Origin of the sequence: Streptomyces sp. NPDC051243 (genome assembly GCF_044455405.1) — a bacterium.
GTDB lineage: Bacteria > Actinomycetota > Actinomycetes > Streptomycetales > Streptomycetaceae > Streptomyces.
Genome location: NZ_JBITES010000004.1, coordinates 57672 through 410129 on the forward strand (window position 1 = coordinate 57672; position 352458 = coordinate 410129).

The window sequence follows — 352458 nt, forward strand, 5'->3', positions numbered from 1 at the left end:
ATTTCGGGCACTGGATCAACCGGCGCCTTAAGCGCCCCACCCCACGCCGGGTCGCCCAACTCCTCGGACAGGGCGCCAAGTCCTGGTACGTCTACGCGTTGCACACGCCCGTACTGCCCGAACTGGCCTGGCGCGGCCCCCTCGGCAAGCGCTGGCCGAGGCTGCTGGAACGCTTCGAGAAGGTGCCCGGCAACGGCTACCCGACCTCGTCCCTGCCGACCGACGCGGCGCACGGGGCGTGGCTGTACCGCGACAACGTACGGGCCCGGCTGACCCGTCCGCGCCCCGACGCGTACGCCCACGCGCCCGTGCAACTCATCACGCCCCTCGGGGACGCGTTTCTGTCCGAGCGGCTCTACGACGATCTGGAGCTGTGGGTTCCGCAGTTGACCCGGCGCACGCTTCCCGCGAAGCACTGGATCCCACGCAGCCGCCCCGACCAACTGGCGGCGTGGATCACGGAGTTCGTGACGTCCGTCGAGGGCGGACGGCCGGACGGGGTGACGGCGACCGGGAAGTACGCCGATCGCTTCGGTGGTCAGCTCGTTCTTGTCACCGGGGCGGGCAGCGGCATCGGACGGGCGACGGCGTACGCGTTCGCGGAGGCCGGCGCGCGCGTGGTGGCCGTCGACCGGGACGCCGAGGCCGCTGTCCGCACCGCCGAGATGTCCCGTCTGATCGGCGCGCCCGAGGCCTGGGCGGAGACCGTCGACGTCTCCGACGAGCAGGCCATGGAGAAGCTCGCCGCGAAGGTCGCCGGCGAGTACGGCGTGGTGGACGTCCTGGTGAACAACGCCGGGATCGGACTGTCGGGCTCCTTCTTCGACACCACGCCGGAGGACTGGAAGAAGGTCCTCGACGTCAACCTGTGGGGCGTCATCCACGGCTGCCGGCTCTTCGGCAGGCAGATGGCCGAGCGCGGACAGGGCGGCCACATCGTCAACACCGCGTCGGCGGCGGCGTACCAGCCCTCCAAGGCGCTGCCCGCCTACAGCACGTCCAAGGCGGCCGTCCTGATGCTGAGCGAGTGCCTGCGCGCGGAACTGGCCGGCCAGGGCATCGGCGTGACCGCGATCTGCCCCGGCTTCGTCAACACCAACATCACCTCGACCGCACACTTCGCCGGGGTCGACGCCGAGGAGGAGAAACGGCGCCAGAAGAAGTCCGCGCGGCTGTACGGGCTGCGGAACTACCCGCCCGAGAAGGTCGCCGACGCGATCCTGCGGGCGGTGGTGCGCGGGGAGGCCGTCGTTCCGGTCACGCCGGAGGCGCGCGGGGCGTATCTCATGTCGAGGTTCACTCCGAAGGCACTGCGCCGCATCGCACGACTGGAACCGCCGCTGTGATCAAGGACGACGCAGGGCACGAGGGGCACTCGGCGGTCTCGGAGACGCCGTTACGGGCGGCTGGGAACTGACGGCAGGACAGCGGGCGGCACGACAGCGGACGGAGTGACCGAGCGTGGACCAGGCGTACCGGATCGAGGACCTCGCGCACCTCAGCGGTGCCACCGTCCGCACCATCCGCGCCTACCAGGACCGCGGCCTGCTCCCCCGCCCCGAGCGCCGTGGCCGGGCGAACGTCTACTCGGACGCCCACCTGGTCCGCCTGCGCCAGATCGCCGACCTCCTCGACCGCGGCTACACGCTGGCCTCCATCAAGGAACTCTTGGAGGCCTGGGACGCCGGTCGCGGCCTCGGGGGCGTGCTGGGGCTGGCCGCCGAGGTGGACGGGCCGTGGACCGACGAAGAGGCGGTACGGATCTCGCGTGCCGAGCTGGACGAGCGCTTCGGCGGCACCCCGGACGAGGCGGCGGTGGCCGAGGCCGTGGAACTGGGCGTGCTGGAGCCGGTCCCGGGCGACCCGGACTCCTTCCTCGTACCCAGCCCCCAAGAGCTCGCCGTGGCCGTCGAGTTGCACGCGGCAGGCGTTCCCCTGTCGGCGATCTCCGATCATCTAAGGGAGTTGAGAGGTCAGGTCGAGCACATCGCCGCCCGTTTCCTGGAGTTCACCACCGAGCACGTCTTCGCCCGCTATCTCGACGGACCGCACCGCCCGACGGACGCCGAAGCGGCGGAAGCGGCCTCACTCGTACGCCGGCTGCGCCCCCTCGCCCAGCAGACAGTGGACGCGGAACTCGCCCGTGCGATGCGCCTGTTGGCGGTGCGCCACCTGCGTCAGCGCCTGGGTGCGGACGAGGAGCCAGATCCTCGCAAAAGCACTCGAAACGTGTCGATCTCGGTAGAGACAATGCAGGCTGTGGAGCGGCTGGTTGGCCCGACGCAGGCCGCGCAGTTCATCGCGCTGGCCGCCGAACGGGAGGTACGGGCGCGCACCTTGGACCGCCTCGCCACAAATCACAGTTCATCAGCTGATCTTGACGAAACCCCTTGAGGCATCTGCTCGTTGTCCACAGAATCGCCAATTCCCCTGTGGATAACAGTACTTGGCTGTGGATCAAACATCCGGAGCGAAATCATTCGCGTGATTCATATCGCTCGCGGCAGGCTGGTGGCATGGACGAAAGACGCACCGTGAAGGTGTCGAAGTACCTCTCGAAACACCTTCGCCACCAGCCTGAGCGCATCGGGCTGATCCTCGACGAGGGTGGCTGGGTCGAGATCGACACACTGATCGCCGCCGCGGCCGCGCACGGATTCCGCTTCAGCCGGGAAGAGCTCGACCAGGTGGTCGCCGCCAACGACAAGAAGCGCTTCGCGATCGAGGGCAACCGGATCCGGGCCAGCCAGGGCCACAGCATCGACGTCGACCTCGGACTGCCTCCGGCGACACCCCCGCCGTACCTCTACCACGGCACCGTGGCCCCGAACCTGGATGCGATCCGCAGTGAGGGCCTCAAGCCCATGAACAGGCATGACGTGCACCTCTCGGCCGACCGCGAGACCGCGACCCGGGTCGGCGCCCGACGCGGCCGCCCCGTGGTGCTCTGCGTGGACGCCGACGCCATGCACCGCGACGGCCATGTCTTCCACGTCAGCGCGAACGGGGTGTGGCTGACGAAGGCCGTGCCGCCGGAGTACCTGCGCTTTCCCGAGTCACGCTGACCACTGCGTGGCGATCAAGGTGAGGCATGGCATCGGCCCTGCGTGCGGTTGCCGTTTCACGTGAAACCCATCCGGCCGCTTAGGCTCGAAACATGAGTCTGCGCCTGAGCACCGTAATCCTCCCCTATCGTCGCTGGTCAGAGGGGGGCCGTGAGGCATGGCAGCGCGCGGAGCAGCTTGGCTTCCACAGCGCGTACACCTATGACCACCTCTCCTGGCGCAGTTTCCGGGACGGCCCATGGTTCGGTGCCGTTCCGACGCTGACCGCCGCCGCGGCCGTCACCGAGCAACTGCGGCTGGGCACGTTGGTGACCTCGCCGAACTTCCGGCATCCGGTGACCCTCGCCAAGGAGCTGATCTCCCTCGACGACATCTCGGGCGGGCGGATCACACTCGGCATCGGCGCCGGCGGCACCGGCTTCGACGCCACCGCACTCGGCCAGGAGCCCTGGACCCCGCGTGAGCGTGCCGACCGGTTCGCCGAGTTCGTCGCAGTGCTGGACCGGCTGCTGACCGAGGACTCGGTGTCGTACGAGGGCGACTTCTACTCGGCGCACGAGGCGCGCAACATCCCTGGCTGTGTGCAGCGCCCCCGGCTGCCCTTCGCGGTAGCGGCGACCGGGCCGCGCGGGCTGCGGCTCGCGGCACGGTACGGGCAGGCCTGGGTGACGACCGGCGACCCCAAGCTGTACGAGAACGGCACCCCTGAACAGTCGGTTCAAGCCATTCGCGGACAGGTCGAGAAGCTCACCGACGCCTGCGCCGAAATCGGCCGGGACGTGGCCGGGCTCGACAAGATCATGCTCACCGGGTTCACACCGGACCGTGGCCGCCCGCTGCAGTCCCTCGACGCGTTCGTGGACTTCGCCGGGCGCCATCAGGAGCTGGGAATCACCGAGATCGTGATCCACTGGCCGATCCCCGACTCGGACTTCGCGGCCGACGAGAAGGTCTTCGAGCAGATCGCCATGGACGTGGCCGCGCAGCTGCGGTGAAGCGGGCAGACGCAACGGTGCTGGTGAAGGGATTGTCGGCGGCGTTCGCTACGGCGGTTTCTCCTCAGACGCCGCCTCAGATGTGCGGACTGCCGCACGCCCGTGCAGGCATATGCGGGAGAATGACCCGGTGACCTCAGCGACTCGACGGCCCCAGACCCCGGCCTCCCCCGAGCCCTCCACTCCGCTCGAACAGGGCGAGACCCCCACGGTCCGCCCGCGGCTCATCGCCACCGACCTGGACGGCACCCTGCTGCGCGACGACAAGTCGGTCTCCCCACGCACGGTCGCCGCCCTGGCCGCGGCCGAGGAGGCGGGCATCGAGGTGTTCTTCGTCACCGGCCGCCCGGCCCGCTGGATGAACGTCGTCAGCGACCATGTCCACGGTCACGGTCTGGCGATCTGCGGCAACGGCGCGGCGGTGGTCGACCTGCACGGCGGTCCCGGCGCCCACCGCTTCGTGAAGGTGAGGGAGCTGGCGCGGGAGAACGCGCTGGACGCCGTACGGCTGCTGCGGGACGCGGCACCGGGCACGGTGTACGCCGTTGAGCAGACGTACGGCTTCTATCAGGAGCCGGACTATCCCAAGCTGCACATGGAGATACCGGACGAGCTCGCGCCGGCCGAGGACCTCCTGGCGGCGGACGGCCCCGGTGCCGGCGAACCGGTGCTCAAGATCCTCGCCTACCACCCCACGCTCGACCCCGACGCCTTTCTGTCGCTCGCCCGCCTCGCCATCGGCGACCGCGCCAATGTCACCCGCTCCAGCCCCAGCGCCCTGCTGGAGATCAGCGGCCCCGGCGTCTCCAAGGCCAGCACGCTCGCGCTGTGCTGTGCCGAGCGGGGCATCTCGCACGAGGAGGTCGTCGCCTTCGGCGATATGCCGAACGACGTGGAGATGCTGACGTGGGCCGGCCAGTCGTACGCGATGGGCAACGCGCACCCGGATGTCATCGCCGCCGCGTCGGGGCGAACTGTCGCCAACAACGACGACGGAGTGGCGGTCGTGATCGAAGAGCTTGTGGCGGAGCGGAACTAGACCTACCCGAGCCGCACACCCCTTGCCGTCAGCCAGGACACCGGGTCCACCGCCGAGCCCGTCTCCGCGGTGATCCGCACCTCGAAGTGCAGGTGCGGGCCGGTCGAGTTGCCGCTCGTGCCCGACTGGCCGATCCACTGCCCGGTGTCGACCCGCTCGCCCTGGTCGACGGCGACGGCGGCGAGGTGGGCGTACTGCGTGAAGTAACCGTCCGCGTGCCGCAGCACGACCTCCATTCCGAAGGGGCCTCCGCAGGACACCCTGGCCACGTGCCCGTCCCCGACCGCCCGCACGGGTGTGCCGATCGGCACCGCGAAGTCCTGGCCGGTGTGCAGGTTCGCCCACCGCTCCCCACCGCTGCCGAACGCCGCGGACAGCTCGTACGACTCCAGCGGCTCGACCCACTCGCCGAAGTCCGTCTGCGGCTGGTCCAGCCGGACGGCGCCACGGCAGGAGCCGGCGGCCACGGAGGCGTCGGCCTGGCCCTGCAGCTGCCACCTGGCCTCTTCAAGCTTCTGCTCGATGCCTTTCTTCAGTTCGGCGAGTTCGGCGTTGCGCTTCTCCAGGTTCTGCCAGGCCGCCGCTGCCCTGGCCTCGTCCTTGGCGAGCCGGGCCTCGGCGCGCCGGCTCCTGTCGATGGCGTTGCCGACGGCCGTGTTCGCCTGGGAGAAGACGCGCTGACCGCGCATCAGCTCGTCCGGGTTCTTGGCGAGGATGATCTGCGCTGTGAGCGGCATGCCGCCCCCGCTGCGGTACTGGGCACTGGCGATCCGGCCCAGGTCCTTGCGCAGGACGCCGATCTCCCGCCGTTCGCGTTCGAGCAGCGCCTCGATCCGCTGGGCCTTGGCCCGCTCCACCTCGGCCTTCTGCCGGCCCGCCTCGTACCGCTGCGTCGCCCGTGCCGCGTCCGCGTACAGCTTCACCACCTGCGCGCTGAGAACGGAGTCGCCACCGGTCCCGGTGCCGTTGCGGCCCGGGACGCCCTTCCCGGCGCCGACGGCGCCGGCGGGCAGGGCCGCGAGGACGGCGAGCGCGCACAGCAGCGCCGGTACGAGCAGGAGGCGGCGGCCGCGATGTGAGCGCATGTCAGCGATCGTGTCCCGCGGGGCGGGTCTCGGTCTTGTTCAGGTCGTACGCCTGGGGGACGTGTTGCTGCGGACGGGTCAGTACTGGTGTTGACGCGAGCGGCGACCGGGGTGTGCCGACGCCGCTCGTCCGCGCCTGGTCGTTCCCTTCCGAGGCGCGGACCGGGCGCTACGGCATCCCTACGAGCTGATCCGCCTGCTCCTCCCGCGCCAGCATCCCTCGCAGGGGCCCGTCGGCAGCGGCCAGCTCCGCGAACGTCCCGCGCTGCACCACACGCCCCTCGTCCAGGACGACCACCTCGTCCACGGCCTCCAGCCCGGCCAGTCGGTGGGTGATGAGCAGCGTCGTACGGCCCTCGGTGGCGCTCAGCAGGTCGGCGGTGAGGGCGTCCGCGGTGGGCAGGTCGAGGTGCTCGGCGGGCTCGTCGAGCACGAGTACGGGGAAGTCGGCGAGCAGTGCGCGGGCCAGCGCGAGCCGCTGCCGCTGCCCACCCGAGAGCCGTGCCCCGTGCTCGCCCACGAGCGTGTCCAGCTCGTCGGGCAGGCCGTCGGCCCAGTCCAGCAGCCGGGCGCGCTCGAGGGCGTCACGCAGTTCGTCCTCGCCGGCCTCCTTCTTGGCGAGGAGCAGGTTCTCGCGCACGGAGCTGTCGAAGAGGTGCGCGTCCTGGGCGCACAGTCCGACGAGCCGCCGTACGTCGTCGCCGGCCAGCGCGTAAGCGTCCACGCCGCCCAGCGTGTACGAGCCCGACTCCGCGTCGAGGAACCGCAACAGCACCTGCGCCAGTGACGTCTTGCCGGATCCGGACGGCCCGACGACGGCGATCCTGCGGCCTTCCTCCAGAGTGAGGTCGAGGCCGGCGAGCGCGTGACGGTCCTGCCCCGCGTGGCGGGCGGTCAGGCCCCTGACGGCCACCGGGAAGGGCGACGCGGGCGCCTGTCGCGGCCGCTCCGGTTCCCGTACGGGTTCGGGGGCATCCAGCACCTCGTGGACGCGCTCGGCGCTCTTGCGCACCCGCTGGCGGTACTGGACGGCCAGCGGCATGCCCAGGACGGCCTCGAAGGCGGCCAGCGGGGTGAGGACGACGACGGCCATCGTCACGCCGCCCAGTCGTCCGGCGCCGACCGCCTGGGCGCCCACGAAGGCGGTGGCGGCGACGGTGAGTCCGGAGATCAGCGCGGTGAGTCCGTCGCCCAGCGCGGTGGCCGTGGCGGCCCGCGAGGCGATCCGGGTGAGCATCCCGTCGGCCCGCCGCGCTTCGGCCGCACGGCCGGGCAGGGCACCGGCCACGGTCAGCTCCGCGGTGCCGGTGAGCAGATCGGTCACGCGCGTCGCGAGCACTCCGCGGGCGGGGGCCAGCCTACGTTCGGCGCGGCGGGCGACGGCGCCCGTCAGGAGCGGGACTCCGGCGCCGGCCGCCAGCAGGCCGACGGCGAGCACGGCACCGGCCTCGGGCAGCAGCCATGCGGTGAAGCCCACGGCTCCGGCGGACACGACGGTCGCGGCGGCGGCCGGCAACAGCCACCGCAGCCAGTAGTCCTGCAGCGCGTCGACATCCGCGACGAGCCGCGACAGCAGATCGCCCCGCCGGGTGCGGCGCAGCCCGGCAGGCGCCAGCCGCTCCAGCCGCCGGTACACGGCGACCCGGGTGTCGGCCAGCATCCGCAGCACGGCGTCGTGGGACACCAGCCGCTCGGCATACCGGAACACGGCCCGCCCGATACCGAAGGCCCGTGTAGCCGTCACGGCGACCATCAGATACAGCACCGGCGGCTGCTGCGAGGCCCGCGAGATGAGCCACCCGGAGGTGGCCATGAGCCCGACGGCACTGCCGAGCGCGAGACTCCCCAGCAGCAGCGCGAGAGCGAGGCGGCCACGCTGGGCACCGGACATGGCGCGGACGCGGGCGAGGACGTCCCGTGCGTCCGTCGTGGGCGCCGCGGCCTCGGCGTCATCAGAGCGGGAGCCGCCGTGCGCGCCCTGCTCGATCGAACGGTCAACGGGCGCCTTCGGCAAACCTTCTGCCGGCACAGGCGCCCCGGCCACAGGTGCCCCGGCCGCAGACGCGTCGGCCACAGATGCGTCGGCTTCCGCGAGCCGCACGACCCGGTCCGCCACCCCCAGCAACGCCGGCCGGTGCACCACCAGCAGCACGGTCCGCCCCACCGCCAGCCTCCGCACGGCCTCCACGACCTCCGCCTCGGTGGCCCCGTCGAGCGCGGCTGTCGGCTCATCGAGCAGCAGCACGGGCCGGTCCGCGAGGAACGCCCGGGCCAGCGCGAGCCGCTGCCGCTGCCCCGCCGACAGCCCGCTCCCGTCCTCACCCAGCACGGTGTCCATGCCCCGGGGGAGCGCATCCACGAACTCCAGCGCCCCGGCGTCTTCCAGCGCCCGCCGTACGGCAGCGTCGTCGGCGTCCGGGCGCGCCAGCCGCACGTTCTCCGCGATCGTCCCGGCGTATAGATGCGGCCTCTGCGGCACCCAGGCGATACGCGAGCGCCACTCCTCCAGATCGAGCTCTGCGAGATCGGCTCCCCCGACCAGCACCCGCCCGTCGGCCGGCCGCACGAACCCCAACAGCGCGTTCAGCAGCGTCGACTTGCCCGCGCCGCTCGGGCCGACGAGCGCGACCGTCTCCCCATGCTCGATGGCGAAGGACACGTCCGACACGGCGTCGACGGACCGTCCGGGATAGCGGACCGAGACGCCCTCGAACTCGAACGACACCGTCCCCTTCGGTACGGCCGCGCTGCCCGACACCGGCACCGGAGTCTCCAGCACCTCGAAGATCTCCTCGGCGGCCGACAGTCCCTCCGCCGCCGCGTGGTACTGCGCCCCCACCTGACGCAGCGGCAGATAGGCCTCGGGGGCCAGCACGAGGATGACCAGGCCGTCATACAGATACATCTCGCCGTGGACCAGCCGCATGCCGATGGTCACGGCGACCAGCGCCACCGAGAGCGTCGAGAGCAGTTCCAGCGCGAAGGACGAGATGAAGGCGATCCGCAGTGTCCGCATGGTCGCCCTGCGGTACTCGCCGGTGATCCGCCGAATCGACTCGGCCTGCGCCTTGGCCCGCCCGAACACCTTCAGCGTGGGCAGACCCGCCACCACGTCCAGGAAGTGTCCGGACAGCCGGGACAGCAGCCGCCACTGACGGTCCATCCGGGACTGCGTGGCCCAGCCGATCAGCATCATGAAGATCGGGATGAGCGGCAGGGTACCGACGATGATGGCCGCGGAGACCCAGTCCTCGGTCACGATCCGCGCCAGCACCGCCACCGGCACGACCACCGCGAGCCCCAACTGCGGCAGATAGCGCGAGAAGTAGTCGTCGAGTGCGTCAACCCCTCGTGTGGCGAGGGCGACCAGCGATCCCGTCCGCTGGCCGGTCAGCCAGCCAGGCCCCAGCTCGGCCGCCCGCTCCAGCAGACGCCCCCGAAGCTCCGACTTCACGGCCGCACCGGCACGGTGGGCGGCGAGCTCGGTGAGCCACGCGACCGCTGCGCGTCCGACCGCGACAGCCGCCAACAGCAATAGGGGAGTGCTGAGTTCGGAGGCGGACATCCCATGCTGGAACGCCCCCACCACCGCCTCGGCGATGAGCATCGCCTGGGCGATGACCAGCCCCGCACCGACGGTACCCAGGCCGACAACCGCGATCAGGAAGAGGCGCGTGGCGCGGGCGTATCGAAGGAGACGCGGATCGATCGGTTTCACGTGAAACATGCCCTTCGGTCCAGCGCGGGGTGTTTCACGTGAAACAACGCGAAACACCCCGCCACGGCGGACTCAGTGCGCGGATCCCGCGGCGGCATCCGCGGCGATGTGCTGCGTACCGATCCGCTTGCGGAACACCCAGTAGGTCCAACCCTGGTAGAGCATCACGATCGGGGTGGCGATGACCGCGCACCAGGTCATGATCTTCAGGGTGTACGGGCTCGACGAGGCGTTGGTGACCGTGAGGCTCCACTCGTCATTGAGCGAGGACGGCATGACGTTCGGGAAGAGCGTCAGGAACAGCATCGCCACTGCGGCGACGATGGTGACGCCGGAGAAGGCGAACGACCACCCCTCACGCCCGGCTTGGTTGGCCACCAGCGCCGCCACCAGCGCGACTACGGCCACCACGAGTGCGACCAGGCTCTGACCGTCGCCGTTCTCGACCTGCGTCCAGAGCAGGAAGAGCAGCGCCAGCACGGCGGCGGCGAGACCGACCGACAGGGCCAGCTTCCGCGCCCGCTCCCGGATCTCCCCGACCGTCTTGAGAGCGGTGAACACCGCACCGTGGAAGGTGAACAGCGCCAGCGTCACCAGACCGCCGAGGAGCGCATACGGGTTGAGCAGGTCCAGGACGTTGCCGACGTACTCATGGCTCTGGTCGATCTTCACGCCCCGCACGATGTTGGCGAAGGCCACGCCCCACAGGAACGCCGGGAGCAGCGAGCACCAGAAGATCGCGTGCTCCCAGTTGCGCTGCCAGTTCTCCTCGGGTCGCTTCGCCCGGTACTCGAAGGCGACGCCCCGGACGATCAGGCAGACCAGGATGAGCAGCAACGGCAGATAGAAGCCGGAGAAGAGCGTGGCGTACCACTCGGGGAAGGCGGCGAAGGTGGCGCCGCCCGCCGACAGCAGCCACACCTCGTTGCCGTCCCAGACGGGACCGATGGTGTTGATCAGCACTCGCCGCTCGGGCCGGTTACGGGCGAGCAGCTTGGTGAGCACGCCGACCCCGAAGTCGAAGCCCTCCAGGAAGAAGTAACCGATCCACAGGACGGCGATCAGGACGAACCAGACGTCGTGAAGTTCCATGACTGTGCAGCTCCCTCGGCCTAGTACGAGAAGGCCATCGGCTTGTCGGCGTCACGGGAGTCGCCGCCGATCTTCGTGGGCGGGTTCAGGTCGGCTTCCGTCAGCTCGGGCGGGCCGGCCTTGACGTACTTCACGAGCAGCTTGACCTCGACGACCGCGAGAATGGCGTAGAGCGCGGTGAAGACGATCATCGAGGTGAGGACCTCGCCCTGGGAGACACCGGGGGAGACCGCGTCACGGGTGCGCAGGACGCCGTAGACGACCCATGGCTGACGACCCATCTCGGTGAAGATCCAGCCCCAGGAGTTGGCAATCAGCGGGAAGGCCAGGGTCCAGATCGCGATGCGCCAGTACCACTTGGTCAGCTTCGGGCCGAGTGCCTTCTTCGGGAACAGCACCAGATGCGGCACCTCGTCGTCACCGACCCTCAGGTGCTGCGGCAGCATGAACTTCTTGCGGGTCAGCCAGAGTCCGATCAGGCCGATGGTGAACGACGCCATGCCGAAGCCGATCATCCAGCGGAAGCCCCAGTAGGCGACGGGAATGTTGGGCCGGTAGTCGCCGGGACCGTACTTCTCCTGCTCGGCCTTGTTGACGTCGTTGATGCCGGGGACGTACGAGGTGAAGTCGTCCTTCGCCAGGAAGGACAGCAGACCCGGGATCTCTATCGCGACCTTGTTGTGGCCCTTGTCGACGTCGCCGACGGCGAAGACCGAGAAGGGGGCCGGCTCCTCGCCGTCCCACAACGCCTCGGCCGCGGCCATCTTCATCGGCTGCTGTTCGTACATGATCTTGCCGAGCACGTCGCCGCTGATCGCGGTGAGCATGCCGCCGATGACCACGGTGACCAGTCCGAGCCGCAGCGAGGTCTTCATCTCGCGGATGTGCTTCTTGCGGAGCAGATGGAAGGCCGAGATGCCGACCATGAACGCGCCGCCGGTGAGGAAGGCCGCCGAGAGGGTGTGGAAGGCCTGGGCAAGCGCGGTGTTCTGGGTCAGCACGAGCCAGAAGTCGGTGAGCTCGGCCCGTCCCTTCGCCTCGTTGATCCGGTAGCCGACCGGGTGCTGCATCCACGAGTTGGCCGCGAGGATGAAGTACGCCGACAGGATCGTGCCGATGGAGACCATCCATATACAGGCAAGGTGGATCTTCTTCGGCAGCTTGTCCCAGCCGAAGATCCACAGACCGATGAAGGTGGACTCGAAGAAGAAGGCGATCAGGGCCTCGAAGGCGAGCGGGGCACCGAAGACGTCACCGACGAAGCGGGAGTAGTCCGACCAGTTCATGCCGAACTGGAACTCCTGCACGATGCCGGTGACCACGCCCATCGCGATGTTGATCAGGAAGAGCTTGCCCCAGAACTTCGTCGCTCTGAGGTACTTCTCCTTCTCCGTGCGCACCCAGGCGGTCTGCAGACCGGCCGTGAGAGCGGCCAGCGAGATCGTCAGGGGGACGAACAGAAAGTGGTAGACGGTGGTGATACCGAACTGCCAGCGCGCCAGAGTCTCCGGCGCCAAAGCCAGGTCCACGTCGCCGCTCCTTACCTACGCTTGTGAAAGCGTTCACATTCACAAGCAATTATGCAGCACGGGTCTTTCGGGTCGCGACAGGGGGGTACCTCGTCCGGCCAACCCCTTGGCGCGAACTTCAACATATTGTTGAATCTGCTGCATGCAGACACAGACGCCACTACAAATACGGATCTCCTGGCCCGCAGGCCACCTCACCGCAACCCTCGACGACACACCCACCACGCGGGCTCTCGCCAAGGCCCTGCCCTTCGTCTCCACCGCCCGCACGTGGGGCGAAGAGGTGTACTTCGACACAGGGGTATCCGTTTCACGTGAAACGGACGCCCGGCAGGTCGTCGACCCGGGCACGGTCGCCTTCTGGACGGACGGCGACGCCCTCGCCCTCCCCTACGGCCCCACGCCGATCTCGCGAGGCGACGAATGCCGCCTCGCCAGCCCGTGCAACGTCCTGGGCCACCTCGACGGTGACCCCCGCCTGCTCGCGACGGTGCGCGACGGCGACCCTGTGCGCGTGGAACTCGTAGACGCCTGAACCCCGCAAGACGTCTGAACGCAAGACGGGCGGACTCGTCGAAAGCCCGAACTCGCCGAAGCCCGACCGAGACCGCGGAGCCCTACAGCTCCTTCCGGAACCCTTCCGCCACCTTGAGGAAGATGTCGTTCGCCTCGGCCTCCCCGACCGTCACCCGCACACCCTCGCCCGGGAACGGTCGGACCACGACACCGTGCTCCTCACACGCCGCCGCGAAGGCGACCGTGCGCTCCCCCAGTCGCAGCCACACGAAGTTGGCCTGTGTCTCGGGAACCGTCCAGCCCTGAGCGCGCAGCCCGTCGACCACGCGGTTGCGCTCGCACACCAACGAGCCGACCCGACCGAGGAGTTCGTCCTCGGCACGCAGCGAGGCGATGGCCGCGTCCTGCGCGAGCTGGCTCACGCCGAAGGGCACGGCCGTCTTGCGCAGCGCCGCCGCGACCGGCTCCTGGGCGATCGCGAAGCCGACACGGAGCCCGGCGAGGCCGTACGCCTTGGAGAACGTCCGCAGGACACAGACGTTCGGCCGCTCACGGTAGATCTCGACGCCGTCCGGCACCTCGGGGTCCCGGATGAACTCGCGGTACGCCTCGTCGAGCACGACCAGCACGTCGCCGGGCACCCGGTCGAGGAACCGCTCCAGCTCGGCCCGCTTCACCACCGTGCCGGTCGGGTTGTTGGGGTTGCAGACGAAGATCAGCCTGGTCCGGTCCGTGATGGCGGCGGCCATCGCGTCCAGGTCGTGCACATCACCGGGCGTCAGCGGTACCTGCACCGAGGTGGCGCCGCTGATCTGCGTGATGATCGGGTACGCCTCGAAGGACCGCCAGGCGTAGATGACCTCGTCGCCGGGCCCGGAGGTGGCCTGCAGCAGCTGCTGGGCGACGCCGACCGAGCCGGTGCCGGTGGCCACGTGGGAGGCCGGCACGCCGAAGCGCTCGGAAAGCTCGTTCATCAGCCCCGTGCACATCATGTCCGGGTAGCGGTTGAACGACGAGGCCGCTGCGGTCACGGACTCCATCACGCCGGGCAGCGGCGGATAGGGGTTCTCGTTGGAGGACAGCTTGTAGGCCACCGGACCACCGGCCGCGGCAGGCTTGCCCGGCTTGTAGGTGGGGATACCCTCCAGCTCGGCGCGCAGCTTGGGGCTCGTCTCGCTCACCGCAGTCCTCCTCGCGACCACCGGCGGCCCGTCATCACCGCCGGCTCCAATACTCCTCACCTTATGAGGATTCGGCGCCGATGCGTACAGGTGAGACGTCCTCGAGTGCGGACCCCTTCAGTCACACCTGCATCAGGGGCATCGCTGTACGAAGCTGTACGAATTGGGGGGCGCATCACACATATATCTACGCGCCGGTGGCTCACGCCGTGGCGCGCATCCCTCGTGAAGGTGAGTTGAGACCTCTTCGAAACATCGGGCACTTGGCAGGCTCATACGTGCCGACAAGACACGTCCTACTATTGGATCGTTCAACTCCCTTGCTTTCTAATGAGTTTGACGTCTGATGACCTTGCAGAAACGTGCCTGTCAACGAGTGCATATGCGTCCGCACTACCCCACCGCATGAGCCCTACTATCGGCTCGCCATGACAGCAGCAGGGAAGCACCAGGTGAGCCGCGCGGAAACCTCACGCCGAGGCAGTCGGCCAGGCCGGGCCGGGATCAGAGACGTGGCCGCCGCTGCCGGGGTCTCCATCACGACCGTCTCCGACGCCCTCAACGGCAAGGGTCGGCTCCCCGACGCCACCCGACGCCATGTTCGCGAGGTCGCCGAACGACTGGGCTACCGGCCCTCGGCCGCCGCCCGCACCCTCCGTACCGGCAAGTCGGGTCTCATCGGCCTGACCGTGACGACATACGGGGATGAACCTTTCACCTTCACCGAGTTCGCGTACTTCGCCGAGATGGCCCGCGCGGCCACCTCGGCCGCGCTCGCCCGCGGCTACGCTCTCGTGATCCTCCCCGCGACCTCGCGCCACGACGTCTGGTCGAACGTCGCCCTCGACGGCACGGTCGTCATCGACCCCTCCGACCAGGACCCGGTCGTCAGCGAGCTGGTCAGACAGGGTCTGCCGGTCGTATCCGACGGCCGCCCGGCCGGCTCGCTCCCGGTCACCGCCTGGGTCGACAACGACCACGAGGCCGCCGTACTCGGCATCCTCGACCACCTGGCCGACGCGGGCGCCCGCCGGATCGGACTGCTGACGGGCACCACGACGGACACCTACACCCATCTGTCGACCACCGCGTACCTGCGCTGGTGCGAGCGGGTCGGCCAGGATCCGGTGTACGAGGCCTACCCTGCGCACGACCCGTGCGCAGGCGCCGTCGCCGCCGACCGGCTGCTCGCCCGGCCCGACCGTCCCGACGCCGTCTACGGCCTGTTCGACCCGAACGGCACCGACCTGCTCGCCGCCGCCCGCCGCTACGGTCTGCGCGTGCCGGACGACCTGCTGCTGGTCTGCTGCAGCGAGTCGACCGTCTACGCCAACACCGAGCCGCCCATCACCACGCTCTCCCTCAAGCCGCGCCGCATCGGCACGGCCGTGGTCCAGCTCCTCATCGACGCCATCGAAGGCGTGGACTCGGACCATCCGGTCGAGCAGGTGATACCGACCGAGCTGATCGTGCGTACCTCGTCCCAGCGACGGCCGCCGCGTACGACGGTCAGCCCGCCACGGTCGCCCGAGGAGCGCTAGGAACTGTTCGATACAGCTGGCTGACGCAGTTCGGGGGAGAGCGAAGCGCAGGTCCCGGAGCGACGAAAACAGGTCAACGAGCGACGGGGAGCACGGCGGGCGAGCGGCCGAAGCCCTGCCCAATCGGGGCGAAAGCCGCGGTGAACAGGAGTCCTGCTCCGATTCACCACCCCTGGGTCATCACATGGCGCGATCGGCATTCCTATGATGGGCCCACGACACCGCGGGCCGCTGCGACCAGGCAGTCCGATGCGGTGCAGCTGCGGCGCGATGGTGGAGGGGTCTGATGACTCAGGGGGCCGGTCAGGGACCCGAGGTGGAGCGGACGGCGACGTTGCGCGACTTCCGCGTGCCCGCTTACGTCCACGAGACCGGTCCGTACGGCCACAGCACGCACCCCGGCGACGTCGTCCCGCTCCTCGACGAGGCGTATCCGGAGGGATACACGCCGACAGAACGCGACCTCCCTGTCATCAACCGGGGTGACACGGTTCAGGTGCAGGTCGACGCCTCGGCCCTGCCGGCCCCGCAGTCGGCGGGCGGCCCCGGCCCGCTGTTCGTCGTAGGCGACGTGCACGGCTACCTCGACGAGTTGGTGGCCGCCCTTCAGGAGAAGGGCCTCATCGACTCGGCGGGGAACTGGTGCGCGGGCACCGCCCGGCTGTGGTTCCTCGGCGACTTCACCGACCGCGGCCCGGACGGCATCGGCGTCATCGACCTCGTGATGCGGCTGTCCGCGGAGGCTGCCGCGGCCGGCGGCTACTGCAAGGCCCTGATGGGCAACCACGAGCTGCTGCTGATCGGCGCCAAGCGGTTCGGCGACACCCCCGTCAACTCCGGCGCGGGCACCGCCACCTTCCAGGCGGCCTGGCTGCTCAACGGCGGTCAGAAGACCGACATGGACCGCCTCCAGGACCACCATCTGCAGTGGATGGCGCGGCTGGACGCCATGGAAGAGGTCGACGGCCATCTGCTCGTGCACTCGGACACCACCGCCTATCTCGACTACGGCGACTCGATCGAGGCGGTCAACGACACCGTCCGCGAGACGCTCACCCGCAACGACGCCGACGAAGTCTGGGATCTCTTCCGCAAGTTCACCAAGCGCTTCTCCTTCCGTGACGAGGGCGGCGCCGACCATGTGCGCTCCCTGCTCGATACGTACGGCGGCACCCGCATCGTTCACGGGCACAGCCCCATTCCCTACCTGCTGGGCGAGGTCGGCTCCGAGGAGAGCGACGACGACAGCGGGCCCTTGGTCGAGGGACCGCACGTCTACGCCGACGGCCTCGCCATCGCGATGGACGGCGGCGTGACCATGGCCGGAAAGCTGCTGGTCCAGCAACTGCCCCTGGATATCTGAACGTTCACCGGGCAGGCGTCCCCCCGTCCCGCAGCGACGGAGGACGGTGCAGGCCAGGGCCCAATTTTGGCAAACCCCCTGTCACCGTGTGCCGTCACCGCTCTACCATCGGCTTATCCGTAGCAGGCTCCCCTCCGTTTCTGCCCGACGGCTCGTTGCCATGCGAGCCCCAAGCCCTACGGAGCATCGGGGGATGCACATGAACAGCGTTCCGCAGCACCTGCACAGCGAGGACCGCCAGGACTACGAGCGGATCCTCGACGAGGCGCTGCGCTCCGCACCACACCGCCCGGAACTGGTCGCTGTCGGACAGCGGCTCAACCCCGAACAGCTGCGCACCATGGCGCTCAACGCCTCCGCACTCATCACGGCGGCCGCGGCGACCGAGTACCAGCACTACGTGAAGGTCCGCGAGGAACTGCGCCAGCCGGCGCCGTCCACCCCGTCGTCCGCCCGTGAGCCCGGCTCCACCGAGTCGGGCACGGGTGCGATGGGGCTCGCCACCACCATGGGAGAAGTCGCCGAGACCGCCGGTCCCGGCGTCGTCGCCGTTCTCGCCGTCCTCGCACCCGTCCTCGCCGGCACCGCCGCGGCGATCTTCCTGCTCGTCGGCTACATCCTGAAGATGTTCGACCCCGAGCCGGCCTTCGCCCAGACGATGCTCACCACCGGATGGGTGTTCGGCGCCGTGGCGGCGGCCGCGATCCTGGTCGCCGCCGTCGGGCTCCTGCTCACCGCCCTGCGCAATCGGCCCGCGTTCGACGGCGGACCGTACGGCGAACTGAGCGAGGAGGTCGCCCGGGCCAGGGAAGCCTGGCGCGAGGCCCTGCTGGAGCGCGGCATCCTGCCCTTCCTTCGGGAGGCGCTCGCCGACCCCGGCACGGCAACGGCCCTGCACCGTACGCCACCGTCGACGCCGGCCGGCCGCATCCCGAACCTGGGCTATGACCGCCCGGGTTTCAGCAGCCCGGGCGACGGCTCCTCCCCTGGCCCGCGACCGAGCTTCTCCAGCCCGGACTACACGAGCCCAGACTTCGGAGGGCCGGAACACCAGCCGGAGTAGCCCCTCGGCTTGCGCCCCCGCCGTAGGAGAGCCCCGTCAGGGGACCCTCCTCCGCAACGGAGCCCTGGGGAGACCTCCTCGGGGAGGCGCAAGCCGAACAGCCGGGCAGCACGCCGGGCCCCCGGCCACGCGCCGGACACCTGGGCATGGCGCCCTGGGTCAGGACGTCGACGTCAGTCCGCGATCGGCAGGTACACGCGGTTGCCCGCCGCCGCGAACTCCTTCGACTTCTGAGCCATGCCCTCCTCGATCTCCTCCCGGGACTCGCCGTGCTGGCGGCGGATGTCCTGGGAGATCTTCATCGAGCAGAACTTCGGCCCGCACATGGAGCAGAAGTGGGCCGTCTTCGCGGGCTCGGCCGGCAGGGTCTCGTCGTGGAACTCGCGTGCCGTGTCCGGGTCCAGGGCGAGGTTGAACTGGTCCTCCCACCGGAACTCGAAGCGAGCGTCGGAGAGCGCGTCGTCCCACTCCTGAGCACCGGGGTGCCCCTTGGCGAGATCGGCCGCGTGGGCGGCGATCTTGTACGTGATGACGCCGGTCTTGACGTCGTCACGGTTGGGCAGGCCCAAGTGCTCCTTGGGGGTGACGTAGCAGAGCATGGCCGTGCCCCACCAGGCGATCATCGCGGCACCGATGCCGGAGGTGATGTGGTCGTACGCCGGCGCGACGTCCGTGGTCAGCGGGCCGAGCGTATAGAACGGAGCTTCATCACAGATCTCCTGCTGAAGGTCGATGTTCTCCTTGATCTTGTGCATCGGGACGTGTCCCGGGCCCTCGATCATGGTCTGTACGTTGAAACGCTTCGCGATCCGGTTGAGTTCCCCGAGAGTTCGGAGTTCCGCGAACTGCGCCTCGTCGTTGGCGTCCGCGATCGAGCCGGGCCGAAGGCCGTCGCCCAGTGAGTACGTGACGTCGTACGCGGCGAGGATCTCGCAGAGTTCCTCGAAGTTCTCGTACAGGAAGCTCTCCTTGTGGTGCGCCAGGCACCACGCGGCCATGATCGAGCCGCCTCGCGAAACGATGCCGGTCTTGCGGTTCGCGGTGAGCGGTACGTACGGCAGGCGAACGCCCGCGTGGACCGTCATGTAGTCCACGCCCTGCTCCGCCTGTTCGATGACCGTGTCCTTGTAGATCTCCCAGGTCAGCTCCTCGGCGCGGCCGTCGACCTTCTCCAGCGCCTGATAGAGCGGCACCGTGCCGATCGGCACGGGGGAGTTGCGCAGCACCCATTCGCGGGTGGTGTGGATGTTGCGGCCGGTCGAGAGGTCCATGACCGTGTCGGCACCCCAGCGGGTCGCCCAGGTCATCTTCTCGACCTCCTCCTCGATGGAGGAGGTGACGGCGGAGTTGCCGATGTTGGCGTTGACCTTCACCAGGAATCGCTTGCCGATGATCATCGGCTCGATCTCCGGGTGGTTGACGTTGGCGGGCAGCACCGCACGGCCCGCCGCGATCTCCTCGCGGACCACCTCGGGAGAAACGTTCTCCCGGATGGCCACGAACTCCATCTCGGGGGTGATCTCGCCGCGGCGCGCGTAGGCGAGCTGCGTGACCGCCTTGCCGTCACGGCTGCGACGGGGCTGGCGCGGCCGTCCGGGGAAGACCGCGTCGAGGTTGCGCAGACCGCCACGGGGCGAGGTGTGCTTGATCCCGTCATCCTCGGGGCGGACAGGACGGCCCGCGTACTCCTCGGTGTCGCCGCGGGCGATGATCCAATTCTCCCGTAGCGGGGGCAGGCCCCTGCGGACGTCGGTATCGGCGAGTGGATCGGTGTACAGGCCTGACGTGTCGTACAGCGTGACCGACTGCCCGTTGGTGAGGTGCACCTGGCGGACCGGCACCCGCAGATCGGGGCGTGAGCCCTCGACATACGCCTTGTGCCAGCCGATGGACTTCCCGGCCTCCTGGGACTGCTCGTCCTGGACGGAGGCAGGCGTGCGTGCGTCCTTGTTGGTCATGAGACCTACTCCCTACGCCGGCATTACCCGGTAACAGGTTCGGCGGTCGACGCAGCGGTTTCCGTCTGCCGACGTTTCGTGTGAAACATCACTCGCGATGGGTGATGTTTCATGTGAAACATCGCTGGGACGGAGGTCAGCGCCCTCTCAGCCCGGTGCTCCGAGCTCCCGCGTGTACAAAGGTGGCACCACGCTAGCGTCAATTCGGGCGCGCTGAACAGAGGGCCCCGGTCGTTCTTGCGATGATCGGTCGGTGACCACGACGCATGAACCTCCGTACCCACCGCCCGAGCGGCCCCGCGGATCCGGCGCCGGAAACGGCCCCGCCCGGGGCAACGGCCGTGCAGACGGCCGGGGTTCGGGGATTCCTGGAGCGAGATACGACGGCGGATACGGCCGTGGTTCCGGAGACGCCCGCGACGATCATGGCGCCGGACACGGCGGCTGGCACGAGCACGGTTCCGAATCCAGTGGCTCACCGGGGCGGGGACCCGGCCCGGGTGACGGGCAGGGGCACGATTCCGGTGGTCATGGACACGGGCCCGGGTCCGGCGGCTCGCACGGCGGCGGCGGCGACGGTGGCGGGTACGGGCACTCGCACAGTCACGCCCACGGTCCTGCGGCACCCGTCTCCCAGCACCTGCGCAAGGTCATCGCGGCGATCCTGATTCCGTTCGCCGCGGCGGTGGTGGTGGGGCTCGCGGTGCTGTGGCCGGGCGGTGCCCCGCCGCACGAGCGGACGGGCGTCGGCTTCGACCGGCAGACTCAGCAGGCCACGGTCACCAAGGTGGTCGAGGTGAACTGCAAGGAGGTGGGCGCCTCAGGGGTGCCCCCGACCGGTGACACCTCCACCGCCGAGGGCTCCTCCGCCGTGCAGCAGGAGAACGGCACCTGCAAGAAGGCGACGATCCGCGTCGACACCGGCACGGACAAGGGCCGTACGTTCACGGAGATCGTGCAGCCCGACCAGTCACGGCAGTTGCACGAGGGCCAGGAAGTCGTGGTCGCCTATGAGCCCTCGGCGCCCAAGGACCTGCAGTACTCGGTCACCGACGTGAACCGGCGCGTTCCGTTGGCGGTGCTCGCCGGCATCTTCGCTCTCGCCGTCGTGCTCGTCGGGCGGATGCGGGGCGTGATGGCGCTGGTCTCGCTGGCCATCAGCTTCCTGGTGCTCAACTTCTTCATCCTGCCCGCGATCCTGCAGGGCTCGAACCCGCTGGTCGTGGCGGTCGTGGGGTCGAGTGCCATCATGCTGATCGCCCTCTACCTGTGCCACGGCCTCTCGGCCCGTACGTCGGTGGCGGTGCTCGGCACGCTGATCTCGCTGCTGCTGATCGGTGTCCTCGGCTCGGTGTTCATCGACTGGGCCGCGCTCACCGGCAACACCGACGACAACACCGGCCTCATTCACGGGCTGTATCCGTCGATCGACATGAGCGGACTGCTGCTCGCCGGCATCATCATCGGCTCGCTCGGCGTCCTCGACGACGTGACGGTCACACAGACGTCCGCCGTCTGGGAGCTGCACGAGGCCAACCCGACGATGGGCTGGCGCGGGCTGTACCGCGCGGGCATCCGCATCGGCCGCGACCACATCGCCTCCGTCGTCAACACGCTTGTCCTCGCTTACGCGGGCGCCGCTCTGCCTCTGCTGCTGCTCTTCTCGATCGCCCAGAGCGGCGTGGGCACCGTCGCCAACAGTGAGCTGGTGGCGGAGGAAATCGTGCGCACCCTGGTGGGCTCCATCGGCCTGGTCGCCTCCGTGCCGGTCACCACGGCTCTCGCGGCCCTGGTGGTCTCGGCCGACCGGCCGGAGAAGGGGGCGGCGCCCAATGGCACCCAGCCGGTCCCGGCGGGCGCGCAGCCGGCTCCGGGCCGCGGGGGGCGGGGACGGCGGCGGAAGCGGTGAGACGACGGCAGAGGCTCTGAGACGGCGTGGACGCGGGGAGACAGCGCCCGGAGGCCGTGAGACGGCGGCGGGGGCGGTGAGACGGCGAGGGAGGCCCTGCGGCGACGTAGGGGGTGGCGAGACGGCGGCGGAAGCTGTGCGGGGAGCGTCCGCCGATCCGGCGTGGCCGGCTGCCCGGCCCAGCCGATGCAAGGCGGAGCACGCCCCGCGAGGAAGCGCTCCTGCACACGCCGTTTGCGCCCGGCGAAGCGTTACGCCACCCCCACCTTGGCCGCCGTGACGTCTCAACCCGCGCTCTGCTCCTCCGCCAGGATGCGGTCCAGAGCCTCGTCGAGATGGGCGTCGAAGTCGGCGAGCGCGCCCTCCTGCCCGAGCGGCACCAGCTTGTCCGTGCGGTCGAGGAAGGCCACGAGCGGTGCCACCGAGGAGCGGAACAGCGCCTGGTCGGCGCCGACCTGAAGCCGGATCAGCACGTCCCCGAGCGTCTCGGAACCGGTCGGCGAGACCCGTACGTCGCCCTCCCCGCACGGCCTGCCCACCCCGTCGACCAGCAGCTCGCGGCCGAATGCCCAGGTCACCGGGGCATCTCCGGGCAGGTGGAAGGTCAGCCGTACGGCATAGGGATCACAGGTCTCGTAGCGCAGCTCCACCGGGATGCGGAAGGAAAGCTCCTCGGAGACGAGAAAGCTCATCATGACCTCTGCCTGTACGGACTCGCGCATCGCCTACCCCGTCGTTTGCCTTCGACTGGCCGGGAACGGACCCCGACACTGTGGAATCTTGCTGAACGTACACGAGAGATCACAAGGAGTGAGTTTTCACATACTGATAGAGATCGAGAGTGACCCCAGGAGCCGCCCTACCTCGTCCTGCAGCTGACGTGCCGCCGACAGCAGTCGGTCGCCCTGATGAACGGGCAGGGAAATGGCGATCGTCGCGGCCGTACTGCCCACCGTGATCGGGATCGCCGCGCACACCGTGCCGAGCGCGTACTCCTGGCGCTCGGTCACCGGCTCCATCCGGCGGATCCGTTCGAGGCGTCGGAGCAGCGTGCGGCTGTCGCGCACCGTGTACGGGGTGATGGCCTGCACGGGGTGGCGGTCGAGATGGTCCCGGCGTGCGTCGTCGCCCATCTGGGACAGCAGGCACTGACCGATGGCGTGCGCGTGGCCGGTCTCGCGGAAGTCGGCCCATTCCTCGACCGCCGGATTGCCCGGGGTGTCGGAGACGCCCATGACCTCGATCTCGCCGTCGCGGTAGAGGGCGTAGTACACGGGTAGGCCCAGGGCGTCACGGCATTGGGCGAGCGCGTCGGCGACCGTGCTGCGACGTTTCTGCTCGGCTCCGCTGCTGCTCAGCCGTACAGCGGCCTCGCCCAGGAAGAACAGCCCTCTGTCGCGACGCAGATAGCCCTCGTGCACGAGGGTGCGCAGCAGGTGGTACGCGGTGGGCAGCGCCAGGCCCGTCTCCCGGGCGAGTTGCTTGGCGGGAGCGCCGTACTCGTGCCCGGCGACACATTCCAGCAGGCGCATCGCACGTTGGACGGATCCGATGAGCGTCGCGGAGTGCGGCTGCTCGGGGGGTCTCGGGGACGCCTGTCGCGGGACCTGTGGACCGGTGGAAGGCGGGCGTCCGATGGGGGCGTGGGGTTCTGAGGGTGCGGTGTCAACCGTGGCCAAGGGTCACTCCCTGAGCGCGAGGGGGGAGCCCGTGCGGGGAACACGGGAGGGGTGCACGCCGCTCGCGGGGTCGTCCCCCGCGTCGATTTCCGGACTCTATTCGTCCGCCACCGCTCGCAGACGCCCTGCCCGGAAAACTTCCCTCGGCCGAGGGAAGCGGCGATTCCTGTTACCGCCTCCCTGTCCCCACGACCCTCACCAGTCGCTGCGCGACGAGGAGCTCGACGTGAACTTCCGTACGACGTAGATCAGTCCACCGACCAGGGCCACGAAGACCAGCACCTTGAAGAGCAGCCCGATGACGAAACCGACGATGCTGGCGATCAGGCCGCCGAACACGACCAGGGCGATGACCGGCACCGCGATCCACTTCACCCACCACGGCAGTCCTGCGAAGATTTCACGCATCGCCCTCGTCCTTACCTCTCCGGCCCGTCACTGTGCCGGGTCCTGATGCTTCGAATCCGCTGAGTCCGCTGATTCCCTGCACTCGATGCTAGGACGGGCAGGTGCCCGCGCGGACGCCTCGCAGCCCTTGTCCTCCCCTGATCGAACCCCTAGGGAACCCTGAGGCCAACGGTCAGCTCTCGGGTGGAGAGAACACTACGAGCACCCGCAGATCCTCGCTGATGTGGTGGAACCTGTGGGCGACCCCGGCCGGCACGTACACCACGCTGCCGCGCGCCACCTGCGTGGTCTCCATGCCGACGGTGATGTGGGCGCGGCCGCTCACAACGAAGTAGACCTCGTCCTGGTTGTGCGGCTTCTGTGGATCGTGCTCGCCGGCGTTGAGCGCGTACAGGCCGACGGACATGTTGCGCTCCCGCAGAAACTGCAGGTAGGCGCCCTCGTTGGCGGCGCGCTCCGCCTCCAGTTCGTCCAGCCGGAATGCCTTCATCGCTGTCGTCCGCCCTTGTCCCAGTGCTCGTGGCCGATCTCGTCTGCCACGATCAGACACATGAAGAATTTCGTAGTCAAGACGATCGCCAACGCGGGCGCCCTGGCGGTCGCCGTCTGGCTGCTCGACAAGATCACCCTCACCGGTGACAGCACGGGCAAGAAGATCGGCACCCTGCTCATCGTCGCGCTGATCTTCGGCCTGGTGAACTTCCTGGTCAAGCCAATAGTCAAGCTCCTGAGCCTGCCGCTGCTCATCCTGACGCTCGGCCTGTTCACGCTGGTCGTCAACGCGCTGATGCTGCTGCTGACCTCGTGGTTCGCCGACAAGCTCGACCTGAGCTTCCATGTCGACGGCTTCTGGACGGCCGTCCTCGGCGGCCTGATCATCTCGATCGTCTCCTGGGCGCTCAACGTCGTCCTGCCCGACGGGGACTGAGCATCCGATGACCTACCGCGTCTGCTTCGTCTGCACCGGCAACATCTGCCGCTCGCCGATGGCCGAATCCGTCTTCCGCGCCCGGGTGGCGGAGGCCGGGCTCGACGGCTTGGTCGAGATCGACAGCGCCGGTACCGGCGGCTGGCACGAGGGCGACCCTGCCGACCCGCGCACCGTCTCCGTCCTCGAGGAGCACGGCTACGACAGCGGCCACACGGCCCGGCAGTTCCGGCCCTCCTGGTTCGCCGGCCTCGACCTCGTCATCGCCCTCGACGACGGCCACCTCAAGGCTCTGCGCCGCCTCGCGCCCTCGCCGGAGGACGCCGCGAAGGTACGGCTGCTGCGTTCCTACGACCCCGCCGCAGGCGACGACCTTGATGTTCCGGACCCGTACTACGGCGGCCGGGACGGCTTCGAGGAGTGCCTCGAGATGGTGGAGGCGGCAAGCACAGGCCTCCTCACGGCGGTCCGCGAGCAGGTGGAGGGACAGGCCGCATGAGCGACCCGCGGGCGCGGAGGCCGCCTTCCGGCGACGGGGACGGCACGCGCGCGGTGCGGGCCGGACTGCCGGATCCGGTCAAGCACGAGCCCACTGTGCCGGGCCCGGTGTTCGCCGCCCACTACCACCTGCCGGGCGAGCCCACGGGGCCGTACACCTACGGCCGTGACGAGAACCCCACCTGGACCCACCTGGAGCGCGCCATCGGCGAGTTGGAGGCGCCAGGGGAGGACGGCGTCGAGACATTCGTCTTCGCCTCGGGCATGGCCGCCATCTCGTCGGTGCTCTTCTCGCACCTGCGGACCGGGGACACGGTCGTCCTGCCCAGCGACGGCTACCAGGCTCTGCCCCTGCTGGGCGCGCAGTTGGAGGCGTACGGCATCGAGGTGCGCACGGCGCCGACCGGCGGGGACGCCCAGCTCGGCGTCCTGGACGGCGCGAAGCTGCTGTGGATCGAGACCCCGTCGAACCCCGGTCTCGACGTGTGCGACATCCGGCGGCTCGTCTCGGAGGCACACGCGCGTGGCGCCCTCGTCGCCGTCGACAACACGCTCGCGACGCCGCTCGGGCAGCGGCCGCTGGAGCTCGGCGCCGACTTCTCGGTGGCCAGCGGCACCAAGCAGCTGACGGGACACGGCGATGTGCTGCTGGGATACGTCTCCGGCCGCGACGCCGAGGCCATGGGCGCCGTACGGCGCTGGCGCAAGATCGCCGGGGCGATTCCGGGTCCCATGGAGGCTTGGCTGGCACACCGTTCCCTCGCCACGCTCCAGCTGCGTGTCGAGCGGCAGAACGCCAATGCGCTGGCGGTCGCCGAGGCGCTGCGGGACTGGCCGGAGGAGCTCGGGGTGCGCTATCCGGGGCTGCCCGGCGACGCCTCGCACACGATCGCCTCGCAGCAGATGCGGCGCTATGGCTGCGTGGTGTCCTTCGCGCTGCCCACGCGTGCGCGTGCCGAGCGTTTCCTGGACGCCCTGCGCCTCGTCGACGATGCGACCAGCTTCGGCGGCGTGCGCTCCACGGCCGAACGACGCGGACGCTGGGGCGGCGACGCCGTACCGGAGGGATTCATTCGTATGTCGGTCGGCGCGGAGGATCCCGAGGACCTGGTGGCGGATGTGCTGAGTGCACTGGACGAGTCAGCGCGGTGAGCGGGGCTTTACCCGCGCCAGCCGGTGCCCGCATACGTCGAACGGGCGGTCCGAGCCTCCCCCCTCGTGGCTCGGACCGCCCTCGGTTCCGCGCGCGAAGAACCGCGCGAACAAGGCTAGTTGACTCTCTGTCAGTGTCCAATCACAGTAGCGACAGCGACCTATCGACTTATTTATAGTTGGGCCCTGCCCTGGGGGTGGGGAGAAGGGCGGGGAAAGGGAGGGTGTGGCATGGATCTGGCCCTGTTGCGCACTTTTGTGACCGTGCACCGGGCCGGCTCCTTCACCCGTGCCGCCGCGCTGCTCGGGCTGTCGCAGCCGGCCGTGACCTCACAGATCCGCACTCTCGAACGGCAGCTGGGCCGCCCCCTTTTCCTGCGGCAGGCCCGTGGGGTGACGCCGACGACCATCGGCGACGAACTCGCCCACAAGGCCGCGCCGCATCTCGACGCCCTGGTGGAGATAGCCGAGACCGGCCTCGACGACGAGTCCTCGTTACGAACCCTGCACCTGGCCGGCCCTCCCGAGTTCACCGCCGAGCGCGCGCTGCCCGCGCTCACCGAGCTGACCGGCGAGGACAGCCAGGGATTCGCGCTGCGCGCATCCTTCGGCAACGCCGAGGAGACCCTGGAGGGGCTCGCCGCCGGGCATCATGATCTGGCCATCAGTACGGCCCGTCCTCGCGGTGCGCTGCTCACCGCGACTCCGCTCTGCGACGAGGAGCACGTGCTCGTCGCTGCTCCCCGCTGGATCGACCGAATCGGAGCGGGGCAGCTGCGCCACAAGGGAGCACACGCGCTGGAAGACGTTCCGGTGGTGGAGGTGCACGAGTCCCTCCCGTTCGTCTCCCGTTACTGGGCTTCGGTCTACGACTGCCGTCCCGCCGCCCCGGGCACCGTGATCGTCCCTGACCTGCGCGCCGTCCTCGCCTGCGCGGTCGCGGGCGCGGGTTTGGCGGTGCTGCCCCGCTATCTGTGCGCGGCCGCGCTGGAGCGCGGTGATGTCGTCGCCCTGCACGATCCGCCGGTTCCGCCGCTGCGGACGTACTTCCTGGTGGTCCGCACCGGCACGCTGGCGATGCCGCATATCGCGAGGGCCCATGAGTGGCTGCTGCGGGCTGCTACCGATTGGGCCTGAGCTGGGCATTCGACAGGGCTTGAGCCGGCCTCTCCCGGCCATCACAGCATGAGTTCCACCGGTGACGTTTCGCGATGTTTCACGTGGAACCAGCGGGGCCACATTTCTCCCATGACCGTCCGACCCGTGGTCAAGCGCACCGCCCGCGCCGTTCTGCTGGACGGCGACGACCTGATCCTGATCAAGCGCACCAAGCCCGGTGTGGATCCCTACTGGCTCACGCCCGGGGGCGGGGTCGAGGCGACGGACGCGACCGTAGTCGACGCCCTGCACCGCGAGGTGTACGAAGAGCTCGGCGCCAAGATCGTCGACGTGGTGCCCTGCTTCGTCGATACCGTCGAGCACATCGGCGAGGACGGCGGCGCGACCGGAGTGAAGGTGCAGCACTTCTTCGTCTGCCGTCTGGAGTCGATGGACCCGTCCTTGCGGCACGGTCCGGAGGTCGACGAGCCCATCGGCGAGTACGAGATCGTGCGGGTGCCGTTCACCCGGGTCGGGATCGCCTCCGTCCATCTCGTACCGCTGTCGCTGCGGCACTACCTGGACGGGAACATCGAGGGCGTACGCGCGATGCACGCTCCCGACCTGGGCTGATCCAACCGAAGGTCAGCTCCCGGCGCCGACGAGCTCCTCCACGGAGTCATGCCGTATGCGCTCGGACGGGATGCCGATGTCTCTCAGCGCGTCCACACCACTGCGGATCATGCCCGGCGGTCCGGAGACGTAGGCGTCGTACTCGGTCCACGGTCCGTACTCCCGTATGGCATCGGGAAGCTGGAGCAGTCCGTCCCGGTCCACCACCGGGCGGACCTGAAGCCACGGATGGGACTGCCGGAGTCGGAGCATCGTGTCGATGTCGTACAGGTCCGTATCGCTGCGGGCGCCGTAGAAGACCTCGACCGGTCGGCGTTCCCCGTGCTCGGCGACATCCTCGATCAGCGCCTTGATGGGAGCTATACCGGTACCTCCGCCCAGGCAGAGCAGACCACTGTCCGTGGTGTGGTCCACGGTCATCGAACCGGCCGGCGGGCCGAGCCGGATGATGTCCCCCGGCCGGGCGCGGTGCACCAGCGCGTTGGAGACCCAGCCGGCGGGCACGGCCTTCACATGGAACGTCAGCAGGCCGTCGGAGCGGGGCGCTGAGGCGAAGGAGTAATGCCGCCAGATCCGCGGCCACCAAGGCGTCTCCAGGATCGTGTACTGCCCGGCGAGGAAGGGATAGGGCTGGTCGGGGCGGACGGTGACGACCGCGATGTCCCGGGTCCGGAGGTCGTGCGACACGACCTCCGCATACCACCAGGCGGGGGCGCGTAGTTCGTCCGCCGCCGCCGCATCGATCATGACCTGCGAGATCGTCGTGTACGCCCGGACCCAGGCGGCCTCCATCTCCGCGTCCCAGACACCTTCGGCGTACTTGCTCAGCGCGCCGATGAGGCACTCCCCGACGGCCGGGTAGTGCTCGGCCCGGGTGCCGTACTTGCGGTGGCCGCGGCCGAGGTTCTGCAGGTACTCGACGAGGACAGGCTTGTTGTCGATGTGCTCTGCCGCTGTGAGAAGGGCCTTGAGCAGCCGGTCCCGCTGGGTGTCCATCGCGGCCGGGAACAGGGAGCGCAGATCGGGGTGGCGTACGAAGAGCAGCGCGTAGAAGTAAGAGGTGACCTTGTCGGCGACGGGGGCGACCTCGGCCATCGTCCGGCGGATCAGGATGGCGTCCGGGGAAGCGGCTTCGGACGGTGCGGGGCGCTGCGCGGGAACGTGCAGTTGGGGCGAGGACGGGGCTATGGACGTGAGGCCCGGTATCGCCGAGTGGGTTGAGGCGGTCTGGGTGGGGGCGGGGGGCAGCTGGCCCGGGGCCCTGGTCGGGACGAAGACGGAGGCGGGCGGCTCTTGGTCCGGTGCCGGGGCAGAAGCCGAGGGCTGGCCCGGAGTCGGAGCAAGGTTGGAGGACCGCGCTGGAGCCGGGCCAAGGGCTGACGCCGGTTGGTCTGCGGTCGCGGCGGAGGCCGGTGTGAACAGCGAGGGCGCTATGTGACTCGGGGCAGAGGTGGCGGAAGGAGGTGCCGCGGCCGGTGCGCCTCGTTCCGGTGCGGGGTGCGCGGCGGGGTCCTGTGCGGCGGGACCGGAGCCGGCATCCACGGGGGCCTGCTCGGCCGGGACCTCCGTCATGACGGGCTGTGTGCCGTCTTGGGTCGGCGGGGCCGTGCTCGCGCCCGTGGCCGTCCTGCCGACCGGGCGCATCGCGGCCAGGCGGCGGCCCTCGGCAGTCTCCTGTTCAGCTTCCGGAGTCTTCGCCGGCTGCTTGCGCGGCGTGAACCAGCCGCCCCCGCCGCCGGAAGTGCCGTTGTCGGCCGACGTGGTGGTCGGAGCGTCCATGGTGTGCCTCGCCTCGAACATCTTTCGGTCGGTCTGCGCACTTCCCCGGTCGGAAGGTGCCTGCTGCCCCCGTGATGGCTTGCTTTGCCCCGTTCTTCACCGTGGCCAATACGGCCACATTCAACCCGTATTCACACTCAGTACGGACAAGTAAGGCGAGAGTGTGACATTGGCCGCAGTACTCTCACCGAAGCATCCCACCGCGAGTGGGCGCCCTGGCCGCATACCCGAGAATGCGGGTCCTCGATCTCTCCGTCCCGTTAGGCTGCGTTACCTTGCGGCCGGTCCGCGCTGCGAGTCTGCATCACAGCTCGGAAACGAACCGGAGTCGACCCTACCGGCCGACGCCTCGATCACAAGTCCCCCCTTGCTCTCTCACGAATTGGGCGAGGCGGCGAACGGATGGATCCTTCAATTACCGGCTGATGCGCACCACTTCATAGGCTTCCCACAGATCCATCCCCATGTAGGAGTGGGTCGCCTGTCTGGCCAGATGGCGATCCGCGTTGACGGCGACGGAAACAGGTACGGCACCGAACAGGTCCTTGTCCGACAGGGAATCGCCATAGGCGACGCAGTTGGCACGTGTCGTACCGAACTCCTCGCAGAGCCGGTCGGCGATACGGACCTTGGCTGCGGCGCTGAGCACTCCCGCCGGATCCACAGGCTCAGTGAACGGCACGGCAGGAAAGCGGGAACCGTACGCCGCATGCGCTCCCCAAGCTGTCAGCCGCTCCACGAAGAAGGAGGGCGAGAGGGATATGACGGCGCAGTAGTCGCCCTGTCCCCTGATCTCCGCCCAGACCTCACGGATCCTGGCCAGCCAAGGAGCACTCTCGAAAGCCGCCACGACATGGGACTCGGCGAGATCCGCCCAGAGTGCGTGCACTCGCGTCGCGTACTCCGGCGGCCCGATCAGCCCCGCCGAGATCTCCCGGTCGAGCGCCACGGTCTCCGCTTCCAGCCCGAGTTGCCGCGATATCTCCACCGGGGCTGTTGTTCCGTGCAGGAGTGTTCCGTCGAGGTCGAAGAGGTGAAGTCTCGCCATGGGCCTTGAGGTTAATCGGACAGGCTGTCGCTCCCACATCTCGACGACCGCTCACCGCGCGCACATGATGGCCGCCTACTGATGGACGCTCGCCGTTCGTCCATGTTTCACGTGAAACACCCGGCGTCATTCGGCACGCTGTGCGGTGGCCCATGACATGGCCAAAAGCTCGTACGTCTCCCTGGAAACGGCTGGACGACCAGGGCAGTCGTCAGACAGCCTGACCTGCGTGCCGACTCCTTCCCTCGCCGCTCTGCCCATCCGCCGTCTGACGCTTCGCGACCTCACCGCCTGCGCCGACTTGTCCGAGGACCGGGGTTGGCCCCGTGAGGAACACAAGTGGGGATTCCTCCTCACCGCCGGGAGGGGATACGGCATCGACGACCCCGACGGCGGGCTCGTCAGCGCCTGTGTGGTCACGGAGTACGGGCCTCAGGACCGTCCGGACCTGGGGGCCATCGGCATGGTCCTGGTCGCGGAGCGGCACGCCCGACGAGGCATCGGACGCCGGCTGATGCGCCACGTCATCAACGCGATGGGGACGACCCCGCTGACACTGCACGCGACGCCGAACGGCCGACCGCTCTACGAGGAACTCGGCTTCAAGGCCACCGGCCGGGCGGAGATGTTGCGGGGGCACTTCCGCCGTGGCCCCTCGGCACCTGACGTCGCCACGCGTGCGGCGACCGCCGAGGACCTGGCCGCGATCGTGCGGCTCGATGAAGAGGTGTTCGGCGTCGACCGCACGCACATCATCACGCGGCTCCCCGCTTTCACCGACCAGCTACGCGTCGCCGAGGCGAACGACCGGATCGTCGGCTACGCGGGCGCCTGGCCGAACATGGACACGCAGGTCGTAGGCCCGCTGATCGCCCGCGACACAGCTACCGCGAAGGCACTCATCGCCTCCCTCGCCGCCCACACCGACCGCCCCTTGCGCACCGACATCGACGTACGCCACGAGGAGCTGCTGGCCTGGGCGAAGGACCATGGTCTGGCGTCCGTCGCCTTCAACGCCGTCATGACGTACGGCATCTCGGAACTGCCCGGCGACTGGACCCGGCGATTCGCTCCGCTGACGGTGGCGGCGGGGTGAGGCACGCGGTTGCGAGCTGAGACACGCGGCTGGGGGCTGAGGCACACGGTGCAGGCTGAGACACGGGGCGGCAGGCTGAGGCACGTCGGTGAGGACGCACATGAAGCGCCGGCCCCGTTGGGAACCGGCGCTGCATCCGCGACAGCGCGGTGGTGTCAGCCGAGTGCCTCGATCGCTGCCGTCGCCAAGCGGTGGTCCTGTTCGGGTGCGCCGCCGCCGACCCCGATGGCGCCGATCAGCCGACCGTCTCGACGGATCGGCACACCGCCCGCGATGAAGAGCAGCGGCCGATCGAGTGCGGTGGGCAGGGTGTGGAAGAGGCCACCCGGCTGTACGGCGTCGACGAGATCTGCGGTGGGGGCGACGAGCTGGAGTGCCGTGTAGGCCTTGCGGGTGCTGGTCTCCCCGGAGATCAGCACGGCTCGGTCGTCCCGCCGGAAGGCGAGCAGATGGCCTCCGGCGTCCAGGACGGTGACGCTGACCGTCACCCCGGCGGCCTCGGCAGCCTGATGGGCGGCGGCGACGAGGACGTCGGCGTCCTGGGTGGTCAGAGGGATGCAGGCAATGGCGGTGCTCATGGGGGGGGCTCCTCGCGGTGTGGTGCTGCGGTGGCTGGCATGGGGGCCGTATGTGCGGGGGCGGCCCTGACCCCGCACGCGGGTCGGCTCAGTGGTGTACGACGGCTCGCTGCTCGGCGGGCGCGGTGCCCGTGACGACGGTCCTGGTGAATCCTCCGTCGCGGCGCTCCAGTGCGGCCGAGAGGAACGCGAGCAGCAGCGCGGCCGCGGCGAGGGCGGCGCCGACCCAGTTGGGGGACGTGTAGCCCAAACCGGCCCCGATGACGAGACCGCCGAGCCAGGCCGACAGGGCGTTGCCGAGGTTGAAGGCGCCGATGTTCACGGCCGAGGCCAGCGTAGGGGCGCCGTGCGCCTGGTCGAGGACGCGCTTCTGCAGCGGAGGGACGGTAGCGAAGCCCAGGGCTCCGATCAGCGCGATCGTGACCGCCGCGAGGATCTTGTTGTGTGCGGTGAGCGTGAAGAGCGCGAGCACGACGGCGAGGGCGCCCAGGGAGACGTACAGCATGGGCATCAGCGCGCGGTCGGCGTACTTGCCGCCGATCAGGTTGCCGCCGACCATGCCGAGCCCGAACAGGACCAGCAGCCAGGTGACGGAGCCGTCGGCGAAGCCGGAGACGTGGGTCATCATGGGCGCGATGTAGGTGATGGCCGCGAAGACGCCGCCGAACCCCAGGACCGTCATCGCCATGGCGAGCAGAACCTGGGCGTTCTTGAAGGCGGCCAGTTCGTGGCGCAGGCGTACGCCCTGCTGCTTGGGCATCTCCGGGACCAGCTTGGCTATGCCCGCAAGGCCGACCACGCCGAGGACGGCGACGATTCCGAAGGTGACGCGCCAGCCGACGGACTGCCCGACGAAGGTGCCCAGCGGTACGCCGACGACATTGGCCACGGTCAGGCCGGTGAACATCATCGCGATGGCCCCGGCCTTCTTGTCCGGGGCGACCAGGTCGGCCGCCACGACCGAGCCGATGCCGAAGAAGGCACCATGGGCGAGTGAGGCGACCACACGCCCGATCAGCATGACGGCGAAGGCGGGGGCGACAGCGGACAGCAGGTTGCCGGCGATGAACAGCCCCATCAGCACCATCAGCATCCGCTTGCGCGAGACCTTGGTGCCGAGCACGGTCATCAGGGGAGCGCCGAACACCACGCCGAGCGCGTAGCCAGTCACCAGAAACCCGGCGGTGGGGATGGAGACCCCCAAGTCGCCCGCGACCTCGGGCAGCAGTCCCATGATCACGAACTCGGTCGTTCCGATTCCGAAGGCCCCGATCGCGAGGGCCAGAAGCGCGAGAGGCATGAAAGGGGTACACCTTCCAGAAGATTGCAGGAGCGCTTTACGCTCGATGACAATACTTGCACGCGCGGGATAATTGCAAGCGCAGGCAGTTACGCCCTTGCTCTACCTTGACTCCAGCCACACCGGGACGGAGGACACCGACGCCATGACCGCCACGGACCCCGCGCTCACCGCCCTCGCCCAGGGCTGGTGCGCCCTCTCCCTGCTGCACGGCAGGATCGAGGCGCACATCGAGCGCGCCCTGCAGACCGGGCACGACCTGAGCGTGCGCGAGTACTCCCTGCTCGACGTCCTCAGCCGCCAGCACAACGGCGAAGGCGGCCACCTGCAGATGAAACAGGTCGCCGACGCGGTCGTCCTCAGCCAGAGCGCCACCACCCGCCTCGTCACCCGACTCGAGGACCGCGGCCTGCTCTCCCGCTACCTCTGCCCCACCGACCGCCGAGGCATCTACACCGACGTCACCGAAGCCGGCCTCGAACTCCTCGAAGAAGCCCGCCCCACCAACGAGGCCGCGCTGCGCGAAGCCCTCGACGAAGCCGCCAAGAATCCCGAACTGGTCCCACTGGTAAGGGTCGTCGAGTCGCTCCCGTCTCCCGCATAAGCTGCGAGCATGGGAGATCTTGAGATACGCCCCGCTGTGGCCGAAGACATTCCCACGATCGTCGCGATGCTCGCGGACGATCCGCTGGGTGCCCAGCGCGAGTCACCTGGCGACCTGAGCCCCTACATGGCCGCACTGGAGCGGCTCAGCAGTGACCCGAACCAACACCTCGTTGTCGCCGCCCGCGAGGGCCGTGTCGTCGGCACCCTTCAGCTCACGGTCATTCCCGGGCTGTCGCGGCGCGGCTCAACCAGGTCGATCATCGAAGCCGTACGCATCCACGCTGACGAACGCGGCAGCGGCCTGGGCACGCAGCTCATCGAGTGGGCGATCGAGGAATCTCGTCGGCAGAACTGCCAGTTGGTACAACTGACCTCCGACAAGAGCCGTACGGACGCCCACCGCTTCTATGAGCGGCTCGGCTTCACGGCCTCACACGTGGGCTTCAAGATCCAGTTGTGAAACGGTGAGTGGGCCTGTTTCACGTGAAACAGGCCCACTCACCGGACCGTCAGAAGGAGCTGCTGCCCCGCCACCCGTCGGGATCCACACCTCCCGGCACGGCGGCCCCCTCGTCATACGGCTGACGTGTGAAGACGAACGATCCCAGGTCCAAGTGGTCCAGCGCTCCGTCCGGCCGTCGCACGGCCTTCAGGAGTTCGCCGGCGTAGTAGCCCTCCAGGCCCGTCCAAGTGCCGTCACCGTTGGGGCGGAAACGCGAGCGGCGCCCCTTGCCGGAAAGCGGCTCCAGCGAGACGAGTCCGTCGGAGATCAGCCGCAGGGCGAAGGGGTGCGTTCCCCAGTACCACTGGCCGGCCAACTCCAGGACCCCCGTCTCGACCTCAGGCATCGGCCTCCAGGGCTCTGGAATACGGGGCTCGGCCTCGGCGACGATACGGACAAGGTCGGCGGCGACGAGCGAGACCAGTGGTCCGGAGGTGCAGTTGGCCAGCACGACGGCCGCTACATCGTCCTCCACGCTCATGGTCAGACTCGCCAAGAAGCCAGGCAACGACCCACCGTGGCCCACAAGGAGCCGTCCGTCCCGGTGCTGAATCTGCATCCCCAGGCCGTACGCCGCGCCCTCCGCCACGTCGGCAGCCTCGGGCGGCGCCGCAGGTGTCCGCATCTCACGCACGGACTCAGCGCTCAGCACCCGGTCGTCGCCTTTGGCCAGGAAGACGGCGAACCGAGCCAAGTCATCTGTCGTCGACCACAGTTGACCTGCCGGCGCCATCCGTCCGAGGTCTTCGACGGGCTCGGGAAGCATCACATCGGCCCAGGGATGCACGGCCCAGCCTCCCGCGTGTGGCGCCTGCGGTCGCGTACTCGTGCGCTTCAGGCCCAGGGGTTCGATCACTTCACGCCGGAGTACGTCCTCCCACGGAGCCCCACGCAGCCTCTCGACCAGCGCGCCCAGCACCGTGTAGCCGGGGTTCGAGTAGTGGAACCGGCGCCCGGACGGATGCAGGAAGGGCTGCTCGCCCAGAACGTCCGAGAGCTCGGGCCGAAGTGATCCCGAGGTGCGTTCCCACCACGGCGCGGGCGACTCGGCCGCCAACCCACTGGTGTGCGCGAGCAGTTCGGCAATGGTGGCCTCCCCCGCCCCCGTGCCCGGCACGTGCTTCTCCAGCGGGTCACCGAGGTCGAGCAGACCCTCGTCGCGCAGCCGCAGGACGAGAACAGCGGTGAAGGTCTTGGTGATCGAGCCGATCCGGTACTGCACGTTCTCGTCCGGCGCGTGCCCGTCCACCGAGGTGCGCGAGCCATGCCACACGGGCCTGCCGCCCCGCACGACGGCGGCGACCAGCGAGGGGGCGCGTCCTTCGGCCTGGGCTGTGGCGATGCGGTGCAGCAGGGCCCGGCGCGTGGCGGGGAGCAACTCGTCCTGGGAAATCGTCATGCCCCCAGTCCACCCCGGTGGGCTCCCGGTAGTCGAGCGCATATCACCCGGCTGAGCCGGATCAGGTCTGCGCCATGTCCACGAACCGCGAGTAGTGGCCCTGGAATGCGACCGTGATCGTCGCCGTCGGACCGTTACGGTGCTTGCCCACGATGATGTCCGCCTCGCCCGCCCGGGGCGACTCCTTCTCGTAGGCATCCTCGCGGTGCAGCAGGATCACCATGTCGGCGTCCTGCTCGATGGAACCGGACTCACGCAGGTCGGACACCATCGGCTTCTTGTCGGTGCGCTGCTCGGGTCCACGGTTGAGCTGTGAGAGCGCGATCACGGGGACCTCCAGCTCCTTGGCCAGAAGCTTAAGGTTACGGGACATGTCCGAGACCTCCTGCTGTCGGCTCTCGGATCGCTTTGAACCACCGGACTGCATCAGCTGGAGATAGTCGATGATCACGAGCTTGATGTCGTTGCGCTGCTTCAGCCGGCGGCACTTCGCGCGGATCTCCATCATCGACAGGTTCGGTGAGTCGTCGATGTAGAGCGGAGCCGCCGACACCTCCGGCATGCGGCGCGCCAGGCGTGTCCAGTCCTCGTCCGTCATGGTGCCGGACCGCATGTGGTGCAGGGCCACACGGGCCTCGGCCGACAGCAGACGCATCGCGATCTCGTTGCGCCCCATTTCGAGGGAGAAGATGACGCTAGCCAGGTTGTGCTTGATCGAGGCCGCCCGCGCGAAGTCCAGCGCGAGCGTGGACTTACCCATGGCCGGACGTGCCGCGATGACGATCATCTGGCCCGGGTGCAGGCCATTGGTGAGAGAGTCGAGGTCGGTGAACCCGGTGGGCACACCGGTCATCTCACCGCTGCGGGAGCCGATCGCCTCGATCTCGTCGAGTGCGCCCTCCATGATGTCGCCGAGCGGCAGATAGTCCTCGCTGGTGCGCTGCTCGGTGACCGCGTAGATCTCGGCCTGGGCACGGTTGACGATCTCATCGACGTCGTCGTCGGCCGCGTATCCCATCTGCGTGATGCGGGTGCCGGCCTCGACGAGGCGGCGCAGCACGGCGCGCTCATGGACGATCTCCGCGTAGTACTCGGCGTTCGCCGCTGTCGGAACCGTCTGGACCAAGGTGTGGAGGTACGAGGCGCCGCCGACCTTGTTGATCTCTCCGCGTTTGGTGAGCTCGGCGGCGATGGTGATGGGGTCGGCCGGCTCGCCCTTCGCATAGACGTCGAGGATCGCCTGGAAGATCGTCTCGTGCGCGGGCTTGTAGAAATCATGGCCCTTGAGGACCTCGACCACGTCGGCGATGGCGTCCTTGGACAGGAGCATTCCGCCGAGGACGGACTGCTCGGCGTCAAGATCCTGCGGGGGTACCCGCTCGAAGGCCGAGCCGCCGCCGTCCCACTCGCCGTTGTCCCTGCCACGGTCGTGCTGCTCGTCGCGTCCTCGGCCACCGTTGCCGCTTCGTCGGGAGGCGGGCAGACGATCGCTGGGACCGCTGTCGGCCCACGGATCGTCCAAGGGCTCGGAAATGCTCACCGAGCCACCTCCTCCCGTCCGCGGAGCGGACCCTCGCCGTGCCCCTCTGTTCTACGGCACGCCACTGACAAATAAGAGGCCCAACTCCGGTTCTGGCACGTCGGTTTTGTGACGCTTTCACGGCCGACAGACGGAGCGGGCGCCGGACTACCGTAGGCCCGCGGGCACCGTCAGCCAATCTGGTTATCCACAGGCCATGTGGACGACGGCCCGGATGCTGTGGAGAACTCCGCAAAACCTGTGCACGACCCGGTGGACAGCCCTGTGAACAAGCTCCGCACGATTCCCACGAAGCAGCTTTGACCTGCGCTTTTGCCGTCCACCGGCTGTGCAGAAGAAAAACTTCCCCGGTCGGACCAAGATCGATTCGAGCGGTACACAGAAGCGCACACCCCGAGACAGTCCGTAAGGGTCATTGCGTCATTGCATCTCTTACCTGTGGACGATTAGATTGGTGGCCATGACACAGGCTCCAGCGACTCCCAAGGCCGCCCGGCGACAGCACGACCGAGAGATCGTCGCACTGGCCGTCCCGGCCTTCGGTGCGCTCGTCGCCGAGCCCCTCTTCGTCATGGTCGACAGCGCGATCATCGGCCATCTCGGCACCGCACAGCTCGCCGGGCTCGGGGTCGCCTCCGCCCTCCTCATGACGGCCGTCAGCGTCTTCGTCTTCCTTGCCTATGCCACCACAGCGGCCGTAGCCCGACGCGTGGGTGCCGGCGACCTCCAAGCCGCCATCCGACAGGGCATGGACGGCATCTGGCTGGCGCTGCTTCTCGGCGCGGCAGTCATCGCGGTCATCCTCCCCATGGCACCGTTCCTCGTGGAACTCTTCGGCGCCTCGGACACCGCGGCCCCGTACGCGACCACCTATCTGCGGATCTCGGCACTCGGTATCCCGGCCATGCTCGTCGTGCTCGCCGCCACTGGCGTTCTGCGCGGCATGCAGGACACCAAGACGCCCCTCTACGTTGCCGTCGCAGGCTTCGTCGCCAACGCCGCGCTCAACGCGGGTCTCGTCTATGGCGCCGGCTTCGGCATCGCGGGTTCCGCCTGGGGCACGGTCATCGCCCAGTGCGGCATGGCTGCCGCATACCTCGTCGTCGTCATCCGCGGCGCCCGTGAGCACGGCGCCACCCTGCGTCCCGACGCAGCCGGGATAAGAGCCTCGGCACAAGCCGGAGTGCCCCTCCTGGTCCGCACTCTCTCGCTGCGGGCCATCCTGATGATTGCTACGGCTGTCGCGGCCCGCCTCGGGGACGCCGACATGGCGGCGCACCAGATCATCCTGTCGCTCTGGAGCCTGCTCGCCTTCGCGCTGGACGCCATCGCCATCGCCGGACAGGCCATCATCGGACGGTATCTCGGCGCCGACGACGCCGAGGGCGCACGGGCAGCCTGCCGTCGCATGGTGGAGTGGGGCATCGCGGCCGGCGTAGTCCTCGGGCTCCTCGTGGTGATCTCACGCCCAGTCTTTCTGCCGTTGTTCACGAGCGACTCCTCAGTCACGGACACGGCCTTGCCAGCCCTGGTGATCGTGGCACTCTCCCAGCCGATCTGCGGCGTCGTCTTCGTCCTGGACGGCGTCCTGATGGGAGCGGGCGATGGCCCCTACCTCGCTTGGGCCATGGTGGTCACCCTGGTGGTCTTCACTCCGGTCGCACTTCTCGTCCCCGTTCTCGGCGGCGGACTCACCGCGCTCTGGGGAGCGATGACGCTGATGATGGCGGTGCGCATGCTGACGCTGTGGCTACGCGCCCGTTCGGGCCGCTGGGTCGTCACGGGAGCAACCCGCTGACCGTTTCACGTGAAACAGCGTGTTTCACGTGAAACGCGCTCGACCTCGCCGAAACGGAGACACAGCGAAGGGGCCGCACCCCAACGGGGTACGGCCCCTTCATTCAGCTGTTCAAGCCGAGCGCGACGATCAGGCCGCGATGACCTCGATGTTGACCTTGGCGGCAACCTCGGGGTGCAGACGCACGGACGTCTCGTGGGCGCCCAGAGTCTTGATCGGCGCACCGAGCTCGATGCGGCGCTTGTCGACCTCGGGGCCACCGGCAGCCTTGATCGCGGAAGCGATGTCGGCGGGGGTGACGGAACCGAAGAGGCGACCGGCGTCGCCGGAGCGGACGGCCAGGCGGACCTTCACACCCTCGAGCTGGGCCTTGACAGCGTTGGCCTGCTCGATGGTCTGGATCTCGTGGATCTTGCGAGCACGACGGATCTGCTCGACGTCCTTCTCGCCACCCTTGGTCCAGCGGATCGCGAACTTCCGCGGGATGAGGTAGTTGCGAGCGTAACCGTCCTTGACGTCGACGACGTCGCCCGCGGCACCGAGGCCGGAGACCTCGTGGGTGAGGATGATCTTCATTAGTCGGTCACCCTTCCCTTAGCGCGCGGTGGAGGTGTAGGGCAGCAGCGCCATCTCACGGCTGTTCTTGACGGCCGTGGCGACGTCACGCTGGTGCTGCGTGCAGTTGCCGGTCACGCGGCGGGCACGGATCTTGCCGCGGTCGGAAATGAACTTCCGCAGCATGTTCGTGTCCTTGTAGTCCACGTACGTGACCTTGTCCTTGCAGAAAGCGCAGACCTTCTTCTTCGGCTTGCGCACAGGCGGCTTCGCCATGGTGTTTCTCCTGTGTGATCAAGAAGTTTGGGTACGACCCGCCCTTTGACCCGGACCGGCCCGGAGGCCGGACCCGAAGGCCTAGAAGGGGGGCTCGTCCGAGTAGCCGCCGCCACCGCCGCCGGAGTTTCCACCCCAGCCGCCGCCACCGCCCTGCTGGCCACCGGCGGGAGCGCCGGTCGCCCACGGGTCGTCGGCGGGAGCGCCGCCGCCCTGCTGACCGCCACCGGGGCCACCGCCCCAGCCGCCGCCACCCTGGCCGCCACCGCCGCCGTAACCACCCTGGCCACCGCGAGCGCCACCGGCGGTCTTGGTGACCTTGGCCGTGGCGTTGCGCAGGCTGGCGCCGACTTCCTCGACGTCCAGCTCGTAGACCGTGCGCTTGACGCCCTCACGGTCCTCGTAGGACCGCTGCTTCAGCCGGCCCTGCACGATGACGCGCATGCCTCGCTGGAGCGACTCGGCGACATTCTCCGCCGCCTGACGCCAGACCGAGCAGGTCAGGAACAGGCTCTCGCCGTCCTTCCACTCGTTGGTCTGACGGTCGAAGGTGCGCGGAGTGGACGCGACACGGAACTTCGCGACCGCCGCACCGGAAGGGGTGAAGCGCAGCTCGGGGTCGTCGACAAGATTGCCGACGACCGTGATGACGGTCTCGCCTGCCATGGGGAACCTCTCGGCGGGTTTGCTCTGGCTGCTTGGTTGCTGCTGCTACTCGAATCCCGAGATCAGCTGAGCGGGAGAGCTCAGTGGGTCTCGGGGCGGAGGACCTTGGTCCGGAGGACCGACTCGTTCAGGTTCATCTGGCGGTCGAGCTCCTTGACGACCGCAGGCTCGGCCTGCAGGTCGATGACCGAGTAGATGCCCTCGGGCTTCTTCTTGATCTCGTACGCGAGACGACGACGGCCCCAGGTGTCGACCTTCTCCACCTTGCCGTTGCCCTCACGGACGACGGAGAGGAAGTTCTCGATCAGGGGGGCGACAGCGCGCTCCTCCAGATCCGGGTCGAGGATGACCATCACCTCGTAGTGACGCATGTGGAACCCACCTCCTTTGGACTCAGCGGCCACGGTCGTTCCGTGGCAGGAGGGTTGTGATGCGTACGCAACGGTATCGGCCGCCACTGACAATCGGGGGGCCGGTTGCGGCTTCCCCTGCGTGGACTGGGCGGACTCCCTGGCATGGCCTGGGCAGACACCGGTGCAGACGGTACAGAGTACCCGCACACGTGCTTCCGGTTGAAATCCGCCCACGGAGCCCGTCAGTCTGTACACATCGGGTGTGTATGGCGCTACGATGCGCCGCCTTCCGCAGGAGGTGCCCTATGGCACAGGAATTGCGACCCAATACCGTCGGAGGCCTCTTCGCCACGGACGGCAAGGCTCACCCTCTCCAGGACACCCTGCTCGCGGTGACCCTGGTGCTGGGCATCACGTCCTTCGTCGTGGCGCTCGTGGACGACGACCTGCACCTGCTCAGTTCCTGGACCGGCCTGGTGGGCATCCTCACCGGCGCGTACGGCCAGTGGATCTCGGAGACCACCCGCGAGCGCTTCGGCCTGATCCTGGGTCTGGGCGCCTCAGGAGTCGGCTTCTTCCTCGGCATGGCGCACGGCGGTCTCTTCGGCGGGGTCTTCTGACGCCAGGGGCACTGTCCTTCCGATGCCGGCTGCGGAGACCGCCTTCCGAACACCGGCAGAACACCGCATAGAACACCGTCGAACGCCGCGGCTGCCAGCGGGCCGGGGCGAAGCTGCCGTACGCCCAGTCGGGGCGCTCCAAAGGCGCAGTAGGCTTCGGCGCGAGAGCCGGAGCCCCTGAACCCATGGGGACACACCAGCCCGAGGAGCGCCCCGAATGAGCCTGACCCTGAGGACGATCAGTCGCGAGCAGCATCTGGCATACATCCAGAGCCTGCCGGCGGCGAGCCACATGCAGGTTCCGGCCTGGGCCGATGTCAAGGCGGAGTGGCGCTCGGAGAGCCTCGGCTGGTTCGACAAGAGCGGGGAACTGGTCGGCGCCGGCCTCGTCCTCTACCGGCAGTTGCCCAAGATCAAGCGCTACCTCGCCTACCTGCCCGAGGGCCCGGTCATCAACTGGTTCGCGCCAAATCTGAACGACTGGCTGGAACCGATGCTCGCGCATCTGAAGCACCAGGGCGCCTTCTCCGTGAAGATGGGCCCGCCGGTGATCATCCGGCGCTGGGAGGCCGGTTCCATCAAGCAGGGCATCCAGAACCCGGACGTGAAGCGGCTGCGGGACATCGAGGCCGACTTCATCGAGCCGCGCGCCTTCGAGGTCGCCGACAAGCTGCGCCGTATGGGCTGGCAGCAGGGCGAGGACGGCGGGGCCGGCTTCGGCGACGTACAGCCCCGCTATGTCTTCCAGGTGCCGCTGGCCAACCGGTCCCTGGAAGAGGTCCACAAGAACTTCAACCAGCTGTGGCGCCGCAACATCAAGAAGGCCGAGAAGGCCGGCGTCGAGGTAGTCCAGGGTGGCTACCAGGACCTTGAGGAATGGCAGCGGCTGTACGAGATCACGGCCGTGCGCGACCACTTCCGGCCGCGCCCGCTGTCGTACTTCCAGCGCATGTGGACGGCTCTCAACACCGAGGACCCCAACCGCATGCGGCTGTACTTCGCCCGTCACGAGGGCGTGAACCTGTCGGCGGCGACGATGCTGATCGTCGGTGGCCACGTCTGGTACTCCTACGGGGCCTCCGACAACATCGGCCGTGAGGTCCGGCCCTCGAACGCGATGCAGTGGCGGATGCTGCGCGACGCCTACGCGCTCGGCGCCACCGTCTACGACCTGCGCGGCATCTCCGACTCGCTGGACGAGACCGACCACCTCTTCGGTCTGATCCAGTTCAAGGTGGGCACGGGCGGCCAGGCCGCCGAGTACCTCGGAGAGTGGGACTTCCCGCTGAACAAGCTGCTCCACAAGGCGCTCGACATCTACATGTCGCGTCGCTGACCTCGCGTTCCCTGCTCCGATACCGTCTACAGCTGCACCGTCGATAGCTTCCATATCTTTGATACACCGCAGCCACGAGAAAGGTTCCAGGTCCGGCCATGGCGCTCACGCTCTACGTCGACACCGCGCGCTGGCGGGCGCACCACAAGCACGTGCAGGAGCAGTTCCCGGGACTCGTCCCGGTCTGCAAGGGCAACGGCTACGGGTTCGGGCACGAGCGGCTCGCGGAGGAGGCCACGCGGCTGGGCTCGGACGTCCTCGCCGTCGGCACGACGTACGAGGCCGCGCGTATCAAGGACTGGTTCGGCGGTGACCTGCTGGTGCTGACGCCGTACCGGCGCGGTGAGGAGCCGGTGCCGCTGCCCGACCGGGTCATCCGCTCCGTGTCGTCCGTTGACGGCGTGTACGGCCTGGTGGGCGCCCGTGTCGTCATCGAGGTGATGTCCTCGATGAAGCGGCACGGCGTGAGCGAGCGCGACCTGCCGCAGCTGCACGCCGCCATCGAGAACGTCCGGCTCGAGGGCTTCGCCATCCACCTGCCGCTGGACCGCACCGACGGCTCGGACGCCGTCGAGGAGGTCATCGGCTGGATGGACCGGCTGCGTGCGGCCAGGCTGCCGCTGCACACGATGTTCGTCAGCCACCTCAAGGCCGAGGAACTCGCCCGTCTGCAGCAGCAGTTCCCGCAGACCCGCTTCCGCGCCCGTATCGGCACCCGGCTGTGGCTGGGGGACCACGAGGCCACCGAGTACCGCGGCGCGGTCCTGGACGTCACGCGGGTGTCCAAGGGCGACCGCTTCGGCTACCGGCAGCAGAAGGCGGCCTCCGACGGCTTCCTGGTGGTCGTGGCGGGCGGTACGTCGCACGGAGTGGGCCTGGAGGCTCCCAAGGCTCTCCACGGCGTCATGCCGCGCGCCAAGGGCGTCGCCCGTGCCGGCCTCGCCACGGTCAACCGGAACCTTTCTCCGTTCGTCTGGGGCGGCAAACAGCGCTGGTTCGCCGAGCCACCGCACATGCAGGTCTCGATCCTGTTCGTCCCCGCGGACGCTCCTGAGCCGAAGGTCGGCGACGAGCTGGTCGCCCATCTCCGGCACACCACCACGCAGTTCGACAGGCTCGTGGACCGCTGAACAACACCTGCAGCCGCAGCTGACCGACCGCCCGGGGTCGTCGTAACAAGCCAAAGGCCGTGCACGGACTCTCCCGTGTACGGCCTTTCGCGTACCCCCTACCCGCTGTTCGCTCAGAGCGAACCGCCGGTCGCCTCTCGGTTGCCCCACTCCACCTGCGGCCCGTCGAAGTGGGCCGCGTGCCGTGGTGGATGGGCCGCGGGACCGAGCACGAAGACGTCCTCCGCCCGGTCGAGCACCCCGCCCGAAGGGTCATCGTCACCGGCCCTGCGCACCGGGTCCCGCTCAGGCATGAGGATGTCCCGTACGACGACGGCGCACAGATACAGCGTCCCCAGCAGATGTGCGCCGATCGCCCAGTGGTAGCCGTCGGGCGGCAGCCCCTTGTGAGCGTCCCCGCTGGTCGTGTACGCGAGGTACATCCAGATGCCCAGGAAGTACGCCACCTCGCAGGCCTGCCAGATGAGGAAGTCACGCCACCTCGGCCGGGCCAGCACGGCCAGGGGCACCAGCCACAGAACGTACTGCGGCGAGTAGACCTTGTTGGTGACGATGAACGCCGCGACGATCAGGAAGGCCAGCTGGGCGAAGCGCGGACGTCGCGGCGCGGTGAGCGTGAGCGCGGCGACGCCGGCACAGCACAGGAGCATCAGCAGCGTGGCGAGTGTGTTGACGGTCTCTGTGCTCAGCGGGTCGGTGGAGTTCTGAGCCATGATCAGCCAGAAGGAGCCGAAGTCGACGCCCCGTTCCTGGCTGAACCGGTAGAACTGCGACCACCCGTCCCAGGCGAGGAGCATCACCGGAAGGTTCACGACCAGCCACGCACAGGCGGTGCCGCCCAGCGCCTTTCCGAAGTCCCGCCACTTGCCGACGCGCCAACACAGTACGAACAGCGGGCCGAGCAGGAAGACGGGATAGAGCTTCGCGGCCGTGGCAAGCCCCAGCAGGACACCGAAGGCGAGCGAGCGGCCCCGCGACCACATCAGCATCGCCGCGGCCGTCAGAGAGACGGCCAGCAGGTCCCAGTTGATGGTCGCGGTCAGCGCGAAGGCAGGGGCCAGGGCGACCAGCAGGCCGTCCCAGGGACGCCGGGTGTGGGTGCGGGTCACGCAGACGGCGATGACCGCCGCGCAGACCATCAGCATCCCGGCATTGACCATCCAGTACCACTGCTCCTGGTCCTGGATGCTGCCGCTGCCCGGGGTGAGCCAGGAGGCGACCTCCATGAACACGCCGGTCAGCACCGGGTATTCGAGGTACTCCATGTCACCCGGGAGCTTGTCGAAGTACGGCACGAGCCCGTCTGCGAATCCGCGGCCCTGGTAGAGATGCGGGATGTCCGAGTAGCAGGCATGCGTGTACTGCGAGCTGGCACCGAAGAACCAGGCACCGTTGTAGCAGGGTGCCTTCTGGACCAGACCGAGGGCGAACATACCGATCGCCACAAGCGCGATGATCCGCACGGGAGTCCACCAGGACGTCCCGAGCAGGGCGCGCCGTCCGATGGGGCCACCGATCAGCTCACTCCCGCTTGCGGCGACCTCGTCTTCCTTGGTCGGCCGCACCGGGTCCGGCTCGTGCACGCTCGTGGGCGTCGTCTCTGCACTGGGCATGAGGCACATCCTGCCGTACGTCCCTGAGACGTCCCCAGGTCTCCGGTGAACGTCGTGTGTGCCTGCGCCGCGGAGACCGCTGCCAAAGGAATTCTGCGGCTGAGTGTTTCACGTGAAACCGACGTTTCACGTGAAACAGGCCGACGCCCGAGCGCCTCCCCAGAGGTGAAACGGCCGGTGGCCGGCACCCACCAAGCGGGGTGCCGGCCACCGGCCTTCGTGCCACGGTGAGCCCTCGGTCAGCCTGACGGTCCGCCGAAGATGCCTCCGTTGCCGTTGCCATTGCCGTTGCCGTCGGTCTCCGTCTCCGTTGGCGTCGGCGTCGCTGTCACGCCTCCGTCAGCGCCGCCGTTGTCATTGCCTCCGACGTCATTGCACTGGAAGCCGAAGCAGGTCTCCGTCGGCGTGGGCGTCGGCGAGGTCAGCGACTCACTGGGCGTCGGGCTCGGAGTCGGGCTGGCTTCCTCGGTCTGGCTGGGCGTGGGAGTGGGCGTCGGGGTCGGGATGTCGTTGATGACCTCACCGATGGACTCCGGCGTCGGGAAGGGCTTCGGCTTCGTTCCCTTCAGCGCCTGCTCCATGTAGTCATGCCAGATCTCGGCCGGGAACGAGGCACCGTGGATCTTCTCCTGGCCACCCGTTCCGAACATCTTCAGGAACTCACGGTTCTGGTTCTTCTCGTTGTCGTCCATCCTGAACATCGAGATCGCCGTCGACAGCTGCGGGGTGTAGCCCACGAACCAGGCAGACCGGTTGCCGTCCGTGGTACCGGTCTTACCCGCCACTTCACGGCCGGTCAGCTGGGCGTTGGTACCCGTGCCGTCCTCGACCACCGTCTTCAGGACGTCGGTGACGTTGTCGGCGACCGCCGAGGTGAAGGCGTCCTTGGTGACGGTTTCGTGGGTGAAGACATCGCCGTCCTTGCTCGTCACCTTGGTGACGGAGAAGGGAGCACGCTGCTTACCGCTGGCCGCGAAGGTGGCGTACGCGCCCGCCATGCGGATGGCACTCGGCTGGGAGGTGCCGATGGAGAAGGACGGGTAGTTGGCACCGGCCAGGCTGCTCTCCAGGACGCCGGCGTCCACCGCCGCCTCCTTCACCTTGTCCAGCCCGACGTCCATGCCGAGCTGCACGAAAGCGGAGTTCACCGACTCCCGCATCGCCTCACGGAGGTCGATCCGGTAGCTCGGCGGAGTGCCGTACGACTCATCGCCGTCGTTGACCTGGTTCCACTCCTCACCCTTCTCGTTCTGCCAGATCTGGCCGTCGTAGTCCTTGATCTTGAGCTTGTTCTTGCCGCTGTAAAAGCTCTTCGGCGAGACCTTGGTGCGTTCGTCCTGTGCCTGTTCCGCAGGGCCGTCAGGGTTGCGGACGCCCCACTTCATCGCGGCGGCGAGCACGAACGGCTTGAACGTCGAGCCGACCTGGGCACCGGTCACATCGCAGTTGTTGGTGAAGTGCTTGGTCGCGTCGGAGCCTCCGTAGCAGGCCCTGATCGCACCGGTGGACGGGTCCACCGAGGCCCCGCCGAACTGGACGTGGGTGTCGGTCTTCGGCCGCTCTTCGGGCTTGATGTTGGCCTTGTAGACCTTCGTCACCGCCTTCTCGAGCTCGTTCACCTTCTTCTTGTCGAAGGTCGTGAAGATCGAGAGGCCGCCCTCGCGCAGCTTCTGCTCGGTGATCCCGGTCGTGTCGCTGTTGTTGACCAGGTAGCTGTTGGCAAGGTCGACGAGGTAGCCGATCTGGCCGCTCAGGGCCGTGTTGAACCGCGGGTTCTGCCACTCGGGGAGCTTGGTGTACTTGGCTCGAACCTCCGGGCTCAGATGCCCGTACTCGACCATCTTGGTGAGGGTGTCCTGCATCTGAACCAGGGCGCGCTTACTGTTCGCCTCGGGAGTGGCCGCCGGATCGATGGAGGTCGCACCTGCGGGGTCGTAGTACGTGGCGCCCTTGAGCATGGCTGCCAGGAAGGCACACTCACCCTCGTTCAGGTCGATGGCGCTCTTGTTGAAGTACGCGCGGGCGGCGGCCTGGATCCCGTAGGCGTTGCGGCCGTAGTAAGCGGAGTTCAGGTAGCCGGCCATGATGTCGTCCTTCGACATCGTGGTGCCGACCTTGACCGAGATGAAGATCTCCTTGAACTTACGCGAGATCGTCTGCGACTGGTCGCCCAGCCTCGCGTTTTTCACGTACTGCTGGGTGATGGTGGAGCCACCCTGCGTCTCGCCACCGGTGGCCATGTTGAACACGGCGCGGGCGATGCCCTTGGGGTCGATGCCGCTGTCGCTGCGGAAGGTCTTGTTCTCCTGCGAGATCACGGCGTTCTGCATCGCCTTGGGGATCTGCGACAGGTTGATGATCTGCCGGTTCGTCTCACCGCCCGTGGAGACCATCTCGTCTCCGTTGGACCAGTAGTAGACGTTGTTCTGCGCCTTCGCGGCCAGGTCGACCTGGGGGACGCCCACCATGGCGTAACCGATACCGGCCACGGCCACCAGGCTCCCGAAGAAGGCCAGGAAGAGGCCCGACACGAGCTTCCACGAAGGCAGCCAGCGCCCGACGCCGTACTTGCCCGCGCGCGGATAGTCGATGAATCGCTTCTTGCCGGGGGGAGCGGCACGTCCGCGGCCCCGCCCGGGGCCGTTCGGGCCGCCGGGCGCAGCACGCCTGCCTCCCCGGCCGGGCTCGGCCGCTCTGCGGCGGCCGCCGGCACTTCTCTGGGCCGCGCGGCGTGCCTCGGCGCGGCCGCCGTACTGACGTTCCTCGCCTCCCGAACCGCCGGTACCCGACCCGTAAGAGTCGGAAGGAGATCCGGTGGCGCCTCGCGGTGCCGCGCGGCGGCCGGAGTACGAGCCGGACTGGCCGCGTCGGGCCGCGGCACGTCCGCCTCCCTGCGGCTGCGGCGGTTTGCGACGGTGCTCGCTCATCGAACGACTACTCCTCGGGCAGGCGCACCCCTGGGCGCCTGGCAACGACGGCGGTTTTCCGGTCCCCCCGGAGTACGGATGTGGTCGGTTCCGCATTCACCCGTACTGCACCAAGGACAACGACGCCCACGGACGTCGCTCGGTTCCCGGTGGTGTGCATGGCGCACAGACTACGCACCGGCAAAGCCCTCCTAGACCCGAACTTCACCCCAAATCCGGCAACTCGCTCCACATGAATCGTTGATGTGATCCCGTTCACCGTTCCCCCACTTGTCGCGTCCGGGAGGGCGTTCTATCGTCGTGATGTATCGAGTCGATACATCAGCGCGAGATAAGTCGAGGAGGCGAGGGGATGAGCCGACGTTCCGGGATCCTCGAGTTCGCCGTACTCGGACTGCTCCGCGAGTCCCCGATGCACGGCTACGAGCTGCGCAAACGACTCAATACGTCGCTGGGCGTGTTCCGTGCCTTCAGCTACGGCACGCTCTATCCCTGCCTCAAGACGCTGGTCGCCAACGGCTGGTTGATCGAGGAACCGGGGAACACCGCCGAGGACGCGCTCGCCGCGCCACTCGCGGGCCGTCGCGCCAAGATCGTCTACCGGTTGACGGCGGAAGGTAAGGAGCACTTCGAGGAACTGCTCTCCCAGACCGGCCCTGACGCGTACGAGGACGAGCACTTCGCTGCCCGATTTGCCTTCTTCGGACGCACACCGCAGGACGTGCGCATGCGCGTGCTGGAGGGTCGCCGCAGCCGGCTGGAGGAGCGCCTGGAGAAGATGCGTGCCTCTCTGGCACGCACCCGGGAGCGCCTCGACGACTACACACTTGAGCTCCAGCGCCACGGGATGGAGTCCGTGGAGCGCGAAGTGCGCTGGCTGAACGAGCTCATCGAGAGCGAGCGGGCCGGGCGGGACCTGAAGGGTTCCGCCTCCGGGGGGTCCGACTCGCGGGACACCACATCTGGAGCGCCGGGCGGCCTGCCCCGGCCGGGGGATGCCCCCCGGCCGGATACGCCCGACGACACCGCCACGTGAGAGCCAAGTCAGGGCCTCACTCGTACACACAGGGAGCAACCGGAATGGGTTCGGTTCGCGTAGCCGTCGTCGGCGTGGGCAACTGCGCCGCGTCGCTGGTTCAGGGAGTCGAGTACTACAAGGACGCCGACCCGGCGTCCAAGGTCCCCGGCCTGATGCACGTGCAGTTCGGCGACTACCACGTCCGGGACGTCGAGTTCGTCGCCGCCTTCGACGTCGACGCGAAGAAGGTCGGCCTCGACCTCGCGGACGCCATCGGCGCCAGCGAGAACAACACGATCAAGATCTGCGACGTGCCGCGCACCGGTGTGACCGTCCAGCGCGGCCACACCCTCGACGGTCTCGGCAAGTACTACCGCGCCACCATCGAAGAGTCCGCCGAGGAGCCGGTCGACGTCGTCCAGGTCCTCAAGGACCAGCAGGTCGACGTCCTCGTCTGCTACCTGCCCGTGGGTTCCGAGGACGCGGCGAAGTTCTACGCCCAGTGCGCCATCGACGCCAAGGTCGCCTTCGTCAACGCCCTGCCGGTCTTCATCGCCGGTACGAAGGAGTGGGCGGACAAGTTCGCGGAGGCAGGCGTCCCGATCGTCGGCGATGACATCAAGTCCCAGGTCGGCGCCACCATCACGCACCGCGTGATGGCGAAGCTGTTCGAGGACCGCGGCGTCATCCTGGACCGCACGATGCAGCTGAACGTCGGCGGCAACATGGACTTCAAGAACATGCTCGAGCGTGAGCGCCTGGAGTCCAAGAAGATCTCCAAGACGCAGGCCGTCACCTCCCAGATCCCCGACCGGGAGCTCGGCGAGAAGAACGTCCACATCGGCCCGTCCGACTACGTCGCCTGGCTCGACGACCGCAAGTGGGCGTACGTCCGCCTCGAGGGCCGCGCCTTCGGTGACGTCCCGCTGAACCTGGAGTACAAGCTCGAGGTCTGGGACTCCCCGAACTCGGCAGGCGTCATCATCGACGCCCTGCGCGCCGCGAAGATCGCCAAGGACCGCGGCATCGGCGGCCCGATCCTGTCGGCCTCGAGCTACTTCATGAAGTCCCCGCCGGTCCAGTACTTCGACGACGTGGCCCGCGAGAACGTGGAGAAGTTCATCAAGGGCGAAGTCGAGCGCTAGCAGCAACGCAGCGCCGCATCAGAACGCTCCTGCCAGAGCTGCCGAGGGTCCCCGGGTTGTACCGCCCGGGGACCTTCCCATATGTGAGGCTGTGCCCCATGTCCGTCGTACGCGACCTGCGGGTCCTGCTGCGCTTCCGGAACTTCCGGCGCCTGCTCGCCGTACGCCTTCTCTCACAGGGCGCCGACGGCGTCTACCAGACCGCGCTCGCCACGTACGTCGTCTTCTCGCCGGAGAAACAGACCTCAGCCGCAGCGATCGCCTCCGCGATGGCGGTGCTGCTCCTGCCGTACTCCCTGGTGGGCCCGTTCTCCGGCGTACTGCTGGACCGCTGGCGTCGCCGCCAGGTTCTTCTGTACGGCAGCCTGCTGCGCACCGTGCTGGCCTCGGCGACGGCCGTCCTGATCCTCACCCAGGTCCCGGACTGGCTCTTCTACGTCTCCGCCCTGTGCGTCACCGCCGTCAACCGCTTCGTCCTGTCCGGCCTGTCCGCCGCCCTGCCACGCGTGGTCGACGAAGAGCGACTCGTGATCGCCAACTCCGTTTCCCCCACTGCAGGAACGCTCGCCGCGTTCGCAGGGGGCGGTCTGGCCTTTGTGGTGCGGCTGTTGATCTCGGATTCCGATGCCGCCGTGGTGCTCCTGGCAGCCGTGCTGTACCTGTGCGCGGGGCTCGCGTCGCTGCGCATGTCACGGGAACTGCTGGGCCCGGACATCGAGTTGGTCCAGCCGCGCCTCGCAGCTGCCCTCTCCGGTACCGCCCACGACCTGGCGGCAGGCGTACGCCATCTCGCCGCTCCGCCGCGCCGGAAGGCCGCCTGGGCGCTGTTCACGATGACCCTGATGCGCTTCTGCTACGGCGCCCTGCTGGTCATGCTGCTGATGCTCTGCCGGTACGCCTTCTCCTCGAACGCCGACGACGGACTCGCCCTGCTGGGGCTGGCGTTGGCCGTCTCCGGCGCGGGATTCTTCGCCGCCGCCGTGGCAACCCCCATGTCCGCGGGACGGCTTGGGCCAGGCCGCTGGATCGTGGTGTGCGCGGCGACGGCGGCGATCCTGGTCCCCGCGCTCGGCCTCCCGTTCGCCACAACTCCCATGCTGGTGGCGGCATTCGTCCTGGGCCTGACGACACAGGGCGCGAAGATCGCGACGGACACGATCGTGCAGACCTCGGTCGAGGACGGCTTCCGTGGCCGGATCTTCTCCGTCTACGACGTGCTGTTCAACATCGCGTTCGTCGGAGCCGCCGGCGTGGCCGCCCTGATATTGCCGCCCGACGGTCGCTCGACACCTCTCCTGGCCACAGTCGCCGTTATCTACGCGGCAGTTGCTGCGGCTATGGCCCGCTTTGAACACCGCTCTGTGTCACATCAATGACACAGAGCCCCCCTCGACTGAGGGACTGTCAGCGGTGGCCGGTAACTTACGTCCGTCTTATAACGCGCATTGCTCGCGTCACACACCCATGTTCCAGGGGGAACCCCAAGTGACAACTCCGCCGCCCCAGGGCAACCCGTACGCCCAGGGCCAGAACCCGTATGCCCAAGCTCAGCAGCCCTACGGCCAGCCCCAGGCTCCGTACCCGCCCCAGGGAGGCTACCCACAGCAGCCGGGCCAGCCGGGCTTTCCCCCGCAGGGGGCGGCACCGTATGCGCCCGTTCCGCCGCAGCAGCCGGGCCGCAGGTTCAACTTAAAGACGATCAAGAACGTCGGCGCCGCAGTGATCGTCAGCATCATGATCATCGTCGGTTACATAATGAGCCAGGACGACGCCAAGAACGCCGCGGAGGGCGACTGCCTCAAGGCTCCCTCGTCATCAGTCTCGGACGACACGCTGGAGGTCGTGGACTGTTCCTCGCCCGAGGCCGAGGTGAAGGTGCTCAAGAAGATCAAGGGGCACTACACGTCGCTCACCGCGCAGACCGAGTGCAGCAAGGTCGAGGGGTCCACCAGCGTCTACACCGAGACGATGAAGACGGGCACCAGCGACGACGAGTTCCTGCTGTGCCTCAAGGCCGTCTGATCTACCTCTGGTGTTTCACGTGAAACATCGAAGAGGGGCGCCATGTTTCACGTGAAACATGGCGCCCCTCTTCGTCTATCGAGCTCTACTCAGGCTTCCGGCTCCTGCGCCCACCACTCCTTGAGCGCACTCACCGCCTCGTCGTACCCCATCGGCCCGTTCTCCAGCCGCAGCTCCAGCATGTGCTTGTACGCGCGGCCGATGACCGGCCCCGGGCCGACGCCGAGGATCTCCATGATCTGGTTACCGTCGAGGTCGGGGCGGATGGCGTCCAGTTCCTCCTGCTCCTGGAGCTGGGCGATCCGATCCTCGAGTCCGTCGTAGGCGCGAGACAGGGCGGCCGCCTTGCGCTTGTTCCGCGTAGTGCAGTCCGAGCGGGTCAGCTTGTGGAGGCGGTCAAGGAGCGGGCCCGCGTCACGGACGTAGCGGCGGACAGCGGAGTCCGTCCACTCTCCGGTGCCGTACCCGTGGAAGCGCAGGTGGAGTTCGACCAGACGTGAGACGTCCTTCACCAGCTCGTTGGAGTACTTGAGCGCGGTCATGCGCTTCTTGGTCATCTTCGCGCCGACCACCTCGTGGTGGTGGAAGGAGACCCTGCCGTCCTTTTCGAAGCGCCGCGTGCGCGGCTTGCCGATGTCGTGCAGCAGCGCGGCCAGCCGGAGGGTCAGGTCGGGCCCGTTCTCCTCCAGCGCCATCGCCTGCTCCAGGACGATCAGCGTGTGCTCGTAGACGTCCTTGTGTCGGTGGTGCTCGTCGCTCTCCAGCCGCAGGGCCGGCAGCTCGGGCAGCACATGCCCGGCGAGCCCGGTGTCGACCAGCAGCGCCAGGCCCTTGCGCGGGTGGGCGGAGAGGATCAACTTGTTCAGCTCGTCCCGAACCCGCTCCGCCGAGACGATCTCGATGCGCCCGGCCATCTCCGTCATGGCCGTCACAACGTCAGGAGCCACCTCGAAGTCGAGCTGCGCCGCAAAACGCGCCGCCCGCATCATGCGCAGCGGGTCGTCCGAGAAGGACTCCTCGGGAGTGCCCGGAGTGCGCAGCACACGCTCCGCAAGATCCTCCAGCCCGCCGTGGGGATCGATGAACTCCTTCTCGGGCAGCGCGACGGCCATCGCGTTCACCGTGAAGTCGCGCCGGACGAGGTCCTGCTCGATGGAGTCGCCGTACGAGACATCGGGCTTACGGGAGGTCCGGTCGTAGGCCTCAGACCGGTAGGTCGTGACCTCGACCTGATAGCCGTCCTTCTGCGCCCCGACCGTTCCGAAGGCGATCCCGACATCCCACACGGCGTCGGCCCACGGCCGCACGATCTTCAGCACGTCCTCGGGGCGGGCGTCGGTCGTGAAGTCCAGGTCGTTGCCGAGCCGGCCGAGCAGCGCGTCCCGGACCGACCCACCGACCAGGGCGAGTGAGAACCCGGCATCCTGGAATCGGCGGGCTAGGTCGTCGGCGACAGGGGCGACCCGCAGCAGTTCACTCACCGCGCGGTGCTGCACCTGGCTCAGGACACTGGGCTTGTCTTCGTTGGCGTTCGGCACAACAGAAGAGGGTACGTGGCCCTGGCGGCAGCGAGCTCCTCCATTGAATGTGCACACCATGCGCACGGACACCTCTATCCATACGCGCACAAGTACTGCTCTTGAGGCGCAGGGAAACGCTCCTCTTTATACCTGCACATAGGGGACGGTCCGGCGCGGCGGACCGATCCTGCGGAGCACTCCGCGGCACTTCCCCTCAGCGCGCATCGTTACCATGCGTGGACGCACATTCCGACGACCACTGACGACGACGAGGGACGGGCGAGCGCGTGGCCGAGGCGGCAGACTTCCAGGGGACGAGTCCCTCACCTGCCCGCCGGTGGATGCGGCGGACAGGGGCACTGTTCGCCGGGGCACCTCTGCTGGCCGGCCTGCTCCAGCTGCCCGCCGCCGCGCCGACGCACGCCGCCGGGCAGGACTCCCTGAAGGCGGCCTCCGGCTCGGGCCCGGTCTCCATCGCTGTGGATTCGCTCACTCCGACTGTTCCCGGTGAGGGCGACACACTGACCGTGTCCGGCACGGTGACCAACCAGGGCAAGCAGGCGGTCACCGACGCCCAGGTGGACCTGCGCCTGGGCCCCGCCCTGAACACGCGCTCCGAGATCGACACGGTCGCCGAGCGCACCGACTACCAGGCGGGCCTCGACGGCGACCCGGTGGGTGGGAAGTACGTCAAGGAGTTCTCCAAGCTCACCCCGGGCGTCGCCCACCGCTTCAGCATCTCCGTGCCGGTCGACAAGCTGGACCTCGGCGGGGACGGCGTCTACCAATTCGCCGTCTCCCTGTCCGGCGAGACGTCCGCCGAGCCCTGGGAGCACGTGCTCGGCATCAAGCGGACGTTCCTGCCGTGGCAGCCCGACGGGGCCGACACCAGGACCCGGACAACGGTTCTGTGGCCACTCGTCTCCACCGCGCACATGACGGCGCAGACAGGGTCGAACGAGTCACAGACACCGGTCTTCAGCGACGACGAGCTCGCCGAGGAGATCGCCGCGGGCGGCCGTCTGCAGCAGCTGGTGTCGCTGGGCAAGCAGCTCGATGTCACGTGGGTGATCGATCCCGACCTGCTGGCCTCCGTGGACGCGATGGCGGAGAGCTATCGCGTCGAGGGCGAGGGGGACACGACCACCGCGGGCGCCCATCGCGAGGTCGCCCGGCAGTGGCTGGCCGAGTTGCAGGAGGCGGTGCAGGACAAGGAGATCGTCGCCCTGCCCTTCGCCGACCCTGATGTGGCGTCCCTGGCGCACAACGGCACCAACGTCACCGGCTCGCTGAGCCACCTCAAGGAGGCCACCGACGTCGCCGCCGACACCGTCGATTCGATCCTCCATGTGGAACCGACCACAGACTTCGCCTGGCCCGTGAACGGCGCCGTCGACCCGTCCATCGTCAAGGTCGCCACATCCGCCGGCGCGGACAAGGTGATCGCCCGCAGCGACAGCCTGGTGGAGACCGGCGGCCTGCCCTACACGCCGTCCGCCGCCCGCCCCATCGGCGGCGGGACGACCGCGGTCGTCGCGGACGCACGGATGTCGACGGCGTTCCAGGGGAACCTGACAAGGGCGTCGAGCTCGACGCTCGCGGTGCAGAGGTTCCTCGCCCAGAGCCTGGCCCTCAACCTCCAGACGGACAAGCAGCGCAGCATCGTCGTCGCCCCGCAGCGGATGCCTACGGCGAGCCAGGCCCAGGCGATGGCCGAGGCGGTGACGGCGCTCCAGGACAGCACGTGGTCCGAGTCCCAGGAACTCACGGCCGCGGCCACCGCAAAGCCCGACTCCGGTGCCACCACGAAGGTGCCGGCGGCATCCCAGTACTCCTCCTCCCTGCGCAAGCAGGAGCTGCCGCGCGCGGCCTTCGAGCAGATCGCGACCACGCAGGACAAGCTCGACAACTTCAAGGTGATCCTCAGCAGGCAGTCCCGCGTGGTGACCCCCTTCGGCCGGGCCATGAACCGCGAGATGTCCACGTCGTGGCGCGGCCGCTCCCCCGAGGCAGCCGACTACCGCAACGGGATCGAGGCGTACATCGACTCCCTGGCCGGCCAGGTCACGCTGATCGAGAAGTCCGAGACAAAGCTCTCCGGGCGCAGCGCCACGATCCCCGTGACCGTGCAGAACAACCTGGTGCAGGGCGTCGAGCACCTGGTGCTGCGGCTCACGTCCAAGAGCCCGAGGCGCCTCGAGATCGGCGGCGACAGCTTCTACGAGCAGCGCGTCACGGTCTCCGGCGGGCACAGCCAGACGGTGAAGTTCCCCACGTCGGCTCAGGCCAACGGCCAGGCCACGGTGGTCGCCCAACTGTTCACGGAGGACGGCCAGCCGTACGGCGCACCCGTCACCTTCGACGTGAGGGTCACCGAGTTCACGGCCACCGTGATGCTGGTCATCGGCGGCGGCTTCCTCCTCCTCGTCCTAGCCGGCTTCCGTATGTACACGCAGCGCAAGCGCGCGGCGGCCCGTGAGGCCGAGCAGGACTCCGCCCAGGAGACGAGCGAGACCGAAGGGAACCCGGAGAACCCGGAGAACCCGGAAGGCACCGAAGACCGTCTCACGCCGGAGGACCTCCTCAAAGAGGAATCCGTCACCGGAACCCGGGCAGACGCCCCGGGGCAGCCGAGTGACCCGACACCGGACACCCCAGCGGAAAACGCAGACCCGTCCGGCACGGGTGAGAGAGTGGACCGTTGAGCGATGTCGTGGCCGGTGGGCCCGGGACGATGAGGTGGGGTAACCATGAACGCGCCGTACGACGGTGACCGCGGCCAGGCCGCGGGCGGCTCGGGCCACCCCGAGGGCCCGCCGCCCGAGCCGGGCCAGGTGCCGCCGCAGCACCCCGCGGACATGTACCTCCAGGACGCCTACGACCAGGACCCCTACCGGGCACAGGGCCTCTCCGCCCAGGACCCCGTCGCGGAGGCGCTCTACGACCGTGCCGCCCACCCGCCGCCCCCGCCGGGCACCTACCCGCCGCCCGAGCAGCTGTACGCCCAGCCGCCCCAGTCGCCGTACGCCCCCGACCCGCACGTGTGGGCGCAGACGCCGGCTCCCGAGCCGGAGGGTCCGAGCCAGTACCTGCCGTACGGCGACGATCACCGTACGACCCAGTACGTCGGCGTCGACGACCTCGTCACGCACTCCACCGAGGCGCGCCAGGAACACGACGCCTTCGCTCATCTCTTCCGGGACCAGCAGCAGGGCGGTCATCCGCACTACCAGCAACCGGCGGTTCCGGGACCCTCACCGGCGCCCGCCGAGGGCCCCTACCAAGGCTCTGCCACGCCGCCTGCCGCGGCCGAGTCCGGCGCGCCGGCTCCGGGCCCCGCGGCGGCACCCGCGCCGGCGCCTGCCGGCAAGAAGAGCGGACGGGTCGGTGGTCTGCTGAAGTCGAGCGCGGTGATGGCGGCGGGCACGCTGGTCTCCCGGCTCACCGGGTTCGTCCGCTCCATGATGATCGTCTCGGCTCTGGGCCTCGGCCTGCTCGGCGACTCCTTCCAGGTCGCCTACACGCTGCCGACGATGATCTACATCCTGACCGTCGGCGGCGGCCTCAACTCCGTCTTCGTGCCCCAGCTCGTGCGCGCCATGAAGGACGACGAGGACGGCGGCGAGGCCTACGCGAACCGCCTGCTGACCCTGGTGATGGTGGCGCTCGCGGCACTCACCGCACTCGCGATGGTCGGCGCGCCGTACCTGGTGCGGGCGCTGTCCAACCCGGTGGCCGGCAACCCCGCGGCCAACGACGTCGCCGTCACCTTCACCCGCTACTTCCTGCCCTCGATCTTCTTCATGGGCGTCCACGTGGTGATGGGCCAGATCCTCAACGCCCGCGGCCGCTTCGGCGCGATGATGTGGACGCCGGTCCTGAACAACATCGTCATCATCGTGACGCTCGGCGCGTTCCTGTGGGTGTACGGCACCGCCGAGCACTCCGGCATGCAGGTCACGAACATCCCGCCGGAAGGCCAGCGGCTCCTGGGCGTCGGTGTTCTCCTCGGCCTGGTCGTGCAGGCCCTGGCGATGATCCCCTACCTGCGCGAGACCGGCTTCCGGCTGCGGTTGCGCTTCGACTGGAAGGGCCACGGCCTCGGCAAGGCCGCCATGCTGGCCAAGTGGACGATCCTGTTCGTCCTGGCCAACCAGGCGGGTGCGCTCGTGGTCACCCAGCTGTCCACCTCCGCCGGCATCGCCTCCGGCGTCGACGGCACCGGCTACGCCGCCTACGCCAACGCACAGCTCATCTGGGGTCTCCCGCAGGCCATCATCACCGTCTCTCTGATGGCCGCCCTGCTGCCCCGGATCTCGCGTTCGGCCGCCGAGGACGACTCGAGCGCCGTACGCGACGACATCTCCCAGGGCCTGCGCACGACAGCGGTGGCGATCGTGCCGCTCGCCTTCGGGTTCGTGTCGCTGGGCATCCCGATGTGCACGCTCATGTTCGGCACCTCGGGCACGAGCGAGGCCACGAACATGGGCTTCATGCTGATGGCCTTCGGCCTCGGCCTGATCCCGTACTCGGTGCAGTACGTCGTGCTGCGAGCCTTCTACGCGTACGAAGACACCCGCACTCCCTTCTACAACACGGTCATCGTGGCCGTGGGCAACGCGGGCGCGTCGGTGCTCTGCTACCTGCTGCTCCCGGCCCGCTGGGCCGTGGTCGGCATGGCCGCCGCATACGGCCTGGCCTACATGATCGGCGTCGGCGTCGCCTGGAACCGGCTGCGCAAGAAGCTCGGCGGCGACCTGGACGGCGCCCGCGTGATGCGGACGTACGCCCGGCTCTGCATCGCCTCGGTGCCCGCGGCGCTGCTGAGCGGTGCGGCCTGCTACGGCATCGCCCGGACCCTCGGTCAGGGTGTCCTCGGCTCCTCCGCCGCCCTGCTGGCCGGCGGAGCGGTGCTGTTCGCGGTCTTCTTCGTCGCCGCCCGCAAGATGCGCATCGAGGAGCTGAACTCACTGGTCGGCATGGTCCGCGGGCGCCTGGGTCGCTGAAGCGGGGGTATGCGCACAACCATCGTCCGCCACCGTGTGTCGTGCATAGCGGCGGACTGTGGGCACAATTGGTTTCGGCGTCGGACGGCGCGCATGGAGTCGGACGGCGCGCAACGGATGGGGAGGCAGGAACGACGGTGGCGGAACGGAGCACGGCTGCCGTCGACGTGGCAGACAACAGCGGCGACGAGCCGCTGACCGCACAGGCGGACCAGTCCACGGCCGACGGGGTGGCCAAGAATCGGGAGCGGGACACGGACACCGACGAGGCACAGGGGAGTGGCGGGACCGATGGTCCCGGAAAGGCCTCACCACCCGAACTGCACAGCGGTCACAAACTCGCCAGACGCTACCGCCTCGAGGACTGCGTCACCCGTCTGGACGGTTTCAGCAGCTGGCGCGCGGTCGACGAGAAACTCCGTCGCGCCGTCGGCGTCCATGTCCTGCCGGCCGACCATGCGCGAGCCCGTTCCGTTCTAGCCGCGGCCCGCTCGTCGGCACTGCTCGGCGACCCCCGCTTCGTCCAGGTCCTCGACGCCGTCGAGGAGAACGACCTGGTCTACGTCGTCCACGAGTGGCTCCCCGACGCCACCGAGCTGAGCACGCTCCTCGCCTCCGGCCCGCTGGAGGTGTACGAGGCCTACCAGATGGTCACCCAGGTGTCCGCTGCCATGGCCGCCGCGCACCGCGAGGGCCTGGCGCATCTCCGTCTCAACCCCAACGCCGTGCTGCGCACCTCGTCCGGCCAGTGGCGCATCCGCGGCCTCGCGGTGAACGCCGCGCTGCGCGGCATCAGCTCCGACACCCCGCAGCGCACCGACACGGAAGCCATCGGCGCGTTGCTGTACGCCGCGCTCACCCAGCGCTGGCCCTACGAGAGCGACGCCTACGGTCTGACCGGGCTGCCGAAGGACGTCGGTCTGATCGCCCCGGACCAGGTGCGCGCCGGGGTTCACAGGGGCCTGTCCGAACTCACCATGCGCGCGCTGGCCAACAACGGCGCCACGGCCTCCCGGCACGAGTCCGCGTGCACCACGCCGGAGGAGCTGGTGAAGGCGATCGGCGAGATGCCCCGCATCCGCCCGCCGGAGCCTTCGTTCACGGCCCCGCCGGACTATCAGCGCACGACCTACCAGCAGGGGACGTACGGCCGCCCTGCGCAGCATCCTGGCGCCACCCAGCCGGTGCCGACTCCGCCGCCCCCGCTGCAGAGCCGCACCGGCAAGGCCCTGAAGTGGGCCGTGTCGGCCCTCCTGATCGCCGCCCTGGGCCTTGGCAGCTGGCAGCTGGCGGACGCTCTGATGGACCAGGGCAACAAGTCGGAGGACACCAACCAGACCCAGACGACGGACGGTGGCGACGACGACAAGAGCCCGACACAGCCGGCCAGCCGGCCCATCGCCATCGCGGGTGTCCATGACTTCGACCCGCTTGGCTCGGACGGCGAGAATCCGCGCGACATAGACAACATCTACGACAACGATCCGAGCTCGTACTGGCAGACGAGTTGGTACTCGAGCTCCGACTTCGGACGGTTGAAGTCCGGCGTAGGAGTCATCCTCGATCTCGGCAAGGTCCAGGACGTCGGAAAGGTGACCATCACCTTCGTAGGCGACACCTCCGTCGAACTGCGCGCCGCTTCCGGTGACACAGGTTCCGCACCCATGGCCCTCGAGAGCTACGCCCAGGTGGCCGAAGGTGCCGGCACGAGTGTCACGCTCAAGCCCGGCGAGTCCCTCAAGGCCCGCTATCTTCTGGTGTGGCTGACCAACCTGCCGAAGCAGGTGGACGACGGGCAGTTCCGCGGCAGGATCGCGGACGTCAAGGTGAGCAGCTGAGACCGAGGGGGAGGGGGTCCGATGGCAGATGGCACCGCATTCCGTGACACAAGCGATCAGGACCTTCTCGCCCGCCATGTCGACGGGGACCCCGACGCCTTCGGTGAAATCGTGCGGCGGCACCGCGATCGCCTCTGGGCGGTGGCGTTGCGCACGCTGGGCGACCGTGAGGAAGCCGCTGACGCCGTCCAGGACGCCCTCGTCTCCGCCTACCGGGCCGCCCACACTTTCCGGGGCCAGTCGGCCGTCACGACATGGCTGCACCGGATCACGGTGAACGCCTGTCTGGATCGTGCCCGCAAGGCGGCCTCCCGGAAGACCTCACCGGTCGACGACACAGAGCGCCTCGAGCAGCTACTGGAGCCGCACGAGTCCGCCTCGGCGCCCGCGGAGCGCAACGATCTCCACCGCCAGCTCCTTGAGGCGCTCGGCACACTGCCGCCCGATCAGAAGGCGGCGCTCGTCCTGGTGGACATGCAGGGGTACCCCGTCGCCGAAGCGGCTCGCATCCTCGACGTGCCCACGGGCACCGTGAAGAGCCGGTGCGCGCGCGGCAGAGCCAGACTCCAACCCCTCCTCACCCATCTCCGGCCGGAAAGCACCGGTGATGGCAAGGATCCCGGGGTGAGGCGGAACCGGACCCAGGGGACATCCGTCCCACCGGCAGCGGATCCACATGCCACGGCGCCACAAGCCACGGATCCGCGAGATACCGGGCCGAGTGATTCAGCTGCAGTGAAGGGCGGAGGTGGGCGAGCGTGACATCCACGACTGACACGGCCGGGCACCCGGACGTCGCCGAGATCTCCGACCTCACCGAGGGCCTTCTCCCCCCGTCCAGGACCGCCGACCTACGAAGGCATCTGGACGAGTGTGAACTGTGCGCCGACGTTCACGCATCGCTGGAGGAGATCCGGGGGCTGCTCGGCACGCTCCCCGGCCCGACACGCATGCCCAACGACGTCGCCGAACGCATCGATGCCGCCCTTGCCGCAGAGGCTCTGCTGAGCGCCACGGCGCCCGATGACATCGACCAGCCGAAGCTCGTCGGCCCCGTTCGCTCGGCCTCCGGTACGGACGACGGCAGCCGTGTTTCACGTGAAACATCGGCAGCAGGACGTCCAGCGGGGCACCCCCGCTCCTCGACCACCGGACCAGGTCGCAAGAACCACAAGAAGATTGGGCGGCGGAAGGTAGCCGTACTGAGCGCCGCATTCACCGCCGCTGCTCTGGGACTCGGTTCCGTGCTGCTGACCTCGCTGATGGGCGGATCAGGTGCCGGTCCGTCGGCCGACGGCGGGCAGACCACCGCCGACACATTCTCCGCGGCACAGCTGGAGAAGCAGGTCTCCAATCTTCTCGCCAAGAGCGACGGCTCCGTGGGCAACTCCCGCAAGCCGGAACACAGCTTGGGCGTTCAGGGCGGGGCCGACACCGAGGGCCCCCGAGTCTTCCGCGAGTACACGGTGCCCGAATGCGTCCGCAAAGGCATCGGCCGCAGCGACCGCGCCCTCGCCACCGAGGAAGGCGTCTACAAAGGCAGGAACGCTCTGCTCGTCGTGCTGCCCGACGCCTCTGATGTCAACCGGGTCACCGTCTACGTCATGGACGCGACCTGTGTGAAGCATCCTGCGTCGACCAAGGCTGAGGTCCTCCTCAAGGACTCCTACGCTCGCCCCTGAGGGTCCGACGGTTCGTCTCCGTCCTGGGCGGCAACGCGTGCGATAACGCGTCACCGTGTGCCCGGACACAGTGGGAATGCGCGCCCCTTAGGATCCGTTGGGTGGGGTGAGAGTCCTGAAAGGGGCTCCCACCGGTCCGACGACGCATTCCAGAGACGAGGAATCAAGCCGTGAGCGACGTCCGTAACGTGATCATCATCGGCTCCGGGCCCGCCGGCTACACGGCGGCGCTCTACACCGCGCGCGCGTCGCTGAAGCCGCTGGTCTTCGAGGGCGCCGTCACCGCCGGTGGTGCGCTCATGAACACCACCGAGGTGGAGAACTTCCCGGGCTTCCAGGACGGCATCATGGGCCCCGAGCTCATGGACAACATGCGCGGCCAGGCGGAGCGCTTCGGAGCCGAGCTCGTCCCGGACGACATCGTCAACGTCGACCTCACCGGTGAGATCAAGACCGTCACCGACACCGCGGGCACGGTCCACCGTGCCAAGGCCGTCATCGTCGCCACCGGCTCGCAGCACCGCAAGCTCGGCCTCCCGAACGAGGACGCCCTCTCCGGCCGCGGTGTCTCCTGGTGCGCGACATGCGACGGCTTCTTCTTCAAGGACCAGGACATCGCCGTGATCGGTGGCGGCGACACCGCGATGGAAGAGGCGACGTTCCTCTCCCGCTTCGCCAAGTCCGTGACGATCGTCCACCGCCGGGACACCCTCCGCGCTTCCAAGGCGATGCAGGACCGCGCCTTCGCCGACCCGAAGATCAAGTTCGTCTGGGACAGCGAGGTCGCCGAAGTCCAGGGCGACCAGAAGCTCTCCGGGCTGAAGCTGCGCAACGTCAAGACCGGCGAGCTGTCGGATCTGGCGGTCACCGGCCTGTTCATCGCGATCGGCCATGACCCGCGCACGGAGCTGTTCAAGGGTCAGTTGGAGCTGGACGAGGAGGGCTACCTCAAGGTCGATGCCCCCTCCACGCGCACCAACCTGACCGGTGTCTTCGGCGCCGGCGACGTCGTGGACCACACCTACCGCCAGGCGATCACTGCAGCCGGCACCGGCTGCTCCGCTGCCCTCGACGCCGAGCGCTTCCTCGCCGCCCTCGCGGACGAGGAGAACGCCGAGCCCGAGAAGACCGCTGTCTGACCCCCACCCGCCCCACGCACCAAACAGTTAAGGAGCCCGCCGTGGCCGGCACCCTGAAGAATGTGACCGACGACTCCTTCGAGCAGGACGTCCTCAAGAGCGACAAGCCCGTCCTGGTGGACTTCTGGGCCGCCTGGTGCGGACCCTGCCGCCAGATCGCGCCGTCCCTCGAGGCGATTGCCGCCGAGCACGGCGACAAGATCGAGATCGTCAAGCTCAACATCGACGAGAACCCGGGTACGGCCGCCAAGTACGGCGTCATGTCCATCCCGACGCTGAACGTCTACCAGAACGGCGAAGTCGCCAAGACCATCGTGGGCGCCAAGCCGAAGGCCGCGATCCTCCGCGACCTTGAGGACTTCATCGCCGACTGACGTTTCACGTGAAACACGAATGGGCCAACCCCTGCGGGTTGGCCCATTCGTCTCAGGAAGGCCCCAGTGTTGAGGGCCTCAGATCTCTTGGAGGTCAGGCGATGCGGTTCGTCTGCCAGAACTTTGGGCTCTCGGATCTGCCGCGGCGCGGACTCACCCCGCAGGAGGCTCCCCTGGCGGTGCTTCTCCTCGACATCGAAGCAGAGCTCTCCATCCGGGAGCAGGGGCGGGTCGTGTGGTCCGAGGAGGCATTCCCCGTGGCCGAGCTGGCGTACCACCTGGCGCTCTGGCTTCAGAGTCCGGCTGCCGGCCGTGAGGACTTCGAGCTCGACTCGATGCAGGCGGAGAAGGGGCTCATCCGCATCGTGAACTCTGATGACGGCTGGCGGGTCGGCTCCATCCTCAACCCGGAATTCTGGACCTTCCCCACCACCTGGGATGTGCTGGAGGCGGCTATCAAGCACTTCGACCGCTCCGTGCGGGAGGGCGTTGCCGCGATGGGCATCGAGCCTGCCTTCATTCCGGAGCCCTGACGGTCGATACAGCCATGCTGATGATCACGGCCACAGAGACCATCCGCCTCGCCTAATCGATCATTGCGGGACAAGCGTCAGAGAGGACGGAGGGCAGGTTCCTTCTGCACAGCCCCCAGCAGCCGGTCGATCGCCAGCTCCACGTCCTCCTTCCAAGAGAGCGTCGTCCGCAGCTCCAGCCGCATACGCGGGAAGCTGGGATGCGGACGCACCGTCTTGAAGCCCACAGCCAGGAGATGGTCTGCGGGCAGAACGCATGCCGGCTCTTTCCAGCGCGCATCGCCGAAGGCCTCAATCGCCTTGAAACCCCGCCGCAGCAGATCCTTGGCGACCGTCTGAACCATCACCCGGCCCAGTCCCTGGCCCTGGTAGCCCGGCATGATGAACGCTGTCATCAGCTGCACGGCATCCTGAGAGACAGGGCTTGTGGGGAACGCCGTCGAGCGGGGGACATAGGCCGGGGGCGCGTACAGCACGAAGCCGACCGGTACGTCGTCGACGTAGACCACCCGTCCGCAGGAGCCCCAGTCGAGCAGCACCGCGGAGATCCAGGCTTCCTTCTCAAGGGCGGGTGTTCCCGCTTTTACCGAGGCTTCACCGCTGACCGGGTCCAACTCCCAGAAGACACACGCGCGGCAACGCTTGGGAAGGTCCTGAAGGTTGTCCAGCGTGAGCGGTACGAGCCGACGCCCCATGAAGGCTGTTCCTCGCTTCCTTCGCCCGCGGCGTCGCGAGCGGCTGTCAGGGCGTTGCGTTCCCTGAGCAGGCTGCCGACGAACCCGCCGACCGCGCCCAGCCCAAGACCCGCGCTCACCAGTCCGGTGCGGCTCACCGTTCGCATGGACCCCGCCTCCCCTAAGAGGTCTGCCAGGTGGTTGCGCCATACCCGAACGCATCGTATCCATGATGCGATTCCATCGATACCAGCCAGAAAGCAAAGAGCGGGCCGTGTTCCGGTACACACCGGACACGGCCCGCTCTGGCAGGCCGGAAGGCAACAGCCGGCCACCTGGGCGTCAGCCCTCGGAGTCCTCCGCGTCATCATCCAGAAGGCTCCTCTGGAGAGCCAACTTCTCGCCTGGAGCGAGCGTGCTGAGGATCCGCTCGAGATCCTCCGGGGAGGCGAACTCGACGGTGATCTTGCCCTTCTTCTGACCCAGCTCTACCTTCACGCGCGTCTCGAAGCGATCCGAGAGCCGGGTCGCGAGGTCGGACAGCGCCGGGGAGGGCACAGAGCCGGCCCGCGGCCCCCTGGAACGCTGCGTCTTCTGCGGGCGCGAGCCCATCAGGGTCACGATCTCCTCGACGGACCGGACCGACAGACCCTCTGCCACCACCCGGTAGGCCAGCCGCTCCTGCTCCTCCGGATCCTCGACGGAGAGAAGGGCTCGCGCATGCCCGGCGGAGAGAACTCCCGCGGCCACCCGGTTCTGGACCTTGGGCGAGAGCTTCAGCAGACGCAGGGTGTTGGAGACCTGCGGCCGGGAACGGCCGATGCGATCCGCCAACTGGTCGTGCGTGCAGTTGAAGTCCTTCAGTAGCTGATCGTAGGCAGCGGCCTCTTCGATCGGGTTCAGCTGAGCACGGTGCAGGTTCTCCAGGAGCGCGTCCAGGAGGAGCTTCTCGTCGTCCGTGGCCCGCACGATCGCCGGGATCGCGTCGAGACCGGCCTCACGACAGGCCCGCCAGCGCCGCTCGCCCATGATGAGTTCGTAGCGTGCGGGACCGATCTGCCGTACGACGATCGGCTGGAGGAGACCGACCTCCTGGATGGAGGTGACGAGCTCCTGCAGAGCGTCCTCATCGAAGACCTCACGGGGCTGTCGTGGGTTCGGCGTGATCGCATCGAGGGGGATCTCCGCGAAGTGCGCGCCCATGGGAGATGCGGGCGTCTCCAGGGGGCCGCTCAGTGACGGCTCCTCGGTTTCATGTGAAACATGCGGCAGCGTGGCCACCTTGGCCGCGGCCACTCCGCGCTCGGACAGCACCGGGACAGCGGCCGGGGATGTGGGAGAAGCGCCCCCCACCGGGGCCGGGGCCACCGTCTTCTCCGTCGGTGCTGCAGGGATCAGTGCGCCGAGACCACGGCCCAAACCCCTCCGTCGCTCGCTCACTGGATCCCCTCCACCATGCTCGGGTTGCTCTGTGCGCCGATATGGGCGTGCGTCGGGTCGTAACTGACGCCGACACCCTTCAGCGCGATTTCTCGTGCCGCCTCAAGATAGGACAGCGCACCGCTCGATCCTGGATCGTAGGTCAGCACCGTCTGTCCATAGCTCGGCGCCTCGGAGATACGGACCGAGCGCGGAATACTCGTCCGCAGCACCTCGTCTCCGAAGTGGCTGCGCACCTCGTCCGCGACCTGGGACGCGAGCCGCGTCCGGCCGTCGTACATGGTGAGCAGAATCGTCGATACATGCAGAGCGGGGTTCAGGTGCCCCCGCACGAGATCGACGTTGCGCAGCAGTTGGCCCAGGCCCTCCAGCGCGTAATACTCGCACTGGATCGGGATCAGGACCTCCTGGCCGGCCACCAGCGCGTTGACTGTCAGCAGGCCGAGCGAGGGCGGGCAGTCGATCAGGATGTAGTCCAGCGGCTGCTCGTAGGCCTGGATCGCCCTCTGCAGTCGGCTCTCACGTGCCACCAGAGACACCAGCTCGATCTCCGCACCGGCGAGATCGATCGTGGCAGGGGCACAGAAGAGACCCTCGACATCGGGGACCGGCTGGACAACTTCCGCGAGCGGCTTGCTCTCGACCAATACGTCGTAGATGGAAGGGACTTCGGCGTGGTGGTCGATCCCCAGGGCAGTGGACGCGTTGCCCTGCGGATCGAGATCGATGACCAGCACACGGCCGCCGTGCAGGGCAAGCGACGCGGCAAGGTTGACGGTCGTCGTCGTCTTGCCCACGCCCCCCTTCTGGTTGGCGACCACGATGACGCGGGTCTGCTCGGGCCGTGGCAGGCCCTCGCCGGCGCGGCCTAGTGCCTCCACCGCCAGTTGGGCAGCACGACCGATGGGAGTGTCGTCCATCGGGGGCGGTGTTTCACGTGAAACATCCTCCCCCATCGACTCGGTTCGGGGACCGGGGACCGGATCGGTCATCGGTCCCGCGATGTTGGCGTCGGACCGCAAGGATTCACTCTCCTCGACTTCAGGCTCGCAATGAACAGAGCCTCCCATGTCTTCGGGGTCGTGAACCAGTGAGGCCTGGTGTTCTGTGGAGAAATCCACCTCTGTGGAAAACTCCGCCCCCCTCAGGGGGTACGGAGTGTCATCGGAAGCATCCTCTCCGAGAGAACCGAGGGGCTTACGGTCGCGCGGTTCGGCCGCGGCGCGGCCCCGGCTGATGATGCCGTGCAGCAGTGAGCGACGTTTCACGTGAAACAACGATGCACAGCCGCCAGGTCGGCACCTACGCGACACCCCGCTATGCATACGTTTGGCTGCTTGTGTGGAGTATGCCGACCCGTCGGCCGCTCCGCCGCCACCCCGCAGTAACGCCACCACGCACTCAGGAAACGCGCCACTGCCCCCAGGGGTGCGTCACTGGCCGGCCCCGGTGAGTCGATGTTGTCCCCCGCCCTCCTGAGGGCAGGCGTGGGCGAACACATCGAGCGACGCTATGACAAGCCGGCAGAAGCCATCAGCCAAGAGGGCTGGAAGATCCCGGCGAGTGGCTTGCCTATGTGCGTCCCGCTGCCGAGTTGAGCCCGCGGCAGCCCACCGAGGTCGTCACTGGCATTGGGTGGTCAGCAGGCATGATCTCGCCCGGACTTGAGCCCGGATCAGGAACAGCGACGCGGATCTTCGCGCCTACGGATGGCTGCTCGCGCTCGGACCGATGGCCGCTGCTGTCGCCGTGCTGGGTGCCGCTCTGGGTGCCGCTCTGGTCGGCCCGCCGCCCGCTCCGGCCACCGCGCGTCGGCTCCGTTCCTGGCTAGGCACCCATGCCACCCAGCTGGCCGGCTGTGCCCGCTGATGGTTCTGCTGGCCAGGGGCGGGCCGGAGTTCGTCTCCGACCCGAGGCTGCGCATGTGCTTCGTCTGGCCACCACGTGTCCGGGAAGCCCTGCCCGCCTGGCCGCCGGTGTGACCGTAATGCTCATCGCCGTCCTGCAAGCCGTCGCGTGCGAGGCCTGTTCGGTCGGCAGAACACCGCAAGCCGGGCAAGCTTCGACCGGATCGGGCGCAGCGTAGTCGGGCGCCCAGCTCGCGCATGAGCTGGGTGTCCGGCCGAGCCTGTCCGCCTCGACCGGCTGCCTGCGGACGCGCCTGCAGGAACTGATCAAGTGGCACCTGGGGAGCAGCCCCCACGTTTGGGCTCCCGGATCAACACCGGAGCAGGCCGCTGCGGAACCCGCCAGCACCTTGGCCCTGGTGCACCCCGGCGGTCAGAACCTTGCCGTCCCCGACGTCAAGGCCATCGGCTACCAGGTCTTCCCCCGCGGGGCCGGCGCGACGGCGCTCGAGGAGGAAGACATCACCGCCGACGTCCCCCATCGCAACCAGAGCGCCGTTGGGTCGTGCGGAGCACGGCACTGTGGCCCGTGCTGGTCCCCCTGGCTTCCGGGGGACTCGCCGGCCCACTCGTTGCCGCCTGGCTCACCGCACCGGTCAGCAACGGAGGACCGACGTACGTCACCACCGGACTGCTGGTCAGCTGCGACACCGTCGTCATCGTGGTGGCGCTGTCTGCGTGGCTGTGCTCCCTGCTCATCGCCACGCGCCGCGCGCGCTCATGGGACCTGCTCACCGAAAAGAAGCGACGGCCGGCACTCACAAATCCCGCACCCGCTCTGCGGTGTCCTGTCCCCGAGCAGGACACCGCAGAGCCCGGCGATGCACCGGTCCACCAGGACCGGAGGACCGCAGGATCAGCGGCGCCGTCGGGCGCGTCCGGTCCTGGCGGCCTTGGCCCGCTTCGCCGCGAAGCGCACACCGCCCGGGCTCTCCCCGACCTCGACACGCACAACCGTGGACATCGGATCCACCACGCCCTCCCCGACATGGAGGATCGACGTCTCGACCGCACCCAGCTTGCTCAGAGCCGTCGACGCGCTCTTCAGCTCCTCCTCCGCGGTGTCACCCTTGAGCGCCAGCATCTCGCCGTACGGGCGCAACAGCGGGATCCCCCACGTGGCCAGCCGATCCAACGGAGCCACCGCCCGCGCGGTCACGACATGCACCGGCTGCAGCTTCCCCATGACCTCCTCGGCGCGACCACGCACGACCGTCACATGGTCCAGCCCCAGCAGCTCCACGACCTCCGTCAGGAAGTTCGTACGCCGCAGCAAGGGCTCCAGCAGCGTGATCTTCAGGTCCTCACGGACCAGCGCCAGCGGAATGCCGGGCAGGCCGGCACCCGAGCCCACGTCGCACACCGTCACGCCCTCGGGAACAACCTCGGAGAGCACCGCACAGTTCAGCAGATGCCGCTCCCACAGGCGGGGCACCTCACGCGGGCCGATCAGGCCACGCTGCACACCCGCCTCGGCGAGCAGTTCGGCGTAGCGGACCGCATCAGCGAAGCGACCGCCGAACACCTCACGTGCCTGCTCAGGCGCAGGGGGAAGCTCCGCTGCCTCCGTCACGGGGACCGTCCTTCCGTACGACCGGCGCACCGGGCGCCGACACCAGAACCACCAGAACTATCAGGCTGACAAAGTTCGGCCCCGCCTGCGGACAGACGGGGCCGGAGAGAACGTACGGGCCGATCAGGCGGGGAGCACAACGACGAACCGCTGCGGTTCCTCGCCCTCGGACTCGCTGCGCAGGCCCGCCGCCTTGACCGCATCGTGCACGACCTTGCGCTCGAACGGTGTCATCGGCTTCAGCTTCACGGGCTCGCCGGTGTTTTTCACATCGGCGGCGGCCTTGGCGCCCAGCTCGGAGAGCTCGGCACGCTTCTTGGCCCGGTAACCCGCGATGTCCAGCATCAGCCGGCTACGGTCCCCGGTCTCCCGGTGCACGGCCAGGCGCGTGAGCTCCTGCAGCGCCTCCAGCACCTCGCCGTCACGCCCGACCAGCTTCTGCAGGTCTCGGCTCCCCGCGTCGCTGATGATCGAGACAGCGGCGCGGTCGGCCTCGACGTCCATGTCGATATCGCCGTCGAGATCGGCGATGTCGAGCAGACCCTCGAGGTAGTCCGCCGCGATCTCGCCCTCCTGCTCCAGGCGGGTCAGGGTGTCTGCACCCTCGGCAGCGGCGGAGGTGGTGCCTTCCGTCACGGGATGGGCTCCTTCTTACTTCTTGGACGGGGACTTGGGGCGCTGCGGACCGCCCTTGCGCTGCCCGGACTGGGCCTTGCTGCGGCCGCCGCTACCAGGCTTGGGTGCGGCCTTCTTGGCAGCGTCGGGCTTGGCGTCCTGGGGCTCGTCGGACTTCTGCAGCGACGTCGGTTCGCCGGCCGCCTTCGGACCGCCGGACTGACGCTGGGCCTTGGTCTGCCGCTTCGGCTGCTGACGCTTGGCGGCGCCGGTGGTCGGCGTACCGTCCTCGGTCACCGTGGCGACAGCGCCCTCGCTCTTCACCACGCTGCCGTCGGACTGCGCCGCGAGGCCCGCCTTGCTCAGGCCGTTGATGAACTTGCGCTCGTAGTCGTTGCGGTCACGGCCCTTGGCGACGATCGCCTTGATGATGGCACGCTCGCTGCGCCTGCGGGCCTTGCCGTGGTGCGTGACGTGCTTGGTGAGACGCTCCAGGTAAGCGGCCTGGGCCTTGGAACCCGGAGTGGGGTTGTTGTGGATGACGTACATCTGCTGGCCCATGGTCCACACGTTGGTGGTCAGCCAGTAGACGAGGACACCGACCGGGAAGTTGATACCGAAGACGGCGAACATGATCGGGAAGATGTACATCAGCATCTTCTGCTGCTGCATGAACGGCGTCTTCACCGTGGTGTCGACGTTCTTCGTCATCAGCTGGCGCTGCGTGTAGAACTGCGACGCAGACATCAGGATGATCATGACCGCGGTGACGATGCGGACGTCGGTGATCGAGGAGCCGAGCTCCTCGACCTTGGACGCGCTGTCGGTGAACTTCGCGGCGAGCGGGGCACCGAAGATATGGGCCTGCTGCGCGCTCTCCAGCAGCCGGTCGTTGATCACGCCGACCTTTTCGTTCTGCGCGATGCTGTTGAGCACGTGGTACAGGGCGAAGAAGAACGGCGACTGCGCCAAGATGGGAAGGCACGAGGAAAGCGGGTTGGTGCCCGTCTCCTTGTACAGCTTCATCATCTCTTCGGACTGGCGCTGCTTGTCGTTCTTGTAGCGCTCCTGGATCTTCTTCATCTCGGGCTGCAGCGTCTGCATGGCCCGGGTCGCCTTGATCTGCTTCACGAAGAGCGGGATCAGGCAGATACGGATCAGGATCACCAGGGACACGATGGACAGGCCCCAGGCCCACCCGGTGTCAGGGCCGAAGAGGGCGCCGTACACCTTGTGGAACTGGACGATGACCCAGGAGACAGGTGTCGTGATGAAGCTGAAGAGGCTGGCAATCGTGTCCACTAATCATGCTCCTTGGGCATGGGGCGAGGTCTCTGCGGCCGGGCTCGAAGGAACATTCTCCTCGGTGGCCGTTTCGGCGGCGGAGGGTCCGCCCTTCCGTGCACGCCACGCGTTGCGCAGCAACTCGTGCCACCGCGGGCGCTTGCGCGGCGGGACATGGTCCACACCACCCAGCGACCACGGGTTGCACCGCAGGATGCGCCAGGCGGTGAGCGCCGTGCCCTTGATCGCACCATGCCGGTCGATGGCCGTGTACCCGTAGTGGGAACACGACGGGTAGTACTTGCACACCGGCCCGAGCAGCGGACTGATCGTCCACTGGTACAGCTTGATCAGAGCCAGCAGTGGGTACTTCATCGCGCGCCCCCTCCCAGCAGCCGCTGCAGAGCGGCATCCAGGTCTTGGGCCAGCTGTGCATGGTCGGCGTCGCCCGCACCGGGCAGCGCTCGTACGACTACCAGGCTACCGGGGGGCAGCCGGTCGACTCGGTCGCGCATCAGATGGCGAAGCCTGCGCTTCACCTTGTTCCGCACGACCGCGCCGCCCACTGCCTTGCTCACGACGAAACCCGCACGCGTCGGGGGAGCGCTCTCCCCAGGCGCGTGCGGGTCCGTGGCACCGCTACGAAGGTGGACGACGAGGTGCTGGCGTCCTGCCCGGCGTCCTCGTCGTACCGCGGTCGCGAAGTCCTCGCGCCGCCTCAGCCGGTTCTCGGTGGGCAGCACGACGTCATGACCTGACCGGGATCAGGCGGACAGACGGGCGCGACCCTTGCTACGGCGGGACGCGAGAATCGCGCGGCCGGCACGGGTGCGCATACGCAGCCGGAAGCCGTGGGTCTTCGCGCGACGACGGTTGTTCGGCTGGAAGGTGCGCTTGCTCACTCGGGGGCTCCAGAAATAAATCGGTGTTTGGCGGGTGCCGTCCTGGCTGTCACCGTGCGCCCACGAGTAGCTCGCAGTTACGCCCGAGTGCACCGCTTCCCGATCACCTGACGCGATCTGTGCCCATCGGAGGCAGGCGGCAGCAGCCATCGACAACTCGACCTGGTTACGGTACGCGCGGCTGCGCCATCCGGTCAAACCAGAGGCCACGGGGAGACACTATCCACAGGCTGGGGACAACAACTTGAACCGCACCCGCCGCCCTGACTACCGTGACTGAACTCCGATTCGTTCCCTTGTCCCCTTGATTCTGGCTCCACCCTTTTGAATCCCGACCCGTCCCACAATCACACGTTCGTGGGACCCGTGAGAGAGCGTGCCCTGTGGCTGACGTACCTGCCGATCTTGCCGCAGTGTGGCCACGAGTACTCGAGCAACTTCTCGGTGAGGGCCGCGGGCAGGGTGTCGAGGCGAAGGACGAGCACTGGATCCGGCGCTGCCAGCCCCTCGCGCTGGTGGCCGACACCGCCCTGCTCGCCGTACCGAACGAGTTCGCGAAGGGCGTACTGGAGGGCCGTCTGGCCCCGATCGTGAGCGAGACCCTGAGCCGCGAGTGCGGCCGCCCGATCCGCATCGCGATCACCGTCGACGACTCCGCCGGCGAACCCCCTGCCCCGCCGGTCCCGCCGGCCCCGCACCAGCCACGCTACGAGGAGCCCGAGCTCCCCTCCTACGACGGCTACGGCCACGGCCGCCACCGCGCCGACGACCGCCTGCGCGACGCCCCCGCCGACCCTCTGCCCACCGCACGCCCGGCCTACCCGGGCGAGTACCAGCGCCCCGAGCCCACCCCCGGCAGCTGGCCGCGCCCGACGCAGGACGAGTACAACTGGCAGCAGCAGCGGCTCGGCTTCCCGGAGCGGGACCCGTACGCATCGCCGTCGCAGGAGTCGTATGCACAGGACTCCTACAGCCAGGACTCCTACGCGCAGGACTCCTACGGCGCGCCCTCCCAGGACTACCGCCCACAGCCGATGGAGCGGTCGTCCTACGACGGACACCGCCCGGACTACGAGCCGCAGCGGCCCGACTACGACCAGCCTCGCGTCGAGTACGACCAGGGCGCCCGCCGCGATCTGCCCGAGCCGCCCGCCGGCTCCGGCCATGTGCACCGCGGCGGCCCCGTCGGCGCCAGCCTGCCCACCACCGGGGCCCCCGGCCCGCTGGCCGCACAGCCCGCGCCGGCGCCCGGGCCTGGTGAGCCCACCGCGCGCCTGAACCCCAAGTACCTCTTCGACACGTTCGTCATCGGCGCCTCCAACCGCTTCGCGCACGCGGCCGCGGTCGCCGTCGCCGAGGCACCGGCGAAGGCGTACAACCCCCTCTTCATCTACGGGGAGTCCGGGCTCGGCAAGACCCACCTGCTGCACGCGATCGGGCACTACGCGCGCAGCCTCTACCCGGGCACACGCGTGCGCTATGTGAGCTCCGAGGAGTTCACCAACGAGTTCATCAACTCCATCCGCGACGGCAAGGGCGACAGCTTCCGCAAGCGCTACCGCGAGATGGACATCCTGCTCGTCGACGACATCCAGTTCCTCGCGGACAAGGAATCGACGCAGGAGGAGTTCTTCCACACCTTCAACACGCTCCACAACGCCAACAAGCAGATCGTGCTGTCCAGCGACCGGCCGCCCAAGCAACTGGTCACGCTGGAGGACCGGCTGCGGAACCGTTTCGAGTGGGGCCTGATCACCGACGTCCAGCCGCCGGAGCTGGAGACGCGTATCGCGATCCTCCGCAAGAAGGCGGTCCAGGAGCAGCTCAACGCCCCGCCGGAGGTGCTGGAGTTCATCGCCTCCCGCATCTCCCGCAACATCCGTGAGCTGGAGGGCGCGCTGATCCGGGTGACGGCGTTCGCCTCGCTCAACCGGCAGCCGGTGGACCTCGGCCTGACGGAGATCGTTCTGAAGGACCTGATCCCCGGCGGCGACGACGCGACGCCGGAGATCACCTCGACGGCCATCATGAGCGCCACGGCCGACTACTTCGGCCTCACCGTCGAGGACCTGTGCGGCAGCTCCCGTGGCCGCCAGCTGGTCACCGCCCGCCAGATCGCCATGTACCTCTGCCGCGAGCTGACGGACCTGTCGCTGCCGAAGATCGGCGCGCTGTTCGGCGGCCGCGACCACACGACGGTGATGCATGCCGACCGCAAGATCCGCAACCTGATGGCTGAGCGACGCTCCATCTACAACCAGGTCACCGAGCTGACCAACCGCATCAAGAACGGCTGACGGAGGCCGACGACGGCCGCAGAACCCCGTTGTACGACGCCGAGGGCGTCCCTGGAGGAGATCTCCGGGGGCGCCCTTCGTCATGTCACGGCCGTCGGCTGTTCGAATACCTGCCGCGTTACGGCCGCTCTCCACAGATTCGGCCAGTTTTTCCCTTCCACACCCTGGGGACTGGGAAGTTGTCCAGACTGTGTCCACAGGGGTGCCTGTTGAAAGACCATCACACCAGGTCACCGGGGTGTGGATTCGTGGACGAACGATCTCCACAGACTGTGGACAGAGCGGCGATCCACAGGTTGTGCATCAAGTTGTCCACGGGCAACCCACAGGCTGAGGCCGGTTGTCCCCAGTGATCCCCAGCTTCTCCACACCGCTGTCCACTGTTCGGCAACGCGACGCGCCTCCTCACCGAGTCGAGTGAAAGCCGTCACACAAAGATGCCGGGTTGGGCTGTGGGAAAGGTGGGTAAAGCTGGGGACGGCACTGGGGAGAAGTCGCCCGAGGCTGTGCACGGCGTGTGCAGAACTTTCCGTTCTCCACAGAGACGCCCGGTTGTCCACCGCCGCCGCCCACAGGGCCCGTGGACAAAATTTCCCCGCTGACCTGCGAAAACAGAGTTATCCACGGTTTCCACAGGCCCTACTACTACTCCCAACTAGAGAGAGCTGGGAATCCGTTTCGAAGAGGGCCCTGTGCACAACTCGCTGTCCGGCTCCCTGCTGCCCCTCGTCACGACTTGACCCCGAGAGGCACCTACTGTCAGTGGGGTGCGTCAGACTGGTCCCCGGCGTCCTTCCCCTCCCAGGGGCCTACGACACCGAGAACAGACGACGAAGCCAGGCAGGCCGAGAAGCGCCGGCAACAGCAGGAGGCGGCAACAGTGAAGATCCGGGTGGAACGCGACGTACTCGCGGAGGCAGTGGCCTGGGCGGCGCGCAGCCTCCCGGCCCGTCCGCCGGCGCCTGTCCTCGCCGGCCTCCTGCTCAAGGCGGACGACGGTCAGCTGAGCCTGTCGAGCTTCGACTACGAGGTCTCCGCGCGCGTGAGCGTCGAGGCGGAGGTCGAGGAAGAGGGCACGGTCCTCGTCTCCGGCCGTCTCCTCGCGGACATCTCGCGCGCGCTCCCCAACCGGCCGGTGGAGATTTCCACAGACGGTGTACGGGCGACCGTGGTCTGCGGCTCCTCGCGGTTCACACTCCACACACTGCCTGTGGAGGAGTACCCGGCGCTCCCGCAGATGCCGAACGCGACCGGCACGGTCCCCGGCGAGGTCTTCGCCGCGGCTGCCGCCCAGGTCGCCATCGCCGCGGGCCGTGACGACACGCTGCCGGTGCTCACCGGTGTGCGCATCGAGATCGAGGGCGACCGGGTCACCCTGGCTTCCACCGACCGCTACCGTTTCGCGGTCCGCGAGTTCCTGTGGAAGCCGGAGAACCCGGAGGCCTCCGCGGTCGCCCTGGTCCCCGCCAAGACGCTCCTCGACACCGCCAAGGCGCTGACCAGCGGTGACAGCGTCACCCTGGCGCTGTCCGGCTCGGGCGCGGGCGAGGGCCTGATCGGTTTCGAGGGCGCAGGGCGGCGTACGACGACCCGTCTGCTGGAGGGCGACCTCCCGAAGTACCGCACGCTGTTCCCGACGGAGTTCAACAGCGTCGCCGTGATCGAGACCGCCCCCTTCGTGGAGGCCGTCAAGCGTGTGGCCCTGGTCGCCGAACGCAACACCCCGGTGCGCCTCAGCTTCGAGCAGGGCGTGCTGATCCTTGAGGCCGGCTCCAGCGACGACGCACAGGCTGTGGAAAGGGTTGACGCGCAGCTCGAGGGCGACGACATCTCGATCGCCTTCAACCCGACGTTCCTGCTGGACGGCCTGAGCGCCATCGACTCCCCGGCGGCCCAGCTGTCGTTCACGACGTCCACGAAGCCGGCACTGCTGAGCGGCAAGCCCGCGGTGGACGCGGAGGCGGACGAGGCCTACAAGTACCTGATCATGCCGGTGCGGCTGAGCGGCTGAGCGACCGGAGTTGTCCACAGGCCGTGGAGAAGTTGGCCCGGCCTGTGGGGAAACCCGCAGGTGGGGTGTGCGAATGAGCGCGTATGCCCACAGCTGTGCGTGAGCGTCCGGGTTTAGGCTCGTATGCGGGTACGAAGGTGCCCCACACGCCACAGCAACCTAAGGAACACAACTGATGGAGCTCGGTCTCGTCGGCCTCGGCAAGATGGGCGGCAACATGCGCGAGCGGATCCGCCGCGCGGGCCACACCGTCGTCGGATACGACCGCAACCCCGACCTCGCGGATGTCCACAGCCTGGAAGAGCTTGTGGGCAAGCTCTCGGGCCCGCGCGTCGTCTGGGTCATGGTCCCGGCGGGTGCGCCGACCCAGTCGACCATCGACGAGCTGGCCGAGCTGCTGGAGCCCGGTGACATCGTCGTGGACGGCGGCAACTCGCGCTGGACGGACGACGAGAGGCACGCCGAGGAGCTGGCTGCCAAGGGCATCGGCTTTGTCGACTGCGGTGTCTCCGGCGGCGTCTGGGGCCTGGAGAACGGCTACGCGCTGATGTACGGCGGGGACGCGGAGAACGTCGCCAAGGTGCAGCCGGTCTTCGACGCCCTCAAGCCGAAGGGCGATTTCGGTGCCGTGCACGCCGGCAAGGTGGGCGCGGGGCACTTCGCGAAGATGGTCCACAACGGCATCGAGTACGCGATGATGCAGGCCTATGCCGAGGGCTGGGAGCTGCTGGAGAAGGTCGACTCGGTGACCGACGTCCGTGAGGTGTTCCGCTCCTGGCAGGAGGGCACCGTCATCCGCTCCTGGCTGCTGGACCTGGCGGTGAACGCCCTCGACGAGGACGAGCACCTGGACAAGCTGAAGGGTTTTGCACAGGACTCCGGTGAGGGACGCTGGACTGTGGAAGCCGCCATAGACAACGCGGTGCCGCTGCCGGCGATCACCGCCTCGCTGTTCGCGCGGTTCGCGTCCCGCCAGGACGACTCTCCGCAGATGAAGATGATCGCGGCGCTGCGGAACCAGTTCGGCGGCCACGCGGTCGAGACGAAGTGACCGTCGGGGAAGACGCGGCGGTCGGGAACGAACAGAAGTAATCCACACCCTGGGGATGGCACCCTGGCACCCTCGGGAGTGACCCGGTTGTCCACAACTGGGGATCGTTTAAGGACACGTTGGGGGAGGTCGGCGAACGACCATGCACGTCACGCACCTGTCGCTGGCCGACTTCCGCTCGTACGCCCGGGTCGAGGTTCCGCTGGACCCGGGCGTCACCGCCTTCGTGGGCCCCAACGGCCAGGGCAAGACGAACCTCGTCGAGGCCGTCGGCTATCTCGCCACCCTCGGCAGCCATCGCGTCGCCTCCGACGCCCCCCTGGTCCGCATGGGCGCCGACCGCGCGATCATCCGAGCGCAGGTGCGGCAGGGCGACCGGCAGCAGCTGGTCGAGCTCGAGCTGAACCCCGGCAAGGCCAACCGGGCCCGCATCAACAGGTCCTCGCAGGTCAGACCCCGTGACGTCCTCGGCATCGTGCGAACCGTCCTGTTCGCGCCGGAGGACCTCGCTCTGGTGAAGGGCGACCCCGGAGAGCGGCGCCGCTTCCTCGACGAACTGATCACCGCCCGCTCTCCGCGCATGGCGGGCGTGCGCTCCGACTACGAGCGGGTGCTCAAGCAGCGCAACACTCTCCTGAAGTCGGCCGCGCTCGCGAGAAGGCACGGCGGCCGCTCCATGGACCTGTCCACGCTCGACGTCTGGGATCAGCATCTCGCGCGCGCGGGCGCCGAGTTGCTCGCCCAGCGCCTCGACCTGATCGCGACGATCCAGCCGTTGGCCGACAAGGCGTACGAGCAACTGGCGCCCGGCGGCGGCCCCGTGGCCCTCGACTACAAGCCGTCGGCTCCCGGCGAGGCGCACACGCGCGAGGACCTCTTCGAGCAGCTGATGGCGGCGCTCGCCGAGGCGCGTAAGCAGGAGATCGAGCGGGGCGTCACGCTCGTAGGCCCTCATCGGGACGATCTGCTTCTCAAACTCGGTCAGCTGCCCGCCAAGGGATACGCCTCCCACGGCGAGTCCTGGTCCTACGCGCTGGCGCTGCGGCTGGCGTCGTACGACCTGCTCAGGGCGGAGGGCAACGAACCCGTGCTGGTCCTCGACGACGTCTTCGCCGAGCTCGACGCCCGTCGTCGCGAGCGCCTGGCCGAGCTCGTCGCACCCGGCGAGCAGGTCCTGGTGACGGCCGCGGTCGACGACGACGTACCGCATGTGCTGACCGGGGCACGGTTCTCGGTGTCCGAGGGGACGGTGGAGCGCGTATGAGCGACAACCCGTCGCAGAACCCGCCCGAGAACGCACCCAAGAAGGCTCCCGAACCCTCCGGCGTCGACCTCGCGCGCGTGGCGCTGCGTGCGGCCAAGGAGCAGGCACGCGCGCGTGGGGACGTGGCACGGCAGAAGAAGCAGGCGCGGCGCGGGGGCCTGCGCTCCGGCGCGCGGGCCGACGGCCGCGACCCCATGGCGCTCGGCGCCGCCATCAACCGTCTGATCACCGAGCGGGGTTGGGAGACCCCGGCCGCGGTGGGCGGTGTGATGGGCCGCTGGCCGCAGATCGTGGGCGACGACGTCGCCAAACACTGTGTGCCGGAGAAGTACGACGAGGACGAGCGGATCCTGGTCGTGCGCTGTGACTCGACGGCCTGGGCGACGAACCTGCGGCTGCTCGCCCCGACGCTCGTAGCGCGGCTCAACGAGGACCTGGGCCATGGCGCGGTACGGCAGATCAAGGTGAACGGCCCCGGCGGCCCGGCCCGCCGATACGGCCCGCTGCGCGCCCCCGGCAGCACGGGGCCCGGCGACACCTACGGGTGACCGGCCCGGGCGGCGACCTGAGACCGCCTCTCCGCAGCGGAGCCGTGCCCTCCGGATGGGCGTAACAGGAGCCTCTTGGGCCTCCTCTGCCACAGGTGACCGACATCACATCAGTAGCCGCGGACGGTCCCGGCGTACCGCCGGCGACCTCCCCGTCGTACAACCGCACGCGGTTGCGAATCACGACCTGACTCCGAAGTAGCCAAGGGTTGACGGCTCGAAGCGCTGAGTGGCGCTGTGAGCCTCTTGGAGCCCCCATCCGCATATCGGGAGTCGGCCGAGCCGGGTTCAGGGCGGCACATGCGGACTCAGGTACCGGCAAACCCCCATCACTGTCGGCGCTACCGGTAGACTGGAGGCCAATCCCGCCCCACTCGTGGGGACCGTCCGGGAAAAGCTGAGCAACGCTGATCAAGGCTTACCAACGCAACATGCCGCAGCCGCTCCGGCAACCCTCCCCCGGGAGGGGGGACCCCCAGAGCCTGGCTCGTGCTGTGCCAGAAAGGGCGCTTCGTGGCCGATTCCGGCAACCCCAACGAGAACATCCCGTCCACCGACGCCGGCGCCAACGGCGCGGTGACCTCGTCGAACGGCGAGGTCACCGCCTCGTACGACGCCAGCGCCATCACCGTCCTCGAGGGTCTGGACGCGGTCCGCAAGCGACCCGGTATGTACATCGGCTCGACCGGTGAGCGGGGCTTGCACCACCTCGTGTACGAGGTCGTCGACAACTCCGTCGACGAGGCGCTGGCCGGGCACGCGGACACGATCGACGTCACGATCCTCGCCGACGGCGGCGTTCGGGTCGTCGACAACGGCCGTGGCATCCCGGTGGGCATCGTCCCGTCCGAGGGCAAGCCCGCCGTCGAGGTCGTGCTGACCGTGCTGCACGCGGGCGGCAAGTTCGGCGGTGGCGGCTACGCCGTCTCCGGTGGTCTGCACGGCGTCGGTGTGTCCGTCGTGAACGCGCTGTCGTCGAAGGTCGCCGTCGAGGTCAAGACCGACGGTCACCGCTGGACGCAGGACTACAAGATGGGCGTCCCGACGGCGTCGCTCGCCAAGCACGAGGCCACGGACGAGACCGGGACATCGGTCACCTTCTGGGCCGACGGCGACATCTTCGAGACCACGGAGTACTCCTTCGAGACGCTCTCGCGGCGCTTCCAGGAGATGGCGTTCCTCAACAAGGGTTTGACGATCAAACTCACGGACGAGCGCGAGTCGGCGAAGGCCACCTCCGGTGCGGACGAGGCCGGTGCCGACGAGAAGGCCGAGGTCAAGCACGTCACGTACTACTACGAGGGCGGCATCGTCGACTTCGTGAAGTACCTGAACTCCCGCAAGGGAGACCTGGTGCACCCCACCGTGATCGACCTGGAGGCCGAGGACAAGGACAAGAGCCTGTCCCTCGAGGTCGCGATGCAGTGGAACAGCGGCTACAGCGAGGGTGTGTACTCCTTCGCGAACATCATCCACACCCACGAGGGCGGTACGCACGAGGAGGGCTTCCGTGCGGCGCTGACCTCGTTGATCAACAAGTACGCGCGCGACAAGAAGCTGCTGCGTGAGAAGGACGACAACCTCACGGGTGACGACATCCGCGAGGGTCTGACGGCGATCATCTCGGTGAAGCTGAGCGAGCCGCAGTTCGAGGGCCAGACGAAGACCAAGCTGGGCAACACGGAGGCGAAGACCTTCGTGCAGAAGGCCGTCTACGAGCACCTCAACGACTGGCTGGACCGCAACCCGGTCGAGGCCGCGGACATCGTCCGCAAGGGCATCCAGGCGGCCACCGCGCGCGTGGCGGCCCGCAAGGCCCGTGACCTGACGCGTCGCAAGGGCCTGCTGGAGACCGCGTCCCTGCCGGGCAAGCTCTCCGACTGCCAGTCGAACGACCCCACCAAGTGCGAGATCTTCATCGTCGAGGGTGACTCCGCCGGCGGCTCGGCCAAGTCCGGCCGCAACCCGCAGTACCAGGCGATCCTCCCGATCCGAGGCAAGATCCTCAACGTCGAGAAGGCGCGGATCGACAAGATCCTGCAGAACCAGGAGATCCAGGCGCTGATCTCCGCCTTCGGCACCGGCGTGCACGAGGACTTCGACATCGAGAAGCTCCGCTACCACAAGATCATCCTGATGGCGGACGCCGACGTCGACGGCCAGCACATCAACACCCTGCTGCTGACCTTCCTGTTCCGCTTCATGCGGCCGCTGGTCGAGGCCGGGCACGTGTTCCTGTCGCGTCCCCCGCTCTACAAGATCAAGTGGGGCCGGGACGAGGTCGAGTACGCCTACTCCGACCGCGAGCGCGACGCACTGCTGGAGATGGGCCGCCAGCGCGGCAAGCGCGTCAAGGAGGACTCGATCCAGCGCTTCAAGGGCCTCGGTGAGATGAACGCCGAGGAGCTGCGCGTGACGACCATGGACCAGGAGCACCGCGTCCTCGGCCAGGTCACCCTCGACGACGCGGCCCAGGCCGACGACCTGTTCTCGGTCCTCATGGGCGAGGACGTCGAGGCCCGCCGCGCGTTCATCCAGCGCAACGCCAAGGACGTCCGCTTCCTCGACATCTGAGTCGGTCTCAGCTGACCGCACCAGGAAGGACCTTCACCAGCAATGACCGACGAGAACACTCCCGTCACGCCTGACGAGGGACAGACCCTGCGCGTCGAGCCCGTCGGGCTCGAGACGGAGATGCAGCGCTCGTACCTCGACTACGCGATGTCCGTCATCGTCTCGCGTGCGCTGCCGGACGTCCGGGACGGCCTCAAGCCCGTCCACCGCCGCGTCCTGTACGCCATGTACGACGGCGGCTACCGCCCCGAGCGCGGCTTCTACAAGTGCGCGCGCGTGGTCGGCGACGTCATGGGCAACTACCACCCCCACGGCGACAGTTCGATCTACGACGCACTGGTGCGCCTCGCCCAGCCGTGGTCGATGCGCATGCCGCTCGTCGACTCGAACGGCAACTTCGGCTCTCCGGGCAACGACCCGGCGGCGGCCATGCGCTACACCGAGTGCAAGATGGCGCCGCTGTCGATGGAGATGGTCCGCGACATCGACGAGGAGACCGTCGACTTCACGGACAACTACGACGGCCGCTCCCAGGAGCCGACCGTCCTGCCCTCCCGCTTCCCGAACCTGCTGATCAACGGCTCGGCCGGTATCGCGGTCGGCATGGCGACCAACATCCCGCCGCACAACCTGCGCGAGGTGGCGGCCGGCGCCCAGTGGTACCTGGAGAACCCGGAGGCCTCCCACGAGGAGCTCCTCGACGCGCTCATCGAGCGCATCAAGGGCCCCGACTTCCCGACCGGCGCCCTCGTGGTCGGCCGTAAGGGCATCGAGGAGGCGTACCGCACCGGCCGCGGCTCCATCACCATGCGCGCGGTCGTCGAGGTCGAGGAGATCCAGAACCGCCAGTGCCTGGTGGTCACGGAGCTGCCCTACCAGGTCAACCCCGACAACCTCGCCCAGAAGATCGCCGACCTGGTGAAGGACGGCAAGATCGGCGGCATCGCGGACGTCCGCGACGAGACGTCGTCGCGCACCGGCCAGCGCCTCGTCATCGTGCTGAAGCGCGACGCGGTCGCCAAGGTCGTCCTGAACAACCTCTACAAGCACACGGACCTGCAGACGAACTTCGGCGCCAACATGCTGGCGCTGGTGGACGGCGTACCGAGGACCCTCTCCCTGGACGCATTCATCCGCCACTGGGTGACGCACCAGATCGAGGTCATCGTCCGCCGTACGCGCTTCCGGCTGCGCAAGGCGGAGGAGCGCGCGCACATCCTGCGCGGCCTGCTGAAGGCCCTGGACGCGATCGACGAGGTCATCGCGCTGATCCGGGGCAGTGAGACCGTCGATGTCGCGCGCACAGGCCTGATGGACCTCCTGGAGATCGACGAGATCCAGGCCAACGCCATCCTCGAGATGCAGCTGCGCCGGCTCGCCGCCCTGGAGCGCCAGAAGATCGTCCAGGAGCACGACGAACTCCAGGCGAAGATCAACGAGTACAACGAGATCCTCGCCTCCCCGGTCCGCCAGCGCGGCATCGTGAGCGCGGAACTCGCCGCGATCGTCGAGAAGTACGGCGACGACCGCAAGACCATGCTGGTGCCCTACGACGGCGACATGTCCATCGAGGACCTCATCGCCGAAGAGGACATCGTGGTCACCGTCACACGCGGCGGCTACGTCAAGCGCACCAAGACGGTCGACTACCGGGCGCAGAAGCGCGGCGGCAAGGGCGTACGCGGTACGAAGCTGAAGGAAGACGACATCGTCGACCACTTCTTCGTCTCCACGACCCACCACTGGCTGCTGTTCTTCACCAACAAGGGCCGGGTCTACCGGGCGAAGGCGTACGAGCTTCCGGACGCCGGCCGTGACGCGCGTGGACAGCACGTCGCCAACCTGCTGGCCTTCCAGCCGGACGAGGCGATCGCCGAGATCCTCGCGATCCGCGACTACGAGGCGGCGCCGTATCTGGTGCTCGCCACGAAGGCCGGACTTGTGAAGAAGACGCCGCTGAAGGATTACGATTCGCCCCGCTCCGGCGGTGTGATCGCGATCAACTTGCGTGAGCGCGAGGACGGTTCGGATGACGAACTGATCGGCGCCGAACTCGTCTCGCCCGACGACGATCTGCTTCTGATCAGCAAGAAGGCGCAGTCGATCAGGTTCACGGCCACGGACGAGTCGCTGCGTCCCATGGGCCGCGCCACCTCCGGTGTCAAGGGCATGAGCTTCCGCGAGGGAGACGAGCTGCTCTCGATGAATGTTGTTCGAACCGGTACGTTCGTGTTCACTGCCACCGACGGCGGGTACGCGAAGCGGACCGCCGTCGACGAGTACCGCGTCCAGGGTCGCGGTGGCCTCGGTATCAAGGCCGCCAAGATCGTGGAGGACCGCGGTTCTCTCGTCGGAGCGCTGGTGGTCGAGGAGACCGATGAGATCCTCGCCATCACGCTGGGCGGCGGTGTGATTCGTACGCGAGTCAACGAGGTCAGGGAGACGGGCCGTGACACCATGGGCGTCCAACTGATCAACCTGGGCAAGCGCGATGCCGTGGTCGGCATCGCCCGTAACGCCGAGGCGGGGCGCGAGGCGGAGGAGGTCGACGGCGACGTGGCCGTCGACGAGACCGCCGAGGGTGCCGCCGAGACCATCGGCACGGACGAGGGCGAGGCGCCCTCGGCCGAGTAGCACGAGGAGAGAGTCATCGTGAGCGGAGCCACGGGCGCCGGATCGTCCGGTACCTCGACCGGTTCTTCGGCCGGTAAGGAGACGGACGGCGGCGGCCGTGGCTCCGCCGCGCGTGCGGCCGACACGCACACCACGCAGCTGAAGGCGATCAAGGCGCCCGCGAAGAACGCGCCCTCGCCCGACGCGTCTGGATCCCAGGGGGGACCCGTGACGGACACCCGCGGTCCGCAGACCCAGCAGTACGCGTCCGGCGCGGCTCCGGGCGCCCAGCCGCAGCCCGCGCCCACAGGGGCGCAGCAGGCGGCCCAGACGGCGTCGGCATCGCCGCTGCCCGGGGAACGGCAGCCCCAGCAGGCCGCCGGGCCCTACCACCCGCCGCAGGCCTACCAGGCGGCCGCTCCGGCCGGCTCGGTCCGCCGGCCGCGCACGGGTGCGAGCACGACGCCGCGCACCCGCAAGGCGCGCCTGCGCGTGGCCAAGGCCGACCCGTGGTCGGTGATGAAGGTCAGCTTCCTGCTCTCCATCGCGCTGGGCATCTGCACGATCGTCGCCGCCGCGGTGCTGTGGATGGTCATGGACGCGATGGGCGTCTTCTCGACGGTCGGCGGCACGATCTCCGAGGCGACCGGCTCCAACGAGTCGAACGGCTTCGACCTGCAGTCCTTCCTGTCGCTGCCGCACGTCCTGATGTTCACGTCGATCATCGCGGTCATCGACGTCGTCCTCGCGACGGCGCTGGCGACGCTCGGCGCCTTCATCTACAACCTCTCCGCCGGCTTCGTGGGCGGCGTCGAGCTGACGCTCGCGGAGGACGAGTGAGGCCGACCGAGACCGGATGACGGTTGCCGTCGGGAGGCGGTTTCAAACCTCCCCCGACGGTCCTCCGACAACCGATTTTGGGACTGCCCATGTCGTGCGCTAATCTTCAGGAGTCAGCGCGCGGGACACACACCGCAAAGCGCGGCGGGGCTATAGCTCAGTTGGTTAGAGCGCATCCCTGATAAGGATGAGGCCACAGGTTCAAATCCTGTTAGCCCCACCAGCCGGAACCCCCAACCGATTACGGTTGGGGGTTTTTGCGTTCGCGGTCGAAGCCGTTGATCGAAGCCGTCGATTGAAGTTGTTGATCGGAGCCGTCGATTGAAGTTGTTGATCGGAGCCGTCGGTGGGAGCCCTCGGTGGGAGCCGTCTATGGGAGCTCCGTTGTCAGTGCCGGGTGAGAGCCTGGCGGCATGATCGTCGAACGGGCATACGCGCATGTCGCCGAGGGCGAGCTGGGGGAAGGCGGCCAGTGGCCGTGGTCGGTGCCGTGCGTGCGGCAGCTGCTGGAGGATGGCCTGAGGTTCACCGCGCCGGTCACGTTCCTGGTGGGGGAGAACGGTTCGGGCAAGTCGACGCTGGTCGAGGCGCTGGCGGAGGGGTTCGGGCTGGATTCCTGGGGCGGATCCGCGGGCTACAAGTACGCGAGCCGGCGCGAGCCGTCGGCGCTGGGCGGGCGGATACGCTTCGAGGCGACCGTGGCCGGCCGCCGTATGCTCCAAGGGCCTCGTACGCGCCGCAGAGGTTTCTTCCTGCGGGCGGAGACCGCGCTGGACGCGCTGGGCCGGGAGCAGCAGACGGGAAGGCTGACCGGGGCCGTGGACGAGATGAGCCACGGGGAGGGCTTTCTGATGGCCTTCCGTGAGCGGTTCCGAGAGCGGGGGCTGTACGTCCTGGACGAGCCCGAGGCCGCGCTGTCCTTCGCTTCCTGTCTTCAACTCGTCGGGCTGCTGCATGAACTGGGGCGTTCCGGCGCGCAGATCATCTGCGCCACGCACTCACCGGTGCTGACGGCGCTGCCCGGCGCCGAGATCATCGAGGTGGGCGACCATGGAATGCGTGCCGCCGACTGGCGGGATCTGGAGCTCGTCGACCACTGGCGGCGTTACCTCAACGACCCGCATGCCTATCTCCGGCACATCGTGGAAGGGGGATGAGGTTCGCCGTAGGGGCCGTCGTCATGAGAGTTACGGCATCAGGGGCGCTGCTTAGTGGTTCTGCTCACGGGTACTGCTCAGCGGTGCTGCATCAAAGGTGCTTGCTGCTCAGCGGTGGGACATGAGGGTGCTGACGACGGTACGGAATCAGAGGTCTTCGCTGCTTTGCGGTTGGCGGTGCGGCACGAACGTGCTGCTCAGCGGCGCTGCACGGCCAGGTGTGTGTGCTTGAGCGTGCCGGGTAAGCCGGCTGGTGTTTCCGAGCGGTCCGGTTCCGTGCTGGCCGGAACAGGAGGCGGTGCAGTTCGGGACTGGCGGTGACGGCTCGGGGTGAGCCGTCGGTTCAGCGCTGGTGCGGGACCAGGGGCCGGGCCGGTGCGGCGACGGAGTCGCAACCGCCGGGGGCTGAGGTGGTCGTGGCCGCTTCCGATTCCGTGAGCGGGCGGTGCCGGCAGCCGGGGGTCCTGCCGTGGGCCTCGGCGCGGATGCGCTGCTTCATCGTGGGAGGCAGTGATCTGGCGTAGGACCACGCCCACTGTGGCATCGCCGGCACCGTCAGCTGCATCGTGTTGCGGTCACCGTCGTCGCTGCCGCTCTTGCGTGTCGTCTCGGTGTGCGGTACGGCCGCGGCGGCGGTGGTCGTGACGAATCCGAGCGCCGTGAACAGCGCGAGGAAGGCGGTGACGATGCTGGTCCACAGGTTCATGACCTTGTTCCTGGTCATGGCCCCTCACTTTCGGGTTGGGCGATTTGCGTACTTTCCTCATGATGTGTATGGGGGCCGCGAAGTCATGGACCGACGCCCGTGGCGCGTCGATCTTCAGATGAACACCACTCGGATGGGCGTAAGAGGCCTGGAAAGTCAGGGAAAGTGCGGTAGGTGAGGGGAAGGGGGTGAAAGCTACCGTCTGTCGGGGTGTGATCACCCTCCGATCGGAGCGGTGCAATCCGCTTCTACTGCGCTGTTCCGGACGGCAGTTGAGCTCTGACGCAGGTCACCGATCGATATCGGTCGGTGTGTATAGTCGGGCGCCAGAGGTCCCCTACGTCAAGGAAAGACGAGGTCGCGCGGTGAAGAAGCTTCTCCTGGTCGCACTGGCCGCCATCGGCGGGCTCCTCGTGTACCGCCAGATCCAGGCGGATCGCGCCGAGCAGGATCTGTGGACGGAGGCGACTGACTCCGTGCCCACGGGTTCGTGAGCCATCACATCGGAGACTGAAGCAGACCCCGGCCGCCATCGCGGTCGGGGTTTTGTGTGCCCGGGGCAGGGCGGGGCGGGGGCCGGGGGCGGTCGAGGGCCGGAGTTCGGCGGCGTGAGGGCCGGAGATTGGGGGCGCGCGGCTCCGTAGGCGCCGCGTGCGGGAGTGGCGCGCCGGGGAGAGGCTGAGCAGCGGCTGAGTGCCGCGGAGAGACTGAGCGCGGGCTGACGAGTGTCGCGGTCAGGCTGCGGAGTGCTGTTGGCGCCGAGTTGCGGGAGCGGATCGGATGCCTTAGAGCCGGGTGTTTCGGACGGTCGTAGGGATTGCGCGGGTGACGCGCGGCCGGGCTGGGCAGGATGGGCGACGTCCATGGTCCGGTGACGACAGGGGTGGCGCGTGATGGGGCGGCGTACGGCGCGGTGGCGCCGCGGGATGGTGCGGCGCGGTCATTCCTCGCGCTCGGCACGCGCGCGTGCCGCATTCGCGGTCGGGGCGCTGCTGCTGGGTACGACGGCTGCCCTGCCGGCCCAGCCCGCAGTCGCGGCCGGAACGCCCGGCCCCTACGCCTTCGCACCGGACGCCCGCTCCGTCAGGGCCTCGACGACCACCACGGACGCCGCGCTCCTCACGCCCGGCTCGACGTATCGGAGCTCCCTGCCAAGCACCGGTGAGAGCTACTACAGCCTCGACCTCGACGCCACCTCTGACGTGTACATCTCCGTGACCGCCATCCCCCCTCCCGGCAGCACGGTCGAGGCGAGCGACGGGATCAAGGTGTCCGTGGAGGACGCCGACGGTAGTCGCTGCTCGCTCAAAACCGAGAAATTCGGCGTCGTCCACAGTGCCCGACCGATCACCGAGTGGGGGGTGCGCGAGGCCTCCTCGAATCGATCGCGCTGCAAGAAGGCCGGCACCCACTACGTGACGGTACAGCGCGTCGGCAGGGCGGACTCCGCGCCGGAAGCCTGGGACCTCGAGCTCTTCGCCACGTCGGAGCCCTCCCTGGAGCAGGTCGTCGCGACCAGCGCCCCCGAGGCCTGGAACTCCGCCTCTCCGGCCCCCCTCACCGACGAGGACGTGCCCCGCGAAGGCGGCTCCGGTTTCACCTCGGCGGTATCCGTCGGGCAGGGTGCCTGGAGTGCCGACATCACGCCCGGCCGAACGCTCTTCTACAAGGTGCCGCTCGACTGGGGCCGACAGGTGTACGCCACCGCCGAACTGGGCGGCTCGAGCGGCGGCGGCTCCGCGGGCTACGCCCTGAACCTCGCGCTCTACAACCCCGCGCGCGGCTTCGTCGACGACGTGAGCGCCACCTACAACGGCCGACGGACGACCGCTGAACTCGATCCCCTACCGCCGGTCGCGTACGAGAACCGGTACGCCCTGCCCGAACGGTTCAGCGGCATGCGGTTCGCCGGGTCCTACTACCTCGTGGTCCATCTCGCCGCCGGGGTGGCCGAGAGGTTCGGAGACGGACCGTTCGGGCTGACTCTGCGCGTGCAGATCGGGGGTGAGGAGACGACCGGTCCCGGTTATGCGGGGCAGTCCGAGCCCAGAGGCGTCTTCCAGGTCGGGGCGAGCGATCGGAAGGTGGTCTCGGGGCACGGTTCCGGGGGCGGCGGTGACGCCGCGATGACCGTGCTCGCGGTAAGCGGGATCGGAGGGGGGACTCTGGTGCTGGTGGTGCTGGGGGTGTGGGCCGTGGTGGCTCGGCGGAGGGTCGGGGCCTGGTAAGGCTGGTGAGGGCCGTGGGAGGGGGGCGCTGCGCGCGGCGTCGCCTCCCGACCTGCGGGTCGGCGGTTGCGGGCTCGTGCCATTGAGGACGGCGGAGCCGGGCGCCCGCATGGCCCCTGCCGTTCGATCCGCTCGGCGAGTCGGAGGTTCCCGGCGCGGCCGTGCTCGCGGCGGGTCAGGCGGATGACGTGGTTCGCCGACTCGTGCCTTCCGGCATTTCAGCGAGGTCAGATCTGGGCCAGCGCCCAGAACCCCACGGCGTAGCAGGCCAGCGCAAGCAGCAGGAGTGGTACCGCGACCTTGGCGGGTGGGCCGGGGCGGCGTGTGAGCCCTTGGGCGGTGCGGCGGGCGGCGCGATGGCTGCCTCGGCGGCGGGGCTGCGGAATTGGGGGCGCCGAGGTTGGAACCTGCGGGCTCTGAGCGGTGTACGAAGCAGTAGAGGCATCGACGAGTTGGTGTGGCGTCGGCGTCGGCGTCGAGGGCTCGGCCGGGTACTGCGGTGCGTGCGGAGGAGGGGAGGAGAGGACGTGCGTGGGGTCGTAGGGGGAGATGTGGGGTGCGGAGTGGTGCCGTATGTCCGCCTGGGCCTGGGACTGGGCCTGGGACTGGGCGTGATCCTGGCTCTGGCCCTGGGCTCGGGCTTGGCCTTGCGCTTCGTCTGGCTGTCTCGGGCTGTGTGCTCGCGGGGGGAGCGGTGCCTGCGTCGCCGGGCGCGGCGGTGGCGGGGACGTGTGAGTCTGCGGAGTGGAGCCGGTGGCCTGAGGCGGTGGCAGATGGAAGCTGCCGGTGTCCGACATGGCGAGCGGGCCGCTGCTGTCACCGGACCGCGAGGGGACGGACGGCTCCTGGACGGAGGGCGGGTGCCTCGGCGGCTGTGGCTGTGGCTGGGGCCCCGGCAGGGGCGTGTGCGGAGCGAGCCCGGACTGGGACCCCGTGACGTCGGCGGCCGGGATCGGCCCGGCGACACCCTGACGCGGATCGCTCGGTGCGGTGCCGGCGGTCCCGAGGTCTGTCGGCACGGAGCCAGTGCCGGTCTGTCCGGAGTTTGCGCTCCTCGCCACGGATCCGGAAGCACTCGCTTCGGGGCCGTGGGTGCTCGCCACGGAGCCATGAGCGTTCGGCACGGGGCCATGGGGGCCCGCCACGGAGCCTTGAGCGTTGGCCATGGACCTATGGACGCCCGCCACGGAGCCATGGCTGCTCGGCAGGGAGCCAGAAGCGCTCGATGCGGACCCGGTGACTTCAGAGTTGCCTGCCGAGCCCGCCCCGAACTGCCGGGACCCGCCCCTGCCCCCTTCGACCCCTGGAGCCGGATTGAGCGGGCCGTTCGGACCGTACCCCGGTGGCAGTGGGCCGAGTTGGTCGAAGATCTCGATCAGCTCGTCGTCGGGGCCCGGTTCCGGCAGAAGCTCGGCGGCCGAGGCGAGAGCCTTGCGCGCACCCGTGGCCGTGCGGAACCGCGCATGCGGATCCGGCTGCAGCAGCGAGGCCACGACCTGCCACAGAGGTTCGGGAATTCCCTTGGGCGCACTGGGAGTTCCGTGCTCGGCGAAGTACAGGACGAGCGCCTTGGCGTCAGGCTTGGCGCCCTCCAGCAGATACAGCGCGACCAGTCCTACGGCGAACAGGTCGGCCGGGAAGTCCGGCTCCGCGCCCATGAGTTGCTCGGGTGCGAGGTAACCGGGCGTTCCCACCACGAGGTTGGTCTCGGTCAGGCGGGGCTCGCCCAGCCGCATGGCGATACCGAAGTCGGACAGCCGCAGTCGAGGGCGGGCTGTTCCGGTGGCCTCCAGGAGGAGGTTGGCGGGCTTGATGTCGCGGTGGACGACGCCCTCCTCGTGCACCGCGGCGAGTCCCGCGAGGAGCTGGTCGAGGAGCGTGCAGACGAAGGAGGGCGGCAAGGGGCCGTAGTCCCCGATGAGATGGACCAGCGAACCACCGGCCACCAGGTCCATGGTGAACAGGACCTTGTCGTCGTCGGCGGCCCAGCTGGCGGGCGCGAGCACATGGGGGTGATCGATCCGGAGGGCCTGTTCGCGGACGAACCGCAGCAGCGAGTGCGCGTCGCTCTGCTGGAGCACCTTGGCGGCCACGTACCGGCGCCGACGGTGGTCCCAGGCACGCCAGACGGCGCCGACGCCTCCGCGTCCGATCGGGTCGACCAGCTCGTACCGGCCGGCGAAGACCTCACCCATGGCTGTGCGTCGCTCCTCCCCCTTCGGTTACCCCCCTTGCTTCCCCCTGTGAGCGATACGACTCCCCCTCGCCGCACTCCTTCACCCCCGACGGACTCCCCGTCGGACTCCCTCATGGGACTCCCCCTTGCCGGAATCCCCCGTATCCGGCTCCCTTGTCACGGACTCCCCGGCCCGACCCTCCTCGCTGAGCCACACGCCCCCGTCGTGCAGCTCACCGCGAACGCGTCGGCCGGACGCCGTGGGACCTCGCCGCTGAACCGCACGACCCCCTCGTGCCGCCCAGGACGCGGACCGCCGGCCCGGCTGCCGAACCCCCTTCGGCGACCGGGGCCTTGGGGTCAGTTCTGGTGGGATTGGTAGTGCGAGACTGCGTCGGAGGTGCGGCCGGCGCCGTACACCCGGAGGAACTCTGCCAGTTCCGGGTGGCTGGGGGCGAGGGTGTCCGCGGCCTCGATGATGTCCCCGGCGGCCGCCACCGAGCGCAGCAGGGACTGGATCTCTCGGACCACCCGCTTGACCGTGGGCGCCCCCGAACTGCTCGTCGTCTGCGTGGTGTTGCTGAGCACCGAGCCCCCCTGCGACTTCTTGATCTCCTCCATGCGCTCGGTGGCCTCGGCCGCGCTCACGCTGCCGTCCGCGACCTGCCCCGCCAGGTCCTGCAGCAGCTGTACCCGCTGGACCACGGCGGGATTGCCGATCTTCGCCCGCTGGCCGCTCATCAGCTGCGACAGCATCGGTGCGGACAGTCCCAGTACCCCCGCGAGACGAGCCTGGTTGAGACCAAGATCGTCGATGAGCTTACGGAAGAGCGCCCCCAGTGGCTCCCCGTACCAGTTCCGCTGCAGTTCCCGCGCTCTTGCGGTGGCTTCCTGCTGTGCGGCGTCCATTGCGTCTCCCCATCGCTTCCCCAAAAACTTGGGTTCGCTGTAGCGAACCACGCCGAGCATCTTACGGAGAGTGGTCGCTTACCGGGACCCCCAATCCTTTTGCGGGATACGGGGGGCGACCGGGTACTCTGGTCTGGGCGCCCGGCGATGTGTGGTTTCCTTTGGTCGGACGTTCCTTTTTTCGGGGCCTTAGCTCAGTTGGTAGAGCGCTGTCTTTGCATGGCAGATGTCAGGGGTTCGACTCCCCTAGGCTCCACTCACCCAGCCCCTTGACCTACGCCGGACGCAGGTCAGGGGGTTTTCTGGTTGCCGTTCGAGCAGGGAAAGTTGGCCAGGAGAGCCGGGGCGCGTCGAACGCTCGGGTGGCCACGGAGCCGGATCGGTACGGGCCTGAGGCTGCCGTCGGCGCGGAGGCCGGTGCCCGACAGGTGGTGCAAGGTCGCCGCCGAGAGGGCCCGGGGCTGGACGGCGGTGTGGGCCGGGGCGTCCATCTCATGGCGCTCGGTGGCGGGGGCGCCGAGCACTCACGCCCGATGGCCGGTCCGCCCGCGACGATCATCCCCCTGCGTGCCATGCGCTGGCGGAGTTCACTCACCGCCTTGCGTATCTGGTGGGCGGCTGCCCTCGGCGGCTCCTCGTTCCCCCCGGCGATGTTCCACGTGAAACATGGCCGTGGGGCGGAAGACCTCAAGTCGTCCGCCCCACGGCCGAGTTCACCTTCCGGTCGGCGCCGGCCTCACATCACTGGCCCTCGTCGCGACGGGCCGCCTCCTCCTCGGCTTCCTTCGCCTGGACCTCGGGATCGAGGACGGACTGGCCGCTGCCGTCCACCGAAGCGAGACGGCCCGACTCGGGTACCTCGGTCGCGGCGGGAGGCTCGACCAGCCAGTCCGGATTGGCCTGCTTGTCCCACCACTTCCAGGCCGCGAAGGCAGCGCCCGCGAGGGCACCGAACACAGCCAGCGCCTTCGCGGTGCGACCGGCCTTGGCGCGCCTGTCGTGCCTGCGGGCCAGCTTCTGGATCTCCTTCGGCGAGACCTGGCCGCGCAGCGCGGCCAACGCGGCGGCACCGCGCGCGGCGGCCTCGTCCCTGACGGGCACCGCCACGGCCACAGCCTGTTCGATCCTCGGCCTGGAGTAGTCGGCGGCCTGCCGGGCTGCCTTTCGTGTACGTGCGGCGGCCTCATGGGCGGCGTGGTCGACCTTCGACGGCACATGCGCACGGGCTTGCTCCAGACGCGGCGCGACATGCGCGCCGTACTGCAGAAGTGCCTGCGCGCGGGCCTGCTCGGTGGCCTGCGACACCTTGGGCGCGATTCGTACGCGTGCCTCATGCGCGTATTGCGCGGCCCTGTCCTTGGCGGTGTCGGCGTAGGGCGCCACCACTTCCGCGGCGTGCAGCACGCTGTCCTTCGCCGAGCCGGTCGCGGCGCGCACGCTGTCAATGCGGGTCACGGGATCCTCCTCCTCGGTGGCGTACGGTTTTCGACTTTCCACCCTTTTACGGATCATGCCTGTCAGGACGCTCTGCGGCATGCGAGGGCGGGCATATGGGTGCCGATGGAGCTGATCAAGTGCAATAGCGGATTAATGAGGGTCAAGGCGGGCTTGTCGTCGACAATGCCACGGTTCGCCGCTTCGCGCCCCCGCCACGGGCCTTCTCGACCGGTTTTCTGCAAGCGATCGCCACGGTTGCGGGCCGGTGAACGAGTGCCGGGCGACGGATGCCGCCGTCCATGCGAGGATCAGGGGGTCACAGGAAGACAACGGAAGGCAGATCGTGGCTGAGCAGCTCTACGCCACCCTGAAGACCAACCACGGCGACATCGAGGTCCGGCTCCTCCCGAACCACGCGCCGATCACGGTCAAGAACTTCGTCGAGCTCGCCAAGGGCGAGCGTGAGTGGACGAACCCCGCCACCGGAGAGAAGTCCACGGCCAAGCTCTACGACGGCACGGTCTTCCACCGGGTCATCAGCGGCTTCATGATCCAGGGCGGTGACCCGCTGGGCAACGGCACCGGCGGTCCCGGCTACCAGTTCCAGGACGAGTTCCACCCGGACCTCTCCTTCGACAAGCCGTACCTGCTGGCCATGGCCAACGCCGGGCCGGGCACCAACGGCTCGCAGTTCTTCATCACGGTCTCCCCGACCACCTGGCTGAACCGCAAGCACACCATCTTCGGTGAGGTCACCGACGCGGCCAGCCAGAAGGTCGTGGACGGCATCGCGACCACCCAGACCAACCCGCGCACCGACCGTCCGGTCAAGGACGTCGTCATCGAGTCGGTCGTCATCGAGACCCGCGAAGGCTGAGTCCGACACCTCCCTCGGGGAACCATCCGACAGCTCCCACAGGGAACCAAACGCCCCGCTCATCCGTATGGAAGAGCGGGGCGATGCATGTGGACGTGCACCGCGTACAACGACCTAGGGGATCTCATGGACCAGCCGGCCGGCAGCTCGCAGGACGCCCAGAGCCTGCCCGTCTGCTACCGACACCCGGGCCGCGAGACCGGCATCCGCTGCACTCGCTGCGAACGCCCGATCTGCCCCGACTGCATGGTCAGCGCCTCCGTCGGCTTCCAGTGCCCCGACTGCGTCCGCGGCGGCTCCGGCACCGGACACGCCCCTGACGCTGCCCGGCCCCGCACGATCGCCGGCGGCACCATCACCGCCGACCCCCGTCTGCTCACCAAGATCCTCATCGGCATCAACCTCGCGGTGTTCATCGCCGTCCAGACCAGCACCGCTCTGCTCAACGACCTGGTCCTCCTCGGCGCCTGGCCGCCCGCCCCCTTCAACCCCACCGAAGGTGTCGCCGGCGGCGAGTGGTACCGCCTGGTGACCTCGATGTTCACCCACGAGGCCATCTGGCACATCGCCTTCAACATGCTCAGCCTGTGGTGGCTCGGCGGCCCTCTGGAAGCCGCCCTGGGCCGCGCCCGCTACCTCGCGCTCTACCTCTGCTCCGGCCTCGCGGGCAGCGCACTGGCCTATCTGCTGGCCTCCCCGACCACGGCCACGCTCGGTGCCTCCGGTGCCATCTTCGGCCTCTTCGGCGCCACCGCGGTCCTCATGCGCCGCCTCAACTACGACATGCGGCCGATCATCGCGCTGCTGGTGATCAACCTGATCTTCACCTTCAGCCCGGGATTCAACATCTCCTGGCAGGCCCACATCGGCGGCCTCGTCGCCGGCGTGGTCATCGGCTACGCCATGGTCCACGCACCGCGTCAGCGGCGGGCACTGATCCAGTACGGCACATGCGCGCTGGTCCTGGCCGTGATCGTCCTGGCGACCGTTCTGAGAACGCTGCAGCTCACCTGAGCAGAACGGTTGTCCACAGAGGGTGGCCAATCTTGTGCATAGTGTGCGCGAACAACTGTGCCCCCTGTCACTGACCTGCATTTCCGCAGGTCAGGCAGGGGGCGAACGCCCGTCCGGATCCGTGGTGTGTCAGTCGTATCGGCGTCAACGCCCGAGGGGTTATCCACAGATCGTCGTTCTTTTCCCCAGGTCCTCTGTGGATACTTTTGCGATCTGTGGATAACTCAGCGGATAGCCGTGGGTAGAGCTGAGTTCACCGAGAAGCGGCCGCTACTTCCACTGCGTGGAGACGCCGAATCCGGCGGCGATGAAGCCGAAACCCACCACGATGTTCCAGTTGCCCAGCGCGTCGATGGGCAGCGAACCGTCGGTCACGTAGAAGACGACGATCCAGGCCAGGCCGATGATGAACATGGCCAGCATCACGGGTGCGACCCAGGCGCGGCTGTTCAGCTTGATGGAGGCCGCCTGCTTCGACGGCGGTGGCGTGTAGTCGGCCTTCTTGCGGATACGTGACTTCGGCACGAGGGTCTCTCCTGTCGATGCGCTGCGTGGCCGCGCAGGGAACTGGGGCTGGCTCCGGGGCAGCGTACAAGGGGACTCTGATTGCTCCCCCGGGCGTCCGTTAGCGTAGTGCTTCCGCGGCGCCGAAGGAGATAAGGGTACGTTGAGCAATTCTGCCGACTCCCCCGGGACGGGATCCAGTCCTGTCCGTGGCCGCTTCCGGCCGGTGCGGGTGCTCACCGCGGCCGTCTTCGCTCTCGCGGGGCTGATTTTCTTCACGAGTTTCAATACGGCCAAAGGCACCGATATCCGCACGGACGCATCGTTGCTGAAGCTCTCGGACCTGATCCAGGAGCGCAGTCACGAGAACGGCCGGCTCAATGAGTCCAACGCCGCCCTGCGTGACGACGTGGAGGCGCTGGCGGAACGGGACGACGGCAGCACCAAGGCCGAGGACGACAAGCTGGCGGAGCTGGAGCGGAGCGCGGGCACGCAGAAGGTGACCGGCGAGGCGATCACGGTCACGCTCAACGACGCCCCGCCGGACGCCACCGCCAAGCTGCCCGGGTATCCGGAGCCGCAGCCCGACTACCTGGTCATTCACCAGCAGGATCTGCAGGCCGTGGTCAATGCCCTGTGGCAGAGCGGCGCCAAGGGCATCAAGGTCATGGACCAGCGGCTGATCTCCACGAGCGCGGTGCGCTGCGTGGGCAACACGCTGATCCTTCAGGGCCGGGTCTACTCACCGCCGTACAAGATCACGGCGGTCGGTGATCCGGAGAAGATGCAGCAGGCGCTCGCGGCCTCGCCGGCGATCCAGAACTACATGGTGTACGTCAATGTGTACGGCCTCGGCTGGAAAGTCACCGAGGACGGGACGGTGACTCTGCCGGGCTACTCGGGCACAGTGGATCTGCAGTACGCCAAGCCCGTGGAGTGAGCCCTCTCTGGAGCTGCCGGTGCGCGTCGTCGTCAGGACCGTCAGCGAACTGTGCATCACCGCCGGCACCGTGATCGTCCTTTTCGTCGTCTACGTACTGTTCTGGACCGGTGTGAAGGCCGACAACGTCATGGACGACCAGATCGATCGGTTGGAGGAGCGGTGGGCGCAGGGGGCGGTTCGCCCGACGGCTGCGGCTCCCGGCGATACGGCGAGCCCGGGCGCGGCCACGAGTCCCCCCGAGCCCGCCCCGTACACCGCGGACGAGCCCTTCGCGATCATGTACATCCCGCGCCTTGGTTTCACGTGGAACAAGCCGGTTCTCGAAGGCACCGCCACCAACACCCTCAAGAAGGGCCTCGGCCACTACGCGAACACCGCTCAGCTCGGTCAGAAGGGCAACTTCTCGGTGGCCGGCCATCGGCGTACGTACGGCGATCCCTTCAAGGATTTCCCGAAGCTGCGTCCCGGGGACGCCGTGGTCCTCACCGACGGGACGACCTGGTTCACGTATCGGATCGACAAAGGGCCCTACAAAACACTGCCCACGGACATTGAGGTGATCGACCCTGTGCCCCGTAAGTCGGGGTACACCCGTGAGGGCCGCTATCTGACCCTGACCACGTGTGATCCGGAGTGGGGACACAGCCACCGGCTGATCGTGTGGGCCCATCTGGACTCCACACAGCCTGTGGAGGCCGGGAAACCGGAGGCGTTGCGCCGTTAGTCTGTTGGCTGTACGGCGTGAGTCTGGTGCCGTGGTGCGACGGAAGGGACGGCATGTACGGCTGGATCTGGCGGCATCTGCCGGGGAACGCGTGGGTGAGGGCGCTGATTTCACTCGCCTTGGTCGTGGCCGTGGTCTACGTCCTTTTCCAGTACGTCTTCCCGTGGGCAGAGCCGCTGCTTCCCTTCGGCGATGTGACGGTGGAGGGCCAGTGAGCGCGCGCATTCTCGTCGTGGACAACTACGACAGCTTCGTCTTCAACCTGGTGCAGTACCTGTACCAGCTGGGCGCCGAGTGCGAGGTGCTGCGCAACGACGAGGTGTCGACGGCACACGCCCAGGACGGCTTCGACGGCGTGCTGCTGTCGCCGGGTCCGGGAACGCCGGAGGAGGCCGGGGTCTGCATCGAGATGGTGCGCCACTGCGCCTCGACCGGGGTGCCGGTCTTCGGTGTCTGTCTCGGCATGCAGTCGATGCAGGTGGCGTACGGCGGAGTCGTCGACCGCGCGCCGGAGCTGCTGCACGGCAAGACCTCGCCGGTCGAGCACGAGGGCAAGGGCGTCTTCGCGGGGCTGCCCTCGCCGTTCACGGCGACGCGCTACCACTCGCTGGCGGCGGAGCCGGGGACGGTCCCTGCCGAGCTCGAGGTCACCGCCCGCACGCACGACGGGATCATCATGGGTCTCAGGCACCGTGAACTCCCGGTCGAGGGCGTGCAGTTCCACCCCGAGTCGGTGCTGACCGAGCACGGTCATCTGATGCTGGCCAACTGGCTGGTGGAGTGCGGTGACCAGGGCGCGGTGGCGAGGTCGGCGGGGCTCGCCCCGGTGGTGGGCAGGGCCACGGCGTGACCGCGCTGCGCCCCGAGCGCGAGTCCGGCGCCGCTTACGGGGAGTCCTTCACGGACTCCTACGGCGACGCCGGCGACCAGGGCACCTCGTACGGGCAGCAGCCGTACGGGGCGTCCGGTGCGCTCGGGGAGTGGCAGGGCGGGGAGGGCTACGTCGCTCAGGGCCAGGGTGCCGGGGGATACGGCGCCGGGGGGTATGGCGCCGACGGTTACGGCAGCGAGGGCTACGCGGCAGAGAGCTACGGAGCTGACAGCTACGAAGCTGACAGATATGGCACCGGCGACCTCGGTGGCGAGGCGGCTGCCACGCCCCAAGAGCCGTACACGGAGCCGTACATACCGCCGCCGGACGACGAGACCGTGGCACTGCGGATAGCGGAGCCGCCCGCAGGCGAGTCCATAACGGCCTCTGCAGCCTCTTCCGCCGCATCAGCCACCAGAACCCCGACAGGCGGCCGCGCGGCCCGCAGAAAGGCCGCCAAGCGGCGTCACGGGCGTCATGGAGGCACGCGGCAGGAGTCGGAGGCCGCCGAGGGCGGTTCTGAGGCCGCGCGGGCGCCGCTGTCGCGGGTGGAGGCGCGCAGACAGGCCCGGGCGCGCCGGCCCAGCCCGGGGGTGCTCGCCAGCCGGGCGATCGGTGAGGTGTTCATCACCACCGGCGTGCTGATGCTGCTGTTCGTGAGCTACCAGCTGTGGTGGACGAACGTCCGGGCACACGCGCAGGCGGACAAGGAGGCGAGCAGCCTCCAGGACGACTGGGCGAGCGGCAAACGCAACCCGGGAACCTTCGCGCCGGGGCAGGGCTTCGCCATCCTGCACATCCCGAAGCTGGACGTGGTCGTCCCGATCGCGGAGGGCGTCAGCAACAAGAAGGTGCTCGACCGCGGCATGGTCGGTCACTACGGCGAGGGCAGGCTGAAGACGGCGATGCCGGACGCCAAGACCGGCAACTTCGGCCTCGCCGGACATCGCAACACACACGGCGAACCGTTCCGGTACATCAACCGGCTCGCCCAGGGCGACGCGATCGTCGTCGAGACGCAGGACAAGTACTACGTGTACAAGATGGCGTCGATCCTGCCGGTGACCTCGCCGAAAAACGTGAGCGTGCTGGACCCGATTCCCCGGGACGCCGGATTCACCGCGCCGGGCCGCTACATCACACTCACCACGTGTACTCCGGAGTTCACCAGCAAGTACCGGTTGATCGTCTGGGGCAAGATGGTCGAGGAACGGCCGCGCAGCAAGGGCAAGCCGGATGCGCTCGTCAGTTAAGGGCAGATGAACGTGGCAGCGACCACCGACGACACCGAGCACGCGGAGCGCACCGTCGCGTCCCCGTCCCCGCGCAGGCCGGCACGCCGCCGTATGGGCCGGATCGCGATGGCGGTCAGCGTCTTCGGCGAACTCCTGATCACGGCGGGCCTGGTGCTCGGCCTGTTCGTCGTCTACTCCCTGTGGTGGACGAACGTGATCGCCGACCGGGAGGCGGCCAAACAGGCTGACAAGGTCCGCGACATCTGGGCGCACGAGGACGGCGGATCCGACCGTCCCGCCGAGTTCGACTCCAAGAACGGCATCGGCTTCCTGCACGTGCCCGCGATGGGCGACGAGGACATCCTGGTCGAGAAGGGCACGACGGCGAAGATCCTCAACGACGGCGTCGCCGGCTACTACACCGACCCGGTCAAGGCGACCCTGCCGACGTCGGGCAAGAAGGGCAACTTCTCCCTCGCCGCACACCGCGACGGCCACGGCGCCGAGTTCCACAACATCCACAAGATCGAGAAGGGCGACCCGATCGTCTTCGAGACGAAGGACAAGTGGTACGTCTACAAGGTCTACGCCGTCCTTCCCGAGACCTCGAAGTACAACGTCAAGGTCCTCTCCGCCGTCCCGAAGGAGTCGGGCAAGACCAAGGCGGGCCACTACATCACGCTGACTACCTGCACGCCGATCTACACGAGCCGGTACCGGTACATCGTGTGGGGCGAGCTGGAGCGGGTGGAGAAGGTGGACGAGGAGCGGACGCCGCCGGAGGAACTGCGCGGCTGACAGAGGTTCTTCGAGCACCTCGCGCGGTCTACGGCGGTGATACCGCTGTCGGTGGCGATGCTCAGTGCGTCAGGGGTGAAGGGGCACGTCGCCACGGAGAGAGCCGAACCTCTTGCACTGGGCGACGAGGCGCCGTCCGTCGGCCGTGAGCACGATGACGTCGATACCCCGGTCGCCGGGACCTCCCTGCACGACGACATCCGTGCAGCGCGCTGGACGCCTGCGCAGGGCGCGATCAGCTCCCTGCGGTGCTCGCCCGACGTTTCGATCAAGGCGTTGAACACGGGGACGACCGCTTTGCCGAGGATGTGGGTGATGCGTTGGGCGATGCGGTCATCGAGGGAGACGACGTCGGTGGATGCCGGGTTTTCCACAGGCTGTGTGTGTGCCAAGTACTCCATGTCGAGGAGGTAGGTCCGTACATGATGAGCGACCGTGCTGATCTGCGACGGGTGCGGGCCACTACATGAGTGAGCCCCGGCGCCCTGCTCAGGGCACCGGGGCTCACTCATGTGCGTTGGGTCAGTCCTCCGTGCGGGCCGACGTCCCGGTCACGCCGCCGAAGATCTGGCCGTCGTCGCCACCGCCGCCGTTGCCGTTGCCGCCCTGGTCGACGGCGATCAGGTTGACCGCGGTGCCCTGGGCCACCTGGGTGTTCGGCTGAGGATCCTGGGCGAGGACCACGGCGTTGTCGTCCTGGGAACCCTGGACGTTGCCCACCGTCAGGCCGGCGCCCTCGATGGCCTTCCTGGCGTCCTTCAGGGACAGCTGGGTCACGCTCGGCACCGGCACCTGCTGCTGCGCGGCCGCCTTGCCGATCCGGATCTCCACCTGCGAGTTCTGGGGGACCTGGGAGCCGATCGCCGGGTTGGTGTCGATGACCTTGCCGACCAGGTTGGGGTCCTGGGTCTCCACCTCGACGCAGGAGCCGACCAGGTTGTTGGCCGACATCTGGGCCTTCGCCTCGTCACAGGACTTGCCCTGGACGGCCGGAACCGTGGACTGTTCCTTCTCCTTGGCGACGGTGAGGGTGATCGTCGAGCCCTTCTCCTGCTCGGTGCCCCCCTCGGGGTCCTGGTTGATGACCACGCCCGGAGTCCGGTCGGACTCCTCGGTCTTCTGCTCGACCACGAAGCCCTTCTCCTCGAGGTCGGACTTGGCCTCCTGGTATTGCGCGCCCTCCACGTCCGGAACGGTGACCTTCGGGGCGCCGGTCGACACCACGACGTTGACGGTGGAGTTCTTCTTGACCTTCGTCCCGGAGTCCGGGTTCTGCGAGCAGATCTGGCCCGCGGGCTTGTTCTCGCAGGGTTCCTTCTTGGAGGTCAGCGAGAGGTCGCTGTTGGCCGCCTCTTTCTTGGCCTCGGGCAGCGTCTTGCCGATGAAGTTCGGCACAGGCACCGTGTCGTTGGCCACCCCATCGCCGTCGAACACCCACTTGCCGATCAGCACCGCACCCACGAGAACCAGCACCGCCGCGAGGACCAGCAGGATCGTCGAGGTGTTGGACTTCTTCTGGCGGCGCCGGTCCGGGCGGTCGTCGTAGCCGTAGCCGCCGTCGTCGGGGTTCATGGGCGGCAGCATCGACGTGGCGCCGGCGTCCGTGGCGCGCAGGGCCGTGGTCGGCTGGTCGTCGGGGTAGCCGCCGTAGCCCACCGATCCCATCGCGGCCGTGGCGGCGACGGGCTGGCCGTCGAGGCAGGCCTCGATGTCGGCGCGCATCTCGTCGGCCGACTGATAGCGGTAGTTGGGGTCCTTGACCAGTGCCTTCAGGACGATGGCGTCCATCTCCGGCGTGATCTCGGGGTCGAAGACGGACGGGGCCTGAGCCTCTTCGCGTACGTGCTGGTAGGCGACGGCCACGGGGGAGTCGCCCACGAAGGGGGGCCTCACCGTCAGGAGCTCGTACAGCAGGCAGCCGGTGGAATACAGATCCGACCGGGCATCCACCTGCTCGCCCTTCGCCTGCTCCGGCGAGAGGTACTGGGCGGTGCCGATGACGGCCGCGGTCTGGGTCATCGTCATGCCGGAGTCGCCCATGGCGCGGGCGATGCCGAAGTCCATCACCTTGACCTGGCCGTTGCGCGTCAGCATGACGTTGGCCGGCTTGATGTCGCGGTGGACGATGCCGCTGCGGTGGGCGTACTCCAGGCCCTGGAGGATGCCGATGGTCATCTCCATGGCGCGCTCCGGCAGCAGCTTGCGGCCGGAGTGGAGCAGCTCGCGGAGCGTCGAGCCGTCCACGTACTCCATGACGATGTACGGGATCGACACGTTGTCGATGTAGTCCTCGCCCGTGTCGTAGACCGCGACGATCGCGGGATGGTTGAGCGAGGCGGCCGACTGGGCCTCCCGGCGGAACCGGGCCTGGAAGGACGGGTCGCGCGCGAGGTCCGCGCGCAGCGTCTTCACCGCCACGGTGCGGCCGAGGCGGGTGTCATGCGCGAGGTAGACCTCCGCCATGCCACCACGACCGAGCACCTGGCCCAGTTCGTACCGGCCGCCGAGGCGACGCGGCTCTTCCATAAGCTACCTACCAGCCCTCTCCGTCGGTCCCGACCTCACCCTTGTGGGTGCGTCGGTGTGCCGTCCGGGCATACCGTACCCGGCTCATCTTGTGTGACCTGGCCAAGCCCGTAACCCGATACAGGACCGGTATCGCAACGTGCACCGATGTGAAGGGGACGTGAGCGGGGTCACTTCTCGCTGTTGATGACCGCCTCCATGACGCTCTTGGCGATGGGGGCCGCGAGACCGCCACCGGAGATGTCGTCGCGGACCGCGTTCTCGTCCTCGATCACCACGGCCACGGCGACCGGCGAGCTGCCGTCCTCGGCCTTGGCGTAGGAGATGAACCACGCGTAGGGGTTCTCGCTGTTGTCCACGCCGTGCTGGGCGGTACCGGTCTTTCCGCCCACCTTGACGCCGTCGATCCGTGCCTTCTTGCCGGTGCCGTCCTCGACGACCGTCTCCATCATCGACTGCAGGATCTGCGCGTTCTCCGCCGACAGCGGCTTGCTCAGCTCCTCGGGTTCGGTCTTCTCGAGCGGGTCGAGGTTGTGCGTCTGGACCGAGTCGACCATGTACGGCTTCATCAGCGTGCCGTCGTTGGCGACGGCCGAGGCGACCATGGCCATCTGCAGCGGGGTGGCCGCGGTGTTGAACTGGCCGATGGAGGACAGCGCGACCTCGGAGGGCGCCATGTCCTCGGAGAAGACCGACGCGCTGGTGCGGACCGGGGTGAACTGCTCCTCGGTGAAGCCGAACTTCTTGGCCTCGTCCAGCATCTTGTCATTGCCGAGGTCGGAGCCGATCTTGCCGAAGACGGTGTTGCAGGACCACTGCAGGGCGACCCGGAGGGTGGCGTTCTTGCAGGGGATGTTGCCCTCGTTCTTCAGCACGGTCGTGGTGCCGGGCATGGTCCACGGCAGCGGCGTCTTGGTGGCCGCGTCCGCGTCCGTGTACAGCCCGTTCTCCAGCGCCGCGGCCGCGGTGACGACCTTGAAGGTCGAGCCGGGTGGGTAGACCTCGCGCAGCGCCCGGTTGAGCATCGGGTCGTCGGGGTTGTTCTTCTTCTGGAGCTTGTCCCAGGCCTCTTCGTCGGAGGTGCTGCCTCCGGCGATCGTCGACGGGTCGTACGACGGGAAGGACGCCAGCGCCAGGATCTTGCCGGTGGACGGCTCGATGGCGGCGACGGCACCCTTGCCGCCCTGGTTCTTCAGGCCCTGGTAGGCGGCCTTCTGCGCGGCGGCGTTGAGGGTGGTGACGACGTTGCCGCCCTGCTTCTTCTTGCCCGTGATCATGTCGAGGGTGTTGCGGAAGAAGAGCCGGTCGTCAGTGCCGCTGAGGATGCCGTCGTTGATGGACTCCAGCTGGTTGGCGCCGTAGGCCTGCGAGACGAAGCCGGTGACGGGCGCCCACATCGCGCCGTCCTTGTACGTCCGCTTGTACTTGAAGTCGCCCGACGTCTCCGTGTACCCGGTGATCGGGTCGCCGCCGACGATGATGTCGCCGCGGGGCACGGCGTAGCGGGCGATCAGGACGCGGCGGTTCTTGGGGTCGTCCTTGAGGCTGTCCGCCTTGACGTACTGCAGCCAGTTGTCCCGGATGAGCAGGGTGAGCATCAGGATGCCGCAGAAGATCGCGATCCGGCGCAGGGGCTTGTTCATGACGGGCGGACCACCTGGGTCATCTCGGCGTCGGGGTTCGGAGCGGGGGCGGGCGCCGGACGGCGGGCGGTGTCGCTGATGCGCATCAGGATGCCGATGAGGGCCCAGTTGGCGAGCACCGAGGAGCCGCCGTAGGCCAGGAACGGCATGGTCATACCGGTCAGCGGGATGAGGCCCATGACACCGCCGGCCACGACGAAGACCTGGAGGGCGAAGGCGCCGGACAGGCCGACGGCGAGCAGCTTGCCGAACGGGTCGCGGGCGGCAAGTGCGGTGCGCACGCCGCGTTCCACGATGAGCGCGTACAGCAGCAGGAGCGCCATGACGCCGGCCAGGCCGAGCTCCTCGCCGAAGGTGGCGAGGATGAAGTCGGAGTTGGCGGCGAAGCGGATGAGTTCGGAGTGGCCCTGGCCCCAGCCCGTGCCGAGGGTGCCGCCGGAGCCGAAGGCCCACAGGGCCTGCATGGCCTGCTCGGAGTGGCCGATCACACCCTGCTGGCTGAGCGTGTACTCGCGCATCGGGTCGAGCCAGGCGTCGACGCGCTGCTGGATGTGCGGTTCGAAGGAGGCCACGCCGACGGCGCCGACCGCGGACATCAGCAGACCGAAGACGATCCAGCTGGTCCGCTCGGTGGCGACGTACAGCATGATGACGAACATTCCGAAGAACAGCAGCGACGTACCGAGGTCGGTCTCGAAGACGAGGATGAGGATCGAGATCGCCCAGACGACGAGGATCGGCCCGAGGTCGCGGCCGCGCGGCAGGTACAGGCCCATGAAGCGGCGGCTGGCGAGGGCCAGGGCGTCGCGCTTGACCATCAGGTAGCCGGCGAAGAACACCGCCAGGACGATTTTCGCGAACTCACCGGGCTGGACGGAGCCGAGGCCGGGGACGCGGATCCAGATCTTGGCGCCGAAGACGTCGGCTCCGAGTCCGGGCACCAGTGGCAGCAGGAGCAGCACCAGGGCGACGAACATCGAGATGTACGTGTAGCGCTGCAGGACGCGGTGGTCCTTGAGGAAGATCAGTACGACGACGAACAGCGCGATGCCGAGCGCCGTGTAGAGCAGTTGTCGGGGCGCGGCCGTGATGTAGGTGGGCAGCGACTGCAGCAGCTTCGACTGGTCCAGCCGCCAGATCGCGACCAGTCCGAGCCCGTTCAGCAGCGTCGCCAGCGGCAGCAGCAGCGGGTCCGCGTACGGGGCGAACTTCCGTACGACGAGATGGCCGATGCCGGCGAGGAGGCCGAGGCCTATTCCGTAGCTGAGGAGGCCGGCCGGCACCTCGTCGTTGATCGCCAGGCCCACGTTGGCGTAGGCGAACACCGGAATGACAACCGCGAACACCAGCAGCGCGAGTTCGGTGTTGCGCCGGCTCGGCGCGCCGATCGCGCCGATCGTGGACGTGTGGTGGGTCGGCGAGTTCGTAGTACTGCTCATCGTGTGACGGGGCCTCTCACGGCTTGCCTACTGCGTGCCGCAGTTCGTGACGACCTTCTGCTCTTCCTCCGAGAGAGTCGGGCCGGGGCTTGGCGTCGCAGTCGGGGTCGGGGAGGTGGAGGAGGACGGGGGCGGGGTCTGGGACTGGGACGCCGATGGGTTCGGCGTCGGTGTCGCCTTTGACGTAAGGGAGGAACGTGTGGTTCCCGTGGTGCCTCCGGCCTCGCCTTCGCCGGTCCCGGAGTTCTTGTCGCTCTCGGCGGACTGCTGCGCGGACCGCTTCTTGCACGCGGAGGCCTGCACGGCGAGTTCGTCGATCTTCTTCTGGGCGTCCTTCAGGCCGCCCTCGGCGATGGTCGCCTCGACCGACTTCTGCCAGACCGGCGGCAGGTACTTGAGTTCGATCTCGGGGTGGTCCTTCTCCACCTCCGACAGCGAGACCCAGGCCAGGTCCTGGCTGATGCCCCGGTAGAGGGCGACGTGGTCGCCGTTGGTGCCGACGTAGTACTGCGTCTGCGTCCACTTCCAGCCGCCGTACAGGCCGCCGCCGATCACACCGAGCGCGAGGGCGATGTAGAAGGATCTCTTCAGCCACTTGCGGCCCTTGCGGGGCTTGACGAAGTCGTCGTCGGTGTAGTCGCCGAAGCTGCCCGCCGGGATGTAGCCGGTGGTGTCGCCGGAGCCGGGCGGGCCGAACTCGCCGCCCCCGCCACCCTGTCCGGGGAACTGGCGGCCGAGCCCGGAGGCACGGCCCGCCGGGGTCTGCATGATGCCGTTGTCGTGCAGCTGGGCCTGGTTCTCGGCGACGGCGCCGACCACGACCGGGGTGTCGGACAGCTGCCCGGCGAGGGTGTCGTTGGTGTCCAGGTCGAGGACGTCGGCGACGATCACGGTGATGTTGTCGGGGCCGCCGCCGCGCAGCGCGAGCTGGATGAGCTCCTGGACGGTCTCCTGGGGGCCCTGGTAGCTGGCGAGGGTGTCCTCCAGCGTCTGGTGGGACACCACCCCGGACAGGCCGTCGGAGCAGATCAGGTACCGGTCGCCGGCGCGGACCTCACGGATGGACAGGTCGGGCTCGACATGGTCGCCGCTGCCCAGCGCGCGCATCAGCAGGGCGCGCTGCGGGTGGGTGGTGGCTTCTTCCTCGGTGATACGGCCCTCGTCGACGAGGCGCTGCACCCAGGTGTGGTCCTGCGTGATCTGGGTGAGGACGCCGTCGCGCAGCAGGTAGGCGCGGGAGTCGCCGACGTGGACCAGGCCGAGGCGCTGTCCGGTCCAGAGCAGGGCGGTGAGCGTGGTGCCCATGCCTTCGAGCTGGGGGTCCTCCTCGACCATCGAGCGCAGCTGGTCGTTGGCGCGCTGGACGGCGGTGCCGAGAGAGGTGAGGACGTCGGAGCCGGGGATGTCGTCGTCGAGGGCGACGATGGTGGAGATCGCCTCGGAGGAGGCGACCTCGCCCGCTGCCGCGCCGCCCATGCCGTCGGCGATGGCGAGCAGGCGGGGTCCGGCGTATCCGGAGTCCTCGTTGCCCTCGCGAATCATGCCTTTGTGCGATCCGGCGGCGAAGCGCAGTGACAGACTCATGCGCACCTCGCCCGTCGGCTCCGGGTACATCCGCACGGTGCCCACCCTCCGGTCGGGAGCGCGCCGGGGCCCGTGGTGTGGGCCGCCGCTGCGTGCTCGCTCCGCTCGCTCATTGTCGTACTACTTCCGCAGCTCGATGACGGTCTTGCCGATGCGGATCGGCGCGCCCAGCGGAATCGGTGTGGGGGTCGTCAGCCGCATTCGGTCGAGGTACGTGCCGTTGGTGGAACCAAGGTCCTCGACGATCCACTGGCCGTCGCGGTCCGGGTAGATCCTGGCATGCCGGCTGGAGGCGTAGTCGTCGTCCAGCACGATCGTGCTGTCGTGTGCCCGGCCCAGGGTGATGGTCTGCCCCTGCAGTGCGACGGTGGTGCCGGTGAGGGTGCCCTCGGACACGACCAGCTTGGTGGGGGCGTTACGGCGCTGGCGGCCGCCGCCCTGCTGGCCGCGCTGCTGCGGAGGCGCCGCCTGACGTGCGGTCTGCTGCGGCCGGGCGGCCTCGCGGCGCGAGCCGCGCTGAGTGACGCGCGTACCGAACAGGTCGCTGCGGATGACCTGCACGGCCACGATCACGAACAGCCACAGGACGGCCAGGAAACCCAGCCGCATGACCGTGAGGGTCAGCTCTGACATTGCCCCCGCTTCACCCTTCGGCTTGCCTATAGATAACGGTGGTGCTGCCCACGACGATCCGCGAGCCGTCGCGGAGCGTAGCGCGGGTGGTGTGCTGCCCGTCCACCACGATGCCGTTGGTGGACCCGAGATCCTGGATCGTCGAGGGCGTTCCGGTCCGGATCTCGCAGTGCCGGCGGGAGACGCCGGGGTCGTCGATCCGCACGTCGGCCTCGGTGCTGCGGCCCAGCACCAGCGTCGCGCGGGAGATCTGATGGCGGGTGCCGTTGATCTCGATCCAGTAGCGGGTGCGACCGCCGGCCGCGGGCGCGGCGGGAGGACGCTGGCCGCCCGCGGGCTGCGGGTAGCCGTAACCGCCGGGGCGGCCGCCGGGGGGCGGCGCGGCCGGCATGGGCGGGGCGCCCGCGGGTGCGGCGGCCGGCGGGTAGCCGTAGCCTCCCGGGGCAGCGCCGGGCCGCCCGGCCGGGGCGGCGGGTGCGGGAGCCTGCCGGCCACCGCCCTGCTGGTCGGTGGAGCCGGCGAGCGTACGGGAGCGCACGCGGTACAGGCCGGTGTCGAGGTCGTCGGCCTTCTCCAGGTTGACCTTGATCGGGCCCATGAAGGTGTAGCGCTGCTGCTTGGCGTAGTCGCGGACCATGCCGGCGAGCTCGTCGCCGAGCTGGCCGGAGTAGGGGCTCAGCCGCTCGTGGTCCGGTGCGCTCAGCTCCACGATGAAGTCGTTGGGGACGACCGTGCGGTCGCGGTTCCAGATCGTGGCGTTGTTGTCGCACTCGCGCTGGAGCGCTCCCGCGATCTCCACGGGCTGGACCTCGGACTTGAACACCTTCGCGAAGGTGCCGTTGACCAGACCTTCGAGACGCTGCTCGAACTTCTTCAGGACTCCCATGAGGCACCTCCTCCGTCGTTGCCTTCGTCCTGTGTCCCGCCGGGCGGGCACTGCCTTACCTGGTACTGCTTACTGATCGTATCCACGCGCCGGTAAATCGGCTGGTTCCCCCTGTCGGCACGGTCGACGGGTGTCGACGCCCTCGAAGTTCCCTTCGGAGCTCCCCTTCGAACTCCTCACGGACACAGTCTTGCCATGGATCGTAGAGGCGGCCGCAAACCAGTGTCCCGCACCTGACTGTGGACCCCGACCGGCTCCTGGGGAGATGAGCGGTACCGGTACGAGGTTGATACGTGAACAGGTTCTCGTTGATACGGAGCGGAGGCCGCCGCGGGTCGCCGTGTGCGCGGGGTGGGTACCCGGGCGGTTCCGGCCGGACCGGCGGGCGTCGGCCGGGCCGGCAGGCCGGGTCTGTCGTGGTGGCTGGCGACGGTGCTGGTGGGCGGCGGCGGGGCGGTCGGGCGGCGGCTGCCTGGGGATAAGGGATGTGAACCCACCCTGCACGGCGTGCTAATGTTCTGGATGTCGGAAGGCGCCGGACCGCAAGGGAAGGGCCCGAGGGCACACCCAATGCGCGGGTGGCGGAATAGGCAGACGCGCTGGATTCAGGTTCCAGTGCCCGCAAGGGCGTGGGGGTTCAACTCCCCCCTCGCGCACTCTGAGAAGCCGATGAAACGGGTCTCTGCAGGTGACGGAAGTCACCGCAGGGGCCCGTTTCTCGTTTCCATGATCGCTGTGAGGCATCACACAGCTTGAGCAGGGCATACGGCAGGCCCCGACGCGTGAGCTATCTCACGGGTGGGGTCTGTCTCGGTGGTGCTTGAGCGCCAGAAGCAGAGTGGGGTCGGTGGCGGCCGGCAGGCAGCAGCCCCGACGCCGGTGCCGGCGGCGGGGTCGGTGCGGTTGGTGCGGCCGAAGAAGGCATGGCTGGTGCCGGTCTAGTTGCGCATCAGGCCGACGTGCTGCTCGGTGACGAAGACGTGGGACCCGTTGTCCATGCCGTTCGCGATGCGGTCGGCGATGGGGCGGAATCGGGAGGCCTCGGTGATGGCGATGATGTAGCGCAGCATGCCGCGTGCCTGGGTGGTGCGGTCGGTTCCGCGGGTGCCGAGGTCGCTGAGGCTGTTCTCCAGGCTGGGCTCGCTCAGGTCGAGGGCGGTCAGCGACTGGTGGGCGACGCGGGCGAGGGCGTCGTAGTCCTGCTTGCCGAGGAACCAGTTGTCGTGGGTGGCGTCTTCCTTGCCGGGGATGTCGGAGGCGAGGTTGAGGACGACGTCGTGCGGGGTGTCCCTGGAGAAGAACCGTACGACGCAGAAGTCGCTGAGCCGTACGACCGCGTGCACGGTGGGGGTGTGGTTGCCGCTGCTGATCGCGATGTCGGCGAAACCCTGGGCTTTTGTGTGGTCGGTCGAGGTTTCGGCGAGGTGGTGCAGCTGGTCGAGCATGGTCAGATAGGCGCCCGAGCCGTGGGTGATGTTCCAGCGGAGTTGTGGGAAGTCGACGTTTTTGTTGCCGGCGGCGGTCTCGGTTTCCCTGGGCGCCAGCATGATCACCAGGAATCCGAGCAGGATCGACAGGGCGACCGCGACGAGGACGCTGGTGGGCATGGTGGCTCCGGTTGTTCGACGTGCAGTGATGTCACGACCGACGTTCACAGCCGGGAGGTTGTTTGGCAGGCCCCTTCTGCTGCCGCGGACAATTCCGGAGGATCGAATTCCACGTTACGTGTCCGGACGTAAGGCGCGCGGGAGCGACAGGTCGCGGAGCGATGGCGGCGACGGCCAGGCCACGGACGTGTGAAACAGGCCGCAGCAACTGTTCGTGCAGCAGCTGATGTCAGCGACCGGCGGAAGCGGCCATCCCATGATCCGGGGAGACGGTCAGTGGCAGACCCGCCTGTACGGCCGGTCCGGAACGTAGGTGCGCCACTGCGCCCGGGTCAGTTCCATGTTCCCGGCACGGGAGCAGACAAGGGACACCGCTCGGTCAGGATCCACGACGTACCGCTGGAGCGGGACGTGCTTGCCGCCCGCGTACAGCATGGTGCTGTCCGGGCTGAAGGCGAGCGTGTCGACGCTCCCACCGGGGGTGGGCAGAGAAGGGCCGAGTGGTTGCTGGGTCGCGATGTCCCAGAGTTGGACGGTGCCCGAGTCGCCGCCCACGGCGAGCGTGCTGCCGTCCGGACTGAACGCGAGAGCCCTGATCGCCTCGGCCGAGTCGGAGGACGGATCGACGGGTGCCAGAAAGACGTTCCTCAGGATGCCGGCCCGGTGGCGGAGGTCGCCGTCCCAGACGGCCACCCGCCCGGTCCAGTCGCCCGCCGCGAGGCCGGAGCCGTCGGGTGCGAAGGCGATGGCTCCGATGCCGTCGCGCTGGACGAGGTCATGGGCGTGGGACCGGCCTGCTCGGACGACGCGGTTGTCGGTCACGAGGAGCTTGCCGTCCCGGCTGACGGCCAGTTGACCGCCGCCCGGGCCGGGGAGGAGCGCCGTCCTCCGCTGCCGCGTGGTGTCCCATGTCTCGTTGACGTAGCCGTTCTCGGTCGAACGTGCGGTGAGGAGCGTGCGACCGCCCGGTCCCAGGGCGATCGCGTCCGTAGGCGTCGCGGACGCCGTCGCCAGGTCCACCGTGGTCTTCGTGCGTCCGGCGGCCACGTCCCACACCGTCAGACGCTGAGGCGCCGTCTCCCAGGGGGCGGAGATTCCGTACGCGAACGTGCCGCCGTCGGGGCTGAAGGACAGCAACGGCTCGGTGATCTCCCCGGGGACCGTCGGTATGCCGGTGCGGAAGGCGGGACGTGACGGCGTCGGCAGGGTGCGCAGCAGACGGCCGTCGCGCGTGTCCCGCAGTTGGACGACGTAGCGGTCGCCGATGCGTTCGGCGGTGGCGAGCGTCCTGCCGTCGGGGCTGAGCCGGACCCCGGCGAGCGGACTCCTGCGCCAGGCGTGGGTGAGCGTCGTGGTGAGGTCGAGGGTGTGGACCGTGCCCCCTTCGAGGTACCGCAGCAGGGGCCGCGAGGAGTCCCAGGCGAGATCGGAGAGCGACGCGTTGTCCAAGGAGTGCCGGAAAACGGGGGCGCCGCGGTTGGGCAGACGCCACACTCTGATCTCCTGGCCGCCGCCGGTCGCCAGAAACGAGCCGTCCGCGCTCACGACGGCCAAAAGGGCACCAGAGTGGGTGACGTCGGCGAGCTCTCGTCCTGACGAGGTGTCCCATACACGCACCCGGTCCCCGGAGAGAGTGAGGAGCCGGCCGCCGGTGAGGCCGAGGAAGGTGCGGTCACCATCACAGGCGCCGCGAGCGCTCGTCCAGGCACCGGACCGGACGCTGCGCGCGGAGGTGTCCCAGACCTGCGGGGCCCGGCCGCGCGGGCAGACGGCCAGCAGCCGGTCGTCGGCCGCCGCGGCGGCGCGCTCCCCGCTGCCGGCCGACGGGGTCCGGAAGACCAGATGGCCGTCGGTGACGGAGTAGAGCCCCACCCGGTCGTCGAACATGCTCGTCACCAGGTAATTGCGGTCACTCGCCCCGAAGCGCACGGTGTCCCCGAACGGCAGAGGACCCCCGATCCAGCGCCTCGTTCGGGTGTCCCACAGCCGCTGGGTCTGCCGGCCGGTCCGGATGACGAGTACCCGGCCGCCCGGCCCCGCGCCGAGTATCGCCCCGTGAGGTACCGGCCCCGAGGCGATACGGCGGTGGGTGCCTACGTCCCACGTCCGCCAGGTGTTGCCGCCGACGCTCACCAGGGTGCGCCCGGAGCTGTCGAGGTACCGGTTCGGTTCGTCACCGGGCGCCGGGTCGGTGAAGCTGTCCAGTTCGGGCTGGGCCAGCGCGCCCAGCAGGGCTCGGCGGGACTCCGGCAGCTCGGAGATGCGCCACGCGGCGACGCCGAGCAGCATCGCGGTGCGCGGGTCGGTGGTACGCAGCGCGTCGGCGACCGCGGCCACCCGGCGGGCCGCCGTGTCGGTGGTCTGCTGCTCGCTCTCCTGACGCAGTCGAACGGCGGTCAGGCCGACGACCAGGGCCACCGCCAGCACCGCGCAGAGCGAGGCCGTGAGCGTCCGGCTCCGGCGCCGGGCCCGGGTGGCGGCCCGCTCCTCCGCCACCCGCTGCTCCGCGGCGGCGACCAGGAAGGCCGTCTCCTCGGACGTCAGACCGTCGTAGCCGCGGTCGTCGCCCGCGAACAGCTCCTCGGCCCGCGCCAGGCGGGTGCCCCGGTAGAGGGTGCCCGGGTCGCGGTCGTGCTCCAGCCAGGTGCGGGCGGCGTCGGTCAGCCGCCGGTGGTGGCGCAGCCGCTCCCGGTCCGCGTCGATCCACTCGCGCAGCCGCGGCCAGCAGGTGATGAGCGCCTCGTGGGCGAGGTGCACTCCGTCGTCGTCGGTGGTCAGCAGCCGGGCCCGGGTCAGCCGCCCGACGACGGCCCGCACTTCGGGGTCCTCCCACCCGGCCATTTCCTCCCAGCCGAGCGGGCGGCGCGTGTCGGCGTTGCCCTGGCCGGGCTCGACCATCCGCAGGAGCAGGTGCCGGGCGGCGTGCGCCTGCGCCGGTGAGAGTTCCCCGTACGCCTCCTCGGCGCTGGCCGCGATCGCGCCGCGTACCCCGCCGGCCGCTTCGTACGCGGCCAGGGTCAGCATCCGTCCCTTGCGCCGCCGCCAGGTCTCCAACAGGGCGTGGGACAGCATCGGCAGTCCGCCGGGCTCGTCGAGCACGTCCTCGACGATCCGTGCGGTCAGGGTCCGCTCCACGATGAGCCCGGCCGCCTGCGCGGGTCGGACCACCGCCTCGCGCAGTTCGTCCGCGGTCATGGGCCTGACCAGGAGTCCGCTCCCGTGCAGCGCCTCCGCCAGTCGCGGGTGCTCGGCGCACCGCGCGTAGAAGTCGGACCGTACGGCTATGAGCACGCGCAGTCGGCTGCCCGGGTCGCGCGCGGCGAGCAGCAGGTCGAGGAAGCGGTCCCGCTCGGCGCGCTCGCGGCAGAGGGTGAAGACCTCCTCGAACTGGTCCACCACCACCCAGCTCTCCGGATCGTCGGCCGCCGGCGTCAGCAGATGTCCGTAGGTGGCGGCGGGCCGGGCTCCCGGAGTGAGGATCCGAAGGACCGCCGTACGTCCCTCCTGCGCGATCTTCTCCCGCAGCAGGGGGATCAGACCGGCCCGCAGCAGGGAGGACTTGCCGCTGCCGGACGCCCCGAACACCACGGCGAACGGGGACCCGCAACCCAGCTCGCTCAGCTCGTCGACCAGTCGGTCCCGGCCGAAGAACAGCTCACGGTCGTCCGGCTCGAAGCGCGTGAGGCCACGGTAGGGCGGGGCGGCGTCGGCATCCTCCTGCCTCTCCTCCCCGGCCAGCGCCTCGGCCTCCGCCCACCGTGCCTCCCACGGAGCGGGGTCGGCGCCGCAGGCCCGGACGTACGCCTGGAGCACGGCCAACGACGGCAGTCGCTCGCCGCTCGCCGCTTTCGCCAGGGTCGTCACCGAGAAGCCGGCCTTCTTCGCCATGGTCCGGTACGACACGCCACCGGATGAACGGCGCAGTTCCCGAAGATCGTGGGCGAGTCGCTGCACGGGACCGGCCGCCGGGTCGACCGGTCGTTCGGGGCGCCCCATGGCGAAGCCTCTTTCGCGGACAGGAAGAACAAGCTGATCAGCAGCACAAGGTACGTTTCGTCCTCCGCGGACGAGAACCCTTTCCGACTGTGATGTCAGCCCGAGAAGTACCTGACAACGTTCGGCGCATGAGGGCGATACGGCGTCCTCGGCGGCCGTGACCTGGGATGAAGCTCTCAGGTCACGGCGCGGGTTCAGCCGGCCGCGATGACCGTGGCGAGGGTCACGGCGGCGGGGAGGGCCTGGGCGAAGAGGATGCGGCGGTTGGCGGTGGCCGCGCCGTAGACGCCGGCGACGACGATGCAGGACAGGAAGAAGATCTGGACCCGGTAGCCGGTCGGGTCGTCGGCGATCAGGCCCCAGACCAGGCCCGCGGCGAGGAAGCCGTTGTAGAGGCCCTGGTTGGCCGCCAGCGTCGCGGTGGAGCGGGCCAGCTCGGCGTCGAAGCCGGAGAAGCGGCGGCCCGGGCCGCGCTGCCACAGGAACATCTCCAGGACCAGGATGTAGACGTGCAGCAGCGCCATGAGGGCGACGAGGACGACAGAGATCAGATGCATGCGGTGATTGTGCCGGTGCGGTGTCCGGTGTCGGTGGGGCGGTCGGTCCTTTGGTGGCCGGTCGGTCTTTCGGTGGCCGGTTGGTCTTTCGGTGGCCGGTCGGTCTTTCGGCTGAGCCGAGGGTTCCGGGGGCTGTGAACGGTGGCCGTTCGGCCGAGGTGGCCGATGTCGCCTGGCGCGAGATCGGAGCTCCCCTCCCCCAGGAGCTCGCCGATGCCACCCGAGTCACTCACCGTCGTCGCCGGAGTCAGGCCCGGCGATTCCGTGCTCGCCCCCGCACGACAGGAGCGTTCCGAGGACGGCCGCGAGTCGGCCCGCAAGAGCCCGCGCGTGTCCCGCGAGGTGCTGTTCTGGCTCGGGTGCGCGGGCTTCGCCCTGGCGCTCGCCGCCAGACGCGAGGCAGGAGGAGGCCGGCGTCGGTGTCTGCGCTGACGGTGCGGGGTGGGCGGCGGCTGGTGAAGAACGAGCGGCCGGCGGAGAGCGAGCGGTTGGCGGGGGTCGGGCGTGGATGAGGGGCAGGGCGTGCGGTCGGCGGGAGGTGGATGAGGGGCAGGGCGTGCGGTCGGCGGGAGTGCGAGTCGGGCTCGGGCGTCCGGACGCCTGTCTGGTGCGGGTCACCGTGCCGGCGGTGGTCGGACTCGTCGTGGCGCTGCTTCTTCCGTCAGGGGGGGCAGCGGCCGGCGGGGGACCCGCCGGGGGCCTCAAGAAGTACGTCGGTAACCGGCACGTCGGTAACTGGTCGTCGAAAACTGATACGTCTCGGTGAGGGGGACGCAGGGGAGGAGGCGCAGCCGAATCCCCTGCACGCGCGCGTGGGCCTTGTTCGCCACGCGCGCGTACGCCTTCCTCCTCACGCGCGCGTGAGGCCTCCGACCGCCCCCGACCCGCGCTACGCCGCGAGCCGCTGTACCAGCTGCTTCGCCTTCGTGGCGGCCTCGTCGAGGGCGCGCTCGTGGGAGGCCTCGAAGAGGGGGATGAGCTCGGCCATGTCCGGGTTGGCCGGGGCCATCGTGAGCTCCGGGACGATGAAGTCGAGGTCGGCGCCGAGGAAGTCGGCCAGGATCGCCGACAGGTAGTTCTGCACGTACTCGTATCCCTCGCGCGGTGTGCCCGGTCCGTACGCGCCGCCCCGGCTGGCGACCACCGTGACCGGGGTGCCCTTGACCGACTGGGCGCTGCCCGCCGTACGGCCGAACAGGACCACGTTGTCCAGCCACGCCTTCAGGGTCGACGGGATCGTCAGGTTGTACATCGGGGCGCCGATCAGCACGGCGTCCGCCCGCTCCAGCTCCTCGATCAGCTTCAGCCGGTCCGCGAAGGCCGCGGCCTGCTCAGGGCTGTGCGCGGCCGGATCGGAGAAGCCGGCGGTGTGCGCGTCGGCGGTGATGTGCGGCACCGGGTCCGTGGCGAGGTCGCGGTGGATCACCGTGCCCTCGGGGTGCTGTTCCTGCCAGGTGCGGCGGAAGGCGTCGGTTACGGCGCGGGAGGAGGAGGCGTCGGCCGGGAAGACCGAGGAGTCGATGTGCAGGAGCGTTGCCATGGGGGTCTCCAGAGGGGACGGGAGCGGACAGGAGCACCTGGCCGCAGGGACTGAAACTTCGTACTCGACTATGGATAACACAGTCACTTACTTTTTTTCATCCCCGTACGACAAGGCAGTACTCTGGGGGCATGGCGGCGGGTGAGCAGAGGCACGACGTAGCGGCGTGCAAACGGGTCGACGAGGGCATCAACCGCGTCTTCCAGCTCCTCGGAAAGCGCTGGACCGGTCCGATCGTGTCCGTCCTGACCGCGGGGCCCGCGTACTTCGTCGCCTTGCGCCGGGCGATTCCCGGCATCAGTGAGCGCATGCTCTCCGACCGGCTCACCGAGCTGGCTGCCGCGGGACTCGTCGTGCGTGAGGTGTACGAGGGGCCGCCGCTGCGGGTCGTGTACCGGCTGACGGAGGCGGGTTCCGCGCTCGAGCCCGCGCTGAGGGAACTCGGGGAATGGGCGAAGAAGCACCTGCCGGACGAGGCGGGGGCCGAGGGCTGCTGAAGCCTGGAGCTGAAGCCTCAGGCCTGAAACCCGAAGCCTGAAGGCTGAAGCCCGGAGCATGAAGCTGGAGCCTGAAGCCCGATGCCCGATGCCGGAATCCGGAAGCCCGAAGCCCGAAGCTGGAGCCTGAGCTCAGTTGCCGATATCGGTGGTTGCGCCGTGCCGGCTTTTCCACAGGCGCGGAGTTGTCCACAGGGTGTGACGGCTTTCGGCCACCGGCTGTAACGTCGGCACGAGTTGATGTTCGTGGCTGAGCGGGGGAGGCGGTCGGTATGACCGAGGTCGGTGCGGAGAGCGCGGCGGGTGCCGAGGCCGTGGGGGAGGCGGCCGTGGTGGAGGCCGCAGCGGTGACGCCGCAGTCGTCGTCGAAGGCCGTCTCGCGTCGGCTGCCCCGGGTCGGCGGATTCGCCGAGTGGCCCGGCGGCGGGTCGCCCAAGGAGGAGGGCAAGGCGCTGCGCGGGCGGGTACCGCGCGGTGATCACGCGATCCTCGATCTCGACCCGGCCCGTCCCGACGCGGTGGCCGCCGTCGAGGAGTCCAACCTGGGCCGCATCCCCGAGCTCACCCCGATAAGGGTCGGCCGGATGGCGGCCACGCCCTTCGCCTTCCTGCGCGGCTCCGCCGGACTCATGGCGTACGACCTCGCCCGCACCCCCATGACCCGGATCCGCGCCCAGATCTGCGGCGACGCGCACGCCGGGAACTTCGGCCTGTACGGCGACGCGCGCGGCGGCCTGGTCATCGACCTGAACGACTTCGACGAGACGCTGCTCGGCCCGTGGGAGTGGGACCTCAAGCGGCTCGCGGCCTCGCTCGTGCTCGCGGGCCGGGAGGCCGGCGCGGACGAGGACGCCTGCCGCAAGGCGGCCCACGACACGGTTGGTGCCTACCGGCGGACCATGCGGCTGCTGGCCAAGCTCCCGGTGCTGGACGCGTGGAACGCGATCGCGGACGAGGAGCTCGTCTCCCACACGGACGCGCATGACCTGCTCGGCACGCTGGAGCGGGTCGCGGAGAAGGCGCGCGGCAACACCAGTGGGCGCTTCGCGGCGAAGTCGACGGAGCAGACCGAGGACGGTGGCCGCCGCTTCGTCGACGCACCGCCGGTACTGCGCCGGGTCCCGGACGAGGAGGCGGCCTCGGTGGCGGCGTCGCTGGAGAGCTACGTCACCACACTCTCCGAGGACCGTCACCCCCTGCTCTCCCGCCATGCGGTGCACGACGTGGCGTTCCGGGTGGTGGGCACGGGCAGCGTGGGCGCACGCTCCTACGTCGTGCTGCTCCTGGACCACCGGGGCGAGTCGCTGGTCCTGCAGGTGAAGGAGGCCCGTTCCTCGGCTCTCGTCCCGCACCTGGTGACGGCCGGCTTCGAGGTGCCGGAAGTGGAGCACGAGGGTCGGCGCGTGGTGCTGGGCCAGAAGCGGATGCAGGTGGTCAGCGACATCCTGCTGGGCTGGACGACGGTCGACGGACGCCCCTTCCAGGTACGCCAGTTCCGCAACCGCAAGGGCAGCGTCGACCCGGCCGCGCTGGCCGCCGACCAGATAGACGACTACGCCCGCATGACCGGCGCCCTCCTGGCCCGCGCCCACTCCCACAGCGCCGACCCCCGCCTGATCTCCGGCTACTGCGGCAAGAACGAGGAACTGGACGAGGCGATCGCCACGTTCGCCGTCACCTACGCCGACCGCACGGAGGCGGACCACGCGGCACTGGTGGCGGCGGTGCGGGCGGGGCGGATCGCGGCGGAGATGGGAGTGTGACCGGGCGCGGATGTGGGGCAGTCAGCCTGCCCGGCGTTTGAGGACGAGGCCCGTTCAGGGTCGAAGCGGGGTCTGGGGCGGCAGGCCCGGCCGGCCCGCGACGATGCCGGTGTCGTCCGGGCGGCGGTGCCCGGGGCTCGGTTCGGCTGACGCAGTCACACGTGGCCTACGCTGGTCGGGTGACGACGCCGGAAGCTGAGCAGTCCCAGGCCGAGCCCGCTGGTGCGGGGACGCGGAGCGGTGCCGAGGTGCCCGCCGGTGGAGGCGAGCAGGGTGGTGAGGCGCAGATGACCGCCGAGGACGGTGGGGTTCCGCCCTGCTCCGGCGAAGCCGAGAGCCTCGGTGACGCACGGCCCGAGGAGCGGCTGGAGCGGGCCGTGCGGGCCGCCGAGCAGGCGTTGATCGAGTACGAGATCGCGGTGGAGACCTTCCGCGTCGAGGTGGAGAACTTCTCCCGCCTGCACCACCAGAAGCTCGGCCCGATGTACGCACGCCTCGACGAGCTGGACGCCTGTATCGCCGAGGCCACGGCCGCCCGCACCGGCGACCCCGAGGACATCCGCAAGGCCGACGAGGCACGCGCGCGCGTGCTGCCGATGCCCGGCGTCGAGGAGCTTTTCCACGGCTGGATGGACAGCGAAGGGCTGTTCCCGGAGGCCGAGGCGATGCTCACCGACCAGCCGGTACGGCCGCCCCAGCGGGTGCGCCCCAGCGACGAGGCCCGCAAGCTCTACCGCGAGCTGGCCCGCAAGGCCCACCCCGACCTCGCCCAGGAAGAGGCCGAGCGTTCCCGGCGCGAGGAGTTCATCACCCGCGTCAACGCCGCCTACGCCCGAGGCGACGAGGCGCTGCTGCGGGAGCTGGCCGAGGAGTGGGCCGCGGGCCCCGTGCCCAAGGAGCAGGGCCCGACTCCCGCCGAGGAGCTCTACGCCCGCCTCGAATGGCTGGCCCAGCGCAAGGAGATGCTCACCCTGGTCGCGAAGGAGCTGGAGGAGAGCGCGATCGGCGCGATGCTCCGCCTCGCCCCCGACGACCCGGACCGTCTGCTCGACGAGATCGCCGAACAGCTCCTTGCCCAGGTGGCGCAGCGGGAAGCGGAACTGGCGGCTCTGCTCGGGTAGGCGATGCGGATACGGCCCTCAGGGGCACGGGGCTGTAGCGATCTGCGGCTCCGCCGCGTGGGCCCCTCTGGGAGCCCGGCGCCGGTCGGCGCAGCGTCGGGTAGCGTCGGAGCCATGCATTTCGGATCTGGCGTACCCACGGTCGAGGTCGCGGACCTCAAGGACGACGACTTCCTTCTCGACGTCCGCGAGGACGACGAATGGCAGGCGGGCCACGCCGAAGGCGCCCTGCACATCCCCATCAGCGAGTTCGTCGCCCGCTACGGCGAGCTGACCGAGGCCGCCCCGCAGGACGGCCGCGTCCATGTGATCTGCCGCTCCGGCGGGCGTTCCGCGCAGGTCGCGATGTACCTCGTCCAGCAGGGCATCGACGCCGTGAACGTCGACGGCGGCATGCAGGTGTGGGCGGCGGCGGGACGTCCCGTGGTGAACGACGAGGGCCGGCCCGGCTTCGTCCTGTAGGGCGGCCGGACCAGCCGGTCAGCCCAGCGGGTGCGCCGCCAGCAGCTCTCCCAGCGCCTCCTCGTGTGCCGCCGCCGGGCCGAGTGCCAGCTCCAGGTGCTTGGCCCAGGCGTGGTACCGGTGCAGCGGATAGTCGACGTCGGCGCCGAAGCCGCCGTGCAGATGCTGGGCGGTCTGCACGATCCGCCGTACGCCCTCCGAGGCCCAGATCTTGGCGACGGCCACGTCTCCGGAGGCGGGCAGCGCTCCCGGCGCCCCCGACGCGATCCGCCACGCGGCCTGCCACAGCGTGGCCTCCATCGCGCGCAGGTCGATGTAGCGGTCGGCGGACTGTACGGCGACCGCCTGGAACGTGGCGATCGGATGCCCGAACTGCTCCCGCTTGCTCGCGTACTGCGAGGTCATCCCCAGCACCCGCTCACCCAGGCCGAGCGCCAGCGCACACGTCCCGGTGGCGAGCAGCTCCCGTAGCCACTCCCACGCCCCCTCGGCATCGATGACCTCACGCGCCGCCACCCGCACCGACTCCAGCCGCAGCTCCCCCAGCCGTTCCCCGCTGGTCGAGAACTGCTCGGCGAGCGAGGCCCCCTCGGCACCGCGCGACACCAGCGCGAGGACGGTCCGGTCGGCGGACGTACGGGCCGGTACGACGACGAGATCGGCGTCGTACGCCCAGGAGACCATGGTCTGCACGCCGTCCAGGACCCACCCGGCAGCGTCCTGCCGGGCGGTCACCGCGAGCTCGGCCGGGTCGTGGCCGGTGCGGCCGTGCGCGGCGACCGTCAGCACCACCTCACCGCGCCCGGCCCGCGCGAGCAGCTCGGATTTCAGCTCGGGGCCGCCGTACGCCTGGACGGCCGCCATCGCCGCGCTGCTCTCCAGCAGGGGCACGCGCGCGAGCACTTTCGCCGACTCGCGCAGCACCAGGCACAGCGCGACGGCGTCGAGGCCGGCCCCGCCGTACTCCTCCGTGAGCAGCAGGCTGAGCAGGTCCGCGTCGGCGAGCCGGCCCCACAAGGCGCGGTCGAAGTCGTCGGCGACGGCACCCGGCGTGAGCGCCGGGGAGGGCACGGCGTCCGGCGCGACCCCCGAGAACACCCCGTGCGCCGCCTCGGCCGCCGCCTGCTGCTCCTCGGTGAAGGTGAAGTCCACGGTCCCTGCCCTTCCACACGTCCGCGCCGACAGCGATCTGACGGTGCGTCAAGATAGAACAGGTTCTAGAAGAAGGGAATGCTCCGTGGAGGACCTGCGTAAGGTCCCCCATGGTCCCCGTACGGGCGTGCAGGACCCCCGTAGGGTGTGGACAACCGCGGCCCGACAGGGGCTGTGCCCGGCGGGTGGGCCTGAGTACCGTTCCCCTGCGAGCGCTGAGGCAGGACGGAACGGACCGGAATCGGGGAAAGAACGGCATGGCAGACGCGTACGACGCAGGCTCGGCCGCCCGTCAGGGGCCGCAGGAGGAGCCGGCGGACGTCCTGCCCGCTGTCGTGCCCGCGTCCGCGCCTCCCGCCGTGCCGTCACCCGAACCCCGAACCGGCGTGGCCGCCCTCTCCCTGCGGTACCAGATCGGTGCCGCCCTGGCCCTCGCGGTCGTGGCGATCGCCGTCTGTGTCCACATCGGCATGGTGTTTCTGCACGTCGCGCCGCCGAACACGGTCACCAAGCAGCACGGCAAGGCGATCGACGACTGGATATACCCGGAGTTCGAACAGAACTGGAAGCTGTTCGCCCCCAACCCGCTGCAGCAGAACATCGCGGTGCAGGTCCGGGCCGAGATCAACACGGGCGACGGCGATGTCCACACCACCGGCTGGCACGACCTGTCCGCCCAGGACGGCCGGGCCATCGACGGCAATCTGCTGCCCAGCCACACCCAGCAGAACGAGCTGCGCCGGGCCTGGGACTTCTTCGTCGCCACGCACGACGCCCAGAACCGGCCCGTGGGCCTGCGTGGCGCCCTGTCGGAGACCTATCTGCGGCACATAGTGCAGCAGCGACTCGAGCGCGCGAACGCGGCCGGCGAGGGCGGTGCCATTGAACGCGTCCAGGTCCGCTCCCGCACCACCAACGTGCCCCCGCCCGAGTGGAGCGACGAGCAGGTCTCGGACAAGCCGACCTACCGCGTGCTGCCGTGGTGGTGGGTCCCGGAGGACGGTGACGACGCCGGCGCCGCGGCCGCTGAGGGCGCGGGCCAGGCCCGTCATTCGGGCGCGGCCGCGGGAGGCGCACGGTGAACCGCTTCTCCCTCGCGATCTCCTCCGGCATCGCCCGCATCACCGAGTCGGCCCTCGGCCCGTACCAGACGGCCGTCATCCGCATCGGCTTCACCGCGACCTGGCTGCTCTTCCTGCTGCGCGAGTTCCCCCACCGCCAGGAGATGTACGGCCCCGACGGCACCTGGGACTTCGATCTCGCCCAGCAGCTGATCGGCACGAACGGTGCCTTCACCGCCCTGATCTGGTCGAGCAGCCAGGTCTGGTTCGAGTCCGTCTACGCCTTCGCCGTCCTGACCAGCGTGCTGCTGCTGCTCGGCTGGCGCACCCGCACGATGTCGGTGCTGTTCATGGTCGGCGTGCTCTCGCTGCAGAACCGCTCCGTCTTCATGGGCGACGGCGGCGACAACGTGCTGCACCTGATGTGCGTCTACCTCGTGTTCACGCGCTGCGGGCAGGTCTGGTCGCTGGACGAGCGCCGGGCCGGGCGCGCGCGCGAGGCTCGCGTGCGTGGCGAGCGGGTCGCACCGGACCGGGTCGGCCCGGCCCTGTGGGGCGTGCTCGGGTTCGCGCTGGTCGCGGTGACCGTGGCCGGCCGCCTCGACGGCGACCTGACCGTACCGGTGATCCTGTGGGCGGTCTGGCTCGGGCAGGCCGTGTGGTGGATCGTGGACCGCCGCGCGCGGACCGCCCAGCCCCGCATCCTGCTCGACGTCGTCGGCAACGTCGTGCACAACGGCGCCCTGCTGGTGATCATGGCCGAGGCGTGCCTGATCTACGCGACCGCCGGCTGGTACAAGATCCAGGGCTCCCGCTGGCAGGACGGCACCGCCGTCTACTACCCGCTGCACCTCGACTACTTCTCGCCCTGGCCCGCCCTCGCCGACCTGCTGTCGTCCAGCGGCACGATGGTGATGCTCATCACCTACGGCACGGTCATCGTGCAGGTCGCCTTCCCGTTCACGCTGTTCAACCGGCGGGTCAAGAACGTCCTGCTCACCGCGATGATCACCGAGCACGCCGTGATCGCGGTCGTCCTCGGCCTGCCGTTCTTCTCGCTGGCGATGATCGCGGCGGACGCGGTCTTCCTGCCGACGCCGTTCCTGCGCCGTCTGGGCGACTGGGGAGCACGCGCGCGTGACGGGCTCTCACGTCGGCTGTCGCGTCTGGTGCGGCGCGGCGACCACCGTACGGCGCTCCCCGGGCCGCGCACCCCGGAGAACCCCGAGCACGCGCACGTAGGCTTCGGGGCATGACCCTGACCACCTGGAACCGGCTCGCGGAGACGTCCGTGCTGCTCGACGGCTTCCACGCCCTCAAGCACGCGGTGCGCTTCGGCGCTCGGGTGCCGGTGGCGGTCACCGTCGACCGGGAAGCCACCCTCGCCCTCGCCGACGAACTGGCGCCTGACGTACGGGACGCCCTGGACGCCCTCCTCACGCAGGTCCCGGAGTCGACGTACACGTCCCTGGTGCCGCGCCCGCACCCCACCGCGGTGGCCGCCTTGGCCGTACGACCGCCCCGCGCGGCCAACCTCGAAAAGCTGGCGCACACCCCCCGCACCGCCCCGATCGTGGTCCTCGACAACCCCCGCAACCTCGGCAACGCGGGCGCCGTGATCCGCCTGGCCGCCGGCTTCGGCGCGACCGGTGTGGTCACCACCGGCACGCTCGACCCATGGCACCCCACCGTCGTACGCGGCGGGGCGGGCCTGCACTTCGCGACGGCGGTGGAGCGGCTGGGCGTGGACGAACTGCCACCAGGACCGGTCTTCGCACTGGACCCGGAGGGCGACGACATCCGGGGCGTGAAGCTCCCGGATGACGCCGTCCTGGCCTTCGGGTCGGAGCGCAGCGGCCTGTCGGCCGAACTACGCGCGCGTGCCGGCTATTTGGTGTCCCTGCCGATGACACCCCAGGTCTCCAGCTACAACTTGGCGACGAGCGTGGCGATGACGCTGTACCACTGGAGCCTCACCAAGGCTTAGGCCTGCCCACCAGGCTCAGGCCTCCCGACGCACCTCGACGACCCGGAACCGGTTGGCGACGAACGCACCGTCGCACAGCGCCGAGTTGGCCGCCGGGTTACCCCCCGAACCGTGGAAGTCGGAGAACGCGGCGGTCTGGTTGACGTACACCCCGCCCGTGAGGTTCAGCGACAGCTGCGCCGCCTCTTCCAGGCACGCCTCCTGTACGGCCTGCTCCACCTCCCCGTCCGTGGTGTACGCGCCGACGGTCATCGCACCCTTCTCGCGCACCGTCCGCCGCAGCAACTCCACCGCGTCCGCGGCCGAGTCGACCGCCACGGCGAACGACACCGGCCCGAAGCACTCGCTCATGTACGCGGCCTCGTCATCCGGCTTGGCCCCGTCCAGCTTCACGATCACCGGCGTACGGACCACCGCGTCCGGGAACTCCGGGTTGGCGACCTCGCGGGAGGCGAGAGCGACCTCTCCGAGGCCGGCGGCCGCGTCCAGACGTGCCTTGACGTCGGGATTCACGATCGCGCCGAGCAGCGCGTTCGCGCGGGCGTCGTCGCCGAGGAGGCCGTCGACCGCGCGGGCGAGGTCGGCGACGACCTCGTCGAAGGTCCTGGGGCCCTCCTCGGTGCGGATGCCGTCGCGGGGGATGAGCAGGTTCTGCGGGGTGGTGCACATCTGGCCGCTGTACAGGGACAGCGAGAAGGCCAGGTTGGACAGCATCCCCTTGTAGTTGTCGGTGGAGTCGACGATCACCGTGTTGACGCCGGCCTTCTCGGTGTAGACCTCGGCCTGGCGGGCGTTGGCCTCCAGCCAGTCGCCGAACACGGTCGAGCCCGTGTAGTCGATGATCCGGATCTCCGGGCGCAGGGCCAGGGTTTTCGCGATGCCCTCGCCGGGCCGCTCGGCGGCCAGCGCGACCAGGTTGGGGTCGAAGCCCGCCTCGGCGAGCACCTGCCGCGCGACCTGCACGGTGAGCGCGAGCGGGAGCACCGCGCGCGGGTGGGGCTTGACGAGGACCGCGTTGCCGGTGGCCAGGGAGGCGAACAGGCCCGGGTAGCCGTTCCAGGTCGGGAAGGTATTGCAGCCGATGACCAGCGCGATACCGCGCGGGACCGGCGTGAACTGCTTGTTCAGGGCGAGCGGGTCACGCTTGCCCTGCGGCTTGGTCCACTCAGCGGTGTCCGGGGTGCGGACCTGCTCGACGTAGGCGTACGCCACCGCCTCCAGGCCGCGGTCCTGCGCGTGCGGGCCACCCGCCTGGAAGGCCATCATGAAGGCCTGGCCGGACGTGTGCATGACCGCATGGGCGAACTCGTGCGTACGGTCGCTGATCCGCTTGAGGATCTCCAGACAGATCACGGCGCGCATCTCGGCGCCCGCGTCCCGCCACTGCCGCATGCCGGACCGCATGGCCGGCAGCAGCTCGTCGAGGTTCGCGTGCGGGTACTCGACGCCCAGCTCGATGCCGTACGGGGAGACCTCGCCGCCCACCCAGTCGTCCGTCCCGGCCTGGCCGAGGTCGAGGCGGTTGCCCAGGAGGGCGTCGAAGGCGGCCTTGCCCGCCGCCGCGTCCAGGCTGCCGTTCTCGCCGTAGGCCTTGGGGTGCTCGGGGTGCGGGGACCAGTACGCGCGCGTGCGGATCGCTTCCAGCGCCTGGTCGAGGGTGGGCCGGTGCTTGGCGATGAGCTCGTGGGTGGTCAGTTCGGCGGTGGCCATGCGGGACCAACTCCTCGTTTCCTGAGCTCTTCGTCGAGCTCATGACCTGGGCAGAAACATGGGCAGGAATGGGCGGTCAGAGTTAGAGTAACCGAACGATCGGTCGGTTCAAGGGGGTCCGCCGCATCTGTGGAAAACCCCGTGCGGGAGGATCGCGCACATGACAGCACTCGACCTCAGCAGCCCCGTGGCCGTCGTCGGCACCGGCACCATGGGCCAGGGCATCGCCCAGGTCGCGTTGGTCGCCGGCCACCCCGTACGGCTGTACGACGCCGTTCCCGGGCGGGCCCAGGACGCGGCCGACGCGATCGGCGCGCGCCTCGACCGGCTCGTCGAGAAGGACCGCCTCACCGGCGCCGACCGAGACGCCGCCCGCGCGCGGCTGCTGCCCGCCGGGTCGCTCGCCGACCTCGCGGACTGCGCCCTCGTGGTGGAGGCCGTCCTGGAGCGCCTCGACGTCAAGCAGGAGCTGTTCCGGGAGCTGGAGGGCATCGTCGGCGAGGACTGTCTGCTCGCCACCAACACCTCGTCCCTGTCGGTGACGGCGATCGGCGGCGCCCTGCGCAATCCCGGCCGCTTCGTCGGCCTGCACTTCTTCAACCCCGCGCCGCTGCTGCCGCTGGTCGAGGTCGTCTCCGGGTTCGCCACCGACGTCACGTCGGCCACGCGCGCGTACGAGACGGCACGCGCCTGGGGCAAGACGCCGGTGGCCTGCGCCGACACCCCCGGCTTCATCGTCAACCGCATCGCCCGGCCCTTCTACGCCGAGGCCTTCGCCGTCTACGAGGCGCAGGGCGCCGACCCCGCCACCATCGACGCGGTCCTGCGCGAGTGCGGCGGCTTCAAGATGGGCGCGTTCGAGCTCACCGACCTCATCGGGCAGGACGTCAACGAGTCCGTCACGCACTCCGTGTGGCAGTCCTTCTTCCAGGACGTGCGCTTCACGCCGTCGCTCGCCCAGCGGCGCCTGGTCGAGTCGGGCCGGCTCGGCCGCAAGAGCGGGCACGGCTGGTACGACTACGCGGAGGACGCCGAGCGCGACGAGCCGCACACCGCGGAGCGGGCCCCCCAGCCCGCCTACGTCGTCGCCGAGGGCGATCTGGGCCCGGCGTCCGAACTGCTCACGCTGATCCGCGAGGCGGGGATCCCCGTGCGCGAGGAGGACGAGGACCACGGCACCCGCCTGGTGCTGCCCGGCGGCGGCCAGCTCGCCCTAGCCGACGGCCAGACCTCGGTGGAGTTCCGGGACGTCGTCTACTTCGACCTCGCCCTCGACTACCGCCGGGCCACCCGCATCGCCCTGTCCGCCTCCCAGGACACCTCGCCGCAGACCCTCGCCGAGGCCACCGGTCTCTTCCAGGCACTCGGCAAGGACGTCAGCGTCATCGGCGACGTCCCCGGCATGATCGTCGCCCGCACGGTCGCCCGCATCGTCGACCTCGCGCACGACGCCGTCGCCAAGGGCGTGGCGACCGAGGAGGACATCGACACGGCGATGCGCCTCGGGGTGAACTACCCGCTCGGCCCCTTCGAGTGGAGCCGCAGGCTCGGCCGCAACTGGGCGTACGCCCTCCTCGACGACCTGCACCTGCGCGACCCCTCCGGGCGCTACGCGCCGTCCCTCGCGCTGTACCGCCACGCGTACGCCTCCGACAAGCGGGAGGGCAGCACCTCATGACCACCGCCAAGCGCGACACGTACACCCCGGAGACGCTGCTCTCCGTCGCGGTGCAGGTCTTCAACGAACGCGGCTACGACGGCACGTCCATGGAGCACCTCTCCAAGGCGGCCGGCATCTCCAAGTCGTCGATCTACCACCACGTCACGGGCAAGGAGGAGCTGCTGCGCCGCGCCGTCAGCCGAGCGCTCGACGAGCTCTTCGGGATCCTCGACGAGGAGCCCGCGCGCGTGGGGCACACCGCCGACCGCCTGGAGTACGTCGTACGGCGCATGGTCGAGGTGCTCATAACCGAGCTGCCCTATGTGACGCTGCTGCTGCGCGTGCGCGGCAACACGGAGACCGAGCGATGGGCCCTGACGCGGCGCCGCGACTTCGACCACCGGGTCGCGGACCTGCTGAAGGCGGCCGCAGCCGACGGGGAGGTGCGCGCCGACGTCGAGGTGCGGCTGGCGACCCGGCTCGTCTTCGGGATGATCAACTCGATCGCGGAGTGGTACCGCCCGGACGGCCGCGGCATGAACGAGCGCGAGGTCGCCGACGCGGTGGTGCGGCTGGTCTTCGGGGGGCTGCGGCGGGCGGGCTGACCGCGCCTTCTGCGGCGGTCGGCTGAGTACGTGCGCGTGGACGGATGAGTACGCCACCCGATGTCCGCGGGCGGGCCCGGCTGGTGAGCTGTGACGCATGATCGAGAACGATGCGCAGCTCTCCGCCGCCGACCCGACATGGCGGACGGCGCCTCTCGCGGCCACGCTGCTGGGACTGCCGCTCCTCGTGTGGGAGTACTTCATGTACGGCGACGACAGCTACGTCAGCGCCCCCGAAGTGCTGCTCTACGGAGGACTCGTCCTGCTCGCGATCGCCTGGGTGCTGCCGCGTCGCCGGTCGGCGCGGATGCTGCGGGTGACGGCGGCCGTCGCCGGGTTCGTGTGCGCGATCCTTCCGGTGCTGTTCCTGGTGTGGCTGGCCATGATCTGGCCCTCGGGCTGACAGCAGGGGCGGCCCCTCAGCCCTGCGGCTCCAGGTCCTCCTCCTCGAACACCAGCAGCGTGCGTGTACTGAGCACCTCGGGTATCGCCTGCAGGCGGGTGAGGACCAGCTCGCGCAGGGCGCGGTTGTCGGGCGTGTGCACCAGGAGCAGGACGTCGAAGTCGCCGCCCACCAGGGCGATGTGGGAGGCGCCCGGGAGCTGGCGGAGCTGTTCACGGACCGTGCGCCAGCTGTTCTGGACGATCTTCAGGGTGATGTACGCCGAGGTGCCGTGGCCCGCGCGCTCGTGGTTGACGCGGGCACCGAAACCGCGGATGACGCCGTCCTCGACGAGGCGGTTGATGCGGGCGTAGGCGTTGGCGCGCGAGACATGGACCCGCTCGGCGACCGACCGTATCGATGCGCGGCCGTCGGCCTGGAGCATCTGCAGGATGTCCTGATCGATCGCGTCGAGCGGACGCGGGGGCGGCAGGGGGGTGCCTTCTTCCGGGCTCTCGGCCATTTGTTCAGGCACCATGTCCCCCCACCTTCCCGCCGTGGACGTACTGCGTTCATTGGAGGCTGTGGAGAACCGTTTGTCCACAGCCTGAGGGGGCCTGTAGCCAAAATGTGCCGACGACCGAACAATCGGTAGGTGAGGCGCATCACCGTAGCTGCGCCTCCCGTAGCCGCTCCCACGAGGAGGTGCCGTCATGACGGTCATGGAGCAGCGAGGCGCGTATCGGCCATCGCCGCCGCCCGCCTGGCAGCCCCGTATGGACCCCGCGCCGCTGCTGCCCGACGCCGAGCCCTACCGCGTCCTCGGCACCGAGGCGGCCGCGAAGGCCGACCCCGGCCTGCTGCGCCGGCTGTACGCCGAGCTGGTGCGGGGCCGTCGGTACAACGCGCAGGCGACCGCGCTCACCAAGCAGGGCCGCCTCGCGGTGTATCCGTCCAGCACCGGCCAGGAGGCCTGCGAGGTCGCCGCCGCGCTCGCCCTCGAGGAGCGCGACTGGCTCTTCCCGAGCTACCGCGACACCCTCGCGGCCGTCGCACGCGGCGTGGACCCCGTCGAGGCCCTGACCCTGCTGCGCGGCGACTGGCACACCGGCTACGACCCGTACGAGCACCGCGTGGCCCCCCTGTGCACGCCGCTCGCCACCCAGCTTCCGCACGCCGTGGGCCTCGCGCACGCCGCCCGCCTCAAGGGCGACGACGTGGTCGCGCTCGCCATGGTCGGCGACGGCGGCACCAGCGAGGGCGACTTCCACGAGGCGCTGAACTTCGCCGCCGTATGGCAGGCGCCGGTCGTCTTCCTGGTCCAGAACAACGGCTTCGCGATCTCCGTACCGCTCGCCAAGCAGACCGCGGCCCCGTCGCTGGCCCACAAGGCCGTCGGCTACGGCATGCCCGGCCGCCTGGTCGACGGCAACGACGCGGCCGCCGTGCACGAGGTGCTGAGCGACGCCGTACGGCACGCGCGCGCCGGCGGCGGGCCGACGCTGATCGAGGCGATCACCTACCGCATCGACGCGCACACCAACGCCGACGACGCGACCCGCTACCGCGGCGACTCCGAGGTCGACACCTGGCGCGGGCACGACCCCATCGCCCTCCTGGAGCACGAGCTGACCGAACGCGGCCTGCTCGACGAGGCCGGCAAGCAGGACGCGCGGGACGCCGCCGAGGCGATGGCCGCCGACCTGCGCGAGCGCATGAACCAGGACCCGGCGCTCGACCCGATGGACCTGTTCACGCACGTGTACGCCGAGCCCACCCCGCAACTGCGCGAGCAGCAGGCCCAGTTGCAGGCGGAACTCGACGCCGAGCACGGCCATCAGGAAGGTGCGCACCGATGACCACCGTCGCCGTCAAGCCGGCCACCATGGCGCAGGCCCTCACGCGCGCGATGCGCGACGCCATGGCCGACGACCCCACCGTGCACGTCATGGGCGAGGACGTCGGCACCCTCGGCGGTGTCTTCCGGGTCACCGACGGTCTCGCCAAGGAGTTCGGCGAGGACCGTTGCACGGACACACCGCTGGCCGAGGCGGGCATCCTGGGCACGGCGGTGGGCATGGCCATGTACGGTCTGCGCCCGGTCGTGGAGATGCAGTTCGACGCGTTCGCCTACCCGGCGTTCGAGCAGCTCATCTCGCACGTGGCGCGCATGCGCAACCGCACCCGCGGCAAGATGCCGCTCCCCATCACCGTCCGCGTCCCCTACGGCGGCGGCATCGGCGGCGTCGAGCATCACAGCGACTCCTCCGAGGCGTACTACATGGCGACTCCGGGGCTCCATGTCGTCACGCCCGCCACCGTCGCCGACGCCTACGGCCTGCTGCGCGCCTCCATCGCCTCCGACGACCCGGTCGTCTTCCTCGAGCCCAAGCGGCTGTACTGGTCGAAGGACACCTGGAACCCGGACGACCCGCGGACCGTTGAACCCATTGGCCGCGCGGTGGTGCGGCGCTCGGGTCGGAGCGCCACGCTCATCACGTACGGACCGTCCGTGCCCGTCTGCCTCGAAGCCGCCGAGGCGGCGCGGGAGGAGGGGTGGGACCTGGAAGTCGTCGACCTGCGCTCGCTGGTGCCGTTCGACGACGAGACGGTCGCCGCCTCGGTACGGCGGACCGGGCGGGCGGTCGTCGTGCACGAGTCGGGCGGGTTCGGCGGCCCGGGAGGGGAGATCGCGGCCCGGGTCACGGAGCGCTGCTTCCACCACCTGGAGGCGCCGGTGCTGCGTGTGGCCGGGTTCGACATCCCCTACCCGCCGCCGATGCTGGAGCGTCACCACCTGCCCGGCGTGGACCGGATTCTGGACGCCGTGGGGCGTCTGCAGTGGGAGGCGGAGAGCTGATGCCACAGGTGTTCGAGTTCAAGCTCCCCGACCTCGGGGAGGGGCTCACCGAGGCGGAGATCGTCCGCTGGCTGGTGGAGGTCGGTGACGTCGTCGCCGTCGACCAGCCCGTCGTCGAGGTCGAGACGGCCAAGGCGATGGTCGACATCCCCTGCCCCTACGCCGGCGTGGTCACGGCCCGCTTCGGCGAGGAGGGCACGGAGCTGCCCGTCGGGGCACCGCTGATCACGGTGGCGGTGGGGGCACCCGCCTCCGGCGGTCCGGCCGAGGCGCCGGGCGGGAGCTCGGACGAGGGCTCGGGCAACGTCCTCGTGGGCTACGGCACCGCCGCGCCTCCGGAGCGGCGCAGGCGGGTGCGGCCGGCCGCTCCGACGACATCGACGGGACGCCCGTCGGCCGGGACGGCGAACGGCACCGCCGCGCGCGAGGCCGCGCCGACCGCCGCCAGTGCCGGCACGGCGACACCCGAGCCCGCCGGCACGGGCGTGGCGCGGCCGGTCGGCACAGGCGCCGCGGCGGGGCACGGCCCCGTCGGGCACGGCCGTGACACCGCACCGGCCGAGGACGAGACCCGCAGCGAGGGCCCCGTGCCCGTGATCTCGCCCCTCGTCCGCCGCCTCGCCCGGGAGCACGGCCTGGACCTGAGGGAGCTGCACGGCTCCGGCCCTGACGGTCTGATCCTGCGGGCGGACGTGGAGTACGCGCTGCGGGCCGCCGAGGCGCGCGGACGGACGACCCAGCCGTCGGCCGAACCGCACCCGCGCGTGACGCCGACCACCCCGGCCCCCTCCGCGCCCGTCCCGCCCGCGCAGACCCCCGTCCGCTCCTCCGCCCCGCTCGGCGGCATCCGCACCCCCCTCAAGGGGATCCGCGGTGCCGTCGCCGACAAGCTCTCCCGCAGCCGGCGCGAGATCCCGGACGCCACCTGCTGGGTGGACGCCGACGCGACCGAGCTCATGCGGGCGCGGACCGCGATGAACGCCGCAGGGGGACCGAAGATCTCCCTCCTCGCCCTGCTGGCCCGTATCTGCACCGCCGCCCTGGCCCGGTTCCCCGAGCTCAACTCCACGGTCGACATGGAGGCCAGGGAGGTCGTCCAGCTCGACCATGTGCACCTCGGATTCGCCGCACAGACCGAGCGCGGGCTCGTGGTGCCGGTCGTGCGCGACGCACACGCGCGGGACGCGGAGTCGCTGACCGCGGAGTTCGCCCGGCTGACCGAGGCGGCCCGCACGGGCACCCTCACACCCGCGGAACTCACCGGCGGCACCTTCACGTTGAACAACTACGGCGTGTTCGGTGTCGACGGCTCCACGCCGATCATCAACCACCCCGAGGCCGCGATGCTCGGCGTCGGCCGCATCATCCCCAAGCCCTGGGTGCACGAGGGCGAGCTGGCGGTCCGGCAGGTCGTCGAGCTCTCGCTCACCTTCGACCACCGGGTCTGCGACGGCGGTACCGCAGGAGGCTTCCTGCGGTACGTGGCGGACTGCGTGGAACAGCCGGCGGTGCTGCTGCGCACGCTGTGACGGTTGCGCGGCCAGTCCCTTCCCCAGCGTTCCCTGTGATCGCGGGGGCCCGCATACTCGGGGGGTGACCGCGTACGAGCCGACGGGCGGGCGGAGCGCCGCCGACATGTACGACGCCGTCGTGCTCGCGGGCGGCGGTGCCCGGCGGCTCGGCGGCGTGGACAAGCCGGCCGTCCGTGTCGGCGGGCGGGCCCTGCTCGACCGGGTGCTCGCCGCCTGCGCCGACGCGCGCACGACGGTTGTCGTCGCCGACTCCCGGCCGACCGCGCGGCCCGTGACCTGGGCCCGTGAGGACCCGCCCGGCGGCGGCCCGCTCGCCGCGCTCGACGCCGGGCTGCGGCACACCACGGCCGAGCGGGTCGTCGTCCTCTCGGCCGACCTGCCGTTCCTCGACGAGGGCACGGTCCGGCGGCTGCTGGCCGCCCTTCGCACCAGCGGCGCCGACGGCGCGCTGCTCACCGACGCCGACGGCCGCGACCAGCCGCTCGTCGCCGCGTACCGCGCGTCCGCGGTGCGCCGCGAACTGGCGTCACTCGCCGACATCGGCGGCCGTCTCACCGGCCTTCCCCTGCGCCGGCTGACCGTCGCGCTCGACCTCACCCGCGTCCAGGACCCCGTCGCGTCCTTCGACTGCGACACCTGGGACGACATCGCCACCGCCAGGGCACGCATCAGGGAGCATGGGCACGTGTTGGATGAATGGATTTCCGCAGTCAAGGACGAACTGGGCGTCGACCTCGACGTCGACACCAAGGTCCTGCTGGACCTCGCCCGCGACGCCGCCCACGGCGTGGCACGGCCCGCGGCCCCGCTGACCACCTTCCTCGTCGGATACGCGGCGGCACAGGCCAAGGGCGGTGGAGGCGGCCCCGAAGCCGTCGCCGAGGCGTCCCGCAAGGCCACCGCCCTCGCCCTGCGCTGGGCGGAAGAGGCCGCCGGCGAGCCGGACGTGGCTCCCGACGCCACCCCCGACACCCGCCCGGACGCCGGATGACCGCCCGCGGCATCCAGGCGGACGAGGACGCCGAGGACCTCGATGTCGAGGAGGTACTCGCCCTCGTGAAGGAACGCAAGGAGCACAACGGCCACTCCGCCCCCGACGACCAGGTGCCCGCCCCCACCGCGCACACCCCGAGCTCCCACCCCCCGGACCGCCACCACAAGGCCACCCCCTGGCCCGCCGCGCGCGAGATCGCGGCCCGCGCCGCCCGGACCGCTGCCCGCTCCGGCCACCGCGCACCCGTATCCGTGCCCCTCGACAAGGCCCTCGGCCTCACCCTGGCCGCCCCCCTCACCGCCCTCACCGACCTGCCCTCCTTCGACACCTCGGCGATGGACGGCTGGGCGGTCGCGGGCCCCGGCCCCTGGGACGTACGGGAGGAAGGCGTCCTGGCCGGGCACGGCGAGCCCGAGCCGCTCACCGACGGCGAGGCCGTCCGTATCGCGACCGGCGCGCGTATCCCCCCGGACACCACCGCCGTCCTGCGCAGCGAGCACGGCCGCATGGACAGCAAGGACCGCCTGCACGGCACACGGGAGCTGGAGCCCGGCCAGGACATCCGTCCACGCGGCCAGGAGTGCCGTAACGGCGACCAGCTGCTCGCCACCGGCACCCTCGTGACCCCGGCCGTGCTCGGCCTGGCCGCGGCCGCCGGATACGACACCGTCACCGCCGTGCCCCGCCCTCGCGTCGAAGTCCTCGTCCTCGGCGACGAGTTGCTGACCGAGGGACTGCCGCGCGACGGCCTGATCCGCGATGCCCTCGGCCCGATGCTGCCGTCCTGGCTGCGCGCACTGGGCGCCGAGGTCACCGCACTGCGCCGGCTCGGCGACGACGCCAAGGCCCTGCACAAGGCCCTCACGCGCTCCGACGCCGACCTCATCGTCACCACGGGAGGCACCGCGGCCGGCCCCGTGGACCACGTCCACCCCACCCTGCAGCGCATCGGCGCCGAACTCCTGGTGGACGGCGTCAAGGTCCGCCCCGGCCACCCGATGCTGCTGGCACGCACCAAGGAGAACCAGCACCTCGTCGGCCTGCCGGGCAACCCCCTCGCCGCCGTCTCCGGCCTGCTCACGCTCGCCGAACCCCTGCTGCGCACCCTCGCCGCCCGGCCGGCCCCGGAGCCGTACACGCTCCCCTTGCGGGAGGCGGCGCACGGGCATCCGTACGACACGCGGCTCATCCCCGTCGTGCTGCGCGGTGACCATGCCGTGCCGCTGCACTACCACGGCCCGGCCATGCTGCGGGGTATGGCGGCGGCCGACGCCGTCGCCGTCGTACCGCCGGGCGGTGCCCGCGCCGGTCAGGAGACGGAACTGCTCGACCTGCCCTGGGCGACGGCCGGCATCGAGGTGTGTTTCACGTGAAACTTCCGGGTCAAGACGCGATTGCCCGTCAGGCGGACGAGCGCGTCGCGACCTATCGGGTCAAGCTCCCGAAGAAGATCGTGGAGCATCCGTTCCGCCAGGTCGCCAAGCGGGTCGTGCTGGCCCTGACGCTGCTCCTGGTGACCGCCTTGATCGTCTACGCCGATCACGACGGCTACAACGACAACTCCGACGGCCCCGTCGACTTCCTCGACGCCTGCTACTACGCGACCGTCACCCTGTCCACCACCGGGTACGGCGACATCACCCCGGTCAGCGACGTCGCCCGGCTCACCAACATCTTCGTCATCACGCCCATGCGTGTGCTGTTCCTGATCATCCTGGTCGGCACCACGCTGGAGGTCCTCACCGAACGGACCCGGGAGGAATGGCGTCTGACCCGCTGGAGGTCCACCTTGCGTGACCACACCGTCGTCGTCGGCTTCGGCACGAAGGGGCGGTCGGCGATCCAGACCGTCTGCGCGACGGGGCTGAGGAAGGACCAGGTCGTCGTGGTCGACCCGAGTTCCAAGGTGATCGACGCGGCGGTCGCGGACGGCTACGCCGGGGTCACGGGGGACGCGACGCGCAGCGAGGTCCTGAAGCGGGCCGAGGTGCAGAAGGCCCGGAAGATCATCATCGCGACCCAGCGCGACGACACCGCCGTCCTGGTCACGTTGACGGCCCGGCAGCTCAACCCCGGGGCGAAGATCGTGGCCGCGGTGCGTGAGGAGGAGAACGCGCCGCTGCTGAAGCAGTCCGGCGCCGACGCGGTCATCACCAGCGCCAGCGCGGCCGGCCGGCTGCTCGGCCTCTCCGTGCTCAGCCCCGCCGCCGGCATGGTCCTGGAGGACCTGATCCAGCAGGGCAGCGGGCTCGACATCGTCGAACGGCCGGTCACCAAGGCCGAGGTGGGCCGAGGCCCGCGGCAGCTGGACGACCTGGTGGTGAGCGTCGTACGCGGACACCGGGTGCTCGGATACGACGATCCGGCCGCCGGGACACTGGAGTTGACGGACCGGCTCATCACGATCGTGAGGGCGACGCCGAGCACTCAGGTGGCACCCGATGACCGGCGTCTGCCCCCAGGGATGAAACCCATCTGACGGTGGGCCCGGCTACTTGCGGTTGTACAGCCGCATCGTGATCGGCCCGAAGACCAGCACGAACAGTCCCGCCCAGCCCAGCGACCAGGCGATCTCGTCCGCCGGCCAGTCACCCGCCATCAACTCGCGCACGGCCGAGGAGAGATGGGTGATCGGGCTGTTGTTGACGAAGGCCTGCAGCCAGCCCGGCATGGTCCTCGGGTCGACGAAGACGTTGGACAGGAAGGTGAGCGGGAAGATCACCATCATGCTGACGCCCATCACCGACTTCTCGGAGCGCAGCATCAGCCCGAACATCGTCCAGATCCATGAGAACGCGAAGGAGAAGACCACCAGCAGCGCGATCCCGGCGAGCACTCCGCCGACCCCGCCGTCCGGGCGGTAGCCGAGGACGATGCCGACGGTGAGCATCACGACGGACGCGATCGTGTAGCGCAGGGCGTCGCCGAGCAGATAGCCGACCATGGTCGACGGCCGCCAGATGGGCAGCGACCGGAAGCGGTCGAAGACGCCCTTCTCGATATCGGTGTTCACCGAGACACCGGTGTACATCGTGATCATCACGACCGACATCACGAGAATGCCCGGCAGCAGGAACTGGATGTACTCCTTCGGGGACCCGGCCAGGGCGCCCCCGAACAGGTACGTGTACATCAGCACCATCATGATCGGGAACGCGGTGACGTCGAAGAGCTGCTCCGGGACGTGCTTGATCTTCAGCACCGCCCGCCAGCCGAAGGTCATGGAGGCCGACCAGGCGCTGGGCCGCGGCGGGCGCTCCCCGGCGACGAGCAGCGCGGCGAGCGACTCGGTGCTGACCGGGGCGAGGTCCTTGCTCTCGGTGGTCGTGGCGGTGCTCATGCCGACACCTCGTCCTTCTTGTCGTCAGCCGTGCCGTCGGCCTTGTCGTGGGTCTTGTCCTGGGTCTTGTTGTCGGTGTCGCGGGATTCGTGGGTGTCGTGTCCGGTCAGGGCGAGGAACACCTCGTCCAGGCTGGGCTGGCCCAGCGAGAAGTTGTCGACGGTGATGCCGGCGCGGGCGAGTTCGTTCAGCGCGCGGGCGGCCTGCTCGGCCGCGCTGTCGTCGCCGGCCGCCGCGCTCAGGCGGGCGGTGAGGGCCACCGGGTCGTGTTCCTGCTGCACATGCGCGTCGAGGGCGCGGACCAGCAGCTCAGCCGCCAGAGTCCGCTGGGCGGGATCCCGCAGCCGCAGATGGACGGAGCCGGCGCCGACGGACGCCTTCAGCTCGCCCTTCGTGCCCTCCGCGATGACCTTGCCGTGGTCGATGACGGCGATACGGGACGCCAGCTGGTCGGCCTCGTCCAGATACTGCGTGGTCAGCAGCACGGTGGTGCCCTGGGAGACGACCGCGCGGACGATGTCCCAGACCTGGTTGCGGCTGCGCGGGTCGAGCCCGGTCGTCGGCTCGTCGAGGAAGAGCAGGTCGGGGGTGTTGAGGATGGACGCGGCGATGTCGATACGGCGCCGCATGCCGCCGGAGTAGTTCTTGACCTGCTTCCCGGCCGCCTCGGTCAGCCCGAAGGCCTCCAGGAGCTGCGCGGAACGCTCCCGCGCGGCCTGCTTGCCGTGTCCGAGGAGCCGGCCCAGCAGGACCAGGTTCTCGGTGCCGGTGAGGTCCTCGTCCACGGAGGCGTACTGGCCGGTGAGACTCACGCGCCCGCGCACCTCGTCGGCCTCATGCACGACGTCGTGGCCGAAGACATGGGCCTCACCGCCGTCGGGTCGCAGGAGGGTGGCGAGCATCTTCACCGTGGTGGTCTTGCCGGCGCCGTTCGGGCCGAGGACGCCGTAGACCGTGCCGGCCGGAACCGCGAGGTCCACGCCGTCGACGGCCCGTGTCTCACCGAACGTCTTCACCAGGCCGGCGGTCTCGATGGCGAGACCGGACGTCGTCTGCGTGCTCATGCTTCGGGGTCCTTCCGAGTGGTCCTTCCGCGTTCTTGGGCTACGCATGGGGAGACTTTTACGGTCGCGCAAACTCATCGGTGCCGCACAGGAATTCCGAAGGAACCGGTCCAAGGTCCGAGGGGTATGGGGCCGGGGACCGAGGTGGGGGCTCCGACCGGGGCAGGCGAGCCGAGGCGGGGGCGCCGGTGGAGATGGGAGCGGGGGCTCGGCCTCGGACATGGGGATGGAGACGTACGCCAAGGCTTGGCGGGAACAAGGACGTACGCGCGTAGGCGGCTCCGATCGGAGTACGCCGACCGGGACGCGGAGGCCGAGGAGTAGCGTCCCTGCCATGCATGCGATCACGATTCCCGAACCTGGTGGGCCCGAGGCGCTGGTGTGGGACGAGGTCCCCGATCCCGTGCCCGGTGAGGGCGAGGTACTGGTCGAGGTGGTGGCCGGGGCCGTCAACCGCGCCGACGTCCTGCAACGCCAGGGCTTCTACAACCCGCCGCCCGGCGCCTCCCCCTACCCCGGCCTGGAGTGCTCCGGCCGGATCGCCGAGCTCGGTCCCGGCGTCGCCGGCTGGGCCGTCGGCGACGAGGTGTGCGCGTTGCTCGTGGGCGGCGGCTACGCCGAGAAGGTCGCCGTGCCGGCCGGACAACTGCTGCCCGTGCCCAAGGGCGTTGGCCTGACGCAGGCCGCCGCCCTGCCCGAGGTGGTCTGCACGGTCTGGTCGAACGTTTTCATGGTCGCCCACCTCAGGCCCGGCGAGACCCTGCTCGTGCACGGCGGCTCCAGCGGCATCGGCACCATGGCCATCCAGCTCGCCAAGGCTGTCGGCGCCAAGGTCGCCGTCACCGCGGGCAGCAAGGAGAAGCTGGACCGGTGTGCCGAGCTGGGCGCCGACATCCTGATCAACTACCGGCAGCAGGACTTCGTCGAAGAGGTCAAGAAGGCCACCGACGGCGCCGGTGCCGACGTCATCCTCGACAACATGGGCGCCAAGTACCTCGACCGCAACGTCCGGACCCTCGCCGTCAACGGCCGCCTCGCGATCATCGGCATGCAGGGCGGCGTCAAGGGCGAGCTCAACATCGGCGCGCTCCTCGCCAAGCGCGGCGCCATCAGCGCGACCTCGCTGCGCGCCCGGCCGGTCGCCGAGAAGGCGGCGATCGTGGCCGCCGTACGCGAGCATGTGTGGCCGCTGCTGGACGCCGGCCACGTACGCCCGGTCATCGACCGCGAACTCCCGATGAGCGACGCGGCCGAGGCCCACCGGGTGCTGGAGGAGAGCGGGCATGTGGGGAAGGTGTTGCTCGTCGCGCCGTAGGACTGGAGGCCGGCCGCCCCGCGCGGTAGCGGCTGATCGGCTCGGCTCTTCTTCGCCGCCCTGACGGAGCCGGCCCGGTCCGCCGGAAGGCCATAGGTCGTGTCCGCAAAGTCCCGCCTGCCCCGCGACGCCTGGCACGCACTCTCGCCGCACCGGGCGAAAGCCCACGTACAACCAGTACGAGGGCTTCCGCCCGGCACGCCGAGAGCACGCACCAGACGCCGCGGGGCCCGGCCTCCGGGCGGACGACGGGACCTTGCGGACACGACCTAGTCGCGCCGCAACCGGAGGCCGACGAAGGCGAGGCCCAGGCCGAGCCCGATGAGCACCAGCCCGGTGCCGAGGGGCAGGATCTCCATCACGGGTTCGGCGGGGCCCTCGGCATGCGTGAGGGGCTGCCGTACGGGGTGTGCCGGCGGGGCGGACGGCTCCGAGGAGGCGTCCAGCGCGGGGTCATTGGCGGCACCGTCGCTCTCGCGCGCGCTTCCGCCCTCGTCCTCGGCCTCCCCCTCCGGCAGCGTCGAGCCGTCACCCTCCTCGTCGCCCGTGTCGTCACGTTCGTCGCCAACGCCGCCGTCCGGCTCGTCCCGAGTCGCCTCCTCGTCCTCCAGCGGCCCCTTCTCCCGCCCCGGCCGCTGACGTCCCTCACCCGCGCGGCTTCCGGCCCGGGACGGTCCGTCGGAGGGCACGGGAGGGGAGGTGACGGGTCCGTGAGCGGGGGAGGCGGACGACGTCCTGGACTCAGCAGACGCCCTCGAATCGGATGGCTCCCTGGACTCGGCGGGCTCCCTGGACTCGACCGGGTCCCTCGACTCGGCGGGCTCCCTCGATTCCTTCGACTCCCTGGACTTCTTCGACTCCTTCGACTCCTTCGACTCCCTCCGCTCAAGAGGCTCGTTCGACTCAGCAGACCCCTCAGCCTCACCAGACTGTTCAGGTGATGCCGAGGGGCCGGGCGCAGCCTGGGGCTCATCCGCAGGACCGGAGGAAGGCCGGGATTCACCTGCGGAGCCCGAGGCTTCCGTCGAGGCGGCGGCGCCCCCGAACGAGGCCGTCCGGGAACCCGTAGACGCGAAGGGACCCCAGGGCGTGGCTGTGGAGCCCGCGGAAGGCCCGACCGGACCGGCACCCCGGGGACCCCCGTAGCCGTACGACACCCCAGTCCCGCACAGGCCCACGAGCACACCCACGACCACACCCACGACCGGCACGGCCGGCCCTTTCCCCGCCCGCAGAGCCACCACAGCCCGCAGCGCCCTCCCCACGATGCTCACGGCAATCTGCACGGCAACGTTCGCGGCACCCGGGTCCGGCCCGGCCGCGCCCCTCCCCGCCGCCCGGCCCCACGCGCGTGAACCGCGGGAGGCACGGCGTACCCGTCGCTCTGCCCCCACCGCCAGCCAGGAAGTCATGGGAACAAGCCTCACAGCACCTAACACACCCGGCATTCCGGACTGCGCCACCCGACCGAATCCGGCGCACAATCCGGGTATGTCGATACGACACGGGCTGCTGGCGCTCCTCGAACCCGGCGCCCGCTACGGCGCGCGGCTGCGCACCGAATTCCTGGCGCGTACGGGCGGCACCTGGCCGCTGAACATCGGCCAGGTCTATACGACTCTCGGCCGGATGGAGCGGGACGGCCTGGTCGTCCAGTCCGGCGTGGACGAGGCGGGGCGGGTGCTGTACGCGCTGACCGAGGTGGGCCGCGCCGAACTGCGCGACTGGTTCACCCGGCCCGTGCAGCGGGCGAGCCCGCCCCGCGACGAGCTGGCGATCAAGCTGGTGATGGCGGTCGGGGCGCCCGGCGTCGACGTGCGGGAGGTCGTGGGAGCGCAGCGCAGACATGTGGCCGAGGCTCTGCACGGCTACGTACGGCAGCGGGCCGAGGCGCTGGCGCGGGCGCACGAGCACCCCGACGAGATGACCCGGCTGCTCGTCCTGGAGCAGCTCGTCTTCCACGCCGAGGCGGAGAGCCGCTGGCTCGACATCTGCGAGGCCCGCCTGCTGCGGCTCGCCCGGGCTGGACAGTCAGGGAAATTCGGGTAGTGGAGACATCTCGGGTGATCCATGTGATCCGTGTGATCAGGGCGATCCCTGTGATCCGGGCGATCCCTGTGAACCGGGTGGTCTGGAGTGGGTCGTAGGCCCGCCGCCCCGAGGAGTGACGGAAAGTACCGCACCGTAAACGGTGGATCTCTCCCCACAGGGGGCACCACGATGATGAGCTGTACGGGTGCGAGAGAATGGCGGCATGGAGATGCCGAGGAACGAAAGGCCGTCCGAGAACCCCCAGATCCTGGTCGTGGGCCAGGACGGGATGGCGCTCACCGGCGGCAACGGAGACGAGGACTCCCGCGAGATCCCGGTGACGGAGCAGGTCGAGCAACCGGCGAAGGTCATGCGGATCGGCAGCATGATCAAGCAGCTGCTCGAAGAGGTGCGCGTGGCTCCGCTTGACGAGGCGAGCCGGGTCCGGCTGAAGGAGATCCACGCCAGTTCGGTGAAGGAACTGGAGGACGGCCTGGCCCCGGAGCTGGTCGAGGAACTGGAGCGGCTCTCCCTGCCGTTCACGGACGACGCGACCCCGTCCGACGCGGAACTGCGCATCGCGCAGGCCCAGTTGGTCGGCTGGCTGGAGGGCCTCTTCCACGGCATCCAGACCACGCTCTTCGCCCAGCAGATGGCGGCCCGCGCCCAGTTGGAGCAGATGCGCCGCGCCCTCCCGCCGGGCGTCGGCGGCCACGAGGACGGCGAGCAGCGCCAGGGCGGCCGATCGGGTGGGCCGTACCTCTAGAACCACCGTTTCCTCCCGCCCGACACGAGAAGGGCCCGGCAGCCGACGCTGCCGGGCCCTTTCACCTCGCGGACGCCGTCGCGGACGTCACTGCGGACGCCGTCGCGGACGTCACCGCGGGCACTACTTCGGGAGACCCGTCGAGACCTCGATCTCGAACACCGGCGGGTTGTCCGGGTCGAACTCCGCATAGAACTTGGGCGTCTGCTTCATGACGGTGTCATGACCGAACAGGTTCTCGTTCACCTCGGTCGTCTTGTAGTCCCAGCCCGCCGCGTCGAGGCACTTCTTGACCGACGGCCAGGACTTGAACATGAAGCTCGGTGCCCGCACGTTGCCGCTGCCGTCGTAGGTCTTGAACGGTTCGGTGCACTCGCTCGTCTTCACCGTGTTCGTGCTGTCGCCTTCCCGGTAGCCCGGTGCGTTCGTCCCCGTGCCCGTCGCGGTCGGGGTGCTGTAGGTGTAGTCGCTCGTCGGGAGGCTGTACGGGTCGTCGTCCTCGGTGCCGCCGTCGTTCAGTGTCGTCGCCAGGATCAGGCTGATCACCGCCACCGCGGACACGGCGATCGAGACGATGATCACCGGCCGGTTGTTCCTGCCGCCGCCCGATGAGGGCTGCCGCTGGGGCGAGATGTTGTACGGCGGCGGGGCCGGGGCACCGGGCGGCGGGGTCGAGGCGCCCGGCTGCGGGGAGTACGCGGCCGGCGGCGGCGTACGGTAGCCGCTCTGCTGCGGATAGCCGTACGACGGCGAGGGCATCGACGGCGGCGGCGTGCCGTACGGGTTCGGCGCCGGGGCCTGCTGGTACGGCGTCTGGACGGGAGCCGGCGGAGGCGTCTGCGGGCCGACCGGCGGTTGTGGTGTCTGGTGGCCGGCCGGCGGCGGCGTGGGATGGCCGGCCGGGGCCGGCGTCTGCGGGCTGACGGGCGGGAACACCGCGGCGCCGACGCCCTGGCCGCTCTGCGTCTGCGCGCCCGGCACGATGCTCGGCGGAGCGGCCTGGAAGGACGCGGCCACGCGCAGGCACTCCTCGCGCATGGACTCGGCGTTCGGGAAGCGTTCGTTCGGATTCTTCTTCAGCGCACGGGCGACCAGCGCGTCCACGGCCGGCGGCAGGGCGCGGTTGATGGAGGAGGGAGCCACCGGCTCCTCCTGCACATGCGCGTACGCGATCGCCAGCGGCGAGTCCGCGTCGAACGGCAGCCGCCCGGTGACCAGTTGGAACAGCATGATGCCGACCGAGTACAGGTCGGAGCGGGCGTCCACGGCCCGGCCCAGGGCCTGTTCCGGCGAGAGGTACTGCGGGGTGCCGACCACCATGCCGGTCTGTGTCATCGACGTCACACCGGACTGCATGGCGCGCGCGATGCCGAAGTCCATCACCTTGACGACGCCGCGCTTGTTCACCATCACGTTGCCCGGCTTGATGTCCCGGTGGACCAGCCCCATCTCGTGGCTGATCTCCAGGGCCGCGAGGACATCGGAGATGATCTTCAGCGCCTTGTCGGCGGGCACCGCGCCGAACTGCCGTATGTCCTCGTCGAAGACCGAGCTCAGCGGCCGGCCCTCGATGTACTCCATGACGATGTACGGCGTCGTCATGCCGTCGACGGTGTCCTCGCCGGTGTCGAAGACCGAGACGATGTTGGTGTGCGTGAGCTTCGCCACGGCCTGGGCCTCGCGGCGGAAGCGCTCGCGGAAGGCCTGCTCGCGGCCGAGCTCGGTGTGCAGCGTCTTGACCGCCACCTGCCGGTCGAGCACGGTGTCGTACGCGAGGTGCACCGAGGCCATGCCGCCCTGGCCGAGCAGGTCCTGCAGCTGATAGCGGCCACCGGCCAGCGCCCGCCCCGCGTGGCCGCCCTGTGCGCCGTCCTGGCTCATGTTCTGCTTCCCCCGTAGCCTCTTGGGCGCCTGCGATCGGCGTGGATCGAGTGATCCGAGTGATCCAATGTGCTATTCCGGGCCAAGTCTGCCCCACGGCACTGACAGGTCAAGCGGGGTGCCCGTTCCGTGACCGTACGCGAAAGAAGAGTCGCGGAAGCGTTACAGGGGAGGTACGGCCGGTACACAGAATTTGCACGAGGGGACGGGGTACCGGTTTTATGGCCGGTCCGGCTCCTTCCGGTTTGGGGCGACCGTCTCGGACCGACGGCTTGCGTGAAGGCTGTAGCGTGGCCGACGGAGACCGTAACAACACCGCGCGCACCGCGGGCAGAAACGACGGCGAGGACTGATGGCACAGCAGCAGCGCGCTCAGGGCCCGTCCGACCCCGAGGCGGCTGGCGGCGGTATGTCAGACGCGCCGGAGATGTGGGGTAATGGCGGACTTGTCGGGGACGGCCGTTACAGGCTGACCCGCAGACTCGGCCGGGGCGGCATGGCCGAGGTGTTCGCGGCCGAGGACGTGCGCCTCGGGCGCACCGTGGCGGTCAAGCTGCTGCGCTCCGACCTCGCCGAGGACCCGGTGTCCAAGGCCCGCTTCACGCGCGAGGCCCAGTCGGTGGCCGGCCTCAACCACCACGCGATCGTCGCCGTGTACGACTCCGGCGAGGACTTCGTGAACGGCCAGAGCGTGCCGTACATCGTCATGGAGATCGTCGAGGGCCGCACGATCCGCGACCTCCTGATCAACGCCGAGGCGCCCGGTCCCGAGCAGGCCCTGATCATCGTCTCCGGTGTGCTGGAGGCGCTCGCCTACTCGCACCAGCACGGCATCGTGCACCGCGACATCAAGCCGGCCAACGTCATCATCACCAACAACGGCGCCGTGAAGGTGATGGACTTCGGCATCGCCCGCGCGCTGCACGGCGCGCAGTCGACGATGACGCAGACCGGCATGGTCATGGGCACCCCGCAGTACCTGTCCCCGGAGCAGGCGCTCGGCAAGGCGGTCGACCACCGCTCCGACCTGTACGCGACGGGCTGCCTGCTGTACGAACTCCTCGCACTGCGCCCGCCGTTCACCGGCGAGACCCCGCTGTCGGTGGTCTACCAGCACGTCCAGGACATCCCGACGCCGCCGTCCGAGGTCTCCGACAGCGTCCCGCCGGAGCTCGACGGCCTGGTCATGCGCTCGCTCGCCAAGGAGCCGGACGACCGGTTCCAGACGGCCGAGGAGATGCGCGGCCTCGTCCAGTACGGCCTGCAGATGCTGTACGACCAGGGTGGCCACACCGGCACCTGGAACACCGGCCCGGTGACGATGCACGACGGCCGGCACACCCCGGCCGCCGGCTTCGCGAACACGACCGTCATGGGGCATCCGGGCACCCCGGCCTCCGGCACGACGCAGATCCCGCAGCCGATCCTGCCCAACCGGTACGGCGGCGGGGACGACGGCGGCTTCGAGGGGCACGGCAACCGGGGCAGCGGCCGCGGCAAGCTGTGGCTCCTGGCCGTCCTCGCGGTGATCGCGATCGCGGCGGGCGTCGCCTGGGCGATGAACAACACGGGCGGCACCAAGGACGACCCCGGCACCACTCAGTCGCCGACCACCTCGCAGACCAAGGACGAGGACAAGGCCAGCGAGACGCCGAGCGACGATCCGACCGAGGAACCGACCGACGACTACACGGACGACGGCACCGGCACGGGCATCGACCCGACCTACACGCCGACGGACGAGCCCTCGTACACGGAGACCGAGGAGCCGACGCAGGATCCGACGTACGAGCCGACGGACGAGCCGACGACCGAGCAGCCGACGGAGGAGCCGACCACGGCCGAACCGACGGACGAGCCGACCACGCCCCCGACCCTCCCGACGGGCCCGACGGGCGACGGCGACTCCTGACGGGCCGGCCCGGCACCGTCCGGCTGAAAGGCTGAAAAACAACGCCCACGCGCGCGTGCGCCCGGAAACGGGCTCCACGCGCGCGTGCGGCTTTTAGTGGACATTTCCGCCTTCGTCTACGAGATCAGCGTCACACGGGTTCCGTGACCTCGCCCTCGTCGACTCTTCCCGTGACCTGGGTCACCGATATAACGTGCCGTTGTTCCGGCCCCCTGCAAGGCTGTGACCAGGAGTTGTTCCCGGCTTTCGCGATTTACTTGGAAATCCAAGCAAAATCGCAGGTCAGGAGGGGTTTCACAGAAATGTGGAGCACTGGGTAACGTGCCTATTGCAGGGCGCTCGCCGGGGCACCTGTCACGCCTGTCCCCAACGAGCCGCACCCCACCCCGTGCGTCCGGAGGGCTTCAGGTGAGCCGCACTGGCACCCGGCGAACCCGGGTAGCCGGACCGACGGAGGAGCACACGTGACCGTGGAGAGCACTGCCGCGCGGAAGCCGCGACGCAGCGCCGGTACCAAGAGCACGGCCGGCAAGACCACAACCGCAAGGAAATCGCCAAGCGCGGACCCCGAGCTCGTTCAGCTGCTGACGCCCGAGGGCAAGCGCGTGAAGAACGCCGAGTACGACAAGTACGTCGCCGGCATCACCCCCGAAGATCTCCGCGGTCTCTACCGCGACATGGTGCTCACCCGCCGCTTCGACGCCGAGGCCACCTCCCTGCAGCGCCAGGGCGAGCTGGGCCTGTGGGCGTCGCTGCTCGGCCAGGAGGCCGCCCAGATCGGCTCCGGCCGGGCCACCCGCGAGGACGACTACGTCTTCCCGACCTACCGTGAGCACGGCGTCGCCTGGTGCCGTGGGGTCGACCCGACCAACCTGCTCGGCATGTTCCGCGGCGTGAACAACGGCGGCTGGGACCCGAACAGCAACAACTTCCAGCTCTACACGATCGTCATCGGCTCCCAGACGCTGCACGCCACCGGCTACGCGATGGGCATCGCCAAGGACGGCGCCGACAGCGCGGTGATCGCCTACTTCGGCGACGGCGCCTCCAGCCAGGGCGACGTCGCGGAGTCGTTCACCTTCTCCGCGGTCTACAACGCCCCGGTCGTGTTCTTCTGCCAGAACAACCAGTGGGCGATCTCCGAGCCGACCGAGAAGCAGACCCGCGTGCCGCTCTACCAGCGCGCCCAGGGCTTCGGCTTCCCCGGCGTCCGCGTCGACGGCAACGACGTCCTGGCCTGCCTGGCCGTGACGAAGTGGGCGCTGGAGCGCGCCCGCGGCGGCGAAGGGCCGACGCTGGTCGAGGCGTACACGTACCGCATGGGCGCCCACACCACCTCCGACGACCCCACCCGCTACCGGGGTGACGAGGAGCGCCTGGCCTGGGAGGCGAAGGACCCGATCCTGCGCCTTCGCCGCTACCTCGAGGCTTCAAACCACGCGGACGAGGGATTCTTCGCGGAACTGGAGGCCGAGAGCGAGGCGTTGGGCAAACGAGTGCGCGAGGCGGTCCGGGCCATGCCGGACCCGGACCACTTCGCGATCTTCGAGAACGTGTACGCGGACGGGCATGCGCTCGTCGACGAGGAGCGCGCCCAGTTCGCCGCCTACCAGGCGTCGTTCGCGGACGTCGAGGGGGGTCACTGAGATGGCGGAGACTGTGACATTCAAAAGCATGGCTCTTGCCAAGGCGATCAACGAGTCGCTGCGCCGCGCCCTGGACTCCGACCCCAAGGTCCTCATCATGGGCGAGGACGTCGGCAAGCTCGGCGGCGTCTTCCGTGTGACCGACGGCCTGCAGAAGGACTTCGGCGAGAGCCGGGTCATCGACACCCCGCTCGCCGAGTCGGGCATCGTGGGCACGGCGATCGGCCTCGCCCTGCGCGGCTACCGCCCCGTGGTGGAGATCCAGTTCGACGGCTTCGTCTTCCCGGCGTACGACCAGATCGTCACGCAGCTCGCGAAGATGCACGCCCGCTCGCTGGGCAAGGTCAAGCTGCCGGTCGTCGTCCGTATCCCCTACGGCGGCGGCATCGGCGCGGTGGAGCACCACTCCGAGTCCCCCGAGGCGCTCTTCGCGCACGTCGCGGGCCTGAAGATCGTCAGCCCCTCCAACGCGTCGGACGCGTACTGGATGATGCAGCAGGCCATCCAGAGCGACGACCCGGTGATCTTCTTCGAGCCCAAGCGCCGCTACTGGGACAAGGGCGAGGTCAACACGGAGGCGATCCCGGGCCCGCTGCACAAGGCGAAGGTCGTCCGCGAGGGCACGGACCTCACCCTGGCCGCGTACGGCCCGATGGTGAAGCTGTGCCAGGAGGTCGCCGACGCGGCCGCCGAGGAGGGCAGGAACCTGGAGGTCCTGGACCTGCGCTCGGTCTCCCCGCTCGACTTCGACTCCATCCAGGCCTCCGTCGAGAAGACCCGCCGCCTGGTCGTGGTCCACGAGGCCCCGGTGTTCTTCGGCTCGGGCGCGGAGATCGCCGCCCGGATCACGGAGCGCTGCTTCTACCACCTGGAGGCCCCGGTGCTGCGGGTGGGCGGCTATCACGCCCCGTACCCGCCGGCGCGCCTGGAGGAGGAGTACCTGCCGGGCCTGGACCGGGTGCTCGACGCCGTCGACCGTGCCCTGGCGTACTGAGGAGAGGGGCATGACGACGATGACTGAAGCGTCCGTGCGCGAGTTCAAGATGCCCGACGTGGGCGAGGGACTCACCGAGGCGGAGATCCTCAAGTGGTACGTCCAGCCGGGCGACACGGTCACCGACGGCCAGGTGGTGTGCGAGGTCGAGACGGCCAAGGCGGCCGTGGAACTGCCCATCCCGTACGACGGGGTGGTCCGCGAACTGCACTTCCCCGAGGGCACGACGGTGGACGTCGGTACGGCGATCATCGCGGTGGACCTCGCGGGCGGGACGGCGGCTGCCACTCCCGTGCCCGCCGCTCCGGCGCCCGCCGCGCAGCCCGAGGCCCCGAAGGACGAGCCCAAGCCGGAGGGCTCGGGCCGGCAGCCGGTGCTGGTCGGCTACGGCGTGGCCGCGTCCTCGACGAAGCGCCGCCCCCGCAAGGGGACCGACGCCGCACGCCAGGAGCCCGCTGCCGCGGCACAGGCCCTGCAGTCCGAGCTGAACGGGCTGAACGGGCACGGTCCCGCCCAGGCGGTGCAGCAGCCGCCCCGCCCGCTGGCGAAGCCGCCGGTGCGCAAGCTGGCGAAGGACCTCGGGGTCGACCTGGCCACGGTGACTCCCACCGGCCCGGACGGCATCATCACGCGCGAGGACGTGCACGCGGCGGCGGCCCCGCCGGCCCCGGCCGCCGAGCCGGTGCCCCAGGCCGCCCCCGCCGCCGTTCCCGCCGCCGCCCCGGCGCCGGTCGTCGCGTACGACGCGGTCCGTGAGACCCGTATCCCGGTGAAGGGCGTCCGCAAGGCGACTGCCGCGGCGATGGTCGGCTCGGCGTTCACCGCGCCGCATGTCACCGAGTTCGTCACGGTCGACGTGACGCGCACGATGAAGCTGGTCGAGGAGCTCAAGGAGGACAGGGAGTTCGCGGGCCTGCGCGTGAACCCCCTGCTGCTGATCTCCAAGGCCCTGCTGGTAGCGATCAGGCGAAACCCGGACGTCAACGCGTCCTGGGACGAGGCGAACCAGGAGATCGTGCGCAAGCACTACGTCAACCTGGGCATCGCGGCGGCGACCCCGCGCGGTCTGATCGTCCCGAACATCAAGGACGCCCACGCCAAGACGCTTCCGCAACTGGCCGAGGCGCTCGGCGAGTTGGTGTCGACGGCACGGGAGGGCAAGACCACCCCGGCCGCGATGCAGGGCGGCACGGTCACCATCACCAACGTCGGCGTCTTCGGCGTCGACACCGGCACCCCGATCCTCAACCCCGGCGAGTCCGCGATCCTCGCGGTCGGCGCGATCAAGCTCCAGCCGTGGGTGCACAAGGGCAAGGTGAAGCCGCGTCAGGTCACCACGCTGGCGCTCAGCTTCGACCACCGGCTGGTGGACGGTGAGCTCGGCTCCAAGGTGCTCGCGGACGTCGCGGCGATCCTGGAGCAGCCGAAGCGGCTGATCACCTGGGCGTGAACCGAGGACGGCCCCCGCGTCGAGCGGGGGCCGTCGTCATTTCGGGTCGGACCTGAAATCCGGTCGGATCAGTCGCGCTGTGCGCCCTGCGGCAGCGTGCGCAGTTGCATCGTGCTCGCCGAGCTGGAGCCGAAGGCGTAGTCCATCAACTTGGCCGCGTCCGTGAAGCGGTACTGGTCGTTGAGGAGGACGCCGATGACCGTCTTGCCGTCGCGGGTGCCGGCGAAGACCAGGCAGGGGCCCGCCGGGGTGTTGGTGCCGGTCTTCACGCCGATCGCGCCGCTGTAGGAGCCCAGCAGCTTGTTGGTGTTGTACCAGGTGTAGGTGCGGGTGCCGCCGGTGCTCGTCGTCGCGTACTGCACCGTCTTCTGCTTCTTCACGATGCCCGCGAACGTCGTGTACTTCATGGCGCTGCGCGTGAGCTTGGCCAGGTCGCGCGGGGTCGTGTAGTTCGTGTTCTGCGTGGAGTTGCCGTCGAACGTGTCGAAGTGCGTGTTCGTCAGGCCGAGGTCGGCGGCCTTGGTGTTCATCTTGCTGATGAAGGACTTGGTGCGCGCCGAGACCGTCGTACCGGTGCCGAAGGTGTCCGCGAGGGCCATCGCGGCGTCACAGCCGGAGGGCAGCATCAACGCGTGCAGCAGCTGGCGGACGGTGACCTTGTCGCCGGTCCTCAGGTCCGCGGTGCTCGCGCCCTTGGCGGCGACGTAGTCGCGGTAGGCCTGCTTGACGGTGATCTTGCGGTCGAGGTTGAGGTCGGGCGTGCTCAGGACGACGCGCGCCGTCATGATCTTGGTGGTGCTCGCCATCGGCCGCTTGGTGTCGGCGTACTTGCTGTAGAGCGTGGAGCCCGTCGCATTGTTGAGCATGAAGGCGCCCTTGGCGCTGACCGTGGGGGCGGTCGCCGCCTGGGCGGGCGCGGACAGGGCGCCGCCCGCGACCAGCGCGCCGGTGGTGGCGACGACGGCTGCGGCTCTGCGGATACGTACGCCCTTTATGCGGGTTATCACTATGAACGCTCCGAAGGTGCGAAATGCCTGATAGGCATCTGCCATGCGTGGGGGAGGCGCTCAGGAGACTCACCTGAAGGCTCAAGGGTTGTACGGCGGACGGCAGAAAAGAGAAGTGATTGACGCGACAGGGGCGGCCACCGTCGAGTGGCCGCCCCTGTCACCGCACCTTGCCGGTGAACCCGGACGTCAGCTGATCCTGGCGTAGCCGTAGTTGATGAGCTTCTTGACGTCCTCGGTGCGCTTGGCCTCCGAGGGTGCGGTGAGGACGGCGCCGATCACCGATTCGCCGTTCTTGGTGGCGGCGAAGACGAGGCAGTACTTGGCCTCGGTGCCGGAGCCGGTCTTCACGCCGAGCGTGCCGTTCCAGCCGAGCAGGAGGTTGGTGTTCTTCCACGGCGCCATCGTGCGGACGGAGCCGGTCTTGGTGATCGTCTTCGCCGTGTACGACTTGGTCTTCACGACGGTCTTGAACGTCGAGTTCTTCATCGCGCTGCGGGCGAGCTTCGTCAGGTCGCGCGGCGTCGAGTGGTTGGAGCCGTTGCTGATGCCGTCGAACGAATCGAAGTGCGTGTTCTTCATGCCCAGGTTCTTGGCCGTGGTGTTCATCTTGCCGATGAACGACTTCACGCGCGCGTTGACCGTCGAGCCGGAACCGAACTTGTCGGCGAGGGCCATCGCGGCGTCACAGCCCGACTTGAGCAGCATCCCGTGCAGCAGCTGACGGACGGTGACCTTGTCGCCGACGATCAGATTGGCCGTCGAGGGGTACCCCTTGGCGACCATGTAGTCGCTGACCTCCTTCCTGATCGTCACCTTGGTGTCCAGGTTCAGGTTGGACTGCGAGAGCACGACCTTGGCGGTCATGATCTTCGTGGTGGAGGCGGTGAGCCTCTTGGTGTCGGCGGACTTCGCGAAGAGGGTCGCGCCGGTCGCGCCGTTCATCAGGAACCCGCCCTTGGCGGTGATGGTGGGCGCCGTCACGGCCTGCGCGGGTGCCGCGGTGAGGGCTCCGGTGGCGAGCATCGCGCCGGTGGTCACGGCGACGGCTGCGGCCCTGCGGACACGGAGCCTCTTTGTTGCGGTTATCAACTGAAATACCCCGATTACGTCGAATGCCCCTGTGTGCGGCCGGGTTGGAGGGGAAGGCGGTCAGGCCGCACGTGTGTGACACGTAACTAGCACAGAAGGTTGTGCGGTTGATGAGGCGGCTGTCCTCAATGGGTGGTTGACAGGCAATTGACAGCTGCCGGGCCTTCACCCGTCCGCATGATGGACCGGTCCCGCAATGCGTACGTGTTGTATCTATGCTGTGCGCATGTCTACCGCCCCGCCCGCATCCCTGAAGCAGCCACCGGCCGCCGACCGCGTCTACACCCACGTCAAGCAGGGTGTACTGGAGCGCCGTTACGAGGGCGGGACGCTGCTCACCGAGGGCGAGCTCGCGGAGGCCGTCGGGGTCTCGCGCACACCGGTGCGCGAGGCGCTGCTGCGGCTGGAGGTCGAGGGGCTGATCAAGCTCTACCCGAAGAAGGGCGCACTGGTCCTGCCGGTCTCCGCGCAGGAGATCAAGGACGTCGTGGAGACGCGGCTGCTCGTCGAGGAGCACGCGGCGCGCAAGGCCGTCCCCGCGCCGCCCGGCCTCATCGCGCGGCTCGAGGAACTCCTCGCCCAGCAGAAGGCGCAGGCCGCCGCCGGAGACCTCGCCGGAGCCGCCGTCACCGACCGCTGCTTCCACGCCGAGATCGTCCGCAGCGGCGGCAACGAGATCCTGTCGCGGCTGTACGACCAACTGCGCGACCGCCAACTGCGGATGGGCGTGGCCGTACTGCACTCCCACCCTGACCGGATCGCCAAGACCCTCGCGGAACACGAGGAGATCCTGCGGGCCCTGCGCGCCGGGGACCCCGAGGCGGCCGTCGGGCTGGTCCACCGGCACATCGACTGGTTCTCGCACCTCGCGCGAGGTGAGGAGCGTTGAAGCCCGCCGCACGCCCTGCCGCACTCCCCGGCGATCCTCCCGGCGGCCGCCGCGCCGTCGCCGTCTGGGGCATAGGCGTCTCGGTCTACTTCGTCGCGGTCATCTTCCGTACGTCCCTGGGGGTCGCCGGCCTCGACGCCGCCGACCGCTTCCATGTGAACGCCTCGGCCCTGTCGACGTTCTCGATCCTGCAACTGCTCGTGTACGCGGGCATGCAGATACCCGTCGGCCTGCTGGTAGACCGGCTCGGCACCAAGAAGGTGCTGACCATCGGAGTGGTGCTGTTCACGGCGGGCCAGCTGGGCTTCGCCTTCTCGCCGTCGTACGGCATGGCCCTCGCCTCGCGCGCGCTGCTCGGCTGCGGCGACGCGATGACGTTCATCAGTGTGCTGCGGCTCGGCACCCGGTGGTTCCCAGCCCGGCGCGGTCCGCTGATCGCGCAGCTCGCGGGCCTCGCGGGCATGGCGGGCAACCTCGTCTCCACGCTGGTGCTGGCGCGCCTGCTGCACGGGGTGGGCTGGACGGCGGCGTTCGCGGGCAGCGCGGGCGCCGGTGTGGTCGTACTCGTCCTGCTGCTCCTGTTCCTCAAGGACCACCCCGAGGGGCACGAGCCGGAGCCGCTGCCGCACCTGGGCGCGGCCTATGTGCGACGCCAGATCGCCGCGTCCTGGCGGGAGCCGGGCACCCGGCTGGGGCTGTGGGTGCACTTCACGACGCAGTTCCCGGCGATGGTGTTCCTGCTGCTGTGGGGGCTGCCGTTCCTGGTCGAGGCGCAGGGGCTGTCCCGGGCGGCGGCCGGTGAGCTGCTCACGCTGGTCGTGCTGTCCAACATGGTCGTCGGGCTCGTCTACGGCCAGATCGTCGCCCGGCATCACGGGGCGCGGCTGCCGCTGGCGCTGGGGACCGTGGGGGCGACGGCCCTGGTCTGGGCGTTGACGCTCGGGTATCCCGCCGATCGTGCGCCGATGTGGCTGCTGGTCGTGCTGTGCGCGGTGCTCGGGGCATGCGGGCCGGCGTCGATGATCGGGTTCGACTTCGCGCGGCCGGCGAATCCGCCGGAGCGGCAGGGGACGGCGTCCGGGATCACGAACATGGGCGGGTTCGTCGCCTCGATGACGACCTTGTTCGCCGTCGGGGTGCTGCTGGATGTGACCGGGGACGACTACACCGTCGCCTTCTCCGTGGTCTTCGTGCTCCAGGCGCTCGGGGTCAGCCAGATTCTGCGACTGCGGAAGCGGGCGGCGCGCAGGGAGCGGGAACGGCTGGTCGCCAGCAGGGTGGAGACGGTGCACGTTCCCGCGTGAACCGGGGGTCAGTGGGCCGGCACGAGGGTGAGGTAGGCCAGCCCCAGTACCCCGCGGTAGCTCATCCACTGGGCGCGGTGGCGGTCGAGGCGGTCGCGGGTCTCGGCGGCGAGCGCATGCTCGGGGTGCTGGGCGAGCCAGACCTCGACGTCCGCCTGGTACGACGACTCGAACTCCTCCCATTCGTCGAGGCTCGCCGTCTCGGTCCATTCCGGGCGGAAACCGGCGGCGACGGCGAGATCGAGCAGGGTCGCGAGGTCATGGTGGTCCGTGGCCGCGGCGCCAGGCCACATACCGGAGAGTTCGGCGGGGGTCGGGGTGCGCTGCCAGAAGCCCTCCCCGAGCAGCACGCGGCCGTTGTCCGTGACCAGACGGCGCAGTGCGCGCAGGGCCTCGGTGGTGTGGTCCGGCGTCGGTGCCGGGGTCAGGGCCTGGCTCGCTCCCACGCACAGGACCAGGTCGGCGGGTCCGCGTGAGGTTCCGACGGCGGACTCCTCGACGAACACGGCCCTCGGTGCCAGCCCTCTGGCCTCGGCGTTGCGGCGGCCGCGGGCGAGATCCTCGGCCGTGATGTCGACGCCGACCCCCGTCGCCCCGGGAGCGGCGGACAGGATGCGCAGCATCAGCTCGCCCCAGCCGCAGCCGATGTCCAAAACGGTGCGGGGGTTCGTGCGGGTGAGGCGCTGGACGATGGCGTTCGCCCGGCTCTCCGACAGGGGCCCGTGGAAGGTCAGTCGGGTGAGACGCGGGGGGTGGCCGGTGATGGCGGTGGTGTCGGTCACGTCGGGACGTTAGCCGTGGGCGGGGACCGGGGAACAGCCCTTTTTCACCCCGCCACGCTGGTCGACTTCAGGACACCAACCGTCAAACGCTGGGCGCAGCCCCGGCTCCGCCTACGGCGTCACCGTGAAGTTCCGCAGGATCGCCGTGGTCAGGCCCGGGTCGCCCTCCGCCTTCACCCGGTCCGCGACCGCTTCCGGTGTGACACGGCCGCAGGCCAGGCGGACGTAGGTCTCCCAGTCGAGGGTGAGGGTGGCGGCGGGGCCGAGGGCGGGGGCCGTTTCGAGGGTGCCGCGGCCCTGGATGTCGATACGGATCGTGCGCAGGAACTCGATCGGGCCGTGCACGTCGAAGACGATCGCCGAGCTGCGCGGGGCGTCGGCCTTGGTGGCGACGAGATCGGGGAGCTTGCCCAGCAGGACGTCGCGGGCCACCTGTGCGCCGGGCGAGTCGAGGTTGCCGGGGCGGCCGAGGGCGGTGCGCAGGTCCTGCTCGTGCACCCAGACGTCGAAGGCGTGGCCCCGCATGGACTCCTCGAGGGTGAGCTCCGCGCCGAGCGGGCCGCGCACCTTCGTGCCGGGGTCGCGGGACTCGTTCCGCAGCTGGCGGTTGCGGCGGATGATCGTGTACTCCAGCTCGGACGTCATCTCCGGCGCCGTGTGATGGCGGCGGACGTCGACCTGCATCTCCATGTAGCGCTGGTGGTCGTTGGTGACGTGGAAGAGGTCGCGCGGCAGCGTGTGGATGGGGCGCGGGTCGCCGAGCATCTCGCAGTCCAGGCCGATGACATGGGAGACCACATCGCGCACCGACCAGCCGGGGCAGGGTGTGCGCCGGTTCCACTCGCCTTCCACGAGCGGCGTCACCAGCTCGGATATCGCTTCGATGGAGTGGGTCCAGGCGTCGGCGTAGGGCTGGAGGGTGGGATGCAGACTCACGGAACGGGACCCCTCGGCGGTTGGTACGTCGGTACGCGGGCAGGTTGTGGCGGCGTTGCCAGTGGGAGGCGGCTGTCGGCGGGTGTCTTGGAACGCTAAGTTACGCTGCTGTGAGGCACCCCGGCAGTGCTTTCGTGTGACGATCGTAGGCCCGCTTGGAAGCCCGTGTGGACCGCTCGAATGCCAGGACGGTGGTAGTGTGCGCGCCTCTTTGCTTCAGATCGACGTAAACGAGGGCGAATCGATCGAATCGCGCCGGGCGAGGGCCGCCTCGCTGGTGCGGGACCAGGCCGGGGCGGCGGATCTCGTCGTCCTGCCCGAGCTGTGGACCACCGGCGCCTTCGCCTACGAGGACTTCGGCAGCGAGGCCGAGCCGCTCGAAGGGCCGACGTACGAGGCGATGGCGAAGGCCGCGAGCGACGCGGGCGTGTGGCTGCACGCGGGCTCGATCCCCGAACGGGCGGCATCCGACAGCGGCTCCGCCGCGGACGACGGGACGCTCTACAACACCTCTCTCGTCTTCTCCCCCTCCGGTGATCTGGCCGCCGCGTACCGCAAGATCCATCGGTTCGGCTTCGACAAGGGCGAGGCCGTGCTGATGGGCGCGGGCGAGGAACTGGTGACGGTCCGTCTGCCCGAGACGACTCTTGGCGTGGCCACGTGCTACGACCTCCGTTTCCCCGAGTTGTTCCGCGGCCTCGTCGACGCCGGCGCCGCGACCCTGGTCGTTCCGGCGGGCTGGCCGGAGCGCCGCCGGGCGCACTGGACGCTGCTGGCTCAGGCGCGGGCGGTGGAGAACCAGGCGTTCGTGCTCGCCTGTGGAACGGCCGGGACGCATGCGGGAGTTCCGCAGGCCGGTCACTCGATCGTGGTCGATCCGTGGGGCGAGGTGCTGGCGGAGGCCGGGGCGGGGGAGCAGGTCCTCACGGTGGAGTTCGACCCGGGGAAGGTCGCGGTGACGCGGGATCAGTTCCCCGCGCTGAAGGACCGGGTGCTGGGGCTGGCGGCGCCGCGCCGCTGACGGCTCAGTCCTCCCCGATCTCCTTCTCCGCGAGGTGGATCACACACACCGTCACCGCGATCAGCAGTGCCGGATCCGCGTCGTCCCGCACGACGTCCACGCCGTACGTCTCCCGGACATGCAGCCACCGCCGGGAGACCACGGCCAGCAGTTCGCCGTCGTACTCGATGGCGAACTCCCGGTCCAGGACCTTGCCGCTGACGTCGAGTTCCGTGCTGCCGTCCGCCAGGGACACCCGATAGTGGTTGCGCAGCAGGGACAGCCGTTTGCGGCGGATCTTGGCGAGCGGTGCGCCGTCCCGTTCGATCACCATCGTGTCGCGCAGGGCGAGCATCTTCTGGTGGATGTCGATGAGGACGCGCCCCTGCGTGTCCTTCAGCTCGAAGGTGTCCCGCAGCCGCATCGCCTTGCCGTCGACGAGGAACACCCTGTTGCCCCGGTCGTCCTCGATCCAGTAGTCGTCACCGATGCCGAGGATCCGGTCGCGTACGAGGAATCTCATGCCGTTACGGCTTCCCCGACGCCCCGAGCCGAACGCAACCGGTAGCCCGACAGGATGATCGTCACGGGCACCCCGGGCGCCACGTAGGCTGCACCGGCATCTCCCTGGTGGAGAAGGCGCTTCCAGGAGGGGTGAAGCAGTGGTGATCCGAGCCGGACACGCGCGCGTGCTCAGCGGTGTCGCCGCCGTGGTCGCAGGCGTCGCAGGTGCGTCCGGATGCGCCGGCACACAGCTCTGCGCCGGGGTCGGTGTGGTGTCCGAGGTCGGGGTGTACGTCGTCCAGGACGGCTACGACGGTCTCGCGGGCGCGTCCTACGAGCTGTGTACGCGAGGTGAGTGCGTCGAGGGTGAGTTCGGGCAGGAGCGCGTCTCACGTCTCACGCTCCGGCTGCCGGACGACGTCGACCCCGACACCGCCCCGGTCCGTCTCCGCGTCACCCGCGACGGCGCCACCACCCCCGTCATCGACGACTCCGTCGACGTGAAGCTCCTGCACCAGTCCGACGGCTGCGGCGGCGGCGCGTACAACCGGGCGCTCGCCTTCGCCAAGGAGGACGGTCTGATGCCGGACGTCCCGAAGAACATCTCGGCGGCCTGGCTCCGGCAGGTCAGGTCCGGGGCCACCGCGTCGGCCGGCCCTTCCGTGTCCTCCTGATCCGCGGAATCTCACGACTGGCTCCGTACTCTCCGTACTCTCCGTACTCTCCGTCCTCACGAAGGGCCGGGCGTCGCCGCCTCATCCCGCGCGCCCACCGGCATTCCCGCGCCCACCGGCCCGACGGCCGACGGCCCGAAACGCCGCCGGTACTCCGACGGGCTGAGCCCGGTGACGCGTCGCAGGCGCGCGCGTAGGTTCGCGGCCGTCCCCAGCCCGCTTCGTGCGGCCACTACATCCAGCCGTTCCTCCCCCCGCTCGATCAGCCTGCAGGCCAGCGCCACCCTCTCCCCCGTGAGCCACGCGAGCGGAGTCGTCCCCAACTGCGTCCGGAAGCGGCGGTGCAGGGTCGCCGGCGACACCGCCGCCCGCTCCGCCAGGTCGGCCACCGCCAGCGGATCGCCCAGCCGTTCCTGCGCCCAGGCCAGCAGCGGGGCCAGGGACTCGTCGGGCACGTCCGGGACCGGCCGTTCCACGAACTGCCGCTGTCCGCCGTCGCGGTGGGCGGCGAAGACCAGGCGCCGGGAGACGTGGTTGGCGATCTCGGCCCCGTGGTCACGTCGTACGACATGCAGGCCCAGGTCCAGTGCCGACGCGCTCCCGGAGGCGGTCAGGATGTCGCCGTCGTCGACGAACAGGACGTCCGGCTCCAGGTGGACCAGGGGAAACCGGGTCCGGAACGACTGCGCCCACATCCAGTGACACGCCGCCCGCCGCCCGTCCAGCAGACCAGCCTCCGCGATCGTGAACGCCCCGGAGCAGAAGCCGAGCAGGCGGGCACCACGCGCGTGTGCCCGGCGTACGACGTCCAGCACTTCGGGGGAGCGGGGCACGTCCGTGTCCGGCCGGTTCGGCACGATCAGCGTCTGAGCCTCCTCGGCGGCCTCGAGACCGGCCACCCCGGTGAGCGTGAAGAAGCCGTCCCGCATCCGTGTCAGCGGTTCGGCGGCGCACAGCCGGAAGTCGTAGAGTTCCCGGCCCAGTTCGGGGCGGCGCAGCCCGAAGATCTCGATGGCGCAGCTCATCTCGAAGGGGTTGGAGTTCTCGTCGACCACGAGAACCACGCGGTGCGGATGCTGAGAGGATCCTTGCGGCATGTGCGATTCCTAGCACTCGTGGGGCTGTCCCACCACGCCCGACGATGAACCCATGGAACCCATCGCGCTCTCCGACGCCCTCGCCTCCTTCACCGACCGATGGAGCCCCCGCATCGTCACCGCCGTCAACGACTACGACGTCCGCCTCGCGAAGGTCGAGGGCGAGCACGTCTGGCACGTCCACGACCACACCGACGAGTTCTTCCTGGTCCTGGACGGCGAACTGCACATCTCCCTGCGGGAGTCGGCAGGCGAACGCACGGTCGTCCTCCCGAAGGGCTCCGTCTTCACGGTCCCCCGCGGCACCGAGCACAAGCCGTACGCCCCCGTCCCCACCGCTCTCCTCCTCTTCGAACCCACCGGCACCCTCACCGTCGGCGACCGCCACGACGACGTACCGGACCACGTGGACGTGACCCCGGGACACGCGCTCGCCTGACCGCCCCGCACGCGCGCGTGGCGGTGCGCACGGGAATGACGGGATCTTGGATTGCGCGCTCTCCCGGGCGGCCGGGACATTGGAGGTCATGGGGAGCGAGAGATTTCTGCGGCCCGAAGACGCCTCCGATGCCGCGGAGTTCGTGGCGTTGATGCGGCGGGCGAAGGAACGTTCCGGGCTGACCTACCGGGAGTTGGAGCAGCGGGCGGCGGCCCGCGGTGACGTCCTGGCCAAGAGCACGCTCGCCAACGTGCTCGCCCGGGACGGCCTGCCCAGGGCCGAACTCGTCGCCGCGTTCGTCCGGGCGTGCGAGGGCGACGACCGGGTACCGCAGTGGCTCGAGGCCCGGGAACGGGTCGCGGCGTCCGCGGCGGAGGTCCCGGCCGTCCCCGGTGCGGCCGGACCCCCCGCCCGTGAACAGGGCACGCGCGCGTGGAACTTCCGCTGGATCACCACCGCCACGGTCGCGTGCCTGGCCCTGGCGACGGTGGCCCTCCTGGCCAGGTACTCGTCCGACGACCCGGACACCACCGACCCGGCCAAGGCCGGCGACGCCTCGGCATCCCCCACGGCCTCCCCCTTCGGGGACGGTCCGCTGCGCATCCGGCCGGTGCAGTCCCCCACGCTGTGCCTGACCGACGGCTTCCTCCGGGACGGCCGTTACGAGTCGCAGGTGGCGGTGCACCGCCCGTGCGCCAAGGCGGAACCACCGGTGACCGATCTGGTGGCGGCCGGGAACGGCACCTACCGCGTGCGGTGGACCCACCCGGTGCACGCCTCCGGCTGCCTGAAGGTCCTGACCGGTGAGGCGACCCGTGGCCTGCTGGAACCGCAGAACAACTGCGCCGCCGCGACCGTGTTCCGTATCGAGCCCGCGCCGACCCGGACCGACGACGGCACGTCAACGTCGACATCCCAATCGGCGTCGACATCGACATCGAAGGCGAAGACGTACGTGCTGCGCGTCGACGAGAGCCGGTGCGTCGGGGTGGCGGCCGCGCAGCCGGAGGCGGGCACCGAGGCCACCGTGCAGACGTGTGACGGCGCGAAGGCCCAGCAGTACCTCATCGGGCCCACGGGCGACTGAGCCGGTCCGGCGGGCACCCCCCGGTACCGCCGGACCGGCTCGGTGACCGGTCGTCAGCAACGAGTCGTGGCGCCGCCGTCATCCAGGTACTTGCCGTAGATCCAGCCGAGGCTGCTGCCGTTCGCGTCGCGGATCCAGGTCCACCTGTTGCCGTAGTCGTTCACGGAGTAGCAGTCGTAGTGGACCGTGGCGCCCTCCGAGACGTATCCCACGGTGGTGCAGGCGCCGTACGGGCCGGTGTGCACGGCCGCGCTGCCGGACTTGGTCACCTCGCCGGAGCCGCTGTCCTTGTTGGTGTGCGGCCAGTAGGCGTTGCCGCACGTGACCGCGGTCGCGCCGACGTCGGCCGCCTGCACGGCCGGCGCCGCCAGTCCGCCGACGACGAGTGCCGCACCGGCGAGGGAGCCCATCAGGGCATGACGTACACGCATGCGTTCTCTCCAGGAGTCGCTGTGACAGGTGGTGCCCTTGGGCCGGATCGGCCGGGCAGCACCGACGCTGACAGGGGCCGACAGCGCCGGGCAACGGATACGCCCTGTCCCGGACTGTCCCGGACAGCCGTCTCTGTCCGGGACGGCCCTGACCAGGCAGGACACCTACGCGGACCGCACGGCAAGACAGCAATCGAACGGCAGGAAGCCGATTGCCGGGCATGGGCCGAACGAAACGGGCTCACCGTCCGCAAGATCCCGCAAGGGACTCGATGCCGCTCTCGCGGCCGCCACGGCCGGGGTTGTCGGCACGCTCATTGGCTGGAAGCTGGATCGCTTGTCGCGTAAGGGCATCGGGCAGGTCGGCAAGGTGCTCGACGACAGCGAGAACCAGGCCCCGCCGGGCCAGAAGCTCGACACCCGGTACGGCCCCGCGACCCGGCTCCTGGTGTCCTCGACCCCGCCCGGGCTGCTGCGCACGGGCGAGGGTGCGGGAACCGATCTCTCCCGCACCCTCGAACTCGACCCCTCCGTGCCGGAGGGCGTCCTGCATGTCTCCGCGATGGCCGCGTCCTGCAACGACACCGCGTCCGGCAGCGGCTCCGCCGCCGGGACCGACCAGTACCCGGCCTGTCACGTCCATCAGCAGGACTGGGGTGTGCCGGTCCGGCTCACCGAGGGCGGCGCCGATCGACTGCCCCTGGTGCCAGCCGGAATGGACGCGGTCGGGGCTCAGACGCCGTAACCGTCGTTGTATCCGTCCCGGTGCCGATGGTGGTGCCCCTGCTCGTCGACGACCGGCGTCGAGGGCGGCACCACCACGCGCCGACGCCTGGCGATGCTGCTGAACGTCGTGGTGCCGATCAGCCCCACGATCATCAGGATGATCCCGACCAGGTCGAGATTGATCCCCTCCATCTCCCAGTCGGTCGCGAATGTGAGGATGGCTCCCACGGCGATGAGGATGATGCACCCGCCGAGGCCCATGAGTTGTCGCCTCCCTGTCCGGTCCGGTGCTTCCGGTCGGAGGCGGGTACCCCGTCCGGCGGGGACTACCCCTCCAGGAACGCCACCAGCGAATTCGCCAGCAGCCACGGGTCGTCCGCGCCGCACAACTCCCGCGCGCTGTGCATCGACAGGATCGCCACGCCGATGTCGATGGTCCTGATGCCGTGCCGGGCAGCGGTGATCGGGCCGATGGTGGTGCCGCAGGGCATGGAGTTGTTGGAGACGAAGGACTGGAACGGCACGTCCGCCTTCTCGCAGGCGGCCGCCCACACCGCGCGGCCCGAACCGTCCGTCGCGTAGCGGTTGTTGACGTTGACCTTGAGGATCGGTCCGCCGTTGACGCGCGGGTGGTGCGTCGGGTCGTGGCGCTCGGCGTAGTTGGGGTGAACCGCGTGGCCGGTGTCGGAGGAGAGACAGACCGTGCCCGCGAAGGCGCGTGCCCGGTCCTCGTAGGAGCCGCCGCGCGCGAACACCGAGCGCTCCAGGACGCTGCCCAGCAGCGGCCCGTCGGCCCCCGTGTCGCTCTGCGAGCCGTTCTCCTCGTGGTCGAAGGCGGCCAGTACCGGGATGGACGGCAGGGCCGCGCCCGAGGTCGCCGCCGACACCAGCGCCGCCGCTCCCGAGTGCACGGACAGCAGGTTGTCCATGCGCGGCCCCGCGACCAGCTCCTTGTCCCGGCCCAGGTACGCCGGCGGCTCCACGGAGTGGACCATCAGGTCCCAGCCGCTGACCTCGCCCGCGGCGATCCCGGCCGTCTCCTCCAGGAACGCGATCAGGTCGCCGTCGCGCACGTCGTTGCCGAGGCCCCAGACGGGCTGCAGGTGCCGCTGCTTGTCGAGCTTCAGCCCCTCGGCGGACACCGAGCGGTCCAGATGGATGGCGAGCTGGGGGACGCGCAGCAGCGGACGGTCCACGTTGACCAGCCGCGACGAACCGTCCCGCAGCGTCAGCCGGCCCGCCAGGCCCAGGTCGCGGTCGAGCCAGGAGTTGAGCAGCGGTCCGCCGTAGATCTCCACGGCGACCTGCCGCCAGCCGTGCGCCCCGCTGTCGGGCAGCGGCTTCACGCGCAGGTTGGGGGAGTCGGTGTGCGCGCCCACGATCCGGAAGGGTGTGTGGGGCGCCGCGCCCTCGGGGATGTACCAGGCCACGATCGCGCCACCGCGCAGCACGTATTTGCCGCCGCTCGACCCGTCCCAGGCGTCCGTCTCCGCGACCTGCCGGAAGCCGGCCTTCTCCAGCCGCTCGGCGGTGTTCGCCACGGCGTGGTACGGCGACGGGCTCGCCGCCAGGAAGGACATGAGGTCGTCGGTGTGGCCGCGGTCGAAGCGGGGGGGTTCGCTCATGGGGTTCACCTTAACGACGTACGAGGGCCCGCTCCCGGTGAAGGAGAGCGGGCCCTCGTGAGGGCGATGTGGATTGTCCGTGAGTGACCGGAACCAGTGGCTGGAACCGAGCGGCCGGATAGGTCGGCCGGATAGGTCGGCCGGAGCGGCCTGATCGGCCTTGGCGGCCTGATCGGTTAGAAGGCCGCCTCGTCCAGCTCCATCAGGTCCAGGTCGACGCCTTCGGCGAGCTTGCGCGCACCGGTGACGCCCGGCAGGACGTTGGCCGCGAAGAACTTCGCCGCCGCGATCTTGCCGGTGTAGAAGGCCTTGTCCTTGGCGGAGGCCGTCTCCAGCTTCTCGGCGGCGACCGCGGCACCCTTGAGGAGCAGGTAGCCGACGACGACGTCACCGGAGGCCATCAGCAGGCGGGTGGTGTTGAGGCCGACCTTGTAGATGTTCTTGACGTCCTGCTCGGTGGCCGCGAGGTCGGTCAGCATCAGACCGACGATCGCCTCCAGCTCGACGGCCGCCTTCGCGAGGTACTCGCGGGCGCCCGCCAGCTCCTCGCCGCCCTCGCCGAGCGCCAGGAACTTCTTGATGTCCTCGGCGAGCGAGTTCAGCGCCGCGCCCTGGTTACGGACGATCTTCCGGAAGAAGTAGTCCTGGCTCTGGATCGCCGTCGTGCCCTCGTACAGGGTGTCGATCTTGGCGTCCCGGATGTACTGCTCGATCGGGTACTCCTGCAGGAAGCCGGAGCCGCCGAAGGTCTGCAGCGACTGGGCGAGCTGCTCGTAGCCCTTCTCGGAGCCGTAGCCCTTGACGATGGGGAGGAGAAGGTCGTTGAGCGCGTGCTCGGCCTTCGCGTCCTCGCCCGCCGCCTCCTTCACCGCGATCGCGTCCTGGATGGAGGCGGTGTAGAGGACGAGGGCGCGCATGCCCTCCGCGTACGCCTTCTGCGTCATCAGCGAGCGGCGCACGTCCGGGTGGTGGGTGATGGTGACCTTGGGCGCGGTCTTGTCCATGAAGTTCGCCAGGTCCGGACCCTGGACGCGCTCCTTGGCGTACTCGAGGGCGTTGAGGTAGCCCGTCGACAGCGTGGAGATCGCCTTCGTGCCGACCATCATGCGGGCGAACTCGATGATGCGGAACATCTGGCGGATGCCGTCGTGCTTGTCGCCGATCAGCCAGCCCTTGGCGGGGTGCTGGTCGCCGAAGGTCATCTCGCAGGTGTTGGAGGCCTTCAGGCCCATCTTGTGCTCGACGTTGGTGGCGTACACGCCGTTGCGCTCGCCCAGCTCGCCGGTCTCGAAGTCGAAGAGGTACTTCGGGACGAGGAAGAGGGACAGGCCCTTGGTGCCCGGACCGGCACCCTCGGGGCGCGCGAGCACGTAGTGGAGGATGTTCTCCTCCATGTCGTGCTCACCGGACGTGATGAACCGCTTCACGCCCTCGATGTGCCAGGAGCCGTCCTCCTGCTGGATCGCCTTGGTGCGGCCGGCGCCCACGTCCGAGCCGGCGTCCGGCTCGGTCAGCACCATCGTGGAGCCCCAGGTCTTCTCGACCGCGATCTGGGCGATCTTCTTCTGGACCTCGTTGCCCTCGTCGTAGAGGATCCCGGCGAACGCCGGACCGGAGGAGTACATCCACACGGCCGGGTTCGAACCGAGGATCAGCTCCGCGTACGACCAGATCAGCGACGGCGGGGCGGTGGTGCCGCCGATCGCCTCGGGCAGACCGAGCCGCCAGTACTCCGACTCCATGAAGGCCTTGTAGCTCTTCTTGAAGGAGGCGGGGACCGGCGCGGTGTTCGTCTCGGGGTCGAAGACCGGCGGGTTGCGGTCGGCGTCCGCGAAGGACTCGGCCAGCTCGTTCTCCGCGAGCCGGGTGAGCTCCTCGAGGATGCTCTTCGCGGTGTCGACGTCCATCTCCTCGAACGGCCCCGTGCCGTACAGCCTGTCGCGGCCGAGTACTTCGAAGAGGTTGAACTCGATGTCGCGGAGATTCGACTTGTAGTGCCCCATGGTCACGGCTCCGTAGAGAGGGATCGGGCGAGGCACTTGGATCCTCGCGCTAGTTCACGTACCAACAAGTAGCTACGATGATGCTACCCGCCAGTAATAAGACGCAACCCCGATCCCGTCATCTGTGACAGGTCACACCGGAACGGTCAGCGTCGCGGTGTAGCCCTCCTCGGCGCTGCCGGACATCGTGGCGAGCTGCTGGCTGTAACCGTCGCTGAAGATGTTGTCCGTCTCCAGAGAGATGCGGCCGAGATTCGTCACACTTTGCTCATAGCCGTCCGTTGCGTACACCGTCTCGCAGGTGTCCTTGGGGAAGGCGAGCTGAGAGGTGTTGGTGATGGACGTGGCCGCGGTGGCGTCGGCCAGGCTGCCGTAGACCTCGAAGTGGATGTGGGGCCAGCGGCCGTCGTAGCAGCCGGGGAAGACGCTCTTGAAGGTGACCTGGCCCTTGTCGTCCGTCTCCTGCACCCCGCGCAGGTAGTTCTCCTCCGTGACGCCCTCCGAATACAGGGAGTACAGCCCGTCCCGGTCGGCATGCCACAGGTAGACGGCGGCGCCCTTCTTCGGCGTCCCGCAGCCGGAGGCCGCGTCCACGACCGTGAGCGTCACGGTCAGCGGCACGCCCTCGGCGGTGCCGCCCGCGGAGTCGCCGAAGCTCTTGGTGATGTCGCTGCGCACGACGCCGCTCTCCGTCAGGACGTTCACGCCGTTCGAGCCGTCGCCCGGGTAGGGCCCCGCGGTCTCGCTGGGGATGGTCGCGCACTCGGCGGACGAGGAGGAGGACGCGCTCGACGAGGAGGCGGCGCTTCCGGACGGGGCGGCCGAGGTGTCCTCGTCCGCGCTGCAGCCCACCAGCGGAACCAGGGTCGCGCCCGCCATCAGCCGGATCATGCGGCGGCGGGCGAGGACGGGAAGGTCGTAGGAGAGCCCTCTGTCGTGCTCGTGGACCTCGTCGTCGTGGTGTCGGTGCATGGCTGTCCCCTTGCTGGTGCGGTGCCGTGTCGAGGCACTCCCGTCGATACTCGAAGACGCTAGGAGCGGCACCTGTGCGAAACCAGCGAGGCGGCTGTCAAGTCGCTGTCGAGTCGCTGTCGGTTTGCCGGCGCCCCCGTACCGGCCCGCCCTCGCCGCGGCTCTCGGTACGCTTGCGCCATGTATGGATACGGCCAGCCCATGGACGGTGGTGCTGCACAGCAGGGATACGCCCCGCCGCAGCAGCCCATGGCCGGCGGCGTCGGCGGATACGGCCAGCAGCCGCCGCTCTACCCCGAGCCGTCCCCGCCCTCCCTCGCGGACGCGGTGCGGGCCTTCACCACCGGGCAGATGTCCGCGGAGGACTTCCAGCAGGTCTTCGCGACGTCGAAGGTCTACTGCCCGCGCGGCGACAACCCCGGCTTCCTCGCCCTGCACAACACCCAGCAGCCGGTGATCCCCATGTTCACCTCGCTGAAGGAGCTGCGGCGGTACGCGGGCAAGGAGTCCAAGTACTTCGTCATCACCGGCGCCGAGGTGATCGACCTGCTGCCCACCGGCTACGGCTTCGTCCTCGACATGGAGGGCGAGCACCGGATGGTGTTCGACGCGAAGGCCGTGGAGCAGATGGTCGAGTTCGCGATGCGGCGGATGTACGGCTAGACGCCATCGCTTCGCAGACGGCTGACCGGCTGACCTGCTGACCCGCCGGCCTCAGCGGGTGAGCCGTAGCGCCAGGCCGTCCAGGACGATCTCCAGCGCGGCGGCGAACTTGGCGTCCCGCAGGGCGGCCGGGTCCGTGGTGGCCGCCTCCTCCGTCTCGGCGTAGCCCTGCGCCAGGTGCTCGTGGTCGGCGACCGCTTGCTGCGCCGCCGGCAGCAGGCGCGCGATGAAGTCCGCCTCCGTCTCGCCGGAGCGGGCCACCGTGATCAGCCAGGCGGCCTCGGTGGTGCTCATGCCGATGACGTACGACATCACGGCGTCGATCGCGCTGGTGGGTTCCGGGAATCCGGCGGCCGTGAACAGGGCGGCCAGGCGCTCCGAGTACGACATGAGGTTGGGTCCCAGGTAGGCCAGGCCCGCCTGGCCGAGGACCGAGGACAGCCACGGGTGCCGTAGGGCCGTCGTACGGAAGGAGCGCGCGGCCTCGCTGACGGCCGCCCGCCAGTCCGCGCTGTCGGCCGCCGGTACGTGGATCTCCGCGGCGACCTCGTCGACCGCCAGCTCCATCAGCTCGTCCTTGGTCGCCACGTGCCGGTAGAGGGAGGCCGCGCCGGCGTTCAGGCGGGTGGCCAGCTTGCGCATGCTCAGCGCTTCCACACCCTCCGCGTCCAGCATGACGATCGCCTCGCGCACGATCGCGGCGCGGCTGAGTGCGGGCTGGTCGGGCTCGCGCTGGGGGCGGGCCCAGACGGAGGGGATGGGGCTCGGCTTCGTCGTCTTGGCTGCCATCGGCACTCCTTCGCATCCCTGCGTACGTCGTTCGCATCGAGCGTACAGGAATCGAGGGTTGCGAACACTGTTCCGTCATGCGTACAGTGTTCGCACCGAAGGAACGGTGTTCACGAAGTCGGAGGGGAAGCGTCATGGACGTCAAGGGAACGCGTGATCCACGCCGTTGGTGGATCCTGATCGTGCTCTGCCTGAGCACGCTGGTGCTGGTCGTCGACAGCATGGCGCTGACCGTCGCGGTGCCCGTGATGACCGGGGAGATCGGGGCGAGCGCCCAGGAGACCCAGTGGATCCTGGACTCCTACATCCTGGTGTTCGCGGGGCTGCTGCTCACCTCCGGCAGCCTCGGTGACCGGTTCGGGCGCCGGAAGGTGATGCTCATAGGGCTTCTGCTCTTCGGGGCGGCCTCACTTGCCGCGACCTGGTGCACGAATCCCGGTGAGGTGATCGCCGCCCGCGTGGCGATGGGCGTCGGCGGGGCGCTGATCATGCCGTCCACCCTGTCGATCCTCATCACCGTCTTCGACGAGGAGGAGCGCGGCAAGGCGATGGCGGCCTGGAGCTCGGTGTCGATGCTCGGCCTGGTCGGCAGCCCGGTCCTGGGTGGTGTCCTGATCGACCACTTCTCCTGGCAGTCGATCTTCTTCATCAACGTCCCGATCGTGGCGCTCGCGATCGTCGCCGGTCTGACGCTGATGCCGCAGTCCAAGGCGCCCTGGCAGAAGCCCGACCCGCTGGGCGCGGTGCTGTCGGCGGCCGGGATGACGGCCCTGGTGTGGTGGATCATCGAGCTTCCGCAGCACGGCGCGCTGGGCGGCCGCTCCACGGTCACCCTGGTGGTGGCGCTCGCCTCCCTGGTCGGCTTCGTGATCTGGGAGAACGTCACCAAGTCCCCGATGGTGCCGCTGGTCCTGTTCAAGCACCGCAACTTCAGCGGCGGTTCGCTCTCCCTGGCGCTCGTCCAGATCGGCAACGGCGGTCTGCTGCTGGTCCTCACCCAGTACCTGCAGTTCGTGCTCGGCTACTCGCCGATCAAGGCGGGCCTCGCCTTCCTGCCGCTGGCGATCACCGCCCTCGTCGGCAACGGCGTGGGCGTCAAGCTCGCCGCCAAGTACGGCAACCGGTGGGTGATCCTCGCGGGGATGCTGGTGATGGTGGCCTGCTTCGCCCTGCTGACCACGGTCTCGGCGGACTCCGGCTTCACCGTCCCGGCGGTGGCCCTCGGCCTCCTCGGTCTCGGCGCCGGCCTCGCGATGCCGGCCGCGGTCGGCGCGCTGATGGGCACCATCCCCGAGGACAAGGCGGGCGTCGGCTCGGCCCTGAACGACACCATCCAGCAGGCCGGCACCGCGCTGGGCATCGCGATCCTGGGCTCGCTGCTGTCGAGCGGCTTCGCGGACCGGATGCCCGAGGACGTGCCGGACGAGGCGAGGCACTCCATCGCCGGGGCGGTCGCCGGTGGCGACGCCGGTCTGGTCGCGGTGGCCCGCGAGGCCTTCACCGCCTCGATGTCCACCACCTTCACGGTCAGCGCGATCGGTGTCGCGGCCGCGGCCCTGCTGGCGACGCTGGTCATGCGGGACGACCGGAGGAAGCCGCAGCGGGTGGCGGCGGAGGGGGCTGGTGAGGGCGCCGGTACGGCCGAGGCGGACCGCACCCCGGAGAGGCCGACCGAACCCGTCGTCTGACCCCCCGTCCCGGCTCCCTCTGACACACTGAGCCGCCGCCGAAGCACCGGGTCCTCGTGAAGAAGGCCGGCGCCCGCCCCGGGTGCCGGCCTTCGGTCGTGTCCGGGGGGAATGCCCGCCGGGCTTTTCCCGTTAGGGGTAGCAGAAAGTTCAATGCTCAACTAAACTGGCCGCACAAGGAGGTACCGACATGCCTGCAGTGACCGTCGAGAACCCGCTGACGCTGCCCCGCGTCGCCGCGCCCGCGGAGGCCGTGGCCCGTCCCGTACTCGCCGTCACGACCGCGCCGAGCGGTTTCGAGGGCGAGGGCTTCCCGGTGCGCCGTGCGTTCGCCGGGATCAACTACCGCTACCTGGACCCGTTCATCATGATGGACCAGATGGGCGAGGTGGACTACGCGCCGGGCGAGCCCAAGGGCACCCCCTGGCACCCGCACCGCGGCTTCGAGACCGTCACCTACATCATCGACGGGATCTTCGACCACCAGGACTCCAACGGCGGCGGTGGCACCATCACCAACGGCGACACCCAGTGGATGACGGCCGGTTCGGGCCTGCTCCACATCGAGGCGCCGCCGGAGTCGCTCGTCATGTCCGGCGGTCTCTTCCACGGCCTGCAGCTGTGGGTGAACCTCCCGGCCAGCGACAAGATGATGGCGCCGCGCTACCAGGACATCCGCGGCGGCAGCGTCCAGCTGCTCACCTCCCCCGACGGCGGCGCGCTGCTCCGCGTCATCGCCGGTGAGCTGGACGGCCACGCCGGTCCCGGCATCACGCACACGCCGATCACCATGATCCACGCGACTCTGGCGCCGGGCGCGGAGATCACTCTGCCCTGGCGTGAGGACTTCAACGGCCTCGCGTACGTCCTCGCGGGGCGGGGCGCGGTGGGCGCGGAGCGCCGTCCGATCCAGCTCGGCCAGACCGCGGTCTTCGGCGAGGGGGGTTCGCTGACGGTCCGTGCGGACGAGAAGCAGGACTCCCACACGCCGGACCTGGAGGTCGTCCTCCTCGGCGGCCGGCCGATCCGTGAGCCCATGGCCCACTACGGCCCCTTCGTGATGAACACGCGGGAAGAACTCCAGCAGGCCTTCGAGGACTTCCAGAAGGGCCGGCTGGGGACGATCCCCGCCGTGCACGGAATGAGCGAGAGCGGGCCGTCCGAGGCCTGATCCGGGCAGTATGACGAGGCCGGAGCCGTGCTACTGGGTACGGCTCCGGCCCTTTCGTCTCCTCGTCCCGTCGCGTCCGCTCGTTCTGTCTGCTCGTCTCGTCGTTCGGTCTGCTCGTCTCCTCTCCTCCCCTCGTCACCCACCCGGCCGCCCGCGCACGGCGACCCCGCCGCGCTCATGATCCGCTGGAAGCGTGCCGGCCCCCACCCCGCTGCTCCCCGACCCCGTACGGCGGCTCGCCGCCTGGTGTGTCGTCATGCTGCTGGTCGCCGGGGTCGTCTACGTCGGGATCCGGCTGGCCGTGGAGTTCCGTACGGCTGTCGTGCCCGTGCTGCTCGCGCTGCTCGGGACGGCGTTGCTCGGGCCGTTGCACCGGCGGCTGGTGAAGGCGGGGGTGAACCGGTCGGTCGCCGCCGGGCTCACCTGTGTCGCCGTGGTGGCCGTCGTGGGCGGTGCCGTGTACATCGTCGCCGCCGCGATCGTGGAGACCGGCGACCAGATCGTCGCCTCGCTCAAGCAGGCCGGTGAGGACCTCGCCGAGCACTTCGGGGCCGCCGGGACCTCGCTGGACGACCTCGCGTCCAACGCCAAGGAACTGCTCACCAAGTTCGGGGGGACGGCCGCCTCCGGAGTCATCAGCGGGGTGAGCGTCGTGGCCGAGGCCGTCGCCATGGCCGTGCTCGCGCTGCTGCTGGTGTTCTTCTTCCTGCGGGACTCCCATCGGGCCCCCGGCGTCCTGAGGTCGGTCGTCCCGGGCCACAGCGGGGACGTCGTGGAGGCCATGGCCCGGCGGGCCTTCCAGGCGGTGGAGGGGTTCATGCGGGGAACCACCTTCATCGCCTTCATCGACGCCGTCTGCATCACCGTCGGGCTGTTGGTCCTGGACGTGCCGGGTGCGGTCGGGCTCGGAGCGCTCGTCTTCGTCGGGGCCTACATCCCCTATCTCGGAGCCTTCATCTCGGGGGCCGTCGCCGTGCTGGTCGCGCTCGCCGACCGGGGGTTCGTCATCGCGCTGTGGGTGCTGGCCATCGTGGTCGCCGTGCAGATCCTGGAAGGGCATGTGCTGACGCCCATGATCCAGAGCCGGACCGTGCAGATGCACCCGGCCGTCGTCATGGTGACGATCACCGCGGGGGCCTCGGTGGCCGGCGTCCTCGGCATGCTGCTCGCCGTACCGCTCACCGCCGCCGCCACCGGCGTCGTACACGAACTGCGCGAGCTCTACGGAAGCCCGGAGCCCCCGGAACCTCCTGAGCCGCCCGTGCCCCCCGGGGCGCCGGAGCCCCCCGAGCCGTCCACGCCGCCGGAGCCGTCCACGCCGCCGGAGCCGTCCGCGCCCTTGGACTCGTAGAGCTCGTACCAGGTGCTCTTGCCCTCGCCCCGCGGATCCACGCCCCACCCGTGGGCGAGCAGCTCGATCAGCATCAACCCCCGCCCGGACGACGCCAGTTCCCCGGGCCGGCGCTTGTGGGGCAGGTCGTCGCTGGTGTCCGTGACCTCGACGCGCAGCCGGCGGTCCCCCGGATCGCCGCGGACCTCGGCGAGCAGCAGGGCGTCCGCGTCGGTGTGGACGAGGACGTTGGTGAGCGTCTCGGAGAGGAGCAGGACCGCAGAGTCGACCTGGTCCTCGGAGGCCCAGTCGTGCAGCAGCTCCCGCAGTTGCTGGCGGGCCGCCGCGACCCGCTCCGGCTCGGCCTGTGCGACCGACAGCATGGTGCGCCGGATCGTCGGCGGGGCGGCGAGGGTGTCGCCGCAGCCGCAGCCCTCGTCCTGCCGGTGCAGCAGCAGCACGGCTATGTCGTCCTCGCGCCGGTCGGCGAGCGGGCCGGTGGTGTGGTGGGAGGACGGGCCGTGGACGGCCTGGACGAGGCCGTCGGCGAGGGCCTCCAGGTCGCCGTCGTGCTCCTCGAGGATCGTGCGGATGCGCTTCCAGCCGGTCTCCAGGTCGTGGCCGCCGGTCTCGATCAGGCCGTCCGTGCAGATCAGCATGGTCTCGCCGGGTTCCAGGGTGATCCGGGTCGTCGGGTAGTCGGCGTCCGGGTCGATGCCCAGGGGGAGACCGCCGGCGGTGGGGCGGGCCAGCACCGTGCCGTCGCTCATGCGGATCGCCGGGTCCGGGTGACCGGCGCGGGCGATGTCCAGCAGGCCGGTCGTGGGGTCGACCTCGACGTACAGGCAGGTCGCGAACCGCAGGTCGGACGGGTCGTCGTCGAGGGAGCCGAAGGTCATGCCGTGCAGGAAGCGGGAGGCGCGGGAGAGCACGGCGTCGGGGCGGTGGCCCTCGGAGGCGTAGGCGCGCAGGGCGATGCGGAGCTGGCCCATCAGGCCCGCCGCCCGCACGTCATGGCCCTGGACGTCACCGATGACCAGGGCGAAGCGGCCGTTGGGCAGCGGGATCATGTCGTACCAGTCGCCGCCGACCTGGAGGCCGCCGCCGGTCGGGACGTAGCGGGCGGCGACGCTCATGCCCGGTATCTCGGGGCCCAGCTTGGGCAGCATCGAGCGCTGCAGGCCGTCCGTGAGCTCCCGCGCGGACTCGGCGGCCTCGGCGCGGGAGAGGGCCTGGGCGAGCATGCGGGCGACCGTCGTCAGCACGGACCGCTCGTCGGGTGTGAAGGCGACGGGATAGGTGAACGCCGCCATCCAGGCGCCCATCGTGCGGCCGGCCACGGTCAGCGGCAGGAACGCCCAGGACTGGCGCTTGAAGTGCGCCGCGAGCGGCCAGGTGGCCGGGTAGCGCTCCTTGTACCTCTCGGGGGAGGAGAGGTAGACGGCACGGCCCGTGCGGACGACCTCGGCGGCCGGGTAGTCCGTGTCCAGGGCCATGTGTGTGAACGGGTCCTCGTCGCCGGGCTCATGGCCGTGGTGGCCGATGATCGTCAGGCGGTCGCCCGTGACGCCGAACACCGCGAGCCCGTCCGGTGAGAAGCCCGGCATCGACAGACCGGCCGCGACCCGCAGCACCTCCGCCGTCGAGCGCGCCTCGGCCAGCGCCCGGCCCGCGTCCAGCAGGAACGCCTCCCGCGAGCGCCGCCAGTCACCCGTGACCGCCGTACGGCCCGCGGAGGTCCCCGGCGCCGGTTCGGTGACCTCCTGGAGGGAGCCGGTCACCTCGTACGACCGCTTCTCGCGGTCGAAGGAGGCGTGGAAGCGGCTGCGACCCACGCGGATGACCCGGCCCTGCCCGTCCATGATCCGCACCCGCACCTCGCCGAGGGTGCCCTCGGCGACGGCGAGCTGGATCACTCCGCTGATCTCGTTCCAGTCGACCGGGTGCAGCCGGGCACGCACCTGGGCCTGGCTGAGGGTGGCCCGCTCGGCGGGCAGCCCCAGCAGTCGTGCCGCCTCCGCGTCGACCGTGACCAGTCCCGTGGCGGTGTTCCAGTGCCACAGCCCGGTGGCGAGGGCGGCGAGGACCTCCCCCACGGCGGGCAGGGGCTCACCAGTGCGCATTGCCCTACTTTAAGAACAGGTGATCGCACACTGCCACCGAAGCTGTATGGGGCATCTGGTCGGGCGAGGGCCAAGGGGCGCGGTGAAATGGTGGGGAGGCGATCTTGGGGTCCCCGGTAGGCTTGGGGGGAGTTTCACGTGAAACAAGCCCCCCGATCCGCGAAGACTGGATGAACGACGATGCATCGGTACAGGTCCCACACCTGCGGCGAGCTCCGCTCCTCTGACGTCGGCACCGACGTCCGGCTGAGTGGCTGGCTGCACAATCGGCGCGACCTGGGCGGCATCCTCTTCATCGATCTGCGCGACCACTACGGCATCACGCAGCTCGTCGCCCGTCCCGGCACGCCCGCGTACGAGGCCCTCGACAAGCTCTCCAAGGAGTCGACCCTCCGCGTCGACGGCAAGGTCGTCTCCCGCGGCACCGAGAACATCAACCCCGACCTGCCCACCGGCGAGATCGAGGTCGAGGTCGGCGAGGTCGAGCTGCTCGGCGCGGCCGCCCCGCTGCCCTTCACGATCAACACCGAGGACGGGGTCAACGAGGAGCGGCGCCTGGAGTACCGCTTCCTGGACCTGCGCCGCGAGCGCATGCACAAGAACATCCTGCTGCGTACCGCGGTCATCTCGGCGATCCGTCACAAGATGACGGCGCTGGGCTTCAACGAGATGGCGACGCCGATCCTGTCCGCGACCTCCCCCGAGGGCGCCCGCGACTTCGTCGTCCCCTCCCGTCTGCACCCCGGCAAGTTCTACGCCCTCCCCCAGGCGCCCCAGCAGTTCAAGCAGCTGCTGATGATCTCCGGCTTCGACCGCTACTTCCAGATCGCGCCGTGCTTCCGCGACGAGGACGCGCGTGCCGACCGCTCGCCGGGCGAGTTCTACCAGCTCGACATCGAGATGAGCTTCGTCGAGCAGGAGGACGTCTTCCAGCCGGTCGAGAAGCTGATGACCGAGCTGTTCGAGGAGTTCGGCAACGGCCGCCACGTCACCTCCCCGTTCCCGCGGATCCCGTTCCGCGAGGCGATGCTCAAGTACGGCTCCGACAAGCCGGACCTGCGCGCCCAGCTGGAGCTCGTCGACATCACCGACGTGTTCGAGGGCTCGGAGTTCAAGGCGTTCGCCGGCAAGCACGTGCGCGCGCTGCCCGTCCCGGCCGTCCAGGACCAGCCCCGCAAGTTCTTCGACCAGCTCGGCGAGTTCGCGATCTCGCTGGGCGCCAAGGGCCTGGCCTGGGTCCGTGTCGCCGAGGACGGCTCGCTGACCGGCCCGATCGCCAAGTTCCTCACCGAGGAGAACGTCAAGGTCCTCACCGAGCGCCTCGGCCTGGAGGCCGGTCACGCCGTCTTCTTCGGCGCGGGCGAGTTCGACGAGGTCTCGAAGATCATGGGCGCGGTCCGCGTCGAGACCGCCAAGCGGGCCGGCCACTTCGAGGAGGGCGTCTTCCGCTTCTGCTGGATCGTCGACTTCCCGATGTACGAGAAGGACGAGGAGACCGGCGCGATCGACTTCTCGCACAACCCGTTCTCCATGCCGCAGGGCGGTCTGGAGGCCCTGGAGACCCAGGACCCGCTGGACATCCTGGGCTGGCAGTACGACATCGTGTGCAACGGCGTCGAGCTGTCCTCCGGCGCTATCCGGAACCACGAGCCGGAGATCATGCTCAAGGCCTTCGAGATCGCGGGCTACGACCGCGAGACCGTCGAGGAGAAGTTCGCCGGCATGCTGCGCGCCTTCCGCTTCGGCGCCCCGCCGCACGGCGGCATCGCGCCCGGCGTCGACCGCATCGTCATGCTGCTCGCCGACGAGCCGAACATCCGCGAGACCATCGCCTTCCCGCTCAACGGCAACGCCCAGGACCTGATGATGGGCGCGCCGACGGAGCTGGAGGAGGCGCGGCTGAAGGAGCTGCACCTGTCGGTGCGCAAGCCGCAGCCGAAGTAGACATCCCAGATATCCCAGCACTGAGTGGCTCGGAACCGACCTCGGTTCCGAGCCACTTTCGTTTACGGCCCTCATGCAGGGCTCTCACCCAGCTCTTACCCATGTCCCTGACAGGCGCCGTCCCTAACTTCCCTGCCCATGACGGGAAACCACACGGCCGAAGGGCCGAAACACAAGCGGGACCTCACGCGTCGCAAGGTCGTCGTCGCCGGTGCCGGAGCCGCCGCCGCGGTGGGCGTGGGCGGCACGCTGGCGGCGGGCGCCTTCGCGGGTGAGACGAGCGGCACGAAGGCGGCGAGCGCATCGGCGAGCAGCGGCTCCACCGCCTCGGAGACGTGCTACAAGCTGACCTCCGAGACGACCGAGGGCCCCTACTACATCGACGCCGACAAGCTCCGCCAGGACGTGACCGAGGACCAGGATGGCATTGCGCTCACCCTCCGCCTCAAGGTGATCGACTCCGAGACCTGCAAGCCCATCGGGAACGCCGCGGTCGACATCTGGCACTGCAACGCGCTGGGCGTGTACTCGGGCTATGAGGCCATGGGCGGCGGCGGCGGTGGCGGGGGCGGCACGCCGCCGTCCGGTGAGCCGACGGGAGCGCCCCCGTCCGGCGAGCCCTCGGGCGGGCCCGGCGGCGGTGGCGGTGTCCACGAGGAGCCGACGGACGACGAACGCTATCTGCGCGGCACGTGGAGGACGGACCGCAACGGCCTGGTGGTCTTCAAGACGATCTTCCCCGGCTGGTACCAGGGCCGCTGCGTCCACATCCACACCAAGGTGCACGTGGGCGGCGAGTGGACGGACGCCGGTTACGAGGGCGGCAACACCTGCCACACCGGCCAGTTCTTCTTCGACGAGGAGAGCGTGCTGGCCTCCGCCGAGGTCGAGCCGTACTCCACCAACACCACCACCCGCACCACGCTCGACGAGGACACCATCTACCCGGACAACGGGACCGAGGGCGGCCTGCTGAAGCTGAAGTACAAGAAGAACGACATCGCCAGGGGAGTGGTCGCTTCGATCACGATGGGCGTCGACCCCGAGGCCACCAACACCGGAACCTGAGAACGCGGAAGGGGGCGGCCCCGAAGGACCGCCCCCGTCACGTCACCGAGCCTGTTCAGCTCAGGGACTTGTAGCCGCTCCACCCGCTCGCGATCTGTGCCCGCGAGCCGAACGACCCCTTCCCGTCGCCGCTGTTGCGCCAGACGTTGCCGCTGGTGTCCCGGGAGACGATGTCGGCCTTGCCGTCGTCGGTGATGTCGCCGATACCGACGACGACGTTGTAGTTGCCGCCCCAGTTGGTGAACAGCTTCGCGCGGGCGGCGAAGGTGCCGTCGCCCTTGCCGTTGTAGCGCCAGAGGGTGTTCGCGGTGTCCTGGGCGAGGAGGTCGGGCCTGCCGTCGCCGGTGATGTCACCGACGCCGACGATCTTCTTGTAGCCCTTCCAGTTGTCGTAGAGCTTCACGCGGGCGGCGAGCTTGCCGGTGCTGGTGCCCTTGTAGAGGTAGACCGTGCCGGTGGAGGCCTGGCGCGCGATCAGATCGGGGCGTCCGTCGCCGCTCACGTCGCCGGGCGAGGTGAGCGCGTTGTACTGCGTCCAGCCGCTGCTCGCGAGCGTGGTGTACGACGTCGACGGCGTCACGGCCTTTCCGCAGCCCGGCTTGTACAGGCGCAGGGCCCCGCTGCTGTAGCGGACCAGGACGTCGTTGCAGCGGTCGCCGCTCAGGTCGCCGAACGGGACGGCCGTGATGCCGGTGGACCAGCCCGTGCCGGTGTACTTCGCGTTGACCTTGCCCGTGCCGGTGCCGCTGTGGAAGGTGAGGCCGCCGGAGGAGTTCAGGGTGAGCAGGTCGCCGCGGCCGTCGGGCCCGTCGGGGCTGGTGAAGTCCCGGTATACGGGCGTACCTCCGGTCAGGCGGCCCTCGCCGCCGGTCAGCGTGACGGGGGCGGAGGTGCCGAGGCCGGTCGCCTTGAGGGTCCAGGTGAACCGGCCGTTGGGGAAGAGGCTGCCGTCCGCCGCCCTGCCGTCCCAGTCCGCGGAGATCCACGCCGGGGACGCGCCGCCGCTGATCGTGCGGGTGGCCTTGCCGTTCGCGCCGCTCTGGACCGAGGTGAAGGTCAGCGACCAGGAGGTGACCGGGCGGGACGGCAGCCACCGGCCGGTGAACGGCACCGTCGGGGACACGTAGTAGGTGGCCTCCGATTCGAAGGCCGTCACCGCGGACGGGGTCACCCCGGTGGTGGCGACGTGCGTCTGCTCGTAGGCGTCGAACCAGGCGACCAGACCCGTGTACTCGTCGACCGCCCAGCGGTAACGGCGGTCGACTGCGAGCCCGCTGTCGGGCAGCCCGGAGGCGATCACCCGGGTCGTGCCCGTGGCCGCCTCGGTCAGCACGAGCCGGTCGGCGTCGTGGTCGTGGCGGACGGTGAAGCCGTCGCCGAGGAGGACGTCACCGGGGGTGACCGGGCGCGAGGTACCCGCCTGGGTGTCGTACACGCCCGCCGAGCTCGTCCCGCACGCCCAGTACACCCACCGGCCGGCCGCCTGCAGCTCGCTCGGCACGCAACCGAGGCCCGGCACGGTCACCGTGGCGAGGGTCTTGTCGGTGGCCAGGCTGTACGAGGTGAGCTGTCCGGAGGTGGCGGTGGCGCTCCAGAGGACGGAGCCGTTCAGGGCGGCGGCGCGGACGGAGCGCTTGAGCTGCTGGCCCCAGCCGAACTGGCCGACGTACTGCATGGCGGTGTCGCCGCCGGAGTTGTAGACGGCGTAGCCGTCGGAGACGTCGACGATGCCGCCGTCCTGAGTGCCGAACTCCAGATCGGCCAGACCCGCGCCGTCGCCGATGCGGGCCACCCGGTCCACGTTGCTCAGCCCGGTGCCGCCCTCGTTGACGTCGTCGAACGTCTCGAGGTAGACGTCACGGGGCTTGCCGTCGTGGTTGCCCCACATCGCCGAGCAGTCGACGCCCGGGTACGGGCACACCGGCATGATCGACGATCCGTCCGTCGCGGCGGACGCGGTCAGTTCGGTGCCGCCGTTGGTGGTGAGCGTGCGCAGCGAGGTCGTGTCCATGCTGCTGCCGGGGTTCTCCTCGGCGATGCGCAGGCTGCCGCGGCTGAGCGCGAGACCGGTCTTGGGGTTCTCGTACGGCGCGACCTTGTACAGCTTCTCCAGCTGCGGGGTGCCGTCGGTGCCGATCGAGACGCGCTGGATCCACCAGTCGGAGGCGTCCGTGCCGCCGGTGACGAGGGCGTTGCCGTCGGGGGTGGCCAGCGGGGTGCCGTAGGACCTGGTCAGGAGGGTCTTGTTGGTGCCGTTGGTCAGGGACACGGCGTACACGCGGCTGTCCGTGGTGATCACGAGCCAGCCGCCGACGAGCGTGGGGTAGCCGGACCCCGCGAACCCGGGGGCCACCGGCACCGTCTCCTCGGCGGTGAGATCCGCGCGCGGCTTCAGGTGCAGGCCGCCGGAGACGCTGTACCAGCCGATGCGGTCGTCGGTGAGGACGACCTCCGGCTTGCCGGGCAGGTCGGTGAAGACCGTGGTGAACTGCGCGGTGGCGAAGTCGAGGTAGCCGACGGAGTACGACGCGATGCCGCCGACCGAGTCGGGGATGGGGTAGGCGAAGACCATGCCCGTCTCGTCGCCGGTGCGTGCGTTGTCGCTCCCCCAGTGCCGCTCGGACGGGTAACCCGCCACCGGGCGCTGCCGCACCTTGCCGTCGACGAGGTCGAAGAGGAACAGCCGAGTGCCGTCGAAGCTCTCGCCGTTGTAGACACCTTCCCGGTCGACCCCGACGACCGTGCTGCCGTACGTGCCTATGTACTCGGCTCTCCCCAGGTCGACGGTCTGCAGCGCGGTGCCGTCCGGGCGCCACAGGGACACCGGCTCGGTGTAGGTGCGGTCCGGCAGTGCCACGGTGTCGGTGGCCTGCCCGTACATGCCCGAGGGGCAGCGCACGGCGATGTCCCAGCAGGAGGTGGTCGTCGGCTTGTAGACGCCGGACGGGCCCTGGACGGTGACGGTCGTGCCGTCGTCGTAGTCGGTCCACAGGAGTCCGGCGGTACCCGCCTGCCGGTGCAGAAAGCCGGTCTCGCCGGCCGAGAGCAGGCGGTCGGAGCGGCGGGTTTCGACCCGCGGATCGTCGAAGCGTAGTTCGGCGGTGCCGGTGGCCGCGTCCGCCGTGGCCACGGTGCCGGTGGCCGCGGTGGTGCCGCTGGCGGCCTGCGCGGCCCCACCACTGCCCTGGAGCCCGGCGATGGTCATGGATCCGGCCGCGACGGCGACCGCGAGCGCGGAGACGAGGGCGGCGGACCCACCCCGTCTCGGGGCGTGTCTGCCCACGTGAGTTTCCCTCCCCTGCGAGGGTCTCCGCCCTCGCACAAGTGGCCGGATCCTATCAGGGGGCCGGGGTGCGGAAAGAGGGATATTTGCGCAGGTGAAGGGCGTGGGGGCGGGGCGGTGCCCCGCACGGGCCGCGATGGCGTCGGGCCGCCCGCGCCGCCCTCCGCCAGGGCCTGTTCACTCCTCCGCCGGAGGCCTGAGCGCCTCCTCCTCCAGCAGCCGCTCGGCGATGTCGTCCGCCCATGCCCGGACCCACCGGCGGAGTTCCGGAACTGAGCCCTCCGCCAGGCCCCGGGCGCTGAACTCCCTGTCGTCCAGCAGTTCCGTCGCCTCCAGGCGGGACTGGAGGTCGGCCAGTTCCAGCTCGTCCCAGGCGTGGCGGCGGCCCTGTTCCTCCAGGTCGGGGAAGCTCCAGTGGGCCGCGGCGGCGTAGACGTCGGTCAGGTCGCGGGCGGTGCCCCGGTCGGTCAGGGCGCGCACCCTGGTGCCGATCAGGTCCTCCAGGGAGAGGGCCGGGCCCAGGTCGGTCATGACGGGCGGGTGCCAGAGGGTTTCCTTCAGGAGGTCGACCGTGTGTTCGCCCGTAGCTGCTCCGCCGCTGACGAGGAGGCGGGCGGCGAGCGGGTCGGTCTCCACGAGACGTACCCGCCAGCCGCGTTCCGTCAGGCCGTGGCTCACCACTGCCGCGATCGTGTCCATCGGCGCGGGCGTCTCGGTCGCCAGTTCCAGCGGCCCTTTCACCGACTCCGCCGGCAGCAGGCCGTGCGCCCGGACCGCGTACTCGCCGGCCAGGACGAGCCGGTAGCCGGCGCCGAGAGTCAGGACGTCGGTCAGGAGATGGTGGCGCAGCGGGATCATCGTGCGCCGATTATGGCGGCCCCGCCGAGGCCGTTGAGCTCGGCGGGGCCGGACGGCGACGCTACTTCGCCACGAACTGCGTAAGGATCGCCTGCACCTCGTAGATGTCGACGCCCTTGGTGAACGTCTTCTGGACCGGGGTCGCCGAACCCGAGAGCCAGATCTTCAGCTCGGCGTCCAGGTCGAACGTGCCGGCGGTCTCCACCGCGAAGTGCGTGATGCTGCGGTAGGGGATGGAGTGGTACTCCACCTTCTTGCCGGTGATGCCCTGCTTGTCGACCAGGATGAGGCGGCGGTCGGTGAACAGGATGGTGTCGCGTATCAGCAGGTACGCGGCGTGCACCTGCTCACCGTTGCCCAGCAGGCGGGCGTAGTCCTGCTGCGCCTGCCCCTGGTCGATGGTGTGCGCGTTTCCGAAAAGTGCCATGTATGGATCCCCCCACGGATGGCTTCATGCGACGGCTTCACATGATCTTCGCAATGTATAGCGCCTGGGGGGTGGCCAGGCATAGAGGCGTAAACGAGGTAAACGATCAGGTGTCGTACGTACCGTCCCAGGGCGCCCCGAAGCCCAGGTGGTCGGGGTACAGCTCGGCCCAGGACTCGCCCTCGTCCTCTCCGGTCAGCAGGCCGAACAGCACGCCGTCCACGGTGAGTTGGAAGGGTCGTATCGCGATGTCGGTGTAGGTGCGCCGGGGGAGGCTGCGGAGCATGGTCGCCAGGTGGGCGCGGGCGCGGGCGAGGACGGAGTCCGGGCCGTGCGGGGCTCGTCGCTGCTCGGCCCACGTGCCGGCGCACCAGATCTCCGAGTCGCGGTACCTGCCGTCGGCGTCGAAGGTGTGCAGGACCGAGTAGAGGCGTTTGTGGTCCTCCCAGCCGGCCTCGAGCTCGAACCCCTTGGGGAAGGCGTACGTGACCGATCCCATGAACTGCCCGTCCGCGTAACAGCCGATCGCCTCGGTACGGCCGTGCGGCTCGTAGGCGATCGGGATGACCTCTGGGACTGCCATGGCGGAAACCATACGGTCGTGGCCGGGGGCATGGTGCCGGTGGGGTGAGATCGATGCCAAGCGGATGGCCAACATCCGCGTGATGTCCCCGGGTTGATCACCGGTCAGCCAAAAAATTCACGGCAACCTTTCAGATCTTCGCGACCACAGAGGGGTACGTCGAGCACGTCGAAGCACGCAAGGACTCATTCGTGGCATCTGCTTCCCCTCGCCCTTCCCACCGCCGTTCCCTCCGGGGGCGCCGCACTTCGGCCGCAGGTACCAGATCCACGGCGGCGCCCTCGGCATCACCAACGGCTCCGACCTGGTGACCGTCGAGCGGAACGTCCTCACCTGCCACGACAAGACCAACCTCGGCGAAGAACCTGGTCAGCGAGCTGGCGACGACGACGGGCGCCGGGATCCTCAAGTAGCCGGCGTCTCTTCCAGACGCGGGAAGAGGACCGCGCCCTTCGTGACCGTGGTGCCGGCCGGCAGCCTGCCCCACTCGCCGGCCTCCTGGATCTTCTGGTCCGCCAGGGCGCCGAGGGATGCCTCGGCGCCCAGGGACTCCCAGAGCTTCCGGGAGGTCTCCGGCATGACCGGGTCGAGGAGGACGGCGATGGCGCGGAGGGACTCCGCGGCCGTGTAGAGGATCGTCGCGAGGCGGGCGCGGCCTTCCGGTGAATCGTCCTTCGCCAGTTTCCACGGCTCCTGCTCCGTGAGGTAGCCGTTGACCTGCTTGATGAAGCCGAAGACCGCCAGGATGCCGCCCTGGAAGTCCAGCTCGTCGCCGATCCTCCGGTCGGCCTCGGCGACCGCCCCGGTCAGGCCGTCCCGGATGGCCTGCTCGGCCTCCCCGGCGGCGGTGGCCTCCGGCAGCGTGCCACCGAAGTACTTACCGACCATCGCGGCGACGCGGGAGGCGAGGTTGCCGTAGTCGTTGGCCAGCTCGCTGGTGTAGCGGGCGGTGAAGTCCTCCCAGGAGAACGAGCCGTCCTGGCCGAAGGCGATCGCGCGCAGGAAGTACCAGCGGTACGCGTCCACGCCGAAGTGCGAGGTCAGGTCCTGGGGCCGGATGCCGGTGAGGTTGGACTTCGACATCTTCTCGCCGCCGACCATCAGCCACCCGTTGGCCGCGATCCGGCCGGGCAGCGGCAGGCCGTTCGCCAGCAGCATCGCCGGCCAGATGATCGCGTGGAAGCGGAGGATGTCCTTGCCGACGAGGTGGACGTCGGCCGGGAAGGTCGACGCGAACTTCTCCGGGTTCTCGTTGTAGCCGACGGCCGTCGCGTAGTTCAGCAGCGCGTCGACCCAGACGTAGATGACGTGCTTGTCGTCCCAGGGGACCGGGACGCCCCAGTCGAACGTCGAGCGCGAGATGGAGAGGTCCTGCAGGCCCTGCCGTACGAAGTTGACGACCTCGTTGCGCGCGGACTCCGGCTGGATGAAGTCGGGGTTCGCCGCATAGTGGTCGAGCAGCCGGTCGCCGTACGCGCTCAGCCTGAAGAAATAGTTCTCCTCCTTCAGCATCTCGACCGGCTTGCGGTGGATCGGGCAAAGCTTCTGCCCCGCGTACTCGCCCTCGCCGTCGATCAGCTCGCCGGGGAGCTTGTACTCCTCGCAGCCCACGCAGTACGGGCCCTCGTAGCCGCCCTGGTAGATCTCGCCCCGGTCGTACAGATCCTGGACGAACTCCTGGACGCGGTCCGTGTGGCGGCGCTGCGTGGTGCGGATGAAGTCGTCGTTCGCGATCTCCAGGTGCTCCCACAGCGGCTGCCAGGAGTCCCGGACCAGCCGGTCGGCCCACTCCTGCGGGCCGACCCCGTTCTGCTGCGCGGTACGCAGGATCTTCTGGCCGTGCTCGTCCGTGCCCGTCAGAAACCAGACGTCCTCGCCGCGCCGGCGGTGCCAGCGGGCGAGGACGTCAGCGGCCAGGGTGGTGTAGGCGTGGCCGAGGTGCGGGGCGTCGTTGACGTAGTAGATGGGGGTCGTGACGTAGTACGTCATGACCTCACTCCATCACACCCTCACGGCGCCCCTCATCTCGATTACGCCGGTTCGCCGCCGAAGCGCTCCTTGTACGCCTCCAGGTCCTCGTCCGTGAGCTTGGCGAAGAGGACCGGCGGGACGGTGAAGGGGGTGCCGGCGGGGACGGCGGACAGGGACTTCGCCTCGTCGGCGCTCACCCAGGTCGTGGTGTCGTCGGTCAGGGTGAAGGCCTCGCGCATCGTCTTCGCCGTCGACGGGATGAACGGCTCCGAGACCACCGCGTACAGGTGGATCAGGTTCATCGCGGTACGGAGGGTGAGGGCGGCGCCGTCCTTGTCGGTCTTGATCTCCAGCCAGGGGGCCTTCTCCTCCAGGTAGGAGTTGCCCGCGGACCAGAGCGCGCGCAGGGCCGCGGCGGCCTTGCGGAACTGCAGGGCCTCCATGTGCTCCTCGTACTCGGCGAGGAGACGGGCGATCTCCTCGCCCAGCTTCGCCTCCGCCTCGCCGGGCGCGCCGCCCGCGGGGACGTCGTCGCCGAAGCGCTTGCGGGAGAAGGACAGGACGCGGTTGACGAAGTTGCCGAGGGTGTCGGCGAGGTCCTTGTTCACCGTCGCGGTGAAGTGCTCCCAGGTGAAGGACGAGTCGTCCGACTCGGGCGCGTTGGCGATCAGGAAGTAGCGCCAGTAGTCGGCGGGGAGGATCTCCAGGGCCTGGTCGGTGAAGACGCCGCGCTTCTGGGAGGTGGAGAACTTCCCGCCGTAGTACGTCAGCCAGTTGAAGGCCTTGACGAAGTCGACCTTCTTCCACGGCTCGCGGATGCCGAGCTCGGTGGCCGGGAACATCACGGTGTGGAAGGGGACGTTGTCCTTCGCCATGAACTCCGTGTAGCGCACGGAGTCGTCCACGTCGTACCACCAGGACCGGTAGTCCCTGTTCTCCGGGTCCTGGTCCGACCACTCCTTCGTCGCGCCGATGTACTCGATCGGGGCGTCGAACCAGACGTAGAACACCTTGCCCTCGGCCGCCAGCTCCGGCCAGGTGTCCGCGGGGACGGGGACTCCCCAGTCCAGGTCACGGGTGATGGCGCGGTCGTGCAGGCCCTCGGTCAGCCACTTGTGGGCGATGGAGGAGGCCAGGTGCGGCCACACGCCGTCGTGGCGGGCCACCCACTCCATGACCTCGCTCTGCAGCTTGGACTGGAGGAGGAAGAGGTGCTTGGTCTCGCGGACCTCGAGGTCCGTCGAACCGGAGATCGCCGAGCGCGGCTCGATCAGGTCGGTCGGGTCCAGGACCCGGGTGCAGTTCTCGCACTGGTCGCCGCGGGCCTTGTCGTAGCCGCAGTGGGGGCAGGTGCCCTCGACATAGCGGTCCGGGAGGAAGCGGCCGTCGGCGGGCGAGTACACCTGGCGGATCGCCCGCTCCTCGATGAAGCCGTTCTCGTGCAGCTTGCGGGCGAAGTGCTGGGTGATCTCGACGTTCTGGGGGGAGGAACTCCGGCCGAAGTAGTCGAAGGCCAGCGCGAAGCCGTCGTAGACCGCCTTCTGGGCGTCGTGCGCCTGCGCGCAGAAGTCCGCCACGGGGAGGCCCTGCTCCTTGGCCGCGAGCTCGGCCGGGGTGCCGTGCTCGTCCGTCGCGCAGATGTAGAGGACGTCGTGGCCGCGCTGGCGGAGGTACCGGGAGTACACGTCCGCCGGGAGCATGGACCCCACCATGTTGCCCAGGTGCTTGATTCCGTTGATGTACGGAAGGGCGCTGGTGATGAGGTGTCGAGCCATCGGGGGCTGCTCCCAGGTCGGGGTTGTTTTAGGAACCTCGAAATGGTAGCCGACATGGGTGGGCCGCCCGCTTTCCGTTTTAAGGGGTGGAAGGGGCGGCCCAGTGGTGATCTCGGGGTTGTGGTGCTCTTCGGGGTTACGGGCGCCAGGTGGCCAGGATGCCCTCGTAGATCTCCGCGTCCGTGAGTTCCTTCGGAGTCTCGCCGGCCAGGAAGTGGGACGTGTTGTCCAGCTTCAGCTTGCGGAGGTAGTCGAAGGCCTTGTTCTCCGGGTCACCGAAGGCGACGAAGGAGAAGAAGACGTTGGGGTGGTTCTTCGCCGCCTCGGTCAGGGCGTGGGTGGCGGGGGTCTTCGCGTCGGGGGCGCCGTCGGTCTGGAAGACGACCAGGGCGGGGGTGCCGGGGGCCTCCTTGCCGTGGTGGGCGAGGACGTCCTCCACGGCGGCGTGGTAGCTGGTACGGCCCATGCGGCCGAGACCCGCGTGCAGGTCGTCGATCTTGTTCTCGTGGTCGGGGAGGGTGAGCTCGCCGGTGCCGTCCACTTCCGTGGAGAAGAAGGTGACGTGGACCTTGGTGTCCTCGGGGTCGAGGTGGGCGGCGAGGGCGAGGGTCTGCTCGGCGAGGGCCTGGGCGGAGCCGTCCTTGTAGTACGGGCGCATGCTCGCGGAGCGGTCGAGGACGAGGTAGACCTTGGCGCGGGTGGTGGTGAGGTCGCGGGTGTGGAGGACGGTGCGGGCTGCCTTGTAGGCGGTGAGGAGGCCCGGGGGAAGGGCGGGGGCGGGTGCCGTGGTCTCGGCGACCGGCTCGGGCGCGGGCGCGGGCGTGACCTCGGCGGCAGGCTCGGGCTCGGGCTCTGCGACCGGCTCGGCCTCTTCGGCCGCGGCAACCGGGGTGGCGTCCTCGACGACCGGCTCGGGCTCGGGCTCTGCGGCGACCGGGGCCTCCGCAGCCGGCTCTTCTGCGACGGGCTCCTGGTCGACGGGGGCGTCCGCGACCGGCTCGGACTCGGTCTCTTCGGCGACCGGCGCTTCGGCGACGGGCTCCTCGGTGACCGGCGACTCCGTGACGGCCTCTTCGGCAACGGCCTCTGCGGCTGCAGGCTCCTCGGCAGCAGGTTCGTCGGCAACCGGGGCTTCCGCCGGCTTCTCGGTAACCGTCTCCTCAGCAACCGGCGCCTCCGCCACCGGCGCCTCCGCCACCGGCTCCTCAGCGACCGGCTCTTCCGCGGTCGGCTCCTCAGCCACCGGCTCTTCCGCGACCGGCGCCTCCGCCGCTGCTTCCGTCACCGGCTCCTCGGCAGCAGGTTCGTCGGCAACCGGCACCTCCGCCACCGGCTCCTCAGCCACCGGCTCTTCCGCGGTCGGCTCCTCAGCCACCGGCTCTTCCGCGACCGGCGCTTCCGCCGCTGCTTCCGTCACCGGCTCCTCGGCAGCAGGTTCGTCGGCAACCGGCGCTTCCACCACCGGCTCCTCCGCAACCGGCGCTTCCACCACCGGCTCCTCAGCCACCGGCTCTTCCGCGGTCGGCTCCTCAGCAACCGGCGCTTCCACCACCGGCTCCTCAGTCACCGGCGCTTCCGTCGCCGACTCCGTCGCCGTCTCCACCGGCTTCGCCGGCTTCGGCACCGTGACGTTGTCGAAGGCGGCCGAGACCAGCTCGTGTTCTGACTTCTCGGACTCTTCCGGCTTCTCGGCCGTGTCCGAAAGTGCCGGCTCCGGCGTCTCCGGCGCGCTCGGCTCCGCAACCCGCGGTTCCGGCACCTGCGCGGTGGCCGTCGGCTGGGGCTCCGGCGACGGGGACGGAACCGTCGGCTGCGGTTCCGGCGAAGTAGTCGCACCCTCTGCCTCGGCGGTGCGCCCCTTGCGTGACCGGCCGAACGCGTTCCGCAGGAGAGTGAGAATGCCCATGTGCGCAACCCTTCGCGATGAGTTGATGCCCGTCGATCCCTGGCCAGGACGGACACGTAAGGTTAGCGGCCCCAGATGGCGATCTTGGGGAGGGGCGGACACAAGGGGTCCCCGTACGTCAAGGGCTGCATCGAGTCGTGTCGGGGCGCGCGCCCAACTGCCGTACATCTACCTCTGGTTCACCTTCCGTTCACTCAATCGCCCCGCTCCCGCACAAACGTGCCCCTACCGTCCCCCACGCTGCACTCAAGGGGAAGCAAGGGGAGAACGAAACGCCATGCGCATACCGCTGCCGATCATCCGAACCAACAGTGACTCGCACCCCGGTGGGCGGTCTGCCCTGACTTGCCGGTTCCGGTGTGGTGACGCCTGTTTCCACGAGGTGCCCAACACCTCCACGAACCCGTACGTCGGTGACGTCATCGCCGAGGCCGTCAGCCGCCGTACGACGCTGCGCGCCGCCGCCGTCGTCAGCGCGGCCGCCGCCGTGGGCGCCACCGCCACCGTCGCCGCGCCGCAGGCCGACGCAGCCGAGGCCGCCACCGAGGCTGCCGCGACCGAGCGGACCGGGACCTTCGGACGCGGTGCGCGCGGCCTTCGCTTCACCCCCGTCGCGCCCAACACCGCCGACACCGTGACCATCCCGGACGGCTACGCGCAGAACATCGTCATCCGCTGGGGCGAGCCCATCCTGCGCGGTGCCCCCGCCTTCGACCCGGACAAGCAGACCGCCGCCGCCCAGGCCGGTCAGTTCGGGTACAACTGTGACTTCCTGTCGCTGCTGCCGCTTCCCGGCGAGCGGGGCCGGCAGCTCCTCGTCGCGAACCACGAGTACACCGACGAGGTGCTCATGTTCCGCGGCTACGACGCCGCCAACCCGACCCGCGAGCAGGTCGAGATCGCCTGGGCGGCCCACGGTCTGTCCGTCGTCGTGGTGGAGGGGGACCGGAAGACGGGCAAGCTCACCGCCGTGCCCCGGCACTCGCTCAACCGGCGCGTCACCGCCACCTCCGAGTTCAAGGTCACCGGCCCCGCCGCCGGCTCCGACCTGCTGAAGACCTCCGCCGACCCGACCGGCAGGAAGGTGCTGGGCACCCTCAACAACTGCTCGGGCGGTACCACCCCCTGGGGCACCACGCTGCACGGCGAGGAGAACTTCAACCAGTACTTCGCCAACGCCACCCGCGCCACGGACAAGCGCTACGGCCTGGGGACCACCGCCTCCGAGCGCAAGTGGGAGCTCTACGACAAGCGCTTCGACGTCGCCCAGGAGCCCAACGAGCCGCACCGCTTCGGCTACGTCGTCGAGCTCGACCCGTACGACCCCACCTCCAAGCCCCGCAAGCACACCCTGCTCGGGCGCGTGAAGCACGAGGGTGCGACCGTGCGGCTGACGGACGACGGCCGTCCGGTCGTCTACACCGGTGACGACGAGCGCTTCGACTACTTCTACAAGTTCGTCGGCAGCAAGCGGATGATGAAGGGCACCTCCCGCGCCGTCCGCGAGCACAACCTCTCGCTGCTCGACGAGGGGACGCTGTACGTCGCCAAGCTCACCGGCGACTCCCCGGCCATCGAGATCGACGGCACCGGCAAGCTGCCCAGCGACGGTGAGTTCGACGGCAGCGGCGAGTGGATTCCGCTGGTCACCGCCACCGCCAAGGGTGCCGTCTCGCACGTGGACGGCATGACCGCCGAGGAGGTCTGCGTCTTCACGCGCCTCGCCGGCGACAAGGTCGGCGCCACGAAGATGGACCGCCCCGAGGACATCGAGCCCAACCCGCACACCGGCAAGGTCTACGTCGCCCTCACCAACAACTCCCGCCGCGGCACCACCGGCAACGCGCCCGTCGACGAGGCCAACCCGCGCATCGGCAACAAGCACGGCCAGGTCCTGGAGCTGACCGAGCGCTGGAACCGGGCCGACAGCAAGAAGTTCGCCTGGAGCCTGTTCCTCGTGGCCGGTGACCCGAACGACCCGGCGACCTACTTCGCGGGCTTCCCGAAGGACCAGGTCAGCCCGATCTCCTGCCCGGACAACGTCGCCTTCGACCCGTACGGCAACCTGTGGATCTCCACCGACGGCAACCAGCTCGGCTCGCACGACGGCCTCTTCGGCGTCGCCACGCGCGGCGAGCGGCGCGGTGAGCTGAAGCAGTTCCTGACCGTGCCGGCCGGCGCCGAGACCTGCGGTCCGATCATCCAGGACCGTCGCGTGCTCGTCGCCGTCCAGCACCCGGGCGAGCTCGACGGCGCGACGGCCGAGAAGCCGCTGAGCGCCTGGCCCGACGGCGCCGGCAAGATCAACCGCCCGGCGGTCGTGGCGGTCTGGCGCAAGGACGGCTGCAACATCGGCGTCTGAGCCACCACAGACACCGGTTACGGGAGTGCTGGGACCGGCGGTTGCCGCTCACCGTCGCGTTCCAGCCACTCCCGGTACGCCGGCGCCTGCCGCGCCGCCTCCCAGTACGCCTCCTCCAGGGCGGGATAGACGCCGTCCAGGTCCGTCTCGGTACGGGCCGCGAGGAGGAGTCGTACGCCGAGGGGGTCGCCGTGCAGGCGCCGTACCGCCATGTCCGCGCTGGACGCGTGGGTCGGCTGGCAGACGGTGACCACCTCGCCGGTGGCGACCAGGGCGCCGGCCGTGTGGTAGTCGCCGTGCAGGACATGGGGGTTGACCCCGGCCGCGCGGAACATCCGCTGCACGGCGTCCCACTCGCCGTCGACCGTCGGGTCGATCATCCAGCGGTCGTCGGCCAGGTCCGGGAGGGTCACCTCCGGTTTCGCCGCCGCCGGGTGGTCGGCCGGCAGCGACACGAACTGCGGCTCGCGTTCCATCAGCACCCGCAGCCGGAGCTCCGCCGGGATGCGCAGGGGACAGCCCTCCACCTCATGCACGAAGGCCACGTCCAGCTGGCCTTCGGCGACCATGCGCAGCAGGGCGTTCGGCGAGACGTTCATATGGAGGGTCGGGTCCTGGCCGTGGCCGCGCAGTCGCCGTAGCCAGCCCGCCAGGGCCTTGCTGGCGGTCGAGCCGATCCGCAGTTCCGGGCCGCCCACCGCGGCCGCCCTCGCCTCCGCGACCAGGGAACGCATATCGGCCACCAGCGGACGGGCCCGGCTGAGGACCAGGCGGCCCAGCGGGGTGGGGCGGCAGCCGGATCTCGCGCGCAGGAACAGGGCGCCGCCGAGCTCCTGCTCGATCCGCCGCAGCTGCGTGCTCAACGACGGCTGGGCCACGCCCAGTTGGCGGGCGGCCCGGTGCAGACTGCCGGTGTCGGCTATGGCGCACAGCGCGCGGAGGTGTCTGACCTCGAGGTCCATGCCCTCGGAGACTAAAGCGGACGCAGAGGTTTCACCAGCCGCACAAAACCGCCCCGATGCCTGCCAATTGGGGCCCTGATAGGGCCGGGCTATCACCGGTTGCCATCATCACAGCCGCCTCACAGGCGCCGACACTCGCCTTGACGACTCACCCCCCACCTAGGAGTCATCAATGCGTATGTCCCTGTCCATGTCCGTTTCCGCGCGTACGGCGGTGGCGGTCGGCCTCGGTGTCGCGGCACTCGGCCTGGGTACGGCGGTTCCGGCCACGGCGGCGCCCGTCCATGCCGGCTACGTTGCCAAGTCGGCTGAATCCCATGCAAGTCGGGCGTTCTTCGAGGCGGTCCTGAAGTCCGTCGCCGAGAAGCGCGCCGCGAACCCGAGCGCCGCGGCCGTCACGGTCGTCTACGACGCCTCCGCCGCGCCCGCGTTCAAGGCCCAGATAGCCCGCAGCACCGAGATATGGAACGGCTCGGTGTCCAACGTCCAGCTCCAGGAGGGCTCGAACGCCGACTTCACCTACCGGGAGGGCAACGACCCGCGCGGCTCGTACGCCTCGACCGACGGGCACGGCAAGGGGTACATCTTCCTCGACTACCAGCAGAACCAGGAGTACGACTCCACGCGTGTGACCGCGCACGAGACGGGCCACGTGCTCGGGCTGCCGGACCACTACGAGGGGCCGTGCAGTGAGCTGATGTCGGGCGGAGGCCCCGGTACGTCCTGCACGAACGCGATTCCGGACGCGAACGAGCGGGCCAAGGTCGAGCGGCTTTGGGCCAACGGGTTCGCTGCGGCTCTGGACAAGGCCCTGCACAAGGCCAACAACTAGCCCACCCCCCACCCGGTGCGGCCGCCCTCCTGCACAGGGCGGCCGCACCCTTGCGTGGGAATGGTTCACCCAAGAGCTCGGGTGCCTTGTCGTTGGGGGCGGGTGCGGGATATTTGGGGCTTGCCGCGCAGTTCCCCGCGCCCCTTGCGGCGTCTCAGCCTGTTCTTGCGAGGAACCCCGGGCGTTCGCGCCCGGGAGGAATCGCATCTGGTGGTGGCGGTGCGGAGGACCGCGGAATCGGGTCGGAGGCGAGACAGGGCCGCGAAGCGGCCGGGTGACTTCGCGGCGGAGCCGGGCCGTGCTGGGCGCTGTGGCTGTGGGATGGGGGCTGGTCGCTCGTTCGGGTGAAGGCAGTCGAACACCAGGTGGCTGTCCGTACGGCTGTGTACGTTCATGGTCATGAAGCTGTTGGTGCGGGTCAAGCTCCTGCCGACGCCCGCGGGTGCCGCCGCCAGGGCGCCGTAGTCGGGGCGGCGAGTGGCGAGCCCGACGGCCAGGGGCAGGAGGATCGCGATCGCCGCGCGGACCACGGCGGGCCGGCTGACGGGGGCGGGCTGGGCCCGGAGGTTCCGCACCAGCCAGTCGGGAGGTGTGAGGCCGATGGGGAACTCGCGGGGCATGCGCCCCATTCTGAGCAGCCGTGTTCGGCTCATCGGCGCTGGTGAAGTGTGACTTCCGTGAGCAGCGCGCGGTGGTTGGTGCCGGGCAGGTCGAGGAAGCGGGCCGTGCGGGCGGAGAAGTCGGCGGAGAGCAGCACATGGTCGATCTGCACGCCGAAGGCCGGGGCGGTGCGCGCGGGCCAGCTGGGTGTGCGGTCGTCGCCGGTGAGCCGGGCGGCGTCGCGCAGGCCGGTGTCGAGGATGCGGCGGAAGGCGGCGTGGTCCTGGGAGGCGTTGAAGTCGCCGGCGAGGATGAGCGGGGTGCGGTCGTCCTCGGCGGCGAAGTCGCGCAGTGCGCCGAGTTCGCGGCGCCACAGGTCGGTGCGGCCGGGCAGCGGCGGCATGGGGTGCGCGAGCTGCAGCCGTACGGCGTGCCCGCGTACGTCGGCGACGGCGCCGGGCATCGCCATGGTGCCGGGGACGCCCTCGGCGGACGTGAGCGGGAAGCGGCTGAGCACGACCGAACCCGCCGAGCCGGCGGCCACCTGGGCCGCCCGGTGCGGATAGTCGGTCGAGAGGTCCTGCCGGAGCGTGGCGTCACAGGTGTACTCGCACTCCTGGACGAACACGAGGTCCGGTTTCTCGCGGCGGACGGCGGCGACCAGGGCGTCGGTCGCGTGCCCGAACTCGATGTTCGAGGTCAGCACCCGGAAGGCGACGAGCGGCGGCCCGCCCGGCTCACCGCTCTTCCCGTACGGCTCGATGAACCACGCCAGCAGCCCGAGCAGCGCCACGGCCCATACGACGCCGGTCCACCAGCGGGAGAACAGCGCGAGCAGCAGCCCCAAGCCGGCGGGCACCAGCAGCCACGGCAGGAAGGCGAGGAACTGCGGGACCGGGGTGATGCCGTCGGTGTCGGCGACGCGACAGCCGACGACCGCGCTGACGCCGAGGAACAACAGGACGGCCGACCAGACGCCGAGCCGGCGCCCACGCCGTCGTCCTGGCATGCCGTCCGGGGAAGCCGTCCATTCGGCAGCCGCAGTCTCCAAGGCCCGGCCTTCCGCTCGCGGGTGGGATGCCCGAATCCTCCCTCAAAGACGGGGGCTGTGGGGCGAAGGTTGCGTGGCGGCCGGCCGGGAGGGGTCCCGGCGGTACAAGTCGATGATGGGGCGCCGGTCATCGAGTGGACGTAAGGAGATCCGGGATGACGCGTGTACAGGTCGATTGGCTGACGCTGCTCCTCGCCCCCATCGCCGTCGTCGGGCTGGTGATCGCCTTCACCGCCAGGCAGTCGTCGTCCAGGAAGGGCGAACCGATGCCCGGCTGGGCGACGGCCATGCAGGGCGTGGCGATCACCTGCGTGTTGCTCGTGGCCGTTATGAACATGGCTGTGAGCGGTTCGTAGGCGGAGCGGCGAATCAACCGATGCCCGGAGTACGGATCACCGGAGTACGGATCACCGGAGTACGGATCATCCGTCCACCCGCGCCAGAAACGCCCCCAGCGCCTCGTTGAACTCCCCCGGCCGCTCCAGGTTCGGCATGTGGGCCGCTCCGTCGATCACCCGCAGTGTCGAGTCCCGGAGCGCGGCGTGCATCGCCTCCGCGTCGGCGACGGGGGTGTAGGCGTCGTCCGCGCCCACGACGACCAGGGCGGGGACCGTGACGCGGGTCAGCAGGGCGCGGTAGTCGGGGCGTTCGGCGCGGCCGCGCAGGGCCGCCGCGGCGCCCTCGGCGGAAGCCGCCGTCATCATGCGGTGGACGTGGGTCTTTACCTGGGCGTCCGCGTATGGCGCGACCATCTTCTCCAGTACCTCGTCGGCGTATCCGCGCATGCCCTCGCGCAGCAGTCGGTCGGCCATGGCGCCCCGCGCCCGCTTGCCTTCCGCCGTCTCCGCCGCCGCGAAGGTGTCCGCGAGGACCAGGCCCCGGATGCGGCCGGGGAAGCGGTCGTAGCACTCCATGACGATCTGGCCGCCCATCGACAGGCCCGCCAGTACGAAGGTGTCCACCTTCAGGTCGTCCAGCAGGGCCTCGATGTCCCGGGCGAAGTCGGACAGGAGCGTGATGCCGGGGACGACCGGGGAGGCGCCGTAGCCGCGCAGGTCGGGGGCGATCACGCGGCGGGTGGCGGAGAACGCCTCGAACTGCGGGGTCCACATCGCGCGGTCGAAGGGGTGGCCGTGGACGAGGACGAGGGGAGTCGACGGCGAGTCGATGCCGGCGTCGCCTTTGTCCTCGTATGCGAGGAAGGGGCTCATGTGAACGACCCTAGATCGGCTCAACTCCTCGGTGCAATAAGATCTTTGCCCTCGGTGCAATGTCAGGGGGAGCGCACGTGAACGACTACCGGCATCTCGCCGACCGCATAGCCGACGACATCACCGCCGGCCGGCTCAAGCCCGGCGAACGGCTGCCGCCGCAGCGGGTGTTCGCGCGGCGGCGTGGGATCGCCGGGTCGACGGCGGGGCGGGTGTACGCCGAACTCGTGCGGCGGGGGCTGGTCGTCGGAGAGGTCGGCCGTGGGACGTTCGTGCGGGCCGCCGCTCCGGCCGGGTCCGGGCGGGCGCTCGTCGAGGCGGCGACCGCGGCGCCGGTGAACCTGGAGCTCAACTACCCTTCCGCACCCGGCCAGCCGGAGCTCCTCGCCACCACCTTCGCCCCGCTCCTGCGCCCCGACGTCCTTGCCGAGGCCATGCGCCCGGCCGCCGCCACCGGCACGCTCGCGGCCCGCGAGGCGGCGGCCGCGCTCCTGGCCACCCCCGGCTGGCGCCCGGCCCCCGCCCAGGTCCTGTTCACCGGCAACGGCCGCCAGGCCATCGCCGCCACCCTCGCCTCCCTGGTCCGGCCGGGCGGCCGGGTCGGCGCCGAGGCGCTGACGTACCCCGTGGTCAAGGAGATCGCCGCCCGGCTCGGCATCACCCTGGTGCCGCTGGTCACGGACGAGGAGGGCCCGCGCCCGGAGTCCGTAGCCGCCGCCCACCGCACGGCCCCGCTGGCCGCGCTGTACCTGCAGCCGACCCTGCACAACCCGACGTCGACGACGACGAGCCCGGAACGGCGACGCCAACTTGCCCAGGTGGCAGGGGACTTGAACCTCCCGGTGGTCGAGGACCGCATCTGGTCCTTCCTTATGGGCGGCACGGGCAGCACGGGCGACGCGGCCGACGACCCCTTCGCCGCCCACGCGCCCGGCCTCACCCATGTCGTCGACAGCCTCTCCAAGCGTGTCGCTCCAGGGCTGACCGTCGGTTTCGCCGTGGTGCCCGAGGCGCGGGTCGAGGCGGTGGCGGCTGCCGTGCGGTCCGGTGGGTGGAGTGCGGGGCGGTTCGCGCTGGAGGCGGCCGTGCGGTGGATCGGGGACGGGACGGTGGAGCGGCTGGTCGCGGCGAAGCGGGCGGACGCGGCGCACCGGCAGCGGATCCTCGGCGAGGAGCTGCGCGGGTTCGCCGTACGGTCCGATCCGCGCGCCTGTTTCGCCTGGTGGGAGCTGCCGGCGCCGTGGCGCGCGGACACCTTCACGGCCGCCGCGGCAGCGCACGGGATCGCCGTCACCCCCGGCCCCGCCTTCGCCGTCGACCCGAACCGCACCCCGGACGCGGTCAGACTCGGGCTCGCGTCGGCCCCGGAGCCGGATCTGCGGCGGGCGCTGCGGACGCTCGCCGGCGTCGCGCGAGCAGCTCGGTGAGCCGGCAGACGAGGGCTGCCGTCAGACCGAGGGCGATGAGCAGCCAGGACACCGTGCGCAGGGTCTGCGTCAGGGCGTCGTAGACCGCGCCCGCGGCCGGGCGATGGGCGGCTTCGGGCAGGTCGGCCAGCGTGAGCCGGCGGCCGAGGACCACCGCGAGCAGCAGGAACGCGCCGCCGAGTGCCGTGCCCAGCGCGGTCGCCGTGATGGCGCGGCGGCGGCAGGCGGCGACGGCGATGCCGGTCGCGGCGAGGACGGCGGCCGAGACGGGCAGCCAGAAACCGGCGACTTCGAGCACGTGGTACCCCTTCCTGAGCCGGTTCAGCTCGTGCGCCGGGAGCACGGGGACCGCGGTGTGTTCGACCGGGATGTGGTGCGCGAACGGCACGTGTTCCTCGGTGAGTTGGCGTTTGACCTGGGCGGCGACCGGCGCGAGGTCGACGGTGACCGCGCCTTGGCGCCCGTCCTGAAGGGCACTCAGCACGGCGTCATGGACCGCCCTGTTGCCCGCCTCCCAAGCGGTGCGGAAGGCCTCGGTCCGGGTGAACGAGCGCACCGCGTCGTACACGAAGGGACGCACGGCCCCGTACTCGTCGCGCGCGCCGATCTCGTGGTCGAGCCAGGGGGCGACCTCGTGCACGATCCCCGCCCCGACGGTGTCCACCACCGCGCCCTGCACGGCCGGATCCGCGGCGAGCGGCGCCATCGCGGTGACGTACCGGCCGGTGTCGGCGAGCCCGTACGTCACCCAGGCCGCCAGCGCGCCGAACGGCACGAGGAGGCACGACAGGGCGATCAGCGCTGCCGACAGGGCGTTCCGCAGACGGGTGGACACCTTCTCAGGCAAGGGGCACGGGGGCGGGAGCGCCAGCACTGTGCGTGCATACGGCCGCACGGATCCGCTCTCCGGTGGAGCGTTCACCCGAACGGGTGTCTCATGGTCTTTGGGGAGTGGATCAGGGAGCGAGGAGACCGATCATGCGCACCACTCCGGCTCTGCGGGTCATGGGCGCGGCTCTGCTCACCGGTGGAACCCTCGCGGTCGCGGCGACCGGCACCACCGCGGCGGCCGGGGACAAGGGCGAGACCCCGGGGACCGTCGTCTCCGGTACCGACCTCAACGTGCGGGAGGCGCCCACCGTGCGGTCGGCGGTGGTCGACCGGCTCGAACCGGGCAGCCATGTCCGCATCGAGTGCAAGGTGCGCAGTGAGCAGGTCGGCGGCAACCCGTTCTGGTACTGGCTGGTCGACACCCGGGGCTGGGTGAGCGCCGCCTTCGTGGACACCGGCGGGCAGCAGGTGCCGAACTGCGCGGACCCCGTCCCGGAGTGGAAGGACGGCTCCTGGAGCAACTGGGATCCCTCGTGGAACGACGAGGAGTGGAGCGTGACGGTTTCCGGGTCGTGGAACTGGAGCGTGACCGTGGGCGGATGAACGTGACCGTGGGTGGATGAAGGGGAACGGGTCGGTCCCGGAGCCAGTGGTGAACCCGCCAGTGGTGACCGGGGCCGATCCGTGCGTACCCGTTCTTCCTCGATCTCGATCCGTCCGTGCGTACCCGTTCTGCCTCACCTGATGCGGTGGCCCTCGGCGTCCTCGTGCGTGTAATAGCGGTAGAACAGCACGAGGAAGCAGACGGCGCCGACCGCGACTCCCATGGCCGTGGACTTGAGGACGGTGTTGTCGCTCTGGCTGTACAGGAACCCGAGCGCGCTGCCGACGAAGGCGGCCCACAGGACCGCGTGCAGCTCGCGCCGCACACGGGACCCGAGGGCGCGTACGGCGACGTAGAGCACCATGAACGCGATCGCGGTCACGAAGCCGAAGAGCAGGTTCCAGCCGGTGATCTCGCCGCCTTCGCGCCGGTTCGCCGCGGCCCAGTAGCCGTAGACCAGCCCGAGGACCACCGGCACGGCGACGCTCGCGACGCGGTGCGTCCGCGCACTGAAAACATCGGGCAGACCGCTCGGCCCGGTCACCGCCGCCCTTGACGTCCCTCGACCGGACGCGGGTGCCGCATGAGCCATGAGAGCACTCCTCTCGCTCGACGCCCCCGCCATCAAGGGCACACCTGAGGGGGCGGCGTGGCAAGTCGGCGGGGCCCCGCGCACCCGGATGCGGCCGAACCCACGGCGTGCTTCGCTGAGCCTCATGAGGGCCGTAAGCGACGGTTCGGCCGGCCCGCAGGGCGAAGTGCTGCGCGTGCGCGGCCGGAGTGTCGCCTGGGTGGCGCCGCTGCTGCTGCTCGTCGCCATCGTGCTGGTCGACTTCAGGACCAGCAGCGACTTCCGGATCCTGTCCTGGATCGTGCTGGTGCCCGGTATCGCCGCCGCGATCTGCGGGGTGTGGGGGACGGCCGTGTACGCGGTGCTCGCCCCCGCCACCTACGTCGCCGCGGACGCCGTCCTGCCGCACGAGTACCAGGCCGGCCTGCCCGACCTCGTCCTCGCCGGCATCGGCGGTGTCCTCGCCACGCTGGCCTGCGTGGTCCGGGTGCGCGGACAGCGGCGCATGCTGCACATGCAGGACGTCGCCGAGACCATCCGCCGCACCGTGCTGCGCCCGCTGCCGCCGGGCTGGGGCGGCCTCGACCACGCGGCCGTGTATCTCTCCGCCGACAGCGAGGCCAGGGTCGGCGGCGACTTCTACGACATCCAGATCGGCCTGCACGGCACCCGCGTCATCCTCGGCGACGTCCAGGGCAAGGGGCTCGGCGCGGTGGAGGCGGCGGCCGCGCTGCTGGGGACGTTCCGCGAGGCCGCCTATCACGAGGCGGACCTGACGTCGGTCGCCGTGTGCCTGGAGCTGCGGATGCAGCGGCACATCCTCATGCGCACGGCGCTCGGCAAGGAGGAGGGCGACCGGTTCGCCACCGCCGTGCTGCTCGGCTTCCCGGAGGAGCAGCCGGGCGCGCTGGACGCCGTGGTGCTCGGCCACGACGCCCCGCTGGTCGTCGGCCCCGACGGCGTACGGCCCCTGCCGCCGGGCCACGGCCTTCCCCTCGGCCTCGGCGAACTCGCCCCCGCCGACGGCCCGCCGCCCCTGCTGCACGTGCCGCTCGCTCCCGGCGAGACGCTGCTGCTGACCACGGACGGTGTGACCGAGGCCCGGGACGGCGAGGGCGCCTTCTATCCGCTCGCCGATGATGTCGCCGCGGCCGTCGCCGCCGATCCCGGTGTCGCGGGCCCCGCACGCCTGGTCGACTTCGTCCGGGAACGCACCCTGCTGCACTGCGGGGGGCATCTGGCCGACGACACGACGGTGTTCGCGGTGCGGAGGAGGGCCGGTGTGGGCAATGGGGTGGGAACCGGTGTGGGGAATGAGGTGGGAAATGGGGATGGAATCGGGCGTAAACGGTCCTGAGAACCCGCTTTCCAGCCGCAGCGGTTACCGTGCTGCCGTACGTGATCGACGGGGGATGGGGAGGGACCGATGCCCGGAACCGTGCTGCTGCTGGCCGCCGCACCCGCGGGCAAGGGCTGTCTGGTGGACGCCGCCTCCGTGCTCCCCGTCCTCGCCGCCGTTCCGCCCGCGGTGCTGTCCGGCACGGACACGGCGAACGTCGTGGAACTCGCCGACCCCCTGGAGCCGCAGGCCGTCCTGACCCGGCTGCGGGCCGCGGCGGCCGCGCACGCCCCGCTCACCGTGTTCGTCACCGGGCAGCTGCAGCTGGACCGCCGCCAGCACCTGCCCCACCTCGCGCTGGCCCGCACGACCCCCGCGACGGTCCGCTACACCGGGTTCCCCTGGCACTGGATCCGCGAGGAACTGCGCCTGCGCGCGCCGGGTTCGACGTCCCTCGTCCTCGACCTGCACACCGACGCGGAGACGTGGGAGTGGCTGCGCGCGAACCCCCTCGACTCGGGCCGCAACACCGCGGTCCACGGCCGCATCGCCCCGCCGCCGAGCCGCCGTACGGTGGCGGTGCCGACGTACATGAAGGCCATCGCGACCATCCTCCGCAGCGGCCACCGCCCACCCCTCGACCAGCTCCACCAGCTGGCGCTGACCCGCATCTCCCCCGAGGGCGGCGTAGGCACGGACATCGTCCTGACGGCCCACGCCCCGACACAGTTCCCCTCACAGGACCGCACACGGCTCCCGACACCGGGACCAGGACCGGCACCGCTACCCGGCCAGGCGCCGCCACCGGGACAGGCACCGGCACCGACCCCCGTACCGGCGCCGACACCGCTACCCGGCCAGGTGCCGCCACCGGGACAGGCATCGGCACCGACCCCCGTACCGGCGCCGACACCGGCACGGGCACCGCTACCCGGCCAGGTGCCGCCACCGGGACAGGCATCGGCACCGACCCCCGTACCGGCACCGACCCCCGTACCGGCACCGACCCTGACCGCCCCCCAGAGCCCCACGGCCAGCCCGGCACCGGCCCTGCCTGCGCAGGTCGTGCCGCAGCACCCCGTGGCGAGCCCGGCAGGGGCCGTACAGAGCCCCGTACAGAGCCCCGTACAGAGCCCCGTACAGGTCCCGCCGCGCCAGTCCGCGCCGCTGCCTGCAGAGGTTCTGCCGCACCGACCCGCACAAAGCCCCGCACAGCTTCCGGCGCAGCTCCCGCCGGGGTTTCTGCCGCAGCGCCCCTCGGAGAGTCCCGCGCGGAACACCGAGCAGAACCGCACGCGGATCCCCGCGCCGGCCTCGCCGCCGATGCCCGCGCACAATCCCTTGCCGTCGCCGTCGCCGTCGCCGAACCCGGCCGCAAGCCCCGCACCAAGCCCCGCACCAAGCCCCGCACCAAACCCCGCACCAAATCCCCCGCCGCGCCCCCCACAGCCCCCCACCCCCACCGACCCCCACGCGGCCATCGCCGCCGCGGTCGAAGGCGGGCGGCACGGGGAGGCCGAGGCGTTGGCCGCTCACAATGAGCAGGTCGCGCTGCGTGCGCATGGGCCCGCGTCCGAGGAGGCGCTGCACTGGATCGAGGTGCGGGCCGATCTGGCGATGCTGGCGGGGGACCCGGTGCGCAGTTGCCGTACCTGGCTGACGGTCGCCTCCGCGCGGCTCTCCGCCGGGCACGCCCCGGACGCGCCCGCGGTGGAGGCCGCGGTGGACCGGGCCCACCACCAGTGGGGGCAGATCGCGGACGCGACACAGGCGCGTGAACTCGGCCCCGTGCTCGCGGAGCTACGGGGCCGAGTGCCGGGACGGCGGCGGGGCGCTCTGGAGAACGTCCTTCAGCAGTTGCAGCAACTGCAGACGCAGAGCTGAGACATCACCTGGACATCACCTGGTGAACGTGAAGTACTTCCAGGCCCCGTACGTCGTCGCGTTGACGTTGTCGCCCGACGTCGTGTCGATGTAGGAGGAGCGGATCCGGAAGCGGACGCCGGTGGGCGGGTTGTCGTCCAGGAGGACGGAGTCCTTGCCGTAGCTGTCCAGACCGAAGTACTCGGAGGCCGTCGTGTGCCAGGCCCCGCTGTAGAACTGCTGGATCTGGAACTGGTACTTGCGGCCCGGGTACATCGTCATCGCGGTGTTGTAGACCGGGTCCTTGGACTGGCGGAAGTAGTAGTACTTCGCGTTCCAGGCCGTGGCCGTCTTGTAGTAGCCGCTCAGCGAGGTCGAGATCGCCACCTTCGTGTAGACGGTGTTGGTCGTCGTCTTCGCCGCGTACCGCGTGTCACCCGTGAACTTCGCGCTGACCTTGGTGTCGCGGGTCAGGCGGACGCTCGCCGTCAGGTTGCCGTTGGCGTCGACCGTGCCCTTCTTCACCAGCGTGTTGGGCTTGTCCGAGCCGTACGGGTCGGCCCAGATCTCCACCGTGCGGTTCTTGTACGTCGTGCCCAGGTGCGCGGTGAAGGTGACGGTGCTGTTGTAGCCGTACACCTTGAGGTTGTTGTCCAGCGTCAGCGTGGTCGCCGTCTTCGCGACCGTCAGCGCGTGCGAGGCGGTGGCGGGCGCGTGGTCCGCGTCACCCGCGTACGTGACCGTGTACGTCACCTTGCCGCCGGCCGGCGGGGTGTCGGTGAAGGAGTACGAGCCGTCCGCGGCGACGGTCGCCGTGCCGAGGGCCTTGCCGCTCGGGGACTCGTCGTCGGTGCGGGTGACCGAGACCGTGGTGCCCGCAGGGAACGCCGCCGAGGAGGTCAGTGTGCCGGTGACGGTGAGCGGCTTGGCTCGGGTCGCCGTGGTGGGGGCGGTCGCCGTGAGGGTGGTGGCCGCCTTCGTCGGGGCGTCGAAGATGCGCAGCGAGTAGGCGTCGTTGTTGTTCAGCGACACCGCGAACAGCTTGCTCTCGTCCGGCGCCCAGGCCAGGCCGCGCGCGGCGAGGGTGTCGGAGCCGCTGCTGGTGCCGGTGTTGGGGAAGTCGTACTGCTTCACCGGGGTCGACACGCCCTGCTTGAAGACGTGCACGTCCGGGTCGTACCAGGAGCTGGTGCCCGCCGCGACATCGCCGTTCGGGGCGATGTCCACCGCGTTCGGGTAGGTGTTGGTGACGTACTTGCCGTCCGCCGAGAGGTCGGAGAGCTTGTAGACCGCCTGGTAGTACGGGGCGCCGCTGGCCGTGATCACGTCCTTGCCGTCCGGCGTGACCGCGAGGTCGGCGAGGTTGCCGCCGCCCGTGTTGCCCGGGTCGAAGGCGTACGCCGACCGGCTCGCGGTGCCCGAGGAGACGTCGAACACGGCCAGGACGACCGGGCTCTGGCCCGGCGCGCCCGCGACCAGCGTGCCCGGCGCGCCCGCGGAGGCGTCCAGGATCGGGGCGTCGTAGAAGGTGCGGTTGGTGTCCTGGCCCAGGGTGAGCGCCGGGTCGGTGCCGGCCGGGTCGAGCGAGCCGATGTTGCCGTCGCCGCCGGAGCCGTAGCTGAACCAGAGCTTGCCGCCGGTGAGGGCGACGTACTTGGGACCGGCCGTGCCCGTGGACCAGCGGTGGGCCTCGGTCGCGGTCGCCGTGTCGATGGCCACGATCGCGTCGGCGTCGCCCACCGCCGCGTACAGGGTGCCCGAGTCGGGCGAGAGCTCCAGGCCGCGGACACCGGGCAGCGAGCCGACGGTGCCGACGACCGCGCCGGCGTAGTTCGTGACGACGACCTGGCCGGCGGTCGGGTCGCTGATGAAGACCCGCTGGTGGACGCCGTCGACGACCATGTCGCCGGTCGACTTCAGGGACAGGGCGGTGCTGGAGTCGGCGGCCGCCGACCCGGCGCCGGTCGCGACCAGCGCGACCGAGCTGAAGAGGACCGCGAGCGCCGTCGCGGTGACCGGAAGAGTGCGTCTGCGCACGGTGGTTTCGAACCCCCCGGAACGAAAAGACGTGAGGGCGGACGCGGCAGGAGCAAAGGGCTGGGCACGCGTACCGCCGTGAGTGATCGAAGGCTAGGTCATGGCGCTGACAGCCGGGTGAAGCGGGGCGTAAGAGACGGGTGAGAACGAGAGGAAGCCCCCGGCGGGACAGGGGGGAGTGTCCCCGCCGGGGGCTGGTCTCTGCCGGTCCGTGCGTCAGAACGCGGGGACGTCGCGTCAGAACGCGGGGACGTCGGGTCAGAACGCCGGGACCTCGCCGGGCCGGGCCTTGTTGATGTTGCTGACGAGGTTGTTGGTCAGCGGGAAGTTGGCCCTGCCCCACTGGGAGTTCCACAGGGCGTCGCGCGGTGCCTGGGGCATCTGCTCCATGGTGACCAGGGCCGGGGTGTCCCACTGGTTGCCCGGGCCCCAGGCCTCCGTGTCCTCGCCCCACTTGGCGAAGCGGAAGGCGTGCGTGCTCGCGCCGTCCTTGTGGTAGACGATCTTGACGTGGTTGCCGTCCATCGGCACCTCGTTGATCGGGTGGGTGCTGAAGCCGCCGTGCCGGGAGGCGGCCAGGTAACGGGGGCGCTCCTCACCCTGCTTCTGGAAGACGACGACGCACTCCCAGTCGTGGCGGTGCCCGAAGGCGTCGGCGCCGTTGAGCGTCTGGTCCTTCTCGAAGTAGAGCGCGTAGACGTAGGCGCACCAGCCGTTTCTGCACAGGGACTGCGAGTACGTGTTGGCTCTGCCGAGGTGGCCGTCCCGGCACCCGCCGGTGATCGAGCCGCTGTTGTTGAGGCCGCCGTTGAGGTGTCCGGCCGCGTCCACCGCCGCCGCGGGGAAGCAGCCGTCCCCGTCGTAGTCGAAGAGCGGCATGTACTTGTTCTGGAAGGTGCTCGCGTTCCACGGCAGCGGGTCCAGGACGGCGGCGTTGGCGCTGCCCGTCAGACCGACGGTCAGGGCGGCGGCGCTGCCCAGGACGAGGGCGGCCCTGGCGAGGCGGGACCGTCGGCGGGGCTTGGCTGTCTGCGGCATGGGGGTGCTCCAGTGGTTCGTGCTGCCGGGATTCCGGCGGGACGACACCGAGACTGGAGACCGGGGCATTGATCGGCGACACGTTCTGATCAGGCGATCAATGGTCCTCGGCGTTCCGGGAGGATGTTTCACGCGGCGTCAACACCCGTCCCCTTCGCGCCGTTTGCCGTTCACCTCGCGTTGTCCTACGACCTTGGAGTCGCACTCGAACCAGACGGTCCTCCCGGGCCGGCCGGTCAACGCAACCCATCCCCACCGGCCCGTCACGGCATCGACGATCCCCACTCCGCGCCCGCTCTCGGCGAGCTCGTCCACAGCTGTGGACAACTGCGGGCACGGGCTCGCGTCGGTGGCCTCGACCCGCGGCCCCCGCCCCTCCGGCAGCCGCAGGATCAGCACCGTGGCACGCGGGTCGGGACAGTGGCGTACGGCGGTGCCGCCGAGGGGTGCACGCTCCCCCACTCTCGGCTGCGTGGTCGGGTGCGGGCCGGGTGTCGGCCCCGCTGATCTCGACGCCGGCAACCGGAACGTTGATCGCCACGTCCCTTCTGTCAGGTCAATCAATCTCGCGGGCGGAAGGGGGTTGATGGACGTCACATGCCGCATCGCCGGTACGTCACCCGTCGGCAACCTGGGCGTCACCGGGCGGCTTGTACGTTCGTCGCGCTCGATGTCCCTTTCGCCGGTCATACGGAGGTGTGCGTATGGGGCGCCCGGAAAGACCGCTGGACCCGACGGCCGGTCCCGTGCCGCGGCTCGCGCACGAGCTGCGGGAGCTGCGCAGGACCGCGGGAAGCCCCTCGTACCGGAAGATGGCCGAGACGGCGGACTTCTCCGCGACAACGCTGTCACAGGCGGCGGCCGGGGAACGGCTGCCGTCCCTCGCCGTGGTCCAGGGCTATGTACGGGCCTGTGGCGGCGACCCGGACGAGTGGGAGCCGCGGTGGAAGGACGCCGAGGCGGAAGTGGCGGGGGAAGTCCGCGAGGACGACGAGGACGCGGCGCCGCCGTACCGGGGCCTCGCCCGGTTCGAGCCGGCCGACCAGGGGCTGTTCTTCGGCCGGGACCGCCTGACGGAGGACCTGCTGCGGCTGGTGTGTGAGCACCGGTTCGCCGCGGTGTTCGGCGCTTCCGGCAGCGGGAAGTCCTCGCTGCTGCGGGCCGGACTGATACCCCGGCTCCAGGAGGAGATCGCGGACCGGGGGCGCCCGGCGGTGCTGCGGGTGCTCACGCCCGGCGACCGGCCCGCCGGCATGTACGGCCATCTGCTGACCCCGGCCGCGGACGAGCCGGAGAGCTGGGTGGTGGTGGACCAGTTCGAGGAGGTCTTCACCCTGTGCCGGGACCGGGCCGAGCGGGCCCGGTTCATCGATCTGCTGCTCACCGCCCGGGACCCGGACAGCCGGCTGCGCGTGCTCATCGCCGTACGAGCCGACTTCTACCCCCGCTGTGGCGAGCACCGCGGCCTGGCGGACACGCTGTCCGGCGCCGGACTGCTGGTCGGCCCGATGAACGCGGAGGAGCTGCGCGAGGCGGTCGTCAAGCCGGCGCAGGAGGTCGGGCTTCTGGTGGAGCGGGAGCTGACCGCGCGGATCGTGGAGGAGGTCCTCGACGAGCCCGGCGGGCTGCCGATGCTCTCGCACGCGCTCCTGGAGACGTGGCGGCGCCGCAAGAGCCGGCTGCTCACCCTGGCCGCGTACGAAGCGGCGGGCGGGGTGCGCGGCGCGATCGCCGCGAGCGCGGAGGAGGCGTACGGGCAGCTCACCGAGGAGCAGGCGGACGCCGCGCGGCAACTGCTGCTGCGGATGGTCGAGCCCGGTCAGGGCACCCCCGACACCCGGCGCCCGTTGACCCGCGCGGAGCGCGAGGAGTGGGCGTGCTCCCACGTGCCCGTGGTGGTGGAGCGGCTGGCCCGCGCCCGGCTGCTGACCGTGGACGAGGACGCGGTCCAGCTCGCCCACGAGGCGCTGATCACCAGCTGGCCGCGGCTGCGCGGCTGGATCGAGGAGGACCGGGAGCGGCTGCGCCACCACCGCCGGCTGACCGAGGCCGCCCGCGTCTGGCTGGAGCACGACCGCGACCCCGGCACCCTGTACCGGGGCACCCGCCTGGCCCGTGTGACGGAGCTGATCCCCGAGCACGAGGTCGCCCGCTCCCTGACCGTGCCGGAGCGTGAGTTCCTCACCGCCGCGCTGGCCGCCCGCGAGGCGGAGCGCCGGGCCGCCGCCCGCTCCACGCGCCGGGCGCGGGCGGGGATGGGCGTACTGGCGGCGGTCCTCGTGGTGGCGCTGGTCGCCGGTCTCGCCGCGTGGACGCAGGGCCGGGACAACGAGCGCCGCCGCATCGACGACGCGGCCCGCCGTATCGCCGCCGTCGCGGAGGGCCTGAGTACGACCGACCCCCACACCGCACAGTTGCTGGGCGTCGCCGCCTGGCGTGTGTCCCAGCTGCCGGAGACCCGGCAGGCATTGCTGGCCGCGCTCGGCCAGCAGGAACTCGACACCTTCAGCGACCGGGCACCGGGCGACGGCCCCTTCCGCCGTCTGACGGACTCCGGTCGCACCCTGCTCAGCGTCGAGGGGCGCACCTGGCGGACCTGGGACGTGGCACGGCACCGGCGGATCGCCGAGGGCCGGCTGCCGGAGGCCGGCATCGCGGTCGGGGCGAGCCCGGACGGGCGGCTGCTGGCGATCCACGGGCGTGGCCGGGACGACGGGGTGCGGCTGTGGGACACGACCGCCGGACGATGGGCCGGTGACCGGCTGCCGGTGTCGTCCGTCGTGGACCTCGGCGAGAGCACGTACGCCGTGCGCGGTGTGGACCAGTTCCGGGCGGGGGTGCACTCGGCCGCGGACGGAAAGCTGTTGTTCGAGGCGGCGGACACCACGGCGCCGAGCGAGGACGGCCGGCTGATCGCGGTCTGCCCCCTCGGGGAAGGTGGCGCGCCGCAGGTGCGGGACCTCACGGACCGGCGCACGCTGCACGGGCGCTGGGAACGCGCGGGCGACGTCTGCGGCCAGGAGCGCCTGCAGCTGGTGCTCGGCGGTGGTGGACGGTGGCTCGCCGCGGTGATCCCGAGCGGCGTGCGGGTCTGGGACGTCCGCTCGGGGGAGCAGCTGCCCGACCTCAGCGGCACCGGAGTGAGGTACGCCGCCTTCAGCAAGGACGGGAAGTTCCTGGCGACCGCCGACGGGGAGGAGATCAGGCTGTGGCGGCTGGGCTGGGGCTCCCCGGTGTTCCGGCACTCCCTCAACAACCAGCACCTCGGCGGTCTGGACTGGGACCCCACCCGCCCGGTACTGCGCTATCTGGAGGCCGGCACGGTCCACACGCTGGACGTCGAGACGGCCGTGACGTCCGCCTGGCAGGACCAGCCGGCGGACAAGGTGCTGCTCAGCCCGGACGGCCGCACGCTCGTTACCGCGCGACGCACCGGCGACACCTACCGCTTCGAGCTGCGCGACACGCGCGACGGACGACTGCTCAGGACACTGCCGCTCACGCCGCCCAGCGTGTCGCGAGACCCCTCCCGGCCGGTACTCCCGGAGTACACCCTCCCCCAGCTGGCCTTCACCCCCGACGGCAAGGCGCTCGCGTACGGTGTCACGGCGCCCTGGCACGAGGCGTCCCCGCAGCGCCTCACGATCTGGGACGTCGCCCGTGGCCGGGCCCGCACGACACTGGACCTGGCGGCGAAGGCCTCGGCCGGGGCGGTGATCACGATCGCCCTCGGCCCGGACGCCCGCACGCTCCACCTCACCCGCACATCGGATACCGGCGAGCTGACCAACGCGACCTGGGACATCGCCCGCCACCGCCGCGCGACCGTCCTCACCGGCCTGTCCAGCAGTCACCTGGCCGTCCGCCCCGACGGCGGGCTCCTGGCCGGCGACAACCGGACGGTGAGCCTGCCGGGCGGCAAGGTCACCGGACGCGACCTGGTCCGGGGCGACGAGATCGGCGCCCTCGCCTTCGCCCCGAACGGTTCGCGGCTCGCGGCGGGGGACCGGACGGGCCGGGTGGCGCTGTGGGACGCGGCGGTCCGGCAGCGGGAGGGCACCCTGCCGAACGTCTTTCCCGCGCTCACGGAGGAAGAGACCGGCGGGCCGGACGGCAGCCCCGACCCGACCAGTGACGACACCTCCGAGGCCGTCAATGCCCTCGCCATCAGCCCCGACGGCCGCACGCTCGCGGTGGGCGGCGAGGCGGGCAGCCTCCAGCTGTGGGACATCGCCACCCAGCAGCCGCTCGGCGGCCTCATGACCACACCCGGCGACACGATCGACACGGTCGCGTTCGGCGCGGACAGCGGCACGGTGTACGCGGGAAGCGCGCACGTGCCTCTCCAGCGCTACGTCATCGACCCGGACCGGGCGGTCGAATCGGTGTGCGCGCGGGCGGGAGCGCGGGAGCTGACGCGGGCGCAGTGGCGGACGTACGTGCGGGACGTGCCGTACCGCAAGGTGTGCGGCGACTGATGCGTCCGGCATTGCTGTGCTCGATATGCGGCTCCGCCGCGTGGGCCTGGTCAGAGGTTGTTGATTGACCTGATGGAACGGCTGGCCGATCAACTCCCGGCCCGTCGACGATCTACCTGTCGCTGCCCCGGTTCCGAACTCCCCCCCTCGGCCGGGGCAGCGGCCCGGCCCGACGAGCGGGTCGAGGCATCCGACAGGAGACCCCCCCACATGAAGATCCTGAAGAACGGCCGTCGCCGGACGGCGATGCTGACGCCGGCCCTCGCCCTCGCGCTGATCCCCTTCTCCACCGGGACCGCCAACGCCAACACCAGCCCCGGCTGGGGCGACGACAAGCCCGACGTGATCTGGGACTGCAACAACGACAACGCCGACTCGTGCCAGTACCACGAGGTCAACGCCTGGACCCAGCTGGGCAAGCGGCGTCAGGTCGGCAACCCCGTGTACAACTGCGCGGGCAGCAGGGACCAGGGCTTCGACCTCACGTTCAAGGCGGACCGCACCACCGAGTACTCCTTCGAGCAGACGACGGGCGTGGAGGTCAAGGCGGGCTTCTCGGACGTCCTCGAAGGCGGCATGTCCGCCAGCTCGTCACAGTCGGAGACCTGGAAGGTCGGCACGACCACCAGCGCCATGACCACCCTGAAGGGCACCATCCCGCCCGGCGAGGCCGGCGGCTACTGGTTCGCACCGTACGAGCGCCACTCCCAGGGCTGGCTCGAGGTCCACTACGGCAAGCGCAAGAACGGCCACTACTTCTGGTACTACCCGGGCCAGGGCTCGACGGGCGTCCAGATCAAGACGCCGGTGACCTGGCCGGACGGCACGATGAAGGGGAAGTGGTACTGGGCGACGTGGAAGTGCTGACGCGGCTGTCGGGCGCGGAAACGTAACAGCACACTCGTTCGGGCGGTCGGCTCCGCATTCGCTGTGCAGGCTCCGCGTCTACCCTGGGAGGGTCGCGTCGAGCGAAGGAGGTCTGTCATGGCGGTGGCGGAGCCGATCATCATGCCGGGGTATCAGGGTGAGGCCATTCATGGGCCTTACGACGACCCTGACGGCGACAGTGACGCGGACAGCGGCGTGCCCGACTACGAGGGTGCGAGCGTGGAGCAGGTCTTCGAGCTCTTCAGTGCGGCGGCCCCGCGGGGTTGGCGCGTGGAGTTGATCGAAGGAGAGATCTGCGTGACGCCACCGGCCAACGGGGAGCACGAGGAGTTCGTGTCGGAGCTCACTGATCAGGTCGCCGAGCGGCGCCACGATCGGTCCTTGCGTAACTACACGGGCATCGGCCTCAACCTCCCCGGCCCTTCCGACACCGGTCGCGTCGAGCCGGACTTGGTGATCGCTCCGAAGGGCACTTTCGATGACCAGGAGGAGTGGCACGACCCGTCTGCTGTCCTCCTCGTCGCCGAGATCACCTCCAAGAGCACCGCCGACCGTGACCGCCACAGGAAGATCCACGGCTACGCCCGCGCCGACATCCCCGTCTACTTGCTGATCGACCGGGAGAAGGCGGAGATCACCGTCTACTCCGACCCGTCCGGCGACGATTACGCCAAGAGCGCCAAGTACAAGCTGGGCCTCACCGTGCCGGTGCCCGACCCGCTCGGGTTCGAGCTGGACACCGCGGAGTTCTGAGCGCACCCCGCTTCCGCGGCCCGCGCCGGCCCCGCGTTCGCCGCCAGGATCAACGTCGCCACGGCGACCACGGCGGCGGCGAAGCCTCGGGTGTATCGCTCGGTGGAGCTGGTGCGTTCCTGCACGGTGACCTCGCAACAGCTGTAGGTTAAGCGCGTTTAATACGCCGTTTAACCTAGGGTCGTCCGACTCCAACGGCAAGAGGCGCAGGGGGAGTTGAGCGATGTCGGAACGTGACGACCCGGCGATCATCGGACGCAGAGTCCAGCAGCTGCGGGCCGACCGAGGGCTGACGCAGCGGCAGTTGGCGGAGCCCGCGTACACCCCCGCCTACATCTCCACCCTGGAGGCCGGCCGCGTACGCGCCTCCGACGACGCGCTCCGGCACATCGCCGAGCGGCTCGGCGTCGCCTTCGAGGAGCTCGCCACCGGGCGCCCCGCGCACCTCGTCATCGACCTGCGGCTGAGACTGACCGAGGCCCAGCGCGCCCTCGCCACCGGCGACGCCGACACGGCGGCCGAGCAGTACGCCGCGCTGCTCGCGGAGGCCGAGGCGCACGGGTTCGTCGAGGAACAGGCGGTCGCGCTGCTCGGGCTCGGCGAGTGCGGCATCGACGGCGGCGAACTCACCTCTGCCCGGCGCCACTTCGAGCGGGCCGAGCGGGTGCTCGCCGAGCTCGGCGCCCCCCTGCCCGCCCGGGTCCCGGCCCTGCGCGGCCGAGCCGTCTCCCACTACCTCGCGGGTGAACTCCGTTACGCCGTCTACTTGTTGGAGTCGACGCTCGATGAGCTCAACCGAGGCGGACTGCACGACCCCGACGCCCTCCTCCTGCTCTACTCCAGCGTCATCGGGCCGTACATGGACATGGGCGCCCACGCCCGCGCCGCCCAGGCCGCCGAGTACGCCCTCGCCCTCGCGCCGCAGGCGGCGGACCCGGCCCTGGTCGCCCGTATGCACCGCTCCGTCGCCCGCACCCTCCTCGCCGAGGGCCGCGTCGCCGAGGCCGACGCCTCGCTCGCCAAGGCCGCCGAGCTGTACCGGCAGCTGCAGATCCGCACCGAACTCGCCCACTGCCACTGGATGCGCGGCTACGTCCACGCCCAGAACGGCGACCTGGAGCGCGCCGAGGCCGAACTGCGCGAGGCCCGCACCATGCTCACCGCCAAGCGCGCCGCCCTCTACACCAGCCAGGTCGCCGTCGAACTCGCCGACGTACTGCACCGGCGCGGCAGCTCCGACGAGGCCGCAGCCCTCCTCCACGAGGTCCTCAGCGACCTCAGCCCGGAACGCGGCGCCCTCCACTCCGCCGCCGCCCACCGCCTCCTCGGCATCATCGCCGAGGACGCCCACGACACCGAGACCGCCGAGGAACACTACGTCCGCGCCCTGAGCCTTCTCGAACGCGCGGGCGCGGCGGGCGACCTGGCCGACCTGTGCCGTCTGCTGGGTGACCTGCTCCGCCGCACGGGCAGGGTGGAGGCCGCCCTGGACGCGTACCGCACGGGCCTCGGCCACCGCACGGCCCCCGGCACCACGACCCTGGGCCCGGCCCCCGCACAGCCACCTCTGTAAGGAAGCCAAGCCTGTCCACAGGCCCGACCGGTTGGCTTCGCGGAGCGCTTTCGAACGGGAGCGCCTCCGAACGGTTGGGGACAGGCACGGTGGAGAACCAGCGGACCGTGCTCGACGGACTGCGGCTCGGCGTACGCACGGTCGTCTCCGCGGTGATCGGGGCCTTCGCACCGGAGAGGGCCTTCAGCCGGCTCCTGCCGCGCAACCAGGCCCTCGCCGTGCCCGTCGCCGGCGCGGCCGGTGTCGTCCTGCCAGGCTGCGAGTGCGCGTCCGCACCGGTCGCCGGGAGCCTGACGCGACGCGGGGTCGCCCCCGCGGCCGCCCTCGCCTTCCCCGGGCAGCCCGAGATGGTCCTCGCCCGGCTCGTCGCCTCGCTGAATTCCGAACCGGCACACCGGCCCCCTCACCTCCGGCCTGCGCGCCTTCACCGCCGGGCTCCAGCACGACTTCCTGCACACGGGCACCTTCGGACGTTCCTTCGCCCTGCGCTTCTCGTCCGCGACGGCGAGAGCGGCCGGGCGACGACCGGCGGGGCTACGAGGACGATCACGGCCACAACCACAAACACAACCTCAGCCACAACCAGAGCCAGAACCACAGCCCCCGCATCGCCTGGCTCCTCACCCTCCCCGCCCTCGCGCTGCGGAAGCGCGGTGGTCTGCGGGGTTTTGTGGCGCGGGCCACGGGTAGTCGGGCGTCGTCCGGGGTGAGCGGTGGAGGTGGGCACCGAGGAGCCTGGACAAGCAGGCCGCCCTGGATTCGAGGAGGCTGCCGTGCGGCCCAAAGACGAGCACCGTGAGGAACGAGGCTGGGAGCGCGCGGGTGCCGCGGACGCGATCGCCGAGGGTGTTCGCGGCGTGGGGCCCGATGAGATCCCGGCGCGGCTGTGTGACGTCGCCGTACAGCTGCTGCCCGTGACCGGCGCGAGCGTGTCGCTGCACAGCGACGGGATGCCGGTCCAGATCGGGGCGAGCAGTGCGCAGGCCGCGTATGTGACGGAGATCCAGGCAACGCTGGGTGACGGCCCCTGCCAGTCCGCCGCCGAGAGCGGTGCGCCGGTGCTGGCCCGGGATCTGACGGCCGGGCGGGACGTGCTGCGCTGGCCGGTCTTCGCCCAGCAGGCCACGGAGGCCGGGGTGCGGGCGGTGTACTCGATGCCGCTCGGCAACGACACGGTGTGCGTGGGAACGCTCGACCTCTACTGCGACAGCCCGGGTGACCTCACCGACCGCGAACTGCGGACGGCGCGAGTGGTGGCCGGGATGGTGACGCTGGCGCTGATGGCGCTGCCCCGCGCGGAGGAGTCGGGCGGCCCGGAGGACGAACGCTGGCTGAGCGGCCTCACCACCGATCACGACCACATCTACCAGGCCGCCGGCATGATCATGGCCCAGCTGGGCATCGGCACCGACGAGGCCCTGGCCCGCCTGCGCGGCCACGCCTTCGCACACGGGCGCACGGCACTGGACGTGGCCGGGGACGTGGTGGCCCATCGGCTCCGGTTCGACCGGGACTAGGCCCTGCACAGCGGTCCCGCCTAGGATCCTTGCCCATGGAAAAGGTGGACAACAGCTTCTTGCGCGACGACGACCCCCGGCTGGCGGAGGTCGTGGCGCTCGTACGCGCGGGGAAGAAGATCCGGGCGATCAAGCTCTACCGGCAGATCACCGGGGCGAACTTCCAGGACGCCTCGGATGCGATCGATCGCATGGCGTAGCCCCTCCGGCTCGGTCAGATGTCCGCCCTCCCCCGCTTCCTGACCTCCGTCAGGCGACGGGCGCCCAGTTCCACGGCCGCCCAGGTGGCGTCGGACGGTACCTCGCCCAGGCCGCCGTTGGTGAGGGTGATCGCGTCGTCGCCCACCCGTACCGCCGCGAGGTGCAATGTGAGCGTGGGCGCGTCGTCGGAGTCGGACACGGCGGTGAGGACGATCCGCAGCCCCACGCGCGCGTCCCCGACCTCCGGCATCTCGGCCTCGCTCACCTCGACCGCCAGCTGTCCGTCGGCCGCCGTCGCCATGAACTCCCCGCACTTGTCGGGCAGGCTCCCGAGCCACGCCAGCGTCCGGTCCAGGTCGTCCGGGCGGTGGGCCACGACCTGGTAGCGCAGCTGGGCCCCGCCCCACGTGTCGTCCAGACCGACCGACGCGCGCGTACGGGCGTCGGGGCCGAAGAGCTCCTCCGCGTACAGGGCGTCGAGCAGCCGCCCGCAGTCGGCCGGCTCGGCGCTCGCCTTGAGCATGGATTCCCGCCAGGTGGCGAAGCCCTCGGTCGGCACCCACGGCTCGCCCAGGTCCTCCTCACCGATGAGGGCGGCACGGGCCTGAGCCTCGGTGAGGGTGGGGGCGGCGGCCGGGGTGGTCGGCGCGCTGGTGGTGGCCGCGGGGGTCACCGCTTCCGGGAAGCCCGTGATCGCCTTGTCCAGCCCGCCGAGCGAGCACGCGGACGCGGACAGCAGCGTGGCCGCCGACAGGGTCGAGGCGATGACGGTGCGGGCCGGGGGACGGGGCATCGCAAGCCTCCTGTGCCGAGGTCGAGGGTGCGCTCAAGATCGGGTGCTGTTCTTAAGGCACCATCACAGGAGTACGACCACCAGTGCGCCGGTCCGTCCGGGTGATGGCATCGGCGCCGCTGGGAGGCGGCGTGAAGTGCGCACCGCTGCCTCGTTCGCCGGGTCACTGATCCCAGCTCGGACCGCGTGTCCGGGTACGGCACATCGAGGACCGACCGGGGCCCGCGCTCTTCCAGCACCTCGTCGACGGTTCCGAACGACGCGGCGAAGAGAAGCTGGTGCCGGTCACGGCATACGGACGTATCCGATGAAGCTGGCGTAGGCCTCCGGCGAGAGCGTGAGGGTGCCGAGCCCGGGGTTCTTGGAGTCGCGGACGGCGACGCAGGGGGTGAGGGCGGCGACCTCGACGCAGTCGCCGCCCGTGTTTCCGCTGTAACTGGACTTACGCCACAGGACGTTGACCTGTGCCGGGGTGCTGTCCATAACGCTCCTCCAGTACACGCTTGATCAGTTCCGCCGAATCCTCCACGGAGAGGGCGGCTCCCTGCAAGCCAGCGTAACGAAGGGTGGCTTCGCGGATAGTTTCCGGATTGGCCGTCATGTGGCCCGAGATCAGGTCCTCCGTGTAGACGATGTCCGGGTCGCTGTCGAAGCGGAGCACGTTGAATGACCCGGCCAGACTCACGTGTTCACCCACGCCGAAGGGCAGCACCTGGAGACGGATCCAGCGCTCGTTTTTGAGGCTCAGCAGGTGGAGGAGTTGTTGCCGCATGACCTTCCGCCCACCGATCGGTCGGTGAAGCACGGCCTCGTCGAGTACCACCAGCGTCAGCGGCGGCTGCTCCCGCTGGAGGATGCGCTGTCGTTCCATGCGGGCTGCGACCAACTCGTCGAGGTTGTCCGGTTGGCCCGTGGCCAGCAGGGCGCGGGCGTAGTCCTTGGTCTGCAGCAGGCCGTACACCACCTGGCACTGGTACGTGGAGATGTACGTCGCCTTCGACTCCATGTCGGCGTACGGCTGGAACCACGTCGGCAACTGGCTGCGCAGCACCAGCCCCACCAGCCGCGAGAACATCCCGTCCGTCATCAGCGCCGCGTCCAGGCGCTCCGCGAAGTCCCGCGTCGGTACCTTCAGCGTTGTCTCGATCTGGCCGATCAGCGAGCCGGAGCAGAAGAGAATCGCCCCCAACTGCTTCAGTGTCAGCCCCGCTTCCTCCCTCTTCCTCCTCAGCTCGAAGCCGAAGTAGTCCAACGGGGAAGCGGTGGGATCGAGTTGGCGGATGTGAACCAAGGCGGGCCACCCCCAGGCGAGTTGCCGGTGCGCGTCGTTGCGTCCGTGATGTAGCTGAGCGTAACCGTGTGACTTCGCGTCGGTGATGCGATTCGTGAAAATCGATCGCGCCGCCCGCCGGCCCACCGCTACCGTCTCCCCATGCAGCGCGCCAACCCGTCTCTCACGACGACGCCGGACCCAGTCCCGGCGCGCTGAAAGCTGAGCGAATCCGAAGCCCCGGGGCGAGTGCCCCGGGGCTTCGGCGTGTGGGCGCTCGCTTCCGGCTCTACCCAAGGAGCCCACCGTGCAGGAACCCCCCGCCCACGACCACCGCCGCCTCGGCCGTGAACTCGGCCTCTTCGACACCGACCCCCTGATGGGCGCGGGCCTGCCGTACTGGCTGCCCGACGGCGCCGTCGTCCGGCACGTGCTGGAGGAGTACATCCGCGAGGTCGAACGCGAGGCCGGGTACCGCCACGTGTACTCACCCGTGCTCGGCAAACGCGAGCTGTACGAGATCTCCGGGCACTGGGCCCACTACAGCGACGACATGTTCCCGCCCATGGAACTCGGTGCCGAACAGGTCGTGCTGCGCCCCAGCCTGTGCCCGCACCACGCCCTCATCTACCGCGCCCGATCGCACAGTTACCGCGAACTACCCTTCCGCATGGCCGAGTTGGGCGGCATGTACCGCTCCGAACTGTCCGGCGTCCTCGGCGGCCTCACCCGCGTCCGGGCGATCCACCTCAACGACGCCCACATCTTCTGCACCCTCGACCAGGCGGTGGATGAGGCTCGCGCCGCCCTCGACCTCATCGCCCGCGCCTACGCCGACCTCGGCATCCACGCCGCCCGCCACCGCCTGTCCCTCCCCGGCGAGAGCGGCAAGTACGTCGCGGATCCCGCACTGTGGCGGCGGGCCACCGCGCTGCTCCGTGAGGTCCTCGACTCCTCCGGCATCGCGTACGAGGCGGTCGAGGGCGAGGCGGCGTTCTACGGTCCCAAGATCGACGTCCAGATCGCCGATCCGGCGGGCCGCGAGGCCACCCTGTCCACCGTCCAGATCGACTTCCACCAGCCCGAACGCTTCGACCTGCACTACATCGGCCCCGACGGCGCGAAACACCGCCCGGTCATGGTCCACCGCAGCATCATCGGCAGCGTGGAGCGAGCCGTCGCCCACCTCGTCGAACAGCACGGCGGCGCCTTCCCGGCCTGGCTCGCCCCCGTGCAACTGCTGGTCCTGCCGGTGTCGGACGCCCAGATCGAACCGGCGCACAAGCTGCTCCGCCGGGCCCTCGACCAGGGCCTGCGCGCCGAACTCGCCGGCCCCGAGCACGGCACCCTCGGCGCCCGGGTCCGCGCGGCCCGCCTCGTGCCGTATCACGCGGTGATCGGGGAGCGGGAGGCCGAGGCGGACGGCGACCTCGTGGCCGTACGGCTGCGGGACGGGCGCCGGCCGGGGGCCGTGCCCGGTGCGGAACTGGTCGCGCGGATCGCCGCCCGCGTCGCGGCGCGCGGCCCCGGGCTGTGGGACGCCGGTGAGGGCGGGCCGTCGTAAGGTCGCAGTCGTAGCAGCCCTCCACCCCGCCGCTCGTGAGGAGCCCGCCGTGACGACCGACGGTCAGCCCATCCCGGTGATCATCGACTGCGACACCGGTGTCGACGACGCCCTGGCGCTGCTGTTCGCCGTACGCCACCCGGGGCTGGACCTGCGCGCGGTGACCTGCGTGGCCGGCAACACGGACGTGGACGGCGTCGTACGCAACACCCTGACCGTGCTGGAGCAGGCAGGCGCCCCGGACATCCCCGTCGCCCGGGGCGCCGCCCGTCCATTGATCGAGCCCGCGCGCTCGGCGCGGCATGTGCACGGTGAGGACGGGATGGGCGACATCGGTCTGCCCGCCCCGACCCGCGCCCCGGCCGACGTGGACGCGGTGACGCTGCTGCGCCGCGAGATCCTCGCGTCCCCGCGCCCGGTGACCCTGATCCCCACCGCGCCCCTCACCAACATCGCCCTGCTGCTGCGCACGCATCCCGAGGTGACCCGCAACATCGAGCGGATCGTCTTCATGGGCGGCGCGGTGGCCTGCGGGAACGCCACGCCGGTCGCGGAGTTCAACGTGTGGCACGATCCGGAGGCGGCCGCGATCCTGCTCTCGGCCGAGGTGCACATCACGATGTACGGCCTGGACGTCTTCCAGCAGGTCGTCGTCCCCGGGGCGGAGGTACGGCGGCTGCGGGCGAGCGCGGAACCCGGCGCCCGTCTCGCCGGCGACCTGCTGGCCCACCGCCCGGCCGCGCCCGATGTCGCCACCGACTCCGAGGCCGGCGGCATCGGCGACGCGGGGGCGGTCTGCGCGGTCGTCGACCCGGCGGGCATCACCACCCGCCTCCTGCCCGTCGAGGTCTCCCTGGCTCCCGGCCCCACGCGCGGTCAGACGATCGTCGACCGCCGCCCCCGCTTCGGCGAGTCCGAGTTGCACACCGGCACGCGCGACCTGCGATTGGTGGACGTGGCTTTGGACGTGGACGTGGAGCGTTTCGTGAAGCTGTACCTGACGACGGTGGAAAAAGTTGCCAATTAAATTGAATTGGCGAACGGATTTTCCGCACCCCAGGCGCGCAAACGCGATTTCTGGCCAACTGGCCTAAGGCTGTGTTACGTTCTCCCCGCGTCGAACACCCGCCCTGACCAGCGGCGTTGAGACGCAAGGACCCCGTAATCCGGCACCCGTGGGTTTGGCCTTCATCGGCCGCCTGGGGGGCTTTTTTCGGTGTGTCCGCAGAGAAGTAATCGGGGGAAGAAGTCCGGGGGGACCCTTTTCGGTTTCCACGCCTGTTCAGGTCGCCCGCACGGGCTTCCTCCCCTTGCGATTGAACGCAAGGGAGATTCTACATGACCCGCAATACATTGCGTATGGCGGCGGTTTCCGCAATGGCCGCGGTGGCGCTCGGCTCCGGTGCCGCTCTGGCGCAGGCCGCGGAGGCCAACCACGTCCGTACGGCGTCGACCGCCGAGGTGAGCCTGTCCGCGGCTCAGGCCCGTACGTTTCTCGCCAACCCGACCGTCAAGGCCGAACTGAGCACGCAGGATGTGCAGTCGGTGCGTGCCGTGGCCGACGGCAAGGCGACCAAGGCCCAGACCCGTGGCGCCGCCAGCAGCGCTGTCAAGGCGCTGTACAACCTGCTGAAGCGGCACGGCGGCAAGCTCTACGACGACGCGGTCAAGGCCGCCAAGTCGGGCTGGGGCAAGTTCCGCGGGTACATGAACGGCCTGCCCTGGTACCACCCGGTCCGGATCGCCTGGGTCGCCGCCGGCGGTGAAGTGCAGTACGCGCTGTGGAGCTACATCAACAGCCTGTTCTAGAAGTTGCAGCGGTGTCCGGGCCTCTGCCGGGAAAGGCCGGGGCCCGGACACCCGTCCAATAGCGAGGAATAACCCATGGCCTCCACCACCGAAATGTCCTCGGCCCTCAAGAACCTGTGGGCCTCGCCCTTCTGCTTCATCACGGCGGCGTTCATCGCGTTCTTCGTGGTCGGGAACAAGGACGCGGGCTGGGTTCTGATGGCCGCCGGGCTCATCGGGCCGCTGGTCGCCCTCCTCTGGGGCGCGGCCCGGCGCGAACGGCCCGACTCGTTCGTGATCGTTCCGATGGGAGCAATGGTGCTGTTCACCGTGCTCTTCGCCATCAACAAAGGCTTCCCCTGGTCCTGACGTGTCGTCAGGGACAGGTTCGTAGGCAAGGTCCACGCACGGAGGAACACGCAGTGCCGAAAGGCGACGTACTGGCCGAAGCACGCGACCTGAGACGCTCGTTCGGCAGCAGAACGGTCCTCGACGACGTGTCGCTGACACTGCGCTCCGGCGAGGTCACCGGGTTCGTCGGCGCCAACGGCGCGGGCAAGACCACCACCATCCGTCTGATGCTGGGCCTCGCCCACGGCGAGGGCACCACCCACTTCCTCGGCCGCCCGCTGCACGCCTGGGGTTCCCCGGGCACGGTCGTGGGCGCCGTCCTCGGCGGAATCGCCGGCCACCCCAAGCACCGGGTGCGGGCCCATCTGCGGATGGTGGCCGCCGGGTGCGGAGCGTCGGACCGGCGCGTCGAGGACATGCTGGAACTGGTGGGCCTCACACAGGCCGCCCAGCTGCGACTGTCCCAGCTCTCGCTGGGCATGGCCCAGCGCGTGGGCATCGCGCAGGCGCTGCTCGGCGATCCGCCGGTGCTCATCCTCGACGAGCCCGCGAACGGCCTCGACCCGCACGCGATCCGCTGGCTGCGTGACTTTCTGCGGGACCAGGCCGCGCAGGGCAGGGCCGTCATGGTCTCCAGCCATCTGCTCGGCGAGATGGAGCAGCTCGCGGACCGTGTGGTCGTGCTGTCGCGCGGCCGTGTCGTGGCCGCCTCGCCGATCGCGGAGCTGCTGTCCCGGGCGGGCAGCCGGAGCGTGGTGACCGTGCAGTCGCCGGACCTGCCGAAGCTCACCCGTCTGGTGGAGGAGCACGGCGGGCGGCTGAGCCCGGCGGGCGGGCCGAGCGCGCACGTCACCGGCCTTGACCGGATCCGGGTCGCCACCCTCGCGGCCGACGGCGGCGTGCCGCTGCACTGGCTGTCCGAGGACATGCCGTCGCTCGAGGACTTCTATCTGTCCATCGCGGAAGAGGAGTTCAGGATCTCGTGACCGCTGACGTGACACACACCCCGAGGACCGTTCCGGCAGGTGAGGCGTTGCGCAACGCGTGCCGGTACGAGTGGCGGCATCTCACCGCGCTGCGTTCCACCTGGGTGCTGCTCTCCGTGGTGGCCGTGCTGAGCCTGCTCACCGGCCCGGGGATGCTGTTCGACCTGGACAGGACCCGGCCCATGGGCGCGGGGGCGATGGGCGACCTGCTGGCCTGGGCTCCGATGACGACCCAGGTCCCCATGCTGTGCTTCCTCGTGCTGATCCTCGGCACGGGCCCGGTCTCCACCGACCTGGTGCGGGGCGCGGCCCGCACCACATGGCTCGCCGTCAACGGCCGGCGGACCGCGTACGCGGCGAAGAGCGTGGTCGGGTTCCTGGTGGGGGCCGGGGTCGCGGCGACGAGTGCGCTGGTCGGCGGGGTTTCGGCAGCGGTCGTCCTCGCCGCGTCGGGCGCGCCGCAGCCTGAATGGGGTGCGGTCGTGGCGCCGATGCTGCGGTTCGTGCTCTGGATGGGCTGCTGGGCGCTGGTGTGCATGGCGCTCGTGGCGCTGATGCGGAGCAGGACCGTGCCGGTGGTGGTGCTGTGCCTGTGGCCCGTTCTGGGCGAGCGGCTCGCCGGGCTGCTGCTGGGGTACGTCCCCGGGCTGGACGGGGTGGGCGACTGGCTGCCGTTCTCGGTCGGCCGCGCGATGCTCACCGACGTATCGGCGTTCGCGGGCGACGAGCGAACGCTCGCGGAGGCGATGGTCGGGTCGGATGTGTCGACCCCGGTGGCCCTGGTGGTCTACCTGCTCTACACGGCGGCGCTGACGGCGGTGGGCTACTGGGCGTACGTGCGCCGGGAGGCCCCGACCGGTTGAGGTGCCGCCCGGCTGGGCGCGGCGGGGGAGACGGAAAGGGGCCCGGGGATTCACCCCGGGCCCCTTTCACATGCCGTCGATCAGGACGTGCCGTCGATCAGGACGTGCGGTGGATCAGGAACCCGCCGCGCGCCGCCGCTTCGACGCCACCACGAACGCCGCGCCGCCCGCCACCAGCACCACCGCGCCGATGGCGATCGGGCCGGTCGCGCTGCTGCCGCCGGTCCGGGCGAGGTCGCCGCCGCCGTTCGGGGACGGTGCCGGGGCGGACGTCGACTCGGAGGGCTCCGGGGTCGGTGTCTCGGTGGACGGCGTCTCGGAGGCCGGGGGCGTCGTCTCCTCCGCCGGGGTCGACGGCTCCTCGGACACCGGCTCCGAGGGCTCGGCCGGCGGCGTGGTCGGCGGCTCCTCGGTGGCCGGCGGCTCGGTCGTGCAGTCCTTCGTGCCGCCGTTCCAGGCCGCGATCAGCTTGTCCTTGATGACCGGGCGGTCGGGGCCCTTGGGCAGGTCACCATGGACGAGACCGTCATTGGCGTCGAGCTTGCCGTCGAACTTCACCGCGCCCCGGTACAGGTCGATCTGCGCGAAGCAGCCCGCGTCCGGGACGGCGATGTCGAGCGTGTCGGTCTGGCCGGGCTTGACCGTCACCGTGTCGAAGTCCACGAAGACCTGCTCGCCGGAGGTGGCGAACGTCGGCCCGTGGGCGAGGTAGGAGGCGAGCGAGGCGGTGCAGGTGGTGGCGTCGGCCGCGGCGCGGACGGAGATGTGGACCTTGCCGTCGTCGGTGACCTTCAGGTTCTGGTCGTCGACCTTCACCGAGTCGTAGAAGTTCGTGCCGTCGAGCGAGAACTGGCAGCGGTCGGTGGCGGTTTCCGTGCCGGCGCCGGTGCCGGGCCGGTAGGTGCCGCCGGACTTCCAGCCGTCACCGCCGGGCGTGCCAGTGGCCCAGGCGCCGGAGGCGGAGGCGACGGTGGCCGCGCAGAGCGCGAGCGACGCGGCGCCCGTCCCCAGCAGGCGTCGCGCGAGGACACGTCTCGGTATGGACATGCGTATCCCATTCTTGGCGTGTGCATGGGTGGGGGGAGGAAGACACCCCCGATGGTCGAAGAAACGCTGGGCTCACTGGTCGCATGCGCCACAGCGTGAGCACATCGTCGGGGTGGCCGCAGAACGCTGTCAACCTGCGGGAACGCAAGGGTAGTTCAAATCGGAATCACGATTCCGTCACGTGGGGAATGATCCGATCCGCTCTTCGCGGTGTTCGCTTTTCCGGCCAAGTGGACAGAGTTCTCACTGTCGCCCGTACACATCCACGAGGAGACCGCGTGTCCGTCCGTACCACCACGCCCGATTCGGCCCCCGACCTCTCCTCCAGCAATCCCGACTGGTGGCGCCAGGCAGTCATCTACCAGGTCTACCCCCGCAGCTTCGCCGACGGCGACGGCGACGGGCTGGGTGATCTGAAAGGCGTCACACAGCGGCTGAACCACCTGGCCGGCCTCGGCGTGGACGCCCTGTGGCTCAGCCCCTTCTACCCCTCCGAACTCGCCGACGGCGGCTACGACGTCGCCGACTACCGCGACGTCGACCCCCGCCTCGGCACCCTCGACGACTTCGACGTCATGACCGCCGAGGCCCACCGCCTCGGCCTGAAGGTGATCGTCGACCTGGTCCCCAACCACACCTCCCACCAGCACGTCTGGTTCCAGGAGGCGCTGCGGGCCGCCCCCGGCTCACCGGCCCGCGACCGCTACGTCTTCCGCGACGGCCGCGGCCCGCACGGCGAACTCCCGCCCACCGACTGGCAGTCCGTCTTCGGCGGCAGCGCCTGGCGCCGGGTCCCCGACGGCCAGTGGTACCTGCACCTGTTCACCCCCCAGCAGCCCGACCTGAACTGGGAGAACGAGGAGGTCCGCGCCGACTTCCGCACCACCCTGCGGTTCTGGTCCGACCGAGGCGTCGACGGCTTCCGCGTCGACGTGGCCCACGCCCTCGCCAAGGACCTGAGCGAGCCGCTGCGCGACCTGGGCGCCCCCGAGCTCAGCCACGAGGAGGCACTCGTCGACTTCGCGCCCGGCACCCACCCCTTCTACGACCGTGACGAGGTCCACGAGATCTACCGCGACTGGCGCAAGATCTTCGACGCCTACCGCCCGCCCCGCATGGCGGTCGCCGAGGCCTGGGTGAACCCGAGCGCCCGCCGCGCCCTGTACGCCCGCCCGGACGAACTGGGCCAGGCCTTCAACTTCGAATATCTGCAAGGGAGGTGGGACGCCGAGGAGCTGAGGCAGATCATCACCGACTCCCTCGCCACGGCCCGCGCGGCGGGCGCCTCCGCCACCTGGGTGCTGTCCAACCACGACGTCGTGCGCCACACCTCCCGCCTGATGCTCCCGCCCGGCACCGACGACAACGCCTGGCTGCTGTCCGGCGGCCACGCCCCGGCGGTCGACGAGTCCGCGGGCCTGCGCCGCGCCCGCGCCGCGACCCTCCTCATGCTGGCCCTGCCCGGTTCGTCGTATGTCTACCAAGGCGAGGAACTCGGCCTGCCCGAGGTCGCCGACCTGCCCTTCGAGGTCCTCCAGGACCCCATCTGGGAACAGACGGGACGTGTCCGCAAGGGTCGCGACGGCTGCCGGGTGCCGCTGCCGTGGACGACGACGGGGCCGTCGTACGGCTTCGGCGCGGGCGGGTCCTGGCTGCCGCAGCCGGAGCGTTTCGCGCAGTACGCCGTCGAGGCCCAGGACGGGGTGGAGGGCTCGACCTTGGAGCTCTACCGCAGGGCCCTGCGCCTGCGCCGCAAGCTGCTGCAGGGAGAGGAACTGGAGTGGGCGGCCGGCGCCCCGGCCGGGGTGCTGGACTTCACCCGGCACGACGGCTGGCGGTGCCTGGCCAATCTCTCCGGTACGGCGGTGGAGTTGCCGCAGGCCGAGGTGCTGATCGCGAGTGCGCCGCTGGAGGGGGGCCGGCTGGGGCCGGACACGACGGTCTGGCTGGCGTAGGGCAGGTGCACGGCCATCCGGCACGCCGAGGGCCCGCCCCCTGGGGAGGGGCGGGCCTACGGCGTCGTACGGCGGCTCAGCGCTCGGCGCCCTTGCGGAAGGTCGAGCGGGCCCACAGGTAGCCGACCAGGCAGAGGCCGGCGCACCAGGCGAGGGCGATCCAGGCGTCGTCGCCGATCCCGGTGCCGAGCAGGAGGCCGCGCAGGGTCTCGTTGATCGGCGAGAAGGGCTGGTACTCGGCGAACCAGCGCAGTCCCGTCGGCATCGAGTCGGGGGTGACGAAGGCGCTGCTGAGGAAGGGCAGGTAGATCAGCGGCATCGGGGCGTTGCTGGCGGACTCGACGGTCTTGGAGCGCAGGCCCATCGCGGCGGACAGCCAGCTCAGGCCGAAGGCCAGGAACAGCAGCAGGCCGAGGGCCGCGGTCCACTCGACGGCCGTGGCGTCGGGGCGGAAACCGATCGCGTACGCCACCCCGGTCACCAGGGCCAGGATGCACAGGATCTGCACCATGTTGCCCAGCACGTGCCCGGTGAGCACCGAACCGCGTGAGATCGCCATCGTGCGGAACCGGTTGATGATGCCCTCGGTCATGTCGGTGCACACGGTCACCGCGACCGTGATCGTGCCGGAGGTCACCGCCATCACGATGATGCCGGGGACGAGGTAGTTGATGTAGGCGTCGCGGTCGCCGACGCCGATTCCCTCTCCGATCGCGCCGCCGAAGACGTACACGAACAGCAGCAGCATCAGGACGGGCAACATGACGATCTGGACCGTCATGGACGGATAGCGCTGCATGTGCTTGAGGCTGCGGCGCAGCATCGTCATCGAGTCGCGGAAGGCGTGGGAGCGGGTGGGCGCGGGGGCGTTGGCGGTGGCCATGGGGAAGTCCTTTCGGGGACGGGAAGGCGGCTCGGGGGCGGTCAGACGGCGGACGGCTGGGTCTCGGTCAGGGCCAGGAACACGTCGTCCAGGTCGGGCGTGTGCACGGTGAGCGACTCGGCCCGGACCTCGGCCGCGTCCAGCAGGTCGAGCACCGCGCGGACCGTGGCGGGCGCGCCGTCGCCCGGGATCTGGAGGGCCAGGTTCTCCGGGTCGCGCTGGGCGACCTGGAACACCGCGGCGGCGGCGTCCAGTTGGCGCTCGTCGGTGAAGCGGACGCGGATGTGGCTGCCGGGGATGCGGCGCTTGAGCTCCTCGGCGGTGCCCTCGGCGACCAGCCGGCCGCCGTTCAGGACGGCGATGCGGTCGGCGAGCTGGTCGGCCTCCTCCAGGTACTGCGTGGTGAGGAAGATCGTGATGCCCCGGTCCTCGACCAGGCCCCGGATCAGCGCCCACAGCATGCGGCGGCTGCGCGGGTCCAGGCCGGTGGTCGGTTCGTCGAGGAAGATGATCCGCGGGTCGCCGACCAGCGTCATCGCGAGGTCGAGCTTGCGGCGCATACCGCCGGAGAAGGTGGCGGCGGTCTTCTTCGCCTCCGCCGTCAGGTCGAAGCGCTCCAGCAGCTCGGCGGCCCGGCGGCGCCCCTCGCCGCGGCTGAGGTGGTGCAGGTCCGCCATCAGCAGCAGGTTCTCCTCGGCGGTCAGCAGTCCGTCGACCGCGGCGAACTGGCCGGTGACGCCGATCGACCGGCGTACGTCGTCGGCCTGCCCGGTGACGTCGTACCCGCCCACCCGCGCCTCGCCGCTGTCGGCGCGGATCAGCGTGGACAGGATCTGGACGGTGGTGGTCTTGCCCGCGCCGTTCGGGCCGAGCAGGGCGAAGACCGACGCCTCGGGGATGCGCAGACCGATGCCGTCGAGCACCAGCTTCTCCCCGTACGACTTGCGCAGGCCCTCTGCGTGGATGGCGGTCATGACTCTCCCCGGTGTTCTCAAGCGGCTACTTGAACGGTGTGCAACTCGATGACTTGAACACCGTAAAACCAGACTTGCACGGTGTGCAAGTCCTTTGGTCGAAAAACTTTTACGGTGTGCAAGTGACGGTTACGCTGGTCCCATGGCGCGAGAGACCCTGAACCGTGAACAGATCGTCCGCGCGGCGATCGAACTGCTGGACGCCGAGGGCATCGACGGCCTGAGCATGCGCAAGCTCGGCCAGAAGCTGGGCTCGGCGGCGACGGCGATGTACTGGCACGTCGGCAACAAGGAGAACCTGCTGGTCCTCGCGGCCGACGAGGTGTGGAGCGAGGTGCGGCTGCCGGACGTGCCGGCGGTGGGCTGGCGGGCGGCGGCGCGCGAGCTGATGTACGCGGCACGTGAGCTGTGCGACCGGCACCGCTGGCTGGTCCGCGTGATCACCACATATGCCGGCTACAGCGAGGGCATGGCCCGCTTCCAGGAGTGCGCGTACGAGACCTTCGAGGCCGCCGGGTTCCGGGACGCGGATCTCGACTGGGCGGTCAGCACCCCGTTCATGTTCGTGACGGGGCTGGCGTTCATGACCTCGACCGACGCCGCCGAGGTCAAGGAACGGGCGATGCAGGACGCGGCCGCCCAGCCCGAGGACGAGGCCGCGGCCGTCGCGCAGGCCGCCGCCGTCGCGGCGAAGTACCCACGGCTGAGCGCCAGCATGGAGGCGCAGGAGCGGCGGGGGGAGAGCTTCGCGGAACAGGTCGACGAGGTCTTCGCGTTCGGCGTGGAGACGATCCTCGACGGGCTGGCGGCCCGGCTGGCGGCACGCGCCGACTCCGTCTGAGTGAGAGGCGCCCGCCGTGTGCGTGGCGAACCGGGCGCGGTGGCCCCGCTGGCCGAGGATCCGGACGCGTGGCACGCACCTTCGACGAACTGGTCGCCATGCAGCGGGCGGCGGACCAGGCGCACACCAGGGTGGAAGAGCTCCGGGACCAGTACGGGCCGCCCGCCCACACCCCGTGGACCGAGCTCCAGACCGACACGTACGAGACGGCCTGGCGCGCCTGGCGCGACCTCGCCCGCGACGTCCAGAGCGCGATGACCGAGTACGCGAAGGAGCAGGGCACCGCGCGCAACGAGGTCGAGGCGGATGTGAAGAGGGCGGTGCGGCATGGGGAGGGGGCGGGCTAGGCGGGCGGGTGATGCCGGGCGGGGGTGAGGCATGCGTGTGGTGCAGGCGGTGCCCGCATCCACCGGCGTCCGCTCTACAACACGCGGAGGCCGACGAGCGGGATGTTCCACTCGTTCCGCTCGATGTTGCCGTGGCCGTCCTGAGCCGCGGCCGGTACCGCGAACAGCGTCAGGCCGGCCACGGCAAGGGCGGCCAGGACGGGGGCCAGGGCGGCGAGGGCACGACGCAGCACGGTTCCTCCTCGACGGCGACAGCTCCGCTCACCGTGCGCCCGCCGGGCGCCCCCGTCCCCCGGGACACGCCGCTCCTGCTCCGAACGGCCGAACACGCCACGTCACCGGGGGTGCGCGCCCTGACAATCGCAGACAAGGTGCCGCCGACATGTGTGAGGAGCTCCGCGACGATGAGCAGGTCCTGGAAGACGACGGTTCTCGGATCGCTCGCGCTCGCGCTCGCGGGCGTTGTGTGCGGGGCGGGGGTGACGTACGGCACCGAAGGCGCGACGGAATCGGCCGGGTCGGTCGGTTCGGCCGGATCAGCCGGCCCGCTCGGCCGTGGTCTGTGGGCGGCGGCGACCATCGAGCCCGGGCGGGAGGGGATCGTCGAGGTCGGCGGCCATGAGGGGGCTGGGCTGGGTGCGGGTTCCACGCTGACACTGACGGCACCGGCGCTGGCGAAGGTGACGGGTACGCCGGTCGCCGCGCTCGAGTACCGGGGATCGGTGGCGCAGGGTGGGGCCACCGGGACATACACCTTCACGGGGACGCCGGCGTCCGAGGCCTGGGCGGGCCGTACGCTCCCCTTCGTCCTGTCGGTCGCCCCGGAGGCCGAACCCGGCACCCGGCTTCCCGACTGCGCCCTGGTCCTGCGGGACGCGAACGGCACCGTGCGGGAGCGGGGCACCTGCGCCGTGACGGTCGGGCTGCCCGCGCCGACCCTGTACCACCCCCAGGCCGGCGTACCGCTGAAAGGGACCCCCCGGATGTACGGCTCCGCCTACCCCGGCGCCCAGGTCACGGTCCGCGACGCGGCGGAGAACGAGGTCTGCGCGACCACCACCGCCCCCAACGGCATGTGGACCTGCGTCCCCGCCCGCGCCCTCACTCCCGGCCCGGGCCGACTCCAGGCGACGGCGACGCTGAACGGCGTCAGCGCGACGAGCGAACAGGTCCACATCACCGTGAAGGGCACGCCCAGGACCCGGCGTTGACCCCCTAGGCCGTGTCCGCAAAGTCCCGCCTGCCCCGCGACGGGACTTTGCGGACACGACCTAGTACCGCACCGCCCTGGCCACCTCCGCCCGTACCTCGCCGCCCAGGTCGCGGGTGCTGCGGGCGGTGCCGTTGCCCGTCCCGCCCGCCGCCACGTCGGACACGGTCACCACTGAGGCGTCCAGGAAGTTGCCGTCCTCGTCGCGGAAGTTGACCTGCACCGCGAAGGACCGCGTCGAGTCGGTCGTGTTCTCCGCCGTGACCTTCACGGTCGTACGGCCGTCCGAGGCGGTCTCCGGCTCGCCCAGCCGCACCGCGTCCTTGGCGTCGATGCCGCCCTCGATGTCGTCCAGTTGGCGGCCCGCCTCCGCGGTCGCCGAGGCGAAGGCGGACGCCGCTCGGCTGGCCACCGAGGTCGGGGTGTCGTCGTCATCGCCGCACCCGGCCAGAAGCGCGGCGGCCAGCGCGGCGGTCGTGGTGAGGATCGTGGTCGTCGTCCACCGCGTTCGGTGACCGGGCATTGCTCCTCCAGCGGGTGCGTTCCGGGGGGTGCGTTCCGGTTGGCTCGGCACCTGCGGTCCGGGTTCCTCCAGTGAAGATCCGTACGCCCGCGCCCGCACCCCGGCCATCACCCGTTCGGCCTTCCCCCGTGGTGGCCTCCCGCGGCCGAACCCATCGTCGTAGCCATGAGCCAGCAGCAGTCGCAGCCGTCGCAGCAGCGGTCCCAGGCAACCGATGCGGCCCACAGCCACCCTGGAACCCCAGGCCCCACCCCCGCACCCGGACCCACCGGCGGACAGCGGCCCGCACCCGCCGCCCCCGGCTGGGTCACCGGCGGACTCGTCTTCGCCGGTGTGCTGATGCTGGTGAACGGGCTGCTGGCGGTCCTCCAGGGCATCTCCGCGATCGCCGAGGACGACGTCTACGGCCGTGTCGGCGACTACGTCTTCGAAATGAACCTGACGGGATGGGGCTGGACGCTGCTCGTCCTCGGCGTCCTCGTCGCGGCGGTCGGCTACGGCATCCTCAAGGGCGCCTGGTGGGCGCGGCTCACCGGCATCTTCGTGGCGTCACTGAGCATGGTGCTGCACTTCCTGTTCCTGCCCTACGCGCCGGTGTGGTCGGTGATCATGGTCGGGGTCGACTTCTTCGTGATCCTGGCCCTCGCGACGGCACAGGACCTCGCGGACACCTCGCGCATGCGCGGGTCCTCTCACGGGTCCACTCGCGGGTCCTCTAGCGCTTCGACGCGCGAGAACGCCTGAGCAGTTCGCTGATCCTGGCCGGATCCTTGCGGCCGTTCAGCTCGGTCAGCAGGTCGTCGGGGCAGAGTTCGTAGAGGTCGCCCCAGAAACGGCGGCCGCGGTTGTCCCAGATGCGGTAGCCGCCGGGCACACCCCTGGCCACATAACGTCGTCTGCTCAATCCGCCCCCTGTCCGGACATGTGCACGAGCGTGCGCCTACGTCGTCGTCCGGACAGGGTGACATCGCGCGGGCCGCCCCGTCGCCCGCATTTCCCGGCGGCTCAGAGCTGTCCCAGACCGCCGCCGCCGAAAGAGCCGCTCTTGCCCGGCAGCCACCGCTTGCGGTGCTGGTCCTCGCTGCGCCTGCTGCCCGCGTGGTGCAACTCGTGCGGCAGGAGACGTTCCTTGCCGTGCGCGTGCGGCACTTCGTCCGGCTCCCGTATCTCCCGCTCCTCGTGGACCGGGCCGCTGTCGGGAAGGTGTGGCTGCTCCTCGGGCTTGGGCCGCGGCAGTTCTCGATCACGGACCCGCATGCCGAACTGCACCGCCCAGACCAGTGCGCCGGCGATGAACAGGCCACCCACAAAGGCGGCGATCACGTTGAGTACTTCACTCGACGTCGCCGCTACTAGAAACGTCGTCGCACTCATGCCCCAATTATCACCGAAACGGACGAATAAGCTCCCTGTGGGAATCGTGGGGACGGCTTGGGCACCTCAAACCGCTCGTCAGCGCGGATCTACGCGCGTTACTCACCTCCGCCCGGCTCCTCGCCCAGCTCCGTGAAGAGCGTCAACTGGAGGTCCCCCGGCGCTTCGAGGCGTGAGTTGAGGGAGTTCCAGGGAGTCCGGGTGGGCTCGGCGACGACCTCGGCTCCGGCGGCCGCCAGCCTGGCCGTGGCCTCAGTGGAGTCGTCCACCTGGAAGGCGACCCGGATATGGCCCGCCACCCGTCGGCCGACCTCCACCTCGTCGATGAACTCGGCGTGGTTCGGGTCGGTCAGCTCCAGGGTGGCCCGCCCGGCGTCGAGGATGGTGACCCGGCCGCCGGGGGAGGAGAAGGCGGCACGCTCGGGAAGGCCGAGCACGTCCCGGTAGAAGCGCAGCGCCTCGTCGTAGTCGGCCGCCGTGACCACCAGGCGCAGTTCGTGTACGGGGGGTTCGGTCGGTGCTGCGTCGGACATGTGCGGCTCCTCTTCGGGTCTACGGTGCTGCGGCCTTGCGGCCTTGCGGCCTTGCGGCCCTGTGGCGCTTCTGCTCTTCGACGGTCGTGTCTGGCGAACCCCGAACACCTGGCGTCTGATTCCCGGGGACCGGGCGTCCTGCCGGGCCCCTGGTACTGGGCTGCTCGGTCGATCGGAGGAGATCGGCGAGGTGGAGGAGAGCGGTGAGGTGGAGGAGATCGGCGAGGTGGAGGAGGTGGCCGAGAGGGAGGGGGTGGCTAGGTTCCGGACTGGAGATCGAGAAGTGCCTCACGCGCGTCACCTACCTGGCGGGCCGGGCGAGACAGCACGAGTACCTGATGGCCGTGGCCGGCCTGACCCTGGACCGGGCCGCCGTGGCGATACTGCGCCGGCTCGCCGAGAGCGAACCGATGCGGCCCGGCGTGCTGGCGGGGCTGCTGGCGGTGGAGGCGTCCCATGTCACGCGCCAGGTACAGCAGTGGGAGCGGGCCGGATATGGGGTCAGGGCCGCGGACCCGCACGACGGGCGCGCCTGGAGTATTCAACTCACCGAGGCGGGAAGGGCGGCCGTGGAACGTGTCCGGGACGCCGGCCGCCTCGGCATGCGCATGGCCCTGGCCCACTGGTCCGAGGACGACCTGCGCACACTGGCCGAGCTCTTCCACCGCATGGTGGACGACTTCGTCACCCGCGCCGACGTACCGGCCGACCTCGGGCCCACGGCCTGACGAGCGGCCCCTTCGCCCGAAGACCCACCCCGGCGCGCAGCGCATCCCCCCACACGAAGGGTGCCGCCATGAACGCGAACCTCTCGAACCTCCTGGAGAAACCCTCGCCGCCCCGCGGGGACGGGCAGCGCGTCCTGGTCGTCGCGGACGATCCGGGCGACAGTGAACTCCTCAGTACCACCCTGGAGTTGGCCGGGTACCGGGTCGGCGCGGCGGGCACCGGCGCCGAGGGTGTGACCCGGCTGACCGAGCACCGCTTCGACCTGGCGGTCTGGGACGCCGTACTCCTGCCTCACCTCCCCCGGCTGCCCGCCGCGCCCCTGCTCTTCCTCACCACCTGCGACGCGCTCCACCGTCTCGTCCCCGAACTCGGCCGGGGTGAACAGGACTACGTCACCAAGCCGCTGCGGATCGCCGAGGTGCTCGCGAGGGTCGACGTCCTGCTGCGCCACCGCTGCCCCGAACGTCCCGCCGGCCTGCCCCGCTACGGCGACCTGGTGCTGGACGACGCCACCTGCCGGGCCCGGCGCGGTGCGCGTTCCCTCGACCTCACTCCCGCCGAGTACCGGCTGCTGCGGCAGCTGCTCGTCAACGCCGAGTGCGTGCTGTCGAAGGAGCAGATCAGCCGGCATGTCTGGGGCGACTTCCGGGCCAACGAGGCGATCGAGAAGCTGGTCTCGCGGCTGCGTCGCAAGGTGGACAGCGATCCGGGGGAGCCGGGGCTGATCCATACGCGGCGCGGTTTCGGGTACTGGCTCGGGGCGCCGGCTGACGTTTCGCGTCGTGGCCCGTGCCGGCCCTCCTGGCCCACGGCGGACGAAAACGCGTTGGCCGGCCGGAGCTCGGCTGCGACGATGCCTCTGTTTCCCAGCGGAGGGCAGTTGTTCGTTTTCGTTTGTGCGGGGTGCGGCGCCACGCTGACCGCCCCGCTGTCCCAGGTCGTTCTGCCGGCCCACGCGCATCAGCAGTACGGGAACGGGATTCAGCTCCCGGTCCTCATGGAGCCGGGCACGTTCGCCGTGGATCCGGAGCCGTGGGGGCCGCCGTGGCGCAGGTGGGAGGAGGTCGATCCGGAGGAGGCGGAGGCCCGCGGCATCTACGCGCCGGTCGCTTCCGTGTCCGACGGCGCGCCCGGCGCGATCGTCGTCTCCCCCGGGGACGTCCGCGGCACGCTTCTGATCCCGGAGAAGGCCGGCGGCTACTGCTGCGGCCTCACCGGCGCCGACGGCCCCAACATGGCCTGCGAGGTATGCGGCCTGGCCGTGGCCGTCCGGATCGACGACTGCTCGCTCTGGCAGGCGGTGTGGCTGGCCCCGGACGCCGTGCGCCGCCTCCCCGTCGACGGCGCCGACGCCGAGCCGCTGTCCTGGGGGCAGGTGATGGCGGAGGGGACGGGCACGCCCCCGTTCGAGCCGGTCACCGCCGTGTGGGGATCACGGCTGGGGCTGAACAACTGGTGGTCGTGGAGCCCGCGGTGGGAGGCGGCGGCCGGCCGGGCGCTCGCTCACCTGCTGGCGGCCTCGGAAGGCCGGCCGGTGACCGTCCCGGACGGGCTGGTCAACGAGGTGTTCCAACGCGCCCTCGACGCCCTGCTGCCCGGGGGCCCGCCCGCGCGGCGTGCGGTTCTGGCCGGACCTGGACTGCCCGCCCCCGACCCGGACGCCGACATCCTCCTCGTGCCGGCCCATCCGCAGACGGGGGAGCCCTGGACCCCGGGCGGGCCGGCCGCCTCGGCCTGCCCGGTGCCGGTGCAGTTCGGTGTGTGGCGGTGGCTGGCCTATCCCGAGCGGGGTCTGCCGGTGCCCGCGTCGGGCCGTATGCCCGACGGCGTCCTGCGCGACGAGTCGCCCGCACCGCACCCTCATGACTTCTTCCGAGCCGACAGACGAACCTTCGAACACGCCCTGGTCCGGCTGCCGGTCGTGCGCAGCCCGTGGATGCACGAGATCCTCGACAGACTCAAGCAGCCCATGACCGGGAGCATCTTCTAGCGGGCCGCCGAGGCCGCCGAGGCCGCCGAGGCGCCGACTCCGGCGGGCGCGTACGGCGGCCGCTCCTGCCGGGATGCGCAGGGACCTGGAGCCGCCCGACATCGCGGGCGACGGGGTGTGCGGCACACAAGAGGTGGCCACGCCCCGCCGCCCGTCGGAGCGTCAGCCGCCGTTCTTGCCGAGCAGCTTGTTCATCTCCTCGATCTCGGCGGTCTGGGCGGTGATGACGGCGTCGGCCAGCTCGGTCGCCGGGCCGTAGCTGCCCTTCGACTTCTCGGCCTCGGCCATCTCCACGGCGCCCTCGTGGTGCTCGACCATCATGGTCAGGAACATGGTGTCGAAGTCCTTGCCGGACGCCTTCGACAGCTTGTCCATGTCCTCCTTGTCCATCATCCCGGCCATCCCGGACCCACCGGAGTGACCGGAGTGGTCCATGCCGGGCGCCGCCGACGGCACGTCCTCACCCCAGGACTCCAGCCACCCCGACATGGTCTTGATCTCCGGGTCCTGCGCCTTCTGGATGCGCGCGGCGAGGTCCTTGACCTGTGCCGAGGAGGCGCGGTCCGCGGCCAGCTCGGCCATCTCCAAGGCCTGCTGGTGGTGCGGGATCATGCCCTGGGCGAAGGTGACGTCCTGGTCGTTGTGGGCGCCGGTGGTCGCCGCGTCGGCGCTCGCCGGGGACGACGTCTTCGCCCCGGCCGCGGTGTCGGAGCCGCCGTCACCGCCGCACGCGGCGAGGACGAGGGCGGCGGTGGTGGCCGTCGCGGCCAGGGCGGCGCGACGGATCAGGGTACGTGTGCTGGTCATGCTGGAAACTCCTGCGAAGTACGTGAGTTGCCGTGCCCTCGGGGAGGGCGTGACACGGGCATGGCTGAGTGCCGTACGCCCGCACAGGTGGCGGCGGGGACGGCTCGGCCTTGTCCTAGGTCCGCAGGATCTGCAGTTCGGCCAGTGAGGGAGGCGCGCGCCCGCCCTCCGGCGCGGCGGCCACCGACCGGCCGTCGAGGTCGCCGGGCAGGGCGCTGCCGGCCGGATCGGCCAGCAGGACCGGCAGCACCGGTCCCGTACCGACGGCGCCGGAGGCGCAGGTCGGGTCGGCGTGCTGGGCGTGTCCGCCGCCCGCGACGCCGCCGTGACAGGCGGTCTCGTCGGTCATGTCCGTCGTATGGACGCTCATGGCCCGCTCGTGGGTGCCCGGGTGATGAGCGGTGACCGCGACCGCGCCGCCGGGCGCGAGCCCGTGCATCCCGAACAGCCCGGCGAGCAGCCCGAGCAGCACAAACACGCGCCACGGTCCCGCGATCGGGAGCCGCGGCGCACGGTGGCGCTGTGCGCGGGCTGTCACGCCCTCATCGTACGTAGGCTGCCGGCGTCCGGTTCACCCACGTCTGCGGAAATCGGCCGGTGCAGCAGCAGGCCCGGATCCAGGAACCCGGGCCTGCTGCATGACGGCCCTCTGCATGACGGCCCTCTACATGACGGCCTTGTAGCCCTGCCAGCCCGTCGCGATCCGCGTACGGCCGCCGAACGACCCCTTGCCGTTGCCGTTGTTGCGCCAGACGTTGCCGGAGGTGTCGCGGGAGACGAGGTCCGCGCGGCCGTCGCCGGTGAAGTCGCCGACTCCGACCACCGCGTTGTAGGAGGCACCCCAGTCGTTGAAGACCTTCACGCGCGCCTTGAAGCCGCCCGTGCTCGTGGTGTTCGCGTCGTAGCGCCAGAGCTCGTTGGACTTGTCCTGGGCGAGGAGGTCGCCGCGGCCGTCGCCGTTCAGGTCGCCGGCGCCGATGATCTTCTTGTAGCCGGTCCACTGCGAGGCGATCTTGACGCGGGCCGAAAGCGTTCCGGTGCTGGTGCCCTTGAGGAGGTAGACGTCCCCGGTGGACGCCTGGCGGGCGATCAGGTCGGGCCGCCGGTCGCCGTTGACGTCGCCGGGCGAGGTCAGGATGTCGTACGCGTTCCAGCCGGAGGTGCCGAGCGAGGTGTACGGCGTCGTGGGCGTCGCGGCCGTGCCGCAGGCCGGACGGTAGGCGCGCAGGGCGCCGCTGCTCAGCCGGACCAGGACGTCGTTGCAGCGGTCGCCGTCGAGGTCGCCGAACGGCACGAACTTCGAGCTCGTGGACCAGCCGGAGCCGGAGACCTTGCTGCCCAGCGTGCCGGTGCCGGTGCCGCGCTGGACGGTGAGCGTGCCGGCGGAGTCGAGGGTCAGGACGTCACCCACGCCGTCGCTGCCGGCGTAGTCGCGCGGAGCCGCCGATCCGGCCGTCACCTTCACGGTGCCGGTGCGGGAGAGGGCGGCGCCCTGGCCGTCGGCGGGCTGGGCGGTGAGCGTCCAGGTGTAGGTGCCGTTGTTGACCAGGCGGCCCGCGGAGTCCTTGCCGTTCCAGGCGGCCTTCAGCAGACCGCGTGCGGAGGAGCCGGAAAGGGTGCGGACGGCTGCGCCGGACGCCTTGTCGCGCACGGTGACCGTCCAGGCGGCGACGGGCTTCGACAGCCACCAGGTGCCCGAGAAACCCGCGGACCCGGCGGTGACCGTGGAGTCGATCACCGTGGGCGCGGAGGCGGGGACACCGGTCGGCACGAGGTGGACGCGGTGCTCGGTGTCGGCGTAGGCGACGCCGCCACCGAAGCGGTCCACCGTCCAGCGGGCACCCGGCGTGAGGCTGTCCCGCCCGATGTCGGTCCACCCCACGAGATTGCGGCTGGGCAGGTCCGTGTGACTCCCGCTGGCCGGCAGCCCGCCCTGCAGATCGATGAGGTTCAGCCCGCTGGTCGACTGGGTACCGCCGACGCGCTGGACGAGGTAGCCGTCGCCGAGCAGGACCCTGTCGCCCGGGGCGGTGGCGGTGCGCTTGGCCGTACGGTCGTAGACGCCCGCGCCCTGGACCGTGCCCGAGTTGTCCACGCAGGCCCAGTAGATCCAGCGGCCCACGGCCTGGAGATCGGACGGGGTGCAGCCGTCGCGGGTGGTGAAGGACTCCACGACGGTGCCGGACGGGAGCCGGGTGGCCGTGACCTTGCCTCCCGTGGCCGCGCCGCTCCACAGGGTGTCGCCCCAGACGGCGGCGGCGACCCGGTCACGCTTCTGCAGGACCTTCGGGGCCGTCCCGTCGACGGGGAACTCGGCGATGTACTGCCGGCCGGAGGAGGCACCGTCGATGACCGCGTACCGACCGGACAGACTCTTCAGCTGAGGCGTGTCGTCGCCCGTGTCGAGCGCCGGACCCCACGGGACGGTGCCGTTGGCGCGCAGGATCGTCAGACCGGACTCCGAGGCGTTGCGGCGGCCGTGGCGACCGGTGCCGTCGGCGAGCAGCCGGCTGCCGTCGCCGCCGTTGACCAGCCCGTCCACACTGGTCCTGGCCACGCTCGGGGCGCTGCCCGGGGTGAGCCAGGTGCTGCGGTAGGCGCCGACGATCGTGTCCGGCTCGTACAGCGTGCTGTTGTCGGACGTGGTGAGGATGCCGTTGCCGATCGACAGACCGCGGACCCCGGCGGGCATCGGCTGCACGGCGGTCACCCGGCTGCGGCCGACCGAGCCGTCCGCGCCCCGGGCGATCCGGTACACGCCCCAGTCGAGGTCGCCCTGGTCGACGTACTTCTCGGCACCCGCCACGAGGACGGAGCCGTCCGGCGCCTGGACGATCTGGTGGGCGGCCGGGTCCATGACCTCGGTCATGGAGGTGTCGGTGCCGTCGGAGGCGAGGGCCCACAGGGGCTGGCCCCGGTACTTGTTGTTGCCGGGCCACACCGGTTCCACGCCGAGCAGCCTGTCACCGACGATGCCGTACGCGGCCTCGTGGGTCAGGGACGCCGTGTCGAACGTACGGGGCGCGGCGGACAGGTCGGCGCGGTCGTACAGGTCCGCCTTGCCGCGCCCGTCCCGGAGCCGCAGCACCGAGTCGGCGCCCAGCCGGAAGCGGGTCACCTCCCAGTTGTCCGTTTCGTTGACCCGGTCGGGCAGCGGGCTGAACACGCCGGTGGCGAGGTCGACGATGCCCCAGTGGCCCCAGCCGCCGTCGCTCGCGCCGTGGCGCAGGATGACGGACCGCGCGTCGCCGTCCTCGACCTGGATGTCGCCCGCACCGTCCGGCAGCCCGGTCACGGGCGTCTCGGTGACCCCGCCCCCGTCCTGGACGCGCCACAGGTGGTAGGCGTCCGGGTTCCCGTTGACCCCGCTGGTGCTGGTGAGGACGGTGTCGCCGAAGGTGCCCTGGTAGGTGTGGCCCTCGGGCACCGGCACCACGCTCGTGCCGCCCGAGGCACCCGCGCCCTGCGCGAGGGTGACCTGGTGGTCCTCCTCCGAGTACAGGGCGACGGTGTCGGAGCCGTCCCCGTAGTAGCCGGTCTGGAAGGAGGCGGCCTGCTGGAAGTAGCCGGTGTCGATGTCGTACTGGACCGGCACCTCCAGCCGCTGCTCCAGCGCGGTCGTGGTGCCGGTCGCGTACTGCGTCCACAGCAGCCGGTCGTCACCCTCCTGGGCCCAGAGGAACCCGGTGGTGCCCGCGTTGAGGATCTGGGTGGCGCGCGGGACGGCACGCGGGGCGGCGGGCAGGACGAGTTCCCCGGGCGCGGCGGCCGTGAGCGGTGCGGGCGCGGCGGTGGCGGGGGTCGCGGTGAGCGGCAGGCTGAGGCTCAGCGCCGCCGCGAGTACGACCGTCTGTGCCGCTGTGGATCTGAGACGTACTGAGTCTGAACCTGAACGTGAGCCAAGGGCCGGTCTGCGCCGGCGTCGGCCGAGTCGGGCCACCGTTCCTCCTGGGAAGGCAATCCTGGGAAGACAAAATCCTGGGAAGACAAGACGAAGGCATGGCGGGACACTCGGCAGCGCTCCGGCTTCTCGCTCGGCCCCCCGGCCGTACCCCCCACGCGCGTGGAGGGAGCGTAACAGCATGTCCATGACGCGCCGCCGCCTGCCGTGGCAACGAGACCACGGCTGACGATGAGGGGGCCGACTGTGCGCCCTCTCGCGTGACTTTGCCATCCCTTTACAACCCGCCCCGCCGCCGCGTCGTCTCTCCGCTCGACCCGTCACCCAGCCCGCCGGTCACCGAGTACCGGGCGGGCCGACGAAAGAGAGCGATTCAATGCGCCGAACCGTCCTCAGCGCCATGGCACTCGCGTGCACCGCCCTGCTGGCGAGCACCACGTCCGCCTTCGCCGACGGAACGTCCCCGACGCCGGCCCCCGCCAAGACGGCCACCACCGCCCCGGCACCCAGCGCCGAGCCGACCACGGCACCGAGCGGCAAGCCGACCGCGGCACCGAGCGCCGAGCCGACCCGCCCCGCAACGCCCGTGCCCTCGGCGCCGTCGGAGGCCCGACCGACCGCGGCGCCGGAGGGCGGGCAGGTCTCCGTCGTACCGTCGGGCGCGCCGGACACCGGAGTCGGTGCGGCCTCGTCGTCGTCCGGCACCGAGGGCGGGCTGATCGCAGGCGGTGCCGCCGCCGTGCTCCTGGCCGGTGGCGCGACGGCCTTCGTCGTACGGCGTCGCCGGGCGCACGGGGCATGACGCGGGCCCGGCGTCCGCTCTCCCGACGCGCGTTCGCCACCACGGCGACGGCGACGATGGCCTCGCTGCTGGTGGGCTGCGGGGGCGGAGAATCGGGGCAGGCGGCGGGCGGAGGATCCCGGAGAGGGCGGGGCACGAGGGGGGCTGACGGAGCTCCGTCTCCGTCGGCATCCGCGAACTCGACCCGCGTGCTCGGCCGTTCGGCCCCCGTCCGCCTCCGGATCCCGGCGATCGACGTGGACACCCCCGTCATACGGCTCGACCTGGCGCCGGACGGCACGGTGCAGGTGCCGCCGATCACGGCCGACGACCGCGCCGGCTGGTACCGGCACTCGCCGACGCCGGGTCAGGTCGGCCCGTCGGTCATCCTCGGCCATGTCACGGTGGGCGCCTACGGGGACGGGGTGTTCCGGCACCTCGCGAGCCTGCGCCGGGGCGACCGGATCGTGGCGCGCAGGGAGGACGGCAGCTCGGCGGACTTCACGGTGAGTGCGGTACGGACGGTGGCCAAGGCGGAGTTTCCGGCGGACGACGTGTACGGGGACGTGGACCGTCCGGAGCTGCGGCTCATTACGTGCGGGGGGCCGCGGGACGGGGACGAGTACCGGGACAACGTGATCGTGTTCGCGACGCTGACTTCGGCTGCGACTGCGGCGCGCTGACTTCGGCTGCGTGCGCGGTTCGCTGACTTTGGCTGCGAGGCTGCGGCCTGCTGACTTCGGCTACGAGTACGGCCCACTGACTTCGGCTACGAGTACGGCCCACTGACTCCGGCTGCGCCGACGGTCCACTGACTCCCGCGCAGTCACGGCACGGCACCCACCCACCCGCCCACGGATCCGGGCGTTCGGAACGCCTTCCGACGGCCCGGCATCTTCCCCCACGCGGGCGGGCGGGCGCCGGATGCCGCGCGGGCGCCGGATGCCGCGGGGCGGCCGGTGGTGCCGGTGCCCGACGGTGCGAGTTCCTCACGACCCTGGAGAGCGTTGAAACGGTCCCGATCCCGAGACAAGGCGGCGTCCGAGCTGTTCGCCGCCCTGTACCCGCGCCTGGCCGGCTGGTGCCGCCGGCTGGTCGACGACGACGAGACGGCCCACGAGATCGCCTCCGAGGCCTTCACCCGGCTCTGGGCCCGCTGGAGCCGGGTGGAGGAACCACGCGGCTTCCTCTACGTGACGGCGGCCAACCTGGTCCGGGACCACTGGCGCAAACTGGAGCGGGAGCGCAAGGCGATGCGCCGGGTGACGGCCGAGGCCGAGGCCAACTCCCATACGGAACAGGCGGACCCGTCCGTACGCCTGCTGATCCAGCAGCTGCCCGAACGCCTCCGCATCCCCATCCTCCTCCACTACTACGCTGACATGCCGATCCGGGAGGTGTCCGTGCTGACCGGACGTAAGGAAGGAACCGTCAAGGCCGACCTCCACGCGGCCCGCGAACTGCTCCGCGTCCACCTGAGGAGAAGCCTTGACCACACGCTTTGACGAGGACCCGGACGTCCCGGAACTGTCCCCGGACGACCCCGTAGCGGTGATCCTGCGCCCGCCCTCGGACTACCTGGCCCCACCCCCCGGCCACTACGAGGCGATTCGCCGCAGGGCCTCGCGACGCCGTCTGCTGCGTACGGCGGCGGGGGTGGGCGCGACGGTTGCGGCCGCCGCCCTGATCGCCGTACCGCTCCACTTCGCCACCCCCGACGCCCCCACGACCCGAACACCCCCGCTGGCACCCCCACCGGCAACCACCCGCACGACCACGCCCGAGCCCTTGCCGACTCCCACCCCGTCGGCACGGCCCACCGAATCGGCCGCACCGACACCGACGGTGCCGCCGGGGACGGCGGGTCCTGGAGGGACTGCGGCGACTGCGGTTCCTTCGGCTGCGAGGAGTGCCGGGCGGCCGGAGGAATCCCGGACGCCGGGCGGTTCGCCGGCCACGACCGCGCCGTCGACCGCACCGCCCACTGGGCCGTCGACCGCGCCGCCGAATGCGCCCGAGCAGTCGTCGGCGGACAGCGGCGGGGAGTCCCGCTGAGTCGGAGCTGATCTGCTCGAATCCGGACGTCGGCCGTTGTGCTCAGTTCGGACGTCGGCCGGTGTGCTCAGTCCGTACGTCGGTGCGCCGCACCGGGCGCCGTGCGCCGTGCGCACCCGCGATGTCGACGGTGACGCCCTTCCACTACTCCACGGGCTCTTCCGGCACCTCACCGGTCCGGTATTCGGCCCCTGCCAGCAGTTCCTCGGTCACTCGTACGCCGGTGAGGCGCTCGGTCAGCGCGAAGACGGCTGCCTTGCGATGGATACCGGGGTCCTGGTCACCCGACGGGTTGAGACCGACCTCCCTCATCATCGCGTTCAGCTCATCGGGAGTGCTGCCGGACCGGTCCGCCGGCCACTCGAAGGTGGTCCGCAACTCGCCGTTCTCGTACCAGTGGAAGAAGTCCATGGGCTTTCCGCCGTTGCTCGAGTGCGAGACGGCACGCGTCCCGGGGGAGAGGGCCTCCATGAAGCTGGGCCGAGTCCCCAAGTCCCCGCCGAACTCCAGGGCGAGGGTCCAGCTCCCTCCCTCGCCCTCAACGCTGAACGCACCGGCGAGAAAGGACTCGGGCCAGTCGTCGGACTCGTCCAGGAGCTCCTGATGCCGCTCGATCAGCTCGGCGAGCCCCTCACACACACCTCGCGGCTCGGCATCCGCCACCCTGAGCAGTTCGTCGGGCGAGACTCCTCGCACCAGCGTCAGGGTGTACCCGTACTCCAGCGCGTACCGGAAAGGCGAGCCCGAGGAACGTATCCAGCTGTAGTCAGCTGCGGTGGCCGAGGTCATGCGGTGCATACTGCCAGCGGCCACTGACAGCGGTGGCCGACATGCTGTCCAACTTGTCGGTGCGGGCGTTGTCGGGAGATGGCATCCGTGTGGTTACGGTTCTCGTGGTCACCACCAACCGGCTGCATCCGAGCAACTGGTTCGGTAGACAGAAAACCGAAAGGGGCGGCACCGGAGGATTCCGGCGCCGCCCCTTCAGTGTGGGCTGAGCCCCCCCGAGACGCGTTCGACTGACGAGGGGTACTCCCAACACTCCCCCCTCCCCGCTCACATCAGCCGTCGTCCGGACTTCACTTCACGTCGACGAAGTCAGCCCGTCCGGACCTGGCCTGAGTGAGGGACGTGCCCGCGAAGTCGTAGCGGTACTGCCCGTCCACTGTCGCCGGCACGGTCGCCGTGGCCCAGCCGTTGCGGTCGGTCTTGACCTTCTTCAGCGTGGTGAAGGGACCGCTCGTGCCCTTGCGGAACTGGAGCAGCACCTGATGCCCGATGAGGGGCACGTCCCTGTGCTGCTCCCAGCTGCCGACGATCATCCGGGCCCTGACCGTGACGTCCTGGCCCTTCTTCACCGGCTCCGGGGTGGCGTCGGCCTGGGACAGGTGGGTCTGGCGCTTGATGCGTGCCAGCCACGGGTTGTCGTACTCGCGGGTGACGTTGCCCGCGCCGTCGACGGCCACGGCGCCCACGGTCCAGACACCCGCGAGGGCGTTGCTGCGGAGGTTGTCGTACGGGTCGGCGACCACGACGGCCTCGCACTTGGACTCGATCTCGTTGATCTTCACGCAGCGGTCGAACCCGACCTGCGCCATCCGCCCGTCGGCTTCCTCCCGGCTCGCTCCGTGCCACAGCTCGAACGACACGCTCTCGACGCCGGACGGGTCACTGACGATCGCGGAGACCAGGAACCGGACCTTCCGTGCGGCCGGGACGACAACGGTGTAGTCGCGGTTCTCGTTGACCTCGATGTCTCTGAAGGTCGTGGGCGAGTCGTCCTGCTCGACCCCGGCGGCCGGGACGGCGAGAGCGGAGACGGCCAGCGCGGCGGCGCTGAGGGCGGCGGCGGTGGCGGTGGCCAAGGTGGCGACAGTGGCGCGTATGCGCATGGTGTGGTTTCCCCCACGCTTGATGAATTGGGTGGTGACGTCACCTGCAACGACAGGGGAGGCGGATGGGGGGTTGTGCGTCAGTAGTGACCCGGTCCAACACTTAACTTCGGCTTCTCCTCGGGTTGGTTGAATGATCGTCGGCTGGCCAACTTGCGCGCCCGGGAGAGGATTTCGGCCTGAGGACGCAGAAAGACCCTCATCGACCGATGACTTCGTTGACTCGGCTCGGTCATACCAGCGACGACACCGAAGCAACCAACGCAACGGACAGACAGGACGATTGACATGACTGCCACCGAGAAGGGCCCTGCCAGCTACTTTCCTTCCATCGAGAAGAAGTACGGTCGCCCGATCGCGGAGTGGAAGGACCTCATCCGCTCCTCACCTCTCACCAAGCACATGGAGCTGGTGAACTGGCTCAAGGCCGAGCACGGGCTGGGCCACGGTCACGCCAACGCCCTCGTCGCACACACCCTCGCCGAGGGGCCCGGCAACTGAACTGTCACCCATGGGAGCGCTCGGGCCGGCCCGAGCGCACTACCTCAACGACGGGGGTGCCGCGCTTCGAACCCGAAGCTGTGTCAGTCCCGCATGCCACTATCCTCGCGTGCTCAAGATTCCCGGATACGAAGACGTCCCTCTGGTCGAGGGCAACGCCCACCTGGACAATCCGCTGTTCTGGCCTCTGCACCTCGGCGCCTGCCTGCGCGGGGAGGAGGCGCAACGAGCCGCGTTCGGTGCCGACTGGGACGCGGCCGTAGAGCTGCTTCGCGTTCTGTCCGCCGAGCATGAGTGGCCGGTCTTCAACGTGCCCCTGCGCTCCGGCCACACCATCCACGTCGTCTACCGCAACTACGAGGGCGACCGAGGAGTGGACTACCTGATCCACCACCCGACTTGGCCCGAAGCGGAAATTCTCGCCGTAGACGACGGCCACTTCATGGGACCCGGCATGGCCTGGCCGGAACTGCTGTTCGCTGCTCAACAGCCGACAACAGGGGGAGTTGGCGACGCCGACGCCCGTCTCCTGCTGCTCTTCCCCACACTCGGCGACGCGCACCTCCCCGACGACGCAGCCGCTGCCCTCACCACCGCACTCGCCGCTCTCACCTGGATCGAGGATCCCGCGGACGTGGCAAGGATCCTCCTGAAGAACCAGGGGCAATGGGCCAATGCTCATTGGAGGCCGGCAGAAGGCGTCTGGATCAACGACGGCGGGCACTCCTACCGAAACCCCTCCAACGCCTTCGCACTGCCCGAGGGGCGCCTTCGGGAGATCAGCACCGCACTACGACGATGAGCATGTCCCTCTCGTCGCCTCCACCGGACCCAGAGCGCCGACCACCGTTTTCGTGGAGAGAGGTCACCTCTCCCCCGATGGCCCAGGCCTGAATGCCGGGCTTCGTATCAGACGCAGGCCAGCCCTGCCAGTACACCGAACCCCACCGGAATGACGAAGGCGATACGCACCTGCGCGGGGCGCACTCCGTCTCCTCGTCGCAGGTAAGTCGCGAGTCCGGCCGTGACGATGCCGAACGTCACCGCGTACAGCAGAGTGTCCATCGTCGAGGCGCTGCTCCACCCATGGGCGACCAGCGCCGTGACCGTCATCGTGCCACCGAACAGCGCGGCGCCGATGAGTGCGTCGCCCCCGGTGAACACCAGGGATCGGGTGCTCCCGTGGCGGTGCTGCCGCCAGATCTGGAGGACCAGCATGGCGACGAGGACGACCTCGACCGCCGTGGCGAGCATGAACGATGCTTTGAACGCGATTTCCATGGGTCAATGTCCTTTCGCACAATGCCTTGGCAACTCAGCCGCACGAGGCGGCGACTGCTGAGATGCCGGTGACCTCGCCGAAGATGCCGATGAGCAGCTTGATCCGCTCCTCAGGCGGTGTTCAGCCTCCCTGCGTCCGGCTGGCGTCCGTTCGGTTCGAGCTTGGCCAGCGCCGCGGCCTGGGCTGCCTCGCCGCCCGGGTACATCGCCTCGACGAGCCGCTGAGTGGTGGGGTTCTGCCGCAGCGCTCCCAGTCGCTCGTCGCCCCCCGCCTCGACAATCTGCGGAGCGTCAGCGTCCGGGGCGACCGCCGCCAACGCGACGGGCAGCGGCGACGCCGGCCGCGGTGGCATGCAGGGCAGATCTCGATATCGACATGTGCGTCCCCCTCGTTTCATCGCATCGCGATGGGCCCGCGCCGGTTGGACTTCGCCCTGGTCAGGGGCATTGGGGCGCCGGGTCTTGGTCTGATCTTGACCTGCGGTCAGCGCCGCCGGGCCGAGCGGGCCGGATCCTGGCCGTCTGGCCGCGTTCCCTGGGTTCAGGTTGCTGAATGCTCGTCCGCGATGAGGTCCAGAAGCTGGTCGGGGGTGAGAGTTGCAAGGTCGACGGAGCGGTCTTCGCACACGAGTCGTGCCGTCGCCTGCTGCGCCCTGAGCTGTTGGGCGCGCTCGATGAGCTCGCCGGCGCGGCGCCGTTTGCGGATACGGTCGGCGATGTCCGCGACCGCGAGCATGGCCGATGGAATGGACACGACCAGGGACGCCACCGCGACGGGATCGACGCCTTTGGTGTCCGCACCGTGTGCCGGTTCCGCTGTCGGAGCAGGCTCGGGTTGGTAGCCCCAGCTCGAGGTCAACTCGGTGACGCTCTTCCCGGCGGCTTCTACGTCCGCTCCGACAAATTCGATGATCATCATTCCTCGTTTCCGTCACCAGTGGCCTTCAGTAGCTCGTCAAGCCGGTCAACAGCGTCCAGTAATCCGACCTTGGCGGCGGCGGCTCGGCTCGCCTGAAACACCAGTCGGGCTTGTCCGCGTTCACCCGCGGCCAGCAGAAGTTGCCCCAAGGTAGTCCCGACGACCGCTATGCCATCCGGTCGTTGAAGCCTTAGAAAGAGCTGAAACGACGTGACCAGCCTCGGCACCGCCGCGTCGAGATCTCGGCGATGCAGATCGATTTGAGCAAGGTCCCAATTGGCTGCCGCGATGCCGTCCATGTCGCCGAGCTGCTCATTGACTTCCAAACGCTTGAGCTGAAGTTCGAGGGCCTCGTCGACCTCGCCCCGCTGGCGCAAGATGTCGGCGATCTGGCCCCAGGTGACCGCGACCGAGCGAGGGTCGCCGAGCCGCTCGAACACGGGCAGGGTGATCTCGCGGCGGATCCGCAATGCCTCGTCGATCTCGCCCCGCTGGTGCAAGATGTCGGCGATCTTTCCCCAGGAGACCGCGACCGAGCGAGTGTCACCGAGCCGCTCGTATGCCGGCAGGGTGACCTCGCGGCGGATCCGCAACGCCTCGTCGGTCTCGCCCCGCTGGTGCAAGCTGTCGGAGATCTGGCCCCAGGTGACCGCGACCGAGCGAGTGTCACTGATCCGCTCGTACACTGGCAGTTCAACCTCGCGGCGGATTCGCAACGCCTCGTCGGTCTCGCCCCGCTGGTGCAAGATGTCGGCGATCTGGCCCCAGGTGACCGCGACCGAGCGAGGGTTACCGAGCCGCTCGAACACGGGCAGGGTGACCTCGCGGCGGATTCGCAACGCCTCGTCGGTCTCGCCTCGCTGCTGCAGGATGTCGGCGATCCTTCCCCAGGTGACCGCGACCGAGCGAGTGTCACCGAGCCGCTCGTACGCCGGCAGGGTGACCTCGCGGCGGATCCGCAACGCCTCGTTGATCTCGCCCCGCTGCTGCAGGATGTCGGCGATCTTTCCCCAGGTGACCGCGACCGAGCGAGTGTCACCGAGCCGCTCGTACGCCGGCAGTTCAACCTCGCGGCGGATCCGCAACGCCTCGTCGACCTCGCCCCGCTGCTCCAAGATGTCGGCGATCTTTCCCCAGGCGACCGCGACCTCGCGAGGGTCGCCGAGCCGCTCGAACACCGGGAGGGTGATCTCGCGGCGGATCCGCAATGCCTCGTCGATCTCGCCCCGCTGCTCCAACATGTCGGCGATGTCGCCCCAGGTGACCGCGACCTCGCGAGGGTCACCGAGCCGCTCGAACACCGGCAGTTCAACCTCGCGGCGGATCCGCAATGCCTCGTCGATCTCGCCCCGCTGCTGCAAGATCTCGGCGATCTTTCCCCAGGTGACCGCGACCGAGCGAGTGTCACCGGCGTCGGTGAACAGTTGGCGGGCCTGCTGGAGCAGGTCCTCGGCCTGGCCGACCTCGCCGCGGGTGATCAGGCGGCTGGCGTGGTCGTAGAGGAGTGCGGCGTGGCCGGCCGGGTCGGTCTGCCGGTCGCTGGCCCGGGCCTGCTGGACGGCGCGGTGGAGCAGGGTGTCGGCATTGTCGCCGTCGCCGCTGGTGACAGCCGCGGCGGCGACGGCCCGCAGCAGGGTGACGGGAACCTCGTGGTTGTGGCGATCGAGGAGGCTGATCGCGTGATGGCCGAGCTCGGCGGCGATGGATGCCGGTCCTTGCCGCAGGGCGGACACGGCCGCGGCGGCGCAGTCGGCGGTGATGGTCGGGTCGTCGGCGTCCAGGGCCAGTTGGGTCAGCTGCAGGTCCAGGTCACGGCCGCGGGCGGGTTGAGGTGTGGCACCGCCCCACTGGGCGTACAGCGGTTCGGCGGCCACGGTGGCGAGGGCGGCCCGCTCTTCGGGGGTGAGAGGGGCAAGGCGTCCGGCCGCGAGGGCGTTGACGGCCAAGGCCGGGACGGCGCTGCGGTACTGGTCGGGGAAGGCGTCAAGGAGCCCGAGGCCGCACAGGCGAGACGCCGATCCGCCGACAGCCCCGGCGAGGACGTCGACGACGGGTTGCGGGACCGGGACGGTGAACAGGGTGCAGGCCTTCAATAGGTCGCGGTGGGCGGGCCCGGCCTGGTCGAGGAGGGCGTCGAGAGCCAGGTTTTCCAGGAACTCGCCGATGTCGGAGTTGTCGGGAGACATGTCACCCTGGTGAAGGTAGGCCTCCATACCGGCGACGGCGGCCTCGGCGCGGGCCTGGTCGACCTGGTTGCTGTAGACCAGACGCAGCCCGATGAGGTCCTGCAGCCCAGGGTTGCCGCAACTGACGTCCAGAGCCCGCTGGGCCAGGTCGGCGCGCTGGGTCCGGTACCCGGCCGGGGCGAGGTCCTGCTGACGGCGTTGGAGCTTGAGCTGGGCCGCCGACGACAGTGGCTGCAGTTGGACCGGTTCCAGCCGGGCCTCCAGTCCGTCGAGAGTGAATGTGTAGCGGCTGGTGACAAGCAGTCGACTGTCGGTGATGGCGGGGTCGAACGCGGAGAGCACGTCGGCGAGCACGGTGGCGTGCCCGGGGTCGAGCCGGTGCGGGCTCTCAGGGTCGGCGATCAGGATCTGTTCGAGATCGTCGATGATCAGCAGGAGGGGTTTGCGAACGTCGTCGAGTTCCTGGGCGCACGGTCCGGCCAGCAGATCAGTCAGTAGCGGTTTGAGGCGGTCAGGCTGTTCGCGGACCTCGGCGCGCCTCTCTTCGATGAGGGTGCGGGCGGCGGGGTTGGAGGCGACGGCGTCAGCGATGGCGTCGAGGATCGCCGTCGGGGTGTAGTCGCCGAACACGACCGCGACGGCCCGGTTGGGGTGACGATCGGCGACCCGGGCGGCCAGGCTCGACTTGCCTAACCGGCCCTGACCGTGGAGCAGGACCCCGGCCTTCTGCCCGCCGCGAAGGGCTCGCAGGGTGTGCTGCATTTCCGGGCGGCGGCCGACGAACATCTCCGCCGCCGCGACCGGCAGCTGGTGCTTGCGGTCCAGGAACGTCTTGGTCACATGGTGCGGGGGCACCATCTGGCGTTTGCGGGTTCCCGCGACCAGCGGGCCGCCACCAGCCGGCCCCAGCCACAGCCGCGCCAAGTGCCAGTCGGCGCGCAGGCGTGCATCGGAACAGGCCAGCAGGCGGCGGCGGGCGCCGGCGACGGCCTCGGCCACCTCCACACGACGGCTGAGCTGCCGGTACAAGTGTTCGGCGAAAAGCGTGGCGGCCCGGTCGCTGACCGAGCCGTCCCAGCCGATGACCGCGGGAATCCCGGCGGCCACCAGCCTGGTGGCCATTGAGTGCGCCACCCCCACGCTGGGCTCGGCTGTCAGAACACCGCGGTGGCCGGCGCCGGCAGGAATATGCCCGGCTGCGTCGGCACCGGTGGCGGTCAGGCAGGCCGACACGAACGCCAGCCGCGGGCGAGGAGTCAACAGGCCCACCAGCGCGTCCGCGCTCGTCGGACACCCTTCCCCGAGATCATCTTCCATCAGCAGGACGGGAGTGGCGGGCCTGTCGGGCCCCGGGCGCCAGTTGTGCAGTCCGTGACACGACAGATGAACCACCGGCATCCCACCGAGCTCGGACAGACGCAGGCCAAGATGCTCGGGATTGCCGGAGTCCTCGACAACGAGATCAAGGCTCGTCTCCCCGACGGCGTTGAGGATGGCCATCTCCTCGGCTTCGAAGTCCAGCTCATGCTGGCCGCGGGGCGCCGAGGCCATGAACGCCACGCCGAGCCGGTACCCGTCCAGGGCCTGCGCCGCGCTCGGGTGACCGAGCCGACGCGCCACGGCGAACAGCTTCGGCTCCTCGTCGGCGAGGAATCCGTCCTCGGGGGCTGCCAGCAGCTCGTATGGGGCTCGCAGCAGCGCCCACGCCGCTGCGGACGGTCGCCCCGGCCCTCGGACCTCGAACACCAGCGGTGCCGACGCCTCATCGAGCAGGCGCGTCAACTGGCCGAGGTCGCCGTCGAGCCACCGGTACAACTCGCGTCCCACCGCGAGAAGCGCCTGGTCCTTGGAGCCGCTACGTACGGCAGCCACATACTGGGCAGCGGTGGCAGTGAGCAGCTCGACGTCAGAGGTCTTCAACATCCGACGGGGACCGATGCGCTGGCCACCAACGACCAGCTCAAACCCGTGGGAGTCCACAACCAGCCCGGTAACCATGCGTCATATTAGCGTCGCTGACCGCCACCATTCCAGGGTTCGTATGACGGCGCAGCCACCCGATCGGATCCGTTCCGCGGCAGCCTCGTCCACTACGGGGCACCGGAGACCGCGGGCGGCGTTTCTCGCCACCGGACAGGCTGGGCCGACGCAGAAAGCCGACGTCTATGGTCTCGGCGCCGCGCTGCACATCTTCGTTACTGGCTGGGGCCCGTCGAGTACCCGGACGACGCCCCGTGCCCGGTTCAGAGGGAGGCGGTGGCGACTGGCAGACGTCGCGCGGTGAAGGCGCCTGGTGCGCCGGGCGAGTTGATCGACGCGCTGCTCACCCATTCCGCAGTCACGTCCGGGTGGAGCTGGGCCCCCGTGCGGTAGCGCTGTTCTAAGGCCGTAGATCGACGACGACGCCCTGCGATGGACGCTGTCCCGGCTGCGGGTCGAGCCGGTCACGCAGGCGATCGCACAGTCCGCCGCCGGCCTGCTGCGCGCCGCCGACCTGCACGGCCACAAGTAGGCGATTGGCGCCATGCTCCGTGCCACCGCCCTGCAGCATGCGGGTCGAGTGACGACTCCGACCTCCGACGTGGAAGACATCGGTCGGCTCACTGCCGATCATCCGCGCGTCGAGGCGGAGAAGTCTGAGAAGGGCCGAGAAGGGCTGAGAAGTCTGAGAAGGGCTGAGAAGGGCCGAGAAGGGATGATCTCCGGCGGCAGTGAAAGATCCCGGCCCGGGCCCCTCTCAGTGCACCTTGAACTGCGTCCCCGTCCCCTGCAACACATCCGGCCGCACCGCCACCCCCTCAACCGTCAGTGTCTCCCCGTAAATGTCGGTGAGCCGGATGTCACCCCCGCACCCCTTCCCCTGCTCGGAGAGGAAGTAGTTGTACTCCGTGCGCGGCAACCGGCGCCAAGTGGTGCCGTCGCGAACCTCCAGGCGGGCCAACGGATTGCGGTGGCCCACTGCCTGGATGCCGCACCAGTAGCGGCTGGAGCCTGTCTTGTAGCGGATCGAGATCGTGTCCGAGGTGGTCGGGCTCAGCAGGGTCCAGGTGATGGGGATCTGGCCGGCCGACGGAGTGGCCAGTTTGGCGAACGCCTCGGCGCTGAGGTCGAGTTGGCCGGGGGCGCAGGGGAGGGGGCATTCGTTGGTGATGCGGACCGTGATGGAGGCGCCCGATGCGGCCGTGACGCGTATGTACGCCCCGCATGCCTGGGAGGTCTCGTAGTCGGTGTGGTTCATCGCCGCGGTCAGGACGTCGTCGGTCGGGCCGAACAGGCAGGCGCCGTTGCCGTTTCCGGCGTCGTAGAAGGTGGCGACTCCGTCGTAGGTGACGTTGGGGCGAATGCGGCCTGCCAAGGGGGCCGCACCTGATGCCGGTTGGGGTGTCGTCTTCGCTGGTGAGCCTGCCTTGGTGGGGGTCGTTCGCGGCTGGGGTGTGCGCTTGGCAGGGGGTGTGGTGGGCGTGGAGGACGTGGGCGGCTTCGGCTTTCGCGTCGGGGGCGGGCTCGACGGCTTCCGTGGGGTCGCCGACCGTGTGTCGGCCGCGGGGGTGGGCGTGGCCTGAGCGGCGGTGGGCTCTCCTTCCGGGCGCAGGGCCATGAGCAGGGATGCCGCCAGTGCCACGGCCGCCATGGCCACAGCGGGGACGAGCGCTGCGCGCCACTTGCGGGAGTGCCGGTCGTGGGCGCGCCGGTTGCGGGAGTGCCGGCGGTGAGAAGGGGATGCCACGGGTGAGTCCTTACGTGGTTCGGCGGACGCGGAGCACGGACGGGTTCCGGTGGGGTCCCGGCAGGGGGCCTCACACGTATCGGTGGTCGCCGGAGCCGAAAAGGTTGCCGGGGTTCGGCCGGCGTACTTTCGGCGGGCGCCCTTCCGCGGTGAGGTCGGTTTCGAAAGCGGTCCCGACGGTCGTTCGGTCCATGAAGGCCGAACCGGTGCGTTTGCCTCAGGGATTGGCGGCAACCGGTTGTCCTAAGGCGCCCGAGTTTATCTCCCCATAGTTTCGAAAACTGGTCATTCCTCTTGACCCCGGCTTCCGTCCAGTCACAGGATCAGCCCGCTCGTATCCGTACCAACTTCCCGCCGACCAGCTGTTAACCGGCCACTGGTAAGCGGCACGGCAGCGGCACAGCAGTCACCCACCCGCCACCCAAGCCTGCTAACAACCGGTTGCCAACAATGCACCGAGGAGCCGACATGACCTCACCCCTCTCCCGCCGATCCACCCTCCAGGCCGCCAGCGTCCTCGCGGCCGCCGGTCTGGCGAGCAGCGTCGCCGGTACGGCGAGCGCCGCCACCGGCAGTGCGGCCACCGGCAGTGCGGCCACCGGTACCGCCTCTACGGACGAAGCCATCGGGGACATCGTTGTCATCCACCCCGCGCTTCCCTCCGTCCCGGTCAACAACGCCTTCACCGTCAAGGTCCGGACCCCGGGCGGCAGTTGGCAGAGAGTCGGCGTCCACCTGGCCAAGCTGCCCCTGATCGATCCCGTCACCGGCAGCAACAGGCCGCAGAACTCCTCCTTCGCCGCCTTCGACTTCTCCGGCAACGTCGAGGTCGAGGTCACCTACAACCCGGGCGGCGTGGGGAAGTTCCGGATCCGGCCGGACTCGTACGGCATCACCCCGGAGGTGCTCGGCAGCACCGCACGCTTCACCCTGGACCGGCCCCGCAACGTCGTCGTCCAGGTCGACGACAAGGTCTTCGACTGTCTGCACCTGCTCGCCAACCCGGTCGAGCAGAACCCGCCCGCCGAGGGCGACAAGAACGTCATGTACTTCGGGCCCGGGCTGCACACCCACCCCGACCGGACGCTGCGCGTGCCGAGCAACACCACCGTCTACCTCGCCCCGGGCGCCGTTCTCACCTCCCAGGTCGTCTTCGAGAACGTGGAGAACTCCCGGCTGATCGGGCGCGGCGTGCTCTACAACTCCGCCGTCGGCGCGGTCTTCGTGCGCAAGTGCCAGAACGTCACCTTCGACGGGATCACGATCCTCAACCCCCGCTACGAGAACATCCGGGTCGCCGAGTCCGAGAACCTGAGGATCAGGAATGTGCGCGCCTTCAGCCACCAGGGCTGGGGTGACGGCATCCAGCTCTACTGCTCCGAGAACGTCACGGTCGACGGCTGCTTCCTGCGCACCTCCGACGACTGCATCGCCCTCTACACCCACCGCTGGGACTTCTACGGCGACACCCGCAACATCACCGTCAAGAACTGCTCCCTGTGGGCCGACGTCGCCCACCCGATCAACATCGGCATCCACGGCAACGCCGACCCGGACGCGCCCGAGGTGCTGGAGAACCTCCACTTCGAGAACATCGACATCCTCGACCACCGCGAGCCGCAGGTCCTCTACCAGGGCGCCATCGCCTTCATGGTCGGCGACAACAACCTCGTGCGGGACGTGAAGTTCGACGACATCCGTGTCGAGGACTTCCGTTGGGGCCAGCTCGTCCACATGCGGCTTACCAACAACCCGAAGTGGAACCTGGCGGCCGGTCGCGGCATCGAGAACGTCTACATCAAGGACCTGACCTACAACGGCAAGAACGCCGACCTCTCGATCATCGCCGGCCTCGGCGAGGACCGTCTCATCAAGGACATCACCTTCGAGAACCTGCGCGTCAACGGCCGGGTGATCGCCGACAGCACGGGCAAGCCGAGGTGGTACCTGGCCTCCGACGGCGTGCCCATGTTCGTCAACGAGTACGTGCGGAACCTGCGCTTCCTGACCACCGAGGAGGCCGCGGCCCTGTAGCCACGGCCCGGTGGCCGGCGGAAATTCCCTGGCACATCGCGGGCGAGTGGCGTTACGCTCGCCCGCGATGACGACTCATTCTGTTGACAGATTGGGGGTCCCGTCCGCGCAAGGTGAGTGCTGATGGGCACTCAGACCGCGTACGGGGAATCCCGGCTCTCGCAACGTTCTTCGTTGCCTTTCTCGCCTTCCTCGCCTTCCTCGCCTTCTTTGTCTTCTCTGCCTTCCTTCTGGCCGGGTGTGCGCGCGTTCGCCGTGCCGGCCGCCATGATCGAGGCCGCTGGCGCCCGTCGGCTGGCGGGAGACTGGGCGGGGGCCTGTGCCGCCGCCGGTTTCGATGTCGATCTCGATCTGCGTTCCGTGAGGCGTGATTACGGCGGCGAAGTCGCCGGTCAGGTCCGCTCCGATCTACGGCATCTCGCTCCCGACCTGCTGCGCTGGCACATGCCGAGGATCGCTCCCGACGGCCTGCTGCGGCCGGGGCTGACTCTCACGCTGGCCACGTACGGCACCGGGGCGCGGGAGGGTCGGCAGCCGCTGCATCTCGTGGTGCGGACTCCGCCCGCGTGGGCCGACGCCGGTCAGCGGATCAGCCTCGCCCTGTGGGACCGGGCCCGGGACGGGAGCGGGGGCGGGGGTGGGGATGCCCACCCCTACCCCCATCCCCGGCCCAATCGGCGGTTCCGGCTCGATCTGCACCGGCATCTGTGGGATGCCACCCGGGCCGGTGAGCTGCGGTTGCGGGCCGGAGGGTTCGAGAGCTCCGTCGGTGATCAGGTCGCGCTCGGCCCGGGGCCGGCGGGGAGCCTGCCGTACGGACGCCGCTGTGCCGTTGACCGGTGGGCCGACGAGGCGCGGACGCTGTTGCACGCCGAGGGGCTGTCCGGTGGCGGTGCTGTGCTCGTGCGGTTGGGGGGACGGCATCGGCTGGTTCTGGAGGTGAGGGAAGGGGCGGAACGCAGTGACGGCTCGCCCGCGCTGCGGATCGCCGCGTCCTCCCGGGGCCGTGACTCCGCTCTGCCCGTCCTCCCCGACGCCGCCACCTGGGTGCTTCCCGACCTGGAGTTGCTCCGCACGGGGCTCATCGACGCCGGTCGGCTGCATCCGTTGGTCGCCTCCGCCCTCGTACCGGACCACTCGCCTGCGCCTGGGTCTTCGCCTGGGTCTTCGCCTGCACCGGGGCCGTCCCCGGTCTCGGACCCGGCTGTGCGGCCACGCCTTGTCGAGTGCCGGGGAGCACGGCATCGGATCGGGCTCGTCGACGGCGTACTGGCCCCGTTGGACCACGATCCGGAAGAGGTCCGGCGGGAGGAACTGCTGGCCGCGCTGACCGGAACGCCGCTGCCCTGCCTGCAGGCCATCGACGAGGCGCACCGCCGACCGGACTGTCTGCCCGACGTTCGCGCGCGCCTCGACCACGGCGACATCGCCGGGGCGCTGGCCGTCGTCGAGGGGCTGCTGGGGCCCGACGCGGTGCTGCGGGACGGTGCGTTGCGGGACGAACTGGAGGCGGCGGCTCGGCAGCGGATCACCTACGGGCTGTTCAGGGCCGGGTTGATCGGGCCGGGGCCGGTGCGGGTTCGGTACGACGAGCGGGCCGACCGGCCACCTGGGTACCGGGCGCATCCGCGTAACGCGATGCGGACCGAGCCGCGCCGTGCCGCCTACGACGCCCGGCGCGACAAGGCCTTCTTCTGACCTGCGCCGCACGGCACTTGCCGACCCGCGTCATACAACTTCCCACTGCCACAGGGACCTTGCCGTCCCCCTCAACCCCACAGGTGACCCATATGCCTACAAACACCCGGAACCACCACCCCGCGAACCACCACCCCGCCCCCTCCCAACTCGACATCGCCGCCGACCTGTTGGCCCTCCTCCACGACACCACCACCGAACCCCGCCCCGACACCCAACTGGAGGCCCTCACCCTGGCCGTCGCCGCCGATCTGCCCGTTCTTCTCTGGGGTGAGCCGGGGATCGGCAAGACCGCTGCCCTCACGCAGCTCGCCGCCGCCCTGGAACTCCCCCTGACCACGGTGATCGCCAGTGTCCATGAGCCGTCCGACTTCTCGGGGCTGCCCGTCGTCGGGGACGACCCGGCGGAGCAGGGCGTTCCGATGGCCCCGCCCGACTGGGCCGTACGGCTGGTCAAGGCCGGGCGGGGACTGCTCTTCCTGGACGAGCTGTCCACCGCGCCGCCGGCCGTGCAGGCCGCGCTGTTGCGGCTCGTGCTGGAGCGGAGGGTCGGGGCGTTGCGGCTGCCGCCCGGGGTGCGGATCGTGGCCGCTGCCAACCCGCGGTCCTCGGCGGCCGACGGCTGGGAGCTGAGCGCGCCGCTCGCCAACCGGTTCGTGCATCTGCAGTGGGCCCACGACCACGAGGTCGTCGTACGGGGACTCGGCGGGACCTGGCCACGGGCCACCCTGCCGCGGCTGGACCCGGAGAAGCTGGCCCAGGCCGTGGAGTTCGCCCGGCGTGCGGTCTGCGGGCTGCTCTCCGGGCGGCCGGGGCTCGTGCACCGGCTGCCCAGCGGTGAGACGCGGCGCGGTGGGCCGTGGCCCTCTCCCCGGAGTTGGGAGATGACGCAGCGGCTCGTCGCCTTCGCCACCGCCGCCGGGTCCTCGCGGGACGTGCTCTCGCTGCTGGTCAGGGGCACCGTGGGGGACGGGCCGGGGCTGGAGCTGCTGGCGAGTGTGGACCGGATGGACCTGCCGGATCCCGAGCTGCTGCTCGCCGATCCGGCCGGTGCCGTGCTGCCCGAGCGGGGGGATCTGCGGCAGGCCGTGCTCGACGGGGTGGTGGAGGCGGTACGGGCGCGTCCCGAGAAGGCGCGATGGGACGCGGCTTGGGCGCTGCTGGTACGGGCCCTGGAGGGCGGGGCTCCGGATCTGGTCGTCGTTCCGGCGTCCACGCTCGCCTCGCTGCGGCAGGAGGACTGGGACGTTCCGGCGTCGATCGAGCAGCTCGCAGGCGTGGTGGGACTGTCCCGGCGAGCGGATCAGGCGGCGGACCGTACGGCGGCCGTCGCCGCGAGGGCGGGGCGATGAGCGCCGGCACATCCGGGGTTCCGGAAGGAGCACCCCAGCCCCCGGAAACCGCACCCCGCCCCCTCGACCGCGACAAGCTCTTCGCCGCCCGCCTCCACGCCGCCCGGGTCCGTCCCTACCTGGCCACCGCCCTGTTCGCGCTGCACGTCGTGGAGTCTCGGCACGTGCCGACGATGGCCGTCGACCGGTACTGGCGGTGCTACGTCTCGCCCGCCTTCGTGGACCGTATGCCGGTGGAGGAGCTGGCCGGGGTGTGGGTGCACGAGGTGTCGCATCTGCTGCGGGACCATCACGGGCGCAGTGATCGCGTGGCGCGGGATCGCGGGCTGACCGGTCCGGGGGAGCGGCTGCGGATGAACATCGCCGCGGACTGCGAGATCAACGACGACGTGTACGGGGAGGGGCTTGCCCGGCCCGAGGGCGCCGTCGAGCCACGGACGCTGATGCTGCGGGACGGCGAGCTGATGGAGGACTACCTGCGACAGTTCCGGCTCGGGCCGCGCACACAGGATCTGGCCTGGCTGGACTGCGGCAGCGGCGCCGACGGGCTGGAGCGGGAGTGGGATCTGGGTGCGGACGGCGCGCACGGGCTCAGCGCGCAGGAACGGGACGCCGTCCGGTTCCGGGTGGCGCAGGGCATCGCCGGGCGGCCGGGCAGCGCGTCGGCCGGTTGGCGGCGGTGGGCGGAGGAGGTCTTCCATCCGCCGCAGCCCTGGCGGGAGTTGCTGGGGGCCGCGGTCCGCTCGGCGGCCTCGGGGCCGGGTGCCGGTGAGGACTACACGTACGGCCGCCCCTCGCGCCGCTCCGCCTCTGTACCGGGCGCCGTCCTGCCGAGCCTGCGGCGCAGGCCGCCCCGCGTCAGTGTCGTCGTCGACACCTCCGGCTCGGTCAGCGACGCCGAACTGGGCAGCGCTTTGCTGGAGGTCGCCGCGATCTCCCGTGCGGTGGGCGGGCGGCGGGATCTGGTCAGTGTCGTGCCGTGCGACGCGGCGGCCGGGGGTGTGCACCGGCTGTGCCGTGCCGAGGGGATACCGCTGGTGGGAGGCGGGGGTACGGATCTGCGCGCGGGCTTCGCCAGGGCGCTGCGGGCGCGGCCGAGACCAGATGTCGTCGTCGCCCTGACGGACGGCCAGACACCGTGGCCGAGCACACAACCGCCGTGCCGGACGGTCGTGGGGCTGTTCCCACGGCAGTGGGAGACCGGGTCGTGGGACGAGAACGATCCCGAGTACGTGCCGGACTCGCCGCCGGCGTGGGCCCGTGTGGTCGAGATCGGGACGGGCGGCGGTACGGGGCGGTGAGATCGGGGCGGCCGACCGCGCCGTTCACCGACAACGGCTCACCAGCCGGGGCTGCCGTCTCCTCTTCCGTCCTCATGTCTCCTCCTCCGTCCTCATGTCTCCTCCTGCGCGCCCCCACCCGTAGTCCCGCCGACTGACATCCCCACCGCCCCGTACTGCGTTCTCAGTACGGCGGATTGTCGGCACCCGCACGACGACGCGGCAGCCCCGCTCCCGACAGCCTGGGATCACGTTCGAGTCCCAGATGCGGAGACCCCTGTCGTGGCTACTTTCCTTTATCGCGTGGGCCGTCTGGCCTTTCGGCGGCGTTGGTACGTCGCCCTGGTCTGGGCGGCCGTGCTGGCCGCCGTCGGTCTGGGTGCCCTGAAGGCTCCGGGAGCCTCCGACGAGGAGTTCTCCATGCCGGGCATCGAGTCGCAGAGGGCGTTCGACCTGATGGAGGAGCGCTTCCCGGGGGCGACGGCCGACGGCGCCACCGCGCGGGTCGTGTTCGTCGCGCCGGGCGGTGAGAAGGTGACCGCCGTCGAGAACAAGAAGGCCGTCGAGGAGGCCGTGGCCGAGCTGGGCGACGGCCCGCAGGTGGCGTCCGTCGTGGATCCGTTCCGGGCGAAGGCGGTCAGCGAGGACGGTAGGACCGCGTACGCGACCGTCACCTACAAGGTCGCCGCCAACGACCTCACCGACGCCAGCAAGTCCCAGCTGGCGAAGGCCCTCGGCGACGCCCGGGACTCCGGGCTGACCGTCGAGGCGGGCGGCACCGCGATGGACGACGGTGCGGGTGCGGGCGGGACGGCCGAGGTGATCGGCGTCGCGATCGCCGCTGTGGTGCTCCTGGTCACCTTCGGCTCCCTCGCCGCCGCCGGGTTGCCGCTGCTGACCGCGGTGATCGGCGTCGGCGTCAGCATGGCGACCATCCTGGCGCTGTCCGACGCCCTCGGTCTGTCCACCACCACCGGCACCCTCGCCATGATGCTGGGCCTCGCGGTCGGTATCGACTACGCCCTGTTCGTCGTCTCGCGCTATCGCGAGGAGCGCGGCAAGGGCCGTACGCCGCAGGAGGCGGCCGGGATGGCCGTCGGTACGGCCGGATCGGCCGTCGTCTTCGCCGGGCTCACCGTCGTCATCGCGCTCGCCGGGCTCTCGGTCGTCGGCATTCCGATGCTCACGAAGATGGGGCTGGCGGCGGCGGGCGCGGTCGTGGTCGCCGTGCTCATCGCGCTGACTCTGGTGCCTGCCTTCCTCGGCTTCTGGCCGAACGCCGTGCTGTCGCGGAAGGCCCGCAAGAGCGGTCGTATCGAGGAAACCGGTGACACCAACGGCGGCACCCGCTGGGCGCGGTTCGTGCTGCGCCGGCCCCTGCCCGTGCTGCTCCTCGGCGTCGTCGGGCTCGGGGCGCTCGCCGTGCCGATGACCGAGCTGCAGCTGGGCATGCCCGGCGACGAGGCCAAGTCGACCTCCACCACCGAGCGGCGGGCCTACGACGCGCTCGCCGAGGCGTTCGGGCCCGGGTTCAACGGGCCGCTGACCGTCGTCGTGGACGTCAAGGGGGACGCGGATCCGAAGGGTGCCGTCACGGCCGTCTCCGAGAGGATCGGGGAGACGAAGGGGATCGTGTCCGTGTCTCCCGCCCGGTTCAACGACGCGGGTGACACCGCCGTCTTCTCCGTGGTGCCGTCCACCGCGCCGACCGACGAGAAGACCAAGGAGCTGGTGACCGCCATCCGGGACGAGCGTCCGGGGGTGGAAGCCGAGACCGGGGCGACCTTCGAGGTCACCGGCACCACCGCGCTGAACATCGACATCTCCGACAAGGTGCAGGCCGCGCTGGTTCCTTATCTGATCGTGGTGGTGGGGCTGGCGGTCGTGCTGCTGCTGGTCGTCTTCCGGTCGCTGCTCGTGCCGCTCAAGGCCGCCCTCGGGTTCCTGCTGTCGGTGCTGGCCTCTCTCGGCGCGGTCGTCGTGGTCTTCCAGCAGGGGCACGGCGCGGAGCTGCTGGGCGTGGAGCAGACCGGGCCGATCATGAGCCTGATGCCGATCTTCCTGGTGGGCATCGTCTTCGGGCTCGCCATGGACTACGAGGTCTTCCTCGTCTCGCGGATGCGGGAGGCGTACGTCCACGGGGAGTCGCCCCGCCAGGCGGTCACGTCCGGTTTCCGGCACAGCGCCCGGGTCGTCGTCGCGGCCGCGCTGATCATGATCGCGGTGTTCGCCGGGTTCATCGGTGAGAGCGACTCCATGATCAAGATGATCGGGTTCGGGCTCGCGGCGGCCGTACTCCTGGACGCCTTCGTCGTACGGATGGCGATCGTGCCCGCCGTGCTCGCCCTGCTCGGCGGCAAGGCCTGGTGGCTGCCGAAGTGGCTGGACCGGATCCTGCCCCGGGTCGACGTGGAGGGCGAGGCGCTCAGCCGGCGGGCGGAGGCGGCGCCGGAGACGGACGCGGCCGATACGGCGGCGGGGCTGGAAGTGGCACGTACCTGATCCGACCGCCCGCCCCCCACAGGGACCGCCCGTGACGAAGGACACGGGCGGTCCCGTCCGCCGTTCGCAGCCGGAGGCGTCCACCATGGAACCGGCCCACCCCCCGGAGAGCACGATGAACACCAGCCCGGAGCGGCGCTACGCGGACCGCCTCGAGGAGTTCTCGCACCGCCGCCCCTTCGCCGTCGACCTGGTATTGGCCGCGGCGCTGATGGGCTGCGCGACCCTCGGCAGCGAACTCACCCTGCCCGGCGCCACCCCGCCGGACCAGGACAAGACGGCCGCCGTCCTCATGGGCGTGGCCTGCCTCGCCCTGCTGAAGCACCGCAGCCACCCGCGCGCCGTCCTCGTCGTGAACGCGGCCTGCACCGTGGTCGTGATCGCGCTGGGCTACCTGCTCACACCGCTGCTGCTGGCACCCGTCATGGCGGCCCTCTACTGGCTGGCCACCCAGAGCGAGCGCGGGACCACCCGTGTGTACGGCCTCGCCACCATGCTGGCGGTGACCGTCGCGGCGGCGATCTCCGACTCCATGGAACATGTGTCGGTGCTGCTCAGGACGATCGGCCCGTTCTTCTGGCTGCTGCTGCCGCTGGCCGCCGGCAACATGACCCGGCTGCGGCGCGCCTATCTGACGGCCGTGCAGGCCCGCGCCGAGCACGCCGAGCGTACCCGGGAGGAGGAGGCGCGGCTGCGGGTCACCGAGGAGCGGATGCGGATCGCCCGTGAGCTGCACGACGTCGTCGCCCACCACCTCGCGCTTGCCAACGCCCAGGCCGGCACGGCCGCCCATCTGGCGCTGACCAGCCCGGAGCAGACCAAGACGATCCTCACCGACCTGACCGGCACCACGTCCTCCGCGCTGCGCGAGCTGAAGGCCACGCTGGGGCTGCTGCGGCACAGCGGCGACCCGGACTCCGCGCCGCTGGAGCCGTCGCCGGGGCTCGCCCGGCTGCCGGAGCTGGTCTCGGCGTGCGCGTCCGCCGGACTCGAGGTCACGGTCACCACCGAAGGGGAGCCGCAGCCCCTGTCGCCGGGGATCGACCTGACCGCGTTCCGGATCGTCCAGGAGGCGCTCACCAACGTCGCCAAGCACGCCGCGACCCAGGTCGCGCACGTACGGATCGAGTACGCCGGAACGCGTCTGATGATCACGGTCAGCAACGACGGTGCCGCGGTCCACGGGGATGCCGGGACCGGGCACAGCAGGGGCTTCGGGGTCATGGGCATGCGCGAGCGCGCCCGTTCCGTCGGCGGGGAGCTGTGTGCCGGTCACCGCCCCGAGGGCGGCTTCGAGGTCAGCACCGCACTGCCGCTCCAGCCGTACGGCGCGGGGGAGGCGGCGGCGCCGTGAGAAGCGGGCCTCAGAGACCGAACTCCTGCGGGGACAGGCCCAGCGCCGAGCACGCCTCGCGCAGGACCTGCTCCTCGGCCGGGGCGACGTAGCCGTCCGCGCCCGCGACGACGAAGCCGGTCTGGACGACAGCCCTGGCCTCCGTCGGCTTCTTGGCCGCCTTGGCGATCTCCTGGAGGGCCTCCGCCTTGCCCTGCTGGAAGTTGTACGACAGCTGGTCGACGTGTTTGTTGAAGCGCTGGCGCAGCTGTTCGGACGGGAAGTTCTGCAGGACGTCGTTGTTCAGGATCAGCGACTCCACGTGCTGCCGCTCGGCCGGGTCGACATGCCCGTCGGCGGCGGCGACCAGGGCGCACATGGCCATGCTGGCGTCACGGTAGGCACCGCTCTTCAGCTCCGTCTTGAGGGAGGTGAGCTGGGACTTGAGCGCGCTCACCAGCTGCGCCTTCGAGCCCCCGGAGGATCCCGAACCCGGCCGGCCGAACCCGCCGGCGCCATGCCCGCCCGCACCGTGTCCGCCCGCGCCGCGCATGCCCTGTGCCTGCTGCTGCAGACCCTTGGCCTGGTCCTTGATCCGATCCCACATCGCCATCCGTGCCACCTCGGCTTCAGCCCACGTCGTTCCGGTCACCGGCGCGTGTTCCGCGCGTCCCTCTGACAACTCCCCCCTACCCCGTGAAGTTCCCACCAAGTGCCCGGCCGAGCCCGGGTGGCCGAGCCCGGGTGGCCGAGCCCGGGTGGCCGAGCCGGGTGGCCGAGCCAGGGCGGCCGAGCTGCCGGGCCGTGTGCGGGGCCCGGGCGCACAGGGGTACCGTAAAAGCGCCTGAATGGCGCAACTCCGAAGAAACCCGGAGTGTGATGCCATGCCCCACCCTCGTACCGGCGCACCCGGCGGCACCGGAGATCTGCTCCAGACGCTCGGCGACCTGACCGGCCGGATACTGGACCGGATCAAGTTCCAGCAGGCCCGCGTCGAGCTCGCCGTCGCGCTGCAGCGCCAGGTCCTCGCGGCCGAGCTGCCGGTCCTGCCGGGTCTGCGGGCGGCGGGACGGTACGCGCCCGCGCGAGCCGGGCTGGACATCGGGGGCGACTGGTACGACGGGTTCCGGATGCCGGACGGCTCGGTCGGGTTCGCGATCGGGGACGTGCAGGGGCACGACGTCGAGGCCGCGGCCATGATGGGGCAGGTGCGCACCTGTCTGCGGGCCGTCGCGACCGCCACCACGGACCCGGCGGAGGTGCTCCGACGGACCAACGACCTGCTCGTCGACATGGACTCCGGCCTCTTCGTGACCTGCTCGTTCCTGCGCTTCGACCCGGTCACCAACGAACTCGCCGACGCCCGCGCCGGGCATGTCCCGGCCGTCTGGGCCACGGACGGCGGCCGCTGCGACATCGTGCTGAACGAGGGCGGTCTGCCGCTGGGCGTCCAGGCCGGCGAGAGCTATCCGTCGACCCGCCGGGCGCTGACCGACGTCGGCGTGTTCGTGCTGGTCACCGACGGGTTGGTGGAGGGGCCCAGCTACCCGATCGAGGAAGGGCTGGAGCGGGTGGCCGCGCTGGCGGGCGCGGCCTGCCGCAGTGACCCGGACGAGCTGGCCGCGCAGATCATCAAGGTGGCGGACGCCACCGGCCACAGCGACGATGCCGCGGTCCTCGTTCTCCGTCACGGCGAGCTTCCCGGGCAGGGGCGACATCAGCGGCGGCCGCAGAAGCAGCGGCGGCGGCAGGGCGAGGGGTGAGCGGGATGCGCGGTGCACTCGGCAAGCGCGGTGTACGCGGCATGCGCGGTGTACGCGGCAAGCATGGTGTAGGCGGCATGCGCGGTCTCACGGGCGTCCTTGAGGCCCGTCCCGCCCGGCACCGCCGCCCGGGCAGGCGGAGATGACCGACGCGCGGGCGGAGACGACCGACGCGGCACGCGGTGCGCGGCGCCGGCGGTACGCCGCCGAGGGGCTCCGGATCGCCGCCGTGGTGGTCGCCTACTACCTCAGCGCGAAGATCGGGCTGCGGCAGGAACTGGTGCGGGGCCAGGTCACGCCGTTCTGGCCGCCCACCGGCATCGCCCTCGTCGTCCTGCTGCTGTGGGGCCTGCGCATGTGGCCTGCCGTCGCGCTCGGCGCGTTCGCGGTGAACGTGACGCTCGGCCCGTCGATCCTCCCCGTGCTCGCCATCACCGCCGGCAACACGCTGGCGCCGGTGTGCGCCTGCCTGCTCCTGCGGCGGGTGGGCTTCCGTACCGCTCTCGACCGGCTCCAGGACGCCCTGGCACTGGTCTTCCTCGGCGCCCTGGGCGGCATGGTGCTCAGCGCGACGGTCGGCACCGGAGTGCTGGTGGCCTCCGAGGCGCTGGCCGGCGACGACTTCTGGCCCACCTGGTCGGTGTGGTGGACGGGCGACGCGATGGGCGTCCTGGTCGTGGCGCCGCTCCTGCTGGCCGCGCGCGAGGCCCGGTGGCCGCGGGGGGTGTCCGCGTGGCGCTGGGCCGAGGCGGTGGCCCTGCTCGGCGGCACGGCGGCGGTCTCCCTCGTGGCCACGCACAGCTCGCTCAACCTGCTCTTCCTCGTCGTGCCCTGCCTGATCTGGGCCGCCTTCCGTTTCCAGCTGGCCGGCGCCGCCCCCTGCGTGCTCATCGCCTCGATGATCGCCATCGACGCGGGGGCGAGGGGGTCGGGTCCCTTCTCCGGGCAGGATCTCCTCGCCCAGATGGTCATCCTGCAGGCCTTCAACGGCACCGTGTCCCTGACCGCCCTGCTGCTCTCGGCGATCATCACCGAGCGCAACCGCACCCTGAGGGAGATCGAGCGGGTCTGCGAGCGCCTGACCGAAGCCCTGTCCCGGCTCGCGCCGGAGGAGACCCTGCACCGGTGGACGCCGCCCCGGCCGGGGGAGCGTGAGCGCTGAACGACCACGGCCGGGTTGCGGGCGGCGCCGTGCTGGAGGGCTTGGTCGTCGTTCCCCCGCTGGATCACGCTCGGGGGCCCTACTGGCCCACCCGTCCGTCCACGCACTCGCGCAACAGGTCGGCGTGCCCGCAGTGACGGGCGTACTCCTCGATCCGGTGCACCAACAACTCCCGCACCGCGAAGCCGTCCTTGCCGAGCCGCTCGCCGAGGTCCGGGTGTTCGGCCAGCGCGGCGTCGGTCGCCGTCTGCTCGCGCTCCAGGTCGGCGTACGCGGCGTCGACCACGCTCTGATCGGCGACGGCTCCGTCGAAGTCGCCGTCGGGCCCGCCGTACAGCTGTGGCAGCGGGTCACCTTCGGTGATCCAGTTGCGCCAGTCCCGTTCCACCTCGGCGAGGTGCCGGATCAGGCCGAGCAGCGACATCGTCGACGGCGGGACCGAGCGGCGGGCCAGCTGCTCCGGGTCCAGGCCCTCGCACTTCATCCGCAGCGTCATGCGGTAGTTGGTCAGGAAGTCCTGCAGCGTGGCGAGTTCGCCGTCCGGGCTGACCCCGTCGCTGTTGCGTGGGTCGTCGTCCGGGTCGGCCCACATGTCGGGGTAGACGGTCGCCTGGCTCCATCGTGCGGGTCGGTCGGTCATGCGCTCCATGCTCGTCCGCGAACGCCCGTGCCCGCCAGTGAGTTTGCGCATCGCGACGGAGGCGGCCGCCGACCGGATCGACTCCGCCGTGCCCGCCGCTACGGCTCGGTCCCGCGCGTCCCCGCTCGGGATCAGTGAGCCGCGACGGGCGGGCCGGGGAAGGGGCGGGTGAAGTCGATCTCCTTCGCCGTGACGATCCGGGCGCCCATGTTGCGCCGCATCATCTCCAGTGCGGCGGACGCCAGCTGGGGGTGGATCGAGGCGACCGCGTCCTCGGGCACGGTGACCTCCAGGTGGCGGATGTGCGCGTCCAGGGCGGAGTAGAGGATGCACTGCTCGGTGACCTGGCCGGTCAGCACCACGTGTCCGACGTCCAGTCGCCACAGGAGGTAGGACAGGGGCGTCTCGTAGAAGACGGAATGGCGGGCCTTCACCACGAAGAGCGACTCGTCGTCGGGACGTATCGGCTCGATGAGGTCGGCGTGCGTGCGGGCCAGCGCGGTTTCCACGAGTTCTCCGTGGTGGGAGCGCCACAGTCCGAAGTTGTCGTTCGCGTAGATCACCGGAACCTCCGCCTCGCGGGCCCGGCCGATCAGCTCCGCCAGGACCGGTACGACGCGTCGGGCGGACGGCAGGAGCAGGTCGGCGTCCTCGTGGTCGTAGGTGTTGATCATGTCGATCACGACCAGAGCCGGCCCCCTCGGTCCGTTCCGCCGGTCCATGGTCCGCGCCGTCCGTCCAGGGTTCTCAGGCACGCAGTTGCGGCAGGATCTTCGTGCGGTAGAAGTCGAAGAAGCCCTGCTGGTCCTTGCCGATCTGGCTGACGTACACCGTGTCGAACCCCGCCTCGACGAACGCGGACAGGGCCTCGATGTGCTCGTCCGGATCGTCGCCGCACGGCACCGCGGACGCCACCTGGTCCTCCGTGACCAGCTCGGAGGCCTGCTCGAAGTGGGCGGGAGTGGGCAGGATCTGGGCCAGTTCGCCGGGCAGTTGCTCGTTCGCCCACAGGCGGTGCGCGGTGCGCCGGGCCTCCTGCCGGTCCGCGCCCCAGCACACCTTGGTCCCTCCGTACACCGGCTTGGTGGTGCCGCCGGCGCGGCGGAAGCGCTCGACCAGGGTGGTGTCGGGCATCGTCGTGATCAGCCCGTCGCCGATGCGGGCCGCGACCTCGGCGGCCTGCGGGCCGAAGGCGGAGACATCGATGTGCACCGGCTCGTCCGGCAGGGTGTAGAGGCGGGCGTTCTCCACGGTGTAGTGCTTGCCGTGGTGGCTGATCTGCTCCCCGGTGAACAGCTTCCGCATGACCTGGAGCGCCTCCTCCAGCATTTCCAGGCGTACGGGCGCCTCGGGCCAGTGGGTGCCCAGGATGTGCTCGTTCAGGGCCTCGCCGGTGCCGACGCCCAGCCGGAACCGGCCGCCCAGCGTGGCGGCGGCGGTGGCGGCCGCCTGGGCGATCACCGCGGGGTGGGTGCGCAGGATGGGGCAGGTCACGGCCGTCTCCACGGGCAGCGAGACGGCCTGGGACAGGGCGCCGATCACCGTCCACACGAACGGACTCTGGCCCTGGTTGTCGTTCCACGGGTGGTAGTGGTCCGAGATCCAGAGTGAGTCGAAGCCTGCCTGCTCGGCCATGCGGGCCTGATCGACGAGTTCCGCCGGGCCGTGTTCCTCGGACGACAGGAAGTATCCGAAGTCGGGCATCGCGTGCTCCCAGGTGAGGCGCGTCGTGAGGGTTCCGGGGACGCGCCGCCGAGTACCCATGGGTCCGGTCGGCCTAACCAAGGGGCGGGGCGCGGCGCCGGGGCGGTGCGGGGTGCGGTGCCGGTGGGGAGCCTGGCCTCCGTGGAAGGTGGTCGCGTCCCGCTCAGCTCTCCGCCACGACCCGTACGGTGGCCAGGCGCCGGTCTGCCGCGTCCGGCAGGAACATTCCGGCCTCGACCCCGGTGAGCAGGTACTTCAGCACCGGCTCGGTCAGCCGTTCGCCGGGCAGGATCACGGGGATGCCGGGCGGGTAGGGGGTGATCATCTCGGCGGCGATCCGGCCGGCCGCCTCGGCCGCGGGGACCTTCGTGTGCCGCGCGAAGTAGGCGTCCCGGGGGAGGACGACCTGGTCCGTCCGCAGGTCGGCCGGGGAGGGAACGGCGACTTCGGGGGCGTCGCGCAGCTCGGCGGCGTGGGCGGACAGCTCGCGCAGGGCCGTGAGCAGACGCGCCGTGGTCCGCTCGTCGTCGGCGTGGGTGAGCTGGGCGCTGATGCGCCGGTGGTCGAACAGGTGGACGTCGATGTGGTGGTGGGTCCGCAGCCAGTCGCCCGCCCGGTAGCCGCTGGTGCCCAGGCCCCCGATGTCCAGGACGACCGGCAGCGGGTCGAGGCCGGCGGCGCGGCCCGGGCCGCAGAAGTCCTCGACGTCGTTGACGTGGAAGCCGTCGATCGCCTCGATGGCCGTGCGGGTGCGGGCCGCCAACTCCAGTGCGCGGCCGATGAGTTCCGTCCCCCGCTCGACCATCTGCCGGCGCCAGGCGTCGATGCCCGCGTAGATCAGGACGTTGGGGCTGGTCGTGCCCAGGAGGTCGGCTCGCGAGGCGAGTTCGGCGGGGTCGACGAGGTCGCCCTGGAGATGGAACACCGAGCCCTGCTCCAGGCCGCTGCCCATCTTGTGGATGCTGGTGACGCACAGGTCGGCGCCGGCGTCCATGGCCCACGTCGGAAGGTCCTCGTGGAAGGGCAGATGCGCTCCCCACGCCTCGTCCACGACGAGCGGCTTGCCGCGCCGGTGACAGACCTCGGCGAGGCCCGCGAGGTCGGCCGTGGTCCCGTACGGCGTGGGGCTGGTGACGAGGGCCCCGTCGGCGTCCGGATGCTCGGCGAACGCCCTGTCGTAGGCCTCCGTGGAGGGAGGATGCGCGAGGTGCCGGGAGGCGTCCCAGCTCGGCTCCACCCACACCGGGTCGACACCGGACAGGATGAGCCCGGCGACGACCGACTTGTGCGCGTCGCGTCCGACGAGGAGCCGGTGGCCGGGGCGGGTCACCGCCAGCATGGCGGCCTTCACGGACAGGGAACTGCCGCACGTCGAGAAGAAGGTGTGGTCCGCGTGCACGGCGTCGGCCATGAGTGCCTCGGCCCTGGTCAGGACCCGGCTCCTCGCGAGCCGGTCGTCCAGGCCGCCGTTGGCCAGTACGTCGCCGAGGAAGACGGCGTCGCCCAGAACCGCGCGGGCGCGCGGGTCCGCCCCGCGTGCCTGTTTGTGACCCGGCGGCGTGAACCCCAGCTCCGCCGCGCTCTGATACCGGGCGAGCGCCTCCAGGACCGGCGCCTCGGCGTGGTTAGCACCCATGCGGGGCCGGGTTCCCCGCAGCGGGGCCGGTATGCGGGGCGGTCTCCCAGGCAGGGTGGTCTCCGGGGCGGGGAAGCGACTTGGGGCAGGGCTTGAGGGCGCCGCCCGGCGGGAAGTTCGCCGCGCTGACGGTCGGTCGGCAAGGAGCGGGCGGGCAGGGCGAGTCGAGATCCGCGAGCAAGTCCTCGTTCCACGAGCGGAGTTCGGCGTACGAACGTGGTGGGCGGGCGGCGTTCACGCGGAGGCCAGAAGCCGGTCGGACGGCGGCCGCGACCGCCTCCGGCGGACCACCGCGCGAAGGCCTCCGTCCTGCTCGGCACGGAGACGGCGCGGTGCCGGGAAACCTCGCGCAGCACCTCCCGGCCGGTGCGTGCCCGGGCGTTGCGGGATGGTCGGTGTGTGTGCCGGGCTCGGGCGTCAGTTGGCGGCGCTCGACCTCGCAGCGCCCCGCGAACGCCGCGGGTGGGCGTCCCGCGCCCCGGCGTCCCGAGTCCCGGAACCCCTGCTCGCAGCACCTCCCGGTCGGTGCGTGCCCGGGCGTTGCGGGTTGTCCGCCGTGCGAGCCGGGCTCGGGCGGCACTTGGCGGCGCTCGACCCCGCAGCCGCCCCGCCAGTGCCGCGGCTGGGCGTCCCGCGCCCCGGCGTCCCGCATCCCGGCGTCCCCGCGTCCTGCGCCCGGCACCCCTGCGTCCCCGCGTCCTGCGCCCGGCGCCCCGGCGTCCCCGCGTCCTGCGTCCCGGCACCCCTGCGTCCCGAGTCCCGGAACCCCTGCTCGCAGCACCTCCCGGCCGGTGCGTGCCCGGACGTTGCGGGATGTCCGCTGTGCGAGCCGGGCTCGGGCGTCAGTTGGCGGCGCTCGACCCCGCAGCTGCCCAGCCAGTGCCGCGGCTGGGCGTCCCGCATCCCGGCGTCCCCGCGTCTGCGCCCGGCACCCCTGCGTCCCCGCGTCTGCGCCCGGCACCCCTGCGTCCCCGCGTCCTGCGCCCGGCACCCCCGCGCCCCGGCACCCTGCGCCCCGCACCCCCGTGTCCCCGCGCCCCGGCACCCCGCGCCCGGCCGTCCCGTGGTCCTCAGGCCGGGGACGAGGGCGTGGCCACGCGAAGTTGCCGTGCTGCGACCGCTGTTCCGTCCGCGCCGCGCTTACCGTCGACGTGGCTCTCCAGGTCGGCCCACCAGTCGGCGCCGTCCTCCAGGTAGCGCAGGAGGATGCCCTCGCGCAGGGCCCAGGGGCAGATCATGAGGGCCTTCACGCCGCTGAGTTTCATCGCGGAGTGGCCGACGATCGCTCCCGCCAGGCTCTGCCGGGCCCGTGGGGCGGAGATGCCGGGCAACTCGGCCCGCTCGGCGACGGACAGCGCGGCCAGCCGGTCGACCGCCCGGCGCAGGTCGCCCCGGCGCAGGACCCGGTCGACGAACGGGCCGTGCCGCCCCGGGGCGGCGCCGCACAACCGCCCCAGTTGCTGCAGCGTCCGGGAGGTGGCGACGGCGGTGTGCGGATGCTCCCAGCGGATGCGGGCGGAGACGTCCCGCAACTGGTGGCGGACCTTGCGGCGCAGCGCGGCCACCTCGGCGGGCGACGGAGGGTCGGTCGAGCCGAAGAACTCGTTGGTGAGTCGGTTGGCGCCGAGTGGCAGGGAAGCAGCGAACTCCGGTGTCCTGCCACGGCCGAAGGCCACTTCGAGGGAGCCGCCGCCGATGTCGAACAGGGCCAGCGGGCCCGCGCGCCAGCCCATCCAGCGCCGGGCACCCAGGAACGTCAGCCGGGCCTCCGCCTCACCCGGCAGCACGCGCAGCCGCAGGCCGGTCCGGCTGTGCACCGCGCCCAGCACGTCCGCCCGGTCGGGCGCGTCGCGCACCACGGACGTCGCGAACGCGAGCGGTTCCGGCGCGTCCCACTCCCGTGCCATCTCGGCCGCCGAGTTGAGCGCCTTGACCAGGTGGTCGGTGGCCGTTTCCCCGAGGCAGCCGTCGCTGCCGACCTGTTCGGACAGTCGTAGTTTCCACTTCGCGGTGTGCACCGGAAGCGGAACCCCGTCCCCCACATCGCACACGGCAAGCCGGACTGTGTTGGAGCCGGTGTCGAGCACGCTGATTCTCACGGAGTCCGGAGTACCCGGGGCGAGCCGTTTGAAGCCTCGCCCGCTACCGGCCGCCCCCGGCGCAGCGCCGTGCCGCCCCCGTGCCAGGCGCCGAGCAGCCGGTCCGCCAAGCGGTCCTCGAGACGGGTGGTGGCGCGGATCCCGAACACGACGTCGGCCTCCAGGCGCGGTTCGCTCTCCAGGAGCCCGCCGACGACATCGTGCCGTACGACCTGCTCGTGCACGGCGTCCGCCGCCACGTGCTCGGTGTAGAACCGTACGGCCGCCGGGCCCGCGCCCACGCGGCTCAGGGCCTCGGCGAGGCGGCGCGAAGCCGGGGACGAGGTCACCTCGACGGCGGCGAAGTGCCCGACGAGCGCCCCGCGCAGGGCCCGGTGCAGTCCGAACAGGGACATCAGGTTGACGGTGGCCAGTGCCTCGGCGGGCGCCGCGTCGACGTAGTGCCCGTACGCGGTGTTCAGCCCGAGGTCCGCCATGAGGTCGGCGAACAGCTGGGCGTGGATCTCGTCGGCGCGGCCGGCGCCGAACTCGTCGAACTCCACGGCCACCATGGCCGCCTTGGCCCGCCCGTGCAGTCGGGGCAGGACCCAGGCGTGCGGGTCCGCCTCCTTGAGGTGGTAGAGGGAACGCAGCGCGGCGTACTCGCGCAGCTGGTCCAGGTCGCCCTCGTCGCGCAGGAAGTGCGAGACGCTGCCGGTGCCGTCGACCGGTTCGACCTGGAGCTCGTCCAGGGCCCGCCGGGCCGTGTCGGCGCCGTCGACCGGCACGTCCGCGCGCAGCGCGCCCAGGAAGCGGTCCTCGATCGCCCCGCGCAGGGCCAGCAGCCCGCTGTCCCACTCGAGTTCGTCGGGTACGCCCTCGAAGCCCTGGTAGTGCAGCTCGTAGAGGACGTAGAGGGCGAGGTGCAGGTCGTCGCCGTACGGCGAACAGCGCGCCGGGGGCGGCGGGTTGCCGGGGTGCGATCCCCGCAGCCGGGCGGTCACGGCGGCGGAGAGCGCACCGCGGGGTTCGGGCAGCGGCGGTGGCCGGTGCCGCGACTGCCACCGGGCGCCGTTCATCCGGCCCCGCCTTCGCAGTGCCGCTTGTCGCGGCGGCGGTGGCTGGTGTCGCACCAGGGGAAGATGCGGCTTCGGCGGCAGGTGCAGACGGCCACGGTGAAACGCCGGGAGACCGTCACTTCCCCGTCCTCGCCGACCACTTCGACGGGCCCCTCGATCAGCAGGGGCCCGTCGCGCTGGACGCGGATCCGGCGGGGGCGTTCAGCTGCGTTCGGCACGGATCACCACCAGCTCCTCCGTCGTACCGTCGGCCGGCAGCCCCTGCTCACGCAGCCAGGCCAGCCGTGAGAGCAGTACGTGGCCGAAGGGCAGCCGGGTCCGGTCGACGACCTCGGCGTGCAGACCGGCCCTCGCCAGGCGGGTCAGCGTGGCGCCGATGCCGCACAGGTGGGAGTGCACGATCAGCAGCGTTCCCGTCGGCCGCAGGACCGCCGGCGCGGTGTCGCAGATGCGGTCGATCAGCAGGCGCCCGTCGGTTCCGGCGTCCCAGGACCTGGCGCGGCCCCTGGGCGGACCGGGTCCCGGGGCGGGCACGTAGGGCGGGTTGGCGATCACCAGGTCGAAGCGCCGGCCGGGTACGGCCGCCGCGAGGTCGCCGTGGCGTACGCGCAGACTCTGGCCGTTGAGCAGGGCGTTCAGCCGGGCGGCGGCGATGGCCCGCCAGGAGATGTCGACCGCGGTGACCCGGCCGCCGAGGCGGGCGGCCTCCACCGCGAGAATGCCGCTGCCGGTCCCCAGGTCCAGTACGTCCGTCTGAGCCGTGACCCCCTCGCGGCGCATCGCCCGCCCCAGCAGACGGGTGTCGGTCTGCGGTCGGTAGACGCCCCGGGGGACCCAGCAGCGTAGCCGCGGGGCGGCGGTGAGGGTTTCGGCCTTCATGGATGTGCTCCCCGTTCCGGGTGTCGGCGACGGCCTGAACCGGCGGCGCTTGCTCAGTCCTCGCCCCGGACGATGTTCCACTCGGCGCCCTTGCGGGCCGAGCGGGTGGAACCGCCGCTTTCCTCCACGGCGGGAAGGCACGTCCGGATGGCCTTGCCACGCTGGTGACGGGCCTTGGTCCAGCCGGTCTCCCGAACCTTCAGGGCTTCCCTTTTGGCAGTCCGCGCGATCACGGCGCTTCACTTCTCTCTGCGTCGAAGACACCCAGCCCGCCGGGGCTGGTGGGCGTCACGTCCGAGGGACCCGAAGCCGGGCGGGGAGCCCGACCCGGATCCCGCTGACGCCGCCCACCGGGTTCCCTTCGGCCGCGGTCATGAAACGGCGGACCCTTGACAGCTCGCCAGTCGACGGGCGGCACACAGCTCGCGAGTGGACGGCCGCTCACAGCTCGCGCTTCTTCAACGGCCGTACCGCCGGGCCCTGCAGGATGCGGCCGTCCGGGGCGAACCGGGAGCCGTGGCACGGGCATTCCCACGCCTGTTCCGCGCGGTTGAAGGCCACGATGCAGCCGAGATGGGTACAGCGGGCCGAGACCGCCCGCAGCTCACCGTGCTCGTCGCGGTGTACGGCGTACTGACCGGTGCCCATCCGCACCACGGCGCCGTCGCCGGGGGCGATGTCCTCCGGCGCGGGCCCGGTCAGCGGCGGAATCCGGTCGCCGACGAAGTGCCGGGCCACCTGGGCCTGGTGCTTCAGGAACGTGCCTCCCTCGCGGACCACGGAGGCCAGTCGCCGGGGGTCGTAGAGGCCGCTCCACTCGACCGGGCGGCCGGTGACGAGGTCGCAGAGCAGGCGGCCCGCCATGATGCCGCCGCTCATGCCCCAGCCGCCGAACCCGGTCGCCACGTAGGCGTGGCGGCTGCCGGGGTGGAGCGGCCCGACCAGCGGGACGGAGTCGGTGGAGTCGTTGTCCTGGGTGGCCCAGCGGTGGGTGAAGGTGACCTGGGGGAACTGGGCCGCGGCCCACGCGGACAGCCGGCCGAACCGTTCCTCGACGTCGGCGGTGCCGGGGGTGAAGTGCTCCCCGGTGACGATCAGCAGGCGCTCGCCGTCGCCGAGGGGCGCCGTGCGGACGGAGCGGGTCGACTGCTCGGGGGTGATGTACATGTCGTGGGGCGCGCCCTCGGCGCCGACGGACCCGGCCACGACCAGCTCACGGCGCGGGGACAGCCGGGTGAAGAGCAGGGCCCGGTCGAAGACGGGATAGTGCGTGGCGATCACGACGTGCCGGGCGCGCACCGACACCCCCGCGTCTGTCGTCAGCACACAGGGATCGCTCTCGGTGAGGCCGACGACCCGGGTGCCCTCGTACACCGAGCCGCCGCGCCGGCGCAGGTCGTCCGCGAGCGCCAGCAGATACTTGCGGGGATGGAACTGGGCCTGCCCGCTCACCCGGACCGCCCCGGCGACCGGGAAGGGCAGCTCCGTCTGCGTGACGAACTCGGCCGGCAGACCGGCCTCACGGGCCGCTTCCGCCTCCGCTCGCAGCTTCGCCTCGCGGCGCGGGTTCTCCGAGTACGTGAAGGCCGCCGCCTCCTCCCAGTCGCAGTCGATGCCCAGCTCCTCCACGACCCCGGCGGCGTGCCGGATCGCGGCGCTCTGCGAGCGGGCGTACAGCCGGGCGCCCGCCGGTCCCCGGGTGCGGCGCAGGTGGTCGTAGACCAGGGTGTGCAGGGCGGTCAGCTTGGCCGTCGTGTGGCCGGTGACGCCGGAGGCGAGGCGACCCGCCTCCAGGACGGCCACCTCGCGGCCCCGCCGTACCAGTTCCCAGGCGGTACTGAGTCCCGCGATGCCGCCGCCGACCACGGCGACGTCGACGGTGAGGTCACCGGCCGGTGGGGGCATGGGTTCGCCGGGCGGCGCGGTCTCGAGCCAGTAGGACCCTCGCAGCTGTGTCGTGGCGCTCATGGCCGCCGAGTGCCCCCCGCGGTGACATGCCACGCGGACCGGGCGGTCCGTGGTCTTTCACGTCGGATTTCCCGGGTACCCGATGCCTCGCACAAGCGCGGGAGGCCGGCCCGCCCACCGCGGCCGGCCCCGGCCAAGAGCTGACCAGGGAGGAACGATGAGCACGGTCAAGGAATCGGTCGACGTGGAGGTCCCGCTCCGCAGGGCTTACGACCAGTGGACCCAGTTCGAGGACTTCCCGTCCTTCATGGAGGGCGTCGACGAGGTCAGGCAGCTCGACGACCGGCACAACCACTGGACGACCAGCATCGGTGGGGTGCGGCGCGAGTTCGACACGGAGATCGTCGACCAGCTGGCGGACGACCGGATCACCTGGCGGACCATCGGTGGCGACACCCAGCAGCGCGGCTCGGTCCGGTTCGAGCAGCTGGACGAGACCCACACGCGGGTGGAGCTCACGATGGACGTGGAGCCGACCGGTCTCGCCGAGAAGGGCGCGGACGCGCTGAACGTGATCGACCGGCGGGTGAAGGGCGATCTGCGCCGCTTCAAGGACTACGTCGAGAGCGGCGGCGGCCAGGGCGGCTGGCGCGGACGTATCCGCCCGGAGGACCCCGGCACCACCCTCTGACGGCTCGCCACGCTCCCACACCGACGTGAGCGGACACCCCGGCCGGGCCCGTGCCCTGGAGCGGTCCCGGCCGGGAAGCGCGCCCCACGCGGCGGCGCCGGCAGCCGACGGGCCTCGGCCATGAGCGACTCGCCCTCCTGCGTCAGGTCCGCAGCCGCGACCGCACCCGTCGGTCATGGACGGTCGGCGGCTAGGATCCGGACCATGGCCCTCACCATGAGCGACGTGGACCGGTTCGAGGCATCGAGGCCCCGCCTGGAGGCCATCGCCTACCGCCTGCTCGGGTCCTCGAGCGAGGCCGAGGACGCCGTGCAGGAGACGTTCCTGCGGTGGCAGGCCGCCGATGCCGGGCGCGTCGACGTGCCCGAGGCCTGGCTGACGAAGGTGCTCACCAACCTGTGTCTCAACCAGCTCACCTCGGCCCGCGCCCGGCGCGAGACCTACGTGGGCCAGTGGCTGCCCGAGCCGCTGCTCGCCGGGGACCCGATGCTCGGCCCGGCCGACACCGCCGAACAGCGCGAGTCGGTGTCGTACGCGGTCCTCGTCGTCCTGGAGCGGCTCTCCCCGAACGAGCGGGCCGTGTACGTGCTGCGGGAGGCCTTCGACTACCCGCACCGGGAGATCGCCGAGATCCTCGACCTCACCGAGGCCGCCAGCCAGCAGATCTTCCACCGCGCCAAGAAACACGTGGCGGCCGGCAAGCCCCGCACCGAGGTCGACGAGGCCGCCGCCCGGCGGATCGTCGAGGAGTTCCTCGCGGCCGCCACCAGCGGCCGTACCGAGCCCCTCGTACAGCTGCTCACCCAGGACGCCGTCTCGATCGGCGACGGCGGCGGCAAGGTCCCGGCACGCGCCAAGGCGTTCGAGGGCGCCCTCGCGGTCGCGAAGTTCATGCGGGGGCTGTTCAAGCCGAGCGAGGCCAAGCGCGCCCTGGCCGGCGGCTCGCCCGCCGTCTACGCCACGACCGCCAACGGCGAACCGGCCGTCGTGGCGGTCCTCGACGGCCGGGTCATCGGCGTCATGTGCCTGGAGGTGACCGCCGAGGGCATCGCCGCGTTCCGCAACCAGGTCAACCCCGACAAGCTGGAACGCGCGACGGAGCGGTGGGCGGCCATGGACCACGGGGAACCGCTGCTGCCCAACGCCTTCTGACCAGCGTGTTCGGAACGCCCCATCGCATGTGACGTGCTTCACATTCCATTCCTGTCAGGAAACGCCGGGCTGCCCGGTTCAAGTGGCGAATCCGCTCAAGAACCGTCCAGGATCCGCCCAAGACAGGAGTACGGACATGCAGCACCGCATCGTCGTCCTCGGAGCCGGCTACACCGGTGTCACCGCCGCCGGGCGCCTCGCCAAGCGGCTGCACCGCGCGGACGTCACCATCACCCTCGTCAACGCCGAACCCGACTTCGTCGAGCGCGTACGGATGCACCAGCTCGCGGTCGGCCAGGACCTCAAGCCCCGGCCCTTCAGCGAGATGTTCGCGGGCACGGGCGTCGAGCTGAAGCTCGCGAAGGTCACGGGGGTGGACGTCGACCGCAAGACCGTCGCCGTCGTCGACGACAACGGCGCCGAGGAGCTCACGTACGACACCCTCGTCTACGCCCTCGGCAGCGGCTGGAACGACCACGGCGTCCCCGGCACCGCCGAGCACGCCCACGAGATCGCCTCCCGCCCGGGAGCGCTCCGGCTGCGCGAGCGGCTGGCCCGGCTGGACGCCGGGCAGACCGTGGTCGTGGTCGGCGGCGGTCTCACCGGCCTGGAGGCCGCCACCGAGATCGCCGAGGCCCGCCCGGACCTCGACGTCGCCCTCGCCGCCCGCGGCGCCCTCGGCGACTGGCTCTCGCCCAAGGGCACCCGGCACCTGCGCAAGGTCTTCGCCGGGCTCGGCATCACCGTGCACGAGCACGCCGCGGTCACCGAGGTCGCCGCCGACCATGTCACCACCGCCGACGGCACGACGATCCCGGCCGCGGTCACCGTCTGGACCACCGGCTTCGCGGTCCACCCGATCGCGCGGGCCACGGCGCTGGAGGTCACCGACACCGGCCAGATCGTGGTCGACGGCACCATGCGCTCGGTCTCGCACCCGGATGTGTACGCCATCGGCGACGCGGCCCTGGCGATGGGCGCCGGCGACAAGCCGCTGCGGATGTCGTGCGCCTCGGGCGGCTTCACCGCCTGGCAGGCCGCCGAGGCCATCACGGCACGTCTGACCGGCGGGAAGCTCCCGAACGTGCCGCTGCGCTACTTCAACCAGTGCATCTCGCTGGGCCGCAAGGAAGGCCTGATCCAGTACGTCACCGCCGACGACCGCGCCGTCCGGGCGGCCCTGACGGGACGGCTCGCCGCCGTCTACAAGGAGCTGGTCTGCAAGGGCGCCGCCTGGGGCGTCGCCAACCCGACGTTCGGGATGCCGACCCGACGCCGCCGCGTCGTACGGCAGCCGGGCCAGGTGGCCTCGGCGGTCGAGGCACCGGCCTGAACCACACCGGAAGGGACGCCCTCGTCAGGCAGGCGAGGGCGTCCTCGGCGGCGGGTCACCAGCGGGCCGTCCTGCTCTCCCCCTAGGCCTCCGCTGTCCGCAGCAGGAGGACGGCCATGTCGTCGGTCTGCCCACCGGTCGGCCAGGCGTGGTCGACCAGGCTGTCGATCAGCTGCTCCAGGTCGTGGACGTCGGCCTTCGCGAGGTGGTCGGCGAGGTCGGCGGTGGTGCGGAGGATGTCGGTGCCCGGCCGTTCGACGAGCCCGTCGGTGTAGAGGGCGAGGACGGCGCCCGCCGGGAGCGTGGTGGAGGTGACGGGGCAGCGGGCGTGGGTGTCGGCGCCCAGCGGCGGTCCGGGGTCGAGGTCGAGGGTGTGGGCGCGGCCGGGCGCCGGGCGCAGCAGGGGCGGTACGTGGCCGGCGCCCGCGATGGTCAGCGCGTGGTGGGCGAGGTCGACATGGGCGTAGAGGCAGGTCACCAGGAGCTCGGAGTCCAGATCGGCCAGCAGCCGGTTGGTGCGGGCGAGGACCTGGTCGGGGGCGGCCCCGGCGGTGGCGTGGGCGTGGATGGCGGTGCGGACCTGCCCCATGAGAACGGCCGCGGCCGTGCTGTGGCCCTCCACGTCGCCGATGACGGCGGCCGCGCTGGTGTCGTCCAGGCGCAGCAGGTCGTAGAAGTCGCCGCCGACGTCGATGCCGTGCCCGGACGGCAGATAGCGGGCGGCGACGTCGAGACCGGGCGGGGCGACCAGGGTGCGGGGCAGGAGCGCCCGCTGCAGCTGGTGGACGAGGCGGTGCTGGGTGTCGTAGAGGCGGGCGCGGTCGAGTGCCTGGGCCAGCAGACCGGCCAGCGGGGTGAGGACGGCGCGTTCGTCGGCGGTGAAGGTGTGGGGGCGGTCGTAGGAGAGGATGCAGCAGCCCACCGGGCGTCCCGAGATGACCAGGGGCAGGAAGGCCCACGCCTGTTTCCCGCTGATCTGCGGTGCCCGGGGATAGCTGTGGGCCAGCTCGGCCGGGCTGCCGTAGAAGGCGGGGAAGCCGCTGGCCAGGACCTGGCCGGCCGGGGTGAGGTCGGTGTCGAGGGGGAGCGCGTCGAGGCGGTCCACGATGTGGCCGGGGTAGCCGTGATGGCCGGTGATCCTGAGCCGGCCCGCCTCGGCGACGCTGAGCACGAGGCCCTGCGCGCCGAACGCCGGCAGGATCTGGTCCGCGATCAGCGCGATGAGGTCCCGCGTGGTCACCGTCTCGGTGAGCGCGGCCGCCTGGTGGACCAGCTGGTAGAGGCGCCCGGGCCTGGACGGCGCCCGCTCGGCCCGGACCGGGGTGCCGACGGCACCGGCCGCCGCTTGTGCCGCGCCCTCCCCGGCGGTGATGCGCACGCTGATGCCGCTGTCGTCCGGGTAGAGGTGGAAGGTCAGCCACTGGTCCGGGGAGCGGTGCGCGCTGAAGGAGACCGGCGCGCGGCTGACGACCGCCGTGCGGTACTGCTCCTCGTACCCGATGTGGTCCAGCCAGGGCAGGGACTGCCAGGGCCGCGTGCCCAGCAGCCGGTCGGGGTCCCGGCCGAGCAGCCGCGCCGCCGAGGCGGACATGAAGGTGACACGGCCCTCCAGGTCGAGGGCCAGGGCTCCTTCCGGGAGGCGTTCCAGATAGTCGACGGCGGCCAGTTCTGTCTGGGCGGGGTGCCGCGCGGAGGCCACGGACACCACCTGCGGCTGGTCGGGGAAGGCGGGCGGCACCGGCGCCTCGTCGAGGAGCCGGGCCAGCCGGCGGGCGCTGGCGACGATGTGGTCGCGTTCGCGGGACGTGGCCTCGGGCGGGTGGTCGGCGGGCCACATCAGCACGACGCCGCCCCAGCAGCGGCGCACCCCGCGCAGCGGGACCGCGGCGAGCGCGAACGGGTACGGCAGGACGGCCGCGGCACGCGGATAGCGGCGCGCCATCTCGTCCTGGCTCCCGATCCAGACCAGGCGGTCCGCGCGGATCGCGTCGGCCACCGGAACCGGGGCGGTCAGCGCCAGCCGCTGCCAGGGCGCGGTGAAGTCGACCGGCAGCCCGCACAACGCCACCAGACGCAGCAGGGCAGCCGGCTCCTCGATGAGGTACAGGCCGCCGATCGCCGCCCCCGTCCGGCGCACCATGTCGGCCAGCGCCGCGCCCTGGGCATCCTCGACCCGGATGTCCCTGTCGGGCGGTCGAGCGCGGGGCCACATGATGTCGTCCTCCGGTCGTCTGTCGTCGTGCCCGGTCCTGGGGGCCCAGGTACCCTCGCGCGCCACGGCGAACCGGCCCCGCCGTTCCTAGGGCCTGTTCGGCGGATCATGCCGGCGTCGCGGGGCCTGGCACGCCCTCCCCCACTGCCTTAAGGGCGTGGGAGGTGCCCCCAGCGGCGTTGTCGTCGGTTGCCGACTCCCCCACGCTCGAACAACCTCGCGCGGGGGCACCCCCATCGCGTCGCCGCCCTCCTCCGCCTTGCAGCTGGACGCACCAGGCCCCGCTCACCTGCGTCGACGAGGTTGCCGTGTCTTGCAGCCGGCCTGATCCGCCGGACAGGTCCTAGGCCGTGTCCGCAAAGTCCCGCCTGCCCCGCGACGCCTGGCACGCTCTCGCCGCACCGGGCGAAAGCCCACGTACAACCAGTACGAGGGCTTCCGCCCGGCACGCCGCGGGGCCCGCCCTCCGGGCGGACGACGGGACTTTGCGGACACGACCTAGCCCTCCACACCCGTGGCGCCGTGCGCCGCCCCCACCGGTTTCGACTCCGGGGAGCCCCGTTGCCGCAGGTAGATCGACAGCACGGCCATCGAGGCGACGGCGAGCAGCTCGGACTGCCAGTTCTGCAGGGTGCGGTTCCAGAAGTCCGCCGCGCCCAGGTAGTCGCCCCAGCTCAGCGGGGCCTGCAACTGCCGTAGCCGCTGTTCGTTGTACGCGGCCACCCCGGTGGTCGACTGGACCAGCCAGGACAGCACGAAGATCGTCCCCATCACCAGCAGCAGCGAGTTCGAGTACACCGCCAGCCGCCATCCCCCGGCCTTGGCCCACTTGGGCGAACTGTCCTTGGCGTGCCGGCCGACCATCTGGGCCTCGTCGGACTCGGTACCGCCCTTGTGCAGTTCCTTCGACTCCGGGGAGCCGCGCTGCAGCAGCCAGACGGTGACGCCGACGTACAGGAAGAACTGCAGGTACTCCGACTGCCAGTTCTCGGACACGTCGACGGCGAAGTCGGACGTGGTGAGGTAGTCGCCGAACGAGATCTGCTGGAGCCCGTCCGTGGCCAGCTGGTTGTTGAAGTCGGCGTGGCCCGCGATCGCCTGCCCGAGCAGGGTCAGCAGGAAGCCGGCGGTGAAGAACAGCCCGAGCCCGTTGTCCCGCAGGAAACCCGGCAGGCCCCGGTTCCCGGGCGGGGTGGTCCGCGACGAGTGCTCGGTCATCGGTGCATCAGCCCCAGGGCCGCCAGATAGGCGAGGCCGACCGCGATGACCGCGATGATGACGGTGAACATGACCCTCACGCGTCACCCGCCCTTGATCCGGCACTGGTACGGCTGCCCCGGCCGGGGCTCGCAGCCGGCGGCCACGACCTTCCAGCCGGAGGCGAAGTGGGAGAGGAACAGGGTGTCGGTGGAGAGCACCGCCCGCGCCTGGTTCCCGTACACGTCCGTCCGCCGCACCGCGCCGCCAGGCACCGGCGACTCGGCCCGCAGTGCCTCCGCGCACGGGCTGCCGGCGGACGACTCCAGCTCCTCCACGGTGCCCGGGGCGAGCACGGCGCACGCCCGGTCGTACGCCCCCGCGCCCAGCGCGGCCTGGAACGCGGCCGCGGTGTCCCGTACGTCGTCCCGCCGCTCCGCGGGTGTGGCACACCCGCCGATGCCGCCCACGGCCAGCAGGAGGCACACCGCCACACCGCACGCTCGCCCGGCCATCGATCCACCTCCGCTCGAAGTACACCGCGACGAGCCCCGAGCGAGCGGCTACCGCGCCCCGGCATTCCCTCACCCGGCGGACTGACCGGACGGATGCGGCGCGGACACCCGTCCCGGAGGACCATGTTCACAGGGGGCCGCGGCCGACTCGCCGAGCGCGTGGATCTTCGCGTGGGAGAGGACGTGCGCCATGCCTGAGCTGCCGGACGTCGAGGGGTTCCGGAGGGTGCTCGAATCCTGCGCGAAGGGCAGGATCATCCAGTACGTCGACGTGCGCGACACGGGCGTACTGCGCGACGTGACCACCAGGCGGCTGCGGGACGCGCTGGAAGGCCGGCGTTTCACCACGCCGGAGCGGCACGGGAAGTGGCTGCTCGCCCGGACCGGCGGCCCCACCCTCATGCTGCACTTCGGCATGACCGGCCGACTGGTCTGCGGCCGTCCCGGCGACCCGGTCGAGGCGCACGACCGCGTCCTGTTCACCCTGGCCCGTGACCGTCAGCTCCGCTACCGCGACCAGCGCAAACTGCAGGGCCTCTGGCTGGCCGACGACGAGTCGGACGTGGCACGGCTCCTGCGCCGCCAGGGACCTGACGCCATGGCGGTGGACCGTGCCGAGTTCCAGGCCGTGCTCTCCGCCCGCCGCGGCAGCGTCAAATCGGCCCTCATCGACCAGTCCGTCCTGGCCGGACTCGGCAACCTCCTGGCCGACGAGATCCTGTGGCGGGCGGGGCTGCGCCCCACGAGCCGGTCGGGCGATCTCACCGACGCCGACTGCCGCCGCCTGTACACGCACCTGCGCCGCACCCTGCGCTCCGCGGTCACCGCGGGCTGCGTCCCGCCGCGGGACTCCTGGCTCACCGGTCACCGCGACGACCCGGTCCCCACCTGCCCCCGCTGCGGAAGCCCCCTGCGCCGGTCCCGGGTGGCGGGCCGTGGCACGGTGTGGTGCCCGCGGTGCCAGTAACGGCTCCTTCGGCTGCACCGTCAGCACCGCCTCGTGAGACAGCCTCCGCGAGCTGTCAGCGACGGCCACCACGAGGCCGGCGGCCCGGGGCCGCGGAGCGCAGGAGGCGCAGCAGGCGGGTGCGGCGCGGGGTGCGGCGCCGTACGGTCTCCTCGACCGCGGCGCAGTCCGCCCACGCGGCGTCGGCGGCCGCGGCGTCGGGTCTGCGGCCCGCGTACTCGACCTCGTTGACCAGTGTGGCCAGGTCCGGCAGCCGTCGGCCCACCGCGCCGCCGACGCGTTCCGCGCCGAAGGCGGCGACCTCCTGTGCCGTGTGCGCGCCCGTGGCGGGAAGACCGATCTCCGTGAGCCGTTCGGTGATCTGCCGCCAGGCGCCGAGGAGCCTGCGCCGCGGGTCCGGGTTGTCGCGCCGTCTGCTGCGGGTGCGGTACGGCAGCCACAGCGCGTACAGCACATAGGCGGTGGCGAGCAGGAGCAGTGCGAGAGGTGCGGTGAGCCAGAAGGGCGGGCCGGAGCCGGCCGCGCCCCCGGCGGCGGGGGCCGCCGCCTCGTCCGGTGTGCGCGGCGGCGTCGACGGCCGCGCCGGTTCGGTGGCCTTCCCGTCCGCCTCCGGGCGTTCCCCGGGCTCCTGCACCGATACGGCGGCGGAGCCGCCCCGCGCGCTCTCGCCGGGCGTCGGGTGGAACGGCACCCAGCCGACACCGGCGAACTCCACCTCCGGCCAGGCCAGCACGTCCCGCCCGCGCACCTGCCAGGTGCCGGAGCCGGTCCGGGTACCCGGGCGGAACCCCACGGCCACCCGGGTGGGCAGGTCCAGGGTGCGCGCGAGTACCGCGAACGAGGCGGCGAACTGCTCGGACGTGCCGCGCCCGCCGTCCGCCAGGAAGAACTCCAGGCTCCGGTAGGTGTGGCCGGGCAGCGCCTCGGGGTCGAGCCGGTAGGTCGCACGCAGCCAGTCGGCGAGTCGTACGGCCCGCTGGTACGGGTGGGTGCTGCCCCGGGTCGCCCGTTCGGCGATCTTCCTGAAGGACCGCAGCGAGGGGATCGGCCGCCCGGCCGCGTCGGAGCCGGGGAGGTCCGTCCGCGCCGGGTCGTCGGCGGCCGTCGCGTACCGCAGCCGCTCGGCGTCGTACACGGGCAGGTCGGACGTCGCGGTGTAGGTGAAGCCGCGCGGGACCGCCTCTCCCGTGGAGAGCATTCCGCTGTCGCGGTCGACGGACAGGACCGTGCCCTCGGGCGTGCGCACGGACGAGGGCCGGTCGGCGGCGGGGAGCCAGATGCCGGGCAACGACTGCACGGTGAAACGCTGTTCGAGCGTTCTGGTACGGCCCGGTGCGGCGCCCTTCTCCACCGGGACCCGGCCACCGGTACGGGTCAGCCCGGCGCCGCTGGACCAGGTCGTCCCGTCGTAGCGGTCGAGGACCGCCAGCCGGTAGTTCCCGGGGGCCCCGCCCGACGTCCGTACCGCGAAGACCCTCTCGTCGCCGTTGCGCATCCAGGCCGCGACCTGGTCGAGCGGGCTGGTGGACTGCGGCCGTACGGTCGGCGGCGTGACCGTCTCGCGCAGCTCGTAGGGGGCGCCGAGACCGGGCAGGTGCGGGCCGAGCAGCCCCGCGACCAGGCCGGGCGCGACCACGGCCGGCAGCCGGAGCGCCATGGCGCGCAGCGGCAGCCGGGCCCGTGAACGCATCAGCACCAGCAGCGCGGCGGCCCCGGCCAGCGCGCCCGCGGCCGGGTACGCGGATCCCGGGCCGTCCGCGCCGAGGACCAGCGGGAAGCCGAGGGCGAGGACGGCCGGGAGCGCCGGGAGCAGCGGGGCGCGGGTGCGCAGGGCGAGTTCCGCGGAGACGGCGGTGGCCGTCCATACGACGGCGTGCGGCAGCACCAGCAGCTCGGGCTCGCCGGGCGCGGGCAGGATGGTGGAGAGCAGCGCGTGCGGGGCGTCGAGCAGCGCGGACCACGCGGCGCGCAGCGCGGGCCCGCCGGGCAGGCCGTCGCTCACCTCGTGGAACAGCGTCGCGCTGACGACGGCGGCCCATGCGGCGGCGGTCAGCAGCACGGAGGGCCACAGCGGGGTGGTCGCCGCCGACGGGGCCCGGCGGCCGAGCAGACCCGACAGCACCGCCGACAGGACGATCGGGGCGAACACCGCCACCGCCAGCACCGGAAGCAGCTCGGCCGGCGGGAAGACCCGGGCGAACCCGTACCCCGCGGAGCAGGACAGCGCGGCCACCGGCAGCAGTGACCACAGCCGCCGCGCCCGGTCGGGTCCGCCTGCGGTGGTACTCATCGCGCGGCCTCCCGGCGCCATCCGGCCAGCAGTTCGTCCAGCGAGGCGACGCGCAACCGCGGTACGTCGGAAACGGGGCCGGACTCGTCGCGCGTGGCCGCGGCCCCGGCGCCGACGCGCAGCACGGTCACGCGGTCGAAGCGGCGCCGTACCCGCTCGACGCCGCTGAGCCCGGGCGTGTCGGCGGTGCCGGTGACGACGACCAGTGCCCCGCCCCCGCGATGGTTGTCCAGGCCGTCGAAAGCGGTGGCCAGGAACGCCGCGTCCGAGCGGCGCACGACGGCCAGCCCGTCCAGGAGCGCCTCGCCGTCGCGGCCCGCGCCGTCGGTGTGGAGGAGCGGTCCAGTCTCGTTGACCAGGTGCACGGGGAAGTGGTGGCGGGCGGCCGCGTACGCGATGGAGGCAGCGCAGTCCACGGCCAGTTCGAAGTCGTCCTCCGCGGCGTAGGCGCGCCGCCGGGTGTCGAGCACGAGCGTGGTGTGCGGGAGCGAGGCATCGACCATCTGACGGACCATCAACGTGCCGGTGCGGGCCGTCGACGGCCAGTGCACCCGCCGCAGGTCGTCGCCGAGCACGTACTCGCGCAGCGCGTGGAAGGTCAGCGAGCCGTCGTCGGCGCTGTCGGAGGACGGGCCCTCCACATGGTGCGCCTGCCCGGACGGCAGCACGGGCAGCGGGCAGACCCGGGGCCGTACGAGCAGTGTGTCCGGGGCGCCGTACGGGCGCATACGGCGGACGAGTCCGAGCGGATCGGCGCGTTCCAGCCGCAGCGGCCCCACCGGGACCCGGCCGCGGCGGGCGGTGGGCAGCGCGTACCGCAGCTCGTGGGCCGCACCCGGAGGCAGCGGCGGCACGTCGACGGCGATGTCCCGGTCGCCGCACCGGTCGACGGCACGCAGACCCCGCCGGGTACGGCCGCCGGTGTTGGTGAGGGTGACGACACCCTCGGCGGGATCGCCCCGGCCCACCCTGCTCGGCGCGATCCGCCGCTCGGCGCCCAGTACGGGGGCGGGCAGCGCCCACCCGAAGGCGACGGCGACGGCCAGCAGACACGTCACGCCGAGCGCCGCGGCCTCGCCGTACCCGAACGCGTAACCGACGGTGGTCAGCGCCGCGCCGCCGGCCAGCGTGCCCCACCCGGTGGCCGACAGCATCAGACGCGTGCCCCGCGGTCCAGCTCCACCGTGGCCAGCACCTCGTCGATCATGTCCGTGCCGGTGCGGCCGCTCAGCTCGGCCTCCGGGGTGAGGATCAGGCGGTGCGCGAGGACGGGCCCGGCCAGCGCCTTGACGTCCTCGGGGAAGGCGTACGGCCGGGACTGCGAGGCCGCACGCACGCGCACCGCGCGCAGCAGGGCGACGGAGCCGCGCGGCGAGGCACCGAGGCGTACGCCGGGAAGGGCACGGGTCGCCGCCACCACCCGCACCAGGTAGTCGTACAGCGCGTCCGCCACCTGCACCTCGGCGGCGGCCTTCACCAGCTCCGCGATCTCCGTGGCCGAGGCGACCGGCGTCAGCGACTCGGGAGTGGTGTCGGTGCCCGCCCCTTTGAGGACCGCGACCTCGGAGGCGAGATCCGGGTAGCCGACGGTGATCCGCATCAGGAAGCGGTCGAGCTGCGCCTCGGGCAGCGGGTAAGTGCCGCCCATGTCCACCGAGTTCTGGGTGGCGAGCACCATGAACGGGCGGGGCACCGGGTGCGTGTTGCCGTCGGCGGTGACGCGGCGCTCCTCCATCACCTCCAGCAGCGCCGACTGGGTCTTGGGGGAGGCACGGTTGATCTCGTCGCCGAGCACGATGTTGGCGAAGACCGGGCCCGGGAGGAACTCGAACACACCGGTGTTCTGCCGGTAGACGGTGACGCCCGTGATGTCGGAGGGCAGCAGGTCCGGGGTGAACTGCACGCGCGCGAAGTCGGCCTCGATGGAGGCGGCCAGACAGCGGGCGAGGGTGGTCTTGCCGGTGCCGGGCACGTCCTCGACCAGCAGGTGGCCTTCGGCGAACAGGCAGGTGAGGGCGAGCTCGACGGTGTCGCGCTTGCCCTTGACGACGCGCTCGACGTTGTCGGCGAGGGCGTGGAAGGTTTCGGCGAAGGTCATTCGCATTCCCAGACGTCGGGGTTGGAGCGGGAGTTCACCCAGTGGTCGGAGGTGTACCCGGTGATGTTCTTGGCGAGGGTGGGGTCGTAGTAGGTGTGGCGGGCCCAGACATCGGTTGTCGTGGAATCGTGCGTTATCTCTTGGCCCTTCGTCCTGCAGTGGACCGTGACCTCGGGGCTCTGCCCGGGGGGAATTCTGCCTACCCGAACGCTCTCTGTGCTGTGGGGCTCCGAACGGATCCCGACACTGGTCCCGTCGTTCGCGTTGTTCACGATCCTCATCAGCTGAGGCGGCGGGCGCAGGTCGAGCCACCCGGACGCGGCCGCGCCCGCTCCGGCGGCGTTGCTCGCCATCACCGCCACACTGCTGATCCTGCCGTTCGGCAGGTTCGCGTACGAGTGACTGAGCCCCGTGGTCTCCGCCGTCCCGCCGGGCCCGTTGATCGTGTACGTCAACGTGTCGTCGGCGCCCTGTGGCGGCTGCCAGCTCACCTTGCCGCCGTGTCCGCCCCGGTCGGGAGTGAAGGTGACGTTCCGCGGCGCCCCCGGCGCCACACACGGACGCGCGAGCGCCGACCGCGCGGACTCCTTGTCCGGCTTGCCACTGCCGTACTTCGCGACCACCGTGAAGCTGTACTGCTCCTCGCACGACCCGCCCCTGACCTCGAAGGTGAACGGGCCGTCGGGGCCGACCTCCGCCGGGGTGACGGTCTGGTCCGGCATCAGTCCCTTGAGCACATAGCGCCGCGGGGTCGCGCCCTGCGCCTTGGCGAAGGTGATCCGGATGGCGCCCGACCGCGACTCCGCCTGAGGCGCTCCCGGGGCCCCGGGCTCGGGTTCCGGCTGCGTCGGCCCGGGCCCGGGCGTCTCTCCGGAAACACCGCCCGAGGGGCCCGGGGCGGGAGCACCCGGCCCCGGAGCCGTCCCGACCGGGGCAGTCGGCTGCTGCTGAACCCAGGTCGCGGGGGCGCCCGTCGGCACGCTGTCCTCGACCGGCCCGTCCCCGGGCCCGCGCGCGGAGGGCACGTCCGTGCCGTACTTGCCGATGCGCCTGACCTCGCCGTCGGCGTCGATCACCGCGGCGGCGGCGCCGTCCTGGTCGTTCACCCACAACAGACCGTCGCGCACGAACAGTTCGAGCTCACCCGCCCCGTCGGTGACCGGCACCGGTTCGGCGGGCGCGGAGAGAGAGGTGTCGTACACCAGCAGCCTGCCGGTGGACTCGTCGGGCAGGTAGACCCGCTTGCCGAGCAGTTGGGGCGCTCCCGGACCCTGGCCTGCCACCGGCACGCGGGCGTGTGTGGTGCCCCTGCTGCGGACGTCCACGACCACCAGCTCCCCGCTGCCGGCGGCCAGCACCGGCACCGCGGAGCCGTCGGTGGTCGCCGGTACCAGGACGTCGGCCGGGTCGGCCCCGGCGATCGCGTCGCCGAGGCCGAAGGTGCCCCGCACGCCCGTGACCGTCAGCGTCTTCATCGCGGCGGCGGTCCTGTCGGTCACCACGGGGCGGCCGCCGGCCACGGTCAGGGTCAGGTCGTGGCCCGCGTCGGCCACCTCGATCGCCGTACCTCTGCGCCCCTCGACGAACGGCACCACCGTGCCCTCGTCCGGCATGGGCACCCACAGCGTGCCGTCGCCGTCCACCACGGCGGCTCCCGGCCTGCCGCCCAGTTCCACGGGCGGGCCCTCGGGCGTCGTCCTCGCCGGGTCGATCCGCTGGACGGTGCCCTGCGCGGGGCCGACGACATAGGCGTACGCGCCGCCGGAGAGCAGTTGCAGTCCCGCCGCGCCGTAGTCGGCCGACTGCTCTGCGGTCAGCTGGGCGGTGTCGATCCGTACCACCCGGCCCGTCCGCTCATCCAGTACCAGAGTGGTGTCGCCGTCCCGCGCGACCGATACCGGGTGGCCCGCCATCCCGGCCGGCAGCACGACCCTGCCGTCCACGGCGCCGGTCAGACCGTGGGCGTGGGCGACCTCGCCCTTCTCGCTGCTCACCAGCCAGGCACCGATGTCGGCGAGCCTGGGCCGGGTGCCGGACGCGCCGGCTCCGACGGCGAGCGAGGTGCCGATGAGCGCGCCGACCGCGCCGACGGCGATGTAGCCGGTGACACGGTTGCCGGTCGGCCGCAGCTTCGCCCAGGCGGCCGTGGCCAGTGCGGAACAACGCAAGCGGATACCCGGCTGCTTCGGCCCTTGCTCCCCCGGCATCGCCTGCCACCCTTCAGAGACCCAACTGCTCGCGCGCTCAGGGTAGTTGAGGCGCATGTCGAGAGGAATGAGGAAAATGGACGTCGGTGACAAGGCGGAACACCCGCTACAAGGCAGCTCGTCGGAGCGCCTGCTGCCTGTGTTCCCACACTGCCTCCAGCCGCGACAGCGTGGTCTCGGGCTGCTGTCGCAGGAAGGCCGTACGCCGGGCCGAGAGCGTGGCGCGCAGGCCGCTCTCTGCGTCGCAGCGCCGGTCCGCCGTGGCGGCCGCGCGCTGTTCGCGGTCGAGGGAGGCGGGGCTCGCTCCCCGGGCGGCCTTGCTCCGGAGCGTCTGGATCAGGGCCGCGGGGGTCTGTGCCGGGTGCCCGTTCCCGGCAATGCAGCGCTGCCATCGGTCGAGTGCGGCACGGTAACTCCGGTCGTGGGCCAGGTAGCGGTCGAAGAGTGCGTTCACGTCCTGTGGCACCAGGACGTCCTCGAAAGCGGCGCGGACACTGCCGTACAGCAGGGCCCGCGTCTGGGCAGTACAGCCACCGGTGGCGTAGGCCCCTTGTTCGCCACTGGGCAGCGTCAGCGGAGTCAGCCGGTCGGCCGGCCCGTTGAGAGCGGTGACGTAGTGGTCCCGTCGAGAGGGAGGCAGGGAGCTCACGTACCGGTCCTGAGCCGGTGTGTCCTCGGCCCCGCCGCCCGGCTCCGGGTGCACCCCGTAACCGGGCGACGACCCGGAGCCGAGCACGTCGGCCGTGGTGATTCCGGCCGCCGGTGCCGGGCCCGCGCTCGTGATCAGGTACCGCAGGCCCAGCTTCCGCATGCACCGCTGATCCAGCACCTGTTGGGCGTTGAAGAGCTGCCAGCGCTGGCGCAGGGTGGTGGCGTCGCTGGTGAGGACGGCCGCCGCGCGCTGAAGCGTCCGGGCCGAGGGCGCCGCGGGGCCCGGCCGGGGAGCCGGTCCCGCGGCGCATCCGGCGACGCAGATCAGGACTGCGGCCCACGCGAACACGGAGAGCACTGTTGCCGTTTTACGGGCGGTCATCCGCCGCGAAGGGTGGTTCATGATCAGCCTGCCAGTCGTCCGATCGCCGGGTGGGGATGGTTCAGCAGGCCGTCCACTTGTTGCTGCTGATCTTGTCGTTGATGTTCGTCGAGGTGCCCTCCCAGTTCACGCGGGTGAACGTGCTTCCCTTCCAGCCCTTCGGGAGGCACTTGGAAGCGCCCTTGTAGTCCACGTGCTCGTAGACCCGGACGCCCAGGCCGCTCGTACCGTTGTTGTAGCCCGAGGAGGCGCAGTCGCTCCAGTTGCCCGTGGGGCACTTGGGCTGGGCGAAGCGGGTCCAACGGGCGTTGTCCTGCTCGAACTGCCCCCTGCTGCTGCCGTAATCGGCGTTGACCCAGACGCAGAAGAAGCGTTGCGGGCAGTCGTCCACGCCCAGCGGCGACACAGCGGACGAATCGCTCTGCTCGGCCGGTGCGGAGTACCACTCGGGGTTCGCCTGCGCGGCGCCGGGCAGCGCGGTCACCGTCAGGGCGGCGAGCCCGACGGTCGCCAGAGCGGTGGCGATCTTGGTCCTCATGACTGTTTCTCCTTGGTCGTGTTGTCGTGCTGATGGTGGCCGCGGGCGGTGCCGGCAGGAGCGCTGCCCGAGCCACGCCGACGCTGGCAGGGCGCTTCGGCGGCTGGCAACGAATCGCCGCCCGGTGGGATGCTGGGACGCCGAGACGTGTGGTGACCTCGCACGTCGGCCGGTCTGCTGGGACACCGGTGGGACAGCGACAGCGGGACGGCGCGGTACGACGGTGGGCGCCGAGGGGGAAGAGCAAATGGGATCGCAGCCCGTGGAGTTCGACGAGTTCGCGGCCTGCCTGCGGGCGCTCAAGGAACGGACCGGTCTCAGTTACGAGGCGCTGGCCCGCAGAACCGGGATCAGCGGCTCCAGCCTGCATCGGTACTGCTCCGGCTCGTACGTCCCCCCGGACTACGGCCCGGCCCACCGGTTCGCCACGGCCTGCGGGGCGTCACCGGAGGAACTGCGCCGATTACACCGGCTGTGGGCCCTGGCGGACGCGGCGCGGGAATCCGACCGCGGCACGGAGGCGGAGGCGCAGCCGACCGGGCAACCGGACACGGAGCCGCACTTGGACCCCTCAGCGAACCCGGTCCAGGCCCAGGCTCCGGACTCGGACCGGGCCTCGAACCCGGCCCAGGCCCCCACCCCGGTCCACACCCCCGACCCATCCCCGGACTCGACCCCGGACTCGACCCCGGACGCAGTACCCTCCCCGCCTCCGCCCTGGCACCGGAGGGCATCGCCGGCTCGGCTCGTGATCGCCCTCGTCCTGGCGCTGGGGGCCACGGCATCGGGGATCGCCGCTGTGCCCGGAACCGGCTCCGGGGCCGGGGGCGGCCCCGCCGGCGAGGACCGCCTGCTGTTCTCGGCGGGGTGTGCGAAGCCGGTGACTCTGGGCCGGCGCGACGCCTGTGTACGGGAGGTGCAGCGGCTCCTGACCCGGGCCGGGGCCGAACTGGACGTCGACGGCGACTTCGGCCCGCAGACCCTGCGCCGGGTGACCGCCTTCCAGGAGCTGTCGCACATCGAAGCCGACGGCGTGGTCGGAGAGGAGACGAAGAAGGCGCTCTACGAACCGAGGGTCCGGATGGCCACCTGGCCGCCCGAGAAGGTACGGCAGCGGATCCGCGAGGTGTTCCGCGAAGCACCCGACGACGCGGTCGCCGTCGCCGACTGTCAGTCGTTCCTCGATCCGCTGCACATCGTGCCGAACCCCGACGGCACCCGGAACTGGGGCGTTTTCCAGATCTCCGACGCCAGGCTGCGGGACCTCGGCGGCACACCCCGCGACGCGATGGACCCGGAGTGGAACATCCGGGCCGCCCACAGCCTGTGGAAACGCGCGAAGAACTTCGGCGACTGGCCGCACTGCGAGCACGCGACCTCTCTGAGGACCGTCGAACCGGCACAGGACGCCTCCGCGTCCCCGACGCGCGCGACCGTCCCCTGCCCGGCGCCGGGGCAGCGGTTCAAGACGCCCACCGATGACCGGGTGTACCTGGTCGGCCCCGGCAACCGCCTCTACTACCTCCCCGACGCGACGGTCTACTTCAACCTCTGGAACGACTGGAACGGCGTCGCCGTCATCAGCGGCGGTGTCTTCGCGGACTGCGCGTGGGACGAGGCCCGCGAGTTGGCCAACGCGTTCCTGGCCAGGACGGGCAGGGGCTCGCGGACGTACATCTGGGACGCGTGGTACGGCTACCGCCTGATCCCGAACCGGGCCGTCCTCGACAGGTACGGCTTCTCGGAGGCGAGGATCCAGACACGGTCCTCCCTGTCCCCGGTCAGCCGGGCCGCCGACTGGCGGTGAGCGGACGTCCGCTGCGCGCGGCTACGCGTCGAGTCGCCCGGACCGGGGAGCTCCCACGGAAGCCGCCCGGTCCATGTGGTCCATCCGGTGGCTGATCTCCTCCGCGCGAGCAGCACCGGCGCGAGGGCGTGCATGCGCTCCCCGGTGAAGCGGTACGCCGGTCCCGAGGCGCTGAGCGCGGCGACGACCTCACCGTCCCGGGAGCGGACCGGGGCGGCCATCGCGTGCAGCCCGACCTCGAGTTCCTCCGGCGTCAGCGCGTATCCGCGCTCCCGCAATGGCGAGGTGCCTGTCCAGCTTCGCCCTGCTTGGTGAGGGTGTGCGGCGTCAGTTTCCGCATCCCGGCCCGCGCGAGCAGGGCGGCACGCCGCTTCGCCGGCAGATGGGCCGGCAGGATCTTGCCGCTCGACGTGGCGTGCACCGGGTGAGTTCATCGCTTACGGCAGTCGCACAGTCCGTCTCCTAACCTCGTGCAAGGGGCCGTCGGATCGCAGGTGTTCACTCAGAGGAGGCGATGGTGCTCGGAAGGGGCACACGGTTGTTCGCGAGCGCCGTGGTCGTGGCCTTCATGGTGCTCGTCGGCCCCAGTGCGCCGAGCGGTGCCCTCTTCGGCAGGTCGGCGCCCGTCGAGGCCGTCCGGGACGTCGTACCGAACCGGATCATGACATGGAACATCTGCAACCCCTGCGAGACGAGCGACGTCGACCGGGCGGCGGAGATCGCCACGTACGCGCCGCAGGTCATCGCGCTGCAAGAAGCGTGCGTGCGTGACGTCGAGAGGATCCGGGACTACCTGGAGAACCTGCACGGGCTGGTCTACCACGTCGAGTACGGGACGGTGCTGAGGAGTTGGGGCCGCTGCGGTGGACTGCCGTGGCGTCCTGGGGCCTACGGTCAGGCGATCCTCTCGGCCGCGCCGATGACGGACCGCGTCAGCGTGGAGTACCCCGACGGAGGATCCGAGGACCGTGGGTACATGGCGGTCACCACCGTCGTCGGCGGCCGGACCGTCCGGGTCTTCAACACCCACCTCGCCCACCGACGTCAGGAAGCGGTCCGGGCGAAGCAGATCGGCGTACTCGCCGCGGAGGTCGCCCGGCACGACCGTGCGATCGTCCTCGGTGACTTCAACGCCGTGCCGGACGCCCCCGAACTCACCGGGATGTGGGCACTGGCCGCGGACACGGACCCCCAGTGCCGTCCCTCGTCCACCGGCACCTGCGAGGTGACCACCGACTGGCAGACCAAGTTCGACTACGTCTTCCTGCGCGGCATGGCCCCGCTCGGGCACCGCGTGCATCCGAGCCAGTACTCCGACCACCACCTGCTGCGCACCGACCTCGCCCCGAGCTGAGAGGACGTCCTGACCGGACCGGTCGTGCGGGACGGCTCGGGACCGGTCCCGAGGGGTCGGGCCCATGCTGGGCGCCGTTGGCGGGCTGACGGCGGTCGGAGGGATCCCATGGCTCGGTTGGACGTGCCGACGTGGCTCACGGACGCCATGGACCGCGAGCTGTACCGGCACAACGCGTTCAGGATCAGCGGGCTCGCGGTCACGGCGACGCCGCGCGCGGTGCGGCGCCGGGTCTCCGAGGCCCGCGCGGCCGAGGCGCTGGGGGCCGAGCGGAGCGGGGGCCCGGCGGCGGGGGAGTCGCGGTGGCTGCCGCCGGACCCGGCCCCCGACCACATCGCCGTACGGGAGGCACTGCGGCGGCTGGAGGATCCGGTACGGCGGGTGGTGGACGAGTTCTTCTGGTTCTGGCCGCTGCCGGAGAGCGACGGGGCGGAGTTGAAGCAGGCCCGGAACGCCTGGGAACGGCTGGCCGGTTCCCGTACCGGGGACGCCGGCGACCCGGGCGGCGCCCGCAGCATCGCCGTACACAACCTCGCCGTCCTCCACCACGCCGAGGCGCTGGAGTCGAAGGCGTTCTACGGAGCCGGCACGCGCCGGACGCTGTGGGAGCGGGCCTACCGGTACTGGCGGCTGGTGCTGGAAGACGACGGCTGCTGGCACTGGATGGACGAGCGCATCCGCGTACTCGACGACCCCCGGCTGCGCGTTGTGGACGGCACCGTCCTGCGGGAGGCTTTGCCCGCGGTGCTGCTGGACCTGCACGCGCAGCTCGCGGTGGACGCGGCCCGGAGCAAGGGCGGCGAGGACGTCGCCCTGCAGCACGTGTCGCTGATGTGGGGCTTCACCGTGAACGACGGCCTGGCGGACTCCAAGGTCGTGAACGACGCCACGGTGGACGCCGCCCTGCGCCGCGTCACCGCGCCGCTCGCCGCCGCCGTCCGGCAGCGCACGGAGGCCATACCCGGCCCCGGCGCGGATCCGGCGACGCTGGACCGGGCCGCCGACTCCCTGCTGACGGAGACGCGCGCCGACGTCCGGGTGCTGCGGACCGTACTGGGACCGGACCACCCCGTGCCGGCCGACGCGGCCGACGAGGTGGCGACCGCGGTCAACGCCTGCGCGGTGGCCTGCGCGAACGGCCTGTCGTCGGACCGGTCCACCGCCCGCGACCCCCGCGTCAGCAGGGCCGCCGCACACCTGCGGTCGGCGCGGATGCTCGCCGCGAGCGGGCACGTACGCGACCTGGTCGAGCAGAACCTCGCCGTGCTGCTGAGCAACGACATCCTCCTGGACTGCAAGGAGGCCGTGGAGCGCGGCGAGCGGTCACCGCGGGGCGGCGCCGAGCGGGCGTCCCGGCTGCTGGACACCGTCGAGCCACGCCTGCGCGAGCTGCGGGAGCTGCGCCCGCACGCCCCCGAGACGAACCAGGTCCGCGACGCGGTCGCCATGGCGGTCTGCCGGCTGTACACCGAGTACGTCAATACCACCCGCGACATCGACAAGGCCCTCGCCGGCTACCGCAGGGTGCTGCCGCACGCGGTGGCCGAGGAGGCCCGGTCGGTGATCCGGCAGAACATCGACACGCTCACCCGGGCGGCCGCCGCCCGATCCCCGTACGACCCGGCACCGACGATCACCGGCATCCCCGGACAGTGCTTCCGCTGCGGCCGGTCCGTGGGCCCGTCCGAGGTGGTGACCGTCACTCGGGCCGACTTCTCGGACGCCGGGAGCATCGCGATCCCGTGCTGCGTCGGCTGCCGATACGACGCCCGGCGCCTGCTGGAGGGAGCCGGGCTCTCACCGGAGCCGCTCCCCCGGTATCCGGCCGGGTACCGGTCACACGCCGCACATCGCGGGAGCCGGCGAAGGGGCGGCTCGCTCCGCCCGGTCGTCATCGGGCTGATGGTGCTGGTGGGGGCCCTGTTCGGCGGCGCTTTGCTGGTGGGCCCCGAAACCACGGTCGGGAAATGGCTGAGCGGCGGCGCCTGTGTCATCGGTCTGTTCGGCATGGCCGAGCTCATGGACATCTGGGAGAAAAGGAAGAAGTGATCTGATGCCGTCCACCCCGCAGGGCGCCGGGCCCCCCACCCCCGCTCCCACCACCGCACCCCCACCTCTCACCGCCCCCGTCGCCCTGGAGGCCGGCGCCGTCGTCGAGCTCGCCACGGCCGTGTGGCGGCTGTGCAACAAGGCCGAGTCGGCCGACGGCATCTCCGCCGGGGTGCGCCGCCACCTGGAGGCCGTCGTCGACGCCCTCGTGGAGAGCGGTGTGCGGACCCGCTCGTACGAGGGCACCGTCTTCGACCCCGGGCTGCGGATGCGGGTCCTGGCCTACCAGCCCATGCCCGGCCTGGAACGCGACGAGGTCGTGGAGACCGTCCGGCCGGCCGTGTACCTGCGGGGCACGCCCCTCGCGCTCGGCGAGGTCATCGTGGGCACGCCGCAGGAGGAGTCCGACGCGTCAGGGGGAGCCGCGCAGTGAGCACGATCAGGAGCACCATCGACATCGGGATCGACCTCGGCACCACCAACAGCGCGATCGCCGTACTGCGCGGCGTGCAGACCGAGGTGATCAAGAACAACGACGGCGACGAGACCACCCCGTCGGCGATCTGGATCGACCGCCGGGACCGGCTCTTCGTCGGCCGCCCGGCCCGGGAGCGGTACGAGCGCGACCCGGACAACACCTGCGCCGAGTTCAAACTGCGCATGGGCACGGCCGGCCAGGACAAGCACTTCCCCGCCGCCGGCCGCACCATGACACCCGAGCAGCTGTCCGCCGAGGTGCTCTCCGCGCTGCGGGCCGACGTCGCGGCCCGGCTGGAGGAGGAGATCCGCGCGGCGGTGATCACCGTACCGGCCGCGTTCGACCTGAACGCCTGCGACGCCACCCGGCGCGCGGCGGGCCTGGCGGGACTGGAGTTCACCCGGCTGCTCCAGGAGCCCGCGGCGGCCGCCCACGCGTACGGCTTCCAGGCCACCGACGAGAACGCGATGTGGCTGGTCTACGACTTCGGCGGCGGCACGTTCGACGCGGCCGTGATCCGGCTGCGCGACGGGGAGTTCTCCGTCGTCGGCCACTGCGGCGACAACTTCCTCGGCGGAAAGCTCGTCGACTGGCGGATCGTGGAGGAACTGCTGGTCCCGGCCGCCGTCCGGCAGGTGCCGCAGCTGGCCGGGCTGGCCCGCGGCAACCCGCGGTGGCGGGCCGCCGTCGCCGCGCTGAAGCACGCCGCCGAGACCGCGAAGATCCGGCTGTCCCGCGCGCACACCGCCGATGTCGACGTCGAACTCGTCGACGACAGCGGCAACCGGTACGAGTTCTTCCACGAGCTGCGCCGCGCCGACGTGGAAGGGCTCGCCGAGCCCTTCGTCACCCGGTCCGTCAACCTGTGCCGCAGGGCGCTCGACGAACTCGGCGCGCAGCCCGGCGACATCGAGAAGGTGATCATGGTCGGCGGGCAGACCGCCATGCCCTTCCTGCGCGAGCGCCTGGCCGACCCGCGTCACGGCCTCGGCATCCCGCTGGACTTCGGGCACGACCCGATGACCGTCGTCGCGCGCGGCGCCGCGATCTTCGCCGGTGCCCAGCCGCTGCCCGACGACTGGACCGCGCCCGCGCCGGAGCCGGGCGCCTTCACGCTGCGCTGCGAGTACCCGCGGGTCAGCCCCGACCTGGACCCGGTCGTCGTCGGCCGGGTGACCGCCGCCGACGGTACGCCCGCCTCCGCACTGTCCGTGGAACTGCTCAACGAGGCCTCGGACCCGCCCTGGCACAGCGGCCGCATCACCCTGTCGGCACGCGGCGAGTTCACCGCCTCCCTGCGCGCCGAAGCAGGCCGGCGCAACACGTTCACCGTCGTCCTGACGGACGCCACCGGGACCCGGCGGCGCCTCAACCCGGACCGGCTCACCTACACCGTCGGCGCCGTCGAGACCGAGCCCATGCTCACCCACGCCCTCGGCGTCGGCCTCAGCGACAACCAGGTGCGCCCGCTCGTCGAACGCGGCGCGCGGCTGCCGGTACGGCGCACCGCACCGCTGCGCACCACCGTCACCGTCGAGCGGGGCGCGAGCGGCGGGCTGATCCGCATCCCCGTCCTGGAGGGCGAACGCGCCCGCGCCGACCGCAACCGGACCATCGGCCGCATCGAGGTCGGCGCCGACCGGGTGAGCCGGACCGTGCCGGCCGGCAGCGAGGTACGGCTCACCGTCGAGATCGACGCCTCCCGACTGGTGAAGGTCAGCGCCTTCGTGCCGCTGCTGGACGAGGCGTTCGAGACCACCGTGAACCTGGTCGGCGAACCCGCCGTCGACCACGCCGAACTGCTGCCGGCCGTGGACGCGGAGCGGGCCAGGCTCGCCGAACTGCGCACCCGCTGCGGCTCCCTGCCCAACCCGGTCGCCGACCTGCTGCTCAGGCGCGTGGACGACGAGGACCTGCTCGGCGAGCTGGACAGGGCGGTGCAGGCGGCCCGGCACGCCCCGGACGAGGCCGCCCGCGCCGCCAAGTGCCTGCTCGACCTGCGGCTCGCCCTGGACGCAGTCGAGGACGAACTGACCTGGCCCGAACTCGTCCGCGGCGCCGAGTCGTTGCTGACCGAGATCCGCGACCTGGTCGCCGCGCACGGCAGCCCCTCCGACCGGGAGGACATGCCGGTCCACGAGCGCGACATCGCCGACGCCGTGGAGTCCCGCGACGCCGACCTGCTGCGCCGCCGCACCGACCGGCTGCGCGAGCACGCCTCGCGCGTCCTGGACCGTGCCGGGGTGCTGCAGCCGCTGATCTTCGACAACCTCGCCCGCTACCGCGACCGGATGCGCCACCCGGCCAGGGCCGACCGCCTCATCCGCGACGGCGAACGCGCCCGGGACGCGGGCGAACAGGAACGACTGCGCTCCATCAACATCGAGCTGCAGTCCCTGCTGCCCGAGCCCCCGCCGCCACCGGACCTGGCGAGCACGGTGCGGGCGAGCTGAACGGGCCGGCTGGGCGCCCGGCATACGCCTGCCGGCCGGGCGCTCAGCCGGGGATGTCGGGGGTGTACTCGTCCCGCCCCCACTCGGAGGAACCGAGCGGGTAGTTGTACGTCGGCCGGCCCACGTTGCCGCTCGTCCGGAACGGTTTGCCCTTGTCGTCGATGCGTACGGTGCCCTGCTGGTCACCGCTGGACCACTCCAGCTCCAGATACCAGCTCACGTTGTGCGCCCGCGCGTCCGCGAAGACGTAGAAGACCTCGGGATCGGACTCGCTCACGCTGTACGGGAAGTCGCGCTGACCGGCCTTGGGGGACAGCACGGGCTCTCCGGCATCGAGGTCCACCCCGAATGCCGTCGTCTCCACGTTGCCACCGCACCCGACCCCCATCTGGAAGTCGTTCCAGGCGAGCGGTGCGCTCTTCTCCACCACCTGCACATGCAGGTCCTTCAGGACGACGGTGGCCTTCCCGGTGCCCTGCACGGTCAGCGCGAGCATCTGCCGCCCGGCGGCGACCGCGCCGAGCGCGGTGACCCACCCGCGCGCCTTCGGCTCGTTCGGCGGCGGTGGCACGTGCTCGGGTTGCTGGTTCACCAGGTAGTGCTGGCTGCACGGGTCTTCCCACTTGTACGGATTGACGTCGACCTCGGGCGCGGTGGCCCCGTCCGCGGCACCGCCGCCCTCCGCCGCGCCGGCCCCGCCGCTCCGGGAGGCGGAGACGGAGGCCGTGGGACTCCCGCTGCCCGAGGCGGTGGAGGACGGCGACGCCGACTCGCCCTTCGCACCGGCCGACTTGGAGGCGCCGCGACTCTCCTCGACGGACCGGGACGCGCCGGCCCCCACGGACAGCTTCCCGCCCCGGTCGCCGTCGTCGTCACCGTCGCCGGGCAGGAGACCCACCACGAGCGCCGCCGACACGACGACGGCGGCCACGGCGGCCCCGGCGAGCACGACGGTACGCCGCCGCGCCCGGGGAGCACCCGACAAGGACTGCCGCTCACCCTCGGAACCGGCCTCGGCGCCAGCCTCGGCCCGGGCCGCATCGCTCCCCGACGTCTCGGCAGCGGCTTCCGCCGCCCCGCCCCCCGCCTTCTGCCTCCGCCGGGCATCCGCGAGCACCCACCGCCGATGCAGCTCCACCAGTTCCTCGGGCGTCGCCTTGCACACCCGCGCGAACCGTTCCACGGGCGCGTAGTCCGTCGGTACGGCGTCCCCGTTGACGTACCGGTGAAGCGTGGACGCACTCGTGTGCAGCCGCTTCCCGAGCACGCCGTAACTGAGCCCGGACCGCTCCTTCAACCGGCCCAGCAACTCCGAGAACTCGTCCCCCGCCACCGTTCCTCCCTCTCCCCACGTCCCGGACCCGCGTTCCAGGGGGAGGTCATTCCCCCAGGTCAGAGGTGCCATCAGCGTTCCAGCGTCCCGGATGCCCCGGCAGTCGTGGCGGGCGGGACGGATCACCTCACAAGCTTGGGCCATCCAAGCACGCCGCTCCCGGCCCGCCGCTTCCGGCACCCGGTCGAGCGGCCATACCAACACCCGTGAACCACAAGGGGGATCACATGTCCGCACGCACCCACCGCACCCGCATGCTCGTCGCCGCCGCGCTCACGGCGGCCACACTGACGCTGACGGCCTGCAACAGCGGGGAGGGCGTCAAGGACGAGGGGGCATCGACCGGATCGTCGGCCACGGCCACGGCCTCGCCCAAGGCGAACGGAGGCACCTCCACCGGAACGGGCGGGACCGGCGCGGCTGGCCTGACCTCCGACGGCTCGACGGCCGGCGCGGCCGGCACCAGCGGCACCAAGGGCTCGTCGGGCTCCACGGGCTCCACCGGCGCGTCGGGCTCCACGGGCTCCACGGGCTCCACGGGCTCCTCCGGTTCCACCGGCTCCGACGACTCGGAGGCCACCCTGACCCCCTGCACCCCCGCCGCCACCCGTACGACCGCCACGGAGGTCTCCCGCCCCCTGAACCATCTCCTCCTCACCGTCACCAACACCGGCTCGAAGAACTGCGACCTCATCGGCCACCCGGCGGTCCGATTCGGCGAGGCCCAGTCCGTCCCGCCGGCCATCGAGGACTCCAAGCCGCAGGCGGTGGTCACGCTGGCCCCCGGCGAGTCGGGTTACGCGAGCGTCGTTCTCTCGGCCGCCGACGGCAGTGGCTCGGGCGGCTACACGGCCAAGTCCCTCGCGGTCTACTTCGACATGGACGCGAGCGACGCCGCCCGGCCGTCGCTGCCCGCGAAGGGCGTGTACGTCGACGACTCGGTCCGCGTCTCGTACTGGCAGTCGACCATGGCCGACGCCCTGACCTGGTGAGCGTCATGCCTTCCTGAGTGCTGGACGCATGAGGTCGAGGTCCTCGCCCCATGCGTCCAGCACCTTGCCGTGTCCCGCCTCTCTGGCCGCGGCCTCGACCAGCGTGAACAACTGCTGCTGCAGCACTACGTCGCCGGTTGCCGAGATGCGGTCCACGGCACGCAGCAATGTGTCGGTGTCCCAGCCCGGAAGCGGATGCCGGGTGAGTTCCCACTCCAGGTACTTGTTGTACGGGCGGGGACGCCGGTCCAGGGCGAAGAGCAGGTCGAGCAGGAACCGGACGCTGTCGGCGGCGTCGAGGCGGGCGGCGAGTGCCTGGCCGTCCCGGTGGTTCTTGACGGAGCGGTAGAGGGAGTTGGCATAGGCGTCGAGCAGGCCGGCGGCGTCCTGGAAGGCCTCGTCGGCGCCCAGCCGGGCCTTGTCGGCGAGGATCCGGGCGATGCCTCCGTCGAGCCGGTCGAGCACGACCTGCGCGCGGGCGAGGGCATAGCGCTCGAAACCGGGCATCCCGGCCGCACGGAACTCGGTGAGAGAGACGACGACGAGGTCGAGCCGGTCGGTGCGGTGGCCCGCGAACCGCGTCAGATCGGTCCTGGCGTCATCGGCGACGATCACATACAGGTCGTGGTCGGAGTGCCGGGTGACCATGCCGTCGTGGGCTCGGGAACCCTTGAGGACGAGGCCGACGACGGCCGGGTCGGCGGCGGCGAGCTCGACGAACGCGTCGTAGGTGAGCGGCTGCTGGGCGGTCATGACGTGGCGCTCCTCGGCGCCGCACCTCCGGTACGCCCGGCCGGCGGCTCGGGCGGGATGGTCGGCCCGCGAAGGGACGCCGGGCGTGTCTTGAAGGTGTTCGGCGCGTTTCAGACAGTATGAGTTCGGCTTTGATTCTTGAAGACCTCGTCGGTGAGGCCGGGCGGGGAGTGGCCCCGTCGTGCTGAGGACGTTCATCGCGCAGTATGCCGAGAAGCAGCGGCTCAAGAGGGAACTGGCGCACCGCCGTTGGGAGCAGGAAGAGCGCTGGCGTGAGGAGGACCGGGCAGTCGCCCGCGCGGCGCGTGCGGCCAACGAGGTCTCGGCCGTTCGGCACGGCGAGGTGATGCGGCGGCTGGCGGGCATCTCCTACGTCACGCTGCAGTGCCACGAGGACACCTGGACGTTCATGGCGCGAGCCGCTTTCGGGGCGTGGGAACCCGCCTGGTCCCAGAGCACGTACGACGCCGGGAACCGGGTCGGCCCCGACGGCAGGCGCCTGGGCCTGTTCAGTGTCGATCCGAATCTGCCTCGGGGACGCATCACCAAGGGCGCCGACGGGATGCAGGACGTGGTGCTCTCGGGCCACAACCTGGTCCGGATCCTCGATGTGCTCCGCAACGTCGCCAGGTCCGACGATCCCGCCCGCGGTGCGCGCGGCAGGGCGCTCTACGAGAGGATCTCCGCGGTGGCCGAGATGACGGACCCGGCCGAGCCGGCGGGGAAGACCACCGGCTTCGTCGTGCGCATCGACGACAGCCTGAGCGAGCGGCACGTCCGCAGGCCCTCACCCTCGCTGAACACCCCCGCCGTGACAGGGCCCGGAACGCCCGCCGGCCGCGGGCGGCGCCGGGAGACGCCGGTCCTCGTGCCGTTCACGGGGCGGCACGAGGGGACGTCTCCCTCCCATGAGGACGTGCCGCGGGGATCCTGACGACCCTCGCTGCCGCCGGGCCGGCCTCAGGAGCCGGATCTGCCTGTCGCGGAGCCGTCACGGGCTTCGCGATACGGCATGGAGGCGCCCGGACCGTTCCTCAGCGCAGCGCGCTCTTGCCCTGCCACTCGCTCCACGACAGGTTCCACGCGCCGGCGTGCTGCCCAGCGGGCTTGTCCTGTACGCCGTCATGCGGATGACCGACGAACAGGTCAACGTCGACGCCCTCCTCATGGCCGCCCGGGACGGCGCCCTGCCCGGCCTCGCCGTCGCGCTGATCCCCGGCCTGCTCGCCGCCCGCAGCGTGCTGCGCCCGGTGCGGGAACTGCGGCAGGCCGCCCAGAGCATGGGCAGCGGCAGACTCGACACCCGGATCCGGGTGCGTGGCAGCGACGAACTGGCGGACCTGGCACGCACCTTCAACGAGTCGGCGGGCGAACTCGAGCGCTCCGTACGGGAACTGCGCGAGGCCGAAGCCCGCGCCCGCCGCTTCGCCTCCGACGTCTCGCACGAACTGCGCACCCCGCTCGCCGGAATGCTCGCCGTCACCGAGGTCCTCGACGAGGACGCGGACCGCCTGGACGCCGACACCGCCCGGGCGGTGCGGCTGGTCAGCGCGGAGACCGGAAAGCTCGCCGTGCTCGTCGAGGACCTGATGGAGATCTCCCGCTTCGACGCCCGCGCGGCCGAGCTGAACGCCGACGAGGTCGACGTGGCCGAAGCCATCCGCAAGACCCTCCACCACCGGCATTGGAGCGACGACCGGCTCCGCACCGAACTCCCCGACGGCGTCCGCGCCCGGCTCGACCCGCGCCGCTTCGACATCGTGATCGCCAACCTCGTCGGCAACGCCCTGCGGCACGGCGGCGCGCCGGTCACGGTACGCCTGCGCACCGAGGCCCGTTCCTCGGGCCCGCCCGTGCTGATCACCGAGGTCATGGACAGCGGCCCTGGCATCCGCCCCGAAGTGCTCCCGCACATCTTCGACCGCTTCTACAAGGCCGACGCGGCCCGCACCCGCTCGGCGGGCAGCGGCCTGGGCCTTGCGATCACCCTGGAGAACGTGAAGCTGCACGGCGGGACGATCCACGCCGGGAACCAGCCCGGAGGCGGCGCCGTCTTCACCGTCGAGATACCGCTCCATGCGGAGGAGACCGGCGGATGAGCGAAGCAGGCCGGCGGACGGGACGTGCGCGCACGTGCCGACGTGCGGCGGCCGTCGCCGTCGCGGCCGTCGCCGTCGCGGCGGCCGTACCGCTGCTCGGCGGCTGCGGCATCCAGGAGACCGACGTCATCGAGGCGGGCGGTCCCGCCAGCTTCCAGGCCTTCCTCGACCGCGACTACGACATGCTGCTCTTCTTCCGTTCCCCCGACGGAGGGCTGAGCACCGTCATCCGGACGACCGGGCCCTCGACCGTGTTCGGCGACGGCTACGCCGAGTCGGGTTCCGGGGAGCAGAGTTCCGGCGACCCGGCCGGACCGGTGCCGACGGAGAAGGTCGTGATGGCGCTGCTCGACGGTCCGCGGGAGGAAGACCGGGCCGCCGGCCTGACCACCGCCCTTCCCGCCGCCCGCCCCGGCGGGACCGTCGAGGTCGAGCCCTTGCCGGGCGGCAGGGTCGCGACCCGCCTGCCCGTGGCCCTGGCGGGCCTCGACAGCACCGCTCTGCGCCAGCTGACCTGCACGATCGCCTACAGCCAGGACGCCGACGGCCAGATCGTCGTCGAGCTGACGGGACACGACGGGGTATCGAGGTCCGGAACCTGCGGACTCGCGCCGGGCGGCACCGGGAACGCACCCGCCGCCGCGACGGGGAGCGGCGGCGGTTGAGCAACCGCCTCAGCAGGACCGGCCCCGACTCGAGAGAGTCGGGGCCGGATCCGGGACTTTCCGCGGCTGTCTAGAACAGGCCCTTGTAGCCCTGCCAGCCCGTGCCGATCAGCGTGCGCGCGGTGAACGTTCCGTTCCCCTTGCCGTTGTTGCGGTAGAGGTTGCCGGAGGTGTCGCGGACGAGCAGGTCGGCCCTGCCGTCACCGGTGATGTCGCCGACGCCCAGGATCGCGTTGTACCCCTTGCCCCAGGACGTGAAGACGGTGACCCGGTCCTTGAACTGGCCCGCGCCCGTGCCGTCGTAGCGGAAGAGGGTGCCGTCGGTGCGGCGGGCGAGCAGATCGCCGAAGCCGTCGCCGCCCAGGTCGCCGGCCCCGGTGATGTGGGTGTACCCGGTCCAGGCCGAACGGATCTTGACCCGCCCCTTGAAGCCGCCCGCGCCGTTGTCGGCGTACAGGTAGATGTCACCCGTGGAGGCCTGCCGCGCGATCAGGTCCGTACGGCCGTCGCCGGTCAGATCGCCGGGCGCGGTCAGCACGTTGTACTGCTGCCAGCCGCTGCCCAGTGCCGTGTAGCCGCCGGTGGGGCTGTAGGCGCCGCCCGCGCACTTGCCGGTGTAGCGGCGCAGGGTGCCGTCGGGCATGCGGACCAGAAGGTCGTTGCAGCGGTCCTTGGTCAGGTCCCCGAAGGGCACGGCGTACGTGCCCGCGGGCCAGCCGGTGCCGGACGCCTTGGTGCCGAAGGCGCCCTTGCCGTCGCCGTAGTGGGTGGTGAGGTAGCCGGCGGAACTGAGCGTCATCAGGTCGCCCGCGCCGCCGTTGAGGTCGTGGTGGCCGCGGGTGCCGCCGGTCAGGGTGATGCTGCCGGTGAGCTGCAGCGCCGCGCCCTGGCCGTCCTCCGGCGCCGCGGTCAGCGTCCAGGTGTACGTCCCGTCCGTCGCGTACGCCGTGGCGGAGACCTTGCCGTCCCAGGTGGCGGTCAGCGCGGCGCCGCGCGCGGTGGCCGCGAGCGTCCGCACGGTACGACCCGCCCTGTCCTTGATCACGATCTGCGCGCCGGACGCGGCGGGCTTGGACAGCTGCCAGGAGCCGTCCCAGCGGGCGTCCGTCGTGGACTTCAGGTTCACCGACGTGTCGGGATGCGACTCGATCTTGGCGAGCGGGGAGGTGGGCACGCCGGTGGCCTCGGCACGCACCACGCCCGTGGCCGTGTCCAGCCAGGCGACCCCGCCGCCGAACCGGTCGGCCGCGATCTTCCCGGTGGCGCCGGGCAGGGCGCCCAGGTCACGGGTGTCACCGACGGTGCCGGTGTGGAAGTCGGTCAGCCGGACCGTGCCGGCGTCCTTGTCGAGGCTCAGCAGATATCCGTCGCCGAGCTCGCCGGCGGCGGGCAGCGCGGCCTTCTGCTCGGTCGTACGGTCGTAGAGCCCGGAGCCGGTCGAGCAGTCCCAGGCGACCCAGCGGCCCACGGCCTGCAGACGGTTCGGTGTGCAGCCGATGTCGACGGTGTCGGCGGTCGCCTTGGACTTGAGGTCGACGGCCTTGATGGTGCCGGCGGTGTCGCCCGCGGTCCACAGCGCGGTGCCCCACACCGCGCTGCCGCCGCCCACCCGCTCGGAGATGATCTTCGGCCCGCCGGTCGCCGCCATGTCCGCCACGTACTGGTGGTGGTCGGGGCCGGTGCCCTGGCCGAAGACGACATAGCGGCCGGACGCGGAGAGCACGTCACTGCCGTACGTCGAGGGAAAGCCGTTCGCGTCGGTCGCGGGCAGCGGCAGGGACAGCGAGTCCTGCTCCGACGAGCGCACCTCCAGGTGTGGCTTCGCCGAGTTGAGCTTGTACGCGAACCGGCCGTCGCCGGTGCCGACGGGGACCGCGCCCGCGTAACTGCGGTCGCCGGTCGCCGTCGCCTCGGGCTGTGCGAGCACCGAGCGGTCGCCCGCGGACGGGCTGTCGCCGAGGTCGAGGGTGCGCTTGAAGACCGAGGGGTAGAAGTTGGTGTCCCACTCGGTCGTCGCCAACACGCCGCCGGCAAGGGCGAGTTCGCGCAGCTCGCCGACGCGGGGCGGAAGCTCGCGCAGTGTGCTGAGGGAGATCGTGCCGTCGGCGCCGACCGTGGCCTTGCGCACCGCCCAGTGGCCCGCGTCCGCGCCGCCCGTCACCAGGACGCCGCCGTCGGGAGACGCCGCCATGGACAGGGCCGCGTGCGGCAGCAGGGTCTTGGCCTCACCGCCGCCGATGGGCAGTGCCTTCAGCTCCCCGCCCCGGCGCAGCTGGTACTCGTCGCCGGGCTCCTGCGGTGAATAGCCGGTGGTGGCGAGGACGTGGTCGCCGAGCAGCGCCACATTGGCCGGGAACTCGCGGCTGCCCGCCACATCGACCGTGATCTGGGGACCGTCGAGGGCGTCCCGGCGGCGCAGGTGCACCTTGTCGTCGCCGTACTCGCTGTCGTACCAGCCGACGTACGTGTCGGACAGCACGGCGATCATGCCGTTGCCGCCGACCGCGCCCGCGAAGGCCACGTCGGCGCGGGCGGCGTCCAGGTCGACCAGCGTGATCTGCTGGTTTCCGGCGTAGGAGTCGACGGGAGTCCGCAGGGCGATGGTGTGCCCGTCGGCGCCGATCGCGTACCCGGCCGCGGGCACGGGACCGGTCACCGCCGTGACGGTGAGCTCGCCGCCGGCGGGCTTGCGCAGCACGTGCAGCGCCTCGAGGCTGCTGCCCGCGTCGTTCAGGGTGGCGGTGAGGACGGCGCCGCCCGTGGCGCCGAGGTAGTAGTGGCCTTCGGGCAGCGTGAACGTCGTCGACGTACCCGCCTTCAGGTCCTTCAGTTCGACCGTGCGGCTCGCCTTGGTGTACAGCGCGACGACGTCGGAGGCCGCTCCGTCCACCCGCACACCGGAGTCCGGGGGGTTCGGGCCGACGGCCTGTGCGTCGCCGCTCTGCGGGATCCACCGGTAGGGGCCCATGGGGCCGAAGCCGGTACGCCACGGGTCGCCCTCCTGCTCCTCCCTGGTGAGGAAGCCGGAGCTGCCCGCGGTGTGCAGGATGTTCTGCAGTGGTGCGTACCGGTCGGGGGCCGGAATCGTCAGGGACGCGGGCTCGGCCTGCGCTCCCTGCAGGAGAAACGGGACGGCACCGCCGGCGACCGCGAGTGCGGCGGCCGTGGCGATGCCCGTACGTATGAGCGTGCGTCTGCGGTCAGGCGAGTGTCGTCCTGCCACGCATTCCTCCAACTGGCTGGCGATGAGGAGACAGCTCGACGCGGACGCACCCGGACGCGCGCGAGCGGCACGTCGACGGGGCGCGGTGCGGAGCGGTCCCCCAGAAGGCGCCGGAAGGTAACACAGGGCGTGCACAGGATTCGAATGCGTTCGCGAATGGCTCATGGGCGGGCAAAACGGAAGCGGAGCATCGCGGGCGCCTGCCCGCAGCCGACAGCACGTCGATGATGCTGGAGCCTTCCGACGCCTCGTATCCTCAGACGCCGCAGAGCAGGCCCTCCCGGCTGAGGACCTCGCCGGCGTTGCGCATGAGGTGCTCGAGCAGGGCCGCCTCTCGGGCGCTGAGCTGGATGATCCGGCCGCCGGCATACGCCTGGCGGGTGTGGGTCTCCAGGGCGATTCCGGCGCGGCGCAGGACGGAGCTGTCGCTCTCGCGCAGCCGTAGGCGCAGGCGGACCCGGGCGAGGAGTTCCTCGAAGCTGAAGGGTTTGGTCATGTAGTCGTCGGCGCCGCCCTCCAGGCCGTGCACCGTGTCGGCGACGGTGTCCCGGGCGGTGAGGATGATGACGGCAGGGCGCTGGAGGCCGCGCCGTCGGTGCCGACGGTGGTGCGAAAGCCCTGGGCGGTGAAGCGTTCCGCGAGGTAGGAGGCCATGTGGGCCTCGCCCTCGGCGATGAGGAGGTGATGGCGGGGCCGTCTGGTCTGGCTCATGGTCTGTGGGGACCGCTGTTCAGGGCGTGGGTGACGTAGGGGATGAGCAGGGTGAAGGTCGAGCCTCGGCCCGGTGCGCTGTCCAGCTGGATCTCGCCGTGGTGCGCCTCGGCTATCGCCTTGACGATGGCGAGTCCGAGCCCGGCTCCGGTTCTGCCCCGGCTCTCTTCCGCTCTCGTGAACACCCCGAAGACGCGTTGCCGGTCGGCGGGCCGGATGCCGGGGCCGGTGCCCCTGACCCAGAGTTCGACCCAGTCGGGCCCGGGCCGGCCGCCGATCCCGATACGGCCGTGCTCCTCGGTGTGCTGAGCGGCGTTCTGGGCGAGCTGGATCACGGCCTGGGTGACGAGCTGGCGGTCGGCGTGGAGGGTGTCGCGGCGCGGGTTCTCGGCGAAGTCGAGCAGCCAGCGGCGTTCGGCCAGCGCGGCCGCCGGAATTCGACCGACCGGTGGAGGCCGGTGCTCGCCATGCTGGAGAGCCGACACGAACCTCAGCGGAAGTCAAGGAGAAGTCATGAATGTCCTGTTCTCAGGTTTCTCATAAGCCCCAGCGGGGTGAGGGCGAACATCCGCGGCGAGCAGAGCCTCTCGTCGGCCACCCGGCTGGACGCGGCCACGCTGCGGAGAGTTGGGGGGGGCAGGGCGGGGCATCGATGTCCGGCACCCGCGGACCTGCCCCCGGCGGCACCGGGCCGTCCCTGGAGTGAACGGAAGTCCCGCCGGACCTGTGTCCGGCGGGACTTCTGCGGGCGGTCGCTCGGTGGAACCCACGGGTGTCAGAGCGAACGGGCGGGAGAGAGCAGGGTCAGGCCCGCCCCGGTCTCCTCACTCCTCAGCTCCGGAGACGACCTCAGGAGCCTCTCCGCGAGCGGGTCGCGCACAAGTACCCGGTCCGGCATGACCGGTGGCTTCTCCCCGTCGTAGAGCACGACCGAGTCCCAGTCCTCAGGGTCGGCCGCACCGCGCCGATCGACGATCACGGCGCGGGTCGGCACCGGAAGTCCCGTCGCCGCCGCGACAACAGCCGCCTCGACCACGTCGGCCTGCTCCGAGGTGAGGCCGTCCAGCCAGAGCGTCTGGATCTCGCAACCGAACGGTTGGTAGTCGTACTCGTCGATCACGTTGGTGTCCGCGGAGAACCACCAGTTCATCGCGATGGACGCGAAGCGCAGACCCAGAAGCCGGCCGAGTTCCTCCGGGTGGATGAGGACATCGTCCCCCTCGATGTTGATGACCTCAGCTGCATCCTTCACCGGGTGCACGAGCCCGATGCCGTGTGCCTCGAAGAGTCCCACCTGTTCGGCGAAGACCGACGTGGCCCCCGACTCCCGGTACCACCGGATGAATCCGTCAGCCATGGCTGACAGCTCTGCGGTGCGAAGCTGTGCGCGTTCTCATGCCCCAAGCCTTCTCGCCCGTTTGATGGCCCACGACTAGTCCCCTATGAAGAGCAGGTAGCCCGAGCGCCGGATCGCCTCGTGGGCCTCCTCGATGACACGCTGCACCACAGGTGTCTTCTCCTCCTCCCGCAGCTCTTCGAGCTCGACTACAAGGCGCTCCAACTGGGGTGTGTTGAACATCGTCAGGTCGTACGGCGAGATGCCCCGCCGCAGGCTGCTCTCCGGTGCTCGCGCGCACAACGCGAGGAACGAATCCTCCACATCGTCACCGAACTCCTCGACGACATCCTGCGCGCGGTTCAGTCTCCGCATTCCCAGACCCATGCCGGCTCTCCTCTCTCGTTTCAGGGTGTCGGAGGAATCGGGTACATCGTCACCAGATCCCCGTGCACGCTCACCACGATGGTGAGGCAGTGGGTTTCCCGCTCTCCGCTCTGCCTGGAAGACCTGCCGAACCTCTTCGTGGGGTCGAGGCAGACGTTCTTCTCACGGTAGGCGGAACCGCCGTTCGCATGCCTCCATCCCCCCTGGTCCGTCATCGCCCCGTAGAAGATGTCCCTCAGGTCCCCGAGCGTGAGGTCGGAGTTGAACAGCCCCTTGCTGTCGGAGACCATGCGTCCGCCCTCGAAGTGGTAGTCCCGCAGGTTCCTCAGCGCGATCGTGTCGAGGGCGACCTCGATGCCGTTCTCGGGGAGGTTCTGGCCAGTGGGAATGAACTCGCAGTCGTCCCAGCCGTCCCAGCCGTCCCAGCCGTCAAAACCTCCGCCTCCGGAGGAGGCTGCGGCCGTGAATGCCCTCGGGGTCGACTTGGACCCGGACTTCTGCATGGCCTTGGGCTTGGGCTTGGTGTCGCAGAGGACGGCCTTGACCCGCTCGATGACTTTCTCGCCCTTGTCGACGAGCTTCCTCGCCTTGGCCGTCTTGTCGAGGAAGTCGTTGATCCCCGCGATGGCCTTCGCTATCTTCGGCAGCTTGCTGGCGATCTTGAGCGCCTTGGCTGGGCCGAGGTTCTGGATGATGGCCCAGAGGCAGATCCCGACGTCGGGGGCGTCCCAGCACTCCTTGATGTCCTCGGCGAACAGTTCGACGAGGAGTTCGCCGCCGTTCTCCTTCAGATAGTCGAGCAGGTCCTTCTGCGCGAGCGCTCGTGCCGCCTCGTACTCCGCCACGCTGATTCCCGCAGCTTCGAGGGCTTTGCGCTCCGCCTCCGTCAGGTCGCCGCCGGAGACGTCCTTACCGGACCTGGCGGCCTCCTCGCGCTCCTTGCGCTCCAGTTCGCGCTGGTACTCCTCGGCCCGCTTGGCCGCCTCGTCGGCTTCCTTGGCGTAGGTACCGGCGTTCTTGGCGGCGGTCTCGGCCGACTTGGCGTGCTCCTCGGCGGACGTGGCCAGCTTGCCGGCGTCGGCGGCGTCCTTCTCCGCCTGAGTGGCCGCGCCCTGGGCGACGCTCGCCTCCTTCTCGGCCAGGGTGGCGGCGCTGCCCGCGGCCGCGGCCTGGTTCTCCGCGTCGGCGGCGGCTCCACGGGCTCGTTCGGCCTCGGCCTCGGCCCGGGTGGCGGCAGTGCGGGCCGCTGCCGCGTCCGCGAATGCCTGGTTGGCGGACTGGCGGGCGAGTTTCGCGTCGGCCTGTGCCTGTGCGTCGGCTTCGTTGGCCCGTGCCGCCGCGGTCCGGGCCCTGGCTCCGTCCTCGGCGGCCTGGGCCGCGGACTTCATCGCGGCCACCGAGGAGCGTGCCGCGTCCGCGGAGGAACGCGCCGCTGCTGCCGCCGCCTTGAACGCGGGGCCCACCTCGGCGCCCGCACGGGCGGCGGCGGCTTCGGCCGCTTCGGCTGCCTTGACTGCCTCCGCGGCTCGGGCCTCGGCCTTGGTGACCTCCGCCTGACCCGTCGCCAGGGCGGCCTGGGCCACCTCCGCAGCGAAGTCGGCGTTCACGTCGGTGCCCGTGAACGGCGCGGTGAGCTGGATGGCGGTGTTGGCCGGTTCGGCGATACCGGCGGCGGTGGTACGGGCCGAGGTGGCGGCCTGGACGGCGATGGTGGACTGCAGGCGGGCCATAGCCGCTTCCCTGGTGGCGCCGTCGGCTTCCTCCCGGGTGCGGTTGGCCGCCTGGAGGGCCTGGTTGGCCCGGATGGCGGCCAGCCCGGCGAGGCGGGAGGCCTCGTGGGCGGCGATGCCGGCCCGGGCTTCCTGTGCGGTGGCCTCGGCCGCCTTGGCATTGGCCCGCTGCGCCGCCGCGCGCGTGGCCGCGGCCTCGGACTCCGCCTTGCTCGCCGCCGCGTTCGCCGCGAAAGCGGCCGCTTCGGCCTTGTTGGCGGCGGCGTTGGCCCGCGCTGCGTGCGCCGTGGCTTCACTGGCCGCTGCCCGCGCCCGCGCGGCCGCACCGGCAGCCTCGATGGCCGCCGAACGCGAACGCACCGCCGCAGCAGACGCCTGATCGGCAGCGCCACGGGCCGACCCGGCAGCCGTTCCGGCCGCGTTCGCAGCGGATCGTGCCTCGGTGGCCGCCGTACGCGCTGCCTCGGCGTGCTCGGTGCCCTTCGCCTTGGCGGCCAGCGCTTCGGTCGCCTGCGCCCGGGCCTCTTCCGCCTTGTGGACGCGTTCGGCCTCCACCGCCTTGTTCCTGGCGTTGCGGGCCTTGGTTTCCTCGCCTCTGGCCAGCTCGTCGGCCTTGGCGGCGATGCCCTCCTGGGTCTGCGCGGTGGCCCGCTTCTCGGCCGCCACGGCCGCGGCGGCCTGCGCGTCGGCCCGCTTGGCCGAGGCGGTCCGTGCTTCGGCCTCGGCACGCGCACGTGCCTGGGCGGCCACATCGCGCTCCCGTTCGGCCCGCGCCCGTGCGGCTGCCGCCAGGTCGCGCTCGCGTTCGGCGATCGCCCGCTGCTCGGATGCGATCCTGGCCTGACGCTGAGCCTCGATCCGCGCGGCGCGTGTCTTCTGGGCGTGGTCCCACGCCTGCTTCTCGGCCTCCTCGGCCTCGATCCTGGCCTGGCGGGACTTGGCCGCGGCGTCCGCCGCGATCTTCGCCTGCTTGGCCGCCGCCTCGGCGAGCCGGGCCGCCGCCTTCGCGTGCTCCTCGGCGTTCGCCCGCCACTTGGCAGCCTGCTTCGCGTGCAACTCGGCCTGGTTCTTTGAGTTCAGCCCGGCAGCGTCGGCGGCCGACGCGTCCACCGCGTGCTGCGCGGTCCCCGCAGCCTTGGCCGCCGCGTCCGCCGCGTCCGCGATACCGGAGGCGACCTGCGACCACTGGACGCCATGGGTGAGCCCCGTCTCGACCAGAACATCGGCCTGCACCTTGGCCTGGCCCGCCGCCACCTGCGCCTGCTTGGCCGCGTCCTCGGCGATACCGACCTGCCGGGCGATCTCGGTCTTGACCGGCCCGTAGTCGGACAGGCGCTTGCCGGCCCGGTCGGCGGCGAGCATCCGGTCGGCCTCCCGGGACTGCGAGGCCGCCGCGTTCATCGCGTTCGACGCGGTCTTGAGCGCCTTCACCGCGTTGCCGTGCGCGGCAATCAGCTTGGTACGGGCCTCGGCGGCCGTGGCCGCCTGCTCCGCCAGCTTGCGCAGCCGCTCCGCCGCCTCCAGCGCCTCCTTCTGCGCCTTCTCGTGGGCCGCTTGATCGTCCGCGTCCTTGCGCGCGGCGACCGTATAGCCCTTCTCGAGGAACTCGGCGATCACCTTGTCGTCACCCGTGGCCAAAGCGGCCTGTGCGGCCCGCTTCACCTCCGGACCCCCGACCGCGACGAGCATCTCGACCCGCTTGCGGTTCTCCGCCGCGCGTTCCTTGTCGTTCTGCTCCGTCGCCTTGTCCCGCTGCCGCGCTATATCGGCGCCGAACGCGAGGAAATCGGCCCGGTCGCGGGCGGTGCCCTTCAGGACCCGCTCGACCTCCGCGTTGAAGAACGGGCCGCCCGTGCCGCGCAACGCCTCGATCCGGCGGCGGTTGGCGACATCGGCCTCGTCCCGCTTGTCCTTGGCGCGCTGCCGTGCCTCGGCCTCACCACGCTCCAGGAAATCCCGGATCGCGTTCGGATCCGTACTTTCCAACGCCTTCCTGGCGGCCTCGCGGACTTCCTCCTCCTCGTCGAACTCCGCGAAATCCTCAACCAATTGCCGGTCCTGGTCGGCACTGATGTCGTCCAAGGCGGAACGTGCCGGAGGTGCGCCGGTCTCCGATTTCGGCAGCCCGGCCAGTTCCCGCGTAAGCACGACCGTGTCACCCGGCCGCGGCGAGGTCGCAGCCCTCGCTTCCCCGGCCACACCGCCGAGAATGGCCAGTGCCATGACGGTTGACACGACCTTGACCGTCAGGCCTGGTGCACGGCCACGTATCTGCCCGGCTCGGGTCCTGATTCTTCCCCCCACAAAAAACTCCTTCAATGAAATCGGTCGGCAGACGGGTATGAGAGGCCGGCGACAGAAGACCGCCTGAAGAAGCCCCCTGCCCGCAATGCGCGGGCAGGGGAAACCGGCCGGAGCCACGGCCGCGGACTCGGCGGTACGGAACCGGCGCAGCGCGCCGACCCGTGGCGTCAGCCCTTGACGCGGTTCTCGCTGTCGCGGGCCCGGGCGGCCATGTCCTTCCAGAACGTGGCCGTCAGACCGGCCTCCGTCTGCTCCTTGGCCCAGTCGTCCTGGCGGGCCTCGGCCGGCGTGACGATCTTCTGCCAGAGGCCGTCGGCGCTCTCCTTGGCCAGCCGGGCGATGTTCTGCCAGTTCCCCGCCTGCACCATGGCCGTGTCGAGCTCGGCCAGCCACGACTTCTGCGCACCGTCCGCGTGCTCGGCCACCGCATGCCAGGCCCGCTCGGCCTCCGCACGCGCCTTCGCCGCGTCCGCCGACGACTTCAACGCCTCTTCGGCGGCCACCGCCTGCGCGATCAGCGACGCCAGCACGTGGTGGCGCCGGACCTCGGCGTCCGCCACCCGAAGCCGGTAGGCCTCCACGTCCAGGGCGGCACCCGTCGCCCATCCGTAGCCGAAGAACTCTTCGGCGTCCGCGTCTGTGGAGCCGGGCCGCAGAGCCCACTGCGCCGCCACCCGCACCTGCTCACCCGGGTCGTCCTCCGCGAGCGCCCGTACGAAGGCACGGTCTTGCTCAGCGACCTCCAGACGGTGCTGCGCATCGGCCTCCCGCGTCATGCGGTCACGCTGCTGCGCCTCGGCGTAGCCGGTCTTCACGAACGCGGCCCGGTCGGCATCCGTGCCCTTCAGCGCCCGCTCCGCGGCCGACCGCACCGCCGGGGAGAACCCCACCGGATGCGTGGCCACCACCCGTTCGCAGAACGCCCGGTTGCGTGACCGCGCATCACGCAGCCGCTGCTTCGCCGCGTCGTAACCGCCCCCGGGGGCCAGCCAGTCCGCGATCGCCGCGTCGCCGCGCGTGCTGCGCAGCGCGTTCCACGCCGAGGTACGGATCTCCGCGGGCAGACCCGACTTGGCCAGCCGCAGTACCCGTGCCCGTGCCTCGTCCGCCGCGGCAGCCACCGCCGCCGAGGCGGGGCCGGCCGGATCGGCGGCCACCACGGCGTGCGCCCGGGCGGGCGCCGCGCCCTCGGACAGGCTGCCACCGGCCAGCGAGGCGACCGCCAACGCGGCCACGGCCCACCTCTGAAGTCTCACGCCACGACCGGCGGAATCTGCCACCACTTCAGCTCTCTTCCTTATTCCTGCCGCTACGTGCAGTTGCGTGCCGTGTTCTGGGGGGTCCGACGCCGCCAGGCCGGGGCCGCCGTCCCCTCCGGTGCCTCGTCAGGGAGCCAGCGGTGCGGAGACGCGCCAGCCCGCGATGCGGGCCTTCTTGGGCTCCCCTTCCTCACCGCCGGGCAGGGGGAACGCGAAGGTGGGATGGGCGTAGACGTCCTTCGTCGTGGGCGCGAGCCAGTTCACTCCACTGCCGGCGGTCTGGGTGAAGGACACGAGGCCGAGAGTCGTGGACGTCAGGGGGGTCGGGCGAGTGCACCACGTGGCGCTCTTCCGGAAGGCGGCACTGCGGTCGTCCGCGGCGATCTCCACCCGCAGACCGTTCGCCTCGGCCTTGCCGCTCCTGATGTAGTGGCCCGGCTTGCGCACGGACTCGAAGGAGTAGCAGCCGGGCTGGCTCGCGAGCGAGGGCACGACGACCCAGGTGGCGTCCTCGCGGTCGGCCAGGGCGCTGGTGGACTTGAGCGAACCGTTGAGGAGGATCTTCCCGCGGTCGCCGCTGGACTGGCGCGCGTACTCGAGGTCTCCCCATGCCTTCAGGGACTGGCGCTTGAGTCGGTACTGGGTGTCCGCCTTCAGGAACAGCGCGACGTCGTCGTCGCTGCCGGCCAGGGCCTTCTTGGCCGCCGCGACCAAGTTGGGGTTGACGCCGCCGTTCTGCGCGGCGGCCTGTATTTGCAGGGCGAGCTTGCGGTTCGCCTCCGCGAGCTTCTTGCGCCGGTTCTCGTCGTCGCGCTTGTACGCGGCTTCGGCGCCGGTGTGGATGTACGCCTTCCACGCGGCCGGGTCGGAGGCGAGGGTGGCGCGCTGCCCTTCGGTGTACAGCTCGGTGCCGTGCAGGTCGGCGGCGGCCAGGCGCAGCAGCTCACGGATGAAGTTGTCATCGCTCAGCGTCAGCATGGCCTCGGAAGGCGTGATGCGGAACAGGGCCGCGGTGTTCTTCCGCGCGGCGAGCTCCTTGCGGCGCTCGGCCTCCTTGCGGTCCTGCTCCGCCAGGTCCTCCAGTTCCTTGGCCACGTCCCGCTTGTGGGCCTCGCGGGCGCCGTTGACGATGAACTCCCGCCAGTCCGCCGGCTCGCCGAGCAGTGCCTGGAGTGCCGCGGCGCGTACCTCGGGGCCGGACGCCTCGTGCCTGGCGACGGCCCGGATGAAATTGTCGTCGCTGAGGGCCAGCAGTTCCGGGGTGCTGGGGATGCCGATGGTGAGCAGAACCTGGGACTTGGCCAGCCGCGCCGCCCGCTCGGCCTCGGCCTTCTCCCGCTCGCGCTGCTGGTCGAGCTTGTATGCCTCGTGGACGCCCGACACGATGAACCGCACGTGGTCCTCGTCGGCCGTGCTGGCCATCGCCTGCTCGGCGGCGGTGCGCACGGCGTCCAGCTTCTCGCCCGCGTCGCCGGCCTTCTGCCACAGGGCGTGGATGAAGTCGTAGTCGCTGAGCAGGAGTACGTCTGCGGTCGGATCGAGACGGACCACGGCCGCGGCCTCGACGCGCTGGGTGTCGGTCGTCCCGATGCCCGCCGCCCGGGCCGCGACGTCCGATGTCCCAACGGTGGGAGTGCTTTCGGCGACTGCTCCCGGCGCGACCGCGCCGGTGACGGCCGTGAGGGCGGTGGCGGCCACGAGGCCGCGCGTCACGATCCGCCGCATGCGTGTGGAAGGAAGGTGCTTGGTGTTCACGAGGGGTGAGACCTCTCTGCCGCCGCGTATCGGCGGCTCGACAGGAGAAAGGTTGAGAAAGGTGGAGACAGGTGCAGACAGGTGCAGACAGGTGGAGTTGCCGCCGACGCTCAGCGGGCGGGCGGCAGGCACGCGAAGCAGGCGTGGAGACGGGTGTGTCCCGCGCGGTCATCGCGCTAGTCACGCTCGTACGCCGCCGGGGCGAGAGACAGTGATCCGGAACGCGAAGTCGTGCAGGCTACGGAACCTGACGGTCCTGCCCGAACCGGTGAATGTGAAGAAAAACGTGAAGGGAAACCGTCACCTGGACGAACTCGGAAGCGTCACAGGAAGGCAATTACTCGCCGCACCATGGCCGGCAGGTCCGCTCGGCACCACAGCAGCACAGACGTCCGTCATGATGATGACGGAATGCACGGGCCTACGCCCCACGATTTCCCCCCACTAATGAAATACCCGGGGCATCCGGTCCGTCGAAGCATCACTGCCGCGTCGGTCCCCTCCGGCACGCCGCCCGGTCACGCTGGTCATCAGGACCCTAACCCACATTTACCGAGCCACGCAATGATTTCCTTGCCGGGTGCATATTGTCGGCGGTGGCGACTGCCGGTAGTTCGTTACTGAACTTGAACTCGGGTTGTCGCAGCGGGTTATGCGGGGCTGGGCATTGGTGCAAGCACGTGCAGGCAGCCTGTGTAACGGCTGTGCCCAAGTCACGACAAGAACTGGGGGGGATGAGGGTGGCTCCGCGTGCAGCGCGCGTCATCGGCGTTCGGTGCAGCGTCGCGTTCTTGCAGGGGTTTCCGTCGCCGCGGCGGCCGGGATCGCGGTCACCGTGACGCCGGCCATGAACGCCGAGGCGGCATGGACGCCGGCCTGGAACGTCTGCAACCTGTCGACGTCGAGCCGCTATTACCGGACCCAGACCAGAGTGAAGAACGCGAGCGGTACGGTGACGGCGATCCGCACCCTGTCGCCCGACGGTGCCGCGCCATCCTGGCCGGAGGTCGCCTGGCGTACTGCCTCTCCTTGGCCTGGATGCTGTCGTTTCTGCCCAGCGGACGACGCGAGGGCTGGGGGGCGGGGACGGTTCTCGCACTGGCGAGCCTCGTCGAGATGGTGACCATCACCGGGCAGGTGGTGCGCGGGAAACGCAGCCACTTCAACCACGAGACACCCTTCAACGAGGCGCTGTACAACGCGATGGCCGTCACCGTCGTCATCCTGTGGCTCGGCACACTCGCCTGTCGCCGTACTGCTGCTCCGCGCCCGAATCGCCGACCGCGCGTCCGCCTGGGCGATGCGCTGCGAGGACCGCCCACGACGACGCCCTCGTCGCCCAGGCCCGGAAGATCGACCTTCTTCAGTAGCCGCGGGACGAGGCCGAGAAGAAGCTGGACGACGCGAAGCAGGCGCTCGCGGACGCCGAGGCCGAGGAGGGGGAGGAGCCGGGCGACGAGTGCGTCCCCGAGCCCAAGCACGACGTCGACCTGATGGACGAATCGTCCATCGGCTCCCTCGAGGCGAAGACCTCGCTCGACGTCAAGCTTCGGCTGAAGGTCGACGCGGACATCCCCGGCCGGCCAGGGCGCCGTCTTCATGACGGCCGATTACGTCAACGCGGACGGATCCTGCGGCGGTTACCCGGACTTCGACCACCACGAGTTCCAGATCCTGGCCAAGGCCGACGACGCGGACCATGGTGAGGGCACCGAGGGCAAGCCCGGCACCACCGACAACACCACCGAGCAGGGTGGCTCCTCCACCACTCCGGTGAACGGCAACGGCGGCAGCGGCTCGCTCGCCGAGACCGGCTCGAGCGACGTTCTGCCGAAGGTCGCCCTGGCGGGCGGCGCGGCACTCGTGCTCGGCGCCGGCGCGGTGGTCGTCGCCCGTCGTCGTAAGGCGGGCGCCACCGCCTGACCGGCGGAGCGAGACGCGACCGGGCCCGGTTCCCCGAGGGGAGTCGGGCCCGGCCCGTCTCCCGGTCCGAGTGCCTGTGCTCTGCTCCGACCGCGAGGTCGCGAACCTCGGCGTTGTGGCGCCCGGTAGCCGGTGGTGCCGATCCGCAGCGTCCCGTACCGTCGGTCCGTGATGATCAGTGCGGGCGAGCCCCGTAGGCTCGGCGTTCCGGCCGCTGAGGCGCGGTTGCGCTTCGAGGCCGAGCAGCGGGAGACCGGCGCCGGGCCGGGGCGCAGGTTGCTCGTGGTCGACGGGGAACCCGCCTTCGAGCTCAGCTTCTGGTGCGGAACGTGCCCGTTCCTGTTCCGCCGACTGGACACCGCCCGGCAGACGTTGTCGCTGCAGAGCGTGCAGGAGACGCTCACCGGCACGCTGGCCGGTCCGGACGACGGCGGCGTGACGGAGGCGTTCGGTGCGTTGCTGCCGGAGGGCGAGTACCTTCCGTTGCTGCTCCGCGTGGAGCCCCGTCTGGTCGCGCCCGGCCAGGAAGGCGACTATTTCAGCGGCGAGCAGGTGACCACGTGGGGGGTCGACCAGTTCTGGGGCCTCCCGGAGTACCCGCACACGCCGTACTACCGGACCTTCGAGACCGCGGTCGACGCGTCCGCTCACCTCTATGAGTTCGTCGTGCCCATGGTCCCCCCGACGTGGAACACGAGGGAGCGCGTCGAGGCGTACGCCGAACTCATGGGCCGGGCAACGGTCCCGACCGCTGTGGCGGTATCGACGCTGGACGTGTGCGAACCCGCCGCCGGCCAGCCGACCGACCACCACCGGCACTGGGGCCTGACGCACTTCCTCCTCGACGGCCACCACAAACTGCAGGCCGCGGCCACAACCGGCCGCCCGGTGCAGCTCCTTTCACTCCTGGCCCTGGGCGAGGGCCTGGCCGAACCCGCAGACTGCGCCCGGGTGCCCGCCCTGCGCGCTCGACTCCGCTCGGCCCGGGCGACCGGGAACTGAATCAGGCGCCCGAGGCCTGAACCAGGCGTCGGCTGGTTCCAGTGTGCTGTTTTGCGGAGGTGCCGTTTTGCGGATGCACACGACGATCTGCCGCGCTGTCGCTGCCGCGACGCATAGTCTGAGCGACTGTCAACAGGCCGCGGGGCCGCCCTCGGTGTGAGCAAGGCAACGTGCCTGCGTGATCGGTTTGGGCGCCGGCTGCTCCCCCGAACCGCGAACGACCAGCCGGGTGGGAACGGTGATGGTGCGGGCCCGGGAGCGGTCGCCGTCGAGGCGGGACAGGGCGGTGGCCGCGGCGCTGCGGCCGATTTCCTCCGGGTCCTGGGCGACGACCGTCAGAGCCGGTTCCAGTGCCTCGGCGAGTGACAGGTCGTCGAAGGCCACGACGGCGACGTCCTTGCGCTTGCTGCGGGCGAGTTCGGCGACGATGCCGAGCGCCATGATGTTGTTGCCGGCGAACAGGGCCGTGGGGGGATCGGCCAGTTCGAGGAGTCGGGAGGTCGCGGCCTGAGCGCCCCGCTGGTCGTGTGCGTCGGCGACGAGCGAGCGGTCGTAGGGGATGCCGGCTTCCTGCAGGGCCGTGCGGTATCCGGCGAGGCGTTCGCGGCGGGTGTACAGCCTGACGGGCAGGTCGCCGACGAAGCCGACGCGGCGGTGCCCGTGGGCGATCAGGTGGGCGACGCCCTCCTGGGCCCCGGCACGGTTGGAGCTGACGATGCTGTCCGTGGACAGGCCGACTCCGGGGCGGTCGAGGAAGACGATGGGCAGCCCCGCCGTACGGTGCGACTTGAGGTCGGAGTGGTCGGCGCCGACGGACGGCACGACGATCAGGATGCTGACCCGCCGGGCGAGGAACTTGGCGGTCAGGGCGCGTTCGCGGTCGGGGTCGTCCGCGGAGGAGCCCATGAGCAGGGTCAGGCCGCGGTCGCGGACCGTGTCCTCGATGCCGCGGGCCACAGCTCCGAAGAAGGGGTTGGCGAGGTCGGGAATGACCAGTCCGATGGTGGTGTCCGGGCCGCCGACGCGCATGTTGCGTGCCATGAGGTTCGGCTGGAAGCCCAGTTTGGCCACCGCGGCGAGCACCTGTTCCCGCGTCTGCGCCGAGACGGGGCCGTCCTCGTTGAGGACACGGGAGACCGTCTTGGCGCTGACACCTACTTCTCGGGCGACGTCGGCCAGGGTGGGGCGGCGGCTCGCTGCCATGGAGGAAACCGTCTCCTGAGTGCTCCCGGGGTTCCGGCCGCGGCCTCGGCCGGAACGTGCGAGAGCGGGTTGCGCTGTCAGGTGGCCTGCACTCCGGCGGCCTTCGCGGCCTCGGAATCCGCTACGACAGTACCTCCGGCCTCGTCGACGCTGAGCGCGCCGGTCATGATGGCGACGACCTCGGCCATGGAGTAGTCCGAGGGCTTGATCACGGCGGCGCGCCTGCCCAGCCGGTGGACGTGGATCCGGTCCGCGATCTCGAAGACGTGCGGCATGTTGTGGCTGATCAGCACGACCGGCATGCCCTTGTCGCGGACGCGGCGGATCAGGTCGAGGACCTGTCCGGACTCCTTGACGCCGAGGGCGGCCGTGGGTTCGTCCATGACGACGACGCTGCGGGCCCAGGCGACGGCGCGGGCGACCGCGACGGCCTGCCGCTGTCCGCCGGAGAGGGTCTCGACCGACTGGGTCAGCGAGCGCAGGCCGATCTTCAGGTCGGCCATGTGCTCGGCGGCCTCCCGGCGCATGCGCTTCTTGTCGAGCATGCGCAACGCGCTGCCGAGGAAGCCGGGGCGGCGCAGTTCGCGGCCGAGGAACATGTTCGACGCGATGTCCATGGAGGCGGCCACCGCGAGGTCCTGGTAGACGGTTTCGATGCCGTGGGCCCGGGCGCTCTGCGGACCGGAGAAGGTGACGGGTTCGCCGTTGAGGCGTATTTCGCCCGCGTCGGGGACCACCGCGCCGGTGAGGGCCTTGATCAGGCTGGTCTTCCCGGCGCCGTTGTCGCCGATGACGGCGAGGACCTCGCCGGGCAGCAGGTCGAAGTCGGCGCCGTCGATGGCGGTGACGTGGCCGTAGCGCTTGACCAGACCGCGGGCCTGCAGGACAGGGGTGGGGGAGCTGTTGGCGGTCATGGTCAACGGGCCTTCTTCCGGGAGATCTGGTCGACGGTCACCGCGAGGATCACCAGGACTCCGGTGATCAGGGTCTGGTAGATCGAGGCGACGCCCATCAGCTGCAGTCCGTTGCGGAAGACGCCGACGATCAGGACGCCGATGAACGTGCCGAGCACCGAACCGCGCCCGCCGAAGAGGCTGGTGCCGCCGAGGACCACGGCGGTGATGCTGTCGAGGTTGTCGGTCTGCCCGGCCTGCGGGTCGCCGACTCCCGTGCGGGAGATGAGCAGCAGGGCGGCGATGCCGTAGAGGACGCCGGCCACGGTGTAGACGCCGATGGTCAGGCGGGAGGTGCGGATGCCGTTCAGCCGCGCCGCTTCCGGGCTGTTGCCGAGGGCGTAGACGTGCCGGCCCCAGCCGGTGCTGCTCAGTGCGTAGGCGAAGGCCAGGAACAGGGCGATGGTGACCAGCGAGCCGTAGGTGATGTCGGTCTTGCCGAGCGGGAAGGTCTGCCCGAGGGCCGTGAGCGGGCCGGGCAGGTTGGTGACCGTCTGCTCCTCGGAGTAGATGTGGGTCAGCGCGAACGCCACGTTGAGCATGCCGAGGGTGACGATGAACGGCGGCAGCGGGATCTTCTGCACCAGCGCCCCGTTGAGCAGGCCGAAGCCGCCGCAGACGACCAGGCCCAGGGCGATCGCCGCGAGCGGCGGGAGGGTGCCCTCGGCGGCCATCTTGGCGATCATGATGCTGCCGAACGCCATCACGGCTCCGCAGGACAGGTCGATGCCCGCGGTGAGGATGATCAGCGTCTGGCCGATGGCCAGCGTGCCGACGACCATGACCTGCTGCACGATCAGCGAGAAGTTCCCGCCGGTGAGGAACTGGTCGGTCGAGACGGAGAAGAAGACACAGGCCAACAGGAGGGCGGCCAGCGGTCCGGTGGTCGGCTGCGTGAGCAGTCTGCGGATCGTGGTCGGCGCTTTGAGCTCCGCGTACGGCGTGGATGTGGAGGGTGGCGTGGACGTGGCAGTCATGCGAGGTCCTTCTCGGAAGACTCGAGTCCTTGTGCGTCCTTGTCGGACGGTGGGAGGACGAGAGGGCGGCCGTCCCGGGCCGGGGAGGAGGGTCCGGCCGCCCCGCTGAGGTGTCGAACGGCGGCGGCTACGGCGGCAGTCGGGCGCCGGAGGCTCAGCCCCAGCAGTTCTCCAGGCCGTAGGCGGTGTCCTTGGACGTGACCCCGTCCTGCGCCTTGTCGGTGATCAGGGTGACGCCGGTGTCGGTGTAGCCGGATGCCTTCTCGCCGTCCTTGGCGTACGTCGCGACGGCCTTGACGCCCTCGGCGGCCATCTTCAGCGGGTACTGCTGCGAGGTCGCGGCGATCTTGCCGTCCTTGACGGCCTGGGTGCCGGTGCAGCCGCCGTCGACGGAGACGATCAGGACGTCCTTCTCCCGGCCCTTGGCCTTGAGCGCGGTGTACGCGCCCAGCGCGGCCGGCTCGTTGATGGTGTAGACGACGTTGATGTCGGGCGACTTCTGCAGGCAGTTCTCCATGGCGGTCTGGCCCTTGGCCTGGTCGCCGCCGGTGTCCTGGGAGCAGACGATCGAGGGGTCGCCCTCCTTGATGCCGAAGCCCTTCAGGAAGCCGTCGTGCCGCTGGACGCCGACGGAGACGCCCGGCGCGAGGTCGAGGGTGGCTATCTTGGCCGGCTTGCCCTTCATGGCGGCCTTGGCGTACTCGCCGATCAGCTCGCCGGCCTTGAGGTTGTCGGTGGCGAAGAGGGCGTCGACCGCGCTCTCCGGGTCGGTCGGGGTGTCCAGGGCGATGACCAGAACGCCCTTGGCCTTGGCCTTCTCGATCGCCGGCACGATCGCCTTGGAGTCGCTCGGCGTGATCAGGATGCCCTTCACACCGGCGGCGACCATGTTCTCGATGGCGGTGACCTGACCGGCGTTGTCGCCGTCGAACTTGCCCGCCGCGGTGGACAGTTCGACACCGTTCTCCTTGGCGGCCTTCTCGGCGCCCTCCTTCATCTTCACGAAGAACGGGTTGGTGTCGGTCTTGGTGATCAGACCGACCTTGACGGTGCCCGATCCGGTGCTCCCGGTGCCCGCTCCGGATCCGGATCCGCAGGCGGTCAGGGTGAGGGCTGCGACACCCGTGCAGGCAGCGGCTCTGAGCAGGGAGGAGGGCAGACGAGAGATGCGTGACATGAACAACTCCTGCGGGATCGCGGGCGAGCGGCCGGCATCGGGCAATGCCGTCCCGAGGTGTCATCGTTGACTTATGTCATCGTTGACACTGCTTGGCGAGGATGATGGACTCCGCCTCCGGGCAACGTCAATGCCTTGCGCCCGTCACAAATCGGCAACGCCCGCGGCCCTCGCCCGCCCGAAGCCGTTCCGCGACCGCCCGCAACGTGCCCGTTTCGCCGGCGCGTTCGAAGAGAGGAGCAGACCATGACCCCGCCTCGGATCACGGAGGACGCCACACCGTGAACAAGACCCTGCTCGCCGAGTTCACCGCCCGTGAGGGTGCGCAGGACGAGGTCGCGCGCCTGATCCAGGACTACGCCAGGAAGGTGCGCGAGGAAGAGGGCAACCTCGCCTTCGACGTCTACACCAAGGCGTCCGCCCCGCGCGCCTACTGGATCTTCGAGGTGTACCGGGACGAGGACGCCTTCCGGGCGCACCTGAACGCCCCGTACGGCGGCCCGTTCAACGCCGCGCTCGCCCCGCTGATCGAGGAGGACGCCTCCGTGCTGACCTTCCTCGACCCGCTGACCTGAACGGTGCCGGGCCGGCCTCGGCCCGGCAACTCGCCGAGGCCCGCGCGCCGGAAGCCGCTCCTGGCGGCCCGGCGCGCGGACCGAGGCAGGTCACCGCCAGATGGACCGCAGCCGCCACGCCCGCAGGTGGTCGAGGGTGGCGGTGCCGCCTTCGGCGAAGACCTCGACTCCGGTGCTGGAGGGGTCGGGGAAGATCTGGTCGGTGATCACTGCCTCGCCGTTGCCGCCGAAGACCTCGACGGACGACCAGTCGACGAGGATACGCAGCGCCACCTTGCCGTTCCTGGCCTTCAGGGGTGCGGTCTGGACGCCGGGGAAGGTGCTGTTGAAGTCCCCGGCGCCGGAGCGGGTGCGGTCGACGTACAGCTCCTGTGTCGTGGCGTCGTAGCCGATGACGGTCTCCTCGCCGCCCGCGCCGGTGCGCACCTTCAGGCCGAAGCGGTCGGCGTCCTCGAGGGAGAAGGTCGCCTCGATGTCCAGTGCCCTGCCGTTGGCCGCGGGTCCGGTCAAGGGCTGTGAGGCGTTCTGGACCGTGACGCCGCTCGCGGTCGCCGGGCGCTTCTCCCGCAGGGACTTCACGCTGCTCACCGGCATGCTGGTCAGCCGGACGCGGCCGTCGACGGTGCGCAGGGCCATCTCGCGGGGGATGCTCTGGGCCCCACGCCACGGGGAGGTGGGGAGGGAGCCGCCGTAGTCCCAGTTGTTCATCCAGCCGATCATGTAGCGCTTGCCGCCCGGTGCGTTCTCCCAGGACACCGCCGCGTAGTAGTCCTTGCCGTAGTCGGCCCAGTCGGCGCGCTGTACGACGGACTCGGCGGGCTCGTCGGCGGCGGTGAACCGGTCGGCCAGGACGTGGCCCCAGCCGGCGGTGTTCCTGTCGACGATCTGGATCCGCGCCCGTTTGCCGGCGTACGGGCGCATGTCGAAGGACGCCCAATCCAGGGTCTCGCTGTCGGCGCCGGTCGCGCTGCGGACGACCTTGCCGTCGACGAGCAGGTTGACGGACGTCTCCCGGGAGACGCGCTGGGCCCGGGTGCCGGACAGCAGGATGTGGTCGACGTTGAGGTGGCCCCAGCCGCCCGTGTTGTCGTCGACGATTCTGATCCGCGCCTTCTTGCCGGCGAGGTCGCTGACGTCCCAGGAGGCCCAGTCGAGTGCCTCGGCGTCCTTGCCGGTGGCGGTGCGCAGGACTTGGCCGTCCACGAGGAGTTCGACGGCGGTGGGGTTGGCGGAGCCGGCCGGGTGGTTGCCGCCGCCGATGAGGAAGTTGATGTGCTTCTGGTCGATGGTGAACTCGGGCGAGGTGAGGGTGCCGGTGGTCGAGTCGCCGTTCAGGAAGGTGTTGACCAGGCCATTCCCCAGGAAGCCGGAGACGCTCTGCTGGCCGGGGAGTGTGCCGGTGGCCGGCGCGGTGCCGAAGGCGTCCCCGGTCGCCGTCCAGTCGCCGTAGGTGCCGCCTTCGAAGTCGGCGAGGACCGTCCCCTCGGGCGGCGTCTGCTCCATGACGGTTCCGGCCTCGTGCGGATGCCGCCCGCCGCCGATCTTGAAGTTCAAATAGGGGCTGTCGACGGTGAATTGGGGCGAGGTGAGGGTGCCGGTGGTGCCGTCACCGCCGTGGAAGCTGTTGGCGAGGCCCTTGCCGTCGAAGCCGGTGACCGCCCCCTGCCCGTCCACCGCCCCGGCTGCCGGTCCCTGGCCGAACGCGGTTCCTGTCGTCGTCCACTCAGCGAAGCCGGCGCTTTCGAAGTCCTGCAGGATCTTGCCGTTGGGCGGGGTGTAGGTGCCCTTGTCCTCGGCGGTGAACTTCTTGCCGTCGAAGTCGCCGATGAAGTACTGGGCGGCCGAACCGCCCGCGATCCCACCGGGGTTGATGTTGACCACCAGAACCCACTTGATGTTGTCCGGGTCCCCGTCGACCGCGAGCGGGAACAGGTCGGGGCACTCCCACACGCCGCCCGTCGCACCCGCCGGCCCGAACTCGCTGAGCAGGTCCCAGTCCTTGAGGTTCCTGGACGAGTAGAACCGCACCTTGTGCTCGGCGGACAGCGACACCGTCATCAGCCAGCTCCTGGTCGGCGCGTACCACTGCACCTTGGGATCGCGGAAGTCGGTGGAGCCGATGTCGATGACGGGATTGCCCTGGTACTTGGTCCAGGTGCGGCCGCGGTCGGTGCTGTAGGCGAGCGACTGGGCCTGCTTGCCGCCGTTCTTGTAGGCGCTGGTGTAGATCGCCACCATGGGCGGGTTCTTCTTCGTGCCGAACCCGGTGGTGTTGTTCCAGTCGACGACCGCGCTGCCGGAGAACACCATCTCCTCGTCGTCGTGCGACAGGGCGAGCGGCAACTCCTCCCAGTGCACGAGGTCCTTGCTGACCGCGTGCCCCCAGGACATGTCGCCCCAGGAGTTGCCGTTCGGGTTGTACTGGTAGAAGAGGTGGTACTCGCCCTTGTAGTGGACGAGGCCGTTGGGGTCGTTCATCCAGTTCTTCTGCGGAGTGAAGTGGAACTGGGGTCTGTAGGTCTCGGTGTACGGCGGGATGTCGGCAGCGACGGCCCGGGGGGTCAGCGGGGTTGCGGACAGGGCGCAGACGGTCGCCACCGCCGCCATCATCCGTATGCGGGCATGCCGGGATACGCGTACAGAGCTCATGGTCTCTCCTAGTCCCGCGGCTCGTCCGCGCGGCTGCTTACTGCGGCCCCGGCGCGGACGGACCGAAAAGTCACACACCCCGGGCCGGCGCCGACGTCCACGCCGCCGACCCGGGGGTGTCATCGTTGACATGTGTCATCGATGACATCGAGTGCCCGATTATGAAGCGCAGCCCTGTCGGTGCGTCAACGGGTCGGATGCAAGGAGCCGGCTCTCACGCGGGAGCTCGTTCCACCTTCAAGCCGTGATGGGCGAGATGAGTCGTAAGAAACTCGGCCAGGACGCACGCCGCGTCGTCGCCGTTCAGTAGGGGATCGGGCTCCGTGTCCGCTGAGGGGAAGGCGAAGTGCCCGGGCATGACGACGGCCCGGGTGAAGAAGTCGCACAGGACGTCGAGGAACTCCTGATCCGGGCGATCGGGTGCGGTCTTGCCCAACGCAGCGAGGCCTGCTTCCACCATGGTGTTGATGTGTCGTCGCCGCGCGTTTCTCCGGTGCCGGGCCTCGCTGGAGGCGCTCTGCTCGGTTGCCTCCACAACTCGGAATCTGCTGGGGTCGCTGCCGGGCCCGCTGCTCGGCCAGTGGTCCGCTTCACGGACCGCTACCAGGGCCTCCTCCATCGAGCCCGCGTGGACATGATGCACCCGCCTGATTCCCTCACCGGAGCTCTCCAACTCGACCCGGTAGCGCGGCAAGTCACTTTCCGGCCCCGCGAGCGATTCCTTCGGCGTCTGCTCTGACGCAAGCCGGTTCCCGTCCTGGTTCGATGCCGCTTTGCTCATGCGAAAGACTCTACACGGCGTGTATACGCGGTGTGTATAGAGGTGATGTGCGGATGACGTGGGCAGTGACTCACGAAAGGACGGCCGCCTCCTGGCCTCCGCCGGAAGGCGTGGGCGGCCGTCCTTTCGGAGCCACGCCCCCGTGGTCTCAGGAGAACAGCAGGCGCCAGGTCAGCGGTCCGGGGTTGCCGTCGGCGTCGCCGCGCAGTTCCTTGCGCGACTTCTGGAAGTCCCGCACGTTCAGCCGGTCCGCCTCGCCCCAGGTCCTGCTCGGGCCGACCTTGTAGTGGTCGCCGAAGCCGCGCTTCACCAACTGCTTGCCGAGCTGCAGGACATACGCGTTCGAGGCCCCGGCCACGAAGTACTTGCGTCCCGGGAACGCGGGAACCTTCGGCTTGGTGGGTGTGGTCGTCTCCGGGGTGTCGTCGTCCACGTCCAGTTCGGCCTTCGCGTACTTGACGATCCTCGCGAAGTCGATGGCGCCGGGGTCGCCATGGACGTTCTCGGGCACGTGCATGTGCCCGCACACGCCCTTGAAGTCCGCCCACCGCGCACCCGTCAGCCGCTGGCCGCCGCTCCCGTACGACGTGGGGTACGCGGGCCACGCCTTCGGGCCGGACAGCGGTACGCCGTGCTCCTCGTGCATCCAGGCCAGGAAGCGGGCGACGCCCTGCAGCGCCCAGTCGGGGGCGTCCGGCCAGTAGATGTGCGCCTGCTCCGCGGTCTTCCACTTCGCGTGGGTCTTCGGGTCGCAGGTGCCGACCAGCTCGACCTGGCAGACGTTCATGGTGTTCGTCTCGACGCCGCCCCGCAGGTTGACCAGCGCCCTGGAGGAGGTCTCTATGTCGAAGTGCTGGTACCACTTCAGCTTCTTGGCGGCGAGATCGGGGACCGCCGTCAGATTCGGGGCGGACGAGCCGCCGCCGTATCCGGGAAGGGTGCGGCCCTCCGTGGTGTGCAGGACGACGACGTTGACCTGCATCGGGTCACCGCCGAAGTCGTCCTGGTACCAGTTCGCCCGGCTGGCGCCGGGGTATCTCTGTGGGCCCGTCTTGGTGGTCATCACAGACTCCTGGGTCGAGTGTGGGCTCGCCGGTTCGGGCGAGGCGGGGGAGAAGCGGGAACGAGGATCAGTGCCCTTGTCCCAGGGCGGACGGCCGGCTCGGGGCGGGGGCGGCGGCCGGGGCTCGGGCCGGCGCCGGCGCCATGGGGCCCGCCGCGCGCAGGTGCCGCTCCAGCCGGGCCGGGTCGGTGTCGGAGCGGCCGGCCAGCTCGCGGGCGAGCGCCGCGTGCCGGAGTTGCCTTGAGGACGGGGTCTGGGTACTCAGCACGACGTCGCGGGGCAGTTCGGGCAACCGGTAGCGGCCGGTGCCACCCACGGCGGGGTCACCGTCCCAGACCAGGACCCGGGCGGTGACGGCGGCGTCGATCAGCGGCAGCAGCTCGTCCGGTGCGAGCCCCTGGACGTCCGCGAGGAGACCGACGTCGAGCCATTCGCCGTCGGCGGCGGCGTAGGTGAGCATGGTCCGGGCCGGATCCGGCAGCTCGACCAGCCTCGCATGGAGGACGTTGCGTACCGCGGCCGGTATCCCTGCCTGCGGCCCGGTGCGCCGGCCGGGTGGCAGCTTGAGCAGCTCGGCCAAGGCGAACGGGTGGCCCTCCGTACGCCGGTGCAGCGCCGCCACCTCCTCGGGCGGGACGTCCTCGCCGCGCGCCGCGAGCAGCTCGGCCACGCCGTCGGCGGTCAGCGGCTCCAGGGTCAGCCAGGTCGCGCCGAGCAGGGCCAGGTCCGCGAGCAGCATGCTGGACACGGGGGCGTCGGGATTGCGCAGGGTGCAGACGAAGAGGACGGGCGCCTCCCGCACCACCTTGGCGAGCCGCCTGAGCAGGCGGTGGAAGCCCTGCGGTGCCTGGTCGAGGTCGTCGACGACACACAGCGTGGGTGCCTGGGTGAGTTCATGGACGACCGTGCCGAGCGGGTCCTTCTGCGCGACCTCGTCCTGCGCGGAGTCGGTGCCGTCCTGCCGCAGCGCGTCCAGGAGCTGGACGGTCGGGCAGGTCTGGAAGACCCCACGGTTCCCGCTGAGCGCCTGACCGCCCTTGGTGCGGGCGACGGTGAACCCCGCTGCCGCGGCCCGGGCGGACAGCTCCTCCACCAGCCGGGTCTTGCCGTACCCCTGCTCTCCGTTGACCACGGCCCACTGGGGGCGACCCGCGGCCGCGGCCGACAGCAGGCCGACCAGTTGCGCGGTCTGCTCGTCGCGGCCCACGAAGGGGGTGGTGGCGGGGACAGGTCCTGGGTCTGGACGCAGAGGCGCGACGGACGCGGCGGACGCGGCGGACGCGGCGGTGAAGTCGGGGCGGGAAGGAAGACCAGGGGAAAGGCTCGTACCGGACGAAGCCGTGGGAGGGGTGCCGAGTACGCCGACATCGTGCCGCAGGATCGCGGTGTGCAGGTCCCGCAGTTGGGGGCTGGGATCCAGGCCGAGCTCCGTGGCCAGCATGTGGCGGAACCGCTCGTACTGCCGCAGTGCCTCGACCGGCCGTCCGGCCGCGTACAACGCCCGCATCAGCAGCGCCCAGGAGGTCTCCCGCAGCGGTGCCTTGAGTACGAGGCCCTCGGCGACGTCGATCGCCGGTTCCGTCTCGCCCTGCTGGACGAGGATCACGGCCTGCAGCTCCCTGGCGTCCTGGAGGGCGCCGTCGAGCCGGGTGCGCTCGCGTGTCGCGAAGGCGTGCTCGGCGGCCTCCGCCAGGGCCTCGCCGCGCCACAGCCCGAGCGCCGCGTCGACCTCCGCGCGGGCGGCGGTGAGCTGACGGTTTCTCAGGGCCTCGCGGGCCCTGCCCAGCGAGTCCTCGAAGAGGGCCGTGTCCCGTGCCTCGCGGGGCACCTTCAGGGCGTACCCGGCCGGACCGCTGACCAGCATGGTGGACCGGCCCTGCCGTACGGGGTCGAGGACCGCGCGCAGCCGGCTGATGTGGGCGCGCACGGAGGAGGAGGCGCCCGTCGGCCGGTCCGTCGGCCACAGGTCGCGGCAGAGGGTGTGCTGGGAGACGGGGCGGCCGTCCTCCAGGAGCAGGCGGACGAGGAGCAGCCGGCGCTGCCGGGGCCCCAGGTCGAGGGGAACGTCCCCCTTCAGCACTTCGACGGGGCCGAGCACGCCGAACCGCATCGCGTGTCCATGACGTGAGTTCAACGGGCGGGCCACCTCCTGGGCGACATCAGGGTTTCGCACGCTACGCGATGGATGCGACGGCGAGCTCCGGCAGCGGTCACTGTTTCCGCAGTCAACCAATGGTTTGTTGCTCCGCTGTTGTCCTCGTGTTGTTGCCCGAGGGTCAGCGTGTGACGTCGAAGGTGGCGGCGCGGGGTACGAACGCCGTGTCCCCGTCCTTGGCCGTGGCCAGTGCCGAGACGCACCAGTGCCCTTGTCCAGCTCGGCCGCCTCCCGCTTCGTGACCTTCAGCGTGTAGGTGCAACGGGTGGTGTCGTCCGAGGTGCCCCGGCACTCGGCGACCTCCGCCGAGCGAAGCTCCGCCTCGGTCGGGTCGAGCTGCGAACTCGCGGGCCAGGCAAGGAGCTTGAGGTCCCGGGAGGCCCGAGTCGTCAGTCACGTCCACGGTGTAGGTGAGCGAGCCGGCGCTGTCGTCGGACGGAGCCAGGTAGCGGGCCGAGCCGTTCTCCAGGGCCGGTTCCGTGGCGGCCGAGGCCAGGGCGAGGCCGCCGGCGCCAACTCCGCCGAGGAACTGTCCCCCGACGTGGTCGTCATGGACGTACGCATGCCCGAGCTGGACGGCATCGCCGCCACCCGCATCACCACCGGCCGCCAGGACGCGCCCCGGGTTCTCGTGCTGACCACCTTCGACCTCGACGCGTACGTCTTCGACGCACTGCGCGCCGGTGCCTCGGGCTTCCTCCTCAAAGGACGTACACCCCTCCGGACTGGTGCAGGGCATCCGGGTCGTGGCGGCCGGAGAGAGCGTGCTCGCCCCTCCGCGACCCGCCGCCTCATCGGCCACTACGCGTCCGGCCCGCCCGCCGCGGTCCCGGCCGGGAGCTCCCCCGAGCCGGACGTCCTGACCGTCAGCCAGCGCAATGTCCTCACCGTGGTCGCGGCCGGCCTCACCAACGCGGAGATCGCCGAGCGACTCGGCATCACCGTGGGCACCGTGAAGTCCCGCGTGAACGCGCTGCTCCGCAAACTCGGCCTGCGCGACCGCGTACAGGCGACGATCCTCGCGTAGGACCTCGGCCTCGCCCGCGGAACCCACCCGGCGCTCACCTCTGACCACCGTCCTCTGACCACCGTCCTCTGACCACTGGCTACTGGCCACCGCGACGCAACCAAGGAGTCCGGCGGGCGACAGTTCGAGCGAGTCCACGGCGGGTGTCATACCGCTCCTCGCAACCGCCCCCGCCAGCCTCGTGTACCTCGTGCTGCCGGACAACACCGCGATGTACATCAGCGCCGTCGCTCTCGGGGCGGAGGTCAACGCCGAGATCATCGGCTGGTGCACCCGCGCGCTGCGCCGCGGCGGCCGCCCGGACGCGGCGTCCTGAGCCCCGGCACCCGCTGCGCGTTCTCAGTGCGTCAGAACGATCTTGAAAAGGATGATCAGCAGGCCGAGCAGCAGGTTGACCGATGCGGTGGCGGCCATGAGCTGCCGCGACGCACCGGCGCGGCGCGCCGCGGCCACGGACCAGCCCACCTGGCCGGCCACGGCGATGCACAGGGCCAGCCAGACGGCACCTCGCACGTCCAGCCCCAGCAGCGGACTGACGGCCACCGCGGCGGCCGGCGGGACGGCGGCCTTGACGATCGGCCACTCGTCACGGCACACGTGCAGCACGATCCGGCGGTCGAGGGCCTGCAGTGCCAGGCGCGCGCCGAACAGCTGGGCGTGCACGTGCGCGATCCAGAACACCACCGCGGTGAGCAACAGCAGCAGTACCAGTTCGGTGCGGGGGAACGAGCCCAGGGAGCCCGCGCCGATCACCACGGAGGCCGCGAGCATGGATCCGTAGACGCCGCCCGTGTAGTCCGCGTGGGCCCGGCGCTCGGCGCGGCGCTCCGTGCGGGCCGCGGCCGGGCCGGTCTTGTTCCTGGTCACCGCTGACTCCTTCCGACGACGCGGGGGAAGGGCCGCGGCGCGCTGGCACAAGAGACAGAACCGATTATTTGGGCAAAACGGCATGGATCGTGGAAGATGCGATTTGTGCCGCGCCGGGAGAATCTGAGAACGGCGGGTTCCCGCAAGGAGCCCTCCCCCGAACGCTCGCTGCTGGCGTCGGTCGTCACCGACCCCGGGAATCTGCCCGAGATCCTCGCCGGCTTCGCGGTCCGCCGTACCGGTCCGGCCGTGCCTGAGGCGATCGCCTCTCTTCGGCGGAACCATCCCGACGCCGACGAGGCGGAGCTCCGGGCCCGGGTCGTCGCTCGCGGCCGACGGACCGTCGTATCGGAGGGCGCCCTCGTGGGCGGCCCGTTCCTGCTGCTCATTCCCGTCGCGTTCTGCGCGGCGCTGCTCCGCCAGGCACGTACGCTCCTGGAACTGGCCGCCCTCGACGGCCGCGACCCCACCGCGAGCGCCCGCGCCGGGGAACTCCTCGTCCTCCAGGGCGTCTACGAGGACACCCGGCAGGCGCAGGACGCGCTCACCCGTACCGGACGCGCCGCCCCCGCCGCCGCCCCCGCCCGCTGGAAGCGATGGGTGGCCCTGTGGGACGTCACCGTGCGCATGGCCCGTCTCCTCGGCCTGCTCACGCCGGACGACGAGAGCCCGGCCACGGGCGGACGCGTACGCCGGCTCGCCGTCCAGGTCTGGCGGTGGCTGCTCCTCGGAGTGGTCTTCCTGGTCGGACTGGTCGCCCCCCTCGTGTGGCTCCCGTACCTGGCGGTGGCCTACCAGCGCAACGACGCCCGCCTGGCAGACCGTGCCCTCGCCTACTACTTCGCCGACAGCGCACCCGCCCCGCGCCATCGGACCTCCCGACTCGAACCGGAAGTGATGACGGCCGCACTCCGCGCGCTCCTGTCCCTCCTCGTGCCGCTCGCCCTCACCGCCATGACCTTCCTGACCGGCCTGCGCATCGCCGAGAGCCGCTGGCCGGTTCTCGGCATCACCCTGGCCACGGCGTCCGCCGCGGTCGGCGCGCTCTGGTACTGGCGCCGCCGCCGGCGCTCCTGACCGTCATCCGGCAGTTGACCGCTGGCGGTCCGCCACCCGGCCGGACGACGTCCTGCACCACGACGTCCACGAGCAGGCGCCGCCCCTGCCCGCCTTCACCGCGGGCCGGTCCGACAACACCGGTCGCATCGGGGGAACGGTCAGCGGGAGACAAGGGGGGTTTCGGACTCGACGCGGGTGAGCTTTTCCGGGTTGCGGACGTAGTAGAGGCCGGTGACTCGGGCGTTCTCCACACGGAAGGCGAGCACGCCGTCGATCTCCCCGTCCAGGCGCAGGACGAGTCCGGGGTTGCCGTTGACCGTCGTCGACTCACCGGTGAGGGTGCCGCCGGCCTTGTGGATACTGCCGGCCATGTACCGGAGGGCTTTTTCAGCGCCGACGATGGGCTGCAGGGCCGCCAGTCTGAGGCCGCCGCCGTCGCTGACGAAGACGACGTCCGGGGCGAGTACGTCGAGCAGCCCCTGCAGGTCCCCCGTCGCGAGCGCCCGCTGGAACGACTTCGACGCTTCCCGGGCTTCTTCCGGGGAGGCCGGTGTGCGCGGTCGGTGGGCGTCGACGTGCCGGCGGGCGCGATGTGCGATCTGCCGTGCGGCGGCCGGGGTCTTGCCGATCGCGGTCGCGATGTCGTCGTAGCCGAAGTCGAAGACCTCGCGCAGCACGAAGACGGCGCGCTCGGTCGGTGAGAGGGCTTCGAGGATGAACATGAGTGCCAGCGACAGGTTCTCGGCCAGTTCGACGTCCTCGGCCACGTCCGGCGCGGTGAGCAGGGGCTCGGGCAGCCAGGGGCCGACGTAGGCCTCCTTGCGCCGTTTGAGGGCGCGGAGCCGGTTGAGTGCTTGCCGGGTCGTGATCCGCACCAGGTAGGCGCGTCGGTCCCGCACCTGTGCCAGGTCGACCTTGACCCACCGCAGCCAGGTCTCCTGCAGGACGTCCTCGGCGTCCGCCGCCGATCCGAGCATCTCGTAGGCGACGGTGAACAGCAGGTCGCGGTGGGCGACGAAGGCCTCGGTCGCCGGGTCGGTGACGCGGTCGTTCATGTCGTGCGCTTCGCTCTCTCGTGGCCGGCCCCGGCTAGGCCGCGCGTCGGGTGCCGGACGGTGTCGTGGGGTGTTCCGGCCGAGGCGGCTGCGGGCGGTCGGTGCCGTCGCCGTGGGCTGGGCGGGAACTGGCCCTGCGTGCCCCGGACACCAGCTTGTCGAGGGTGAACCGGCAGGCGATCTCCTTGACGCCGGCACCGAGCCCCCCGCTGAGGCCGAGCGCGTTCACCTTGTCGTTCGGGTAGGAGAACTGGGTGACACCCTCCTTCCGGCCGAGGCTGAGGCACTGTCCGGCGAAGAACATCCGGACGGAAGCGGTCTTCTTCCCCGCGATCCGGCGCAGGATCGTGTCGGCGGCGGCCGGGCCGAGCTGCACGGCGGCCTGGCAGCTCATCCGGAACGGACGCTCCGGCATCACCGCGGCGTCCCCGGCGGCGACGATGCGTTCGTCGTCCACGCTGGTCAGCGTCGTGTCGGTGAGCAGGCGCCCTTCGGCGTCCGTGCGCAGCCCGCTGCGGGCGGCCAGGTCCGGGACACGGAATCCGGCCGTCCAGATCGTCACCGCGCTGGGCAGCACGCGGCCGTCGTCGAGCCGAACGGCGTCCTGTGTCACCTCCGTCACCTGCGCACCGGGACCCTCGAGGACGGTCACTCCCAGCTCGGCGAGCCGGCGGGCGACCGGGCGGCGAACCCGGGCATGCAGGGAGGGGCCGAGCACATCGCCGCAGACCAAGGCGACCGGGCGGCCCGCTTCCGCCAGCTCGGCAGCGGTCTCCAAGCCCGTCGGGCCGGCCCCGACCACGGTCACCGCAGCCGTCACGGGCGTCGCGTCCAGCGCCGACCGCAGCAGTTGCGCCCCCTCGAAGTCCGACACCCGATGAGCGAATTCCGCCGCCCCGAGGACGCCTGGATCGCAGGCGCCGCTGCCCACCGCGTAGACGAGGTAGTCGTACGAGACCGTGTCACCGCCCGCCAGCGACACCCGGCGCTCGGCGGTGTCGATCCGGGTCGCGGTGTCGACCACCAGCCGGACGTTTTCGCCCAGGACCTTGCCGAAGCTCTCGACCGCGTCGTCGGAGCCGGTCACGAGCTGGTGCAGGCGGATCCGCTCGACGAAGTCGGGACGCGGATTGACCAGCGTCACCGACACGCCGTCGCGCCGAGCCAGTCTGTTGGCCGCCGTCACGCCCCCGTACCCGCCGCCGACCACCAGCACCTTGACGTTCCCGTTCATGATGTCTCCTTGTGTTGTGGCTTCGGCATGGAGACACCGGTCGCGCGGGCGGTGTGACAGCCCGCGGGTGAGACGTGGCGCACATCGGCTGCCGCGGAAACGCCGTACCTCGGGCACCGTCGGTGAACGCCGGCCCTGAACCGATGGCCAACGGCGCCAGACCGACGGTCTCCGGTCGTCTCACCCGCGCGACGACCGACGCGGCCACCACTTTCACCGGTTGTGCGGGACAGCTGTCGGAGCGGCAGCACCGGAGACTCGTCTCTTTCCGTACTGGAAACTGTCCGCTACTCTTTCCGACATGGAAACTCACGGGGTACGACTGACGCCGGAGCAGGCCCATGCCGCCCTGGCCGACACCGAGCACATCCGGGCCTCCACTGCGGCGCTGTCGGCCACACCGTGGCCCAACTGGTTCTTCGCCACGCTCACGCTCTACATCGCCGCGCTCCCGATCACCTACGGCGGCGTCATGGCCGACTCGGACTGGCTGCTGCCGCGCCCCGCCTGGATGGCCATCCTGCTGACGAGCACCGCGGTGTACGTGGGGCTCTTCGCCGTCGCGGCGAAGGCGTGGCGCGCCAGGACCGGGGTGGCGCTGCGGTTGGACGTGCTGCCGAAGCGGGCGACCGTGCCGCTCGCGGTCGGCCTGCCCGTGCTACTGGTGGCGGCAGCGCTCGCTTTCCGCGTCACGGGGCGGCCGGTATGGCTGATCGCGGCCTCGCTGATCGGTGCCGCCGTGTCCGTCGGCTTCCACCTCGCCTTCGTCCGTCTGCACCGGAAGACCCCGTGAGCGCCGAGACCCACGACCGGCTGGAGGGTTTCGACACCACCATCCACGCCCCGAACCGGCTGCGCGTCTGCGCCCTCCTGGAGGCCGCGGGCGAGGCGGAGTTCGGCCTGGTCCAAAAGCAACTCGACCTCTCCGCCTCGGCGCTGAGCAAGCACGTCACCGTGCTGATGGACGCCGGCTACGTCGAGCAGCGCAAGGCAGTCCGCGACACCCGGCAGCGAGTGTGGCTCCGGCTGACCCGGCGAGGTCGGGAGGCATATCAGGGGCACCTCGAGGCGCTGCGGGCGATCGTGGGGCCGTCGGATCCGGCTCTCTGATCATGATCCGGGCCGGATGAGGGCGCGGCGCGACCGTGCCGGCGCAGGGACGCAGACGCGTCTGCGCCAAGCCCGATGGCCGCCCGCCGCGCCCATGCACGGCCCAGTGCGCGGCCTCACATCCGGGATCTCAGCACGTCGACTTCACAGCCCGGCGCGAAGGGGTCGAAGCCGTGCTCGATCAGCCAGCGAACTGCCAGCAGGCTCCGCAACGACCACCACGCGTGGATCACGTCGAGGTCGATGTCGGTGCCATAGCCGGCGATGACGTCGTCCAGGTGCTCCTCGTGTCCGAGCGTGAAGGTGGCGAGGTCGTACAGCGCATCACCCTGGCCCGCCTCGGACCAGTCGATGATGCCGGTGACCTCGTCGCCGTCGACGAAGACGTGCGCGATCTGCAGGTCGCCGTGTGTGAACGCCGCAGTCCACGGCCGGAGCGCGGCCTCGGCGACCTGGCGGTTGCGGGTGACGAGGTCGGCGGGCAGGACGCCGTTCGTCACGAGCAACTCGCACTCGTCGTCGAGTTCCGCCGCCAGCGCGACGATGCTGCGGCCGGCCCGGCCCGGCCGGGGCGGCAGGGGTGCTTCGTGCAGCTTCCGGATGGCGGCGCCCGCCGCGGCCCACGCCGCCGACGACCCGGTCGACGGCCCGCCGAGGCGCCCCAGCGTCGTTCCCGGGAGTGCGGCGAGCGCGAGCACGGGCGGCTTGCGCCACAGGACCTCCGGGGTCGGGACCGGCGCGAGGGACATCGCCTCGACCTCGACGTCGACGCGCGCCTGATCGCCGTCCACCTTCAAGAACACGTCACCGACGCGCAGAGTCGCGCGCTCGGAATGGGCGACGACGAGTTCGACCTCATCCATGGGCGGCCAGTATTCCGGGGACGATCGCCCACGTCGCCAGGTTTGTCGCCTGCCCCGCGCTGTCAGCCCACCCTCACCTCGGCCAGGTGCTCCTCGATCAGATTCGCGGCCCGGCGGGTGCCGCCCTCGGCGCGCACCTCGGACCACAGCCATGCCGACCGCGTGGCGACCTGCGGGTCGCCGATGAGCTCCATCAGGGCGGTGCGCAGCGTCTCTGCCGTGATGTCCGCGGTGTCGATCCGGCGGGCGACGCCCAGTTCGACGAGCCGGTCGGCGTGGAGGCACTGGTCGGGCCCGTCCGGTACCGCGATCATCGGCACACCCGCGTACAGGCCCTCACCGCTGCTGCCCACACTGGTGCGCGTCACCCATACGTCCGCCTGCTCGAGAATCGTCGACGGCGTTCCCCACGGCCGTACTTCGAAGTTGCGAGGAACCCGCTCGGGGGTGTCGCCGTCGCTGCCCGTCTGCAGCACCACATGCCACCCCGGGAGATCCGCGAACGCCGCCGCACACTGCTGGTAGATCTCCTGCGGCCCGGCGTGCGCCGAGCCGGCCAGCGACACCAGCAGCACCTTCTGCGCACCGGCCGGCCGCATCCAGCCGTCCTGCTCCTGGCCGGTGCCGAAGCACGGGCCGACAAACGTCACCGCATCGGTGTCGACCCGTTCCGCATGTGGCTGCAGGGCGCGCGGGATCATGGCCAGCACTCGCCGTGGGCGGCCGGTGAACTCCTCCACGTCCGTGGTCACCGCACCGCACCGGGCCAGCCAGGCGGCGAACCGCGCGCGATGGGCGAGTCCTCCGGGCAGGTGGGCGAATGCCGCGCCGATTTCCTCCTGGGCACCCTCCCAGGCCACATGCGTCGCAGCCAGCTGGACGTGGCCGCGGCCCTGCGCCTCGGCCAGCGCGCGGCCCGCGTACGCGCCGACATCGTAGAGGTACAGGTCGGCGGGATCGTCGTCGTACGCCGCCTGGAGCTGCGGCAGTACGGCCATCGCCTCGTCCAGGAAGAGTGAGGCGGAGGCGATGGGGTCCTGCGGCCAGGCGCGGTCGCCGACCGGAAGGGTGGACGTGATGCCGACCAGCTCGGCGCCGGTGGGGGTGATCAGCTCGGCGACCGGGGCGGCGGTGGCGTACGTCACTCGATGACCGCGGGCCACCAGCTCACGGATGATCTCCAGGCCGGGCAGCACATGGCCGATCAGAGGCGTGCCGACCATGGCGATATGTGCAGGACGGGGCATAACCGGACTTCCTTGGATTGAGGTCTACGGCAGAGAAAACGCCGAGGAGCCCCCCGGGGAAACGCAGCCCTTGAACCGGACCGGCGGCGTCCGCACCGGCCTGGTCGGCGGTAGTGGTCCGGCTGGAGTGGCCGGCAACCGCCGATTGTCAGACCGGTGTGGCAGGATCCGCTGCCATGTCGTCGTTACGCCCACCCGCGTGGTGGTCAAGGGCCGGTCGTCGTCTGCTCGTTGTCGCGCTCGCCTTGTTCGTGGCGGCGGGCGCCACCGGTGCCGGTGCCGGTGCCGGTGCCGTGACGGCACCGGCATCCAAGGCCGCGACGCCCGATCGGCTTCACTACGACGTGTCCCTGCGCGGCGACGCCGACGGCTCCCGCTGGACGGGACGGCAGCGGGTGTCGTTCCGCAATGCCGCCGACCGGCCCCTGCGTGAGGTGTACGTACGCCTGTGGGGCAACGGCGTCGACAAGTGCGGCACGCCGGGCAAGCCGCCCCCGGTCAAGGTCTCCAAGGTGCGCGGTGGCACCGCGGGCCGCCTCACCGTGAACTGCACCGCGCTTCCCATCACCCTGCCCAAGCCGCTCGCGCGCGGCGAGCGGACGGCCGTCTCCTTCGACGTGTCCGTCACCGTGCCCCGGCGCAACGACCGCTTCGGCCGCGAGGGCGCGTTCCGCTTCCTGGGCAATGCGCTGCCGGTGCTGGCCGTGCACGATGCGAAGGGTTGGCACCTCGATCCGTATGTGTCGACCGGCGAGAGCTTCTACGCCCTGGCGAGCGACTTCCGTGTGCGGATCGACCACCCGTCGGCCCTCAAGGTCCCCGCGACGGGCCGCACTTGGACCCGCCCCGGCGAGCCCGGGCGCACGGTCACGCACAGCGTCGCGCAGCGGGTGCGGGACTTCGCGTGGGCGGCGGGCCCATTCCGTACGGCGACGGAGGTCTCGCCCGGCGGTGTGCGTGTGAAGTCGTACTGGGCGCCGAACACGCCCGCGGCGGGTGTACGCCTCAACCGCAGGGACGGCGTCGCGGCCGTCGACCGGTTCGGCAAGGAGTTCGGCCGCTATCCCTACGGCGAGATCGACCTCGTGATGACCAAGGACTTCGGCGGCGGTATGGAGTACCCCGGCCTGGTCGTCCTCGGCACCACCGAGGAGGGCGGCGCCGTCGTCCACGAGGTGGCGCACCAGTGGTGGTACGGCATCGTGGGCAACGACGAGTACGGCGCGCCCTGGCTGGACGAGAGCTTCGCCCAATACGCCAACGCGCGCTTCTACGGCTGGGACACACGCGACTGCTGGTCGGACGTCGAGTGGCCGAGCGAGCACACCGCGCTGACCAACTCGATGGCCTACTGGAGCAAGCACCGAGGCGAGTACCACCTCGTCTACACGGCCGGCTCCTGCGCCCTGGCCCGCCTGGAGCGCACCATCGGAGCCGACACGATGGCGCGACTCCTCAAGCGGTACGCCCGCGACCACTGGTACGGCGTCTCCACCACCGCCGACTTCAAGAAGGCCGCACAGTCCGTGACGGACACCGACGTGGACCCCTTCTGGACGAAGCACCGCATCCGGTGAACCGTTTGAGGATCAGCCGAAGAAATCCGCCCGCACCGCGGAGGGACGCAGCCCACGTACACCTGGGAGCGAGCCAAGCCGGGCGGCGCCGACGAAGGCGGCACGCGAGGATGAGCCCGTGGACGACCTCATAGCGTTCCTCCGCGCCCGCAACGAGGAGGACAACCATGCCTATGCCTACGTGAGTGACACCTTCGGCGGCGAGGCCCTCCTCGGCAGTCACCTGCCCATGCTCGACCTGATCGACATGCTGGCGCGGGACTTCAAGGTGATGGATCCCTCGGACTCGCGCGTTGCCGGTCTCGCCTACGCGCTTCGCGTCCTCGCGCAGTCCTACGACGGGCACCCTGACTACCGCGAACGTCGGCGTGGTGCACAAGCCCTGACGGTGCGGTCGTGGCGCTGCCACGGTCCGGACACGCGACGCTGGTCAGCAGGGGAGAGCGAGGATGCCCAAGGCGTAGCCGTGCTCGTCGATCACGGGGGACACGTCCAGGGTCCGCACCCGCATGGCGGCTTCCGCCTCGCTGAGTACGGCCATGGACGCGGTGAACGGTCCACGGTCGAGCGGGATGTCCCGCAGCTGTGTCCGGTCGCGGTACCACGAGCCCCCGCGGTGCGCGGACAGCTGCGCCCGGGTGACCAGTCCCGCGCACCGCCCGTCCGCGTCCTGGAGGAGCAGATGCGGGACGCGGGCACTGATGAGCACGGACAGCGCCACGTCGACGCTCATGTGGTCGTCCACCTGAGGCCCTGGAGCGTGCATGGCGTCCCGGGCGGTCAGGCCGGTGCCGTCGGCGCTCTCGGCCGGCCGGGTGCCTGCTGGAATCAGCGGCAAGGGCTTCTCCTCTTCGTGGGGGCGGGCCGGACGGGTGAAGGCTCGACCGGCCGCTGGGTGCGCGTCCCGGTGTCCGGCTAGGGGTTGTTCCTCGGCGTGGAACGGCGAGTTCGGGCGGTGGTGCGTCCGCTTCTGCCGCGGCCGGTACCTCGTTTCCTCCGGCTCCGGTCCGCGGAGCCCGTGTGCTCGCTCTGCTCGGCGACGGGTGCGGTGACGGTGACGGGCACGCCGGAGGGGGCCCGGGCGCCGGTGATGCGATGCAGCTCGGCCTCGCCCGGGCGGATCCGGACCGAACGCGGTGTGATGCCGGCGTCGGCCATCAGACGGTCCACCGCGCGACGCTGGTGCGGCAGGACGAGGGTGACGACGGTGCCGGACTCGCCGGCGCGGGCGGTACGGCCGCCGCGGTGCAGGTAGTCCTTGTGATCGCCGGGCGGGTCGACGTTCACCACGAGGTCGAGGTCGTCGACGTGGATCCCGCGGGCGGCCACGTTGGTGGCCACCAGGACCGTGACGTGGCCGTCCTTGAACTGCGCCAGCGTCCGGGTGCGCTGCGGCTGGGACTTGCCGCCGTGCAGGGCGGAGGCCCGCACGCCGACGGACAGCAGGTGCCTGGCCAGCCGGTTGGCCGCGTGCTTGGTGTCCAGGAACATGATCACTCGCCCGTCACGTGCCGCGATCTCGGTCGCGGTGGCGTGCTTGTCGGACTCGTGCACGTGCAGCAGATGGTGCTCCATGGTGCTGACGGAGCCCGCGGACGGGTCGACCGAATGGACGACGGGGTCGTGGAGGTAGCGGCGTACCAGGAGGTCGATGTTGCGGTCCAGGGTGGCCGAGAACAGCAACCGCTGGCCGCCGGGCCCCACTTGGTCGAGCAGTGCGGTCACCTGGGGCATGAACCCCATGTCGGCCATCTGGTCGGCTTCGTCCAGGACGGTGACGCCGACCTGGTCCAGCCGGCAGTCGCCCCTCTCGATGAGGTCCTTGAGACGCCCGGGCGTCGCGATGACGACCTCGGCTCCGTCGCGCAGCGCATTCGCCTGGCGGCCGATGGCCATGCCGCCCACCACGGTGGCGAGCCGCAGGCGCAGTGCGCGCGCGTAGGGGGCGAGCGCGTCGGTGACCTGTTGGGCCAGTTCCCGGGTGGGCACGAGGACGAGGGCCAGGGGGTGCCGGGGCCGGGCCTGTCGCCCGTCGAGCCTGGCCAGCACGGGCAGGCCGAAGGCGAGCGTCTTGCCCGAGCCCGTACGTCCACGGCCCAGCACGTCCCGTCCGGCCAGCGCGTTCGGCAGCGTGGCCGCCTGGATCGGGAAGGGCACGGTCACGCCCTCGGCGCCGAGCGCGGCCAGCAGGCGTTCGGGCATGTCCAGTTCGGCGAACGTACCGACCGCCGGCAGCGGCACCGTGCTGGTGACCGGCGGGGTGAACTCCTGGGGGCGCACCGCGGAGCGTGCTCCCGGAACGCGATTTCTGCCTGCCGAGCGCGCGGAGTTTCCGTCAGCACGGAAGCGACCGGAACCACCGCCGTTACGACGGGTGCGGTTCATGGAGGAACCTTCCTCGATGCGGCGTATCGAGGAATTCCGTCCAGCAGCGGGAGGCGGACGAGGATTCGCAAGAATGAGCCGAAGAAGAAAACGAAAAGGCCCGCACCCCAAGAGTGCGGGCCTTGGTCAAGCGTTTCGCGTCAGCGTCAGGCGGGAACGATGTTCTCGGCCTGCGGGCCCTTCTGGCCCTGCGTGACGTCGAAGTTCACCTTCTGGCCTTCCTGAAGCTCGCGGAAGCCCTGGGTGGCGATGTTCGAGTAGTGGGCGAAGACGTCCGGGCCGCCACCCTCCTGCTCGATGAAGCCGAAGCCCTTTTCCGCGTTGAACCACTTCACGGTGCCAGATGCCATATTGAATCTCCCTTTGGGGGCAGTGCCGGATTCCGCACTTTACGGATCCGAGTCGCCGCTGTGATCACCCCTCCGGAAAGATCCGGAAAGCTCTGCAAAGAATCAAATCTCCGGCAACCAAAACTGCAACTGCTATCACGTTAACACAGGGTCGGACGGAGGGGGCCATGGATTCTCGGGTCGGCCGGAAATTTCTATTCCGTCGTGGCATGTATTTCTGTAACCGCGGGACTAGGTATCCGGGCCGCCCGCGTCCAGCTGCCGGCGCATCTCCCGGTTCAGGCGCAGGGCGTCGTCGAGCTGGTCCTCGAGAGAGATGATGCGGCAGGCGGCCTCGATGGGGGTGCCCTGGTCGACGAGTTCCCGGGCGCGGGCGGCCCTGCGCAACTGGCGGCGGGAGTACCGGCGGTGGCCGCCCTCCGAACGCAGGGGAGTGATCAGCTCGGCCTCGCCGACCGCGCGCAGGAAGGCCGGGGTGATGCCGAGGACGTCGGCGGCCCGGCCCATGGTGTAGGCGGGGTAGTCGTCGTCGTCGAGGTTCCCGGCGACAGGGGCGTTCTCAGCGGGCATGGCACCTTCGTTTCGGGGACGCGGTGAGGGACCCGGCCGTGCGCGGCACCTGTGCGCCGAAGGGGCCGGCACCGACTGCCTCGTGCGACAACCTTAACTCCAGCGGGAACGGACAGCTGTCCTCGCCGTGACAGACTTTCCCCCGCCGCCGCGTCCGGGCCGAACGGTCAGCGCACGGGACGCCGACGAACGCGCCGTGCCCCCACCACCGCGACGAACGCCACATCGGCCAGGAAGAGCACGACACCGATGGCCAGCAGATAGCCCAGGCCGTCCGCCGCCGCACCGATGATCCCGAGGACGACGGCCACCAGCAGGAGCAGCAGGAAGGTCACCATCGGCCTGATCACCTCCTGGTGATCAGCGGCGCGCGAGTTGACGTTCGCCATGGGCGCCCGGGCGGTACGCCATGTCGTAGTAGCGGAAGATCGTCTCCTCCTGCTCGGCCGGCAGTACGTCGTCCGTCCCCGATCGAAGGCGCCTTCCGCACCGTCCCCTTGGTACGGGAGACCCTGACGTAGTCCGGCCCCAGGACCACCTCGTCGAGCGGCACGAAGACCAGACGATGACGGGTGGGCAGCCCCGTCCGGACCGTGGCCATGGCCGGTTCGTCCGTGGCCGTGTCCACGTAGACGGATTCGAGTACGCCGATCTTGCGCCCCTTGGGATCGACCACGTCGTGTTCGCGCCACTCCCGGACATCGGCCGCGCGGATCATGACGGCTCCGTGTGTCCGCTGCCGAAGGGGGACGGGAAAGGACCGGTACCGGTGTCCACGAGGATCTGCCCCGCCCCTTTGAGGTTGTCGACACGCACCGCCTGGCCCATCGCTGCCCGCGCCGCGTCGGGCGGTGTGTCCGGCGGTACGACGAGCAGGGAGAAGAGGTCCTGACCGCCTCGGGTGACCAGGACGGTGTCGTCGCCCACCGACGACGCGTCGATGTGCACGACCCGGCCGTCGACGACCAGGCGCGTCGGCAGTCCGTCCCAGGCGGCGGAGTCCAGGCCGACCCGGGCGACGGGCCCGATGTGTTCGGTCAGCGCACTGACCAGACCGGGCAGTTCGGCGGCGACGTCACGGGAGCGCGGCCACCACGCGCCGTCGAGGACTCCTCGGCGCTCATGAGTCGTCTCCAACCGCAGCAAGGCGGTCCCGGGGCGCACGGACTCATGGACGCCGTCCGGAAGAAGTCCCGACGAGGGCGAGGGATCGGTACCGGGCACTGTGCTCACCTGCCTGTGCGGTTCCGGCAGCGGCTCACGACCATGGGCCGGCGAGGCCAGGAGCCGACGTCCCGGACTCTCCTCCCACGCTACTCCTGCGGCCGTCCGTCAGCCGGGCTCGTCGGTGTGCGTGCGCCGGGCCTGGGAACGGCTGCTGTCCAGCCAGGGCGAGGGCGCGGACGGGGCGTCGGCGGCGCGGCGGGTGTCGACCGTCAGGTGGAGCAGGGTGCCGCGCCCGTCGGGTCCGGTGGGATAGCTGCGGGGTTCGTCGGCGGAGAACACCTGGCGCAGAGCATCGGCGACCCGCTGGGCCGTGGCGGGATCCGCGGCGACGACGCGTACCTCGGCGAGTCCCTCGCCCGCGGGCGGGGCCCACCGGACCTCGGGGGTGCTGTCGACGTCGTCGGAGCGCTCGGACCTCGATCGCATGCACGTCACCGCTCTCCGCCGTCGTTGCCCCCCGGTAGGTCCACCGTACGCCCGAGCCGTCCGGGCCGGACGTGGGCGGGAGTACGGTGAAAGGGCCGAGGGTTCCTCGCGCGCCGCCTCCCATGTCGGTGCCGTTCTCGGCGGACGACGACGCCGGGCCGGTCTCGTCCGGGCCCGGGGCAGGACGCGCCTCATGACCGTGAACGGGCTCGATCAGAGGGGTAGGCAGGGGCCGTCGCCCCTGGCGGGGGAGCGCATCCGCCCCCTGTCGCGATGGCAGATCGAGGACCGGCTGGAGGAACTCGGTGACCTGTACGCGCAGACCTCCGGAGGCGATCCGCGGGCGTGGAACCAGGACCGCCGGCTGTTCCTGCGCGCACTTGCCGTCGAGGTGCAACGACCGGGCTTCGCCCTGCTGGTCGCGGAGAGGGGCGTGCTCCGGGAACCGCCCGGAGCGGGCGTCGTGCTGACGGGGTGCGCCTACGGCTTTCCGGTACGAGCGCACGGGCCCTGGTGGCGAGGTCTGGACGGGTACCTCCCGCGGGATCTGCTCAGGCTCGCGGCCTCCGGGAAACTCTTCGCGATCTCCGGGCTCTTGGTCCATTCCGAAGTGCGCACCCAGAACCAGGGCCGTGACTGGAACCTCGCCCGGCGCCTTCAGCGCCGACTGCTCGCCGACCACTCCGCCGCGCTCACCGACCGTCCCGCGGTGCTCGGCGTCATACTGGTGGACCGCCGCGACACCGTGACCCTTCGGGCACTGCGCTCCTGGGGATGGCGCTCCGTCACGGCCGACTCCAAGGACGCGCCCCCGTCAACACCATGCCGCGCCCTGGTCGTGGGGCCGTGACGGCGGCCGGACGTATCCGGTACGCGACGTCCGGTCGGCAAATCCGCGTCCTGGCGCGCGCTCGGAACCCTCGCCGGAGGAAGCCGCGCGCTCCTCAAGTGGGCGCCGCCGACGGGCACCCAGAACCAGGGCCGTGACTGGAACCTCGCCCGGCGCCTTCAGCGCCGACTGCTCGCCGACCACTCCGCCGCGCTCACCGACCGTCCCGCGG

At 70.5% G+C, this 352458-nt stretch carries 306 protein-coding genes, 3 tRNA genes, 14 pseudogenes and 1 riboswitch (1 of these 324 cut by a window edge); of the genes and pseudogenes, 163 read left to right on the top strand and 160 right to left on the bottom strand.

Features of this window, described 5'->3' with window-relative positions; genetic code table 11:
- The 5 genes from ACIBAG_RS10840 to ACIBAG_RS10860 all read left to right on the top strand — a co-directional run.
- Window positions 1–1346: the 3' portion of an SDR family oxidoreductase gene (locus tag ACIBAG_RS10840; protein WP_399104488.1), read on the top strand. Its footprint begins 412 nt before the window's first position; the window shows 1346 of its 1758 coding nt (coding positions 413–1758); its start codon lies beyond the left edge, outside the window; its stop codon occupies window positions 1344–1346.
- 115 nt (window positions 1347–1461) lie between these two features.
- Window positions 1462–2394, top strand: a complete 933-nt coding sequence (locus ACIBAG_RS10845) for a MerR family transcriptional regulator (RefSeq protein ID WP_399103424.1) — start codon at window positions 1462–1464, stop codon at window positions 2392–2394.
- A gap of 122 nt (window positions 2395–2516) precedes the next feature.
- Window positions 2517–3065 carry an RNA 2'-phosphotransferase gene (locus tag ACIBAG_RS10850; RefSeq protein WP_399103426.1) on the top strand — a complete coding sequence of 183 codons (549 nt, stop codon included), beginning with the start codon at window positions 2517–2519 and terminating at the stop codon, window positions 3063–3065.
- Between the two features lie 92 nt (window positions 3066–3157).
- Window positions 3158–4060, top strand: a complete 903-nt coding sequence (locus ACIBAG_RS10855; protein ID WP_399103429.1) for an LLM class flavin-dependent oxidoreductase — start codon at window positions 3158–3160, stop codon at window positions 4058–4060.
- A gap of 130 nt (window positions 4061–4190) precedes the next feature.
- Complete coding sequence (locus ACIBAG_RS10860) at window positions 4191–5099, top strand: HAD hydrolase family protein (protein WP_399103431.1); 909 nt, start codon at window positions 4191–4193, stop codon at window positions 5097–5099.
- A gap of 2 nt (window positions 5100–5101) precedes the next feature.
- Here the strand turns inward: ACIBAG_RS10860 and ACIBAG_RS10865 are convergent, their stop codons facing one another.
- The 4 genes from ACIBAG_RS10865 to ACIBAG_RS10880 form a co-directional block, all read right to left on the bottom strand.
- A complete protein-coding gene (locus ACIBAG_RS10865) occupies window positions 5102–6184 on the bottom strand; it encodes a peptidoglycan DD-metalloendopeptidase family protein (protein WP_399103434.1) in 1083 nt (360 codons plus the stop codon).
- A 169-nt stretch (window positions 6185–6353) separates the two neighbouring features.
- Complete coding sequence (gene cydD / locus ACIBAG_RS10870) at window positions 6354–9911, bottom strand: thiol reductant ABC exporter subunit CydD (protein ID WP_399103436.1); 3558 nt, start codon at window positions 9909–9911, stop codon at window positions 6354–6356.
- A gap of 63 nt (window positions 9912–9974) precedes the next feature.
- Window positions 9975–10994, bottom strand: a complete 1020-nt coding sequence (gene cydB, locus ACIBAG_RS10875) for a cytochrome d ubiquinol oxidase subunit II (RefSeq protein WP_399103438.1) — start codon at window positions 10992–10994, stop codon at window positions 9975–9977.
- Window positions 10995–11014: 20 nt separating this feature from the next.
- Entirely contained in the window at window positions 11015–12523 is a 1509-nt protein-coding gene (locus ACIBAG_RS10880) for a cytochrome ubiquinol oxidase subunit I (RefSeq protein ID WP_399103440.1), read from the bottom strand.
- A 142-nt stretch (window positions 12524–12665) separates the two neighbouring features.
- On the opposite strand from ACIBAG_RS10880, the gene ACIBAG_RS10885 reads away from it, so the two are divergent.
- Window positions 12666–13058: a cyclophilin-like fold protein gene (locus ACIBAG_RS10885; RefSeq protein ID WP_399103442.1), complete on the top strand. Its 393-nt coding sequence runs from the start codon at window positions 12666–12668 to the stop codon at window positions 13056–13058.
- Between the two features lie 82 nt (window positions 13059–13140).
- Here the strand turns inward: ACIBAG_RS10885 and hisC are convergent, their stop codons facing one another.
- The gene (hisC, locus tag ACIBAG_RS10890; RefSeq protein WP_399103444.1) at window positions 13141–14220 is read right to left on the bottom strand and encodes a histidinol-phosphate transaminase; all 1080 of its coding nucleotides are present in this window, start codon (window positions 14218–14220) and stop codon (window positions 13141–13143) included.
- Window positions 14221–14648: 428 nt separating this feature from the next.
- On the opposite strand from hisC, the gene ACIBAG_RS10895 reads away from it, so the two are divergent.
- From ACIBAG_RS10895 to ACIBAG_RS10905, 3 genes are all read left to right on the top strand, one after another.
- Window positions 14649–15761 carry a LacI family DNA-binding transcriptional regulator gene (locus ACIBAG_RS10895; RefSeq protein ID WP_399103446.1) on the top strand — a complete coding sequence of 371 codons (1113 nt, stop codon included), beginning with the start codon at window positions 14649–14651 and terminating at the stop codon, window positions 15759–15761.
- A 286-nt stretch (window positions 15762–16047) separates the two neighbouring features.
- Window positions 16048–17124 carry a metallophosphoesterase gene (locus ACIBAG_RS10900; RefSeq protein ID WP_399103448.1) on the top strand — a complete coding sequence of 359 codons (1077 nt, stop codon included), beginning with the start codon at window positions 16048–16050 and terminating at the stop codon, window positions 17122–17124.
- A gap of 193 nt (window positions 17125–17317) precedes the next feature.
- Window positions 17318–18187, top strand: coding sequence for a hypothetical protein (locus tag ACIBAG_RS10905; protein ID WP_399103450.1), 870 nt, complete (start codon window positions 17318–17320; stop codon window positions 18185–18187).
- Window positions 18188–18360: 173 nt separating this feature from the next.
- Here ACIBAG_RS10905 and thiC read toward each other — a convergent pair whose 3' ends face one another.
- Complete coding sequence (gene thiC / locus ACIBAG_RS10910; protein ID WP_399103452.1) at window positions 18361–20145, bottom strand: phosphomethylpyrimidine synthase ThiC; 1785 nt, start codon at window positions 20143–20145, stop codon at window positions 18361–18363.
- A riboswitch (TPP riboswitch) is annotated at window positions 20138–20327 on the bottom strand. (Overlaps the previous gene by 8 nt.)
- 71 nt (window positions 20328–20398) lie before the next feature.
- Here thiC and ACIBAG_RS10915 point away from each other — a divergent pair.
- Window positions 20399–22054 (top strand): YibE/F family protein, encoded by a 1656-nt coding sequence (locus tag ACIBAG_RS10915; RefSeq protein WP_399103454.1) that lies wholly within the window; start codon window positions 20399–20401, stop codon window positions 22052–22054.
- Window positions 22055–22338: 284 nt separating this feature from the next.
- On the opposite strand, the gene ACIBAG_RS10920 is transcribed toward ACIBAG_RS10915, so the two are convergent.
- The 4 genes from ACIBAG_RS10920 to ACIBAG_RS10935 all read right to left on the bottom strand — a co-directional run bounded on the left by ACIBAG_RS10920 (window position 22339) and on the right by ACIBAG_RS10935 (window position 24631).
- Window positions 22339–22776, bottom strand: coding sequence for an SsgA family sporulation/cell division regulator (locus ACIBAG_RS10920; RefSeq protein ID WP_031484724.1), 438 nt, complete (start codon window positions 22774–22776; stop codon window positions 22339–22341).
- 96 nt (window positions 22777–22872) lie between these two features.
- Window positions 22873–23733, bottom strand: coding sequence for an IclR family transcriptional regulator (locus ACIBAG_RS10925; RefSeq protein ID WP_399103456.1), 861 nt, complete (start codon window positions 23731–23733; stop codon window positions 22873–22875).
- A gap of 195 nt (window positions 23734–23928) precedes the next feature.
- Complete coding sequence (locus ACIBAG_RS10930) at window positions 23929–24141, bottom strand: DUF5326 family protein (RefSeq protein ID WP_399103458.1); 213 nt, start codon at window positions 24139–24141, stop codon at window positions 23929–23931.
- A 172-nt stretch (window positions 24142–24313) separates the two neighbouring features.
- Window positions 24314–24631, bottom strand: coding sequence for a cupin domain-containing protein (locus tag ACIBAG_RS10935; protein WP_399103460.1), 318 nt, complete (start codon window positions 24629–24631; stop codon window positions 24314–24316).
- 60 nt (window positions 24632–24691) lie between these two features.
- Between ACIBAG_RS10935 and ACIBAG_RS10940 the strand changes: the two genes are divergently transcribed.
- From ACIBAG_RS10940 to ACIBAG_RS10960, 5 genes are all read left to right on the top strand, one after another.
- Entirely contained in the window at window positions 24692–25069 is a 378-nt protein-coding gene (locus tag ACIBAG_RS10940; RefSeq protein WP_399103462.1) for a phage holin family protein, read from the top strand.
- A gap of 7 nt (window positions 25070–25076) precedes the next feature.
- Window positions 25077–25568 carry a low molecular weight protein-tyrosine-phosphatase gene (locus ACIBAG_RS10945; RefSeq protein WP_399103464.1) on the top strand — a complete coding sequence of 164 codons (492 nt, stop codon included), beginning with the start codon at window positions 25077–25079 and terminating at the stop codon, window positions 25566–25568.
- The gene (locus ACIBAG_RS10950) at window positions 25565–26719 is read left to right on the top strand and encodes a cystathionine gamma-lyase (protein ID WP_399103467.1); all 1155 of its coding nucleotides are present in this window, start codon (window positions 25565–25567) and stop codon (window positions 26717–26719) included. Before ACIBAG_RS10945 ends, ACIBAG_RS10950 begins: the two co-directional genes overlap by 4 nt.
- Before the next feature lie 231 nt (window positions 26720–26950).
- On the top strand, window positions 26951–27856 hold the full coding sequence (locus ACIBAG_RS10955; RefSeq protein ID WP_399103469.1) for a LysR family transcriptional regulator: 906 nt from the start codon (window positions 26951–26953) through the stop codon (window positions 27854–27856).
- A gap of 111 nt (window positions 27857–27967) precedes the next feature.
- Complete coding sequence (locus ACIBAG_RS10960; RefSeq protein ID WP_399103471.1) at window positions 27968–28450, top strand: NUDIX domain-containing protein; 483 nt, start codon at window positions 27968–27970, stop codon at window positions 28448–28450.
- 12 nt (window positions 28451–28462) lie between these two features.
- Here ACIBAG_RS10960 and ACIBAG_RS10965 read toward each other — a convergent pair whose 3' ends face one another.
- Together ACIBAG_RS10965 and ACIBAG_RS10970 are read right to left on the bottom strand one after the other, a co-directional pair.
- Window positions 28463–30229, bottom strand: coding sequence for a globin domain-containing protein (locus ACIBAG_RS10965; RefSeq protein WP_399103473.1), 1767 nt, complete (start codon window positions 30227–30229; stop codon window positions 28463–28465).
- Window positions 30230–30644: 415 nt separating this feature from the next.
- Window positions 30645–31277: an HAD family hydrolase gene (locus ACIBAG_RS10970; protein WP_399103475.1), complete on the bottom strand. Its 633-nt coding sequence runs from the start codon at window positions 31275–31277 to the stop codon at window positions 30645–30647.
- Between the two features lie 229 nt (window positions 31278–31506).
- Here ACIBAG_RS10970 and ACIBAG_RS10975 point away from each other — a divergent pair, with 229 nt between their 5' ends.
- On the top strand, window positions 31507–32373 hold the full coding sequence (locus ACIBAG_RS10975) for a GNAT family N-acetyltransferase (RefSeq protein WP_399103477.1): 867 nt from the start codon (window positions 31507–31509) through the stop codon (window positions 32371–32373).
- Between the two features lie 155 nt (window positions 32374–32528).
- Here the strand turns inward: ACIBAG_RS10975 and ACIBAG_RS10980 are convergent, their stop codons facing one another.
- Together ACIBAG_RS10980 and ACIBAG_RS10985 are read right to left on the bottom strand one after the other, a co-directional pair.
- Window positions 32529–32951, bottom strand: a complete 423-nt coding sequence (locus ACIBAG_RS10980) for a heme-binding protein (protein ID WP_399103479.1) — start codon at window positions 32949–32951, stop codon at window positions 32529–32531.
- 88 nt (window positions 32952–33039) lie between these two features.
- Window positions 33040–34251 carry an MFS transporter gene (locus tag ACIBAG_RS10985; RefSeq protein WP_399103481.1) on the bottom strand — a complete coding sequence of 404 codons (1212 nt, stop codon included), beginning with the start codon at window positions 34249–34251 and terminating at the stop codon, window positions 33040–33042.
- A gap of 145 nt (window positions 34252–34396) precedes the next feature.
- On the opposite strand from ACIBAG_RS10985, the gene ACIBAG_RS10990 reads away from it, so the two are divergent.
- Together ACIBAG_RS10990 and ACIBAG_RS10995 are read left to right on the top strand one after the other, a co-directional pair.
- Complete coding sequence (locus ACIBAG_RS10990; RefSeq protein WP_399103483.1) at window positions 34397–34855, top strand: MarR family winged helix-turn-helix transcriptional regulator; 459 nt, start codon at window positions 34397–34399, stop codon at window positions 34853–34855.
- A 9-nt stretch (window positions 34856–34864) separates the two neighbouring features.
- Window positions 34865–35317 carry a GNAT family N-acetyltransferase gene (locus ACIBAG_RS10995; RefSeq protein WP_399103485.1) on the top strand — a complete coding sequence of 151 codons (453 nt, stop codon included), beginning with the start codon at window positions 34865–34867 and terminating at the stop codon, window positions 35315–35317.
- Between the two features lie 49 nt (window positions 35318–35366).
- Here the strand turns inward: ACIBAG_RS10995 and ACIBAG_RS11000 are convergent, their stop codons facing one another.
- Together ACIBAG_RS11000 and dnaB are read right to left on the bottom strand one after the other, a co-directional pair.
- The gene (locus ACIBAG_RS11000; RefSeq protein WP_399103487.1) at window positions 35367–36758 is read right to left on the bottom strand and encodes a serine hydrolase domain-containing protein; all 1392 of its coding nucleotides are present in this window, start codon (window positions 36756–36758) and stop codon (window positions 35367–35369) included.
- A gap of 61 nt (window positions 36759–36819) precedes the next feature.
- Window positions 36820–38298, bottom strand: a complete 1479-nt coding sequence (gene dnaB, locus ACIBAG_RS11005) for a replicative DNA helicase (protein WP_399103489.1) — start codon at window positions 38296–38298, stop codon at window positions 36820–36822.
- A 460-nt stretch (window positions 38299–38758) separates the two neighbouring features.
- Between dnaB and ACIBAG_RS11010 the strand changes: the two genes are divergently transcribed.
- On the top strand, window positions 38759–40096 hold the full coding sequence (locus tag ACIBAG_RS11010; RefSeq protein ID WP_399103491.1) for an MATE family efflux transporter: 1338 nt from the start codon (window positions 38759–38761) through the stop codon (window positions 40094–40096).
- Between the two features lie 129 nt (window positions 40097–40225).
- On the opposite strand, the gene rplI is transcribed toward ACIBAG_RS11010, so the two are convergent.
- From rplI to rpsF, 4 genes are all read right to left on the bottom strand, one after another.
- Entirely contained in the window at window positions 40226–40672 is a 447-nt protein-coding gene (gene rplI / locus ACIBAG_RS11015) for a 50S ribosomal protein L9 (RefSeq protein ID WP_194043864.1), read from the bottom strand.
- An 18-nt stretch (window positions 40673–40690) separates the two neighbouring features.
- The gene (gene rpsR / locus ACIBAG_RS11020; RefSeq protein ID WP_003949403.1) at window positions 40691–40927 is read right to left on the bottom strand and encodes a 30S ribosomal protein S18; all 237 of its coding nucleotides are present in this window, start codon (window positions 40925–40927) and stop codon (window positions 40691–40693) included.
- An 81-nt stretch (window positions 40928–41008) separates the two neighbouring features.
- Window positions 41009–41593, bottom strand: a complete 585-nt coding sequence (locus ACIBAG_RS11025) for a single-stranded DNA-binding protein (RefSeq protein WP_399103493.1) — start codon at window positions 41591–41593, stop codon at window positions 41009–41011.
- Between the two features lie 80 nt (window positions 41594–41673).
- A complete protein-coding gene (gene rpsF, locus ACIBAG_RS11030) occupies window positions 41674–41964 on the bottom strand; it encodes a 30S ribosomal protein S6 (RefSeq protein ID WP_003956532.1) in 291 nt (96 codons plus the stop codon).
- Between the two features lie 287 nt (window positions 41965–42251).
- On the opposite strand from rpsF, the gene ACIBAG_RS11035 reads away from it, so the two are divergent.
- The 3 genes from ACIBAG_RS11035 to ACIBAG_RS11045 all read left to right on the top strand — a co-directional run bounded on the left by ACIBAG_RS11035 (window position 42252) and on the right by ACIBAG_RS11045 (window position 45032).
- The gene (locus tag ACIBAG_RS11035; RefSeq protein WP_399103496.1) at window positions 42252–42566 is read left to right on the top strand and encodes a hypothetical protein; all 315 of its coding nucleotides are present in this window, start codon (window positions 42252–42254) and stop codon (window positions 42564–42566) included.
- Between the two features lie 217 nt (window positions 42567–42783).
- Window positions 42784–43902: a peptidoglycan bridge formation glycyltransferase FemX gene (gene femX, locus ACIBAG_RS11040; RefSeq protein WP_399103498.1), complete on the top strand. Its 1119-nt coding sequence runs from the start codon at window positions 42784–42786 to the stop codon at window positions 43900–43902.
- Between the two features lie 98 nt (window positions 43903–44000).
- Window positions 44001–45032 carry an alanine racemase gene (locus ACIBAG_RS11045; protein WP_399103500.1) on the top strand — a complete coding sequence of 344 codons (1032 nt, stop codon included), beginning with the start codon at window positions 44001–44003 and terminating at the stop codon, window positions 45030–45032.
- A 113-nt stretch (window positions 45033–45145) separates the two neighbouring features.
- On the opposite strand, the gene ACIBAG_RS11050 is transcribed toward ACIBAG_RS11045, so the two are convergent.
- On the bottom strand, window positions 45146–46645 hold the full coding sequence (locus ACIBAG_RS11050; protein ID WP_399103502.1) for a glycosyltransferase family 87 protein: 1500 nt from the start codon (window positions 46643–46645) through the stop codon (window positions 45146–45148).
- 239 nt (window positions 46646–46884) lie between these two features.
- Window positions 46885–49572: a transglycosylase domain-containing protein gene (locus ACIBAG_RS11055; RefSeq protein ID WP_399103504.1), complete on the bottom strand. Its 2688-nt coding sequence runs from the start codon at window positions 49570–49572 to the stop codon at window positions 46885–46887.
- Window positions 49573–49924: 352 nt separating this feature from the next.
- On the opposite strand from ACIBAG_RS11055, the gene ACIBAG_RS11060 reads away from it, so the two are divergent.
- From ACIBAG_RS11060 to ACIBAG_RS11075, 4 genes are all read left to right on the top strand, one after another.
- A complete protein-coding gene (locus ACIBAG_RS11060) occupies window positions 49925–50608 on the top strand; it encodes a helix-turn-helix transcriptional regulator (RefSeq protein WP_399103506.1) in 684 nt (227 codons plus the stop codon).
- A 44-nt stretch (window positions 50609–50652) separates the two neighbouring features.
- Window positions 50653–51735 carry an inositol-3-phosphate synthase gene (locus tag ACIBAG_RS11065; RefSeq protein WP_399103508.1) on the top strand — a complete coding sequence of 361 codons (1083 nt, stop codon included), beginning with the start codon at window positions 50653–50655 and terminating at the stop codon, window positions 51733–51735.
- Window positions 51736–51833: 98 nt separating this feature from the next.
- Window positions 51834–53111, top strand: coding sequence for an MFS transporter (locus ACIBAG_RS11070; RefSeq protein ID WP_399103511.1), 1278 nt, complete (start codon window positions 51834–51836; stop codon window positions 53109–53111).
- 109 nt (window positions 53112–53220) lie between these two features.
- Complete coding sequence (locus tag ACIBAG_RS11075; RefSeq protein ID WP_399103513.1) at window positions 53221–53757, top strand: hypothetical protein; 537 nt, start codon at window positions 53221–53223, stop codon at window positions 53755–53757.
- An 89-nt stretch (window positions 53758–53846) separates the two neighbouring features.
- Here the strand turns inward: ACIBAG_RS11075 and ACIBAG_RS11080 are convergent, their stop codons facing one another.
- A complete protein-coding gene (locus tag ACIBAG_RS11080; RefSeq protein WP_399103515.1) occupies window positions 53847–55295 on the bottom strand; it encodes a CCA tRNA nucleotidyltransferase in 1449 nt (482 codons plus the stop codon).
- A 269-nt stretch (window positions 55296–55564) separates the two neighbouring features.
- On the opposite strand from ACIBAG_RS11080, the gene ACIBAG_RS11085 reads away from it, so the two are divergent.
- The 8 genes from ACIBAG_RS11085 (at window position 55565) to ACIBAG_RS11120 (ending at window position 65849) form a co-directional block, all read left to right on the top strand.
- Window positions 55565–57982 carry a DUF6049 family protein gene (locus ACIBAG_RS11085; RefSeq protein ID WP_399103517.1) on the top strand — a complete coding sequence of 806 codons (2418 nt, stop codon included), beginning with the start codon at window positions 55565–55567 and terminating at the stop codon, window positions 57980–57982.
- A gap of 45 nt (window positions 57983–58027) precedes the next feature.
- Entirely contained in the window at window positions 58028–60283 is a 2256-nt protein-coding gene (gene murJ, locus ACIBAG_RS11090) for a murein biosynthesis integral membrane protein MurJ (RefSeq protein ID WP_399103519.1), read from the top strand.
- A 137-nt stretch (window positions 60284–60420) separates the two neighbouring features.
- Window positions 60421–62121, top strand: a complete 1701-nt coding sequence (locus ACIBAG_RS11095) for a protein kinase family protein (protein ID WP_399103521.1) — start codon at window positions 60421–60423, stop codon at window positions 62119–62121.
- A gap of 21 nt (window positions 62122–62142) precedes the next feature.
- Window positions 62143–62883, top strand: a complete 741-nt coding sequence (gene sigM / locus ACIBAG_RS11100; protein ID WP_399103523.1) for an RNA polymerase sigma factor SigM — start codon at window positions 62143–62145, stop codon at window positions 62881–62883.
- The gene (locus ACIBAG_RS11105) at window positions 62880–63803 is read left to right on the top strand and encodes an anti-sigma factor family protein (protein ID WP_399103525.1); all 924 of its coding nucleotides are present in this window, start codon (window positions 62880–62882) and stop codon (window positions 63801–63803) included. The genes sigM and ACIBAG_RS11105 overlap by 4 nt, the downstream gene beginning before the upstream one ends.
- Window positions 63804–63973: 170 nt before the next feature.
- Window positions 63974–64942, top strand: coding sequence for a thioredoxin-disulfide reductase (trxB, locus tag ACIBAG_RS11110; protein ID WP_031484654.1), 969 nt, complete (start codon window positions 63974–63976; stop codon window positions 64940–64942).
- Window positions 64943–64983: 41 nt separating this feature from the next.
- Window positions 64984–65316 carry a thioredoxin gene (trxA, locus tag ACIBAG_RS11115; protein WP_399103528.1) on the top strand — a complete coding sequence of 111 codons (333 nt, stop codon included), beginning with the start codon at window positions 64984–64986 and terminating at the stop codon, window positions 65314–65316.
- Between the two features lie 101 nt (window positions 65317–65417).
- Window positions 65418–65849: a hypothetical protein gene (locus tag ACIBAG_RS11120; protein WP_399103530.1), complete on the top strand. Its 432-nt coding sequence runs from the start codon at window positions 65418–65420 to the stop codon at window positions 65847–65849.
- A gap of 77 nt (window positions 65850–65926) precedes the next feature.
- On the opposite strand, the gene ACIBAG_RS11125 is transcribed toward ACIBAG_RS11120, so the two are convergent.
- The 3 genes from ACIBAG_RS11125 to ACIBAG_RS11135 all read right to left on the bottom strand — a co-directional run bounded on the left by ACIBAG_RS11125 (window position 65927) and on the right by ACIBAG_RS11135 (window position 69033).
- Window positions 65927–66544, bottom strand: a complete 618-nt coding sequence (locus tag ACIBAG_RS11125) for a GNAT family N-acetyltransferase (RefSeq protein ID WP_399103532.1) — start codon at window positions 66542–66544, stop codon at window positions 65927–65929.
- Between the two features lie 321 nt (window positions 66545–66865).
- Complete coding sequence (locus tag ACIBAG_RS11130; protein WP_399103534.1) at window positions 66866–67963, bottom strand: ParB/RepB/Spo0J family partition protein; 1098 nt, start codon at window positions 67961–67963, stop codon at window positions 66866–66868.
- The gene (locus ACIBAG_RS11135) at window positions 67960–69033 is read right to left on the bottom strand and encodes a ParA family protein (protein WP_078504155.1); all 1074 of its coding nucleotides are present in this window, start codon (window positions 69031–69033) and stop codon (window positions 67960–67962) included. Before ACIBAG_RS11135 ends, ACIBAG_RS11130 begins: the two co-directional genes overlap by 4 nt.
- A 661-nt stretch (window positions 69034–69694) precedes the next feature.
- Between ACIBAG_RS11135 and ACIBAG_RS11140 the strand changes: the two genes are divergently transcribed.
- Window positions 69695–69832: a hypothetical protein gene (locus ACIBAG_RS11140; RefSeq protein WP_399103536.1), complete on the top strand. Its 138-nt coding sequence runs from the start codon at window positions 69695–69697 to the stop codon at window positions 69830–69832.
- A gap of 894 nt (window positions 69833–70726) precedes the next feature.
- On the opposite strand, the gene rsmG is transcribed toward ACIBAG_RS11140, so the two are convergent.
- The 6 genes from rsmG to rpmH form a co-directional block, all read right to left on the bottom strand.
- Window positions 70727–71443, bottom strand: a complete 717-nt coding sequence (gene rsmG / locus ACIBAG_RS11145) for a 16S rRNA (guanine(527)-N(7))-methyltransferase RsmG (protein ID WP_399103538.1) — start codon at window positions 71441–71443, stop codon at window positions 70727–70729.
- Between the two features lie 123 nt (window positions 71444–71566).
- Window positions 71567–72079, bottom strand: coding sequence for a R3H domain-containing nucleic acid-binding protein (locus ACIBAG_RS11150; protein WP_188290077.1), 513 nt, complete (start codon window positions 72077–72079; stop codon window positions 71567–71569).
- 15 nt (window positions 72080–72094) lie between these two features.
- Window positions 72095–73360, bottom strand: a complete 1266-nt coding sequence (yidC, locus tag ACIBAG_RS11155) for a membrane protein insertase YidC (RefSeq protein WP_399103540.1) — start codon at window positions 73358–73360, stop codon at window positions 72095–72097.
- Between the two features lie 3 nt (window positions 73361–73363).
- Window positions 73364–73717 (bottom strand): membrane protein insertion efficiency factor YidD, encoded by a 354-nt coding sequence (gene yidD / locus ACIBAG_RS11160; protein ID WP_148000333.1) that lies wholly within the window; start codon window positions 73715–73717, stop codon window positions 73364–73366.
- Window positions 73714–74085, bottom strand: a complete 372-nt coding sequence (gene rnpA / locus ACIBAG_RS11165; protein WP_078662570.1) for a ribonuclease P protein component — start codon at window positions 74083–74085, stop codon at window positions 73714–73716. The genes yidD and rnpA overlap by 4 nt, the downstream gene beginning before the upstream one ends.
- Before the next feature lie 21 nt (window positions 74086–74106).
- On the bottom strand, window positions 74107–74244 hold the full coding sequence (gene rpmH, locus ACIBAG_RS11170) for a 50S ribosomal protein L34 (protein ID WP_003956500.1): 138 nt from the start codon (window positions 74242–74244) through the stop codon (window positions 74107–74109).
- A 383-nt stretch (window positions 74245–74627) separates the two neighbouring features.
- Here rpmH and dnaA point away from each other — a divergent pair, with 383 nt between their 5' ends.
- From dnaA to ACIBAG_RS11220, 10 genes are all read left to right on the top strand, one after another.
- On the top strand, window positions 74628–76541 hold the full coding sequence (gene dnaA / locus ACIBAG_RS11175) for a chromosomal replication initiator protein DnaA (RefSeq protein WP_399103543.1): 1914 nt from the start codon (window positions 74628–74630) through the stop codon (window positions 76539–76541).
- 880 nt (window positions 76542–77421) lie between these two features.
- Entirely contained in the window at window positions 77422–78552 is a 1131-nt protein-coding gene (dnaN, locus tag ACIBAG_RS11180) for a DNA polymerase III subunit beta (RefSeq protein ID WP_031484630.1), read from the top strand.
- A gap of 175 nt (window positions 78553–78727) precedes the next feature.
- The gene (gnd, locus tag ACIBAG_RS11185) at window positions 78728–79603 is read left to right on the top strand and encodes a phosphogluconate dehydrogenase (NAD(+)-dependent, decarboxylating) (RefSeq protein ID WP_399103546.1); all 876 of its coding nucleotides are present in this window, start codon (window positions 78728–78730) and stop codon (window positions 79601–79603) included.
- 142 nt (window positions 79604–79745) lie between these two features.
- Window positions 79746–80867: a DNA replication/repair protein RecF gene (gene recF / locus ACIBAG_RS11190; RefSeq protein ID WP_399103549.1), complete on the top strand. Its 1122-nt coding sequence runs from the start codon at window positions 79746–79748 to the stop codon at window positions 80865–80867.
- Complete coding sequence (locus tag ACIBAG_RS11195; RefSeq protein WP_399103551.1) at window positions 80864–81415, top strand: DUF721 domain-containing protein; 552 nt, start codon at window positions 80864–80866, stop codon at window positions 81413–81415. Before recF ends, ACIBAG_RS11195 begins: the two co-directional genes overlap by 4 nt.
- Window positions 81416–81928: 513 nt before the next feature.
- Complete coding sequence (gene gyrB, locus ACIBAG_RS11200; RefSeq protein ID WP_399103553.1) at window positions 81929–83989, top strand: DNA topoisomerase (ATP-hydrolyzing) subunit B; 2061 nt, start codon at window positions 81929–81931, stop codon at window positions 83987–83989.
- A 42-nt stretch (window positions 83990–84031) separates the two neighbouring features.
- Entirely contained in the window at window positions 84032–86623 is a 2592-nt protein-coding gene (gyrA, locus tag ACIBAG_RS11205; RefSeq protein WP_399103555.1) for a DNA gyrase subunit A, read from the top strand.
- Between the two features lie 18 nt (window positions 86624–86641).
- Window positions 86642–87442, top strand: coding sequence for a DUF3566 domain-containing protein (locus tag ACIBAG_RS11210; protein ID WP_399103557.1), 801 nt, complete (start codon window positions 86642–86644; stop codon window positions 87440–87442).
- A 146-nt stretch (window positions 87443–87588) separates the two neighbouring features.
- Window positions 87589–87665, top strand: a tRNA-Ile gene (locus ACIBAG_RS11215).
- Window positions 87666–87855: 190 nt separating this feature from the next.
- Window positions 87856–88599, top strand: coding sequence for an AAA family ATPase (locus tag ACIBAG_RS11220; protein WP_399103559.1), 744 nt, complete (start codon window positions 87856–87858; stop codon window positions 88597–88599).
- Window positions 88600–88942: 343 nt separating this feature from the next.
- Here ACIBAG_RS11220 and ACIBAG_RS11225 read toward each other — a convergent pair whose 3' ends face one another.
- The gene (locus tag ACIBAG_RS11225; protein WP_399103561.1) at window positions 88943–89323 is read right to left on the bottom strand and encodes a DUF6344 domain-containing protein; all 381 of its coding nucleotides are present in this window, start codon (window positions 89321–89323) and stop codon (window positions 88943–88945) included.
- Window positions 89324–89670: 347 nt separating this feature from the next.
- On the opposite strand from ACIBAG_RS11225, the gene ACIBAG_RS11230 reads away from it, so the two are divergent.
- On the top strand, window positions 89671–89799 hold the full coding sequence (locus ACIBAG_RS11230) for a DLW-39 family protein (RefSeq protein ID WP_003999697.1): 129 nt from the start codon (window positions 89671–89673) through the stop codon (window positions 89797–89799).
- 399 nt (window positions 89800–90198) lie between these two features.
- Window positions 90199–91533, top strand: coding sequence for a hypothetical protein (locus tag ACIBAG_RS11235; RefSeq protein WP_399103566.1), 1335 nt, complete (start codon window positions 90199–90201; stop codon window positions 91531–91533).
- A 227-nt stretch (window positions 91534–91760) separates the two neighbouring features.
- Here ACIBAG_RS11235 and ACIBAG_RS11240 read toward each other — a convergent pair whose 3' ends face one another.
- The gene (locus ACIBAG_RS11240) at window positions 91761–93728 is read right to left on the bottom strand and encodes a protein kinase (protein WP_399103568.1); all 1968 of its coding nucleotides are present in this window, start codon (window positions 93726–93728) and stop codon (window positions 91761–91763) included.
- Window positions 93729–94069: 341 nt separating this feature from the next.
- Window positions 94070–94618 carry a helix-turn-helix domain-containing protein gene (locus ACIBAG_RS11245; RefSeq protein WP_399103570.1) on the bottom strand — a complete coding sequence of 183 codons (549 nt, stop codon included), beginning with the start codon at window positions 94616–94618 and terminating at the stop codon, window positions 94070–94072.
- A 183-nt stretch (window positions 94619–94801) separates the two neighbouring features.
- Here ACIBAG_RS11245 and ACIBAG_RS11250 point away from each other — a divergent pair.
- Window positions 94802–94874: transfer RNA gene (locus ACIBAG_RS11250), tRNA-Ala, on the top strand.
- Between the two features lie 485 nt (window positions 94875–95359).
- On the opposite strand, the gene ACIBAG_RS11255 is transcribed toward ACIBAG_RS11250, so the two are convergent.
- Window positions 95360–96073: a DUF5324 family protein gene (locus tag ACIBAG_RS11255; protein WP_399103572.1), complete on the bottom strand. Its 714-nt coding sequence runs from the start codon at window positions 96071–96073 to the stop codon at window positions 95360–95362.
- A gap of 325 nt (window positions 96074–96398) precedes the next feature.
- Between ACIBAG_RS11255 and ACIBAG_RS11260 the strand changes: the two genes are divergently transcribed.
- Window positions 96399–96932, top strand: coding sequence for a peptidylprolyl isomerase (locus ACIBAG_RS11260; protein ID WP_399103574.1), 534 nt, complete (start codon window positions 96399–96401; stop codon window positions 96930–96932).
- Between the two features lie 126 nt (window positions 96933–97058).
- Window positions 97059–97946 (top strand): rhomboid family intramembrane serine protease, encoded by an 888-nt coding sequence (locus tag ACIBAG_RS11265; protein WP_399103576.1) that lies wholly within the window; start codon window positions 97059–97061, stop codon window positions 97944–97946.
- Window positions 97947–98216: 270 nt separating this feature from the next.
- On the opposite strand, the gene crgA is transcribed toward ACIBAG_RS11265, so the two are convergent.
- Window positions 98217–98471: a cell division protein CrgA gene (gene crgA / locus ACIBAG_RS11270; RefSeq protein WP_399103578.1), complete on the bottom strand. Its 255-nt coding sequence runs from the start codon at window positions 98469–98471 to the stop codon at window positions 98217–98219.
- A 142-nt stretch (window positions 98472–98613) separates the two neighbouring features.
- On the opposite strand from crgA, the gene ACIBAG_RS11275 reads away from it, so the two are divergent.
- The 6 genes from ACIBAG_RS11275 to ACIBAG_RS11300 are packed head-to-tail and all read left to right on the top strand — an operon-like array spanning window position 98614 to window position 103021.
- Window positions 98614–99390, top strand: a complete 777-nt coding sequence (locus tag ACIBAG_RS11275) for a DUF881 domain-containing protein (protein ID WP_399103580.1) — start codon at window positions 98614–98616, stop codon at window positions 99388–99390.
- Between the two features lie 19 nt (window positions 99391–99409).
- Window positions 99410–100117, top strand: coding sequence for a class E sortase (locus ACIBAG_RS11280; RefSeq protein ID WP_399103582.1), 708 nt, complete (start codon window positions 99410–99412; stop codon window positions 100115–100117).
- A 17-nt stretch (window positions 100118–100134) separates the two neighbouring features.
- Window positions 100135–100332 (top strand): hypothetical protein, encoded by a 198-nt coding sequence (locus tag ACIBAG_RS11285; protein ID WP_167348327.1) that lies wholly within the window; start codon window positions 100135–100137, stop codon window positions 100330–100332.
- Window positions 100329–100967: an aminodeoxychorismate/anthranilate synthase component II gene (locus ACIBAG_RS11290; protein WP_399103584.1), complete on the top strand. Its 639-nt coding sequence runs from the start codon at window positions 100329–100331 to the stop codon at window positions 100965–100967. The genes ACIBAG_RS11285 and ACIBAG_RS11290 overlap by 4 nt, the downstream gene beginning before the upstream one ends.
- Entirely contained in the window at window positions 100964–102241 is a 1278-nt protein-coding gene (locus tag ACIBAG_RS11295) for a class E sortase (RefSeq protein WP_399103586.1), read from the top strand. Before ACIBAG_RS11290 ends, ACIBAG_RS11295 begins: the two co-directional genes overlap by 4 nt.
- A gap of 12 nt (window positions 102242–102253) precedes the next feature.
- Window positions 102254–103021, top strand: a complete 768-nt coding sequence (locus tag ACIBAG_RS11300; protein WP_399103588.1) for a class E sortase — start codon at window positions 102254–102256, stop codon at window positions 103019–103021.
- 522 nt (window positions 103022–103543) lie between these two features.
- Here the strand turns inward: ACIBAG_RS11300 and pknB are convergent.
- The 6 genes from pknB to ACIBAG_RS11330 all read right to left on the bottom strand — a co-directional run bounded on the left by pknB (window position 103544) and on the right by ACIBAG_RS11330 (window position 111732).
- Window positions 103544–105547 carry a Stk1 family PASTA domain-containing Ser/Thr kinase gene (pknB, locus tag ACIBAG_RS11305; RefSeq protein ID WP_399103590.1) on the bottom strand — a complete coding sequence of 668 codons (2004 nt, stop codon included), beginning with the start codon at window positions 105545–105547 and terminating at the stop codon, window positions 103544–103546.
- Window positions 105548–105717: 170 nt separating this feature from the next.
- Window positions 105718–107190, bottom strand: a complete 1473-nt coding sequence (locus ACIBAG_RS11310) for a peptidoglycan D,D-transpeptidase FtsI family protein (RefSeq protein ID WP_399103592.1) — start codon at window positions 107188–107190, stop codon at window positions 105718–105720.
- Complete coding sequence (locus ACIBAG_RS11315; RefSeq protein ID WP_399103594.1) at window positions 107187–108629, bottom strand: FtsW/RodA/SpoVE family cell cycle protein; 1443 nt, start codon at window positions 108627–108629, stop codon at window positions 107187–107189. Before ACIBAG_RS11315 ends, ACIBAG_RS11310 begins: the two co-directional genes overlap by 4 nt.
- A 27-nt stretch (window positions 108630–108656) precedes the next feature.
- Entirely contained in the window at window positions 108657–110243 is a 1587-nt protein-coding gene (locus ACIBAG_RS11320) for a Stp1/IreP family PP2C-type Ser/Thr phosphatase (protein ID WP_399104491.1), read from the bottom strand.
- Window positions 110244–110333: 90 nt separating this feature from the next.
- Complete coding sequence (locus ACIBAG_RS11325) at window positions 110334–110846, bottom strand: FHA domain-containing protein (protein WP_399103597.1); 513 nt, start codon at window positions 110844–110846, stop codon at window positions 110334–110336.
- Window positions 110847–110856: 10 nt separating this feature from the next.
- The gene (locus tag ACIBAG_RS11330; RefSeq protein WP_399103599.1) at window positions 110857–111732 is read right to left on the bottom strand and encodes an FhaA domain-containing protein; all 876 of its coding nucleotides are present in this window, start codon (window positions 111730–111732) and stop codon (window positions 110857–110859) included.
- 572 nt (window positions 111733–112304) lie between these two features.
- Between ACIBAG_RS11330 and ACIBAG_RS11335 the strand changes: the two genes are divergently transcribed.
- Window positions 112305–112388 (top strand) — tRNA-Leu (locus ACIBAG_RS11335).
- Window positions 112389–112670: 282 nt separating this feature from the next.
- Here the strand turns inward: ACIBAG_RS11335 and ACIBAG_RS11340 are convergent.
- The 3 genes from ACIBAG_RS11340 to ACIBAG_RS11350 all read right to left on the bottom strand — a co-directional run bounded on the left by ACIBAG_RS11340 (window position 112671) and on the right by ACIBAG_RS11350 (window position 117892).
- Window positions 112671–113339, bottom strand: a complete 669-nt coding sequence (locus ACIBAG_RS11340) for a ribosome-inactivating family protein (RefSeq protein ID WP_399103601.1) — start codon at window positions 113337–113339, stop codon at window positions 112671–112673.
- Window positions 113340–113612: 273 nt separating this feature from the next.
- Window positions 113613–117335 carry a helix-turn-helix domain-containing protein gene (locus ACIBAG_RS11345; RefSeq protein ID WP_399103603.1) on the bottom strand — a complete coding sequence of 1241 codons (3723 nt, stop codon included), beginning with the start codon at window positions 117333–117335 and terminating at the stop codon, window positions 113613–113615.
- A 194-nt stretch (window positions 117336–117529) separates the two neighbouring features.
- The gene (locus ACIBAG_RS11350; protein WP_399103605.1) at window positions 117530–117892 is read right to left on the bottom strand and encodes a DUF1304 domain-containing protein; all 363 of its coding nucleotides are present in this window, start codon (window positions 117890–117892) and stop codon (window positions 117530–117532) included.
- 213 nt (window positions 117893–118105) lie between these two features.
- Between ACIBAG_RS11350 and ACIBAG_RS11355 the strand changes: the two genes are divergently transcribed.
- Window positions 118106–118324: a hypothetical protein gene (locus ACIBAG_RS11355; RefSeq protein ID WP_399103607.1), complete on the top strand. Its 219-nt coding sequence runs from the start codon at window positions 118106–118108 to the stop codon at window positions 118322–118324.
- 457 nt (window positions 118325–118781) lie between these two features.
- Here ACIBAG_RS11355 and ACIBAG_RS11360 read toward each other — a convergent pair whose 3' ends face one another.
- A complete protein-coding gene (locus ACIBAG_RS11360) occupies window positions 118782–119432 on the bottom strand; it encodes an FMN-dependent NADH-azoreductase (protein ID WP_399103609.1) in 651 nt (216 codons plus the stop codon).
- A 131-nt stretch (window positions 119433–119563) separates the two neighbouring features.
- Between ACIBAG_RS11360 and ACIBAG_RS11365 the strand changes: the two genes are divergently transcribed.
- The 4 genes from ACIBAG_RS11365 to ACIBAG_RS11380 all read left to right on the top strand — a co-directional run bounded on the left by ACIBAG_RS11365 (window position 119564) and on the right by ACIBAG_RS11380 (window position 123275).
- On the top strand, window positions 119564–119929 hold the full coding sequence (locus ACIBAG_RS11365) for a winged helix-turn-helix transcriptional regulator (RefSeq protein WP_399103611.1): 366 nt from the start codon (window positions 119564–119566) through the stop codon (window positions 119927–119929).
- Between the two features lie 272 nt (window positions 119930–120201).
- Window positions 120202–121692 (top strand): DUF2252 domain-containing protein, encoded by a 1491-nt coding sequence (locus ACIBAG_RS11370; protein WP_399103613.1) that lies wholly within the window; start codon window positions 120202–120204, stop codon window positions 121690–121692.
- A gap of 179 nt (window positions 121693–121871) precedes the next feature.
- Window positions 121872–122813 carry a hypothetical protein gene (locus tag ACIBAG_RS11375; protein ID WP_399103615.1) on the top strand — a complete coding sequence of 314 codons (942 nt, stop codon included), beginning with the start codon at window positions 121872–121874 and terminating at the stop codon, window positions 122811–122813.
- A gap of 114 nt (window positions 122814–122927) precedes the next feature.
- The gene (locus ACIBAG_RS11380; RefSeq protein WP_399103617.1) at window positions 122928–123275 is read left to right on the top strand and encodes a rhodanese-like domain-containing protein; all 348 of its coding nucleotides are present in this window, start codon (window positions 122928–122930) and stop codon (window positions 123273–123275) included.
- An 18-nt stretch (window positions 123276–123293) separates the two neighbouring features.
- Here the strand turns inward: ACIBAG_RS11380 and ACIBAG_RS11385 are convergent, their stop codons facing one another.
- On the bottom strand, window positions 123294–124427 hold the full coding sequence (locus ACIBAG_RS11385; RefSeq protein WP_399103619.1) for an acyl-CoA dehydrogenase family protein: 1134 nt from the start codon (window positions 124425–124427) through the stop codon (window positions 123294–123296).
- A gap of 257 nt (window positions 124428–124684) precedes the next feature.
- Here ACIBAG_RS11385 and ACIBAG_RS11390 point away from each other — a divergent pair, with 257 nt between their 5' ends.
- The 3 genes from ACIBAG_RS11390 to ACIBAG_RS11400 are packed head-to-tail and all read left to right on the top strand — an operon-like array spanning window position 124685 to window position 127475.
- Window positions 124685–125509, top strand: a complete 825-nt coding sequence (locus ACIBAG_RS11390; protein ID WP_399103621.1) for a DUF5819 family protein — start codon at window positions 124685–124687, stop codon at window positions 125507–125509.
- Complete coding sequence (locus ACIBAG_RS11395; RefSeq protein WP_399103623.1) at window positions 125506–126744, top strand: HTTM domain-containing protein; 1239 nt, start codon at window positions 125506–125508, stop codon at window positions 126742–126744. Before ACIBAG_RS11390 ends, ACIBAG_RS11395 begins: the two co-directional genes overlap by 4 nt.
- Window positions 126741–127475, top strand: a complete 735-nt coding sequence (locus tag ACIBAG_RS11400; RefSeq protein WP_399103625.1) for a TrmH family RNA methyltransferase — start codon at window positions 126741–126743, stop codon at window positions 127473–127475. The genes ACIBAG_RS11395 and ACIBAG_RS11400 overlap by 4 nt, the downstream gene beginning before the upstream one ends.
- Before the next feature lie 15 nt (window positions 127476–127490).
- Here the strand turns inward: ACIBAG_RS11400 and paaN are convergent, their stop codons facing one another.
- A complete protein-coding gene (gene paaN, locus ACIBAG_RS11405) occupies window positions 127491–129185 on the bottom strand; it encodes a phenylacetic acid degradation protein PaaN (RefSeq protein WP_399103627.1) in 1695 nt (564 codons plus the stop codon).
- A gap of 160 nt (window positions 129186–129345) precedes the next feature.
- On the opposite strand from paaN, the gene ACIBAG_RS11410 reads away from it, so the two are divergent.
- The 3 genes from ACIBAG_RS11410 (at window position 129346) to ACIBAG_RS11420 (ending at window position 131853) form a co-directional block, all read left to right on the top strand.
- A complete protein-coding gene (locus tag ACIBAG_RS11410) occupies window positions 129346–130863 on the top strand; it encodes a 3-hydroxyacyl-CoA dehydrogenase (RefSeq protein WP_399103629.1) in 1518 nt (505 codons plus the stop codon).
- Window positions 130860–131450 carry a TetR/AcrR family transcriptional regulator gene (locus ACIBAG_RS11415; RefSeq protein ID WP_399103630.1) on the top strand — a complete coding sequence of 197 codons (591 nt, stop codon included), beginning with the start codon at window positions 130860–130862 and terminating at the stop codon, window positions 131448–131450. The genes ACIBAG_RS11410 and ACIBAG_RS11415 overlap by 4 nt, the downstream gene beginning before the upstream one ends.
- A 97-nt stretch (window positions 131451–131547) precedes the next feature.
- A complete protein-coding gene (locus ACIBAG_RS11420; protein WP_399103632.1) occupies window positions 131548–131853 on the top strand; it encodes a hypothetical protein in 306 nt (101 codons plus the stop codon).
- A 16-nt stretch (window positions 131854–131869) separates the two neighbouring features.
- Here the strand turns inward: ACIBAG_RS11420 and ACIBAG_RS11425 are convergent, their stop codons facing one another.
- The gene (locus tag ACIBAG_RS11425) at window positions 131870–132355 is read right to left on the bottom strand and encodes an Lrp/AsnC family transcriptional regulator (protein WP_399104493.1); all 486 of its coding nucleotides are present in this window, start codon (window positions 132353–132355) and stop codon (window positions 131870–131872) included.
- Window positions 132356–132545: 190 nt separating this feature from the next.
- Here ACIBAG_RS11425 and pdhA (ACIBAG_RS11430) point away from each other — a divergent pair, with 190 nt between their 5' ends.
- The 6 genes from pdhA (ACIBAG_RS11430) to ACIBAG_RS11455 all read left to right on the top strand — a co-directional run bounded on the left by pdhA (ACIBAG_RS11430) (window position 132546) and on the right by ACIBAG_RS11455 (window position 139697).
- A complete protein-coding gene (pdhA, locus tag ACIBAG_RS11430) occupies window positions 132546–133691 on the top strand; it encodes a pyruvate dehydrogenase (acetyl-transferring) E1 component subunit alpha (protein ID WP_399103634.1) in 1146 nt (381 codons plus the stop codon).
- A complete protein-coding gene (locus ACIBAG_RS11435) occupies window positions 133688–134692 on the top strand; it encodes an alpha-ketoacid dehydrogenase subunit beta (protein WP_399103636.1) in 1005 nt (334 codons plus the stop codon). Before pdhA (ACIBAG_RS11430) ends, ACIBAG_RS11435 begins: the two co-directional genes overlap by 4 nt.
- Window positions 134692–136221 carry a dihydrolipoamide acetyltransferase family protein gene (locus tag ACIBAG_RS11440; protein WP_399103638.1) on the top strand — a complete coding sequence of 510 codons (1530 nt, stop codon included), beginning with the start codon at window positions 134692–134694 and terminating at the stop codon, window positions 136219–136221. The genes ACIBAG_RS11435 and ACIBAG_RS11440 overlap by 1 nt, the downstream gene beginning before the upstream one ends.
- 64 nt (window positions 136222–136285) lie before the next feature.
- Window positions 136286–137215, top strand: coding sequence for an NTP transferase domain-containing protein (locus tag ACIBAG_RS11445; protein ID WP_399103640.1), 930 nt, complete (start codon window positions 136286–136288; stop codon window positions 137213–137215).
- Complete coding sequence (locus ACIBAG_RS11450; protein ID WP_399103642.1) at window positions 137212–138591, top strand: molybdopterin molybdotransferase MoeA; 1380 nt, start codon at window positions 137212–137214, stop codon at window positions 138589–138591. The genes ACIBAG_RS11445 and ACIBAG_RS11450 overlap by 4 nt, the downstream gene beginning before the upstream one ends.
- Window positions 138588–139697: a potassium channel family protein gene (locus tag ACIBAG_RS11455; RefSeq protein ID WP_399103644.1), complete on the top strand. Its 1110-nt coding sequence runs from the start codon at window positions 138588–138590 to the stop codon at window positions 139695–139697. Before ACIBAG_RS11450 ends, ACIBAG_RS11455 begins: the two co-directional genes overlap by 4 nt.
- Before the next feature lie 12 nt (window positions 139698–139709).
- Here ACIBAG_RS11455 and ACIBAG_RS11460 read toward each other — a convergent pair whose 3' ends face one another.
- Together ACIBAG_RS11460 and ACIBAG_RS11465 are read right to left on the bottom strand one after the other, a co-directional pair.
- Complete coding sequence (locus tag ACIBAG_RS11460; RefSeq protein ID WP_399103646.1) at window positions 139710–140558, bottom strand: ABC transporter permease; 849 nt, start codon at window positions 140556–140558, stop codon at window positions 139710–139712.
- Window positions 140555–141622 carry an ATP-binding cassette domain-containing protein gene (locus tag ACIBAG_RS11465; RefSeq protein WP_399103648.1) on the bottom strand — a complete coding sequence of 356 codons (1068 nt, stop codon included), beginning with the start codon at window positions 141620–141622 and terminating at the stop codon, window positions 140555–140557. Before ACIBAG_RS11465 ends, ACIBAG_RS11460 begins: the two co-directional genes overlap by 4 nt.
- Before the next feature lie 334 nt (window positions 141623–141956).
- Between ACIBAG_RS11465 and ACIBAG_RS11470 the strand changes: the two genes are divergently transcribed.
- The gene (locus ACIBAG_RS11470; RefSeq protein ID WP_399103650.1) at window positions 141957–142937 is read left to right on the top strand and encodes an NAD(P)H-quinone oxidoreductase; all 981 of its coding nucleotides are present in this window, start codon (window positions 141957–141959) and stop codon (window positions 142935–142937) included.
- A 269-nt stretch (window positions 142938–143206) separates the two neighbouring features.
- On the opposite strand, the gene ACIBAG_RS11475 is transcribed toward ACIBAG_RS11470, so the two are convergent.
- The gene (locus ACIBAG_RS11475; RefSeq protein WP_399103652.1) at window positions 143207–143626 is read right to left on the bottom strand and encodes a hypothetical protein; all 420 of its coding nucleotides are present in this window, start codon (window positions 143624–143626) and stop codon (window positions 143207–143209) included.
- 802 nt (window positions 143627–144428) lie between these two features.
- Here ACIBAG_RS11475 and ACIBAG_RS11480 point away from each other — a divergent pair.
- Together ACIBAG_RS11480 and ACIBAG_RS11485 are read left to right on the top strand one after the other, a co-directional pair.
- Window positions 144429–144986 (top strand): PadR family transcriptional regulator, encoded by a 558-nt coding sequence (locus ACIBAG_RS11480; protein ID WP_399103654.1) that lies wholly within the window; start codon window positions 144429–144431, stop codon window positions 144984–144986.
- Window positions 144987–145191: 205 nt separating this feature from the next.
- The gene (locus ACIBAG_RS11485) at window positions 145192–145734 is read left to right on the top strand and encodes a bacterial proteasome activator family protein (RefSeq protein ID WP_399103656.1); all 543 of its coding nucleotides are present in this window, start codon (window positions 145192–145194) and stop codon (window positions 145732–145734) included.
- A gap of 123 nt (window positions 145735–145857) precedes the next feature.
- On the opposite strand, the gene ACIBAG_RS11490 is transcribed toward ACIBAG_RS11485, so the two are convergent.
- On the bottom strand, window positions 145858–147615 hold the full coding sequence (locus ACIBAG_RS11490) for a protein kinase (RefSeq protein ID WP_399103658.1): 1758 nt from the start codon (window positions 147613–147615) through the stop codon (window positions 145858–145860).
- 352 nt (window positions 147616–147967) lie between these two features.
- Between ACIBAG_RS11490 and ACIBAG_RS11495 the strand changes: the two genes are divergently transcribed.
- The 4 genes from ACIBAG_RS11495 (at window position 147968) to ACIBAG_RS11510 (ending at window position 153617) form a co-directional block, all read left to right on the top strand.
- Window positions 147968–149527 carry a protein kinase gene (locus tag ACIBAG_RS11495; protein ID WP_399103660.1) on the top strand — a complete coding sequence of 520 codons (1560 nt, stop codon included), beginning with the start codon at window positions 147968–147970 and terminating at the stop codon, window positions 149525–149527.
- Window positions 149528–149991: 464 nt separating this feature from the next.
- On the top strand, window positions 149992–151173 hold the full coding sequence (pdhA, locus tag ACIBAG_RS11500; RefSeq protein WP_399103662.1) for a pyruvate dehydrogenase (acetyl-transferring) E1 component subunit alpha: 1182 nt from the start codon (window positions 149992–149994) through the stop codon (window positions 151171–151173).
- A gap of 1 nt (window position 151174) precedes the next feature.
- Window positions 151175–152167 carry an alpha-ketoacid dehydrogenase subunit beta gene (locus ACIBAG_RS11505; RefSeq protein ID WP_031483248.1) on the top strand — a complete coding sequence of 331 codons (993 nt, stop codon included), beginning with the start codon at window positions 151175–151177 and terminating at the stop codon, window positions 152165–152167.
- A 10-nt stretch (window positions 152168–152177) separates the two neighbouring features.
- Window positions 152178–153617: a dihydrolipoamide acetyltransferase family protein gene (locus ACIBAG_RS11510; RefSeq protein WP_399103665.1), complete on the top strand. Its 1440-nt coding sequence runs from the start codon at window positions 152178–152180 to the stop codon at window positions 153615–153617.
- Window positions 153618–153685: 68 nt separating this feature from the next.
- Here ACIBAG_RS11510 and ACIBAG_RS11515 read toward each other — a convergent pair whose 3' ends face one another.
- Entirely contained in the window at window positions 153686–154624 is a 939-nt protein-coding gene (locus ACIBAG_RS11515) for a D-alanyl-D-alanine carboxypeptidase family protein (RefSeq protein WP_399103667.1), read from the bottom strand.
- Window positions 154625–154813: 189 nt separating this feature from the next.
- On the bottom strand, window positions 154814–155665 hold the full coding sequence (locus ACIBAG_RS11520; RefSeq protein ID WP_399103669.1) for a D-alanyl-D-alanine carboxypeptidase family protein: 852 nt from the start codon (window positions 155663–155665) through the stop codon (window positions 154814–154816).
- Between the two features lie 277 nt (window positions 155666–155942).
- Here ACIBAG_RS11520 and ACIBAG_RS11525 point away from each other — a divergent pair, with 277 nt between their 5' ends.
- Entirely contained in the window at window positions 155943–156605 is a 663-nt protein-coding gene (locus ACIBAG_RS11525; RefSeq protein ID WP_399103671.1) for a GntR family transcriptional regulator, read from the top strand.
- Window positions 156602–157909, top strand: coding sequence for a nitrate/nitrite transporter (locus ACIBAG_RS11530; protein WP_399103673.1), 1308 nt, complete (start codon window positions 156602–156604; stop codon window positions 157907–157909). The genes ACIBAG_RS11525 and ACIBAG_RS11530 overlap by 4 nt, the downstream gene beginning before the upstream one ends.
- Window positions 157910–157917: 8 nt before the next feature.
- On the opposite strand, the gene ACIBAG_RS11535 is transcribed toward ACIBAG_RS11530, so the two are convergent.
- A complete protein-coding gene (locus ACIBAG_RS11535) occupies window positions 157918–158691 on the bottom strand; it encodes an SAM-dependent methyltransferase (protein ID WP_399103675.1) in 774 nt (257 codons plus the stop codon).
- Between the two features lie 111 nt (window positions 158692–158802).
- Complete coding sequence (locus ACIBAG_RS11540) at window positions 158803–159627, bottom strand: maleylpyruvate isomerase family mycothiol-dependent enzyme (protein WP_399103677.1); 825 nt, start codon at window positions 159625–159627, stop codon at window positions 158803–158805.
- Between the two features lie 199 nt (window positions 159628–159826).
- Here ACIBAG_RS11540 and ACIBAG_RS11545 point away from each other — a divergent pair, with 199 nt between their 5' ends.
- Window positions 159827–160648: a carbon-nitrogen family hydrolase gene (locus ACIBAG_RS11545; RefSeq protein WP_399103679.1), complete on the top strand. Its 822-nt coding sequence runs from the start codon at window positions 159827–159829 to the stop codon at window positions 160646–160648.
- Between the two features lie 4 nt (window positions 160649–160652).
- Here the strand turns inward: ACIBAG_RS11545 and ACIBAG_RS11550 are convergent, their stop codons facing one another.
- A complete protein-coding gene (locus ACIBAG_RS11550) occupies window positions 160653–161150 on the bottom strand; it encodes an LURP-one-related/scramblase family protein (protein WP_399103681.1) in 498 nt (165 codons plus the stop codon).
- 139 nt (window positions 161151–161289) lie between these two features.
- Between ACIBAG_RS11550 and ACIBAG_RS11555 the strand changes: the two genes are divergently transcribed.
- Window positions 161290–161805 carry a hypothetical protein gene (locus ACIBAG_RS11555; protein ID WP_399103683.1) on the top strand — a complete coding sequence of 172 codons (516 nt, stop codon included), beginning with the start codon at window positions 161290–161292 and terminating at the stop codon, window positions 161803–161805.
- 56 nt (window positions 161806–161861) lie between these two features.
- Here the strand turns inward: ACIBAG_RS11555 and ACIBAG_RS11560 are convergent, their stop codons facing one another.
- On the bottom strand, window positions 161862–162902 hold the full coding sequence (locus ACIBAG_RS11560; RefSeq protein ID WP_399103685.1) for a GlxA family transcriptional regulator: 1041 nt from the start codon (window positions 162900–162902) through the stop codon (window positions 161862–161864).
- A gap of 52 nt (window positions 162903–162954) precedes the next feature.
- On the opposite strand from ACIBAG_RS11560, the gene ACIBAG_RS11565 reads away from it, so the two are divergent.
- Complete coding sequence (locus ACIBAG_RS11565) at window positions 162955–163341, top strand: cupin domain-containing protein (RefSeq protein WP_399103687.1); 387 nt, start codon at window positions 162955–162957, stop codon at window positions 163339–163341.
- 88 nt (window positions 163342–163429) lie between these two features.
- Window positions 163430–164428: an RICIN domain-containing protein gene (locus tag ACIBAG_RS11570; protein WP_399103689.1), complete on the top strand. Its 999-nt coding sequence runs from the start codon at window positions 163430–163432 to the stop codon at window positions 164426–164428.
- A 53-nt stretch (window positions 164429–164481) separates the two neighbouring features.
- Here the strand turns inward: ACIBAG_RS11570 and ACIBAG_RS11575 are convergent, their stop codons facing one another.
- Window positions 164482–164859, bottom strand: a complete 378-nt coding sequence (locus ACIBAG_RS11575; protein ID WP_399103691.1) for an SH3 domain-containing protein — start codon at window positions 164857–164859, stop codon at window positions 164482–164484.
- A 31-nt stretch (window positions 164860–164890) separates the two neighbouring features.
- Between ACIBAG_RS11575 and ACIBAG_RS11580 the strand changes: the two are divergent.
- Together ACIBAG_RS11580 and ACIBAG_RS11585 are read left to right on the top strand one after the other, a co-directional pair.
- Window positions 164891–165199: pseudogene (locus ACIBAG_RS11580) on the top strand (hypothetical protein); the annotation flags it as partial.
- A 51-nt stretch (window positions 165200–165250) separates the two neighbouring features.
- A pseudogene (locus ACIBAG_RS11585) lies at window positions 165251–165604 on the top strand (alkyl hydroperoxide reductase); the annotation flags it as partial.
- Here the strand turns inward: ACIBAG_RS11585 and ACIBAG_RS11590 are convergent.
- The 4 genes from ACIBAG_RS11590 to ACIBAG_RS11605 form a co-directional block, all read right to left on the bottom strand.
- Window positions 165592–165846: a DUF6458 family protein gene (locus ACIBAG_RS11590; protein WP_399103693.1), complete on the bottom strand. Its 255-nt coding sequence runs from the start codon at window positions 165844–165846 to the stop codon at window positions 165592–165594. The pseudogene ACIBAG_RS11585 and the gene ACIBAG_RS11590 sit on opposite strands and share 13 nt — an antisense overlap.
- 65 nt (window positions 165847–165911) lie before the next feature.
- Window positions 165912–167210 carry a M18 family aminopeptidase gene (locus ACIBAG_RS11595; protein ID WP_399103695.1) on the bottom strand — a complete coding sequence of 433 codons (1299 nt, stop codon included), beginning with the start codon at window positions 167208–167210 and terminating at the stop codon, window positions 165912–165914.
- 176 nt (window positions 167211–167386) lie between these two features.
- Window positions 167387–169213, bottom strand: a complete 1827-nt coding sequence (locus tag ACIBAG_RS11600; RefSeq protein WP_399103697.1) for an acyl-CoA dehydrogenase — start codon at window positions 169211–169213, stop codon at window positions 167387–167389.
- 132 nt (window positions 169214–169345) lie between these two features.
- Window positions 169346–170185: an intradiol ring-cleavage dioxygenase gene (locus tag ACIBAG_RS11605; protein ID WP_399103699.1), complete on the bottom strand. Its 840-nt coding sequence runs from the start codon at window positions 170183–170185 to the stop codon at window positions 169346–169348.
- A gap of 180 nt (window positions 170186–170365) precedes the next feature.
- Here ACIBAG_RS11605 and ACIBAG_RS11610 point away from each other — a divergent pair, with 180 nt between their 5' ends.
- Window positions 170366–170848, top strand: a complete 483-nt coding sequence (locus ACIBAG_RS11610; protein ID WP_399103701.1) for an SseB family protein — start codon at window positions 170366–170368, stop codon at window positions 170846–170848.
- Window positions 170849–170899: 51 nt separating this feature from the next.
- Here the strand turns inward: ACIBAG_RS11610 and ACIBAG_RS11615 are convergent, their stop codons facing one another.
- Window positions 170900–171637 (bottom strand): TetR/AcrR family transcriptional regulator C-terminal domain-containing protein, encoded by a 738-nt coding sequence (locus ACIBAG_RS11615; protein WP_399103703.1) that lies wholly within the window; start codon window positions 171635–171637, stop codon window positions 170900–170902.
- A gap of 134 nt (window positions 171638–171771) precedes the next feature.
- Here ACIBAG_RS11615 and ACIBAG_RS11620 point away from each other — a divergent pair, with 134 nt between their 5' ends.
- From ACIBAG_RS11620 to ACIBAG_RS11630, 3 genes and pseudogenes are all read left to right on the top strand, one after another.
- Window positions 171772–173325, top strand: coding sequence for an MFS transporter (locus ACIBAG_RS11620; protein ID WP_399103705.1), 1554 nt, complete (start codon window positions 171772–171774; stop codon window positions 173323–173325).
- Window positions 173326–173515: 190 nt separating this feature from the next.
- Window positions 173516–174496: a pirin family protein gene (locus ACIBAG_RS11625; RefSeq protein ID WP_399103707.1), complete on the top strand. Its 981-nt coding sequence runs from the start codon at window positions 173516–173518 to the stop codon at window positions 174494–174496.
- Between the two features lie 193 nt (window positions 174497–174689).
- Window positions 174690–175745, top strand: a pseudogene (locus ACIBAG_RS11630) (AI-2E family transporter); the annotation flags it as partial.
- Here the strand turns inward: ACIBAG_RS11630 and ACIBAG_RS11635 are convergent.
- Window positions 175718–177949 carry a SpoIIE family protein phosphatase gene (locus ACIBAG_RS11635; protein ID WP_399103709.1) on the bottom strand — a complete coding sequence of 744 codons (2232 nt, stop codon included), beginning with the start codon at window positions 177947–177949 and terminating at the stop codon, window positions 175718–175720. The pseudogene ACIBAG_RS11630 and the gene ACIBAG_RS11635 sit on opposite strands and share 28 nt — an antisense overlap.
- Before the next feature lie 180 nt (window positions 177950–178129).
- Between ACIBAG_RS11635 and aspS the strand changes: the two genes are divergently transcribed.
- Both aspS and ACIBAG_RS11645 read left to right on the top strand, forming a co-directional pair.
- Entirely contained in the window at window positions 178130–179893 is a 1764-nt protein-coding gene (gene aspS / locus ACIBAG_RS11640) for an aspartate--tRNA ligase (RefSeq protein ID WP_399103711.1), read from the top strand.
- A gap of 138 nt (window positions 179894–180031) precedes the next feature.
- The gene (locus ACIBAG_RS11645) at window positions 180032–180961 is read left to right on the top strand and encodes an intradiol ring-cleavage dioxygenase (RefSeq protein WP_399103713.1); all 930 of its coding nucleotides are present in this window, start codon (window positions 180032–180034) and stop codon (window positions 180959–180961) included.
- A gap of 55 nt (window positions 180962–181016) precedes the next feature.
- Here the strand turns inward: ACIBAG_RS11645 and ACIBAG_RS11650 are convergent, their stop codons facing one another.
- From ACIBAG_RS11650 to ACIBAG_RS11680, 7 genes are all read right to left on the bottom strand, one after another.
- On the bottom strand, window positions 181017–184244 hold the full coding sequence (locus ACIBAG_RS11650; protein ID WP_399103715.1) for an FG-GAP repeat domain-containing protein: 3228 nt from the start codon (window positions 184242–184244) through the stop codon (window positions 181017–181019).
- 177 nt (window positions 184245–184421) lie between these two features.
- Window positions 184422–185102: a nucleotidyl transferase AbiEii/AbiGii toxin family protein gene (locus ACIBAG_RS11655; RefSeq protein WP_399103717.1), complete on the bottom strand. Its 681-nt coding sequence runs from the start codon at window positions 185100–185102 to the stop codon at window positions 184422–184424.
- Between the two features lie 61 nt (window positions 185103–185163).
- Window positions 185164–185529, bottom strand: coding sequence for a PH domain-containing protein (locus ACIBAG_RS11660; protein WP_399103720.1), 366 nt, complete (start codon window positions 185527–185529; stop codon window positions 185164–185166).
- Window positions 185530–185635: 106 nt separating this feature from the next.
- Window positions 185636–186112 carry a hypothetical protein gene (locus tag ACIBAG_RS11665; RefSeq protein ID WP_399103722.1) on the bottom strand — a complete coding sequence of 159 codons (477 nt, stop codon included), beginning with the start codon at window positions 186110–186112 and terminating at the stop codon, window positions 185636–185638.
- Between the two features lie 405 nt (window positions 186113–186517).
- Window positions 186518–188101: a methionine--tRNA ligase gene (gene metG, locus ACIBAG_RS11670; RefSeq protein ID WP_399103724.1), complete on the bottom strand. Its 1584-nt coding sequence runs from the start codon at window positions 188099–188101 to the stop codon at window positions 186518–186520.
- Window positions 188102–188142: 41 nt separating this feature from the next.
- Entirely contained in the window at window positions 188143–189858 is a 1716-nt protein-coding gene (gene metG / locus ACIBAG_RS11675; RefSeq protein WP_399103726.1) for a methionine--tRNA ligase, read from the bottom strand.
- A gap of 136 nt (window positions 189859–189994) precedes the next feature.
- Window positions 189995–191764 carry a VWA domain-containing protein gene (locus ACIBAG_RS11680; protein WP_399103728.1) on the bottom strand — a complete coding sequence of 590 codons (1770 nt, stop codon included), beginning with the start codon at window positions 191762–191764 and terminating at the stop codon, window positions 189995–189997.
- A 277-nt stretch (window positions 191765–192041) separates the two neighbouring features.
- Between ACIBAG_RS11680 and ACIBAG_RS11685 the strand changes: the two genes are divergently transcribed.
- Window positions 192042–194126 carry a PhoX family protein gene (locus tag ACIBAG_RS11685; protein WP_399103729.1) on the top strand — a complete coding sequence of 695 codons (2085 nt, stop codon included), beginning with the start codon at window positions 192042–192044 and terminating at the stop codon, window positions 194124–194126.
- A 17-nt stretch (window positions 194127–194143) separates the two neighbouring features.
- Here the strand turns inward: ACIBAG_RS11685 and ACIBAG_RS11690 are convergent, their stop codons facing one another.
- On the bottom strand, window positions 194144–195088 hold the full coding sequence (locus tag ACIBAG_RS11690; RefSeq protein ID WP_399103730.1) for a LysR family transcriptional regulator: 945 nt from the start codon (window positions 195086–195088) through the stop codon (window positions 194144–194146).
- A 172-nt stretch (window positions 195089–195260) separates the two neighbouring features.
- Between ACIBAG_RS11690 and snpA the strand changes: the two genes are divergently transcribed.
- Complete coding sequence (snpA, locus tag ACIBAG_RS11695) at window positions 195261–195920, top strand: snapalysin (RefSeq protein ID WP_399103732.1); 660 nt, start codon at window positions 195261–195263, stop codon at window positions 195918–195920.
- 437 nt (window positions 195921–196357) lie between these two features.
- On the opposite strand, the pseudogene ACIBAG_RS11700 reads toward snpA, so the two are convergent.
- Both ACIBAG_RS11700 and ACIBAG_RS11705 read right to left on the bottom strand, forming a co-directional pair.
- Window positions 196358–196540 (bottom strand): annotated as a pseudogene (locus tag ACIBAG_RS11700) (hypothetical protein); the annotation flags it as partial.
- A 29-nt stretch (window positions 196541–196569) separates the two neighbouring features.
- On the bottom strand, window positions 196570–197529 hold the full coding sequence (locus tag ACIBAG_RS11705) for an endonuclease/exonuclease/phosphatase family protein (RefSeq protein WP_399103734.1): 960 nt from the start codon (window positions 197527–197529) through the stop codon (window positions 196570–196572).
- A 197-nt stretch (window positions 197530–197726) separates the two neighbouring features.
- Between ACIBAG_RS11705 and ACIBAG_RS11710 the strand changes: the two genes are divergently transcribed.
- Window positions 197727–197927 (top strand): hypothetical protein, encoded by a 201-nt coding sequence (locus ACIBAG_RS11710; protein WP_399103736.1) that lies wholly within the window; start codon window positions 197727–197729, stop codon window positions 197925–197927.
- Between the two features lie 66 nt (window positions 197928–197993).
- Here ACIBAG_RS11710 and ACIBAG_RS11715 read toward each other — a convergent pair whose 3' ends face one another.
- Window positions 197994–198782 carry an alpha/beta fold hydrolase gene (locus ACIBAG_RS11715; protein ID WP_399103738.1) on the bottom strand — a complete coding sequence of 263 codons (789 nt, stop codon included), beginning with the start codon at window positions 198780–198782 and terminating at the stop codon, window positions 197994–197996.
- Between the two features lie 77 nt (window positions 198783–198859).
- Here ACIBAG_RS11715 and ACIBAG_RS11720 point away from each other — a divergent pair, with 77 nt between their 5' ends.
- The gene (locus ACIBAG_RS11720; RefSeq protein WP_399103739.1) at window positions 198860–200209 is read left to right on the top strand and encodes a PLP-dependent aminotransferase family protein; all 1350 of its coding nucleotides are present in this window, start codon (window positions 198860–198862) and stop codon (window positions 200207–200209) included.
- On the opposite strand, the gene ACIBAG_RS11725 is transcribed toward ACIBAG_RS11720, so the two are convergent.
- A complete protein-coding gene (locus ACIBAG_RS11725) occupies window positions 200124–201044 on the bottom strand; it encodes a hypothetical protein (RefSeq protein WP_399103741.1) in 921 nt (306 codons plus the stop codon). The genes ACIBAG_RS11720 and ACIBAG_RS11725 overlap by 86 nt on opposite strands.
- A gap of 143 nt (window positions 201045–201187) precedes the next feature.
- On the opposite strand from ACIBAG_RS11725, the gene ACIBAG_RS11730 reads away from it, so the two are divergent.
- Window positions 201188–201643, top strand: coding sequence for an SH3 domain-containing protein (locus tag ACIBAG_RS11730; protein ID WP_399103743.1), 456 nt, complete (start codon window positions 201188–201190; stop codon window positions 201641–201643).
- Between the two features lie 134 nt (window positions 201644–201777).
- On the opposite strand, the gene ACIBAG_RS11735 is transcribed toward ACIBAG_RS11730, so the two are convergent.
- On the bottom strand, window positions 201778–202236 hold the full coding sequence (locus ACIBAG_RS11735; RefSeq protein WP_399103745.1) for a hypothetical protein: 459 nt from the start codon (window positions 202234–202236) through the stop codon (window positions 201778–201780).
- 124 nt (window positions 202237–202360) lie between these two features.
- Between ACIBAG_RS11735 and ACIBAG_RS11740 the strand changes: the two genes are divergently transcribed.
- On the top strand, window positions 202361–203572 hold the full coding sequence (locus ACIBAG_RS11740) for a PP2C family protein-serine/threonine phosphatase (RefSeq protein WP_399103747.1): 1212 nt from the start codon (window positions 202361–202363) through the stop codon (window positions 203570–203572).
- A 1434-nt stretch (window positions 203573–205006) separates the two neighbouring features.
- A pseudogene (locus ACIBAG_RS11745) lies at window positions 205007–205438 on the top strand (hypothetical protein); the annotation flags it as partial.
- Window positions 205439–205453: 15 nt separating this feature from the next.
- Here the strand turns inward: ACIBAG_RS11745 and ACIBAG_RS11750 are convergent.
- From ACIBAG_RS11750 to ACIBAG_RS11760, 3 genes are all read right to left on the bottom strand, one after another.
- Window positions 205454–207454: an Ig-like domain repeat protein gene (locus ACIBAG_RS11750; protein WP_399103749.1), complete on the bottom strand. Its 2001-nt coding sequence runs from the start codon at window positions 207452–207454 to the stop codon at window positions 205454–205456.
- 258 nt (window positions 207455–207712) lie between these two features.
- Window positions 207713–208492: an NPP1 family protein gene (locus ACIBAG_RS11755; RefSeq protein WP_399103751.1), complete on the bottom strand. Its 780-nt coding sequence runs from the start codon at window positions 208490–208492 to the stop codon at window positions 207713–207715.
- Between the two features lie 138 nt (window positions 208493–208630).
- Window positions 208631–208954, bottom strand: coding sequence for a hypothetical protein (locus ACIBAG_RS11760; RefSeq protein ID WP_399103753.1), 324 nt, complete (start codon window positions 208952–208954; stop codon window positions 208631–208633).
- Window positions 208955–209196: 242 nt separating this feature from the next.
- Here ACIBAG_RS11760 and ACIBAG_RS11765 point away from each other — a divergent pair, with 242 nt between their 5' ends.
- The 3 genes from ACIBAG_RS11765 (at window position 209197) to ACIBAG_RS11775 (ending at window position 214611) form a co-directional block, all read left to right on the top strand.
- Entirely contained in the window at window positions 209197–212970 is a 3774-nt protein-coding gene (locus ACIBAG_RS11765; RefSeq protein ID WP_399103755.1) for a hypothetical protein, read from the top strand.
- A 210-nt stretch (window positions 212971–213180) separates the two neighbouring features.
- Complete coding sequence (locus tag ACIBAG_RS11770; protein WP_399103757.1) at window positions 213181–213837, top strand: hypothetical protein; 657 nt, start codon at window positions 213181–213183, stop codon at window positions 213835–213837.
- Between the two features lie 117 nt (window positions 213838–213954).
- Window positions 213955–214611, top strand: coding sequence for a Uma2 family endonuclease (locus ACIBAG_RS11775; protein ID WP_399103759.1), 657 nt, complete (start codon window positions 213955–213957; stop codon window positions 214609–214611).
- Here the strand turns inward: ACIBAG_RS11775 and ACIBAG_RS11780 are convergent.
- Window positions 214524–214736: a hypothetical protein gene (locus ACIBAG_RS11780; protein WP_399103761.1), complete on the bottom strand. Its 213-nt coding sequence runs from the start codon at window positions 214734–214736 to the stop codon at window positions 214524–214526. The two genes, ACIBAG_RS11775 and ACIBAG_RS11780, sit on opposite strands and share 88 nt — an antisense overlap.
- A 98-nt stretch (window positions 214737–214834) precedes the next feature.
- On the opposite strand from ACIBAG_RS11780, the gene ACIBAG_RS11785 reads away from it, so the two are divergent.
- From ACIBAG_RS11785 to ACIBAG_RS11800, 4 genes are all read left to right on the top strand, one after another.
- Complete coding sequence (locus ACIBAG_RS11785) at window positions 214835–216184, top strand: tetratricopeptide repeat protein (protein WP_399103763.1); 1350 nt, start codon at window positions 214835–214837, stop codon at window positions 216182–216184.
- A 152-nt stretch (window positions 216185–216336) separates the two neighbouring features.
- Window positions 216337–216894: a permease gene (locus ACIBAG_RS11790; RefSeq protein ID WP_399104495.1), complete on the top strand. Its 558-nt coding sequence runs from the start codon at window positions 216337–216339 to the stop codon at window positions 216892–216894.
- 63 nt (window positions 216895–216957) lie between these two features.
- Window positions 216958–217701, top strand: a complete 744-nt coding sequence (locus ACIBAG_RS11795) for a GAF and ANTAR domain-containing protein (protein WP_399103764.1) — start codon at window positions 216958–216960, stop codon at window positions 217699–217701.
- 35 nt (window positions 217702–217736) lie between these two features.
- A complete protein-coding gene (locus ACIBAG_RS11800; protein ID WP_399103766.1) occupies window positions 217737–217901 on the top strand; it encodes a hypothetical protein in 165 nt (54 codons plus the stop codon).
- Between the two features lie 14 nt (window positions 217902–217915).
- Here the strand turns inward: ACIBAG_RS11800 and ACIBAG_RS11805 are convergent, their stop codons facing one another.
- The 3 genes from ACIBAG_RS11805 to ACIBAG_RS11815 form a co-directional block, all read right to left on the bottom strand.
- Window positions 217916–218695 carry a hypothetical protein gene (locus tag ACIBAG_RS11805; protein ID WP_399103768.1) on the bottom strand — a complete coding sequence of 260 codons (780 nt, stop codon included), beginning with the start codon at window positions 218693–218695 and terminating at the stop codon, window positions 217916–217918.
- A 285-nt stretch (window positions 218696–218980) separates the two neighbouring features.
- Window positions 218981–219178, bottom strand: coding sequence for a DUF397 domain-containing protein (locus ACIBAG_RS11810; RefSeq protein WP_399103770.1), 198 nt, complete (start codon window positions 219176–219178; stop codon window positions 218981–218983).
- The gene (locus ACIBAG_RS11815) at window positions 219138–219986 is read right to left on the bottom strand and encodes a Scr1 family TA system antitoxin-like transcriptional regulator (RefSeq protein WP_399104497.1); all 849 of its coding nucleotides are present in this window, start codon (window positions 219984–219986) and stop codon (window positions 219138–219140) included. The genes ACIBAG_RS11810 and ACIBAG_RS11815 overlap by 41 nt, the downstream gene beginning before the upstream one ends.
- Window positions 219987–220272: 286 nt before the next feature.
- Here ACIBAG_RS11815 and thrS point away from each other — a divergent pair, with 286 nt between their 5' ends.
- From thrS to ACIBAG_RS11845, 6 genes are all read left to right on the top strand, one after another.
- Window positions 220273–221529, top strand: coding sequence for a threonine--tRNA ligase (gene thrS / locus ACIBAG_RS11820; RefSeq protein ID WP_399103772.1), 1257 nt, complete (start codon window positions 220273–220275; stop codon window positions 221527–221529).
- A gap of 49 nt (window positions 221530–221578) precedes the next feature.
- Entirely contained in the window at window positions 221579–222556 is a 978-nt protein-coding gene (locus ACIBAG_RS11825) for a nucleoside hydrolase (protein ID WP_399103774.1), read from the top strand.
- A gap of 311 nt (window positions 222557–222867) precedes the next feature.
- Window positions 222868–223338, top strand: a complete 471-nt coding sequence (locus tag ACIBAG_RS11830; protein WP_399103776.1) for a hypothetical protein — start codon at window positions 222868–222870, stop codon at window positions 223336–223338.
- 75 nt (window positions 223339–223413) lie between these two features.
- Window positions 223414–223686, top strand: a complete 273-nt coding sequence (locus tag ACIBAG_RS11835; RefSeq protein ID WP_399103778.1) for a hypothetical protein — start codon at window positions 223414–223416, stop codon at window positions 223684–223686.
- 53 nt (window positions 223687–223739) lie between these two features.
- The gene (locus ACIBAG_RS11840; protein WP_399103780.1) at window positions 223740–224654 is read left to right on the top strand and encodes an ABC transporter ATP-binding protein; all 915 of its coding nucleotides are present in this window, start codon (window positions 223740–223742) and stop codon (window positions 224652–224654) included.
- Window positions 224651–225517, top strand: a complete 867-nt coding sequence (locus ACIBAG_RS11845) for a hypothetical protein (RefSeq protein ID WP_399103782.1) — start codon at window positions 224651–224653, stop codon at window positions 225515–225517. The genes ACIBAG_RS11840 and ACIBAG_RS11845 overlap by 4 nt, the downstream gene beginning before the upstream one ends.
- Window positions 225518–225631: 114 nt before the next feature.
- Here the strand turns inward: ACIBAG_RS11845 and ACIBAG_RS11850 are convergent, their stop codons facing one another.
- A complete protein-coding gene (locus ACIBAG_RS11850; RefSeq protein WP_399103784.1) occupies window positions 225632–226564 on the bottom strand; it encodes an LAETG motif-containing sortase-dependent surface protein in 933 nt (310 codons plus the stop codon).
- Between the two features lie 278 nt (window positions 226565–226842).
- Here ACIBAG_RS11850 and ACIBAG_RS11855 point away from each other — a divergent pair, with 278 nt between their 5' ends.
- Window positions 226843–228519 carry a glycoside hydrolase family 13 protein gene (locus ACIBAG_RS11855; protein ID WP_399103786.1) on the top strand — a complete coding sequence of 559 codons (1677 nt, stop codon included), beginning with the start codon at window positions 226843–226845 and terminating at the stop codon, window positions 228517–228519.
- Window positions 228520–228595: 76 nt separating this feature from the next.
- Here ACIBAG_RS11855 and ACIBAG_RS11860 read toward each other — a convergent pair whose 3' ends face one another.
- Window positions 228596–229402 (bottom strand): ABC transporter permease, encoded by an 807-nt coding sequence (locus ACIBAG_RS11860; protein ID WP_399103788.1) that lies wholly within the window; start codon window positions 229400–229402, stop codon window positions 228596–228598.
- Between the two features lie 41 nt (window positions 229403–229443).
- A complete protein-coding gene (locus ACIBAG_RS11865) occupies window positions 229444–230376 on the bottom strand; it encodes an ATP-binding cassette domain-containing protein (protein WP_399103790.1) in 933 nt (310 codons plus the stop codon).
- 142 nt (window positions 230377–230518) lie between these two features.
- Between ACIBAG_RS11865 and ACIBAG_RS11870 the strand changes: the two genes are divergently transcribed.
- Both ACIBAG_RS11870 and ACIBAG_RS11875 read left to right on the top strand, forming a co-directional pair.
- Window positions 230519–231217 carry a TetR/AcrR family transcriptional regulator C-terminal domain-containing protein gene (locus ACIBAG_RS11870; protein WP_399103792.1) on the top strand — a complete coding sequence of 233 codons (699 nt, stop codon included), beginning with the start codon at window positions 230519–230521 and terminating at the stop codon, window positions 231215–231217.
- Window positions 231218–231285: 68 nt separating this feature from the next.
- Entirely contained in the window at window positions 231286–231564 is a 279-nt protein-coding gene (locus ACIBAG_RS11875; RefSeq protein ID WP_031498105.1) for a hypothetical protein, read from the top strand.
- A 74-nt stretch (window positions 231565–231638) separates the two neighbouring features.
- On the opposite strand, the gene ACIBAG_RS11880 is transcribed toward ACIBAG_RS11875, so the two are convergent.
- Window positions 231639–231797, bottom strand: a complete 159-nt coding sequence (locus tag ACIBAG_RS11880) for a hypothetical protein (protein WP_399103795.1) — start codon at window positions 231795–231797, stop codon at window positions 231639–231641.
- 171 nt (window positions 231798–231968) lie between these two features.
- Between ACIBAG_RS11880 and ACIBAG_RS11885 the strand changes: the two genes are divergently transcribed.
- The gene (locus ACIBAG_RS11885) at window positions 231969–232775 is read left to right on the top strand and encodes a carboxypeptidase regulatory-like domain-containing protein (protein WP_399103797.1); all 807 of its coding nucleotides are present in this window, start codon (window positions 231969–231971) and stop codon (window positions 232773–232775) included.
- Between the two features lie 60 nt (window positions 232776–232835).
- Here the strand turns inward: ACIBAG_RS11885 and ACIBAG_RS11890 are convergent, their stop codons facing one another.
- On the bottom strand, window positions 232836–233297 hold the full coding sequence (locus tag ACIBAG_RS11890) for an FxLYD domain-containing protein (protein ID WP_399103799.1): 462 nt from the start codon (window positions 233295–233297) through the stop codon (window positions 232836–232838).
- A gap of 165 nt (window positions 233298–233462) precedes the next feature.
- Between ACIBAG_RS11890 and ACIBAG_RS11895 the strand changes: the two genes are divergently transcribed.
- The gene (locus tag ACIBAG_RS11895; protein WP_399103801.1) at window positions 233463–234041 is read left to right on the top strand and encodes a hypothetical protein; all 579 of its coding nucleotides are present in this window, start codon (window positions 233463–233465) and stop codon (window positions 234039–234041) included.
- Here ACIBAG_RS11895 and ACIBAG_RS11900 read toward each other — a convergent pair.
- From ACIBAG_RS11900 to ACIBAG_RS11910, 3 genes are all read right to left on the bottom strand, one after another.
- The gene (locus ACIBAG_RS11900; RefSeq protein ID WP_399103803.1) at window positions 234013–234201 is read right to left on the bottom strand and encodes a hypothetical protein; all 189 of its coding nucleotides are present in this window, start codon (window positions 234199–234201) and stop codon (window positions 234013–234015) included. The genes ACIBAG_RS11895 and ACIBAG_RS11900 overlap by 29 nt on opposite strands.
- 101 nt (window positions 234202–234302) lie before the next feature.
- A complete protein-coding gene (locus tag ACIBAG_RS11905) occupies window positions 234303–234671 on the bottom strand; it encodes a DUF6479 family protein (protein WP_399103805.1) in 369 nt (122 codons plus the stop codon).
- 98 nt (window positions 234672–234769) lie between these two features.
- A complete protein-coding gene (locus tag ACIBAG_RS11910) occupies window positions 234770–235204 on the bottom strand; it encodes a VOC family protein (protein WP_399103807.1) in 435 nt (144 codons plus the stop codon).
- A gap of 338 nt (window positions 235205–235542) precedes the next feature.
- On the opposite strand from ACIBAG_RS11910, the gene ACIBAG_RS11915 reads away from it, so the two are divergent.
- The 3 genes and pseudogenes from ACIBAG_RS11915 to ACIBAG_RS11925 all read left to right on the top strand — a co-directional run bounded on the left by ACIBAG_RS11915 (window position 235543) and on the right by ACIBAG_RS11925 (window position 237923).
- Window positions 235543–235932, top strand: a complete 390-nt coding sequence (locus ACIBAG_RS11915) for a MarR family winged helix-turn-helix transcriptional regulator (protein WP_399103809.1) — start codon at window positions 235543–235545, stop codon at window positions 235930–235932.
- A gap of 68 nt (window positions 235933–236000) precedes the next feature.
- Window positions 236001–236702, top strand: a pseudogene (locus tag ACIBAG_RS11920) (response regulator transcription factor); the annotation flags it as partial.
- Between the two features lie 111 nt (window positions 236703–236813).
- Window positions 236814–237923, top strand: a complete 1110-nt coding sequence (locus ACIBAG_RS11925) for a hypothetical protein (RefSeq protein WP_399104499.1) — start codon at window positions 236814–236816, stop codon at window positions 237921–237923.
- A gap of 162 nt (window positions 237924–238085) precedes the next feature.
- On the opposite strand, the gene ACIBAG_RS11930 is transcribed toward ACIBAG_RS11925, so the two are convergent.
- The 3 genes from ACIBAG_RS11930 to ACIBAG_RS11940 all read right to left on the bottom strand — a co-directional run bounded on the left by ACIBAG_RS11930 (window position 238086) and on the right by ACIBAG_RS11940 (window position 242670).
- On the bottom strand, window positions 238086–238730 hold the full coding sequence (locus tag ACIBAG_RS11930) for a DUF305 domain-containing protein (RefSeq protein WP_399103811.1): 645 nt from the start codon (window positions 238728–238730) through the stop codon (window positions 238086–238088).
- Window positions 238731–238845: 115 nt separating this feature from the next.
- A complete protein-coding gene (locus ACIBAG_RS11935) occupies window positions 238846–239268 on the bottom strand; it encodes a DUF6153 family protein (RefSeq protein WP_399103813.1) in 423 nt (140 codons plus the stop codon).
- Window positions 239269–239394: 126 nt separating this feature from the next.
- Window positions 239395–242670, bottom strand: a complete 3276-nt coding sequence (locus ACIBAG_RS11940) for an FG-GAP-like repeat-containing protein (RefSeq protein ID WP_399103815.1) — start codon at window positions 242668–242670, stop codon at window positions 239395–239397.
- A gap of 337 nt (window positions 242671–243007) precedes the next feature.
- Between ACIBAG_RS11940 and ACIBAG_RS11945 the strand changes: the two genes are divergently transcribed.
- The 4 genes from ACIBAG_RS11945 (at window position 243008) to ACIBAG_RS11960 (ending at window position 245467) form a co-directional block, all read left to right on the top strand.
- Window positions 243008–243433, top strand: a complete 426-nt coding sequence (locus ACIBAG_RS11945) for a sortase-dependent protein (RefSeq protein ID WP_399103817.1) — start codon at window positions 243008–243010, stop codon at window positions 243431–243433.
- Window positions 243430–244095: a class F sortase gene (locus ACIBAG_RS11950; protein ID WP_399103819.1), complete on the top strand. Its 666-nt coding sequence runs from the start codon at window positions 243430–243432 to the stop codon at window positions 244093–244095. The genes ACIBAG_RS11945 and ACIBAG_RS11950 overlap by 4 nt, the downstream gene beginning before the upstream one ends.
- A gap of 324 nt (window positions 244096–244419) precedes the next feature.
- A complete protein-coding gene (locus ACIBAG_RS11955) occupies window positions 244420–244917 on the top strand; it encodes an RNA polymerase sigma factor (RefSeq protein ID WP_399103821.1) in 498 nt (165 codons plus the stop codon).
- On the top strand, window positions 244901–245467 hold the full coding sequence (locus tag ACIBAG_RS11960; RefSeq protein WP_399103823.1) for a hypothetical protein: 567 nt from the start codon (window positions 244901–244903) through the stop codon (window positions 245465–245467). The genes ACIBAG_RS11955 and ACIBAG_RS11960 overlap by 17 nt, the downstream gene beginning before the upstream one ends.
- A 144-nt stretch (window positions 245468–245611) precedes the next feature.
- Here ACIBAG_RS11960 and ACIBAG_RS11965 read toward each other — a convergent pair whose 3' ends face one another.
- Both ACIBAG_RS11965 and ACIBAG_RS11970 read right to left on the bottom strand, forming a co-directional pair.
- Window positions 245612–246256 carry a DUF6461 domain-containing protein gene (locus ACIBAG_RS11965; protein ID WP_399103826.1) on the bottom strand — a complete coding sequence of 215 codons (645 nt, stop codon included), beginning with the start codon at window positions 246254–246256 and terminating at the stop codon, window positions 245612–245614.
- Between the two features lie 290 nt (window positions 246257–246546).
- The gene (locus ACIBAG_RS11970) at window positions 246547–247359 is read right to left on the bottom strand and encodes a hypothetical protein (RefSeq protein ID WP_399103828.1); all 813 of its coding nucleotides are present in this window, start codon (window positions 247357–247359) and stop codon (window positions 246547–246549) included.
- 288 nt (window positions 247360–247647) lie between these two features.
- Between ACIBAG_RS11970 and ACIBAG_RS11975 the strand changes: the two genes are divergently transcribed.
- Window positions 247648–247860 carry a DUF4287 domain-containing protein gene (locus ACIBAG_RS11975; RefSeq protein WP_399103830.1) on the top strand — a complete coding sequence of 71 codons (213 nt, stop codon included), beginning with the start codon at window positions 247648–247650 and terminating at the stop codon, window positions 247858–247860.
- Window positions 247861–247969: 109 nt separating this feature from the next.
- Entirely contained in the window at window positions 247970–248662 is a 693-nt protein-coding gene (locus tag ACIBAG_RS11980) for a hypothetical protein (protein WP_399103832.1), read from the top strand.
- Between the two features lie 107 nt (window positions 248663–248769).
- Here ACIBAG_RS11980 and ACIBAG_RS11985 read toward each other — a convergent pair whose 3' ends face one another.
- From ACIBAG_RS11985 to ACIBAG_RS12000, 4 genes are all read right to left on the bottom strand, one after another.
- Window positions 248770–249141 carry a hypothetical protein gene (locus ACIBAG_RS11985; RefSeq protein ID WP_399103834.1) on the bottom strand — a complete coding sequence of 124 codons (372 nt, stop codon included), beginning with the start codon at window positions 249139–249141 and terminating at the stop codon, window positions 248770–248772.
- A 110-nt stretch (window positions 249142–249251) separates the two neighbouring features.
- Window positions 249252–249494 (bottom strand): hypothetical protein, encoded by a 243-nt coding sequence (locus ACIBAG_RS11990; protein WP_399103836.1) that lies wholly within the window; start codon window positions 249492–249494, stop codon window positions 249252–249254.
- 188 nt (window positions 249495–249682) lie between these two features.
- The gene (locus ACIBAG_RS11995) at window positions 249683–250060 is read right to left on the bottom strand and encodes a hypothetical protein (protein ID WP_399103838.1); all 378 of its coding nucleotides are present in this window, start codon (window positions 250058–250060) and stop codon (window positions 249683–249685) included.
- The gene (locus tag ACIBAG_RS12000) at window positions 250057–254169 is read right to left on the bottom strand and encodes a CHAT domain-containing protein (protein WP_399103840.1); all 4113 of its coding nucleotides are present in this window, start codon (window positions 254167–254169) and stop codon (window positions 250057–250059) included. Before ACIBAG_RS12000 ends, ACIBAG_RS11995 begins: the two co-directional genes overlap by 4 nt.
- 469 nt (window positions 254170–254638) lie before the next feature.
- Here ACIBAG_RS12000 and ACIBAG_RS12005 point away from each other — a divergent pair.
- Window positions 254639–254881 (top strand): annotated as a pseudogene (locus ACIBAG_RS12005) (DNA-binding protein); the annotation flags it as partial.
- Window positions 254882–254983: 102 nt separating this feature from the next.
- Here ACIBAG_RS12005 and ACIBAG_RS12010 read toward each other — a convergent pair.
- Window positions 254984–255601, bottom strand: coding sequence for an expansin EXLX1 family cellulose-binding protein (locus ACIBAG_RS12010; protein WP_399103842.1), 618 nt, complete (start codon window positions 255599–255601; stop codon window positions 254984–254986).
- A gap of 85 nt (window positions 255602–255686) precedes the next feature.
- Here ACIBAG_RS12010 and ACIBAG_RS12015 point away from each other — a divergent pair, with 85 nt between their 5' ends.
- The 7 genes from ACIBAG_RS12015 (at window position 255687) to ACIBAG_RS12045 (ending at window position 266193) form a co-directional block, all read left to right on the top strand.
- Window positions 255687–255809, top strand: a complete 123-nt coding sequence (locus tag ACIBAG_RS12015; RefSeq protein WP_399103844.1) for a hypothetical protein — start codon at window positions 255687–255689, stop codon at window positions 255807–255809.
- A 632-nt stretch (window positions 255810–256441) separates the two neighbouring features.
- Entirely contained in the window at window positions 256442–258007 is a 1566-nt protein-coding gene (locus ACIBAG_RS12020) for a right-handed parallel beta-helix repeat-containing protein (RefSeq protein WP_399103846.1), read from the top strand.
- A 267-nt stretch (window positions 258008–258274) separates the two neighbouring features.
- Window positions 258275–259705: a hypothetical protein gene (locus ACIBAG_RS12025; protein ID WP_399104501.1), complete on the top strand. Its 1431-nt coding sequence runs from the start codon at window positions 258275–258277 to the stop codon at window positions 259703–259705.
- A gap of 92 nt (window positions 259706–259797) precedes the next feature.
- Window positions 259798–261057: an AAA family ATPase gene (locus ACIBAG_RS12030; protein ID WP_399103848.1), complete on the top strand. Its 1260-nt coding sequence runs from the start codon at window positions 259798–259800 to the stop codon at window positions 261055–261057.
- Window positions 261054–262358: a VWA-like domain-containing protein gene (locus tag ACIBAG_RS12035; protein WP_399103850.1), complete on the top strand. Its 1305-nt coding sequence runs from the start codon at window positions 261054–261056 to the stop codon at window positions 262356–262358. The genes ACIBAG_RS12030 and ACIBAG_RS12035 overlap by 4 nt, the downstream gene beginning before the upstream one ends.
- Window positions 262359–262619: 261 nt before the next feature.
- The gene (locus ACIBAG_RS12040; protein WP_399103852.1) at window positions 262620–264839 is read left to right on the top strand and encodes an MMPL family transporter; all 2220 of its coding nucleotides are present in this window, start codon (window positions 262620–262622) and stop codon (window positions 264837–264839) included.
- A 115-nt stretch (window positions 264840–264954) separates the two neighbouring features.
- Window positions 264955–266193 (top strand): sensor histidine kinase, encoded by a 1239-nt coding sequence (locus tag ACIBAG_RS12045; RefSeq protein ID WP_399104503.1) that lies wholly within the window; start codon window positions 264955–264957, stop codon window positions 266191–266193.
- A gap of 10 nt (window positions 266194–266203) precedes the next feature.
- Here the strand turns inward: ACIBAG_RS12045 and ACIBAG_RS12050 are convergent, their stop codons facing one another.
- Complete coding sequence (locus ACIBAG_RS12050) at window positions 266204–266785, bottom strand: tellurite resistance TerB family protein (protein WP_399103854.1); 582 nt, start codon at window positions 266783–266785, stop codon at window positions 266204–266206.
- 271 nt (window positions 266786–267056) lie between these two features.
- Here ACIBAG_RS12050 and ACIBAG_RS12055 point away from each other — a divergent pair, with 271 nt between their 5' ends.
- Window positions 267057–267935: a PP2C family protein-serine/threonine phosphatase gene (locus ACIBAG_RS12055; RefSeq protein ID WP_399103856.1), complete on the top strand. Its 879-nt coding sequence runs from the start codon at window positions 267057–267059 to the stop codon at window positions 267933–267935.
- 142 nt (window positions 267936–268077) lie between these two features.
- Window positions 268078–269097 carry an MASE1 domain-containing protein gene (locus tag ACIBAG_RS12060; protein WP_399103858.1) on the top strand — a complete coding sequence of 340 codons (1020 nt, stop codon included), beginning with the start codon at window positions 268078–268080 and terminating at the stop codon, window positions 269095–269097.
- A gap of 79 nt (window positions 269098–269176) precedes the next feature.
- Here ACIBAG_RS12060 and ACIBAG_RS12065 read toward each other — a convergent pair whose 3' ends face one another.
- The 10 genes from ACIBAG_RS12065 to ACIBAG_RS12110 form a co-directional block, all read right to left on the bottom strand.
- Window positions 269177–269746 (bottom strand): DinB family protein, encoded by a 570-nt coding sequence (locus ACIBAG_RS12065; RefSeq protein WP_399103860.1) that lies wholly within the window; start codon window positions 269744–269746, stop codon window positions 269177–269179.
- 122 nt (window positions 269747–269868) lie between these two features.
- A complete protein-coding gene (locus ACIBAG_RS12070; protein ID WP_399103862.1) occupies window positions 269869–270459 on the bottom strand; it encodes a cysteine hydrolase family protein in 591 nt (196 codons plus the stop codon).
- Between the two features lie 25 nt (window positions 270460–270484).
- Window positions 270485–271441, bottom strand: coding sequence for a TIGR03557 family F420-dependent LLM class oxidoreductase (locus ACIBAG_RS12075; RefSeq protein ID WP_399103864.1), 957 nt, complete (start codon window positions 271439–271441; stop codon window positions 270485–270487).
- A gap of 163 nt (window positions 271442–271604) precedes the next feature.
- A complete protein-coding gene (locus ACIBAG_RS12080; protein WP_399103866.1) occupies window positions 271605–273077 on the bottom strand; it encodes an aminotransferase class I/II-fold pyridoxal phosphate-dependent enzyme in 1473 nt (490 codons plus the stop codon).
- Between the two features lie 1070 nt (window positions 273078–274147).
- Window positions 274148–275176 (bottom strand): Ppx/GppA family phosphatase, encoded by a 1029-nt coding sequence (locus tag ACIBAG_RS12085; protein ID WP_399103868.1) that lies wholly within the window; start codon window positions 275174–275176, stop codon window positions 274148–274150.
- Window positions 275173–276234, bottom strand: a complete 1062-nt coding sequence (locus tag ACIBAG_RS12090) for an iron-containing redox enzyme family protein (RefSeq protein ID WP_399103870.1) — start codon at window positions 276232–276234, stop codon at window positions 275173–275175. Before ACIBAG_RS12090 ends, ACIBAG_RS12085 begins: the two co-directional genes overlap by 4 nt.
- Window positions 276231–276452, bottom strand: a complete 222-nt coding sequence (locus ACIBAG_RS12095; RefSeq protein WP_399103872.1) for a CDGSH iron-sulfur domain-containing protein — start codon at window positions 276450–276452, stop codon at window positions 276231–276233. Before ACIBAG_RS12095 ends, ACIBAG_RS12090 begins: the two co-directional genes overlap by 4 nt.
- A complete protein-coding gene (locus ACIBAG_RS12100) occupies window positions 276436–277113 on the bottom strand; it encodes a HemK2/MTQ2 family protein methyltransferase (protein WP_399103874.1) in 678 nt (225 codons plus the stop codon). Before ACIBAG_RS12100 ends, ACIBAG_RS12095 begins: the two co-directional genes overlap by 17 nt.
- 53 nt (window positions 277114–277166) lie before the next feature.
- Window positions 277167–277346, bottom strand: coding sequence for a hypothetical protein (locus ACIBAG_RS12105; RefSeq protein WP_399103876.1), 180 nt, complete (start codon window positions 277344–277346; stop codon window positions 277167–277169).
- Window positions 277347–277554: 208 nt separating this feature from the next.
- Window positions 277555–279081, bottom strand: coding sequence for an FAD-dependent oxidoreductase (locus ACIBAG_RS12110; RefSeq protein ID WP_399103878.1), 1527 nt, complete (start codon window positions 279079–279081; stop codon window positions 277555–277557).
- A gap of 157 nt (window positions 279082–279238) precedes the next feature.
- Here ACIBAG_RS12110 and ACIBAG_RS12115 point away from each other — a divergent pair, with 157 nt between their 5' ends.
- From ACIBAG_RS12115 to ACIBAG_RS12125, 3 genes are all read left to right on the top strand, one after another.
- Window positions 279239–279712: an SRPBCC family protein gene (locus tag ACIBAG_RS12115; RefSeq protein ID WP_399103880.1), complete on the top strand. Its 474-nt coding sequence runs from the start codon at window positions 279239–279241 to the stop codon at window positions 279710–279712.
- A 204-nt stretch (window positions 279713–279916) separates the two neighbouring features.
- On the top strand, window positions 279917–280864 hold the full coding sequence (locus ACIBAG_RS12120) for an RNA polymerase sigma-70 factor (protein ID WP_399103882.1): 948 nt from the start codon (window positions 279917–279919) through the stop codon (window positions 280862–280864).
- Window positions 280865–281000: 136 nt separating this feature from the next.
- Window positions 281001–282197: an NAD(P)/FAD-dependent oxidoreductase gene (locus ACIBAG_RS12125; protein WP_399103884.1), complete on the top strand. Its 1197-nt coding sequence runs from the start codon at window positions 281001–281003 to the stop codon at window positions 282195–282197.
- 82 nt (window positions 282198–282279) lie between these two features.
- On the opposite strand, the gene ACIBAG_RS12130 is transcribed toward ACIBAG_RS12125, so the two are convergent.
- The 3 genes from ACIBAG_RS12130 to ACIBAG_RS12140 all read right to left on the bottom strand — a co-directional run bounded on the left by ACIBAG_RS12130 (window position 282280) and on the right by ACIBAG_RS12140 (window position 286121).
- On the bottom strand, window positions 282280–284409 hold the full coding sequence (locus ACIBAG_RS12130) for a SpoIIE family protein phosphatase (protein WP_399103886.1): 2130 nt from the start codon (window positions 284407–284409) through the stop codon (window positions 282280–282282).
- A 498-nt stretch (window positions 284410–284907) separates the two neighbouring features.
- Window positions 284908–285627 carry a DUF6766 family protein gene (locus tag ACIBAG_RS12135; protein WP_399103888.1) on the bottom strand — a complete coding sequence of 240 codons (720 nt, stop codon included), beginning with the start codon at window positions 285625–285627 and terminating at the stop codon, window positions 284908–284910.
- A gap of 83 nt (window positions 285628–285710) precedes the next feature.
- Window positions 285711–286121: a hypothetical protein gene (locus ACIBAG_RS12140; protein ID WP_399103890.1), complete on the bottom strand. Its 411-nt coding sequence runs from the start codon at window positions 286119–286121 to the stop codon at window positions 285711–285713.
- Window positions 286122–286311: 190 nt separating this feature from the next.
- Here ACIBAG_RS12140 and ACIBAG_RS12145 point away from each other — a divergent pair, with 190 nt between their 5' ends.
- Window positions 286312–287088 carry an Fpg/Nei family DNA glycosylase gene (locus tag ACIBAG_RS12145; RefSeq protein WP_399103892.1) on the top strand — a complete coding sequence of 259 codons (777 nt, stop codon included), beginning with the start codon at window positions 286312–286314 and terminating at the stop codon, window positions 287086–287088.
- Window positions 287089–287143: 55 nt separating this feature from the next.
- Here ACIBAG_RS12145 and ACIBAG_RS12150 read toward each other — a convergent pair whose 3' ends face one another.
- From ACIBAG_RS12150 to ACIBAG_RS12175, 6 genes are all read right to left on the bottom strand, one after another.
- On the bottom strand, window positions 287144–289378 hold the full coding sequence (locus tag ACIBAG_RS12150) for a transglutaminaseTgpA domain-containing protein (RefSeq protein WP_399103894.1): 2235 nt from the start codon (window positions 289376–289378) through the stop codon (window positions 287144–287146).
- Window positions 289375–290532 (bottom strand): DUF58 domain-containing protein, encoded by a 1158-nt coding sequence (locus ACIBAG_RS12155; protein WP_399103896.1) that lies wholly within the window; start codon window positions 290530–290532, stop codon window positions 289375–289377. The genes ACIBAG_RS12150 and ACIBAG_RS12155 overlap by 4 nt, the downstream gene beginning before the upstream one ends.
- Window positions 290532–291476 carry an AAA family ATPase gene (locus ACIBAG_RS12160; protein WP_399103898.1) on the bottom strand — a complete coding sequence of 315 codons (945 nt, stop codon included), beginning with the start codon at window positions 291474–291476 and terminating at the stop codon, window positions 290532–290534. The genes ACIBAG_RS12155 and ACIBAG_RS12160 overlap by 1 nt, the downstream gene beginning before the upstream one ends.
- Window positions 291473–293644, bottom strand: a complete 2172-nt coding sequence (locus ACIBAG_RS12165; RefSeq protein ID WP_399103900.1) for a YncE family protein — start codon at window positions 293642–293644, stop codon at window positions 291473–291475. The genes ACIBAG_RS12160 and ACIBAG_RS12165 overlap by 4 nt, the downstream gene beginning before the upstream one ends.
- 145 nt (window positions 293645–293789) lie before the next feature.
- A complete protein-coding gene (locus ACIBAG_RS12170) occupies window positions 293790–294716 on the bottom strand; it encodes a hypothetical protein (protein ID WP_399103902.1) in 927 nt (308 codons plus the stop codon).
- Between the two features lie 61 nt (window positions 294717–294777).
- Window positions 294778–295254, bottom strand: a complete 477-nt coding sequence (locus ACIBAG_RS12175) for a peptidase inhibitor family I36 protein (RefSeq protein WP_399103904.1) — start codon at window positions 295252–295254, stop codon at window positions 294778–294780.
- Between the two features lie 247 nt (window positions 295255–295501).
- Here ACIBAG_RS12175 and ACIBAG_RS12180 point away from each other — a divergent pair, with 247 nt between their 5' ends.
- Window positions 295502–297061, top strand: a complete 1560-nt coding sequence (locus tag ACIBAG_RS12180) for a helix-turn-helix domain-containing protein (protein WP_399103906.1) — start codon at window positions 295502–295504, stop codon at window positions 297059–297061.
- Window positions 297062–297082: 21 nt separating this feature from the next.
- On the opposite strand, the pseudogene ACIBAG_RS12185 reads toward ACIBAG_RS12180, so the two are convergent.
- Window positions 297083–297485, bottom strand: a pseudogene (locus tag ACIBAG_RS12185) (IclR family transcriptional regulator); the annotation flags it as partial.
- Window positions 297486–297575: 90 nt separating this feature from the next.
- Between ACIBAG_RS12185 and ACIBAG_RS12190 the strand changes: the two are divergent.
- From ACIBAG_RS12190 to ACIBAG_RS12205, 4 genes are all read left to right on the top strand, one after another.
- Entirely contained in the window at window positions 297576–298415 is an 840-nt protein-coding gene (locus tag ACIBAG_RS12190) for an endonuclease/exonuclease/phosphatase family protein (protein WP_399103909.1), read from the top strand.
- Window positions 298416–298523: 108 nt separating this feature from the next.
- Complete coding sequence (locus tag ACIBAG_RS12195) at window positions 298524–300464, top strand: hypothetical protein (protein WP_399103911.1); 1941 nt, start codon at window positions 298524–298526, stop codon at window positions 300462–300464.
- A gap of 4 nt (window positions 300465–300468) precedes the next feature.
- Complete coding sequence (locus ACIBAG_RS12200; RefSeq protein WP_399103913.1) at window positions 300469–300897, top strand: hypothetical protein; 429 nt, start codon at window positions 300469–300471, stop codon at window positions 300895–300897.
- Window positions 300894–303395, top strand: coding sequence for an Hsp70 family protein (locus ACIBAG_RS12205; RefSeq protein WP_399103915.1), 2502 nt, complete (start codon window positions 300894–300896; stop codon window positions 303393–303395). Before ACIBAG_RS12200 ends, ACIBAG_RS12205 begins: the two co-directional genes overlap by 4 nt.
- Window positions 303396–303438: 43 nt before the next feature.
- Here the strand turns inward: ACIBAG_RS12205 and ACIBAG_RS12210 are convergent, their stop codons facing one another.
- The gene (locus ACIBAG_RS12210; RefSeq protein WP_399103917.1) at window positions 303439–304728 is read right to left on the bottom strand and encodes a helix-turn-helix domain-containing protein; all 1290 of its coding nucleotides are present in this window, start codon (window positions 304726–304728) and stop codon (window positions 303439–303441) included.
- Window positions 304729–304955: 227 nt separating this feature from the next.
- On the opposite strand from ACIBAG_RS12210, the gene ACIBAG_RS12215 reads away from it, so the two are divergent.
- Window positions 304956–305720, top strand: a complete 765-nt coding sequence (locus ACIBAG_RS12215; RefSeq protein WP_399103919.1) for a DUF4232 domain-containing protein — start codon at window positions 304956–304958, stop codon at window positions 305718–305720.
- A 3-nt stretch (window positions 305721–305723) separates the two neighbouring features.
- Here the strand turns inward: ACIBAG_RS12215 and ACIBAG_RS12220 are convergent, their stop codons facing one another.
- Window positions 305724–306473, bottom strand: a complete 750-nt coding sequence (locus ACIBAG_RS12220; RefSeq protein ID WP_399103921.1) for a hypothetical protein — start codon at window positions 306471–306473, stop codon at window positions 305724–305726.
- Between the two features lie 181 nt (window positions 306474–306654).
- Between ACIBAG_RS12220 and ACIBAG_RS12225 the strand changes: the two genes are divergently transcribed.
- From ACIBAG_RS12225 to ACIBAG_RS12235, 3 genes and pseudogenes are all read left to right on the top strand, one after another.
- Entirely contained in the window at window positions 306655–307407 is a 753-nt protein-coding gene (locus tag ACIBAG_RS12225; protein ID WP_399103923.1) for a hypothetical protein, read from the top strand.
- 157 nt (window positions 307408–307564) lie between these two features.
- Window positions 307565–308572 (top strand): annotated as a pseudogene (locus ACIBAG_RS12230) (ATP-binding protein); the annotation flags it as partial.
- Window positions 308569–309237: a hypothetical protein gene (locus tag ACIBAG_RS12235; protein ID WP_399103925.1), complete on the top strand. Its 669-nt coding sequence runs from the start codon at window positions 308569–308571 to the stop codon at window positions 309235–309237. The pseudogene ACIBAG_RS12230 and the gene ACIBAG_RS12235, both read left to right, overlap by 4 nt.
- 70 nt (window positions 309238–309307) lie before the next feature.
- On the opposite strand, the gene ACIBAG_RS12240 is transcribed toward ACIBAG_RS12235, so the two are convergent.
- The 9 genes from ACIBAG_RS12240 to ACIBAG_RS12280 all read right to left on the bottom strand — a co-directional run bounded on the left by ACIBAG_RS12240 (window position 309308) and on the right by ACIBAG_RS12280 (window position 321912).
- The gene (locus tag ACIBAG_RS12240; protein ID WP_399103927.1) at window positions 309308–312460 is read right to left on the bottom strand and encodes an FG-GAP-like repeat-containing protein; all 3153 of its coding nucleotides are present in this window, start codon (window positions 312458–312460) and stop codon (window positions 309308–309310) included.
- A 256-nt stretch (window positions 312461–312716) separates the two neighbouring features.
- Entirely contained in the window at window positions 312717–313025 is a 309-nt protein-coding gene (locus ACIBAG_RS12245) for a response regulator transcription factor (protein ID WP_399104505.1), read from the bottom strand.
- The gene (locus ACIBAG_RS12250; protein ID WP_399103929.1) at window positions 312953–313171 is read right to left on the bottom strand and encodes a hypothetical protein; all 219 of its coding nucleotides are present in this window, start codon (window positions 313169–313171) and stop codon (window positions 312953–312955) included. Before ACIBAG_RS12250 ends, ACIBAG_RS12245 begins: the two co-directional genes overlap by 73 nt.
- Entirely contained in the window at window positions 313168–313656 is a 489-nt protein-coding gene (locus tag ACIBAG_RS12255; RefSeq protein ID WP_399103931.1) for a sensor histidine kinase, read from the bottom strand. The genes ACIBAG_RS12250 and ACIBAG_RS12255 overlap by 4 nt, the downstream gene beginning before the upstream one ends.
- 290 nt (window positions 313657–313946) lie before the next feature.
- Window positions 313947–314528 carry a hypothetical protein gene (locus ACIBAG_RS12260; protein WP_399103933.1) on the bottom strand — a complete coding sequence of 194 codons (582 nt, stop codon included), beginning with the start codon at window positions 314526–314528 and terminating at the stop codon, window positions 313947–313949.
- A gap of 75 nt (window positions 314529–314603) precedes the next feature.
- Entirely contained in the window at window positions 314604–314894 is a 291-nt protein-coding gene (locus ACIBAG_RS12265) for a hypothetical protein (RefSeq protein WP_399103935.1), read from the bottom strand.
- Window positions 314895–314914: 20 nt separating this feature from the next.
- The gene (locus ACIBAG_RS12270; RefSeq protein WP_399103937.1) at window positions 314915–318847 is read right to left on the bottom strand and encodes a hypothetical protein; all 3933 of its coding nucleotides are present in this window, start codon (window positions 318845–318847) and stop codon (window positions 314915–314917) included.
- Window positions 318848–319095: 248 nt separating this feature from the next.
- Window positions 319096–320184: an ALF repeat-containing protein gene (locus ACIBAG_RS12275; protein ID WP_399103939.1), complete on the bottom strand. Its 1089-nt coding sequence runs from the start codon at window positions 320182–320184 to the stop codon at window positions 319096–319098.
- A 129-nt stretch (window positions 320185–320313) separates the two neighbouring features.
- Complete coding sequence (locus ACIBAG_RS12280; RefSeq protein ID WP_399103941.1) at window positions 320314–321912, bottom strand: AbfB domain-containing protein; 1599 nt, start codon at window positions 321910–321912, stop codon at window positions 320314–320316.
- Window positions 321913–322953: 1041 nt separating this feature from the next.
- Here ACIBAG_RS12280 and ACIBAG_RS12285 point away from each other — a divergent pair.
- The 3 genes and pseudogenes from ACIBAG_RS12285 to ACIBAG_RS12295 form a co-directional block, all read left to right on the top strand.
- A pseudogene (locus ACIBAG_RS12285) lies at window positions 322954–323248 on the top strand (hypothetical protein); the annotation flags it as partial.
- Window positions 323249–323541: 293 nt separating this feature from the next.
- The gene (locus tag ACIBAG_RS12290) at window positions 323542–323865 is read left to right on the top strand and encodes an LAETG motif-containing sortase-dependent surface protein (protein WP_399103943.1); all 324 of its coding nucleotides are present in this window, start codon (window positions 323542–323544) and stop codon (window positions 323863–323865) included.
- A 171-nt stretch (window positions 323866–324036) separates the two neighbouring features.
- The gene (locus ACIBAG_RS12295) at window positions 324037–324867 is read left to right on the top strand and encodes a hypothetical protein (RefSeq protein ID WP_399104507.1); all 831 of its coding nucleotides are present in this window, start codon (window positions 324037–324039) and stop codon (window positions 324865–324867) included.
- A gap of 129 nt (window positions 324868–324996) precedes the next feature.
- On the opposite strand, the gene ACIBAG_RS12300 is transcribed toward ACIBAG_RS12295, so the two are convergent.
- From ACIBAG_RS12300 to ACIBAG_RS12315, 4 genes are all read right to left on the bottom strand, one after another.
- Complete coding sequence (locus tag ACIBAG_RS12300) at window positions 324997–326070, bottom strand: LacI family DNA-binding transcriptional regulator (RefSeq protein ID WP_399103945.1); 1074 nt, start codon at window positions 326068–326070, stop codon at window positions 324997–324999.
- Between the two features lie 77 nt (window positions 326071–326147).
- Complete coding sequence (locus ACIBAG_RS12305) at window positions 326148–326984, bottom strand: ATP-binding cassette domain-containing protein (protein WP_399103947.1); 837 nt, start codon at window positions 326982–326984, stop codon at window positions 326148–326150.
- A 2-nt stretch (window positions 326985–326986) separates the two neighbouring features.
- Window positions 326987–328000, bottom strand: coding sequence for an ABC transporter permease (locus ACIBAG_RS12310; RefSeq protein WP_399103949.1), 1014 nt, complete (start codon window positions 327998–328000; stop codon window positions 326987–326989).
- A 154-nt stretch (window positions 328001–328154) separates the two neighbouring features.
- Window positions 328155–329177, bottom strand: a complete 1023-nt coding sequence (locus tag ACIBAG_RS12315; protein ID WP_399103951.1) for a sugar ABC transporter substrate-binding protein — start codon at window positions 329175–329177, stop codon at window positions 328155–328157.
- A gap of 281 nt (window positions 329178–329458) precedes the next feature.
- On the opposite strand from ACIBAG_RS12315, the gene ACIBAG_RS12320 reads away from it, so the two are divergent.
- Entirely contained in the window at window positions 329459–329752 is a 294-nt protein-coding gene (locus ACIBAG_RS12320) for a putative quinol monooxygenase (protein ID WP_399103953.1), read from the top strand.
- Between the two features lie 90 nt (window positions 329753–329842).
- Here ACIBAG_RS12320 and ACIBAG_RS12325 read toward each other — a convergent pair whose 3' ends face one another.
- From ACIBAG_RS12325 to ACIBAG_RS12350, 6 genes and pseudogenes are all read right to left on the bottom strand, one after another.
- A complete protein-coding gene (locus ACIBAG_RS12325) occupies window positions 329843–332401 on the bottom strand; it encodes a GH32 C-terminal domain-containing protein (RefSeq protein WP_399103955.1) in 2559 nt (852 codons plus the stop codon).
- 214 nt (window positions 332402–332615) lie between these two features.
- Window positions 332616–333182: a hypothetical protein gene (locus tag ACIBAG_RS12330; protein WP_399103957.1), complete on the bottom strand. Its 567-nt coding sequence runs from the start codon at window positions 333180–333182 to the stop codon at window positions 332616–332618.
- A gap of 148 nt (window positions 333183–333330) precedes the next feature.
- Complete coding sequence (locus ACIBAG_RS12335) at window positions 333331–334245, bottom strand: peptidoglycan-binding protein (RefSeq protein WP_399103959.1); 915 nt, start codon at window positions 334243–334245, stop codon at window positions 333331–333333.
- 67 nt (window positions 334246–334312) lie between these two features.
- Window positions 334313–336379: a BTAD domain-containing putative transcriptional regulator gene (locus tag ACIBAG_RS12340; RefSeq protein WP_399103961.1), complete on the bottom strand. Its 2067-nt coding sequence runs from the start codon at window positions 336377–336379 to the stop codon at window positions 334313–334315.
- A gap of 285 nt (window positions 336380–336664) precedes the next feature.
- A pseudogene (locus ACIBAG_RS12345) lies at window positions 336665–336793 on the bottom strand (DUF5707 domain-containing protein); the annotation flags it as partial.
- A gap of 25 nt (window positions 336794–336818) precedes the next feature.
- A pseudogene (locus ACIBAG_RS12350) lies at window positions 336819–336896 on the bottom strand (hypothetical protein); the annotation flags it as partial.
- Between the two features lie 15 nt (window positions 336897–336911).
- On the opposite strand from ACIBAG_RS12350, the pseudogene ACIBAG_RS12355 reads away from it, so the two are divergent.
- Both ACIBAG_RS12355 and ACIBAG_RS12360 read left to right on the top strand, forming a co-directional pair.
- Window positions 336912–337427 (top strand): annotated as a pseudogene (locus tag ACIBAG_RS12355) (response regulator); the annotation flags it as partial.
- Window positions 337428–337509: 82 nt separating this feature from the next.
- Entirely contained in the window at window positions 337510–337743 is a 234-nt protein-coding gene (locus tag ACIBAG_RS12360; RefSeq protein WP_399104509.1) for an SCO4225 family membrane protein, read from the top strand.
- Between the two features lie 23 nt (window positions 337744–337766).
- On the opposite strand, the gene ACIBAG_RS12365 is transcribed toward ACIBAG_RS12360, so the two are convergent.
- Window positions 337767–338294, bottom strand: coding sequence for a hypothetical protein (locus tag ACIBAG_RS12365; RefSeq protein ID WP_399103963.1), 528 nt, complete (start codon window positions 338292–338294; stop codon window positions 337767–337769).
- Between the two features lie 96 nt (window positions 338295–338390).
- On the opposite strand from ACIBAG_RS12365, the gene ACIBAG_RS12370 reads away from it, so the two are divergent.
- Window positions 338391–339371, top strand: a complete 981-nt coding sequence (locus ACIBAG_RS12370) for a hypothetical protein (RefSeq protein WP_399103964.1) — start codon at window positions 338391–338393, stop codon at window positions 339369–339371.
- A 140-nt stretch (window positions 339372–339511) separates the two neighbouring features.
- Here ACIBAG_RS12370 and ACIBAG_RS12375 read toward each other — a convergent pair whose 3' ends face one another.
- Together ACIBAG_RS12375 and ACIBAG_RS12380 are read right to left on the bottom strand one after the other, a co-directional pair.
- Window positions 339512–340408: an RNA polymerase sigma-70 factor gene (locus tag ACIBAG_RS12375; protein WP_399103966.1), complete on the bottom strand. Its 897-nt coding sequence runs from the start codon at window positions 340406–340408 to the stop codon at window positions 339512–339514.
- A 34-nt stretch (window positions 340409–340442) separates the two neighbouring features.
- On the bottom strand, window positions 340443–341642 hold the full coding sequence (locus ACIBAG_RS12380; protein ID WP_399103967.1) for an NAD(P)/FAD-dependent oxidoreductase: 1200 nt from the start codon (window positions 341640–341642) through the stop codon (window positions 340443–340445).
- A gap of 301 nt (window positions 341643–341943) precedes the next feature.
- On the opposite strand from ACIBAG_RS12380, the gene ACIBAG_RS12385 reads away from it, so the two are divergent.
- Entirely contained in the window at window positions 341944–342435 is a 492-nt protein-coding gene (locus ACIBAG_RS12385; RefSeq protein WP_399103969.1) for a hypothetical protein, read from the top strand.
- Window positions 342432–342752, top strand: a complete 321-nt coding sequence (locus ACIBAG_RS12390; RefSeq protein WP_399103971.1) for a transcriptional regulator — start codon at window positions 342432–342434, stop codon at window positions 342750–342752. Before ACIBAG_RS12385 ends, ACIBAG_RS12390 begins: the two co-directional genes overlap by 4 nt.
- Window positions 342753–342868: 116 nt before the next feature.
- Here the strand turns inward: ACIBAG_RS12390 and ACIBAG_RS12395 are convergent, their stop codons facing one another.
- Complete coding sequence (locus tag ACIBAG_RS12395; RefSeq protein WP_399103973.1) at window positions 342869–343615, bottom strand: phosphotransferase family protein; 747 nt, start codon at window positions 343613–343615, stop codon at window positions 342869–342871.
- A 62-nt stretch (window positions 343616–343677) separates the two neighbouring features.
- Window positions 343678–344862, bottom strand: coding sequence for a macrolide family glycosyltransferase (locus tag ACIBAG_RS12400; RefSeq protein ID WP_399103975.1), 1185 nt, complete (start codon window positions 344860–344862; stop codon window positions 343678–343680).
- 176 nt (window positions 344863–345038) lie between these two features.
- On the opposite strand from ACIBAG_RS12400, the gene ACIBAG_RS12405 reads away from it, so the two are divergent.
- Window positions 345039–346439, top strand: coding sequence for a M1 family metallopeptidase (locus tag ACIBAG_RS12405; protein WP_399103977.1), 1401 nt, complete (start codon window positions 345039–345041; stop codon window positions 346437–346439).
- Window positions 346440–346869: 430 nt separating this feature from the next.
- On the opposite strand, the gene ACIBAG_RS12410 is transcribed toward ACIBAG_RS12405, so the two are convergent.
- From ACIBAG_RS12410 to ACIBAG_RS12445, 8 genes and pseudogenes are all read right to left on the bottom strand, one after another.
- Entirely contained in the window at window positions 346870–347205 is a 336-nt protein-coding gene (locus tag ACIBAG_RS12410) for a hypothetical protein (protein WP_399104511.1), read from the bottom strand.
- 149 nt (window positions 347206–347354) lie between these two features.
- Window positions 347355–348824 carry a DEAD/DEAH box helicase gene (locus tag ACIBAG_RS12415; protein ID WP_399103979.1) on the bottom strand — a complete coding sequence of 490 codons (1470 nt, stop codon included), beginning with the start codon at window positions 348822–348824 and terminating at the stop codon, window positions 347355–347357.
- Between the two features lie 146 nt (window positions 348825–348970).
- Window positions 348971–349174 (bottom strand): cold-shock protein, encoded by a 204-nt coding sequence (locus ACIBAG_RS12420; protein ID WP_399103981.1) that lies wholly within the window; start codon window positions 349172–349174, stop codon window positions 348971–348973.
- A gap of 231 nt (window positions 349175–349405) precedes the next feature.
- Window positions 349406–349744 carry a MerR family transcriptional regulator gene (locus ACIBAG_RS12425; RefSeq protein WP_399103983.1) on the bottom strand — a complete coding sequence of 113 codons (339 nt, stop codon included), beginning with the start codon at window positions 349742–349744 and terminating at the stop codon, window positions 349406–349408.
- Window positions 349745–349911: 167 nt separating this feature from the next.
- A complete protein-coding gene (locus tag ACIBAG_RS12430; protein ID WP_399103985.1) occupies window positions 349912–350082 on the bottom strand; it encodes a hypothetical protein in 171 nt (56 codons plus the stop codon).
- A gap of 22 nt (window positions 350083–350104) precedes the next feature.
- Window positions 350105–350462 (bottom strand): annotated as a pseudogene (locus ACIBAG_RS12435) (PRC-barrel domain-containing protein).
- Entirely contained in the window at window positions 350459–350968 is a 510-nt protein-coding gene (locus ACIBAG_RS12440; RefSeq protein ID WP_399103987.1) for a DUF5994 family protein, read from the bottom strand. The pseudogene ACIBAG_RS12435 and the gene ACIBAG_RS12440 overlap by 4 nt, the downstream one beginning before the upstream one ends.
- A gap of 108 nt (window positions 350969–351076) precedes the next feature.
- Entirely contained in the window at window positions 351077–351397 is a 321-nt protein-coding gene (locus ACIBAG_RS12445) for a hypothetical protein (RefSeq protein WP_399103989.1), read from the bottom strand.
- Window positions 351398–351590: 193 nt separating this feature from the next.
- On the opposite strand from ACIBAG_RS12445, the gene ACIBAG_RS12450 reads away from it, so the two are divergent.
- The gene (locus tag ACIBAG_RS12450; RefSeq protein WP_399103991.1) at window positions 351591–352247 is read left to right on the top strand and encodes a hypothetical protein; all 657 of its coding nucleotides are present in this window, start codon (window positions 351591–351593) and stop codon (window positions 352245–352247) included.
- Window positions 352248–352458 lie beyond the last annotated feature (211 nt).

What these genes read in the sequence shown, in the direction of transcription:
- ACIBAG_RS11625 (WP_399103707.1), top strand. Translation starts at nt 173,516, where the DNA reads ATGCCTGCAGTGACCGTCGAGAACCCGCTGACGCTGCCCCGCGTCGCC.
- ACIBAG_RS12420 (WP_399103981.1), bottom strand. Translation starts at nt 349,174, where the DNA reads ATGGCATCTGGCACCGTGAAGTGGTTCAACGCGGAAAAGGGCTTCGGC.
- ACIBAG_RS11730 (WP_399103743.1), top strand. Translation starts at nt 201,188, where the DNA reads ATGCGCACCACTCCGGCTCTGCGGGTCATGGGCGCGGCTCTGCTCACC.
- ACIBAG_RS11045 (WP_399103500.1), top strand. Translation starts at nt 44,001, where the DNA reads ATGGCGCTCACGCTCTACGTCGACACCGCGCGCTGGCGGGCGCACCAC.
- ACIBAG_RS10885 (WP_399103442.1), top strand. Translation starts at nt 12,666, where the DNA reads ATGCAGACACAGACGCCACTACAAATACGGATCTCCTGGCCCGCAGGC.
- ACIBAG_RS12065 (WP_399103860.1), bottom strand. Translation starts at nt 269,746, where the DNA reads ATGGAGCGCATGACCGACCGACCCGCACGATGGAGCCAGGCGACCGTC.
- ACIBAG_RS11830 (WP_399103776.1), top strand. Translation starts at nt 222,868, where the DNA reads ATGACCCGCAATACATTGCGTATGGCGGCGGTTTCCGCAATGGCCGCG.
- ACIBAG_RS11410 (WP_399103629.1), top strand. Translation starts at nt 129,346, where the DNA reads ATGACAGCACTCGACCTCAGCAGCCCCGTGGCCGTCGTCGGCACCGGC.
- ACIBAG_RS11685 (WP_399103729.1), top strand. Translation starts at nt 192,042, where the DNA reads ATGCGCATACCGCTGCCGATCATCCGAACCAACAGTGACTCGCACCCC.
- ACIBAG_RS11660 (WP_399103720.1), bottom strand. Translation starts at nt 185,529, where the DNA reads ATGGCACTTTTCGGAAACGCGCACACCATCGACCAGGGGCAGGCGCAG.
- ACIBAG_RS12115 (WP_399103880.1), top strand. Translation starts at nt 279,239, where the DNA reads ATGAGCACGGTCAAGGAATCGGTCGACGTGGAGGTCCCGCTCCGCAGG.
- ACIBAG_RS11595 (WP_399103695.1), bottom strand. Translation starts at nt 167,210, where the DNA reads ATGAGCGAACCCCCCCGCTTCGACCGCGGCCACACCGACGACCTCATG.
- ACIBAG_RS12370 (WP_399103964.1), top strand. Translation starts at nt 338,391, where the DNA reads ATGCGATTTGTGCCGCGCCGGGAGAATCTGAGAACGGCGGGTTCCCGC.
- ACIBAG_RS12335 (WP_399103959.1), bottom strand. Translation starts at nt 334,245, where the DNA reads ATGACCACCAAGACGGGCCCACAGAGATACCCCGGCGCCAGCCGGGCG.
- ACIBAG_RS11420 (WP_399103632.1), top strand. Translation starts at nt 131,548, where the DNA reads ATGATCGAGAACGATGCGCAGCTCTCCGCCGCCGACCCGACATGGCGG.
- ACIBAG_RS11485 (WP_399103656.1), top strand. Translation starts at nt 145,192, where the DNA reads ATGGAGATGCCGAGGAACGAAAGGCCGTCCGAGAACCCCCAGATCCTG.
- ACIBAG_RS12135 (WP_399103888.1), bottom strand. Translation starts at nt 285,627, where the DNA reads ATGACCGAGCACTCGTCGCGGACCACCCCGCCCGGGAACCGGGGCCTG.
- ACIBAG_RS12330 (WP_399103957.1), bottom strand. Translation starts at nt 333,182, where the DNA reads ATGAGCAAAGCGGCATCGAACCAGGACGGGAACCGGCTTGCGTCAGAG.
- ACIBAG_RS11460 (WP_399103646.1), bottom strand. Translation starts at nt 140,558, where the DNA reads ATGAGCACCGCCACGACCACCGAGAGCAAGGACCTCGCCCCGGTCAGC.
- ACIBAG_RS11370 (WP_399103613.1), top strand. Translation starts at nt 120,202, where the DNA reads ATGACCGAGGTCGGTGCGGAGAGCGCGGCGGGTGCCGAGGCCGTGGGG.
- ACIBAG_RS11525 (WP_399103671.1), top strand. Translation starts at nt 155,943, where the DNA reads ATGTCTACCGCCCCGCCCGCATCCCTGAAGCAGCCACCGGCCGCCGAC.
- aspS (WP_399103711.1), top strand. Translation starts at nt 178,130, where the DNA reads ATGCATCGGTACAGGTCCCACACCTGCGGCGAGCTCCGCTCCTCTGAC.
- yidD (WP_148000333.1), bottom strand. Translation starts at nt 73,717, where the DNA reads ATGAAGTACCCACTGCTGGCTCTGATCAAGCTGTACCAGTGGACGATC.
- ACIBAG_RS10970 (WP_399103475.1), bottom strand. Translation starts at nt 31,277, where the DNA reads ATGGCGAGACTTCACCTCTTCGACCTCGACGGAACACTCCTGCACGGA.
- ACIBAG_RS11990 (WP_399103836.1), bottom strand. Translation starts at nt 249,494, where the DNA reads ATGCCACCGCGGCCGGCGTCGCCGCTGCCCGTCGCGTTGGCGGCGGTC.
- ACIBAG_RS12035 (WP_399103850.1), top strand. Translation starts at nt 261,054, where the DNA reads ATGAGCGCCGGCACATCCGGGGTTCCGGAAGGAGCACCCCAGCCCCCG.
- gnd (WP_399103546.1), top strand. Translation starts at nt 78,728, where the DNA reads ATGGAGCTCGGTCTCGTCGGCCTCGGCAAGATGGGCGGCAACATGCGC.
- ACIBAG_RS11510 (WP_399103665.1), top strand. Translation starts at nt 152,178, where the DNA reads ATGACGACGATGACTGAAGCGTCCGTGCGCGAGTTCAAGATGCCCGAC.
- ACIBAG_RS11025 (WP_399103493.1), bottom strand. Translation starts at nt 41,593, where the DNA reads ATGGCAGGCGAGACCGTCATCACGGTCGTCGGCAATCTTGTCGACGAC.
- ACIBAG_RS12220 (WP_399103921.1), bottom strand. Translation starts at nt 306,473, where the DNA reads ATGACCGCCCAGCAGCCGCTCACCTACGACGCGTTCGTCGAGCTCGCC.
- ACIBAG_RS12280 (WP_399103941.1), bottom strand. Translation starts at nt 321,912, where the DNA reads ATGCGGCGGATCGTGACGCGCGGCCTCGTGGCCGCCACCGCCCTCACG.
- ACIBAG_RS12070 (WP_399103862.1), bottom strand. Translation starts at nt 270,459, where the DNA reads ATGGACCGGCGGAACGGACCGAGGGGGCCGGCTCTGGTCGTGATCGAC.
- ACIBAG_RS12200 (WP_399103913.1), top strand. Translation starts at nt 300,469, where the DNA reads ATGCCGTCCACCCCGCAGGGCGCCGGGCCCCCCACCCCCGCTCCCACC.
- murJ (WP_399103519.1), top strand. Translation starts at nt 58,028, where the DNA reads ATGAACGCGCCGTACGACGGTGACCGCGGCCAGGCCGCGGGCGGCTCG.
- ACIBAG_RS11235 (WP_399103566.1), top strand. Translation starts at nt 90,199, where the DNA reads ATGGGGCGGCGTACGGCGCGGTGGCGCCGCGGGATGGTGCGGCGCGGT.
- ACIBAG_RS10955 (WP_399103469.1), top strand. Translation starts at nt 26,951, where the DNA reads ATGGATCTGGCCCTGTTGCGCACTTTTGTGACCGTGCACCGGGCCGGC.
- ACIBAG_RS11645 (WP_399103713.1), top strand. Translation starts at nt 180,032, where the DNA reads ATGACGGGAAACCACACGGCCGAAGGGCCGAAACACAAGCGGGACCTC.
- ACIBAG_RS11770 (WP_399103757.1), top strand. Translation starts at nt 213,181, where the DNA reads ATGAAGATCCTGAAGAACGGCCGTCGCCGGACGGCGATGCTGACGCCG.
- ACIBAG_RS11600 (WP_399103697.1), bottom strand. Translation starts at nt 169,213, where the DNA reads ATGGGGCACTACAAGTCGAATCTCCGCGACATCGAGTTCAACCTCTTC.
- ACIBAG_RS11850 (WP_399103784.1), bottom strand. Translation starts at nt 226,564, where the DNA reads ATGTCCATACCGAGACGTGTCCTCGCGCGACGCCTGCTGGGGACGGGC.
- ACIBAG_RS11680 (WP_399103728.1), bottom strand. Translation starts at nt 191,764, where the DNA reads ATGGGCATTCTCACTCTCCTGCGGAACGCGTTCGGCCGGTCACGCAAG.
- ACIBAG_RS12090 (WP_399103870.1), bottom strand. Translation starts at nt 276,234, where the DNA reads ATGAACGGCGCCCGGTGGCAGTCGCGGCACCGGCCACCGCCGCTGCCC.
- ACIBAG_RS11550 (WP_399103681.1), bottom strand. Translation starts at nt 161,150, where the DNA reads ATGAGATTCCTCGTACGCGACCGGATCCTCGGCATCGGTGACGACTAC.
- ACIBAG_RS12120 (WP_399103882.1), top strand. Translation starts at nt 279,917, where the DNA reads ATGGCCCTCACCATGAGCGACGTGGACCGGTTCGAGGCATCGAGGCCC.
- ACIBAG_RS11505 (WP_031483248.1), top strand. Translation starts at nt 151,175, where the DNA reads ATGGCGGAGACTGTGACATTCAAAAGCATGGCTCTTGCCAAGGCGATC.
- sigM (WP_399103523.1), top strand. Translation starts at nt 62,143, where the DNA reads ATGGCAGATGGCACCGCATTCCGTGACACAAGCGATCAGGACCTTCTC.
- ACIBAG_RS11415 (WP_399103630.1), top strand. Translation starts at nt 130,860, where the DNA reads ATGACCACCGCCAAGCGCGACACGTACACCCCGGAGACGCTGCTCTCC.
- femX (WP_399103498.1), top strand. Translation starts at nt 42,784, where the DNA reads ATGAGCCTGACCCTGAGGACGATCAGTCGCGAGCAGCATCTGGCATAC.
- ACIBAG_RS11785 (WP_399103763.1), top strand. Translation starts at nt 214,835, where the DNA reads ATGTCGGAACGTGACGACCCGGCGATCATCGGACGCAGAGTCCAGCAG.
- ACIBAG_RS11360 (WP_399103609.1), bottom strand. Translation starts at nt 119,432, where the DNA reads ATGGCAACGCTCCTGCACATCGACTCCTCGGTCTTCCCGGCCGACGCC.
- ACIBAG_RS12445 (WP_399103989.1), bottom strand. Translation starts at nt 351,397, where the DNA reads ATGCGATCGAGGTCCGAGCGCTCCGACGACGTCGACAGCACCCCCGAG.
- ACIBAG_RS11915 (WP_399103809.1), top strand. Translation starts at nt 235,543, where the DNA reads ATGGCCGTGGCCGGCCTGACCCTGGACCGGGCCGCCGTGGCGATACTG.
- ACIBAG_RS12260 (WP_399103933.1), bottom strand. Translation starts at nt 314,528, where the DNA reads ATGGCTGACGGATTCATCCGGTGGTACCGGGAGTCGGGGGCCACGTCG.
- ACIBAG_RS11740 (WP_399103747.1), top strand. Translation starts at nt 202,361, where the DNA reads ATGAGGGCCGTAAGCGACGGTTCGGCCGGCCCGCAGGGCGAAGTGCTG.
- ACIBAG_RS11565 (WP_399103687.1), top strand. Translation starts at nt 162,955, where the DNA reads ATGGAACCCATCGCGCTCTCCGACGCCCTCGCCTCCTTCACCGACCGA.
- ACIBAG_RS12155 (WP_399103896.1), bottom strand. Translation starts at nt 290,532, where the DNA reads ATGCTGTCGGCCACCGGGTGGGGCACGCTGGCCGGCGGCGCGGCGCTG.
- ACIBAG_RS11615 (WP_399103703.1), bottom strand. Translation starts at nt 171,637, where the DNA reads ATGGCAGCCAAGACGACGAAGCCGAGCCCCATCCCCTCCGTCTGGGCC.
- ACIBAG_RS11490 (WP_399103658.1), bottom strand. Translation starts at nt 147,615, where the DNA reads ATGAGCCAGGACGGCGCACAGGGCGGCCACGCGGGGCGGGCGCTGGCC.
- ACIBAG_RS11945 (WP_399103817.1), top strand. Translation starts at nt 243,008, where the DNA reads ATGCGCCGAACCGTCCTCAGCGCCATGGCACTCGCGTGCACCGCCCTG.
- ACIBAG_RS12415 (WP_399103979.1), bottom strand. Translation starts at nt 348,824, where the DNA reads ATGAACCGCACCCGTCGTAACGGCGGTGGTTCCGGTCGCTTCCGTGCT.
- ACIBAG_RS10980 (WP_399103479.1), bottom strand. Translation starts at nt 32,951, where the DNA reads ATGAGCACCGCCATTGCCTGCATCCCTCTGACCACCCAGGACGCCGAC.
- ACIBAG_RS12405 (WP_399103977.1), top strand. Translation starts at nt 345,039, where the DNA reads ATGTCGTCGTTACGCCCACCCGCGTGGTGGTCAAGGGCCGGTCGTCGT.
- ACIBAG_RS10985 (WP_399103481.1), bottom strand. Translation starts at nt 34,251, where the DNA reads ATGCCTCTCGCGCTTCTGGCCCTCGCGATCGGGGCCTTCGGAATCGGA.
- ACIBAG_RS11325 (WP_399103597.1), bottom strand. Translation starts at nt 110,846, where the DNA reads ATGTCAGAGCTGACCCTCACGGTCATGCGGCTGGGTTTCCTGGCCGTC.
- recF (WP_399103549.1), top strand. Translation starts at nt 79,746, where the DNA reads ATGCACGTCACGCACCTGTCGCTGGCCGACTTCCGCTCGTACGCCCGG.
- ACIBAG_RS12075 (WP_399103864.1), bottom strand. Translation starts at nt 271,441, where the DNA reads ATGCCCGACTTCGGATACTTCCTGTCGTCCGAGGAACACGGCCCGGCG.
- ACIBAG_RS11470 (WP_399103650.1), top strand. Translation starts at nt 141,957, where the DNA reads ATGCATGCGATCACGATTCCCGAACCTGGTGGGCCCGAGGCGCTGGTG.
- ACIBAG_RS11705 (WP_399103734.1), bottom strand. Translation starts at nt 197,529, where the DNA reads ATGCCAGGACGACGGCGTGGGCGCCGGCTCGGCGTCTGGTCGGCCGTC.
- ACIBAG_RS11985 (WP_399103834.1), bottom strand. Translation starts at nt 249,141, where the DNA reads ATGGAAATCGCGTTCAAAGCATCGTTCATGCTCGCCACGGCGGTCGAG.
- ACIBAG_RS12380 (WP_399103967.1), bottom strand. Translation starts at nt 341,642, where the DNA reads ATGAACGGGAACGTCAAGGTGCTGGTGGTCGGCGGCGGGTACGGGGGC.
- ACIBAG_RS11380 (WP_399103617.1), top strand. Translation starts at nt 122,928, where the DNA reads ATGCATTTCGGATCTGGCGTACCCACGGTCGAGGTCGCGGACCTCAAG.
- ACIBAG_RS10995 (WP_399103485.1), top strand. Translation starts at nt 34,865, where the DNA reads ATGGGAGATCTTGAGATACGCCCCGCTGTGGCCGAAGACATTCCCACG.
- ACIBAG_RS10855 (WP_399103429.1), top strand. Translation starts at nt 3,158, where the DNA reads ATGAGTCTGCGCCTGAGCACCGTAATCCTCCCCTATCGTCGCTGGTCA.
- ACIBAG_RS11870 (WP_399103792.1), top strand. Translation starts at nt 230,519, where the DNA reads ATGGCGCGAGAGACCCTGAACCGTGAACAGATCGTCCGCGCGGCGATC.
- rpsF (WP_003956532.1), bottom strand. Translation starts at nt 41,964, where the DNA reads ATGCGTCACTACGAGGTGATGGTCATCCTCGACCCGGATCTGGAGGAG.
- ACIBAG_RS11450 (WP_399103642.1), top strand. Translation starts at nt 137,212, where the DNA reads ATGACCGCCCGCGGCATCCAGGCGGACGAGGACGCCGAGGACCTCGAT.
- ACIBAG_RS11895 (WP_399103801.1), top strand. Translation starts at nt 233,463, where the DNA reads ATGAGCCAGCAGCAGTCGCAGCCGTCGCAGCAGCGGTCCCAGGCAACC.
- ACIBAG_RS10905 (WP_399103450.1), top strand. Translation starts at nt 17,318, where the DNA reads ATGCACATGAACAGCGTTCCGCAGCACCTGCACAGCGAGGACCGCCAG.
- ACIBAG_RS11225 (WP_399103561.1), bottom strand. Translation starts at nt 89,323, where the DNA reads ATGACCAGGAACAAGGTCATGAACCTGTGGACCAGCATCGTCACCGCC.
- ACIBAG_RS11965 (WP_399103826.1), bottom strand. Translation starts at nt 246,256, where the DNA reads ATGACCTCGGCCACCGCAGCTGACTACAGCTGGATACGTTCCTCGGGC.
- ACIBAG_RS12375 (WP_399103966.1), bottom strand. Translation starts at nt 340,408, where the DNA reads ATGAACGACCGCGTCACCGACCCGGCGACCGAGGCCTTCGTCGCCCAC.
- ACIBAG_RS11810 (WP_399103770.1), bottom strand. Translation starts at nt 219,178, where the DNA reads ATGGACAGCACCCCGGCACAGGTCAACGTCCTGTGGCGTAAGTCCAGT.
- ACIBAG_RS11805 (WP_399103768.1), bottom strand. Translation starts at nt 218,695, where the DNA reads ATGCCCCGTCCCCCGGCCCGCACCGTCATCGCCTCGACCCTGTCGGCG.
- ACIBAG_RS12050 (WP_399103854.1), bottom strand. Translation starts at nt 266,785, where the DNA reads ATGGCGATGTGGGATCGGATCAAGGACCAGGCCAAGGGTCTGCAGCAG.
- ACIBAG_RS12450 (WP_399103991.1), top strand. Translation starts at nt 351,591, where the DNA reads ATGACCGTGAACGGGCTCGATCAGAGGGGTAGGCAGGGGCCGTCGCCC.
- ACIBAG_RS12400 (WP_399103975.1), bottom strand. Translation starts at nt 344,862, where the DNA reads ATGCCCCGTCCTGCACATATCGCCATGGTCGGCACGCCTCTGATCGGC.
- ACIBAG_RS12145 (WP_399103892.1), top strand. Translation starts at nt 286,312, where the DNA reads ATGCCTGAGCTGCCGGACGTCGAGGGGTTCCGGAGGGTGCTCGAATCC.
- ACIBAG_RS11570 (WP_399103689.1), top strand. Translation starts at nt 163,430, where the DNA reads ATGGGGAGCGAGAGATTTCTGCGGCCCGAAGACGCCTCCGATGCCGCG.
- ACIBAG_RS11665 (WP_399103722.1), bottom strand. Translation starts at nt 186,112, where the DNA reads ATGGCAGTCCCAGAGGTCATCCCGATCGCCTACGAGCCGCACGGCCGT.
- ACIBAG_RS12025 (WP_399104501.1), top strand. Translation starts at nt 258,275, where the DNA reads ATGATCGAGGCCGCTGGCGCCCGTCGGCTGGCGGGAGACTGGGCGGGG.
- ACIBAG_RS10920 (WP_031484724.1), bottom strand. Translation starts at nt 22,776, where the DNA reads ATGCGCGAGTCCGTACAGGCAGAGGTCATGATGAGCTTTCTCGTCTCC.
- ACIBAG_RS11220 (WP_399103559.1), top strand. Translation starts at nt 87,856, where the DNA reads ATGATCGTCGAACGGGCATACGCGCATGTCGCCGAGGGCGAGCTGGGG.
- ACIBAG_RS11340 (WP_399103601.1), bottom strand. Translation starts at nt 113,339, where the DNA reads ATGCCCACCAGCGTCCTCGTCGCGGTCGCCCTGTCGATCCTGCTCGGA.
- ACIBAG_RS12180 (WP_399103906.1), top strand. Translation starts at nt 295,502, where the DNA reads ATGGGATCGCAGCCCGTGGAGTTCGACGAGTTCGCGGCCTGCCTGCGG.
- rplI (WP_194043864.1), bottom strand. Translation starts at nt 40,672, where the DNA reads ATGAAGATCATCCTCACCCACGAGGTCTCCGGCCTCGGTGCCGCGGGC.
- ACIBAG_RS11355 (WP_399103607.1), top strand. Translation starts at nt 118,106, where the DNA reads ATGCCACCCGAGTCACTCACCGTCGTCGCCGGAGTCAGGCCCGGCGAT.
- ACIBAG_RS12315 (WP_399103951.1), bottom strand. Translation starts at nt 329,177, where the DNA reads ATGTCACGCATCTCTCGTCTGCCCTCCTCCCTGCTCAGAGCCGCTGCC.
- ACIBAG_RS11055 (WP_399103504.1), bottom strand. Translation starts at nt 49,572, where the DNA reads ATGAGCGAGCACCGTCGCAAACCGCCGCAGCCGCAGGGAGGCGGACGT.
- ACIBAG_RS12290 (WP_399103943.1), top strand. Translation starts at nt 323,542, where the DNA reads ATGACGGCCGATTACGTCAACGCGGACGGATCCTGCGGCGGTTACCCG.
- ACIBAG_RS12130 (WP_399103886.1), bottom strand. Translation starts at nt 284,409, where the DNA reads ATGTGGCCCCGCGCTCGACCGCCCGACAGGGACATCCGGGTCGAGGAT.
- ACIBAG_RS12265 (WP_399103935.1), bottom strand. Translation starts at nt 314,894, where the DNA reads ATGGGTCTGGGAATGCGGAGACTGAACCGCGCGCAGGATGTCGTCGAG.
- ACIBAG_RS12055 (WP_399103856.1), top strand. Translation starts at nt 267,057, where the DNA reads ATGCCCCACCCTCGTACCGGCGCACCCGGCGGCACCGGAGATCTGCTC.
- ACIBAG_RS12160 (WP_399103898.1), bottom strand. Translation starts at nt 291,476, where the DNA reads ATGACCTTCGCCGAAACCTTCCACGCCCTCGCCGACAACGTCGAGCGC.
- ACIBAG_RS11440 (WP_399103638.1), top strand. Translation starts at nt 134,692, where the DNA reads ATGCCACAGGTGTTCGAGTTCAAGCTCCCCGACCTCGGGGAGGGGCTC.
- ACIBAG_RS11000 (WP_399103487.1), bottom strand. Translation starts at nt 36,758, where the DNA reads ATGACGATTTCCCAGGACGAGTTGCTCCCCGCCACGCGCCGGGCCCTG.
- ACIBAG_RS11435 (WP_399103636.1), top strand. Translation starts at nt 133,688, where the DNA reads ATGACCACCGTCGCCGTCAAGCCGGCCACCATGGCGCAGGCCCTCACG.
- metG (WP_399103724.1), bottom strand. Translation starts at nt 188,101, where the DNA reads ATGACGTACTACGTCACGACCCCCATCTACTACGTCAACGACGCCCCG.
- ACIBAG_RS12020 (WP_399103846.1), top strand. Translation starts at nt 256,442, where the DNA reads ATGACCTCACCCCTCTCCCGCCGATCCACCCTCCAGGCCGCCAGCGTC.
- ACIBAG_RS10940 (WP_399103462.1), top strand. Translation starts at nt 24,692, where the DNA reads ATGAAGAATTTCGTAGTCAAGACGATCGCCAACGCGGGCGCCCTGGCG.
- ACIBAG_RS12000 (WP_399103840.1), bottom strand. Translation starts at nt 254,169, where the DNA reads ATGTTGAAGACCTCTGACGTCGAGCTGCTCACTGCCACCGCTGCCCAG.
- ACIBAG_RS12060 (WP_399103858.1), top strand. Translation starts at nt 268,078, where the DNA reads ATGACCGACGCGCGGGCGGAGACGACCGACGCGGCACGCGGTGCGCGG.
- ACIBAG_RS12325 (WP_399103955.1), bottom strand. Translation starts at nt 332,401, where the DNA reads ATGAGCTCTGTACGCGTATCCCGGCATGCCCGCATACGGATGATGGCG.
- metG (WP_399103726.1), bottom strand. Translation starts at nt 189,858, where the DNA reads ATGGCTCGACACCTCATCACCAGCGCCCTTCCGTACATCAACGGAATC.
- ACIBAG_RS12430 (WP_399103985.1), bottom strand. Translation starts at nt 350,082, where the DNA reads ATGGTGACCTTCCTGCTGCTCCTGCTGGTGGCCGTCGTCCTCGGGATC.
- snpA (WP_399103732.1), top strand. Translation starts at nt 195,261, where the DNA reads ATGCGTATGTCCCTGTCCATGTCCGTTTCCGCGCGTACGGCGGTGGCG.
- ACIBAG_RS12125 (WP_399103884.1), top strand. Translation starts at nt 281,001, where the DNA reads ATGCAGCACCGCATCGTCGTCCTCGGAGCCGGCTACACCGGTGTCACC.
- ACIBAG_RS10895 (WP_399103446.1), top strand. Translation starts at nt 14,649, where the DNA reads ATGACAGCAGCAGGGAAGCACCAGGTGAGCCGCGCGGAAACCTCACGC.
- ACIBAG_RS11480 (WP_399103654.1), top strand. Translation starts at nt 144,429, where the DNA reads ATGTCGATACGACACGGGCTGCTGGCGCTCCTCGAACCCGGCGCCCGC.
- pknB (WP_399103590.1), bottom strand. Translation starts at nt 105,547, where the DNA reads ATGGAAGAGCCGCGTCGCCTCGGCGGCCGGTACGAACTGGGCCAGGTG.
- cydD (WP_399103436.1), bottom strand. Translation starts at nt 9,911, where the DNA reads ATGTTTCACGTGAAACCGATCGATCCGCGTCTCCTTCGATACGCCCGC.
- ACIBAG_RS12425 (WP_399103983.1), bottom strand. Translation starts at nt 349,744, where the DNA reads ATGCCCGCTGAGAACGCCCCTGTCGCCGGGAACCTCGACGACGACGAC.
- ACIBAG_RS10945 (WP_399103464.1), top strand. Translation starts at nt 25,077, where the DNA reads ATGACCTACCGCGTCTGCTTCGTCTGCACCGGCAACATCTGCCGCTCG.
- ACIBAG_RS11970 (WP_399103828.1), bottom strand. Translation starts at nt 247,359, where the DNA reads ATGCGCATACGCGCCACTGTCGCCACCTTGGCCACCGCCACCGCCGCC.
- ACIBAG_RS11715 (WP_399103738.1), bottom strand. Translation starts at nt 198,782, where the DNA reads ATGAGCCCCTTCCTCGCATACGAGGACAAAGGCGACGCCGGCATCGAC.
- ACIBAG_RS12150 (WP_399103894.1), bottom strand. Translation starts at nt 289,378, where the DNA reads ATGAGTACCACCGCAGGCGGACCCGACCGGGCGCGGCGGCTGTGGTCA.
- ACIBAG_RS11310 (WP_399103592.1), bottom strand. Translation starts at nt 107,190, where the DNA reads ATGAACAAGCCCCTGCGCCGGATCGCGATCTTCTGCGGCATCCTGATG.
- ACIBAG_RS12190 (WP_399103909.1), top strand. Translation starts at nt 297,576, where the DNA reads ATGGTGCTCGGAAGGGGCACACGGTTGTTCGCGAGCGCCGTGGTCGTG.
- ACIBAG_RS11390 (WP_399103621.1), top strand. Translation starts at nt 124,685, where the DNA reads ATGGCAGACGCGTACGACGCAGGCTCGGCCGCCCGTCAGGGGCCGCAG.
- ACIBAG_RS12110 (WP_399103878.1), bottom strand. Translation starts at nt 279,081, where the DNA reads ATGAGCGCCACGACACAGCTGCGAGGGTCCTACTGGCTCGAGACCGCG.
- ACIBAG_RS11765 (WP_399103755.1), top strand. Translation starts at nt 209,197, where the DNA reads ATGGGGCGCCCGGAAAGACCGCTGGACCCGACGGCCGGTCCCGTGCCG.
- ACIBAG_RS12030 (WP_399103848.1), top strand. Translation starts at nt 259,798, where the DNA reads ATGCCTACAAACACCCGGAACCACCACCCCGCGAACCACCACCCCGCC.
- ACIBAG_RS12195 (WP_399103911.1), top strand. Translation starts at nt 298,524, where the DNA reads ATGGCTCGGTTGGACGTGCCGACGTGGCTCACGGACGCCATGGACCGC.
- ACIBAG_RS11930 (WP_399103811.1), bottom strand. Translation starts at nt 238,730, where the DNA reads ATGACCAGCACACGTACCCTGATCCGTCGCGCCGCCCTGGCCGCGACG.
- ACIBAG_RS11755 (WP_399103751.1), bottom strand. Translation starts at nt 208,492, where the DNA reads ATGCCGCAGACAGCCAAGCCCCGCCGACGGTCCCGCCTCGCCAGGGCC.
- ACIBAG_RS11560 (WP_399103685.1), bottom strand. Translation starts at nt 162,902, where the DNA reads ATGCCGCAAGGATCCTCTCAGCATCCGCACCGCGTGGTTCTCGTGGTC.
- ACIBAG_RS12235 (WP_399103925.1), top strand. Translation starts at nt 308,569, where the DNA reads ATGAGCGAAGCAGGCCGGCGGACGGGACGTGCGCGCACGTGCCGACGT.
- ACIBAG_RS11710 (WP_399103736.1), top strand. Translation starts at nt 197,727, where the DNA reads ATGACGCGTGTACAGGTCGATTGGCTGACGCTGCTCCTCGCCCCCATC.
- ACIBAG_RS12305 (WP_399103947.1), bottom strand. Translation starts at nt 326,984, where the DNA reads ATGACCGCCAACAGCTCCCCCACCCCTGTCCTGCAGGCCCGCGGTCTG.
- ACIBAG_RS10960 (WP_399103471.1), top strand. Translation starts at nt 27,968, where the DNA reads ATGACCGTCCGACCCGTGGTCAAGCGCACCGCCCGCGCCGTTCTGCTG.
- ACIBAG_RS12410 (WP_399104511.1), bottom strand. Translation starts at nt 347,205, where the DNA reads ATGCACGCTCCAGGGCCTCAGGTGGACGACCACATGAGCGTCGACGTG.
- ACIBAG_RS11590 (WP_399103693.1), bottom strand. Translation starts at nt 165,846, where the DNA reads ATGGGCCTCGGCGGGTGCATCATCCTCATCGCCGTGGGAGCCATCCTC.
- ACIBAG_RS12100 (WP_399103874.1), bottom strand. Translation starts at nt 277,113, where the DNA reads ATGAAGGCCGAAACCCTCACCGCCGCCCCGCGGCTACGCTGCTGGGTC.
- ACIBAG_RS11620 (WP_399103705.1), top strand. Translation starts at nt 171,772, where the DNA reads ATGGACGTCAAGGGAACGCGTGATCCACGCCGTTGGTGGATCCTGATC.
- ACIBAG_RS11425 (WP_399104493.1), bottom strand. Translation starts at nt 132,355, where the DNA reads ATGGCCGAGAGCCCGGAAGAAGGCACCCCCCTGCCGCCCCCGCGTCCG.
- ACIBAG_RS11060 (WP_399103506.1), top strand. Translation starts at nt 49,925, where the DNA reads ATGAGCCGACGTTCCGGGATCCTCGAGTTCGCCGTACTCGGACTGCTC.
- ACIBAG_RS11885 (WP_399103797.1), top strand. Translation starts at nt 231,969, where the DNA reads ATGAGCAGGTCCTGGAAGACGACGGTTCTCGGATCGCTCGCGCTCGCG.
- pdhA (WP_399103634.1), top strand. Translation starts at nt 132,546, where the DNA reads ATGACGGTCATGGAGCAGCGAGGCGCGTATCGGCCATCGCCGCCGCCC.
- ACIBAG_RS11265 (WP_399103576.1), top strand. Translation starts at nt 97,059, where the DNA reads ATGGACCAGCCGGCCGGCAGCTCGCAGGACGCCCAGAGCCTGCCCGTC.
- ACIBAG_RS11365 (WP_399103611.1), top strand. Translation starts at nt 119,564, where the DNA reads ATGGCGGCGGGTGAGCAGAGGCACGACGTAGCGGCGTGCAAACGGGTC.
- ACIBAG_RS12215 (WP_399103919.1), top strand. Translation starts at nt 304,956, where the DNA reads ATGTCCGCACGCACCCACCGCACCCGCATGCTCGTCGCCGCCGCGCTC.
- ACIBAG_RS12385 (WP_399103969.1), top strand. Translation starts at nt 341,944, where the DNA reads ATGGAAACTCACGGGGTACGACTGACGCCGGAGCAGGCCCATGCCGCC.
- ACIBAG_RS11070 (WP_399103511.1), top strand. Translation starts at nt 51,834, where the DNA reads ATGTCCGTCGTACGCGACCTGCGGGTCCTGCTGCGCTTCCGGAACTTC.
- ACIBAG_RS11735 (WP_399103745.1), bottom strand. Translation starts at nt 202,236, where the DNA reads ATGGCTCATGCGGCACCCGCGTCCGGTCGAGGGACGTCAAGGGCGGCG.
- ACIBAG_RS12175 (WP_399103904.1), bottom strand. Translation starts at nt 295,254, where the DNA reads ATGAGGACCAAGATCGCCACCGCTCTGGCGACCGTCGGGCTCGCCGCC.
- ACIBAG_RS12295 (WP_399104507.1), top strand. Translation starts at nt 324,037, where the DNA reads ATGATCAGTGCGGGCGAGCCCCGTAGGCTCGGCGTTCCGGCCGCTGAG.
- ACIBAG_RS11950 (WP_399103819.1), top strand. Translation starts at nt 243,430, where the DNA reads ATGACGCGGGCCCGGCGTCCGCTCTCCCGACGCGCGTTCGCCACCACG.
- ACIBAG_RS11800 (WP_399103766.1), top strand. Translation starts at nt 217,737, where the DNA reads ATGGAAAAGGTGGACAACAGCTTCTTGCGCGACGACGACCCCCGGCTG.
- ACIBAG_RS10950 (WP_399103467.1), top strand. Translation starts at nt 25,565, where the DNA reads ATGAGCGACCCGCGGGCGCGGAGGCCGCCTTCCGGCGACGGGGACGGC.
- ACIBAG_RS11610 (WP_399103701.1), top strand. Translation starts at nt 170,366, where the DNA reads ATGTATGGATACGGCCAGCCCATGGACGGTGGTGCTGCACAGCAGGGA.
- ACIBAG_RS11865 (WP_399103790.1), bottom strand. Translation starts at nt 230,376, where the DNA reads ATGACCGCCATCCACGCAGAGGGCCTGCGCAAGTCGTACGGGGAGAAG.
- ACIBAG_RS11345 (WP_399103603.1), bottom strand. Translation starts at nt 117,335, where the DNA reads ATGGGGCGCCCCGAACGACCGGTCGACCCGGCGGCCGGTCCCGTGCAG.
- ACIBAG_RS11245 (WP_399103570.1), bottom strand. Translation starts at nt 94,618, where the DNA reads ATGGACGCCGCACAGCAGGAAGCCACCGCAAGAGCGCGGGAACTGCAG.
- ACIBAG_RS12270 (WP_399103937.1), bottom strand. Translation starts at nt 318,847, where the DNA reads ATGGCACTGGCCATTCTCGGCGGTGTGGCCGGGGAAGCGAGGGCTGCG.
- ACIBAG_RS11240 (WP_399103568.1), bottom strand. Translation starts at nt 93,728, where the DNA reads ATGGGTGAGGTCTTCGCCGGCCGGTACGAGCTGGTCGACCCGATCGGA.
- ACIBAG_RS11035 (WP_399103496.1), top strand. Translation starts at nt 42,252, where the DNA reads ATGGCACAGGAATTGCGACCCAATACCGTCGGAGGCCTCTTCGCCACG.
- cydB (WP_399103438.1), bottom strand. Translation starts at nt 10,994, where the DNA reads ATGGAACTTCACGACGTCTGGTTCGTCCTGATCGCCGTCCTGTGGATC.
- thiC (WP_399103452.1), bottom strand. Translation starts at nt 20,145, where the DNA reads ATGACCAACAAGGACGCACGCACGCCTGCCTCCGTCCAGGACGAGCAG.
- ACIBAG_RS10990 (WP_399103483.1), top strand. Translation starts at nt 34,397, where the DNA reads ATGACCGCCACGGACCCCGCGCTCACCGCCCTCGCCCAGGGCTGGTGC.
- ACIBAG_RS11065 (WP_399103508.1), top strand. Translation starts at nt 50,653, where the DNA reads ATGGGTTCGGTTCGCGTAGCCGTCGTCGGCGTGGGCAACTGCGCCGCG.
- ACIBAG_RS11775 (WP_399103759.1), top strand. Translation starts at nt 213,955, where the DNA reads ATGGCGGTGGCGGAGCCGATCATCATGCCGGGGTATCAGGGTGAGGCC.
- ACIBAG_RS10850 (WP_399103426.1), top strand. Translation starts at nt 2,517, where the DNA reads ATGGACGAAAGACGCACCGTGAAGGTGTCGAAGTACCTCTCGAAACAC.
- ACIBAG_RS11975 (WP_399103830.1), top strand. Translation starts at nt 247,648, where the DNA reads ATGACTGCCACCGAGAAGGGCCCTGCCAGCTACTTTCCTTCCATCGAG.
- rpsR (WP_003949403.1), bottom strand. Translation starts at nt 40,927, where the DNA reads ATGGCGAAGCCGCCTGTGCGCAAGCCGAAGAAGAAGGTCTGCGCTTTC.
- ACIBAG_RS11835 (WP_399103778.1), top strand. Translation starts at nt 223,414, where the DNA reads ATGGCCTCCACCACCGAAATGTCCTCGGCCCTCAAGAACCTGTGGGCC.
- paaN (WP_399103627.1), bottom strand. Translation starts at nt 129,185, where the DNA reads ATGGCCACCGCCGAACTGACCACCCACGAGCTCATCGCCAAGCACCGG.
- ACIBAG_RS11605 (WP_399103699.1), bottom strand. Translation starts at nt 170,185, where the DNA reads ATGCACCGACACCACGACGACGAGGTCCACGAGCACGACAGAGGGCTC.
- gyrA (WP_399103555.1), top strand. Translation starts at nt 84,032, where the DNA reads ATGACCGACGAGAACACTCCCGTCACGCCTGACGAGGGACAGACCCTG.
- ACIBAG_RS11140 (WP_399103536.1), top strand. Translation starts at nt 69,695, where the DNA reads ATGGCCGCTGCTGTCGCCGTGCTGGGTGCCGCTCTGGGTGCCGCTCTG.
- ACIBAG_RS11135 (WP_078504155.1), bottom strand. Translation starts at nt 69,033, where the DNA reads ATGGGAGGCTCTGTTCATTGCGAGCCTGAAGTCGAGGAGAGTGAATCC.
- ACIBAG_RS11350 (WP_399103605.1), bottom strand. Translation starts at nt 117,892, where the DNA reads ATGCATCTGATCTCTGTCGTCCTCGTCGCCCTCATGGCGCTGCTGCAC.
- ACIBAG_RS10965 (WP_399103473.1), bottom strand. Translation starts at nt 30,229, where the DNA reads ATGGACGCTCCGACCACCACGTCGGCCGACAACGGCACTTCCGGCGGC.
- ACIBAG_RS11125 (WP_399103532.1), bottom strand. Translation starts at nt 66,544, where the DNA reads ATGGGGCGTCGGCTCGTACCGCTCACGCTGGACAACCTTCAGGACCTT.
- ACIBAG_RS11905 (WP_399103805.1), bottom strand. Translation starts at nt 234,671, where the DNA reads ATGAGTGCGACGACGTTTCTAGTAGCGGCGACGTCGAGTGAAGTACTC.
- ACIBAG_RS11575 (WP_399103691.1), bottom strand. Translation starts at nt 164,859, where the DNA reads ATGCGTGTACGTCATGCCCTGATGGGCTCCCTCGCCGGTGCGGCACTC.
- ACIBAG_RS12045 (WP_399104503.1), top strand. Translation starts at nt 264,955, where the DNA reads ATGAACACCAGCCCGGAGCGGCGCTACGCGGACCGCCTCGAGGAGTTC.
- ACIBAG_RS10900 (WP_399103448.1), top strand. Translation starts at nt 16,048, where the DNA reads ATGACTCAGGGGGCCGGTCAGGGACCCGAGGTGGAGCGGACGGCGACG.
- ACIBAG_RS10930 (WP_399103458.1), bottom strand. Translation starts at nt 24,141, where the DNA reads ATGCGTGAAATCTTCGCAGGACTGCCGTGGTGGGTGAAGTGGATCGCG.
- ACIBAG_RS11050 (WP_399103502.1), bottom strand. Translation starts at nt 46,645, where the DNA reads ATGCCCAGTGCAGAGACGACGCCCACGAGCGTGCACGAGCCGGACCCG.
- ACIBAG_RS11635 (WP_399103709.1), bottom strand. Translation starts at nt 177,949, where the DNA reads ATGCGCACTGGTGAGCCCCTGCCCGCCGTGGGGGAGGTCCTCGCCGCC.
- ACIBAG_RS11315 (WP_399103594.1), bottom strand. Translation starts at nt 108,629, where the DNA reads ATGAGCAGTACTACGAACTCGCCGACCCACCACACGTCCACGATCGGC.
- ACIBAG_RS12250 (WP_399103929.1), bottom strand. Translation starts at nt 313,171, where the DNA reads ATGAGCCAGACCAGACGGCCCCGCCATCACCTCCTCATCGCCGAGGGC.
- ACIBAG_RS12300 (WP_399103945.1), bottom strand. Translation starts at nt 326,070, where the DNA reads ATGGCAGCGAGCCGCCGCCCCACCCTGGCCGACGTCGCCCGAGAAGTA.
- ACIBAG_RS11010 (WP_399103491.1), top strand. Translation starts at nt 38,759, where the DNA reads ATGACACAGGCTCCAGCGACTCCCAAGGCCGCCCGGCGACAGCACGAC.
- ACIBAG_RS11910 (WP_399103807.1), bottom strand. Translation starts at nt 235,204, where the DNA reads ATGTCCGACGCAGCACCGACCGAACCCCCCGTACACGAACTGCGCCTG.
- ACIBAG_RS12310 (WP_399103949.1), bottom strand. Translation starts at nt 328,000, where the DNA reads ATGACTGCCACGTCCACGCCACCCTCCACATCCACGCCGTACGCGGAG.
- ACIBAG_RS11890 (WP_399103799.1), bottom strand. Translation starts at nt 233,297, where the DNA reads ATGCCCGGTCACCGAACGCGGTGGACGACGACCACGATCCTCACCACG.
- ACIBAG_RS11330 (WP_399103599.1), bottom strand. Translation starts at nt 111,732, where the DNA reads ATGGGAGTCCTGAAGAAGTTCGAGCAGCGTCTCGAAGGTCTGGTCAAC.
- ACIBAG_RS11400 (WP_399103625.1), top strand. Translation starts at nt 126,741, where the DNA reads ATGACCCTGACCACCTGGAACCGGCTCGCGGAGACGTCCGTGCTGCTC.
- ACIBAG_RS10865 (WP_399103434.1), bottom strand. Translation starts at nt 6,184, where the DNA reads ATGCGCTCACATCGCGGCCGCCGCCTCCTGCTCGTACCGGCGCTGCTG.
- ACIBAG_RS11690 (WP_399103730.1), bottom strand. Translation starts at nt 195,088, where the DNA reads ATGGACCTCGAGGTCAGACACCTCCGCGCGCTGTGCGCCATAGCCGAC.
- ACIBAG_RS12395 (WP_399103973.1), bottom strand. Translation starts at nt 343,615, where the DNA reads ATGGATGAGGTCGAACTCGTCGTCGCCCATTCCGAGCGCGCGACTCTG.
- ACIBAG_RS10935 (WP_399103460.1), bottom strand. Translation starts at nt 24,631, where the DNA reads ATGAAGGCATTCCGGCTGGACGAACTGGAGGCGGAGCGCGCCGCCAAC.
- ACIBAG_RS12140 (WP_399103890.1), bottom strand. Translation starts at nt 286,121, where the DNA reads ATGGCCGGGCGAGCGTGCGGTGTGGCGGTGTGCCTCCTGCTGGCCGTG.
- ACIBAG_RS12170 (WP_399103902.1), bottom strand. Translation starts at nt 294,716, where the DNA reads ATGACCGCCCGTAAAACGGCAACAGTGCTCTCCGTGTTCGCGTGGGCC.
- ACIBAG_RS11655 (WP_399103717.1), bottom strand. Translation starts at nt 185,102, where the DNA reads ATGATCCCGCTGCGCCACCATCTCCTGACCGACGTCCTGACTCTCGGC.
- ACIBAG_RS11995 (WP_399103838.1), bottom strand. Translation starts at nt 250,060, where the DNA reads ATGATGATCATCGAATTTGTCGGAGCGGACGTAGAAGCCGCCGGGAAG.
- ACIBAG_RS11120 (WP_399103530.1), top strand. Translation starts at nt 65,418, where the DNA reads ATGCGGTTCGTCTGCCAGAACTTTGGGCTCTCGGATCTGCCGCGGCGC.
- ACIBAG_RS12080 (WP_399103866.1), bottom strand. Translation starts at nt 273,077, where the DNA reads ATGGGTGCTAACCACGCCGAGGCGCCGGTCCTGGAGGCGCTCGCCCGG.
- ACIBAG_RS11320 (WP_399104491.1), bottom strand. Translation starts at nt 110,243, where the DNA reads ATGTACCCGGAGCCGACGGGCGAGGTGCGCATGAGTCTGTCACTGCGC.
- ACIBAG_RS11860 (WP_399103788.1), bottom strand. Translation starts at nt 229,402, where the DNA reads ATGGCCACCGCCAACGCCCCCGCGCCCACCCGCTCCCACGCCTTCCGC.
- ACIBAG_RS11495 (WP_399103660.1), top strand. Translation starts at nt 147,968, where the DNA reads ATGGCACAGCAGCAGCGCGCTCAGGGCCCGTCCGACCCCGAGGCGGCT.
- ACIBAG_RS11195 (WP_399103551.1), top strand. Translation starts at nt 80,864, where the DNA reads ATGAGCGACAACCCGTCGCAGAACCCGCCCGAGAACGCACCCAAGAAG.
- ACIBAG_RS11465 (WP_399103648.1), bottom strand. Translation starts at nt 141,622, where the DNA reads ATGAGCACGCAGACGACGTCCGGTCTCGCCATCGAGACCGCCGGCCTG.